Source organism: Calidifontibacter terrae, assembly GCF_054778835.1.
Genome location: NZ_BAAGZF010000006.1, coordinates 55829 through 517201 on the forward strand (window position 1 = coordinate 55829; position 461373 = coordinate 517201).

The window sequence follows — 461373 nt, forward strand, 5'->3', positions numbered from 1 at the left end:
CCCTGGAAAAGCGTGGTCTTCAGCTCGGTGAGCTGCTGCGTCTGGGCGGAGTTCGGGTCGGCTTTGGCGGCGGCCATCTGAGCGGCGCTGACCTGGGCGTAGGTCTGACCCTTCGATGCCTCGTTCATGTGGGCGAGGATGAAGTGGTTGGCGTAGGCCTTGGCCTGCGGGCCCGTCGTCATCAGCTGGCCGGAGTACTTGCCGAGACTGTCCTTCATGTCCGGCGTCGCGAGCGCGGCGCCACCCGGCATCGTGATCTGCTGCGCGGAGAGTTGCTGATGAACCTCGTTGCCGATGAAGTTGTGCGCCCAGGTGAGCAAACCACCCCCGGCCAGCAGGACGACGGCGATTCCGAGCCCCATCCATGAGACAAGCTTGTCGAGTGTGGAACGCATGACCTTCTCCTTGAGTTGAAGCGGTGGGACCTTGTCTGGCCTCGCTTCCATGTTCCGGCCCATCCAGCTACGCCTGTTAGGACGAACGTCCCGCAACCGCAACCGGTTACGCCCTCGCCTCGCGCGAGAGTGGCACCAGGGTGTTGGCAACAGGGTGCCGACGGCCTGACGTTGGGTCATCGCGGAGCCCGCGACGACCACGCCGGCACATCAAACAGCCCCCGACCTTGCGTTTCCGCAGGTCAGGGGCTGTTTCTTGGTGGGCGATACTGGGATCGAACCAGTGACCTCTTCCGTGTCAGGGAAGCGCGCTACCGCTGCGCCAATCGCCCGAGGTGGCGACGGGATTTGAACCCGTGTAGACGGCTTTGCAGGCCGTTGCCTCGCCTCTCGGCCACGCCACCGAAGTCCTGCACAGAAGTGCAGGACCAGAGCGGACAACCGGGCTCGAACCGGCGACCTCAACCTTGGCAAGGTTGCGCTCTACCAACTGAGCTATGTCCGCCTGCACTGACTCCGACCGAAGTCGGGTGCGCTGCATGAGGCTAACGGATCGACGCGGACGAATCCAACCGGGGCGGGCGCGAGTCGCCCGGCGATTCACTGGGGGTCGCTTCGTCGGCCGGAGTCACGGGCGAGTCGGGTTCCACCGGCGGGCGTTGCGGGCTGCGCCGGCGCAACATCGGCACCGTCACCGCCTCGTCGTCGGGGTGGTCCGCCTCGGGCCCGGTTCCGTCGGCATGTTCGACGACAACCCCGTCCGTACGGCTGATCCGCGCCCGGGTGCGTTGCACGCTCTCCTGCAGGCGCTCGCGGGCCCGCTCGTGGGCGGGCGTGTGTTCCGGCACCGGCCACAGACGCATCGTCGCGGCGTTCAACGCCGCACCGATCAACACCGCAATCCCCAAGAAGTAGAGCCAGATCAGAACCACGATCGCGGCCGCGAGCGGACCGTAGATCGTGGTGCCGCCGACCGAGTTGCCCAGCACCCAGCGCAAACCCATCGCCGCGAGCACCCAGATCACCAGGGTCAACACGGCCCCGGGCAGGTCACGCACCCACGGAGTCTTACGCGGGGTGGCCAGGTAGAAGAAGGTCGCGAACCCCAGGATCGTCAAGCCACCGACCAGCGGCCAGTAGAAGACCATCAAGACGGTCAGCCGGTCGGGCAACCAGTCCGACAACAACTGCGGTCCGATGACGATCAGCGGCACCACGATCGCGGCGAAGATCAACGACACGAAATACAGCGACAGGCTCATCACGCGGGTGCGAACGATGCCGCGGTGGCCGCCCTGGCCGTACATGATCGCGACCGTGTCGATCATCACATTCACCGCGCGCGATCCCGACCAGAGTGACAGCACGAAACCGATCGAAATTACGTCAGGTCGGCCACCATGCAGCGCATCGGAGATCGTCGGCATCAGCACTTCGCGCAGGCTGTCCTCGGTGAGGAACCGGGAGGCGTATTCCTCGATGCCGGTCGTGACCCGCACGACGGCGTTCTCCCCCAGCCACCCGCTCAGGTAGCCAACGCCACCAAGCAGCCCGAAGATCAGCGGTGGGAACGACAGCAGCGCGAAAAAACCGGCCTCTGCAGCTAGTCCGGTCACCCGATACTGCATGCAGACCCGGATCGTTTCGCGGATCAGCCGCGCCAGCGAGGGAGCTCCACGGACGCGTCCGAGAGCCCGGCGGAGGGTGTCATCGACACTCATCCGGGGTTCCCCACAAGTCCGGGCCTCACCAACACGTCCTCCACGGTAGTGGTCAGATCAGTCAACTGCGTGCACCACAATGGTGTGCCATGGACATCTGGCCGGGACACCCGTACCCCTTGGGGGCCACCTTTGACGGCACAGGCACCAACTTCGCTGTGTTCTCCGCCTCTGCCGAACACGTCGAGCTCTGCCTGCTCGAGCCGGCCGACGACACGCCGACCGGCTGGACCGAGACCCGCCACCACCTGACGGAGGTGGACGGCCACGTGTGGCATGCCTACCTGCCGCGGGTGCAGCCGGGCCAGCGCTACGGCTACCGCGTGCACGGCCCGTACGACCCCAGCAGCGGCCACCGCAGCAACGCGGCGAAGCTGTTGTTGGACCCGTACGCGAAGGCTTTCGACGGGCAGATCGACGGCGACGAATCGCTGTTCTCCTACCGCTTCGATGACCCCGAGGCTTTCAACGAAGACGACTCGCTGGGCCACACGATGCTCTCCGTCGTGGTCAACCCGTTCTTCGACTGGGCCCACGACCGGCCGCCGAGGCACGAATACCACGACAGCGTGCTCTACGAAATGCACGTCAAGGGTCTGACGATGACCCACCCCGATGTGCCCGAGGAGATCCGCGGAACCTACGCCGCCGTCGGCCACCCGGCGATCATCGACCACCTGAAAAACCTCGGGGTGACAGCGGTCGAACTGCTGCCGGTCCACCAGTTCGTGCAGGACTCCACGCTGGTCGACAAGGGCCTGTCGAACTACTGGGGCTACAACACGATCGGCTTCCTGGCGCCCCACAACGCCTACAGCGCCTCGGGCACCGACGGTCAACAGGTCACCGAATTCAAGGCGATGGTCAAGGCACTCCACGCTGCCGACATCGAAGTGATCCTCGACGTCGTCTACAACCACACCGCCGAGGGCAACGAGCTCGGACCGACCATCGCCTTCCGTGGCTTGGACAACCAGAGCTACTACCGGTTGGTCGACAGCGACCCGGAGCACTACTACGACACGACCGGAACCGGCAACAGCCTGCTGATGCGCAGCCCGCACGTGTTGCAGCTGATCATGGACTCGCTGCGCTACTGGGTCACCGAGATGCACATCGACGGCTTCCGGTTCGACCTCGCAGCGACCCTCGCTCGCCAGTTCCACGAGGTCGATCGGCTCTCAGCGTTCTTCGACATCATTCAGCAGGACCCGATCGTCAGCCAGGTGAAGCTGATTGCCGAGCCGTGGGACCTCGGCGACGGTGGCTATCAGGTCGGCAACTTCCCGCCGCTGTGGACCGAGTGGAACGGCAAATACCGCGACACGGTCCGCGACTTCTGGCGTGGTGAGCCTTCGACGTTGGGCGAGTTCGCTTCGCGGCTGACCGGATCGAGCGACCTCTACGAACACTCGGGCCGGCGGCCGATCGCCTCGATCAACTTCGTCACGGCCCACGACGGGTTCACGCTGCGGGACCTGGTGTCCTACAACGAGAAGCACAACGACGCCAACGGTGAAGGCGGCAACGACGGCGAGTCACACAACCGTTCCTGGAACTGCGGCGTCGAGGGCCCGACCGACGACCCGGAGGTCGCCGAACTGCGATTGCGTCAGCAGCGCAACTTCCTGACCACGCTGCTGCTGAGCCAGGGCGTTCCGATGATCGCCCACGGCGACGAACTCGGCCGCACCCAAGAGGGCAACAACAACGTCTACTGCCAGGACAACGAACTGGCGTGGGTGGACTGGGATCTGGACGACCAGCAGGAGGAGCTGATCGCGTTCGCCTCCTCGGTGATCGCATTGCGCCGCGACCACACCACCTTCCGTCGACGCCGTTTCTTCCTGGGCCAGGCCGATCACGGCGGCAAGAGCCCGCTGGGCGACATCGAGTGGTTCTCCCCCGACGGCAACCAGATGACCGAACTCGACTGGCGCAACGGCCTGGCTCGCGCGGTGGCGGTCTTCCTCAACGGTGAGGCGATCTTCGCCCCCGACGAGCACGGGCAGCCGGTGGTCGACGACCACTTCGTGTTGATCTTCAACGCCAACGGTGACGACCTGCGGTTCACCGTTCCCGACGTCGTCCAGGACGCTGAGTGGCAGGTCGCGTTGCACACCGCTTCGCAGGATCCGTTGACCGCGGATGAGACCATCGCCGGCGGCGACGATCTGGAGATCGAGGGGCGCTCCATCGTGGTGTTGCGCTGCGCGCGCTCGACCGACTGACGAACTGACGGCGTACGAAAGGGGCCGGTCCACGCGGACCGGCCCCATTGCGTACGACTCAGAGCTTGGCCAGTCGCGCCTGTTGCTCGGCCACATCGAACTCGGCCCGCGGCCAGGCCTGGTCAAGGTCACGCAGGTGGGTCAGCAGGATCTGCTGGACGGCCAACCGGGCGTACCACTTCTTGTTCGCCGGAACGACATACCAGGGCGCATCGTCGGTCGACGTCTTCTCCAGCAGCACCTGGTAGGCCTCCTGGTAGTGGTCCCAATAGGCGCGCTCGTCCAGGTCGCCCGGGTTGAACTTCCACCACTTGTCGGGCCGGTCGAGCCGCTCGGTCAATCGAGCCTTCTGCTCGTCGGCATCGATGTGCAGCATGATCTTGATGATCCGTGTTCCGGCCTTGGTGACCGACTCCTCGAAGGTGTTGATCTGCCCATAGCGGCGGCTCCAGGTCGTGGCCGGAACAAGGTTGTGAACCCGTACGATCAACACGTCTTCGTAGTGGGACCGGTCGAACACCGCGATGTAGCCCGGCCGGGGCAAAGCCTTGCGAATGCGCCAGAGGAACGGGTGGCGGCGCTCTTCGGCCGACGGCGACTTGAAGGCCGTCAGCTCAACCCCCTGCGGGTCCACGCTGCCGACGACATGTCGCATGATGCCGCCCTTGCCCGAAGTGTCCATCCCCTGCACCACCAGCAAGACCGACGGACCGTCCCCGTCGCGGCCATTGGCGTAGAGCCGCTCCTGCAGATCGTCGATCTCGGCGGCCGTCGCAGCAAGGGTCTCTTCGGCGTCGACCTTCTTGCCCTTGAAGCCCGGAGTCGACGAGGCGTCCAGCGATGCGAGTTCGAAACCGGCTGACACTCGGAGCTTTTCAGCGATCTTGGCCGCCGGATCGTTGCTCTTCTTCGACTTTTTCTTAGCCATACCCGATCGTCTCACGGTTGGATGGACCTATGCGTGAACTGCTGCCAGTCGCCCGCCCGATCTCCGTGTCAGACCTGCCCGATGTCTATGACTGCGACGCTCTGTCTCAATGGAACGTGCGTCTGAACTTCGTTGCCACTGTTGATGGTTCGGTCGTTGGATCCGATGGACGGTCGGGTTCGATCAACAACGATGTCGACGGTGCGGTCTTTCAAATGCTGCGCGCGTGGGCCGATGTCGTCGTCGCGGGCGCCAACACCGCGCGGGTGGAGGGCTATGACGCTCCGGTGACCGACGAGCGGTGGACCGCGCTGCGGGCTGGGCGCGCCGATCATCCGGCGCTAGCCGTTCTGTCACAGGACGGGGTCCTGCCGGCGAGTGTCGACACCGATGGCCGCCGCGACGTGTTCGCGCTGGACTCCTCCGGCTCCGACGGCGTACGCAGGGCCTTCGACGAACTGCGTAAGCGCGGCTACCAGCGGGTGCTGTGTGAGGGCGGGCCGACGATCGCGGCGCTGGCGCTCGCGGCCGATGTCGTCGACGAGGTCTGCCTCACCACCGCACCGGTCCTGGTCGGGGGCAGCGCCCACCGGATGGTCAACGGCCCGACCTTCGATCGTCCGGCCCACCTGGCCGCGTTGATCGAATCCGACAGCACCCTGCTGGCCCGCTGGGACCTGCGTCAGGGCACCACCTGAGGGGCGCAGAACGAGCGAACGGCGCGCTCCCACCGCTGGCTGTCGACGTTCCATGAGCGGCAGTGGCGGGCAACGCTGAACTGCTCCAGCCGCACGATGTCGGGCCGCGCAGCGGCCAACTCGGCCGACGGTCCGAAGGGCACGAAGTCGTCGTCGGCCGAGTGGATCAGCAGGATCGGGACGTTCAGTTCATCGGCCCGCCGCACCCAGTCGGCGCGAGTCAGGTCGATGGGCTCATGGAGCCCAATCACGCCGCGGTGCAGGGGCCCGCGCATCAGGCTCTGCCCCATCCGACCCACCAACGCAGGAACCCGGTTGAGACCTGCCTGGAACGCCAACACATTGCGCCAGTTGATGACCGGCGAGTCCAACACAACCCGCGAGACGTGGTCCTTCAGCGCCGAGCGATCCATCACCTGCAACACTGCCGCGCCGCCCATCGACCAGCCGAAGAGCTGCAGGTCGGACGCACCCTCGGCGATCGCGTGAGCCATCGCCGCCTCCACGTCGAGCCACTCGGTCAGGCCAAGGTTGTAGCGCCCGTCGCCGCCCTGAGGCGCCTCGGGATCGTTGCGGTAGCTGATCACTAGGGCGTTGATCCCCGCGTCGCGCAGCGTCGGCAACGCGCGCAGGCATTCGGTGCGGTTGGCGCCTCGGCCGTGCACGAGCACCGCCCAGCGCGTGGCGTCGGGGACGCGCATCTGCCAAGCCGGCATCGCACCCATCGGCCCCTCGTACGTGATCTGTTCGAGGTCAATTCCCAGAGCCGTCGCCGGCGGACCGGCGTAGAAGCTGCCGTTCAGCCGCGCGGGACCAGTCGTGAGTTCCCCGAAGTCGACGCCGAGGAGTTCGCGGGTCACCCGACGGCGGTCGGCCAACAGCACATCGCCCAGGCGGACGTGGGTGTCGAACCCGGTCGACCAGAGGCCGTAGCGGCCCGGCGCGGTCGTCTCGTCGTTGGCGCTGAGGGTGACCGTCAGGTCGGAGAACTCAAGGACCGTGATGTCGTCGGCGGGCGGTTCGGGGGTGACGACCTTGCGCGCGAAATAAGCGGCCAGGCCGGTGGCGCCGAATCCCCCGGCAAGGGCTCCTGCGGCGGCGGCTCCGGCGATGTGTCGGGTCTTCACTGGCCCATCGTGTCAGGCCGCCCCCACAATGGAGGCCATGACCTCGTCATCTCAGGTGCCGTTCGCTACCCCGCTGACCCCGATGCTCGCGAAGGCGGCCACGGCCGTGCCGCGCTCGACCGCGGACAAGAGCTACCTCTATGAACCCAAGTGGGATGGCTTCCGGGTCGTGGTGGTGAAGAACGGCGACACGGTCGAGCTCGAGTCGCGCGGCAGCAAACCGCTGACGCGCTATTTCCCGGAGATCATCGAGGCCGCTCGGCGTGACTTGCCCGAGCAGTGCGTCCTCGACGGCGAGATCGTCGTCCGCGCCGGCAGCGGCAAGCGGCTCGATTGGGAGTCGCTCGGCCAGCGCATCCACCCCGCCGCCTCCCGGGTGGCGAAGCTCTCGCAAGAGACGCCCGCCGAGATCGTCTTCTTCGACTGCCTCTGGCTTGGTGCTGACAGTCTGCTGGAGCAGCCGTTCGAGCAGCGGCGAGCCGCCCTGGTCGGCGCGTTGAAGGACCTGCCCGAGGGCAGTTCGTTCCACCTCACCCGCGTCACCGACGATCCCGACGTCGCGCAGGACTGGTTCGAGCGGTTCGAGGGTGCCGGCCTCGACGGGGTCGTGGCCAAGGAGACCAGCTCGACCTACCAGCCGGGCAAACGCACCATGCTCAAGATCAAACACAGCCGTACGGCCGAAGCAGTCCTGCTCGGCTATCGAATTCACAAGAGCGGCAACGGAGTCGGCTCGCTTCTGCTGGGGATGTACGACGCCGAGGGCCACCTGCGCAATGTCGGCGGGATCCTCGCCTTCACCAACAAGCGCCGCCTCGAGCTGGTCGACGAACTGGCCCCGCTCGTCGTCACCGACGACGCCGGCGAGCAGGTGCACGGTGAGACCGACCGGTCGCGATTTAGCGGCAACAAGGACGTCTCGTTCGTACGGCTGCGCCCGGAGCGAGTCGTCGAGGTGAAGTTCGATCAACTCGAGGGGATGCGCTTTCGCCACGGCGTCGGCTTCCTGCGCTGGCGCCCCGACCGCGACCCGCAGTCCTGCCTCATCGACCAGGTCGACCGGGCCCCGTCGTACGACCTCGGCGAGGTGCTGGCCCAGTAGCCCCCAGCTACCTCCGTAGTCGGGGGGGGTGCTGGCTCACCCCGCGTCGATCCGGTTGCCCTCGTCGTCCCAATGCCCGGCGACCTTCTTGCTCGGCTGAACCCTCGGCGGCTCCCCTGGCATCTTCGGGTAGTCCGGCGGAAAGTTCAGCTCGCCCAGTCCGCGCTCGGCAACATCCTTGTCCCACAGCGCAATTGCGGCCGTGATGTCACCCTTCGCACCGCGGTCGGCCCACGCATCACCGTCGCTGGCCAGCAGCCCCGGAACGGTTCGTACGGTGAAGTCGCCGGGCTTTGCGTCGCGCAGACGATCCCACGGCAGCGGCATCGACACCGGTGCGCCTGGCAGCGGTCGGGGCGAGTAGGCGCCGGCGATGGTGCGGTCTCGGCAGGCCTGATTGAAGTCGACGAAGATCCGCTCGCCGCGCTCTTCCTTCCACCACGCCGTGGTGACCAGGTCGGGCTGCCGCCGCTCCAACTCCCGCGCGACGCCAATGACACCGTGGCGGACGTCGAGGAACTCGTGGGTCGGCTCGATCGAGGCGTAAACATGCAACCCGCGGTTGCCGCTGGTCTTCACCCGCGGCTCGAACCCGATCTCCGTCATCACCTCGCGCAGCGCGTAGGCGGCCTCAACCACATCGGCGAACGCTCGCCCCGGCTGCGGGTCCAAGTCGATCCGGAACTCATCGGGTCGGTCGTTGTCATCGGCGGTCACCGGCCACGGGTGAAAGGTCACCGTGTTCATCTGGGCACACCACACTGCGGCGGCCGGCTCGTCGAGCACCAACTGCGGGTGCTTGCGACCGGAGGGATAGGTGCAAGTCACCAAGCGGACATAGTCGGGAACGCCGCGCGGCGGGTTCTTGGAGAAGAACTGCTCCCCGTCGATTCCTTCCGGAAACCGTTGCAGCGCAATGGGTCTGTTGCCGTTCGCGCGAATGAAAGCCTCGCCAACGGTCACCAGATAGCGAGCCAGATCCTCTTTGGTGATCCCGTCGTCGGGAAAGATCACCCGGTCCGGGCTCGACACTCGGACCTGTCGCATGCCGTCTGGACCCTCGACATCGAGCATCACCGGCTTCGTCGCTGCCATGCGGCCCAGCGTACGGCTCCAGCCACTTGACCCAATGATGACCGAACCGTCGACAGGTCTTTACCTTCGCGCCCGCCACTGGCTGCTCACAGCCCCTACCGTCACGCGCGGACCACCAAATCCCCCCGACCGGAAGAGCACAACACCCCATGGCTACATCCCCGATGTTCCGGCTGGCCGTCGCCGCATCCGCAGGCGTCCTTGCCACCGCTGGTGCACTCGTCGCCGCACCCAGCGCCCGCGCCGCTTCCTCCACCGTCACCATCTCTGAGGTCTACGGCGGTGGCGGCAACTCCGGCGCGCCGTACGCCAGCGACTTCGTCGAGCTCTACAACCTCAGCTCGGCGCCGATCGACCTGACCGGCTGGACGGTGCAGTACTACTCCGCCGCCGGCACCACCGCCCAGAAGACGGCGCTATCTGGCACCGTCGCCTCGGGCACTCACTTCTTGGTGAAGGAGGCCGACGGTGCAAACACCGCGGCCACCCCGTTGCCGACACCCGATGTCGTCGGCACCATCCCGATGAGTGGCACCGCCGGGCGGATCGCCCTGGTGAACGCTGCCGGCGAGACGGTTGACCTCGTCGGCTACGGAAATGCCTCGGTCAGTGAGGGTGCTCCCGCCGCGGGAACTACCAACGCCACGTCGGCCACCCGCGTCTCCCCCTGCACCGACACCGACAACAACGCGGCCGATTTCCAGACCGCGGCGCCCTCGCCGAGCAACGCGGCGGCCGGCGCGAGCGCCTGCACCCCCGGCGGCGGCGGCGACCCCACTCCGCCGAGCGGCACCGAAGCGACCATCGACCAGATCCAGGGCGCCGCGCACACCTCGCCCTACAACGGCAAGAAGGTCATCGGCGTCAAGGGGGTCGTGACCGCGACCTCCAGCACCGGTTTCTGGATCCAGTCGACGACCCCCGACAGTGACCCGAACACCAGCGAGGGTCTATTCGTCTTCACCCGCACCGCGCCCACCGCGGTCGTGGGTGACTCGGTCGAGGTCGCCGGCAGCATCTCCGAATATCGCGCGGGCGGTTCTGGTGGCACCACCAACCTGACCACCACCGAGCTCACGAACCCCACCACCACGACGGTCAGCACAGGCAACCCACTGCCCGCCCCGGTAGTCATCGGCGTCGACCGGATCGCGCCGCAACAGAGCGTCTACGCGGGCGACCCCGGCTCCGTCGAGAACGCCGGCACCACGTTCGACCCCTCCAAGAACGCCATCGACTTCGACGAGTCGCTCGAGGGCATGCGGGTGTCGCTGCAGGACGCGAAGGCCGTCGGCCCGACCAACACGTCGTACGGCGAGACCCCCGTCGTTCCGGGACAGAACGTCGACGCCATCAAGGATCCGCGCGGCGGCGTCGTCTACGGGTCGTACGACAACCCGAACTCCGCCCGCCTGATCCTGGCCGACACCCTGGTCAAGGGGCAGATCCCGACGGCAAACGTGGGCGACACCTACACCGGGATGACCACCGGGATCATGGACTACGCGTTCGCCAACTTCGAGCTGCTGGTCACCGACCCGGCGCCGGTGAAGTCGGCCGGCCTTACCCGCGAAGTCACCGCGACGCCGAGCGACAGTGAGCTGTCTGTCGGCACCTTCAACGTCGAGAACCTCGCCCCGAGCGACCCGGTGAGCAAATACCAGCGGCTGGCTACGCAGGTCGTCACCAATCTGCAGGCGCCGGACATCCTGGCGCTGGAGGAGATTCAGGACAACTCCGGCGCGGCCAGCGACGGCACCGTCGACTCGACCGCGACCACCGACAAGCTGATCGCTGCGATCAAGGCCGCTGGCGGCCCGTCGTACGAGGCCCGTTGGGTCAACCCGGAGGACGGCACCGACGGCGGCCAGCCCGGTGGCAACATCCGTCAGGTCTTCTTCTATCGCGTCGACCGCGGTGTCGGATTCGTCGACAGGCCGGGCGCGACCGCGACCAGTTCGACCCAGGTCACCGGCACCGGTCGGAACACCACGCTCACCCAGTCGCCGGGTCGCATCGATGCAACGAACTCGGCCTGGAACAACTCCCGCAAGCCGCTGGTCGGCCAATTCACCTGGAACGACCGCTCGTTCTTCGTCATCGCGAACCACTTCGCTTCCAAGGGTGGCGACGACCCGTTGTTCGGCCGGTTCCAGCAGCCGCTGCGTTCCTCGGAGGCCCAGCGCACCAACCAGGCGACCGTGGTCCGCGGATTCGTCGACACCCTGTTGAAGGCTGACCCGGGCGCCAATGTGGTGGTTCTGGGCGACCTGAACGACTTCGAGTTCAGCAAGACGGCCGACATCCTCGTCGGTTCCGGCTCGAACGCGCTCACCGACCTGCCGCGGACACTGCCTGCGAACGAGCGCTATACCTACGACTACCAGGGCAACAGCCAGGTGCTCGACCACATTCTGGTCAGCCCGAGGCTGGCCACCCGGAGCGCCAACAAGTCGCTGTCGTACGACATCGTCCACACCAACTCCGAGTTCGCCGACCAGGACTCGGACCACGACCCGCAGATCGTTCGACTGCCGGTGCAGGTCACCCGCTGAGCGTGAAGTGAACGACGCAGGCCGGGCGGAACAACCGCCCGGCCTGCGCTGTTGTGCCAACCATGACCAAGGTGACCAAGACTGACCAGGAGTGGCGCGACCAGCTCAGCGCCGCCGAATACGCCGTCTTGCGACAGGGCGGCACCGAACGAGCCTTCACCGGCGAATACACCGACACCGAGACGACCGGCGTTTACTCCTGTCGGGCGTGCGGCGTTGAGCTCTTCCGCAGCACCACCAAGTTCCACAGCCACTGCGGCTGGCCGTCGTTCTACGCTCCGTCCGAAAACGACAACGTGACGCTGATCAAGGACACCTCGATGGGGATGGTCCGCACCGAGGTACGTTGCGCCTCCTGCGACTCCCACCTCGGCCACGTCTTCGAAGGTGAGGGCTACGAGACGCCCACCGACCAGCGCTTCTGCATCAACTCGGTGAGCCTGACGTTGGACCCGCAGGACTGACTCAACGCAGTTTGCTGGCCAGCTGCGTGATCGTGGTCTGCGGGCCGGTGAAGAACGGAATCTCTTCCCGAACGTGGCGCCGGGCGTCGACGGCGCGCAGTTCGCGCATCAGGTCGACGATCCGGTGCAGTTCGTCGGCCTCGAAACACAGCAGCCACTCGTAGTCGCCGAGGGCGAACGCGGCGATGGTGTTGGCGCGTACGTCGGCGAAGTCCTTTGCGGCCAGGCCGTGTTCGCGCAACATCGCGCGACGCTCGTCCTCGGGCAGGACATACCAGTCATAGGACCGGACGAACGGGTAGACGCAGGCGTACTTCAACGCGGACTCACCGGCGAGGAACGCCGGAACGTGGCCCCGGTTGAACTCAGCCGCGCGGTGCAGACCGACGTTGGACCACACCCCGTCGAAGCTGTGGCCGAGCTCGGTCGCCAGGAAGCCGCGGTAGGCCTCCTGCAACTGCTCGACAGTCTCGGCGTGCCACCACACCATCAGGTCGGCGTCGGCGCGCAAGCCGCCCACGTCGTAAAGCCCGCGCACGGTCACGTCCTTCTTGCCCAGCGAGGCGAAGAACTTCTCGGCTTCCTTGACGGCCTTCTTGGAGTCGGGCAGCGGACGAGTGGCCTTGAAGACCGAGTACATCGCGTAGCGAATGCTGCTGTTGATCTCCTCTGCCTGCTCGGTGGGGAGGTCGTTGGCGGCGTGGTCAGCCATGGATTCCTTCTCTGGTCGGTTCATTCAGTGCGGTCAGGACAGTCATTGCGGCTGTACGGCCGGAGCCGATACACGCCGGAATGCCGACACCGTCATAGGCGGCGCCGGCGACGGCTAAGGAGGGAAGCGGCGACAGGGCATCTCGGATGCCGGCGACGAGTTCGACGTGGCCGACGGCGTATTGCGGCAGGGCGCCACCCCAACGCTGCAGGTGCGCATCGACCGGATCGGGCAACGGGCCCAGCGCATCCTGGAGGTCGTTGAAGCCGTCCCTGATCAGGACCTCATCGGATTGCTGCAGGCCGCGGACCTCGCCGGCCCGGCCGATGGAGACCCGCGCGAACACCAGATCCGGGTGGTCCTGGGCAAGCCACGGCCACTTGCGACTGGAGAAGGTCGACGCCTTGATCCGGCGGCCGTCTGGTGGCGGCACCAAGAACCCACTGCGCTGCGGCAGATCCGGCAGGTCGACGGACCGGAAGGCGTAGGTGACGATCGCCATCGAGGCGTAGTCGATCCGCCGGAGAGCGTCGGCTGCCGGTTCGCAGACCGGGCCGAGCAGACGGGCGGCAGGGGCGGCCGGAATCGCGACGGTCACCGCGTCGGCCGGGCGGCTCGAGCCGTCAGCGAGGCGCAGCAGCCAGCCGGCGCCCTGCCGCTCCATCCTCGTGACCGTCTGGCCGAGTTGGACCTCAATGCCCTTGTCCTGCAACGCCTTCCGCAGAGCCTGCGGCAATGTTCCAACGCCTCCGCGCAAACCCGCGAACACCGGACGGGGATCGTCGGGGCGCGCAGTCGCGGCCCGCGCTGCGGCCACCAACGACGACCCACTTCGTACGGCGTCAAACAGCGGTCGCACGCATGCCTTCGCGGACAGCCGGCGGGCGTCCCCGGCATAGACACCGCCCAGCAACGGTTCGACCAGGCGGTCGACGACGGCCGGGCCAAGCGCCCGTTCAACCAGATCGCCGACCGAGATATCGTCGCCGACCTCGACGGGCTCTTCGGTCGCGGCGCGGGCGACCTCGGCATCGGTGAGCAGTCCGGCGAGACTTTGGGGGTCGGCCGGCACTCCCATCAAGGTGCCGCGCGGCATCGGATGCATCTCGCCGCGGGACCAGATCGCCGCGGGCAGGGTGGCCGGGGCGACCGCCTGCAGACCGAGCTCGGCCAGCAGTTGGGTGGCCTCTGGGCGGCGCGCCAACATCGACTCAGCGCCCAGGTCAACGGCCACACCGGCGACCTCACCGGTCTTCAGCTTGCCGCCGACGCGCTCGGTCGACTCCAGCACCACGACGTCGTGGCCACCGCGCTGCGCCAGCTCCCAGGCAGCACTCAACCCCGCGATGCCTGCACCGATGACGACGATCGAACCCACGCGCTCATCGTCCCATTCCACGACGCTGCGTCGTAGCAGGGGTCAGGCGACCCCGGCGGCCAGCGCCGCCTCGCGCAGCAGCGGAAGGGCCTCGGCCATCCGCTCCGGACCGAGGGCGTACGGGGTCCGCAGGTGGCGGTCCAACCCGGCGCCATTCACCGCAAAGGCGGAACCGGCGTGCAGGGCGATCCCCCGTCGACCCGCTTCGCGGACCAACGCCGGCGAGGCCGGGGCGGGCAGCGACCACCAGATCGACAATCCACCGGCGGGTGTCTGCGCCTCCCATCCCAGGCTGCGCCCGAAGTCGAGCAGCAGATCACGCGATGCCCGGAAGCGTTCGCGGACCTCAGGTGGGAGCCCAGCCCCGGCAATGATCAGTTCGGCGAGAACCAGCTGGTCGATCACCGACGGACTCAGGTCGAGAGCACGACGAGCGGTCGCGAGCATCTTCACCCGCCGAGCCGAGGTTCGGATCCACCCCATCCGCAGGCCACCCCAATAGGTCTTGCTGGACGATCCGATGGTCACGACATCACGGCCGTACGACGCGACCGGGCGCACATCCGGTTCGACGTCGAGCCAGGTGTCGCAGAGCGTTTCGTCGACGATGCCGACAACACCGTGATCGCTCCACAGTCGACACAGCCGCGCGCGGTCGGCGCCGGGCAGGAGTCGGCCCGTCGGGTTGTGGAAATCGGCGACGACCATCATCGCGTCGATGCCCCCGCGGCGCGCGAGGCGCTCAACCTCGTCGAGGTCCAACCCGTCACCGACCGGAAGGCCCACCGGCCGATGGCCTGCATTTCCCACTGCCACAGCGGAATTGGGATATCCGGGCGACTCCATCAACACCCTGCTGCGCCGAGTCAGTAGGCCCTGCATCACCAGCGCGGTCGCGGCCTGGGCGCCACCAGTCACCAGGATCTGATCGGCGGTGGTTGGCAGTCCGCGCTCGACAAAACGATGGGCGATCAGTTCGCGCAAGGTCGGTAGGCCCTCCGCGAAGTAGCCGGCGTCGGCCGCAAAACGCGGCAGCTTGTCGATCGCGGCCTCCATCGCCGCCCGCAGGCCGGCCACCGGAGTCGGGGAGGCGCAGGTGAGGTCGAACGGAACGGTGCCCGGATCGCCAGCCGGACCGAGCGGCTCCCCGCCGCCGACCGCCGGACCGCCGGGCACGCGCACGGTGGTGCCCGACCCGTGGCGCGCCTGAGCGAAACCGCTCTCAACCAGGTCGCCATAGGCCCGAGTGATCGTGGTGCGCGACACCTGCAGCGCGCCGACCAGTTCGCGTTCGCTGGGCAAGCGGGTGCCGTCAATCACTCGGCCGTCGGCGACCAGGGCTCGTACGCCGTCGGCAATCGTCAAATAACGAGGCCCGGAAACGTCTGCGGGGCCGAGCAGTTCGGCCAGTCGGCGACCGGAGAGGCGCAAGTCCATGGGACCACTCTCGTCCAAGTGGCCCTTTAGAGCAAGGCCACTTGGACGCATGCTGGATCCATGAGCATCACCCTCCCCCGCTACGCCCTCGTCGATCTCGACCCGGTGTCGCAGATGCGCGCTGGCCGGCTCGGCCGTCGCCTGCCGCAACTGTTCGTCGGGCTGACCCTCTACGGCGTCGCGATGGCGATGATGGTCCGCGCCGGCGTTGGCCTCGACCCCTGGGACGTCTTCCACTTCGGCATCGCCCGCCATACCGGGTGGTCGTTGGGCCTCACGGTGATTGCGGTCAGCATCCCGGTGTTGCTGATCTGGGCGCCGCTGCGTCAGTGGCCGGGCCTCGGCACCATCGCCAACGCAATCTGGATCGGCATCGCCACCGACGCCGGACTGCGGGTCATCCCGACCGTGCACGGACTGTTCCTGCAATGCCTCATCTGCGTCACGGCGATCATCGTCAACGGGATCGGTGGCGCGCTTTACATCGGCAGCCAGCTCGGCCCGGGACCACGCGACGGCTTGATGACCGGACTACACCGTCGGACCGGCGTGAGTCTGCGCGTAGTCCGCACCGGCCTGGAGATCAGCGTGCTCGCCATCGGCTGGCTGCTCGGCGGGGTCGTCGGCATCGGGACCGTGCTTTACGCCGTACTCATCGGCCCGCTGGTGCAGTTCTTCCTGCCGTGGGTGATTGTGCCGCTGGAGCCAAACACTGCGGACTGAGGGTTTGTCAGTGGGCGGACTGCTCGTGGACCAGCTCAACGACCCGGGTGAGCACCTCGGGATCGGTGGCCGGCAACACGCCGTGGCCCAGGTTGAAGATGTGGCCCTTGGCCGCCTTGCCCGCTTCCAAGATCTCGATCACCTTGTCGCGCAACGGTTGCCACGGCGCAAACAACAGTGCCGGGTCGAGGTTGCCCTGAAGGGCGTAGTCCCCGCCAACCCGCTGCGCGGCGACGTCGAGCGGCACCCGGTAATCCACACCGACGACCTCGGCTCCTGCTGCGCCCATGGCCGCAAGCAACTCGCCGGTTCCAACACCGAAGTGAATACGCGGAACACCGAGGTCGGCGACCGCGCCGAGGACCGCCGCGGAGTGGGGCTGGACGAAGCGCAGGTAGTCCGCTTCCGGCAGCGCACCGACCCAGGAATCAAACAGTTGAATCGCGCTGGCGCCAGCCTCGATCTGCACCCGCAGGAAGGTCGCCGCGATTCGAGCGAGCTTGGCGCACAACGCGTTCCAGGTGTCCGGGTCGCCGTACATCAGCGCTTTGGTGTGTTCGTGGTTGCGCGAGGGACCACCCTCGACGAGATAGCTGGCCAACGTGAAGGGAGCGCCGGTAAATCCGATCAACGGCGTTGCGCCGAGCTCGGCCGTACACAGTCGTACGGATTCGGCGATGTCTTCGATCTGACTGGCGTCCAACTCCGGCAACGCGTCGACATCAGCTCGCGAACGGATCGGCGAGGCGATCACCGGGCCGGTGCCGGGAACGAGGTCGAGGTCAATGCCGGCCGCGGCGAGCGGAACGACGATGTCGCTGAAGAAGACGGCGGCATCGACGCCGTGGCGTCGAACGGGCTGCAGGGTGATCTCGGCGACCAGCTCAGGAGTCCGACAGGACTGGAGCATCGGAACGCCCTCGCGCACCTTGCGGTATTCCGGCAGCGAGCGCCCCGCTTGTCGCATGAACCAGACCGGGGTGTGTGGAACCTGGAGTCCACGGGCGGCGCGTACGAGGGCACTGTCGGCGGGGGAAGTCACGGCGGTAATCCTCGCATGGCTTGCCCGACGGCTTAAGAGACGACCACCGCGACACCGACCAAGATCGCCGCCACCCCGATGAGTTGCACCGGTCGCAGCCGCTCACCAAGCAGGACGCGGGCCCAGAGGATGGTCGCCACGGGGTAGAGGGAGCCGAGCACTCCGACGAGGCCAGCCTCACCCTGACGCGCGGCGAATCCGAACAGCGCGTTCGCGGCGAGATCGCCGCAACCGACGATCATCAGCAGCGGGACGTCGATCCGTCGTACGACTCCCCCACCCGGACCGCCGGGCCACATCCGCCAGGCGATCAAGAGGGTCGCGACGCTGACCAGGCGCATTCCGAACAGGGCTTCGCCGACGCCGTGCGACGCGGCCTGGTCGAGGGTGAACAGGGAGACGCCGAAGCAGCAGGCGGCCACTGCGGCCAAGGCCACGGGGCGAGCCCCGGCTCCGCCGCGCAGTTCCGGCCCCGAGGCGAGAACGACGCCGAGCAACACGACAAACAGGCCGAAGAGCACCAGGGCCGAGAGCCGGTCGCCGGAGACGAATCCCAGGACCACCGGCACACCGGCACCCAAGGATGCGATCGGCGAGACGACGCCCATCCGCCCCACGGCCAGCGCGGCGTAGAGGCACAACAGACCGATGGCGCCCGTCGCGCCGGAGGCTGCGGCCCAACCGAACCAGGCTGTGCCGGAAGGGAACCCGGAGCGCGCAGCGATCCACCAGAAGACGATGGTGGTGGCGATCAGGCCGCCGATCTGACCGATCGCCACGACCTTGACCGCCGCGATTCGACGGGCGAACAGTCCCCCGGCGAAGTCGGAGCTTCCCCAGACGGCGCTGGAGAGGAGGGCGAGCAGGACGGCCATGAGGCCATCCTGCTCGATCCGCTCAGGCCCAGCGCAGTGCGTCTTGAACGTCGACGCGCGGCAGACGCGGGAACCACGGGTTCTCACCCGGGTGGCCGATGTTCACGACCAGGTGGGACTTCCACGAGGTGCCGGCGAAGAACTCCTGGTCGATACCCGCGGCGTCGAAGCCACCCATCGGGCCGGCGGCGAGCCCGTGGGCGCGCACCGCGAGGAAGAACTGGCCGCTGGCCAACGCCGCGCTGTACTTCGAAATCGGCTCACGAGCTTCGCCCGGCATCGAGCTGAAGTTGCTCCGGAGGGTCTCGGCGCGGTCGGGGAAGGTCACCGGGAACTGCTCGTGGAAGTCGGCGTCGTAGGCGAGCACGGCAACGACCGGAGCCGTCTCGGCCTTGGCGCGGTTGCCCTCGGCAAGGTGCGGGATCAGTCGCTGCTTGCCCTCGTCGGTGCGGATGAACAGCACGCGCAACGGCTGGCTGTTGGCCATGGTCGGCGCGTAACGGGTCAGCTCCCAGATGCTGCGCAGCTCCTCGTCCTCGACCGGTTCGTTGGTGAAGGTGTTGGCCGTCCGCGCCTCGGTGAACAGCAAGGAACGGGACGTGTCGTCGAGGGTCTCGAAGGTGGTGGTGGTCATGGCGCGGTCTCCTGGAGGAAGTCGAAAGTTGCGAGATTGAGAGTACTCCTGTTTTAGAAGTCGCTGTCAAATCCGTTGTGGCATACGATGTGGGCATGAGCACCCACGGCACCAACGCGATTCCCGGGGTAGAACACGACCCCCGGGCCTGCGATGGCGCCCTGTCCCGGGCATTTCAGTTCCTGGGAAAACGCTGGAACGGCATGCTGCTCAGCGTTCTGGGCTCCGGCCCCGCCGGGTTCGCCGAACTCAAGCGGGCGCTCGGCATCAGCGACTCGATGCTGTCCGACCGGCTCGGCGAACTGACCCGCGCCGGGTTGGTGGAACGTACGGTCGAGGACGGCCCGCCCCTGTCGGTCACCTACACACTCACCGCCAGCGGGACGGCCGTCTTACCGGCCCTGCAGTCGCTGGGCGACTGGGCTCGGGAGAACCTTTCCGACCAGCAGTGCCGTGGCCAGCGCTGACCGCCGACTGATCGAACGCTGATCGCTGGCTGCTCCCGGCGTGCCGCTCCCGGGTTCGTAGGCATGTTCGACCTAGGCTCGTCCCGTGGCCTCGAAGAAGATCGACAGCGACATCGGCTCGCAGTTCAACCGCGCCGTGCGCCCCCTCGGTTCCGCACGCCTGCGCCCGGAGGTCAGTCTCACCGAGGTCCCGGCGCCCGGACGTATCGCGCCCTACTCGCTGGCGATGACCGCCGACGTGGCGACGTCTGCTGATGAAGACGAACTCGCCTCGGGCCGCTTCGTGGTGTTGCACGACCCCAGCGGTCCCGAACCCTGGAATGGCGTGTGGCGCATCGTGACCTTCGCGCGCGCCGAACTCGACGCCGAGGTCGCCGACGACCCATTACTGGGTGAGGTCGGCTGGTCCTGGCTGGTCGACGCCCTGGAAGAAAGCGGCGCCGAGTTCACCGAGGCCGGCGGAACCGTCACCCGGGTGCTGTCCCAAGGTTTCGGCTCGCTGACCGAGAACGGCATTGCGGTGGAGATGGAGGTCCGCGCTTCGTGGACCGCCGTCACCGATGACCTAGTCCCCCACCTGCAGGCCTGGGGCTCGTTGCTGTGCACCATCGCCGGCCTGCCGCCGCTGCCCGACGGAGTGGTGGCGCTGCCGGGGCAGCGTCGATGACTGACGATCTGACCTCAGCTGCCGCAGACCAACCCGACGCACCACCCGCTGAGCCTGCGCCGAATTACCCGCTGCTCGAAACCCCCGCTGAGGGCATCCCGCCGGTCGTCGCCGACGAACGTGCGCTCGCCCAGGTGGCCGCCGCGCTGGCCGCAGGAACCGGACCGGTCGCTCTCGACGCCGAGCGCGCCTCGGGCTTCCGTTATGGCAACCGGGCCTATCTGGTGCAGATCCGCCGCACCGGGTCTGGCACTCACCTCATCGACCCGATCGCCTGCCCTGACCTCTCGCCGATCCAGGACGCCCTGGGTGACGCGGAGTGGATCCTGCACGCCGCCACCCAAGACCTCCCCTGCCTGGCCGAGATCGGCCTACACCCGCACGCTCTGTTCGACACCGAACTCGGTTCACGTCTTGCCGGCCTGCCGCGGGTCGGGCTGGCTGCGGTCATCGAACACTTCCTGGGCGTGACCCTGGCCAAGGAGCACTCCGCGGTCGACTGGTCCGAGCGACCGTTGCCGACCCCATGGCTGCAATACGCCGCGCTCGATGTCGAACTCCTAGTGGAGGTCCGCGAGAAGCTGGCCGCCGATCTGAAACGCCAGGACAAATGGGAGTGGGCCCAGCAGGAGTTCCATGCCCTCACCTCCTTCACCGGCCCGCCGCAGCGACAGGAGCCGTGGCGCCGCACCTCGGGGATGCATCGCATCCGCAACCGCCGGGCCATCGCCCGGGTCCGCGAACTCTGGCTCGAACGTGATGCGATCGCCCAACAGCGCGACACCGCCCCCGGCCGTATCCTGCCCGACGCCCTGATCGTGGAACTGGCCAACGTCTCGCCGAAGAACTCGACCGAACTGCTGCAGGTTCGAGCCGCCCCTCGCAAGGGACGCTCCGGCAACCGCCCACCGGTCGGCTTGGCGCGTTATCAACGCAACTGGCTACAAGCGATGCATCGCGCCGCCGTGCTGCCCGAGAACGACCTGCCGGCAGCGACCGTACGCAACGATGCTCCGCCGCCACAGCGCGCCTGGGCCGATCGCGATCCGGTGGCAGCCGCCCGCCTGGAACAGGTGCGCGCCGGACTCACCGTCTTCAGCGAGGCCCGGTCCATCCCGATCGAGAATCTGCTGACCCCAGACACCTTGCGGCGGGCGCTGTGGGAACCGACCGAAATCCTTGATCCCCAGCATGTTTCGCAACATCTGGCGCAGCTGGGTGCTCGCCCGTGGCAGATCGAGATCGTCACCCCACTGATCGTCGCCGCGGCCGATCGCCACCGCCCTGAGCGCGGTTAGTTACTCACGGGTAGAGTCGGCCTCGACCCATTGTCACAATCCCGGGAGGCCCCGTGCCCCGCACGCTCTCCGAGGTGGTCTTCGTCGACGGTGTTCGCACCCCGTTCGGCAAGGCAGGCGAGAAGGGCATCTATGCCCAGACCCGCGCCGACGACCTCGTCATCAAATGCATCCGTGAACTCATCCGCCGCCAGCCCAACCTCCCGCCGGAGCGCGTGGAGGAAGTGGCGATCGCCGCTACCACTCAGATCGGCGACCAGGGCCTGACCCTCGGTCGCATGGCGAGCCTGCTGGCCGGCCTGCCCAAGACGACCCCCGGCTACTCCGTCGACCGGATGTGTGCCGGAGCGATGACTGCGGTCACCAACGTCGCCTCGAGCATCGCGTTCGGCGCCTACGACATCGCCATTGCCGGCGGTGTGGAACACATGGGCCGCCACCCCATGGGTGAGGGCATCGACCCGAACCCGCGGATCATCGCCGAGAAGCTCGTCGACACCTCCGCGCTGGTCATGGGCGAGACCGCGGAGAACCTGCACGACCGGTTCCCTGCCATCACCAAGCAGCGCTGTGACGAATTCGCGGTCGGCAGCCAGAACAAGCTGGAGAAGGCCTACGCCGAGGGGAAGATCCAGCCCGATCTGGTCACCGTCGCGACCCGTCACGCTGAGCGTGGCTGGGGCTTGGCCACCGAAGACGAGCCGCCGCGCAAGGGCGTCAAGCTGACGGACCTGCAGAGCCTGAAGACACCGTTCCGCGCCCACGGCAACGTGACCGCGGGCAACGCCGCCGGCCTGAACGACGGCGCCACCGCCTGCGTCATGGCCTCCGAACGCGCCGCCCACGAACTCGGCCTGCCGGTCGGAATGCGGATGGTCACCTACTCCTTCGTCGGTGTCGAACCCGAGGTCATGGGCATCGGCCCGGTCCCGGCCACCGAGAAGGCCCTCGACCACGCCGGCCTGTCGATCGACGACATCGGCATCTTCGAGCTCAACGAGGCCTTCGCCGTTCAGGTCCTGGCCTTCCTGGACCACTTCGGCATCGCCGATGACGACGCCCGCGTCAACGCCTGGGGCGGCGCGATCGCCACCGGCCACCCGCTGGCTTCCTCCGGCGTGCGCCTGATGACCCAGTTGTCCCGCCAGTTCGCCGAGCACCCCGAGGTCCGCTACGGCCTCACCGCGATGTGCATCGGCATCGGCATGGGCGGCGCGGTCATCTGGGAGAACCCGCACCACGCCGACTACGTCAGCTCGATCGACGACTCGAACAAAGAAGGTGTCGCCTGATGAGTGACCAGAACACCACCGCCACCGCGGTGGCTGAAGTCGTCACCCACGTACGCGCGCAGGATGTCGCGCTGGCTGGTGGCACCTTCGTGCTGCTCACCCTCGACAACGGCTTCGACCACACCAAGCCGAATACCTTCGGCGAGGCGGGTCTGGCCGAACTGTCGGCCGCCCTCGACACCGCCAAGCAGCGCGCGGAAGCGGGCGAGATCGTCGGGCTGGGCATCACCGGCAAGCCGTTCATCTTCGCCGTCGGCGCCGACCTCAAGGGTGTCGGCAGCATCACCTCGCGCGAGCAGGCGTTGTCGATCGCGCAGCAGGGCCACGCGGCCTTCAGCAAGATCGCCGACCTGTCAGTCCCCACCTTCGCGTTCATCAACGGAGCGTCGATGGGTGGCGGCGTGGAGATCGCGCTCTACGCCGACTACCGCACGATCAGCGCGGATGTTCCGGCCTACGCAACGCCCGAGGTTTTCCTCGGCCTCGTCCCGGGTTGGGGCGGCACCTACCTGCTCCCCCACCTCATCGGCGTCAACAACGCGCTCACGTTGATCGTCGAAAACCCGCTCAACCAGAACCGGATGATCAAGGGCAAGGACGCCTTCGACCTCGGTTGCGCCGATCGTCTGCTGGAGCCGGTCACCTTCCTGGAGGACTCCCTCGCCTTCGCCGCCGGCGTCATTACTGGTGCCGAAAAGGTCGAGCGGAAGACCGTCGACACCGGCGAGTCCGCCTGGACCGCAGCGGTTTCCAAGGCCCGCGCGATGGCCGACCAGCGCACCGGCGGGGCTGCCAAGTCCGCCTATCGGGCGCTGGACCTAGTGGAGAAGGCCCGCACCGCTTCGCGCCAGGAGGCCTTCGCCGCCGAGGACGACGCGCTCGCCGACCTGATCATGAGCGACGAGTTGCGCGCGGGGCTTTACGCCTTCGATCTGGTGCAGCGTCGGGCCAAGCGTCCCGCCGGTGCGCCGGACAAGTCGCTGGCCCGCAAGGTCACCAAGGTGGGCATCGTGGGCGCCGGCCTGATGGCCAGCCAGCTCGCCATGCTGTTTGTGCGTCAGCTCAAGGTGCCGGTCGTCATGACCGACCTCGACCAAGCACGCGTCGACAAGGGCGTGGCCTACGTCCACGCCGAGATTGACAAGCTGGGCGCGAAGGGCCGCATCAGCGCCGACACCGTCAACCGGTTCAAGGCGCTGATCACCGGGTCGACCAGCAAGGACGGCTTCGCGGACGCCGACTTCGTGATCGAGGCTGTCTTCGAGGAGATGTCGATCAAGAAGACCGTCTGGGCCGAGGTCGAAGCGATCGTCACCCCGGAGTGCGTGTTGGCCACCAACACCTCGTCGCTGTCGATCACCGAGATGGCGCAGGACCTGAAGAACCCCGAGCGGGTCGTGGGCTTCCACTTCTTCAACCCCGTTGCGGTGATGCCACTGCTGGAGATCATCCGCGGCGAAAAGACCGACGACGCAACCCTGGCAACGGCATTCGCCACCGGCAAGGGTTTGAAGAAGACCTGCATCCTGGTGAAGAACTCGCCGTCGTTCGTGGTGAACCGGCTGCTCGGTCGCTTCATGGGCGACGCCGGCCGGATCGTCGACGAGGGCACCCCCATCGAGACCGTCGAGAAGGCGTTCGCTGGGCTCACCCCGATGCCGCCGTTCATGCTGATCTCGCTGGTCGGTCCTCCGATCGCACTGCACAACAGCGAGACCCTCGCTGCGGCGTTCCCCGACCGGTTCTCCGCATCACCGAACCTGGCGAAGGTGGTCGAGGCGAAGATTCCGTCGTTCTATGGCACCGACGGCACGATCGACCCCAAGGTGATGGAGCTGTTCGCGGCTCCGGCGAACCCGAAGGTGCTCACCGCCGACCAGGTTCGCACCTCGGCGTTGACCGCGATGGCCGACGAGATCAACCGGATGCTCGACGAGGGTGTCGTCGCGGAGGTTCAGGACATCGACCTCGCGATGATCACTGGTGCCGGTTTCCCGTTCTGGAATGGCGGCGTTTCACCGCTGCTGGACCGCACCGGCACTTCGCAGAACATCATCGGCAAGCGCTTCTTGCCGGCTGGCGCCGCGAGCGTTCAGCAGTAGTTCTCGCTCGACCGGCAGTCGGGCCGGGGTCGAGGGTTAACGCCCTTGGCCCCGGCCCGCTCCGCTGATGTGACGATACGCACGCTTGATGTCGGCGGTTTTATCTCATATGTGAGATACGCTCGTCAGCGTGGCACAGGATTACTTGGAGCGCGTCGGCAGACTGATTCGTGATGCCCGACGCCACAAGAACCTGACCCAGAACGAACTTGCGCAGTCACTGCAGACCAGTCAGAGCACGGTCGCGCGCATCGAACAAGGCAGACAGAACCTGAGCCTGGAAACGCTGGCGAAAATCAGCGAGGCTCTCGACACCGAGGTGGTAACCGTGGCTTCCAACACTCCGCTCAACCTGCGCATCGAGGGCGGACGGCAGCTCTCAGGTGAGATCGACGTCCGTACGAGCAAGAACGCGGCGGTCGCGTGCCTGTGTGCCGCACTGCTGAACAAGGGCAAGACGACCCTGCGCAACCTCGCGCGCATCGAAGAGGTCAACCGGATCACTGAGGTGCTGGACTCCATCGGGGTCAAGACCCGTTGGTTGCCGGGGAGCTCGGACCTGGAGATCGTCCCGCCCGAGACCATCGACCTGCCGTCGATGGACGAGGCGGCCGCCCGTCGCACCCGTACGATCCTGATGTTCCTGGGCCCACTGCTGCATGAGTTCGACACCTTCAAGCTGCCCAACGCCGGTGGCTGCGACCTCGGCGAGCGTACGGTCGAACCGCACCTGCACGCCCTTCGCCACTTCGGCCTCGACGTTGTTGCGACCCACGGCTACTACAACGCCACCGTCGACCGCGCGGTCCACCCGACCCGCGCGATCGTGCTGACCGAGCGCGGCGACACCGTGACTGAGAACGCCCTGTTCGCCGCGGCGCGCTACGACGGCGTCACCACGATCCGCAACGCCAGCCCGAACTACATGGTCCAGGACCTCTGCTTCTTCCTGCGTGAGCTTGGCGTGGAGATCAAGGGCATCGGCACCACCACGCTCACCGTGCATGGCGTCAAGGAGATCAACAAGGACGTCGAGTACTACCCGTCCGAGGACCCGATCGAGGCGATGTCGCTGCTCGCAGCGGCGATCGTGACCAAGTCGGAGATCACCATCCGCCGGGTGCCGATCGAGTTCATGGAGATGGAGCTGGCGCAGCTGGAGGTGATGGGTTTCAAGTACGACATCACCGACGAATACCTCTCCAAGAACGGCGAGACCCGGCTGGTCGACATCACCACCAAGGTCGGCCCGTTGGTTGCTCCCAAGGACAAGATCCACCCGATGCCGTTCCCCGGCCTCAACATCGACAACCTGCCCTTCTTCGCGGTCATCGCCGCGATGGCTGACGGGTCGACGACCATTCACGACTGGGTCTACGACAACCGCGCGATCTACCTGATCGACCTGAACCCGCTGGGTGCGAAGGTCAAGCTGATGGACCCCCACCGGGTGCTCATCGAGGGCCCGACCCGCTGGCGTGCGGCCGAGGTCATGTGTCCCCCGGCGCTGCGCCCGGGTGTCGTGATTCTGCTCGGCATGCTCGCCGCACCGGGCACCTCCGTGTTGCGCAACACCTACGTCATCAACCGCGGCTACGAAGAACTCGCGTCCCGGCTCAACGCCCTCGGCGCGAGCATCGAGCCCTTCCGCGACTGACGGCGTCACCGATGGCCCACACCGCATACCTCGACCATCGCGGGGTTGTCGCGATGGCCCACCGGGGGTTCTCCCGCGACGGGCTGGAGAACACCCTGCAGGCCTTCGCGGCCGCGGTGGACCTCGGATACTCCTACGTCGAGACCGACGTCCACGTCACCGCCGACGGGGTTCTGGTGTCGTTCCACGACGACACCCTGGACCGGGTCAGCGACGGCTCCGGGATGATTCGGGATCTGCCGTGGGCCCAGGTCCGCGAGGCGAAGATCGGCAATGAACCGATCCCGCTGATGGACGACCTGTTCGCAGCCTGGCCGGCGTTGCGGCTCAATATCGACTGCAAGCATGTCTCCGCGGCGCCCGCGTTGGCGGCCGCGATCGAGAAGCACGCCGCCCACGACCGGGTCCTGGTGGCCTCCTTCGACGACGCGACCCGCGAACAGGTGCTCAAGGGGCTGAGTCGGCCGGTCGCGACGTCGGCCGGATCCGCCCGTACGAGGCAGGCCGTGCTGGCCTCGAAAGCACACCTGCGTCCGGTGGTCCGACAGGCGCTCGGTCCGGTGGATGCGCTGCAGGTGCCACACCGGCAGGGACGGATCACCGTGGTCACCCGCTCGCTGGTGGAAGCTGCCCACCGACTCGGAAAACAGGTCCACGTGTGGACCGTCAACGAGCCGTCCGAGATGCACGAATTGCTCGATCTCGGGGTCGACGGGCTCATTTCCGACCGTGCCGACCTGCTGAAGACTGTGTTGCTCGAGCGAGGTCAGTGGACTTGACCTGAGCGGTCATCCAGCGAGCTCCAGGACCTCGGCGATCCACCGCTTCGGGTGAGCCATCCACTCCCGTTTCTCGGTGTCCGTCGCGTGCGCGAGCGCGCGCTGCCAGCCGAGGATCCGGCCAACGCGGGCCAGCAAGAGTGCGTCGGGAACCAGCCCTGACAAGGCGGTGCTCGATCCAAGGTCGGACCAGCAGGTCAGGTAGGCGCGGATCAGTCGTGCATCGCGCTCGGAGTCGGGCGGCAAGTCGAAGAAATAGGTCGGGCCGCGCAGCGGGATCAACAGTGAACACAGCGGGTGGCCGATGTAGGCATCGCCCCAGTCGAAGATCCGACCGTCGTGAGCCCCGGCCGCCGACCCGTCGCCGAAGACATTGCCAAGGTGAAGATCGTCATGCTGGATCGTCATCGGGAAGCCGGCCGCCAGCAGGCGCTCGGCCGCATCGGCGAGGGCCGTGGTGGCCGACGGACCGAAGCCGCGCTCGTCCCATTCCCGCACCAGGTCGTAGGGCTCCAATCGCGGAACACCTTTGTCGGACAAGCGATCTGCCACGGTTGTCGAGGCTCGCTGCAGCCGCGCGTAGCGTCGCAACACCGCCGACGTCAGCGAGGTGACGGTGTCCGCGGTCGCGAAGTCGCGCAGCACCCGCCCCTGATCAGGCGACAGCATCCACCCCTGCTCGACATCGTGAGCCCAGACCGGCTGCAGGAGGTCAGGCGCCACGTCGCCGAGCTCGTCATAGACCGCGGTTTCCGGAGTCAGACCGGGCGCGCTGGCTTTGAACCAGACCCGCCCGTGGTCGGTATCGGCGACTAGCTGCGTCGACCAAGGACGCACCCGCGGCTGCAGCGGCGAGGTCGGCACCCTGGTGACACCCCGGCGCTCCAGTGACTCGTCGATCCAGCGCGTCGCTGACGCCAACCAGCCCCGATCGGTCCAGAGCTGGGTCGTGTAGGTCGTGGCCGGCAGGCTCACCGGTGGCTGTGGGTGCGCAGCCGGTCGGACAGGTCGGTCGCCACCGCGTCGGCGGTCAGCCCAATCTGCTCGAGCACCTGCCCTCGGGAGGCGTGGTCGAGGAACTGCTGCGGGATGCCGTAGGGATGGACCGGCGTGGCGACGTCGACCGCCTGCAGCGCATGGGTCAACGCGACGCCAACGCCGTGATTGACCAAGACGTCCTCGATCACCGCGACGTGGCCGGCAGCAGCGGCCATGACGACCAGAGCCTCGTTCACCGGCAGCACCCAGCGCGGGTCGACGACGCGTACGGACCGCCCTTCGGCCTCAAGCTTTTCGGCGACCTGCAGCGCGGTGGCTGCCATGACACCAACGCCGACCAGCAACACATCCGGGTCGCTGTCGCAGTCGCGCAGAACATCGACCCCATTGACGCTGCGCAGGGCCGGGATCGGCTCCCCCACATCACCCTTGGGGAACCGCACCACGGTGGGGGCGTCGGCGACGTCGACCGCCTCGCGTAGTTGGGTCCGCACCTGCGCCCCGTCGCGCGGCGCCGCCAGACGCAGACCGGGCACGATCGAACAGATAGCGATGTCCCACATGCCGTTGTGCGATGGGCCATCGGACCCGGTCACGCCGGCCCGGTCGAGCACGAACGTCACGCCCTGGCGGTGCAGCGCGCAGTCCATCAGCAACTGGTCGAACGCGCGGTTGAGGAAGGTGGAGTAGATCGCGACGACCGGGTGGAGACCGGCGTAGGACAGGCCGGCGGCCATCGTGGCGGCATGTTGTTCGGCAATCCCGACATCGATCACTCGCTCGGGATACTTCGCCGCGAAGGCATCGAGTCCGACCGGGATGAGCATGGCCGCGGTGATTGCGACGATGTCGTCGCGCTCCGCACCCAGGCGCACCATCTCGTCGGAGAACTCGTCGGTCCAGATCCGACCCGACACCTCGAAGGGCAGGCCGGTCTCCGGATTGAACTTGCCGATGCCGTGCCACTGGTCGGCGACATCCGAGGCCGCCGGCTGGTAGCCCCGCCCCTTCTGGGTGATGACGTGGACCAAGCAGGGCCGCCCGTAAGCCTTCGCCCGCGAGAGTGCCTGCTCGACCGCCGGTTCGTCGTGTCCGTCGACCGGACCGAGGTATTTGATGCCGAGGTCCTCGAACATCCCGCGCTGCGGCGCGAGGACGTCCTTGATCCCTTTCTTCATCCCGTGCAGCGACTGATACATCGCATTGCCGACCACCGGCGTGCGCTGTAGGCGATCCTTGCCCCAGTCGAGCACCTGGTCGTATTGACGGGTGGTGCGCATGGTTGCCAGGTGTTCGGCGAAACCGCCGATCGTCGGGGCGTAGGAACGTTCGTTGTCATTGACGACGATGACCAGAGGCAGGTCCTTGTCGACCGCGATGTTGTTCAACGCCTCCCAAGCCATTCCGCCGGTCAGCGCACCATCACCAATGATCGCCACGGTGTGTCGCTGTTCACCCTTGACACGGCGGCCCTTGGCAATGCCGTGCGCCCAGGAAAGGGAGGTGCTGGCGTGGGAGTTCTCGACCACGTCGTGGTCGGACTCGGCGCGACTCGGATAACCCGATAGTCCGCCCTGCTTCTTCAGTTGGGAGAAGTCGTGGCGACCGGTGAGCAGCTTGTGCACGTAGGCCTGGTGTCCGGTGTCGAAGACGATCGCATCAGCCGGGGAGTCGAAGACCCGATGCAACGCGATCGACAACTCGACGACGCCCAGATTCGGGCCGAGGTGTCCGCCGGTCTTGGAGACCGATTCGACCAGGAAGTCTCTGACCTCCTGGGCCAGTTCATCGATGCGTTCGGCGGGGACGTCCTTGACGTCCGACGGGCTATTGATGCCGGAGAGCAATCCCACAGGTGCGCACTTTCCTTCCACAGGGGTCAGTCGAGTTTAGGCGATCCCGGGGTGGATGACGGTCGCATCGCCGGGCGAACGCACAGGTGGGCCCCCGACCCGAAGGTCGAAGGCCCACCTCACTGCATCTGTCGCTGGTGAACTACTTCACCAGCGACCGAAGCACGTACTGCAGGATGCCGTCGTTGCGGAAGTAGTCAGCCTCACCGGGGGTGTCGATGCGGACTACCGCGTCGAACTCCACGGTCGAGCCGTCTTCCTTGGTGGCGGTCACCTTGACGGTCTTCGGCGTCGAGCCATCGTTCAGCGCGGTGATGCCGGCGATGTCGAACGACTCGGTGCCGGTCAGGCCCAACGAGTCAGCCGACTGGCCCTGGGGGAACTGCAGCGGCAGCACACCCATGCCGATCAGGTTCGAGCGGTGGATCCGCTCGAACGACTCGGTGATGACGGCCTTGACGCCCAGCAAGCGGGTGCCCTTGGCGGCCCAGTCACGCGACGAACCCGAGCCGTATTCCTTGCCGCCGAGCACCACCAGCGGGATGCCCGCCTTGGCGTAGTTCTCGGCCGCGTCGAAGATCGCTGCCTGCGCACCATCAGCGGTGAAGTCTCGGGTGAAACCACCCTCGACGTTGTCCAGCAGCTGGTTGCGCAGTCGGATGTTCGCGAAGGTTCCGCGGACCATGATCTCGTGGTTGCCGCGGCGCGAGCCGTAAGAGTTGAAGTCCTTGCGCTCGACACCGTGGTCGTTGAGGTAGCGACCGGCCGGGCTGTCGCCCTTGATCGCACCAGCCGGGCTGATGTGGTCGGTGGTCACCGAGTCGCCCAGCTTTGCCAGAACGCGAGCGCCCTGGATGTCCTGAACCGGCGTGGTCTCCATCTTCATGCCCTCGAAGTACGGGGGCTTGCGGACGTAGGTGGACTCGCTGTCCCACTCGAAGGTGTCACCCTCGGGGGTCTGCAGCGAGCGCCAGCGATCGTCACCGGCGAACACGTCGGCGTAGTCCTTGACGAACAGTTCCTTGCTGATCGCCTGAGCGACGGTCGACTCGACCTCGGCCGGGTCGGGCCAGATGTCCTTCAGGAACACGTCGTTGCCCTCGGCGTCCTTGCCCAGCGCGTCGGTGTCGAAGTCGAAGTCCATCGTGCCGGCGAGTGCGTAGGCGATGACCAGCGGCGGCGAGGCCAGGTAGTTCATCTTCACGTCGGGGTTGATGCGACCTTCGAAGTTGCGGTTGCCGGACAGCACCGAGACGACGCTGAGGTCGTTCTCGTTGACCGACGCGGAGATCTCGTCGGCCAGCGGACCGGAGTTTCCGATGCAGGTGGTGCAGCCGTAGCCGACCAGGTGGAAGCCGAGCTTCTCCAGGTAGGGCCACATGCCGGCGTTCTCGTAGTAGCCGGTGACGACCTGCGAACCCGGAGCCATCGAGGTCTTGACCCACGGCGGAACCGAGAGCCCCTTCTCGACGGCCTTCTTGGCCAGCAGGGCGGCGCCCATCATGACCGAGGGGTTGGAGGTGTTGGTGCAGGAGGTGATCGACGCGATGACAACCGCGCCGTCCTTCAGCGCGAACGCCTCGCCGTCCTTGGTGACCTGAGCGCTGCGCAGGTCACCGTCGACGCCGTAGTTCTTGACGTCGATGCCGAACTGCTGCTTTGCCTCAGACACGACGATGCGGTCCTGGGGGCGCTTCGGGCCAGCGATCGACGGGACGACCGTCGACAGGTCCAGCTCAAGTCGCTCGGAGTAGCGCGGCTCCTTGGTCGGGTCGTGCCAGAGTCCCTGTTCCTTGGTGTAAGCCTCGACCAGAGCGACCTGTTCGTCGCTGCGGCCGGTCAGGCGCAGGTAGTCCAGGGTGACGTCGTCGATCGGGAAAATCGCACACGTCGAACCGAACTCCGGCGACATGTTGCCGATCGTCGCGCGGTTGGCCAGCGGCACCGCACCGACGCCCTCGCCGTAGAACTCCACGAACTTGCCGACAACACCGTGCTTGCGCAGCATCTGGGTGATGGTCAGCACCACGTCGGTGGCGGTCGCGCCGGCCGGGATCTCGCCGGTCAGCTTGAAGCCGACAACGCGCGGGATCAGCATGGAGACCGGCTGGCCGAGCATCGCGGCCTCGGCCTCGATGCCACCAACACCCCAGCCCAAGACACCGAGGCCGTTGACCATCGTGGTGTGGGAGTCGGTGCCGACGCACGAGTCGGGGTAGGCGACGCCGTCGCGCACCATGACGGTGCGGGCGAGGTGCTCGATGTTGACCTGGTGGACGATGCCGGTGCCCGGCGGAACGACCTTGAAGTCGTCGAAAGCGGTTTGGCCCCACCGCAGGAACTGGTAGCGCTCCTTGTTGCGGCCGTATTCGATCTCAACGTTCTTCTCGAACGCGTCGGGGCGACCGGCGACGTCGATGATGACTGAGTGGTCGATGACCATCTCGGCCGGCGCCAGGGGGTTGATCTTCTTGGCGTCGCCACCGAGCTCAGCGACGGCCTCACGCATGGTGGCGAGGTCGACGACGCAGGGCACACCGGTGAAGTCCTGCATGATCACGCGCGCGGGCGTGAACTGGATCTCGGTGTCGGGCTCGGCGTTCTCGTCCCACTGCGCGAGCGCGTTGATGTGGTCGGAGGTGATGTTGGCACCGTCTTCGGTGCGCAGCAGGTTCTCCAGTAGAACCTTGAGGCTGAAGGGGAGGTTCTCACTGCCCTCAACCGTCTTCAACCGGTAGATCTCGTAGCTCTGGTCCCCGACCTCGAGGGTGCCCTTGGCTGCGAAGCTGTTGGTGCTCACGCCCACTCCTTCGTCTGCGTCGACTATTTATCTTGACGTCAAGATAATTCAATCACACCGCGACGCCACTACCGAGCGAAGGTCTGCCTAACCCGCCACAGCGGCATCCGTACCGGCCGATCCTTGCACTTTCAGTCCGTCGATGCGGGCCCAACGGTGGGTTCAAGCAGCGCGATGCACTCCACGTGATGGGTCATCGGGAAGGCGTCGAAGGCTCGTACGCTGCACACCCGGTAGCCCCGCTCGGTGAAGTACTTCAGGTCCCGGGCCAGCGCGGCGGGGTCGCATGCGACGTAGGCCACGGCGCGCGGACTGCGCGCGACGACAGCTTCGACGACGGCGCGACCGGCCCCCGTACGCGGCGGGTCCAAGACCACTAGATCCGCGTCAGGGAACGCATCGGTGGGCGCGAGCGCCGCCGCAACATCGGAGCAGATCGCGCTCGCCTGTGGCAGGTCGGCCAGGTTCGCGAACGCGTAGTGGGTCGCGACTTCATCGCCCTCGATGCCGACAACGGCGCCGTCCTCCCCCACCTGCTCGGCGAGGAACGCGGTGAACAAGCCGACCCCGCTGAACAGGTCGAGCGCCCGATCGCCGGGCTGCGGGTCGAGCATTTCCAGCACCACCCGTACGAAGGTCGCCGCAGCATCGGGGTGGACCTGCCAGAACCCGCGGGCGTCAACCTCGAAACTGCGGTGCAGAACTTCCTGCACCACCGCCGGCAACGGCTCGTCGTCCTCGGGCAGATCGATGACAAGCACCTCACCGCTGGAATCGACGACCGTGTCGAGCCCGGTGACCTCGGCCGGCACCCGGTCCTCGAGCATTCCGGTCGCGATGATCCCCGGATCGGCGATCCGGCAGTCGGTCAGCGGGATCACGTCGTGTGAGCGGTGGGCGCGCAGCCCGACCGACCCGCTGCCGGTGACCGCGAACTCGACGCGGGTGCGCCAGCCGCGCTCCTCGTGGGTTGGCATGGCCTCGACCTCGCCCTCCCACTCCATCCCGCCGATCCGCTGCAACTGCTCGCGTACGACGTCGGCCTTGAGTGCGCGCTGGGCGGCCGACGTGGTGTGCTGCCAGTCGCAACCGCCACACTTGCCGGGCCCAGCAGCCGGGCACCCGTCGGTGACGCGGTCGTCGGAGGCACGCATCACCCGTACGGCGTCGGCTCGTAAAAACTTGGACTTCTCGCCGCCGTCGGTGACGCGAGCAACGACCCGCTCCCCCGGCAGCGCGTGGCGCACGAACAGCACCCGGCCGTCGTGGCGAGCGATGCAGTGGCCGCCATGGGCGACGCTGCCGACCTCGACTTCGTACTCGCGCCCGACCAAGCTGCGGCCCTGTTCGGTACGTCCGCGGGGGTGGCGCTGGTCGGGTCGGCGGTTGCCGGACTTGGCGGTCATCGCGGCTCCTTCGGGGGTGTGGGGTTGGGCACGAACTCCTCGTGCCGCTCGGACGAACGCAGCTGCCACGGAACACTGGCGACCATCACCCCGGGGGTGAAATGCAGGACGGCCTTCAGCCGCAGCGCGGACTGGTTGTGCAGGAACTGCTCCCACCAACGGCCGACCACGTATTCGGGGATGTAGACCATCACCACGTCACGCGGGCTGTCGCGGCGGATCGACTTCACGTGTTGTACGACGGGGCGGACGATTTCGCGGAAGGGCGAGGCGACGACCTTCAACCGTACGGGGATCTCGCGCCGGTCCCACTCGGCGCGCAAGGCCGCGGTCTCCTGCTCATCGATCGCGACGGTGACGGCCTCGAGGGTCGAGGGTCGGGTGGCGCGGGCATAGGCCAGCGCCCGCATGGTCGGCTTGTGCAGCTTGGAGACCAGCACGATCGCGTGGACCCGGGAGGGCAACATCCGCAGGTCCTCGTCGGTGACATCTACGTCCTCCGGCAGCGCCAGCTCAGCGGCGACGTGGGCGTAGTGCTTGCGGATGGCCAACATGATGGCGAAGAGCACCACCATCGCGGCGACCGCATAGCCCGCGCCGTGGACGAACTTGGTCAGCAGCACGATCACCAACACCAACCCGGCCATCAACGCACCGACTAGGTTGATCACCCGCGAGCGGTGCATCTGCCGACGCTCGGTGCCCTCGACCGGCTCGGTCGTGGAGTGCAATCGGGTATTCCAGTGCCGGATCATGCCGGTCTGACTCAGCGTGAAGGACACGAACACACCGACGATGTAGAGCTGGATGAGTCTGGTCACCTGGGCGTCGTAGAGAACCACCAAAAAGATGGCGGCCGCCGACAACATCACGATGCCGTTGGAGAACGCCAGCCGGTCGCCCCGGTTCTGCAACTGCCTGGGTAGGAAGCCGTCCCGAGCCAGGATCGAGGCCAGAACCGGGAAGCCGTTGAAGGCGGTGTTCGCGGCTAGAACAAGGATCAGCCCGGTGACGATCGAGACGTAGACGACGCCGGCTGGGAAGCCCGCGAACACCGAATGCGCGAGCTGCGACAACACCGGCGCCTCGTGGTAGCCGGTGACCAGTTGGCCGTTCAGCGTCAGGCGGCCCGGCTCCGACGGGTCCTCCATGCGGACCCCGGTCCAGTTCGCCAGGGTGACGATCGACAACATCATGAAGACCGCGATGCTGCCCATCAGCAGCAGCGTGGTGGCCGCGTTTTGGCTCTTCGGTTTCCGGAAGGACGGCACCCCGTTGGAGATCGCCTCCACGCCGGTCAGCGCCGCGCAGCCGCTGGAGAAGGCGCGCAGCAGCAGGAACATCAGCGCGATCTGACCGAGCGCGTCCATGCCCTGAGCGGGCGCCAGGTCGTACTGCGCAGATTCAGCCAGCGGCAGATCGCCGCCCATCTTGCGGGCGAACCCGACGACGGCCAGGGCAATGACCCCAAGCATGAACAGGTAGACCGGGATCGCGAACACCGAGCCCGACTCGCGGATGCCACGCAGGTTCATCGCGGTGATCGCGACGATGATGGCGACCGCGGCGAAGACCTCGTGGCCGGCCAAGAACGGCAACGCGGCCTTGGCGTTCTGCACCCCCGAAGAGACCGACACCGCGACGGTGAGGGTGTAGTCGACCAGCAGCGCCGAGGCGACGGTCAGCCCGGCCTTCGGCCCGATGTTCACGGTCGCGACCTCGTAGTCACCGCCACCGGATGGGTAGGCGCGTACGTTCTGCCGGTACGACGCCACCACCACGGCCATGACAAAAACAACGGCCAGCGCGATCTGCCACGAGTGGGTGCCGGCGAACGCGCCGCCGGCCAGTCCAAGGGTCAGCAGGATCTCATCGGGGGCGTAGGCCACAGACGACAAGGCGTCGCTGGCGAAAATGGGGAGCGCTAATCGCTTGGGTAGCAAGGTCTCGCCCAGTTTGTCGCTGCGCATCGCCCGGCCGACCAAGACACGCTTGACTGCACGTCCTCCGCCTGACACGGAGCACGAGTCTAGGCAGCAATGGCACCGATCACGAACCAGGCGGCGCTCCGGTAGCGTCTGTGCCGTGCACTACGTGATCATGGGCTGCGGCCGCGTCGGTTCATCGTTGGCGATGACGCTTGAGCAACAGGGCCACTCGGTGGCGGTCATCGACCGCGACGAGTCCGCCTTCCGTCGCCTCGGCTCATCCTTCGAGGGCGATCGGATCACCGGCATCGGTTTCGACCGCGACACTCTCGAACGCGCCGGGGTGAGGAATGCCTACGCGTTCGCCGCGGTCAGCAGCGGTGACAACTCCAACATCCTCTCCGCCCGGGTGGCACGCGAGACGTTCGACGTCGAACACGTCGTCGCCCGCATCTACGACCCGGGCCGCGCCGAGATCTATCAGCGCCTGGGCATCCCCACCGTCGCCACCGTCCGTTGGACGGCCGATCAGGTCCTGCGCCGACTCGTACCGGCCGGCGCCGTCCCGATCCACACCGACGCCAGCGGCACGATCACGCTCGCGGAGATTCCAACTCATCCGAGTTGGATCGGCACCCCGCTCAAAAAAGTGGAGGCCGAGTTCGGCGTTCGCGTCGCCTATGTGAACCGCCTGGGCGAAGGAGTTCTGCCTCAGCCGAACACAGTGCTGCAGGAGGGCGACCTGCTCCAACTGCTCGTCCGCACCCCCGACATGCCCACGATCGAGCAGCGGCTCGGCAGTGCGCGCCCGTCGGATTTCTAAGTCGCCCAAGGAGTTTCGATGCGTGTTGTGATCGTCGGAGCAGGATCGGTGGGCCGTTCGATCGGCCGCGAACTGCTCCACAACGGCCACCAAGTTCTGTTTATCGACAAGTACGCCGATGCGGACAAGAGCCAGTCTGTGCCGGCCGCGAGCTGGCTGCTGGCCGACGCCTGCGAGCTGTCGACCTTGCGCGAGGCCCAACTGCAGGACTGCGACGTGGTCGTCTGCGCCACCGGTGACGACAAGGTCAACCTCGTCGTCTCGTTGCTGGCCAAAACCGAGTTCGGCATCGGGCGTACCGTCGCCCGCATCAGCAACCCGAAGAACGAATGGATGTTCGACGAGAGCTGGGGTGTCGACGTCGCGGTCTCGACCCCGCGCCTGATGACCGCTCTGGTCGAGGAAGCCGTCAGCGTCGGCGACCTGGTGCGGCTGTTCCAGTTCCAGCAGGGTCGCGCCACAATGGTCGAGATCACTGTCACAGCCGACGGCCCGGTGGTCGGAATGGCGGTCAACGAACTCGACCTGCCGCCGGACACCGTATTGGTCGGCATCATCCGCGACGATCTGCCGATGGCGCCCAGTGGCGACGACGCGATCGAGGCGTTCGACGAGTTGCTCTTCCTGACGACCGCCGAGTCAGAGGCGCTGCTCAGCCAGCGACTGACCGGCGAGGCCGAGGGGATGCTGCGGACCCTGGGCCCCGACGGGCTCTGATCAGCCCTTGCCGGTCGGCACGATGTCGTAGGCCGGGTTGTAAATCGTCGGCGTTTCGCGGCGCATGCAGACTCGTCCGCGGACGGTCAGCATGACGCCCGGGTCGATGCCGGCGATCTGGCGACGGCCAAGGAAGACGACGGTGAGGGTGCGGGTGCCGTCATCAAGGTCAACGACCAACGCGGGGGTCTTCTCGGTGCGCGGTCGCAGGCTGACCGTCCGGACCGTTCCGGTGCACTGAGCCATCTCCCGGTCATGCACCTCGGCCACGGGGGTGCTGCCCGAGCGGTGGCACTGCTCCTGGATCTCCTGGCGGTCGTGCCGCTCGCTGGATCCGGACAACCGGCTGGTGAGTCGGTCAACTAGCCGCGGCATCAGCGAATCTCCGTGATCTCCGGGCCGCGCTCGAACGGGTCCGGCAGTTGGTGATCGTGGTCGGCCTCGGCCTGGTCGGCGGTGGGCAGTTCCTCTGCAGTCTGCACCGAGTCCGGCACCTTCAACGGCAACATCTCGCGGGGGGCCCGGGCTTCGCCGCCCCGGTTGACCACCATGCCACGCACGAGTTCGAGCATCGTGTCGCGTGCGTCGCTCTCGGTCGCCGCGCGGCCGGACAGGACGGCGCGCAGGAACCAGCGCGGACCGTCGACTCCGACGAAGGTGGCGGGCGAATACGTCGTACGGCCGTCGGCGCCGCGCGCCGCCATGCGAACGTGCAGTTCGACACCCAGCGGGCCGACCTCCTCGCTCGCGGTGGAACCACCGGACAACAGGTTGTCGTGGATCTCACCACGGATGGCGTCCCACACGCCGCGCGACTTCGGCGCCGCGAACGCCTGCACCTGACAGGCGGATTCACCGACGATCGCGGTCAAGCCGGTGATCTCGGCGCCCGACTCGTCAACGTCGAGACGCAGCTCCATGTCGGGCACCGGGGCAATAGCGATCGCGCCGAAGTCGATGCGGCCTTCGAGGTCGTCGACCTCGGACAGGTCAAACGGACCATTGCTGCGGTCGACCGAGCGGGAATCGAGACGAGCGGCCGGCGCGGCCGGCGTTGCGTCGTCATCTGCCGCGGGCTCCTCCGCGGTCGCGTCAGCCTCCACCACCTCATCGGTGGTCTCTGCTGTGTCGTCCACCTCCACCGTTTCGGGTGCGGCGGTCTCCTCGACCGGTTCGTCGGTCTGCTTGCGACGGAAGATTGCCACGCTGGTTCAGTCCTCGTTCTTCGTTGTCATTGCCGGCCCGGGATCACCGAAGCCGCCGCTGGATCCATGTCCACCCGCACCCCGAACGCTATCGCTCAACGAGGTCGCCTGCTCCCACCGCACGGTGGCGCATTCCTGGACGACCAATTGAGCGATCCGATCGCCGCGGCGCAGCGTCACCGATTCGCGCGGATCGAGATTGATCAGGTTGACCTGAACTTCGCCGCGGTAGCCGGCGTCGATGGTGCCCGGCGCGTTGACCGTGGTCACACCGTGCCGGTGGGCCAGGCCAGAGCGAGGGTGAATCAGGCCCACGTGTCCCACCGGGATCGCCAATGCGATCCCGGTAGCCACCAGGGCACGCTCCCCCGGCAGCAGGGTCACCTCGGCTCGGGCATAGAGATCCATGCCGGCGTCGCCCGGATGGGCATATGCCGGCAATGGCAGCTCCGCGTCGAGCTGCTGGATCGCCACCTTGACTTCAGCCACGACTCAGGCGCAGTCCTTGCAGATCGGCAGGCCTCCCCGCTCACCAGCCAACTGGCTGCGGTGGTTCACCAGGAAGCAGCGCGAACAGGTGAATTCATCCGACTGGCGGGGAATCACCCGAATTTCCATCTCTTCTCCGGACAGGTCGGCGCCAGGCAGCTCAAAGCCCTCGGCCTGTTCGGTCTCGTCGACGTCGACGTTCGCACTCTTGTCGTTACGTCGTGACTTCAACTCCTCGAGGCTGTCCTCGTTGAGGTCGTCGTCGGTCTTGCGGGGGGCGTCGTAATCAGTAGCCATCGCGTCCTTCTCTTCGCATTAAAAAGGTCCTGGGGCAGGTATGCCGCATCGTCAGTCGCCGTAACGTCATGACGCTCGGTTTTGTGCCCGACCGCCCCGGGATTGTGCCTCACAACGGCGTGATCCGCGACACGGGGTCTCATACCGGAGGGTATTGCCCACCGTCGTCACTGCGCCGATCAGCGGTCGACGTGCCTCAACCGCGGCGCCAAAGCATCGACCAACGCCGGCGGACCGGCAACCACCAGGGGGGCGCCCGGGCCGTCGTCACCCAGCCCACGGACCACACCGCCGGCCTCAGTGACGAACAGTTGGGCCGCGAGACGATCCCACGGGTTCAACCCGGACTCGTAGTAGACGTCGAGTCGACCGGCCGCCACGAAGCAGAGATCAAGGGCGGCGCTGCCACCGCGGCGCAGGTCTCGTACGTCGCCAAGGACTTCGGCCAGCAGGGTTGCCTGGCGCACCCGTTTCGCCGCGTCGTAACCGAAACCAGACCCGAGCAGTGCCTGCCCCAAGTCGGTGGTCGCGCTGACCTGCAACGGGAAGGTGTCGGCTCCGCGGGTGAGCCGGGCACCGCCGCCGCGGTGGCCGTGGAAGAGCTCACCGGTCAACGGGTTGAAGACAGCCCCCGCCACCGGACGCAGGCCTTCCGGATCGTCGGGGTCGCCCTCGCAGGCCGCCACCGACACCGCGTAGGCGGGGATCTCGTAGAGGTAGTTCACGGTTCCGTCGATCGGGTCGACCACCCAGGTGATACCGGTGCTGCCAGCCCGGTGGGCGCCTTCCTCCCCCAGCAGACCGTCACCCGGACGATGCTGCGCCAGGAACTGCTGCAGGAACTGCTCACTGCGGCGATCCATCTCGGTGACGATGTCGGTGACGCTCGACTTGGTCGCGGCGACACCCAGATTCGCGGGGCGCTCGTCGACGATCAACCGCCCGGCGGTGCGGGCCGCTTCGACCGCGACCGCTTCGAGCTCGCTGAGGTCAGGCAGATCCATGGCCATCAGTCGGTTCCGCAGGCGGCCGGACGCGCGACGCGCAGGTTCGGGCAGCAGCCCGGGCGACAAATCGGTGGCATCGCTTCACCGGGCCAGGCCGGCATCACGACGTTCTCCCCGCGGGCCTGAGCGGCGCGCTCCTCGACGAGGTCGACGAGCCCGCTGACGAACTCCCAGTCGGTTCCGACCGTCGCCACCCGGGTCATCCGCAACCCGAGTTCATCGGCGGTCTGAGCGGCTTCGGTGTCGAGGTCGAAGACGACCTCCATGTGGTCGGAGGTGAACCCGATCGGGGCCACCACCACGTCCGTGACGCCCTGTTTGGCCAGCGCCCGCAGATGATCGTTCACGTCGGGTTCGAGCCACGGATGATCCGGGGACCCGGAACGGGAGCAGAACACCAGCGCGCCATCCAGGTCGCGGTCGAGCGTCGCGCCGATCTCGTCGAGCGCCACGTGGGCCAGCTCGTCGTGTTGGTGCTCGTAGAGGTTGCCCTCCCCGTCGCCGGGGCCGGACGTGTCGTCCATCGACTCCGGGATGGAGTGGGTGACGAACACGACGCGCAGCAGGCTGTCATCGGGTTGCCCGGCCGAGCGTACGGCCTCGGTGATCAACCGAATGTTGGTGCGGGCGAAGCTGGGATGGGTGGCGTATTGGCGCACCTTGTCGACCTCGAGCACCTTGCCCTCCTGCGCGAGCTCGTCCAACGCCCCCGCGATGTCTTCGCGGTATTGGCGGCAGGAGCTGTAGGAGGAGTAGGCGCTGGTGGTGAACACGACCACCTTGCGGTGACCGGCGTCGTACGCGGCCCGCAGGGTGTCGACCAGGAACGGCTCGGAGTTGCGATTGCCCCACAGGACGGGAGTCGAAATCGACCGCCGGCGCAGCTCGCCGACCAGAGCCTGCACCAAGGCGCGGCACTGGTCATTGATTGGGCTGCGACCGCCGAACGCGAGGTAATGCTCGGCCACCTCGGCCAACCGTTCTTGCGGAATACCGCGGCCGCCAGTGACGCGCTCCAGGAAGGGCATCACCTCATCGGGCGCCTCGGGGCCACCGAAGGACAACAGGACGATCGCGTCGTACGGCTCGAGCCGGGCGGTCTCATCGGTCCCGGGCTCCGGTTGCGCGGCGGGTGCGGGCTCCTGCGGGTCGGCCGGCTCGGCGATGGGGGAACTCATGCCCCCATTGTGGCCCGCCGTCCCCACCGGAGCAGACCCGGTTCGCCACGCGCCCGGCACGCCGCGGATCCTCACCGACGTTCCGCCGTTCGCATGGCACAGTTGGCACGGAAATTCGTTGCTGGGAGGCATTTCACATGGGCGATGTGCGTTTCGTCGGACTATCGGATGACGGCGGACACCTGCTGTTGGTCGACGAGGACGAGCAGCAGCACCGTTTGGCGATCGATGACGACCTGCGCGCGGCGCTGCGTTCCGGTCGCCCGGAGCGGGCAACCGGCGGGGCGACCGCGGTGCGGGCCACCTCGCCTGCCGAGCCGGAGCGACCCGCGGCTCGGCCCCGTGACGTCCAGTCCTTCCTGCGATCCGGGATGACCATCGAAGAGGTCGCCGAACGCAGCGGTTGGACCGTGGAGAAGGTCACGCTCTTCGAGCCGCCGATTCGCGCCGAACGTGACCACGTCGCCTTCACCGCCCAGAACCTCACCATCGCCGGACGCGGCTCGGCCCCGACGACGGTCGGCGAACGGGTCAACGAGCGCCTCGAACAGCGCGGCGTCGTCATCGCCGACGTCACCTGGGATGCCTACCGCACCGAACGCGGATGGACGATCGCCTGTCGCTTCCCGGCTGGTGGCCGCCCGCGCGCGGCGACCTGGCGGTTCGACGCCCCGACCCGCAGCGTCCACCCCTGCGACGACGAAGCCCGGTGGCTCAGCGAGGACGACAACTCCGCCGGCGACTCCCCGCTGCCCGCTGGAACGCGCTCGGCCAGCCCGGATGTCTATGACGTCATCGCCGAAGGCGGCCTCGACAGCGCGGCCCGCCCGCGCAAGGAACCCGTCCGGCCGGGTCGCATCCCGCATGCCACGGTTCGCGACGATGAAGAGTCCGCGGAGACCTCGACGGATACCGACGAGTCGAAGGCACCCGAGGCCGATGACAGCCCGGTGGATCTGGTGTCGGTGATGCGCCAACGGTCGCGTCAGCGCCGGAGCTCACGCAAGAAGCCGGCCGCTGCTGAGCCGGCCAAAGCCGACGCGCCCGCCAAAGGCGACGAGCCCACCAAAGACGCCGACGCCGATCACGTTGAGGAGCCGGCCGCGACCCTGGCGAAGCCGACCGTCGACGACCTCGGCCACGACCCGGTGACCGGAACTGCCGACCTGTTCGGGCTGGACGACGTCGAACACCCCGACGAGGTCACGCCCGAGGCCGACGAACCCGAAGCGACGACGCCCGAGGAAACTGAGCCTGAGCAAACCGCGCCGGAAGAACTCTCCGACGAGATTCCTGACCGCCCGAGTCAGGCCCGCAAGGGACGCCCGGCCGTTCCGAGCTGGGACGACATCATGTTCGGCAAACGCCCCCGCTCCTGAGGTTCAGCCGCGCTCGCGGCGTCCTTCACGCATCACGTCCGTACGGCGAATACCGACCGTCGGGCTGTCGTGACGGGGGTCGTACGGTCCCCTCGGGGTCGACCGGACCGTACGCCCGGTGTGCCACCAGAGCACCAGCCCGGCCCAGATCACCAGGACCACCGCGGCGAGGTACATCCCGACCCAGGCGGTCGTCGGAATGGCGACGGCGATGATGCCACCGATCACCCACGACAGCTGCAGCAGCGTTTCGGAGCGGCCGAAGACGCTGGTGCGCAGGTGTTCGGGCACTCGGTCCTGAATCAGCGAGTCAAGGGCCAGCTTGCCCAACTGCTGGCCGATACCGGCGACCAAGCCGACGAGAATCGCGGTCCACAAGGTGAAGTCGATAGCCGCGAAGACGACCACGACAGCGTCGAGCACCAACGTGGCCAGCACGATGATGCGTGGCGAGGCGACCTTCAGCAGCGATCCCATGACGGTGCCGAGGGCGTTGCCCAGCCCGGCTGCGCCGATGACCAACGCGAGCAACTGTGTTTGTTTGTGTTCCCAGCCGGGGAAGGGCTCGGCCCGCATCAGGAACGCCATGAAGAGGGTGAGGAAGCCCGACAGCCAGCGCAGCCCGGCGTTGGCCCGCAGTGCGGAGATCACATCGCCTGGGAGCGGGAACTTCTGCCGGCGACCGGCCTTCGTCTCGTTCTTCTCGCCGACCGTGGAATCGACTCGCGGTGGCAGCAGGATCGCCATCACCGTTCCGATCACGAACAGCACGAACGCCACCCGCAAGGCCCACGCGGATCCGCCGAACTTGGCCGCACCACCAGCGAGCCCGCCAGCGATCGCAGCGCCGACCACGCCTGCCAGCGACAGACGACTGTTGGCCTTGACCAGAGTCATCCCCCGTGGCAGCAGCCTGGGCGCGGCCGCCGAGCGACTGACCAGATAGGCCTTCGAACAGACCAGCACCAGCATGGCAATCGGGAAGAGCAAGGCGGAGTTGCTCGCGACCGCGCCGGCCAACACCCAACACAGGAACGCGCGCAGCGCCAAGGTTCCGCCGATCGCCCAACGACGGCCATGACGCAGCCGGTCGAGCAGCGGGCCGACCAAGGGCGCGACGATCGCGAACGGCAGCATGGTGAGCATCAGGAACAGCAGCGTCTGCGTCCTGGCTTTGTCGCCGGGTGCGGCGAAGAAAACGGTGCCAGCCAAGCCGATCGTCACGGCTGCGTCGCCGGCCGAGCTGAACGCGTGGACCTCGATCAGTCGGGAAAGCCCGGACTCACCGGCGCCCTGAGCGCGAGAAGCGCGACGGGCGGCTCGTACGGTTCCGGATCCGGCACGACCGGCGACCTTAGCGACCGCCCCGGCGCCGCGGACGACCTTGCCGCGGTCGTGTTCGTTCGGCTGTTGGTCGTCGGCGGGGTAGCCACCGCGCGGCAAAGGCGCAGTCGGCCGGTGGTCGTCACGCTCACCGTTCATAGTCGTCCTCCCCGCACGGGTCCATCATGCCTCGGTGACCGGCAACGGACACAGATCCAGGTCGAACGGCAACACATCGACCGACCCGGACTGGCGACGGGCAGCGGCAGAGGTCATCCGGCGCATGTAGTGGCGCCGACACAGAACTTCGTATTCGACGGCGTGCTGCTCGCCACCGGAGACGTCACCGACGACGACCTGCTCGCCCTCGATCACCATGTGGCCATCGACGACGCGGGCGTTATGGGTGGCGCGGCGCCCGCACCAGCACAACGCTTCGACCGGCGGAACCTGGATCCGGTCGGCCAGTTCGATCAGGCGCTGTGAGCCGGGGAAGAGTTGGGTTCGGAAGTCGGCGGTGATGCCGAAGGCGAACACGTCGATCTCGCACTCATCGACCACGCGCGCGAGTTGTTCGACCTGCTCGGCGGAGTAGAACTGGGCCTCGTCGCAGATGACGTAGTGGACGACCCGGCCGTGGGCGGTCTGGTCGATGACCAGTTCCCAGAAATCGAGACCGTCGGTGACTTCGATCGCGTCGCGAGAAAGGCCGAGCCGGGAACTGATGACAGCCGCTCCGGCGCGGTCGTTCTTGGTGAAGATCAGGCCCTGCCGGCCGCGGGCGCGGTGGTTGTGTTCCATCTGGAGGGCGAGCGTCGACTTGCCGCAATCCATGGTGCCGGAGAAGAAGACGAGTTCAGCCACGGTGCAGACCTTAAACGTTGGTGAATCGCAGGACCGGCACGGCCTGTTCGGCCTCGGTCAGCGAACCGTGTTGACCCAGCAAACGCCCGACCGTCTGGGGCATGACGCGACTGTCCAAGTAGGCGTAGGGGCCATCCATCGCCACGATCACGTCACCGAGTCGGGGCAGCACCTGTCGGCGTACGGGCCCGAACCAGCCGGCAGCAACAGCTGCCTCCAGTGAAACAACCCATCCGCGCTCACCGACCCGCTCGGTCCAGGTGGCCAGAACGTCGGCCGCCGCGCCAGGGCGACAGTAGAGCTGCAGGCTGCGCATCTCGCCACCGACGACCTCAACACCGTCGTCGAGTTCGGGGTCATCCGCGACGTCGATCCGTTGCTCGAACGGCACGTCGACCATGCCGTGGTCGGCGGTGATCGTCAGCGAGGTGCCGCGGGGGAGGCCGACGGCCAGCCGGCGCAACTCCGCGTCGATCAGTTCCAGTTCGTCGCACCATTTCCAGGACTCGCAGCCCGACTCGTGGCCGACCCGGTCCAGATTTCCCCAATAGAGATAGACCAGGTTGCGGCCGCGGCGGCGCAGCAGCTCCAGGGTGAGGTCGACCCGTCGACCGAGCGCCGCATCGGTGGCGAAGCCCGCACCGCGTAGCGCCGCGGTGGTCAGGCCGGAGCCTTCGAAGTAGTCGTTGGCGACCATCGTCACGTTCACGCCGTCGGCGGCGCAGCGTTCGAAGACCGTCGCTTGGGGCTGCCAGGAACGCGGATCCGGGCCGTTCTCCCAGGAGAGCTCGTTGAACAGTCGACCGCTGCCCGGATCGCGCACCTGATAGCCGACCAGCCCGTGGCTGCCCGGCGGCAAGCCGGTTCCGAACGAGCCCATGCTGGTGGCCGTGGTCGACGGGAATCCGGCCGTGGCGACCGCGCCGTCGGCCAACAGCGAGCGCAGGAACGGCGCGTAGCCCGATCGGCGGCGCAGCAGGACCTCCCCCAGTCCGTCGATGAGCACCACGACCGCACTGCGGACCGCTGGTTCTGCGGGGGTGAAACCGGAAACGCCGAGGGTGCCGGCAACCTGGGGCAGAACACCGGCCAGCCCGGTCGAGCCATAAGCCGGAGCCGGAGGCAGCGCGCGCGACACCGGTGTCAGTGGCCGATGGCAGCGGACAGGTCGGCGGCAAAGCGCAGCGCATTCTGCAGTACGCGCTCACCGTCGGCGTCGGCGCTGACTCGCAACGAGATGTCGTCCGCGGAGATCGTTCCCTCGAAGCCGTGATCGGCCTCGCAGTCGGGGTCGGCGCAGGCGGCCGGCAGCAGGTCGACCCGGCTGACCGTTCCCCAGCCGATGGTCACCGTGATCTCGCGCCCGAGGGTTCCGGAGCGATAGGTCTCCGGCGACTGCACGACATGGGTCAGCATCACGCCTCGGACCGCCGAAAGCGGGACCGTTTCGGTCGTCGCTGTGGCAACATTCCGGTCGACGATCGGCGCGTCGAGTGAGGGCGAGTGGTCATCGGCGTGCGCGATCACCAGGCGGTTGCCGTTGATCACCAGGACGGTGATGTGACGGCGCACGGTGTCGGTGTCGATCGTCGTCTCGGCGTGAACGAGGTGGGAGGTGATCGGCGCATTGCCGACCGCCGCGCGCAGCACATCGGCGACCAGGGTCGGGTAGTAACCCGCCTGCTCGATGTCGTTCAGTAGGGAGTCCGGCAGAGTCACACCGGTCAGAGACGATTTGGCAGCCATACGGCCCATTGTCGCATTCCGCACAGAGGGCGGGTCAGACCTCGGAGGTCAGCGAGCGCCTGCCGCTGTCGCTGCGGCCCACCGGGGGTGCGACCGCGATGCGCGCACCGAGCACCTCGGCGCCGCCGGCGTGGGTGTTCACCGGGTTGAGTTCGAGCTCGTAAACCTGCGGATGGTTGTTCGCGAGCACCGAGATCCGCGCCACCACATCGCGCAGCGCCTCGCGGTCGATCGGTGCCCTCCCGCTGCGGCCGCGCAGGATGGGAGCCGCGCGCACCGAGTCGATCAGGTCGTCGACGTCGTTCTCGGTGAACGGCGGAATCCGGTAGCCGAAGTCGTTCATGACCTCCGAAGGCACCCCACCCAAGCTGAACCGCACGATCGGACCGAAGAGGGTGTCCTCCTCCGAGGCGACCACACACGGAATCCCGGGGGTCACCATCTGCTGCACCACGAAGGTGTTCGCGCCTATTGGCGCCAACCGTTCGTCGAGCACCGCGTAGGCCGAGCGCACCTGAGCAGCGGTCGCCAGATCGGCTCGTACGGACGACACCGGTTGGATTCGGGCGATCGGCGAGGTGGATTTCAGGACGACGGGGTAGCCGATCAGGTGGGCGTGACGGGCCGCTTCGCGCGCCGAGGACACGGGGTAGGAGGGCATCAGCGCAATGCCGTAGGCCGCCAGCAATGCCTCCGTCTCAGGCTGCGTCAGGGTTCGGCCCTGGGGCGCGTCGTGCAGAACTGTCTCGAGGATTGCGTCGGCGCGCTCGTGGTCGATTCCCTCGGGCAGGACCATGGCGCCGGTCTGACGGCGCCGCCACTGGCCGTAGCGGGTCGCCTCGGCGAGCGCTCGTACGGCGTCCTCGGGCATCGCGTAGGACGGCACGACCTCCCTACGCCCGTCGGCCGAGCGGCCGCTGGACAGGGCATCCGAGACACCACGGATCCCCAGGAAAGTGGTGACACACGGCTTGTCGTATTCGGCGGCGACGCTGCCCAGAGCACGGGCGATCTCCACGCCACCGCCGGCGCGAGGCGGAATCAAGGTGGTGACCACGGAGTCGACCTGCGGGTCTTCGAAGGCTGCGCGCACGGCAGCCTCGAAGGCATCCCGATCGGCATCGGGTGGGAGGTTCACCGGGCCATGGACGACCTGCAGGCCCCACGCGACGCAGGCATCGGCGGCCAGCGCCCCCAAGGCGTCGGAGTTGCCGACGACCGCGACCCGGTCGCCCTGCGGGATCGGCTGGTGGACCACCAACTGGGCGATGTCGAACATCTGGTGGACGTTCTCCACCCTGATCACCCCGGCTTGTCCCAGCATCGCGCCGAAGGCCTCCGGCTTGATCCTGGTCGGGCGGATCTGGTGACCCGGTGGTGTGCCATATTGCGACACACCGGATTTCACTACAATGACCGGCTTCTTTGCGGACAGTCGGCGGGCGATGCGGTTGAACTTGCGCGGGTTGCCCATCGACTCCAAATAAAGCCCGACGGCTTGGGTCGACTCATCGTCGAGCCAGTACTGCATGAGGTCGTTGCCCGAGACATCGATCCGGTTGCCCGCCGAGACGAAAGTCGACACTCCCAGGCCACGGCGGCCGGCCGATTCCAGGCCTGCGATGGCCAACGCCCCACTCTGTGAGAAGAGACCGAAGGCGCCGGCCGTCGGCATAGCGGGGGCCAGCGCAGCGTTGAGGGAGATGTCGGGGGCGGTGTTGATGATCCCGAAGGAGTTGGGGCCGACGACCCGCATCCCGTGGGTGCGCGCAGTGCGCAAAAGTGCGTGCTGCAGTTGGGCGCCCTCGGCTCCCGCCTCGGCGAACCCCGCCGACACCACCAGGACCGCGCGTACGCCGTGGTCGGCGCATTGCAGAACAACGCCCGGAACCTCGGCCGCCGGAACGGCGATGATAGCCAGATCCAGTTCCGCCTCGATCTCGGCAAGCGAACGATGAATCGTGAGCCCGGCGATGTCGGCATGCGCGGTGGCGTTGACGGCGTAGAGATCGCCGGTGAAGCCACCGGCCACGAGGTGGTCGACGATGTCCCGGCCGGTCGAATCGCGGCGCCGCGAGACACCGATGACCGCCACGCTGCGCGGGTGGAGCAACGCTCGTACGCTCACCGATTCGGCGCGCTGTTCGCGCGCCACCCGGACGGCTTCACTCGCCTCGGTTTGCGCGATCGGGAAGGTTAGGGCGATGACACCGTCGTCGAAGTGGTGCTTCACCTCGAACCCCGCATCGACGAAGACGCCCATCATCTTGCGGTTCTGGGGTAGCACGTCGGCGACGAATTCCAACACTCCAGCTTCGCGCCCGATGGACGCGAGATGCTCCAGCAGCACTGATCCGACCCCGCGGCCCTGGAAGTGGTCGGAGACGTTGAACGCGACTTCTGCCGAGGTGTCCGTCGGTCCGGACAGGCGGTCGTAGCGCGCGACACCGATCATCTGGCCGCTGGCCTCCATGACCAGGGCGACCCGCTGGATGTAGTCGACGTTGGCGAACCGGTAGGCGTCTTTGTCGGACAACGCCTTCATCGGGGCGAAGAAGCGCAGGTAGATCGACTCCGGCGACTGCAACCGGTGAAATTCCTGCAGCGCTTCCACATCGGCGGGTCGGATGGGGCGCACCTGCGCGACCGATCCATCGCGCAGGACCACGTCGGCTTCCCACCCCGCGGGGTATCCGGGCGGCCGCTGGGTCATGGGGTCAGCATGTCACGAGGAGGGTGAGATGACCTTCCAGGTTCGGCCGAAGTTCTGGGATGCCCAGAACCCGCCAGTGGTGTGCGAGACGGCGTAAAACCAGCCAGCGCCGGGGCTCGCGGTCCAGTCGAATCCACTAGCCGGAGGGGCGCTCGACAGAGTCGGCACCGTGAAACTGCGACCGCCGTCCGACGACACTTGCAACGCTCGTTCCGCCTGCGACCCGGTCGGGTAGGAACTGCCGCGGGGACCGCCCGCCGATACCGCGATATGGGTTGCGTCGGTGGCCGCGATGGACAACCGGCCAACGTCGGGCAGTGTCACCGAGCCCCCCGCGACCGCCGACCAACTGCGGCCGGCATCGACGCTGGTGATGACGGTGTACGTCGGAACGGCCGGGTCCTTGCGACACAGCCCGATCAGCCGGTTGGCGCTGTCCGAACTGATGGTCATAGCGGCGATCGGGTTCTCGCCGCAGCGCTGGGCTGGACCGGTCATTGTCACCAGCTTGCCGTCGGACAACCGATAGGGCGCCTGGGTGACCCGGTTCTGCCCCTGGGTCTGCACCACGACGATGTCGTTGCCGGCGGCGCGACTGCCGCTGACCGTGAGCGACGCGTCCTCGATCGGTCGGGTCAACCTCGTGGTAACCACCTGGGTGAAACCGCTGGGGCTCGTGGCCGACGCGCTCGAGAGATACAGCGGTCCGGCGCAAGCGCCCTGCACACAGTTGTCGGCGGTCAACAGGTAGACACGCTCGGCCCAAATCTCCAGGTCAAGGACCGTCTCGCCGGGGTGGTTGGCGATCTCGAAGCTGGCTCCGCGGTCGCTGGTGACCCACAGGTCGCCGCCGTAGACGTAGCCCACCTGCTGATCGGCGAAGCGCACCTCGCTGACCGCCCGGTCTGGCTGAACGGCGGGAACGTCGGTGCCGACCAGACTCGACACGTCGGTGCCGTGGAAGGTCTGCACGGCCGTCCAGGTGCCGCCGTCGTCGGCCGAGCGCAACAACGTCGGGCAGGTCGACCCGTCGCAGGTCGCGGATCCCAGCGCGTAAACGGTGCCTCTTCCGGCGTTGGACAAGGACCACGGAACGAACCCGGTCGGCACTGGACCCGGTCGTTGCGCCGTCGCGACGCCGGAGTTGCCTCCACCATCGCCGGAGGCAGGGACCTCGGGTCCCTGCGACAGCATCTGACCGGCGCGTACGGACCCGCTGTCGATCGGCTGTTGCCGCCAGGTCCACACAGCGAACACCGCGATCAGGACCGCCGCGCAAGCTCCCACCGAACCGACCCAGGTACGGCCGGATCGGGGCGCGCGGCCGGCCCGCGCCCCGCGGGCGATCCGCGCCCACGTCAGCTCGTCGGCTTCCTCGGTCTGCAGCTCGGATCGATGGGCCGCGAAGAAATCGGCCACCGGGTCGTGCTCGGCGGCGGGCTCGGGGGTGTCGTCGCCACGCGGACGGAGCCAGTTCATCGGACGCCCTCCAGGTGTTGCCGCAACAGTTTTCGCGCATCGAACAGGTCGCGCTTCACCGCGCCTTCGGATTTGCCGACGCTGTGGGCGACCTGGGCGATCGACAGGTCTGCGTAATAGTGCAGCAGAACTGGCAGCCGAAAGCGCTCCGGCAGCGTCTCGATCGCGTCTCGTACGGTCAGCCGGGTGTCGGTGTCGACCGTCCGGGCCGGTTCGTCGATCCCCAGCGGAGCACCGCCGGTGAACCGGTTGTAGGCGGCCGCTTCGCGCGACCGCTTGCGCCAGTGGTCCCGGATCTGGTTCGCAACGGTCGTGTAGAGCCACGCGCGAGGGTCGTTGACGCTCCCCCAGTGATTGATCAGCTTGATGAACGCATCGGTCGCCACGTCGTGGGCAAGATCTCGATCCGACAGCAATGGCGTCGCCCAACCCACGAGTCGCCCGAACTGGACGTCGTAGATCTCACGTACGGCGACCTCCGCCGAACGTTCTGCCACCCTCGTCGCTCCTTTCGAGCCGAGCCCCCGATAGCGGCCGAGCGGCGCTGCCTGCACTGTCACATTCATCATGACGCCGCTGCACTTGATCGGGTTGGATGTCAGATGGATCACAGCCGGGCTAACGTGACGCTCATGCCGAACACCGAGCCTAGTAACTCCCCCGGCGACGCCTTCGGGGCCCTGCGCGACGATCTGTTGAAGCACCGTACGGACCCCGCGGCAGCGGCCGCGGCATGGCGGGTCCCGGCGTTCGAGACGTTCAACTGGGCGACCGACTGGTTCGACCGGGTCGCCGCCGACCCGTCCAGTGCCGACCGGCCCGCGTTGGTCGTCCGCGGCGCGGACAAGCGCGACGAACTGTCGTACGCGCAGATGGCGCAACGCTCCCGCGAGGTCGCGGGCTGGCTGTCGCAGCAGGGCGTGCGCCCGGGCGATCGGGTGCTGCTGATGCTGGGCAACCAGGTCGAACTGTGGGAGACGGTGCTGGCCTGCATCCGGCTGGGCGCCGTGACGATTCCGGCAACGGTGCTGCTGACCGCCGCCGACCTTCGCGACCGCGTCGAACGTGGCCAGGTCAAACACGTCATCGCTACGACCGCGGTCACAGCAGCGTTCTCGACTGTCGAGGGCGACTTCACTCGGATCAGCGTCGGCGACCGCACCCGGGGCTGGGTCTCATACGAGGAATCTCGTGGCTCGACCGCGCCGGTTCCGCAGGTGGCCACCGCGCCAAATGATCCGATGCTGCTCTACTTCACCTCGGGCACCACATCGCGACCCAAATTGGTCACCCATACCCAGACGTCCTATCCGCTGGGCCACCTGTCGACGATGTACTGGATCGGGTTGCAACCTGGTGATGTTCACCTCAACATCAGTTCCCCGGGCTGGGCCAAGCACGCCTGGAGCAACATCTTCGCGCCGTGGAACGCCGCCTCGACCGTGTTGGTCACTGACCAGCCCAGGTTCGATGCCGCGCAACTGCTCGACTGGATGATCCAGGAGAAGGTCACCACGTTCTGTGCACCGCCGACCGTCTATCGGATGCTGATCCAGGCCGATCTGGCCGGCGCTCGCGACCGGCTCTCGCTGCGCGAAATGGTCGGCGCCGGTGAGCCGCTGAACCCGGAGGTCATCGATCAGGTGCACCGCGCGCTGGGGCTGTTCATCCGCGACGGTTTCGGCCAGACCGAGACGACCGCACAGGTCGGCAACACCCCCGGCCAACCGCTCAAGCCCGGGTCGATGGGACGCCCATTGCCCGGCTACGAGGTAGTGCTTGTCGACCCGGTAACCGGTGAAGAGCGTTCCGAACCGGGCGATGAGGGTGAACTGTCGCTGCGCCTGTCGGGCCCGATGGGGCGCCCGGTGGGCCTGATGGTGGGCTACCTCGGTGACGAGGAACGAACCGCGGAAGCCATGCGCGACGGGGTTTACCACACCGGCGACGTCGCCTCGCGCGACGCCGACGGCTACATCACCTACGTCGGTCGGGCCGACGACGTTTTCAAGGCGTCGGACTACCGAATCTCCCCGTTCGAGCTGGAATCGGTGCTGATCGAACACCCCGCCGTCGCCGAGGCGGCGATCGTTCCCTCGCCTGACCCAACCCGGCTGTCGGTGCCAAAGGCCTACGTCGTGCTCGTCGGCGGCCGTGAGCCGTCGGCCGATCTGGCCAAGGACATTTTCGCGTTCACCCGAGAACACCTGGCGCCCTACAAACGGATCCGGCGGTTGGAGTTCTTCGATCTGCCCAAGACGATCTCGGGCAAGATCCGCCGGGTCGAGCTGCGCGGTCGCGAGGAACAACTGCACGGCGACGGCTCCGACACCAGCCTGCGGGTCAGCGATCTGGAGTTCTGGGAAGCCGACTTCCCCGAGCTGCGCGGCTGAGCGGTGGAACTGCTCGACGCGATCCGGCGACGCCGAATGGTGCGGCGCTACACCGACGCACCGGTATCCGAGGAGGTGCTCGCGCGGGTCGCCAACCTGGCCTTGCGCGCGCCTTCAGCCGGCTTCAGCCAGGGCTGGGATTTCCTGCTGTTGCGCACTCCCGGTGATCGCGATCGGTTCTGGGAGACGACGACCGAAGGTGATCCCGACTCCTGGCTGCGCGGGCTGATGACCGCACCCGTGTTGATTCTGTGTTTGTCAGACAAGAACACTTATCTGCGACGTTATGCACAGGACGACAAGGGCTGGGTCGACGAGAGCGAGGCGCGCTGGCCGGTGCCCTACTGGGACATCGACACCGGCATGGCGGCCCTGATCATGCTGCTCGTGGGTGTCGATGCGGGTCTCGGCGGGCTCTTCTTCGGCGTTCCCGCGGACCGCGTTGACGCCGTACGCGCGCAGTTCGGCATTCCGGCCGATCGCGGCGTCGTCGGGGTGGTCGCCTTGGGCACTCCCGCGCAGACGCGACCCAGCGGATCGACCAGGAAGCGGCGGCGACGGCCGGTGTCGGAGGTCTTCCACGAAGGCGCGTTCGGCACCCCAGCAAATCTGCCCGACGCAATGTCCTGACATTCGCTTCCCTCGCTCCCTGGACGCAGGCAGGATGGGGAGCATGAAGAAGCTCATCAACGACGTCGCCGATGTTGTCAGTGACGCGCTCAACGGCATCGAGGCCGCCCATAGCAATCGCGTTCGCGTCGATCACCAGAACAAGGTGATCTATCGCAAGCAGACGCCGCGCCCCGGCAAAGTCGGGCTCATCTCCGGCGGCGGATCCGGCCACGAACCGATGCACGGCGGGTTCGTCGGACTCGGCATGCTCGACGCGGCTTGCGCTGGCGAAGTGTTCACCTCGCCCGTCCCCGACCAGATGATGGCGGCGACGAAGGCGGTCGACGGTGGCGCAGGAGTCCTGCACATCGTGAAGAACTACACCGGCGACGTGATGAACTTCGAGATGGCCGCCGAGTTGGCGGCGGCCGACGCGGGAGTCCGGGTCGAGTCCGTGGTTGTCGATGACGACGTCGCGGTGAAGGACTCGCTCTACACCGCCGGGCGACGAGGCGTTGGTCTGACGGTCCTTTTGGAGAAGATCGTCGGTGCGGCGGCCGAGGAAGGTCGCGATCTGGACGCGGTCCTCGAACTGGCGAAGAAGGTCAACGCGCAGGGCCGCTCGATGGGAATGGCGCTGACCTCCTGCACGGTGCCCGCCGCGGGTGAGCCCACGTTCAGCCTGGGCGAGAACGAGATGGAGGTCGGTATCGGCATCCACGGCGAGCCGGGCCGAGAGCGCCTGGCGTTGGCGCCGGCGAAGGACGTCGCGCAGCTGCTCCTCGACCCGATCCTGGCAGACCTCGACTTCACCGGTTCGCCAGCGATCGTGATGCTGAACGGTATGGGCGGAACGCCGCTGCTCGAGCTGTACGTGATGTACGCCGAGGTCGCCCGAATCCTCTCGGCGAAGGGCATCACCGTCGCCCGGAACCTGGTCGGCAACTACATCACCTCGCTGGATATGGCTGGCTGTTCGGTCACCCTGCTCAAGGCCGACGACGACCTGTTGACGTTGTGGGATGCGCCGGTGAACACCCCGGGTCTGCGGTGGGGCTGCTGATGACGGCGAACCTGGAGAACACGGCCAGCTGGCTGCAGGCGTTCGCCCACAGCGTCCACGAGAATGCCGCGCTGCTCACCGACCTCGACCGGCAGATCGGCGATGCCGACCACGGCAGCAACATGGATCGCGGGATGACCGCCGTAGCCGCGATCGGGTCGGCCGACTTCGAGGATGCCGCGGCTTACCTCAAGAAGGTCGGCATGACGTTGGTCTCGACCGTTGGTGGCGCCTCCGGACCGCTCTACGGCACCTTCTTCCTCCGCTTCGCGGGCGCGATCGGCGACGGGGAACGAGCGGCCCTCGGCGCGGCGCTGCGAGCCGGCCTCGAGGGCGTCGTTCAACGAGGAAAGGCAGAGGTGGGCGACAAGACTCTGGTCGATGCGCTGAGTCCGGCGGTGGATGCGTACGACGCCGCGGCGCAATCGGATTCGTCGCTCGCGCAGTGCTTGACGGCAGCCGCAGAAGCCTGCGGGCGGGGCCGCGACGCGACCACGCCGCTGATTGCCCGCAAGGGTCGGGCGAGCTATCTCGGTGAGCGCTCCAAGGATCATCAGGATCCCGGGGCGACCAGCATGACCCTGTTGCTCGACGCTGCCGCCGCGACACTGGGCTGAGTCGATGATCGGCCTCGTCGTCGTGTCCCACAGCCACGCCCTGGCCCAGGCCGCCGTCGGGCTCGCGATGGAGATGGTTGACGGCGACCTTTCCCCGCGGGTGGAGATCGCCGCCGGGCTCGACGAGACCACCTTCGGCACCGATGCCGTCGCGGTCTCCGCGGCGATCGAACGCGCCGACTCCCCCGACGGCATCCTCGTTCTGGTCGACCTGGGCAGCGCCGTGTTAAGCACCGAGATGGCGCTGGAGTTCCTCGATCCCGACATCGCGCACCGGGTTCTGGTCTCGCCGGCACCGTTGGTCGAGGGACTCGTCGCGGCGGTGGTGACCGCGAGCAGCGGTGGGTCTTTGGAGGACACCGCCCGGGAGGCCCGAGGTGGGCTCGCCGGGAAGTTGGACCATCTTGGATTCGAGGCGTCTTCTGCTGCACCTTCCGACGCGCCTTCTGCGGCTGGGCCCGAGCTGCGAGAAACGGTCACGATCACCAATCCCCAAGGGCTGCACGCCCGCCCAGCCGCAACCCTCGTCAGTTTGTTGCGGTCGGTCACCGGATCGGTTCAGGTGCGCAACGCGACCACGGGCAAGGGCCCGGTCGATGCTCGAAGCCTCACCCGGGTGGCCACGCTCGGGTTGACCAAGGGTCACCAGATGGAGGTCATCGCCGAGGACCCGCGGGCGTTGGAGATCGTGCGGAAGGCCGCGGCGGACCGGTTCGGGGAGGTTGAGTCGGCTCCCACCGCGACCGCACTCCCTGACAGCGCGGCAACTGGCACCGAGATCGTCATCGCACCCGCCGTGGTTCGCAGGTCCCGGATCGACCTGTCGGCCTACACCGCCGGGTCACCGGCCCAGGAGTCCGACCGATTCGGCGCAGCGCTTGAGGCCGTGGACACCAGGCTGGAGGCGCTGACCGCGGGCCCTCAGGGGGCCGTCTTCGCCGCCCAGCAGGCCCTCGCCCACGACGAGGAGGTGCTGACCGGCGTACGCAGTCGGATCGGGGCGGGCGTCGCCGCGCCGGCTGCAGTCGATGCCGAGTTCGCTTCAGCCGCAGCCGAGTTCGACCAACTCCGCGACCCCTATTTGCGCGACCGCGGAGCCGACGTACGCAGCGTTTCGGTCATGATCCAGCGCTCTCTGGCCGGGATCGAAGAGCCTGCCGCAACCACCACGGAGCATGTTCTGGTCGTCGACGAACTTGACGCGGCGACCGCCGCCGCGCTGGATTCCGCCGCGACGCCCGCCGTGGTGACCCTGCGCGGCGGGGCCACCGGCCACGGGGTGATCGTTGCCGCGGCGCGCGGCATCGCCGTCATCACCGGCCACCCGGAGGCGGGCGACGTTCGCGACGGGCAACTGTTGGCCGTCGACCCGCAGGCCGGCACGCTCACGATCGATCCCGATGCTAACGAGCTATCTGTATTGCGGCAGTCGGCACAAACACGCGTGGCCGAGCTGACTGCCGTGCGCGCTCACGCGACCGAGCCTGCCATCACCACGGGCGGACAACGCATCTTGGTCGAGGCGAACGTTGCATCCTTGGCCGACGCCGCGCGCGGCGCCCGCGAGGGGGCCGAGGGCAGCGGCTTGGTGCGCACCGAGATCCTGTTCGCCGATTCGGTCGATGCGCCGAGCGCGCAGGAGCAAGCCGACCAGTTCGTACGGATCGGCCACGCGTTAGGCGGCACCATCACCATCCGCACTTGGGACGCGGGCGGCGACAAGCCGCTGCCGTTCATCCCGCAATCGCCCGAGGCCAATCCGTTCCTGGGTGAGCGTGGGCTGCGGGCAATGCGCCGGGTGCCCGAGATCTTTGCCGAACAACTGCGGGCCATCGCCATGGCTGCAGCGCAGATCGACGTACGGATTCTGCTGCCGATGGTCACCGAACCTGGCGAGATCTCTTGGGCGAGAGAGCAATTGGCGTTGATTGAGGGCGCGTCAAAGATCCCGGTCGGAATGATGGTCGAGGTGCCAGCCGCCGCCATCCGGGCCGCCGACTTCGCCGGGCTGGTCGACTTCGTGTCGATCGGCACCAACGACCTGACGCAATACGCCACCGCTGCGGATCGCGGGAACGCGCTCGTTTCGGGGTTGGCTCGGCCAGGCCATCCGGCGGTGCTGGACCTCATCGAGCAGACGGCGCGAGCGCTGCCCGCCATCCCGATCGCCGTCTGCGGCGACCTCGCCAGCGAGCCGAAATTGACCGCCGAATTGGTCCGCCGCGGGGTGACGGAATTGTCCGTACGCCCTCCGTTGGTGGGTCTGGTGAAGGCGGCCGTTCGTCGGGTCTGACCTCAGACCACGATCCCGGACGCGGGCAGATCGGCGACCGTGGTCACGCCGGCCAGCCCCATCAGGTGGCCGAGTTCGAGCGCGAACTCGGCGAGCAGTTCCTCCACCCCGGCCGAACCGCCCGCGGCGAGAGCCCACATCGCCGGTCGACCGAGGAACACCGCGCTCGCGCCGAGGGCCAGCGCGATCATCGCGGCGCCGGCGTCACGTACTCCCCCATCGACCACAACGGGCACCCGGTCGCCCACTGCGGCAAGCACGTCGGGCAGCGCGGCTGCCGTTGGCATCGCCCGGTCGAGTTGCCGGCCACCGTGATTGCTCACCCAGATGCCGCTTGCTCCCGCATCGACGAACGTCTCGGCGTCATCGGGACGCAGCACACCCTTGACCAGAACCGGCAGATCGCAGATCGCCCTCAGCCAGTCGAGCGTCTCCGGGCCGATGGACGGGTCCTGGTCGACGAAGGCCCACGGATCGCCGCGTTGGGTGTCAATGAGGTGCTCGCCCATGTTCACCAGCGCGAGGTCATCGTCGATCGACACCGGGCGCGCAGGGCCGGTCACGACACGGTGGCCGACATAGGGGGTGTCCGCGGTCAGCACCAACGCGGACGCGCCGGCGGCCGCCGCTCGGCGTACGAGGCCCTCGGTGACCGCCCGCTCCTGGGTGACGTAGACCTGGAACCACCAGGGGCCCGCGCCTGCTGCGGCGACTTCCTCGATGCGTACGGTCGATCGGCTCGAGAGCACGAACGGCGCACCGGCGGCATCCGCTCCTGCGCGGGTGGCCGCCTCGCCTTGCTCGTGCAACCGGCGGTGGAAGGCAGTGGGCGCAACGCCGATCGGGGTGCGCCACGATCCGAACAGTTCGGTGCCGGTGGCGACCGTGGAGACGTCGTGCAGCACCCGCGGCGCCAATCGATAGCGTTCCCAGGCGGATTCAGCCTCTCCCACGCTGATGTCGGAGCCGGCTCCACGCGTCACGTAGTGCCAGAAATCGGGCTCCACGAGCTGTTCGGCCCGGTCCCTGAATTGGCGCGCCAAGGGGTTCATGGGACCAACTCTAGGGACGGCGCCGTCTTGCGGGGCGGGGTTCTAGAGTGAGCCGCATGACTCGTCCCGTGCGCATCGGTGTCCAGCTCCAACCCCAGCAGGCTTCGTACGAACAGTTGCGTGACGCGGTCGGCCGCGCCGAGGAACTGGGCGTCGATGTGGTGTTCAACTGGGATCACTTCTACCCGTTGCACGGCGAGCCGGACGGGCCGCACTTCGAGTGCTGGACCGTGCTGGCCGCGTGGGCGCAACAGACCACGCGCGTCGAGATCGGCGCTTTGGTGACCTGCAACAGCTACCGCAACCCCAACTTGCTGGCCGACATGGCGCGCACGGTCGATCACATCTCCGGCGGGCGGCTGATCCTCGGCATCGGATCGGGTTGGTTCGAGCGCGACTACGACGAGTACGGATACGAGTTCGGCACCGCCGGCGGGCGCCTCAACAACCTGCGCGATTCGCTACCGGTCATCGAGGCACGGTTCGAGAAGCTGAACCCTAAGCCGACCCGCAAGATCCCCACCTTGATCGGTGGCGGCGGCGAGAAGAAGACGCTGCGGATCGTCGCCGAGCATGCCGACATCTGGCATTCGTTCGTCGACGCGCAGGTGCTTGCCCACAAGCTCGGCGTGTTGCGTGGCCACTGCGACGCAATCGGACGGTCGCTCGACGAGATCGAGATCTCCGTCGGCGTCGGCGGACGCGGTCGCGAGGGCCGCAGCCCCGATGCGCCGGAGGTTGAGGGCCAACCGCTCTACGACCTCGGCGCCCGCCTGTTCACCATCGGCACCGGCGGTCCCGACTACGACCTGTCGTCGCTCGAGCCGTGGCTGCGGTGGCGGGACGAGCTCAACGGTTGATGCGGTCGGCCCGTCTTGGCCGACCCCACTGCGCCGTGAGGTGCCAGACCTGCTTGAGAGTCTGCCGGTCGAAGGCGGTTTCCCGAACCGCATCGCCGATCGCGGCTGCATCGATGAGGCCGTCGCGGGCAATCGCCCGACCGACTCGTACGGCGTCGGGCCCGCGGTAGTCGACCCGCCGCTGCAACTCATCGACGTCGAGAACCCGGCCTTCATGCCAGGACATCGGTATGCCCAGCGCGGCGAGCTCACCTTCAACTGGCGTCCCGCGGAAGCACGGGTCGGCGACGAGGGCTTCGACGTCTTGCGCCAGTGACACTTGGCCGTGCACGTGGGCCTCGACGTATCCGTCGAGCGGGTCATCGCCGTCGTCAGGTTTCGCGGCCACCGGAAACAGGTCGAAGTGGTGGGCGGTGGCGAAATGGGTCGGCGCCGCGCTGGAGTCCGGAAAGCAGAACGTCGCGCGATCGAGCATGTGCTCGCGCAGGATGAGGTGGGCCGATCCGAACCTCGGCGCCCCGCCGAGTGGACGACCCCGGTGGTTGAGGGCGCCGTACTTCGGGCGCTCAGCGGCCGGGGCGCCGTCGTACGCGCCGCCGAACAAGGTGTGCTCCCACGCCCACCGAGCCCCGCCCGGATGGGCGGTCAGCCCGCCGTTGCTGGTGCCGGTTTCGAATTGGGATCGGTAGACGCCGTCCTGGCGCATGAGCTTCAGGATTCGATGGCCGCCACTCTCGCGGTCCGGATGGAAGTTGAACGTGATGGGCTGTGCGCGTTCGAGCGGGTCACCGGCGCATCGCGCGTCGACGTGAGCGACCGCGCGGCGGGCCCAGCGGCTCGGTTCACTCATGTCGCGCAGCGTAGGGCGGTTAATCCGGCCATCTCCAACGCTTTGCCGGCCGGGTTGCCAATGACGCCCTACTCCGTGCCGTCGTTGTCGTCGCTCTCGTCGTTGTCGCCGCTCTCGTCGTTGTCGTCGCTCTCGTCGTTGTCGTCGCTCTCGTCGTTGTCAGTCGCTGTCGTCGTGGTCGGTCGGTGGTGGGTGGCGGGGTGGTTCGAGGTCGACCCATTTCATGATGAGTGGGTCGAAGGTTGGTTTGCAGTAGGGCGGTGCGCCGCGGATTTCTTCGGTTGTGCCGTCCAGGGGTGGGGTGGCTCGGAAGCCGAGTCGGACTCCCCACCGGTCGTAGAACGCGAAGTCCTCTCCCACGTCGCCACCGTCGCCTCCAGCTCCGTTCGGCCCACCAGCACCGCCGCCGCCACCGTCTCCGTTGCCGGTCCCCCTGTTGGCAGAGTCGTCGCGGTGAGCGTCGCCGGCCGGGTCGCTGGTGGGTTTGCTGCGGTGTGGGTCGCGCAGGGCGATGATCGTGAACTCGCCGCGGTGTAACGCGTCGTGGTGGAACGGGCACAAACTGATCAGGTTCCACCAATCCGTCGGTCCACCCTTGGCCCAATGGACCACGTGGTGAACCTCAACGAACCGGGTCGCGCCGCACCCCTGGACCCGGCAACCACGATCACGGTCCTCGATCAGCCGCCGGACCCGCCGGGGCACGACCCGTTGAGTGCGACCCACATCAACCGGCCGCCCCTCACGCTCGGTGACCGGGATGACCTGCCCGTCACACGTCAACCGTTCCCACACCGAGCGGGGCACCGCACCACGGCGGTGTAACCACCCCCGACCCTCAGCATCCAGATGCAGCAAAACCCGGAACGCTTCGGCCCGGGAGCCGGTATCGGCGCACCCGACCCGCAACGCGCGGTGCGCGATCTCCAAGAACGCATCAGCCAACGTGACCCGCGGCTTGCCGACCGCGTCCGTCTCGCCCGGGGCAACCCCGACCGCAGCCCGCACCCCACGATCCTGCTCCTGCCCGGTCACGCACGCCGGACAATCAGCAGCCGGGACCAGCGCGTGGACCCCACCACACCGCACACACACCACCTCGCCGACCGCGGCAACCTCACCAGCGGCAGCGGCATCAGCGGCAACCTCACCAGCGGCAGGGACAGACGCAGCGACATCCGCGGCAGCAGGAGTGGCAGTCGCGTCCGTGTCGGCGAGTCGATCAGATGTCCCGTCCTGGGAGGTGCCCCGGCCCGATGCCGCACTGTCGCCCGCAGGCTCCGCGGCGCCCGGTTCGAGCTGGCGCGGTGGCATGCCCGGGTGGCGCGTCAGATGGAACAGGCCATCCTTCGCCTCACACAACGCCTGCTCGACCACCGCGCCCTCAGCGGCCGGAGCGTCATATTCCAAGTGATACCGGCCACCGACAAACCACGACGACAACCGCGCCGGCGCCAACGCCGCCGCCTCCTCACCGCGGAGCCTCTGCGGCTCCACCACATCCGGCACACCCTCCGACCCGGCAGGCTCGGGCTCGGGCTCGGGCTCGGGCTCGGGCTGGAACACGTACCGCGACAACGCCCGCGACAACTGCCCAACATCGCAATGCTCGGCCAATTGAGCCACGTGCGCGTCATACCGCGCCGGCGCGTAACGAGCGATCACCGCGACCTGATGAAACGTCAACCGGCCCTGCTCAAACAGACCCATCGAGACCGGCAATTCATCGGCCCGGGACGCGACCGCGACCACCTCATTGGCGACACTGCGCGACAGGCCGCCGAAACACATCAACCACTGCTGCGGCGACCGCATCCCGGTGCCATGCCAGCCACCCGAACTCAACGTCGCCGCGACGACCGCGACCAGCCGCCCGTACGCCAGCAGCAACCCGCCCGCGGCATCCTCCAACAACGCCCGCTCACGATCACCATGACCATGCACCAACGGATCCGCAGACAGTATCGACCCGGCCAACACACCATCCGATGCGCGACCCGCAAAACCACCCGCGAAGTCCTCCATCAACACAGTCAAACACCAACCACCGACAACCTCAGAAAACCAGCAACCCGCAGGTCAAAGGCACAGGAGGCGCGGCGGCCCACGGTCAGTGCAAGAAGACTTTCGCCAGTTCCGCCGAATCGCAGGCGGTTGTCGGTGGTCCGACCTACAGTGGCGACATGCCCAGCTCGACCCTCCGGTTTCGACCGGCCATTCGCCTTGCGCTGCCCGCGCTGCTTGCCCTCGGCCTCGCCGGTTGTGGCCCTGTCGCCAGCGACGCCAGTCGTGTGACCACCGCCGTCGAACAGACCGCGGCCGGCCACACTGGCGACCAAGCGGGCGATCAGACGTCAGCCGGTCAAGCCAGCGAGACCGGCCAGGCCGGCCAATCGAGCACCACCCAATCGAGCACCACCCGAGGTGGCCAAGCCTCCGACAGCAAACCCTCGACGACCACCACCGGCGCCGAGCCGCAGCAAACCGATAACACCGCGAACGACGCTGCAGCGCAACCGAGCTCGTGGAGCGTTGCCTCTTCAGCCGCATCCTCCGGCACTCTCTACCGCGTCGCGGGCATCACCGACGGCGACACGATCAAGGTCTGGATCGGGTCGACCAAGGAGACCATCCGACTCCTCGGCGTCGACACCCCGGAGAGCAAGAAGCCGCAGACCGCGGTTGCCTGTTACGCCCAGCAGGCCACGAGCAAGATGCAGAGCTTGGTGCAGTCCAAGAACGTTCGGCTGGTCGCCGACACGACCCAGGCCGACCGGGATAAATACGGCCGCTTGATTCGCTATGTGGTGCTCCCCGACGGCCGCGACGTCTCGCAGGAACTCATCGCTGGGGGCTTCGGTCGCGAGTACACCTACGACGCCGCCTATGCCAAGCAGGGCACGTTCCGCAGCGCCCAGTCCCAGGCTCAATCGGCCAAACGCGGGCTTTGGGGATCTTGCTCATATGCCGCCGCATTTAAGCCCCCATCGACGTCAACCGCGCCGACGACATCGGCACCGAAGCCATCGCCGCCAGTCATCGCCGCACCAACGCCGCCCGCCAAGTCGACCAAACCGGCGCAGGTAGCCGGCCAGTGCCTGATCAAGGGAAACATCAGCAAATCGGGTGAGAAGATCTACCACGTCCCTGGTCAACGGCACTACGCCGATACCGTGATCACGCCGAGCAAGGGCGAGCGGATGTTCTGCTCCGAGCAGGAAGCCCAGAACGCCGGTTGGCGGCGTTCCAAGGTCTGATTTCCGCGCCGTTCCGCGGAAATCGCGTGTCGAATCCCGACCCGCGCAAGGCCATGGACAAGACTGGCAGGCACTGTCGTCGGTGACCGGCGGCGGATCGAACGTGCATGACCAGTGTCAGGAGACCCATGGCTCGCCGCCGCAAGGATGACCAACCGCTCGAACCCGACTTCGTCGAGAACATCATCGACATCGATGTCGAGGACGAAATGCAGGCGGCGTATCTCGAATACGCCTACTCGGTCATCTACTCCCGCGCCATTCCCGACGCCCGCGACGGCCTCAAGCCGGTGCAGCGCCGCATCCTCTACTCGATGGACGAGCTCGGGCTGCGCCCCGAACGCAACCACGTGAAGTGCAGCCGCGTCGTCGGCGAGGTGATGGGCAAGTACCACCCGCACGGCGACACCGCCATCTACGACGCCCTCGTACGACAGGCCCAGCCGTTCACCATGCGGCTCCCCTTGGTCGATGGCCACGGCAACTTCGGTTCGTTGGACCAAGGTCCGGCCGCCTCGCGATACACCGAGGCCCGGTTGGCATCGGCCGCCCTGCTGATGACCGCGTCGCTCAACGAGAACTCCGTCGACTTCGGGCCGAACTATGACGAGAGCGAACAGCAGCCTGAGGTCCTCCCGGCGGCTTTCCCGAACCTGCTGGTCAACGGCGCCAGCGGCATCGCGGTCGGCATGGCCACCAATATGCCGCCACACAACCTGACCGAGGTCGTCGGCGCCGCCCGTCACCTCATTACCCACCCGGACTGCTCGCTCGATGACCTGATGAAGTTTGTTCCGGGTCCCGATCTTCCGTGCGGTGGCCAGATCGTCGGCCTCGAAGGCATCCGCGACGCTTATCTCACCGGCCGCGGCACCTTCCGCACCCGCGCCACCTGCCGGATCGAGAACGTCACGCCCCGCAAGAAGGGCATCGTCGTGACCGAGCTGCCTTATCTGGTCGGTCCAGAAAAGGTGGTCGAGAAGATCAAGGACCTCCACCAGGCCAAGCGGTTGCAGGGCATTTCGGATGTGAAGGACCTGTCCGACCGCACCAACGGTCTGCAGTTGGTCATCGAGATCAAGAACGGCTTCAACCCCGAGGCCGTGCTGGAGCAGCTGTTCAAGCTGACCCCGATGGAGGAGTCCTTCGGCATCAATAACGTCGCCCTGGTCAACGGTCGCCCCCGGACTCTCGGCCTCAAGGAGATGTTGAAGGTCTACGTCGACTTCCGCATCGACGTCGTACGCCGGCGAACCCAGTTCCGCCTCGACAAGCGCAAGGACCGTCTCCACCTGGTCGACGGGCTGTTGATCGCGATCCTCGACATCGATGAGGTCATCCAGGTCATCCGCAGTTCCGACGACACCGCGACCGCGCGCGCTCGGTTGATGTCGGTTTTCGACTTGTCGGAGCCGCAAGCGAACTACATCCTGGATCTGCAGTTGCGCCGGTTGACCAAGTTCTCCCGGATCGAGTTGGAGCAAGAAGCCGAGCAGCTGCGCAAAGAGATCGAGGAGCTCGAGGCGATTCTCGCCGACGAGAAGGTGCTGCAGAAGCTGGTCTCCACCGAGCTCGCCGACGTCGCGAAGACCCATGGCGACGATCGCCGTACGGTGTTGCTCGAGTCTTCAGGAGCCCCCAAGACCGCGGCCGCGCCGCTGGAAGTGGCCGACGACCCCTGCTGGGTGCTGCTGTCATCAACCGGGTTGCTGGCTCGTACGACCACCGCAGATCCGTTGAGCGACAGCGGATCCCGGCGCAAGCACGACACGATCGTGTCAGCTATCCGCACCACCGCGCGCAGTGAGTTCGGCGTCGTGAGCTCCTCCGGCAAGGTCACCCGCCTGACCGCAATCGACCTGCCGACCCTGCCGCCCACTAACGACACTCCGACGTTGTCTGGTGGCGCCCCACTGGCTGCGTTCGTCGACCTCCCGGTCGGTGAGGCTGTTCTCTGCCTGATGAGCCTGGATCCCGAGAGCCCCGGGCTCGCCGTCGGCACCGCGAACGGCATCGTGAAGCGGGTCAACACCGATTACCCGACCAAACCGGCCTTCGAAATCATCACGCTCAAGGACGGCGACCGACTGGTCGGCGCGACCCCCTTGCGCACCGGCAACGAAGAGCTGACCTTCGTCACCAGCGACGCTGCGCTGCTGCATTTCGGCGCCGACAAGGTCCGCCCACAAGGACGCACCGGGGGCGGGATGGCTGGCATCAAGCTCGCCGCGAATGCCCAGGCGCTCTGGTTCGGCGCCATCGATCCCGAGGGTTCAGTGCTGGTCACCGTCGCCGGGGCATCCGGCACACTCCCGGGCACCGGCGGTGGGTCGATCAAGGTCACCGAGTTTGCGGCCTATCCAGGCAAGGGTCGTGCCACCGGCGGCGTACGGTGTCAGCGTTTCCTGCGCGGTGAGGACGAGTTGGTCTTCGCCTGGGCCGGCCCCGCGCCCGCGAAGGCCGCCACCGCGGCGGGAGTCGCGGTCGAACTGCCCGAGGCTGACTCGCGCCGCGACGGCAGCGGCGTCCCAGTGGCCGGCGCGATCGCCGCAGTGACCGGAGGACTGACCGCAGGACTGACCGGAGCAATCGTCGACGACGGGGCGAGCGAATGACGGCCGGGGCGGAGACCTGCTCCGGGCTCTGGGACGCGGCCAATTTGCCGGCCACCGGGTCTGCCTCGGTTGCTCGGTTTTGGGTTGCGCTCGAGCAGAACGGGCCGTGGGGTCATGACGCGATCGCGTCGTCACATCTGCCCGACGGCCTGGGCCCCGAACTGGCGAGCGCGATCTCCGCGGCTGGTGGTCGGCTGCTGTTGATCCGTCGGCCGGGACGCCACGACGACCACGATCCGACCGCGGCGCGCACCTGTTTCGTGGCTGGTGGCCCGGCCGAGGATCCGTGGTTGGTCGAGGGTGAGATCGATGACCCCTTCGAATTGCTGCGCGTCGACTGGCGAACACGGATCGACGAAGGCGCCGATTCCCTGACCGAGGTCCTGCCGCTGCTGGAGGAGACCCGCGATGCGGTGCTGCTCGTTTGCGCGAACAGCAAGCGCGACCAGTGCTGCGCCGTTCGCGGTCGGCCGGTGGCCGCTCATGCAAGCGCCGCCCGGCCCGGCCGGGTGTGGGAGTGCTCCCACACCGGTGGTCACCGCTTCGCCCCCACCGCTGTGTTGCTCCCCTCGGGACAGACGTATGCCCGGCTTTCCGAGGACACCGCGGTCGCTGCGTACGACGCGGAGCGCCGCCGGGAGGTGGCCGCCGCGTTGAACACCCTGCAGCACAACCGCGGCCGCAGTTGCCTGTCGCCGGCGGCGCAGGCCGCCGAGGCCGCCGTACGCGAGACCACCGGTGAGCTCGCGCTCGACGCATTCACGGTCGACGACGGTTCCGACGAGGTCGTGGCCGTACGACATCGCGACGGCCGTTGCTGGTCCGTACGGGTCGAGCGCCACACCGGTCCGGAGCTGAAGGACTCCTGCCTGAAGTCGCCGAAACCGGCGTCCTACTTCTCGGCGACCGTGGCCGACTGATCGTCCTGCAACGGCAGGTACATCACGTGCAGCCCGACCAGTCCATGGCTCGGACTGCGGAACGCCTCCGGCACCGTGCCGACGATCTCGAACCCGAGTGAGGTCCACAGCGCCACCGCCGCGCGGTTGCTCTCGACCACGGCGTTGAACTGGATGCCGCGGAAGCCTGCGTCGCGGTGCCACTGCACGACGTGTTCGCCCAACGCACGACCGACCCCGCGCCCGCGGGCGGCTGCCGACACCATGAAGCTGGCGGTGCCGATGTGTGAGCCGTTGCCAGGTCGGTTCGGCCCCATCTTCGCGCTGCCGAGAACCGCATCGCCATCGACCAGCGCGACCGTGCGCCCGGGCGGACGCTCCATCCACAGATCGTGTGCCTGCTGGGAGGTCAGACCGGGCGGGTAGGCATAGGTCTCCCCCGCCTGCACGATCTCCCGGAAGAACAGCCAGATCTGCTGCCAGTCGGCCTCGGTCGCCTCGCGGATGTCGGTCACTGACCCACCGACCCGTCGATCGATTCACGGATGAGGTCGGCGTGGCCGACGTGGCGGGCGTACTCCTCGATGAGGTGGGTCAGGATCCACCGCAGGCTCACCTGCTGGTGTCCGTTGCCGCGTCGTGCGACGGTGTCGAGGCCGGTGTCTGCGACGACCTCGGCCACGGCGCCGTCACTGGCTGCCTGCTGCTGGCGCAACAGCGTCGCGCGTTCGTCCGACGCCAGTTCTCGCGCCCATTCCCAGTCCCGATCCGGACGCTCCTCCCAGTCGGTTGCGGCGAAGACGGGCAGCGGGTCGTTGCCGAGCAGGACGTGGTTGATCCAGTAGTCCTCGACGTAGATCAGGTGGGTCGTCATCCCGGCGAGCGTCATGGTGCTCGGCGGGTGGTGCGGTGCAGTTCCGCGTCGCTGAGCCCCTCGGCCTTCCAGGCGAACAGGTCACGCTGGCGCTGCAGGAATCCGGCGAGTGTGGCGTAGTCGTCGCCCTGGGCCGGAGGTTCGACGCGGCTCGGTGTCATGGCAGCGACCGTACGGGACAGGCCGCCCAGCGGCCCACCGATTTCCGGCGGGTGAAGCCGAGCAAACTCAGGAGATCAGCCAGTGGGCCACCCCGGCGCACGCGCACGCCCAGAGCACGCTGACGAAGGTGCCGATGATGAATCGTTCGGCCACCGCCGGTCGGTCGCCGTTCTTGAGCTCCGGGTAGCGACCGAGCCCCTTGACCGCGAGGGCGATGGCAATTGCTTCCTTCCACCCCAGCAGGAGCCCGGAATAGACCGCGATCCGTTCCAGCGCGCCGATCCAAGCGCCGCCGCGCAGGGTCGAACCGGCTGCTTCGACCGGCCCACCCTCCGACGCTGGTGGTGGTGGTGAGGGTGGCGTTGGGGATCGGTCACCTCGATCGACGATCCGGAAGCAGAGCACGGTGATGAGTCCACCGCCAACCAGCGCCACGAGCGCGAAGGCGAGGACGATCAGCGCCGAACCCCATTTCATCTGCGTCACGCTATCCGGCAACACCGACAACATCGCCGGCCCGACGCGCGCGGTCGAGCAGGTCGATGGCCAACCGAATCCCGGCGACGCCTTCCGCGTACGAAGCACTGCGCAACCGCTGACTCACCGCAGAAGGGGTGATTCCGAGCTCCTGCGCGATCTGCTGCTGCTGACCGCCGCGCTCGGCGGCTGCGACGACTTCCCACCCCGCTCCGGTGCGGCGCCGCCAGATGACGGCCAGCAACCACAAGGCCGCCTGCGCTGGCTGCGCGGATGATCCGGGACCAATCACCCCTAGATCGCCGGGGGCGCCACGGGCGGCTGTGAGGGCAGCGCGCGCTCGTACGAACGCCGGTCCGGTCGCCGCGCGCACATCGCGCGGCGTAGGGGTTTCGACCTCGCCGATGCCGACCCCGATGCGCCAGTCCCCTGACCGGATCAGAACCTCGATCACCGCGATTGCCGCCTCCGAATCGGTGACCAGCCCCTGGATCTCGTCGCCAGCGGTGCGAGCGAACTCGCGGCCGCCTCGCCCGCGGGGTAGGGCGTTCACCTGGTCGAGCGCCGTCGGCACCTTGTCGCCATGACGGCGACTGCCGATCTGGTCGGCCGTGATCACCACACTGAAAACTTCAGGCATTTATCTAATTTATCAGAACTGAAGGCATTTGACTACATGTAGATCGCTGAAGGCTCAGTCCTGTGCGACCTTCGCCGCAGCCTTCGCCTGCTTCTTGAAATCGCGCACCTTCTGCAGGGACTCGCCGTCGACCACATCGGCCACCGAGCGGAACGAGCCGACCTCGGCGTAGGGCCCGATCGTCTCGCGCCACCCCTCCGGCTGCACGCCAAGTTGCTTGCCCACCAGCGAGGCGAAGATGCGCGCTTTCTGGTCGCCAAACCCGGGCAACGCCTTGAGCCGCTTCAGCAGCTCCTTCGTGTCCGGGGCGGTGGTCCAGATCCGCGAGGCGTCGCCGTCATAGTCGTCGACCACGACCTGCGCCAGCTGCTGCACCCGACCCGCCATCGACCGGCCGTAGCGGTGGATCGCCGGCGGCGTCGAGCAGAGGTCGGCGAACTTCTCGGGATCCTGCGCGACGATCACCTTGGGGTCGATCGTGTCCAACCGGTCGACAATCTTTGCCGGCCCGCGAAAGGCATGTTCCATTGGGAACTGCTGGTCCAGCAGCATCCCGACCAACAGCGCGAACGGGTCGGCCGACAACAACTCGTCGGCCGCGACATCCTGAGCAATCCGGATCTGGGGCATGAGTTCAGCCTACGACCCGCGCGGTCAACGATTCAGCGCCAGCACAATGCTCGCCGCGCCAACTGCTACCCATCCGGCAACAAAGGCACCGAAATCCCCTCCCTCTTCCCGACGAGCGCCCCACGCCGCAGCGCACTCGAGCCGAATTTGTCTCGTACGTCGTCGACCACCCCGTCGAGAGCCCCGGACTGCTCGGGATCAAACGGCAGCATCAACTGCTGCACGCCGGTTGCGTCGAGACCACCGATGGTCAGTCCGAGCAGAGTGATCCCCCGATCGGCGATCAGCGGACGCAGCCCAAGCAACAGATCCCGAGCGATGCGCACGACGGTTTCGGTCGAGGTGGTCGGTCGCGGCAGAGTCCGCGACCGGGTCACGGGAACGTAATCGCCGAACCGCACCCGGATGGTGACCGTCGCCCCCGGCCGTCCACCGTCGCGCAATCGGCCCATCACGCGCTCGACGATGGCGAGCAGGATCTCGTCGAGCTCGGCATCACTACGTGGCCGGCCACCCAGGGCCCGCTGCGACCCGATCGAGTGACGACGGCGCCCGACCACTACCGGCCGCGGATCACGCAGATTCGCCAGCGCCCAGAGATGCTGGCCGGCAGCCCGCCCGAGACTGCCGCGCAACACCGACTCATCGGCATCGGCGAGCTGACCGATCGTGACAATTCCCTTGGCGTGCAACCGTTCTGCCGTCTTTGGACCGACCCCCCACAGCCGCTCGATCGGCAGCGGGTGAAGGAACTGTTCCTCGCCGTCATGGGGCACCGACAACAACCCGTCGGGCTTGGCCACCTGGCTGGCGACCTTCGCCAAATACTTCGTCCGGGCGATTCCGACGGAGATCGGCAGCCCGACCTCCGCCGCCACCCGGCGACGCAGAATCGCCGCAACCTGAGTCGGCGGCCCAACCAACCGGCGCAGCCCGCCGACATCCAAGAACGCCTCATCGATCGAGACCCCTTCGACGTTGGGCGTGATGTCGCGGAAGATCTCAAACACCGCCCGACTGGCCGTGGAGTAGACCTCCGCCCGCATAGGCACCACGATCAAGTCTGGACACAGCTGTCGCGCCAACCGCTCGTTCATCGCCCCCCGTACGCCAAACGCACGGGCTTCGTACGAGGCGCTGAGGATGATCCCGCCTCCCACCGCCATCGGCCGGTTGCGCAGGCGCGGGTCATCGCGCCGCTCGACCGAGGCATAAAAGCTGTCGAGATCGGCGTGCAGCATGGGACCCTCACCGGACACGAACATATGTTCGCATCACGCACCGACAACACGCCAGAGCCGGGCTGACTACGGTGTGAACATGAGCAACGACGACGACTTCGGCAGCCAGGACCTGGATCCCCAGGAACGCCGAGACGCGCAGACCTACCTGGACGACCCGAGCGACTCTGACAACGAGCCCTGGTCGCCGCCGGATCGTCAACCGCGCGGAGCCGAATACGCCGACGTCAATCACGAAACGCTCGAGCAGCGAATCGCCCAGGAGCAGCCGGAACAAGGCTCGGACCAGGACGATCGCGACGACTCGTATCTCGGTGGAGACGATCCGGACGCTGTTCCGGCCGAGGAGGACTTCCTCGGCGACCCGGATGAAGCCGACGACGATCAGCCGAATCCGAACCGGTCGCGCTCAGCGGAGCAGAGCGCGATGCACATCATCGCCGACCGCCAACGCTTCCCGGAAGAGGAAGACGTCAACGGCGACACCGATGAGGACTACGACGAGAACGACGACTGACCCTCAGGCGTCGATCCGCTCCATGTCCAGCGCGGCCGCACTATCGACGATGAAGTCCTTGCGCGGCGCAACGTCTGAACCCATCAACAGGTCGAAGGTGCGCTCGGCAACCTCGGCGTCGCGCAGGGTGACGCGGCGCAGGGTGCGGTGTCGCGGGTCCATCGTGGTCTCGGCGAGCTGGTCGGCATCCATCTCCCCCAGCCCCTTATAACGCTGCGGTTGCTTGATGTTGCGGCCACGCCGGTTGAGGTCGGCCATCACCTTGCGCATCTCCTGCTCGGAGTAGGTGTAGATCACCTCGCCCTTGGCCCGGCCGGCAGCGACAGTCTCGATGCGGTGCAGCGGTGGGACGGCCGCGTAGACCTTCCCAGCCGCCACCAGCGGTCGCATGTAGCGGAAGAACAGGGTCAGCAGGAGGGTGCGGATGTGGGCCCCGTCGACGTCGGCGTCGGTCATCAGAATGACCTTGCCGTAGCGAGCGAGGTCGACATCGAATGAGCGGCCAGAGCCGGCCCCGACGACCTGGATGATCGCGGCGCACTCTGCGTTCTTGAGCATGTCGCCGACCGACGCCTTCTGCACGTTCAGGATCTTTCCCCGGATCGGCAACAGCGCCTGATATTCCGAGTTGCGCGCGGCCATGCCTGTTCCGAGAGCCGAATCGCCCTCGACGATGAACAGCTCGCTGCGCTCGTTGTCGGTGGACCGGCAGTCCTTGAGCTTGCCCGGCAGTGAGGAGGACTCCAGCGCGGTCTTGCGACGCTGAGTCTCCTTGTGGAGCCGGGCCGAGATGCGCGACTTCATCTCCGAGACGACCTTCTCCAGCACCAGCGCGGACTGGTTCTTCAAGTCCCGCTTGGACGAGGTGAGGTTCTCGTTGAGCTCCTGCTCGACAACCTTGGCGACGATCTGTCGGACGGCGGAGGTGCCGAGCACCTCCTTGGTCTGACCCTCGAACTGTGGCTCGGCCAGCCGTACGGTGACGACTGCCGTCATCCCCGCGAGGATGTCGTCCTTATCGACCTTGTCGTTGCCGACCTTGAGTCGGCGAGCATTCACCTCGAGCTGCTTGCGGAACACCTTGAGGATCGCCTGCTCGAAACCGGTCAGATGGGTTCCGCCCTTGGGGGTCGCGATGATGTTGACGAAGCTGCGGATCTTCGTGTCATAGCCAGTTCCCCACCGCAGCGCGACATCGACACTGCAGGTGCGTTCGACGTCGGTCGGGGTCATGTGGCCTTGGGCGTCGAGCACCGGCACGGTCTCGGTGAAGGTGCCCTCCCCCTGTAACCGCCACACATCGGTGACCGCCGGGTCCGCCGCGAGGAATTCGGTGAACTCACTGATCCCACCGTCGTGCAGGAAGATCTCGTCGTGGGGGCCGTTCTCGCCGGGGGTGCCCGGCAGCCCGCGCTCGTCGCGGATCGCGAGCGCCAGACCGGGAATGAGGAACGAGGTCTGTCGCGCCCGCTCGACGAGGCCGTCGTAGTCGAAGCCGGCATCCTTCAGAAAGACCTGGTGGTCGGCCCAATAGCGGATCCGACAACCGGTTGCGCCCCGCTTGGCCTTGCCGACGACCGCGAGTTCGCTGCCAATTTCGAACGGAGTGAAGGTCGCGTCGGGACCGTCGCCGGCGAAGATGCCCGGCTCGCCCCGCCGGAAACTCATGCCGTAGGTCTTGCCGCCGCGATCGACCTCGACGTCGAGTCGGCTCGACAGAGCGTTGACCACCGAGGCGCCCACGCCGTGGAGGCCACCGGAAGCGGTATAGGAGCCGCCACCGAACTTGCCGCCGGCGTGGAGTTTGGTGAACACCACTTCAACTCCGGACAGGCCGGTGCGCGGTTCGATATCGACCGGGATGCCGCGACCCTGGTCGCAGACTTTCACCGAACCATCGGCGAACAGAGTGACCTCGATCCGGTCACCGTGGCCACCGAGCGCCTCGTCGACCGCGTTGTCGATGATCTCCCACAGACAGTGCATGAGACCACGACTGTCGGTGGACCCGATGTACATCCCGGGACGTTTACGGACCGCTTCCAGGCCCTCGAGCACCTGGAGATGGCGCGCGGTGTAGTCGGATGCGGTGGACGTGCTGCGGGGGACCACGAAGCTGAACTCCTTCGGAATGACGGGCTCAACCAGCCTAAGTCGCGGCACCGACAACCAGCGGGAGGCGGGGCCGTGGTGAACGCCACGCAACAAATCAGCCACGCGGGAATCCTTCGGGGTGCTTGGATGTTGTTTCATCAGACGGCGATGGAACAGACCACACGGCCGGCTCCGTCGCACTGATGAGCCTCCGCCTTGGAGGCATCGACGCATCCGCGTCCGACGAAAGGATGGACCCATGGCAACCGCTCTCGCACCGACGTTGACCGCTGCCGACCGCTGTGACCGCTGCGGCGCGCAGGCATTCATTCGGGCCCGTCTTGCTGGTGGATCCGAATTGCTCTTCTGCGCCCACCACGGCCGTAGCCACCTCGACAAGCTTCGGGAGGTAGCTGAGGAGGTCGTCGACGAGTCCGACCGCCTCACCCCTACTCAGGACTGATCTGCCCCGCACCTCCCCCGTACCTCGAATCGCCCACTCGGTCCACCGAGTGGGCGATTCGGCGTACGGGGACTAGTTTGGCGCCGTGGAACCCGTCACCGTTCTGGCCGGCGCGATGATCGTCGTCGGCATCCTCGGCCTCATCCTGCCCATCCTGCCCGGCCTCCTGCTGGCCGAGGCAGGAGTTTTGGTGTGGGCCTCGCACCAAGGATCAACCACCGCGTGGGTGATCTTCGCCATCACCGTCGTCATCGCCCTGGTCGGCTGGTTCCTGCAATACAAGCTGCCCAACCGCACCATGCGCGCCGCGGGAATCCCGGCCTGGTCACGACTGGCCGGAATCGCGCTGGCGATCGTCGGGTTCTTTGTCGTGCCGTTTGTCGGGTTGTTCATTGGTTTCGTCCTCGGCGTCTATCTGGCCGAACACGTGCGGCTGCGCAATCCGGCCGCCGCATGGACATCAACGAAAATCGCCGTACGCGCGGTGCTGTCCAGCATCGGGATCGAGCTGGCTGCCGCGGTGATCGTGTCGCTGGTCTGGGTCGGCGGCCTGCTGCTCACTCGCTGAGATCGGATTGAGAGCGGGTCGAGTCACCACTGGTCGTGGCGCCGGCGCTCCCAGCGTTCCTCGAGTCGCTGCATGAAGCTGCCCGAGGTACGCGAGTCGTTCAGACCCGAGCGGGATCGGCCGGTGCGCTGATGCGGGCGAACGGTTCCATCGCCCTGAACCGCTCCGAGCGTCGCGGTTTCCTTTGGTTGGCTGTTAAACGCCCAGGCCGCGACCGCGACCATCATCACGAAGCCGAGCACTCCCAACCAGATGAGGTTGTTCATCACCCCGACCACTGTGACACCCAACCCGACAAGCATCCCGAGGGCAGCGGCGATCAGCCGGAAGCGTCGCGGATGAAGGCCCGCCCGCATCGATGACGCGAACTTTGGGTCCTCAGCGCGCAGCGCCTCCTCCATCTGATCGAGCATGCGCTGCTCGTGCTCCGACAGCGGCACGGCGGACCTCCCAAGAACAATGCCGGTCGCGCGCCCATGCGCACAGACCTCTTCCTATCGAGGATAGGTCGCCTTGTCGCGGCGTGGTAGGGCGGAGTCAGTAAACGACCCGAGCAATCTGCACTGGATCGGTCACGAGGGCCGGAACTGGGGCGCGACCACCGCGTCCAGCACGGGTCCGATCGGCAATCCGAGCACGCGAAGCACCAGACCGAGGAATGTTTCGGCCTGCCGAATCAGGTCATCGGCGTCTCGCGTGGTCGGGAACGCACTGCCCCGATCATGCAGTTGAACCCGCCGTGCGGTGTCGGCGAAGAACAGCGCCCACTCCCCCAGTTCCGGGCACACCACCGCGAGAACTTCCCACACCGGACGCGGCCGCGAGCGCGCCGATCGGGTCGAACGCGCAGCAAGCACAGCCGCGGCGGCGCGAACGGCGCCCAGCTGGGCGGTGCGGTAGCGCTCGATCAAGTCGCTTTGATGGCAGGCCTCCAGCAGGCAGGCGCGCGAGCGGTCGACCAGGTCGAGAACTCCGCCCGCGACGGCAACCGGCGGCGCGGGGAAGGCGGGAGAACGATGGGCTGCGGCAGACATGACGGCTCCTTCGGTCGACTCACATTCGAACATGTTTTCGAATGTGAGTCCACCGTATGACCACCCACCGACAACCTCAGTCGACCGTCAGCCGACGAGGTTCTGATGCACCTCGAGCGTCGCCGTCGACCGGTTCATCGTGATGAAGTGGATGCCAGGGGCACCCTCGGCGATCAATCGTTGAGCGTGCTCGGTGCAGATCTGCACACCCACCGAACGCACGGCGTCCTTGTCCTCCTTGACTGCCTCGATCCGGCGTACGACCTCCGGCGCCAGCGGCTGCCCGTTGAGCTCGGTCATCCGTTGCAACTGTCCGTAGGCGGTGACTGGCATCAACCCGGGAAGGATCGGTAGTTCCCGACCCGATGCAGCGACCAGGTCGCGCAGCCGCAAATAAGATTCGACGTCGGTCACCATCTGAGTAATGGCGAACGTCGCACCGGCATCGGCCTTGCGCACCAGCACTCGGGCGTCATCAGCAATGCTTTCCGACTCCGGGTGCTTGTCCGGGAATGCGGCCACGCCGACGGTGAAATCACCGAGAGTGCCGATCAAACCCACCAGTTCCTCGGCGTGGTCCAGCCCTTCGGGATGCGGGGTCCAGGTTGCGCCAAGCCCGCCGGCCGGATCCCCGCGCAGGGCGAGAATGTTGCGGATGCCGGCACCGGCGTACGCCCCGACAACTTGGCGCAGTTCGGTCACCGAGGACCCGACACACGTGAGGTGGGCCATCGTGGTCAGGGTCGTTTCGTGTTCGATCCGACCCGTCACCCGCACCGTACGGTCTCGCGTCGAACCGCCGGCGCCATAGGTCACCGAGACGAACGAGGGTCGGATCCGCTCGATCCGGCGGATCGAGTCCCAGAGGACCGCCTCCGCGGTGTCGTCACGCGGGGGGAAGAACTCGAAACTGAACGCTGTGTCGGCGGAAGCAAGGAGTTCTGGAATGCTGGGGTTCTGACGACCTGTTGGACGATCGTTCGGGGCGGACATGCGCCGCACCATAGCGAGGACGATCACCAACCCGGACATCCGTCCACGCACCGACCGGAAGGGGCCCTGTGAGCCTGTCACCCACCCTGGACGACCTGCGCTCGCAGGTCCAGGACGTGTTGGACGACGCACACCGCCGTCACCGCAGCGACCTCGAACCGGTCGGCCCGGAGACCGAGTCGATCCTCACCCCCGTCGAAGACCTCCTCAGCGGCGGCAAACGACTGCGCGCCGCGTTCTGTTATTGGGGCTACCGCGCCAGCGGTGGCGCCCACTCGGGCGCGATCGTGCGGGTCGCGACCGCAATGGAGATGTTCCAGGCGGCCGCGCTGCTGCATGACGACGTGATGGACCGCAGCGACACCCGCCGCGGGATGCCGACTGCACACCGCCGACTGGCGCAACTTCACCGCGACCACGGCTGGGACGGCGACTCCGACCGATTCGGTGAGGCCGCGGCCATCCTGGCTGGCGACCTCTGCCTGAACTGGACAGACGAGCTCTACAGCACCAGTGGCCTGCCGCAGGATGAGCTCACGCGCGGACGCGAGACCTTCGATCTGATGCGCACCCAGCTGATGGGTGGGCAGTATCTCGACGTCCTGGAATCAGTGCGCCCGTGGACGAACGCCACGACCGACGAAAGAATCCAGCGGGCCCGCACCGTCATCCGGTTCAAGAGCGCGAAATATTCGGTCGAACAACCGCTACTGATCGGCGCGACCGCCCACGGAATCGGGGCCAGGCCCCTCGAGGCGCTGTCGGCGTACGGACTTGCGCTGGGTGAGGCGTTCCAGTTGCGCGACGACCTGCTGGGCGTCTTCGGTGACCCGCAGGCCACCGGCAAACCGGCCGGCGACGACCTGCGCGAAGGCAAACGTACGGTGCTGATGGCCCTGGCACTGGACCGCAGCAACGACGCCGACCTGGCCACGTTCGAGGAGCTGTTCGCCCGGCCCGACCTGGATCAGGCGGGTGTCGACACGCTGCGCGCGTGGTGCGAGCGCACCGGCGCCGTCGAGCGTACGGAGGAGATGATCGACTCCCTCAGCCGCGAAGCCGAGGACGCGCTTGATGCGTCCGGCCTCAGCGGCGACGGAGCGGAGATGCTGCGCGGCCTGATCGGGATCACCGTCGCGCGGACAACCTGACTCAGAAGGCCAGTTCGCTGGCCCTCTTGCGGATCTCTGCCTTGCGCCCCAGCTGCAGCATGGTGATCGGGGATCCCTCGACCGGCAGGGTCTCGTCGGGGGTGAACAGCCAGCGCAACGCTTCCTCGGCGGTCATCCGAGCATCGCGCAGCACCGTGACCGTTCCCTGCAGGGAAGGCAGCATCTCGCCGTCCCTGACAAAGGCGGCCGGCACAGCGATGGCTTCGTTGACGCCGATGCGTGCGCTCAGCACCTCACCGTCGGAGATCATCCGCCGTGCGGTGCGATGGGTCAGGCCGAGCGCGTCGGCGAATTCGGGCACAGACAGCCAGGCACCCACGAGCGTTTCCAGATCGTTCACGGCACCAGCTTGGCATGCCGCCCGTCGTAGCGCAGATGGGGCCGTCCCCACGCCGGGCCGACATCCGCTCAGGTCCACGGAAACACAGAGAAGGACTCTTAGACTTTGCGAGTGAGTGCCAGCAGTGAAGCCTCGATCGTCGGGCGGGTGATCGACGGTCGCTACCGTGTCGTGCGCCACCTCGCCGACGGCGGAATGGGGTCGGTCTTCGTCGCTCTCGACGAGCGGCTCGACCGGGAGATCGCGCTCAAGGTGATGCGGGCAGATCTCACCCACGACGAGGCGTTCGTCGCCCGATTCCGGCGCGAGGCACGCTCCGCGGCCCGACTCGACCACCCCAACGTCGTGGCGGTCACCGATCAGGGGTCCGACGCCCACTACGCCTTCCTGGCCATGGAGTTGGTCAATGGACACACCCTGCGCCAGGTGATCCGAGCGCGAGCCCCGATGCCGGCCGAGGACGCGTTGTCCCTCATGGACCCGATCCTGGAAGGGCTCGCAGCTGCTCACCGCGCCGGCCTGGTCCACCGCGACGTGAAACCCGAGAACGTCCTGATCCGCGATGACGGTGTCGTGAAGGTCACCGACTTCGGGCTGGCCAGGGCGGTCACGACCAGCACCCTCACCGGCGACAGCGACATCCTGCTCGGCACCGCGAGCTACCTCTCCCCCGAACAGGTCGAGTTCGGAACAGCCGATGCCCGAACCGATGTCTACGCGGCCGGCCTGTTGCTCTTCGAACTGCTCACCGGCCAGAAGGCTTTCCCCGGTGACTCCCCCATTCACGTCGCCTACCAGCACGTCCACGGACGAGTCCCGGTCCCCTCCGAGGAGGTCGACGGGGTGCCGCCCGAGGTCGACGCACTGGTCGCCGACGCCACCGCCAAGGATCCCGACGATCGTCCGGCAAACGCGGCAGACCTGCTGATCGCTCTGCGCTCGACCAGTCGCGCTCTCGGCCACCCGGTCATTACCAAACCGGTTGCGGCCCTGAACGAGGCCGAAGCGGCGCGGCCGGCCGGTCGCCGCCCAACAAGTCGCCGCCCGAGCAGGGCGACCGATGGCTCCCACACCACCCAGATCGGGTCGACGACCGACCCGTTGGTCGGCCACGCCCCCTCCGCTCCCGATGGTCGACGCCGTTGGTCCCGGCTGCTGGTGCTAGCCGCGGTCCTACTACTGGTGTGCGCCGGTGGCGGTGGGTGGCTGTTCACCGGCGGGCCGCTCGGCTCCACCACCGTTCCGACCGTACGCGGCAGCCAGCAGGGCGCCGCGCTGCGCCGGATCAACTCGGCGGACCTGCATGCCAAGGTCAAGCAAACCTTCAGCGAGACGGTTCCCTCGGGTCAGGTCATCTCAACCGCGCCCACCGGCGGCGCCAGCACCCGCAAGAACTCGACGATCACCCTGACGGTCTCCAAGGGGCCGGAGCGCTACACCGTGCCCGCCGTTCTGCGCAGCCCGCTGGCGGCGGCCAAGACCAAGATCACCAGCAATTCCATGCGGGTAGGAACCGTCACCCAGGCGTACGACGAGTCGATCCCGACCGGATCAGTGGTGTCGACCACCCCGGCCGTCGGCGCATCGGTGAAGAAGAACAGCCCGGTCGCGATCGTGGTCAGCAAGGGCAAGCAGCCGGTGCCACTGCCCGACGTCAGCGGCAAGAGCGAGGCCGACGCGACCAGCACCCTCAACGGGCTGGGGCTCACGGTGAACACTGCTCCCGAGCAGTTCAGCGACACCGTGGCGGCCGGCTCGGTCATCTCCACCACGCCGCCCACGGGCACCGTCCTGCACAAGGGCGACTCGGTCACCGTGATCGTGTCGAAGGGACCCGAGATGGTGATGGTCCCCAACGTGGTCGACCTGAAGTCGGGCGCCGCGAAGAGCAAGCTCGAGGCTCTGGGCTTCACCGTGAAGTTCGACCGCTTCTTCGGCGGCGTCTTCGACACCGTACGAGGCCAGAGCCTGAAGTCCGGGACAAGCGTCCGCAAGGGGTCGACGATCACCTTGTCGATCGTCTGACCCCCCACTGGGTCCGGCGGCGTCAGGCGCCGGCGCGCTTGGCCAGCATCTCGGCCACCACGAACGCCAACTCCAGGCTCTGCTGGTGGTTCAACCGCGGATCGCAAGCTGTCTCGTAACGCTTCTCGAGGTCGGCGTCGAGAATCTTCTCCGACCCACCCAGGCACTCGGTGACGTCGTTGCCGGTCAGTTCGACGTGGACCCCACCGGGAACGGTGCCCAGCGCCTGGTGAACCTCGAAGAAGCCTTGGACCTCATCGACGATCTGGTCGAACTCGCGCGTCTTGTAACCAGACGGGCTCTCGAAGGTGTTGCCGTGCATCGGGTCACAGACCCAGACAACCTTCGCGCCCGATTCGGTCACCCGCTGCACCAGGCTCGGCAGCTTCTCCCGAACGGTCCCGGCACCCATCCGGGTGATGAAAGTCAGTCGGCCGGGCGTGCGCTGCGGGTCGAGGCGATCGATCATCCGCAGCACCTCGTCGGGGTCAACCGTCGGGCCGAGCTTGACGCCGATCGGGTTGTGGATGCGCGATACAAAATCGATGTGCGCGTCGTCCAGGTTCCGGGTGCGCTCTCCGACCCACACGAAGTGGCCGGAGACGGCGTAGGGATTCCCAGTGCGGGAGTCGATGCGGGTCAACGGCTTCTCGTAATCCAGCAACAGCGCTTCGTGGGAGGCGAAGAACTCGACCGTACGCATCGCGTCGAAGTCAGCGCCACAGGCCGCCATGAACTTCATCGCGCGATCGATGTCGCGAGCGGTCGATTCGTAGCGGGCGTAGGCCGCGTTGGCGATGAACCCGCGGTTCCACTCATGCACGTGGCGCAGGTCGGCGAAACCACCGGTGGTGAAGGCCCGAACGAGGTTCAGCGTCGAGGCGCTGACGTGGTAGGCCTGCAGCAGCCGGTCCGGGTTGGGGGTCCGCGCGTCCTGGGTGAACGCGAAATCGTTCACCATGTCGCCGCGGTAGGCCGGCAGCGTGACGTCGCCGCGGGTCTCGGTGTCGTTCGAGCGGGGCTTGGCGTACTGACCGGCGATCCGACCCAACTTCACCACCGGGGTGCTGGCGCCATAGGTCAACACAGCCGCCATCTGCAGGATGGTCTTGATCCGGTCCCGAATGTTGGTCGCAGTCGCGGACGTGAACATCTCGGCGCAGTCGCCGCCCTGCAGGACGAACGCGTCGCCGTTAGCGGCAGCCGCGAGACGATCGCGCAGCACGTCACACTCGCCGGCGAACACCAGCGGCGGCAGCGCCGCCAACTTCCCGCGTACGGATTCCACGGCTTGCGCGTCCGGCCAGGTCGGCTGCTGGCGGGCAACCAGATCCGGCCACTGAACGGCGTCGTCGGGTTCGGTGGTCGCGGAGGTCAAGTCGGTCGTACTCACCCGGTCAGACTACGGCGCGGGTCGTTGCCCCTCGCGACCTGCCCGGGTGGCGGACGTCAGGTCGTCGGCGCGACGTCGTCGGTTGAATCCACCGTCTCGACAGCGGATTCGGCAGCGGTGTCGTCACTCGGGTCGATGGTGGGCTCGACCTCGTCACCGGCCCGGCGCACCTTGGCGCCAATCGCGTGGGCAGCGCCGCTGGCACCAGCCACCGCTGCGCCACCGATCTCTTTGGCCCTCGCCGTGATCCGATCCTTAACGGTCGAGGCGTAGACGTCGACGTATTCCTGACCGGACAGAAGCATCAGTTCGTACATGATCTCGTCGGTGATGCTGCGCAGCACAAACCGGTCGTCCTGCATCCCGTCGTAGCGGGAGAAGTCCAGCGGTTTGCCGATCCGGATGCCGATTCGCATGATCGTCGGGATCGTCTGACCCGTGGGCTGCGCCTTGTCGGTGTCGACCATCACCACCGGAACAACGGGAACCTTCGCCTCCAGGGCGAGGCGGGCGACGCCGGTCTTGCCCTTGTAGAGGCGGCCATCGGGCGAACGCGTGCCCTCGGGGTAGATCCCGAAAAACTCGCCCTTGCGCAACACACTCAGGCCCGATTCCAGCGCACCGCTGGAGGCCGATCCGCCTGACCGGTCGATCGGAATCTGCCCGACACCGCGGAAGAACGCGGCCGTCAGACGGCCCTTGATGCCGGTGCCGGTGAAGTAGTCGGCCTTTGCCACGAAGGTCATCCGCCGCGGAAGGACCAACGGCAGGAAGAACGAGTCGGAGAACGAGAGGTGGTTGCTGGCGAAGATCGCCGCACCTTCCTCCGGGATGTTCTTCTCCCCATCAACCCAGGGGCGGAAAAGGAGCATCAGCACCGGGCCGATGAGAACCTTTTTCAAGAACCAGTAGAGCACTGCGCCTCCAAGTCGTTGCCTGCCCGTGAACAATAACGCCCAGGCCGACACCCGTCGGCACATAAGCGAAGATGGAGCCATGAACATCCGCGACGGTGCCACACCGTACGCCCACGACGGTGGGCCGGTCGGAGTCCTGCTGGTCCATGGATTCACCGGCTCCCCCGCATCGGTGCGTCCCCTGGGCCGGCGTCTTGCCGACGCCGGGCACTCGGTGCGTGCGCCGCGACTGCCCGGCCACGGCACCCAATGGACCGACCTGGAGCGCACCCGCTGGCAGGACTGGTACGCCGAGGTTGAGACCGCGTACGAAGAACTCGCCGAACGCTGCACCCACGTCGTGGTGGTCGGTCTCTCGACGGGCGGCGCCCTGGTCTCCCTGCTGGCGCAACGGCGCCCTGAGGTCGCCGGCCTAGTCGTGATCAACCCGGTCTTGCGGATGCATCGGGCTGCGCTGGCTCTCCTGCCCGTCGCGCGGCGGGTGCGCCGATCGGCGCCGGGGCTGCCGTTCGATGTGAAGAAGACCGGCGTGGAGTCGACCTCCGATGATCGGATGTCGTTGAAGGCGTTGCATTCGCAGGTTCAGATGTGGCACCACGTCACCCGTGACCTGCCGCAGATCACTCAGCCGGTGCTGCTGTTCCGCTCGAAGGTCGACCACGTCGTTCCTGCGTCCGGCGCCGACCTGTTCCGCAGCCGTATTTCCAGCAGTGACTTAACCGAGACGTTGTTGGAGAACAGCTACCACGTGGCCACGCTCGATAACGACGCCCCGTTGATCGAGCAACAGACCTTGGAGTTCGTGGAGCGGGTGACCCGATGACAGGCCAAGAGCCCAACGACGACCAGCCGGAGTTCGACCGCCGGTTCGAGGAGCTCACCAGCGACTGGCATTCCGAGGAGGCCGAACGGCAGAGCCCGCAGCCTGCCGCGCCGCCGGTCATGCCGGTGATCCCCGCCCAGTGGCGAGCGACCGACCGGCCCAGCTTCCTGGAAGACCACGACCCAGGGTTCACTCCCCCGCCGCCCGCGCCGCTGCCGAAAGACGAGATGTTCTGGGTGACGATCGGGGCCCTGGTGGTCGGCCCGCTGTGGCTGCTCTATCTGTTCTTCTTCGACCGCTACACATCAGGCTTCTGGTGGGCCGTTGCTGCGGGCGTGTTCTTCGCTGGTGTGCTGCTGCTGGTGTTCCGACAGCCGGCGAACCGGGACGATCAAGACCCCGACGACGACGGCGCGAGGCTCTGATCAGATCAGTAACGAGCTGACGTCGAGGTCGACGGTCACCGGCAGGTGATCGGTCGCGCGCGCGAGTAGCGCCGCATCCAACGGGACGTCGGGGGTTCTGGCCGGCAGAGTCGGCGACGCGAAGAGTCCGTCGATCCGCTTGACCGGAACCGTCGAGGGGAAGGTGAAGGAGTCGTGGCTGACTTCATGCAGCGTTTGGCCGAAAAGTGTCCACAAATCGTGGCCGGGAGTCTCGTTCAAGTCACCACCGATCACCGCCGGAATGAGGTCCGGCTGTAGCGCGGTCACGAACGCCGCACCACCGGCCTTGCGGTCAACCTGACGCAACGACATGTGCAGGCTCGCCGCGTGGATCGGTCGATGCCCCGGCAGGCTCACCGTGGCCAGGCAGTAACCGCGCGGCTCATCACCCTTGCGCACCGGCAAGTTGCGATGCACACAGTCATGCACGTTCAACCGCAACGACGTCAGCAAGGTGGTGCTCATCCACCCGCGGCGGCCATCGCTCCAAGTCATCCCGACCTTCTCGGCAAACGAGGCAATCCGGTGTCCGGACATCGGGTGCCGCGGCGCCTCTTGCATCAGCAGGACGTCCGGCGCGAGCGTACGGACGATCTGCGCGAGCGAGTCGTTGTCGTCTTTGAAAGCACGAACGTTGTACGTCGTCACTCGGATCAACTGACCACGACCTGTCATGCGCCAACGACCTCCGTACGAGCCAGGTCGGCGGCGCCGACCAGGCCCGCCTCATTCCCCAATTCGGCGCCGACGATGCGCGCCTCCGGGCGATAACCACGCCCGGCGAGGTGGCGGCGGAACGCGCTACGCGCAGGGTCGAGCAGCATCGGCCCAGCCGCGCTCACGCCACCGCCGATGACGAAAGCGCCGGGGTCGAACGCGTTGGCCAGGTTGGCCAGACCGACGCCCAACCAGTTGCCGATCTCCGTAAGAAGTTCGGCCGCGATCTGGTCGCCGCCCTGCGCGGCCTCGGTGATCATCGGGCCGGTGAGGCGCGAGGGATCACCGTCGACGTGGGCCGCGAGGTCGGCCGCGATCGGGGAGTTGGCGGCGATCATCGACCGCGCCTCGCGCACGAGGGCGTTCCCACTGGCGTACTGCTCCCAGCAGCCGCGGTTGCCGCATTCACAGCGATGCCCGTCGGGCACCACCTGCATGTGTCCGAACTCGCCGGCAATTCCGAAGCGGCCGCGGTGCATCTCGCCGTTGGTCAGAACAGCGCCGCCAATGCCGGTGCCGAGATTGACCATGACCAGGTGGGTCTCGCCGCGCGCGGCGCCGAATCGCCACTCGGCCCAACACGATGCGTTCGCGTCGTTGTCGACGAACACCGGAATGTCGATCCGCCGGCGCAACGCTTCTCGCAGCGGTTCGTGCCGCCAGGACAGGTGGGGCGCGAAGACGACGGTCGCCCGGTCCGACGACACGAAACCCGCTGCGCCGATGCCAATCGCGACCGGTTCGGTTTCCGCCACGGCCAACAGTTCGTTGACGGTGTCGACAATGACGTCCTCGACGACGTGTGGCGCGGTCGAGCGGTGCGGGGTGTCGCGTCGCGCCCGGTGGATCACCTGACCGTTGCCGTCAACGACGCCGCCAGCGACTTTGGTGCCGCCGATGTCGATCCCGATCGCCAGTTCACCGCTCACGAAGCGCGCTCCACCGCGAGCGCCGCGGCACCCACCATCCCGGCGTCGTTGCCGAGCCTGGCGATGTCGAAGGTCGCCAACGGGTGATGGCCGCGACCGGGTAACTGACGGCCGAACGCCGAACGGATCGGTTCGAGCAACAGATCCCCCGCATCAGCAACTCCGCCGCCGATGACGAAGCGAGCCGGGTCGAGCACAGCGGCCAACGAGGCCGCGCCTTCGCCGATCCACCGGCCCAGTTCTGCCAGCAGTTCGATCGAGGCGGGATCACCCTCCTGTGCGGCAGCGGTCACATCGCTGCCCTGCAACTTCTTCGGCTTGCCATCACACCGCTGCGAGAGAGCCGCGGCGTGGGGCGAGCCGCTGGCCACGACCGCGCGCGCTTCCCGAATCAGCGCGCTGCCGCTGGCGTAGCTCTCCCAGCAACCCCGGTTCCCGCAACCACAGCGAATGCCGTCAGGCACGACCCGGAGGTGGCCGATCTCGGCGGCAACGCCGTACGTTCCGCGAAACAGGTTGCCGCCCAGGATGATTCCGCCACCAACGCCTGTGCCAATGGTGATCATGACCATGTCGTCGACGTCGTGTCCGGCGCCGTGCAGGAATTCGCCGTACGCCGCGGCATTCGCGTCGTTCTCAATCACCACCGGTGCCTTGATCACGGCCTGGATTCGGTTCTTCAGCGGCTCGTCGCGCCAGGCAAGGTTGGGCGCGAACAGCACCGTGGTGCCCTCGCTGTCGACGTAGCCGGCGCTCGCGACACCGATCGCCGGAGCATCGCCACCGTCGCACAGTTCGTTGACCAGGTCGGCAACACCCTCGACGATCGCCGCAGGGTCCTGAGCGGGAGTCTGGCGACGCGCCCGGCGCAGGATTTTGCCCGTGTCATCGACCAGGCCGCCGGCGATCTTGGTGCCGCCGATGTCGATCCCGATGCTCGCACTCACGACCGTTCTCCTTCGTCGTCGACCCCGAAGGCACTCTCGTCCTTGGGCACGTGTTGGCGCTCCGGTTCCCGATCGTCGCGCGCCGGAGCCGTCTCGTCGTGAGCGGCGCGCCGATCCTCCGCGATCACCTTCAGCGATCCGGCGACCATCGCGACCAAGTCGGCGATCCGGTCGACCAGGTCGGGGCTGAGCGATTCAACCACCGCACCCACCCGGCAGACCGGACACACGCGGCAGACCCGAGGCACCGGATTGCAGGCGCAGGCCGCAGGTTCGTCGGTATGGGCAGCGGAGGCGGCGTCGCCTGCCCCGGCGGCCCACGCACCCAGTGACTCCATCAGTCGGCGGGCTTCGTCCTCCACCGACGGGGTTTCGGTGTTACGGCGGTCCTGCGAGTCGGTCACGGTCTGGCTTTCTGCGTCGGGGTGAATGCGACCTCAAGCATGCCCTGCCGAACCCGGGTGCCGTGGGCCGTGTGCCGCGCGAGCAGCGACGGCAGGTTGAACAAGCGCCGCGAGGCTCCCACGCGCACCATCAGCGAGTCGCCGATTCGGTCGACTTCAACCTCATCGATCTCGTTGAACGGCAACGGAACTCGCCAAATCACCCGCGGATCCTTGGGGCCACCCGAGAGCACAGGTTGCCGGGGCGGATCGGCCAATATCGGCAGTAATGTCGCGTCGAGCTCGGTGACGACTGGGACGGTGTACGCCCGCAGTCGGTCGCGCAACGCCTCACCTGGCACGCCATGGACGGCGCCGAGTCGCCCGGATCCGAGGACCACAGCACGGGCAACCGCCCGGGTGCGGTCGTCCGCGCGGGTATCACCGGAGTGGATCACCACCGACGGTGCATCCCCGATCAGGGCCGCGAGCCGATCGACGCGCGCGGCGACCGCACGGGCGGACTCAGCCATTCGGGGCCCACCGAGACCGGCGAGGCCGAGAGCGCCGAGCGGGCGCGCCGAACGCAGCCAGCCGGGGTTGAGCCCCTGCGCGCGGGACGCGGCGCCAGCCAACGTTCGTACGGTGACGTGCAGCGACCGCAGGGCGCTGCCCACGTCGACCACCACATGGTCGAGGACCCCAGCATCCACCTGGTCGGTCAGCGCCCAGATTGCACCGGCGATCCCGCCGGAGGTCAGTTCATCCAGCGCGGGGATCAGCCCGTCAACGCCATAAGCCCGGGAAAGGTCGTGCAGCTCGCTTGGGGCCGATGGCTCCGGTCGCAGGACAACACAACCGGGGCCGGTGCGGGTGCTGGCGCCGAATTCGGGGTCTCCACCGGCAACCCCCACGCTCGCTCCGGTCGCGGCCAGGGCATCGGCGAGGCGGGCGGCGGCGGTGGAACTTCCTGCTCCGCCGGGACCGCCGACGAGGATGACAGCGGTCATCAGCCTTCGGCGCGCGCCTTCAGCCCCTGCAGGGCGGTGTCGATGATGGTGCGTTCAGCCTTGCGCCGCAGCGCGCCGATCAGCGGGAGCTTGACGTCGACCCTCAGCGTGTAGGTGACCTCGGTGACGTCCTCGCCGGCAGCCTCGAGACGGTAGACACCGTCGAGCGCCTTCAGCAGGTCGGAGCGCACCAGGTTCCAGCGCACTTCACCGGTGCCCTCCTGCGTGATGTCCCAGTCGTAGGCCAACACGTAGGTGTCGCGAATCGGTGAGGCATCGAGCATGAACTCGACCTGTTCGGCCCAACCAAGTTTGTCCTCGGACAGAACGGTGGCCCGCTTCACCTGCTCGGCCCACTCGGGGTAGACCTCGAAGTCGGCGATGATGTCGAGAACGGTCGCGGGGTCAGCGGCGATCGTTACGGAAGCAGTAGTGCTGTCGGCCATGCGGTCAGCCTAGTGGGCGGCCGAAGCCGCGGGGGTTGGCACTGCAGCGACCCTCGTCACCTTCTGCAGCCAGGCGTCGAAGGGCCGAGCGAGCGAGGCATCAGATCCGTACGCCGTTCGCATTCGGGCGGCGGCGCCGCCGTGGGCGGCAATGCTTGCCTCGATCTCGGTGACCAAGCGCGGCAGACCGCCGCGGCTCTGCAGAAACGCACACCACGCCAGCGCGTCCTGGTAGGCCGCCCGGAAACTGCCACCGGTCGCGGCGAACTCGCTGTCTGCCGGTGGGCCGGTCGGGGCTTGGCCGGTGCGCACTCGAGCCAGCAACGACGGGGCGTAGGCGGGCAACGTCAGCCCCGAACCACGCCAGGCGCTGAACTCGGCCGAGCCCTCGAGCAGCCACCGTGGCGAATCTGCCGGGAGGCCTAACCGGGAGTGGGTCAGTTCGTGGGCCAACACCGCCTGGACGCCGGCGGGCGTCAGCGTCTTCAGCGCCGGCAGGCTGATGAGAACGACCCTGTCGGGGCGGGTGGTGGCTGCCACCTGCTCGCTGGAACCGCCGCCCAGACGAACGAATTGATCGTGAGTCGCAACGGCGACAACCTGCGCGCGGCCGCCCGCCGCCCACAGTGAACCCGGACCCCAGAGTGTTCGCACCGTCGAGCAGGCGCGTTCTGCAGCGTCGGCGACCGACGCCATTTCGGCGGCAGCGAGGTCACCGGTGACCCGCACCGAGGAGCGCGCGATGTCAGTCCATCCGGGTGCATTCCCGGCTGCGCCTCGTCGATCGGCGCTGCCACATCCGCCGATCGCGATGAGCGCGCCGGCGAGCAGAGACCGTCGGCCGATCCGCGCCGCGAGTCGGCGAGCTGTCGGATCGGTCACCCCCTCATTGTCACCCGACCGACCGCAGCCTCGGATCGACCTCTAGTTCCACCTCGTCGATGGCCGCGGGGTGAATCAGGCCGTGAGCGGCAAAGATCTCCAGCGCGGACCGTTCGGCCGGTTGCAACCGGCCGAGAGTCTGCTCGGGTGGATCGGTATACCGGATCGGGCCGAGGTGGACGACCATGCAGTCGCCGCAGCGCGTCCCACGCACCGGGCAGGTGTCGCAGTCGATGAGCACGAGTTCCTCCTTCAGGGAATGGATCCTGCTGATGGGCGAGACGCTAGGGGCGACCACCGACAGCCTTCGCGGATGCGGCGCGCCGGGACGCGCTGTCGGTGGTGGCACCTACCGTTCGGGGCATGCGGACGAACGACGGCTCGACGACTCCCCCACTGGCGGTGCAGACGACCTTCGACGACCTGGGAACTCCTCTGGTCGACGTCACCTTCGTGGTGCTCGACCTGGAGACGACCGGCGGTGCGCCGGCTGCCGAGAACATCACCGAGATCGGCGCGGTGAAGGTTCGTGGTGGTGAGGTTCTTGGCGAGTTCCAGACCCTCGTTCGTCCCGGAACCCCGATCCCAGCGTTCGTCTCGGTGCTGACTGGGATCAGCAACGCGATGGTTGCCTCCGCCCCGCCCATCGCGCGCGTGCTGCCCGCATTCCTGGAGTTCATCGGCGATGGCGTGGTCGTGGCCCATAACGCGCCCTATGACGTGAGCTTCCTCAAGGCCGCTTGCTCAGCCCTCGGTCGCAGTTGGCCGCAACCGGTCGTGGTCGACACGGCTCACCTGGCTCGCCAACTCGTCACGAACGATGAAGCGCCCAACCGCAAACTCAGCTCGCTGGCCGCTCTTTTCAGCACCACCACGACGCCCGACCATCGCGCGCTGCACGATGCTCGGGCCACCGTGGATGTCCTCCACGCGCTGCTCGGCCGCGTCGGCAACCTCGGCGTCCACTCGCTCGAGGAGCTGGTGACTTACTCGAAACGGGTGTCGCCGGCGCAACGCCGCAAGCGGGTGCTCGCCGACGACCTCCCGTCGGCTCCGGGGGTCTATGTCTTCAAGGACGCGCGCGGCGACGTTCTCTATGTCGGCACCAGCGTCAACATCCGCAAGCGCGTCCGCTCCTATTTCACCGAGAGTGAGAAACGCACCAGGATGCGCGAGATGGTCCAGCTCGCCCAGGAGGTCACGCCGGTCGTCTGTCAGACCGCGTTGGAGGCCCAGGTCCGCGAGCTGCGCCTCATCGCCGAACACAAGCCACGGTTCAACCGGCGCTCACGTTTCCCCGAACGCGCCGTGTGGATCCGACTGACCCGCGAACCGTTCCCCCGGTTGTCGATCGTCGGCGCAGTGCGCCCCGACGCCCTCGGTCACATCGGTCCGTTCGGATCCCGGGCGCTCGCCGAACGAGCCGTTCAGGCCCTGCATGACGTCGTCCCCCTGCGCCAATGCACCAAGCGACTCTCGGCCAAGGGCACCTCGACGGCCTGCGCGTTGTACGACCTGGGCAAGTGCGGCGCGCCCTGCATCGGCGCCCAGTCGGTGAGTGACTACGCCGGCGTCGCGCAGGAAGCCCTGCGTGTCCTGTCGCTGTCGATCACCCCGGTGGTCGACCAACTGAGCGACCGGATGGTCGTGCTCGGCGAACAAGGTCGCTACGAAGACGCCGCTGCCATCCGAGATCGACTTCTGGCGTTCGTCCGCGGAAGTGCGCGCACCCAACGCCTCGCGCCGGTCGCTGCAGCGGCCGAGATCGTCGCAGCCCGCCCGAGTCCGGTCGGCGGTTGGGAGGTGATCTGTGTGCGCCATGCGCGGCTCGCCGGAACCACCATCACCCCACGCGGTGTCGACCCGATGCCGTTCATCGACGCCATGGTCGAGACGGCCGAGGTCGTGACAGAACCGGTGCCGCCCAGCTGCGCCGCCCTGCCCGAGGAGGCCGACAAGGTGCTCGGTTGGTTAGAGCAACCGGGCGTCCGACTCGTGCGCAGTTGCGCCGACTTCGCGTGGAGCTGCCCGATCGACGGCGCGATGGGAGCGAAGGTCGCGCTCGAGGCGCGCCTCGAAGCCACCGTCGAACCGCGGACTAAGGTGGCGATGTGATCTCCGCCATCGTGATGATTTCTGCCGACGTCCACCGCATCCCCGAGGTCGCGCAAGCGATCGCCGAGATCGACGGCATCTCCGAGGTCTACTCGGTGACCGGCGATGTCGACCTGATCGCTGTTGCCCGCGTCAAGCGACACGAAGACTTCGCCGATGTGATCGCCGACCGGTTGAACAAGGTCGAGGGTGTCATCGACAGCCGCACCCACATCGCCTTCCGCACCTACTCCCGCGATGACCTCGGCGCGGCCTTCGCGCTTGGGCTCGACGAATAGAGTCGCTCAGGCCTGTTGGGTCGCAGCGATCCAGCGTTCGAGCGAGCTCTTCGCGGCGCCGGAATCAATCGACTCCCTAGCCCGTTCGACGCCGGCGCGCAGGGCCGACTCCACGTCGGGGTGATTCCCGAAACGCCCGCCCTGCCCGGCTTCGACGACCGCGAGGGCAACTCCGGAGTTCAACAGCACCGCATCGCGTACCGGCCCGGTCGCTCCGTCGAGCACCTCCGCGACCACGCGCGCATTGAAGGCGGCGTCACCGCCACGCAGCCGCTCCAGCGGCGCTTGCTCCAAGCCGAGCGCTGTCGGGTCGACGACGTGTTCGGAGATTTCACCATCGCGCACCCACCACAGCGACGAAGTCGTCGACAGCGTCAACTCATCGAGGCCGTCGTCACCCCGGAAGACCGCGGCGCTTTGGCCACGCTCTGCGAACACACCGGCGACCAGCGGTGCGACCCGAGCGTCGGCGACGCCGACCGCGCGGAACCGCGGGTTCGCGGGGTTGGTCAACGGGCCGAGGACGTTGAACGCCGTCGGCACGCCGAGGTCTTTCCGGGTCACCGCGGCGTGTCGCATGCTCGGGTGGAAGGTCTGCGCGAAACAGAACGTGATGCCTGCCTGCTCAACGACCGAAGCGACCTGCTCAGGCGTCAGATCCAGGCGTACGCCGAGAGCCTCCATCACATCGGCCGCGCCGGAGGATGAGGACGAAGCGCGGTTGCCGTGTTTGACGATCGTGGCCCCCGCGCCGGCACAGACGATCGCGGACATGGTCGAAATGTTGACCGTGTGGGCGCGGTCGCCGCCGGTGCCGACGATGTCGAGCGTGTCGCCGTCAATCCGAATGGGGCGAGCATGCGCGATCATTCGGTCAGCAAGTCCCCTCAGTTCCGCGACACTCTCCCCCTTGGCGCGCAGCGCGATCAGGAAACCGGCGACCTGAGCAGGGCTCGCATTGCCGGACATGATCTGGTCCATGGCCCAGGAGCTGCGCTCAACATCGAGGTCTTGCCCGGATACCAGCGTCGTGAGCAGATCCGCCCAGGTGAACGTCTCAGACGTCACCGGTTCAGGCCTGACGCGCGAGAGTGGCGATAGTGGTGCTGAGCAGCAGCGGGTCAATCGGGTGGGGAACCGCCGCTTCCGCCTGGGACCAGGAGGCCAACCAGCCGTCGGCTGCGCGCCCGGTGAGCACCAGGACCTTGGGGCAGTCGGCGATCTCGTTCTTCAACTGCCGGGTCAGGCCGAGGCCGCCGGTCTTGGCGGCCTCGCCGTCGAGGATCAGCAGATCGAACTTTTCCTTCTCGACGGCGTCGATAACGGCCGCGGCGGTGGCGCATTCACGCCAGGAGACGATCTCTACGTCTTTGGCAGGGCGCCGGCCAGCACCCACGCGAACGGCGTCACGGGTGGCGCTGTCGTCGCTGTAGAGCAACACCGACAGCTGCCGCGGACCGGCGGTGGACTGCGCCGGCACACCGGCGGGCACGGGAGCGTTCGAACTCATAACAGTGATGCTACCCAAGGCCGGATCCCGCGCTGGACCGGGGAACCTGAGCCGCAACCTGGTTCGTTGCATCACGAGATACAACCAAAACGGGGGTCGCTCGCGCCCGGTCGCTCCAATGGGGCCATAATGTCGGACGTGGCGACAGTAACTACAGCTCAGACGAGTTCTCCCCGGGTCCAAGGCGGAGTTACCCGACCGAACATGACAGCGGTCGGAACCATGGTGTGGCTCTCCAGCGAGCTGATGTTCTTCGCGGGTCTCTTCGCGATGTACTTCACGATTCGCTCGGTCGCACCCGACCTTTGGCACAGCCGCACCGAACACCTCAACGTCCCGTTCGCTGCGGTGAACACGCTGATCCTGGTGATCTCGTCGTTGTGGTGTCAGCTCGGTGTGTTCAAGGCTGAGGCCGGTCAGCCGGCCCGCACCGGCAAGCTGCTCGAGGTGAAGTCCTGGGGCATGCGCGAGTGGTACGTCCTCACCTACATCTTCGGCGCGATCTTCGTGTCCGGTCAGGTGATGGAATATTCGGAGATGTTCGCCCACGGCATCTCGATCAACTCCGACGCCTACGGCTCGATGTTCTACATGACGACCGGTTTCCACGGTCTCCACGTCACCGCTGGCCTCGTGGCCTTCCTGCTCATCATCGGACGTACTTTCACCACCCGGAAGTACACCCACAACCAGGCCACCGGCGCGATCGTCACCTCCTACTACTGGCACTTCGTTGATGTCGTGTGGATCGCTCTGTTCGCGACGATCTACCTGCTGAAGTGAGCCGGTGTCCGATGTCCGTTTCCGTCCCGACGACAGGACAGAGCCTGTGAGTTCTCTTGCCGCCCGCCGCCGCCATCCGGCCGCCCTCGTGGTCGTGTTGCTGCTGGGTCTGATCATGACCGGTGGCCTCTACGCCATTTTCGCGCCGAAGAGTGCCGACGCCGCGTCATCCACCACTTCCGCCAGCACGATCAGCCAGGGCAAGCAGTTGTTCCTCGCGAACTGCGCCAGTTGTCACGGCTTGCAGGCGACCGGTGGCCAAAACGGGCCGTCCCTGATCGGTGTCGGCGCCGCCGCCGTCGACTTCCAGGTCGGCACCGGCCGCATGCCGCTGCAGCAGCCGGGCATTCAGGCCCAGCGCAATGTAAACGGCCCGCAGCTGACCCCCAGTGAGACCGCCGCATTGTCGGCCTTCGTCGCGTCGTTGGGTGATGGCCCGGCGATCCCCAGCTCGGAATACACCTCGGGTGGCGGAAACGTCGCCAAGGGTGGCGAGCTCTTCCGGGTCAACTGCGCGATGTGTCACAACGTCGCCGGCTCCGGTGGCGCCCTGACCCGCGGCAAGTTCGCGCCGAACCTGATGGACGTCTCGGGCAAGCACGTCTACGAAGCAATGCTCACCGGTCCGCAGTCGATGCCGGTGTTCAACGACACGAACATGACCCCGCAGGACAAGAAAGACATCATTTCCTACCTGCAGAACGTGCGGACCGAGGCGTCCCAGGGTGGCCACACTCTTGGCAACCTCGGCCCGGTTCCCGAGGGCCTGTTCGCCTGGACCATCTTCATCGGGCTCATGATCGGCGCGGCCGTCTGGCTCGGCCGCAAGGCGGCGTGATGTCCGATCTCACTTCCCCCGCTGACAAGGAACATTCAGTGACCCACTCCGACGAGGCCACCACCGGCCACGAGGTCGAGGCTCACCACGCGCAGGTGCCCGAAGCCTTCGAGAACCCAGGCCTCCCGCCGCACATCCACCGTCACGGTGACAACGACGAGGCCGCCGCGAAGCGGTCGGAGCGTCAAGTCGCCACGATGTTCGGCCTGTCGATGCTGTTCACGTTGCTGTTCATCGTGTCCTACTTCGCCATTGGCACCGACGACATCGTCACGATCCCGTTGATCGGTCCGACCAAGGCCCTGCACACCGCTTTGGGTGTCACCCTCGGCCTGTCGATCCTGTTCATCGGCCTCGGCGCGGTCCACTGGGCCAAGACGCTGATGTCCGACGAGGAGGTCGTCGAGGAACGGCACGAACTGCGTTCCAGCGACGAGACCCGCGAAGGCTTCACCAAGATCCTCACCGATGCCGGTGAGTCGACCCAGATCTTCCGTCGCCCGCTGATCAAGATGACGATGGGCGGCGCACTCGGTCTGTTCGCCCTGCCGCTCGGTCTGCAGGTGTTGGGTTCGTTCGGTCCGATGCCCCACCAGGACCTCGAGACGTCGCTGTGGGACTACCCGTACAAGGGCCGTAAGCGCCGCCTGGTGCGTGACCCCGACGGAACTGCCATCCGACTGTCCGACGTGACGCTCGGCTCGGTGTTCCACGTGTTGCCGGAGGGCATCGACACCTCCAAGCACCCGATGAACGAAAAGGTCAAGGCCTCGGTCATCCTGGTCAGCCTCGAAGAGGACCTCATCAAGAGCGCGAAGCAGCGCTCCTGGGGCGTGGGCGGCGTTGTCGCCTACTCCAAGATCTGCACCCACGTTGGCTGCCCGGTCGGGCTCTATGAGCAGCAGACTCACCACCTGCTCTGCCCCTGCCACCAGTCGACCTTTGACATGACCGAAGACTGCAAGGTGATCTTCGGCCCGGCCAAGCGGCCACTGCCGCAGTTGAAGATCTCCGTTGACGACGAGGGCTACCTCGTTGCTGACCACGGCTTCCAGCAAGCCGTCGGACCGAGCTTCTGGGAGCGCGCATGAGTGACAACGACCGTCCGGTCAACGACCTGCGGGCCGACGACAAAACGGACTCCCCCAAGAAATCCGGCGGACCGGCCGTCGCCATCGGCAACTGGGTCGACGAGCGCACCGGCGCCGCGGGGGCTGGAAAGTTCCTGCTGAAGAAGGTCTTCCCGGACCACTGGTCCTTCATGCTCGGCGAGATCGCGATGTATTCGATGATCGTCGTGCTGATCACCGGAACGTTCCTGACCTTCTGGTTCGTGCCGAGCATGGGCGAGGTGACCTACAACGGCTCGTACGTGCCGTTGCGTGGCATCCACATGTCCGAGGCGTTCAACTCCACGGTGAACATCTCGATGGATGTCCGCGGTGGTCTGCTGATCCGTCAGATGCACCACTGGGGCGCCCTGGTCTTCCTGGTCGCGATCATGCTGCACATGTTCCGCGTGTTCTTCACCGGCGCGTTCCGCAAGCCGCGTGAGATCAACTGGATCATCGGTCTGCTGCTGTTCATGCTCGCCATGGTCGAGGGATTCGCGGGCTACTCGCTGCCGGACGACCTGCTGTCCGGAACCGGTCTGCGCGCCGCGCAGGGCTTCATCCTCACGATCCCGGTCATCGGTTCGTACATCTCCTTCGGCATGTTCGGTGGCGGCTTCCCGGGCGAGGCGATCATCCCCCGCCTGTTCACCGTCCACGTCCTGCTGATCCCGGCGATCCTGATCGGTCTGTTCACCGCACACCTGTTGCTGGTGATGGTCCACAAGCACACCCAGTTCCCCGGACCCGGCCGCACCAACAAGAACGTCGTGGGCTTCCCGCTCATGCCGGTCTACACCGCCAAGGCCGGTGGCTTCTTCTTCATCGTTTTCGGCATCATCGCGCTGATCTCGGGCTTGGTCTCGATCAACCCGATCTGGCTCTACGGTCCGTACGAACCGACGCAGGTGACGGCAGGCTCCCAGCCTGACTGGTACATGGGCTTCGCCGACGGCGCGCTGCGCCTGTTGCCGGGGTGGCTCGAGTTCACTCTCGGTGGCCACACCTACAGCTTCAACATCATGATCGGCGCCATCCTGCTGATCCCCGCGATGTGGACCCTGATGGGCATCTACCCGTTCCTGGAGCGCTGGGTCACCGGCGACACCGAGGAACACCACCTGCTCGACCGACCGCGCAACAACCCGACGCGCACCGGTCTGGGCATGGCGTTCATCACCTTCTACTTCGTGCTGATGTTCGCCGCCGGAAACGACTTGATGGCGATCAAGCTGCACCTCTCGATCAACGACATCACCCACTTCTTCCGGGCTGCTGTCTTCATCGCGCCGGTGCTCACCTTCATCGTCACCAAGCGACTGTGCCTCAGCCTCCAGCGTCGTGACCGCGACCTTGTGCTGCACGGCCGCGAAAGCGGACGCATCGTCCGTACGGCGGAGGGCCGCTTCTTCGAGGCTCACGAGGCCCTTGATGACTACAAGCGCTGGCCGCTGGTGGCTTACACCCGCCACGACGTTCTGCCGGCGCCCGCCGAGGTCGACAAGAATGGCGTGCGACGCAAGGGTGCCCTCGCCCAGAAGGCCCGCACCAAGTTGTCGCACTTCTACTTCTCCGACGTGATCAACCCCGTGACCCCGGCCGAACTGGCCGCGGAGCATCACGAGTCCGACGATCGCGCCGCCGAGTTGGAACGCGCGGCAATCGAGGGAACGAAGTCGCCCACGTTCGGTCACTTCCACGGCGCCGGTGGCGCTCAGGAGCTCGACTCGAACAACGCCTACCACCCGCGTGAGACCAGCGACACCCACTGAGGGTCCGCTGCTCCCACACTGACACCAGAACCGGTCATCACCGATGAACAGTGACGTCGAGGACGAACTGCTCCAACGGAGGTGGCCGGTTCGGTGCACCTGGGGTGGATCAGGGGCGCGCTACCTCGCCCACCACAGCTCGGCGCCGCTGTTGGCGGTCGTCGTCGACGTGTGCAGCTTCAGCACCACAGTCTCGATGGCGACCGACCGAGGCGCGCGGGTCTACCCCTATCGCTGGCGCGATGCTGGGGCGACGTCCTTGGCCGAACGCTTTGACGCCGTCCTTGCCGTGCAGCGCAGCGACCGCGGTCCGGGCCAGGCGCCTGGTCCCCCGTCGTTGTCACCAGCCTCGATCTGCGCGGCCGAACCGTTCAAGCGGCTCGTGTTGCCCTCTCCCAACGGCTCCACCATCGCGTCGGTCCTTCAGGAACTCGGCTGTGAGGTCGTGGCCGGCTGCCTGCGCAACGCTCGAGCGGTGGGTGACTACTGCGCCGAGCATCTGGCGAACGGCGGTGAGGTGCTCGTCGTGCCCGCCGGTGAACGTTGGCCCGACGGAACCATGCGGGTGGCGAATGAGGACCTGTGGGGCGCAGGAGCCATCCTGGCGGCCATGCCTGCGGCGTCCCGGTCTCCGGAAGCTGAGTCGGCCGTCGAGGCGTTCCGGGCGGTGAAGCGAACCCTGTCGGTGCGGCTCAAGTCGAGCAGCTCGGGGATGGAACTGCTGGCCAAGGGCTACGACGATGACGTCAACCTGATCGGTCAGCTCAACGCAAGCAACTGCGTTCCTCGGCTGATCGATGGAGCCTTCACCGCCGTACGCCGTCCGCGGGCTGACGAACCCACGTGATCGACCTCTCGGACGAGCAGTTCGAAGAGGCTGTCGCAGACGCCCTCGATGAGATCCCGCAGGAACTCTTCGATCGGCTGGACAACGTGGTGATCCTGATCGAGCAGGAGCCCACCGCCGAACAAACGGCCCAGAACGCGCCCGGCTCCGAACTGCTCGGGCTCTATGTCGGCATCCCACTCCCCGACCGGTCAGATAGTTACCTTTACGGCTCCCTACCCGATCGGATCTTCCTGTTCCGCGGGCCGCTGCGCCGGGTCTGTCGCAGCCGCAGCGACCTGGTCGCTCAGATCAGGGTGACCACGCTGCACGAGATCGGCCACTTCTTCGGGATCGACGACGATCGGCTGCACGAACTCGGCTGGGGCTGAACCACCCACCAGACAGCAATCGGCCGGACCCGCGAGGCGGGTCCGGCCGAATCAGCTGACGGCGAGAGGGGTCAGGCCGCGTCGTCGCCCCGGAAGAACTCGAAGGTCCAACCGATGACCGACAGCATCAGCAGCGGCATGGAGACGATGACGATCCACCAACCGACCGCGGCGCCGAAGACCAGCAGCGCACACGAACCGGCAAGAGCCAGCGGCCACCACGAGTGGGGCGCGAAGAAACCGAAGTCACCTTCAACGTCGGAGATCTCACCCTCGAGGTCATCATCGGGTCGCAGGTCGGACTTCGCGCCGGTGATCCGGAAGAAGAAACCACACATGAACAGCAGACCGGCACTCAGCAGCAGGCCGATGACTCCGACCGGCTCAACGCCTCGCTCCGAATTCATCGTCGAGACGGTGTAAATCACCATGACGATGATCACGAACAGGCCGATGCCGTTAAACAGGCGCGCTTCTGTCTTCATCGGGTCGTCTCTTCCTCACCACGGGAGGTGGCGATGCTGGCGAGCACCTGGTTCGACGCCCGTACGGAGGCCGGAGCGGCTTCCGGGTGGTTCAGGTCGAACGCGGGACGCTCGGAGCGGATGCGCGGGATCGAGTTGAAGTTGTGGCGCGGCGGCGGGCAGCTTGTTGCCCACTCCAGCGATGCGCCATAACCCCACGGGTCGTCGGTGTTCACCAACGGCGCGGTGCGCCACGTCTTCCACACGTTGTAGAAGAAGGGGAGCATCGAACAGCCGAGGATGAACGCACCCACGGTGGAGACCTGGTTCATCCACTGGAAGCCGTCTTCGGGCAGGTAGTCGGCATAACGCCGGGGCATGCCGGCCACACCGAGCCAGTGCTGGATGAGGAAGGTTGTGTGGAAGCCGATGAACAACATCCAGAAGTGGATCTTGCCCAGCGTTTCGTCGAGCATCCGACCGGTCAGCTTCGGCCACCAGAAGTAGAAGCCGGCGAACATCGCGAAGACGACGGTTCCGAACACGACGTAGTGGAAGTGCGCCACGACGAAGTAGGAGTCGGTGAGCGAGAAGTCCAGGGCCGGACTGGCCAGGATGACACCGGTCAGACCACCGAAGAGGAAGGTGACCAGGAAGCCCAGGGCCCACAGCATCGGCGTCTCGAAGGTGATTGAGCCACCCCACATCGTTCCGATCCAGTTGAAGAACTTCACCCCGGTCGGGACCGCGATCAGCATTGTCATGATCGCGAAGAACGGCAGCAGCACCTGGCCGGTGGCGTACATGTGGTGGGCCCAGACGGTCACCGACAGGGCCGCGATGGCCACGGTCGCCATGACCAGCGACTTGTAGCCGAAGATCGGCTTGCGGCTGAACACCGGGATGATCTCGGAGATGATCCCGAAGAACGGCAAGGCGATGATGTAGACCTCTGGATGCCCGAAGAACCAGAACATGTGTTGCCAGAGCATTGCGCCGGCAGTCGCCGGGTCGAAGACGTGAGCGCCCAGGACTCGGTCCATACCCAGGCCGAACAGCGCGGCGGCCAGCACCGGGAAGACGACCAGCGCGAGGATCGAGGTGATCAGAACGGTCCAGGTGAAGATCGGCATCCGGAACATGGTCATGCCCGGCGCGCGCATGCAGACGATCGTGGTGATGAAGTTGACCGATCCGAGGATCGTTCCGAAACCACCCAGGCTCAGCCCGAAGACCCACAGGTTGCCACCGAGACCGGGGCTGAAGGTCGCTCCGGAAAGCGGCGCGTAGGCGAACCAGCCGAAGGCTGCCGCACCCTGCGGCGTCAGGAAGCCGAACGCGGCGATGAGGCCACCGAAGACGAACAGCCAGTAGGCGAACATGTTCAGTCGCGGGAACGCCACATCGGGCGAACCGATCTGCAGCGGCACCAGCGCGTTGGCGAAGCCAGCGAACAGCGGCGTTGCGAACAGCAGCAACATGATGGTGCCGTGCATGGTGAACAACTGGTTGAACTGCTCGGGGTTGTCGACGATCTCCAAACCCGGCTGCCACAGCTCGGCGCGGATCATCAGCGCGAGCACCCCGCCGAGAAGGAAGAACGCCATCGAGGTAATGAAGTAGAGGTTGCCGATGACCTTGTGGTCAGTGGTGGTGATCCACTTAACGACGGTGCGACCGGGGTGGCGCTGCGGCTTGCCGCGCTCCTCCCCGAGTTGGGCGTCGACCGGGATGGTGGTTGCCATTACTTGCCCTCCACAACATCGGACTTCGTCAGGCCCGGCGGCAAATACTGCTGCTCACCCGGGACCAGCGCAGAACCCTCGCGGGCCATCGAGTTCGACAAGAACCCGACGTTCCCTTCGGACTTGAGCTGGTTGATGTGCTTGGTGTAGTCAGCCTGGCTGACGACCTTGACCTGGAAGAGCATCTGCGAGTGGTAGGCGCCACACAGTTCGGCGCACTTGCCCTGGAAGGTGCCGATCTGGTTCGGAACAACCTGGAACTTGTTCACCCGACCCGGGATCATGTCCATCTTCTGCAGGAACTGGATGACCCAGAAGGTGTGGTTGACGTCGCGCGTGGTCAGCACGAACTCGACCCGCTTGTTCACCGGCAGGTAGAGCGTCGGCAACGTCTTCTCGACACCGGGCTTGCCGTTCAGCGCGGCCTGGGTTCCCGAGTCGTAGACCTTCGCGTCGACGTAGTTGAAGTCCCAGCTCCACTGCTTGCCGACGACGTTGACCGTGACATCGGGCTTCTTGGAGGTGTCGAGCATCTTGTTGTCGATCTCAACGGTCTTGCCGAACAACACGGCAACCATCAACACCGGAACCACCGTGAAGAGGATCTCGATCGGCACGTGATAGGCCACCTGCGGCGGGAGACCGGTGTCGGTCTTCTTGCGGCGGTAGCGCGCCATGCACCAGAACATCAGACCCCACGTCAGAACACCGACCGCGAGGGCCCAGCTCCACGTTCCGACCCAGAAATTCTGGATCTCCGGCGATAGCTCGGTGACGCCCTTGGGCAGGAATCCGCGCCGCTGGTAGTCGGTGCAACCGCTCAGCAGGAGGGCGGCACCACCCAAACCCGCGGCACCGATCAGACGCTTGGTCGTCCGTGAGTGGGAGCGCTTCGACGTGGGCCGCACGTCAGGCTCGCTTCGATTGGTTCCAGGCACGGGGAAACCTTATCCCAGCCCTGGGCGTTCGCGCGGTCGGGGTCGCCGGATCGGCCTGTCGTACGGGCTCATTCCCAGCGCTCACCCAGCGGCCCTCAGAGGGGGCGCCACGCTGTCAACGGAACAGTGGTGGCAACGGTTCCGCGACCGCCAGACGGGTGCGTCGTCGGTAGTCGTCACGGGAGATCTCCCGAACCCCCTGAGCCGCGAGGTGCGGCGTGGACCATTGCACGTCGAAGACGGCGTGGTCCCCCGCGTCGTCGAAGACCATGTCGGCTGCCGCCCAGAGGGCTACTTTGCTGGCGTCGGTCTGTCGATGGAACATCGACTCCCCCGCGAACAGCGCGCCGATCGCGACGCCGTACAGGCCCCCGGCCAGGACACCGTCGGCGTCCCACACCTCGATCGAGTGGGCCCAGCCCAGACGATGCAATTCGCCGTACGCCTCCGCGAAGGCACCGGTGATCCAAGCGCCGTCGCGCGAGGGGTCCGCGCAACCGGCGACGACCTCGGCGAACGCCGTGTCAATGGTCACTTCGAACCGCCGACTGCTGCGGCGCAACGATCGATGGACCCGATGATTCCCAGGCAGCAGCACGCCTCGATGCACCGGTGACCACCATCCGATGGGCCCGCTGCCACCCTGGTCGAGGCCCATCGGGAAAAAACCGCCACGGTACGCCGCGAGCAGGGTTCCGGGGCTGAGGTCCCCGCCGCTGGCCACCAGGTCGTTGGACCAGTCGGCCAGGACGGCCGGGTCGATGTCGAAGACGAATCTCGACGGTGGCGGTTCGGTGGGGGTCATGGCCGAATTCAGCCCAGGTGGGGTGCGACCGCAGCGCGAGCCTCGGCGCCGTACGCAGCCTCGAACCGGTCGAGGAACCGCTCCGGGCGCAAGTTGTATTCCTGGGTTCCGACAGTTTCGACGACATAGGTGGCCAACATCGAACCGACCTCCGCGCAGGTGCGCAGGTCGAGGTTCCAGGCCAGGCCGCAGAGGAATCCGGCTCGGAAGGCATCGCCGACACCCGTGGGGTCAACGGCGGGCACCTTGCCGGCGATCGGGATTTCGAGCGGCTCCCGCCCGGAGCGGAGGATGACCGCGCCGTCCTTGCCCTTGGTCATCACCTGGCAGCCGACCCGGTCGAGCACCTCCTGCGCCGACCAGCCGGTCTTGGTGGTGACCAGCTGCGCTTCGTATTCATTGGTGAACAGGTAAGTCGCCCCATCGATGAGCTGGCGGATCAGGTCACCGTCACCGAACGCGAGTTGCTGGGAGGGGTCCGCCACGAACTTCATGCCCCGGGTGCGGCATTCGCTGGTGTGGCGGCGCATGGCCTCGGGGTCATTGGGGCCGATCACGACGAGGTCGAGCCCACCCACGCGGTCGGCGATCGGCGCGAGTTCGATGTAGCGCGCCTCGCTCATCGCTCCCGGATAGAAGGTGGCCATCTGCGCCATCTCGGTGTCCGTGGTGCAGACGAAACGCGCGGTGTGTTGGGTGTCGGAGACGCGGATCGAGTCGCAGTCGACGTTGTGGCGTTGGAGCCACGAGCGGTAATCGGCGAAGTCCTCGCCGACGGCGCCCACCAGAATCGGGCGTACGCCCAGGTTGCCCATGCCGAAGGCGATGTTCGCGCCAACCCCGCCGCGGCGGATCTGCAGGTCGTCGGCCAAGAAGCTGACCGAGATCTTGTGCAACTGGTCGACAACCAGCGAGTCGGCGAACCGGCCTCCGAAGGTCATCAGGTGGTCGGTGGCGATGGAACCGGTGACGGCGATCTTCATGATCGAGAACCTACCGGCCGGTCAACAAACGCAACACCGCAGGACTGCGCGACGCAGTCCTGCGGTGTTGTTCGGTCGGTAGACCGGGAAGGCTCAGGAGAAGCTGTCACCACAGGCGCAGCTGCTGCCGGCGTTCGGGTTGTCGATCGTGAAGCCCTGCTTCTCGATGGTGTCGGCGAAGTCGATCGAAGCGCCCTCGAGGTAGGGGGCGGACATCCGGTCGACGACGACCTCCACACCACCGAAGTCGCGTACGAGGTCACCGTCGAGGGTGCGCTCGTCGAAGTACAACTGGTAGATCAAGCCGGAGCAGCCACCGGGCTGCACGCCGACACGCAGTCGCAGGTCGTCGCGACCCTCTTGTTCGAGCAGGCTCTTGACCTTGCCCGCGGCGACCTCAGTGAGATCGACACCGTGGGCCTTGGTGTCGGCCGCGTTCTCGGTCTGGGTGTCGGTCACGTTGCTGTCGATGCTCATATTTCACGTTCCTTCGTGATCGCGGGGAAACCCGGATTTCGGTGCTGCGACTGCTGCAACCAGCGCTCGACGCAGTTTCTTCCCGGGCGCCTGTTCCCCTAGCGTACGTCGCCGCGCGGCGATGGCGTCCACGTGTTCGCTACCCGGCGGGTCAACCGCTCCAATTCGGTGCGGGCCTGCGCCGCGTCAGCGGGTTCGCTGCGTATCCACCCGGACCGCTGCACCGAGTAGGTTCCCTGGAGGCCCAGCGACATCTGCTCCCGGCGGCCCACATGCACCTCGTCGACCAGCGCGACCACCGGTGTTGCGTCGGCATTCGCCAAGCTTGTCGCGGTGTGCAGCACGCTGTGGTCCAGTAGCCGCCAGTCGAAGACCGTGGCGGTCGTGACGACGAGATCCGCGGCGGCGACGCGGTCGGGAAGGCCGGTGAGCGCGGCGCTGTAGGTCGGCGCCGGAACGACTTGGCCGCCTGTGGCCAGCAGCAGATATCCGAGTCCGCCGCCGGCTCCAGCACCCGGTTGACGCTCTGCCCGCAATGCTGCGCCGGTCATCAGGTCCTTCCGATCGGGGTGAGCAGCACGAACCAGGTCGACCCACTGACCCATCTGCCGCTCCAGATCCTGGGCGGCCTGTTTATCCAGACCCTGCTCGTCCACGGCGGCATATGCGGCTCCTTGGAAGCCGAGCAACACCCGGTCGGTCTCGGCGAGACCGACCAGGTGCTCGGTGGAATGCACCGCTGCCGGGTCGTCCGTTCCCTGAAAACCGCGCAGGAACGCTTGCCCACCATCGATTTGGGGGCAGTCTCCGAGCGCCAACACGACCCGGTCGATCCCGTCGTCCAGCAGTCGGCGCGCGGCGGCACCGACACTCTCCCCCGGCGCGTTTGCGTCGACGAAGGCGCGGGCACGGCCCTCGACGTAGGCCGGTAGCGGCTGCTCGCCGGCCACCAAGGTCAACGCGGCTCCGACCGCCTCGCCCAGGGCGGCCGCGCTGCCCGCTCGCCCGGATCCCTGCGCGCTGACGCAGATCTCGACGTGCGCAGCGGTGTCCCGCCACGCCTCGCAGACCACCCGAGCGGCCTCGGCTGCCGGCAGCGACGCGAACGCGTCGGCGGCGACCAGAACTCGCACGTCAGCGGTCGCCGATCCGCTGCAGCAGGAGCGCCTCGGCCACGCAAACCCGCTCAAATTCGCCGAGGTGCAAGCTCTCGTTCGCGCCGTGGGCGCGACTGTCGGGGTCTTCGACGCCAGTCACCAGGATCGCGGCCTGCGGGAACTGTTCGGCGAAGGCGGCAACGAACGGGATCGACCCGCCAACGCCGATGTCGACCGGGCTTTGACCTTCCCAGGCGTCGGTGAAACTACTGCGCGCGATGTCGTAGATCGGGCCTTCGGCATCGGCCGCGAAGCCGGCTCCCTCGTCGTCCAGGGCGATCTCGATCTGGGCGCCCCACGGCGTGTGGTTCACCAGGTGACGGCGCAGCAGTTCGTACGCGTGGCGGGGATCCTCATCGGGGGCGATGCGCATCGACACCTTCGCGCGGGCCTTTGGGACCAGCGTGTTCGAGGCGGTGTCGACCGAGGGTGCGTCGATGCCGATGGTGGTGATCGACGGTTTGGTCCACAGCCGGGTCAGGAACGATCCCGACCCGATCGGTTGCACCCCGTCCAACAGGCCGGACTCTGCGCCCAATCGCGCTTCGTCATAGTCCAAGTCGGCCGCGACGCCTTGCGACAACCCCTCGACAGCGACCTCGCCGGCGTCGTCATGCAGGCTTCCCAGAACTCGTACGAGTGCGGTCAACGCGTCGGGAACAGCCCCGCCGTACATACCGGAGTGGATGGCGTGATCGAGCGTACGAACGGTGACCGCGACGCGGATCATTCCGCGCAACGTGGTGGTCAAGGCGGGAACGCCCACCTCCCAGTTGGTGGAGTCGGCCAGCACGATCGCGTCGGCGCGTAGGTCTTCGCCGTGCCGTTCGAGGATGGTCGCGAGGGAATCGGACCCGATCTCCTCCTCGCCCTCCACGAAGATGTTGACGCCAACCGGCGGCTTGCCCCCGTGGGCCCGCAGCGCGGCGACATGGGCCATGACTCCCGCCTTGTCATCGGCGGCGCCGCGCCCGTAAAGCCGGCCGTTTCGTTCGGTCGGCTCGAATGGCGGCGATGTCCAATCGGCCGCATCGCCCGGCGGCTGGACGTCGTGGTGGGCGTAGAGCGTGACCGTCGGCGCACCGGCCGGCGCCGGCAGTCGCCCGATGACCGCGGGTCGGCCACCCTCGCGCACGATGCGTACGTCCATGCCCTCCGCCCGCAACAAGGCGGCGACAGCTTCGGCGCTGGTGTCGATGGTGGACTGGTCGAAGGAGTCCAACGAGACACTCGGGATCCGGGTCAGAGCTTCGAGGTCGGCGCGGACCTGCGGCATGAGTGCGCGCACTGCGCTGCGCAGTTCTTCGGTACGGGGGTCGGTTTGAGGCTCGGTCACAGGCATCACCGTAGCCACCGCACTGCCGGAGCGGGCGCGGGGATTGGGTGCCACGACGGCGACCCCGTAGAGTTCGGCTCGTGTTTGGGCGTAACAAGAAAACCGATGAGCCGGCGCAGGTCGCCACCGCTCTGCCTGTCGACGACGCCGACGGGCAGAACCTTTCCGGCGGCGCCGGAAAGGGTCGACCGACGCCCAAGCGCAAGGACGCTCAGGCCGCTCGACGGCAGCCGCTCGTTCCCGCCGACCGCGACGCCGCCCGCAAGGAAGCAAAGTCGCAGTCGCGAGTGCAGCGCGCCCAGCAGCGGGAGGCTCTCGCCCGCGGTGACGAGAAGGCCCTGCCGGCCCGCGACCGCGGACCGGTGAAGCGGTTCATCCGCGACACCGTCGACGCCCGCTGGAACATCGGCGAGATCCTGCTCCCGCTCATGCTGTTGATGCTGGTCATGACCGTGCTGCCGAACCGCAGCTTTCAGGTTGCCGCGTTGTTCTTGGTGTGGATCGTGCTGGCCTTCGGCATCATCGACAGCTGGCTGCTCTGGCGCCGCCTGAAGAAGCGCATCCACGAGCGTTTCAACGAGGACCCGCCCCGTGGCGCGGCAATGTACGCGATCATGCGCGCCATGCAGATGCGGATGTCCCGCATGCCGAAGCCGCAGGTCAAGCGCGGCGACAAGCCGCGCTGATCGCTCAGGGTTCGAGCGACTCAGGGTTCGAGCGACATGGGCCCGTAGACCGGTTCTTCATCGACCCGCAGGGTCACCGCACGAACACCGGCGTCGGCCAGTTCCTGCCAGCTCTCCCCCAGCCATGCCTCCGCCTCGGCGCGGGTAGGGAACACCACCGAAGCGCGCTCTTCACCGCCGTCGTAGCTCCACGTCCAGTTGCTCACGCACCCCACCGTACGGCTGAATCGTCCTAGGGTGATCGGTGCAGGTCGTCAACGGTGACGACTCTTGGGAGGAGAACGACAGATGAGTGCTGTGCAAGACATCATGGGTCAGGTTCCAATCGACCAACTGGCTCAGCAGGTCGGGGCCGACGAGCAGTCGACCCGCGCCGCCGTTGAACAACTCGTGCCCACCTTGCTCGGTGGTCTGAACGCCAACGCCCAGGACCCCGCCGGTCAGCAGTCGCTACTCGACGCGCTGAGTGACCACCAGGGTGGAACCCCGTCGGTCGACTCCGTCGACACCGGTGATGGCCAGCAGATCGTCGACAACGTCTTCGGCGGAAACACCGACCAAGTCGTGAACCACCTCGGTGGACTCAGCGGCGGAGCCGGCAGCGACCTCCTCAAGAAAATCTTGCCGATCCTCGCCCCGATCGTGCTCAGCTACCTCTCGGGCAAGGTCCTCGGCGGCGGTGCGGGCGCGCCGAGCGGCGGCCAGGCGACCACCGACCAGACGCAGCAGCAGCCGGGCGCCACCGGCGGCACAGCACCGGCAGGCACCTCGGGCGGCGGACTGGGCGACATTCTCGGCCAGGTCCTCGGTGGCGCAACCGGCGGCCAGGGCGGCGCCTCCGGAGGGCTCGGCGGTGGGCTCGGCGACATCCTCGGCGGCCTTCTGGGCGGCGGCAAGCGCTGATTTTCCCCGCACCGCAACGAAAGCGGGGCTCCACCCGAAATCGGGTGGAGCGCCGCTTCGTACGGGGTCGGACTTAGGCGAGGTCGGCGACTGCCTGCGCCACCGCCGGGGCGACACGCTCGTCGAACACCGACGGCACGATCTCCTCGGCAGTGGGGTTCTCCACCAGCCCGGCGATCGCTTCTGCGGCGGCGATCTTCATCGCCTCAGTGATCTGCGGTGCACCCGAGTCGAGCACCCCACGGAACAAGCCGGGGAACGCCAAGACGTTGTTGATCTGGTTCGGGAAGTCCGACCGACCGGTCGCCACCACTGCTGCGTATTTGTGCGCCAGGTCGGGGTGAACTTCCGGGTCCGGATTGGCCAGCGCGAAGATGATGCAGTTCTCGGCCATCTTGGCGATGTCGGACTCGGCGATGGTGCCGCCGGAAACACCGACATAGACGTCGGCGTCCAGCAGCGCGTCACCGATCTTGCCGCGCAACCCGAGCGGGTTGGTCGTGGCGGCGAGCCGACGCTTGTGGTCCTGCAGGTCGTCGCGGTGTGGCTCGATGATGCCCTTCGAGTCGCAGACGATCAGGTCGGTGATGCCCGCACGCTTGAAGATGTTCGCGATCGCCACTCCGGCAGCTCCCGCGCCGCCGATGACGACCCGCAGCGCGGACAACTCGCGACCAGTCACCTTCGCGGCGTTCAGGAGGGCAGCGAGCGCCACGATCGCGGTGCCGTGCTGGTCGTCATGGAACACCGGTATGTCCAGGCGTTCCTTCAGCTGGCGCTCGATCTCGAAGCAGCGCGGCGCCGAGATGTCCTCCAGGTTGATACCGCCGTACGTCGGGGCCAGGCGCACGACCGCTTCGACGATCTCCTCCACGGTGCCCGTTTCCAGGCAGACCGGGACGGAGTCGACGTTGCCGAAGTGCTTGAACAGCACCGACTTTCCCTCCATCACCGGCAACGCGGCGACCGGGCCGATGTTGCCCAGGCCGAGCACGGCAGTGCCGTCGGTGACCACAGCAACGGTGTTACGGCGGGTCGTGTAGCGGAACGACAGCGAGGGGTCCTGCGCGATGGCGCGGCAGACGTCGGCGACGCCTGGGGTGTAGAGCAGCGCGAGGTCCTTGCGGTCGCGCAGCGGCTTGCTCGGGACTGACTCCAGCTTGCCGCCCTCGTGGGCAGCAAAAACAGGGCCAGTGGTGTCAGGGGTAGGAATGTGATCGGTCATGGCAGACATAAGAGTCTCCACCCTCCGGTGAGGTCGGCTTGTCGAGAAGCCGGCAGCGTGCGCCGGGTTGGCAGACGTATCTGGCATGCCCAGGGTCTTGGGCGAGATGACGTCACGCGATCGCGGGGGTGGAAGCGATCAGATCGCCAAGGATGCCACAGGCCGCGCCATCATGGGTGGTCCTCGACCACCATGCGGGCGTGTCGCCTCCCACCTGGGCGCACTAGGCTGTCCGGCGGATCAGCAGCCGTGAGAGGGAGAAGCATGTCGACCACCTTGGTTCTCGGAGGTACGCGCACCGGGAAAACCCGTTATGCCACCCAGCTGCTGACCGGCCGCGATGCGGTGACCGTCATCCGCGCCAGCGAAGCGCGGCAGACGGACTCCGCCGAACAGATTCACGGCCCGCGCGAGGTCACCGAGCTTCCGCACGGATGGACCGTGGCCAACTCCCTCGAGGTAACCCGCACCATTCTGCGCGGCCGAACCCCGGTTCTGGTCGACTGCCTCGGAACGTGGGTGCTCGGGCTGATCGACTCCGCGAACGCGTGGGGAGATCGAACGCGCGCTCTGAAGATCACCGAGGACGCCGCCCACGAGTTGGCTGCCCTGTGGGCTGATGCCCCGTTCGACTGCGTTGCCGTCTCTCACGAGGTGGGCATGGGCGCTGTTCCGACCGATGACCGCGGCGCGATCTATCGCGACGCTCTCGGCCGGGTGAACGCCATCATCGGTGCGGCGAGCAACCGGGTTCACGTTCTCATTGCCGGACGGGTTCTCGACCTGACCAACGCGCCGTTGATCGGCTGACCGGCCGATCAGGAGCAGCCGTCGCTGCCGGCCTGCGGCACGGAGTCAGGAGCATCGCCAGCCTCTGCCCGCACCATCAGGCCGAACACGTCTTGCCCGAACACTGGCGAATATGAGGTGCGTTCGTCGCACCCGCCCTGGTGAAGGCCACCGACCACACCGACCACGGTCGGCATCGCATGGTCGGAGGTGTTGACCAACCAGGGGCTCCCGCTGCTGCCACCCACATAACCGGAGCAGTTATGTGTCGGGAAACCCTGGGTGTAACTGACGGTGACCCGGCAGCCGATCGGGTCGTCGTCCTTGCCCGCGTTGTAGGCGACGGCCTGAACGGCTTGTCCGTTCGCGGGCGCCCGGCCCAATGTTTCCCCGCCCACGACGTCCTGCACCCCGACCTCCGCGCCATCTCGTTCCTGCCGAGCGACAGCCAGGATGGCGAAGTCAGACTGCGGGTCCTGACGGGACTTCCAGGCGGGATCAACGAACGCCTGAGTCACCGACCAGGTGCCGTAGGGAGCCCGCCCGCCGGTGTAACCCGGCGCGAACGTGATCCCCTTGCCCGTTCCCAGAACGCAGTGCGCAGCGGTGAGAATCAGGTCGCCGCGAGTGCTGGCCAAGACGCTGGCCGTGCAGTCGTGGTCGGCGGCCAACCCATGGGAGAACAGCGCGCCGACGGCTGGAGCCGGCATCGAGGGCTCAGCAATGTGAGCCGCCGGTTCCGCTGTTCGGTCTTGGCCCGCGCCGAGCAGCAGCGCTGCCAGGATCGGCGCCATCGTTACCCACCCCACGGCGCGCAGGGAAGCCATCGGTCGCACGTAAACTCCGCTCGGCGTTCATGGCCCGCTCCGGCGGGCGCTCGAGGGCAGGTTACGCGCGCTGTCCGCGAATTCGCCGAAACAGCTAGTCGGTCTCCACCACCACGAACGGCGGCTTGACCACCGTCGCGGCCAGTTCCCGACCTCGTACGTCGATAACGACCTGATCGCCCTCGGCCACTTCGCGGTCCAACAACGCCAGCGCGATGCCCTGCTTCAGGGTTGGCGACATGGTGCCCGAGGTGACCTCGCCGATGACCGCACCATCAGCATTCTTGACCTCGCAGTGAGCGCGCGGAATGCCGCGACCGGTCGCCAACAGGCCCCAGGTCAGGCGGCAGTCCTTGGCCGCCTTCTGCGCCTCGAGCGCTGCTTTGCCCCAGAACGCGTCCTTCTTCCAACCGACGGCCCAGCCGGCGCGCGCCATGTTCGGTGTGATGTCCATCGACAGATCGTTGCCGTGCAGCGGGTAGCCCATTTCGGTGCGCAGCGTGTCGCGCGCGCCGAGGCCACACGGCAGACCGTCGTAGGCCACCATCGCCTCGATCAGCGCGTCCCAGAGGGCCGGCGCGTCGTTCCACCGCGGGACGAGTTCGAATCCCTTTTCGCCCGTGTAGCCCGAGCGCAGCACGATGACCGGAACACCGTTCCAGTCGGCCGTGGTAAACGACATATAGGCCAGGTCGGTCGGCAGGCCGAGGGCTTCAACGACCTCGAAAGACTTCGGACCTTGTACGGCGATCACTGCGTAGTCGGTGTGCTGATCGGTGATCGTGATGCCGTCGGGCGCCTGCTCGTTCATCCGGCGTACGACCTCGGCGGTGTTTGCCGCGTTCGGCACCAAGAAGACCTCGTCGTCACCGTGCAGGTATTGGATGAGGTCGTCGACGACGCCGCCGGTCTTCTGGTCGCAACACATCGTGTACTGCGCCTTGGGTGGTTCGATTTTGCGCAGGTCGTTGGTGAAACAGGAGTTCACGAAGTCGGCGGCGCCGGGGCCTTTCACCAACGCCTTGCCGAGGTGGCTGACGTCGAAGATGCCGACCCGCTCACGTACGGCTGTGTGTTCGCGCAGCACCCCACCGCCGGGATATTCGATCGGCATATCCCACCCGCCGAAGTCGGCCATCTTCGCGCCGAGGGCAACGTGGCGGTCATGCAGCGGGGATGTCTTGCGGGCAGCGTCGCTCATGCCGTCAAACCTATCGCGAAGCCGAGGCGCGATAGGTTCGGGAGCATCAGATCACCATCCCCGGGAGAGGACACCCCCACGTGACCACCGTGACACTGACCGATCGGCAGGCGGACAAGATCTCCGCGCCGGTCCTCGTCGTGATGACCCACCAGCAAGACAAAAAGGCTGTGGTGACCGATGCGGCGCTTGACGCCGCCGTCACCACCGCGATTAACGAAGCGTTGGCCGCACTCGGCTCCGCTGGGTCCGCCGATGAGATTGTCAGGATCACCGGAATCGCTGGTGCGCCGTCGCTGGTGATTGCCAGTGGCTCCGGCCTTGACCACGCCGCCACCGACGCCGACACCGAAGCCGTGCGCCGCGCCGCTGGCGCCGCTGCGCGTGCCCTGGCCGACAAGCCGCACGCCGCTTATGGCTTTCCCTGCAGTACCGCCGGCCTGACCACTGCGACCGTCGAAGGCGCACTGTTCGGGTCGTACGAATACACCGCCTATCGCGCCACCGGTGCGAAGCCGGTGCCGCTGGCGAAGATCACGGTCTCCTCCCCCGTGTCCAAGGCGTCCGCCACCAAGGCGGGTGTCAAGCGCGCCCAGGTCGTCGCCGACTCCCAGGCGTGGGCCCGCGACCTGGTGAACCAACCGCCGCTGGACCTCTTCCCTGCCTCGTTCGCCGCCGAGGCCAAGCGCCGTTTCACCGGCACCGATGTCAAGGTTGCGATTCAGGACGAGAAGCAGCTGGCGAAGGCCAACTGCGGCGGCCTGGTCGGCGTAGGCCGCGGCTCGTCGCGTCCGCCCCGTTTGGTGACCCTCACCTACAAGCCGGCACGGGCCAAGGCCCACATCGCGCTGGTGGGCAAGGGCATCACCTTCGACAGCGGCGGCCTCTGCATCAAGCCGGGCGCCGGGATGGTCACGATGAAGTGCGACATGGCTGGCGCCGCCTCGGTGGCCGCCGCAATTGACGCGATCGCGACCCTCGGCCTGCCCGTCGCGGTCACCGGCTACCTCTGCCTCGCCGAGAACCTCACCGGATCCGACGCGCAGCGCCCCGGCGATGTCGTCACCATGCCGAACGGCAAGAGTGTCGAGATCATCAACACAGATGCAGAGGGTCGTCTCGTGATGGCCGACGGCTTGTGCTTCGCCTCGGAACAGAACCCCGACCTCGTCATCGATGTGGCGACGCTGACCGGAGCGGCAGTCATGTCACTCGGCCCGCGCACCTCGGCGGTCCTGTCCAACGACGACAACACCCGCGCCGAGGTCCTTGCTGCCGCCGAGGCTGCGGGCGAAGCCATGTGGCCGATCCCGCTGCTGGATGAACTGCGCCCCTCGATGAACTCTCAGGTGGCCGACGTCAAGCACACCGGTGAGCGGATGGGCGGCATGATCACCGCCGCGCTGTTCCTGCGTGAGTTCGTCGGCGACGACGCCTCGGGCAAGCAGTTGCCCTGGGCCCACCTCGACATCGCCGGTCCGGCGTTCAACGAAGCCGGCGCCTACGGCTACACGCCCGCCGGCGGCACCGGCCACTCGATCCGCACCCTGATTGCGCTGGCAGAGGCCCGCGGCTGATTGCGCGTACGCAGCACAGCGCCCCGTCGATCTGATCGACGGGGCGCTGTTGCGTGAACGGGAAGGATCAGCCGCCGGACTTGCGACGGAACATCTGCTGGGCCGCGGAGGTCTCCGCGTTGTGTGCACCGGCAACCTTCGAGTGCCCCGAATGGTCGGAGACGTCCTTGCCACCATGGGCCTTCTTGCGGTCCAACGCCTCGCGGAACTTGGCCTTCACGTCGTCGCTCGGGGTGGGCTTGTCGTCTGACACGGCGCTCTCCTTAGGTGGGCGGATCGGGACTGCCACTCTCCCACGCCGACCTGGGACGATCCAACGAATTGACGTTACCGGCGAGTTCGCCGACCCGCCTTCGCCCGGTGCCGACCGGGTGCCAAGATGGTCGGGAACATCGGTCATCCGGTGTTCGACCGACCAATGAAGCCCGGATCCAGGAGGGACGCCCGCATGGCCCAGACCGACCCGATCTACGACCTGGTGATTCTCGGTGGCGGCAGCGGTGGCTATGCCTGCGCGTTGCGCGCGGCGGAGCTCGGACTGAGTGTGGCCCTCGTCGAAAAGGACAAGCTGGGCGGCACCTGCCTCCACCGCGGCTGCATCCCGACCAAGGCCCTCCTGCATGCCGCGGAGGTCGCTGACTCCGCTCGCGAGGGCGCGAAGTTCGGGGTCAACACCACCTTGGAATCGATCGACATGTCCGGGGTCCATCGCTACAAGGACGGCGTGATCTCGCGGCTTCACAAGGGCCTGCAGGGTCTGGTGAAGGCAGCCACCATCGACTATGTCGAAGGCGAGGGACAGCTCTCCTCGCCGACCACCGTCACCGTTGGTGACCGCACTCTCACCGGCCGCAATGTCGTGCTTGCCACCGGCTCGTTCGCGAAGTCGCTGCCCGGGATCGAACTTGGTCCGCGAGTCATGACCAGCGACCAGGCGCTGTCGCTGGACTTCGTGCCGAACAACGTCGTGGTGCTCGGCGGTGGTGTCATCGGCGTCGAGTTCGCGTCCGTCTTCGCCTCATTCGGGGCGAACGTCACGGTCGTGGAGGCGCTGCCTCGACTGGTCGCCGCCGAAGACGAGGCAATCTCCAAGCAGCTCGAGCGCAGTTTCAAGAAGCGCAAGATCGTCGCCCGCACCAACACCCGTTTCGCCGGCGCCACCGCGTCCGACACCGGCGTCACCGTCACTTTGGACGGCGGCGAGACCCTCGAGGCCGACCTGCTGCTGGTTGCTGTCGGTCGCGGCCCGGTGACCGACAACCTCGGCTATGCCGAGGCGGGAATCGCCCTTGACCGCGGATTCGTCACCACCGACGAGCGCTTGAACACCTCTGTTGCCGGGGTGCGCGCGGTCGGCGACATCGTGCCCGGCTTGCAACTGGCTCACCGCGGCTTCGCCCAGGGGATCTTCGTGGCCGAGGACATTGCCGGCCTCTCCCCCGCACCGATCGTCGAGTCGACGATCCCGCGCGTCACCTACTGCGATCCCGAGATCGCTTCGGTCGGCCTCACCGAAGCGCAGGCGCGCGAGACGTACGGCGAGGTCACGACCTACGACTACAACCTGGGCGGCAACGGCAAGAGCCAGATCCTGGGCACCCAAGGCTTCGTGAAGCTCGTACGGGCCGCCGACGGCGCGGTGGTCGGCGTCCACATGATCGGCGCCCGGATGGGAGAGCAGGTCGGCGAAGCACAACTGATCGTCGGGTGGGAAGCCATGCCCGAGGACGTCGCCGCCCTGATCCACGCACACCCGACACAGAACGAGGCTCTGGGCGAAGCACATCTCGCCCTGGCCGGAAAGCCCCTCCATGCACATGCATGAGACAAAACTGGACCTGAGCGACCCAACCCAAGGAGACTGCACCCATGTCTGAACGCGTGACGATGCCCGCACTCGGTGAATCCGTGACCGAAGGCACGGTCACCCGATGGTTGAAGTCGGTCGGTGACGAGATCGCCGTCGACGAACCGCTGCTGGAGGTCTCCACCGACAAGGTCGACACGGAGATCCCTTCGCCGGTTGCCGGCACGCTGCAGGAAATCCTGGTCGAGGAAGATGAGACCGTTCCGGTCGGTGCCGACCTCGCCGTGATCGGTGACGGTGCGGCCCCGGCTGCCTCGTCGGGCTCGGATGACAGCTCCGCCAGTGATGACACTGCTTCCACCGAGGGCGCCGCTCAGGCCGCAGAGCCCGCACCGGCTGCCGAGCCCGAAGCGGCCGAGCCGCAAGCTGCCGAGCCGGAGGCAAAGCCCGCTGAGCCTGCGCAGTCATCCGGCGAGGTCACCGGTGGCGAGAAGATCACGATGCCCGCGCTCGGCGAATCGGTCACCGAAGGCACCATCACCCGTTGGCTCAAGGCCGAGGGTGACGACGTCGCCGTCGACGAACCGCTGCTCGAGGTATCGACCGACAAGGTCGACACCGAGGTTCCGTCGCCGGTTGCCGGCAAGCTGACCAAGATCCTGGTCCAGGAAGACGAGACTGTGCCGGTCGGCGCCGACCTGGCGATCATCGGCGGAGAAGCTGGCGGTGGTTCGTCGGCGGCCGCTACAGCCCCGAAGCAGGAGGCTGCCGTCGAGGCCGCCGAGTCCAAGAGCGAGACCTCCGAGCCGGCTCCGGCTGCCGCTCCTGCCCCTGCCCCTGCCGCTCCTGCCCCTGCACCCGCTGCCCCTGCACCCGCTGCCCCTGCACCCGCCCCCTCGGCGCCTTCGGCACCCGCCCCCTCGACACCTTCGGCACCCGCCCCCTCGACCGCCTCCACGGCCGACGCCAACAACTACGTCACCCCGCTGGTCCGCAAGCTGGCTGCTGACCACGGTGTCGACCTGGCAACCGTCGAGGGAACCGGAGTCGGCGGTCGAGTGCGCAAGCAGGACGTGCTCGCGGCGGCCGAAGCCGCTAAGGCGCCAGCTGCTCCCGAGCCGGCTGCCGCCTCCGAGCAGGCTCCCGCTACCGCATCGACCGGTTCGAAGCCGGCCGCTGCTCCTGCCGTTTCGCCCAAGCGCGGCACCGTCGAGAAGATGACCCGGATGCGCCGGCTGATCGCGACTCGCATGGTCGAATCTCTCCAGACCTCGGCTCAGTTGACCACCGTGGTGGAGGTCGACGTCACCAAGATCGCCCGCCTGCGCGACCGTGCCAAGGCCGGATTCGCGCAGCGCGAGGGCGTGAAGCTCAGCTTCATGCCGTTCTTCGCGCTGGCGGCGGTCGAGGCGTTGAAGGCCTACCCGGTGCTGAACGCCAGCGTCGAGGGCGAGTCGATCAACTACCACGGCAGCGAAAACTTGGGCATCGCGGTCGACACCGAGAAGGGTCTGTTCGTGCCGGTCATCGCCGGTGCCGGAGACCTCAACATCGCCGGTCTCGCTCGCAAGATCGCCGACTTGGCTGACCGCACCCGCACCAACAAGATCACCCCGGACGAGCTCGGCGGCGGCACCTTCACGCTGACCAACACCGGCAGCCGTGGTGCGCTGTTCGACACCCCGATCATCAACCAACCGCAGGTCGGCATCCTCGGCACAGGCGCAGTCGTCAAGCGCGCCGTGGTCGTTTCCGACGGTGATGGTGGCGAGACGATCGCGATCCGCTCGATGGTTTACCTGGCCCTGTCCTACGACCACCGCATTGTCGATGGCGCTGACGCGGCCCGGTTCCTCACTCACATGAAGGTTCGCCTGGAAGAGGGCGCCTTCGAGGTCTGATTGATCGCGCGGACACCGGCCGGGGCGGCCCCTTTGACGGGGGCGGCCCCGGCCGTTCTCATCCCGCGACCCAACTGCTGATTCGCCAGCGCTCGCCGTCTCGGTCGAGTGTGAAGGTCACCGCCGCGCTCGTTGCCGGCACCTGTCGGGTCGTCGACGACGAGACGATCTGATAGCTGGGGCGATCGACCCGGGCAGTCACCACAATCCGATCGACCGAGCGCTGCGCGGGAGCGCTGCTGCGCACCACAAAGCGCACTCCGCGGTAGTCAATTCCCTGCTGCTGCGCCGTCTGCAGTGCTGTCGAATCCGATTGCGCCGCAGCCGATCCCGGAACCAGGGCGACGTCGAGCGCAGCCACGTCTTCGGCGTCCCACGCCGCTGCGCGGTCGGCCAAGATGGTGCGCAGCAGGGCCGACACCGGCAGATCCGTCGTTGGCGTGGACGGTGGTTTCGGGGCCGGTGTTGTCGTGACGGGTATCGAAGCAGCGGGCGGGGACGTTGCGGCCAACGCCGGCGCCCCGGCGTACGACGGTGTCGGCGAGGTCAACATCCACAGCAGCGCCGCCATGGTGGTGAGCGCTCCCCCGGCGACCAACGCCGGCAGCGATCGGCGGGCCGCGATCTCCCCGTGGCCGATCAGCCGGTCTCGCCACGTCGGCGGGGGTTCCAGCAGTTTCCGTTGCTCTTCGTCGGCCGCCAGTTGTTCGCGGATCACCCGACGGGTCAGCATCGGGCTGTCCATCTGAGTCTCGGAGGTGACCAACCCCGCGACCGGGGCCGGCTCGGCGCTGGCGCAGTCCCACAGCCGCACCGCGAAGTCACCGGCCGTCGGACGTTGGCCGGGGTCGAAGGCCATCGCGTCGTCGATCAGATCGAGCAACCGCGCGGGCGCATGGGCAGCCACTTCGGCGAGGTCGGGCCGTTCGTGGGCTGCCGGCGGAGCGCACCCCGCGAGGGCCGCCCAGGCGATCGCCCCCAGGGCGTGGACATCGGCCGCCGGCCCCGCTGGCTCACCGGCCAGCACCTCGGGAGCGGCCCAGCGCTCAGTAACCCAGAGGTCGCTGTCGTGGCCAGCCACCCGGCTGACTCCCAGATCGGCGATCAGCGGCTTGCCGGCAGCGGTCATCAGGATGTTGGCCGGCGACAGATCGCAGTGCACCAGGCCGAGAGCATGCAGGTCGTGCAGGGTCCGAGCGATCGGGCTCAGCACCGTCACGATCTCCCCCGGTGTCAGCCGGTCACGGGCGGCGAGGCACGCCGCCAGCGAGCCGCCTTCCGCCAGGTCAGTAATCAATGCGGATCGGCCCGAACAGGCGTCCTGCACCACGTCGTGCAGGCGGAGGACGTGGTCGTGGTCGAGCCGCTCCAGCAGTCGTTGTTCGGCCGCCTCGATGCCGGTGTCGACCAGCTTCGCCGCCAGCCGTTGACCGTCACTGCGGCGCACCAGCCAGACCTCGGACGACCCACCCACGCCGATCCTGCGGAGGCTGTCATAGCCGGGAAGTTCCGGCGCTGTCGTCTCGTCCATGGCTTCACGCTGCCACCGATCGCGGGACTGCCTCGAAAGTTATCCACAGCCTCACGGTCGGGGTAGCGTCCAGCCCATGCCGGAGGACCTGATCACGACCGCCCAGGCCGCCGCCCTGCTGGGGGTGCGGCTCGAGACGATCTACGCCTATGTCAGCCGGGGTCTGTTGCGGCGCGCAGGCGACACCTCCCGACACGACGGGTCTGCGTTCCATCGGTCGGATGTGGTGGCGCTGCGCGATGCCCGACGCCGCTCTCGCGACGGTGTCTTCGAGGTGAGTGTCGACACCTCGATCAGCCGCCTTGAACCGGTGGGTCAGTTGTCCTACCGGGGCGTTCCGTTGCAGAACCTGGTCACCACATCGTACGAACGTGTCGCCGAGTTGCTTTGGGAATCAACCGAACTCGACTGGGACAGCGATGAGATCGCCGAGCAATCCGGGCGACTCGCCCGCAGCCTGGATGCGCCGGCCGCGAGCGCGGCGGCCCGGATCCGGATTGCCGTTGCAGCCCTGTCTGCGCTCGATCCGGATGCGTCACCCACCGCGGCCGGCGTGCGCATCATCAATGCCAGTCTGGCTGCCCTCGGCGCCGTCGGCGAGGGATCGGTCGCCGACCGACTGGCCACGATCCTGGGCACCGACCAAGTCGCCTTCATCGACGCCGCCTTGATCTGCCTGGCTGATCACGAACTCGCCACGTCAACCATCGCCGCGCGGGTCAGCGCTGGAACCGGCGCCGGACCGTACGATGTCGTCTTGGCTGGCCTCGGTGCGCTGCCGGGTCCACGACACGGCACCGCCTCGGCCGCCGCGACGCACGACCTGCGGGTCGCCGCCCAGCGCGGCGTGGAGTCGATCGCCCGGGCTGAGACACCGCCTGCGGGCTTCGGTCACCTCGTCTACCGCGACACCGATCCGCGGGCCGTGCTGCTGCTCGATCTGCTGCGCCCAGTCGCTCCGACGGTCGTGGAGTTGGTGGACGAACTCACCGTCGCGGTGGTGCGTCGCCACTCGTTGTGGCCGAACGTCGATCTAGCGCTGGGCGCCCTGGCGATTGCCTTGGACCTTCCCGAGCGCAGCGGCGAAACGCTCTTCACCCTCGCTCGTACGGCCGGGTTCTTGGCTCACTCCCAGGAGGAGCGCCACCATCCGTTGCGCTTCCGACCACGGGCGTCGTACGTCGGGCCGGAGGTCGCGCAGATCAGCACAGATGAGGTCACGCAAGAGGCTGGGGCGCAGCCGGACCCACATACCGAGAACTTGGGCGAATGATCTTGCGCTGCTGCGCCTGCTCCAGGACGTGCGCCGTCCAGCCGATGGTGCGGCTGATCGTGAAGGTTGGCGTGAAGAGCTCCCGTGGCAGACCGCACTCCTGCATGACGACGCCTGCGTAGTACTCGACGTTCGCGCGCAGCGCCCGGCCCGGCTTGTGCTCGTCGAGCACCTTGACGACCTCGTCTTCAACCGCGATCGCCAACTGCGCGGTCGGGCCGCCGAGCTGGGCAGCGGTGCGCTTCAACAATTCCGAGCGTGGGTCCTGGGTTCGGTAGACCGCGTGGCCGAATCCCATCACCCGGTCCCCGGCTGCCAACTGTTCCCGGGTCCAGTCGGCGGCGCGATCAACGGACCCGATCGCGTCCAGGGCATCCAGCGCCCGGCTCGGCGCACCACCATGCAGCGGACCCGACAGCGCGCCGATCGCGGCCACGACGCACGCGCCGAGGTCCGCGCCGGTCGAGGCGACGACGCGAGCGGTGAACGTCGAGGCGTTGAAGCCGTGGTCGACGGTGAGGCAGAGGTATCGACTCAGCGCTTCGATGTGTTGAGGCGCTGGCTCACGGCCGGTGACGGCGGCGAGATAGCTGCCGACGTAGCCAAGTTCGGGCCGCGGTTCGCGGGGGTTCCCTCCACGCGAGACCGCGTGGGCGGCAGCGGCTAGCCATGGCATGAACCCGGCGAGCCGGAGCGCGGCGGTCGACCGTTGCGCCTCGCTGGTGTCCCAGAGCGGGCGCTCCCCCATCAGTGCTGCATATGCCGACACACCCGTACGCAGCGCCGCCATCGGATACCCGCCCGCCACGCGCAATACCTCGGTTACCGCCGCCCGGATCTCCGGGGCGACGGCCAACGCAAGCGCCACCTCGTCGCTCCACCCAGAATCCCGTTCGGGCAACGATCCGCGTTGGATCAGATGCCAGACATCCTCGAAGCTGCGATGTTCGGCCAGCTCCGTGGCGTCGTACTGGCGGTAGTGAAAGAAGCCCTCATCGCCTCGTACGTCGCCGATCGCGGTGTCCGCGACAACGACGCCGGCGAGACCGGCAGGCACTCGAAGCGGGGCGGACGCGGGTTCTGTTGGAGTCGTCATGCAACCAGCGTCCGCCGGCTGCGACCGATCGCCTATGTGGACGGTGTCAACCCCCTACTGGCCGGTCGGTGTTCGCCCGCGAGCGCCAGTGACAGCGGGCGTACGCTCGCAGCCATGCGCATCGAACACGTCGGATTCGACCCTGACTTCGTCGACTACCAGCAGGCCTGGGATCTCCAGCGCCAGGTGCACGCGAAGGTCGTCGCGGGTGAGCAGGAAGACACCGTTCTCTTGCTCGAACACGCTCGCGTCTACACCGCCGGAAAGCGCACCGAGCCCCACGAACGCCCGTTCGACGGCACCCCGGTCATCGATGTCGACCGTGGCGGGAAGATCACCTGGCATGGCCCCGGCCAGATCGTCGGCTATCCGATTGTGCATCTACCCGCGCCGCTGGACGTCGTGGCCTACGTGCGCCGCCTCGAGCAGATGATGATCGACGTGTGCAGCGACCTCGGTCTCGAAAACGCCGGGCGGGTCGAGGGCCGCAGTGGGGTCTGGTTCGCGGCCGCTGACGGCAAACCCGAGCGCAAAATTGGTCAGATCGGCATTCGGGTCAGTCATGACGTGGCGATGCACGGCTTCGCGCTCAACTGCGACTGCGACCTGTCGTGGGCGCAGACGATCGTGCCCTGTGGCATCCCAGATGCGGGCGTGACGACGCTGTCCCAGGAACTGGGGCGCGATGTGCCCGTCATCGAAGTTCTCCCGTACGTCGAAAAGCACCTCAGCGACGTGCTCGCCTGAACGCGCCTCAGTAGAGACCGACGTAGGCCCCGAACACCATCGACGCGACGACCATGAGCACCGCTGCACCGATGCCGATGCCCAGCAGCCAGCTGGTGCTGCGCCGCAGCGCCACCAGACCGATCAGAGATGCCAACCAGATGACTGCCAGAGCAATCAGCAGGCCGGGGAATCCGACCGACCAGCGGCCGTCGTCACACACCGTGCGTAGGTCCGCGCTGCTGCAACTGTCGGTTGCCATCACCGAGAACCCCGCGAAGATGAAGATCACCCCCGCAGCCGCAATGTCGAGCACGATCATCCCCGCCAACAGACAACCGTTGAGGGTGCTGGACGAGGAGTTGTATGCCGGCTGCGGCGGGCCGTACGGCGGGTGTCCCATGACCGGGACGCTACTGCCTGACACAAATTCACCGCGGCGTACGCTGGCACGAATCGTGTCGCGGACCGCCACGGCTCGCGAATACCGACCATCCGAAGGAGCTCGTCGACGATGACCATCGCACCCGAGGGACGTCGCCTGCTGCGCGTCGAGGCGCGCAACGCCGAGACCCCGATCGAGCGCAAGCCGAGTTGGATCCGGACCACCGCCAAAATGGGGCCGGCCTACACCGAGTTGCACTCGATGGTGAAGAACGAGGGCCTGCACACCGTGTGTCAGGAGGCGGGTTGTCCGAACATTTTCGAGTGTTGGGAAGACCGCGAGGCGACCTTCCTGATCGGCGGCGACGTCTGCACCAGGCGTTGCGATTTCTGTGACATCGCGACCGGACGTCCTACCGAGCTCGACATGGATGAACCGCGCCGCGTCGCCGAATCCATTCAGCAGATGAACCTGCGCTACGCCACGGTCACCGGCGTCGCTCGAGACGACCAACCCGACGGCGCTGCGGGTCTCTACGCGGAGACCATCCGGCAGATCCACGCGCTCAACCCGAACACCGGCGTGGAGATCCTGCCTCCTGACTTCGGCGCCAAGCCGGAGCAGGTTGGGCTCGTCTTCGACGCCCGCCCGGAGGTCTTCGCGCACAACCTCGAGACGGTGCCGCGGATCTTCAAGAGCATCCGCCCGGCGTTCACCTACGAGAAGTCGCTCAAGGTCCTGACCATGGCCAAGGAGCAGGAACTGATCACCAAGTCCAACCTGATCCTGGGGATGGGCGAGGAAGACCACGAGATCGACCAGGCGCTGCTCGACCTGCACGAAGCCGGCTGCGACATCCTGACGATCACTCAATACCTGCGCCCCTCCCCGTTGCACCACCCGATCGACCGGTGGGTGAAGCCGGAGGAGTTCGTGCACTGGAGCGACCGCGCTCGCGAGCTGGGATTCCTCGGCGTCATGGCCGGTCCGTTGGTGCGGTCGTCCTACCGCGCGGGGCGGCTTTACACGCAGGCGATGGCTGCGCTCGGCCGCGAATTGCCGGCTCACTTGGGTCACCTGGCCCAGGCCGCCGGCGAACCCGCGCGTCAGGAAGCAGCGTCGCTCGTAGCCAAGGCCGCCAGCCAAGTATCCTGAGCAGCATGTCCTCCAGTTCTGACAACGCCGAGAAGAAATCGCGGTTCTCGCGCAAGCCCAAGGATCCCTCGAAGGGTCCCGGTCGGTTCGGCCAGGTCGGCACCCTCTACAAGGGCGCCGTGGCGCAGAACCCGCGAATCCCGCTGTGGATGGCCCTGGCGTTCGTTGGCGGCTTCGCCCTGGTGATGCTGCTGAACTTCGTGTGGTTCCACCCCTACTACTTCGGCTTCATCGGCATCCTCGTCGGCATTCTGCTAGCGATGATCATCTTCGGCAGAATGGCCGAACGGGCCGCGTACGGCGCCCTGGACGGGCAGCCCGGAGCGGCCGGTGCCGCGCTGAACGCATTGCGTCGCGGCTGGTTCGTCGAGGAGCAGCCGGTGGCTGCGGAGGCGGGCCGCGCCCGCAACGTACGAGACATGGCTCAGGCCGCGATGGTGTTCCGCGCCGTAGGCAAGCCCGGGATCGTGCTGGTCGGGGAGGGCCCGAAGGGCAATAGCTCCAAGCTGCTGGAGGCCGAGCGCAAGCGCGTTGTCCGTGTTGTCGGGCCCGAGGTGCCGGTGACGCTCTACCGCATCGGTCAGGGCGACGGCGCGATCGCGGTCAGCGACCTCACCAAGACGATGAACAAGCTGGACAAGAAGCTGACCGACACCGAGGTCTCGGCTGTCACCAAGCGGTTGCGCGCCCTCGGCGCCAGCCGTCCGCCGATCCCCGCCGGCGTCGACCCGCGCAACGCGCGTCCGGACCGCAAGGGACAGCGCGGCCGGTAGTCCGACCGCGTCAGCGCGTACGCAGGATGATCGTGCGGGCAATCCGGTCGTGGAACCCGCGTTGGTCCTTGTCCCAGATCACTGCCGGCAACACCAGCGCGAGCAGCAGGGTGCGGATCGCGATCAGGCCGAACCCGGCGCGTTCGCCGTCCTCACGCAACACCTGAAGCCCGAGCAACCGGTGACCGACGGTCATCCCGAGCGTGCCCACCAACAGCAGGTTTTCGATCACGAAGATCAGCAACGGCTTGAATGATCCGGCGCCGGACTCGCCCCAGCGGTAACTGAGCAGGCCAGCCGCGATCAGCGAGCAGAGCGCCCAGTCGATGATCAGCGCGATGGCGCGCGGGCCCGTACGCGCGACGGAACCGGGTCCTTGTTCGGGCAGACCGAGGTCTGAGCCGGGGTATTCGCCCTCCTGCCGCTCCCGAACAGACTCCGGTCCCTCGAGCCAACTGCCCACATCGCGACGATTCACCACCCGGCAAGCGTAGGTCAGGCATGCTGGTGACGCGAAAGAGCAGCCGGCCGACGACCTGCCCGAGGCGTAACACGCGCGTAACAATCGGGTCATGGTCGGGAAATCGATGCCCGATAGCCTCAGCGACAAGCTGGGCGGCCGGATGCTGCCAGGTGACATCCAACGATGGAGGTTCCATGTTCAACAACGCCGATGAAGTCCTGAAGTTCATCCAGGACGAAGGCGTCGAGTTCGTCGATGTTCGTTTCTGCGACCTGCCGGGCGTCATGCAGCACTTCAACGTGCCTGCCAAGACGTTCGATGCGGAAGCGTTCGAGAACGGCGCGATGTTCGACGGGTCGTCGATCCGCGGGTTCCAGGCGATCCACGAGTCCGACATGAAGCTGGTGCCGGACCCGCAGTCGGCTTATGTCGACCCGTTCCGCAAGCACAAGACCCTGATCATGAACTTCTCCATCGTTGACCCCTTCACCGGTGAGTCCTACAGCCGCGACCCGCGCAACATCGCGTCGAAGGCCGAGGCTTACCTGAAGTCGACCGGTATTGCCGACACGGCCTACTTCGGCGCCGAAGCCGAGTTCTACGTCTTCGACGACATCCGCTTCCAGACTTCCCCCCAGGCCAGCTTCTATTACATCGACTCGGTCGAGGCGGCGTGGAACTCCGGTCGTGAGGAAGAGGGCGGCAACCTGGGCTACAAGACCCGCTTCAAGGGTGGCTACTTCCCGGTTCCGCCGGTGGACCACTTCGCCGACCTGCGCGATGACATGGTCATGAACATGGAAGCTGTCGGCCTCATGGTCGAGCGCGCCCACCACGAGGTCGGCACCGCCGGCCAGCAGGAGATCAACTACACGTTCGCCACCTTGCTCAACGCAGGTGATGACCTGATGAAGTTCAAATACATCATCAAGAACACCGCGTTCGAGGCCGGCAAGTCCGCCACCTTCATGCCGAAGCCGCTGTTCGGCGACAACGGCTCGGGCATGCACACCCACCAGTCCCTCTGGAAGGACGGCGAGCCGCTGTTCTACGACGAGAAGGGCTACGGCGGTCTGTCCGACATGGCCCGCTGGTACGTCGGTGGTCTGCTCAAGCACGCCCCGTCGCTGCTGGCGTTCACCAACCCGACGGTGAACTCCTACCACCGCTTGGTGCCGGGCTATGAAGCCCCGGTCAACCTGGTCTACTCGGCGCGCAACCGTTCGGCCTGCGTACGCATCCCGATCGCCGGCACCTCCCCCAAGGCCAAGCGCATCGAGTTCCGCATCCCCGACCCGAGCTCGAACCCCTACCTGTGCTTCGCGGCGCAGCTGATGGCCGGTCTCGACGGGATCAAGAACCGGATCGAGCCGCCGGCTCCGATCGACAAGGACCTCTACGAGCTGCCCCCCGAGGAGCACGCCAACATCGAGCAGGTTCCCGGCTCGCTGACCGCCGTGCTCGACGCGCTCGAGGCCGACCACGATTACCTCACCGAGGGCGACGTGTTCACCGAGGACCTCATCCAGACGTGGATCGACTACAAGCGCGTGCACGAAGTCGACCCGATCCGCTTCCGTCCGCACCCGCACGAGTTCGAGATGTACTACGACCTGTAAGGGCGCCCGCCCAGAGCTCGGATAACAGATCTCGCCCCCTCGACGAAGAGTCGACGGGGCGAGATCTGTTATCGGGTCGCGAATTAGCCGTTGCTTGCCTGGCTCTGGTCGGTGGTCTCAGTGATGGGCGCACCGGAGGAGCTTGCCGAGCCCTTTTCAATGGAGGAGAACTTCGATTCCAACGTCGACAGGGACGCGATGTCGCCGCCGGTGATGGCGCTCTTCACCTTGCCCAGGTCCGCGGCCGCGTTCGAGATCGGGGCGTAAAGCGTCCTGCATAAAGTCGGGTTCGCCTGAACGTTCTTCTTGGCGTTACTCAGCAGCTTCAGATCAAGGGCCGCGGCGCCGGTCCCCTTGACGATAGCCTTCAGTCGGCCGTTGGCACCCTTAGTAAAAGTGCCTGCCTGGTACGGCTTCCACAAGTACCGGTGGAACGTGCCGGCCGCGAGTCCGATATCGGTCACGAACCGGGTCTTAGCGAACGATCGCGTGTTGCTCGTCGGGCAGTTGGCGGCAGCGTTCGACGCGGACGATCCGGGCGATGATGCGCCGGAGGAAGACGCAGACGCGCTTGTTGATGTCGACATCGACGACGCCGCCAACGACGACGACGCAGCTGACGAACTCGACGGGCCGCACCCGGTGAGCAAAGTGACACCAAGAACTGTCGGAATCGCAACTGCACGGATAGCTTGCACGAGGACCATCGCCTTTCAGTGGACTACAGAAGAATCTGTCGAGACTCAATCCCCAGGCCATGAGAGAACCCTGAAAGACACGCACCCTTTTCCTGAACAGCACTGCACCGCGCCACCAGCGCCGATCAGCCGGGAGGACCTAAGCCCCGGCTCAGACCTTCGCGAACCTCGCACAAGCCAGCGAGTAGACCCCGTAGCACGCGATGCCGAGGGCCACCATGGTGAGCAGTCCCTTCCCGAACGGTTGCCCCAGCAGGGCGCGCAGCGCACCGTCCAGACCGGTGGTCTCCTTGGTGCTGCCCTTCGCGCCACCGACGACGAACAAGACTCCGACGATGCCGAGCGCGATTCCCTTGGCGATGTAGCCGATTCGGCCAAGCGCCATCACTGCCACACCGGGGTGCTCCTGCAGATCGTCACGGAAGCCCTCGGTCCATCCCTTGTAGGCGTGGTAGGCAGCCACCCCGAGGATCACCAGACCGACGACCACCACGAGCGCGCGCCCGAACGGCTGCACCATGAGCTTGCCGGTGAAGTCGCGGGTGCTTTTGCCCGACGACTGGCCGCCGCCGGACGCGAATCTGTAGGCCGCCCAGGCCAATGCGACGAACATGACCGCCTTCGCGGCATCGGAGACCGCATCGAACGCTCGGTCCTTCGCGTCGGCGCCGGGAGCACCGGTCACGGCTTTGGTCAGGTGCCAGACCGCCAACAGGACGAACCCCACGGCGACCACCCACAGCAGCACGCGTCCACCGGGTTGGTTGGCGAGGTCACCGAGTGCACCGGACTGGTCGGCGCTCCCCCCGCCCTTCGACCAGGCGATCCGGACGGCGATCCATGCGATCAGCAGATGGAGAAGGCCGCTGGCGGCGAAACCCGTCCGCGCTCCGTACTCGACGACTTTGGAGTCGCCGACCCCGCGTACCGCGTTCTCCGCCCGGTCCTGCGCACCGTCCATGTCCATAAGACGAATCCTGCCGCGTGGCCGGCGGCAACAGGTGGCAGGTGTCCAACAGACGACACGAAACCAACGCACGCCTTTCATACTTCATAATCTGTGGTTATGGCATTGATCGGTTTCCCAGACGAGGTCAACGAGAAGGCGGCCCGGGTCGTCGCCGGTGGCGTCGTGGTTCTCACCGCGGCAACCCTGCTGAGCGGGTGGCGTTGGCTGACCCTGCTCCTGGTGGCTGGATTCGCGCTCCGCGTCATGGCCGGTCCGCGGTTCAGCCCGCTCGGCCGGTTGGCGGCAAGCGTCATCGCTCCCCGACTCGGCCAGCCGAAGATCGTGGCCGGTGCGCCGAAGCGTTTCGCGCAGACCGTCGGGCTCGCCTTCTCCGCAGCAGCCGCGATCGCCTGGATCGGTTTCGGCGCGCATGCTGTGGCCGTTGTTCTGTTAGCGGTCCTGTTGGTCTTTGCCGCGTTGGAGAGCGTGGTCGGTTTCTGCGCCGGCTGTTTCGTGTTCGGCTACCTGATGCGCTGGGGCGTGGTGCCCGAGGAAACCTGCGCCGCCTGCAGTGACATCAGCCTGCGCCGCCAGACCGCTTGACCCACCCCATGCAAAAGGCCCCCGAACGAACCGGGGGCCTTTCGCCGTACAGGGGAAAGATCAGGGCTTGCGAGCGTGGTCGACCGAAGAGCCCATGATCTGGAACAGGTCGGTCTGGTCGATCAGCCCCACCAGGTTGCTGGCGCCCGGACCGTAGCCGGCAACGCGCACCTGAGTTCCGGTGTGCTGCTGGCTGCCACCGGCCGGTGAGGTGCCGTAGGCAACGATCATCGGCGCGCCGTCGGCGGTGGTCAAGACCGTGTTCTGACCGGGCGTCGCGCCATCGACGATCTGGCTGGTGTGGGCGTGGTCGGCGGTGACGATGACGATCGTGTTGCCGTCGGCCTTGGCGTAGGCAAGCGCGGACTGCACGGCGTCGTCGAGCTGACCGGTCTCACCGATCTGACCACACGCGTTCGCGGCGTGATCCTGCTTGTCGATCGAGGCGCTCTCGATCTGCAGGAAGAAGCCGCTCTTCTTGGTAGCCGGGTTCTTGGCGAGCAGGCCAAGGGACTTGTCGGTCATGTCCTTCAGGCTCGGGACCGCGGCGAACTCCGGGTTCGCCTTGCAGGTCTCGGCCGGCGGCAGGGTGCCCTGCGCGGTGGTGCTCGGCGCGAACTTCACCGGCATGTTGCCGGTCGAGAACAGCGCCAACAGCGGTGCCTTCTGGTCGGCCGACTTCACACCCGACAACTGCGACTTGTCGGTGAGGTACTGGTAGCCACGGTCCTTGGCCTGCTGGGTGAGAGTCTTCCCGCTCCATTTGCCAGCCTTGGCGGTCTCATCGAAGGTGGCCGAGCCGCCGCCCATCGTGACATCGGGTCGAGTGTCGAGCATCTGCTCGGCGATCGAGCCAAGGCCGCCGTTCTCCTTGGCCTCCGCGGCGCAGGTGGTCGAGGTCTTGACCGGGCCGTAGCAGGACCGGGCGCTGATGTGGCTGACCTGGACGGCCGGGGTGGCGTCCTCGATCTCAGCGGTCGTGATGTTGCCCGTGGCCATCCCGCCGGACTTGGCGATCTCCAGCAGCGTCTTCTGCGGCTTGCCGTGACGGTCGACTGAGATCGCGTTGTCATAGGTCTTGGTGCCGGTTGCCCAGTTGGTGCCAGTCGCGGCCGAGTCGGGGTCGTAGTCGGGCAGACCGTCGCTCTTGCGGACGCTGTAATGCGTCATCTGACCGGTCATCGGCAGCGCGTCGATGCCCTTGAACGCCTTGCCGGCGCCGAGCAGGTAGTTGCGCGCGACAGTGATCTCCGAGTCGCCCATGCCATCACCGATGATCAGGATCACGTTCTTAGCGGGGCCCTTCTGGACGCTGCTGTCGATGATCCGCGTTTGATCGCCGGCCTCGCGCATCGCGCCGCCGTGAACGTCCAGGACGCCGTGGGCGCTGCGGTCCAGCAGCGGCAGGTGGTGACCAGCACCGGCGTACGCAGATGTGCCGACACCCAGCAGGGTGACGGCGGCAGCGCCCGCAAAGGTGACGCGCCGGGTTCGTGCAGTGAACATGGGGATCCTCCGTGTCTTCGAAGGCTGCGGTGACGGCCACAGCCGCCGCCTATCGAATCCACCCTGAGGAGACTCTGGGAAAAACCTGAGTGTCGGGAAGGTGTCCACCTCCCGAACTCGCTCTCTGCCGCTCTGACCGCCATGATCAGAGGATGACCTCCTGCGCGTTCTGCTCGATTGTGGCCGACGGGGCCGGAGCCCACGTTGTCCACGAGACCGCGACGACCCTCGCCTTCCTCGACACCCGACCGGTATTCAAGGGCCATGTTCTGGTCGTGCCCCGATCCCACCACGCGACCTTGGCCGACCTGCCACCGGCGGAACTGCCCGCTTTCTTCGCCGAAGTGCAATTGATCGCGGCCCAGCTGCCGGCGGCGGTGGCGGCAGCGGGGACCTTCGTCGCAATGAACAACGTTGTCTCCCAGTCGGTTCCGCACCTTCATTGCCACGTCGTCCCCCGCTCGAAGGGTGACGGGCTGCGTGGCTTCTTCTGGCCTCGTACGAAATATGCCGACGGCGAGGCCGCCGACTTCGCGCAGCGGATCGCGGCGGCGCTGCGATGACGGTGCTGATTGATCCCCCGTTCTGGCCGGCCTACGACCGGTTGTGGTCTCACCTGGTCAGCGACAGTTCGTACGAGGAGTTGCACCAGTTCGCCGGGCGACTTGGGTTGCCGGAGCACCTCTTCGATGGTGACCACTACGACATCCCGCAGGAGCGCTACGCGACCGTGGTCGCAGCCGGCGCGCTGGAAGTCAGCGGCGGTCAGTTGATCCGGCGGCTGATCGCCAGCGGGCTGCGGATTCGCGCAGCCGACCGCTAGGACGCGGATCGTCCGCAACCGGTCCTAGCCTCGTGTCATCACCCGATGAGAGGACCGTGATGATCGACCGTGCCACCCATATCAACAGCGAAGCCGAGAGGTTCGGCGCCGCGCTGGCCGAGGCCCCAGCCGACGCGAAGGTGCCGACCTGCCCGGAATGGAACTCGGTTGACCTCTTGAAGCACCTCACCCAGGTCCACGACTTCTGGGCGGCGGTGATCGGCGACAAGCTGGAGGGTAGCCAGGTCGAGGCGTATCAAGAAGCCCGCACCCCGCTGCCCGACGATCGCGCTCAATTGCTCACGCTGCGCGCCGATGCCACCAAGCGGTTGCTGACCGCGCTGCAGTCCCGCGAACCGAATGAGACGGCTTGGAGTTGGTTCCCGCCCGATCAGAGCGTCGCCTTCACCTGGCGCATGCAGACTCACGAGGCGACCATGCACCGCGTCGATGCGGAGTTGACCGCGGGGCGACCGATCGGGGCGATCCCGGCCGACATTGCCGCTGACGGGATCGACCACGTTGTCGACGTGATGTGGAACTGGGCGCCTGCCGACGCCCAGCGCACCCCCACCGGAACCCTGGAATTCGTCGCTACCGACACCGGTCAGCGGTGGCTTGTCGACACCTACACCTGGACCGGCTCGGCGTGGGGACAGACCTTCACCGATCAGGCCGCAGCCGGGCGATCAGCAGACGGAACCCCAGCCGCGACCGTGTCCGGAACTGCCGCCAATCTGGACCTGCTGGTCTGGACCCGCGCCGACCGGGACATCACCCGCGAGGGCGACCCAGCCGTCCTGGCCGCTTTCCAGCAGGTGCTCGACGACGGCATCCAGTAGGCCTCAGGAAAGTCGGCGCGCCCCGTCCGCGGCGGTTGCCACGAAGGCGGTCGGTTCGGGGTAGCTGGCGTCGGCCGCCGCCTTCCGACAGGCCGCCAGGACTTCGTTTTCACGCCCTGCGTCGACCAGCGCGATCACGCAACCACCAAATCCACCGCCGGTCATCCGGGCGCCGTGGGCGCCCGCGTCGAGCGCGGTGCGCTGAATCAGATCGACGGTCGGAGCCGTGATTTCAAAGTCGTCGCGCATCGAGATGTGGGAGGCATTGAACAACGGGCCAAGGCCGCTCACCACTGCCCCCGAGCGCAAGATCTCAACCGCCTGATGAACCCGGTTGCTGTCCGCAACGATGTGTCGTGCACGCCGATACAACAGGTCACCGAGCTCGGCTCGCTCCCGTTCGATCCGCGCTGGATCGACCAACGCCAGGTGATCGCAGTTCAGCAGTCGCTCGGCGTCGGCCACCGCCTCGCGGCGCGCGGCGTATTCGCCCGAGACCAACGCATGCGGGGTGTGCGAGTCGATCACCAGCAGCCGTACGGCGTCAGTGACGAAAGCGACCGGCGTCACCTCTTGGGTGCGAGTGTCGATCGCCAATGCACGGTCACGGACCCCGCACATCGAGGCCAACTGATCCATCACACCGGTCGGTGCGCCGGCGATCTCGTTCTCCGAACGACGCGCGAGCGCGGCAACCTCGTGGGTGGTCGCCACCCAACCGAAAAGATCCGAGAGCGCCAGGCCGGTTGAACAACTCAGCGCCGCCGACGAAGAGAGCCCGGCACCGACCGCGAGATCGGAAGCAACGGCGAGTTGTGCCCCACCGACCCTCCGGCCAGCTTCCCGAGCCGCCCACCAGACACCAGCCGGATAGGCGAACCAGTCGAGATCGGCACTCGGCGTGATGGCATCGATCGCGACGGACACCGGCGGGCTTCCACCGAACGCACTCACAGCCTCAATGGTCGGCTCGTTGGTCAGTGCGACCGCAACCGCGGTGCCCTGCGCGAGAGCGATCGGCAAAACCATCCCGCCGGCGTAGTCGGTGTGTTCACCCAGCAGGTTGACCCGTCCGGGCGCAAACCAGACACCGTCGGGCTCGCGCCCATAGGTGCGCTGGAAGAGGTCACGGGCCGCCTCGCCTGGAGTCACGCCAGGACCTCTCGCAGGCGGGCGGCCTGCTGCTCGGGCATGACGTCACCAACGAAAGCACCCTGCGCAGACTCGCTGCCGGCCAAGAACTTCAGCTTGTCGGCCGAGCGGCGAATCGAGAACAGCTCGAGGTGAACCCAGGAGACGTCGCGATCGACCCGGGCCGGCGCCTGCTGCCACGACGCGATGTAAGGCATCGGCATGTCGTAGAGCCGGTCGAACGCGCGCAACACCGACAGGTAGATGTCGGCGAAGGAATCCCGTTGCGCCGCATCGAGTTCGGCGATGTCCGCTCGCTGCTGCAGCGGGAAGAAGTGCACCTCCATGGGCCACCGCGCGGCGTAGGGGACGAACGCGATCCAGTGGTCGTTCTGCGCCACGATGCGCTCCCCCGCGGCCTGTTCCGCGGCGATGATGTCGCCGAACAAGCTGCTGCCGGTGCGCTCGAAGTGGCTGCGGGCCTGCGCCAGTTCGGTGGCCGCGTGAGGCGGCACGAACGGGTAGCCGTAGATCTGACCGTGCGGATGTTGCAGGGTCACTCCGATCTCAACGCCGCGGTTCTCGAACGGAAACACGTGGGCGACCTCGGGCAACGCATTCAGCGCTGCGGTGCGTTCGGCCCACGCGTCGACGACCAGGCGTGCTTGGCTCTGGTCGAGCTGGGCGAAGCTGCCGTCGTGGTCGCTGGAGAAGCAGAGGACCTCGCAACGGCCGACGGCGGCCTGCTCGTCGTACAGGTCGGCGGAGCCGAGTTCTGCTCGACCAGCGCCGCCGAAGGAGGGGAAGCGGTTCTCGAAGGCGACCACCTGGTAATCGGGCGACGGCACCTCCGACAACGACCCCGGGCGAGAAGGACATAACGGACACTCGCTGGCGGCCGGCATGAACGTGCGGGCCTGCCGGTGGGCCGCCAGGGCGACCCACTCCCCGGTCAGGGGGTCGCGGCGCATAACGCCGCCGACCCCCCGCGGGCCCAACTCGGTACGGGTGTCCGCAACAGCCTCGCGGGCTGTTCCGTCCTGGTCGAACCAAACGATTTCGCGACCATCGGCGAGATGGCCCTTGGTTTGTTCCACGCTTCTACTTCACCGAACCGCTCATGAGACCGCCGATGAAGTACCGGCCGAGGACGATGTAGACCAACAGCGTTGGGAGAGAAGCAATCAGCACACCCGCCATGATCTGCGGGTAGTTGGGGTTCTGCCCACCTGCAAGGTCGTTCAGGGCATAGGTGACCGGCCCGTTCGTCGGGCTGGTGAGGAACAACGCGAACAGGAAGTCGTTCCAGGCCGAGGTGAACTGCCAGATCATGGTGACCACGAACGCAGGGGCGGAGATCGGCAACACGATCGAGCGGAAGGTGCGCAGCACCCCCGATCCGTCGACCTGAGCCGCCTCGAGGATCTCGTTGGGAACGGCAGTGTCGTAGTAGTTGCGGAAGATCAGCGTGCAGATCGGAATACCGAAGATCGAGTGCACAACGATCAGTTTCACGATGCCGTCGAACCAACCGAAGGTGCCCTGAACATCGAGCAACATCCCCTGCAACGGGATCATCACGGCCTGGTACGGAATGAACATGCCGAACAGGAACAGGGTGAACACCGTGTTCGAGAACGGGAACTTCAGTGCCGAGAAGACATAGCCGTTGAGCGCGCCGAGACACGAGGAGATGATCGCCGCGGCCAGCGCCATGACCAACGAACGCCCCATCGAGGCGTGCAAGACGTCCCAGGCGGACGACCACCCCTGGGTGGAGAAGTGAAACGGCAGACCCCACGCATCGGAGGCCGTCACGTCGTTGGCGCGCTTGAAGCTGGTGACCAGCAGGACGTACATCGGGGTTAGTACGAAGAGCGCGAAGACGACGAGCAGGACGTAGCGCAGGGTTCGGCCCGCCATCGTGCCTTCGGTGCCCGGCGCCTTGCCGGTGCTCGTACGCGCCGGAATGGCGTCCTTCTCGATTGCCGCATCGACAGTGGTCATCGGCCGCTCCTGTTCTGGTCGCGGTTGGTGTAGATCAAGTAGGGAACGACAGCCAAGGCGACGATCAGCAACAGGATCGTGGCGTTGACGGCGGCGCCGGTCGCATTGTTCTGGCTGAACATCTGCTGCCACATCAGGGTGGCCGGAACCAACGCCTGGTAACTCTGGTTACCGGCGATGGCATAAATGAGGTCGAACATCTTCATCGACATGTGGCCGACGATGATCAACGCCGACAAGGCGATGGGTGACAGCTGCGGGAACAGAACGTGGCGGTAGATCTGCCACTCACCGGCGCCGTCGATGCGGGCCGCTTCGCGCTGGTCATCCGAGATGCCGCGGAAGCCGGCGAGGAAGAGCGCCATGACATAGCCGGACAACTGCCAGATGGCTGGCAGCGCCATCGCGGCCATGCCGAACTTGCCCTGCGACCACCACGAGCTCTGCAGGAAATCGAGGTGCAGCTTCAGGAACAACTGGTTCAAACCGACGGCTTGCCCCTCCCCCTTACCCGGGCTGAGCAACCAGCGCCACACGACGCCTGCCGCGATGAACGACACGGCCATCGGGAACAGGTAGATCGAGCGGAACAGACCTTCCGCTGCCACACCCTTCTCCAACAGCAACGCCCACAACAACCCGAAGAACATCGTGCCAACCACGAAGACGAGGGTCAGCACGACCAGGTTGAACAACGCGTGCTGGTAGTTGGGGTCACTCAGCAGGTTCGTGTAGTTCCCAATACCGCCGGGATTGGTCACCCTCCCGGTCACGATGTTTTCGGTGCGCGAGAGGGATTCCAGCAGGTTTTTGGTGAGCAACCAGTAGACGAACACCGCCACCAGAATGATCGACGGTGACACGAGCAGGAGGCCCGGGACCCATTTCTTCGTACGGGACATGAGGCAGCTTTCCGGTTTCGCAGGAGTGGTCATGGCCGGCGCACAAGGTCGGGCCGCCGCGCGCAGCGACGGCCCGACCTGTGTGCGATCAGGCCGCGTTCTTCTTTGCGGCAGCGACCAGGTCCTTGACCAGAGTCGCCTCGTCACGCGAGTGGTAGAACTTCGACACGGCGGTGCCGATGTCGGTGTTCCATGCGAGGTTCACCGCAGCACCGTGCGTAATCGACGACACGATCTTGTTGCTCTTGAAGTCGGCCATCGCGTCCTGCTGGTACTTCGGGAAGGCCGAGGCGGGAACGTCCGTACGGGCCGGGATGGAACCCTTGGCCAGGTTGAACGCCTTCTGTCCGTCGGCACCACCGAGGGTCATCAGCCAGTCCTTGGCGCCCGCGGGGTTCTTGGCACCCTTGGGGAGCGTGAAGGAGTCGGCCAGGAAGTCGAAGACACCGTCGGTTCCCGGAACCGGGAACCAGTCCCAGTCGGTGCCCTGCTTCTTGCCCTTGTCACCGAACTCGGCCACGGCCCAGTCGCCCATGACGTTGTAGGCGGCCTTGCCGTTGATCACCATGTCGGTGGCGACCGGCCAGTCGTCACCATCGGAAGCGGTGTTCGCGAAGGTCAGCAACTGCTTGAACTCCGACACTGCCTGCTTGACCTCGGCGGAGTCCCAAGCTGTCTTGCCGTCGAAGAGCCCGGCGTACTTGTCGACACCGAGGTCGGCAATCAGGACCGTCTCGAACAACTGCTGTTGGGTCCAGGTTCCCGAGACCGACAACGGGGTCGCGACGCCGGTGGCCTTGACCTTCCCGAGGTCGGTGATCCAGTCCTTGATCGTCTTCGGGACCGCGGTGATGCCGGCCTTCTTGAGCAGCGCGACATTGGTCCACACCACGTTCGCACGGTGGATGTTGGAGGGCACCGAATAGATGTTGCCCTTCACCGTCAACCGGTCGAGCAGGCTCTGCGGGAACGACTTCGATCCACCGAGCGCGTTTATGACGTCGTTGACCGGAAGAATCTGGCCGGCCGCGATGTAGTCGGTCAGTTCCGCGCCGGCGTGGCCCTGGAAAGAGTCCGGCGGCTGGTTGTTCTGCAGGTCCGCGGCAAGCTTGGCCTTCGCGTTGCTACCGGCACCACCGGCAACCGCAAGGTTGACGAAGGTGTCCTTGGGGGCTTTCGCCTTGAAGACCTTCTGCAGGGCGTCGAGACCGAGCTTCTCCGAACCAGAGGCCCACCACGTGAACACGCCCACGTTGCCGCCAGCGCCGCCTTCGGTCATGGTCGCGGTGCCCGAGGCTCCGGTTCCGGTGGCGCCGCCACCGGTGGTCTTGGTGCCGCTGCTGCAGGCAGCAAGTGTCATCGAGGCGGCCACGGTGAAAAGCACCGATCGCCGCGTGGGCTGAGACATTCTGACTCCTTCGTACGAATCCGGGTTCGCCCTCATTGGCACACACCTCGGGCCGCACACAGCGGTCCACCCGTGCGGGTGTGCGGCTCTAGTCTGCTCCGATTCGTTGTGAGGGGAAGCACATTCGTGCGTTTTGGCGCAACGATCCAGTTTTCGTGACCTGTTCGTGTTCAAATAATCCGTCGCTTCGACTCGCCACCAGGAGACTCTCCCAATGCCCAACAACTTGACCGCGTCCGTCGTCATCGATGCGGCCACCGACGAGGTGTGGCGCGTTGTGTCCGACCTCGGCCGGATGGGCAACTGGAGTCCGCAGTGCCGCAAAGTCATCGTGCTCGGCAAGGGTGTGCGACTTGGCACCCGGATGATCAACATCAACCGGATGGGCTGGAAAGCGTGGCCGACCCACAGCAAGGTCGTTCGCTACGAACCGAACTCGCAGATCGCGTTCCGGGTCCGCGACAACGGATCGATCTGGAGCTACCGGCTCGAATCGCTGTCTGAGGGCGGCACCCTGGTCACGGAGACGCGCGATGTATCTGCCGGAATCAAGCCCACGTCGAGCTTCCTGACCAAGCATTTTCTGGGCGGTAACCAACAGTTCGAGGTGGAACTGGTCCGCGGGATGGAACTGACGCTCGCCCGGATGAAGGCCGATGTCGAAGCGGCTGAAGCCCATTGACCGCCCGATACCGCTGAGGTCGAGCTACCCGCGGCGATTCATCGGCTCAGATTGCACCGATCGCATCGAGCAGGAAGGCGACCTCGAAAGCGTCCTGTTTCCAGCCGTCGTAGCGCCCGCTGCTGCCAGCATGGCCGGCCACGATTTCGGTTTTGAGCAGGACGGGTCGATCCGGACCGTTCGTCACCCTCGACCGCAGCCGCTGGGTCCACTTCACCGCTTCGACAAAGCTCACCCGCGTGTCGTTGACGCTGGTGGTGGCCAGGACGGTCGGGTAAGCGACCGCCCGGATGTTGTCGTAGGGGCTGTAGGACTTCATGCAGGCATAGATCGCCGGATCCGCCAGCGGGTTGCCCCACTCCTCCCACTCGCCGACGGTGAGGGGAAGGGTCGGGTCAGTGATCGTGGTCAACACGTCGACGAAGGGAACACCGGCGTGAACGACCCGGAAGAGATCAGGGGCCTCGTTGATCGACGCTCCGATCAGCATCCCGCCAGCCGAGGCACCTTCGGCCGCGAGCCGATCGGCCGCCACCCAGCCGGATGAGATCAGATATCGACCGGAGTCAACGAAGTCGTGGAAGGTGTTGGGCTTGGCCAGCATCTTCCCGTCGTCGTACCACCGGCGCCCCATCTCACCGCCGCCGCGCGGATGCGCCAAGGCATAGACGACTCCACGGTCAAGCATCGACAGGCGCAACACGCTGAAGGCGGGGTCGATGCTGGCTTCGTAGGAGCCGTAGCCGTAAAGGAAACCGGGGTTGGAGTGATCCGGGTGGACATCGCTGCGACGGACGATGTCGAGCGGCAACCGTTCGCCGTCCCGAGCCTCGACCCAGACGCGCTCCTCAACGTAGGCGGACGGGTCGTAGCCCGGAACCTGCTGCTGTTTGAGCGTGGTGGTCGCGCCATCGGGGGTGACGTCGAGAACTGTTCGGGGGGTGAGGAAGGAGGTGACAACGACCTGCACGGCGGGTTGGTCGTACATCGGGTTGCTGGCCGGGGTCACCCGCGCTAACGCCGAGTCGGTCTCAATCAGTTGCGGCGGACCGTAGGGGCGGTCGCCCTCCTGTTTGCGCAGCAACGCGGTGGTCGCCAAGCCGCCGCTGCGCAGCGACAAGGCCACGAAACCGGCGAACGGAATCGGACCGATGATCCGCTCCCCTGGCGTCGGCGCGTGGACCGTCTGCCAATGGTCGCGACCCGGGCTGGCCAAGGGCGCCCACGCGAGTTCGAAATCGACGTGGGAACCGTTGTGGGTCACCAGGATTCGCTCGCCGTCGATCTCAACGGAATAGTCGAGGCCAGCGGTGCGCGGTTCGACGAGGACCGGCTTCGAGGCCGGCTGGTTGAGATCGACGAGGCGGGCCTCGGTGGTCAGCTGCGATCCGGAGTGGATCACCAGCCAGCGGTCGTCGCGCGAGGCTTCGAGGCCGAGGCTGAATTGCTCGTCGGCTTCTTCGAAGACCAACTCGTCGCGATCGGTCGGGGTGGCGAGTTGGTGGCGCCACACCTGGTGGGCGCGCCACGCGTCATCACGGCGTACGTAGAAGAGATGACGACCGTCGGCCGACCAGGCGAGGTCGTAGCTGACCTGCCGCACCGCGTCGTCGAGCACCACGCCGGTGGTCGCGTCGCGCACCTGCAAGTCATACAGTTCGTCGCCGCTGCGGTCGACCAGCACCGCGACCTGACTGCCATCCGGGCTGATCTCCAAAGCGCCGAGCTCGAGGAACTCCGCGCCCTCGGCTTCCGCATTGCCGTCGAAAAGCACTTGCTCTCCTGGAACCGGCACAGTCGGCGACGGAGTCGGCCGGGGGTCGCCGGGAACGTACGGAGCCCGAAGGTGCACTTCGTACTGCTGTCCGGTGCGGGTGCGGTGGAAATACCACCAGTCCCCCAGGCGTACGGGCACGGAGACGTCGTCCTCTTCGATCCGAGCGACCAGTTCCTCAAAGATGGTCCGGCTCGGAGTATCGAGATGGGCCGTCACCGACCGGGTGTGGGCGTTCTCGGCCTCGACCAGCGGGATCAACCGCGGATCGTCGTGATTGCGCATCCAACCGAACTCGTCGTGGACGACGTCGCCGTGCAACTCACGCGTGGAGGGAACTCGATCCGCCAGTGGCGGACGACCAGTGTTCTGATGCAACGGTTCTGCGCCCTTCAGACGGCTAGACAGGTGGGACCGAGCAGTGCCTTCAGATCGCCGAACAAGGCTGCGGTCGCGTTGACTCGCAGGTTGTCGTCGAGCTTGACGGTGACCTGACGGCCCGGCTGAGTCAGTCGGACATGGACCTCGGTGGCGCCCGGGTGTTCGCCGAGGACTTGCTTCAGTTTCACGGCGACGCCGTTGTTGGCTCGCGCGAGCGGCATGGTGAGAATCACCGGGCCCCGCATGTCGCCCTTCAGTTCGGGGATGGTCATCTCCTGGGCGTTGAGGCTGATCGAGTCATCGCGCGCCATGACCTGACCCCGGATCACGCAGACGACGTCGGTGTTCAGCATCGTCGAGACCGTCATGTAGGTCTTGGCGAAGAACAGCACCTCGATCGAGCCCTCGAGGTCCTCAACCTCGGCGATGGCCCAGAGCTCACCCTTCTTGTTTCGCTTGAGCGTGAGGCCGGTGACCAGACCGGCGATGGTGACCATCGACCGGTCCTTCGGCGCGTCTTCGCCGAGCAGCCGGGAGATTGGCGTGTCTGCGTGTTGCGACAGAAGGTGCTCGATGCCGAACAACGGGTGATCGGAGACGTAGAGGCCGAGCATGTCGCGCTCAAAGGCGAGCTTGGTCTGCTTGTCCCACTCGATCTGCGGGATCGTCGGCAACGCGGCGAACTGCACGCCTTGCGAGTCGTCCCCGAAACCGCCGAACAGGCTGTCCTGGCCATGGGCCTCGTTGCGCTTCTCCTCCACCAGCGAGTCGACGTAGGTCTCGTGGATGTGGACCAGACCCTGACGTTGGTGGCCGAGGTCGTCGAAGGCGCCCGCCTTGATCAGCGACTCGATGGTGCGCTTGTTGCAGACCACCGCCGGAACCTTGCGCAGGAAGTCCTCGAACGAGGTGAACCGGCCCTTTTCCTTCCGCGCCTGCTCGATTCCCTCGACGACGTTGCCACCGACATTGCGGATCGCGGCGAGTCCGAAACGGATGTCTTCGCCGACGGCGGTGAAGTCATCGATCGACTCGTTCACGTCAGGCGGCAACACCTTGATCCCGAGCTTGCGGGTGTCGGCGAGGTAGATCGCCATCTTGTCCTTGGAGTCCTCGACCGAAGTCAGCAACGCCGCGGCATACTCCGCCGGGTAGTTCGCTTTGAGGTAGGCGGTCCAACACGACACCAAGGCATAGCCGGCGGCGTGGGACTTGTTGAAGGCATAGCCGGCGAACGGCAACATGACATCCCAGAGGGCCTGGGTCGCCTCGGTGGAATAGCCATTTTTGGCCATGCCTCCGGAGAAGTTGTCCCACTCCTTAGCCAGCACCTCTGGCTTCTTCTTGCCCATCGCGCGCCGCAGCAAGTCCGCGCCGCCGAGGGTGTAGCCCGCGAGCTCGCGGGCGATCGCCATGATCTGCTCCTGATAAATGAGCAGGTGGAACGTTCCACCCAAAATCGGATCAAGAGCGTCATGCAATTCCGGATGGATCGCGGTGATCGGCTTGCGACCGTTTTTGCGGTCGGCGTAGTCGGTGTGGGCGTTGGCTCCCATCGGCCCCGGCCGGTAGAGAGCCAACACGGCGGTGATGTCCTCGAACCCGGTGGGTGCCATCTGCCGCAGCAGGGTGCGCATGCCGCCACCATCGAGCTGGAACACCCCGAGCGTGTCTCCACGGCCCAGCAGCTCATAGGTGGTCGGGTCGTCGAGCGGGATCGTCTCGGTGGTGATCGTCTCGCCGCGGTTGGCCTGGATGTTCTTCAGCGCCTGGTCGATGATGCCGAGGTTGCGCAGGCCCAGGAAGTCCATCTTGACCAGGCCCATCTCCTCACACTGCGGGTAGGAGAAGCCGGTGATGATGGTGCCGTCTTTGTCTCGACGGTGCATCGGGATGAGGTCGAGCAGCGGCTCTGAGGAGAGGATCACCGCGGCGGCGTGGACGCCGGTTCCCCGGATCTTGCCCTCGAGCCCACGCGCGGTTTCGAAAACCTTCTTGACCTCCGGCTGGGCCTCGATCATGTTCCGGAAGTCGACGCCCTCGTTGAACCGCGGGTGTTCCTTGTTGTAGGTCGCGGCCAGCGGCACACCCTTGCCCTGGACGTCCGGGGGCATTGCCTTGGAGATCTGGTCACCGAGCGAGAACGGGAAGCCCAGGATGCGGTTGGCGTCTTTGATCGCGGCCTTGGCCTTGATCGTCGAGAAGGTGTTGACCTGAGCGGTGTATTCAGCGCCGTACTTCTCGGTGACGTAGCGGACCATCTTGTCGCGCTGCCGGTCGTCGAAGTCGAGGTCGACGTCGGGCGGGCTGATGCGCTCTGGGTTCAAGAAGCGCTCGAACAGCAGGCCGTGTTCCAACGGGTCGAGCTCGATGATCCGAGTGAGATAGGCGACCAGCGATCCCGCCGCCGACCCACGACCGGGGCCGAGCGGGATCCCGCTGTCGCGGGCGTGCTTGCAGATGTCGGCAACGACCAAGAAGTAGGAGGAGAAGCCCATCGGTTCGATGACCTTCATCTCGGTCTCGACGCGCTCCCACACTCCCTCGGGCACCTCGTCGCCGTAGCGCTCTTGGACACCGACCGCGATCTGCTCGCGCAGGAAGGCCGCTTGGGTCTGACCCTCGGGAACGTCGGGGAACTGGGGCATCCGGTCAACGTGGGCGAAGACCTCGTCGTAATTTCCGATCTGCTCGAGAACACGCAGGGTGTTGTCACAGGCCTCGGGCAGTTCGCGGAACAGCTCCCGCATCTCATCGGCCGACTTGATGTAGTAGCCCGAGCCATTGAACCGGAACCGCGACGGGTCGTCCTTGTTGCGCCCTACGCCGACGCAGAGCAGGTCGTCGTGGCTGTCGGCTTGATCCTCGGTGACGTAGTGGGAGTCGTTGGTGGCCAGCAGCGGCAGGTCGAGCTTCTTGGCCACCCGCAACAGGTCTTCGCGCACCTGCCGCTCGATGGCCACGTCGTGGTCCATCAGCTCGAGGTAGAAGTTGTCTTTGCCGAAGATCTCGCGCAGTTCGCCAGCCGCCTGAACGGCTTCGTCGAACTGGCCCAACCGCAGCCGGGTCTGCACCGCGCCAGAGGGACATCCGGTGGTGGCGATGATGTCGCCGGCATATTGCTCGAACAACTCGATGTCCATCCGGGGTTTGCCGTAGAAACCCTCGAAGCTGGCGCGCGAACTGAGCGCGAACAGATTGCGCAGCCCCTGTGCGTTCTTGGCCCACATCGTCATGTGCAGGTAGCGGCCGCCACCGGAGATGTCTTTGCCACCTTCGGAGTCGACGTTGTTGTCGCGCTGGCCCGAGTTGGCCCAGAACTCCTGCTTGCGGTTGCGCCGGTCACTCGGCGCGACGTAGGCCTCGATGCCGATGATCGGCTTGACCGTCTCGAACTCACGGGCGGCGTTCTGGAAGTCATACGCCCCGAAGATGTTGCCGTGGTCGCTCATCGCGACCGCCGGCATCCCGAGGCGTTCCACCTCCTTCAGCAACGGCTTCACCTGGGCCGCGCCGTCCAGCATGGAGTATTCCGTGTGGACGTGAAGGTGGACGAAATCGGATCGGGTGTGGCTCTGGCTCGACATCGTGGACGAGTCTAAGACCGACCACCGACATCATCGTCATCCGTCGGCTGAACAGGCCAGCATGACCGTGACAGAGCCTCGGATCAGCCCTGGCGGGCAAGCTCCAAAGCGCGCTGCAGATCGGCCGGGTAGGGGCTGGTGAAGGTAACCCACTCCCCTGATCCGGGGTGTTCGAAACCGAGCTCAACGGCATGCAACCACTGCCGCTCCAGGCGCAGCTTCTTGGCCACGGTCGGGTCGGATCCGTAGAGCGGGTCACCGACACAGGGGTGCTTCATCGCGGCCATGTGGACACGGATCTGATGGGTACGGCCGGTCTCGAGGTGGACCTCGAGCAACGACATCGACCGGAACGCCTCGAGCAGCTCGTAGTGGGTCACGCTCTGACGCCCGGACTGCAGCACCGCGAACTTGTAGTCGTGGCCTGGGTGGCGACCGATCGGGGCCTCGATGGTGCCCTCCACGGGATCCGGCAGGCCTTGGACCAGCGTGTGGTAAATCTTGCGCGGGGTGCGGTCCCGGAACGCCTGCTTCAACACGGTGTACGCCCGTTCGGACTTCGCCACCACCATCAGGCCCGAGGTGCCGACGTCGAGGCGCTGCACGATCCCTTGTCGCTCGGCCGCGCCCGAGGTGGAGATCCGATAGCCCGCTCCCGCGAGGCCGGACACCACATCCGGGCCGTCCCAGCCGACACTCGGGTGAGCGGCAACGCCAGCCGGCTTGTCGACGACCACGATCTCGGTGTCGTCATGGACGATTCGCAGGTCGTCGATCACCTGCGGCTTGACCTGCGGAATGCGATCCAGTTCGTCGGGCATGGTCACTTCGAGCCACTGCCCCGCGCCCACTCGATCGGATTTCCCCACCGGGCGACCGTCGAGGGTCACACCGCCGGTGGCCGCAAGCTCCGCGGCCCTCGTACGAGAGAACCCCAGGAGGCGGGCAAGGGCGGCGTCGACCCGCTCGCCTTCGAGACCCTCAGGGACCGGAAGCGATTTCAGTTCAGGCATCGTCGGTGTCGCTCCGGTCGCTCTCGCCATCGCGGCGGTTGGTTGTTGTGTCGTTGTTGGCGCGGCTGCCGTCGATGCCGATGCCGCGGATCGACAACAGGGCGATCAAGCAGGCGGCACCGACCACGCACATATCGGCGACGTTGAAGATCGGCCAGTGCGGCAACTCAAGGAAGTCGACGACGTGACCTTTGCCGCCACCCGGCGACCGGAAGAACCGGTCGGTCAGATTACCCAGCGCTCCCCCGATCAACAGCCCGAGCCCGAGGGCCCAGCCTGCGCTGTGCAGTCGGCGCGCGAAGTAGATCGTCGCTGCGATGACCACGCAAGCAATCAGGGTGAGCACCCACGTCGCGTTGGTGCCAATCGAGAACGCCGCGCCGGGGTTGAAGGTGAGGTGCAATTGCAGCAGGCTGCCCAGCACTTCACGCGGCTGCATCGGGTCAAGCGAGTTGGCGGCCCACCATTTGGTGACCTGATCGAGCGCGTATCCAACGATGGCGACCGCGATCAAAAGGCCGATCGACCCACCTCGGGAGACGGTGGATCGAGGCGGGGTGTCGGTCAGCGCCGTTCCTTCTGCTTGCATGCCATGCACAGTGTCGCACGCGGGAACGCCTGCAGCCGCATCTTGCCGATCGGCTTGCCGCAGTTCTCGCACACGCCGAACGTGCCGTCCTCGATGCGTTCCAGCGCGTGCTGCGCCTGCGCCAACGAACTGCGGTTGTTCTGGGCCAACGTGTATTCGTGGTCGCGCTCGAACGCCTTGCTGCCGACATCGGCCTGATCGTCGCCGGCGCCGCTGCTGGAGTCCTTGATCAGACCGGCAATGTCAGCCTCGATCGATCGTAGTTCGGCTTCCAAGCGGTCGACGTCGCCAACCAACTCAGCACGAACCTCTTCGAGTTCGGCTGCGGTCCACGGTGATTCGTCCTCGCGTACGACGAGATCAACGGGCGCGGCCTGCAGGGTCTTCTTCACGGTCACCTTCTTGGTCACAGGGCTGGTTCTGGTGGAGGTGCGGCGTTGTGCGACAGGCGTCGCCGCATCGGCCGCCTTGCCAACGGTCAAGGGCGCCTCGGCATTCCCGCTGCGGGAGATGGGCTTCGCCGCCGTTTTCTTCGCCGCCGGTTCTGCGGTCCTTGTTGTCTTCTTCGGCGCTGTCGCTTTGGCTGCGACGGCTGCCGGAGCAGCGCTCTTGCGGGCCCGGCGGGGCGCGGCAGCCGCGGCCGTGGGCTCGGTCGATGACTGCGAGTCCGCCTCTGAGTCCATGCTCTTGCCGCCCGTCACTCGCCCGACGGTGCCGCCGGCCGTGCGCAACAACGAACTAACCCGTGACCGAGCCTTCGGCCCGGAATCCTTCGCCGTCATCCCCGACAGCCTCTCTTCGCTGGATGGAACTCGACAACTGGGCCGAACCATAAGCCCAGACAACGTGTGGCGGCAACGGAATTTCGCAATGAATATGACTTTCCACCCGCCGGGGTGGCCGCGGACATGACGAAGGCGGCGTCACCGCTTGGGTGACGCCGCCTTCGATGTGAGTCAGTTGTCCTTGGGCGACTTCACGTCGTCAAGGCCGACATTCTTCAGCTGCTCGAGTTGACCCTCGATGTAGCCGCGCAGCTTGCTGCGGTAGTCGTTCTCGAAACCGCGCAGCGTGTCGATCTTCCCGTTCAGGCCGTCGCGCTGGTTGGTCAGATCAGTCAGCACCGAGGTGCGCTCGTCGTTGGCGGTGCGGATCAACTCGTCGTGAGTGCCCTGGCCGGTCTTGACGAACTCGTCGTGCTTGCTCTGCCCGGTCTTCACGAACTCGTCATGCTTGGCCTGGCCAGTGTTGACCAACTCGTCGTGCTTGGCCTGGCCGGTCTTGACGAACTCGTCATGCTTAGCCTGACCCGCGTTGACCAATTCGTCGTGCTTGGTCTTGCCCGTCGACAGGAACTCGTCGTACTTGCTCTGGCCGGTGCGCAGCAGTTCGTCGTGCCGCGAGTTCGCTTCACCGACGACCTTGTCGTGGTGGGCCTGCGCGTCGCCGATGAGCTTGTCGCGAGTGACCTCGCCCTCGCGGACGTGTTCGTCATGCAACTTCTGAGCCAGAGCGATGACACCTGCGGCGCCACCGGTCGCGCCACCACCTGCGAGGGCCTGCGCACCCGAGGGGGACTGCTGCGCTTCGGCCGCGGCCTTGTCGCGGGCGGCAGCAACATCCTTCTCGGCAGCTGCAACCTGAGCGCGCAACCCAGCAAGCTTCTCCTGCTCGGCCTTGGTGTCCTGTTGTGCCTTCGCGAGGTCGGCCTTCGCCTGAGTCAGCTTCGCTTCGGTCGCGGCAAGCTCCTGCTGGGCTGCGGAAAGGCTTGCCGTGGCGGTCGAGTGATCGTCGGCCACCTTGCGCTTCTCGCCACCGCTGACCTTCGCGGTCGCGCTGCGGTCCTGCACACTCTTGAGATCGCGCTCGGCATCGGCGATCTGAGCCTTCAACGCGGCGAGCTTCTTCTCATCGGCAGCGGCCGAGGTCGCAGTTGCACCGGCAGCCATTGGAACAGCGGAGGCAGCATCGGCCTTCACGTTCGTGGCCGGCTGCCCGGATGCTCGCCGGCAGTCCGCCAGTTGGGACGACAGCTCGTCGTTCTCGGCGTTCAGTCGGCGCAGCTCCACGACGATCTCGTCGAGGAAGTCGTCCACCTGGATCTCGTCATAGCCGTTCTTCCCGAAACCCTTGGGCTTCGTGAACTCCTTCTTGACTACGTCCTCAGGCGTCAACGCCATGTGGTCACCTCTGGTGCAGGTAGGGCCGCCCGCGTGGCCCGAATTCGGGCATGACAGGGCGACGGGTTGTTTTCTCAGCGATCACCTTAGGACACTGAGCAGCAAAGAGACACACAGCATCAGCACGAGGAACGCCAGGTCGACCCGGACCTGACCCACCCGCAGCGGCGGGATGAGTCGGCGAAGGAGTTTCAATGGCGGGTCAGTGACGGTGTAAACAGCCTCCGCAATCACCAAGACAGCGCCCTTGGGACGCCAGTCACGGGCGAAGACCTGCACCCAGTCAAGAACCAGTCGGACGATCAGGACGATGAAAAAGACATAAACCACCGTCGCGACGACGGCGATCACGGAATCCACGGCTCAAACCTACGTGACGGTAGCGCGGATGTTGCAGGGCGCGCCGGACACGCCACCCTGCAACGCATCAATCAGCTCTGGTTGAACAGGCCGCGCCCGGACTTCGCGTCGCTACCGGACGTCGCAACCTCGACACCCGACGGGGACAGCAAGAAGACCTTCGCGGTCACGCGCTCGATGGTGCCCTGTAGTCCAAAGACCAAGCCCGCGGCGAAGTCAACGAGGCGCTTGGCATCGGTGTCGTCCATGTCGGACAGGTTCATGATCACCGGAACGCCATCGCGGAAGCTCTCGCCAATCTGCTTGGCCTCGTTGTAGGTCCGCGGGTGGATCGCGTTGATACGGCTCATGTCGCCTGCCTTGGGGCGTGCCGCGACCGGGGCCACGGGAGACTTGTGCAACTGGGTGACCGGAGCGGGACGAGCTTCGATCTCGTCCTCGGAACCAAAGCCGGACTCGGTGTAGTCGTCGTAGCCGTGAGCCTGAACCGGGTGGCCCTGGTCGTCGTACGACTCCTCGTAGTGGGCGTAGTCCTCGGTGTAGCGGTGGTCCTCTTCGGCCAAGCCGAGGTAGGCCATGGTCTTGCGCAGTGCGCCTGCCATCTCCAAGCTCCTTGCATTGTCCGGCGGAGGCGCCGAGCGCAACCCGCCGTTCGTCCGGTGGTCGCCGCTGACGCTACCGGCCGGTCGCGCCGATCCCGGGGATTACCAACCCGACACGCGGGCGTGTCGAACGATGATCCGAACCGCTTTCATTGAGCGGGGCGAGAGCCCAGGATCGCGCTGCCAACGCGCAGGTGGGTCGCGCCCGCAGCCACTGCCTGCTCCAAGTCGCCGCTCATCCCCGCGGAGATCCAGCGCGCCGAGCCAATCTGTCGCTGTAGGTCGGCCGCGTGCCGCTGCAGACGTGCGAACGCGACCGCCGGATCTTCGCCACGGGGGGCCACAGCCATCAGACCGCACAGTTCCAGAGTTTGCTCCTGCTCGACGGTCTCGATCAGTGTCTGCAGGTCCGCGCCGGGAAGCACTCCCCCGCGGCCGGGGTCATTGCCGTCGAGATCGACCTGCAGAAGAACCTGCAACTGCCGACCGGCGCGTTCGGCGCCCCGCGCCAGCGCACGGGCGATCTTCGGCCGATCCACCGAATGGACGACATCGGCATAGCTCGCCACGTGGCCGGCCTTGTTCGACTGCAGCTGACCAATGAAGTGGACCCGAAGCTCAGCGCGGTCGGCCTCGCTCAGCTCGGCGATCTTCGCGGCTGCTTCCTGGTCCTTGTTCTCGCCGATGTCGCTGACGCCGAGCTCGACCAGTCGGCGCACGTCGTCTGCCGGGAAGTATTTGGTGACAACCACCAGGCAGATCTCAGCTGCGTCGCGGCCCGCAGCCTCGGCCGCGCGGGCGATGCGGTGTCGTACGGTCTCGAGCCGCTGCTGCAACTCGGTGGTTCGTGGGTCGCTCATCGCGGTCGCCGACCAATCACTCCGGCGAACCGGCCAGCGCCCGGATCCCGGCGATGGGAGAAGAGCTGCTCGTTCTCGCGGGTGCAGCCAGCAACCCAGGTCAGCGGGACCTCGTCGGCGTGCAGTTGCGACACCACACCCGCCGCGACATCGATGGCCGGGGTTCCGCTCCAGGACACGGCAGCGCTAGCCGGTGCCACAGCAGCCGCGGCGTCACGCATCTGAGCAGGCACCTCGTAGCAACGGCCGCAGACCGACGGGCCGACGACGGCCTGCAGGTCGCGGGCGCCGAGTTCGCGCAATCGGCGTACGGCCGCCGGGACGACGCCGGCGGTCATTCCGGGCCGACCTGAGTGAACCGCCGCGATGAGCGGCGACTGCGTGTCGTACAGAAGGACCGGAGTGCAGTCGGCCACCAGGACAACCAACAAGTCATCAGCCGAATCGCTGATCTGAGCGTCACAGGTCGGCGGAACCGCTTGCGGGAGGACGGCCACCTCGTTGCCGTGAACCTGACTCATGAATCGCAGCTGCGATTCATCACGCCGCATCTCGTGAGCGACCCGGCGCCGGTTCTCGGCGACGGCGCTTGGGTCGTCACCGACATGAGCCCCGAGATTCAGCGAGGACCATCCGGCCCCGCTCACCCCACCCTGGGTATGCGTGAACGCGAGGTCGACGACACCGTCGCCAACCTCGCGTTCTACACGCCACCAAAACATCTGTTACTTCAGGAAGTCGGGCACGTCCAGGTCGTCGTCACCGTCGTCGAAGGTGACCTCACGCGGCGGGCGCGAGGTGGCGGCCTGCTGCACCTGGCCCGGGGCCTGCGCCGGACGCTCACCCTGACCGGCAGGCTGGCCTTGCTGAACCGACTGCTGGACGGGCTGCTGCGGCTGGGCCGCCGGAGCCTGCTGGCCGGCCGGTCGGACCTGCTGCGGCTGCTGATTGCCGGCGTCCGCTGCCGAGGCACCGTTTGCACCCTGAGCCGGGGCCTGGCCGCGCGGAGCCGAAGCGTCACGACGCTGCGGGCCACCCTGGACCTGGCCGAGGCCACGGTCGTCAGGACGCTTGGTCGGCGAACCACCATCGAAGCCGGCGGCGATGACGGTGACACGCACCTCGTCGCCGAGGGCGTCGTCGATGACCGCACCGAAGATGATGTTCGCCTCGGGGTGAGCGGCTTCCTGAACCAAGCGGGCCGCCTCGTTGATCTCGAAGAGACCGAGGTCGGAACCACCCTGGATCGAGAGCAGCACGCCCTGGGCGCCGTCGATGCTGGCTTCAAGCAGCGGGCTGGAGATCGCAAACTCGGCGGCCTGGACCGCACGGTCCTCGCCACGGGCCGAACCGATGCCCATCAGAGCGGAACCGGCACCCTGCATGACCGACTTCACGTCGGCGAAGTCGAGGTTGATCAGACCCGGGGTCGTGATCAGGTCGGTGATGCCCTGAACACCAGACAGCAGCACCTGGTCGGCGCTGCGGAAGGCGTCGAGCATCGACACGTTGCGGTCGCTGATCGACAACAGTCGATCGTTCGGGATCACGATGAGGGTGTCGACCTCGTCGCGCAGCGCGTTGATACCGAGGTCGGCCTGACCGGCGCGGCGGCGACCTTCGAAGGTGAACGGACGGGTGACCACACCGATCGTCAGCGCGCCGAGACTCTTGGCGATCTTGGCGACGACAGGTGCACCACCGGTGCCCGTTCCGCCGCCCTCACCTGCGGTGACGAAGACCATGTCGGCCCCCTTGAGGACCTCCTCGATCTCCTCGGAATGATCCTCGGCGGCCTTCTTGCCGACCTCCGGGTCGGCGCCAGCGCCGAGGCCACGGGTCAGCTCACGGCCGACCTCGAGCTTGACGTCGGCGTCACACATGAGGAGCGCTTGGGCGTCGGTGTTGATCGCAATGAACTCGACGCCCTTCAACCCGACCTCGATCATCCGGTTGACGGCGTTCACACCGCCACCGCCGATGCCGACGACCTTGATCACAGCGAGGTAGTTCTGGGGGGATGCCACGAAAGTTGACCTTCCGGATTGTTGGGGGTCGGGGCGACGTGCTCGCCCGCATACTACGCGGTGACAGGGCACCGCGCGACTGTCACGTTGTTGTTGAGGTTGACTGCTTCAGGCGGTCCAGGATCCGTGGTCCGAGCTGTGTCACGTCGCCGGCTCCGATGGTGATGACCAGGTCACCCGGTCGAACGATTGCCGCTACCAGATCGACCGTCTCCTGGGCGCTGTGTGTTCGGGTGCAGGGTCGGGTCATCGCGGCGGCGATGAGATCGCTGGAAACTCCTGGCATCGGCTGCTCACGCGCGCCGTATATATCCATGACGATTGCCACGTCTGCGCCATCGAGGGCACGCGCCATCGCATCCGCCTGGTCTCGGGTGCGCGAGTAGAGGTGCGGCTGAAACACGGCCACCAAGCGCCCCGCTCCTCGCAGGCTCCTACCACTGGCCACCATCGCGGCCAGCTTGCCCCCGTTGTGGGCGTAGTCGTCGACGACTCGAACGCCGCCGACCTCACCCTTGAGTTCAGATCGACGGGAGGTCCCCCGGAACGCGGCGACGGAAGCAACGGCGTCAGCTTCGGGGAGACCGAGGCCGTGGATCAGCGCGGCGACGACGCCGGCCGCGTTCTGCAGGTTATGGAGACCTGGAACCTCAACTTGAAGTTGAATCGGTTCACCCCCGCTATTGCGCAGGGTTGCCCGTCCGGACCAGCCACGCTCGGACAAGTCAGCGATAGACACATCGGCGCCCTCGGCAACGCCGTAGGTGATCACCCGCCGCTGCGCAGCGGCGGCCCACCGGCCGAGATCTGCCGCCCCCGGGTCATCAGCGCAGACCACCAACAACCCGCCGGGCTCAATCGTGTCGACGAAGTCGCGATACGCCTGCTGCAGGTTTTCGGTCGTGCCGTAAAAGTCGAGGTGGTCATCGCGCACGCTGGTGACGATGGCGATGCGTGGCCGGTAAACGACGAACGAGCCGTCGCTCTCGTCGGCTTCTACGACGAACGCCGCGCCCGCGCCCACGCCTGAGTTCGCTCCGATCCCGACAATCTCGGCACCGATCGCGAACGACGGGTCTTCGCCGAGCGCACGCAACGCGGCAACTGCCATTCCGGAGGTTGTGGTCTTGCCGTTCGCACCGGCCACCGCCAGACCGACGCGGCCACCCATGGTCATCGCCAGGGCCTGAGCGCGGTGCAGCACCTGCAGGCCACGCGATCGCGCCGCCGCCAGCTCGGGGTTGTCCTCGGTGATCGCCGACGAGATGACGACGATCGCGGTATCTGGCAGGCCGACCAGGTTGTCGGCGCTGTTGCCGACGGCGACTGCTGCGCCCGCCGCCCGAAGTTTGTCGAGCACCGGCGACTCCGCGTTGTCTGAACCGCTCACCTGCACCCCGCGGGCCATCATCAACCTGGCGACACCGGACATACCCGAGCCACCGATCGCGATGAAATGGGCGTGCTGAGTCAGCTTGATGTCGGGCAGTTCAACCGCGAAGTCGAACCGTTCGTTGACGCCGTCACTCACTTCGTCTCCTGCACAGCGCGCTCGACAAGATCGACCAGGGCATCGGCCGCTCCAGCATGCTGCTGCGCCGCCATCGCCGAACCCATGGTGGCCAGACGATCAGCGTCAGTGATCAACGGGACCAGGTGGTCGGTGACCCAGCCTGAGGTGAAGTCGTCGTTGGCGACCAGAAATGCGCCACCCGCGGCGACCGCGTCCGCGGCGTTCAGGTTCTGTTCTCCGTTACCAATCGGCAGCGGGACGAACACCGACGGCAGGCCCACCGCGCTCGTCTCACACACCATGCCCGCACCTGCACGAGCAACGACCAGGTCGGCGGCGGCGTAGCAGAGGTCCATCCGGTCGGCGTAGTCAAGAACGACGTAGGGCGCGGCGCCAGCGGGACGGTCGCTTACATCAATCGCCTTGCCACGGCCGGTGACATGCAAAACCTGCACCCCCGCCGCGGACAATGCGTCGCGCGCTCCCCAGGTTGCTTCGTTCAGCGAGATCGCACCCAACGAGCCACCTGTCACCAACAGCGTCGGACGATCGGGGTCGAGACCGAACCCGGCGCGAGCCGCCGCGCGGCCTGCTGAGCGGTCGAGACCGCTGATCTCGCGGCGCAAGGGCAACCCGATGACCTGCGCGTGGGGCAAGGGAGTGCTGGAGAAGGTGGTGGCGACGTACGGGGTCATTCGAGCGCCGAGCCGGTTTGCGAGCCCCGGACGGGCGTTCTGTTCGTGGATCACGAACGGCACTCGACCGCGCGCACCGAGATAGGCGGGGGTGCTGACGTGGCCACCGAACCCGACGACGACTGCCGCATCAATCTCATCCATGACGGCGCGGGTGTATTTCACCGCTGCACGGAACTTGCCCGGAAAGCGCAGGGCGGCCGCGTTGGGCCGACGAGGGAAGGCGACCTTCGGAATCAATGAGAGCTGATAGCCCCGGGCCGGAACGAGTTCCTCCTCCAAGCCGCCCTCGCTGCCGAGGACCCGAATGGTGATGTCGGGGTGGCGTTCACGAAGGGCATCAGCAGTAGCGAGAAGCGGCGAGACGTGGCCAGCGGTGCCACCGCCGGCCAACAGGACGCTGCGGATCGAAGAGGTCATGCAGTCATTGTCCGCGGCGGCCGGTTGGCAGCACAGCCCGGGTGCGGGCGACCAACCTCGGGCGCTGCGCCAAGGCGGCCTTGCATTCCGGTTCGTTGCGCGCAAAAGACAGCACCATGCCGAGCCCGAGCAGGTTCATCACCAACGCCGAACCACCGGAGGAAATCAGCGGCAACGGGACACCGATGATCGGCAGCAACCCGATCACCGAGGCGATGTTGACCAGGGCCTGCAACAAGATCCAGGTCATGACGCCCGTGGTGGCGAGCCGGACGAAGTAGTCCTTGCTGGTCGCGATCAGGCGGTAACAGGCGTAGGCGATCGCGGCATAAAGCGCGAGCACGGTGAGGGTTCCGGGGAGGCCGAGCTCCTCGCCGATGACGGCAAAAATGAAGTCATTGTGGGCCTCGGGCAACCACGACCATTTTTCCCGGCTCGCCCCCAGCCCGACACCGAACCAGCCACCGTCGGCCAACGCGTATTGGCCGTGAACACGCTGCCAGCAGCCGGCGGAGGTGCTGGTCGGGCAACTGCCGAGCCAGGCATCGATCCGGCCGGTGCGGTTGCCTGAGGTCATCACGAAGACGGTCACCGCAGCTGCGGCGGCGACAGCTGCGCCGGCGAAGAAGCGCATCCGAATCCCGGAGACGAACATGATCGAGGCGACAATCCCGAGCAGCACCAGGGCCGTTCCGAGGTCGTGGCCCATCATCACCAGAGCGAGGAACAGCAGAACGACCGGCACCAACGGGATGACGACGTGTTTGGCTTCCAGCAGGCGCTTTCGCTTCAGCATCAGAATGCCGGAGGAGATCAACACCAGGGCGAGCTTGCCGAACTCCGAAGGCTGCGCGGTGACTCCACCGAACGCGATCCAGTTCTGGTTGCCGAGGCGGGAGACGCCCAAGCTGGTGAACACCAAGAACTGCGCCAGAACCGCCACCGCATAGGCCGGCAGCGCGAGGCGTTTCCACCAACTCACCCGGATCCGGGACGCGACGAACGCGACGACGACGCCGATCACGGCGAAGGTGAGCTGGTTCAGAAAAACGGTGTAGGAAGATCCGCTCGATTGATACGAGGTGACGCTCGAGGCCGAAAGAACCATGATCAGCCCGAACACCGTCAGCAACGATGTCGCGCCCAGCAGCAGGTAATAGGGCGCAGTCGGCGACTCCATCCGCGCCAAGGTCGCGCGCCAATCGAAACGGGCGAACTGTCCCGGTGAATCAGCGGTCATGACTCAGGCTGTTTCGTCGAGGGCGTGCACCGCTGCGGCGAACGCGTCGCCGCGGGCAGCGTACGAAGGGAACATGTCGAGGGAGGCCGCTGCGGGCGACAACAGCACCACATCACCGTCGTGGGCAAAGCCCGCGGCATGGCGTACGACCTCGTTCATGACCCCAGTGTCGGTGTCGTCAACGACGACCACCGGAACATCCGGCGCGTGTCGCGCGATTGCCTCGCCGATGGCCTGCCGGTCGGCGCCGAGCAGCACCGCTGCCCGCAACCGGTGGGCGTGCTTGCGCACCAGATCATCGACGTCGGCGCCCTTGAGTTGGCCACCGGCGATCCAGACCACCGGGTCGAATGCCCGCAGCGCGGCGTCGGCGGCCGGCGGATTCGTCGCCTTCGAATCATCGATCCAACGCACCCCCGCACGGGTCGCGACCATCGCCAGCCGATGCGGCTGCGGACGGTAGGCGCGCAGGCCGTCACGAACCGCCAGCGGGCGTACGCCGAACGCTCGGGCCAGGGCCGCAGCCGCCAGTGCGTCGCTGACATAGTGGGGCGCCGGTGGTGCCCCGTCTAGCCCGAGGTCGCCAAGTTGGCACAACTCGGCGGCATTGCGTTGACGGTCGTCAACGAATGCTCGGTCGGCAAGGACGTCCTCGACGATGCCGAGCATCGACGGGTGGGGCATGCCCAACGTGAACCCAACGGCACGGCAACCGTCGACCACCTCGGCGTCCATCACCAACTGTTCGGTGACCGACTCGTCGACGTTGTAGATGCACGCCACCTGGGTTCGGTCGTAGACCCTGCCCTTCTGGCGGCGGTATTCCTCGAACGAGCCGTGCCAGTCGAGGTGGTCCGGTTCGACGTTCAGACAGCAGGACGCGAACGGCGAGATGCTGCGCGACCAATGAAGTTGGAAGCTGGACAGTTCGACGGCGATCACGTCATAGGGCTCGGGGTGGAGCACTGCTTCAAGGATCGGCAATCCGACGTTTCCTGCCGCGGTCGCCCGCAGGCCGCCGGCTCGCAGGATCGACTCCAGCATTGTGACGGCCGTGGTCTTGCCGTTGGTGCCGGTGATCGTCAGCCAGGGCGCCGCGCCCTCACGCCGGCGCATTCGCCACGCGAGCTCGACTTCTCCCCAGACGGGCACCCCGCGCTCTTGCGCGTCGACCATCAAGGGATGCGTCGGCCGGACCCCGGGCGAGGTAACGACAAGTTCGGTGCCCTCGGGAACCTGCTGCTGGTGGTCGGCGCCGAAGCGCACCACTCCCCCGAGGATGTCGAGGATGTGGGCTCGCTCGGCGACGGTCGGCGACTCGTCGGTGGACAGCACGGTGACCTGCGCCCCGCGCTCGAGCAACGCATCCGCCGCGGCGAACCCGCTCAGGCCGAGGCCCATCACCACCACCTGCAAGCCCGACCAGTCGGCGTCGCCGTGAGTGAGATCGCGGTCGCCGCCGCGGGGTTCGTACGAAGGGTCTACCGGCCAGTGCTTCGGCTCGGTCATGCTCCGACGACCCACTCGGCATAGAACAAACCGAGGCCGAGAGCGACGCACAATCCGGCAATGATCCAGAACCGGATCGTCACGGTGATCTGTTCCCACCCGAGCATCTCGAAGTGGTGATGAATGGGTGCCATTCGGAACACCCGTTTACCCCGGGATTTGAACGACCCGACCTGGATGATCACCGACAGGGTCTCCATCACGAACAGGCCACCGAGCACCACGACGAGCAGTTCGGTACGGGTGCAGATCGCCAGGCCGGCGAGGGCGCCACCCAGCGCGAGCGAACCGGTGTCGCCCATGAAGATTTTGGCCGGCGACGCGTTCCACCACAGGAAGCCGAAACACGCGCCCATGACGCAGGCTGACACCAACGCGAGGTCGTGTGGGTCGCGTACGTCGTAGCACTTGTTGCTGCCGATCCATTCGCAGTTCTGGTTGAACTGCCAGATGCTGATCAGGGTGTACGCGGCGAAAACCATCACGCTGGCTCCGGTGAGCAGACCGTCGAGACCGTCGGTGAGGTTGGTCCCGTTGGAGGTGCCGGCGATCATCAGGTTTGCCCACAGCACGAACAGCACGGTCGCCAAACCGGTTCCGGCGAAAGCGAAGTTGAACCAGGTGTCGCGCACGAACGAGACGTGGAAACTGGCCGGGGTGCGGCCGCCGACGTCAGGGAAGTGCACCGCCATCACCGCAAAGGTGACGCCGATAAATGTCTGCGCGGTGAGCTTTTGCCAGGCTCGCAGACCCAACGACCGCTGTTTGCTGATCTTGGTCCAGTCATCGGCGAACCCGACCAGTCCGAGACCGACCAGGAGATACATCACCAGCAGACCCGACGCCGACGGCACGGTCCACAGAACCAGGTGGGCGATGAAATAGCCCAGGACACAGCCCATGATGATCACCGCACCACCCATCGTGGGGGTGCCACGTTTGGTGTGGTGGGTGGTCGGACCGTCATCGCGGATGAACTGCCCATATCCGCGGCGTACCAAGAATTTGATGAAGGTCGGGGTGCCCACCAGGCCGGTGACGAGCGCCACGAGCGCCCCGATCAAAATGGCCTTCACTGCTGGGCCTTTCCATCTGCGTCGACAATTCGATCGCCAAGGTATCGCAGACCACTGTCTCGACTGGACTTCAACAGCACGACGTCGCCCCGGCGTGTCTGCCCGGTGATCAGGTCAAAGGCCGCGTCGACATCGTCGACGTGGATAACCTCCACCGACGAACCGGCGCCCGCGCCGATCAGGTCGGCGCCAGCGCCCACCGTCACGAGTAGGTCGATGCCGAGGGCGGCAACAATCTCGCCCACACCGCGGTGTTCCTGCGCTGAGGCGTCGCCGAGTTCCAGCATCTGTCCCAGGACCGCGATCCGCCGACCGGAGGTCGTCATGCCGGCCAAGGCGCGCAGCGCAGCGCCCATCGAGTCCGGGTTCGCGTTGTAGGCGTCGTTGACGATCGTGACACCACTGCTCAGTTCGTGGACTTCCATCCGCCAGCGGCTGACCGGGGTCGCGCTCTGCAGACTGCGGACGATGTCGTCGGCCGGAACGCCGAGGTGGCGGGCGGTGGCGTAGACCGCCAGCGCGTTGCCGACGTGGTGGCTGCCGAACAGACCGAGGGTGATCCGCCGGGGTGCCCCGTCGCCCAGCACCGTGAACGTGGCACGGCTGCGGTCGTCGAGGGCGATCTCCGTGGCGCGCAGGTCGGCGTCGTCACTGGTGCCGACCAGCACCACCTTCGCGGTCGTACGAGGCGCCATCGCGCGCACCATCGGATCGTCGGCGTTGAGCACAGCCAGACCATCGGCCGGGAGGGCTTCGACGAGCTCACCCTTGGTTCGGGCAATGCCCTCGACCGATCCGAACTCCCCCACGTGGGCGCGACCGACATTGAGCACAATCCCGACCTGCGGCGGGGCGATCCCGGTGAGGTAGGCGATGTGGCCGAGACCGTTGGCGCCCATCTCGGCGACGAGATACCGCGTGTGCGTGGTGACCCGGCAGACGGTCAGCGGAACGCCCATCTCTGAGTTCAGCGAGCCTTCCGGCACCACGGTGGGCGCGAGCGGGCTGAGGACCTGACCCAGCAGGTCCTTGGTGGAGGTCTTGCCGGAGCTTCCGGTGATCCCGATGACCGTGAGGTCGGCGGCCGCGTCGATGACCGCGCGTGCCAGCACACCAAACGCATGTTGTACGTCGTCGACGACCACGGTCGGCATGCCGTCGATCGCTCGCGACCCCAGGGTCGCAACGGCGCCGGCCCGCTGCGCGGAACCGGCGAAGTCGTGTCCGTCGGCGAACTCACCGACCCGGGCGACGTAAAGGCCCCCCGGCCCTGCGACCCGCGAGTCCGACACGACCGGCCCATCAACCACCATCTCCCCGCTGCCCGGTGGGACGAGACGCCCCTGCACGGCCGACGCAATCTGCGCCAGGGACATCGCGATCATTTCTTGGCCTTCGAGGGGTCGTAAGTGAGGTCGTACAACACCGGCTTGGTGGTGCTGGGCGGAACCTTGCCGCGCTGGAGGGCAGCCAGCATCAGCTGGGAGAAGACGGGAGCGGCAACCTCGCCACCGTAGATGCTCGTCTTCGGACGCTGCAGCACCACCGAGATGATGTAGCGCGGCTTCTCCGCCGGCGCGAAACCGATGAAGGATGCGGTGTAGCCGTTGTAGCGGCCCAGACTCTCGTCGTAGCGCTCGGCGGTTCCGGTCTTACCGGCGACGTTATAGCCGGGAACGGCGGCCTTCTTGGCGGTGCCTCGATCGTCGATGACACCTTGCATCATCTTGGTGACCGCAGCGGCGACGGTCGGCGAAACCACCCGTTGCGGGCTCCGGGTGTCGACCGGGGCGGAGTAGCTGCCATCGGCGTTCTGGACACCCTTCACCAGCTTGATCGGCTCGCGGACGCCGCCGTTGGCGATGGTCTGGAAGACACCCAACTGCTGGACCGCGGTGCTGGAAAGACCCTGGCCGAACAGCACGGTGTAGCGGGTGCTGCCGCTCCACTTCTGAAACGGCTTGACGATGCCCCGCTGCTCACCGGGGAAGTTCACCCCGGTGGGCTGACCCAGTCCGAACTTGGCCATATAGGAGCTCAGGGTGGCGGGCGACATCTTCTCGCCAACCTCGATGGTGCCGATATTGGACGACTTCGCCAGCACCCCGGCAACGGTCAAGTTTTCGGTGCCGTGTTCCTCAGAGTCTTTGAAGTTCTTGCCGGCTCGCGGCAGCCGGTTCGGCACGACGTACTGCGATGCCGGGGTGGCAATGCCTTCTTCCAGCGCGGCCGACATGGTGACGACCTTGCTGGTCGAACCCGGCTCGAACGCCTCGCTGAACGGTCGCGACAGCAACGTGGTGCCGGTCGCCGTCGACATCGAGTTGTTGTCGAAGCTGGGCGCGCTGGCGACAGCCAACAGGTTGCCCTTGAGGTCCATCACCACGGCGTCGCCACTCAGCGCGCCGGACTTCTGGACAGCCGAGGAGATGAGGTTCTGGGCCTGCCACTGCAGGTCGTTGTCGATGGTGAGCTGCACGCCCTTGCCATCGACTGCCGGGGTGTCGGAGTTGTTCGCGGTCGCGATGACTGTGCCATCGGGTGCGCGCTCATAGAGGTGCACACCGGGGGTGCCGTTCAAGGCCGAGTTGTCCATCTGCTCGATGCCTCCACCGGGGGTGCCATCACCGTTCACCCAGCCGACCAGGGGCGACACGGAGGTGCCCTGGGGGTATTGACGCTTCACGGTGCGCTCGCTGAAGATGCCCGGGATCTGCAGGTCGGCGATCTTGTTCCACTGATCCGGCGAGATGTCCTTGATCAGGTAGAGGAACCGGCGCTTCTTGTCGTTGGCCTGCTGCAGCGCGGTGAGCATCTGCCCGGAATCACCGCCGACGATCGGAGCGATCGCGTCGACGACGCCCTGCAGCCCGACGGTGCGCGGGGTTTTAGTGATCGGGTCCTTCACCTTGTAGGTGCTGGCTGCGACCGGGTCGGCGGTCACGTTCCGTCGTTCAATCGAGCGCGCGAGCACCACGCCGTTGGCGTCGACGATGTCGCCGCGCAGGGAGGGGATGGTCTGCTTCTGAGCCCGCTCGACGAATGCCTTCTGGGCCACGGCGGCAGCATCGATGCCCTGCACCCGGAACAGTTGCGCAACAAAAACGGTGAGCACCATCAACACCGCGACCAGCAGGAACCGCGCGCGCCGACGCGGATGCCCAAGCCCGAGGCGTACGGGTTCGGGGCGCCGGGGACCGCGCGACCCTCCCGAGGTTGATGCGGCGCGGCTGCGTCGCTCACGGGTGAGGTCGACCGATGGGCTCTTACCGGCTGAGTTGCTCTTGCCGGCGGAGGCGTTCCTGACGGGACGCGCATCCGTCGATCGCCGCTGAGCCGTCGGCTTCCCACCTCGTCCACCGGCAGCCGAAGTCGGCCGCTTGCTCGTCGGGGGTCGCTGCCCCGTCGGACGGGAAGGAGTCACTGGTCACCTCGCGGGGGTCGGCTTCGCCGACGTCTTGGACTGCGTGTTCTTCGTAGCGTTGTTCGTGGTGTTCTGCTGGGCCTGCGACGGGACGGCCGGAGCCGATTCCGCCTGCGTCACCGGAGCCAGCGTGGGCTTCGGTGCCGCAATCACCACCGACTGACCGGCCGTCGAAACCGCCAGTCCGGCGAGCTTCGAGGTCGGGGTGGTCGGCAGCGTGTCAACGGTAAACGCGGAGCCCACGGCTGCACCGCTCGCCACGCCGACGACCCGGCGATCAGATGCCCGGACGTAGGTCACCTTGCTGGCGGGGGCCAGGCCCATCTCCTGTGCCTTGAGCGCCAACTGCTGCGGCGCGGACAGCGCGTCGATCTCCGAGCTCAGTTCCTGCTGGGTGCCGGCCAGCCGCGACGTCTGAGATTGCAGGTCGTCGATCGTGTATTGCTGCTGGGCGCGCGCGGTGTTCAGCAACAGCACGCTCAGGAAACCGGCGACGACCAGCGACACGCAGAGAACGACGAAGCCAATGCCGGACTGCTGCGCCACGGCCGGCTGGACCAGCTTCAAGCGGGCGCGAGTTGCGGTCGGGTTCGCTCCGCGCGGAGCGCGGCGCAGCGGCAGACGGGCGGAGGCGATCTGGCTCATCGCGAGGTTCCCTTCGTGGGGCGAAGACGTTCGGCGGCGCGCAACCGGGCGGAGGCAGCGCGGGGGTTCGTGGCGGTCTCGGTCTCCGGCGGCTGTTCGGCACCGCGGGTGAGGAGCTTGAGGTACGGCTGGTGTTCGGGCAGTTCCACGGGAAGGCCGACCGGGGCGGTCGAGCGGGCGCCTTCGGCGAGCGCCCGTTTGGTGATGCGGTCCTCGAGCGAGTGGTAGGACAGCACCGCTACCCGGCCACCGACTGCGAGTGCATCGATCGCGGCAGGCAGCGCTGCCGACCAGCTCGCCAATTCGGCATTGACTTCGATCCGCAACGCCTGGAACGTGCGTTTGCCGGGGTGACCGCCGGTGCGCTGCGATGCAGCCGGGATGGCAGCGCGCAACACCTCCATGAGGTCATCGGAGGTGACGATCGGCGTGGTTTCCCGACGGCGTACGACCGCCCGCGCGACGCGCGCAGCGAACCGCTCCTCGCCGTAGTCCCGCAGGATGCGAGCAATGTCGCGTTCGTCGTAGGTGGCGAGCACGTCGGCGGCGGTGAGCGACTCGGTCTGGTCCATCCGCATGTCCAGCGGGGCGCTGCGGCTGTAGGCGAACCCACGCTCCTGCTCGTCCAGTTGCAACGAGGAGACGCCGAGGTCGAACAGGCAGGCGTCGATGTGGTCGATCCCAAGCTCGGCGAGCGCCGGCACCGCGTCGTCGTAGCGGGCGTGGACCGGAACGAAACGGTCACCGAACGGTGCAAGCCGCTCCCCCGCCAACCGCAGCGCCTCGGTGTCGCGATCGACGCCGTACGCGACGGCCTGCGGGCAGGCGGTCAGGATTGCTTCGGTGTGGCCACCCATGCCGAGGGTCCCATCGACATAGACCGCCTGCGGCGAATCCAGGGCGGGCGCCAACAACTCGACAATGCGGTCGCGCATGACCGGCACATGCCGGTCTGCTGCGGGCCGTTCGTCGCTCATCGTCGTCCTCGGGTTGGTGGGGGCGGCTGGTGGGAAGTGATTCCTGATCGATCGGTGCTCTGCTGCTGGGTTCCGGTCCCCAGCCGCCAGAACTGTCGGCACCGGGGAAGTGATGTCGACCGCTCGGGAGCGGATGGAGGCCGCAGCTCAGCAGCAGGTCAGAACAGACCGCCAGGAATCACCTCCTGGGCCTGGTCGGCGAATTCGTCTTCGGTTGCCGCGAGCAACTCGTTCCACGCGGTCGTGTCCCACAGCTCCACGCGGTTGCCCGCGCCGATGACCGTGCAGTCTTTGGAGAGCCCGGCGTAGTCGCGCAGGATCGCCGGAATGGTGATGCGGCCCTGCTTGTCGGGGACCTCGTCGGAAGCGGCCGACAACATCACGCGCTGGAAGTTACGAACGGCACGATTGGTGACGGGCGTGTTGGCCATCTCGCCCGCGAGCTTCTCGAAGTCAGCCATCGCGAAGATGTAGAGGCAGCGTTCCTGGCCACGGGTGACCACCAACCCCGATGCCAACTTGTCGCGAAACTTCGCCGGCAGGAACATCCGGCCCTTCTCGTCCAGACGCGGCTGGTGGGTGCCCAGAAACAAAGTCATGGCCACACCCCTTTCCACCCGCACACTGCCCGGTTACTCCTGATGCCTCCACTTTACTCCACCAATCCCCACTTGTCGCCCCCTCAGGTCGTTCAGAGGCGACTAATTTCGGTGTTTCCGCAGGTCAGCGTCGGTGGTGTGGAGTGGAGCAAATCTGGCTCGGATCGGGTCGCGGAGCCTGTCTCATCGACCGTCACTCACCTCGGTTCCGCGCAATCTCGGGCACAGATGCCTCAATGCGGGTCCGAACCGGCAGGCGGTGGAGCGAAGTGGAGGGTTGCGTCGGACGACTCCCTGACATCTGCTGGTGGCCCAGCGGGGCGTTGGACTGCCCTCAGTTCCCCAGGTTTTCCCAGCAGGGCACCCGTCCGGTGACCTGATCAGGCAGGATCGAGGGATGGATGCCCCTCGCCACGATGTCGCTGCCCCGACGACCGTTGCGCCGCAGCAGATCGATGACCTCTCGCTGGATCAGGTCCACGAGGTCGCCGATCGCATCCACGGCGCGGTCTCCCAGGTGATCGAGGGCAAACCCGACGCCGTACGCATCGCACTCATCGTGCTGCTGGCCGAGGGCCACCTGTTGATCGAGGATGTCCCCGGCGTTGGCAAAACGATGCTCGCGAAGTCGCTCGCCCGCTCGATCGACTGCACGATGCGACGCGTCCAGTTCACCCCGGACTTGCTGCCCAGCGACATCACCGGAGTGAGCGTCTTCAACCAGGACAGCCGTTCCTTCGAGTTCCGCCCGGGCGCGGTCTTCGCCAACATCGTGGTCGGCGACGAGATCAACCGCGCCTCCCCCAAGACACAGTCGGCCTTGTTGGAATGCATGGAAGAAGCCCAGGTCACGATCGACGGCCACACCTATCCGATGGCCCGACCGTTCATGGTCATGGCGACGCAGAATCCGATCGAGATGGAGGGCACCTACCCGCTGCCCGAGGCGCAGCGGGACCGATTCATGGCCCGCATCTCGATGGGCTACCCCTCCCCAGCTGCCGAACTGGCCATGCTCGACTCCCACGCCGCCGCCGACCCACTGCAGGCGCTGCGCCCGGTGACCGACGCGGCGACCATCGCCGCCGCCGCCCGCCGAGTCGCCCGGATCTACGCCAGCCCGGCCTTGCAGCAATACATCATCGACTTGGTCCATGCGACCCGTACGACCAGTGCGTTGCGCCTGGGCGCCTCCCCGCGCGCCGCGCTCAGTCTTTTACGCGCGGCGCGCGCCGCGGCGGCGCTGGACCGCCGCGACCACGTCATCCCCGAGGACGTGCAGCGACTCGTGGTCCCGATGCTCGCGCACCGGGTGATCCTGTCGGCCGACCAACAACACCTCGCCCACGGCTCCTCCGATGTGCTCGAGCAACTCGCCCACCGCGTACGGGTGCCCAGCGGCAGCAAGCCGTGACCCGCAGATCCCGCTTCACCGGACGTGGCCGGGCCTTTTGTTCGGCCGGCGTCACGCTCTTCGTCTGCGGCCTGGTTCTGGGCTACCCCGACATCACCCGCCTCGGCCTCTTGCTGCTGCTCCTGGCCGTCGTCGGCCTGCTGTTGGCGCGCCGCCGAGCCGCCCGCGTGCACCTCGAGCGGGAAATTGTGCCGCCGGTGGTGTCGGTCGGTGACCGCGTCGCGGTCCGCGTTCGTTTCCAGAACAACGATCGTCGCCGCACCCGCACCGGGTTGGCCCAAGAGGACGTCGCCTACGTTCTCGGCGACCCTCGCCGGTTCGTGCTCGCGGCGATGGGCCCCGGCGATGGTCAGCAGGTCGACTATGGCGTGGCGACCCTGGTGCGCGGTGAACACTTGGTCGGCCCTGTTCACATCACGATCACCGATCCATTCCGAGTGACCACCCGCGAGGTCACCATCGACCGACAGGACGTGGTCACCGTGCTGCCGAAGATCGTGCCGCTGGGCGCCCAGCGGCCACCCGGCGCCGGCTCGGGCCAAGACGGCAGCGCCCCGGCGATGGTCGCGTTGCACGGCGAAGAAGACATGAGCATCCGGGCCTACGCCGACGGTGACGACCTTCGCAAGGTGCACTGGCCGGCGACCGCACACCGCGGCGAACTCATGGTTCGACAGACCGATCGCCCGTCCCTGCGGTCCTGCACGCTGGTGCTCGACAGCCGCGCCAACGTACATGCCGGTCCCCCGGAGTCATCGTCGTTCGAATGGGCGATCAGCGCCTTGGCCTCGGTCGCTGTCCGGATGCACGACCTGGGCTACCTCATTCACCTGGTCACCCAGGAGACCGTGGATGCCGATCGTGCCGCAGCCGCGATGTCAGTTGACCAGGTGCACCTGTGGCTGGCCCGGGCAAAGCCCGGGGACGACGCTGGATTCGAGCGCGTCCTGGCGACCGCCGGTGACGTCGGCTCGACCGGGAGCACCATCGTCGCGGCGCTCGGCGATCACTTGAGCTCGTACGTCGATCGCGTCGCCGGGCTGCGCCGCGCGGGATCACCCGCCCTGGGATTCGTGCTCCGGGCAGACACCTTCGGGCCCATCGAACCGCCGCTGCACCCGCACGGCTTGGAAGCCGCCGGCTGGCGGATCCAGGAGGTCGACGACACCACGACGATCGCCGCGGCGTGGACCGCAATCAGCCGCCGCTCGCTGATCCGGGTGGGCTCCCTGTGAGAGCTCAGATCGGTCGCTCCGTGCTCGCGGCCCTCGCCACGATCGTTGCCGCCTGGCCGCTGACCACCCTGATCCAAGGCAACCGTTGGCTCGGCGACCTCGTGGTCCTCATTCTCGGCACGACGGTGTTCGCCATCTGTTGGCGCCTGCTTCGGTTGCCCGAGGTCCTGCTGCTGCCCGCCCAGGTCATCTCGGTCGGCGCCACCGTCTGGGCGTTCTACGTCCGCACCTCCGGCTCCGGCGCCCTTGATGTCGCTCGAACCTTGGCCAACGAGGCCGACCACACGATCCGGTCGTACGCCGCGCCGGCGCCCGAGACGACCGGGTTGACCGCCGCTGTTGTGCTGTTCGTCGGCCTGCTGGCGGTGCTCACCGAGTACATCGCGGTCAGCCTCGCCAGCCCCGCGGTGGCGGGACTGCCCCTGATGTCGATCTATTTGGTGAGCGCCGCGAACTCCGTCGACGGGCTGGCGCCACTTTACTTCGCGGCTGCAGCCGGGGCGTGGTTGCTGCTCCTGGCGGTCGATGAGTGGGCCAGGATCAGCGCTTGGGCCACGAACCGCACCCGGCCGACGACGCCATCGCCGTTGGCCGACCGGATCGGTCTGGCCGCGTTCTCCTCGACCGGACGGATCGCAGCCGCCCTGGCCATCATCGGGGCGCTGTTGTTGCCGCCGATTCTGCCGAGCAACAGCGCTCAGTTCATCGGCGACGGCCTCGGCCGTAGCGGCAGCGGCGCCCGCGCCGGCGTCGGGCTCAGCAGCACCGCCGACCTCGCCAAGAGCTTGGTCAGTAACTCCAAGCAGCCGGTGCTCACCTACCGCTCCACCGAAATCAGCCCCGCGGTGCTGCGGGTGTTCGTCGCCAGCGACTACAGCAACGGGGTGTGGAATCAACGCACCGAGCCCGAGACTCGGGTCGGCAGCAACGACTCGCCTATTCCACCCGCGGGAATGGACGACATCTCGAGGTTCGGAACCGAACAGGTGACGATCGACAGCAGCACCCTCCAAGCCGGTCAGATCGCCGCGCCCGCGCCGCCGGTGCGCGTGTCTATGCCGGGTAGTTGGACCTACGAGCCGTCGACATCGGTCATCCATCCGCGCAGCGCCGCCCAGAACTACGCGGTCACCTATCCGATCATCGGCTCAGCCGCCCGGCCGTCGTCGAACGCCGCAGTGACCGATTTCCCCGAGCAGCTGCTGGTTCCGCAACGGGCGATCCCGGCGCTCAACACCGCGCTGCGGCAGGTCGCGCCGGCGACGAACAAGTTCGATCGAGCGCGCAATATTCAGGACTGGTTCCGCGGCGAGGGCGGTTTCTCCTACGACTTACAGCTCGCGCCCACCCGCAAGGACGCCACAGGGCGCAATGTCGACCCGTTGACGAACTTCCTGCTGACCAAACAGGGCTACTGCGTGCAGTTCGCCAGCGCGATGATCATGATGGCGCGGCTGGAGGGCATCCCGGCCCGCATGGCGCTCGGCTTCCTATCGGGCACCCCCAACACATCTGGGACCTTCACCGTGGTGCAGGCCGATGCACACGCCTGGCCCGAGTTGTACTTCCCGGGCATGGGGTGGACCCGGTTCGAGCCGACACCGGGGTCGCGGTCTGGTGACGTGCCGATGTACGCCCAGAGCACCGCCTCGGTCTCCCGCAACACCCAGGGCACCGCCACTTCCAAAAGCGTCACCAGCTCTACGGCCAGCTCGGCGGCCACATCGACTACATCCGCGCCCACTGCGGCAGCCGGCGGTTCCCACCCGCAGTGGTGGCAGGGGCTGGGTTGGGTGGTGCTCGTCGCCCTCGTCCTGGGTGCGCTCGGTGCTCTGCTGCCGGCGCTGTCGCGTTGGGGCCGCAGCCGCGAGCGATCCGCCGCTGACAACCCCCAGCGCCAAGCGGAGATCGAGTGGACCCAGTTCCAGGACGACCTGGCCGACCTCGGCGTCCCCCGCCCGCGTCCCAGCTCGCCGCGGGCGCAGTTGGCGCACTACCGCCGTACCGCTGGGATTTCCGGCGCAGCCGATGGCGCCTTGCAACGCGCGACGGCCACGCTGGAACGAGCTCGCTATGCCCGCCCCGAGGACAGCCTTGATGTCCACGAGGACTCCAAGGTCGTCGTGGAATCCGTACGCCGCAATGCCTCCTGGCGACGGCGAGTCTTGGCCGCGGTGGCCCCCCGCTCGGCGCTGCGCTACTTGCCTGGGCGGCGCCGGAACGAGCCCGATGACCTCGACTGAACGAACCGAGCCCCAGCCGTTGACGGCTGGGGCTCGGTCATATCGACTGAAGGATCAGTCGAGGTAGTCACGCAGGACTTGCGAGCGCGACGGGTGGCGCAGCTTGCTCATCGTCTTGCTTTCGATCTGACGGATCCGCTCGCGGGTTACGCCGTAGACCTTGCCGATTTCGTCGAGCGTCTTGGGTTGACCGTCGGTGAGACCGAAGCGCATCGAGACGACGCCCGCTTCACGCTCGGACAGCGTGTCCAGGACCGAGTGCAACTGCTCCTGCAACAGGGTGAAGCTCACCGCGTCGGCCGGAACAACGGCCTCGGAGTCCTCGATCAGGTCACCGAATTCGGAGTCGCCATCCTCGCCCAGCGGGGTGTGCAGCGAAATCGGTTCACGACCGTACTTCTGGACCTCGACGACCTTCTCGGGGGTCATGTCGAGTTCCTTGGCCAACTCCTCCGGAGTGGGCTCACGGCCAAGATCCTGCAACATCTGGCGCTGCACACGGGCGAGCTTGTTGATGACCTCGACCATGTGAACCGGGATACGAATGGTGCGGGCCTGGTCAGCCATCGCGCGGGTGATCGCCTGGCGGATCCACCACGTCGCGTACGTCGAGAACTTGTAGCCCTTGGTGTAGTCGAACTTCTCAACCGCACGGATGAGACCCAGGTTGCCCTCTTGGATCAGGTCGAGGAACAACATGCCGCGACCGGTGTAGCGCTTGGCCAGCGAGACGACCAGTCGCAGGTTGGCCTCGAGCAGGTGGTTCTTGGCCTTCTTGCCGTCCTGGGCAATCCACCACAGTTCGCGCTTGAAGGTCATGTCGATCTTCTCGCCGGAGTTCAGCTTCTCCTCCGCGAACAGACCGGCCTCGATCCGCTTGGCGAGTTCGACTTCCTGCTCGGCGTTCAGCAGGGCGACCTTGCCGATCTGCTTCAAGTAGTCCTTGACCGGGTCAGCGGTGGCGCCGGCGACCATCACCTGCTGGGCGGGCGCGTCTTCTTCGTCGTCTTGACGGATGACGAAGGTGGCTCCGTCGGTCTCTTCGTCCTTGCCGGACTTCTCGTCCTTGGCGTCGGCGTCCTTGCCATCGCTGGCGGTGTCGGCCGACAGGTCGAGGTCCTCGGCGGTGAGGTCTTCTGCTTCGCCGGCCTCTGCGTCATCGGCGACTGCCTTCTTGGCAGCAGTCTTCTTGGTGGCTGCCTTCTTGGCCGGCGCCTTCGCAGCGGTCTTCTTGGCAGCGGTCTTCGCAGTCGCTGCCTTGGTGGCGGTCTTCTTCGCCGCCGGAGTCGCGGCTGCCTCGACCTCGACCTCGTCGGCCTCGGTCGAAGCGGCGGGCGCCGCCTTCTTCGCAACGGTCTTCTTCGCGGCCGTCTTCTTGGCCGCAGGGGTCTTCTTCGCTGCGGTTTTCTTGGCCGTTCCCGAGGTGGCTGCCACCGCCTTGGTGCCGGCGACCTCGACTGTGACGCCCTCACGTTCCAGGGCGCGCAACACCGCCTTCATCCGGGCGGGGGTGAGTTCTACGGACTCCAGGGCCGAGCGCAACGCGTCGCCACTGACGGAACCCTGGGCCTTGCCGGTCGTGAGCAGTTCCTGCATTGCAGGTTCGGAAAACTCCTGCGGGAGAGCCGACGAAGCGGTGTTCGACACGGACGTCACCAACTACCTTCCATCACATTCGGATGCCTGGCATCCCCGGCTGAGGACAGCACGACGTGACGCCTCGCGGCGCGCGCATCGGTGGGGATTTCAAGCAAATTCGCGGTCACACTTCGGGTCAGGCCCGGAGGGCTGCGCGATCGTCTGCAACCATTATAAAACGACACATGCTCCGTCAGCGAAACGCCGTGTGTCGCGAACCTGTTCCCGGCCCGCGATTGCGCAGATCATCCCGCTTTGACGGCGAGAACAGGAACACCGGAATCCAGGAGAATTCGTTGGGCGTTGGATCCGAGGATCAGCTTGCCGACGCTGCTGCGGCGACGCAGTCCGATGACCAACATCGTGGCCGGAACCTGCTCGGCGAACTCCAGAAAGGCATCGGTCAGGTCGTGACCCCCAAGAGCGCCGGCAACGATTGTTTGAACCTCGGGCTCCGGGGGCCGTTCGGCGGCTCGATGGGCCGCTTGCTCATCCAGGGGGACCACGACCAGCGGCACCGCATGGGCCTTGGCCTGTCGGGCACCTTCAACCCAGGCGGCTTCACCCTCGGGTGTCGCCAAAAAACCAACCACGACGGACATCGTCACCTCCGCTAGAGATCGCGGATCCGACGCTACCCGACCCGACGCTGATGCCAGGTGACAACGGGCGAGACAGCATCTCGCACGATCTCGTCGATCTGGTCGCGCTCGACCAGGAATCCATCGTGACCACAGTCCGACACGATGACCCGCAGTGGCGCGCCGCTCGACTGTGCCATTCGCTGCGACAGCACCGGCGGGAACAGTCGATCGCTGTCGACAGCCACGAGGTGCAGGTCACCGTCGTAGGCGGCCAGGGCCGCATCGACACCACCACGCCCCCGACCGATGTCGTGGGTGGCCATCGCTCGGGTGAGACAGACGTAGCTCGAGGCATCGAACCGGCGCACCAGTTTCCCGGCCTGATGATCCAGATAACTCTCCACCGCGAACCGTCCGCCGCCGAGCGGGTCTTCGCCCGGTTGGGGCTCGACCCCGAATCGGGCATCCAGCTCGTGGGCGCTGCGGTAAGTGGTGTGGGCAATCCGTCGAGCGATGCCAAGCCCGACGGCCGGTGGCGCATCGTCGGCGTAGTCGCCACCGAGGTAGTTCGAGTCGGCGGTAATCGCGAGTGTCTGCGCCTGCCCCCAGGCAATCTGGTCGGCAGTCGCCACCGGGGTGGTCGCGATCGCCAACACGGCCGCACACCGCTGCGGCTCCCCCGCGGCCCACTCCAGCGCTCGCATCCCGCCCATCGACCCGCCCAGCACCAGATGCCAGCGAGTGATTCCGAGTTGGTCGGCCAGCAGAGCCTCGACGGCCACCTGGTCGCGAATCGTGATCGCCGGAAAACGATCAGCCCAGCGTCGGCCGTCTGGCGCGATCGACCGGGGGCCAGTGGTGCCGCGACAGCCACCCAGCACATTCGGGGCCACGATGAAGAAGCGGTCGGTGTCGAGCGGGAGTCCGGGACCGATGAGACCGTCCCACCAGCCCGGGGTCGGTTGACCGGGACCGGCGGGACCGACCACGTGGGCATCACCGGTCAGGGCGTGCTCGACCAGGACGGCATTGCTGCCGTCGGCAGCAAGGACACCCCAGGCCTCGTACGCGACCACGACACCGGGCAGGTCAACGCCCGACTCCAAGGCCACAGTGCCGATCTCGACACGACGAAGTGCCGGGTTGGCGAAGGGATCGTCAAGGAGATCGGGCACGCTGTCAGTCCTTCCGGGAAACCGGGGACCGAGCAGCCCCCGCGCCTTGCCGAGACCTTTCGGGGTCGTCGACCTTGTCCTCACCCGGGGCACCCCACGCGCGGTGGAGGGTTGCCGCCCAGCAAGCCGGGGCTTGTCGCTGGGACTCTTGACGACACCGACTTTAGCAGCGGCTTCTGGCGCCTTGCCAGGGCTGTTCATCGGTCGAGAAGCGGCGAGAACCGGTGAGAACCAACCGAGGAATCGGCTAGGAGTCGAGCGATACTCGGGCGCGGTCAACCGGCCGAATCCGTGGGCGTGATGCCGTGTTCCAGGCAGCGCGCGATCAGCTGGGCAAGGGTGTGGTCGGGGTCGGCGGTCAGCGCCCGGCCGATCGCGATGCTGGCCATCGCTCCCCCGCCGGCCGCCCACTCGTGGGCGGCGACAATGCTCCACAGCGGGGCGGACTCGCCCTCCGGAATACTGTTCGCCCACCTGATCAAACGCTCCACCGCGCCCTCCGGCGAGATCGACAACCCACACTCGGACGCGGCCTGAGTCAAGGGTTGCACCCCGAACGGCAGCAGGGTCGGGGGGAACCCGTCGGGAGCCACCCAGGCCAGCACCGTGTCGCGAACCGCGACCGTGCGTATCGATGCGGTCGCGGCGGCCAGCACATCGTCGGGAACCTCGGCGACCGGAGACGCCCCGGTGACGATCTGCACGATGGCCGACCACGACGGCGGCGGCGACGGCGGAGGCGCCCCATGGTCCGCGCCGCCGTACGGAGGATGCTCCAGCAGGGCGCGCAGTTGTCGCGCGCGGAGCCGCTCCGCGCTCGTCGCTGCCGCCTGCGTCTCGACGTCGCGCCGACTGGCAGCCGGTCGCCCGCCGCGCAGCACGGCTTCCAGAGCCACCGGCGCGCTGCGGATGTCCGGCAGCGGCCGCAGGCTCGAAGGACACTCGCCGCAGCCACACTCCAGGGCGCACCACTGCTCCTCCTCGACCAGGACAAGGTGACCGGCGGCGCGCCCGGAGTTCTGCAGAGTCAGCGCGGTCAGTTCGACGCACGCCGCGATCTGCGGCTCTAGCCCATAGCCGACGACGATCGCGTCGGTCATCGTTCGCGCCCTCGACCGACGCACAATGGTCGCCAGTCTGGCAACACCGGCGGGGTCATCGAACGGATCGAATCGGATGACACCCAGCAACCCGGATCCCTCCAGGAGAATCAGGACCACGCTGTTTTCCGGGGTGAACCCCAGTTGGTAGGGCACGTAGGCAATCGCCTCCGCAACTCCCTGCAAGGCGGGAAGTCGAGCAGTTGTGGGTGAGGGTCGAACGCCCGGAGAATCGGCAGCAGCAGTCATAAATTGAGGGCACACCATCTGGTGTGCCCTCAATCTGTGGTCGCTCACCGGCTGTGGAGAACGTGATCGCCATTCAGCAGATGTGGATCAATACAGCGAGACAAGAACCGGTATAGCTAAGAACCGGTGAATCAGACCGGACGGTTCGCGGGGAACTGCACCAACGCATTGTCCGCGATCTTGTGGAGCATCCAGACGTCCATTCCTGCCCCGATGAATCCGCCCGCCAACGGCACCGCCTTGCCGAGCCGGGTCGCGAATTTCTCGCCGACCTGACCGACCAACCGGAAGCCGACCGCCTTGTTGACCACGATCAGCACCGGCGGCGGAAGGCGATTGGTGGCGAGGCTGGCCAACCGCCCGGTCGAGACCACCCCGGCCTTGCTCAGCAAATCATTGGCGTCCGCGCCGACCAAGGTCAGCAGGATCGCCGAGCGCAACGACTCGTTGCGGAGGTCGTAGCCCCGCACCCGGGCGATCGATGCGACCATCCGCGTTGCCAACAGATAGAAACCGGCGACGTTGGCCGGCAGCGCGACGACCATGGTCACGAAACCACCGAGACCGGTGACGAATCCGCTTGCGCCGGCAAGCTTGCGGTGATCGGAGATGATCTCCTTGATCGCGTTGTCGACATTGCCGCCATGCTTGGCCAGCGCTGCTGAGGCCACCTTGTCGGCCGAGTCAAAGGTCGCCTTGCCGTCAATACCGACGGTGATGAGTCGATCGGCGAAGCTGAGCGCGGAAGCGCCCAAGGGTCCGCTGTCGAGCTTGACGGGCGCCTTGCTCTTCTGGGAGTTCTTGTGTCCGAACATGGGTCCATGATGGCAGCCCGACGCGCTGCACCCGACCTTCGAGAGGCGAACCCTTGACCGAAATCGAAGAACTGCTGTCCGAAGCCGTCAGCCTCTCGTCCCGCGATCGAGTGCAGTGGCTGGTGGAGCTCGGTGACGAGTTGCCCTCGGCGGACACGACCGATGAGTGGGTAGTGGTGCGAGAGTGCCAGAGCCCGGTGCAGGTCGCTGTCGGACAGGCAAACGGACGTGCCCGGGTGGCCGTTCAGGTGCCGGCGACGGCTCCCCTGATCCGCGGTGTGGCGGCCCTCATCGTCCTCGGTCTGGACGGTCAACCGATCGAAGACCTCCCCGAAGACCTCGTCGCGCGGCTCGACCTCTCGCACGTGGTGTCTCCGCTGCGGATCGCCGGTCTCAGCGGACTGTGGGGCAGGGTGCGCGCGGGCCTACAGCCAGAACCGGGCGGCCCCGATCACGGGAACCCGAGGTGACCAGCCCCGATGGGATAGTTTGGTGGCCATGTCCAACTCTTCCGGCTCCAAGAAGGCCCTGATCGCGATCCCTGCGGCCGTCGCCGTCCTGGGACTCATCCTGGTTCTGATCAGCGCACTGTCTAGCCCGAGCGTCAAGCTCGCCGGGTTCACCTCAGGTCAGCAGATCGCCTCCAACAGCGACGGGTTCTCCGTGTACAGCACGCAGCAGAGCGACCGCAGCGCCAGCGTGCAGTGCTCGACCCCTGTCGACCAGAAGACGCAGGTCTTCAACCAGCCGAGCGCCGACTACTCGGTCACCGCAGCCGGCAAGAAGTACTGGGAGATCGCGCGCACGCCCGACAGCCTGCCGGCTGGCAAATACTCCGTGACCTGCTCGAACATCAAGGGTGACGTCTACGCCGGAAACCGCGCCGACAAGATCGGCGGCAGCTGGCGCACCCCGGTTCTGATCCTCGGCCTGCTGATGCTGCTCGGTGGCCTCGTCGGCGCCGTGCTCATGTTCCTGCGCGGCCGCAAGACCCAGCAGCCCGCCCAGGCCCAGAACCCGTACGGCTACCAGTACGGCCAGCAGACCGGCGGCTACAGCGACGGCTACGGCACCCCCGGCTCGTTTGGTGTCTCGCCCGGTTCGCACACGCCTTCCCAGGGCACCCCGTACGGCGGTCAGCAGTCCGGTCAGCAGTCCGGTCAGCAGGGTTATGGACAGCAGGCGGGCCAGCAACCGAGCCAGCAGCCGAGCCCGCAGGGTTACGGCCAGCAGGGCTACGGCCAGCCGAGCCAGCCGGGTTCGGGCCAGAGCTACGGGCAGCCGTCGAACCCGCAGGGTTACGGCCGGCAGCCGAGCCAATCCGGTGAGTCTTATGGCCAGCAGCAGCCAAGCCAGCAGGGCTACGGCCAGCCGTCCGGTCAGGGTTACGGCCAGCAGCCGAGCCAATCCGGTCAGTCTTATGGCCAGCAGCAGCCAAGCCAGCAGGGCTACGGCCAGCCGTCCGGTCAGGGCTATGGCCAGCAGCCGGGCCAGGCCGGCTACGGCCAGTCGTCCAGTCAGCAGGGCTACGGCCAGCAGCCGAGCCAGCAGCCGAACCAGCAGGGCTACGGCCAGGGCGACGTATCCGATGCCGCCACTCAGGCGGTCAGCCGTGACGACATCCGCAATGCAACCTCCGGTTCGGATGCCGCGACCCAGGCCAAGAACATCGATGCGAACGGTGAAGGTCAGCAGGGTCAGTCCGGCTGGGAGCCCCAAGACGGCGGCCAGCACTGAGCGACGTTCCACCACCGGCAACCCCGCAGCGACTGCTGCGGGGTTCGCTGTGTGCGGTGGTCTGCGGCCCGGACGGGAGGGTGACGTTCGCGGGTGACGAGCAGGTCAGTGATTACCCCGATGCCGCGGCCGCGGTAGCGGCTATGAGTCCGCAGGTTCGTTACGTGTGGTGGCGTGCCACCGACGTACGCAGCTTGGCTCGGCTCCTGCCCATTGCTCGGTGCTGGGACGTCGCCGCCGTGCACCGGCTCGTCGCCGGTGGTTCGAGCGACGACCCAGCGATCTGTTGGGCAACCGTTTTCGGGCTCGAACCGGTGGCCGAGCCGGAGCAATCGGTCGATGATCTCTTCGCCAGCCAGGCCCCGTCGTTGCCGATCCGCGACGGTGTGGCGCTGCCACCCGATGCCGGCTCCCCCGCCCGGCTGACCGACCCCGATCACCGCGCTGCCTACGCTCGGGCGGCGCTGACCGTCGCGCGCCGCCAGGCACAGGTGTTGTGGGATCGCGTCGGTGAGCGGGCCTGCGCCATCAGCGAATCCGGCGCCGCGCTGCTGTCGGTGGAGTTGGCGAACGAGGGTCTGCCGGTCGACCGGGAGGTGCTGGAAGAGTTGATCGGTGCGGCTGCCGGACCGCGGCCGGCCACCGAGGAGGACGCCGTCGCCAACCGCCGGCTGCGAGACGAGATCGTCTGGCGCCGCGCGCCAGGGCGACGACCGTTCGACCTGCGAAACCCGGCCGCCGTGCGAGAAGCCCTGCGCAGCGCTGGGGTCATCGTCGACGACACCCGAGCCTGGCACCTCGAGCCCTACCGCGCGGGCTCACCGCTGGTGGATGCCCTGCTGACGTGGCGCAAGGCCGAACGGATCGCCACGACGTACGGCTGGCATTGGATTGCGAGCTGTATCGGCGCCGACGATCGCCTGCGCGGAGAGTGGGAGGCCTCCGATGGTGGGGCTGGCCGGATGACCGCGGGGTCAGGACTGCACAGCCTGCCCACCCCGCTGCGACCTGGCATCGTCGCCGCGCCCGGGCACCTTTTCGTACGAGCCGATCTCGGTCAGATCGAACCGCGGGTGTTGGCGGTCGTCGCCCGCGATCCGCAACTCGCGGCCGCGACCCGCGCGGACGACCTCTACGCCAGCGTCGCAACGGAGCTGGGGGTGGATCGACCGTCCGCGAAGATCGCCATGCTCGCGGCGATGTACGGCCAGACCTCCGGCAATGCCGGACAGGTGGTCGCGCAGTTCGAACGCAGCTATCCGGTGTCGATGGCGTTCCTGCGCAAGGCGGCCGCCGAGGGTGAAGCAGGACGGGCAGTGACGACGTACGGCGGCCGTCGGGTGCCCGTCGGAGTCGACCCCACCGGCGACGTGTGGGCCGCGCGTGCCCGCGGCCGGTTCACCCGCAACGCGGTGGTGCAGGGTGCGGCCGCCGAACTGTTCAAGGCCTGGGCCTTGACCGTACGCGCCGCTGTTGAGCCGCTCGGGGCCCGCATCGTCCTCTGCTTGCATGACGAACTGCTGGTGCATGCGCCACAGGAGCAGGCACCAGCAGTGGCCGCGGCCGTCGATCAGGGCCTTGCCGACGCCGCCCGGCGTTGGTCGCAGGGGTCACCGGTGCGGTTCGTCGCCGACACCCGGGTGATGCGCAGCTGGTCTGAGGCGAAGGACTGAGCGAGCCTCAGTCGTCGCTGGTTTCATCGCGCAGGAACTGCTCGAACTCCGCGCCGATCTCCTCGGCGCTGGGCAGTTCGGCCAGTTCGGTGGCCAACAGGTTCTGCCGCTGACGGCCCTCTTGGAAGGCGTCGTATTGCTGTTCCATGCCTTCGACCGCTTCCTTGATCTCGTCGTTCGACTCGATCTGGCGGGTGATCTCGACCCGGTTCAACTCAGCCTGCATCGCCAAGTCGGTGACCGGCAAGGACAGCCCGGTCAGCCCACTGATCGCGTCGATGGTGGCGACCGCCGAGTCAACGAAATCCATCTGGGCGAGGTAGTGGGGAACGTGCACCGCGAAACCAACGGCGTCGATGCCGGCTTCGTCGAGACGAAGGTGGAGCAACGACTCCAGAGTCCCGGGAACCTGCACGGTTCCGAAGACCGGGTTGTTCTCCGGAATCAGCGAGCGGTCGGTCGCATAGCGAGTCATCCCGACCGGACGGGTGTGGGGCACCGCCATCGGAATGCCGAAAGCGCTCACCACCATCTGCACCGCAAGGCGGCGCACCAAGAAGCGGATCGCCTCGATGACGCGCTCCCACTGGTAGTCGGGTTCGGGCCCGGCCAGCAGCAGGAAGGGGGTCCCCTCGTCGTCGACGAGGCGGTAAAGGTTCATCGCCGGGTCGTCATAGGCCGAGTAGTGGTCTCGGTCGAAGGTCATCACCGGACGACGGCCGCGGTAGTCAAGCAACTGGTCGACATCGAACGACGCCACGACGGTGTGTTCGAGGCTGCCGAGCAGATGACGTACGAGCAACTGCTGGGTGTTGCCAGCGTCGATCAAGCCGCCTAGGGCGACGATCATGGTCGGTGCACCCACCTGGCTGGCGTGGGTGTCGGTCTCGAAGCGGATCAGCTCCAACGGGTCCTGCACGGCATCTCTCCTCGCGTTGCTTCCGCTGTGTCCAACGCTTGCGCCGCCCAGACATTCCCACCGGCGCTGCGTGGTTGCTCAACCGGGCAGGTTCGCCTCGTGTCCGTCGGCGTGCAGCCGGTCCCGCAGGCGCTGCGCGTTGGCGGCCAACACCTGCTGGTCCTGACCGTGGGTGACCTTCGAGAGGTCGAAGTCGCCCAGCGAGTTAGTCGGCCAGACGTGAACATGCAGGTGTGGAACCTCGAACCCGGCGATCATCAGGCCGGCCCGCTGCGACTCAAAGGCCACTTTCTGAGCCCCACCGATCACCCGAGCGACATCAACGAGGTGATCAAGCAGGGCCGGTTGCGCGTCGGTCCACTGGTCGACCTCCTCCCGCGGAACCACGATCGTGTGGCCGTCGGTGAGCGGGTCGATCACCAAGAACGCCACACACTGCTCGTCTTGCCAGACGAAGTGGCCCGGGATCTCGCCGTTGATGATCTTGCTGAAGAGGGTCGCCATGGGCGCCAGCGTAGGGCGCCTCAGCTGCGATCTTCCACGGCGTCCATGGCCGCGAAGATCCGTTTGATCGACACCGGACCGGCGGTGCCCAGCTTCTGCGCGAACAACGACACCCGCAGTTCCTGGACCATCCAGCGCAGCTGGACAACGTCAGGATCGGTACGCCGGGTCGCTGGGATCGCGGACAGCAGCGTGGCGAGTTCCTTTTCGACGTGCACGACATCGCCCTCGCGCTCCGCGTCCTTCGCCAGATCGGTCGGCGCCTTGGTGGCACGCTCGAGCATCGCTCGAAGGTAGACCTGCAGACGGCGGAGCCGGCCGGCGCCGGTCTCGGCGACGAAGCCCGGGTGGATCAGGTCGGTCAACTGCGCATCGAGTTGCGCGCGCAGGTCGGCGACCGAGGGTGCCGACATGGCGTCGATCACCAGCCGCACCTCGCGGGCGGTGTTCAGGCAAGGGCCGACGAGGTCGACCACCTCAATCACCTCGGGCACAACCTGCTGCTTGACCACCTCGGCCGCCCGCTCGAACTGCGCAGGCGTACGCACACTGCCACCGGGGAACTCCCGCGCGACGATCGCGTCTACCGCGGCGGCGAGGATGTCGTCGTACAACTCCTCGCGAGTGGCGTGGGGGTGATGGCCGAGCGCGAGCTTTTGGGTGTTGCTCAGCATTGAGATGATCCGGTTCCACGGAACGTCGGTGGCCAGCAGCACCAGCCGGCGTACGCCCAAATGAGTCGCGTGGTCACGCTCGGAAGCCGTCGGCAAAACCCGCAGCGCGACCGAACTGCCCTCGTCGACCAGCGCCGGATAACCGACCACCGACCGCCCCTTGGTCTGCGCCTCGATCTGGTCGGGCAGCGTCAGGTCCTCCCAGCGGGTGATCCCCGCCCGCTCCATCGCCTCGCCGACTCGTGACATCGCCTGTTGCACCGAGCCATGCAGTTCCTGCTGGAGCGCAGTGAGATCCTTGCCCTCGGCGAGGGTGCGGCCCTTGGCACCCTCGATCCGGAAAGTCATCCGCAGGTGGTCCGGAACCTTCGACCAGTCGAACTCGGCGGCAGAGACGCGCTGAGGTCCGCGGGCGGTCAGGGCCACGGCGAGCGCCTCCCCCAGACCGATTCCCCGGTCGATGCCTTCGGCGAGCAGCGGAGCGACCGCGCGGGCAACGTCGGGAGCCGGAACGAATTGCTTGCGGACGGCCTTCGGCAACGACCGGATCAGGGCGGTGACCAGCTCTTCGCGGACCCCGGGCACCAAGGCGTCGAATCCCTGGTCCTCGACCTGGTTGAGCTGTTCGATCGGAAGGTGCACGGTGACACCGTCGGCGTCGGAACCGGGGTCGAACTGATAGGTCAACCGGAACGACAAGCCACCCTGCAGCCAGCTCTTGGGGAAGTCCGACAGATCGAGTTCGTCGGCCTCAGCGGTCATCAGCAGGTCGCGGGTGAAGCTGAGCAGTTTCGGGTGCTCTCGCGAATGGCGGCGCCACCAGTGGTCGAAGTCGGCGCCGCTGACGACGTCGGCGGGCAGGCGTTCGTCGTAGAACTCGAACAGCACGTCGTCATCGACCATCAGGTCGCGGCGGCGGGTCCGGGCTTCGAGCTCACTGACCTGACCGAGCATCGACCGGTTGTCGGCGAAGAACTTGTGGTGGGTCTGCCACTCCCCCTCGATCAGCGCGTGTCGGATGAACAGCTCGCGGGCGTGTTCGCGATCGATGCGGCCGAAGGACACCGGTCGTCCGGCTGCCAGCGGCACTCCGTAGAGGGTGACGCGTTCGGAGCAGATCGCTTGGGCCTGCTTCTTCTCCCAGCGCGGTTCAGAGTAGGAACGCTTGACCAGGTGAGGAGCCGCCGCCTCGATCCAGGCGGGGTCGGTGCGGGCGTTCGTACGGGCCCACAGTCGCGAGGTCTCGACAAGTTCGGCCGACATCACCCAGTCGGGCTGGCTGCGGAACAGCGCCGACCCGGGCTGGATCGCGAATCGGGCGCCGCGGGCGCCCAGGTAGTCGCGCGTGTCGCGGTCGCGCAGTCCGACCTGGGAAAGCAGTCCGGTCAACAACGCCTGGTGAACAGTGTCGTCAGCGGCCGGAGTGTCGTTGAACGACAGATCGAGTCGCTTGCAGATGTCGCGCAACTGGGAGTGCAGGTCTTGCCACTCGCGCACCCGTAGGTAGTGCAGGAACTCGGTGCGACACATCCGCCGGAAGGCGCTGCCGGAGAGCTCCCGCTGCGAGTCACGCAGGTAGTTCCACAAGTTGAGGATGGTCAGGAAGTCGCCGGCGTCGTGCTTGAACCGGGCGTGTTGTTGATCGGCTTGCGGACGCTGCTCCACCGGCCGCTCTCGGGGGTCTTGGATCGACAACGCCGCGACGATCGGCAGCACCTCGCGCAAGGCTCCGACCCGCGCCGCCTCAACGATCATTCGGGCCATTCGCGGATCGACCGGCAGCGCGGCGATAGCCCGTCCGACGTCGGTCATCCGGCGTCGCCCGGCGTCCTCCTCGACGGCGTGCAGTTCGTGCAGCAACCGCAGGCCGTCGGTGATCTGCCGCGAGTCCGGCGGCTGCACGAACGGGAAGCGGCCGATGTCGCCGAGGTTGAGCGAGATCATCGCCAGAATCACCGACGCGAGGTTGGTACGCAGGATCTCGGGGTCGGTGAACTCGGGCCGAGCAGCGAAGTCCGCTTCGTCGTATAGCCGGATGCAAATGCCGTCGGCGACCCGCCCGCAGCGACCGGAGCGTTGGTTGGCCGAAGCTTGCGACACCGGTTCGATCGGCAGTCGTTGCACCTTCGTACGCTGGCTGTAGCGGGAGATCCGCGCGGTCCCGGTGTCAACGACGTAGCGGATCCCCGGAACCGTGAGCGAGGTCTCGGCAACGTTGGTAGACAACACAATTCGCCGACCAGAGTGCTTTGCGAAGATACGGTGCTGTTCGGCGGCTGACAGCCGCGCCATCAGCGGCAGCACCTCGGTGTGGGGCAGGTCCAACCGATTCAGGGCATCGGCCGCATCGCGGATCTCGCGCTCACCCGAACAGAAGACCAGGACGTCCTGCGGGCCGCCATCCTCCGGTTCGGTCCACAGTTCCGCGACCGCGTCGATGATGCCGGTGACCTGATCGACGTCGACCAGTTTCACCGGCGCGTCGACTCCGCCACCGCGCTGCTCGCGCACCAGCGGCCGATAGCGGACCTCGACCGGATAGGTGCGCCCGGAGACCTCGATGATCGGCACCGTGGTCTCCGGTGTCGCGAAGTGTTCGGCGAAGCGCTGTGGATCGATCGTCGCCGAGGTGATGATCACCTTCAGGTCGGGGCGCCTCGGGAGCAGCTGTTTGAGGTAGCCGAGGATGAAGTCAATGTTCAGTGACCGCTCGTGGGCTTCGTCGATGATCAGCGTGTCGTATTGCTGCAGCGATCTGTCTCGCTGCAGCTGGGACAGAAGGATGCCGTCGGTCATCACTTTGACCAGCGAGTTGCTGCCGGAATGGTCGGTGAACCGCACCTGGTAGCCGACCAGTTCGCCGATCTCGGTGTCGAGTTCCTCCGCCAGCCGCTCGGCCACCGACCGCGCGGCGAGCCGGCGAGGTTGGGTGTGGCCGATGACCCCGGTGATGCCTCGGCCGAGCTCCAGGCAGATCTTCGGGATCTGGGTGGTCTTCCCCGAGCCGGTCTCCCCCGCGATGACGACGACCTGGTGGTCGCGGATCGCCGCGGCAATCTCGTCCTTAGCGTCAACGACGGGCAGGTCCGGATAGCGGATCTCCGGAACCAGCGCGCGACGCTGAGCTTGCTGTTCCGGGGTGAGGGCGCGCGGTCCGCTCGGGCGGCGGGACGAACCGCCCGTACGCCGTCCGCCGGAGCGTCGGCCGCCGCGGCGCGGGGAGGAGGGTGCGGGAGAATTCATGAGGAAGGCCAGTTTCTCAGATCCGCGCGACCGCCAGCATCCGAGTTGTTTCGGGCGCTCAGGGCAGCGGCACTTCCAGGAACCGCGGCCGACCCAGCGCGGGCTCGGTCAGCAAGCGATTCTGGTCGGTGGGATTGCGCGAATACGACACCAGCAATTTGCCGTCAGCCAAGGTGAGTTCGGGATGCGCCAGCGGCTGATAGGTGACCACTCCGTTGCCCTCGGCATGGGGCAGCGGCTGCTCGTGCACCAGCGTCCACGGCCCCTGTGCGGTTGGCGCGGTCCATAGCCCGAGGGTGTCGCTCAGGTCGCCACCCTTCTTCGAGACGGCTACGAATGACCCGTCGATCCGGTGCACCGACAAAGCCTGTGAGACACCGGGATCCGCGGAGACGACCGGACTGACTGACTGCGCCGACGATGCCCAGCCCGAGCCGTCCCAGTAGGTCCAGGCGGTTGGTCGGGTGGCATCGCCCACCGGCATCCGGGCGAGGGACAGTGCGCGAGGACCGGCTCCGATCGCGGCCCCATACGTTCCGTAGACGTAGAGGAAACCGCCATCGATCACCATCGCCGCACCCCAGTTCAGCTGGGCTGCATCCCGCCGGTCCGGCGTGATCTGCACGACCCGCGGGTTCGACGGCGCACCGCCGCGCGGGATGTGCAGGGTCGCAATGCTCGCGCCGAGGTAATCGAAGTCGTAAAGCCCCGATCCGGTGCGCTCGATCCGGGAGCAGGCGATCCACAGATCGTCGCCGGTGGCCGTGGACCGCGCGACCAGCGACGAGGGCCAACATGCCGTTCCGGGGCTGTTGGGCACCAGCGGCAGACCGTGATCGACCGCCTGAACGGTGCAGTCGCCGCGGGTGATGAGCATCGAGCTGGACGCGAAGCGGGGGTTCACCGTCGCGTCGCGGGCGGTATCACCGAACACCCAAGCGACCCGCCCGTCCACCAGCCGAACCGACGCGCCAACGTCGGCTGAGCGCCACGTCGTCAGGCCGCTGAGGCCGCTCATCCAGCGGTTGTAGCCGGCCACCGAGGTGGGTGCTGTGTCCGGCGTGCAGGTAGGGGCGTTCGTCGGTTGGGTGATTCCCAACGAGGCGGCGCCGATGCCGGAGGACCAACTCGCCTCGGGATAGCGGGGCGGCTGAGCGGTAGGGGCGCAGGCGCTGAGCAACAACGCCATCGCCAGCAGCCCGCCCGTTCGCCCGTCCACCTGCGTCACCCTAGACGGGCAGCTCAGAACAGGAAGCCGATCAGTTCGGCGAACAAGTCCTCGGCATCGCAGTCATGGCCCTTGCTGGCGAACCAGGTGCAGACGTTGACGCAGTCGCGGTGCAGGTAGTCCATCGCGTTCGGGTTTGCCACCACATCGACGACCTGCGGGACATCAATGATCACGATGCCGTGGGCCGCCGCGAGGATGTTGTACGCCGACAGGTCACCGTGAGCAATCCCCTTGCCGCACAACGTGATCAGAGCAAGCCGCAGCTGCTCGAACCAGTCCGCCAGTTGCCTCGGCGTTGGCCGGGTCGCCGCCAACCGCGGCGCCGGCATACCGTCGGCGTCGACCACCAGTTCCATCAGGATCTCGAGGCCGTCAATCTGCACCGGATAAGGCACCGGGACGCCACTGGTCCACAGGTCGACCAGGTAGCCCCATTCGGCCTGGGCCCAGACGCCGGCGGCGACCTGCTTTCCGAAGGAGGTGCCGGTTGCCACCGCCCGAGCCTCACGGCTGTCCTTCAGCCGTCGCCCTTGCGTATAGCCAGCGTGGCGCCGGAACGCGCGGTGCTCCGGCGGCCGGTAACGCTTCGCCGCCATCCGCGTGCTTTTGGATTGGTCAAAGGTGGTGCGCTCGAGCAGGAAGACGTCGGCTTCCTTGCCCGTTTTGAGCACCCCGAGTTCGGTATCGATCGACTCGTCGGTGGTGACGACCCAGTCGGGTCGGGGTTCGGGGCCACGTTGCAGCCGTTCGAGGCTGCCCCAGGTCGACCAGCGTTGGCCGGGTTCGAGGTCAGTGGCCGGGGCGGTGAAGTGCAGGTCCGACAGGTCGCCGATGCGACCGGCAGGGATGGATGACACGGGAGTTCTCCGTCGTTCGAAGGTGGTGCTGGCAGGCGCGCAGGCGCAGGTTCTCGGCCATGATCACGTCCCTTCGTTCGGGCGACGGATGTCGCGGTTTCTCCCCGATGAGCCCCCAGCCTCCCGCGGACGATCAACCGCCGGCAACCGAATTTCCGTCCGGATGCAGAGACGCCGATTTCCACCGTGGCGCCCCGGTGTCTAACCTGCTGCCAGGTCACGAGTGCCAGCAATGAGCCCCGGCTTGCTGGCCGGCAACCCTCCACCGCGGTGGGGTGCCCCGGGTGAAGACCAGGCCTGCGCCGCAGATCGACGCAGGCAAGCGCGGATCTGTCGACTTCGAGAGTCCGCCGTACGCACGCGGCAGGAACGACCTGTCCGCACAGGATGGAGGACATTCTCATGACCGACACCAACTGGGCCTTCGAGACGCGACAGGTGCACGCCGGCCAGGTCGTCGACGAGACGACCGGAGCGCGCGCGCTGCCGATCTACCAGACGACGTCGTACGTCTTCAAGGACACCGATCACGCCGCGAACCTGTTCGCGCTCAGTGAGTTCGGCAACATCTACACGCGGTTGATGAACCCGACCACTGATGCCGTGGAGCAGCGGATCGCCAGCCTTGAGGGTGGCGTCGGCGCGCTGTTGGTCGCCTCCGGCCAAGCCGCAGAGACGCTCGCCATCCTCAACATCGCCGAGGCGGGTTCCCACGTCGTCGCCTCACCGGCGTTGTACGGCGGCACCTACAACCTGCTCAAGCACACTCTGCCCAAGTTCGGCATCGAGGTGACCTTCGTCGACAACGCTCGCGACCCCGAACAGTGGCGTGCTGCGGTGCGACCGAACACCAAACTGTTCTTCGCCGAGACCATCTCGAACCCGAAGAACGAGGTGCTGGACATCGAGGCCATAGCCGGCGTTGCGCATGACGCCGGGGTTCCGTTGGTGGTCGACAACACCATCGCGACGCCCTATGTCCTGCGCCCGATCGAGCATGGCGCCGACATCGTGATCCACTCCGCGACGAAGTATCTCGGTGGCCACGGGACCTCGATTGCCGGCGTGATCGTCGACAGTGGCAACTTCGACTTCGCCAAGGATCCGGAGCGGTTCCCGAACTACAACACTCCCGAGGAGAGCTATCACGGCCTGGTCTACGCGCGTGACCTCGGCGTGGGCAGCCCGCTGGGCGCGAACCTGGCGTTCATCCTCAAGGCGCGGGTGCAGTTGCTACGCGACCTGGGTTCGGCCGTCTCCCCGTTCAACGCGTTCCTGATCGCTCAGGGTGTCGAGACGCTCAGCCTGCGGGTCGAGCGACACCTGGAGAACGCGCGCAAGGTGGCCGAGTTCCTGCAGGGTCACGCGCAGGTGGAAAAGGTCGGCTGGGCCTCCCTGCCGGACCACGACTACTACGACCTCGCGCAGAAGTACGCCCCCAAGGGCGCCGGCGCGGTGTTGACCTTCGAAATCGAAGGTGGCGTCGAAGCAGGCCGTAAGTTCGTCGAGGGGTTGGTCCTGCACTCCCACGTCGCCAACATCGGCGATGTGCGGTCGTTGGTGATCCACCCCGCCTCCACGACCCACTCCCAGGGCAGCGGCGAGGACCGTCTCGCGGCCGGCGTAACACCAGGACTGGTGCGTCTAGCGGTCGGCATCGAGCACATCGACGACATCATCGCCGACCTTGAGTTGGGCTTCGAGGCCGCGCGTCAGGCGAAACTGGCCGCCTAGAGCAGCTGCGACACCGTGTAGATCAGTAGGCCGACGAGGCCGCCGACGACCGTGCCGTTGATCCGGATGAATTGAAGGTCCCGACCAACGTGCAACTCGATCCGTTCGGCGGCCTCGTTGCCGTCCCACCGATCGATCGTCTGCGAGATGACGGTCGACAACTCACGACCGTAGGTTCGCACCGCGAATCCGACGACCTCCGCCAACCGGCGGTCCAGTGAACCCCGGAACTCGGCGTCGTCGGTGACCCGGCGTCCGAGGTCGCGCAGCGCAACCGCCATCCGTTCGCGCAGTTCGCCACCTGGGTCGGCGAGCGCCTCGACGATCGCCGTACGGACCGATCCCCACAACGAGACCAGCGACCCGGCCACCGAGGGGTGCTCCAGGAAGCGGACCTTGAGGGCTTCGGCCTTGGCGATGGTGTCGGGGTCGTGTTGCAGGTCGCGGGCGAGGCTGGCCAGCAGGTTGTCGAGCGCAACCCGCGCCGAGTGGTCCGGGCTGTCTCGTACGTCGGCAAGCCAAGCGACGATCTCGGTGTGAACGCGGGTGCTCACCGTGTCATCCAGCCACTTGGGCGACCACCAGGGAGCGCGCTGCTGCAGCAAATCGACGATGGTGCCCTGATTGCTACTCACCCAGTCGTGCAGTTCCCGGACACCCAGATCGACCAGCCCGCGGTGGGAACGGTCGGCGAGCACGCCCTCCAACAGGTGACCGGCCAGCGGTCCGACCGGCTCCCGGCCAAGCCGGGGCAGCAGGATCCGATCGAGCAGCCGCCGGACTTCGTCGTCTTGGACCGACGCGACACCCTTGGCCAACGCGGGCGCGAGTTCGGCAACGACCCGCTCCGCGCTGCCAGGCAGCTGCAGCCATCGCCCGACGCGCGCCGGGACCTGCGCGGCTTCCAGCCGGGTCTGCACGTTGTCTTCGGTGAGGAAGTTCTCGGTGACGAAGTCCTCGAGGCTGACCGCGATCGAGTCCTTACGTTTCGGGATGATCGCGGTGTGCGGGATCGGCAGACCTAACGGATGCCGGAACAGGGCGGTCACCGCAAACCAGTCGGCCACGGCACCCACCATCGCGGCCTCGGCCGTCGCGTTGACATAACCCCAACCACCGCCGTGTCCGTGGGTCACGACGAACACGATCGCGGCGAACACCAGGAGCGACAACGCGAGCGCCCGCATCCGGCGCAGCCCGCGGCGGCGCTGCTCGTCGGCCTCGCCGAGGATCGGTCCGTTCAAAGTGGTAGTGATGACGGTGCTCCCCCGTTATGCCGACCGAGCACATTGATCGGCCCCTACCCGCAATGTACGGGAGGGCGCCGGTCAACGCTCGCAGGTGTCTACCAGCAGTACGCGCCGCACATTCCAGGAGGTGAACTCTCAGCCCTGCCAACCGACCTGGGCAGCTTCGCCGTCGTCCTTACCACCGGCCCACAGCAGGGTGTACTTGCTGTAGTCCTTGCCCTTCGGCACCGCGAACGCGATCTTGCCGGAAGCGCTGGTGATCGAACCGGTGAGCGAGGTTAGCTTCAACCGCTGGTTGCTCGGAACGGCGGCGGAGTAGCCGTTGTTGTCGCAGAGGTGGCCGCTGTCGTCGGTCAGGGTGAAATCGAGGTAGAAGGCTGACGCATAGCCGTCGCCACCCTTCTTATCGATCTTCACGTCGAAGACGAGCAGCTGGTAACCCTCGTCGACGGAGTAGTCGGTGGCCGCGACGGGGGTCGGCTTCTGGACGGTGACCTCCATCGGCACCGAGGAGTAGCTGTCGTAGTTAGTGGAGACGACCTGACCGAACTGGTTCATCTTCGTCGCTGCCGACTTGACGCTCCAGGTGGTCGCGGAGTCGTCGTTGCACTGGCCCTCGCCACCGGCAGCCGGTGAGGTGCTCGGAACCGAGCCGTCGGAGCTGCTCGACGAACTGTCCGAACTGCTGCTGGAGGAGCTATCGGAGCTGCTCGACGAGGTGTCCGAACTCGTCGAGGTGGCGTCGGAACTGGAACTGCTCGAGCCGTCTGAGGTGGGCGACGAGCCATTGGTGGCGCTCGTGCTGCTCGGCGCAACGGCCGTGGGGGCGTCGTCAGGGCCGCAGGCGGTCATGCCCAGGCTCAACGTCGCGCAGGCGGCGACGGCAATAGTCGTACGTCGGATGTTCATGGAGCTCTCCCCTAATGGTGTTCTGTCGGTCCGCGCTCGGCGGGTGTCTATGGCCTGCAGTCTGACCACGACGGGCGCGCAATGGTTCCCTTAACTGGGAACGGGTTGATAACAACGCGACAACAGGCCGTGAATACCGTCGGCACCACTACATCTGTCGTGGCCACATTCTAGAGTGTGACGATGATCACCGAGCGCCCGCGCCCCTCCCCTTGGCCGCACGTCGCCTTCCCGCACCCCGCCGGGCGACGGCCGGTGGTGGGAGACTTGCCGACCATGCTGCGCGGGGCCAAGGGCCGCCCTGTGCAGAACGCCCAGCGCGTCGGCGCGGAGCTCGATGCGCCGATCTTCGAGATCAAGCTGTTCTCCCAAAAGATGGTGCTGGTGCGCAGCGCCGCCATTGCCGCGGAACTCTGCGACGAGAATCGGTTCGAGAAGAAGTTGCCGCCGGGAGTCGCCGCGCTGCGCAGTTTCGCTGGTGACGGGCTCTTCACTGCCTACAGCGACGAACCGAACTGGCAGCTGGCCCACGACCTGCTGCGGCCGGCGTTCACCAGAGCGGCGATGCAGACCTACCACCCGACGATGGTCACGGTGGCTCGCGAACTCATCGACAAGTGGGATCGAACGCCTCTGGTCGACGTCTCCCCCGACCTGACCCGGCTCACCCTGGAGACGATCGGGCGCACCAGCTTCAGCACCTCCTTCGACTCCTTCACCAACGATGAGACCGACCCGTTCGTCACGGCGATGGTCAGTTCGTTGCGCCGCGGCCAGCGTCGCGGCGCGTTTGCCGGCATGCCCTTCGCTCGCCAGCTTGCCGCGCGTCGCCAACGCGGCGAACTACCGGCGGACCAGGCCTACATGGAGCAGGTGATCGACAAGATCATCGCGCGCCGAATCGAGTCCGCAGACCGAGGTACCGGCGATCTGCTCGGGCTGATGCTGAACAGTGCCGACGAGAGTGGGGCCAAGCTCGACCTGGTCAACGTCCGGCGGCAGATCCTCACCTTCCTGGTGGCTGGCCACGAAACCACCTCGGGGGCCTTGTCATTCGCGTTGTATTACCTCGCCAGCAACCCGCAAGTGCGAGCGCTGGCCCAGCAGGAAGCCGATCAAATCCTCGGCCAGGAGGACTATCCGTCCTTCGACCAGGTAGCCAAGTTCCGTTACATCCGTCGGGTGCTCGACGAGGCGCTGCGCCTCTGGCCGACGGCGCCCGGATTCGCCCGAGGCCCGCGCGAGCGCACCACACTGGCGCAGACCTACGACATGGGACCCGACGACTACTGCATTGTCTCGGCCATGGCGGTCCACCGGGATCCCTCGGTGTGGGGTTCGCAACCCGAAACCTTCGACCCGGACAACTTCCTTCCGGAGCGGATCCGCGCCCGCCCGGCGCACACGTACTTCCCGTTCGGAACCGGCGAACGCGCGTGTATCGGTCGGCAATTCGCGCTACACGAAGCTGTGCTGCTGCTCGCGGCGATTCTGCACCGCTATGACTTCGCCGCCGAGGCTGATTACGAGCTCACCGTCAACGAGCGGCTCACCCTCATGCCGACCGGGTTGAACCTGCGGTTCTGGCGCCGCGACGGCGACACCGGAACCGACGCTCAGGCGATCGACCGCAATCGGATCGTCTCGGGCAGCTGACGCAGTTGGTCCAACGCAGCCGGCGGGCAGTCTCGTACGTCGGTGACGACGTAGCCGATGGATCCGAGGGTGCCCAGCAGCTGTCCCTCGATGTTCACGCCGTGATCCGCGAGCACGCCATTGACGGTGGCCAACACGCCGGGGGTGTTGGTGTGGAAGTGCAGGATCCGCGTGTCGCCGGGGCGATCCTCGAGCTGCAACGGCGGCAGGTTGACGTTCAACGTGGTGGTGCCGCGCTGCACGAAGTCACGCAACTTCGTCGCGACGAACCGGCCGATGTCCTCCTGCGCCTCTTCGGTGCTGCCACCGACATGCGGAGTGAGGATCACGTTGGGCAAGCCCTGCAGCGGCGAGGTGAAGGCGTCGCCGCGCTTCTTCGGCTCCTGGGGGAAGACGTCGACCGAGGCGCCGGCGATGTGGCCGGACTGAAGGTGTTCCCGCAGTGCGTCGTAGTCAACGACGAAGCCACGCGAGAGGTTCAGGAACAGCGAACGCTGCCGCATCTTGGCGAACTGCTCCGCACCGAAGAAGCCGGCGTTGCCCTCACGACCGTCGACGTGCAGGGTAACGACCTCGGCGACCTCAAGGAGCTCGTCGAGCGAGTCACAACGGCGCGCGTTGCCGAGCGCCAGCTTGTCTTCGCTGTCGTAGAAGTAGACCTGCAGGCCGAGCATCTCGGCAACCACCGACAGCTGTGAGCCGATGTTGCCGTAGCCGACAATGCCGAGCCGGCGACCGCGGATCTCGTGGCTGCCGGTGGCGTTCTTTTCCCAGACGCCGGCATGCAGGGCGGTGTCCTTCTCCGTCAGGCGGCGGGCCATGACGATGATTTCGGCAATGACCAGCTCGACCACGCTGCGCGTATTGGAGAACGGAGCGTTGAACGCGACGATCCCCCGCGCGGCGGCGGTGGCCTTGTCGATCTGGTTGGTGCCGATGCAGAACGCACCGATCGCCTGCAGGTCGGCGGCCGCCTCGATGACCCGGCCGGTGACCTCGGTCTTGGAGCGCACTCCGAGCAGGTGGACACCGTCGAGCGCGGTGATCAACTCGTCCTCGTCCATCGCGCCGGGGAGGGTCACAACCTCGAAGCCGGCCTCCTTGAGGATGTTCTCGGCGAACGGGTGGATGCTTTCCAGCAATAGAGCCTTCACGCGGCTCATTCTGGCAGGCGGCCCGCGACGAATCTGTTCACGTCCGTGATGCGGTCGTCACATCCACACCGTGATACCCACGGATCACGAAGGTGTTCTGGCGTTGCGGCGCCGACGCCAGGCGCAAATGCGGGTATTTCGCCACGAGCCCGCCCAACAGGGTGGCCAGTTCGGCCCGCGCCAGCGGGGCACCGATACAGAAGTGGACACCACCACCGAACCCGATGTGCGTGCTGTCACCTCGGTCGACAACGAAGGAGTCGGCGTCGACGAACCGCTCGGGATCCCGGTTAGCCGCGCCAAAGAGCATCGCCACCCGCTCCCCCGGCTGGAACTGCCGGCCGCCCAACTCCACCGGTTCCAAAACCCACCGCTCGAACATCTGCAACGGCGGATCGAACCGCAACATCTCCTCAACAGCAATATCGGGGCGTACGCCGCCGTCGACGAGGCGCTGCCACTGGCCGGGGTTGTTGAGCAACGCCGCCACTCCGTTGCCCATGGTGTTGACCGTGGCTTCGTGGCCGGCGTTGAGCAGGACGATCACGGTGCAGACGATCTCGTGGACGCTCAACCGCTCGCCCTCGTCGGCGACCTGCACCAGTTCGCTGATCAGGTCATCGCCCGGGGCCTGTCGTCGGGCTTCGATCAACTCGGAGACGAAGTCGACGAACTGCCCGGCGGCGCGCTCCGCCTCGTCGCGTTGGGCATCGGAGGTGCTGACCTCGTACATCTTCACGATGGCGTGGGACCAGTCCAGCAAGTCCTGCGCGCGGTCGTCGGGAGCTCCGAGCAGTTCGCAGATAACCCGGATCGAATACGGCTGAGCGAGGTCGCCGATGACATCGAAACCTTCGGTCGCCGACACCTGCTGCAACGCCGATGCCGCGATGCGGTCGATCTGCGGCTGAAACTCGCGGATCGCCTTCGCGGTGAACACCTTGGTGACCAGCCGGCGAATGCGGGTGTGATCCGGCGGCTCGAGGTTCAGCAGCGACCATCGCTCCGACTCCACGAACCGCGGAAAGGACTGCTCGAGGTCAGCCAGTCCCGGTCGGCCGAATTCCTCTGGGGTGTAACGGTGTTCGAAGCTTCGCCCGAGGCTGCGGTTTCGCAGAGCGGCGTTCACGTCGGCAAAATGGGGCAACAGCCACACGTCGCGATCGGCGAACGGGATCACTCGGCCGGCGGCGCGCAGGTCGGCGAGCACCGGGTAGGGATCGGCGATGAAGTTCGGGTCGTCGACCCGGAATCCGAGGGCGAGCGCGTCGGTCACTTGTCGCCTCGCGAAATTCTCCCCCGCTTGCGACCGGCGGCGGTGATGGCCAGCTCGATCTCCGGCAGGTCTTCCTGCGGGATCTTGCCGCCGGGGTAGGTCGTGGCGACCTGGTCGATGTCGGTCACCGCAATGTCGCGCGCGCAGTCCGGCAACTGCGCGGCAATCGCGGCCATGATGCGCTTGGTGTCGGCCTGCTCGGAACGATATTTCAGATCGACCGGCGGCCCGATGTTGACCACGACGGTCGGCGGATGCCAGAGCGTGGTCACATTGGGGGCCTTGGAAGCGCGCGGCCACACGACCTCGGTTCCGCCCACCGCGAACGGGATCACCGGCGCCTTGCTCATCGCCGCGAGCCGGGCAGTTCCGGGGTAGCCGCGCAGTTCGTCGGAGAAGAACTTCAGCCCACGTGGGATGGTGCCTTGGGGCATCACTCCGACCATGTCGCCACCGGCGAGAGCCACCGCGGCCTCCTGCAGTGGGTCCGGCGCGTTGGGGTCGGTGCCTTCACGGTCGACGCTGAGGCCGCCGAGCATCCGCAGGACCGGACCCAGCAACGGCACATCGAACATCTCCCGCTTGCCCAAGAAGGACACGCCGCGGCCCGAGCGGCCGACGACCACGGCCATCGTCGCCAGATCGAAATAGCTGCGGTGGTTACCGGCAAGGATCACCGCGCCGGTCTTCGGGATGTTCTCCAAACCGTTGATCTCGAACCGCACATAGGGGAAGGTCTCCGGCCGAGCGAGCATCGTCGCGACGCGGCGCGCCTCGATGTCGATCGTCGGCAGGGTGAGGGTTCCGGGCGGGGCGGTGAACGACAGAATCGGCCAGCGCTTCGCGGCCGCGACCACCAACAGTCGCGCGTCGGGATTGACCGCTGCGGGATGCCCCACCGCCGACAGCAACGGCAGGTCGAAGACCGAGTCGGAGTAGGCGTAGGACTCGCTCAAGTCGACATCATGGCCGGCCGCCCACTCCTTGACCGACGCCAACTTGCCGCGAGACCAGACGAACCGGCCGTCGTGTTTGCCGGTGTAGTTGCCGTCGGAGCCGACCGCATAGCGCGTGGCGATCACATCGTCGAAGCCGAGCGCATCGGCGAGCGGCTTGACCAAGTGATAGGGCGTCGTGGTGGCCATGACCACCTTGCGGCCCGCGGCGTGATGTTGGTCAACCAGCACCTTCGCAAACGGCCCCACCCGGGGCAGGAGTTCTTCGGCCGCAACCTTGGCCGCCTTGTCGAAGGCACCCTCGGGCTTCCCGGAAGCAACCAGAACGGCCTGGCGCCCCAGAGCGATCCCGCCCAACGATTCGCCGAACACGTTCATCCACCAGAAAATCAGGGACTCACCCGGCAGCCTTGAGGTGACCACACCCGTCTCTCGCATTGCCCGAGACAACACGGGTCCAGATGCCTTGCGCACCAAGGTTCGGTCGAGGTCGAAGAAGGCTGCACCGGTCATGGCGCGAGGTTATCCCTTCGGGTGCCGCTGGGGCATCGCCTCAACCCCGATGCGCTCGGCGAGCACGTTGTAGACCCGCGGATGGTTCAGCAGATCCATGTGGTTCATCCGGCCCAAGAAGACGGTCTGCCACGTGTCACCAGAGAGGCCGCGCGCCGAGCGTCGCGAAACGATCAGGTCACCCAGTGGCCTGCCCCACCAGGCGTGCGGGTCGGGGCTGACCACGCCCACCACCGCGAGGTGCTTGATCGGTGCTGGATGACGACGGTCCCGGGCCCGGTGATCGGCGGGGTCGTCCGGGTCGAAGCCCTTCCAGTCGGCCTCGATCAGATTGCCGTGTCGTAGATCCTTGATGCCTTGGCTCCGCCACCGCATCAGGCCGCCGGCCCACGCCGTCGTGCGGTGCGCCGCCAACCGGTTCGCCACCGCGTTCGCGCCCTTCTCCAGGATCGCGCCCTGATAGGGAGTGCCGAGGCTGACGGTGTCAGTGACCAGACCAAGCCACGGCGCATCTGCGGGAGACTGCAGCAGGGCGCTGTGAATCACGAGGCCACCCATCGAGTGCCCAACCAGCACCACACGCTCCACAGGTTCAGGCCACCGCGCCACCACTCGGCTCAACAGCCGACCGAAGTCCCGGCCGTTCTCCGAGACTCGGCGGCCAGTGTTGTAACGCACCCATAGCGCGGACCAGTCGCCGGTCGCGGACTCCATCCGGCGGCCGTACGAGATCCGTCGTCCCTCGTCGTCGGTGTTCGCGCGGCGCTTCCACATCTGTTCGGTGCCGACGAATCCATGCACGAAGATGACCAAGGACCGGCCGGCGTCGGGATAGGCGTTCGCCAGGCCGGCCGTGGTCACCGGCACCGCGTAGCCCGAGCGGCGCAGCGTCATCGGGTAGGCGATGGGCAGTTCGGAGTCGGCAAGTCGGTCGCCGGTGAAACCCTGGATCCACGCCGCCGCGGTCGTGGCTTGCTGTCGAACTGGGCGTACAACTGGGTGGGCGCTCAACGAGGTGACCGCTGGGCGGGCGGCGCGGCCGGCCGCCTCGAGCGCAAGCCCGGCCCCCTCGTACAAGCCCCGGACGGCGGCCTCGTGGGCGAACTCCAGCGGGGTGACGGCCGGACCGAGAACCCCGCGCGCCTTGTCGAAGGCCTTGGTCGCGGCGGCACCATGGGCATCGCGGACGCCGGCGAGAACGGCACGGGCTGATCCTCCGGCGCGTCTGGCGCGGGTCACGGGCGTGCTGGGTGTCATCGGAGTCTCCCCTGTGTGGTCGGCTGCGTCATCGTATGGCGCCGCGGCTCGCGTACGGTGCACTGCGGAGGCAGAGATGCGCAGACGGAGCTTGGCCATGATCGCCGCGACCAGCACCCTGGTGGCGGCCTGTAGCGCGGGCGGGAGCACCGCGGCCAGCACCACGACGACGGCCTCCCCCAGTTCCAGCTCGACCTCCACGGCACCATCGAATTCCGCGAGTCAGCCACCGGCGACTGCCGCCGGGGTCGATCCGGCCGCGTGGCGCACCGTCGATGCCCAGACGCGCGCCCTGGGGAGTGACACCGCCTTGTTCACCGGTGTCATCGGCGCCGACGGCCGGTTGCAGGTGGTCCATCAAAGCGGGCCCGCCGATGTGCGCCCGCTCGCCTCGGTGGTCAAGGTCTACGTGTTGCTGGCTGTGCTCGATCAGATCCACCGTGGCGCGCTGCGTTGGGACACGCGGCTCACCACTCGCCGCGCCGACCTCGCCGGCGGCAGCGGATCGCTCGCCGGGCGAGGAGCCGGCGCGTCGATCAGCGTGCAAGAAGCCGCCCGGTTGATGTTCCAGATCAGCGACAACACCGCGACCAGCCTGCTGGTTCGTACGGTCGGCCAAGACACGCTGCGCAGCGTGGTTCGCAGCAGCGGACATTCGCGCCCCAGCGTTCTCGACCCCTTCCTGACCATCAGGCAGGACCTCTGGCTGCAGTGGTCGACCGACGCGAAGGCTGTCATCGCCCGATCCAGCTGGGCCGGCGCCTCACCGGCGCGCCGAGCCGCGCTTGTCGCCCCGGCTGACACCGCGGCTCTGCCCGACCTCAGCCGATCGACGAACATCTGGCGCAAGGGCCTTGGCTACGGCGGCAGCGCCGAGGATGTCGCGCTCGCTTGGACGGCCATCGCGGTCCAGTCCGGCAAGCCGGGAATGGCGCCCCTGTCCACCATCCTCGCCGTGCCCTCCCCCGGCTTCACCGCGCCGGCCGGCTGGCGGACCACCTGGTTCAAGTCCGGTTCGCTCTCCGGCGTGGCCAACGGGTCATGGCTCGGAAACGGCCCGCATGGCCGGGAGGTCGTAGTGGTGCTGAGTGCTTCCGACGGTGGGCCGTCGGTGACCGCCGTACGCCGGCTGGCCAGTTCGGCCGCTGCGACGCTGGACTCGTACGCCGCGGGCCGCTGAGGCCGAATCCGCGCGGGTTAGCCACATCCGCGCGTCCTATAGGCCGGGCGGATGACGATAAGGCGCGCAGATCTTTACCCCGCATCACAAAAGCGGCCCGGGAACCAGTGGTTCCCGGGCCGCCTTTGCGTTGGCTCAGCTGCAGCCGGAGGTGCTTCCGCAACCCTCGCAGACGTAGCAGCTGCCGGCCGGACGCATCTTGGTGCCGCAAGTGAGGCACATCGGAGCGTCGGCGGCCTTGCCTTGGAACTTCTCCATCAGCTCGGCCGAGGAGTGCACCTCGGGGGAGGCAACACGGGCATCAGCAGCCCCGGACCCGGAGACGACGGTCAGGGTCGGCGCAGCGGGTGCGACCGCGGGCGTCACCTTCTCCTTGGTGGCCATCGACTGCGACAGCGACTCGAGTTCACCTTCGACGTTCTCGTCGTCGTCGGACTCGTACGAACCGGTCTCGAGCTGACGCGAACGCTCCTCGGCACTGTGGATGCCCATGAACGAGCGGGTCTCGAAGTCGAGGTGGTCCAGCGCCAAGCGACGGAACACGTAGTCCATGATCGACTGCGCCATCCGCACATCCGGGTCGTCGGTCATCCCGGCCGGCTCGAAGCGCATGTTGGTGAACTTCTCGACGTAGGTCTCCAGCGGCACGCCGTATTGCAGGGCGACAGAGACGGCGATCGAGAACGCGTCCATCACACCGGCCAGGGTCGAACCCTGCTTGCCGAACTTCAGGAACAGCTCACCGAGCTGGTTGTCGTCGTAGGTGCTGGCGGTGAGGTAGCCCTCGGCGCCGCCGACCGCGAACGAGGTCGTCTGGCTGCTGCGACGCTTGGGCATGCGCCGGCGCATCGGGCGGTACTCGATGACCTTCTCCGGCTCGGCTTCCTCGGTCGCCGGGACGACGGCCTTCTTTGCCTTCGCATCGGACAGCGGCTGACCAACCTTGCAGTTGTCGCGGTAGATCGCGATGGCCTTCAGGCCCAACTTCCAGCCCTGCAGGTGGACGTCGGCGATGTCCTCGACGGTGGCCGTCTCCGGCAGGTTGACCGTCTTGGAGATCGCACCGGACAGGAACGGCTGGGTAGCCGCCATCATGCGTACGTGGCCCATCGGGCTGATCGAACGCGCGCCCATGGCGGTGTCGAACACCTCGTAGTGCTGGGACTTCAAGCCCGGGGCGTCGATCACGTGGCCGTGTTCGGCGATGTGCTCGACGATCGCTTCGATCTGCTCACCCTGGTAGCCAAGCTTGGCCAACGCACGCGGAATCGTCTGGTTGACGATCTGCATCGAGCCGCCACCGACCAGCTTCTTGAACTTGACCAACGAGAAGTCCGGCTCGATACCGGTCGTGTCGCAGTCCATCATGAAGCCGATGGTGCCGGTCGGCGCGAGCAGCGAGGCCTGCGCGTTGCGGAATCCGTTCTTCTCACCCAGTTCAACGACAGCGGTCCACGCCTTGGTGGCGTGCTTCATGATGTCGCCGTCCATGGTGTCGAGCGCGCGCACCTGGTCGTTCGCCGCGCGGTGCTTGCGCATCACGCGCTTGTGGGCGTCGGCGTTGCGGGCGTAGCCCTCGTACGGACCAACGACCGCAGCGAGCTCGGCCGACCGCTTGTAAGCGGCGCCGGTCATCAGCGAGGTGATGGCGGCGGCGAGGCTGCGGCCACCCTCGGAGTCGTAGCCGTGGCCGGTCGCCATCAGCAGCGCACCGAGGTTGGCGTAGCCGATGCCGAGCTGGCGGTAGTCACGCGTGGTACGGCCGATCGCCTCGGTCGGGAAGTCGGCGAAGCAGATCGAGATGTCCATGGCCGTGAAGATCAGCTCAACGGACTTGATGAAGGTGACCGAGTCGAAGGTGCCGTCATCCTTGAGGAACTTCAGCAGGTTCAGGCTGGCCAGGTTGCAGGACGAGTTGTCCAGCGACATGTACTCCGAGCACGGGTTGGACGCGGTGATCCGGCCCGTCTCGGGGTTGGTGTGCCAGTCGTTGATCGTGTCGTCGTATTGCAGACCCGGGTCGGCGCAGGCCCATGCGGCCTTGTTGATCTTGTCGAAGAGGGTGCGGGCGTCGACCGACTCGATGACCTCGCCGGTGCCACGCGAACGCAGACCGAAGGACTTGCCCTCTTCCACCGCGCGCATGAACTCGTCGGTGACGCGGACCGAGTTGTTGGCGTTCTGGTACTGGACCGAGGTGATGTCCTTGCCGCCGAGGTCCATGTCGAACCCGGCGTCGCGCAACGCGCGGATCTTGTCTTCTTCGCGAGCCTTGGTCTCGACGAACTCCTCGATGTCGGGATGGTCGACGTCGAGAACGACCATCTTCGCCGCGCGGCGGGTCGCGCCGCCGGACTTGATGGTGCCTGCGGACGCATCGGCGCCACGCATGAAGCTGACCGGGCCGCTGGCGGTGCCACCGCTGGACAGCAACTCCTTGGAGGAACGGATCCGGGAGAGGTTCAGGCCGGCTCCGGAGCCGCCCTTGAAGATGAAGCCCTCTTCCTTGTACCAGTTCAGGATCGAGTCCATCGAGTCCTCGACGGACAGGATGAAGCAGGCGGAAACCTGCTGCGGGCTCTTGGTGCCGACGTTGAACCAGACCGGGGAGTTGAAGGCGAACACCTGGTGCAGGAGGGACCAGGTCAGTTCGTGTTCGAACAGCGTCGCGTCGTCTTCAGACTGGAAGTAGCCATGTTCCTTGCCCGCCTTGACATACGTCAGAACGACCCGGTCGATGAGCTGCTTGAGGCTGTTCTCGCGAACATCGCTGCCGAGCGCGCCACGGAAGTACTTGGTGGTGACGATGGTCGATGCGTTCAACGACCAGAAGTCGGGGAACTCGACCCCGCGCTGCTCGAAGATCGTCTCGCCGCTCTTCCAGTTCGTCTGGACGACGTCGCGACGCTCCCAGGTGACCTCGTCGTAGGGGTGGACACCCGGCGTGGTGAAGATGCGCTCCACCGTGATGCCTTTGGGGCTCCGACGCGCACGGGACCGCGCACTGGTCGTCTCCGTCATGATTCTCCTCCGTATGAGTGGTGGCGATGCTGTTGAACTGTTGTTCGTGAGGTTCTGGTGTTCCGGAAGGAACCGCGAGCGGTTAGGTCCGGTCGGTGGCCGCGCGCTCGGCGCGCAACAGGCTGATGGCTTGCTCGAAGTCGTCGAGGCCACCAAATGCTTGGTAGACCGAGGCGAATCGGAGGTAGGCGACCTCGTCGAGCACCCGCAACGGTCCGAGAATCTCCAGACCGACGTCGTGGGCGTCGATCTCGGCGAGCCCTCGCGCGCGAATGCCCTCCTCGACCTCCTGCGCCAACAACGCCAACTGGTCCTCGCTGACCGGCCGGCCCTGGCAGGCCTTGCGCACGCCAACGAGCACCTTCTGCCGCGAGAACGGCTCGCTGGCACCGGAGCGCTTGACCACGGTCAGGCCTGCCGTTTCGACAGTCGAGAACCGCTTGCCACACTCGGGACATTGCCGACGACGCTTGATCGAGGTGCCGTCTTCGCTGGTGCGGCTGTCGACGACTCGCGAGTCGTCATTGCGGCAGAACGGGCAGTGCACGGGTGGCTCCTCTCGAGGCTGAGCAACCGGACACGGGCACGCAAATGCCCGAGCCGGAAGGGATGGTCAGGATCGCTCTGTAGTAGGTCGATCTGTTGATAACCGGTGGAGAAGTCGTGGACAACGTGGGGACCACATGTGGGCGACTTACATCGGTGTAACTACTAGATATAGGGATACTAGGCCGATCCGACCCCACATGCAACAGCTCGGCGAGTCGCGTTTCGAGGCGATCGACCGCCCTGGCAATAGGCCCCGGAAACACGGCTCACGACCAGGGCAGATGCTGAAAATGACGCGATCGGACGACCGCCCGAGGCGTGTCGTCCGATCGCATAAGACCGCTCCTGCTGCCTATCGCGGCAGCAGCAGGTGTTGCCCGGCGTGGACCTGCAGGGAGTTCAAACCGTTGGCCAACTGCACTTTCACCACGGCCTGACTGATCGGCAACGAGGGGTAGGCGCGGTGGGCCACGTCAGAGAGTGTTTGGCCCGTCTCGACGGTGACCCCCGCGGTCGCGGCCGCGGGTCCGGCCATCGCGCGAGCTACCCCGAAACCTGCCATCAGCACGGCCACGAGGCCGACCAGGACGAGCATCCGACGGCCTCGCACGGTCAACCGGATGCCACCGTCACGACCATCGAAGCGCCCGGCACTCGCGTGGGACTCGGTAAGTGGCGGCACCAGCTTCAGATGACGCCGCGGCCGACGCGTTGAGGGCGCCATTGCCGGCGTCGACATCGGCTGAGCAAGGTGAGTCACAGCACTCATCGGTTCCTCCATCCCCGACACCCAAGGGTGTCTCCAGGTGCAAGTGCCGTTCGCACAGGTGTGCGATCGGACGTCTGTACGATTTATAGCACGAATGTTCGAATTGGGCGAGACACGCGTCGTACACATGTTTGAAAGACTGGGTCCGACGGCATACGCTCGATTCATGCTTCGCAGCTAACTACCGACCACCGACAACATCGGTTCGGCGGCCGGCGAACGACAGCTGTAGACGTGCTCCACGAGTGACCAGACACACCGCGAACCACCAGACGGGACGACCACGACATGGCGAAGATTCACCACCTGCCCGACGGCGACGGCGGGGCCGAACTCACCACCCGTCAACGCAAGGTGTTGGAGGTCATCCGCAACTCGGTCGAGCGCCGTGGCTACCCGCCGAGCATTCGCGAGATCGGTGAGGCTGTCGGTCTGACCAGCCCGAGTTCAGTGGCCCACCAACTGTCGATGCTCGAACGCAAGGGCTACTTGCGACGTGACCCGAACCGGCCGCGCGCGATGGAGGTCATCAGCGCCGAGAGCGATGCCGACCGTCGGGATCGTCGAGGCGACGCGGGCCTTCCGGATGGCGACGAGGACGCGATCGACGAGACCGGTGTCGGCGATCAGCGCCCGGCGGCCACGTACGTTCCGGTCGTGGGTCGGATCGCCGCTGGTGGACCGATTCTGGCCGAAGAGGTAGTCGAAGACGTGTTCCCGCTCCCCCGACAGATCGTCGGCGAAGGTGACCTGTTCCTGCTGAAGGTGGTTGGCGACTCGATGATCGACGCCGCGATCTGTGATGGCGACTGGGTCGTGGTCCGCCAGCAGCCGACCGCCGACAACGGCGACATCGTGGCCGCGATGCTCGACAACGAGGCAACCGTCAAGACCTTCAAGCGCCAGAGCGGCAAGGTTTGGCTCATGCCGCACAACCCCGCCTATGACCCGATCGACGGCGACGACGCCGTCATCCTGGGCAAGGTCACCGCGGTTCTGCGACGCGTCTGATCGGGCTGGCGGGACCCGTCAGCGGGTTCCCTCAGTTGGTCGCCGCAACTGGCCGGGCCGGCAGGTGGGTGGCCAGATCGACCATCACCTGCTGCAGGTCGCGATGCACATGCGCAGTGGCGAGGTCTTCTGCTCGTGACCATCCGGTATTGACCAACACGACTGGGATGTCACGTCTGACGGCATGCCTCGCGAAGCGGTAGCCCGACATGACCCCGAGTGATGACCCGATCACGACCACCGTTGTGGCCGCCTCAACCAGCGCGAAACACTGCTCGACAAGCGCCCTCGGCACCGATTCCCCGAACATCACGACGTGTGGCTTCAGCAGGTCACTGCCGCACATCGGACAGCTGACCAGACGCAACTGCGCGTCCCACCTCCCGTCTAGCTCGACGTCACCGTCCGGTCGCAACGGCGCGTTGCGTGCGTCACCGACGGCCGCCTCGAAACCCGGATTCAGCCGTTCGATCTCCTGTTGCATCCACTCCCGGGCGACGGTCGTACGGCAGCGCAGACAAATCACTTCGTCCAGCCGTCCGTGCAACTCGATCACCGCGCGGCTGCCCGCGACCCGCGCCAACCCGTCAACGTTCTGGGTGATGGTGTGATCGATGAATCCCCGGTGTTCCAAGTCGGCGAGCGCTGCGTGGGCGCTGGTGGGCGATGCGGCGCTGAACCGGGCCCATCCGGCATAAGACCGCGCCCAGTAGCGACGCCGAGCCTCGACCGTGGCGCGAAACTCCGAGACGGTCATCGGTTGCACGCGGCGTACGCCGTCGGCTCCGCGGTAGTCCGGCAGCCCGGATGCGGTCGACAAACCCGCTCCGGTCAGCGCTAATACACCGCCCAGAGCGACTCGTTCGCGCAGCAAGTCCTCCGCTGCGGGTTCAGTTCCTTGCCCGTCTTCAAGGGCGCTGTTGGTCATCGTGGGGTGCTGGCTCATATCGCTTTGTAGGCTAGACCCCATGATCGACGCTGCTGGACTCCGAGTGATACGTGCCATCGCCGATGAGGGCAGCTTCACCGCCGCTGCATCGGCCCTCGGCTACTCCCAGCCGGCGATCTCGCAGATGGTCCGCCGGCTCGAAGAACGGCTCGGCACACCGCTGGTCGAGCGGATGGGTCGCAACGTCCGGCTCACCGAAGCGGGCGAGGTGCTTTCCCGGCACGCCACGAGTGTGCTCAGCGCCATCAGCGCCGCTGAGTCCGAGGTCGCCGCGATTGCCGGACTGCAGTCAGGCAGGGTGCGACTGATGGCCTTCCCGTCATCGTCCTCGACCCTGGTTCCGCGGGCGCTCTCGCTGGTCAAACAGCGTTTTCCCGAGGTGAAGGTCAGCTTCGCCGAGGGCGAGCCGCCGGAGTCTCTGGCCGCGCTGCGCGCTGGGGAGTGCGACGTCGCTGTCGCCTTCACCTATGAGGGGCTCGACCTCAGCCGCGACGACGACAGGTTGGACGACTTCGTCTCCACCAAGCTGCTCGATGACCACGTGCGCCTGGCACTGCCGGTCGATCACCCGCTCGCCTCCCGCAAGACGGTGCGGCTCGCCGACCTGGCCAGCGCGCCATGGATCGCCGGTTGCCCGCGATGTCGGGGCCACCTGCTCGCGCTCGCCGACAAGGCGCACTTCGCGCCCGATGTCGCTTTCGAAACCGAGGACTACGTCGCGGTTCTCGGCCTGGTGGCCGAAGGTCTCGGTGTCGCGTTGGTGCCTGACCTCATCCTGCGCTCCGCTCCGAACGCGCGGGTGAAGGTTCTGCCAATGGACCCGCCGTCTCAGCGATCGGTGTTCGCCGTCACCACCCCCGATCTGCAGCGGGTTCCCGCCGTTGCCGCGACCATCGAGGCTTTGGTCGAAGCGGCAGGGATGGCCGATTGCTGCTCGGTTGGCGCCTGACCCGACCCGCGTACGACGCCGAATCCAGCTCCGCGGCGATAGAGCCGAATCGCTCCCCCGATGTCGGTGCGCAACACCGCACTGCCATCTGCCTCGAGCAGCGCAACTGTTCGGGCGGCCGGATGGCCGTAGTCGTTGTCGGCGCCCACCCCAATCAGGCTGATTGGCGCCGCCACGAGGTGGATGAGCTCGGGAACCTGATTGCTCGAACCGTGGTGAGGAACCTTCAAGACGCTGAACGGCGTCGGGTCATGTAGCGCCCGCAAGGCGCTCAGGACCCGGGCTGCTGCTTCCTTCTCGATGTCGCCGGTGAAGAGCATCCGCACCCCCGCCACCTGAAGGTCAAGCACCACGCTGGCGTTGTTCTGCAAGGAACCCGCGTGGATGGCGCGCACCGGCCACAACACAGTCGCGGCAATTCCGTTCCACCGCAGCGTTTCCCCCGCGTGAACCCGCCGCAGCGAGCGACCGGATCGCTGGACCACCGCGAGCGCCTGTTGCTCATGGCCGGGTTCGTCTTTGCCCGTCGCTGCTTCCTCGTCGACGAAGGTCCCGATGATCTCCCCGACCGGGACCTGCTCGATCACCGCTGCGAGACCGTCGACGTGATCGGCGTGGAAATGGGTCAGCACGATCGCGTCGAGCACCTTGACCCCGGAATCGTCGAGGCAGCGGCGCATCGCCTGCGGGTCGGGCCCGGTGTCGATGAGGACGGCATGGCCCGGGGCCGATCGTACGAGGGTGGCGTCGCCCTGCCCCACGTCGCACATCATCACCAACCACCCCGCGGGCACGTTGCCCACCGGCAGCGGTGCCCAGACCGCGATGCCGACACACAACGCGGCCGGCGCAGCAACCATCGAACGGCGGGCACGCGCCAGCAGCCCGGCGCCGGTGAACAGCACGATCGCCGTAACCGCGGCAAGAAGCAACGCCCCACTTAGCCCTCCGGCCCACGGCAACCGGCCGTACGGGACGTCAGCGCAGCGGCGGGCGACGAGGCAGATCGCCCACGCTGGAAGGCCGGCTGCCCAGGCGACGATCGCCGCCAGGAACGGCACCGGGACGGCCAGAACCGCGACGACGACGCCGGCGATGGTGGCCGGACCCACGAACGGCGCCGCGAGCATGTTCGCCGGCAGCCCAATCAGACTCACCGTTGGTTGCAGCAGGACGGTGACCGGCGCACACATCGTCTGGGCGGCCAGCGGCACCGCGATCGCTTCACCGAGCCAGCCGAACCGGTTCGGTAGTCGCTCGGCAATCGCGGCCGCCCAGGGACGGGCAAACAGGATCAAGCCCAACGTCGCCAGCGCGGACAACGCGAAACCGTACGACGATGCCAGGGGCGGCTGCACCACCAGGAGGACGACGATCGCGGTCGCGAGCGCAGGGGGCGCGGCCCGGGCGCCGCTTGATCGCAGCGCGAGCAGACCCACGGCGCCCATCACCGCCGCCCGGATCACGCTGGGTTCGGGCCGGCACAGGAAGACGAAGCAAGTCAGCGCCAGGAAGGTGAGCGGCACCCGCAACCGCCGCGGCACGCGCAGCCACCCGCAAGCCCACCCGGCCGCGAGCATGACGACGGTGACGTTTGATCCGCTCACGGCGTTCAGGTGGGTCATCCCGGTCGCTTTCATGTCCGCGTTCAGGTCATCGGGTAACCGGCTCGTGTCACCGATCACCAGCGCCGGAACTAAACCGGCCGGGTCGCCGGGCAGCCCATCGGTGGCTGCTCGGACCGCCGAGCGCACCCGCTCTGCCGCCTGCTCGATCGGGCCGGCCGATTTCAGCAGGCGGATGGGTCCGGACACCAGCACGGTCGACTCGGCCGGATCGAGGCTGGAGGGCTGCAGCCGCCCGCCCAGCGCGATCTCCTGATGCCAGCGCAGGCTGCCGAGTTGATGATCGCCGAATGCCATGATTTGGGCGGCGGACCTGCCCAAAGATCCGCGGCCGCTGATCTTGCTCACCTCCAGCCGCACCCGCCAGACCTCGTCACCTCCGAACCGAGAAGGCACCTGCACGGGGTCGGAGATCACCCGAGCCTGCAGGCGTACGGTGGCCCGCTGCTGCACGAGTGTCGGCAGCAGGCCGTCGTGGCGAACGACGTGATCGACGGCGGCAGCGCCGACCGTCAGCGACGTGGCGAGCCCGCAGAGACCGGCCAAGGCGAACACCCGACGATCGGCCAGGAGCAGAGTGAGCCCGCCGAGCAGCGCGCACGCTGTCGCCAGCCCCATGGCGACCATGGCCGATCCACGCGCCGCGATCAAAGCACCAGCCCAGGCGACCAACGCGGGCACCAGCAACCGGACGTCGAGCGCCACCGCCCGTTCCCGCATCAGAGGGTGACCAGCGGACGCAAGCGCTCCAACGCCTTGTCACCGATCCCGCTGACCTCCCCGAGTTCGTCGACGGACGTGAACCGCCCGTTCGTCTGCCGCCACTGGATGATCCGTTCGGCGAGGACCGGTCCGACCCCTGGCAGGGCATCCAGAGCGGTTGCGTCGGCGGTGTTCAGGTTGATCGGGGCGCTGGGGCCGGCGGCTCCGGTGGACCCCGCGGAGGACCCGGCAACTGCCCCCGGCGCGACGGCCACCGGGCTCTCCCCCGGCTTCGGAACTCGCACCTGCTCCCCATCGCCGAGCACCCGCGCGAGGTTGACCGCATCGAGGTCGGCTCCCGGCAGCGCGCCCCCGGCCGCCTTGATGGCATCCACGACCCGCGCGCCGGAGCGCAGCGTGACGACTCCTGGGTGGTGGACCTGGCCAACCACGTGAACTTCGACGGTGCCGGTCGCAACCGGCGCGGTGGCGGCCGCCGCGGCGCCGCCGCTGGTCGCCGTCGCTCTGGGAACAGCAGATCCCCCACTCGCCGATTCCGCGGCGCCAGACGTCGTGGTCACCGGCTTCGCCAACGGCACAGGTTGGTCGGCTCGACCAGATGTCCACACCCGCACCCCGAGCACCATCGCGACAACAAGGACGACCAACAACGCCCCGATCAAGGCGGCGCGCGCGGGATGGGCTTCCAGCGGTGCTTCGTTCAGCGGCGACCGGAACAACGGGGCATGCGGTTTCACATCGCGACCGGGCAGTCCACGCGCCCGCCGGTCAGCGCGCGACACCGGGTCTGCCGCCTCAGCCTCGACGGCGCTCTCGGTCTCGAAGCCGAAGTCTTCGAGAGTGCTGTTCGGCGCGTTCGATGCTCGACGCCGCAGGCCGGCCAACCGCGGCCGCCGGTCAACGAGGTCATCCTCTTGGGGAACCCATGCGCTGCGTCGACCCTCCTCGAGCTCGGCCAGGAGGGCGGCCAATCGGTCGGGTGGTTCGGAAGAGCGCGCCATGCCGGCACGTTAGGCGGGATTCCGCGCGGCTCGTCGGCCGCGACTGCGCTCCTGTGGATGACCGTCGCCAGGGAGGTCAACCTGTGGAGAATCAGTCGCCGAGGTCGAGGTCGCTGCCCTGGGACGGGTGCGGTGAAACGACGACAGCAAGGGTTCCTGGGCCAACATGGGCGCCGACCGCAGCGCCCAACTCCACGACGATCACCCGCCGCAGGTTCGGGACGCTGTCGGCCAATCGCTCGGCCAACGACTCGGCCCGCTCGAGCGCTTCGAGGTGTTGCACCGCCAGGTCGACCTCGCCGTCGATCTTGCCGGCCGCCTGCACAGCCAGGGCCTCCAACCGGGACAGCGCGCGATTCGTGGTGCGGACCCGCTCCAACGGCTCGATGTGGCCCGAATCGAAGGCGAGCAACGGCTTGATCGAGAGCGCCGAACCGAAGAAGGCCGACGCCTTGCCGATCCGTCCCCCACGCCGCAGCGAGTCCAACGAATCGACATAGAAGTAAATGCTGCCCGCGGCCGATTGCGCCCGAGCCGCGGCGGCCACCTCAGCCACCGATCCACCTCGGTCTGCGGTTCGTTTGGCGGCCAAAACGGCATAACCCATTGCCATGCCGACGGCGCCGGAGTCGACCACTTCGATCGGCACCTCACACTCGGCGGCGGCGATCTCGGCGGAACTGAGGGTTGCGGACATCTGGCCCGACAGGTGGACCGACACAATGCCGGTCGCGCCGCGCGCGATGAGGTCCTCGTAGACCTGCAGGAAGGCGCCCGGCGAGGGTCGCGAGGTGGTGACGTTGCGATGGTCTCGCAGCGCCGTCGCGAGTTCCGTTGCGGTGATGTCGACGCCCTCGTCATGGGAGACACCATCGACCGCGACATGCAGCGGAACAACGGCGATGCGTCCCCGCCCGGCCACATCAGGTGGCAGAGCGGCGGACGAATCGGTGACGACTGCGACCGTCACGCGGTCACCCGATGACCAGGTTGACCAGCTTCGGGGCGCGCACGATCACCTTGCGCACCTGCTGGTCGCCGATCGCGGCTTGCACCTTCTCACTCGCCAGCGCGGCCTGTTCGAGGTCGGCGTCGGTGATGTCCGCGGCCACCTCCAACCGGTCGCGCACCTTGCCGAGGACCTGCACCACGCAGGTCACCGTGTCGTCCTTGACCAGGGCCGGGTCAGCCTCAGGGAATGGGGCATAGGCGAGCGAGCCGTCATGGCCCAACCGCTGCCACAGCTCCTCCGCGAGGTGCGGCGCGAGAGGCGCAACCATCTGCACCAACGGCTCCACGATCTCGCGCGGCGCGGCGTCCATCCGAGTCAGCGCATTGTTCAGCTCGATCATCTTTGCGACGGCGGTGTTGAAGCTGAGCGCTTCGTAGTCGCGGCGTACGCCGTCAATCGCTTTGTGCAGCAGGCGCTTGGTGGCGTTGTCGGCGGCGGCGTCGACGACCCGCAGGGCGCCGTTATCTTCGTCGACCACGTTGCGCCACAGGCGCTGCAGGAAACGCTGCGAACCGACAACTGCGCGTGTCTCCCACGGACGCGATTGGTCCAGCGGACCCATCGACATCTCGTAGACCCGGAAGGTGTCAGCGCCATAGTCGGCGCACATCTCATCGGGCGTGACGACGTTCTTGAGCGACTTGCCCATCTTTCCGTATTCACGGGTGACGGGTTCGCCGTTCCAGGTGTACGTCGCCGCCTCGCCCGAGCCGTGTTCCTCCACCTCGGCGGCGGGAACCGGTTGACCGCGGTGGTCGCGGTAGGCGTGAGCCTGCACGTAGCCGTGGATGAACAAGCGGCGGAACGGCTCCTCGCTGGAGACGTGGCCCAAGTCGAACAGCACTTTGTGCCAGAAACGGGAGTACAGCAGATGCAGGACGGCGTGTTCGGCCCCGCCGATGTAGAGGTCGACGCCGCCGGTGTCGTTCGCGCGGCCCTCCCCCTCGCCGCGGCCCGGACCCATCCAGTAACGCTCAATTTCAGGGTCGACGAAGGCCTCGTCGTTGTGTGAGTCGGTGTAACGCAGTTCGTACCAGCAGGACCCGGCCCAGTTGGGCATCGTGTCGGTCTCGCGACGGTAGGTCTTGGGTCCATCACCCAGATCGAGTTCGACCTCGACCCAGTCCGTGGCCCGCGACAGCGGCGCCTGCGGCATCGACTGCGCGTCGTGCGGGTCGTAGGTCTTGGGTGAGTAGTCGGCCACCTCGGGCAGTTCGACCGGCAACTGATCGGCCGGCACGGCGTGCGCAATGCCCAGCTCGTCGTAGACGATCGGGAACGGCTCACCCCAGTAGCGCTGCCGGCTGAACAGCCAGTCACGCAACTTGTAGGTGATCGTTCCCGCACCCAGCCCCTGGCTCTCCAGGAACTCGATCGTTTCGTTCTTGGCCGTCTCGATGTCCTTGCCGTCCAACGAGATTCGCTCATTGGCGGAGTTGATCTTGACGCCCTGGCCGGTGAACGGTTTGTCCTCGTCATGACCTTCACCCGGCTGCACGGTTCGCAGGTAGGGCAGGTCGTAGGCCTTGGCGAAGTCCCAGTCACGCGGGTCCTCGGCGGGCACCGCCATGATCGCGCCGGTGCCGTAGCCCATCAAGACGTAGTCAGCGATGAACACCGGCAGAGCCGCGCCGGAGACAGGGTTCGTCGCGAACGCTCCGGTGAAGACCCCGGTCTTGGACTTGTCGTCGGTCTGACGCTCCAGATCGGACTTGCGCGACGCTGCCAACCGGTAGGCCTCGACCGCTGCTGCGGGCGTGGCTGCCCCACCGGTCCAGGCTGCCTTGGTCGCCTCGGGCCACGCTGGAGGCACGATCGCGTCGACCAGCGGGTGCTCCGGGGCGATCACCATGAAGGTCGCGCCGAAGATCGTGTCGGGGCGGGTGGTGAACACCTCGAGGTGGTCGTCGCCAACGGGGAAACGCACCGCCGCGCCGTGGGAGCGACCGATCCAGTTGCGCTGCATCGCCTTGATGGACTCCGGCCAGTCGACCCGGTCCAGGTCGTCGGTCAACCGATCGGCGTAGGCGGTGATCCGCATCATCCATTGCGCGAGATTGCGGCGGAAGACCGGCATGTCGCCACGTTCGGTCAAGCCGTCGTTGGTGACTTCCTCGTTGGCGACAACTGTTCCCAGGCCGGGTGCCCAGTTGACCGGCACCTCTCGCTTGTAGGCCAACCGGTGCGAGTCCACCGCGTCGGCGCGGGCGACGGCGTCGAGGTCGGCCCACGGACGTCCGTCTGGCGTCGCCACCTCGCCCGCTTCGTACGCCGCGATGAGCGTGTCGATGGGCCGGGCCTTGCCGGCGCGCGGGTCATACCAGGCGTCGAAAATCTGGGTGAAGATCCACTGCGTCCACTTGTAATACTCCGGGTCGATCGTGGAGACCCGACGACGCTGGTCGTAGGACAGACCCAACTGGCGCAGCTGACGCTTGAAGGCACCGATGTTTTCCTCGGTGGTCTTGCGGGGGTGCTGCCCGGTCTTCACGGCGTACTGCTCGGCCGGGAGACCGAAGGCGTCGAAGCCCTGCGTGAACAGAACGTTCATGCCGGTGGTGCGCAGGTAGCGCGCGTAGACATCGGTGGCGATGTACGGCAGCGGGTGTCCGACGTGCAGGCCAGCCCCCGAGGGGTAGGAGAACATGTCTTGGACCATGCGCTTGGGACGCTCGGCAACCCCCGGCTCGGCCCACTCTCCGGTCGGGTTGGGCGCCTCGAAGGTGCCCTGCTCCTCCCAGGCGTCCTGCCAGCGGCGTTCAATCTCGCCGGCTAGTGCTGCGGTGTAACGGTGCTCCGGTGTGTCCGAAGCGGTGATGTCAGTCATCGTGCCCTCACGTCAGGTCGTCTGCTGGTGGTGTGCTCCGGCACTCGGACGTGCCAACAAGAAACCCCTCGCGCCGGGGCAAGGGGTGGCCGCACCGAGGTCCGATCTGGTCGGCGCGGCTATCGAAGCAGGAGCAGACGATGCATAGCCTGAGGATATCGCAGGAACGATCGAGCCCCGCACCGGATATCCGGGCGGGGCTCGATCGAAGTGCGAGGAGTCTTACTTCTCCAGACCGTTCACGGCCTTGGAGAGCGCGGACTTCTTGTTGGCAGCCTGGTTCTTGTGAAGAACGCCCTTGCTCACGGCCTTGTCCAACTTGCGGGACGCGGCGGCCAGGGTGGTCTTCGCCTGCTCGGCGTCGCCGGTGGCGATGGCCTCACGGGTCTTGCGAATCCAGGTGCGCAACTCGGACTTGTAAGCCTTGTTGCGCTCGGTGCGGATCTCGTTGGTCTTGATCCGCTTCATCTGCGACTTGATGTTTGCCACGAAAGTACTTTCTGTTGGTCTGCTGTTGTCGTAGAGGGCGACGGCGCACCGGAACGGATGAGGCGTGGGGACACCCTGGCGATTTTCGATGCGCTGGTAATACTGCGGCGCGCACGACCAGAGCGCGCACGCAAGGCACAACGTTACACCGGGCCGGGGTGCCTTCCCAAATCACGCAGCGCGACCTCAGGCGGCGCCGGAGCCTCTTTCGCGACAGATCGTCAGGATCGCCCGCTCGACCGCGTAGATCGGATCGCGCCCGCCACCCTTGACCTCGAAGTCGGCTGCGGCGACGGCTTGGATCGCGCGGCCGAGGCGGTCGCCGTCCCACCCGCGGGCGGCCATGCGCGCCCGGTCGATCTGCCAAGGCGCCATGCCAAGTTCCTTGGCCAGGTTGCCCGGCGAGCCCCGGCCGGCAGTGGCGACCTTGGCGATCTGGCGCAGCTGGGAGGCGAGCACGGCAACCACCGGCACCGGATCGAGTCCGGTCGCGAGCGCATGGCGCAGCAAGCGCAGTGCCTCCCCCGCATTCCCGGCGACGGCGGCATCGGCCACCCGGAAACCGGTGGCTTCCACCTTGCCGCCGTAGTACTGCTCCACCGCATCGTCATCGACAACCCCGGTGGTGTCGGCGACAAGTTGCGCGCAACCCGAAGCCAACTCCCGCAGGTCACCGCCGATTGCTTCGAGCAGCGACCGCACCGCCTCTGGGGTGATCTTGCGTCGGGCTCGACGGAACTCGTTGGTGACGAAGGCCGATTTGTCCTTGTCGGACTTAATCGCGGGAGCGTCAATGACCCGGGCACCGGCCGCCTTCACCGCGTCGAGCGCTCGTTTGCCTCGGTTGCCGCTCTTGTGGGTGACCACCAACACCGCGCCGTCGAGGGGCGCCGCGACCAGCGCGGTGAGCTCGTCGACCAGCGCGTCGGTGGCTTCGTCAAGATCGCGGACCACGACGATGGGCCGGCCGCCGAACAGGCTCGGACTCGTGTGGAGCGCCAACGAGCCGCTTTCGTAGCTGGCGCCATCAAGTCGTACGGTCTCGGCGTCGGGCTCGAACTCCCGGACCGCCGCGACGACCGACGCCAGCGCGCGGTCGGCGAGCACCTGCTCGGGACCGCTGATCAGGACCAGCGACGGGACCTCACTCATGGCAGAACTCTTTCACCCGGCGCCGACAGCCCAGCTCAGCGGCCCTCGATGGTGATCTGAGGCCCGAACAGGGCCATCAGGTCGAGCGCCTTCTCGTGATTCTGCGGCGTTGACCCGGCGCAGGCATCGGCTCGTACGACGATGCTCGCCCCCGCATCGGCCGCGGGCAACGCGGTGGCGATCACACAGCAGTCGGTGCTGACCCCCGCGAGGACAAGCCGCGGCGTCTCGCCCACCACCCGCACCAAGTCGGAACCCCACTTGCCGAAGGTCGGCCGAGTCACGATCGTGGCGTCGATATCGGCAAGTTCGGGCACGACTGCGTACAACGGGTCGGTGTCGGGCGCCTGGGCGAACGGCCACTGTTCGTAGTACGGACGCCACGACCCCTGCGGGTCGGCGTCGGCGACGAACCGGGTGATCACGACCCGGCCGGCGTACGACGCGCAGAGCTCCCGGATCCGGCCGACCCGGTCTTGCCACATCGGTGAGCCCCAGTCACTGGTTGACGGATCCGCGAAGATCGCTTGGGGGTCGATGACAACCAGCCATTCGTCGGGCGCGTGGCCACTCACTGCTGTTCCTGGCGACGGATGGTGCCCCGCCGGCCGATGAAGGTGACCACGAAGCCGATCGCCAGCGCCACGATCACCCCGACGTTGGCGTAGGCCCAGGTGCCTTCCTTGCCGCCGATCGGACCGAGCAGGTAGCCCTGCCAGTTGTTCCAGGAAGCATCCTGAGCGAAGTTGTTGATCACCAAGCCCCAACCCACGACTGAGGCGACCACCAGGGTGCCCAACGAGACGAGGTCGAAGGAGCCATAGCGACCCGAGGCATCGAACAAAGCCCGTTCGTCGTAGTCGCGGCGACGCAGGGCCAGGTCGGACAGCATGATTCCGGCCCACGCGGCGAGCGGCACGCCGAGGGTGATCAGGAAGCTCTGGAACGGACCGAGGAAGTCCTGGGCGAAGAAGACCACCCAGATGGTGCCCAGGGTCAGGATCACGCCATCGACCAAGGCTGCCGCCGGACGCGGGATGCGCACCCCGAGGGAGAGCAGCGTCAGGCCCGAGGAGTAGATGCCCAAAACGGCACCGGAGACCAGAGCCAGGATGGCGGCGATCAGGAACGGCACCAGGAACCAGGTGGGCAACAAGGTCGCCAGGGCGCCTACCGGGTCAGCGGCGACCGCATCAGAGAGGTCCTTGCTCGAACCGGCGAGAGCGGTTCCGAAGGCAACGAGGAACATCGGGGCCAGTGAGCCGCCGAGGGTGTTCCAGCCGGCGATCGCCGCGCCGGAGGCATCGCGCGACTGATAGCGCGACCAGTCGGCGGCGATGTTGATCCATCCCAGCCCGAATCCGGTCATCACCATGACCAGGGCGCCGATCATCGACTGCACGTTGCCCGAGTGGAGGTCCGACAGAGCAGACCAGTGGATGTGTTTCCAGGTCAGCGCCATGTAGACGATGGTGGCCAGCCCCGTCAGCCAGGTCAGCCACGACTGCAGACGCATGATCGTGTGATAGCCGGCGACCGACGCCAGCACGATCAGCGCCGCGGTGACAAGGGCCGCGATGATCTTGGTCGAGGTGCCATGACTCCAGCCGAGTTCGGCAAAGACAGTCGCGGTCGCCAGGGTCGCCATGATCGCCAGGAACGTTTCCCAACCGATCGAGACGAGCCAGGAGATCACCCCGGGGACCTTCTGTCCCTTCACGCCGAAAGCTGCCCGGGAAAGGATCATCGTCGGCGCCGAACCGCGTTTGCCGCCGATCGCGATCAGGCCACAGAGCAGGAACGACAGCCCGATCCCGAGAACGGCGACGACAACGGCCTGCCAGAAGGACAGGCCGAAGCCGAGAACGTACGAGCCGTAGCTGATCCCGAACACCGACACGTTGGCGGCGAACCAGGGCCAGAACAGGTCGCGCGGTCGGGCCGTGCGTTCGGACTCGGTGATGATGTCAATGCCGTTGGTCTCCACCAACCGGTTGCGCTCGAGCGCGTTGAACCCGGTATCGGGCTTGGTGTCGGTCATGCGCCCAAGAGTGCCATCAGCGCGGCCTTTCAGGCAGCGTTCAGGCGAGTCCGAGTGCGGCGAGTCGCGCGCCAACATCGGCCGGTGAGCGATCGAGGTGATCGGCGAGTTCGTCGACATCGAGCCCCAGCCCGACCCCGTCAGCCAATTCTTCGTCGTCCTCGGGCGTCCAGCCGGCCTGCGCCTGCGGTTCGGGCGCCTGCCCTGGCGCCTGCCCCGGAGCCGCCGCCGGCACCTGGTCGGCGGCGAGCTGCGGCGGAACCGATGAGACGTCTTCGACCACCGGCGGTGCCGGGTGTTCCTCGGCTCCCCCGTCGTCCTCGGCGAATTCCAGGCTGTCGTAGGCCACCTCGCCGGCGGTCTCGACGTGGCCGGCCTCTCGGGCAAATCGCTGCTGTGGCGACGGCTTGCTCACCGGCGCGGTCGCCGCAACCGGCGCGGGCTCAGGTGTTTGGTCGGCGACCTCATCGAGTCTGCGCAGGGCATTCAGCACCAGCTTCGTGTCGGACGTCGGCCAGAACGGCGGCAGCGAACGCTGCAGAAACCCGGCATAACGCGCGCTGACCATCCGACTGTCAAGGAAGGCGACGACGCCACGGTCGTCGGACCGGCGTACGAGGCGACCGGCGCCCTGCGCCAGCCGCAACGCGGCGTGGACCGCCGAAACCGCCATGAACCCGTTGCCGCCGCGTTCGGCAATCGCTTGGGTGCGGGCCGCGGTAATCGGGTCGTCGGGGCGTGGGAACGGGATGCGGTCGATGATCACCAGTTGGCAGGACGCGCCCGGGACGTCGACCCCCTGCCAGAGCGTCATGGTGCCGAACAGGCAGGTGCGCGGCGACGCGGCGAACTCGCGGACCAAAGTTCCGGTCTGGTCGTCGCCCTGGCAAAGCACCGGGAACTCGTCGCCGAAGCGTTGACGCATCTCCTCGGCCGCCGCTTTCGCGGCGCGGGTGGAGGAGAACAGCCCCAACGTTCGGCCGCCGGCGGCCCGGATCAGCGTCTCGATCTCGTCGAAGACCTTGTCTGAGGTGCCGTCGCGGCCGGGTGGTGGCAGGTGTTTGGCGACGTAGGCGATTGCCTGCTTCGGGTAGTCAAAGGGCGAACCGACGTCGAGGCCCTCCCACTGCGGACTGCCTTCCCCGCGCAAGCCGAGGGTGCCGGCGACCGCGTCGAAGGTGCCGCCCAGTTCGAGGGTGGCGGAGGTCATCACGACGCTTCGGTCACCGAATATCTTGTCGCGCACCAGCATCGCCACGCTCATTGGTGCGACTCGCAGGATCGATCCGCGTCGTTCGTCGTGGGAAACCCAGGCCACGTCGAGGTCGCGTTCTTCCAGCAACCGCTCGCAGTTCTCGACAATCTCGTCAACGACCGCACGGGCCATCTGGCGGGGACCGTCGTTGTCGGCCGGGCGTTCGGGCTTCACGTCGCTTTGGACGGTGCGGGCCGCTTCGTGAACCTGCTGCAGGTTTAGCGCGAGGGCATCGCTGAGACCGAGCAACCGCCCTTCAGTGAGGGCATCAAGAGTGGCTCCGAGCGCCTCGCCGGCGTCGCGGAGCCCGGCGGTGTCGGCGTAACGAGACGCGCGCTTGGCCGCGGTTGAGATCATCCCCGCGCTCAGCTCGTCGGTGATGGTTGAGGTGACCCGGTCCACCAGTTCGTGGGCCTCGTCGACGATCAGCGCGTCGTGTTCGGGCAGCATTTGCCGCCCCTCGAAGGAGTCGATCGCCATAAAGCTGTGGTTGGTGACCACAACGTCGACGTCGGCGGCCTCGGCGCGCGCCTTCTCCACGAAGCAGTCCTGCACCATCGGGCAGGTGGAACCCAGACACTCGTGGGCGCTGACCGACACCTGGCTCCAAGCGCGCTCGCTGACACCGGGCACCAACTCGTCGCGGTCGCCCGACTCAGTCTCGGCGCCCCACTCGCGCAGCCGCACGATTTCTTTCTCCAGCCGTCCCAGTTGCTGATCGACCTGGCCGACCTCGAGCAAGCTGTCGTCATCGGAGGGATAGCCACCGACAATCTTGTGTTGGCAGAGGTAGTTGCGGCGGCCCTTGACCATCCCGTAGGTGACCGGCCGGCCCAGCAACGGGCGCAAAGCCTGCGCCAACCGGGGCAGGTCACGACCGACGATCTGGGCCTGCAGGGCAATGGTCGCCGTGGCGACGATGACCGGTTTGCCGGTGGCTTGCGCGTGAGCGACAGCGGGCACCAAGTAGGCCAGCGACTTGCCGGTTCCGGTTCCCGCCTGCACCAGCAGGTGGTGGCCGTCTTCAAACGAGGCGCCGACAGCCTCGGCCATTTGCTGCTGCCCGGGCCGAGGAGTTCCCCCGACTGAATCGACCGCGGCGGCAAGGAGATCGGACAGCGGCGGGGTGGACGGCATTGGCTCAGCCTATGCGTTCACCCCGGCACCCGCTGGGGGTGTCGGGGTGAGCTGTGGGCAATCGCCAGGATCAGGAGTTGTCTGTCGAACTGGAGATTTGGTTCCAGGTGACGTTGATGGTGCGGAACTTCACTGTGGCGCCCGCCGCGGTCTCCGACAGCATCTCCATCCGGAACTTGCCGGGCGACAAAGGCGTCGAGTTGGGATCGTCGGCGCTGATCACCTGCTGCCCGTTGACGATGGCGGTGAAGTGCACCTTGTCGCCCTGCTTCTTGCAAGAGAACTCCAGGTGGGCGGCCGAGGCACTGAACCCCGTCGCCGCGCTGCCAGCGATTTTGGTGCCCTTGTCCTTGTCTTTGTCGAACCGGTAGAGGGCCACCGTTCCGTTCGGCCGGACGGTGATGTCGTAGAACGACTCCACCTTGTTGCTCTGGATGTCGGCAAAGCAGATCAGCCCTACGAACGGGTTGCCGGTCATGCCCGCGGTGTCGAACGTCATCGTGACGTCATCGGAGTTGGCATAACGGAATGTGTCGTGCGAAGCGATCCAGGTGCCATTCGGCTTGATCGTGGCGTTGTAGGTTCCGTCGGCGAAACCGAGGGTGCCCTTCTTGTCATCGGTGCCATTGCTCCACCCCTGCTGGTCGGCAAGAGTCCCGAAGCTGGAGGTGTAGGTCTTGCTGTCGCCCATGGGCTGGGTCGAACTGGTGCTCGTCGACGTGTCGCTGGACGGATCCGTGGTCGAGCTCGATGTGGTCGAGGTTGACGACGACGTGGTTGACATCGTTGACGTCGTTGAGGTTGTCGACGTCGGATTGGTGACCGACGGGGCCCCACCGTTACAGGCGGCCAACGCCAACATCGCTGCAGCGCAGGTCCCCAATGTCATCGCCCTGTTGCGTGTGGTCACGATGTTTCTCCTCCGATTCGACCGGCCCTCAGGTGGTGGAGGGCCCTTCGGACCGACGCACCACGCTCGCGCGACGTTCCCTACGAACTCCTAGGTTAACGTCGCAAACCGTCCGGACTGCAGATCAGGTGGGCGACCATCGCGGTCCATCCCGTCTGATGAGTAGCCCCGACACCAGCCCCGGTATCGCCGTCGAAGTATTCGCTGAAGGTGACGTGGTCGTCCCACAGCGGCCCGCTCGGATACCACGGCGGAGTGCCCGGGCGGCGGCCGTCTGAGCCTGCCCGGAAGAGCGACACCAACCGATCGCTGAGTTCCCGGCCGACGTCGCCCAGAGCCAGTTGGCGTCCGGAACCAGTGGGGAATTCAAAGGTCGCGTCGGGCTCGGCGATCGCGTAGGCGTGCAGCGCGTCGACCAACAGGGCGTTGACCGGGAACCAGACCGGGCCGCGCCAGTTGGAGTTGCCGCCGAAGAGCGCACTTGTGGATTCGGCTGGGGCATAAGCGACTTCGTACGGGTGGCCGTCAATCGTCATGCGCAGCGGTTCGCGGTAGACCGCGGAGAGGGCGCGCAGTCCGTGCGGGGAAAGGAACTCCGCCTCGTCGAACAACCGCTGGAACAGCCGGGCGCGCCGCTCGTCGCCGACCAGCGCGAGCGTGATCCGATCGGTGTCAGCCAACTGATGGCGTACGAAGACCTCCTCCAGCCGCGGATCGCGGCGGGCCAACCAGCGCAACTCGTCAATCAGTTCCGGGATCTCGTCGTGGAGTGCGGGGTGGACCGACTCGACCGCAATCAGCGGCAGTAACCCGACCATCGAACGAACCGGCAGTTGGGTGGCCTCGCCGGCGTCGGTGACGATCGCGTCGTAGAAGAAGCCGTCTTCCTCGTTCCAGAGGCTGACGCCCTGGCTGCCGAAGTCGTCCATCGCTTGGGAGAGCCGCAGGAAGTATTCGAAGAAGGTGCGCGCGGTGGCATCGAAACCGGCGTGAGCCCGCTCGCTGAGTTCGATCGCGATCCGCATCATCGACAGCGCGTAGAACGCCATCCAGCTCGTCGCGTCGGATTGTTCGAGCCGATGCCCGTCAGGCAAAGGGGTCGACCGGTCAAAGAATCCGATGTTGTCCATGCCCAGGAAGCCGCCCTCGAACAGGTAGGACCCGTCGGCGTCCTTCCGGTTGATCCACCAGGAGAAATTGAGCAGCAGCTTGGAGAAGACCCGCACCAAGAAGTCGTGGTCGCGGCCGCCGTCGATGATGAAAACCTGCCAACACGCCCAGGCGTGGACCGGCGGGTTCACGTCGTCGAAATTCCACTCGTACGCCGGCAGTTGTCCGTTGGGGTGTTGCGACCACTCGCGACAGATCAGTTCGAGTTGTTGTTTGGCCAGGTCGGGGTCGACGTGGGCCAACGCGACGGCGTGGAAGGCGAGGTCCCAGGTGGCGAACCAGGGGTATTCCCACTCATCCGGCATCGAGATGATGTCCGCGAGCTCGAGGTGGCCCCAGTGGTGGTTGCGTCCGGTTCGCCGCTGCGCGGGTGGCGCCGGTTCGTCGGCATCGCCGTCGAGCCACTGCCCGATGTCGTAGCGGAACAGCTGTTTTCCCCAGAGCAAACCGGAGAACGCCCGCCGCGCGATGAGCGCATCCTCCGCTGCCGTTCCGGGCGGGATGACAGTTGCGTAATAGTCGTCGCATTCGACCCGCCGTTGGTCGAATAACGCTGTGGCGCTGAGCGGTTCACCGGCCGGTTCGTACGGCGCGACCTCGTCTCCCACAGCCGCGGCAACGGCCGTGAGGCGAACGCTGACCGAGCGGGTCTCCCCCGGCGCCAGCGCATCCCAGGACCAGAGGAAACCGACCTTAGTGCCGTGGTCGTCGCGGACAGCACCGGTGTCTGCGCGGACGATTGCCCGGTCGAGTCCGTCCTTCGGACAGTCCGTGACCGGCGACATGCCCTCGAAGAGTGACTCGTCGGTCTCATTGTCACAGAACAGAATTCGTGATGCCGCGTCAGGAACCAGTCGGTAGTCCCCCAGCCAGTCATGGTGAAAGACCACCGCGTCGCCATCGCGGCGCATCGACGGGGTGCGGTCGTCATCCCCCCAGCGCCAGGTGTTGCGGAACCAGCCCTGCACCACCAGATCCAACGGCGCCGGGTCGGGACCGTAATTGGTTGCGGTCACCCGCATCACCAAATCAGTCGGGGTCTGCTTCGCGTAGTCGACCACCACATCGAAGAACCGGTCGCCAGCCAGAACCCCAGTGTCCGTCAGCTCGTATTCCGGCTGGTTTCGGTCGCGAGCGGCATTCTGCGCCAACAGATCTGCGTAGGGATAAGCACCCTGTGGGTAGCGGTAGAGCCAGGAGGCGTAGGAGTGAGTAGGGGTGCCGTCCAGCGGCCACCACACCTCTTTGACGTCCTCGCCGTGGTTGCCTTGAGCGTTCGTCAGCCCGAAGCAGCGCTCCTTGAGCCGGTCGTCCGCGCGGTTCCACAGCGCGATGCCCAGGTTGAAGAAGCCGAACCGGTCACAGAAGGCGCCCAGGCCATCCTCGCCCCAGCGATAGGCGCGCCGGTGTGCGTGGTCGAACGGGAAGTAGTCCCAGGCGTTTCCGTCGGCGGAGTAGTCCTCTCGGACGGTGCCCCACTGGCGACCGGAGACGTACGGTCCCCACAACCGCCAGGGTGCGTCAGGTCCGGCGGAGGTGCTGAGGCGGGTGATTTCGGCGTCGCTGCTCACGAGGAGCAGCCTGCCACTTAACGATCCGCCGAAACGGCGTAGTCCCGCAGTGCAGCCTGCAACGCCGACTTCACCTTCGCGTGGATGTGGGTTCCGGCGCCGGTGTGTTCGCTGGAGACGATCTCTGCCTCGTCGTGCAGTCGGCTGAGCAGGTCACCACGGTCGTACGGCAGCAACACCTCGACCCGAATGTCCGGCTTCGGCAGTTGGTTCTCGATGAGCGCCAAGAGCTCGTCGAACCCGGCTCCGGTGCGGGCCGAAACAGCCACCGACTTCGGGTTGGTGCGCAGCAGGCGGTCGATGACCTCGGGGTCGGCGACATCGGCCTTGTTGATGATGATGACCTCGGTGACATCCGTGGCACCAACGTCGGACAACACCGCGCGCACCGCGCTGATCTGCGATTCCGGGTCGGGGTGGGATCCGTCAACGACGTGGAGCAGCAGGTCGGACTCGCCGACCTCTTCCAGCGTCGAACGGAACGCCTCGACCAGTTGGTGGGGCAGGTTGCGAACGAATCCGACCGTGTCGACCAAGGTGTAGGGCCGGCCGTCGGCGGTCTCGGCCCGGCGCACGGTCGGATCGAGGGTGGCGAACAACTGGTTCTGGACCAACACGCCCGCGCCGGTGAGCCGGTTCAGGATCGAAGACTTTCCGGCGTTCGTGTAGCCGGCGATCGCGACCGAGGGAACCTCGTTCACCTTGCGGCCATGGCGCTTGGTGTCACGGATCGTCTTCATCGAGGCAATCTCGCGCTTCAGCTTCGCGATGCGGGAGTTGATCCGGCGACGGTCGAGCTCGATCTTCGTCTCACCCGGGCCACGCGAACCCATGCCCTGCCCGCCGGCGGCCTGGCCACCGGCCTGCCGCGACATCGACTCACCCCAACCGCGCAACCGCGGGAGCAGGTATTGCAGCTGGGCCAGTTCGACCTGGGCCTTGCCCTCTTTGGACTTCGCGTGTTGGGCGAAGATGTCCAGGATCAGCGCGGTGCGGTCGATGACCTTCACCTTGACCACGTCTTCCAGCGCGCGGCGCTGGCTAGGAGCCAGTTCGCCGTCGGCGATGACGGTGTCGGCGCCCTCGGAGATGACGATCTGACGAAGGTCCTGCGCCTTGCCGGAGCCGAGCCAGGTTCCGGGGTCGGGCTTGCTGCGGCGCTGGGTGACGCCGGCCAAGACGGTCGAACCAGCGGTTTCGGCGAGCGCCGCGAGTTCACGCAAGGAGTTGTCGGCGTCCTCGACGTTGCCCTCGGTCCAGACGTTCGCCAGCACCACGCGCTCCAGGCGCAACTGGCGGTATTCGACCTCGGTGACGTCCTGAAGTTCGGTGGACAGCCCTTCGACACGACGCAGCGCCGCGCGTTCGGCGCGGTCGAGCTGGTCGCCATCGCTGCTGGCGTCGTCGAGCAGGAAGCCGTCGTCGTCGTAGCGCAACTCGATGTCGTCGTCGGCAGAGAGTGCGGCGGCGCGGCGGTCAGTGAAGTCGGGATGTGAAGTCATGTTCTCCTCAGGATCGCAGTCTTCAACGCCGGGTGCGAACTGTTTATGCCAGGTTCCGCGCCCCCGGGTCGTCGGCCGTACGCTGCTGCCCGTGACCGATCACTACTTCAGCGCCGATCCGGCAGGCGATGCGCAGCGGCGCACCATCAACGTGCCGCTGGCCGGACGTACGCATCCAGTGACGGTCGCCGGCGGCGTCTTCTCCCCCGACCGGATCGACCAGGGCACCACCGTTTTGCTGCAGCACGCCCCGACGCCGCCGGCGCAGGGGACCTTCCTGGACCTCGGCTGTGGCTGGGGGCCGATCGCCCTCACCCTCGGGCTCACCTCACCGGCGGCGACCGTCTACGCGGTCGACGTGAACGAGCGCGCGCTGGACCTCACCCGTACGAACGCGGTTTCGTTGGGGCTCACCGGAATTCACGTCTCGCCTGCCGACGACGTTCCGGCGGACACGCGGTTCGACCTGATCTGGTCAAACCCGCCGATCCGGGTCGGCAAGGCGGTGTTGCACGAGTTGATGACCACCTGGCTGCCGCGGCTGAGCGACGACGGGGCGGCCTACCTGGTGGTGCAGCGCAACCTTGGGTCCGACTCGTTGCAGCGCTGGCTCACCGACAGGTTGCCCGCGTTGGAGACCGAGCGGTTCACCAGCGTGCGCGGGTTCCGCATTCTGCGGGTCACGCGTCGGGCAGCGTGACCGTTCCCCGAGCGACCAGTTCGGCCGGTCCGGACAGCGCCACCTGGTCGGCGGCGATGTGGACGCCGAGACGACCACCGGGCACGTCAACGATCCAGTCCAGCTGATCGGCCGGCTGACCGCCCCACCACCAGGTCGCCAGGGCTGCCGCGGCAGCGCCGGTTCCGCAGCTGCGTGTCTCGCCGACTCCACGTTCATGCACCCGCATCGAGATGTGGCCGTGCTCGATGGCGCGGACGAACTCCACGTTGGTGCCTTTTTCCGGGGTGGGGTCGACGCGCGGAGCGGTCGTCAGGTCGAGTCCGGACAAGTCGAATTGCGTCGGCAACGCCACCACGGTGTGCGGGTTGCCCAGGTCGAGGCTGAGCGCGGGCAGCGGGTCGGGCGCCCCGATGACCTGCACCACCGAGTCCATGCCGCGTTCGTTCGCCTCCACTTCGCGCGAAAGCCGCCACGGGCCGAGGTCGGTAGCGAATCCGTCGGCGACGCGGGTGATCTGCTTCTGCCCCGCGCGGGTGGCGATCGCGAAGGTGTCCGCGGTCTCGAGGCCCTCTTCGATCAGGAAGGCGGCGAAGACCCGGGTTCCGTTGCCACACATCTCGGCCGCGGAACCGTCGCTGTTGCGGTAGTCCATGAACCAGCGGGCCGCTGGGCTGGCGTCGCGCACCTCAGTCGGAGCCGCGCTGATGGGCGCAACGCGGATGACACCGTCGCCGCCGATTCCTGCCCGGCGGTCAGCCAGGAAGGCGACCTGCCGGAGGCTGAGGTCGCGGGAACCGTCCAGGTCGGGCACCAGCACGAAATCGTTCTGCGTGCCGTGGCCCTTGACGAAGTCGAAAGTGGTCACCCGGCCATTGTGCCGGTCAGGGCGAGCGCCCGCTCGACCAGATCAGGCGCGTCATGCGGCAACCAGGTGATCCTCGAGTCGGCGCGGAACCAGGAGAACTGCCGTCGTACGAGCCGCCGGGTCGCCTGCGCGGTCTGCTCGATCGCCTGTTCTTGGGTGAGAGCGCCGTCCAACTGGGCGAGGGCCTGGGCGTAGCCGATCGCGCGACTCGCAGTTCTGCCGTCGCGCAACCCGTCCGGTTCGAGCCCCCGCACCTCCGCGAGCAGGCCGCGTTCCCACATCACCTGCGTACGCGCCTGGATCCGGGTGTCGAGCACCTCACGGTCGGCGTCAAGACCGATGAGGACCGTCGGTTCGAGGAACTCCCGACGCGGCATGGTGGCGCTGAACGGCCGCCCGGTCAGTTCGATGACTTCCAGCGCGCGGACGATTCGGCGCCGGTTGCTCACCAGGATGTTGGCCGCGGCGATCGGGTCGGCGCGCGACAGGCGGTCGTACAACGCCCCGGCGCCGTGCTCGTCGAGTTCCTGCTCCAGTCGGCGGCGCACTTCGGGGTCGGTCGGTGGGATCTCCAGGACGTCGGTCGCGGCGCGCACGTACAGACCGGATCCCCCGACGAGAATCGGCGCACTCCCCCGGCTGCGGATCCCTCGGATATCAGCGCGCGAATGGCGTTGATAGGCAGCAACACTCGCTTCCTGAGTCACGTCGAGGACATCCAGCTGGTGGTGTGGGATCCCCGCGCGCTCGGCCTCGGTGAGCTTGGCCGTTCCAATATCCATACCGCGGTAGAGCTGCGAGGCGTCGGTGTTGACGATCTCGCCGCCGAGGCGCTCGGCGAGGGCAACACCCAGGTCGGATTTCCCGGTGGCGGTGGGGCCGACGACGGCGACGATGGGATGCACGCACCCATTGTGGCTTGACCCTCAACCTGCTTCAGGGTGCAGGGTGAGCGCCATGAACCTCGGGACAGACGACCTCATGACGATCGGAACGCTCGCCGCTCGCTGCGGGCTGACCGTCAGCGCCCTGCGGTTTTACGATCGCAACGAGGTGTTGGTGCCCGCCTCCGTCGATCCGGCCACGGGCTACCGGCGCTACGCGGGAACCCAGGTCGCGGATGCCTTGTTGCTGGCGTCCCTGCGCCGAATCGGGTTGCCGGTCAACGATCTTCGGGTCGCGCTGGAGTTGCGTGACGACACCGAGGCCCTCGATGCCCTGCTCGAGGAACACGTACGCCGGTTGGAAGTAGCGATCGATGCCGCTCGCGGCGAGGTCTCCCGAATTCGGGCCCGCCGAGTGACAGCTCGGTTCACCGTGGAGGTCGAGGGTCACGCGCTGCGCGAGGCACTGGGCCGGGTGCGGTTCGCGGTGTCGACCGACCCGTCGTACGAGGTGCTGGCCGGCGTGCGGCTGACGGTCGGTAACCGGTCTGTGGCGTTGGCGGCAACCGACCGCTATCGACTCGCGCGAGCACCGCTGACGGCGCGTGCCACGACGGGCACAGGGTCAGCGGTGCTGCCTGCCGCCCTGGTTGACAGACTGCTGGCGGGCACCGCCGCCGTCGTGTCGCTCGACCTGCTCGGTGATCGAATCACCGTGCGTAGCACCGACATCGACCTCATCTCTGCCGTGGTCCCGGGTGACTACCCGGATATCGACGTGATCCTTCCGGACGCATCAAAACTCGCCGGAATGACCCGACTGTCGCCACTTCCCGCGACCCGATCCGACCTGGGTGGGGTTCTGGTTCGCGACGAGTTTCTGCTGGACGCGCTCGGTGCCGCAGGCGATCGCGCCGTCCTGCACCTCGACGGACATCTTGCGCCGGTGGTCGTCGTCGGTGAGGACGGCTATCTGAACTTGATCATGCCGATCCGGCCGGAAGTCGTTCCGTCGTGAATCACCCGACGTTCTGCGCTCCTTCGTCGCTCCGATACCTCGCGGAGACCCCGGCATGAGCCAGTTGGAGCACGTCTGCCTGGACTGCGATCACCGCAGCGCGATCCACGACCCCCGGAACCGGTCGTACACCGACTGCGCATGCTGCAACGGCGGATCCGTCCGACGCGAAACACCTCCCCGGCTGGCGCCCACGTTCCGGCTGCCGGGCTTCGTTCTCGAGGAGTTGTGCGCGCCCGGGTCGGTGCGGAACGCGGGTTCGATGCATGCCACCCGGACCTGCGGGTGTTCCGAGTGCCAGACCATGTACGAGCGGCTCACCGCCGCGCGGACCGGCTGAGTCGATCTCACCTACGCTGCGGTCATGGCCGAACTGGAACTGCTGCGGGCGGACCACGAGCAGGCCGTGCTGGACTTCGAGATCGCCAAATCGCGCCACCAGGTCAGTCGGATCCGCGCCGCGGTGTCGACTGCGAACGCGGCCTCCGCGCGGGTGTTACTCAAGGTCGGCTTCCGGCCGGTTGGGCCGGCTGCGCTGCAGGACCTTGGTGGCAAGCACGGCACTTGGTACGAGCTGGCGCTCACGCCTGGCGACTGACCAGCTTCACGGATCGGCTGGCCGAACTCCCGGCTCACCGCTCGACGACAAAGTCATCGGCGTCGATTGGCGGGACTTTCAAGACCTCGACCTGGTCGACGTCGGCCCGGCGCGGACCGTTGCGACACCAGCTGATGATTTCCTCCACGGAGGTCCAGCCACCCTCGAAGTGGGCGAGAACGCTGCCGTCTGGCTCGTTGCGGACCCACCCGCGCACCCCGAGGGTGCGGGCGTACTCGGCGCAACTCGCCCTGAAGAAAACGCCCTGCACTTTCCCGGTGATCTGCACCTCGACCGCCCTACGCATGCGGACAGCGTACGGGCGGGTCCGATGGCGCAGCCGGACACCCGAAATTCACTGGCGCGGCGCAGAGCTCACCGGCATGCTGGACGACATGTCCGCGACCACCATGCGCCCGAACATCGGGTGTGAGAAGCGTTCGAGCCACTCGCTCAAGCGCCCGTTCGGCCTGCCCGAACCCCTCACCAGCGCCGCTGGCGGTCACTGACTTCGACCGACCTGACATGAGCGCCTGGTGGAACCACCGGGCGCTTTCTCATGTCCGGCGTCCATCGACGCGAAAGGAGATCAACGATGGAGAAGATCAACGACACCCTGTTCAATTGGGCAAGCATCCTGGAGGAGAACACCCGAGAGCAGGCTTTGCTCACGGCCTCCATGCCGTTCATCCACCCGCACCTCGCGTTGATGCCCGATGCCCACCTGGGCCGGGGCGCCACCGTCGGGTCGGTCATTCCGACCCTCGGGGCGATCATCCCGGCGGCGGTCGGAGTCGACATCGGCTGCGGGATGATCGCGGTGCGGACCCAGTTCACCCGGTTCGACATGACCGGCGACCTGGCCACCCTCCGGCAGCAGATCGAGCGCTCGATCCCGCTGTCCGCGGGTGCCGCGAACCGGCGGATCTCACGTGACCACACGCAGGTCCGGCTCGAGGAATTGTCCACGATGGCGCAGGAAGCGGGTTTCGATCCCGCTTCGTATGCCGCACGCTGGCAGCTGCAGTTGGGCACCCTCGGCTCGGGCAACCACTTCATCGAGGTGAGCCTGGACGAGCAGGACCGGGTATGGCTGTTCCTGCACTCCGGGTCCCGGGGCGTCGGAAACAAGATCGCGTCGCATCACATCAAGGTCGCGCAGACACTGGCCGAGAAGTGGTGGATCCCGTTGCCGGACAGGGACCTCGCGTACCTGGTCGAGGGCACCGACGAGTTCTGGAGGTACATCCGGCAGTTGCGGTGGGCGCAGCACTACGCGCTGCTCAACCGGGAGGAGATGATGGACCGGGTCGTGACGCAGCTGGAGTACTGGCTCGAAGCCCCGGTGCAGCAGCAGGAGCGGATCAACTGCCACCACAACTACACCGAGCAGGAGACCCACTTCGGCAAGCGGGTGTGGCTGTCCCGGAAGGGCGCGATCAACGCCGAGACCGGTCGGCCCGGGCTGATCCCGGGTTCGATGGGGACCGCGTCGTACGTCGTCGTCGGTAAGGGAAACCCGCTGTCGCTCAACAGCTCTCCGCACGGTGCCGGACGGAACTTCTCCCGGTCGAAGGCTCGGAAGACCTTCAGCCAGGAGCAGTTGCGGGCGGCGATGGTCGGGATCGAGTACCGGGACACCGACGCCTTCATCGACGAGATCCCGCAGGCGTACAAGGACATCGACCAGGTGATGGCGGACGCCGCCGACCTGGTGGAGGTCCGGCACACGCTGCGGCAGATCGTCAACGTCAAGGGAGACTGATCAGTTCGAGCGGGCGGCCGCAGCAGCCGCGGCCGCCCGCTCGAGCCACTTCGGCGTCTTCCCGTACCGCTGGTTCGGGATGAGTCGGCCGTGGGCGCAGTCGTCGGCGAGCTGGCCCAACCGCCTCTGCCGGGTCTGGTCGCGCTTGGCGCCGGCCACCCAGTTCTCGGCGATCTTCCGGTACGACGGGGTGGCGATCTCCCAGAACGCCGCGACCGCCGGGTCGGCCAGCAGACGGGCGCGTTCGTCGTCGGTGAGCTGCAGGCCGGCCTCGTACGAATAGATCCCGCTGCGCTCGGCCCTGCGCCGTTCGTACGCCGCCAGGCCGGCGGGCCGCATCCGTCCGTCGCGGGTGAGCCGTTCGACATGAGCGACGTTCACCGCGCTCCACACACTGCCAGGGCGTCGCGGGGTCCAGCGCTGCCGCACGGTGTCCTCGTCGATCCGCTGCACGACGCTGTCGATCCAGCCGAAGCACAGCGCCTCCGGCACCGCCTCGGCCCAGGTCAACCCGCGATCGGCGACGTGCTTCTTGCGCAGCCCCATCCACAGGTCGGTCGCGCTCTCGTGGTTCTGCTCGAGCCACGCGCGGAACTCGGCGGCATCGCGGAAGAACGTCGCCGGTCGCTCCGGCGAGCCGCCGGGGGTGCCGATCCCTGTCATGAGCGCAGCCTGCCACGCGCAGCTCAGAGCAGCATGCCCATCGCGCTGCGTACGGTCGCCAGCGTTGCGTCCGTGACCTCGTTCGCCCGCGCTTGCTCTCCGCCAGCACCCGTCGCCGGTGGTCCGGAGCCGCGGCGAGCTCGACGCGCCGCCGCGGCGAAGCTGTCGTCGGTCATGGTGGGTCCCTTCGGGGAGGGCCTCGCCACGAACGACCGACGGGTGCACGCACGAACGCCGCCTGCAGCGAGGCGGCGTCGGTTGTTTCGGGGTGTCTCGGATTCGGGTGTCTCGGATCGGTGGCCCGCCTACGAGGTCGGCCACCACCACTGCTGGGCGCGGGAGATCACGGATTCAGCGTAAGAGACACGCGCAGCATTCAATATGCACTGAGTGAAGTCACTCGGTTTACATTGACTTCATGACCGTACCGATGACGATGCTCGCCTTGCTCCAGCGCGAGCCCAACCACGGCTTCGCGCTCAAGCAGCGTTACGATCGCCTGTTCGGCCAGGACCGTGAGCTGCGCCCGGCCCAGATCTATTCGACTCTCGCCCGGCTCGAACGCGACGGGCACCTGGATGACCTCGGCTTCGCCAAGGGGAACGCGGCGGACAAACGTCTGTACGCGATCACCGACTCCGGTGTCAGCACGGTCCAGCAGTGGATTCGCACCCCTGGTCTCCCGGCCGGGAGGCCGAGTGAACTGTTCACGAAGGTGATCCTCGCACTGGTCTCGGGCCTCGACCCCCGCGACGTCCTCGACGCCCACCGCGACCTCTTCCTGCACCGCATGCGCGAGGTCACCGCCGCTCGGCGCACCGGTGACGCGGTGGACCGCCTCGCCGGCGATTACGAACTGGCCCATCTCACCGCAGACCTCGACTGGATCGAGACCGCCGGTCGGCGGATCGGCGACCTCACGAAGGAGATCTCATGACCCTGCTCGCCGCGCGCGGCATCTCGTTACGCCTGGGCACCACTCAGGCTCTGCAGGACCTGTCGGTCGAGGTCGAGCGCGGTGAGATCGTCTCGGTCATGGGCCCCAGCGGGTCCGGGAAGTCCACGCTCCTGCACTGCCTTGCCGGGGTCCTCGTCCCCGACGCCGGCTGCGTCGAGCTGGACGGTCTGGATCTGACGCGGCTGCGGGAGGCAAAACGCAGTCGTATCCGCCTGCGGCAGATGGGTTTCGTCTTCCAGTTCGGCGATCTGATCCCCGAGCTGACCATGCTCGAGAACGTGATGCTGCCGCTGCAACTGACAGGCGTACGCGGTCCCGAAGCGCGACGTCGAGCGACGCGGATGCTGGAGGACCTCGGGGTCGGGGACGTCGCGAGAGGAACCGTCGCGACCGTCTCCGGCGGTCAGGCGCAACGTGTCGCGGTCGCCCGAGCACTGGTCCACGAACCGGTGGTCGTCTTCGCCGACGAGCCGACCGGGGCTCTCGACTCGGCGGCCGGCGAGATGGTGATGGAGGCACTCGTCTCTGCAGCCGAAGGCCGCGACGCCGCGGTCGTCCTGGTCACCCACGACCCTCGGGTGGCGTCGTACGCCCATCGCAACGTCACCCTGCGTGACGGCCAGGTGCGCGCGCTCGACCTGGTGCGGAACCCGTGAACGCCGCCGTCCGGCTGGGCGCCGGCCTCGCGCTACGGGCAGGTCGGGCCCGGATCCTCACCGTCGCGGGGTGTGCAGCGCTGGGCGTGGCCCTGTTGTTGATCAGTCTCGACCTGCCGTACGCGCTGCACCGCCCCGGCGACTTCATCGCCCGGGCGGACAAGCTCGCCTACGTGATCGTGTCCGGAGTGCTGGCCGCGCCGGTGGTCGTGCTGGTGCTGACCGTGAGCCGGTTGAGTTCGCAGACCCGCGACCGTCGGCTGGCCACGCTCCGCCTGCTGGGCATGGGGCGAGCAGGCGCCTCGACCGTGGCCGTGGTCGAGACGACGCTCCTGGTGTCGCTCGGCTCCGTGGCCGGCCTCGCCGCCTGGTGGGTGCTGCGCGACGCTGCCCTGCGCTGGCTGGCGGACCGCGGCTGGACGAAGGCTGTCCCCGTCGCCCACGACTCGTGGGCGCTGCTGTCCACGATCGGCTTGGTCGCGGTCGCCGCCGCCTGCTCGGTCCTGCCGGCCCTGCGTGCCACCCAGTCCGCGCTTGCCGACGCACGCACCGTACGGGCGGGGCGCTTGCTGTGGTGGCCACTACTGGTCGTCGCCGCCGGCCTCGTCGTCGGCCTGGTCGGCACCGCGCACCAGAAGACGCAGCACCAGGACGAACGCAGCGTCCTGCCCCTGGCGATCTGCTTCTTCGCGTGTCTGGTCGGCCTGATGTTGTCCGGATCCGCGCTGAGCGCCCTGATCGGACGGCTGGTCCGCCGGCTGCCCGGGGCCACCGCACTGATCACGGGACGCCGAATGGAGGCAGATCGGGCTGCCACCTCACGGGCGCTCGCCGGGCTGGTGTTGGCCACGTTCGCCGCGTCGTTCGGCCTGTCGGTCTTCACCATCTTCACCACCACACCGCAGTACCGCGAGGCCGAGTGGGCGATGCAGCACGTACGGATCTCGAACCAGCAGGCGGTCTCGGGCAGTTCGGTGTCGGCGATGCTCGAGCAGGCACGGCGTACGCCGGGGGTGACCGCGGCCTCAGCCGGGTGGAGCCCGCAGGACACCTCCGCGACACCGGCCGCCGTCATCTCCTGCGCGCAGCTACGCCTGATCGCAGAAGTCACCGGATGTCGCGACGACGCGCCCTGGGTGGCGCGCTCGGACCGCTCCAGGAGCCGGTCACTGCCCACTACGACGCTCCACGGCCACACGGTCCGAGCGGCATCGAACGGCACGGCTCGCTTCGACGACGTGACCGCCGGCGGCTACGGCCCGACCTGGACGTCCTGGTCGACCGACCCCGTGATCGTCCCGCCGAGCGTGATGGAACGACTGCGCGTCGCTTCGGATGCCGTGATCCTCACGCTCGCGCCCGGAACACGCCTGGACGGTTCCGGCGTCCTGTTCGACGGCGAGGACTGGGGCAACTACGACGACGTCGCGGTCTACCGCACGATGACCTACACGTTGATCGCGTTCGTGATGGCCGTCGGCCTTCTCGCGGTCGTGGTGAATGTGTTGGATCGTGCGGGCGAGCGGCGCCGTGCGGTGACGGTGATCCGGGTGGTCGGCACCCCGTCGGCGATTCTGCGCCGAGCGCAGTTCGTCGGAGTGCTCCTACCCCTGGTCGCCGCCGTGTCGATCGCGACGCTCGCCGGCTCGGTCACCGGACACACGTACCTGTCGTTCGGCGACGCGATCGGGTCGTTCCCGACGGTCGGCCTGATGGTTCTGTGGGTCTGCGCACTGCTCGGGGCGCTGCTGGTGGCTGCACTGACGCTGCCCGGTCTCGGACGCGCCATGACCGCCGAGCACCTTCGACGCGAGTGAGTTCAGGCCTCTGCGGGCCCTGAGAGCCCGCTGGCCGCAGAGCTCGACCGGGCCCGTCGACGCCGCAGCAGCGGCATCACGGCCGCCAGACCGAGGGCGATCAGGTAGAGGACGCCGACGTACAGCACCACGCCGTTCCAGCCGCTTCCTGAGTACGCGAGGCCCGAGACCGCACCGAGCACCGAGCTGCCCGTGTAGTAGGCGAACAGATACAGGCCGCTGGCCTCCGCCCGATGCTCGCGGGCGATGGCGCTCACCCAGCCGCTCGCCACCGAATGGGCGGCGAAGAAGCCCGCGGTGAAGATGAGCACCCCGACCAGTACACATGTCAGGTTCCCCGGCAGAGTCAGCAGCAGGCCGGCCGCGGCGACGAGCTCGCCGCCGACCAGCACGGTCTTGCGGCCGAGACGATCGGCCAGCCGGCCGGCGACCGCACTGGAGACCGTGCCGGCGAGGTAGAGCAGGAACACCAGGCCGACGACCGCCTCGGGCAACGAGAACGGCGCGGCCAACAGCCGGAACCCCAGCATGTTGTAGACCGACACGAAGCCGCCCATCAGCAGGAACGCGGTCAGGTAGATCGCCAGCAGGCGGGCGTTGCGCAGGTGACCGAGCAGATTGCGGGACGTCGTCCGTACGCCGATCGGGGCGGGCTCGAAGTGGACAGACCGCGGGGCGCGGGCCAGGAAGAGCGCGGTGAATCCGAGCGCGGCGAGCGCTGCGGACTCCAGCGCCCATCGCCAGGTCGCATGGTCGAGGACGAACGAGGCGAGGACGCGCCCGCTGAGGCCGCCGATCGTCGTACCGGAGACGTAGCGGCCCATCGCCGCTCCGAGGTCCTGGGCGTGCACCTCCTCGGCGAGGTAGGCCATCGCGGTGGCCGGCACTCCCGCCAGTGCCACGCCCTGCAGCGCGCGGATCACCAGGAGCACTCCGATCGACGGGGCGAGCGGCGCGAGGCAGCCCAGCAGCGCGCTGACCAGTGCGGCACCGGCCATGATCCGAATCCGGCCGTACCGCTCGGACACCGCCGACGCCGGGACGATCGCCAGAGCCAACGTCCCGGTAGTAGCCGAGACTGTCAGGGCAGCCGTCGCCGGGCTGACCGAGAACTCGTGGGTCAGCTCCGGGAGCACCGCCTGCGCGGCGTACATCGCCACGAAGGTCGCCATTCCGGCCGCGAAGAGCGCGAGCGTGATCCGGCGGTAGCCGGTGTCGCCGCGTCGGTATCCGGCCGGGGTCGTGGTCATACCGGCCAGCATGTCCGGATCCCATTGATAACTGAAATGTGCGAGCGGCCGCCTTCTCATGCTCCCAGCGCATTACGATCGAGCCATGCGCGACTCCGTCCACTGGCTGGTGGTGCTGGCCGACGAGGAGAACGTCACCGCCGCAGCAGCTCGGCTCGGCATCGCCCAACCCACCCTGTCGCGGATGCTCGGACGGCTGGAAGCACGCCTGGGCACACCCCTGTTCGACCGGCACGGACGGCGGATCACGCTCAACGACCATGGCCGTCGCTTCGTCGACCACGTGCGCAGGGCCGATCTGGAACTCGCCCTCGCCGAACGCGGGCTGCGGCAGGACGAACCCCGCACCGTACGGCTGGGGTTCCTGCACTCCTTCGGCACCTGGATGGTGCCGGACCTCATCACCCGCACCCGCGCGTACGACCCGACGATCCGGTTCGAACTGCTGCAGGGTGCGGCCGACCCGCTGTCGGCCAAGGTCGCCGACGGGCAACTCGACCTCGGTATCGTCGCGCCGCGCACCGCCGACGAGCGACTCGCCTGGCGCCTGGTGCACCGCCAGCGGCTGCAGATCGGGGTGCCGCGCAGACATCCCCTGGCCGGTGCGACCTCGGTGCGGATGAGCGACCTGCGTGAGGAGACATTCGTCAGTCTCGAACACGGCTACGGAACTCGCCGGTTACTCGACTCCGCCTGCGCCGCAGCCGGATTCGAACCCACCATCGCCTTCGAATGCCAAGAGCTGGGAACCGTCGCCGGCCTGGTGGGTGCGGGGATCGGGATCGCCCTGCTACCCACCGAGGATGCTGCCCGCTATCCCGACGAGGTCGCGATGGTGCCGTTGAGCGGCTCGGACACGGTGCGCGACATCGGGGTCGTGTGGGCCCGCGGTCGCGCGCTCGGGCCCCACGTCGCGACGGTGCGCGACCTGTTGCGTGGGTAGGGTCGCAGCATGTCCGACGTCACGGTGCTGCACAATCCCCGCTGCTCGACCTCCCGCGCCGCACTCGATGCGGCCGAGGGCCAGGACGTCGAGGAGGTGCAGTACCTCAAGCACCCGCTGACCCGCGCCGAACTGCTCGACCTGATCACCAAGCTGGAGGACGAGCCCGCCGACCTTGTGCGGCGCGATCCACTCTTCCATCAGCTCGGGCTGGCCGACGACGACGTACGCACCCCGGAGCAGGTAGCCGACCTGCTGGCCGAGCACCCGAAGCTGATGCAGCGCCCGGTCCTGATCCGCGGCGATCGCGCGATCATCGGCCGCCCGAAGGAGCGGGTGCCGGCATTTCTGCGCGGCGAGTGAGCTAGAGGCCGCAGGAGGGTGCGGCCACCGGCGACGGCTGCCCGATCGACGGCATCCCCAGCGCGACCTTCGGCTTGGCTGTGGCGCCCGCCGCCTTGCCCTCCTGCAGTGCCGCCCAGGCATCGCCGCCACGCGAACGTCGTACGGCGAACGGGCCGCCCTCCAGAACGGCATCCGCGAGCAGGTGGTGAGAGGCGCCGTACGTGACGCCGACGGTGACGAAGTCACCCGGGCGAGGTAGCTCGTCGCGGGTTGCATCCTGCGGCAGCGCAAAGTGGACCAAGCGGTTGTCTTGGGCGCGACCGGACATGCGGCCAGTGGCGCTGTCTCGCTTGCCCTCAGTCGGGGCAACGAGCACCTCGATGGTGCGCCCTTCGATCGCCCGGTTCTCGGCCCAGGAGATCTCCTCCTGCAGCGCGAGCAGCCGGTCGAAACGCTCCTGGACCACTGCCTTCGGCAACTGGTCGCCCATGGTCGCGGCAGGGGTGCCGGCGCGAATCGAGTACTGGAAAGTGAACGCGGAACTGAAGCGGGACGCCTCGACCACGCGCAGCGTCTCCGCGAAATCGGCCTCGGTCTCCCCCGGGAACCCCACGATGATGTCGGTGGTGATCGAGGCATCCGGGATTCGGTCCCGCACCCGGTCGAGGATGCCGAGGAACTTCTCGGAGCGGTAGGACCGCCGCATCTCACGCAGGACCCGGTCGGAGCCCGATTGCAGCGGCATGTGCAAGCTCGGCATCACGTTCGGCGTCTCGGCCATTGCATCAATGACGTCGTCGGTGAAAGCAGCTGGGTGGGGCGAGGTGAAGCGCACTCGCTCGAGCCCGTCGATGTCGCCGCACGACCGCAACAGTTTGCTGAAGGCCTGGCGATCACCGAACTCGACGCCGTAGCTGTTGACGTTTTGGCCGAGCAAGGTCACCTCGACAACGCCCTGGTCGACCAGCGCGCGGATCTCGGCGAGAACGTCACCGGGCCGACGGTCCTTCTCCTTGCCGCGCAACGCCGGAACGATGCAGAAGGTGCAGGTGTTGTTGCAACCCACCGAGATCGACACCCAGCCGTTGTAGGCCGAATCGCGTCGAGTTGGCAGGGTTGAGGGGAAGGTCTCCAGCGACTCGGCGATCTCGATCTGCGCCTCGGCGTTGTGACGGGCCCGCTCCAGCAGCACCGGCAGCGCGCCCACGTTGTGGGTGCCGAAGACGACGTCGACCCAGGGCGCCCGCTCGACGATGGTGTCGCGATCCATTTGGGCCAGGCAACCGCCGACCGCGATCTGCAGGTTCGGGTTCTTGTCTTTCGCGGGGCGCAGGTGACCCAGCGAGCCGTACAGCTTGCCGGCTGCGTTCTCACGCACCGCGCAGGTGTTGAAGACAATCACGTCGGGCACCTCGGGCCGGTCACCCGGCGACAGCGCTCCGACATCGACGAAACCGGCCGACTCCAGCAACCCGCTGATCCGCTCGGAGTCGTGCACATTCATCTGGCACCCGTGGGTGCGCACTTCGTAGGTCTTCGCCATGACCGGTCAAGGGTACGCGCTCCATCGCCTGGGTCAGCAACGGTCAGCCAGGGGTGCTATCGGCCGGCCGAGCGACCCCGCCGATCAGTCCCGCTGGTGTTCGGGCGCGTCGGCGACGGCCTCTCGGATCACCGACCAGGCAATCGAGGATGGGTAGCCCTTGCGGGCCAACATTCCGGCCAGTCGACGGGTCTGCACCGCCGCATCAAGGCCGTGCATCGAGCGCATCTTCTTGACCACCAGCGCGCGGGCCCGCTCGCGCTCCTGATCTGGGTCGACCTCGTCGAGGGTGTCGCGAACGACATCGTCGTCGACTCCCTTGCGACGCAGTTCTTGGGCCAGCGCCCGCTTCGCCAGGCCTCGACCGGCTTGCTGGGATCGCACCAACATCCGGGCGTAAGCCTCGTCGTCAATGAGGCCGACCTCGGTCATCCGATCCAGGACCGCCGTCGCGACGTCATCGTCACACCCCTTCTGGCGCAACTTCTCGGCCAGTTGGTGGCGACTGCGCGGGGCCATGGTGAGCTGGCGCAGCACGATGGCCTTCGCCACGTCGTAGGGGTTCGCGTCGGAATCCTGCTCCGGGGTCGGCGCGGTCTTGCGCTGCTGTCGTCGCCCGCGACCGGTCGACCTCGCTGCCGACCGCTCGGTCGATCGCGCTGCTGAACGAGGCGTTGACTGAACTGCCGATCGAGCGGGCGGGCCCGGGTCGCCGTCGACCTCCCGGTGGTCCGCCTCGACAACGAAGTCGGGCGGACCACCGTGATGGTCATCGAACGGATTGCCCACGATCAGAAGTCGACGGCGACGACCTTCGCGTCCTTCGCCTTGTCGCCCACACCAGAGTCGGCTGCGCCAGCCTCGTCGGCTGCGTCGTCAGCTCGGCGGCCAATGCCGAGCTTCTCCTTGATCTTGCGCTCAAGCTCGTCGGTCAGATCCGGGTTGTCCTTGAGGAAGTTGCGAGCGTTTTCCTTGCCTTGCCCCAACTGGTCGCCGTCGTAGGTGTACCAAGCGCCTGCCTTGCGGACGAAGCCCTGCTCCACGCCCATGTCGATCAGGCCGCCCTCGCGGGAGATGCCCTGGCCATAGAGGATGTCGAACTCGGCCTGCTTGAAGGGCGGGGAGACCTTGTTCTTCACGACCTTCACGCGGGTGCGGTTGCCGACCGCGTCGGTTCCGTCCTTGAGGGTCTCGATGCGACGGACGTCGAGTCGCACGGAGGCGTAGAACTTCAGCGCCTTGCCACCGGTGGTGGTCTCCGGCGAACCGAACATGACGCCGATCTTCTCGCGCAACTGGTTGATGAAGATAGCGGTGGTTCCGGTGTTGTTGAGCGCACCGGTGATCTTGCGCAGCGCCTGACTCATCAGGCGAGCCTGCAGACCGACGTGGCTGTCGCCCATCTCTCCCTCGATCTCAGCACGCGGCACCAGCGCGGCGACGGAGTCGATCACGATGATGTCGATCGAGCCGGAGCGGATCAGCATGTCGGCGATTTCCAGCGCCTGCTCACCGGTGTCGGGCTGGCTGACCAGCAACGAGTCGATGTCGACGCCGAGCTTCTTGGCGTATTCGGGGTCGAGCGCGTGTTCGGCGTCGATGAAGGCGGCGATTCCGCCCGCCTTCTGAGCGCTCGCCACGGCATGAAGCGCGACGGTGGTCTTTCCGGAGGACTCCGGGCCGTAGATCTCCACGACGCGGCCGCGCGGCAGACCGCCGATGCCGAGCGCGAGATCAAGCGCAATCGAGCCGGTCGGAATGACGTCGATCGGGGGACGAATGTCGTCACCGAGGCGCATGACCGAGCCCTTGCCGTGGGCCTTCTCGATCTGGGCCATGACGGCGTCGAGGGACTTGATCTTGTTGTTCTTGTCGGCCGTTGCCGGGCCGGTGGCTGTTGCCATCGCTGCACTCCTGGACTGTCGTGGTGATCGCGCCTACCGGCGACCGTCCGCATCGAGGGTGGGGTGATGCGGGACTGGTCAGACGCTAGGGGCCACCACCGACAACCTCCCGGATCTTCCTCACACCCTGTGGATGAGGAGGTCAGGTGATGGCACCTGTGGAACAGCCTACGACAAAACTCCGAACATTCGTACGAACGCCAAATCAGCGTGTCGGGGCGTGTCTACGCCGAGCGTTCAACCCGTAGGGCCGCCGCGACGGCCACCTCGAGGGGCTGGCCGGTCGACGCCAAGCCAGCGACTTTCGGGCACGTCCATCTCACGACACAACGCCACCCAGATCGATCGCAGCGGCTGGCCGGCGTCGATCGCATCCTGCCCCGTGATGTGGCCGAGGGCGCGCAGTGTGTGTGACCGCACCAACATCCGACCGTGGCCGGAGCCGAACTCGTCATCGACCAATTGCCAGAACTCGCTGATCCGCACTCAAGCAGTCTCGCAGGTCTCTGGGTTCCGCCATACTTCCCGTCATGAGGTTGATCACTGCCACCGACGTGCCCCCCTCCCTAGCCCGGGTGGGGGACGCCGCCACCACCCCCGTACGCGTCGGTCTGGTGCAACACCATTGGCGCGAAGACGCCGCTGAGTTGCGCGCCGCGCTGCGCGACGGCATCGACCAAGCCACGCGGGCAGGCGCCACGATCGTCTTCCTGCCCGAACTGACGCTGTCGCGTTATCCGGCCGACTCGCTCCCGTCGGGTGCGGCCGACGCGACAGCCGAAGAGCTGCTCACCGGACCCACGTTCACCTTCGCGGCGCAGGCCGCGAAGGACTTCGGCGTCCACGTGCACGCCTCGCTGTTCGAGAAGGCACCGGAGGCCGACGGTCGCGGGCTCAACACCGCGATCCTCGTCGGTCCCGACGGCGAACTGGTCGCTCGCACCCGCAAGACCCACATCCCGGTGACCGCCGGTTACTACGAAGACAAATACTTCCGCCCCGGGCCGGCCATCGAGCCGTATCCGGTGGTGACCGTCGCGAACCCTGCTCTCAAGCTCGGCATGCCGACCTGCTGGGACGAATGGTTCCCGGAAGTGGCGCGCTCCTACGCCCTCGCCGGCGCACAAGTGCTGGTCTACCCGACCGCGATCGGCTCCGAGCCCGACCACCCCGACTTCGACACGCGGCCGTTGTGGCAACACACCATCGTCGCCCACGCCATCGCCAACGGCGTGTTCGTGGTGGTGCCGAACCGTACGGGCTCCGAGGGCTTGATCACCTTCTACGGCTCCTCGTTCGTCGCCGATCCGTACGGCCGGGTGTTGGTGCAGGCTCCGCGCGACGAGGAGGCGGTGCTGGTCGCCGATCTGGACCTGGCTCAGGGCAAAGACTGGATCGACCTCTTCCCGTTCCTGTCGACCCGCCGACCTGACACCTACGGCCCGTTGGCCGACCCCATCAAGCCCGAGCACGTCCGGGAGGACCCGAACGCATGAGCGGGCAGTGGCTGATGCCGGCGGAATGGGCGCCCCACGACCGCACCTGGATGGCGTTCCCGAGCCAGGGCTACACCCTCGGCGAGGCCGACGCAGAAGCCGACGCCGCTCGCCGGACCTGGGCCGCTGTCGCCAACGCCGTCGCCCGCTTCGAACCGGTCACCCTGCTGGCCACCGCCGATGATCTCGAGATCGCCCGCGCGCTCGTTGACCCGGGAGTCAGCGTGGTCGAGGCCGAACTCGACGACGCCTGGATGCGCGACATCGGCCCCACCTTCGTGATCGGTGACGACGGATCGCTCGGCGCCGTCGATTGGGTCTTCAACGGTTGGGGCGCCCAGGCCTGGGCCACCTGGGATCGCGACGCGCGCGTCGGGGCGCGGATCGGCGGCCTCGCGAAGGCGACCGTCGTCGACTCCCCCATCGTCAACGAGGGCGGCGGGATCCACGTCGACGGCGAGGGCAGTGTCTTGCTCACCGAAACCGTTCAACTGGATCCGGGCCGCAATCCGGGGGCGACGCGAGCCGACATCGAGGCCGAGATGGCGCGCTGCCTCGGGGCCACTACCTGCATCTGGCTGCCTCGGGGTCTGACCCGTGACTACGACGAGTTCGGCACCCGCGGCCACGTCGACATCGTCGCCACGTTTGTGGCGCCCGGCCGCGTTCTGGTGCACGACCAGGAGAACCCGGGCCACCCCGACCATGCGGTCAGCCAGCAGGTCATCGAGCAGTTGTCCGCGACGACGGACGCCCACGGCCGCCGACTCGAGGTCGTACGCATTCCCGCTCCCGCCACGCTGACCGACGACGGGGGTCCGGTCGACTACAGCTACGTGAACCATTTAGTCGTCAACGGCGGAGTCGTCGCGTGCACCTTCGACGATGCCCACGACGAGCGCGCGCTCGATGTCCTGCGCGCGGCCTATCCGGGCCGAGAGGTCGTCGGCGTCGATGCCCGAGAGATCTTTGCCCGTGGCGGCGGGGTCCACTGCATCACTCAGCAGCAACCGCGCCTCCCGCGCTGACCACGCCCTATCCGCAGAACGTTGTCGGTAGCGCGTGGGAGGCTGATCCGACGATGAGCAATCCGGTCCTGCAACGCTTCTCCCCCGCCACCCGAGCGTGGTTCGAGGGGACCTTCAGCGAGCCCACCGCGGCGCAGGCCGGCGCTTGGGATGCCATCAGCTCGGGCCAACACACCGTTGTGGTCGCCCCTACCGGATCCGGCAAGACACTGTCGGCCTTCCTCTGGGCGCTCGACCGGCTAGCCGCTGCCGGAGTGCCCGAGAACCCGCTCGAACGCTGTCGGGTTCTCTACGTCTCGCCGATGAAAGCGCTGGCCGTCGACGTCGAGCGGAACCTTCGCGCCCCGCTGGTCGGCATTCGCCACGCGGCCACTCGACTCGGCCTGCCTGAGCCCGACATCTCGGTCGCCGTGCGCTCCGGCGACACCGCCGCGGCCGACCGGCGCACCTTCGCCAGACGCCCCGCCGACGTGTTGATCACGACGCCCGAGTCGCTGTTCCTGCTGCTCACCTCCGCCGCCCGCGAGGCGCTCGCCGGGGTCGAAACGGTGATCATCGACGAGGTCCACGCGGTCGCCGGGAGCAAGCGCGGCGCCCACCTCGCCCTCAGCCTCGACCGACTCGACGCGCTGCTGCCGCAGCCTGCCCAACGGGTGGGGCTGTCGGCGACCGTGCGCCCCGTCGAGGAGGTCGGCCGCTACCTCACCGGCGGCCGCCCGGTCACCATCGTGCAACCCGAGGCCAGCAAGCAATGGCAACTCGACGTCGTCGTGCCGGTGCCCGACCTGGCCGACCTTGGCTCCGCGGGCGACTCAGCAGCCGACCGGTTCGACGGTCCCTCTACCGAAGACCCCGCCCGCAGTGCGAGCATCTGGCCACACGTCGAGGAACGGATCGTCGACCTGGTGGCCGATCACCGGTCGACGCTGATCTTCGCCAACTCCCGTCGCCTCGCCGAGCGACTGACCGCTCGCCTGAACGAGATCTGGGCTGATCGAAACGACACAGATCTGACCCAGCCGGTTGGGCGGCCGCCGGCCGAAGTCATGGCCCAGTCCGGGGCCACCCGCGGAGCGCCGGCGGTGCTCGCCCGCGCCCACCACGGCTCGGTCAGCAAAGAACAACGCGGCGAGATCGAAGACGCCCTGAAGGCCGGTCGGCTGCCGGCCGTGGTCGCCACCTCGTCCCTCGAGCTCGGCATCGACATGGGTGCGGTCGACCTGGTGATCCAGGTGGAGTCGCCGCCGAGCGTCGCCAGCGGACTGCAGCGGGTCGGCCGGGCCGGCCACCAGGTGGGTGCGGTATCCCACGGCGTGCTCTTCCCGAAATACCGCGGCGACCTGGTGCAGACCGCGGTTGTCGTCGAAGGCATGCGGGCCGGCAGCATCGAGACCCTGAAGGTGCCGGCCAACCCGCTCGACGTTCTGGCCCAACACATCGTGTCGATGGTCGCCATGGATGACTGGCCGGTGGCGGAGTTGGAGAATCTCGTACGCCGCTCGGCGTCCTTCGCCGGTCTGCCGCGGTCGGCCTTCGAGGCGGTGCTCGACATGCTGGCCGGCCGCTACCCGAGCACCGACTTCAGCGAGCTGCGTCCGCGCATCGTGTGGGACCGCGTCGCCGACATCCTGTCGGCCCGGCGGGGCGCCCAGCACCTCGCGGTCATCAGCGGCGGAACTATCCCCGACCGCGGTCTCTACGGTGTCTTCCTCGCCGGCGGCAAGGGCCCTGGCCGGCGGGTCGGTGAACTCGACGAGGAGATGGTCTACGAGTCCCGGGTGGGCGATGTCTTCACGCTTGGCACCACAAGTTGGCGGATCGAGGACATCACCCACGACCAGGTGCTGGTCACGCCCGCCCCTGGTCAGCCAGGGCGACTGCCGTTCTGGCGCGGCGACACCCTCGGCCGCCCGGCCGAACTCGGCGCCGCCGTCGGCCGGTTTGTCCGAGAGGTCGGTGGCCTCGCCGATCCCGAAGCCAGAGAACGCGTTTCGCGCGCTGGCCTCGACCAATGGGCGACCGACAACCTGCTCGCCTACGTGCGCGAACAGCAAGAAGCCACCGGCAAGCTGCCCAGTGACCGCACCATCTTGCTCGAACGTTTCCGGGATGAACTCGGCGATTGGCGAATCGTCCTGCACTCACCGTTCGGCGCCCCTGTTCACGCCCCCTGGGCGTTGGCGATCGCGGCCCGAATGCAGGAGCGGTTCGGTCTGGAGGTGCAGGCGATGCACGCCGATGACGGGATCGTGCTGCGGCTGCTCGACATCGATGTCGACGACGGAACACTGCCCGCGGATCTCACCGACCTGGTGATGCTCGAGCCCGAGGATGTCGCTCGGGTCGTGACCGATCAGATCGGTGGATCGGCGCTGTTCGCCTCGCGCTTCCGTGAGTGCGCTGCCCGCGCCCTGCTCCTGCCGCGTCGTAGCCCAGGCAAGCGTCAGGCGCTGTGGCAACAGCGCCAACGCGCTGCCCAGTTGCTCGAGGTCGCCAGTTGTTACCCCTCGTTCCCGATCGTGCTCGAAGCCGTCCGCGAATGTGTCCAGGACGTCTTCGACGTTCCTGGACTCACCACCTTGATGCGCGACATCCAGGCGCGCCGGGTGCAGCTGGTATCCGTCGACACCAGCACTCCCTCACCGTTTGCGAAGAGCCTGATGTTCGGCTACATCGCGCAATTCCTCTACGACGGTGACTCGCCGCTGGCCGAACGCCGGGCGGCCGCGCTCTCGCTCGACCCCGGGCTGCTGTCCGACTTGCTCGGACACGGAGAGGGCGCGGCGCTGCGCGACCTGCTCGATGCCGACGCCATCGCGGCCACTTACCAACAACTGCAGCGCCTGATCGAAAGCCGCCAGGCCCGCCACGCCGATGACATCGCCGACCAGTTGCGGGCGCTCGGCCCGCTGGATCACAGCGAGTTACGAGAGCGAACGCGCGCCGGCGTCAGCGACGCTGAACTCAGGGGCTGGCTCAGCGACTTGACCCATGCCCGTCGGGTGATCACCGTGCGATGGGGCGAGATCGAACGCTTCGCGGCCGTCGAGGACGCTGCGATGTTGCGTGACGCGCTCGGAGTCGCCCTGCCCACCGGTCTGCCGGCGGCTTTCCTCGAACCCCCCGGGGATCCGGTAGGAGACCTGATTGCGCGCGATGCCCGCAACCGCACCCCGTTCACCGCTTCAGAGGTCGCCCAACGCTTCGGTCTGGGCCGAGCAGTCGTCCAGGACGTGCTGCGTAGGTTGGTTCAGGCCGGGAGAGTGGTCGAGGGCGAACTGCGCCCGCTCGGCACCAGCGATGGTGGCAGCGATTACTGCGACGCTGAGGTCCTGCGGGTCCTCAAGCGCCGCTCTCTCGCCGCGCTGCGCAGCGAGGTCGAGCCGGTCGCGGCAGAGGAGTTCGCGGCATTCCTGCCCCGTTGGCAGGGTGTCGGTGGCGCTCACCGCGGCCCCGAGGGTGTGTTGCGTGCGGTCGAACAGTTGGCCGGTTCTCGAATCCCGGCGAGTGCGCTCGAATCTCTGGTCATGCCTGCCCGAGTCGATCGCTATACCCCGGCGCTGCTGGATGAGCTGATGGCGTCCGGAGAGATCGTCTGGCAGGGCCACGGTGCCTTGCCCGGGGACGACGGCTGGGTCAGCCTTCACCTCAGCGACCAGCTCGATGCCACGGTCACGGCCCCGGAAGAAACCGACCTCGACGACCTGCATCGCTGCCTGCTCGATGCGTTGGCTGGCGGCGGCGGCTACTTCTTCCGCGCGCTCGCCGGCCGGGTCGAGGGTTCGGACGATCAGGTGACCGCCGCTGTCTGGGATCTCGTGTGGAGCGGCCGAGTCACCGGTGACACGTTCGCGCCGCTGCGCGCCTTGCTCGCAGGTGGACGTGGCGCCCACAAGACTCGCGCAACCGGTCCGCGCCGCTCTCGCTACGGCCGCTCGGCCGCGTTGCGCACGGGTCTGTCGCGCCCGAGTTCTGCCGTCGGCGGACTGCGCAGTGCACCCCCGACGATGGTCGGTCGCTGGTCGCTGCTGCCGGACGAACCGCTGGAGGCCACCGCGCGTCGAGTGGCGACCGCCGAGGTCTTGCTCGATCGCTACGGCGTCGTCACCCGGGGCAGCGTGATGGCCGAAGGTCACCCCGGCGGTTTCGCCGACACCTATCGGGTGTTGGCCGCAGCCGAGGAGCGCGGACGAGTGCGCCGCGGCTATTTCATCGAAGGCCTCGGCGCCGCACAGTTCGCCACGAGCGGCGCGATCGACCGGCTGCGCGGCGCATCGAAACCCGTTGCGCCGGAACGAAACCCGTGGGATCCACCCACGGCGTCCACACCAGCCGACGAGATTGTGCTGCTGGCCGCCACCGACCCGGCGAACGCCTATGGCGCCGCGCTCCCGTGGCCGGTCCGGCCCGATGACGGCGGCCACAAGCCCGGTCGCAAGGCGGGCGCCCTTGTTTTGCTGCGCCGCGGCGCACTCATCGCGTTCGTCGAGCGCGGCGGTCGGTCGGTGTTGACCTGGACCACAGATGCGGCTGATGCCACCGCGATCGCCGGCGCCTTGGCGGCCACGGTTCACGACGGTCGCCTGCGCGATCTGTCGATCGCGACGATCAATGGTTCTGCCGCCTTGTCAGCCGACCACCCGCTGACCCGCAGCCTGACGGAGGCCGGATTCCACACGACCCCCAAGGGTCTGCGGCTGCGGCGGTGAGCCATGCCCGAGGGTGACGCGGTCTGGCGAACGGCGCGCCGCCTGGATCAGGCGCTGCGCGGCGAACCGTTGGTGGGTGTCGACCTGCGCTGGAGTCGAGTGACTCCGGCGCCGTTGCGCGCAGCGGTCACCCAGGAGGTGGTGCCTCGTGGGAAACACTTGCTGCATCGCGTTGAGGGTGGCTGGACGATCCACTCACACCTGCGAATGGACGGCTCGTGGACCACTCGAGCCACCAGTTCGATCACCCCACGGATTGCGGCCCACCCCGACATCCGCGCCATCGTCGCGACGGCCAGAACTGCCTGCATCGGTTGGAAACTGGGGATGCTCGACGTGATCCGCACCATCGACGAACACCGGCTGGTCAGTCACCTCGGGCCAGACCTGCTCGGCAGCGACTGGGATCCAGAGCGCGCCGTCACCAACCTGCGCCACCGCCCGACGCGCGACCTCGGTGGCGCGCTGCTGGATCAGACCAATCTCGCCGGACTCGGCACCATCTGGACCGCCGAGTCGCTGCACGCGGTACGCCTCAACCCGAGGGCTACCGTCGATGTCGTCGACGATCAACGGATGACCGCACTGGTCAGCGCTGCGCATGACTTGTTGCAGGACGCCATCGGTCGACGGGTTCATCGCGAACAGGTCTACGGCCGGGTGGGGATGCCGTGTCTGAGCTGTGGATCGACCATTGCCTCGATCGTGGTCGGCGACGCACCGCTGGATCGACGGGTGGCGTTCTGCCCGGGTTGCCAACCGGGTTGAGCTCGGGAAACGGGAAGGTCAGGCAGCCGAAACAACCGCGTGGCCAGTTGGAACCGGCAAACGCAGCGGGGCGTGGAGTTGTTCGCTGACGGCCACGCGATCGGTCACCAGACCGAGCATCTCCGACAGTGGCAGGCCCAGGGCGTCGCAGATGCCGGCAAGCAGTTCGGAGGAGGCTTCCTTCTCACCGCGTTCGATCTCGGAGAGATAGCCCAACGACACCTGGGCGACGGTCGACACATCACGCAGGGTGCGGCCTTGTTCCCGGCGCAATTCACGCAGGACGTCGCCGAGCTCGTGGCGGAGCAGGATCATGATTCCTCCGTTGGGATCGGGCGAGGTCGCCGGTCGGATGGCACAACGGGTGCCCGGACGTGTTCCACGATAACCTCATCCACCGACAAGCTGCCTGCGGATTCACATCGGTCCTGATCGGCGGACATCTGGTCAACCGGCGGGTGCGGTCGGGATATTCCGAGTGGCGAGCGCCAACACACGTTCGAGCGTGGTCGCGCGGATCGTGGCCCGGTCTCCGCTGCAGGACAACTGCTCGACCTGGTCACCGGTCGCCGTCGAGACCGCGATGAAGACTCGCCCCACCGGCGCGTCGCCCTGCGCGTCCGGTCCAGCGACCCCGGTGGTGGCCATTCCCACGTCGGCGCCGAACACTCGACGGGCGCCGCGGGCCATCGTCCGCGCTACCTCTGCCTGAACTGGGCCACCCTTGGCGAGCAACTGCGCGTCGACGCCGAGCAACGACGCTTTGGTGTCGGTCGCATAGGTCACTGCGCCGCCACGTACGACGGCGCTGGCCCCCGGAACCTCGGTGAGGGCTGCACACACGAGTCCGCCGGTCAGGGATTCGGCAGTTGCCACGGTCAGTTCGGCGGCCCGCAGGGCCGCCACCAGCTGTTCGGCGCCGGTCACCGTTGCTTCTTGCGGCGCAACGACAGCGCCCGGAAGACGTAGTCGACACCGGTCGCGACCGTGATCACCAACGCGGCAGCCATCACGATCCATGCACACCACACGAAGATGCCGCCGTAGGGGAGGACAAACAGCCCGATCGCGATCGCCTGCAGGAACGTCTTGATCTTGCCGCCGCGCGATGCCGGCAGAACGCCGTAGCGGATCACCCACAACCGCAGCAGCGTCACCCCGATTTCGCGGACCAGGATGACGATCGTGACCCACCACGGGAGCCGGTCGATGATCGACAGGCCGATCATCGCCATCCCCATCAGCGCCTTGTCGGCGATCGGGTCCATCATCTTGCCGAAATCGGTGACCAGGTTGCGCGAGCGCGCGAGGTCGCCGTCGATGCGGTCGGTGACCGACGCGATCACGAACACCGCAAACGCGGCCCAGCGCAGACCTGTCTGGTGGCCACCCTGCGCCAGCAACAGCCATCCGAACACCGGGACCAGCGCGATCCGCAGCATGGTGAGCGCGTTGGCAATATTCCAGTTGCTGACGTCTTGGCTCGGAATGTCTGCTGGATCGGGCCGCAGCTCGGGCGCGTGCAGCCGAATGGGGGTGCCGTCGGCATTGCGCCGGACCCGTGGTTCGCGCGGCTCGCGCTCACTGCGGGGGGAACGCTCGTTCACCGCACCGGCCCCGTCGCCGAGCCAGTCCCGATTCGCGGTTCCGCGACCCAATCGATCCCGAAGGTGTCGACGATCCGCGCGTTCACCAAATCGCCGATGGCAGGCAGCGGCGCGCCCTCGGCATAAGTGAGCACCGTTTCGCCGTCGACGTCGGGACCTTGCTGGCCAGCTCGGCCGCGCACCTCGATGTCGCCAGTGTCCTCATCGCGAAGTTGCTCGACAAGCACCTCGACGGTCTCGCCAACGCGCTCGGCGGCGCGCTGCTGGTTGAGCTCCTCGACCAGCGTACGAATGTGGTCGAGGCGGTCGTCGATCTCGGCCTGCGGCAGCTTCGCGGCGTAGGTCTCCGCCTCGGTGCCGTCTTCATCGGAGTAACCGAAGACGCCGACAACGTCGAGTCGCGCTTGCGTCAGGAAGTCGGCCAGCACGCGTACGTCGTCCTCGCTCTCCCCCGGGAACCCGACGATCACGTTGGAGCGAACCCCGGCGTGGGGCGAGCGGGCGCGCACCTGCTCCAACAGCGTCAGGAACGACTCGGCGTCACCGAACCGGCGCATGGTGCGCAGCAGCGGGCCGCTGGCGTGCTGGAAGGAGATGTCGAAGTAGGGCACGACGCCGGGCGTCTGCGTCATGACCTCGATCAGGTCGGGGCGGATCTCGGCCGGCTGCAGGTAGGACACGCGCACCCGCTCGATGCCCTCGACGGCCACCAGCTCCGGCAGCATCGTGTCGAGCAACCGCAGGTCGCCGAGGTCCTTGCCGTAGGAAGTGGAGTTCTCCGACACCAGAAAAATCTCGCGTACGTCGTGTTGGCCAAGCCAGCGCGCCTCGGCCAGCACATCGGCCGGGCGCCGCGAAACGAACGCCCCGCGGAACATCGGGATTGCGCAGAACGCACACCGCCGATCACATCCGGAGGCGATCTTCAACGGCGCCCACGGGCGCCCATCGAGTCGGGCGCGGATGACCCGCGGTGTCGACACCGGCGATTCGATGCTGACATCCGAAGGCTTGGACACGTCGCCGTGGCCGGGGGTGGCGACACCCGAGCCCTGCCGATCGACCGGCGACAGCGGCAGCAGCTTGCGGCGGTCGCCAGGAGTGTGGGAGGCGGGCGCATGGCCGGCCAGGATCGCGTTGAGGTGGCTCGACATGTCCTGGTAGGAGTCGAAGCCCAACACCGCGTCGGCCTCCGGCAACTGCTCGGCCAACTGGTTGCCGTAGCGCTCGGCCAGGCAGCCGACAGCGACCACGGCTTGGGTGCGGCCGGTCTGCTTGAGGTCGTTGGCCTCCAACAGCGCGTCGATCGAGTCCTTTTTGGCCTGCTCCACGAAGCCACAGGTGTTGATCACCGCGACGTCGGCGTCGGCCGCGTCGTCGACGAGCGTCCAGCCCTGCTCAGACAGTCGGCCGGCCAGTTCTTCGGAGTCGACCTCATTGCGAGCACAGCCCAGAGTCACGACGGCCACGCTGCGAGAGGTCAGAGAGGTCATGGCCGCCACTGTAGTTTGTCGCGGTCGCCTGCCCTTACGACGCCACGAGGCCGCCGCGTGATTCGATGGCAAGCATGGCGACCTCACCCGAACGCATCCGAGAACTGCTGGCCCACCACCCAGTGATCGACGGTCATAACGATCTGCCGTGGCAGGCGCGGGCCGAGGCGGCCTACGACTTCGACCGCTACGACCTTGCGACCGACCTGAGCGCGCGCGGCCACACCGATATCGCCCGGTTGCGCCGCGGTGGGGTCGGAGCGCAGTTCTGGTCGGTGTTCGTTCCCTCGAACCTGCCGGAGGGCAAGGCGGTCACCGCGACGTTGGAACAGATCGACGCGGTCCACCAGATGGTGGCGCGCTACAGCGACGACTTCGGGATCGCTCGTACGGCCGATGAGGTCGAGCAGGTCATCGCCTCTGGCCGGATCGCCTCCCTGCTCGGCGCGGAGGGCGGCCAGTCAATCGACAGTTCGCTGGCCGCGCTGCGGATGCTTTACGTGCTTGGGGTCCGCTATATGACCCTCACCCACAACGACAACAACCCCTGGGCCGACTCCGCCACCGATGAGCCGGTCCACCACGGCCTGAGCCCGTTCGGCCATGACGTCGTTCGCGAGATGAACCGCATCGGCATGCTGGTCGACCTTTCCCACGTCTCGGCCGACACGATGCGCGCGGCGCTGGCCACGTCGAAGGCGCCGGTGATCTTCTCCCACTCCAGCTCGTACGCAGTCTGTTCCAGCCCGCGCAATGCGCCCGATGACGTGCTCGCCACGCTGCGCGCTAACCACGGGGTGATCATGGCGACCTTCGTTCCCGATTTCGTCTCGCAAGCCTGCGCGGACTACCGCGCCGAAGCGCGCGAGGAGGCCATGGCTCAGGGCGTCGACCCCAAGGACCACATCGCGTTCACTGCCTTCACCACCGCCCGCCAGGACGACCACCCCAAGCCGGTGGCGACCCTCAGCGACGTGGTCGCCCACTTCGAGCACCTGCGCGAGGTCGTCGGCATCGACCACCTCGGCGTCGGCGGCGACTACGACGGTGTCGACCGTTTGCCCGAGGGCTTGGCGGACGTTTCCTGTTACCCGGCGCTGTTCGCCCAGTTGGCCGACCTCGGGTGGTCCGACGACGACCTCGCCAAGGTCTCCGGAGGGAACATTCTGCGGGTGCTACGCGAGGCCGAAGCGGTTGCGCACGATCTGCAGCAGTCCACCCCGCCGTCGTTGGTGCGAATCGACGACGCCGGCTGAGCCCGCGCGCTTATCCTGCTCGCATGCCTTCCGGTCCCTGGGTTGTTCCGGCCCTCCTGCTAGTCCTTGTGCTGGCGATCAGTGCCGCATTCAAGGTCCGGGATCACGTCTCGACGGCCAGCGCGTTCCGCAATCTGCGACTGCCCGGCTTCCTGGACCGGATCGGCGCGCCGCGCCTGTTGCCCTACGGCGAGTTCCTGCTGGCGCTCGCGCTGCTGGTCGTCCCGCATCCTGCGTACGTCGTGGTCGCGGCGCTCGCCGTGGTGCTGTTCTCGCTCTACCTGGTGGTCGTGTGGCGGGCCCTCGGCTCCGCCGAGGAGATCCACTGCAACTGCTTCGGAACCCTCGGTCTTGGCGAGATCGATCGCCGGACCGTCGTCCGCAATGCGGTGTTGCTGGCGTTAGCTGTCCTGGCCCTCGTCGACGGACTGCGCGGCGGCTCGGTGATCGGGCGATTCACCGACTTCGACGGCGCCTCCTGGGGTTGGCTGGCCGGAGTCATCGGCGGCGTGCTGTTGACCGGTTTGGTGATGTATCGCAGCGAGGCGGTCGCGCCACCGGCCGCTGCGCCGATCGCTACTGAGACCGGTGAGTTGGACTACGTCCGCACCCCGGTGCCCTATGGACAGTTGCTCACCGCCGACGGGGAACTGCAACCCCTGCACCTACTGGCCGCCCAGCGACCGACGCTGCTGGTCTCGCTCAGCCTCACCTGCGGATCCTGCCAACGCACGATGGATGAACTCCCCGACTGGGCCGCGGCGCATCCGATGGTGCGGGTCGTCGCAATACCGGCGAGCAGTGGGCTGGCGGAGGTGCCAGACCTCGGCCCGAGCGTCGAGTGGCTCGAGGACCCCGAGCAACGTGCCACCCGGACGCTGGGGATGCAGTATCCGTCGGCAGTCCTGCTGGCGCCGGACGGACTCCTGGCCGGTGGCCCGGAACAGGGCGCCGAATCCATTGCGCGTTTCCTGGAAGACATCCACGCCGAGTTGGTCGAGGCCGGCGCGCTCGAACCGGCGACTCAGACCGACTGACGGCGCCGGCCAACCCGCAGAACAACCGCGAACAGCGCTGGGATCCAACCGAAGACGACGCCCCAGAGACCGCCATAGGTCGCACCCGCCAGCAGCTCGGAGGCGTGGTAGCGGATGCTGCCGGCAGAGACCCAGGAGCCCGCGAGTGCCGCAGCGGTGGCCGAGATAGCCACGATCCCCCACACCGCAAAGAACAGCAGCCCGCGGGCCGCGACCCGGCGTACTGAAACGGCCGCCAACACCGTCAAGACGAAGCAGCCCACACCAATGACGAGTGCCGCGACGAGTTCGGCGGAGGTGCTCGCTTTCAACGTCGTGGCATAGCCGCGGACGTCATAAAAAACAGCCAGTTCGCGGAGGGCCGAGCCCCACTCTCCGCCACGGGTGTTCATCGAAGAGGCTGTCTGCCCCAGCACCAGGGTCAGCCCAGCCCCCACGAGTCCCGCCGCGAGCGCGGGCAGCAGGGCGCCGTAGTTCTTCTCGCCGGCCAGCGGCGGCGCGTAGGGCCCAAGTGCGCCAACGGGGCCGTCCATGGGGGTGGCCTGCTGCGCCGGGCGCGCGGTCATCGGCGGCGGAAACTCGTTGCGCTCGTGGGAGTGAGTCCGGGCGCCCAGCTCAGGCTCACGCGAAGCCGGCAGTTCCTCGGTGCGGTCGCCCTCGAACGACTGGCTGCTGCGGTACGGGTCGTCGGTGCTCATGCAGGTCCCCTTCCGGAGGATCGTCGCCGCCGGCTCGCGCCGACGGGGTTCATTGTCGTCCGTTTTGGGTGAGCTCCCAGGCGTCCTCGCTGGAACCCTCTTCGATCGGCAGATCATCGTCGCCGGGCACTGCGTTCCCCTGCAGTCGGGCGAGCGTGTCGGGCAGATCGTCCGGCTTCACCAAGACGTCACGCGCCTTCGATCCCTCGGACGGGCCGACGATGCCGCGGGACTCCATCAGGTCCATCAAGCGTCCGGCCTTGGCGAAACCGACGCGCAGCTTGCGCTGCAGCATCGAGGTCGACCCGAACTGCGAGGAAATGACCAGTTCCGCAGCCTGCACCAACAGGTCGAGGTCGTCGCCGATGTCGTCGTCTATGTCCTTCTTCGGGGCAGTGACGGCGACGTCGTCGCGGTAGGACGGCTTGAGCTCGGCGCGGACATGTTCGACGACCGCCTTGACCTCTGTCTCGGTGACCCAGGCACCCTGCACACGCATCGGCTTGCTGACACCCATCGGCAGGAAGAGCGCGTCGCCCTGCCCGATGAGCTTCTCGGCGCCTGGCTGGTCGAGGACCACGCGGCTGTCGGCCAGCGACGAGGTCGCGAACGCCATCCGGGACGGCACGTTGGCCTTGATCAGGCCGGTAACGACGTCGACGGAAGGACGCTGGGTGGCCAGCACCAGGTGGATACCGGCGGCTCGCGCGAGCTGGGTGATCCGGACGATCGACTCTTCGACGTCGCGCGGGGCGACCATCATCAGGTCGGCGAGCTCGTCGACGATCACCAGCAAGTAGGGATAGGGCTGCACGACCCGCTCGGATCCTGCCGGCGGCTGCACCTTCCCGGAGCGAACAGCCTTGTTGAAGTCGTCGATGTGCTTGAAGCCGAAGGCCGCGAGGTCGTCGTAGCGGGTGTCCATCTCGCGTACGACCCACTGCAGCGCTTCCGCTGCCTTCTTCGGGTTGGTGATGATCGGCGTGATGAGGTGCGGGATCCCTTCGTACGCCGTCAGTTCGACGCGCTTGGGGTCGACCAGCACCATCCGGACCTCGTCAGGCGTGGACCGCATCATGATCGAGGTGATCATCGAGTTCACGAAGCTGGACTTACCAGCGCCGGTCGCACCGGCGACCAGGAGGTGCGGCATCTTCGCCAGGTTCGCGATGACATAGCCGCCCTCGACGTCCTTGCCGACACCCATGACCATCGGGTGGTCGTTGCCGCGCGCCGCCTGGCTGCGCAACACGTCGCCGAGGCTGACCTTCTCGCGGTCGGTGTTCGGGATCTCGATGCCGATCGCCGACTTGCCCGGGATCGGGCTGAGGATGCGCACGTCTGCCGACGCCACCGCATAAGCGATGTTCTTGGACAGCGCGGTGACCTTCTCGACCTTGGTGCCCGAGCCGAGTTCGACCTCGTAGCGGGTGACGGTCGGGCCCCGGCTGAATCCGGTGACCTGGGCGTCGATGTCGAACTGGTCGAAGACGCCACCGAGGGCCTCAACGACCCGGTCGTTGGCGGCCGAACGCGTTTTGTGCGGCGGTCCCGGCTCCAGCAGATCGCTGGAGGGAAGGGTGTAGGTGACGTCTCCGGCCAGCAGCAACTGCTCCGTACGCTGCGGCAATGGCTGCGTCGGCGGTGCCTCGATCTTGTGGGCCGGAGCGCCCGGCAGCTGTACCGCACCGCGCGGTTTGTCGGTCGCCCTCTGCGCAGCGGGACGGGCGGGCGCCTCAGCCGGCGCCGCGTCGGAACGCTCCGCAGGCTTGTTGGCGCGGCCACCACGAGTCTTGCCCGGGACGACCTCGGCTGCCTGCTCGAAGGCCTCGTCGCCGACCAACTCCGGGGTGTCATCGTCCTTGCGCCTGCGCGACCGGCGCGGCGGACGCCCCGGTCCGTCGATGGCGTCGCCGTGCAGATCCAGCGCGACCGCATCGACCGGGCCGTCGTGGCTGCCCTCCACCAGGCGCCCATAGAACAGGCGGTCGGTGACGGCGCGGATTCGTTCGCCGATGGCGTGGACGGGGGTGGCCGTGATGACCAGCAAGCTGAAAATACCGAGCAACACCAGCAACGGCACCGCGCCCCAGGTGTGGACCGCGGCGACCAACGGACTCGAGGCCAGGAAACCGATCATGCCGCCGGCCTGCTCGATCGCGGCGCGCGGCTGCGGTTCCGGCAGTCCCTTGGCAAGGCTGGTCAGGCCACAGATGCTGAAGGCCAGCAGCGCCAGCCCGATGCTGATGCGATTGGTGGCGTGATGGCCTTGCGGGGTGCGCAGGACGTGGAGGCCCATCCCGAGCAACACGACCGGCAACGCGAGCGCGACCACGCCGAAGGTGCCGGCGGTGATCGTGTGGACGACCCGTCCGAACATGCCCGACAGCCCCCACCATTCGGTGGTGGCGACGATGATCGCGGCGGCGATGAGGGTGAAGCCGATGCCGTCACGGCGCAGCTCCGGCTCGATGTCGTGGGCCGAGGTTCCGACACGCCGCGCGGTGCCACCGGCAACATGCGCCACGCCCATCCAGGTGCCGCGCAGCGCCCGCAGCGGCAACGGCGCGCCGCCACCGCCCCGGGTCGGTTGCTTCCCTCGGGTCGCCGCCGCCTTCGCGGCGCGGGCCGGGGGTCGCGACTTCGCGGCAGCAGGACGGGTCCGCGCGCTACTGGAGCGGGCGGACGTTTTCGAAGCGGTCTGACGGGTGGCCACGGGCGTGAGCCTAACCGTCAGTCACACCTGTCCCACGGATCACACGCCGCAGGGCTCTCACTTCGCGAGACAGGTCGCGCGCCCGGATGACGCCGACCGCCCGAGTCGCTATCGTCGTCGGCAGGTCAAGAGTCTCAGCGAAAAGCCCTGGCTAGCTGAGCGGCAACCCTCCTTCCGCGGTGGGGTGCTCCAGGTGACGACCTGGCCGTTGGACGACCGTCCGAACGGCAAGCGCGGATCGTCGTCTTGACCCCTATGAGGGGCTTGCTCGGCTGATCCATGGATCTGAGCAGGAGTGCTTCGCCATGTCGATCGCGACCACCAACCCCGCTTCCCAACCCGCTTCGAGTGCGCCGTCTCCACGCCGCCTGAAGCTGGTGCCGGAAGGTTTGACCCCGCTCCCGCGCGCCGTGGCCGACGGGCTGCCGCGCACCGTCCACCACGAACTGGGCGTTCCGACCGTCGATGGCAAGGTCCTTGACTTCGCAAACTTTGATCACGGCGCAACCGCCCCCGCTCTCGTCGCCGTCCAGGAGGCGGTCGCGAAGGTCCAGCGGACGTACGGCTCGGTTCATCGCGGCGCTGGCTACACCAGTCGCACCACCACGGCCTGGTTCGAACAGGCTCGCGAAGAGATCGCCCGCTTCGTCGGTGCCCGAGTCGACGACGAGGTCGTCTTCACCCGCAACACCACGGACGCCCTGAAGCTGCTCGCCCACTGCCTCCCCCGGCGTACGCAGGTGTTCGCTTGGGAGTCGGCGCATCACGCCGCGCTGTTGCCCTGGCCGGCCCGCTCCACCACCCGGCTGCCGATCCCGAACTCCGCCGACGACGCCCTCGACCTGCTGCGCGGTGGCCTGGAGCGCAGCACAGCCGACCACCAACTCGTCGTGATCACCGGCGCCTGCAATGTGTCGGGCGAGGTGTGGCCGATCGCCGAATTAACGGCCGTGGCAAAGGAATTCGGGGCCCGAGTCGTGGTCGATGCCGCCCAGCTCGCACCTCACCGTGAAGTCGACATCGAGGGTTGGGGCGTCGACTGGGTCGCATTCTCCGGCCACAAGGCCTACGCGCCTTATGGGACTGGCGCGCTCGTCGGGCGCAGCGACTGGCTCGACGCCGCCTCGCCTTACCTGCCCGGAGGCGGCGCAACCCGCGCGGTCGGTCCGCGGGCGGTCGAGTGGCAGTCCGGCTCGGCACGCCATGAGGGCGGCACCCCGAACGCCGTCGGCGCGATTGCCCTGGCCGCGGCCTGCGCGACGCTGGCCGCCCATCGCGACCGGATCGAACATCACGAGGCGCTGTTGACCCGCCGATTGCGCGCGGGACTGGCCGCGATTCCCGGCGTCGAACTGATCTCGGTTCTCGCCGATGACCGGCCGAACGTCGGGGTCGTGACCTTCACCATCGACGGGATCGACTGCTCACTGGTCTCGCAGGTACTGGCCGACGAACACGCGATCGCGGTTCGCGACGGCCGGTTCTGCGCGCACCTTCTCTGCGATGCCGTGGTGGGCGGGCGAGGATGCGCGGTCCGCGCCTCCATCGGCCTGGCCACCCAGGACCACCACGTCGAGCGACTCATCACCGGCGTACGCCGCCTGGTTGAGCAGGGCCCTCGGTCAAGGTACGTCCACACCGACCTTGGCTGGGAGGCGCAGGACGACCCGCGCACCCTGGAGGAACCGCGCCCCTGGTGACACGCTGAACGACCAATGGCGAACGGCTGGGGTCTCCCCAGCCGTTCGCCATTGAGATTCGGTCGAGCTGCTCAGGCCTCGATCACGATCGGAATGATCATCGGGCGACGGCGCAGCTTGCCACCGACGAAACCACCGACCGTACGGCGAATGACCTGCTGCAACTGGTGGGCGTCGCCGACGCCCTTGGCGCGCGCCTGTTCGAGGGCTTCCTCGATCTTTGGGACGACCTTGTCGAAGACATCGTCATCCTCGGCGAACCCCCGGGTGCGGATGTCGGGGCCCGAAACGATCTTTCCGGTGGCGGCATCGACGATCACGATGATCGTCACGAAGCCCTCGTCGCGCAGGATGCGGCGGTCCTTGAGCATCGTCTCGTCGGTGGTGCCGACCAGCGAGCCGTCGACGTAGACGTAGCCACACGGAACAACCCCGGTGATCGACGCCTGGCCGTCAACCAGGTCGACCACGACGCCATCCTCGGCGAGCAACACGTTGCGCTCGGGAACACCGGTGGCCTCGGCCAGCTTGCCGTTGGCCACGAGGTGTCGCCACTCACCGTGGATCGGCATGACGTTCTTCGGTTTGACGATGTTGTAGCAATAGAGCAGCTCGCCGGCGCTGGCGTGGCCGGAGACGTGAACCATCGCGTTGCCCTTGTGGACCACGTTCGCACCGAGCCGCATCAGGCCGTTGATCACCCGGTAGATGGCGTTCTCGTTGCCCGGAATCAGCGAACTGGCCATCAGGACCGTGTCGCCGGGACCGATATCGATCTGGTGATCCCGATTCGCCATCCGGGACAAAGCGGCCATCGGCTCGCCCTGCGAACCGGTGCAGATCAGCACCACCTCGTTGTCGGGGAAGTTCGGCAGCTTTTTGGCATCGATCAGGATGCCGTCCGGGACGTGCAGGTAGCCCAGCTCGGCCGCGATACCCATGTTGCGGACCATCGAGCGCCCCACCATGGCGACCTTGCGACCGTGTTGTTGGGCCACGTCGAGCACCTGCTGGACGCGGTGGATGTGGGAAGAAAAACAGGCCACGACAATGCGCCGCTCGGCCTTTTCGAAGACCCGCTCAATCGCCGGGGTGATGTTGCGCTCGGAGGTGGTGAATCCCGGCACCTCGGCGTTGGTCGAGTCGGTCAGGAAGAGGTCGACACCCTCCTCGCCGAGGCGGGCGAAGGCCCGCAGGTCGGTGATCCGACCGTCCAGCGGCAGCTGGTCCATCTTGAAGTCGCCGGTGATCAGCAGGGTGCCGCCCGGGGTTCGTACGCCGACTGCCAGCGCATCCGGAATCGAGTGGTTGACCGCCACGAACTCACAATCGAACGGGCCGATCTGTTCGCGACCGCCCTCCTTCACGGCCAGGGTGTACGGGGTGATGCGGTGCTCCTTGAGCTTCGCCTCGATCAGCGCGAGAGTCAGCGTCGACCCGATCAGCGGGATGTCCCGCTTCAAGCGCAGCAGGTAGGGAACCGCACCGATGTGATCCTCGTGACCGTGGGTCAGCACGATCGCCTCGATGTCGTTCAACCGGTTCTTCAGGTAATCGAAGTCCGGAAGAATCAGGTCGACGCCCGGGTGGTCCTCCGGGAACAACACGCCGCAGTCGACGACCAGCAAGCGGCCGCCGTATTCCAAGACGGTCATGTTTCGCCCGACCTCGCCGAGCCCACCGAGAGCGACGATTCGTACGCCGTTCTTCGGTAGCGCCGGCGGAGCGCCGAGTTCGGGATGCGGATGGCTCATGCAAGACCTGCCTTCGTCAGTGCGTTGCGGACGATGCTGCGTTGCTCGTCCGTAGCCGGCAGCAAGGGCAGCCGGCAGAAGTCTGAGGGGATGACGCCCTGGATCGCCAGGGCGGCCTTGGCCATGATCGCGCCCTGGGTGACCCCCATGATCGCGTCCATGACCGGGATAAGACGGGTGTGAATAGCGCGGGCTTCGGCCAGGTCGCCCCGGTCGAACGCGGCAATCATCGCGGCGAACTCGTTGCCCGCGACGTGGCCGGTGACCGCGACATGGCCAACGGCGCCGAGGGCGAGCCACGAGAAGGCCAGGACGTCGTCGCCGGAGAACCAGAGCAGGTCCAGTTCGGCCATCAGCTTGCTGGAGGCGTAGAGATCGGCCTTCGCGTCCTTGACGGCGCGCACCTGCTCGATCTGCGCAAGTAGTTCGATGGTGCTGCTCTCCAACGGGATCGCGCTGCGCCCGGGAATGTCATAGAGCATCACCGGAACATCGGCCGCCTGGGCGATCGCACGTACGTGTTCCACGACGCCCGCCTGCGGCGGTTTGTTGTAGTACGGGGTCACGACCAACGCGTTGTTCGCACCGGCGGCGACCATCGCCTTCGCCGCGCGCACCGAGTGAGCGGTGTCGTTGGTGCCAACCCCAGCGGTGATCGGAACCCGATCGCCGACGGCTGAGACCACGGCCCTCACGGTCTCGACGTTCTCCTCGTCGGTGGTCGTGGCCGACTCACCGGTGGTGCCGTTGATCACCAATCCGTCATGTCCGTTGTCCACGAGGTGACTGGCGAGCGCCTGAACGGCGTCGTAGTCGATCGACCCGTCGGGACGCATCGGCGTCACCATGGCGGTCAGCATCCGGCCGAAAGGGTTGGAGGTCATACACCTCAGGCTATCGGGTGGCCGCGGCCCGCTCCGCGGTTGTCCGCGCGGCCTCCCACCCTGTCGGTAGCCGCTGCTAGCGTCCAGATCCATGCAGCAATATCTCGACCTGCTCGATCGGGTCCTGTCCGAGGGTGCCCGCAAGGACGACCGCACCGGAACCGGCACCCTTTCGGTGTTTGGCCACCAGATGCGCTTTGACCTGCGGGCCGGTTTCCCGGTGCTCACCACCAAGAAGCTTCACCTCCGCTCGATCTTCGGTGAACTCCTGTGGTTCCTGCGCGGCGACACCAACGTGCAGTGGCTGCACGACCGGCGGATCTCGATCTGGGACGAATGGGCCGACGAGAATGGCGACCTCGGCCCGATCTATGGCCATCAGTGGCGTTCCTGGCCGACCCCCGACGGGCGCCACATCGACCAGTTGGCGAAGGTGATCGGCGCCCTCCAGACCAACCCTGACTCGCGACGCCACATCGTCTCGGCATGGAATGTCGCCGATGTCGACGACATGGCTCTGCCGCCGTGTCACACGATGTTCCAGTTCTACGTAGCTCCGGCCGACGAGACCGGGGTGCGCCGCCTGTCCTGCCAGCTCTACCAACGATCGGCCGACGTATTCCTCGGTGTGCCGTTCAACATCGCGTCCTATGCCTTGCTGACCCACATGGTCGCTCAAGTCAGCGGGCTCGCAGTGGGCGATTTCGTCCACACCCTGGGCGACGCTCACCTTTACCGCAATCATCTCGACCAGGCGCGCGAGCAGCTCACCCGCTCGCCCAAGGCGCTGCCGACGCTGCGGCTCAATCCGGCGATCAGCGAGATCGACGGCTTCGACCTGGCCGACATCACGCTCGACGGCTACGTCGCCGACCCTTCGATCAAGGCGCCGATCGCGATATGACGATCAGCCTGATCGCGGCGCGATCTCGCAACGGCGTCATCGGGCGGGAAGGCGGGATGCCGTGGCACCTTCCGGCCGACCTCAAATTCTTCAAGCGCACCACCATGGGCCACCCGATGATCATGGGTCGCAAGACCTACGACTCGGTCGGCGCTCTGCCCGGGCGCCGGTCGATCGTGATCACCCGCCAGCCGCAGTGGTCAGCCGAGGGGGTCGAGGTCGCTTCCAGCCTCGATCACGCGCTGGCTCTGGTCGGTGACGACGACGTGTTCGTGGTGGGCGGGGCCGAGATCTATCAGCAAGCGCTGCGCTTCGCCGATCAGATCCTGCTCACCGAGATCGATCGCGAGGTCGAGGGCGACACCTTCTTCCCCGAACTAGCTCCGCAGGAGTGGCGCGAGTCCAGCCGGGATCCGCGGGACGGCTTCGCCTGGATCACCTATATCCGCGCGGTTCCACGGGCCACGCTGGTGCTCGGCGACCGGGTCGGTCGCGAGGCCCGCCAGAAGATCGGCGCCTCCGTCGCCGTACTGCGCGACGGATTGCTCTTGGTCACCCGGCGCGAGGACAACTCGTTGTGGTGCATGCCCGGCGGCGGCATCGACCCCGGTGAAACCTTTGCCGAGGCAGCGGTCAGGGAGGCCCGCGAAGAGGTCGGGCTTGAGGTCGAGGTCCGCTCGGTGCTGGCGGTCTACACCGACCCCGACGTTGCGGTCCGTGGCCGCGATGGCGTCACCCTCACCCAGACCTATGGCGTCTGCTTTCGGGCAACCGCCGCGACCGGCGAGGCCGGCTTGTCCGACGAGGTGACCGAGGTGCGGTGGGTGTCAGCGCTCGAGGCCGCCACCTTGCCGTTCATCCCGCTGCACCGCAATCTGGTGCGCGCCGCCTTCGAGGAGGACTCCCCCACGCGCTTCGTGTGAGCGTGTCAAAATGGCGCCATGACCGATCAGGGCTGGCAGGACGACCCGAACGACCCGACGAAACTTCGCTACCGCGATGGCTCGGGCTGGACCGACTTCACCAAACCGAAGCCGAGGGATGAGCCGGCCCCGCCCATCGTCCACGGCGGTGGCCCGGTGCGCCTGCCTGGTTCGGCGCCGACGAGTTCGGCTGCGCCACAACCGGACCCGTACGCACAGCAGGCTCGACCGACCCCCGCCGCGGACCCGTACGCACAGCAGGCTCCACCGGCATCGCCGGCCCACGACCCGTACGCACAGCAGGCTCCGCCGGCTCCGCCGGCACCGCCGGCCCACGACCCGTACGCCCAGCAGGCACCGCCACAGGGCCCGCCGCCCGGCCAACCGAACTACCTGCAGAACCCGCAGGAGCGCCCGGGGTTCACCGGCGACGTCCACCGATTCAACGACGGAATCGCTCAAGGCTACGGAGATCAAAGCTTCGGCGGCCAGATGACAGGACCGGCGGGTGGCCGGGCCGCGGCGCCCGGTCGCAGCATGCTGAACGAGAAGACGCTGATCGTCTCCCAGAAGCGCAAGATCATCGAGGTCACCAACGAGTACGCGATTTACGGTGCGGACGGTGCGCAACTCGGAGTCGTCGCCGAGGTCGGTCAGAGTTCGATGCGCAAGGTGTTGCGCGTGATGACGAACTACGACCAGTTCTTGACCCACCGCCTCGAGGTCCGTGACATCACCGGCCAGATCGTGCTTCAGCTGACCCGTCCGGCGAAGGTGATGAAGTCCTCCGTCATCGTTCAGAACGCCCAGGGCCAGGAGATCGGGCGGCTGGTGCAGCGCAATGTGTTCGGCAAGATCCGGTTCGGCATCGAGGCCGATGGCCAGGAGATCGGCTCGCTCAACGCGGAGAACTGGCGCGCTTGGAACTTCTCGATGCGCGACAGCCAGGGCACCGAAGTCGCTCGCGTGACCAAGACCTGGGAAGGCCTGCTGACCGCGATGTTCACCACCGCCGACAACTACGCGGTCAACATCCATTACGACCTGCCCGAGCCGCTGCGCTCCCTCTGCCTCGCGGCCGCACTCACCATAGACACCGCCCTCAAGCAGGACGACCGCTAACAAAAGGAATCTGGTCGCTATAGCGACCAGATTCCTTTACTACGGACGTAGTGGTCAGGCGTCGTAGTCGAGCTCGACCTCATCGGTGACCGGGTGCGACTGGCAGGCCAGCACGATCCCGGCGGCCACCTCATCGGGTTCGAGGGCGTAGTTGCGGTCCATCGTGACTTCGCCGCGTACGACACGGGCGCGGCAGGTGCCGCACACGCCACCGGTGCAGGAGAACGGGGCGTCGGGGCGGGCGCGGAGCGTGGCGTCCAGGATGGTTTCGGCCTTCGAGGGCATCTCGACCCGCGTCGTACGTCCGTCTAGATTGACCGTGACCACCGCCTCCGCAGGGGCGCTGGTGTCGATCTCCACGCGCTTCGCCGGCGTGGTTCCGTCGTCGACGTGGAAGATCTCGTGGTGCACGTGATCGTCACTGACTCCGTTGTCCGCCAACACCTTTCGCGCGGATTCGACCATCTGGAAGGGCCCGCAGAGGTACCACTCGTCGACCGTTGACACCGGCAACACCGAACCGAGCAGCAGCTTGATTTTCTCCGCATCGATGCGCCCGTTGAGCCACTCGACGTCCTGCGGCTCGCGGGACAGAACGTGGAACAGCTGGAACCGGCTGGGATGCGCGTTCTTGAGGTCGGCGAGTTCCTCCAGGAACATGACCGAGTCCGTACGCCGATTGCCGTAGACCAGCGACGCGGTCGCCGCCGGGTCCTCATCCAGCAGCGAGCCGAGGATCGACAGCACCGGGGTGATGCCTGATCCAGCAGCAAACGCGACGTGATGACGATGCGCGACCTGCGACGGCGGTGTCGTGAACGAACCGAGCGGCGTCATCACCTGCACGACATCGCCAGGCTGCACCTGTTCGTTCAACCAGGTCGACATCAGTCCGCCGTCCACCTTGGACGAACCAACCCGGATGGCACCGCGGCGAAGTGCCTCACTCCGGGTGATACAGATGGAATAGGACCGGCGGGCGTCCTGGCCGTCGATCGTCGCGCGCAGCGTGAGGTGTTGGCCGGGGGTGAACGCGAAGTCGGCTGCCAGTTCTGGCGGCACGGCGAAGGTGACTGCCACCGAGGTCGGGGTCAGGCGCTGCACGTCGACGACACGCAGGTCGTGGAACTGCGAGCGGCGACGCGCGGGGGTGGTGAGCTGGACGGTCATAGCGCTTTGAATTCCTCGAACGGTTCTCGGCATTGGGTGCAGCGGCGCAGCGCCTTGCAGGCGGTCGAGCCGAACTGGGACAGGACCTCGGTCTCCGGGCTTCCGCAGACCGGGCAAGAAACCTGACGCATCCTGAGCGTGATCGCGCGCGGGCCGGCGCCACCAGTGGTGCCGGGTGGCGCAATTCCGAACTCCCGCAGGCGTTCTCGTCCAGCCGCTGACATCCAGTCAGTGGTCCAGGCCGGCTCGAGACGGATCGAGACTTCTGGTCGGAACCCCTGGGCGGCGATCGCGACGCGAACGGAGCGTTCCATGGCTTCCATCGCCGGACAGCCGCTGTACGTGGGCGTCATGACCACGCGTACGACGTCGCCGTCGACCTCCAACGACCTGATCACGCCGAGGTCGTCGAGCGTGATCACCGGGATCTCTGGATCGAGGACAGCGCGGATGGCCCGCTCGACATCGACCGACCGGTCGGCGAGCATCACCATCGCGTCGCCGTCGGATGCGACCGGTGAATGTGTTGCATCTCCGCCAGCAGGTAGCCCATGGTTTGCGAGTGGATCCCGTCGCGACCACCGCGTGCGGCGAACGTGGCACTGTCGACGTAGTCCAGACCCGCTTGGTCGGTGACCGAGCGAACATAGGAGCGCACCTCGTCGGCAAGCGTTGAGGGCAGCGTTCCGACCCCGGCCCGCGCAGCCGCCTGAGCGGCGTCGGTGTCCTCGAACAGTTCGGCGATGTAGGGCGACACATCCGCGAGCGCCTGTTGCATGCGCGCGCGGGACTCAGTGGTTCCGTCGCCCAGCCGCAGCACCCACTGGGTCGCGTGGTCCCGGTGGTAGTCGACCTCCTTGACCGCCTTGCGGGCCACCCCGCGAACCGTCTCATCGCTGCTGTCGGCCAGCCGGGCGTAGAGCGCGCACTGATAGCTCGCAAACCACAGCAACCGCGCCATCTCGAAGCCGAAGTCGCCACGCGGCCGCTCGACCAGGTGGACGTTGCGGAACTCGCGCTCGTCGCGCAGGTAGGCCAGAGCGTCCTCGCCACGGCCACTGCCGTCGAGTTCACCGACGCGGGTCAACAATGCGCGCGCCTGACCGAGTAGGTCGAGTGCAACGTTGCCCAGCGCGAGGTCCTCCTCGATCTGGGGCGCGCGCGATACCCACTCGCCGAGGCGCTGGGTATAGATCAGCGCGTCGTCGGCAAGGCCGAGAACGTAGCTCGAGATCAGGTCGGATGCGTCCCTCATAGATATTCGACATCCTTCGGGACGTCGTAGAACGTCGGGTGCCGGTAGACCTTGTCGGCTGCCGGATCGAAGAAGCTGTCGCGCTCGTCCGGGCTGTTCGCCAGGATGTCGGCCGCGGCGACGACCCACACCGAGACACCTTCCTGGCGTCGGGTGTAAAGATCGCGGGCATTGCGCAACGCCATCTGCGCGTCGGGCGCGTGCAGCGATCCGGCGTGTACGTGGGAAAGGCCACGCTTTCCGCGTACGAACACCTCGAACAGCGGCCATTCGCGCTCAGTCGTTGCTGGCTTGATCATTTCGGGCGCATTCATGCGGCGTCTCCTCGCTGACGTTGCTTGTCGGCGTAGGCCAGCGCGGCCTCACGCACCCAGGCGCCCTCTTCGTGGGCGGTCACCCGGTGGTTGATCCGTTCGGTATTGCAGGGGCCGTCACCCTTGAGAACCCGGTAGAACTCCGACCAGTCGATGGGGCCGAAGTCCCAGTGGCCGCGCTCTTCGTTCCAGGCGAGCTCTGGGTCGGGCAGCGTGATGCCAAGCTTTTGCGCCTGCGGAACGGTCATGTCGATGAACCGCTGACGCAGTTCGTCGTTCGCGAACCGCTTGATCCCCCAGGCCATGGATTGCGCGGTGCGGCCGTCGGCGGCGTTCTCCCCCGTGTCCGGCGGACCGAACATCATCAGGGCCGGCCACCACCAGCGGTTGGCGGCGTCCTGCACCAGCGCCTTCTGCTCCGGGGTGCCGGTCGCCATCGTGTACAGAGACTCAAAGCCCTGGCGCTGATGGAACGACTCCTCCTTGCAGACACGAATCATGGCGCGGGCGTAGGGGCCGTACGAACAACGGCAGAGCGGAACCTGGTTCATGATCGCGGCACCGTCGACCAGCCAGCCGATCGCGCCGACGTCGGCCCAGGTCAGCGTCGGGTAGTTGAAGATCGAGGAGTACTTCTGCTTGCCGGAGTGCAGCTTTTCCAGCAGCTCACCGCGATCGACGCCAAGGGTCTCGGCGGCGGAGTAGAGGTAGAGCCCATGGCCGGCCTCGTCTTGCACCTTCGCGATCAGAATCGCCTTGCGCCGCAACGAGGGCGCACGAGTGATCCAGTTGCCCTCGGGCTGCATACCGATGATCTCGGAGTGGGCGTGTTGGGCGATCTGGCGGATCAGCGTCTGCCGGTATCCGTCGGGCATCGCATCGCGCGGCTCAATCCGCCGATCGGCCTCGATCAGGGCGTCGAAATCACCGCCGTCGCCCCGTTCGGTGGCGGTGTGGAGCACGTCGCGCAGTCCGTCGCCCTCTGCCGCATTGAGCGGTTCGTCGGACGCGTCAAAGTCGTTGCCGTACATGTCACCAGTGTGACCGGCATTACACCAATATGCAATTCTGCATTCTTGTGTCACACGCAGAGCCGGGTGGTTCGGCCCACGGGTGTCGCGACTGGTTCAATCAACCGGTGAGTGATGCGAGCGTGCGTACGGCCCGAAGCAGCGACATCGACCCGGTCGGTCGGGTGCAGGCCGCGGTCTGGCGGGATGCGTACGACGGGATCGTCGACCGCAGCGCCCTCGACCAGTTCGAAGCGGCCAATTTCGCCGCCGCTTGGCGGGCCTCGCTGGCGGCTCCCCCGTCACCGATCCACCGGTTGCTGGTGGCCACCGAACTCGAAGACGTCGTCGGCTTCGTCGCGATCGGCCCAGCCGCCGACGGCGAGGGCGAGATTCTGGCGGGTGGTGTCGATCCCGACCATCGCCACCGCGGTCACGGCTCACGACTGCTCAACGCGGCCATCGACACCCTCGCCGTGAACGACATCAACGCCGTACGCACCCTCGTTCTGGAACGCGACACCTTGCTGGTGCGCTTCTTGGCCGAAGCCGGTTTCGGACTCACCGGGGAGTTCGCCGACCGCGTCGTCTCCGCCGATGGAAGCACCGTTCGCGAGATCGAGTTGCTCACTGGCCTCGGCGAAGAGCCCGCACCGCACGAGCATGAGCACTGAGACGCCCACCCACAGATCTGTCGCCCGACAGGGACTCACGGTGGGCTTCGCCACCGGTCTTTACGGCATCAGCTTCGGCGCGCTCGCCGTCGCCGCTGGCTTGAGCCTGGCTCAGGCGGCGATGTTGTCGGCGTTGCTGTTCAGCGGCGGCTCCCAGTTCGCGGCAGTGGGCGTGATCGCCTCGGGCGGCACCGGATTGGCGGCGGTGACCACCAGCTCACTGCTCGGGCTACGCAACGCGTTCTACGGCCTGCAGGTCTCGCGCCTCCTGCAAGAACGCGGACTACGCAGGGTTCTGGCCGCCCATCTGACCATCGACGAGTCGACCGCAGTGACTGTCGCGCAACCCACCCAGTCGCTGTCGCGCACCGGATTCTGGTGGACCGGCATCGCGGTGTTCGCCTTCTGGAACCTGATGACGATCGTCGGAGCCATCGCCGGCAGCGCTCTTGGCGATCCAAAGCAATGGGGCCTCGACGCGGCAGCCAGCGGTGCCTTCATCGCGCTGTTGTGGCCGCGGCTGTCGACCGGCCGTGCCCGGCTCACCGCTGTCGCCGCAGCGGCCGTCGCACTGCTGGTCTCCCCGCACAGTCCGGCCGGAGTGCCGATCCTGATCGCCGCGCTGACCGCTGTTGTCACGGGTTTGATCCCCGAGCGCGAGGCCGCGAGATGAGCCTGTGGACCACGGTCCTCCTGGCCGGCGCGCTCTCGTTCGCGATCAAACTCTGCGGGTATCTGGTGCCGCAACGGCTGCTCGACGGACCGCTGGTGGGCCGGGTGATGACCTACCTGCCGGTCGCGTTACTGGCCGCCCTTGTCGCGGTGCAGACCGGCACCGGCAACCACGGCGCCGTCGAAATTGACGCCCGCGCGGCCGGCCTTGGCGCGGCGATCGTGGCGCTCCTGCTCCGGGCGCCCTTCCTGGTCGTGATCATCGTTGCCGCTGCCACCGCGGCCGCGCTGCGCGCCCTGGGCTGGGCGGCCTAAACGCAAGGTGTTCGTTCGGTCGCGCAGCATCGCGTCGTACGACGACCAGATGTGTTGCTCGACCAGGTCCGCCGCTTGCCCGGCGTCGCCTGCCTCGATGGCCGCCATGATCGCGTGGTGCTCGGCCCGCAGCACCGCTCGCAGCGTGGGCCACTCGGACAGATCGGCGAACGCCCAACCGAGCGGATTGCGCAGGGATTCCCGGATCGCCACCGTCAGGTCGGTCGCGAGGCGATTCCCGGCACCCCGGGCCATCGCCACGTGGAAGTCGGTGTCGTGGGCGTTGAACCGCGCGCGCGAGAGACTGTCGTCGTCCATTGCCTCCAAGGAGGAACGCATCTGCTGCCGCAGTTCATCATCGGCGTCGGTAGCAGCCAGGGCCGCCGACAATCGCTCGAGGACTGCGCGCACCTGGGTGACGTCGTAGGCGGGGAAGTTCGCCAGCGCGACGTGCATTCGCAGCATCCGAGTGAGCGCAACGTGCGGTTCGCCGTCGACGATGGTGCCGCCGGTTTTCCCGGCCCCGACGCTGGAGCGCAATACCCCGTTGGCCTGCAGCGATCGAACCGCCTCGCGTACGGCCGCTCGGCTCACGCGCAATTGGGCGGCGAGGTCACGCTCAGCCGGCAGCGTCGAGCCGCGCACGAGACGCCCATCGAGGATCCGCTCCTCAACCCACGCGACAACGACTTCCCATGCCTTGGCGGGCGGGCCCTGTTCGGTCACGTCGTCCGGTGATGTCACCCGCCGAGCCTAGACCTGGCATCGAACGGATATGGAACGGATATCGAACGGATCACGAGCGCCCGACATGGCCACGAACTCCCAGCAGATCGCCGGATGTGGCTATGGTGTGCATCACAACTTTGGTCAGACCATTGAGAGGTCCGGATGCTCGCCACGTACACCCCACCGCTGTCGCCGGTTGCCGACAGCCTGTGGATCTCCGCGCTCATCGCCAGCCTTCCGCTGCTCACCGTCTTCGTCACCCTCGGCGCTCTGCGCTGGAAGGCCCACTGGGCCGGCCTCTCGGGTGTCGCTGTCGCGATCATCATCGCGGTCGCCGTCTTCAAGATGCCCGCGAAGCTCGCCGTCCTGTCGGCTAGCGAGGGCGCGGTCTTCGGCCTCTTCCCGATCATGTGGATCGTCTTCACCGCGATCGTGCTCTACCAGATCACCGTGGTCAGCGGCCGCTTCGACGACCTGCGCGCCAGCTTCCACCTGGTCTCTGATGACCCGCGTGTGCAAGCGATCATCATCGCGTTCTGCTTCGGCGGCATGCTCGAGGCACTTGCCGGATTCGGCGCCCCGGTGGCTATCACCGGGGTCATGTTGATGGCCGTTGGTTTCTCCCCGCTGCGCGCGGCGGCGGTGGCCCTGCTGGCCAACACCGCGCCGGTCGCCTTCGGCGCCATCGGCACCCCGATCATCACTGCGGGCGCCCTGACCGGCATTCCGTACGGCGAGATCGGCGCCTATGTCGGTCACCAGACTCCGTTCCTTGCCGCGATCGTGCCGCTGCTGCTCGTCGGCCTGGTCGATGGCAAGCGCGGGGTCAAGCAGACCTGGCCGATCGCGATCGTGGTGGGTGTTTCGTTCGGCCTCGCCCAGTGGGTCTCGGCCACCTGGATCTCGGTCGAGCTGACCGACGTCATCTCCTCGCTCGTTGCGCTGGCCGCCGCGGTCATCATGCTGCGCTTCTGGCAACCCGTCGGCCGCGAAGAAGCGCTCGCCGATCTCGCCATCCTGCGCGAGCGCGAACTGGCCTCGGTCGCCGCCGAGAGCGGGACCAAAGGCAGCGGCAAGGGCACGACCGGCTCCGGCGCGAGCAAGGACGGCCACAGTGAACCGTTGGCGGACTCGGCCAGCTCTGACATGGACATCGAGGAACGCGCTCGTTCGTTGACCCCCGCCCGCATCGGGATGGCGCTCCTGCCCTACCTGTTGGTGATCGTGGTGTTCGCCGTCACGAAACTGATCGACCCGATCAAGAACTGGATGGTCGGCACCGATCAGCCGATCAAGTGGCCCGGACTCAACGGCGAGATCGTCAACGCCAAGGGTGTGGCGACCAAGACCACTGTCTATTCGTTCCAGTGGCTCTCCTCCCCCGGAACCATGCTTTTGCTCTGCTCCCTGATCGTCGCGGTGGCCTACAAGGTCTCCTTGCCGAAGTGGGCGGGTGAGGTCAAGGACACCGCGGTCAAACTGCGCTTCGCGTTTCTGACCGTCGCCTCGGTGCTGGCTCTGGCCTACGTGATGAACCTGAGCGGTCAGACGATCACTATCGGCACCTGGATCGCCGGCAGCGGAACCGCGTTTGCTTTCCTGTCGCCGATTCTCGGCTGGCTGGGCACAGCGGTCACCGGATCCGACACCAGCGCCAACGCGTTGTTTGCAACCCTGCAACAGACGGCCGCGCAGAAGTCCGGGATCGATCCCACCCTGCTCGTCGCGGCGAACTCCGCCGGCGGCGTGGTCGGCAAGATGGTCAGCCCGCAGAACCTCACGATTGCGGCAACCTCGGTCGGCTTGCTCGGCAAGGAATCGGAGATCTTCCGCAAGGTCGTTCTGTGGTCGATAGCTCTGCTCGCTGTCATGTGCCTCCTGGTCGGACTTCAGGCCACCGTCCTGAGTTGGATGCTCCCGTGAGCCCGCGCGTGGCCCTCTTCGCCACCTGCTTCAACGACACGATGTGGCCCGATACGCCGAAGGCGACCGTACGACTGCTGCGGCGGCTCGGCGTCGACGTCGAGTTCCCGCAGCAACAGACCTGTTGCGGTCAGATGTTCACCAACACCGGCTACGCCGACGAGGCCATTCCCCTGGTGCGTTCCTTCGTTGATGTTTTCGGTGCCTACGACGCCGTGGTGTCCGTCTCGGGGTCCTGCACCGGTTCGATCCGGGAGCAATACCCCGACCTGGCCAAGCGGTCCGGCGATGCCGGACTGGGCCGCGAGGTCGAACGGGTCGCGCCCAAGGTTTACGAACTCTCGGAGTTCCTGGTCGACGTGCTGAAGGTGACCGACGTGGGGGCCTACTTCCCCCACCGCGTCACCTACCACCCGACTTGTCACTCGCTGCGGATGCTGCATGTCGGCGACCGGCCGCTGCAACTGCTGCGCGCCGTCCGAGGGATCAACCTGGTCGAGTTGCCCGCGGCAACCGAGTGCTGCGGTTTCGGTGGCACCTTCGCGATGAAGAACGCGGACGTGTCGGTGGCCATGGGCAGCGACAAGGTGCGGCACATCCGCGAGACCGACGCCGAGGTTGTCGTCGCTGGTGACAACTCGTGTCTGGCCCACATCGGCGGCCTGCTCGGCCGCCAGCGAGCCGGCGTAAGAACCATGCACCTCGCCGAGATCCTCGCCTCGACCCAGGAGCAGACGGCATGACGACCACCAATCCGCTGGCCCGCACCACACCCACTTTCGTCGGGATGCCGAAGTTCCCGGTGACGGCTCACGACGCGTTGGCGAACACCCAGCAGCGGCGCAACCTGCATCACGCCACCCACACGATTCGCGACAAGCGAGCGGCAGTCGTGGCCGAGGTCACCGAGTGGGAAGCGTTGCGGCGCAACGGCGCCGACATCAAGGACAAGGTGCTCGCGCACCTCGACGATTACCTCGTGCAGTTGGAGAAGTCGCTCACCGACCGCGGCGTCACCGTCCACTGGGCCCGCGACGCGCAGGAGGCCAACGAGATCGTGGTGGGCTTGGTGAAGGCCAAGCAAGTCGATGAGGTCGTGAAGGTCAAGTCGATGGCCACCCAGGAGATCGAGCTCAACGAGGCGTTGGAAGCGGAGGGCATCCACGCTTGGGAAACCGACCTCGCCGAGCTCATCGTGCAGTTGGGCAACGATCGCCCCTCCCACATCCTGGTGCCGGCGATCCACCGCGGCCGGGCAGAGATCCGGGAGATCTTCGCCCGCCAGATGGGCAAGGTCGGTCGACCAGCTCCGCCGGACATGACCGACGAACCCAAGCAGCTCGCCGAGGCGGCGCGCCTGCACCTGCGCGAGAAGTTCCTGCGCGCGAAGGTCGCGATCTCCGGTGCAAACTTCGCCATCGCCGAGACCGGCACTTTGGTGGTGCTGGAATCCGAGGGCAACGGGCGGATGTGCCTCACCCTGCCCGAGACGCTGATCAGTGTTGTCGGCATCGAGAAGGTGCTGCCTACCTGGGACGACCTCGGAACGTTCATGCAGCTGCTCCCCCGGTCCAGCACCGGCGAGCGGATGAACCCGTACACCACGATGTGGAGCGGTCCGAGCGAAGGCGACGGCCCGCAGGATGTCCACGTCGTGTTGGTCGACAACGGCCGCACCCACGTTCTGGCCGACGAGGTCGGCCGTGAGGCGCTGCGCTGCATCCGCTGCTCGGCCTGTCTGAACGTCTGCCCGGTCTACGAGCGGGCCGGTGGCCACGCCTATGGCTCGGTCTACCCCGGCCCGATCGGCGCGATCCTCACCCCGCAATTGCGCGGCACCAGCAGCGACATCGACAAGTCGTTGCCCTATGCCTCCAGCCTGTGCGGCGCCTGCTTCGAGGTCTGCCCCGTTCGGATCGATATCCCGCGCATCCTGGTGCATCTGCGCACCCAGGTCGTTGACGAGCATCGCGGCAAAGGCCCCAGCGCCGAGAGCGCTTCGATGGCGGCGATGGGCTGGCTGTTCGCCGACCACCGCCGGTTGGAACGGGCGCAGAAGCTGAGCGCGTTCAGCGGCAAGCTGCTCGGATCCCGCACCTCACTGGGTGCGTTGCCGGGTCCGGCCGCGTCGTGGAGCGGGGCGCGCGACATCCCGACGCCCCCCAAGGAAACCTTCCGCCAGTGGTGGAACCGCACCGACGGAGGAACCGATGAACGCTCGTGACGAGATCCTGTCGCGCATCCGCTCGGCGCAGGCCGGCGGCGCCGTCGAGGTGAGTCCGGCGCCGGCCAGCGACGTGCTCGACCACCACGCAATGATCGAACTGTTCGTGCAGAACCTGATCGATTACCGCGCCGTGGTCAGCCGGTGCGGTTCGGGCGAGGTCGCCGAGACGGTTGTCCGGGTCTTGGCCGGGCATGGCGCGCGGCGAGTCGTCCCCGCTCCCGGTCTACCCGACGACTGGCGCCCAGCCGGGTTCGAGTTGGTCACCGACGACGCCCTCTCCGCGCGAGACCTGGATGCTGTCGATGCGGTCGTCACCGCCTCAGCCGTCAGCATCGCCCAGACCGGCACCATCGTGCTCGACCACCAACCCGATCAGGGCCGCCGCGCACTGTCGTTGGTCCCCGACGTCCACGTCTGTGTGGTGCGCGCCGAACAGGTCGTGACCTCGGTCCCCGAGGGAATCACCATGCTGCAGGCCTCGGTCCGCGCCGGTCGACCGCTCACCTGGATCAGTGGTCCGAGCGCCACCTCCGACATCGAGCTCGACCGCGTCGAGGGTGTCCACGGGCCGCGCAACCTGGAGGTTGTGCTCGTCGAGTGACCCCAGCTTGCGGTCAACCACCTTCCAGCGGGCACGCGACCGGCACGCCTACGCTGCACCCGTGACGATCCTCAGCCCCGTGACCAAGGCGGCGCGCTGGGTTGTCCCGACATCCGTGGTCGTGGTGGCCATCGTGTTCACCTGTCAGCTACTGGCGGGGTCGAGCGCAATCTCCGTGACCTCGTACGCCCTCTGGTCGGGCGCGTGGTGGTTGCTCGGCTTCGCGATCCTGCGGCGCCGGTCGGCGCAGAATCAGTTCACCCGGCTGACGCTGGGCGCCGCCGTTGGCGTCGTGGGTCAATTGCTGTGGTGGGCGGTCTGCCAAGCGATCGGGCTACCGCCGCTGACCCCACTTGGCGGTCTCGCCGCCGCGCTGGTCGCGGCCTTCCTGCTGCGCCGACCAGCGCAGCCGGCGGCCGCCGGACCACCGCCTTTCGCAGTTCTTTCCTGGGCCGCTGCCACCGCGTGGGCGGCCGCTCGGGCGGTCGCGTTCTTCGCGCGCCAGGCGCCGCCGCCCGGCCCCTCGACGATGTATCAGGACCTCTACTGGCACCTCGGGCTTGCCGGCGAACTGAAGCATTCGCTGCTCCCGCAGACGCCGCAGGCCCAGGTCGGCCAGCTCAACTACCACTGGCTCAGCGACGCCTACATCGCCGTGGGCTCGCTGGGATCCGGCCGGCCCACCGCGGATATCGCGCTGCGACTGTGGGTCGTTCCCATCGTCGCGGTGATCACCGCACTCTGCCTGGTGGTGGGTCACCGGCTGTCCGGGAACTGGCTGACCGGGAGCATCGGGGCCGCACTCCTGGTGTGGCCGGCCGGCCTGACCGTCGTGCCCTGGTTCGGATCGGCACCGGTCGACGGGTTGGGGTGGCTGAGCCCCTCGCAGATCTTCGGGCTGATGTTCACGTTGCTCGCGCTCTTCCTGATCATTCCGTTGCTGCGCGGCGAACGATTGAGCGGTCGGAAGGTCGTGCTGGTGGCCGCCGTCGCCTTCCTTTGCGCCGGCGCAAAGTCGAGCATCTTGCCGGTCCTGGCCGCCGGTGCGCTCTTTGCTGCCGCGGTTTTCGTTCGCCGGAAGGCAGCACGTCGCGGCGCACTTGTCGTCAGCGCTATCAGTGCCCTCGGAATCGTCGTTGCGCTGCCTCTTTTCGCTGGCGGATCCGCGGGATCGAAACTACGTCTGTTCTCCAGCGCACGACACAGTTGGCCGTACGCCTCGTACGTCCATCAAGGGCGCGGTCCCGGCCACGGGCCGCTGCTTCCACCAGGGCTGCTGTCGACGGGCGCGGTCGTGGTGCTGCTCGGGGTGCTCGTTGCGATGCTGTCGACCTACGCGATTGCGGCCCTCTCGTTGCTGCTGGGTCGACGCTGGCTGCGGGACCCGATGCCGGCGTTCCTGGTGGGCTGCATCCTCGCGTCACTCGCGGCATATCAACTCATCGACCACACCGGCGGGTCGCAGGCTTACTTCCCGTTGGGTGCGCAGCCGATGGTCGGGTTGCTTGCCGGATGGGGCATCAGCGTTGCGGCTGGGCGGTCGCCTCACCCGCGGCGTTGGATTGCCGCCGTCGCCGCCGGAGCCGCGACGACCCTGATCTTGCGGTTGGTCCTGGCAAGGCTGCGCCCTCCGGCCGAGTCCCTGCCCTGGTTGACGGCGTCCGCCGTCATCCTGCTGGTCGTCGGCGGCGCCGCGCTGATCCGACCGGCCAAGAAGCATGTGGCGCTGATCGCTGCGCTCCTGGTGGGCGCCTGCCTGGTGAACCCGGCGGCCGAGCAGAATTTCGGTCGTACGCTCGCGACCCCGTTCGCCGCACCCCTGCGCCAGTTCCCCTGGACCGTCCAACCCGCCGAGTCGGCGGCGGCTCACTGGCTCGGCGATCATTCCGGATCTGCGGATCTGGTGGCGACGAATGTGCACTGTCGCAACCTCCGGACGACGCCCGGCTGCCTCGCGAGCGCCTTCTGGGTCAGCGGTTTCAGCGGCCGCCGGATGCTAGTCGAATCGTGGTCCTACACCGATGGTGCGCAGCGGGCGGCCGGCGACCACGGGCTCCCGGCGGTCCGACAGCCGTTCCCCGACGGCGAACTGTTCACCCTGAACGAGCGCGCGTTCTACGCACCGAATCCTCAGGTTCTGGGCGCTCTGCGCGCGCGGGGGGTGCGGTGGATGTTCGCTGACAACAGGGCCGGCGAGGTCTCCGGGACGCTTGCCTCACTGGCCGACGCGGTCCATCGCAGCGGGCCGGTCACCATCTACCGGTTGCGCTGAGACACGCGCCGCCCGACGGCGCTGCCACCACCAGCGCACCAACTCCATCAGCGCCGAGGCCGCAATGGCCATCGCGAGTCCGAGCAGCAAGCCTTTCTCGGGCTGGTTCTGGAAGGCCGCTCCGCCGATGTAACCCATCAGGGTTCCGTGCAGTGCCCAGACGCTGCAGCCGATCAGATCGAACAGGGTGAAGCGACGCCGTGGGAAACGCATCGCCCCGAAGACGATCGTGGTGGCGACCCGACCCCACGGGATGAACCGGCCGATAACCAGCGCCATCCCACCGCGTGATTGCAGCATCCGTTTCGCGGCGCCGAGGGCGCGGCCGCGGCGGGTGTTTGCGGGTATTCGCTCCAACGGCCCGGCAGCTGCGCGGCCGATGAAATAGGCGATGTGGTCGCCGGTCGAGGCGCCCAGGGCTGCGACCAAAACGACCACCGCCAGCATCGGTTTGGCGGTCGAACCGGCGTAGACCCCCGCCATGATCAACGGGGCCTCACTCGGAAAGAGCGGCACGACCGCGTCGATCAACGAGATGAGCGCGATGATCAGATAGACCCACGGCGACGACATGAGGTCGCCGAGCGCGGTCATGATGCCGTCAAACATGGGCCGCCATGGGTGGACGGTAAGACAACCGAACGACCGGCGGTTGAACTTGGGGTGACGACTGGTGTCAGCTCAGGCCGCTACAGGCCGAGGTAGTGCTCCAGACCCACCGTCAGGCCCGGGTGGGCGGCAACCTCACGCACGCCGGTCAACACACCAGGCATGAAGCTGACCCGGTCGAAAGAGTCGTGGCGGATGGTGAGGGCTTCACCGACGGCGCCGAAAGACACTTCCTGATGCGCGACCCGGCCCCGCAGGCGCAGCGCATGAACCCGTACGCCGTCGGTCTCGGCGCCGCGGGCGCCGTCAGGGTCTTCCTGGGTGGCATCGGGCACCGGCCCCATGCCGGCATCCTTGCGGGCCTGCGCGATGACCGCGGCGGTGCGGGCGGCGGTGCCGGAGGGGGCGTCGACCTTGTCGGGGTGATGAGTCTCGACGATCTCGACCGACTCGTAGAAGCGCGCTGCCTGCTGGGCGAACGACATCATCAGCAAGGCCCCAATCGCAAAGTTGGGAGCGATCAACACACCGACCGCGGGGTGGGAATCAAGCTGTGCCCGAAGGTCTTTCAGCTTCTCGTCGGTCCAACCGGTGGTTCCGACCACCGCATGGACTCCGCGGTCGACGCAGTGGGCGACGTTGCCGGCGGTGGCAGCGGGGATGGTGAGATCGATGGCGACCTGGGCCCCGCCCAGATCACCGAGGTCGTCTTCGTGGTCGTAGGAACCAACCAACTCCAGGTCGTCGGCGGCCTCGACCGCCGCCACCGCCGCGGACCCCATCCGTCCGGAGGAACCGATCACTGCCACCTTGATGCGCTCAGTCACGCGACCATCCTAGGAGCGCCGTCCACGCACCCGGGCGAGGGTGAACGCGGTCGGGGTGACGCCGTTGTAGCGCAGCCCGGTCTCCTTGACGACCTTCAACTGGCGGTCCCGGCGTACGCATTCAGCAAACCGGCGCTTGTCGTCGGTGATCAGAACGGCACGCCCGTCGTCGGCCAGGATCCGGCCGAGCTCGGCGACCAACGCCGGATAGAGGCTGTCGTTGGCCTCGTTCGACCCGATGCGCTTGCCGAACGGCACATCGGAGACGACACGATCGACGCTGCCGGTGGCGAGGTCGATGTCGGTGGCATCGCCAACTTCCGCCGATACCCGCGACTGCTGGCCGAACGATTCGATGTTGCGCTGCGCGAGCTGGATCGATTCCGGGTTGAGGTCGACGACGAGGCCCCGCCCGTCGCGGGTCAGCGCGTCGACGATCGGGATGGTGCCCACACCACCGCACACGTCGACCAGGTTCATTCCGTCGCGCAGCTTCGCCAGGCGCAGCGCTCCCGCCGCGACAGCCGGTGGGGTGGTGGCGGGCAGGCGCTGCATGGTTCCGAACCGCGCAGCCCACGACAGAGGTCCGAGTTCGATGCGCTCCGCGCCGGGAACGAGGTTCAGCTGCCAGTTGCCCGGTTCGTTGCGCCAGCCGGTGTTGTCGACGACCCGCTCGATGAGACGGGCGCGCTCGGCCGCATCGCTGGCATGCACCCGGAAGGTGAGCGCAGCGGAGCCGAGGATCTGCGTCAGTAGATCGACTGCCGGCCGCTGCGCCGGATCCCACGGCACCGCGATCCGGTCGACCATCGGATTCGCGCGTACGGCAACGAGATCCGCGCTGTGAGCGGCGAGAAGTCCCTCGCCGGTCACCCGGGTCGCTGCGGCGTACGGCTGCAGGTCGCCGCGCAGCAGCTCCTCGAGGCCGACGGCGCAGGTGAGCAGCAGGTCAGGAAGCGTGGAATCCATAGTGGCGTCAACCGACCAGCACAGTGGCGACCCGCTCCAACTGCGGGTCGTCGTAGCGATCGTCCTTGACCAGTCCACGCGCCCAGGTGAACAACAGCCGATCGCCCAGCGACTCGACGCGGGCCAGGTTGTTGTCGAACCACGGGCCGTGGGTGGTGCGCCAACCGAAGTCGGGGACCTGCACCCCGGGCAGCCGTGTCACCAAGGCCCGCATCGGACGGGCCATCCATCCGGACAGCTGTCCCTGCAGGGCGCGGACGTAGACCGGCAAGGGGTTGCGGATCGGGGAACAGACCGCCTGGACGATGGTCGATCGGATCGGCTGGGGCGCCGAAGTGACCTCGTTGACGTAGGAGTTATGCACATCGCCGCTGAGGAAACTGATGGTCTCGGGCGCCGCGCCGCGCCGACCGGCGGCGACTTCGAGGACCATCCGCGACACGTCGGCGAACGAACGCTCGAACGCCGCCCAGTGCTCCAGGTCGAGCGCCTGCCGGATTTTCTCCCCGACCCCGGCTAGCCGGGGCCACCGGCCCTGGGCCATCGTCTCGTTCAGCGACTCGAGGTCATGAATGCCGGTCGGCAGCAGGAACGGCAACGAGGTGCCGATGAATAGGTGGCGTACGTCGCCGCGCAACTGGCGGTTCACCCACGCCAGTTCGTCGTCGTCCAGCATCGCGCGGTGGCGGGGGCGCAGGTCGCGCGCGGCGCGCGAGTCGATGACCACGAGCTTGCTGTCGCCCAGGTCTCGCACGAACGAGAAGCGGTAGCTGGTCGGGTCGCGGTCAACCCTCTCTGCGAAGTCGTCCAGCACCTCGGTGAGGTCCAGCTCGGCCGGACCCTCGTGGGCCTCGATCAAGGTCCAGGTCGGGTCGGCGCGCAGGGTTTCGTGATCGAGGTTGCCTGCGTGCTGATAAAGCCAGTACGAACCGAGGGCTCCGACGATCCGGTCGTGCCACCACGGGGTGGCGTTCATTATGTGATGCCAGGACTGCGAGGTGTTCCAGTCGTCGCGCACGTCGTGGTCATCGAAGATCATCGCGCTGGACAGCGTCGACAGCAGCCAGCGGTTGGCCGGATCGGACCAGGCGAGCCGGTAGAGCTCGGCGTACTCGACGAAGTCCTTGATCTCCTCCCCGGGCGCGTCGTCGAGGCCGCGCCGGCGCTCGATGAACTCGCGCATCTCCGGTGACGTCTCGTCGGCGTAGAGCTGATCGCCCAGGAAGAGCACGAAGTCGGGCCAGTGCCGCGGGTTGCGGGCCATGTCGTACGCGTAGGCCCGCAACGCGTCGACGCCGTGCTGCTTGGTGCCCGCCGTGTCGTGAGAGGTCGAGGTTCGGCAGGAACCGAACAGAAAGTCAGGACCCTTACCAGGCTCGCGGGTCGCGATGCGGCTGGGCGGGAACTGCGAGTCCGCCTCCGGCCAGACCTGCTCGCCGTCGACCAGCACCTGGTAGTCGTTCACCGTTCCCGGCTGCAGGTGGTCCAGCAGCACGATCGCGTAATGACCGCCGTGGACGGCGAAGGTCGACACCGTTACGTCCTGGCCAGCGCAGCGCACCGTGACATCGGAAGTGTCAGCCGTACGGACGAAGATCGTCGCGGTGGTCTGGTCGACGTGCCGCAAGACGGGACCGAGCACGAGGGGGTGCATCAGTCCATCCTTGCCGGTGCCGCGCCGTTCCGGGCGTTCGGGGTCACGCGAGCGGCTGACCCTGGACAGGGCCGTCGGTGTTCGGCTTCCAGCCCAAGGCTGGCGCGATATGCGTCGCGAATGCCTCGAGCAGGTGCAGGTTGTAGTCGACACCGAGCTGGGAGGGAATGGTCAGCATGAGGGTGTCGGCGGCCTGCACCGCGGCGTCGTCGCGCAACTGCTCGACCAACTCGTCCGGCTCACCGGTGTAGGTCTTGCCGAAGGTTGAACGGAATCCGTCGATCACCCCGATTTGATCGGACCCAGCGCCGCCGAGCCCATAGCGCAGCAGCTGCCGGTCTTCCTCGGTCACGATCGGAAAAACGCTGCGACTGACCGAGACTCGCGGGGTGCGGGTGTGGCCCGCTTCCTTCCAAGCCTGCCGATATCGGTCGATCTGCTCGGCCTGCAGGTCGCCGAGGCTTTGCCCGGTCGCCTCGGTGAGCAGCGTCGAACTCATCAGATTGACCCCAGCAGAGCCAGCCCACTGCGCCGTGTCTCGCGATCCGGCTCCCCACCAGATGCGATCGGCGAGGCCGGGCGAGTGCGGCTCGACGCGCAGTCGCTGCCCCGGCCCGAACTGATTCGGATCGGCGTCGACCATCGGAACACCGCGTACGGCGTCGAGGAACTGCTCGAATTTAGGTCGCGCAATGTCCGCACCGCGTGGGTCTGCGGAGCCGGTGTAGCCGAAGGCTTCCCAGCCACGCAACGCGGGCTCGGGTGAGCCACGGCTGATGCCGATGGCGATCCGTTGGTCGCTGAGCAGGTCGAGGGCCGCCGTCTCCTCGGCGAGCTGCAGCGGGTTCTCGTAGCGTATGTCGATCACGCCGGTGCCCACCTCGATCCGGCTGGTGCGGGCCGCGATCGCGGCCAAAAGAGGCATCGGCGACGCGGCCTGCCGAGCAAAGTGGTGTACCCGGAAATACGCACCGTTGACGCCGATCTCGTCGGCGCCGACAGCGATGTCGACCGCTTGGTGGAGCATCTCGCGCGCGTCGTAGCCCTCCATTCCGTAGTGACCGAAACTGAGGAATCCAAAGGCATTCATGGACACATCAACTACCTTTGACCACGGATTGTTCCCGCGCCCAATATTTGGACTTCCTTCCCATTATTCGGACCTGCGTCAAAAGTGGACCCATGAGCAACCGCTATACACACGGCCACGAGACCTCCGTCCTGCGATCGCACGCCTGGCGGACCGCGCAGAATTCAGCCGCCTACCTGCTCCCCCACCTCTCCCCCGACGCCGCGTTGCTCGACATCGGGGCCGGGCCTGGGACAATCACCGTCGACCTGGCAAGCCGGGTTCGCGCGGTGACCGCCACCGAGATCGACGAAGGCGCGCTCGACCTCTCCCGGCGTACGGCGCGGCAGTCGGGCGCCGACAACCTGACCTTCGCCGTCGCGGATGTGCACGCTTTGCAGTTCGCTGACGACAGCTTCGATGTCGTGCATGCGCACCAGGTTCTCCAGCACGTCGCCGACCCAGTCGCGGCGTTGCGCGAGATGGCCAGGGTCACCCGACCGGGCGGCATTGTCGCCGTTCGGGATGCTGACTACGCCGCGTTCACCTGGTGGCCGGCCGCGCCGGCCCTGGACCGCTGGCTCGAGCTCTACTCCCAGGCAGCCCGGGCCAACGGCGGCGAACCCGACGCCGGCCGCCGACTGGTCGCCTGGGCCCACGCCGCTGGACTGCACGACCTCGACGCCTCGAGCAGCACCTGGTGTTACTCGACCCCGGTTGAACGGCAGTGGTGGGGCGGACTGTGGGCCGACCGCACGACGGGCACTGCCCTCGGTCGCCAACTGGCCGACTCCGGCTTTGCGACCCCCGACGAACTGGCGAATGTCGCGGCGGCGTGGCGAGCCTGGGCCGACCACGACGATGGCTGGTTCAGCGTGTTGCACGGCGAGATCCTCTGGCACAAACCAGCATGACTCAGCGCGGCAGCAGATAGTCGACATCGGCGCCGATCACCGACGGTTTGCCGCTGTCCGGCACGACCACCACCAGTTGCAGCACCACCGGTCGGTTCATCGAGTGGACCTTCGCCGCCGGCAGCTTCATCAGCTTTGCGATGCCCGGATGAAGCCACATCACCTGCCCGTCGGGCGCAGCTGCCGACCAGTCGCAGTCGAGGGTCACCGCCGCGACGGTCGCTGCCTTGCCCTGCATCAGTCGTACGGCCGGGGTGCCGATGATCGGCGCGGTCTTCGCGTCGGCCCGAGATGTGTCGCCCCAACCGGCACAATCGTAGGTCGACGTGACGTTCTCGGCGGTGTTGAACCCGTAGCTGCGGGCCTCGGTCAGCGGACCGGCAAACGCGAAGTCGGCGGTGTTGCCATTGCCGAGGGCATAAAGCGCGTTGTCGATGGAGTTCGCGACCGCCTGCTTGCGCGGCTGATCGACAGCGCCGGACTCAGCCCCCGACGCCGCGCCCGACAGCCCGGCTGGGAGCCCGGCTGGGAGCCGGGATGCGCCGTAGGCCCCGCTGGAAAGGAACACCTTCCAGCCCGCTGAGCCGCTCCCCGGGACCAGCGCGTGGTAGTCGGTGACGGTGACGATCTTCCCCTTCTCGTCCTTGCTGCTGCGCGTGTGGCTGGTCAACAACCAGCGGCCCTGCCCATCCGCTCCCTCGCGAAACGCATCGGCAACCGACGTCTGCGGTTTGCCTTCAACCTTTTGCGCCATCGCGGCGGCTGCCGCCGTCTGATACCGGTCGGCCGCCAGCACTCCCCCGGAGTCCGCCGCTGCCCATCCCGAGTCGTCCCCCGTCGCCGACCGAGCGATCGCCGGATTGTTGCGTCGGTCATAGTCGGCCAAGATCGCCTTCACCCCACTCGCATTCAGCGCGGCGACCCTAGGCCGAGTCGCTGCCGACCTGGCGATCGCCGTCGACTTCGCCGGTTTCGGCGAGGTCGCACCACCGCACGCGCTCAGACTCACCACACCGACCATCAGGACAGTTCGCTTCAACACCCTCGGTTCCCTTCATCGCCGAAGGCCACACGATGGTGCACGCGCGGCGGCTGTGGGCGAACTCCACAGGCAGCAATCTGCGCGTACGACGAAGGCCGCCGGCCCCTTTCGGGACCAGCGGCCTTCGCTTGACAGCTATCTACTCACTCGGAGTCGGAGAACTCTCGACTCACTCGGAGTCTGAGAACTCTCGACTCACTCGGAGTCGGTGTCAGCACCGTTGTCGGCGCCCTCACCCTCGGCGTCCTTGCGGCCACGACCGCGACCACCGCGACGGCGACGACGGCGCTCGCCGCCCTCACCCTCGGCGTCGGCGTCGTCCGAAGACGGCGTGCTCTGGTCGTCAGCGGACTCGTCGGCAGCAGCCGGAGCCTGCGACGACAAGTCGGTGTCAGCAGGAGCGTCCGTGGAGTCGACGGCAGTCTCCGTCACCTCAGCGTCAGCCTTGCCGGCTTCCTCGACCACGGCCAGCGAGAGCTTGCCGCGCGGGTCGACCTCCTTCAGTTCGACCTGAACCTTCTGGCCGATCTTCAAGACGTCTTCCACAGCGTCGATCCGCTTACCACCGACGAGCTTGCGCACCTCGGAGATGTGCAGCAGACCGTCCTTGCCCGGGAGCAACGAGACGAACGCACCGAAGGTGGTCGTCTTCACAACGGTGCCGAGGAAGCGTTCGCCAACCTCGGGCATCTGCGGGTTGGCGATCGCATTGATCGCCGCGCGCGCAGCCTCCGCCGACGGACCGTCGGTGGCGCCGATGTAAACCGTGCCGTCATCTTCGATCGAGATGTCGGCGCCGGTGTCCTCCTGGATCTGGTTGATCATCTTGCCCTTCGGGCCAATGACCTCACCGATCTTGTCAACCGGGACCTTGACCGCAATGACGCGCGGGGCGTAGGGCGACATCTCGTCAGGAGCGTCGATCGCCTCGTTCATCACATCAAGGATGTGCAGACGAGCGTCGCGGGCCTGGGTCAGCGCGCCGGCCAGCACGTCGGCGGGGATGCCGTCGAGCTTGGTGTCGAGCTGGATGGCCGTGACGAACTCACGGGTTCCGGCAACCTTGAAGTCCATGTCGCCGAACGCGTCCTCGGCGCCGAGGATGTCGGTCATCGCGGCATATTCGGTCTTGCCGTCGACCTGAGCCGAGACCAGACCCATCGCGATGCCGGCGACCGGGGCGCGCAGCGGCACACCGGCGTTCAGCAGGGCGAGGGTGGAGGCGCAGACCGAACCCATCGAGGTCGAACCGTTGGAGCTGAGCGCCTCGGAGACCTGACGGATGGCGTAGGGGAACTCCTCACGCGTCGGCAGCACCGGCATCAACGCACGCTCCGCGAGCGCACCGTGACCGATTTCGCGGCGCTTGGGCGAACCCACGCGGCCGGTCTCACCAGTCGAGTACGGCGGGAAGTTGTAGTTGTGCATGTAGCGCTTGCGGCTCACCGGCGACAGGGTGTCCAGCTGCTGTTCCATGCGCAGCATGTTCAGCGTGGTGACGCCCATGATCTGGGTCTCGCCGCGCTCGAAGATCGCCGAACCGTGAACGCGCGGCAGCACCTCGACCTCGGCCGAGAGCGCACGGATGTCGCGCAGGCCACGGCCGTCGATGCGTACCTGGTCGCGCAGAATGCGCTCGCGAACGAGCTTCTTCTGCAGCGAGCGGTAGGCCGCGGAGATTTCCTTGTCGCGACCCTCGAACTCCTTGCCCGCTCCGGCCAATTGCTCCTTGAGGGCGGCCTTCAGCGCGTCGAGCTTGTCTTCGCGGTCCTGCTTGCCGGCGATGGTCAGCGCGGCAGCAACCTGGTCGTTGGCCTCGGTCTCGACCTTGGCGTAGACGTCGTCCTGGTAGTCCAGGAACAGCGGGAACTCCTGAACTTCCTTGGCAGCCTTGCTCGCCAAGTCAGCCTGCGCCTCACACAGCGCGCGGATGAAGGTCTTCGAGGCCTCCAGGCCCTGCGCGACGACCTCTTCGGTCGGGGCGCCCTGACCCTGGCTGTTGACCAGGTCCCAGGTGGACTCGGTGGACTCGGCCTCGACCATCATGATCGCTACGTCGTCACCGACAACGCGACCGGCGACGACCATGTCGAACACCGAACGCTCGCTGTCGGAGAAGTTCGGGAACGCAACCCACTGACCGTCGATCAGCGAGACGCGGGTGGCGCCGATCGGGCCGGAGAACGGCAGCCCGGAGATCTGGGTGGAAGCCGAAGCACCGTTGATCGCCAGCACGTCGTACTGGTGGTCGGGGTTCAGCGACAGGACGGTGATGACGACCTGGACCTCGTTGCGCAGACCCTTGATGAAGGCCGGACGCAGCGGACGGTCGATCAGTCGGCAGGTGAGGATCGCGTCGGTCGACGGGCGACCTTCGCGGCGGAAAAAGCTACCCGGGATCTTGCCCGCGGCGTACATCCGCTCTTCGACATCCACCGTCAGCGGGAAGAAGTCGAACTGGTCCTTGGGCTGCTTGCCAGCAGCGGTGGTGGACAGCAGGGTGGTCTCGTCGTCGAGGTAGCAGAGCACTGCTCCACCGGCCTGCTTGGCGAGGCGTCCGGTCTCGAACCGAACCGTACGGGTGCCGAACCGACCGTTGTCGATCGTTGCTTCGGCGAACGTGATTTCTGGACCCTCCATTTGGGCCCTCCTGTTCTTTTCAAATCTCGTCGCACATCGTCGTTGTGTGCGAACGGGTTTTTCTTCTTGGGAACCCCGACGAGCGGGGTCCTCCTACGCCGAAAGGCGACCCACCAGGTGGTGGACCGCCTTCGGTCGTAAGTCTTTGATTATCGGCGCAGACCCAGACGCTTGATCAGCGAGCGGTAGCGCTCGATGTCAACGTCCTCGAGGTAACGCAGCAGGCGCTTGCGCTGGCCAACCAGCAACAGCAGGCCACGACGGCTGTGGTGGTCGTGGGGGTGCTGACGCGAGTGCTCGGTCAGGTCCTTGATGCGAGCGGTGAGCATCGCAATCTGCACCTCGGGCGAACCGGTGTCGCCCTTGCTCTGGCCGTATTCGGCCATGATCTCTGCCTTGCGGGCGGTTTCCAACGGCATCTGCTGGCGACTCCTTGATTCGTCTCGTTGCGCGGTGCTCCCGGGCTTGTCCACCGGGGCGCTGTTGATCCGCGGCCGATTCACGGCATCTCCAAGGTTAACAGTGCCCGCCGTTGCGGCCTAATCGCGGGTTCAGCCGTCGTCCAGCAGGCTGGTCAAGACTGAGGGGATGCGCTCTTGGACCATCGACTCAGCGCTCACCGCGTGGCATCTCGACCTAGTCGGTCTCATCCTCGCAGCCGTGCTGTTGCCTGGGCTGAAGTGGTGCAGCACCCGGTGGCGGCAGGCGATCTATCTGCTGGTCGGGATCGGCTCATTGCTCTATGTCACCTGCGGGCCGATTGGAACCTACGACCGGGTGTTGCTGTGGTGTCTCGGCGCGAAGGTGGCGACGTTGACCGCGGTGACTCCGTTCGGGCTCGCGGTGGGTCTTGGTGGGCGGCCGTTGCCTTTCGGCGGTCGGGCCCTTCGGGTGATCTGTTACCCCGGGCTGACGTCCTTGCTGGCCGCCCTCAGCGTCGGCGCGGTGTTCTTCACCGGTTACGGCCAAGCCGCCTCGACGCACCCGCTTGTCGGCGCCCTGCTCGTCGCGCATCTGTTCATCATCGGGCTCATGGTGACCGCCCCGCTGGTGGTCGGAGACCTGCTGCCCGACTGGGCGACTCCGGCCGTACGCACCGTGATTGCGTGTGTGGACGGCCTGTTCGATGCGTTGCCCGGCATCCTGGTGATGACTTCCAACAGCCTGTTGTTGCCGCACTTCCCCGGCTTCGGTGATCCCGCCCGTGGGGCGACGTCCCCTTCCTTGGACCAGAAATGGGCCGGTGGAGCATTGATCGCGGTCGCCGAGGTGGTCGGATTGCCGTTGCTGCTGGCGGTCTTCCTTGACTGGATCCGCCACGACGAGGCGGAAGCGCAGCGAGTCGACGCAGAGTTGGATGCCATCGAGGGCGATGGATTGTGGTGGGTCACCGGCACATCGGACCGCAGTACGCGGTCCGGCTAACCCGGTTCCGCGGAATTGCAGGGTTGTTGAATGAAGGCGACGGCGAACTGCAGTCCGGAGTGCGTCTACAGCTGCGGAAGTTCGCTGCGCTCCGCCGACCCGAAGGCGGCCTTGCGGGAAGCGCGCCGCAGGGTCAGCAGCAGCGGCCGGCCGACGAACAGGATCATCACCGCCGTGGTCAACGCCCGGCCGAGATCCCAGCCCAGCGAGGTGGCCACGTTGAAGGCAAAGAAGTGCTGCAGGTTCACCGCGACGCCTCCCCCGGGAACCACGCTGAGCGCTGCCTCCCCGCTGGTGCCCAGCGGCCAGAACCACAGATTGAGGATCCAGCCGTAGAGGAGACCGGCGAGGGCTCCGTACGCCGCCAGCATCGCCAACTCCAACCGGCCACGCAGCGGTGGCAGCAGCCCCGCGAACAGCGCAACCCAGCCGGCGCCGAGCATCTGAAACGGCAACCACGGGCCGACCCCGGCGGTCAGCACCGCCGACGCGAACATGCTGGTCGAACCGAGCACGAAACCGAAACCCGCCCCGAATACCCGGCCAGCCAGGACCAGCAGGAAGAACATCAGCTCGATGCCCGCGGTGCCGGCACTCAACGGCCGCAAGACGGCATCAACCGCCGAAAGAACCCCGAGCATGGCCACCGCTTTGGAGTCGATGCCACCCTCGCTGATCTCCGATAACACAACCGCGAGCAGCAACGGCAGGAGCAGTCCGAACAAGAGCGGCGCATCGGTGCGGTGCCCCGCCAGAGCGGAATCGGGTGTTACGAAGAACGGCCACAGGAAACCCACCACCCCGACCAGACTGACGAGTCCGATCGCGAGCATGCTGCGCGGTCGCAGCGGAACAGCGCGCTCAGCCATCGGTTGCCCGCCGGACGTCCTCGACAGTGAGCAGCGGCAGCGGAGCCAGGATCTTGGCCACCTGCGGCGCGAAGGCCGGCGACCCGAGCAGCACCTGCGCGGTGGTCCCGCACGCGACGACCTCACCGTCGGCCATGAACAACACCGCGTCGGCCGTCCGCGCGATGAATTCCACGTCGTGACTGGAGACCAGCACCGCGCGTCCCGCGTCGGCAAGCCGCCGGAGCGTACGGTGCAACGCCTCCTTGGCGGTGTAGTCCAGACCGCGGGTCGGCTCGTCGAGCAGCAGCACCTGCGGGCCGGCGGTCAGCTGGATCGCCAACACCAGAGCCAGCCGCTGGCCCTCGGAGAGGTCGCGCGGGTGTCGATCAAGGGCGATGTTCGGAACCAGCTCGCGCAGCAGGCCCTCGCAGGTGCCCGCCGCGGCGTCGGACTCGCGGTCCGCGGTGGCGCACTCCGCGGCGACGGTGTCGAGGTAGAGCAGGTCCGAGGCGTTCTGTGGAACGAGCCCGACGACCGCCCGACGGGCGGCCGGCTTCAACTCCGAGGGGTTCACCCCGGCGGCCGAGACCGTTCCGGCGTCGGGGCGACGAGCGCCCTGCAGGGCCCACAGCAGCGTCGACTTTCCGCAGCCGTTGCGCCCCATCAACGCCGTGACCGCGCCCTCGGCCAGGGTCAGGTCGACGCCGGAGACTGCCTCGAACGCGCCGTACGAAACCCGGACGCCGCGGGCGGTCAGCGCTGCGGGGCCCTGTGGGCGGGGTTGGGGCGCGGCGACCTCGCCGAGCTCGCCGATCAACGCTCGAGCCTTTCGTCGGGCATCACGCACCGACAACGGCAGCGGCGCCCACTCCTGCGCGCGGCCGAGCTCGACGACGGGCGGGGCGACCGTCGCCCTACGCATGATGTCGGCGGGGTCCCCCACCTCGACAGTGCCGGCGGGGGTGACATGGATGAGGGTGTCGGCATAGTGCAGGACCCGTTCGATGCGGTGTTCGGCCATCACAACGGTCACCGACAGGTCGTGGACCAGTCGGGTGATCGTGGCGAGCACGTCCTCCGCGCCGGTCGGGTCGAGCGCCGAGGTCGGCTCGTCGAGTACCAGAATCTGTGGCTGCAGGGTCAACACAGAACCGATGGCAACTCGTTGCTGCTGCCCGCCGGAAAGATCGCGCAGCGGCAGGTTGCGCAGGTCGGCGATCCCCAACAGGTCGAGAGTCTCCTCCACCCGTTTGCGCATGACCGCAGGCGCAATGCCGAACTGCTCCATGCCGTAGGCGAGCTCCTCTTCGACCGTGTCGGTCACGAACCCGGCCAGCGGATCCTGGCCGACATAACCGACCAGATCAGCCAGTTCGCGCGGCAGGTGGTCTCGGGTGTTGCGGCCGTGAACGGTCACCGAGCCGGTCAACCGACCACCGGTGAAATGCGGGACGAGGCCGTTGATGGCGCCAATCAGAGTCGACTTGCCCGACCCCGTACGGCCGATCAGAACGGCCAGTTCGCCTTGCTCGAGTTCGAAACTCACGTCCCGCAGCGCGGGCTCCGACTGGTCGGCGTAGGTGACGCCGACCCGGTCGAACACGATGGCGGCGGTGTTCATGCGGGCTCCGAGGCTGTGCGAATGGTGCGCCGATCGACCGGCGCCGGAAGTTCTGGGGTGACGAAACCGGGCAGCGCTGCAATCAGCAGCGCGCCAGCAACAACGAGGGGAACCTTCGGGATGCCGATGGGATCGACGGGCATCGACGCGGCGGACGGGTCCTGTCGCAGCGCGAAGATCATCGCGGCCAGGCCGATCAGGCCGCAGCAGACCACGACCCACTCGGCGACGGCCCACAGGTCGGGACGGTAGGTCGAGCGCGGCACCTTTCGCCCACCGAGCAACAGCCCGGCAATCCCGAGCACAACTCCGAGAGCGACCATCGGCAACCCGATGACCGCCGGGGTCTGCCCCGAGTCGAGCAGTCCGTAAACGCCCAAACAGACCGCGAACAGACCGACCAAGTCGAACGCGGCGACCATCCGCCGGTCGCGCGCGCTGATCGCATGGCGGGTGCCGAATCCGCGCGAGTCCATCGCCGCGGCCAGCGCAAGTGAGCGGTCGAGGGTGTCCTGCAGCACCGGCAGCCCGATGACCCGCAACGCGTGCAGCCCTCCGGTGGTGGTGCCGCGCAGCTCGCGGGCCCGGCGTACGCGTTGAATGCTTTGTACGAGCTGAGGCACCACAGTCAGCGCCACGACGACCGCTGTTCCGACGTCGCGCAGCGCCGACGGGAGAGCCCGCAGCAGCCGCCGTGGGTTGGCCAAAACGTTGGCCGCGCCGAAGCAGGTCAGCATGGTCGCCAGCCGCAGGCCCTCGCAGGCGGCTGCGGCCAAACCCGCCAACGGAACCGGGCCGAGCAGTTGGATCCCCGCCGCCCAGGAGGGCAGGTTGATGGTCGGCAGCCGGAACAGAACCGTGTCGCCGACCTTCGCCCCTACCAGCACGAACAGGACCACCCGGGTCGCTATCACGAACAGCCCGAGATATGCGTAGAGCCGAAATGACCGAGCCCAGGGCGCGTCCGGGCGCCGAGCCGCGACCACGAGCACCACGACGGCGAGCACAACGGCCAGCAGCACAGGGTTGGTGGTCTGGCTCGCCGCGCCACCCAAACAACAAGCCCAAACCCACCATGCACCGGGGTGTACGAACCGGCGAGCCGCCGGTTTTTGGTCGCTATTGCGACCAAAACCCTTTACTACGGGTGTAGTCACGAAGTGCGGCGGCGCAGCCCGAGGTACGCAGCGCCGGCGAGCAGCAGCGCAACGATTCCGCCCCCGGCGATCAGGCCGGTGGTCGAGCCGCTGCCCGTGTCACCCGACTTGTTGCCGGCGTTCGGAGCGGCAGCAACGTCAGTACCGCCCGAACTGCCGCCCGAGCGGCCGGTCGAGCTGGTCGACGGGTCGCCCGACGTTGCGGACGCGGTCGACGAGGTGGCGGAGGTCGACGAGGAGCCCGAGGCCGTGGTCGCGGTAGCCGCCGAGGATCCTGCGGACGAGCCCGCGGTGGAACCGGCGGCGGTGCTGGCTGCCGATCGCACCGAAGAGCTCGAAGCCGCGGCGGAACTCGCGGCCGACTTCGACGATGCGGCCGCACTGCTCGACTTGGGCGCGGTCGAAGGCTGGGGCGCGATGGTCGGTTTCGCCCTGGTCGTCGGCTTAGGCGCCGTCGTCGGCTCGGGAGCAGTGGTCGGCTTCGGCTTCGGCGGGGTCGTCGGTCTCGACGTCCTGCTGATCGGACCCACTGTCGGCGCGCTGCCGCCGCCCCACCGCAACCCAATGCTGCTGCCCTGGGGCGCGGGCTGCGATGCGATGCCGAGATTCGCGTAGGACCAACCGGTGCCCGAACGACCCGTCCACAACGACCAGTAGGCCGAGCTCGGGGATGCCTGCTGGCAGGGGTCCGAGGCGGGCTGATCGTTGATTCGGCAGAGGAAGTAGCCGGGCGCTCGCGCGGCTCGGGTCGGCTTGAACCCGGCCGCGGTCAGCGCGTCCAGCGCCGTGGCATAGGACCCGCCCGCACACGCGGTCGTCACCGATCCACTCGGGAACTGCACGACGACCGAGACACCCGAACTGGTGGTGCAACCGGCCGCCTCACTCGAGGCGATCGGGCCGAACCCGATGGTGGCAAGGGCTAGACCGAGAACGGCTAGCAGGCGCACCATCGGGCGACGGTGATCAGCGACGACGGCGGCCATACAACACCGTTCCCGCACCCGCCGCGGCCAGTAGACCGGTCGCACCGGCGACCACAGCAAGGCCGCCCGAACCATCATCGGCGGCCGGACCGTCGGTCACGACCGGGGGTCCCGTCACGACCGAGGTGCTCGACGTGCTTGAGGTGGAGGAAGCGCTGGAACTGGACGGCGCGGTGGTCGAGGTAGTCGGCGCCGGGGACGTCGTGGTGGCAGTCGCGGTCGGCGACGAGGTCGAGCAGTTGACCGACGGGATCGCCGACGAACCGCCCGCGGTCACCGTGACATACGAAGCGCCGGTCAGCGCCAGCACAGCCTGCGTGGTGGTGCGGCTTTCCTGCCCGGTGGCGGTGCCCGAGGCGAGGCCGGTGCGGAACGCCGCGGCGTCGTAGGCGACCGCCCCGCGCAGCGCCTTACCGGCGGTGCAGGGGTACTGCAGGGTCTGAACGTACGAAGCAGCCTTGGCCGCGTTCGACGAGCGACCCGCGAGGGTGAAGGCAGCGGCGGCCAGGCCCGAGCTGTTGGCGTTCTCACCCGGCGTGGAAACGCCACCACCGACACCGCCATCGGCGCCCTGCTTCGAAGCGAGGTAGTTCACCGCGGAGGTGACATCGGCGCCCGACGCGGACAATCCCTGGACGGCGAAGGAGGTGACGTCGGTGTCGGCGACGCACGGGCTCTTGCCCAGGTCGAGCCGGAAGCCGCCATTGCTGCACTGCTGAGCCTTCAGGAACGACACCGCCGCGGCCGACGGGGTGACGCCCGCGCGCTTGAGCGCGATGAGCGCCCACGACTGGCTGATCGTGTTGGAGTAATCGCCGTAGGCAGACGCGTCCTTGAAATGACCGTCCGCGCCCTGCAGACCCTGCAGCTTCGCAATGAGGTCGACGCCGCCCTGCGAGCGCGGGTTCTTGCCGGTTGCCTCGAGCATCACGATGTATTTCGCGAGCGATCCGGCATAGGTCTCCCCCGCGGTGCCGACGTAGCTGGCCGCGTTGGCGGTGACATACGACGCGCTCGCGGCGAGCTCGCTCTGGGCCGACTTCGTCGCGGCGAGCGCCAGCACACCGTCGATCGTCAGGCCGAGGTCGTCATAGCTCTGACCGGCATAGGTGGTGACGAAGCGGTGGCCGCTGGCAGCCAGCGAGCTGCCGAGATAGCCAGCCGCTGCGGAAGCCGAGCTGGAGGTCGAGGAGGCGGCCTGGGCCGGCGTCGCGATGAGCAGCGCCAGAACGGACGCGGTTCCCGCGAGACCCGCGCGGGTGAGGGTGGTGGTGGCCATGATTCTTCTTCCAGATCCGGACCACGATGTCGATGCCTCGCCCTGAGACACTCGCCCGCAGTCCTCGACGGGGTTCGAGCCACCGCCTGATGGTGCTCCGGCTCGCCGATTGCTCGGCCTACGGTTGCGGGTCAGCGCCGGAATTTGACCGGCTTCCCCTTCGGGCGGTGTGGCGATCCGATGACCGCCGCGGTGAGTCTACCGCCCTGCCGCTGGGGTCGCTGCCGGTGAGAGGGTCCGCAACACGTCCCAGATCGCTCGCGCTGTGGGGGCGGCGGCGCTCGCTCCCGTTCCGCCCTGCTCAACCATGACTGCGACGACGTACTGCTTGCCGTTCTTGAGTTTCGGGCCATAGGAAACGAACCAGGCGGTGGCGTCCTTGCCGTAGACCTCGCCCGTGCCGGTCTTTCCGGACAGCGGGTAGGTGTCCAGCGGGAACCCGCGGAAGGCGGCGTACGCGGTGCCTTGGCTGCCGGTGACGACTTGCGAAAGTCCCTTGGCCAGAACGGGTTGCGCAGCCGCGGGGATCGCTACCTCGCCGATCCGCTTCGGCGTCACGGGCTGCGTCGTGGAGCCGTCCGGCGCCCGGGTGGCGGCGACCACGCGCGGCTGCCAGAGCGTCCCGCCGTTCGCGATCGCGCCGTACGCGGTCGCCATCTGTAACGGGGTGACCAACACATCGCCCTGGCCGATGGCGAAGTTGACCGCGTCACCGGCCTGCCACTGGTAGCCGACCGCGCAGTTCTCCTTGGCAAGCTGGGTGAAATACGCCGCCTGGGTCTTGTCCTTGACCTCGGGGTAGCCGCTGGTCGCCCGCCGGCAACTGGTCGCCTTCGTGTCGTTCCAGCGCTGCACCTTCCAGGCCCGACTCGGGATCACCCCGGCTGACTCCCCCGGCAGGTCGACCCCGGTCTTCTGCCCGAGGTGGAAGGAGCGCGCGCTATCGACGAACGGACTGTCGGTGGTCGCAGCCGCGTTGATGCCGCCCTCGGCCTGCCATCGCTGAAAGGCCCAGCGGTAAAAGACCGTGTCACACGACACCTCCAGCGCGGTCGTCATATTGATCGGTCCGAAGGCGACGGATTCGAAGTTCTTGAAGGTCCGGGCGCCGACGCGCACCGACGAGGAACAGTCGTAGGTGCCGTTCGGGTCGACGCCCGAACTGATCGCGGCCGGCAGGGTGATCCCCTTGAAAGTCGAAGCCGGCGGTTGCAGTTGGCCGACCACCCGATTCAGCAGCGGGTTGTGCGCGGTCGGCGCGCTCAGCGCCGCGTAGTCCGCCGAGCTGATGCCGCCGGTCCAGACGTTGGGGTCGTACGAAGGATTGCTGGCCATCGCGACGATGCCGCCCGAGGATGCGTCCAGGACCACCGCGGCTGCTCCAGTCACCGGGCTCTTGGCGGCTTTGAGTCGCGCGACCGTGGTGCTCAGGGCGTCTTCCGCGGCCCGTTGGACCGGCACCTCCAGGTTGGTGACGACATCTCGGCCGGCCGTCGGGTCGGTGGTGGAGACCGTACGAACCGGCAGTCCGCGCGCATCCACCGCGAGCACGCTGCTGCCCGGGGTGCCGCGCAGCACGGTGTCGTAGCTGCGTTCGAGTCCGGCCCGTCCGATGAGGTCACTCGCGGTCAGCTGCTTGTTCGCGGCCAGGTCGGCGCCATTGGTCGACCCGAGGTAGCCCAGCAGTTGGGCCGCATTCACGTTGTCCGGCGCCGGATATTGGCGCACCGGCACCTGCACCACCGACACCCCGCGGAACTCTTCGGGTCGCTCGAGCAGCGTCATTGCGCGGCCCGAGTCGACGTTGCGCAGGATCGGGATCGGCTCCACCGGGCTGCCGGCGAAACACACCGGCGGCGTGGGCGCACCCTTGCTGCCACACGGCATCGTGCGCTTCATCATCTCGATCGGATCGCCACCGAGCAGGCCCTGGATGCGGGTGAACAGCGCGCGGCCATGGTCCTTGCTGTCGGCCAGCACCGTGGGGTCGACGGTCAGCATCGTGATGGAGGTGTTGGTGACCAGCGGAGTGCCGTTCACCGCAAGGATGCGTCCGCGTGTGGCGGCTGTGGTGACGGTACGGGTGTTGATCTGTTGCGCGGCGGCGCGCATCTGCGGGCCGTCCACGACCTGAAGTTGGAACAACCGGCCGATCAGAACCCCGAAGACCAACAGCGCCACCATGAACAGCGCACCGATCCGGGCGACGTACGGAGAGCGCCGGGTACCGCGATGGGTGCTGGGATAGGTGATGTCGTCGCGGCGGAGCCTCATGGGTGACTCATGCCATCCCTCGATGGACGAACCACCGCTCCATCCGCAGCAGCGGCGGAACCAGCAGGGCTCCGGCGAGCGCAGTCAGCAAGACGAAGCTCAGCGCGCGCAGCGGTTCGACCGGCATTCCACTGGCCACCAGCGCCGCCGCCCGGCTGGCCTGCAACAGCGTCTCGGCAACGAGGACGACCAGCGCGGGCAGCAGGATGCTGACCCGCAGCGAGCGATGCAGTCCGCCGGCCACGGCGCCGACGGTGGCGTACGACAGCGCGCCGATGCCCAGTGGAGTCGAGCCGGGCGGTGTCAGGTCGACCAAGAGTCCGGTGGCCAGGCCCATCAGCGCGCCCGCTTCGGTCCCGCCGCGGAGCGCGACGGCCACGACCAGCACCGCCGCGATGTCGATCGGCATCCCGAACCGCGGCAGGACGGTGACGGTGAGCAGGGCGGCAAACACCACCAGGATGGCCCGCACCACGGTGAGGCGTTGTGGGATCACTGCGGGCCTCGTACGAGCGGCCGGGAGCCGACCTGCGCGGCCGGAAGCACGATCCCGACGGTGCCAAGACTTCCCATGTCGACCGCCGGACGAACGACCGCGGTGCGGGCGCCCTGTCCCCGGTCCGGGTCGACCGACACGACAGTTCCGACCGGCACACCCGCGACGTACGGGGTGTCGTCGACACTGCCCAGGGTTCGTACGGTGTCGCCCTTGGCCACCGCGTCCAGGCCCGCCACTCGGATCGTCAACGTTCCGGCGGAACGCGCCGGCAGTCCGGCGGGCGCCTTCGAACTCAGTTGCGCCAGAACGCCATTCGCTCCCACCTTTACTCCGACAACGCTGCTCGGGTCGGTGATCAGCTGGACCGTGCAGGACGTCCTGGCCACAGCGGTGACCCGGCCGACGAGCCCGCCCGCGGAGATCACTGTCAGGTCGGTGGTGATCCCGTCCCGGGATCCCGCGTCGAGGGTGACCTGCGCCGGCAGCGACGCGTCGGTGCCGGTCGACCACCCGATCACCTCCGCCGCCACGAAGACGCGCCCGTCGGCCGCCGCCGAGCCACGCAACGCGCGCAGCGCGGTGAGGGTGCGCGCGTTCTGCCCCGCATCGCCCGCCTGACTGCGCGCCGCGTCGCGCTCTCGGGTGAGCCGAGTGATCGTCGCGTCACGATGAGTGATCAAATTCGCGACCGGTGAGACCACGTCGGCCGCCGTGCTGCGCAGTGGCTCGGTGGCTCCCGGCGCGGCGCGATCGACGACGACCAGCAGCAGGCATCCGGCCACCCCGCCGGCGAGCACCCGCCGCCGGACGGAGGGACGGTAGGCCACGCGGCGGTCAGCCCGCCACGGCGGCGTCGCCGACGGTGAGGGCGTTGTCGAGGATCTGCAAGCCCTCGCGCAGCTGGTCGTCCGGGATGTTCAGCGCAGGAACGACGTGGATGCGGTTGTAATTCACGAACGGAAGCAGCCCGTTCTTCGTGCACTCGGCGACCACCGCGCTCATCTGCGAGCTCCCGCCGCCATAGGGCGCGAGCGCCTCGCGGGTCTGCGCATCCTTGACGAGTTCCAGCGCCCAGAAGGCGCCCACGCCACGCACCTCACCAACGCAGGCGTGCTTGGCGGCAATGTCGGCCAGGGCCGGTCCGATGATGTCCTTGCCGATCCGGGCGGCGTTCTCGACCATCCCTTCCTCGCGCATGACGGTCATCGTGGCGATTGCCGTTGCGCAGGCGAGCGGATGACCGGAGTAGGTGAGGCCACCGGGGTAGGGCTTGTCGGCGAAGGTCTCGAAGACCGGGTCGGAGATCATCACCCCGCCCAGCGGCAGGTAGCCGGAGGTGATCCCCTTCGCAAAGGTGATGAGGTCGGGCACCACGTCGTGTTGGTCGAGGGCCAACCACGACCCCGTACGGCCGAATCCGGCCATCACCTCGTCGGCGATGTAGACGATGCCGAACTCGTCGCACAACGCGCGAACGCCCTGCAGGTAGCCCGGCGGCGGCAGCATGATTCCCGCGGTGCCCGGGATGGTCTCCAACAGGATCGCGGCGATCGTCGAGGGCCCCTCGAGCTCGATGGTGCTGCGCAGGTGGGCGAGCGCGCGCTCGCATTCCTCCTGCTCGGTCGTCGCGTGGAACTCACTGCGGTAGAGGAACGGACCGCGGAAATGTACGACACCGGCGTTGCCATAGTCGCTCGCCCACCGGCGCGGGTCGCCGGTCGCGTTCAGCGCCGTCTGGGTTCCCCCGTGGTAGCTGCGGTAGCGGGTCAGCACCTTGATCTTGCCGGTGTGCAGGCGGGCCATCCGGATCGCGTGTTCGATGGCTTCGGCGCCGGCGTTGGTGAAGAAGGTGTAGTCAAAACCCTCCGGCGAAATCTCGGAGATCATCCGAGCCGCCTCGGAGCGTTCGGCGTTGGCGTGGGCCGGGGCGATGGTGCAGAGCTTCGCCGCCTGGTCCTGAATCGCCTTGACCACCTTGGGGTGCTGGTGGCCGATGTTGGTGAAGACCAGTTGACTGGTGAAGTCCAGGAAGCGGTTGCCCTTCTCGTCCCAGACGTAGGAACCCTCGGCGCGATCGACCACCATCGGCGAGATCTTGCGTTGCGCCGACCAGGAGTGGAAGACGTGGGCTCGGTCCAGCTGGTAGGCGCGTGACTCACTCATCTGTGTTTCTCCCTCAGTAGCGTTTGCTGTCGACCAAAACCCGGTGCAGCGTTGCGAACTCCTCCACGCATCGTCCCGAACCGTGCGCCACCGCGCGCAAGGGGGCGTCCGCCACGCGGACCGGAACCCCCAACTCGTGGCGCATCCGGGCGTCGAGGCCGCGCAGCAGGGCTCCCCCACCGGTCAGGACGATCCCGGTGTCGAGAACGTCACCAGCCAGTTCGGGTGGGCAGACATCCAGGGTGCTGCGCACGAGTTCACAAATCTGCAGCAGCGGTCCGTCTGTCGCCCGGCGCACCTCCTGGGAGGTGACGGTGACGGTCTTCGGCAGACCGCTGACCAGGTCACGGCCGCGGACACGCATCGTGCGCTCCTCGCGCAGCGGGAACGCGGATCCGACCTCGACTTTGATCTCCTCACTGCTGCGCTCGCCGAGCAGCAGTGCGTATTCGTTTTTCACGTACGACACGATCGCCTCGTCGATCTCGTCGCCGCCGACCCGGATCGACCGGGCCTGGACGATGCCGCCGAGGCTGATGACCGCGACATCGGTGGTGCCGCCGCCGATATCGACCACCATGCTGGCTGTGGGTTCGTCAACGGGCAGGCCGGCACCGAGCGCGGCCGCCATCGCCTCCTCGATCACGTAGACCCGGCGGGCACCGGCGCGGGTCGCGGCGTCCTCGAGCGCGCGCCGTTCCACCCCGGTGACCTCGCTGGGCACGCAGACGACCATCCGGGGGCGCAGCAACCGCGAGGGCCGCACCTGCGCGATGAAGTAACGCAACATCCGTTCGGCGACGTCGGCGTCGTTGATGACGCCGTCGCGCAACGGACGTACGACGTCGACGTGGCCGGGGGTCCGGCCGAGCATCTCCCGGGCCTGGTGTCCGGCGGCCAGCAGCTTGCCGGTGCCGACCTCGAGGGCCACCATCGACGGCTCGTCCAGCACCACGCCGCGACCCTGCTCGTAGACGATCGTGTTCGCCGTGCCCAGGTCGACCGCGAGGTCGCGCCCGGTGGGCAGCAGTCGACGAGTCACGGCGCGATCCTAGCCGCCTGCCCGACGCTCAGCCCCGACGACCGGCGGGGTCAGGGCGTCTCGTCACGACGGCGGAACAACTCGATCTCCTCCTGCAGTTTCCGGCACTGCTCGTGCGGGAAATCCTCGTCCGGACTCAGGGTCCGCCACTCCTTCTCGCCGATCCTGCCCATCGCAGTCAGGAAGGCCGTCGCGAAGTCCACGACGTCGCAGTCGGCCCGCAGCACGAGACCGGTGTCGGACTCCTGCACTCCGATCGTCCCGCCGCTGCCGACATCGTGTCTGCTGACCACGAGCAGGCAGGCAGCGGGCTCACGGGCCATCCGCGCGGAGCCGATGTTGCACAGCCCGGAGACCACCTCCCGCAGCATGGTCGCGACGTCCGCCGGGAAGGGAAGGATGCAGGAGAAGCTTCCCCGGTACGACCAGGCGCCCGCGTCGAGGCTGAACCGGCCCGTGCCGTAGCCGACCGCGTCGATCTCGACTCTCACCGGCGCAGCGTACCGACTCACCGTGACGCGTGGACCCACTCGCGCAGCAGCCGGGTGAACCGGTCGGGATGTTCCAGCGACGGCAGGTGCGCGGCGTCGGCCCACCGCTCCCGGCGTACGTCGGGCAGCGCCTGCGCCAGCCGCTGCGCCGCATCGTCGGTGGTGTCCAGGTCGTGGTCCCCGGTGAGCAGCAGCACCGGCACGGCGATCTCCCCGGCCCGCTCCTGCGGACCCGGGTCGAGCTCGCCGGGCTCGCGGTCGCCGATCAGCTCTGCGGCTTCGAAGGCGCGCCGCTGCATGGTCCGTACGCGGTCGGCGACGCCCGCTGAGACGACGGACTCCGTACGTCCGGAACCGACCACCCAGGTGGCGACGTTCGCCTCGACCGCGCCGTCGAGATCGCCCGCCTCCAGCGCCGCCCGCTCGGCCGCGAAGAAGGCCTCGAGGTCGTCGGTCAGCGTGACTAGCAGGCTGCCGCCGGGCGGTGCCAGCAGCAGGGAGGCGACCCGGTCCGGCGCGGTCAGGGCCACCTCGACGGCGACGCCCGCGCCGAAGGACGACCCGACGAGGTGCGCCCGCGCGATCCCCGCCTCGTCGAGCACGGCGAGGATGTCGTCGGCGTGACTCCACGCGCCCTCCGCGGGAGTGACGCTGTCGCCGTACCCGCGCAGGTCGAGGCGCAGCAGCGTCGGCTCGCCGCGCAGCGCGGCGACTTGGTCGTCCCACATCCGCCGATCGGCCACGCCGGCGTGGACCAGCACGACCGCGGGCGCGTCGGCGGTGTCGGCGGGCAACAGGTCGTACGCGATCCCGGTGGTGGTCAGCGGCACTGCGGGCTCCTCGGATTCGGCATCCGGCCAGCGTCGCGGAGTGATCGGGTGGGGGCAAGCGAATAAGCGCCGGTTATGAGCGGCCGCGGGGCGCTGGCACACTGGAACCGATATGAGTCCTTCCCGGAAGAAGCTCACCGCGAGTGAGCAGTACGAAGCCGAGGTCGCGGCGTACGTCGCCGCCGGTGGCAACGAGCAGGTGCAGCGGGTCGTGACCGCGCTGCAGAGCCTGACCCGCAAGATGTCGCAGTGGTACGGCTCCAACCTGCAGGACGTCGGGCTCTCCGGCGGCGAGTGGGCCGTCATCTCCCACCTGGCCCGCGCGGCCAAGGACTCCAGCACCACCCCCTCCCATCTGGCCGATGCGGTCTCGGTGGCGCCGTCGTCGATGACCCATCGGTTGGACAAGATGGCCGAGCGCGGGCTGGTGGAGCGCACCCCCGACCCGGACAACCGCACCCGGGTCATCGTGACCCTCACCAAGGACGGCTGGGAGATGTTCCGCCGCGTGGTGCGTGATTCCGACCTGATGGAGTCCGACGTGCTCTCCCGGCTGACCACGGGTCAGCGCGAGCAGTTGGCCAACCTGCTGGAGAAGGCGATCGCCGGACTGGACGACCTGGCTGCGACCCGCGACCAGAGCGTGGCCGGCTGACCGGCACACCACGAACAACGAGCAGCGGGCCCGGACGGAGACGTCCGGGCCCGCTGCTGTTGCGTACGGGGTGTGTCAGCCCTGGGGGAACCAGATGCCGATCTCGCGCTCGGCCGATTCCGGCGAGTCGGAGCCGTGGACGATGTTCTCCTGCACCTTCTTGCCCCAGTCACGGCCCAGATCGCCGCGGATGGTGCCGGGCGCGGCGGCGGTCGGGTCGGTGGCGCCGGCCAGCGACCGGAAGCCCTCGATGCAGCGGTGGCCCTCGACGATCGCGAAGGTGGCGGGGCCGCTGCTCATGAAGTCGACCAGCGGCTGGTAGAACGGCTTGCCCTCGTGTTCGGCGTAGTGCTGGGCGAGGCGCTCGCGGTCCGGGGTCGCGACCTGCAGGGCGACGAGGGTGTAGCCCTTCGCCTCGATCCGGCGCAGCACCTCCCCGCTGAGTCCACGGGCGAAGCCGTCGGGCTTGACGATGACCAGGGTGCGTTCGATCTGCGCGCTCACGTCGTACACCCTAGGCGGTGGGCTGATTCGCGCCGTCGCCGGCCGCGAACTCCCGGGTGAGCCGGTCCATCTTGGCGCCCTGCACCAGCGCAGTCACCCACAACGCCCCGAACACCAGGCCGACCACCAGCATCATGCCGACGATCGCGGTGGCGGCGAGGGTGAGCACCTCGATGATCCAGCCGAGCGTGATGCCCCACGACCGGCGCATCGAGCCGGCCGCGACCACGCACAGCACGGCGAGCACCGACCCCGCCCAGAGGTAGGCGGTGTGGCTGCCGTCGCCGGACGACTTCGCCAGGCTGTACGCGACCAGCGCGCCGAAGAAGAGCACCAGCGACTGCGAGCCGATGACGATGCCGGCGAACCGGCGGGTCATCTTCTCCTGGACGCCGGCAAAGGGAAGGTGCCTCACGTCGGGGCCCCCGCGAAGTATCGGAGCGACGAAGGAGCGGAGAACTTCGTGGGGTGACTCATGTGTCGGTCACCCCGAGTGCGGCGCGGACCTCGGCGGCGGTGACCACCGAACCGGTGGCCAGCACACCGCCGGCGACACCGCCCTGCTCGTCGGCCAACTGACCCGCACGGTCGATCGCGTCGACCAGGTTCGGCTCGACGTGGACCCGGTCCTCGCCGAAGATCTCCACGGCGAGCGCCCCGAGCACGGCCGGGTCGGTGGCGCGGTGGGAGGACGTACGGGTGATGACCACCTCGTCGAGCACCGGCTCCAGCAGTTCGAGCATCTGCTCGGCGTCCTTCTCGGCGAGGATCGCGATGAGTCCGATCAGCCGGGTGAAGGTGAACGAGTCGTTCATCGCCTCACGCAGCGCGCGGACGCCGCCGGGGTTGTGGGCCGCGTCGACCAGGATCGTCGGCGAGCGCCGGACGATCTCCAGCCGTCCGGGCGAGGTGACCTCGGCGAGACCGGCCTGCAGCACGTCACGGTCCAGCGGCTGCTCACCGCCGCCGAGGAAGGCCTCCACCGCAGCGATCGCGATGGCGGTGTTGTGGGCCTGGTGTTCGCCGAACAGCGGCAGGAACAGGTCGGCGTACTCCCCGGCCAGACCGCGCACGGTGATCTGCTGACCACCGACCGCCTCCTGCCGCTCGGTCAGACCGAAGGCCTGGTCCTCGCGCCGCAGATCGGCCTCGACCTGCTGCGCACGCTCGGCGATGATCTCGTCGACCTCAGGCTCCTGGCGGCCGATGATCGCGATCGAACCGGGCTTGATGATGCCCCGCTTCTCCTGCGCGATGTCCTCGATGCTGTTGCCGAGCAACCGCTGGTGGTCGAGTGAGATCGGGGTGATCACGGCCACCGCGCCGTCGGCAACATTGGTCGCGTCCCAGACGCCACCGAGGCCGACCTCGACGATCGCGACATCGACCGGGGCGTCCGAGAACGCCGCGTATGCGAGGACGACCAGCACCTCGAAGTAGGTCATTCGCGGTTCACCGGCGGCCTGCGACTCAGCGTCAACCATTTCGAGATAAGGGAGAACGTCGTCGTAGACCTCGATGAACCGCTCAGCCTCAATCGGCTTGCCATTCAAAGCGATTCGTTCACGCATGTCATGCAGGTGGGGCGAGGTGAACCGCCCCGTAGACAGCCCGGTCTCGCGCAACACGCGCTCGACGATCCGGGTGGTGCTGGTCTTCCCGTTGGTGCCGGTGAGGTGGATCATCCCGAAGTTGCGCTGGGGGTCGCCGAGCAGCTCCATGCACCGCGCGACGCGGTCCAAAGACGGTTCGGGGTTGTTCTCCGGGGTGCGCGCGAGGATGTCAGCCTCGATGTTTGCCATGCGCTTGCGCACGTCGAGTTTGCGTTCCGCCTCGACGGCCCGGGCATCCGGGCGACCGCTCATGAATTTCCTTCCAACGTCTTCTTGATCCAGATGGAGTCCGGAACCCCGGACCCGCCGTGTTCGCGTTCGAACTCGGTGAAGCCGTGGCGCTCGTAGAACCGGCCGGCGTCGACGTTGCCGTCCAGATAGGACAGTTGCGCCTCGGTGAAACCCTCGGCTCGTGCGCGGGCGAGGGCGCCTTCCAGCAGTTGGTGGCCGAGGCCATGACTCTGGAAGTCCGGCAGGACGTAGAGCTTCCAGATGTAGAAGTGGTGGTCGAGCGCGGAGAACGAAGTCATGCCGACGATGTCGCCGTTGACCTCGACCACCAGCACCTGCCGCTTACGGATCGCCGGAATGGTCGCCTCCGGCGTCCACCACTTCGCGAGACCCATCGCGACATAGTCCTTGCCGGCAATGGGGCCGTACGTCGCCGGCCAGGTCTGCTCCCCCACGGCGATGACGGCGTGCAGATCATCGCCGGTCGCTTCCCGCAGCACGACCGTGTGGCTTGCACTCATCGAACTACCCCTCGCCTCGTGGCTGGACCTTCTTCAGAATCACCGAACCGGTGAGTCCGTCGGACAACGTCATCGGCGTTCCCTGGGGCAACGGTTGACCCGCGCCGGCCGCTCCCAGTTGCACAGCCAGCGTCTCACCCATGATCAAACCCTGGTGCTCCAGCACCGCTTGCCAGACCGGTTCGTCACCGACGATGGCCAGGCTGATCCGGTCACTGATGTCGAGACCGGCATCACGGCGGGCCTGTTGCACCGCGCGTACGACATCTCGGGCGATGCCCTCCGAGCGGAGCGCGTCGGTGACTTCGGTGTCGAGAACCACGAAGCCGCCACCGGGCAACATCGCGGGCGCGCTCGATTCCGAGCCATCGGCGGAAACCACTGTCTCCAGGGTGAATTCGCCTTCCTGCAGCGCCAGCCCGCCGCTGGTGACGGTGCCGTCGGCCGCCACCGACCAGTCGCCGGACTTGCTGCCCTTGATCGCCGTCTGCACGTTCTTGCCCAAGCGCGGGCCGGCCGCGCGGGCGTTGACGGTCAGGCGGTGAGTGAGGCCGAAGTCCTCTTCAGACACGGTCGCAAGATCGAGCACCTCGACCGACTTCACGTTGATCTCGTCGGCGATGAGGTCGGCGAACGGCCGGACAACGTCGGGGTCGGAGACAACCACGGTGAGCTTGCTCAGCGGCAGCCGGACCCGCAACTGCTGCGCCTTGCGAACGCTGGAAGTCGTCGAACACACGGCGCGTACGCGGTCGGTCGCCGCGACCAGCGCGGCGTCGACCGGTAGGTCGTCGGGCACGGGCCAGTCGGTCAGGTGCACCGAACGGCCACCGGTCAAGCCTCGCCACACCTGCTCGGACGCGAACGGCAACAGCGGGGCGGCGAGCCGGGTGAACGTCTCGAGCACCGTGTAGAGCGTGTCGAACGCGGCCGTGTCGGTGTCGTCGCCGATCGACCAGAAGCGGTCCCGGCTGCGCCGGATGTACCAGTTGGTCAACACGTCGGCGAACCCGCCGAGCGCATCGCAGGCGCCGGCGATGTCGTAGCCGTCCAGCTGACCGGTAAGGGTCTCGGCCAGGTCATGCAGCTTGGCCAGCAGGTAACGGTCCAGGGTGTCGGTCGATTCGGTCGACCACTTCGCCTGGTAACCGGCGGCATTCGCGTAGAGGCTGAAGAAATACCAGCTGCTCCACAGCGGCAGCATCACCTGCCGTACGCCACCGCGAATGCCCTCTTCGGTGACGACCAGGTTGCCACCGCGCAGGATCGGGCTCGACATCAGGAACCAGCGCATCGCGTCGGCGCCGTCGCGGTCGAAGACCTCGTTGACGTCGGGGTAGTTGCGCAACGACTTGCTCATCTTCTGCCCGTCCGAGCCGAGCACGATGCCGTGGCAGATGACGTTCTCGAACGCCGGCTTGTCGAACAGTGCGGTGGCCAGGACGTGCAGCATGTAGAACCAGCCGCGGGTCTGCCCGATGTATTCGACGATGAAGTCGGCCGGGTAGTGGTGCTCGAACCAGTCAGCGTTCTCAAACGGGTAATGCACCTGGCCATAAGGCATGGAGCCCGAGTCGAACCAGACGTCGAGGACGTCCTCGACGCGGCGCATGGTCGACTGCCCCGTCGGGTCGTCGGGGTTGGGCCGCGTCAACTCATCGACGAACGGGCGGTGCAGGTCGGGGTTGCCATCAGCATCCAGCGGCAGCTTGCCGAAGTCCTTCTCCAACTCGGCGAACGAGCCATAGACGTCGACCCGCGGGTAGGCTGGGTTGTCCGACTTCCACACCGGAATCGGACTGCCCCAGAAGCGATTTCGGGAGATCGACCAGTCGCGGGCATTCTCCAGCCACTTGCCGAACTGGCCGTCCTTGACGTTGCCCGGGATCCAGTTGATCTCCTGGTTGTTGGCCAGCATCCGGTCCTTGAACGTCGTCACTGAGACGAACCAGGAGGAAACGGCCATGTAGATCAGCGGGTTGCGGCAACGCCAGCAGTGCGGGTAGCTGTGGTCGTACGTCTCGCGGCGCAGCAGGACCGTTCCGGGGCTCACACTCCCCGTGTCGCCCTCGCCCTTGGTGGCGGCCTTGAGGTGCTCGATGATGTGCGGGTTCGCGTCGAAGACCTGCATACCCTCGTATTCGGCCACCGGGAAGGTGAAGCGTCCGTCGGGGCCGACCGGGATCACGACCTGGATCCCCTCACGGTCGGTCACCGCCATGTCGTCCTCACCGAAGGCGCCAGCGGTGTGAACCAGCCCGGTGCCGTCGGTGGTCGTCACGAAGTCGGCCGGCACCACGCGGAACGCCTTGTCGTGGCCGGCGTAGTAGGTGAACGGCGGCGTGTACGTCGCGCCGATCAGGTCAGCACCCTTCACCCGGCGCACGACCTTCTGGCTCCAGTCAGCCTTGGCGTCCCCGAACAACTCCTTCGCGCACGCCGACACCCGCGCCTCCGCGAGGACGTACCGCTCGGGCTTGCCGGTGAACTCCGACTCGACGATCACATAGTCGATGTCCGCACCGACCATGACCGCCAGGTTCGCCGGCAGGGTCCACGGCGTTGTGGTCCACACGAGGAAGTGCACGCCTTCGAATTCGCCTGTGTCGCAGCGGTATCCGACGGTCACCGCGGGGTCTTGGCGGTTCTGGTAGACGTCGTCGTCCATCCGCAGTTCATGGTTGCTCAGCGGTGTTTCGTCGTTCCAGCAATAGGGCAGAACCCGGAAACCCTCGTACGCGAGGCCCTTGTCGTAGAGCTGCTTGAAGACCCACAGCACCGACTCCATGAAGGTGGGGTTTAGCGTCTTGTAGTCGTTCTCGAAGTCGACCCAGCGGCCCATCCGGTTGACGTAGGACTCCCACTCGGAGGTGTACTTCAACACCGAGGATCGCGCGGCCGCGTTGAACTGCTCGACCCCCATCTCGAGGATCTCGTCCTTGGTCTTGAGCCCGAGCTGCTTCATCGCCTCGAGCTCGGCCGGCAGCCCGTGGGTGTCCCAACCGAACCTGCGCTCGACCCGCTTTCCGCGCATCGTCTGGTAGCGCGGAACGACGTCCTTGGCGTAGCCGGTGAGCAGGTGGCCGTAGTGCGGCAGCCCGTTGGCGAACGGCGGACCGTCGTAGAAGACGAACTCGTTGGCCCCGTTCTCGCCCGGGTCGCGCTGGTCGATCGAGGCCTGGAAGGTGCCGTCCTCATCCCAATAGCGCAGCACCGCCTGCTCGATCGCCGGGAAGTTCGGGGTCGGCGAGACGCCCTGCTCGGCGGCATTCGGTTCGGCGGTGGGATCACCCTGGGGGTAGGTCATCTCGGTGGCTTCCTTCGCGGTTCGTACGGCTGCATCCTGCTGCCGAGGACGACGACACCGGGACTCGAATCCCGGTGGCACCGCGGTACCACCCCGCTTGTCGCGCCGTGACTGCTCACGGTGCGACCGCTTGTTCCTGAGCTATGACGGGCTCGTCCCGTCCGGGTCTACTGAGGCTCTCGCCCGTTCTTCCGGAAGCTTGCCGCTGATGACGGCTCAAACGCTGTGGTCACCAGTCTACGCACCACGCCGCCGCAAATCTGCGCGGGTTAACCGCATTTGCGCGGCCTATAGGCGCGGCAGATGTCGATAACCCGCGCGGATCTTGCTCGCGCGGCGGGTCAGCCCTGTCGCTGAGCAGCGGTGTCGCGGTGAATCGCCAGCAGCTGCTCGACACCGTTGCCCTTGTCGAGGGTGTCGGGAGCGACCCGGCCACCGAGTGAGAGCGGCGGGGTGAAGTAGTAGATCTCGCCCTCGCTCAGGTCGCCGAGCTTGGTGCGGGCGCCGCCGCGCGGACCCTCCAAGTCGGCCAGGTGGGAGGAGTTGCTGGGCAGGTGGTCGTTGAAGAAGCCGACCACGTCGGGCGCCACGAAGGTGTTGCCCAGGAAGTGCGGGTCGAGGCACTGCACCTGACCGTCGCCCTCGACGTGATAAATGTGACCAAAACTGCTGACTGCGAACGGCACGCTGCGCGAGTCACCCAGCCAGGCCTGCAGCACCGGCGCCCACACGCTCGGGTCAACCAGCGCGATGCGCTGCTCGCCATAGAACCCCAAACCATGCTCGGTCCAGAGCTCCACCAGTTCGTGCGGCGCGTTCTGCCGGGCGTACGACAAGAACGCCTCGCCGGGCTTGGTCACATCGGCGTCGGGGGCGTAAGTGTCGACGAAGCGCTGAACGGTGATCGCAGTCATGCCGACATGCTAACCGGGCACCCCCACAAACCCGGGTGATTGCACCCCGTCCGGGATGGGAACATATGACCCATGACTTTCGCCGCTGCCTCTCCCCGCGCCCTGGGTTCCATTCCGGACAAGCCCACCGTCGACGGCCTCGAGGACAAGTGGGGCCAGGTATGGCGCGAGCAGGACACCTACGCCTTCGACCGCGCCCGCGCGATGGACCTCCCCCGTGAACAGATCTTCGCGGTCGACACTCCCCCGCCGACCGCCAGCGGTTCGCTGCACGTCGGCCACGTCTTCGGCTACACCCAGGCCGATTGCCTGGCGCGCTACCACCGGATGCTCGGCAAAGAGGTCTTCTACCCGATCGGCTGGGACGACAACGGTCTGCCGACCGAGCGGCGCGTGCAGAACTACTACGGCGTACGCGGGGACGCGACCCTCCCGTACGACCCCTCGTTCGTGCCGCCCTTCGAGGGCGCCGATGGCAAGTCGGTCAAGGCGGCCGACCAGAAGCCGGTCGGTCGGGCGAACTTCATCGAACTCTGCGAGAAGCTCACCGCGATCGACGAGGTGTCGTTCGAGGAGACCTTCCGCCGCCTGGGTCTGTCGATCGACTGGAACGTGCAATACCGCACCATCGACGACCGTTCCCGCGCCGTGGCGCAGCAGGCCTTCCTGCACAACCTGCAGCGCGACGAGGCCTACCAGGCCGAGGCGCCCGGCCTGTGGGATGTCACGTTCCAGACCGCTGTGGCCCAGGCCGAACTGGAGGCGCGCGACTACCCCGGCGCCTTCCACAAGATCAGCTTCCACAAGCCCGACGGCTCCACCGTCGAGATCGAGACCACCCGGCCCGAGCTGCTCCCGGCGGTCGTGGCGCTGATCGCCCACCCCGACGACGAGCGCTTCCAGTCGCTGTTCGGTTCGACCGTCACCTCGCCGTTGTTCGGCGTCGAGATCCCGGTCGTGGCCCACGCCGCGGCTGAGCCCGACAAGGGTGCGGGCATCGCGATGTGCTGCACCTTCGGTGACCTGACCGACGTGCAGTGGTGGCGTGAGTTGCAGTTGCCGATCCGTTCGATCATCACCCGCAACGGCCGGTTGACCGGGGAGCTCCCCGAGTGGATCGCCGGCGGTCCGGGCGAGGCGCTCTATGTCGAACAGCTCGCCACCAAGACCGTCCACACCGCGCGCGAAGCCGTCGTGGCCGCGCTGCGCGAGTCCGGCGACCTGGTCGGCGAGCCGGTCAAGACCCAGCGCAAGGCGAACTTCTTCGAGAAGGGCGACAAGCCGCTGGAGATCGTCACCAGCCGGCAGTGGTACATCCGCAACGGTGGCCGCGACCAGGCGCTGCGCGACGCGCTCGTCGCCCGGGGCAGCGAGATCGACTTCCACCCCGACTTCATGAAACACCGCTATGAAAACTGGGTCGGCGGGCTGAACGGCGACTGGCTGGTCAGCCGGCAGCGCTTCTTCGGCGTGCAGTTCCCGGTTTGGTATCGCATCGATGCGGCCGGCGAGGTGCAGCATGACCAGCACCTCCTGCCCGACGAGTCGCGTCTGCCGATCGACCCGGCCAGCGATGTCCCCGACGGCTACGACGAGTCCCAGCGCGATCAGCCGGGCGGCTTCACCGGCGACACCGACATCATGGACACCTGGGCGACCTCATCGCTGTCGCCGCAGATCGCCACCGGGTGGCCGGTCGGCAGCGACCCGCTGGGCAAAAACGACGCCGAGCTGTTCGCCAAGATCTTCCCGATGGACATGCGGCCGCAGGGCCATGACATCATCCGTACGTGGCTGTTCGCCACCGTGGTGCGCTCTCACCACGAGCACGGCAGCATCCCCTGGACCGACGCCTCCATCAACGGCTGGATCCTCGACCCGGACCGCAAGAAGATGAGCAAGTCCAAGGGGAACGCAACCACCCCGATCGGCATGCTCGAAGCGAATGGCACTGACGCAGTGCGTTATTGGGCCGCGATCGCCCGGCCGGGAACCGACACCGTCGATGACCCGCAGCAGGTCAAGATCGGCCGCCGACTTGCCATGAAGCTGCTCAACGCCAGCAAATTCGCGCTCACGATGGGCGCGGAGGATGAGACCGTCGGCGGCGTCGACGCGATCACCGACCCGCTGGACCGGTCGATGATCGCCGGTCTGGCTAAGGTCGTGGAGCAGGCCACCGCGGCGTACGAAGCTTGGGACTACGCCCGCGCCCTCGACGTCACCGAGACCTTCTTCTGGACCTTCTGCGACGACTACATCGAACTGGTGAAGGACCGGGCGTACGGCGGTCGCGACCGCTCGGTCGACGGTTCGGTCAACCCCGCCGCCCCGTCTGCCCGGGCCGCGCTGCGCCTGGCCCTCGACGTACAGCTGCGGTTGTTCGCGCCGGTGCTCTGCTACTCCGCCGAGGAAGTCTGGTCCTGGTTCCAGGAGGGTTCGGTCCACCGCGCCGCCTGGCCGACCGTTGCCGAGCTGACCGATGCTGCGGGCGACGCGAGCGTTCTGCCCGCGGTCGGTGCGGCGCTGGCCGGGGTGCGCAAGGCGAAGTCCGACGCGAAGATGGGCATGCGCGCCGAGGTCGAAACGATCACCTTCGCCGGTCCGACCGAGACCCTCGACGGCGTTCGCGCGGGCGAGAACGACCTGCGCGCGGCCGGCAAGATCCTCGACCTCGCCTACGCCAACGAGGAGACCTTCGTGGTGCGGGATGCGCAACTGATCCCGCCGCCGCCGAAGAACTGACGCAAACAGTGGATCGACCCGGTCGAGGCGCAAACCGAGACCGGGTCGAAACCAGGTAGGAACCTCGCCCCGCGGCTCGAACCCCTCTCCCGGGGTTAAAGTCAGCCGGTGCGCAGGGGGAACGTCATCGCGGTGGCCGCAGCAGCCGGGTTCATCTGTGTCCTCGCTGTTGCGCTAGACCGTCCCGCGCTGGTCACCTATACCGACGTGACGCCGCCGAGCTACCGCTCGCCGACACCGAAGGCTCAGTTCACGCCGCCCTCGGGTGCCAGCAAGACCAATCCGCTGCCTGACATGAGCAGCTACGGGCCCGGCCTGAGCAAGCTGTTCGCCGCCGTGGCCGGCACCATCGTGATCGTCGCCATCTGCTGGCTCGCGATTGCGATCGTCCGGGCCCTGCGCAACCGGCGACGCCGCCTGCACACACCGGCCATCCCACTCGCCGCGCCGCTGGCGGAGATCGTCGCCGACTCGGTCGACCACGCATTGGCCGACCTGTCCCTCGGCAGCCCGGACAACGCGATCATCCGCTGCTGGGTCGGATTGCAGCAGGCCGCGCGTGAGGCCGGGGTCGAACCGCGCGAGAGCGAGACGTCGGCGGAGCTGACCCTGCGTCTGCTGGACGACCTCACGGTCGACCAAGCCGCCGTACGCCGACTGGCCGCGCTCTACCGCGAGGCCAGGTTCTCCTCCCACGCACTCACCGAGGACGACCGCGATGCGGCGCGCGAAGCGCTGACCGTCATCCGCCGTACGCTCGCAGACTCGGCGGTGGTCCATGGCTGATCTCCTTCGCGTCTGGTGGAAGAGAGCCGTCGCAGCGATCGTCATTGCGGTCGCGACGTGGTGGATCGCCGGGTTGGTCGGCTATCACTCCCGGCTGGCGGTCGACATCGCTCTCGCGCTGCTCATCGCTGCAGGCATCGGACTGACCCACCTCACGGGGCCGGCGTGGGCGGTCTCGATGCCCACCGCGCCGACGACCCGCACCCGCGCCGCGCTGACTCAGGACGCCCGGCTGTCCTACCTGCGCCGAACCCTGCAGGACACCGCGGCCAAGGAGACCCGAGCTGACACCCACCGAACATCGCCGATGGGCTTGCAACGCAGCCTGCGCGCCGTGGCTGCCCACCGCGCAAGCCAGCGGCTCGCTCGGCCGTTAGACCCGGAAGACCGCGAGACACTGGCCCACCATCTCGACCCTGTTTTGGCCGAATACCTCTGCCCGACAACGCCACCCCCCGTCGACGAACACCGACTCGACGACTTGATCCGACGAATCGAGAACCTGTGACCGACATCAGAAGCACTACCGAGCTCGCCACCAGTGTGTTGGATCAGGTGGAACAGATTGTGGTGGGCAAGCGGGCATCCTTGGAGATCGTCCTGGCCGCAATCCTCGCCGGCGGCCATGTCTTGCTCGAGGACAATCCGGGGCTGGGCAAGACCCTCGCCGCCCGGTCGTTGGCGCAGTCGTTGGGGCTTGAATTCAAGCGCGCCCAGTTCACCCCGGACCTGTTGCCCGCCGACCTCACCGGCGCCTACATCTACGACCAAGCGGCCAGCGAGTTCTCCTTCCGGCCCGGTCCGGTGTTCACCGGCTTGTTGCTCGCCGACGAAATCAACCGCACCCCGCCCAAGACCCAGGCCGCCCTGTTGGAAGCCATGCAAGAGCAACAGGTGACGATCGAAGGTCACACCTTCGCCCTCCCCCAGCCCTTCCACGTCATCGCCACCGCCAACCCGGTCGAATACGAAGGCACCTACCCGCTGCCCGAGGCCCAACTCGACCGATTCTTGGCGCGCGTGTCGTTCGGCTACCCGACGCCGGCCGAGGAAGTCGACGTGTTGCAGCGCCGCGTGGCCCGCCGCCAGGAATCGACCGAACTCGCCCCGCTGACCGATGCCGCCGGGCTGCGGCAGATGCAGCAAGTCGTGGAAGACGTCGAGGTCGAACCAACCGTCCAGAAATACTGCGTCGATCTGACCGCTGCCACCCGCAACCACCCACAGCTCATGCTCGGTGCGTCACCGCGTGGGTCGCTGGCGCTAATGCTCGTCGCCCGCGCGGTGGCGGTAGTCCGCGGCCGGGACTATGTCACCCCCGAGGACGTCAAGCGGATCGCCGTGGCGGTTCTCGGCCACCGCGTCACCGTCAAGCCGGAGTTGTGGATGGCGAACATCGCCGGGGCGAGCGTCGTACGAACCCTGCTCGACTCCGTGCCGGCGCCGCAGGCCGTCCATGAGCACTGAGGTCCGCGGATCCTGGGTTCCCGGCCCCACGTTTCTGGCCGGCACCCTCGCCGCGATCGGTTTCGCCGCTTTGGCGGTCTTGACCGGGCGGGCCGATCTATTGGTGCTCGCCATGCCGCTGATCGTCGTCGCCACCTGGTCCTACGCGCAGCGGCCCAGCGGCAAGCCGTCGGCGATGACCCAGATCGCCAACCGCACGCCGGCCGAGCAGGAGTCCGTCCGCTGGTCCGCCGACCTGAGCGACGCCGCTGGAGCCGAACAGTGGCACGTCGTCGTCGAGGACACACCCGGCGTGGTGTGGGACTCCGACCGACGCACCGCAACCTCCCTGCCCTCCAGCGGCGACGACACCATCGATCTGACCTTCGCGCTGCGCCGATGGGGTCCGGCCGAAGTCGGCTCCGCCGAGGCCGTCGCAACCTCGCCCTGGGCGGCGTACGTGTGGGGCCCGGCGCATCTGCCGGGGTCCGACCTGCGCGGACTGCCGCGCAAGGAGCCCTTCACCGGGCGGGCGCCCATCCCGCACCCGCTGGGCCTGGTCGGGCCGAACCGCAGCGCGCGCTTCGGCGACGGCGCCGAGTTCGCCGACATCCGACCCTTTCGCCCGGGTGACAAACTGCGCACCATCCACTGGCCGGTGACCACCCGCACCGGCGAACTGCACGTCCGAACCAGTTATGCCGAGCAGGACGCCGAGGTGGTGTTGGTGCTCGACGGCTCGATCGACATCGGCGGCCTCGGCGACACCGACAGCTCACTCGATCTGGGACTGCGCGCCTGCGCCTCCCTGTCGGCCTACTTCCTCGGGCGCGGCGATCGGGTTGGGCTCGACGTGATCGGAACAGGCGCCGTTCGGCACGTTCCCGTTTCGCTGGGCAGCCGGCAACAGCATCGGGTGCTCGACACCCTCAGCCGGGTGCGGGTCGGCCGGTTCACCGACTCCCGACCGGAGCTCGTACGCCTGCGGGTCTCCCCCGGCGCGACCGTCTTCCTGGTCTCCTCACTGCTCACTGCGCTGGGTGCGGCGATCGCGGCCGACCTCGCGCGCCGCGGCCTGCAGGTGATCGTGATCGACTGTCTCCCAACGGATCTCACCAGACCTGACGATGACATTTGGGATCAGCTGGCGCTGCGAGTCCGAACCCTCGAGCGACAGGCCGAGATCGACGGCCTGGCCCTGCACGGCGTGCCGATCACCCCATGGCGTGGCCCGGGCAGTCTCGATGCCGCCCTGCAGGTGCTCAGCCGACGGCCCCCGGCGAGAGTGCGGGCGCGATGATCCCCCGCCTCGACCGACTCGTACGGATGGATCCGGCAAGGGTGCGTGCGCTGGCCGCGATGCTCGTGGCCGCCGTCGCCTTCCACCTCTGCGCCATGGCCGCCGGTCACCCGTCGACATTCCTGTTGATTCTGCTGCTGCTCTGCGCGCTGGCCGTGGGCATCCGCACCGACGGCGCCACGGAGTCGCTGCTTTTCACGGTGCTCGGAGTGGACTGGTGGCTCTCGACCGATGGCCTCAGTTGGTGGAGCCTGCCGGCGGCGACCTGCCTGCTGGTCGTCCACAGCGCGGTCACGCTGGTCGCCTCTGGCCCCGACACCGCGCCCGTAGCGCGCGAGTTGGTGCTGCGCTGGGTGCGTCGTACGGCGACGGTCGCCGTGGGCTGCGCGGTCGGCGGGGCGATGTTGTTAGCCGCTCGCTCGGTCGGCGTTATCGGCAGTTGGTGGATCGTGCCGCTGGCCCTAGGGGTGCTGGCCGTGGTGACGGTCGCGTTCGCCGAGTCCGTTCGCGGTTCCGAGTAAAGGAAAAAGTGGTCGCTATTGCGACCACTTTCCTTTACTACGGATGTAGGGGGTCAGGCAGATTCCTTGCGGGAGGGGCGCTTGCGGCCCTCCCGGCGTACGACGGTCGGCAGCACGTTGTCGAGCACGACCTCGCGAGTGACCACGACACGAGCGATGTCGTCGTCGCTCGGAACATCGAACATCACCGGCAGCAGCACCTCTTCCATGATCGCGCGCAGGCCGCGGGCACCGGTTCCGCGCAGGGTTGCCTGCTCGGCCATCGCCTCGATCGCGTCCGGGGTGAACTCCAGTTCGACACCGTCGATCTCGAACATCTTCTGGTATTGCTTCACCAGCGCGTTGCGCGGCTCGGTGAGGATCGAGACCAGGGCGTCACGGTCGATCGGTTCGACGGTGGTGATCACCGGCAGTCGACCGATGAACTCCGGAATCAGACCGAACTTCATCAGGTCTTCCGGCAACACGTCGGCAAAGCTGGCCATCGGACCGCTGGACTTGCGCAGTTCAGAGCCGAAGCCCAGACCCTGGCGGCCGGCGCGGGACTCGATGATCTTCTCCAGTCCAGCAAAGGCGCCACCAACGATGAACAGAATGTTCGTGGTGTCGATCTGGATGAATTCCTGGTGGGGATGCTTGCGACCACCCTGCGGCGGCACCGACGCGCTGGTGCCTTCCAGAATCTTCAGCAGAGCTTGCTGGACGCCTTCGCCCGACACATCACGCGTGATCGAGGGGTTCTCGCTCTTGCGGGCGACCTTGTCGATCTCGTCGATGTAGATGATGCCGGTCTCGGCCTTCTTCACATCGAAGTCGGCGGCCTGGATCAGCTTGAGCAGGATGTTCTCGACGTCTTCACCGACATAGCCGGCCTCGGTCAGCGCGGTGGCATCCGCGATCGCGAACGGCACGTTGAGCATCCGCGCGAGGGTCTGCGCGAGATAGGTCTTCCCGCAACCGGTCGGGCCGATCATCAGGATGTTGGACTTGGCGATCTCCACCGACTCGGCATCACGCTTCGGCGCCTGCTCGGCGGCCTGGATGCGCTTGTAGTGGTTGTAGACCGCAACGGCGAGCGAGCGCTTGGCGTCGCCCTGACCGATGACGTATTGGTCGAGGAACTCGAAGATCTCGCGCGGCTTGGGCAGCTTTTCCAGCCCCAGCTCACTGGTCTCAGCGAGCTCCTCCTCGATGATCTCGTTGCACAGATCGATGCACTCGTCGCAGATGTAAACGCCAGGACCGGCGATCAGCTTCTTGACCTGCTTCTGGCTCTTGCCACAGAACGAGCACTTCAGCAGATCGCTGCTCTCTGTCATGCGTGCCACGAACGAACCTCTCTGGCTGCTACTTCGATGCGGTGATCCGATGGCACTTCGCCGTCGAACCTTCGGGCGAGGCTACCCCGCGGCACCGTCATCCCCTCTTATTGAATCCCGGTGTCGGCCGATTCGTCACGCTTGTCCGCTCAGGGCGCAATGCCGTGTCGTACGCAGGGCGTCGCCGCAGGCAACGAGCCCCCGGAACCGGGAGGTTCCAGGGGCTCGTTCAGCCATCACCGCAGCGTCAGACTCACGGCTGCAAGCTGGCCTTGCGCGAGGCAAGCACCTCGTCGATGAGGCCATATTCCTTGGCCTCGGCGGTGGTCAGAATCTTGTCGCGCTCGATGTCCTTCTCCACCTGTTCCTTGGTCCGGCCGGTGTGGTGGGCCAAGGTGTCTTCCAGCCAGTCACGCATCCGGAAGATCTCGTTTGCGGTGATCTCGAGGTCGGAGGCGGTTCCGCCCGAGCCCTCCATCGACGGCTGGTGGATCAAGATGCGCGCGTTCGGCAGAGCAAAACGCTTGCCCGGCGCACCAGCGCCCAACAGCACCGCCGCGGCCGATGCAGCCTGACCGACGACGAAGGTCTGCACGTCGGGCTGGATGTATTGCATCGTGTCGTAAATCGCGGTCAGCGCGGTGAAGGAGCCACCGGGACTGTTGATGTACATCAGGATGTCGCGGTCGGGGTCTTGCGACTCCAACACGATCAGCTGGGCGATGATGTCGTCGGCCGAGGCATCGTCGACCTGGACACCCAGGAAGATGATGCGGTCCTCGAACAACTTGTTGTAGGGGTCGGACCGCTTCATGCCGTATGAGGTGCGTTCCTCAAACTGCGGCAGGATGTAGCGGTTGCTCGGCGGCACATAGAGGCCGCCCTGCTGACTGGTGTTCATCTGGGCTCCCAGCGGGTTGAACGCGGTGGTCATGCCTGCACCTCTCCCGGTGCGTCAACCGAGCGCTCGAAGACGTGGTCCACGAAGCCGTATTCCTTGGCCTGAACGGCGGAGAACCACCGGTCGCGGTCGGAGTCCAGTTCGATCTGCTCGGGGGTCTGACCGGTGTGCTCGGCGATCAGACCGGCGAGCTCCTTCTTCATCCCCAGCAGCAGCTCTGCCTGCGTCTTGATGTCGGACGCCGTTCCGCCGATGCCGCCGGAGGGCTGGTGCATCATGATCCGCGCGTGGGGGGTGGCGTAGCGCTTGCCCTTCGCACCTGCGGAGAGCAGGAACTGGCCCATCGAGGCCGCGAGCCCCATCGCCACAGTGGCGACGTCGGGGGCAACCCAGTTCATCGTGTCGTAGATCGCCATGCCGGCGGTCACCGATCCACCCGGGCTGTTGATGTAGAGCCAGATGTCCTTGTCGGGATCTTCCGCGGCCAGCAGCAGCAGCTGCGCACAGATGGCGTTCGCGTTGTCGTCGCGGACGTCAGAGCCGAGGAAGATGATGCGTTCCTTGAGCAGTCGGTTATAGATCTGGTCGTCGAGGCCGCCCACCGGTTGGGTGGCCATCGCGACCGGCGCGTTCGTGCGCTCCGTCATCTCACTCCATCTTTCTTGTCGACGACTGGCCGACCGTCCATCAGGATCGATCGCCTGTCCGTGCTTCCACTGGACCCTAACGTCCGCCACCTCGGGTTTCGTCCCGGATCAGGGCGTTGTTCGCCCACAGCGCAATCGGGCTCGGCCCCCACCACTACGCCGGCGTCGCGCACCACAAACACGGCAGGGCGCGGGCCCCCTGTCGGGTGCCCGCGCCCTGTGCGCGTCGGGTGAACTATTCGGTCAGGCGTCGGTCTTGTCGGCGTCGTCGACCTCGACGTTTTCGACAGCGTCGGCGTCGGCGTCATCGTCGTCCTCGACCGCGTCCTCATCGGTGTTCAGCGCGTTCAGGTCGACCGCGTTGCCGTCAGTGTCGACGACCTGGGCCTTCTCCAGGATGGAGGCCAGCGCCTTGCGACGGGCAACCTCACCCAGCACCTGAGGAACCTGGCCCTGCTGGTCCAGCGCCTGCGCGAACTGGTTGGGGTCCATGCCGTACTGCTGGGCGGACATGATCAGGTATTCGATCAGTTCCTCCTGCGAGACCTGAACCTCGTCGTCCTCGACGATGCGGTCCAGCAGCAGCTGGGTCTTCAGGCCCTTGCGGGTCGACTCGTCGACCTCGGCGCGGTGCTCGTCGTCCTCGAGGCGGTCTTCGCCCTCAAGGTGGCTGGTGATCTCGGCCTCGATGATGTTCTCCGGCAGCGGGATCTCGACGGTCTCGAGCAACTGCTCGAGGACCTTGTCGCGAGCCTGCACACCCTGCTCGAAGCGCTTGGCGTTCTCGGCCTGCTTGGTCAGGTCTGCGCGCAGCTCCTCGACCGTGTCGTGCTCGGAGGCCAGCTGGGCGAAGTCGTCGTCGACCTCGGGCAGCTCGCGCTCCTTGACACCCTGCAGGGTGACGACGCAGTCGGCGTCTTCGCCCTCGTGGTCGCCACCGGCCAGCGGCGCGGAGAAGGTCTTGGACTCACCGACGGGCAGACCCTCAAGGGCCTCGTCCATGCCGGGGAGCATGTTGCCCGAACCAATTTCGTACGAGATGCCCTCGACGGCGTCGATCTCCTCGTCGCCGATTCCGGCCTTGAGGTCGATCGTGACGAAGTCGCCGGACTTGGCGGCGCGCTCGACCGGCTTGAGGGTGCCGAAGCGCTCACGCAGCTTCTCCACCTCAGCGTCGACGTCGGCGTCGGAGACGGCCAGCGGGTCGACCTCGACCTTGAGGGTCGAGAAGTCGGGCAGATCGAAGGCCGGGCGAACGTCGACCTCGGCGGTGAACACCAGGGGCTCGTCGTCGGTGGCCGGGATGCTGGTCACGTCGACCTCGGGCTGGCTCAGCGGACGCAGATCGTTCTCGTCGACGGCCTTGCCGTAGAACTCCGGCAGCGCCTCGTTGATGGCCTCCTGCAGCACCGCGCCGCGGCCGAACCGCTGCTCGATGATGCGCGCGGGGACCTTGCCCTTGCGGAAGCCGGGGATCTGCACCGAGTTGCCGATGGAGGCGTAGGCCGCATCCATGCTCGGCTTGAGCTCCTCGTACGGCACCTCGACGGTCAGCTTCACGCGGGTGGGGTTGAGGGTCTCGACAGCGCTCTTCACGTTCAGGCACTCCAAAGGTTGTGGATCAGGGACTTCGTGCAGAGCGGGCGACGAGAATCGAACTCGCGTAATCAGTTTGGAAGACTGAGGCTCTACCATTGAGCTACGCCCGCATTGTTGAACTCCGGCTCAGTTCCGCCCCGCGCATCCGCGGACCCGGGCTGTGGCGTTGCTCACCGAGGGGTTAGCCTACCTACTCGACGGACCGCTTCCCAAACCGGTCACATCACGGGGTATGGCGCAGCTTGGTAGCGCGTCCGCTTTGGGAGCGGAAGGCCGCCGGTTCGAATCCGGCTACCCCGACCACCGTCCTGGGCTGATTTGCCTTGCCCTTCGACCCGTCGGCAGGCGACCTCGCCGGCGGGCTCCGCATTGATCGCCGCATCACTCCCGCAGATCCCCCAACCGCCCTGAGCCGTGCGCTCCGTTGTGGTCGGCCCACAACACCATCCGCTGAACTCTGTGACCCAACCCGGGGCCCTGTCGAGCCCACCCCGCGCAGACTCGTGTGACCACGATCACATCGGATCAATTCACGTTTGCGAGGCAGCACATGACAACAGACGACCCGGCAACCGCGCCCGAGACTCAGCCGTACGACTATGTGGTCGTCGGCGCCGGCTCAGCAGGCTGCGTGCTCGCGGCCCGCCTCACCGAGGACCCGAACGTACGAGTCGCCCTCATCGAAGCCGGCGCCGCCGATACCGCCGACGAAATTCACATCCCGGCGGCCTTCGGTTCGTTGTTCAAGAGCGAGTGGGATTTGGGACCTGGACACCGAGCCTGAACCGGAGTTGAACGGGCGCCGCGCCTACCTTCCGCGCGGCAAGATGCTCGGCGGCTGCAGCTCGATGAACGCGATGATCTACATCCGGGGCAACCGAGCCGACTACGACCAGTGGGCAACCGACGGCGCCACCGGGTGGTCCTACGACGAGGTGCTCCCCTACTTCAAGCGCGCCGAAGCCAATGAGCTGCACCACGACGACTTCCACGGGACCGACGGTCCGCTCACCGTTTCCGAGAGCCGGTCGATGAACCCGTTGTGCGACGCCTGGGTCGAAGCCGCGATCGACGCTGGTTTCACCCACAACCAGGACTTCAACGGCGCCGACCAACTGGGCGTCGGCCGCTTCCAGGTCACCCAGCGCGGCGGCATGCGCTGCAGCACCGCAGTCGCCTACCTGCACCCGGTGATGGACCGACCAAACCTCACCGTGTTGACCAACGCCCACACCAACAGGGTGTTGCTGGAAGGGACCCGCGCGGTCGGCGTGGAGATCAGCCAGGGCGGCGAACTGAAGCAGATCAAGGCCGAGCGCGAGGTCATCCTTTCTGCCGGCGCGTACGGCTCGCCCCACCTGCTGCTGCTATCCGGGATCGGACCGGCGGAGCAACTCACTGCCTTCGGCATCCCGGTGGTGGCCGATCTGCCAGTCGGCGAACGGCTCCAGGACCACTACATGGTGATCCTCAACTACCTGACCGACCGCGAGACCTTGATGACGGCCGCGAGCGCCGAGAATGTCGAGTTGCTGCAGACCTCGGGCAAGGGTCCGTTGACCTCCAACGTCGGCGAGGCCGGTGGCTTCTTCGAGACCCGCGAGGGCTTGTCCGGACCCGATGTCCAGTTCCACTCCACGCCTTGCCTGTTCATGCAGGAAGGCTTGGGCGCGCAGGTGGTCCAAGGCTTCGGCGCCGGGCCATGTGTGTTGAAGCCGACCAGCTCCGGAACGCTCACCTTGCGGTCGGCCAACCCGCTGGTCGCCCCGCGGATCCAGCACAACTACCTCGGCAGTCAGGAGGACCGCGACAGCATCGTGGCTGGCCTGCGCATCGCCCTCGACATCGCCGCCCGACCGGCGATGAAGGAGGTCATCACCGGCGACTACGTGGTGCCCGCCGGCTCCACCGACGAGGAACTGCTCGAGTTTGCCCGCCGCGCCGGCCAGACGCTCTACCACCCGACATCCACCTGCAGCATCGGCCACGTCGTCGACGAGCAGTTGCGGGTTCTGGGCATCGACGCCCTCCGCGTCGCCGACGCCTCGGTGATGCCCACCGTGGTCCGCGGAAACACCAATGCTCCGACCATCATGATCGGCGAGAAGGCCGCCGATCTCCTGCAGAACAGGTGAACCAGATGAGTGACTACCAGATGTACATCGGCGGCGAATGGGTCGACACCCAGGACAGTTACGCCGTACGTGCCCCGGCCACGGGCGAGGTGACTGCGACGGTCGCCTTCGGTGACGTCAGCCATGCCGACGCGGCCGTGGCCGCTGCCAAGGCCGCCCACCAGGACGGCACCTGGCGCCGGATGACCGGCGAGCAGCGCGCCGATGTCCTCGACCGAATCGCCGACAGCATGGCGGCGAAGGCCGACCACCTGGCGACCCTGGCGACCGGCGAGAACGGGGTGACCGTCCGGACCGCTGGTGCCTTCCATATCGGTTTGGGCATCGCCAACCTGCGGGTCTTCGCCAACCTCGCTCGCGGGTTTGAGGTGGAGACCGTCAACCCGATGGCACCGGAGAGTGACGATGCGAAGTCGATGATTCGCCGCGAGCCCATGGGGGTTTGTGCCGGGATCGTGCCGTTCAACTTCCCCTTGGTGTTGGCCGGTTGGAAGATCGGTCCGGCGCTAGCTGCAGGCAACCCGTTCGTCCTCAAGTGTGACGAGAACACCCCGCTCACCTTGCTGGAGCTGGCGAAGTCGGCGCAGGAAGCCGGCCTCCCGCCAGGGGTCCTGAATGTCATCACCGGGCCGGGCGAGACGGTCGGGTCGCATTTGGCCCGCCATCCGGACGTCCGCAAGATCGGCTTCACCGGATCGACCGAGGTGGGCAAGCTGGTGCAGACCGCAGCGGCCGACAACCTCAAGCGAGTCACCCTCGAGCTGGGCGGAAAGGGCCCCAACATCATCCTGGACGATGCTGATCTCGACCTGGCGATCGACGCCGCGATCTACGCCTTCCTGATGTATTCGGGCCAGGTCTGCGAGTCCGGCACCCGACTGCTGGTGCCGGCTGGCCGACACGACGACATCGTCGACCGGTTGATCCGCCGTGTGAAGGACGTACGGATCGGCGATCCGAGTGACCCGGCGACAGATATGGGCCCCGTGGCATCGCTGGACCAGAAGAAGCGGGTTGAGTCCTACCTCAAGATCGGCGTCGAGGAAGGAGCCACCATCGCCTACCAGGGCGCACTGCCCGATACGCCGATGTTCCGCGACGGAGCTTGGGCGGCGCCGACGATCTTCACCGGTGTCACCAACAGCATGCGGATCGCCCGCGAGGAGGTATTCGGACCGGTGCTGGTGGTCATTCCGTACGCCACCGACGAGGAAGCCATCGCCATCGCGAACGACAGCGAATACGGATTAGCCGCAGGCGTTTTCGGTTCACCTGAGCGCGCGCAGGAGGTGGCTCGGCAGCTCGAGGCCGGCACCGTTTGGGTCAACGACTGGCATGCCGGATTCCCGTTCAGTCCGTTCGGCGGCTACAAGCAGAGCGGCATCGGTCGCGAGCTAGGACCGGATGCATTGAACGAATACACCCAGGTCAAGACCATGCATGTCAGCAAGGACCCCGCCTGGTCCAAGCACGGTTTCGCGCTGGTCCTGCCGCCGCCCGCCTGAGTTGTTACCCCGACCGATACAAACCGGCGGTCCGTCCACGATTCGTGGTTGGGCTGCCGGTTTGTCTGGCCCGGTCTAGCCGGCTGGGTCAGGCCCCCGGTTGCTGCACCTCGCGACGCAAAATCTTGCCGGTCGGGCCCTTGGGCAGGGAGTCCAGGATCCACACCTCGCGCGGGTATTTGTACGCGGCGACGCGCTCCTTGACGAAGGCGCGAATCTCCTCGGGGCTGGCCGATGCACCTGCCTTGAGCGACACCGCAGCGGCCACCTCTTCACCCAACGTGGGGTGTGGAATGCCGACCACCGCCACCTCGATGACCGCCGGGTGTTCGTAGATCACCTCTTCGATCTCCCGCGGGTAGACGTTGTAGCCACCCCGGATGATCAGGCTCTTCTTGCGATCGACGATCGTGTAATAGCCGTCATCGTCCCGGGTGGCGAGGTCACCGGTGCGCAGCCAGCCGTCGACGATGGTCTCTGCGGTCGCCTCGGGCAGCCCCCAATAGCCCTTCATCACGTTCGGCCCCTTGATGAGAATCTCGCCGACCTCGCCGGGCGCTGAGTCGACCACCTTGCCGTCGACGTCGTCCGCGACCAGGCGCAATGACACGTCCTCGACCGGCACCCCGATCGTGCCGGCTTTGCGCTCCAGCTGCGGATGGTTGAAGCAGGCAACCGGCGAACTCTCGGACAGTCCGTAGCCCTCCAGGATCTTCGCCTGGAACGTCTCCTCGAACGATCGCAACACCTCCACCGGTAGGGGCGCTCCCCCAGAGATGCAGGTGCGCAGCGTTTTCAAGGGCTGCCCGTCGTTGGCTTGCAGCAGGGCCGAATACATCGTCGGCACCCCGATGAACACCGTCACCTCATCGCGACGGATCACTTCCAACGCGCGAGCGCCGTCGAACCGGGAAATCAGCGTGAGGCAGGCACCCACCGCGACCCCCGCATTCAAGCCACAGGTGAGGCCGAAGACGTGGAAGAGCGGCAGACACCCCATCACCACATCAGCGGGGCCGATCTCGGTCAACGTACGGGCGGTCACCGAGGCGTTGCGGGCGATGTTGTCGTGGGTCAGTTCCGCGCCCTTGGGCTTACCGGTGGTTCCCGAGGTGTAGAGGATCACCGCGGTGTCCTGGTCGTCGCGGGGCACGACGTCCTGCGCTCCGGGCGGCAGGTCGGTGCCTTCGGCCACCACCACGACGTCGCGGGTTCCGGTGACCGCGCAGGCGGCGGCCGCGTCAGCAGCCGTCGCGGCAACGGTGAACAGGAAGGTGGCGCCGGAGTCTCGCAAGTAGAACTCGATCTCGGCAGCCTTGAGCAGCGGGTTCATCGGCACCACGGTGCCGCCAGCAAGTTCGACGCCGTAGAAATGCACCGCGTACGCCGGGACGTTGGGCAACAAGAGCCCCACCCGGTCGCCGGGACGCAGCCCAGCCTCGACCAACCAATGGCCCACTGCTTGAGCTTGCGCGAGCAGTTCGGCATACGTCAGCACGGTGTCGTCGAGTCGTACGGCCGGGCGGTCGCCATAACGCTCGGCAGCGTTGACGAGGTTGGTTGCGAGGTTCATCGCCCTAGCCTGCCGTTGTTCAGCCGACCGGGCACGATGGGTCAGACACAGAACCACCTGGAGTCGACTGTGGTCGAACCACAAGCGGCGTACGCTGCCAGCCATGACCGCGAGGACCGCCCGGACCGCCCGCCCAGCGGCAGAAGCGACCCCGCTGCAACGGATCGTCGATCACGTTGAGGAGCGGTTGCCCGAGATTGTGGCGACCTCGGTAGAGCGCTACTTCGAGCAGGTTCCGGCCTACGCCGCCAGTCCCGACCCACAGTTGCGAGCCAACGCAACGGTTCACACCCAGGCGGTGTTCGAGGCCGTCTTGCGCACCCTGCGCGAAGAGCGAGCCGCCGAACCAGCCGACTTCCCGGTGACCGGGCAGCAGGCGCTGCGCCGGCTACGCGCCGGACTGACGGTTGCGGATTTCCTGGCTGGTTTCCGCATCGGTCAGGTCACGTTGTGGGAAGGGATCGTCGCCGCTGCTGGCGAGTCCCCGACGGCCCGGGCGCTGGCCATCGACGCGGCCGCTCATGTGATGCGGGTGATCGAGGTTGGCAGTTCGGTGGCTGCCACCGCGTTCGTGGCCGCGCAGCAGTCCGAACTGGCCGAGGACGACCGGATCCGCCGGGACCTGATCGAGGACCTCCTGGTCGGCCACACACCCAGCCCCGGCCCGCGGGCGGCCTTGGCCAAGGCAACCGGTCTCACCCCAGATGTTCCGGTGATGGTGGTGGTGGCCGAGTCGGCTGCCCCACTACGGGTCGGCCACAGCTTGCGCTCCGTGCTGACCACCGTGCGCGCGACGCTCGGCTCAGGCGCTCAGGGTGTTGCTGCTATCCGCCAAGACCAGATCGTCGGCATCCTGCCGGTGACCCGGGAAGCCACCGCACTACTTGAGGGCCTCAACCGGGCCCACCGGCTGGTCGCTCGGCAAGGCATCCAGTTGATGGTTGGGGCCAGCACCATCCACCCCCAGCTGAGCGGGGCGCCCGCCGGATTCCGGGAGGCGCTCCTGGCTAGCCAGTCGCTGCGCGGAGAACCAGGGGTGCGAGCCCTCTGGGCGCTTTCCACGCTGGACTATTTGGTAATCCAGGCGGACGACACCGCGCACCGGTTGATTCGGCCCGAGTTGCGGCGATTCATCGAAGAGGACGCGGAGCGCGATGCTGGCCTCGTTGACACCCTGTTGGCCTATATCGCCCACGATCTCAACGCCAAGACGGCCGCCGAGCAGTTACACGTCCACGTCAACACGGCCTACTACCGCCTCGACCGAATCGCCGAACGAACCGGCTGCGATCTGCGCAGCTTTGCTGATCTGCAAGAAATGCTGATCGCCATCCGGCTGCTGCGGGCGGACGGCGCCGACCCACTGGCCGGCCGCTAGCCCCGATAGATGATCAGGACCGTACGGTCGTCGGCTTCGCCCGAGCGCGCCTCGTCACAGATCCGAGTTGCAAGACCCTGCACGGCTCCACCGGTGAACTCCCGCTCAGCAATCCCGAGCAGACGGTCCAAGCCCTGACTGACGTCGGTATTCGGATCTTCAACGAGTCCGTCGCTGTAGAGCAGGATCGCGTCGCCGCGCTCCAAGACGCCGTGATAGCGCGGGTAGTCATCGTCGTGCTGGTCTTCCAGGATGCCCAGCACCACGCCGGGATGAACGTCCATCGCACACCAGCGGCCCGCGCCGCTGTGATACCGAACAGCCGCCGGGTGGCCCGCCGAGCCGAGACTGAACTCACCGGAATCCAGGTCGACGGACAGGTGGGTGGCGGTCGCGAAACCGTCGTTCCAGCCCTGTCGGACCAGGTAGTCGTTCACCGCGGGAAGGACAGCTGAGGCTTCCAGGGCGCCGACGAGACCAGATACCGCTCCACCCAGGAGCACCGCTCGGCTGCCTGCGGTCGACCCCTTCCCCGACACATCGAGAACCGCGGCGTTGAACCGATCACCTTGTCGGCAGCCGACAACAACGTCGCCACAGAAGGAGTCGCCGTAGGCCGGTTCGACCTTCGCATCGACCGTCCAGCCCGGGGGCATCGGTGGCATGTGGCTCTGCACCTCATGGCGACGACGCAGATCTGTCAGCAGGGTGCTTGCGGTCTGTTGTGGCAGACCGGCGCGGTCCCACACCCGGTCGAGCAACACCACGACGCCCATGGTGACGATCAATGCAACGGCGCCTGTGAGCGGTCGGCCGGACACCTTGCCTGGCTCGACAAACGCGACGTAACAGTAGACAGCCGTGGTGATTCCGAAGGATGTGAGCAACCAGCGCCCACTGAGCAACAACCCGCCCAGCAGAACGGCCGGGGCGAACACCAGGTAACTGGTCGGCATGCTCCGGAAGAGGAACACCAGACCAATAGTGGCCGCTCCAATCGCGCCGGTGACGGTGCGGTCGGTCACTCGCACTCGTTCTGCCCGAGTCGCGACGCGATGGTCCCCCACCCATGACAACGGCCTCGCAAACCAGGCCGGTGCTATCGGCTGTTGGGTCCCCATAAGCACAAACGGTACGGCGTGGTGCTGCTCACACCTAATGACTTGACCAAGGCTTTACCAAGTGGCCGGGATTGAAATCTCAATCACTTCGATTCTGGCGGTATCGTGCCAGTTTTTTCGTATTCGGTGACCATGTCGAGCCGCCGCTGATGGCGCTCGGCCCCGGTGAAGGTGGTCTCCAGGAACACCTTCACCATCGCTTGGGCCTGCTCTTGGGTGTGGAACCTACCGCCCAGCGAAATGATCTGAGCGTCGTTGTGTTCACGGGCCAATTGCGCCAACTCGGTGGTGTAACACAACGCCGCGCGGATGCCCCTCACCTTGTTGGCGGCCATCTGCTCACCATTACCGGATCCGCCCAGCACCACACCGAGGGAGCCCGGGTCGGCTGCGACGCCCTCGGCCGCTCGCAGGACGAACACCGGGTAGTCGTCTTGGTCGTCATATTCGGCCGCGCCGTGATCCACGACCTCGTAGCCCTGCTCAGTCAGCCACTTCACGAGGCCGCGCTGCATGTCGTAAGCGGCGTGGTCGCCACCGATGTGAACTCGCATGTGTTCCAGTGCCTTTCAGCTGAAGTCGGGCTCAGCGGTGCGGCTGCGCTTGAGCTCGAAGAAGCCCGGGGTCGATGCGACCAGCACGCAGCCGTCAAAGAGTTTGCCGGCAGCCTCGCCCTTGGGCGCAGGGGTGACGACGGGACCGAAGAATGCGACGCCCTCAACGCTGATCACCGGAGTGCCGACGTCGTCGCCGACAAGGCTGATCCCGCGTTCGTGCGAAGCGCGCAGCAACGTGTCGATCTCATCGCCGGGCGCGTTCTCACCGAGCTCGATCAGCTCTGGCGGAAGGCCGACCTCCGCCAGCGACTCGACGACGACCGCACGCATGTCGGCGACGTCTTTCCCGCGCTGGCCGAGGTGCAAGCGGGTGCCGATCGCGTCGTACAGCTTCTTCTTGACGTCGTCGCCGTGATCACGCGCCGCGGCAATGACGGTGCGGACCGGGAGCCAGCCGCGGTCCAACATCGCGCGGTAACCGTCGGGCAGATCCCGTCCTTCGTTCAGGACGCTGAGGCTCATCACCGACCAGGTGATCTCGACGTCTCGCACTTGCTCAACCTGCATCAGCCAGCGGGAGGTCATCCACGCCCACGGGCACAGCGGGTCGAACCACATCTCCACCGGAGCTTTCGAGGCTTGTGTGTTCTCAGTCACGACCGCCATCCTGCCAGTCGCACCTGGATGACACGATGAGGGCTGTGTCACCCCTCGAAACAAGGAGCCCACAGGTGTCAACGACGAACCTCACGCGCGCCGAGGCCACCGCCCGCGCCGCTGCCGTTTCCGTGCAGTCCTACGAGGTCGAGCTCGACCTCACCACCAGCGCCGAGACCTTCGGTTCGCGCACCACCATCCGCTTCACGGCCGAGCCCGGCGCCCAGACCTTCCTTGACTTCGTGGGTGGCAACGTCACCTCGCTGGTCGTCAACGGCACGACGGTCGACGCGGCTGCGAGCTACGACGGCGCCCGCATTTCGCTGCCGGCGCTCGCCGCCGAGAACGAGGTCGTCGTTAACGGCAGTGGCCGCTACATGAACACCGGCGAGGGCCTGCACCGCTTCGTCGACCCGGTCGACCAAGAGGTCTACCTCTACTCGCAGTTCGAGGTGGCTGACTGCCGCCGGATGTTCGCGGTCTACGACCAGCCAGACCTGAAGGCGACGTTCCAGTTCACCGTGACCGCTCCGGCCCACTGGCAGATCGTGTCGAACCAGCCCACCCCGGAACCGACCCCGTCGGCCGCGCTCTGGACAGACCCAACCGGCGCCCAACGCGCTACGGCCGTCTGGGCGTTCTCCCCCACCCCGGTCATGTCGTCCTACATCACCGCTCTGATCGCCGGTCCGTACGACGTTGTGCGCGACAGTGTCGCCACCCGCGGCGGCGAGATTCCGCTGGCGATCTACTGCCGGCGCTCGCTGCGCGAATTCCTCGACGCCGACAACCTGTTCGACTGCACCAAACGCGGATTCGACTTCTTTGAAAAGGAATTCGACTGCGCTTACCCGTTCGAGAAGTACGACCAGATCTTCACCCCGGAATACAACATGGGCGCGATGGAGAACGCCGGCTGCGTGACCATCACCGAGACCTACGTCTTCCGCTCGAAGGTTCCCGACGCTTTGGTCGAGCGCCGCGCGCTGACCGTCCTGCACGAGCTGGCCCACATGTGGTTCGGCGACCTGGTCACCATGAAGTGGTGGAACGACCTGTGGCTCAACGAGTCGTTCGCCGAGTGGGCCTCGACGGTCTGCCAAGCCGAGGCGACACAGTGGACCGACGCCTGGACGACGTTCTCGATCTTGGAGAAGACCTGGGCCTACGACCAGGACCAGCTCTCCTCGACCCACCCGATCGTCGCCGAGATCAGCGACCTGGAAGATGTCGAATCCAACTTCGACGGCATCACCTACGCCAAGGGCGCCTCGGTGCTCAAGCAGTTGGTCGCGTTCGTCGGTCGCGATGAATTCGTTCAGGGGCTGCGGTCCTACTTTGCGAAATACGCGTGGGGCAACACGACCCTCGCCGACCTGCTCGCCGAACTGGCCGCCGCGTCCGGCCGTGACCTCGATCAGTGGTCGCAGCAGTGGCTCTCTACCGCTGGCGTCAACACCCTGAGCCCGAAGGTCGAGGTCGACGAATCCGGAACCATCACCTCGTTCACGATCGAGCAGACCGCGATCGACGCGCAGCCGACGCTGCGCGCGCACCGCCTGGCGATTGGTTCGTACGAACGCCAAGGCAACGCGTGGGTCCGCACCAACCGCGTCGAGGTCGACGTCGACGGTCCGTCGACGCAGGTGCCGGCGCTCGTCGGCAGCCGCCACCCAGGCGTCTTGCTGGTCAACGATGATGACCTCGCCTACGCCAAGATCCGTCTCGACGAGACCTCGCAGGCCAACATCATCGAGGCCCCGACCGGCTTCGACTCGCTGCCGCGGGCGCTCGTCGTCGGCGCTCTGTGGGACATGACTCGCGACGCCCAGTTGCGGGCCCGCGACATGGTCGGTGTTCTGCAGTCGTTGGCCGGAACCGAGGACAACTCGGGTCTGCTGCGGATGTACCTCGGGTCCCTGCGCCAGCTGACCGAGCTCTACGTCGCCCCGGATGCTCAGGACGACGTCCGCGCTCATGTCACCGCGACCTTGCGCACCCTTTCGGAGCAGTCGGCCGGTGGCAGCGATGCCCAGCTGCAACTGCTGCAGGCCTTCGCGGCCTACGCGAAGTCGCCCGACGACGTCGCGTTCGTGCAGTCCTTGTTCGACGGCTCCGCGACCCTTGACGGTCTCGCGGTCGATCAGGACCTTCGGTGGAGCCTGCTCACGTCGCTGGCCACTGCCGGCGCGGCGGGTGAGGAAGAGATCGCCGCGGAAGAACAGCGCGACGCCACCGCCACCGGCAAGGAACGGGCGGCCACCGCGCGCGCTGCGATCCCAACGACCGAGGCCAAGGAAGCTGCCTGGCAGCGACTGGTCGAGGACCCCACCGTTCCGAACCAGACCATCGCGGCCTTGGCTCGCGGTCTACAGCGCACCCACGACCGGTCCGCCTTGCAGCCGTTCGTCGAGAAGTACTTCGCGATGCTGACCGACCTGTGGACCTCGCGCACCTTCCACATCGCCTCGACGATCGCCGAGCTGGCCTACCCGGTGGCCTTGGCCTCGCCGGAGCTGTTGGCCCGCACCCAGCAGTGGATCGACGACAACCCGAAGGCCCAGTCGGGCCTGGCACGCGTTGTGGCCGAACACCGCGACGGCGTTCAGCGGGCGGTGAACGTGCAGGCGTACGACGCGCAGGGCTGATCCCCCCGCGGCGCGCCAACTAACGACAAACCCTGCAGGGAAACCTGCAGGGTTTGTCGTCGTTAGTGCAGCGTTTGCGAGGAGGGGTCGCGAGTCAGTCGCGGGTCTCGCGCTGGTTCACGCAGCGGATCAGGCGCTTGGCGCGGCGGCTGATCATCAGTTCGTCCAGGGTGACCAGGCGATGGTTGCCATCGGCCAGCGGCAGTCGCCAGTTCGGATACTCCTCGTCGGTGCCCGGCTGGTTGATGGTGCGCACGTCGCCGACAAGGTCGTTGACCGAGACACCGAGCATCTTGCTGGGCGCCCAGGCGAGGTATTTGTGCAGCGCGTCGACCTGGTCCTCGATCGACCCGCCCTTCTTCAACAGCCCCCGCTCGCGCAACTCGGCCAAGACGGCCTCGCGCTGGGCGTCGTCTTCGGCGATCTCTTCATCCAGCGGACGGGTGAGCAGGTCGAGCTCATGGCGTACGGCGATGTGTTCGCCCTGCAGATATCCCGCGGTCGGCGGCAGATCATGGGTGGTCACGCTGGCCAGGCAGAGCGACCGGTAGGTCTCGGGGTCCTTCGGCGCGATGCCGTCCTTGCGTTCGAACCACAGGATCGAGGTACCGAGCAGGCCGCGTTCGAGCAGGTAGTCACGAACCCAGTCCTCGACGGTGCCGAGGTCTTCACCGATCACCACGGCGCCGGCGCGCTGCGCCTCCAAGGCCAGGATGCCGACCAGCGCCTCGTGGTCGTAGCGGACGTATGTTCCCTGCGTCGGCAGTTCGCCGCGCGGAACCCACCACAGGCGGAAGAGGCCGAGGATGTGGTCGACCCGCAGGCCGCCGGACATCGAGAACGAGGTGCGCAGCATGTCGCGGAACGGGACATAGCCCAGTTCGGCGAGCCGATCGGGGCGCCACGGCGGCTGGCTCCAGTCCTGACCGAGCTGGTTGTAGTCGTCCGGCGGTGCGCCGACGCTGACTTCGTGAGCGAGCACGTCGCCGAGCGCCCACGAGTCGGCGCCGCCCGGGTGGACCCCGACGGCAAGGTCGTGAACCACACCGACGCCCATCCCGGCCGCGACGACCTCACGCTGCGCGTCGGCAAGCTGCGACTGAACGATCCACTGCAACCAGCACTGGAACTCGACCTCTTCGGCGAGGCGCTCACGTTCCTTGGCGACGGCCTCGCTGCGCGGGTCGCGCAGCTCCAGCGGCCATGTCTCCCAAGGCAGCCCACGGTCGACGACGATGGCCGACCAGGTGGCGAAGTCGAGCAGGCCTTGCCCCTCGCGCTCGGTGAACTCCTCGAAGTCGCGGGTGCGCCGGTGGGTGCGCTCGCTGCGGAACAGCATCCGCAGGGCAGCGCGTTTGGCCTCCCACGAACCGTCACGGTCCAGCTGGGAGAGTTTGTTCAATCGGCGGGCGTCGTCGCTGTGCCACTCGATGAGCTGGTGTTCGGCGGCCGAAAGGTAGCCGATCTCCGGCACCTCTTCGACGCGGATATACATCGGGTTCACGAATCGGCGCGAGGTGGGCAGGTAGGGCGAGGGCTCCATCGTGGCCACCGGCTCCGCGGCGTGCACCGGGTTGATCAGAACGAAGTCGGCCCCCTGTCGAGCACCCCAGGTTCCCAGCTCGGCGAGGTCGGCCGAATCACCGATGCCCCAGGACCGCTCGGAACGCACCGCGTAAAGCTGCGTCATCAGACCCCACACCCGGTCGTTCGCCAGTGCCGCCGGCAGGCTGACGGTTTCCGGCGTCACGATGACCGAGGTCGCATGGGTTTTGCCGCCGAGGTCGACCTCGAGGGCGTGGTAGCCCAGCGGCAGATCCCCGGGAATCTCAAGCGTCGCCTCGGCGAGGGTGACCCCGTCGATCTCGCGCGGCTCGACCCACTTCTCAACGGTCGCGAGGTCGCGGACCCGGCCGTCCTCCGTACGCAGTCGGGCCTCGAAGTCGGCGCCCTGCGGGGCGTGGACCGGAACCCACGGCGTCCAACCCTGACGCAGCACCACGACGCGCGGGAGAACTCGGCGCCATCCATCAAGCGCCTTGTCCTGCAACGCCTCCCGGGCACTTTCCTCGGTCGACGCGTCGACACCGAAGGCGGCCAGCACGGTCACGATCGTCTCGCTGGAGACCTGGATGTGGTTGCCCTTCCAGTCCCAGTAGTCGGTGGCAATCGCGTAGGCGCGGGCGAGGTCGACCAGGGTCGTGGAGGGGGCTTCCGGCATGCGCGCAAGTCTCGCACGCCGACGCTCGTCGTGCGGCGGCTGGCACCGGCCCTGCGAAGATGGCGGCATGCACGCCTTCCGAGCCGCCGACACAAGCAACACGACCTTCTGGGATCACGTCGTTGGCACCCCCCTGATGATCGCCGGAATCGTCATCGTCGCCGTCTTGGTGCGCTGGATCGTGCACCGTGCGATCGGCAAGGTCACCCGAATGATGGAGGACCGCAGCCGCGACCACGTCACCGCGACCGGCCGCGCGACCCGGGTCATCCGGCAGGCCACCGGCCTCGACAGCGAGCGCCGCCGACAGCGCGCCGCGACAGTGGGTTCCCTGCTGCGCTCGATCTCAACCGTGGTGATCTTCGGGATCGGCGCGCTGACGATCATGGCCCAACTCGGAGTCCCGCTCGCGCCGTTGCTGGCGTCGGCCGGCGTGGGCGGTGTCGCCCTCGGTTTCGGCGCGCAGAGCCTGGTGAAGGACTTCCTGTCCGGGATCTTCATGATCATGGAGGACCAGTACGGCGTCGGCGACGTCATCGACACCGGCGAGGCGATCGGGACGGTCGAGGAGGTCACGCTGCGCGTCACCCGGCTGCGCGATGCCAGCGGAGTGGTTTGGTACGTCCGCAACGGCGAGATCGTCCGGATCGGCAACCGCTCGCAGGGCTGGTCGGTGGCCACCATCGACATCCCGATCGGCTACAACCAACCGGTCGAAAAGGCGCTGGTGGTGCTGCGTGAGGTGTGTCGCACGATCGATGACCAGGAGCCTTGGAAGAGCGCACTGCTCGAGGAACCAACGGTCGCGGGGGTCGAGTCGGTCACCGGCGGAACCATCACGTTGCGGATCCTGGCCAAGACCGTTCCGGGCGAGCAGTACGCCCTCTCCCGCGAGGTCCGCGAACGATGCAAGGTGGCGCTCGATGCGGCCGGGGTGCACGGCCCCCAAATGCCGTTTGGGAGGATGACCCCGTGACCGAGCAGAGCACGTACTACGAGTTGTTCGGCGGAGAACCCACCTTCACCCGGTTGGTGCACCAGTTCTACCGCGGCGTTGCCGACGACCCCGAACTGCGCGCGATGTATCCCGAGGAAGACCTCGGGCCGGCGGAGGTGCGGCTGCGGATGTTCCTGGAGCAGTACTGGGGCGGCCCGACCACCTATTCGCAGGAACGTGGCCACCCGCGGCTGCGGATGCGACACGTGCCGTTCGTGATCACCCCCACCCAGCGCGACCGCTGGCTGCTGCACATGATGAATGCCGTCGACACCCTCCACCTGGAGAAACCGCTCGACGACCTGTTGCGCGACTACCTGACCCGGGCGGCCTATTCGATGGTGAACGCCCCTGAGCCGGACAGTCGCGAACTCCCCCGCGCCTGAACGCAGTCGGCTGTTTTGCCACACCCGGGTCGGACAGTCAGAATCGTCGACGTGTCAACCAACCTCGACCTCACCCTGACCGGCCGCGAGATCCACTCCGCGGCACCCGATAACGCCTGGTGGCGCACCGCGGTGATCTATCAGATCTACCCGCGGTCCTGGGCCGATGCGAATGGTGACGGCGTCGGCGACCTGCCCGGCATCACGGCTCGGCTGCCCTACCTACGCGACCTGGGCGTCGACGCGATCTGGCTTTCGCCGTTCTACACCTCACCGCAGGCCGACGCCGGCTACGACGTCGCCGACTACCGCAACGTCGATCCGCTCTTCGGCAACCTCGAGGACGCCGAGAAGCTGGTGAAGCGCGCCCACACCCTCGACCTGCGCGTCATCGTCGACCTGGTGCCGAATCACACCTCCGATGAGCACGTCTGGTTCCAGGCGGCGCTGCAGGCCGGCCCGGGCTCCGCCGAGCGGGAGCGTTACGTGTTCCGCGAGGGCAAGGGCGTCGACGGCAACGAGCCGCCGAACAACTGGGAGAGCGTCTTCGGCGGTCGGGCGTGGACCCGGGTGACCGAGCCCGATGGCAGCAAGGGCCAGTGGTATCTGCACCTCTTCGACCCCAAGCAGCCCGACCTCAACTGGGACAACCCGGTCGTCCGCGAGGAGTTCGAGTCGATCCTGCGATTCTGGCTCGACCGCGGCGTCGACGGCTTCCGGGTCGACGTGGCCCACGGCCTGATCAAGGCCGAGGGGCTGCCTGACTGGGCGGGTCCGATGAACATGCTCGACCTGAACGACGCCACCAAACAGCACCCGCCCATGTGGGATCAGGATGGCGTCCACCCGATCTACCAGGACTGGCGCTCGATCCTCAACGGTTACAACACGACCGCCGACCACAGCCTCGACCGCATCCTCTGCGCTGAGGCCTGGGTTGACCCGCCGTCGCGCGCCGCGTTGTTCGTGCGCCCCGACGAGTTCCACCAGGCGTTCAACTTCGACTTCCTGCAAGCCCCTTGGCGCGCAACGGATCTCGCGACGATCGTGGCGCAGTCGTACGAAGCGAACGACTCCGTCGGCGCGCCGACCACGTGGGTCTTGAGCAACCACGACGTCGTACGCCACGCCAGCCGGCTCGGTCTGCCCATCGGCACCCCCCGCCCCAACGGCATTGGCGCCGACGACCCGCAGCCCGACGGCGTGGTTGGTCTGCGACGCGCCCGCGCGGCCACGACGTTGATGCTCGCCTTGCCCGGTGGTTCCTACCTTTACCAAGGCGAAGAACTCGGTCTGCCCGACCACCTCGCCATGCCGAACGACCAGCGCCAGGACCCCGCGTTCTTCCGCACGAAGGGCAAGGAGAAGGGCCGCGACGGCTGCCGGGTGCCGATGGCGTGGGAGGCCGACGCCCCGGCCCTTGGGTTCAACACGACCGGTGAGTCCTGGCTTCCGCAGCCGAGCAGCTACCGCGACCTCGCCGTCGATCAGCAGGTGGGTGTCAAGGGCTCGACACTGGAGCTCTACCGGACCCTGCTGGGGCTGCGTCGCGAGCTCGGTTTGGGCGACGGCAGCATCGAGCAGCTCGAGTCGCCGGCCGACGTGCTGGCCTACCGGGTGACCAGCGGCGAGCGCGTCGTCAGTGTGGTCCTGAACCTGGGCGCCGAGCCGCTGGCGCTGCCGGCCGACGCGACGGTGCTGGTGGCAAGTGAGCCGAACGTGGTCGACTCGCTGCCGACCGACACCGCGGTGTGGCTCGGCTGATCGAGCCGGTTACACCTTCGCCAGCACGTGACCCGTGGGGGTGCTCAGGCGCCCCCACGGTCCGGCGCGGTGCCAGGTGATGGTGCCCTCCCCCAGGAAACCGAGGGCCTCGGCGCCGAACGCGACGCCTGCGGGCATCCCTGCTTCGTTCGTACGACCCCAGACCCGCGCGCGCAGCGTCGCCACCGCGGCGGCTCCGGCGCCGTCGGGTGTTCCCGCGGCCACCTCATCGATACCGGCGCGAGCTGTCGCCGCCACGCTCTCCCGATCGAGGACACCGATCGTCTCCCAGCCCGTACGAGGTGGGGTGATGGCCACCCACGGGGGCCGAACCTCGTTGGGCGGCAACGAGATCCGCACGCCAGCATCGCGCGCGAAGCGATCTCGCAGCGCGACAAGGGGCACCGTCACATCAACCGAGGCGGCCTCAGCGAGTTGCCCAACACGCAGCCCCAGAACGGTCCCGCTGCGGGTCAACCCCTGGCCGGGCAACACCTGAACCCACGTGGCCAAAACCTGGCCACCGGCCTGCAATCGGGCGGCGCCATCGGCGTCGAGCCGCAAACCGCGGCGTACGAAGGTCGCCAGGTCTGCCGCAGCGCGGTCGTCTTCGAGCAGCAGCTCGGTCATCGCGAACGCCGCTTCATCGCAACCTGCGGGCCGGCGTAGCGCGCGAGATCGTTGCGCATCTCGGGAGTGAGCCGCGCGGGGCGACCGGAGGCGAGATCAACCGCGACCAGCGTGGTTTCCGAGCGCGCGTAGAGCTCACTGCCGTCCGCGGCGCGCATCTCATAACCCAGATCGAACGAGGCGCCGGCGACTCGGGTCACCCACATCGCGACGCTGATCGTCGGGCGATAAGGCATCTGCCGCAGGTAGTCGATCTCGGTGCGGGCCACCATCAGCGGCTGTTTGTCATGGCCCAGATCGCCGAACCATTCCCGCATGCCGATAACGCGGGCCTCCTCCAGCAACCGGACAAACTGCACATTGTTGACGTGTCGGTTGGCGTCCATATCGGACCACCGCAGCGGCACATCGACGGAGTAGGGGCGGGTTGAGTCGTCGGACATGTGGCCATCATCGCAAGACCGCGATCGGCGCCTCGCTAGAGTCTGGCGCGTGAGCAGCGCACAGACCCCCGAACTCGACCCGGTCGCCGATCTGTTGGACGTCCTGGACCTCAAGCCCGTCGGTTCGACCCGGTTCGGCCCGGTCGATACCGCCGACGACCCCGATGCCGACCTGCACGTCCGAGAGTTGGAGATCTTCGTCGGCCGCAGCCAGACGACCCCGCAGGGCCGGGCGTTCGGTGGGCAGGTTTTGGCCCAGTCGCTGATCGCCGCCGGTCGCTCCGTGCAGGCCGTCGAGGGACTCGGCGACCGCGCGGTGCACTCGCTGCATGCCTATTTCATCCGGCCGGGTGACTCCCACGAGCCGATCCGGTTCGCGGTCGAGAACCTGCGCGACGGCAACTCCTTCTCGGTGCGCCGGGTCTATGCGATGCAGAACGGCGAAACGCTGCTGTCGGCCACTTTGTCGTTCCAGGCCCCCGCCGGAGGTTTGGACCACCAGGCGCCGATGCCGTCGGTGCCCGACCCGGACCGGGTTCGTACGACCGCCGAGGAACTCGAAGGGATCGACCACCCGGTCGCCGACCACTGGCGTAGCCGCGCGGTCGACGTACGCACGGTCGAAGGTGCCTTGTTCTTCAAGCCGGGGCGCCAGCAGAACGCGGCGCAGAACGTGTGGATGAAGACCACCGGCGCGCTGCCGGACGACGCGCTGATCCACGCCGCGGTCATGGCCTACTCCTCGGACTACACGCTGCTGGAGTCGGTCCTGCGCCGTCACGGGCTGGTCTGGAGCGACCGGCGGCTGCGCCCTGCGAGCCTGGACCACTCGATGTGGTTCCACCGCCCCGGCCGGGTCGACGAATGGCTGCTCTACCAGCAGGAGTCGCCGTCGGCCTCGGGCGGTCGCGGGCTCGGCATGGGCAAGATGTTCAGTCTCGACGGAACGCTGCTGTGCACCGTCGCTCAAGAGGGCATGGTCCGGGTCAAGGAAAACGGCTGACCCACAGGGAATCCACTGCCTGCGAGACTTCCGGTATGCGCCTGGAACCCATCACCCTTTCCGGTCGACTGGTGCGGCTCGAGCCGCTCTCGATCGACCATCACGACGGCCTGGTCGAGGCCACCTCCGACGGTCGGATGTGGGATCGCTGGTACACCTCCGCGCCGACCGTCGAGGGCGTACGAACACAGATTGAGCAGCGCTTGGAGCTGCAACAGCGCGGCGAGATGCTGGCATTCGTGGCCGTACGACAAGCTGATGACGCGGTCTTGGGCATGACCAGCTTCTACGACATCCAGCCCGCAGTTCCTCGCCTGTCGATCGGCTACACCTGGAACCGCGAGTCGACCCACGCCACCGGGACCAACCCTGAGTCCAAGTTGCTGCTGATGACGCACGCCTTCGAAACGCTCGGCTACACCGCGGTTCGTTACGAGACGAGTTGGTCCAATCAGCAGTCGCGCGCCGCGATCGAGCGGTTGGGAGCGCGACTGGACGGTGTCCTGCGCGCCGATCGGCTGGAGTCGAACGGAGCCCTGCGCGACACGGTCGTCTATTCGGTTCTTGCCCATGAATGGCCGGCAGTGAAGTCCGGTTTGCTGCATCGTTTGCGTCGTCGCTGACCCGATCGCGAGCATGACGAAGGGTCCCGGGTGGGTCCCGTTGCCGGACAGCCTGGATCCGGTCATTGGTCGCATGGCCGCGAACTCCCTGTCTGCCTAACGTCGTTGACAGCCCCGCAACTGCGGGCGCCGGACAGAAATGCCATGTATGCCAAGGGAGTTCGTCATGCGTTCTATTACTCGTGTTGCCACCATCGGTCTGATCGGTCTGGGGTCGGTCGGCGCTGCCGCCCCTTCGTACGCCTCCGGTTCCACCGGCACCGGAACGGCCACGGTGGCGATGACCGCCGCCGCGACCACCGGCTGTGACGGCTTCTCCAGCAACACCACCGCGCCCAGCACCATTCGGGTTCTGCGCACCTCGACCGGCACGGTTCAGACGGTGAGCTTCCGCAGCTACGTCGCCGACGTGCTCGCCAAGGAGTGGTATCCCTCCTGGAACAGCGCGTCGTTGCGAGCCGGGGCAATGGCCATCAAGACCTACGCCTGGTATTTCGCCAATCACTCCGGCGCCAACCGCCACAACGGAGTTTGTTACGACGTTGACGACTCCCCTGCGCACTACCAGATCTACGTTCCCGGCTCCGCGACCGCATCGACGACCGCTGCGGTCAGCGCGACCTGGTCGACCCGGATGACCAAGAGCAACACCATTTTTGCGGCCTACTACTGCTCAACCGCCAACCCGTGTCCGACACCGGGCTACCTCGGCGGCAGCATGTCGCAGTGGGGCTCGAAGTCGTTGGGCGACAAGGGATACACCTGGCAGAACATCGTGAAGTACTACTACGGCTCGACGGTGCAGCTCACCGGCTCGTCGACGACCACCATCAGCAACCTCGCCGATGCCGCCTGCCCGTCGTGGATCCAGCAGGGGCAAACCAGCGCTTGCGTCGTCCGGTTGCAGAAGTTGCTGAACTCCAAGCAGGGCTCCGGTCTTGTTGCCGACGGAATCTTCGGCGCCCAGACGGCGACCGCGGTCAAGAGGTGGCAATCAGCCCATCACCTGGTGGCTGACGCCATCGTCGGCGCCGCAACGAAGGCCAGCATCGACCCGCGGTGAACCCTGCGCGAGCAGTGGTGCTGTCAAGGGGCGGCACCACTGCTCGGAATACCTCCCCGCACGTCCGGTTGAACCGAGGGCATCATCCGACGACCGAAGGACTGTCATGGCACGCATTGCATTGATTGGTGGCCACGGAAAGATCGCCCTGCTGGCCGAGCCACTGCTGGCCGCCGGCGGGCACGCGGTGAGCGCGATTATCCGCAACCCCGACCATGCCGACGACGTACGATCCGCTGGCGCTGAGCCCGTCGTGGCCGACGTCGAGTCGATGGACACGGCCGCCCTGACCGAGTTGCTGCGCGGCCACGACGTTGTGGTCTGGTCTGCCGGGGCCGGCGGCGGAAGCCAGGACCGCACCTACGCGGTCGATCGTGACGCCGCGATCCGTTCGATGGACGCCGCGAAGGCGGCTGGCGCCACGCGCTACGTCATGGTCTCCTACCTCGGCGCTAAGGCTGACCACGGTGTGCCCCAAGACAATTCATTCTTTGCGTACGCCGAAGCGAAGGCCGCTGCCGACGTCCACCTGCGCGCGAGCGACCTGGACTGGACAGTGCTCATGCCGAGCGCGCTGACCGGCGAACCGGCGACCGGTGTCGACCTCAACCCGGCGACCGGCGGCCACGTTTCCCGCGAGACCGTCGCTCAGGTGATTGCGAGCGTCGTCGACAACCCAGCAACCGCGGGGAAGGACCTTCCGTTCAACGACGGGGACGTGCCAGTAGCTGAGGCGCTGCGCGCCTGACCCGGTCGTCCGTCAATTCGCTGGCGTGGCGCGGCGCGGTTGACGGACAAAGTGGTTCTCCCGGACGTTGCCCCGATACGGCGCTACCTTCCCCGAGGATCCGCGGATCGGTCGCGGAGAAATCGGGGGGTTTCACAGATGTCCATGCAGCGACCTGACCGGCGAGTTCGGGCGACTCACGCCGAAGTCGGTCGCCTCCAACGCGTACGGTCTGGGTCGCCTGCTATTCGGGTAGCCTGCTGGTTTTCGCCGACTCCGAATAGCGCCGGAACCAGTTAACGCTCCGGGTTTGGCGCGCCGAACCGCAGCCCGTCGTAGACGAGATCGACCAATGCCAGCGTCGTCTCTTGCCCTTCGGGTGTCGTGGACGCCAGGCAAATTCCACCGAGTGCGCGCAGGAGTTCCTGGCCGGTGGCATCGGGGCGTACGGCGCCCGCTTCGACGGCCGCGGTGAGCACCCTCGCGGCCGAGTCCAGCAGACTCTCGCGGGTTCCCCGGAAGGTGTCCTGGTTGCCGTCCATCATCGAGCGCAACAGATTGATCATGCCCATCTTGAGGGCGTAGTAATCGGCGAACGAACGCATCCACTCACGAAGCGCCGCGCCCGGCGGCAGTTCTAGGGGCAACGCCCGCGCCTGCTGCGCCAATTCCTGCACTTGATGGCCGTAGACGGCCAAGACCAGGTCACATCGGGTGGGGAAATGTCGGTAGAGGGTGCCGATTCCCACCCCGGCGGACTTGGCAATGTCCTCCAGCGGAACATCGACGCCGCGGTCGGCGTAGACCGTCGTGGCCACCTCGATCAGCTTTGCCCGATTGCGAGCAGCGTCCGCTCGCAACGGTTTTGCCGCTGGCGGCTGCGCCGCAACAGCCGTCGCGGCCGGCTGGGTCGCCTTCGACATCTCACACCTTCTTGCACAAACGGAGGGCTCCTCCGTATAGTTCTCTAAGTGGAGGATCTCTCCACTTCACCCAATGGTACGCCGCATCTCGCGAAGGACCTATATCCATGACTTCAACCATTATCTCCCGCCCCGACGTGGCCGGGCCTACCCGGCAAGCCGGCCGGCGGACCTCCAACCCGGCGCCCACCTCGTCGCTACGCGTCGGCTTCATCCTGACCGCGGTCCTGGTCACCCAACTGATGATCGTGCTCGACGCAGCGATCGTAAACATCGCGCTGCCCGACATCGCCAAGGACATGTCGATGACCTCGACCGGGCTGTCCTGGGTGGTCAACTCCTACACCCTTGCGTTCGGCGGCCTGCTGCTGCTCGGCGCTCGCGCCGGCGACATCATCGGTCGGCGACTGACCTTCTTGATCGGCATGACGATCTTCGTCGGGTCCTCCCTGCTGGGCGGGTTCGCCAGCGATGCCAGCCTGCTGCTGGCCTCCCGCGCTGCGCAGGGCGTCGGTGCTGCACTGGTCGCGCCCTCCGCGCTCACCTTGCTGATGTCGCTCTATCGGCCCGGCCCGGAACAGACCCGAGCCATCGGTTGGTACACCGTCGTGTCCGCATCGGGCGCCGCCATCGGCCTTATTGCCGGCGGCGTCTTGACCTCGATTGCCAGTTGGCGCTGGGTGTTCTTCGTGAACGTCCCGATCGGCGCGGCCGTGATCGCGCTAGCCGCAGCAGTCCTCCCCCGCACTATGTTGCAGCGTGGTCCGGTCGACGTAGTGGGCGCACTGCTGGCCACCATCGGTATGACGTCCCTGGTGTACGGCTTCATCCGGGCCGCTTCGGACGGCTGGACGGACGCGGGAACCGCCATCGCATTCGTCCTGGGCACGTTGCTGATGATCGGCTTCGTCAAGCAAGAGCGCCGAGTCGCTGTGCCGCTGGTGCCGCTGCGCCTGTTCGCGGACCGGGACCGCGTGTCCGCCTACGTCGCGCGGTTGCTGCTGGTCGCCGGCTCCATGGGCACCTTCTTCTTCATGAGCCAATACATGCAGTTGGTTCTGCACTGGACGCCCTGGCAGTCCGGTTTGGCCTTCCTGCCGATTCCGGTATCGGTCTTCACCGCCTCCAACCTGGTCTCCAGGGTCCTGGCGCGCCGTTATTCGACCCGGACCATCGCCGTCGGCGGACTGCTGTTGTCCGGTCTCGGGCTGTTCTTGATGTCCCGGTTCGATGCGCACACCAGCTATCCGGCGATGATTCCGGCACTGGTTGCCTTCGGTCTCGGAAACGGCAGCGCGTTCGTGCCGCTCACCGCGGGCGGACTGGCGAAGGTGAAGCCGCAGGACACCGGCGTGGCGTCGGGGCTGGTGAACGTCACCCAACAGTTGGGTGGTGCGGTCGGCCTCGCCGTGTTGGTCACCGTCTTCGCCAGCGCCGGTCAGGTGACCCCGGGTGCCGCGGGTCTGCAAACCTTCGTCACCGGAGCCGAACGAGGCACCGAGGTTGCGTCGGCGATGTTGTTCGGCGCCGCGCTCCTGGTCGGCTTGTTGATGCGCCGGCCGTACGACGATGACGCCCTTCCGCAGATCGACAGCCCGCGGGTGAAGGTCGCCGAAGCGGTCGCGGTCGAGGCCTGAGCACCTCGACAAAACGCCCCGGGGTTCACCGATTCGTCGGTGAACCCCGGGGCGTTTTGTACGCGGACCGACGTCAGTCGCGGGTCAGCTTGCGGTAGGTCACGCGGTGCGGGCGTGCCGCATCCGGACCGAGGCGCTCGATCTTGTTCTCTTCGTACGAGTCGAAGTTGCCCTCGAACCAGTACCAAGCGGACGGGTTCTCCTCGGTGCCCTCGTAGGCCAGGATGTGGGTCGCGACCCGGTCGAGGAACCATCGGTCGTGACTGATGACCACAGCGCAACCCGGGAAGTCCAGCAGCGCGTTCTCCAGCGAACCCAGCGTTTCCACGTCAAGGTCGTTGGTCGGTTCGTCGAGCAGCAACAAGTTGCCGCCCTGCTTGAGGGTCAACGCCAGGTTGAGGCGGTTGCGCTCACCACCGGAGAGCACCCCGGCCTTCTTCTGCTGGTCGGGACCCTTGAAGCCGAACTGCGAGACGTAGGCGCGCGAAGGGATCTCGACGTTGCCGACCTGGATGTAGTCGAGGCCATCGGAGACGACCTCCCACAGCGTCTTCTCCGAGTCGATGCCGCCGCGGTTCTGGTCAACGTACGAGACCTTGACAGTGTCGCCGACCTTGACCGAGCCGTCGTCGGGTTCCTCGAAGCCGACGATGGTCTTGAACAGCGTCGTCTTGCCGACACCGTTCGGGCCGATGACGCCGACAATTCCGTTGCGCGGGAGGGTGAACGACAGGTCCTCGATCAGGACGCGGTCTCCGAAGCCCTTCTTCAGGCCGGCGACCTCGATCACCTGAGCGCCCAGACGCGGGCCCGCCGGGATCGCGATCTCGTCGAAGTCCAGCTTGCGGGTGCGCTCGGCCTCAGTGGCCATCTCTTCGTAGCGCGCCAGGCGGGCCTTGCTCTTGGTCTGGCGGGCCTTGGCGTTGGAGCGCACCCACTCGAGTTCGGTGGCCAAGCGCTTGGCGAGCTTGGCGTCCTTCTTGCCCTGGACTATGAGGCGCTCGCGCTTCTTCTCCAGGTAGGTCGAGTAGTTGCCCTCGTAGGGATAAAGGCGGCCGCGGTCGACCTCACAGATCCACTGTGCGACGTTGTCGAGGAAGTAGCGATCGTGGGTCACGGCAAGGACTGCGCCCGGGTAGGCAGCGAGGTGCTGCTCCAACCAGGTCACCGACTCGGCGTCGAGGTGGTTGGTCGGCTCATCGAGCAACAGCAGGTCGGGCTTGCTGAGCAGCAGTTTGCAGAGCGCGACGCGGCGGCGCTCACCACCGGAGAGGACGGTCACGTCAGCGTCAGCCGGCGGACAGCGCAGCGCATCCATCGCCTGCTCGATCTGGGAGTCGAGATCCCACGCATCGGCGTTGTCGATCTTCTCCTGGAGCTTGCCCATCTCCTCCATCAGAGCGTCGAAGTCGGCGCCCTCCTGGGACATCTCCTCGGAGATCTCGTTGAAGCGGTCGAGATCCTTCTTGATCTGGCCCATGCCTTCTTCGACGTTGCCGCGAACATCCTTCTCCTCGTTCAGCGGCGGCTCCTGCAACAAGATTCCGACGGAGTAGCCGGGCGAGAGGCGGGCCTCTCCGTTGCTCGGCTGGTCGAGCCCAGCCATGATCTTCAGGATCGTCGACTTACCGGCACCGTTCGGACCGACAACGCCGATCTTGGCGCCGGGGAAGAACGACATGCTCACGTCGTCGAGGATGACCTTGTCGCCGACAGCCTTGCGCGTCTTGGTCATGGTGTAGATGAACTCAGCCATGCGCGCCAGGCTATCGGTGATGAGGCCTGCCTCCCAATCGCAATCAGGCGACCGCGGGCACCTCCTCGGGCTGCGCTACCTGGACCCGATCCGGCTTGAAGTACTGCGAGCGCCCGAAGTTCAGGTCGTGTCCGATGGCGTCGGCAGCAAGCGCCACCGAGTAGCGCGTCTCCCCCTCGGTGGAGGTGTACGAGTCGATCGTCAGCCGGCCGGTGACGATGACCGGCTGACCCTTGGCCAGGCTGCCGGCTGCGTTCTCGGCCAACCGGCGCCACGCGGTGACTCGATAGAACGTGGTGGTGCCGTCGCGGTATTCGCCGCTCAGCGCATCTTTGACCCGCGGGGTGCTGGCCACGGAGAACCGGATGTAACTGCCGCCGTCGGTGTTGAACACCTGCGGGTCGGCCGTCAGGTTCCCGGCGATGGTGACGTAGGTCTGGTGCATGGGTGGACTCCCTCCTGATGTTGGCCACGGGTTTCCGTGACTGGAAGGAGTCCACTGCAGGTCGACTGTCACCGACAGACGCATCAGGTCGCCTGTGGACAACCGTCAATCACGAGCCGCCTTGTGCAAAGGCGTCAGGAGATCGCCTGGTCCAAGGCCTCCCGAGTCTGGCGGTGCTCGCTCAACACAGCGCGGACGGGGGTGATGACCCGCTCGACGCCGACTTCACCGACCGCAGCGCGCAGCCGCTTCTCCACCGCACGACCTCGCGCCTTCGCGGCCTTGCCGGCGATCGCATGGGTGAGGCCGGCCACCAGCAGGCCGCCGACGATGCCAATTACGAGCAACGACAAGGGTGCCGGCAGGAAACCCCAGGTCGGCGCCTCCGCGTGGATCTGGGCGAAACCGAGACCGGCCAACACAAGAAGCCAGACAAGTCCGGCGACGACGGCCGCCGCGAAGAGCCACTGCAGACCGGACACCACGGCCCACCACCACGGGTTGCGTTCTCGCAACGGGGTGCCGAGCACTGCCTGGTCAAGGGCATCCCGCAGGTCGGGGCCGGCCGGCTGCGCGGCATCGTGAACGGCATCGGCCCACGGCGCCGGAAGCCCGGTCGAGGCCTCCTCGCCGACCTTGCGGGTGGCGAGGTCGACCGCGGCCAGCGCCGCCGGGCTCGGGTGCGGCAGGGACGACTTGCCGAGGGCGACGCGCGCCTCGGAGCGGTTCAACGAGGACGCCACCTTGTCCAGGCCGAGTCGGGACAGGGGCGCGGGCCGCAGCTTGCTCGCCCATCGGGTGAACGGCCATCCGCCACGGGCGGTCGCGCCACGGACGTAGTCGCGCTCGACGGCCTGTCGTACGACCGGAACGGCGGCTGCGCGGGCGAGGGCGTCGGTCAGCTCGGCGCCAACCGCTCGCGCGGGGTCGGCCTCGGAGTCGGCGACGTGCTGGCGCAACTGGCCGGCGACCGTTCGAAGATCGGCGGCGAGCCGCTGCTCGGCGGCGTTTCGGCCGCGCACGACATTGCCGACGGCCTCGACCAGTTCGGGCAGACCCTGCCCGCGGACCGCGGACGTCGTCAGCACTCGTACGTCGGACAGCCCGTCCTGGGCGATCAGGCGCTTGAGGTCGGCGAGGCACTCCTGCACCGCAGCGGCGCTGAGCCGGTCGACCTGATTGAGCACCACCAGCGTCACCGCGGTGTGACTGGCCATCCGGCGGATGTAGTCGTCGTGCATGATCGCGTCGGCGTATTTCTGCGGGTCCGTGACCCACACGAAGACATCCGCCAACCCGATGACCCGGTCGGCCTCCGCACGGTGCGCGGCCACGCGCGAGTCGAAGTCGGGCAGGTCAAGCAGAACCAGTCCGTCAAGTTCGGTCGCGGACCGACTGGTGGCCGGAACCTGGTGTCGCGCACCCACTTTCAGCCAGTCCAACAGAGGGCCTGCCGGGTCTTCGCCCCAGACAGCGGCAGCCGCCTGGGAGGTGGTCGGCCGGCGCGCGCCAATCCGGGAGACCGGTTCGCCGACCAGTGCATTGAACAGGCTCGACTTCCCGCTGCCGGTCGCTCCGGCGAAGGCGACGACGGTTCGACCGCCGACGATCGCGGTGCGTTCGGTGACCTTCGCGTCGACTTCACGGGCGGTCGCGACCAGAGCGTCCGGGAGCTTCCCCGATCCGATCTGCAACGCGGTGTCGAGGGCTCGGCCGCGTTCGGCAAGCGCTTCACGCGACACGGTCGAGTTGACCTTCTTGCGCTTGAACAGATCGGGGCTCATCGGGCTGCCTTTACGTCCGCAAGAGCTCGGGTGATGGTGTCTTTCCCCTCAGGTTCGCCGACCGTCTGATCCAGCACCTGGTGGAAGCGTGCTTCTTCGCCGGTGAGCAGTTCGGTGGTGTGGACGAGCAGCTGCTTGCGCGCCTTCACCGCGAGCGTACGCACCGCCTGGTCGCCGAAGATCGCCTCCAGTAGTCGCTGGGCGAGAACAGCGGAACCACCGGCAATGCCAACCTCGGCACCGACCAGACCGCCGGTCGCGGAGAAGGTGATCAACATCAGCATCACTGCGATGCCGTTGACCCCGAACGCCAAGAAGCGCGCGGTGGTGCGCCGGCCGCCGGCTTCGTCGCGGACCATCTGCAGGACCTCGCCCTGCCAGTCACGCACCAGGCGCTCGACATCGTCGTGGAACTGCGGTGAGACAGTCGCGAGTTCCGGGTGAGCCTGCACCAGCGGGGCTCCCCCGGCCAACGAGCGCCACGAGCGCACCGAGGCCAAGGCCGCGGTCTCAGCGTGTGCCGTCACCAACTGGGCGATGCCGGTGTGGAGGGCCTCCCCCAGGTTGTCGGCGGTGTCAGCCCGACCGCGACCGCGAACGACGGCGGTGAGGCGGTCACGCATCCGACCGACGCCCGCCTCAAGCTGACGCAGCAACTCGCCGGTTCCGACGAACTCCTGCCATCGGGCCAGGACCTCACCGCGCAGCAGGGATCCGTCCTGGACGCCGTCCTCGACTCCGCTGAGCGCGGTCGCATAAGCCTGCGCCGGAGCCTTGTGCAGATCGACCGCGGCCTGCCGCTGTTCGCCAACGAAGACGCTGAGAGCTTCGGTGCGCTCGTCAAGCGAATCGAGGGCACCGTCGAGGGTGCGGCGGATCACGATCGAGCGAGCGTGGGCGTCGTCGGCCAGCGAGCCGAGCCAGCCACGGATCCGACTGACTTCACTCACCGGCAACAGGCCGTCGTTGGACAGTTTGGCTTCGGCCACGGCGAAGACGGGCGACTGGCCAAGGCCCTGCTCGCGCAGCATCGTGGCGAGGTCGGCGCGGACCTCCTCCATGGCATCCATCGGCACCCGGTCGAGCACAACGGCGACCGAGGTTCCGCGTTTGACCGCTTGGTGCAGCAGGTCCCACGGCACCGCGTCGGCATAACGAGTCGCGGTCGTGACGAAGATCCACAAGTCGGCGGCTGACAGCAGTTGCCGAGCCAGGCCGCGGTTCGCAGCCACCACGGAGTCGATGTCGGGCGCATCGAGCAGCGCCAGACCACGCGGCACTGAACTGCTGGCGGTCAGCCGCAACGTGTTCGGGTCTTGATCGGCGCTCGCGGCGCCGGTGAGGCGGGCCAGTTCGGGCAAGATCCGGTCGCCGGTGAACCAGCGGGCGTCGTCGGGGTGGTGGATGAGCGTCGAGGCACGGGTCGTCGGGCGCAGGACGCCCGGCGTCGTGACGATCTCGCCGACGATCGAGTTGACCAGGGTCGATTTCCCGGCGCCGGTCGATCCCCCGACCACCGCCAGCAGCGGCGCATCTAGGGAGTTCGCGCGCGGAATGATGTAGTCGCGCAGCTGCGCGAGCAGTTCCGCGCGCTGCGAGCGAGCCTGGTCAGCGGCCGGAAAGTCGAGCGAGAACGAGGTCGTTCCGACGGCGCGCCGTAGGCCCTCGAGGGCGGTGGGCAGGCGGGTGGAGTCGGAGCCGGAAGTCACAGCCCGGAGTTTAGTGGTCAGCGGCTACGCGAAGAGCGATGCTCCGACGTACGCATTCTTGGCGGCCCCCGGTGGCACCGCGAACAAGGCGGACCCGGTGTGCTGGATGTACTCCATCATCCGGTCGTTCTTGCTCAGCTGCTGCTGCATCGGGATGTAGTGGGTGTCGGGGTTGCGAACGTAGGCGATGAAGAACAACCCGGCATCGATTCGGCCAAGAGCGTTCGATCCGTCGGTGTAGTTGTAGCCACGACGGAGCATCTGAACGCCCTTATTGGTCGACGAATGAGCAAGTCGCACATGGGAATCCATCCCGATCAGCGGTTTGCCGTCGTTGCCTTTGACGTTGAACTTCGGATCGCTGAACTCGGTTCCGCCCGATAGCGGAGCGCCTTCCTTGCGGTCGCGGCCGATGACGTTTTCCTGCTCGCGCAGCGAGGTTCGGTCCCAGGGCTCGATGTGCATGCTGATCCGGCGAGCCACCAGATAACTGCCGCCGGTGAGCCAATCAGCCTGCGCGTCGTCGCCCGCACCCACCCACACGTGCTTGTCGAGCAGGGCAGCGTTCTCGGCCTTGAGGTTGGCGGTGCCGTCTTTGAACCCGAACAGGTTGCGGGGCGTCGCCTGCGTCGTCGAGGTGGACGAGGTGCGGCCGAATCCGAGTTGGGACCAGCGCAAGGCGACGGTGCCAAACCCGATCCTGGCCAGGTTGCGGATGGCGTGGACCGCCACCTGCGGGTCGTCGGCGCACGCTTGAACACACAAATCCCCGCCCGAGCGGTCGGCTTCGAGGTTGTCCCCCGGGAAGTGTGGCAACTCGCGCAGCGCCTTCGGAGTCTTGGCGGCGATCCCGAACCGGTCCTTGCCTGAGGCGTCCCGGAACAACGTCGGACCGAACCCAAAGGTCAGCGTGAGCCCCGACGCGGAGAGCCCGTCGGCCTCGCCGGTGTCGGCCGGCGGCGCGTCGTACGACGTGTCTTCAGTGTCGGCGGGCAGCCCTTGAGTCATCCGCGCCGCTGCGTCGGACCACGCCCGGAGCAGGGTGATGAGCTCCTGCCGATCGGTGGTCGTGACGTCGAAGGCTGCGAAGTGCAAGCGGTCCTGGGCCGGGGTGGCGATCCCGGCCTGGTGGCGCCCGTAGAACTCGTAAACCTTCGCCGGCGCTGGTTTGTCTTGCGCTTGTGCTTCACGGGTGACGAAACCTCCGGCGAATCCGGCAGCGCCGAGGGTTGCCCCGGCGCCGGCCAGACCGAACATCCGGCGGCGACTGAGTCCGTCCTTCGCCTCCGAGGAGCGCTCCTGCTGATCGGTCACTTGACCACCGCTGCGGTCATCTTCGACAACGGCTCGGACAGCGCGTTGACCGCGTCGGAGAGTTCCTTGACCTCGGCCGGGCTCAGCTCGTTGTAGAGCTTGAAGCCGCTGCCTACCTTGTGCTTGTTCAGCAGTGCCTGCAGGGCCGTGAACTTGGTGGCGATCGAGGTCTCCAACTTCGGATCCTTCTTGGCCAGCAGTGGCCGCAGGTCGGCGAAGGCCACCTTGGCGCCGTCGACGTTGCCCTGGAAGTCCCACAGGTCGGTGTGCGACCAGGTTTCCTCCTCGCCGGTGACCTTGCCGGTCGCGACCTCGTCCATCAACGACTTCGAACCGTTGGACATCCCGTCAGCAGTGAACTTCATCGTGCGCGTACGAGTGAAGAGGGTCTGCGTATCGGTCACCAACTTGTCGGCCAACGCGGTGCGCTCCGCCGAGGTCTTGGCGGTGTAGCCGGTCTTCGGCGGCCACAGATCCTTCTCCATCGCGTGCCAGCCGGTCCACTTCTGGCCCGGCGCGAGGTCGGCCTCGCGCAGGTCCATGCTCGGGTCGAGGTCACCGAACGAGGTCGCGACCGGCTCGATGCGCTCCCAGTGGATGCGGGCGTCGGCGTACATTGCCTTCGCTTCGGAGTCCTTGCCGGCTTTGTAGAGCGCGGCGAACTTCTTCGTCTTGATCAGCAGTTGATCGGTCTGGTCGCGCACGTAGGAGCCGTATTGGCTGGTCGCGGTGTCGATCAGCACCTTGTCGTCACCGGTCGCTTCCAACTTCGCGCCCGACTCAGTCACGGTGAACTTGGTGCGGATGCCCTTGCCGACCATGCCCGGCTTGCAGGCGGCGAAGTAGGTTCCGGCGGGGGCCCGCACCACCAAGTCACGTGAGATGCCAGGGGCAATGTTCTCGACTTCACCGATGATCTGCAGGCCGTCCTTGGCCAGCAGGTAGAACTCGGTGACCTCGGATCCGGTGTTGCTGACGTGGAACACGACGTTGCCGCTCGGCGCCTTGGTGGAACTGAGCTGGCACTCCTTGGCGGTCGAGGTCACGGTGATGTTGCCGCCACTGGCCGAGTCGGACGGCGAGTTCTTGGTGCAACCGGTGAGGGCGAGTCCTGCGACGGACGAGAGAGCGAGGACGCGGGTCGTAGCGCGGATCATGCGTGGGCCTTCTGGCTGGAGGCCGGGGCCGCTGCGGCCTTCGGCGAACGGGGGCGACGGACCTTGCTGATGAACAAGGCCATGACCGGGACGACGTAAGCGACCCAGACAACCGCTTCCAGAACGGTCGTCCTGGGCGAGAAATTGAAGGTGCCCTTGAGCAGCTCACCGATCACCGACGTGGGACGGATGGTGCCGCTCACGTCGAAGAAAACGGTGTTGAGCCCGGGCAAAATGCCTGCTTCTTGCAGGTCGTGGACGCCGTAGGCGAGAACGCCCGCCGCGACGATGATCAGGAAGCCACCGGTCCACTTGAAGAATTTGGCGAGGTCGAGGGTGAGGCTGCCACGGTAGATCAGGTAGCCCAACACCACGGCCGTTCCCAGGCCCAGCACCGCACCGAGCAGGGGCTGGGTGGTCGAGGCGCCTTCACTGCTGGCGGCTTTGCTCGCCGCCCACAAGAACAGGGCGGTCTCCAGACCTTCACGACCGACCGCGAGCATCGCCACGATCACCATGCTCGCCCGTGAAGCTTCGGCGGCGCGGTCGACCGCGCCGCGCAGTTCGCCGGACAGGCCACGTGCGGAGCGGGCCATCCAGAAGATCATCCAGGTGACGAACGCGACGGCGACGATTGAGAGGGTGCCGCCAATGGCTTCTTGGGCCTCGAAGGTGAGTCCGTTCGGACCCCAGGTCAGCAGCGCACCGAACGCCAGCGACACGGCAATTGCGGCGCCAACGCCGGCCCAGATACGGGGTAACAGGTGGCGGCGATCCGACTTGACCAAATAGGCGACCAGGATGACGACAACGAGGGTCGCTTCCAGGCCTTCTCGCAGGCCGATGAGGTAGTTGCCGAGCACTGGTCTTCCTTCGTCGAGTGAGGCTAGGTTCCCCTAACAAAGGTGAACCTAGCCTTTGCCCCGACGACAATGCAAAGTGGGTCCGTCACTCGGGCAGGACCCGGGCAGCCGAACAAACAGGCGCGAGCGCCCCGTGCAGGACTCGAACCTGCGACCTAGGGATTAGAAGGCCCTTGCTCTATCCAACTGAGCTAACGGGGCATAGCGCCGACAAGTCTACGGGCGTCAGCGCCAGAGTCGACCGGGTGTTCGGGCGGGTGGCCGCTGCCCGCGGTAGAGCGGGGTGCCCAAGAACGGTTGGCGCAGAAACCACAGCTCTTCGAGCATCTGCTGCTCGCGATCACGGGAGTCCTCGACGATGTCGCCCTTGGTCATCCGCGAGCGCAGCATCGCCAGTTCGCTGCCGATGTCTTGAAGTTGCACCATCTGCCGCAGCAGCGCGCGTCCACCGTGGGACTTCGCCCAGGCGCGCGCGTACCGACGCTCGGGCATGGTGGACATCATGTGAACCTCCGCGGCCGAGAGCCAGCCGCTGTCGACGTACGCAGACAACTGGGTGCCGACTTTCGCCGCCTCGCGGCTTCGGGCGAACCACAGCAGGGCGAGGAAGGAACAGAACAGCGGCAACTGCACCAGGACATACGTCACAAGCCAGCCGTTCTGGGAAAGGACCGCCAGCGCGTTCCACCCCATGTGCAGCAGCACAGCGCAGACCCAGCCGATCAACGGCGGCAACGTGCGCAGCAACCATCCGCGGGAAGTGGCCGCGATGCCGACACCGATCCCGGTGCAGATGGTGAACATCGGGTGGGCGAACGGACTCATGACCACCCGTACCAAGAAGGTGCCGACCAGCCCCCGCTCCCCCGAGTTCGCGTAGCCACTGGCGAGATAGATGACGTCTTCGACGAACGCGAAACCGGCTGCGCACAATCCGGCGTAGACCATGCCGTCGACGATTCCGTCGATCTCCTTGCGCCGGAAGACCAACAGGATCAGCGGGGCGAGAGCCTTCAGCGACTCCTCCACCGGGGGCGCGACGAACATCGCCGTGATCGGGTTCTGGTCACCGCTGGCGCCGATGAGATCGCTGCCGACTTGATTCAGGACGGCCGCGGCGAAGGTGGCCACGCAGGCTCCCCAGAGGAAAGCGAACAGCTGCATCCCCACCGGCTCGGGTTCGAACCGGTCGAGCCAGAGAAAGACCGGAACAACAATGCCCAGGACGACCAACGACATCAGGACACCGAGCACCGTCGCGGTGATCCCGGACCGAGCACCGACCGCACCGAGCACCGCCAGCAGGCAGATCCCGAAGGCGATTCCGCCGAGCGTCCAGCCCACGACACGACGCGTCGTGAAGCGGGGGTGCCGCCCGGCGGAAGGGACCGGTTGCGGCGGCGCTGCGGGTGCCGGGATCGCCATGGGCCCAGACCCTACCGATTCCGGCGAGGACGGCGATCTACTGTTGTGGGCGTGAGTGACGACAAGGCGAAGAACGACCGAATCATCTGGATCGACTGCGAGATGACCGGCCTCGACCTCGGGGCCGATGCCCTCATCGAGGTCGCAGTGCTGGTGACCGACTTCGAGTTGACCCAACTCGGCGACGGTGTCGACGTGTTGATCAAGCCCGAGGCGGCTGCCCTGGAGCAGATGAACGACTTCGTACGAGACATGCACACCCGCAGCGGGCTGCTCGACGAACTCGATCACGGCGTGACGATGGAAGCTGCCGAGCAGCAGGTGATGGACTACATCACCCAGCATGCCCCCGACGCGGGCAAATGGCCGCTCGGTGGCAACTCGGTCGCGACGGACCGCGCGTTCCTCGACCGCGACATGCCGATTCTCAGCAACCACCTGCACTACCGGCTCATCGATGTCTCCTCGATCAAGGAGTTGTCCCGCCGCTGGTATCCGCGCGCCTACTTCAACGCCCCCAAGAAGCAGGGCGGTCACCGGGCGCTGGCCGACATCACCGAATCGATCGCTGAATTGCGTTACTACCGCGAAGCGGTCTTCGTTGCTGAGCCCGGCCCGTCGTCGGCAGATGCGAAGCGGATTGCCCAGAAGCACGGCACGGCGTGATGACCCAGGGGTGGTCATGACCACCCCTGCTCAGCCTGTACGATGGACCGCGCTGCTTCGGCCGGGTCACCCGGTGGAATGCGCATGGTGGGTGTAGCTCAGCAGGTAGAGCGTCGCGTTGTGGTCGCGGATGTCGCGGGTTCAAACCCCGTCACTCACCCCACGAAGAAACCCCGGCCTTTCGGCCGGGGTTTCTTGCGTTTCAATCTGTTTCGATCACAGCCCGTGATCGGAGTACCACTGATCGCGGCGCTGGTCGCGCTCGCTTTCCACCAGCCTGCGCAGCGGGCGGGAGTCCATCCGTGCAGCCCGCGTGGAGCCGTCGCCCTCGGTCGGGTCGGCCTTCTTCTTGGCCGGCTTGGGTGCGTGTTTCGGGGCCGGGCGAGCGGCCTTCTCCTGCTGCGCCTGATGGAAGGCTTCTCGTCGCTGCGAACGCTCGGCGAGCAGCGCTTCGCGGGCGTCGGTGGACGCCGGACGGTACTGCGCTCGTACGGCGTCTGCGGCCTCCCAGCGCTGCTGAACGGTGATTGCCTGCTCGCGGGCCTTCTCCTGGGCGGCTCGCTCCTTCTCCTTGGCCGCCTGGCGCTTGGCGATCTTCGCCTGTTGCGCCGCTCGGCGGGCTGCCGCCTTGCGCTGGGCTTCGGCAGCGATCAACGCCTGGTCGCGGCGCTGCGCTCGAGCCTGCGCGACATCGACCTGCACATCACCGGTCGAACCCGCCGAGCCCGTCGTACTGGCTGGCGTCGTGCTGCCGAGCTGCGACGGCTCCCGGGTGACCGGCGCCGAACCGTTGCCAGTGCGGCCGTGGGCGGAGGGCCCAACGGCCAGACCGAACTCGCGGGCGGTGTCGTGTGAGCCGCTGCTGGAACGGGTCAGCGCGTCTGTCGCGGGGGTGGATCCGACCCGCAGCTCGATGGCGCGCTCGACCTGCGTCTCGTCCTTGTCGGCCTTCTTTTCGATACCGGTGTCGTCACGCGCCGGCAGCAGGATCAGCCGCTCGGCCGGCAGCCCGGATTTCAACTGCCGGGTCCGCAACAGTTCCGCGTCGAGCTCAGCGCCGAAGAGCATCGCGATATTGGTGATCCACAGCCACAACAGGAAGATGATCACACCAGCAAGCGCGCCATAGGTCTTCTGGTAGCTCGCGCCCTTGGTGAAGCCGACGTAGACGACCAGCGCGATCGAGGCGACAACCCAGATCACGAAGCCGACCATCGCGCCCGAGGAAAACAGCTTGTTCTTGGCGCGGCGCACGTTCGGGGTGAGCTGGTAGAGCATCGAGATGATCCCGATGATCACCAGGGCGACGAAGGGCCACTTCGCCAGGTCCCAGACCTGCACCGCGGTGCCGCCAAGGCCGATCTTGGAGCCGATCTCCTTTGCCACCGAACCACTCAGCACCAACGAGAGCATGACAAGCACGATCAACACGATTTCGATCGCGGTGATCAGCAGCAGGCTCCCCTTGAGCTTGACGAAACCGCGCCCCTCTTCGACCGCATAAATCTTGTTCACGGCGCGACCGAAGGCGCCGACATAGCCAGAGGCCGACCACAGCGCACCGGCGAGACCGAGGAACAGGGCGACTCCCCCACCAGGTGTGGCCTGCACGTTGTTGATGAAGGACGTGATCGCCGACAAGTCCTCCGGCTTCTTGCCGACGATGTTGCCGACCGACTTCACCAGGCTGGTGGTGGTGCTCTTTCCGTTGCCGAAGATGTTCAGCAGCGAGATCACGGCAATCAAGCCTGGGAACAGCGACTGCACCGAGAAGTAGGTCAGTGCGGCGGCCATGTCGGTGCCGCCGTCCTGGGAGAACTTGGCCCGCGCCCGGCCGAAGGCAACCTTCCAATCAGGCTTGGCCGGTGAGTCCGGGGCGTCGTCGAAGGGTCTGTCGATGACCTCGTCGTGCAGCACAGTCATGCGGATTCGTGTCCTCCGTGGCAGGGATCTGGTCGGTCCTAAAACCTATCCAACCCCACCGCGCCACGGGGCGGAGGGCACAGCACGAAGGGCCGGGAAACATTTCCCGGCCCTTCGTTTGATGGGTGCGCCATCAGGGACTCGAACCCCAAACCCGCTGATTAAGAGTCAGCTGCTCTGCCAATTGAGCTAATGGCGCAACGAGGAAGAACGTTATCACCAGGCTCGCCGGAAGACGAAATCGCCAGAACGAGGTGCCCCGGGCCACAACCGCGCGTCGGACGAGGCAGGATGGATGCTCGTGCGAGCACTTGCGAAGACCCGACGCGGGCCGGGCCTAGAACTGATTGATGCCCCCGAACCGACCCCTGGTCCCGACGAGGTGAAGATCCGCGTTTTGCGGGCCGGCCTTTGCGGAACCGACCTGCATCTGGAGCAGTGGGACGACTGGGCAGCCGGCACCGTTAATCCGCCGCTGATCATCGGCCACGAGTTCTACGGCGAGGTCGTTGAGATCGGCTCGTCGGTGACGAGCGTCAAGGTCGGCCAGCGCGCCTCGGGTGAAGGGCACGTGGTCTGCGGTGAATGCCGCAACTGCCGCGCTGGTCGACGCCAGGTGTGCATCCGAACCAGCAGCGTCGGCGTGAACCGCGACGGCGCGTTCGCCGACTATGTGGTGATCCCGGCCTCGAACGTGTGGGTGCAGCCCGACGACATCAGCCCCGACCTGGGCGCGGTGTTCGATCCGCTGGGCAACGCGACCCACACCGCCCTGTCATTCCCGATGGTCGGCGAGGACGTTCTGATCACCGGCGCCGGACCGATTGGGGTGATGGCGGCCGCGATCGCTCACCACGTTGGCGCCCGGCACATCGTGGTCACCGACGTTTCCGACGAACGCCTGGAGCTGGCCCGAGCGGCCGGTGCCGACCGAGTGATCAACGTCGCGAACGAGCGCATCGCCGACGTTCAACGCGACCTGGGTATGCGCGAGGGCTTCGACGTGGCGTTGGAGATGTCAGGAAATCCCTCCGCCGTCGCCGAACTGATCGACAACATGAACCACGGCGGGCGGATCGCGATGCTCGGCCTACCGAAGGACCCGTTCCCGATCGACTGGGGCCGGGTGATCACCCACATGCTCACCATCAAAGGGATCTACGGCCGGGAGATGTACGACACCTGGTACGCCATGAGCGCCATGCTGTCGACATCACCGACCCTCAAGAGCGCCATCGAGTCGGTCATCACCGACCGTTTCCCTGCCGAACAGTGGGTCGACGCATTCGCCGCCGCCCGATCGGGTCAGGGCGGCAAAGTCATCATGGATTGGAGCTAGCGGATGTACGCCTTCAAGGACCAGTTGCGAACGGCACTGGACGACATCGACGACGCCGGACTCACCAAGCGTGAGCGCGAACTCACCACGCCCCAAGCGGCCCACGTGGCGACCGTTGCGGGCGACGCGCTGAACTTCTGCGCGAACAACTACCTGGGCCTCGCCGACCACCCAGAGGTCGTTGCGGCGGCGCGGGATGCGTTGCAGGAGTGGGGTTTTGGCATGGCGAGTGTGCGCTTCATCTGTGGCACGCAGACCCAGCATCGGGAGCTCGAGAAGGAGTTGGCTGACTTCACCGGCACCGAGGACGCGATCTTGTTCTCGTCATGCTTCGACGCCAACGGTGGGCTGTTCGAGGTGCTCTTCGAGGCCTCAGATGCGATCATCTCAGACGAGCTCAACCACGCCTCACTCATCGACGGCATCCGCCTGTCGAAGGCGCAGCGGTTCCGCTATCGCAACGCGGACATGGACGACCTGCGCGCACAGTTGGAGGCCGCCAAGGGCGCTCGCCGGAAGGTGATCGTCACCGACGGCGTCTTCTCGATGGATGGCTATTACGCCCCGCTGGAGCAGATCTGCGACCTCGCCGAGGAATACGGCGCGATGGTGATGGTCGACGACTCCCACGCCGTTGGCTTCGTCGGCGAAAACGGTCGCGGAACGCACGAGCACTGCGGGGTGCTGGATCGGGTCGACATCGTCACCGGGACGCTCGGCAAGGCGCTGGGTGGCGCCTCCGGCGGCTATGTCGCCGCCCATCAGGAGATCGTCGACCTGTTGCGCCAGCGCGCGAGGCCCTACCTCTTCTCCAACGCTGTCGCCCCGTCGGTCGTCGCCGGGTCGCGCAAGGCGCTGGAGTTGGCGCGCACCTCGGGTGAGGGTCGGGCGAACCTACGCGCGAACTCCGAACTCTTCCGGTCGTTGATGTCGGGGGCCGGCTTCGAATTGTTGCCCGGCTCCCATGCGATCACGCCGGTGATGTTCCCGGGCGACGACGGAGCGCGGAAGGCGGCTCAGGTTGCCGACGCCATGCTGACCCGCGGCGTTTACGTGATCGCGTTCTCGTTCCCGGTCGTGCCGAAGGGCAAGGCACGAATCAGAGTCCAACTGTCGGCGGCGCATTCCGCAGACGACGTACGGGCCTGCGTACAAGCGTTCATCGACGCCCGCGACGAGGTCGACGCTTAGAGATAGAGGCCGGTGGCGCCGTCGTCGACCCGTTCGGCGGCGACGGCGTGCAGGTCGCGCTCACGCAGCAACGTGTAGGTGCTGCCTTGGAGCTCAACTTCGGCTTTGTCCTCGGGGTCGAACAGGACGCGATCGCTCAGCTGCACTTGTCGTACGTGCTGACCGATCGCGACCACCTGCGCCCAACACAATCGCTTGCCCATCGCGGCGGTCGCCGGGATGACAATGCCGCCACCCGAGCGCCGCTCGCCGAGCTCACCGTCCGTCTTGACCAACAGACGGTCATGCAGCATCCGGATCGGGAGGTGTGGCTCCTCAGCCACGCGCCCGCTTCACCAGGCCCAGCAACAGAGCCGCAGCGCCCGCGCCGCCGACGATCTTGCCGAGCTTGTCGCCATTGACCGCGCCGTCGGGGGTGCGAGTGATCTGGTCGGCTTTGAGCTTCACCGACTCGACCTGGCGCTTGGCCACCTCACGGGGCTGGGTGCGGAAAGCGAGTTCGTCGATGGTGCCTGCGAGGCGCTGACGCGAGGCCTGCAGCTCCGCCTCGATCTCCTTGGCGGACTTGGGTGCCGGCTTGTCGGCCATGGGGTCACTCCTTGAGGTTTGTGGACTGCCTGAGACGATAACGCAGACAGCCAGTCCCACCCGCCCCCACCATGCAGGAGAATCATGAGCCGCCTTTCCGCCGGAGAGATTGCACCGGAGTTCAGCCTCACCTCGCAGGACGGAAAGACGGTGTCGTTGACCGATTTCCGCGGGCGCCACTTGGTGATGTTCTTCTACCCCGCAGCGATGACGCCCGGCTGCACCACCGAGGCATGCGACTTCCGCGACAGCCTCGCTGGCCTGGCCGAAGCCGGCTACGACGTCGTCGGCATCTCCCCCGACACCCCCGAGAAGCTCAAGAAGTTCGAGGCCAAAGAGTCCCTCACCTACCCGCTGCTGTCGGACGAGGACAAGTCGACGCTGGCGGCCTACGGCGCCTACGGCGAGAAGAACCTCTACGGCAAGAAGGTCGTCGGCGTCATCCGCTCGACGATCGTCGTCGACCCGGAGGGGAAGGTCGAGCTGGCGAAGTACAACATCAAGGCCACCGGCCACGTCGCGGCTTTGAAGAAGGCGCTCGGCCTGGCCTGAGCGGCAACATCCACCTGCCCCCACCACTGCGCCGCCCCCGCGCAGCCCAGCGCACGGTCGTCCTATGCTGGTGCGCACGCGCGGGTGGCGGAATTGGCAGACGCACCAGGTTTAGGTCCTGGCGCCTTCGGGTGTAGGGGTTCGAGTCCCCTCTCGCGCACTCCTTTGGTAGTTCAGCCGAGCAGCTGCAGGTCCGGCAGCAGCGCCTCGAAGGCCAGCGCTCGATGCGAGATCTGGTTCTTCTCGTCCGCGCCAAGTTCGGCGAGCGTACGGCCGTCGGGCAGTTCGAAGATCGGGTCGTAACCGAAGCCGTTCTCACCGCGACGCTCCCGGACGATTCGCCCGGGAAGCTCGCCCCTGCGTACGACCACCGTTCCGTCGGGTTGCGCAAGCGCCACGCAGCAGACGAAGCGGGCGGTCAGCTTTTCCGCCGGAACATCGCCGGTCTGCGCGAGCAACAGGTCAATGTTCGCGTCGTCGGCGCCGTGACTGCCCGACCACCGGGCGCTGAAAGCGCCCGGGCATCCACCGAGCACATCAACAGACAGACCCGAATCGTCAGCAACCGCAGGCAAGTTCGTCGCCGCCGCGACCTCCCGCGCCTTGAGCGTGGCATTCTCCTCGAAAGTCACCCCCGACTCGACGACATCCTCGACGTCGGCGAATTCAGCTACCGAGACGACGTCGAGCTGCAGCTGCGCGACCAGAGCCTGGAGTTCGCGCAGCTTGCCGGCGTTGCGAGTGGCCAGGACGAGTCGGCTCATCGGTCACGTTCCCGCGCCGGGGCGTCCAGCGCCTCCTGCTGCAGCCGCGTGAGGTCGCCGATTCCCTTGGCCGCAAGGTCGAGCAGCGCGTTCAATTCGTCGCGATCGAAGGGCGCACCCTCCGCGGTGCCCTGCACCTCGACGAAGCCACCAGCACCGGTCATCACCACATTCATATCGGTCTCGGCGGTGGAGTCCTCCGGGTAGTCGAGGTCGAGGACCGGGCTGCCCTTCACGACCCCGACGCTCACCGCGGCAATCGACCCGGTCAGCGGCTGCGCGTTCTTGGCGATCAGACCGCGTGCACGCGCGTCTTCGATCGCGTCGACCAGCGCGACGTAGGCGCCGGTGATGGACGCCGTGCGGGTTCCCCCGTCTGCCTGCAACACGTCGCAGTCGAGAACCAGGGTGTTCTCCCCCAGCGCCTTGGTGTCGATGATCGCGCGCAGACTGCGACCGATCAGGCGGGAGATCTCGTGAGTGCGGCCGCCGACCTTGCCCTTGCGGGACTCGCGGTCGGAGCGGGTGTTGGTGGCGCGCGGCAGCATCTCGTATTCGGCGGTGACCCAGCCGGTGCCCTTGCCCTTCAGCCAGCGCGGCACACCCTCGGTGAAGGAGGCGGCGCAGAGCACCCGGGTCTTACCGAATTCGACCAACACGCTGCCCTCGGCGTGGTCGAGCCAGTTGCGGGTGATCCGAATGTCGCGGAGTTGGTCAGCGGCGCGGCCGTCGTGGCGAGGGGTCTCAGTCATGAGTCCACCCTAGGGACGCCACGGCGGCCGAGTCGCCCCGCCTAGCTGCGAGCGGGGTCTCCGGCTGCGCTGACGAAGCCAGCCAGGAACCGGGCGAAGGTGTCGGTGTGGCAGGTCATGCTTCGATTCTGCCCACCGGTCGGCTCGCCCACTTGATCGTGCTTGCCCACTGTTCTCAGGCCAGCGTCTGGCTAATTTCGCCGCGGCCGTCTGCGACCTGCACCGAGGCGAGCGCCCCGTTGACAAAGGACAGGCTGGGCGGCGCGTGCCCGAAGTCGACTCCCGCGACAATCGGCAGATCCAGCCGGGCGAGCGCGTCGATCACCGCGCCGTCCTGGGTGAGATATTCCGAGTCCGGCGCTCGGGTGCGGCCGATCAACACTCCGTTCGCGCGCTCGAACCAGCCCGCCAGGCGCAGCGCATGCAGGTGGCGACAGACGTCATAGGCGTCGGTTCCAGCTACCTCGAGGTAGACGATCGTGCCCTCTGTCTGATGGCCCGCCCAGCTGCGGACATCTGCGTACGGCGTTCCGGCGAGCGGACCGAGCACCTCGACACACCCGCCGATCAGCCGGCCGCCGAACGAAACTGACGACTCACCATGCAGAACCCGCCACTGCGTCGGTTCAGTCAGCGGCATCGTGATCGGGGTGGGATCTTCCTCCCATTTGTCCCAGCCCGGGGTCCGGTGGTGGGTGGTGGCGCGCTGGGCGAACGTCGCGCCGACGTCCAGGGCCGCCACCTCTAGCCAGTGCGCCAAACCCGTGGGCAGTTCGTACGGGGTGTCCATCAGATTGCTGCCGTGCAGCGTCGCGAGCCCTGTGCGCAGGGTCAGCGGCAACATCAGGGTCGTGAGGTCGCTGAACCCGACCAACCAGGTCGGCGCGGCGCGGCGGATCGCATCTTCGTCGAGCAGATCGACTAGGTCGATCCCCGTCTCCCCGCCCCACGGCGGAATGACCGCGCGAATCTGGCTGTCTGTCAGGAAGGCATTCAGTTCGGCCGCCCGATCGGCGACCGGCGCACTCACCTGGGTTCCGCCGCGCAGGCAGTTGCCCTCGACAACGTCAAAGCCCCTCTCCCGCAGCCACCCCACCGCGAAGTCAAGGCGTCCTTCGTGGCGTGGTTCGACTCCTGCGGAGGGCGCGGTCACCGCGATGGTGTCGCCGGCGCGTAGCGGCCGGGGGTAGCGAAGGGTCATGCCTCATTGCATCAGACAGACCCGCCCACGTCATTCGAGATGTTGAATCGCCTTGCGCAGCAAGACGTTCAGCGCCACCATCTCCTTGGCTGACAGCCCGCCGAGCAGTTCCTGCTCGCGCCGCATCCCTTCGTGAACCTTCGACTCCCAGACGCGGCGACCCTGCCGAGTCGGTCGCACGATGACCCTGCGCCGGTTCGCGCCGTCGGTTTCGCGGGTCACCAACCCAGCCTTCTCGAGGCGGTCGAGCCGACCGGTCATCGCGGCCTTCGTGATCCCCGATGCCTCGGCCAGCTGGGTTGGGGTGGCCTCGCCGGGATAGGGCTGAATCATCAGGTTGTGCAGCGTATTGACGTCTTCAGCCGTGAGGTCGGAGTCGGCGTAGGCGGCTGCATCCACTCGCCGCAGCCGGCGCATCAGCGTCTGCATCCGAGTGATCGCGCCCTCCACCTCGGGGTCGAAGTCCGGGTTGTCCTCCCAGAGCGCGGCCCATCGAGCGACGTGATGATCGACGGAGTCCTGAGGCGCGGTCATGTCTCAGAGATTAGTACGTTCATTAATTGTTCGTTGACGAACAGTTAACTGCCAAACTATATTCGGGTCGTGTCCATCCTTCCTCGCACCCCTCTTGGCCGCGACTTCAACCTGGTTGCCGGCGGCCTCGGTCTGTCGATGGTCGGCGACTTCTTCCAACCCATCGCGCTGACGGTGGCGTTGGTGCACGACGGCCGATCGACTACCGAACTCGGCACCCTGATGGCGACGCTGATGGTCGCCCGGGTCACCTTCACTCTGATCGGCGGCGTCTGGGCTGACCGCCTCTCGCCCCGCTTGGTGATGGTCGCCTCGGACGGCGTTCGGCTGATGACCGCCGCGACGATCGGTGTCCTGTTCGCCACCGATCACGCCTCGCTCGGCGCGTTGTTGCTGCTGATGATCATCACCGGCGCCGCGAGCGCCTTTTTCGGCCCGGCCGCGATGTCCTTGCGGCCAAACCTGGTGGAGCCCGACCAGCGCAAGGACGCGAACGCCGCGCTCAGCATCGTCCAGGGGACGGCTGCCGTCGTCGGGCCCGCGCTCGGCGGCCTCGTCGTAGCGGCAACTGGGGGCGCGGTCGGTTTCTACGTCAACGCCACGAGCTACCTTTGCTCGATGAGCGCCGTGCTGCTGGTTCGCCGGCGCATCACCCGCACCCCCTCGACCGCGACCTTCTTCACCGACTTGCGCGAAGGGTGGACCACCCTCCGCGAACGGGACTGGCTTTTCTGGGGAGTCATCGCCGCCGGTGTCTACCACCTCGCGAACGGCGTGATCCTGGTCGTCGTGCCGGTGTTCATCCTGCGTCACCTCGGCGGGGCTCACGCGCTCGGCTGGATCTCGGCTGCAGAGGGGGCCGGCGGCCTGGTCGGCAGCGCCATCGCGATGCGTACCAACCCACGATTCCCGCTGCGCGCCGGCTTCCTGGCTCTCGGCCTGATGCCGCTGTGGGTGGCCGGCTACGTCTGGCCAGGGCTGCTGCTGACCGTGATCCTCACCGGGTTCATCGGCTACGCCGGGCTGATGTTCTTCGACGTCCACTGGGGCACAGCGGTGCAGGACAACGTCCCGAATCACCTTCTGGCGCGGGTCAGTTCGTGGGACATGCTGATGTCCTTCGTCGCGATGCCGGTCGGCATGGCGCTCGCCGGACCGCTGGTTGATGCCACGGGCGAGAAGCCGCTGCTGTTGCTCTGCGCGGCAATCCTGCTGGTGGCCGGGCTAGCCCCACTCGCGCTGCGCAGCACCCGCCGACTCACGACCCTGCCGGAACTGCAACCGGCTGCTCCTACGATGGCCCGATGATTGCCGACGAAATCCGCGCCGAGTTGCGAGCCGCCCTAGCCGAGGCGATGCGCGAGCAGGACCGCGACGCCGTCACAGCGTTGCGCGCGGGGATCGCCCGCCTCGACAACGCCGAGGCGACGGGCGAGGACGAGCCGGCCGGTTCGACCGAGGACTCCCCCACCGGTCGTGGCGCGGATGACGTTCCGCGCCACGAGTTGTCCGAACACGAGGTGCAGTTCCTGCTGGCCGCCGAGGTCGACGAGCGCGAGATCGCGGCTGCGCACTACGACCGTTTGGGAGAGCCCGAGCGCGCCGAACACCTTCGCGCGCAGGCGGACGCCCTGGCGCCCTGGACGACCTGAGCTCTTAGATTTCGTACGTCGCCCGCGGGTCCGCGAGTTCGACTTCTCCCGGCCAGACGGCGGCCGCCTGAGCCCGACACGATTCCCGATCGTTCCAGGACGGGATGTGCGTGAGCATCAACCGGCGTACGCCGCCGGCATCGAGCGCCGCCTGCGCGGCGCGCGATCCGGTCAGGTGAATGTCGCGCACCTCGTCGCGGATGTCGCAGAACGCCGAGTCGGCAAGCAGCAGATCCGCACCAGTCATCAGCGGACTCAGGGCCGGCGTGGAATCGGTGTCGCCGGTGTAGACCAGCAACTTCCCGTCGGCCTCCACTCGGAAGCCGTAGGCCTCAACGGGGTGGTTCACGCGGTGGGGAGTCACGGTGAACGGACCGACCTGGAACGAGCGCTGCGAAACGATCGTGCGGAAGTTGAACTCGGTGTCCATCCCGTGCGGGTCGGAGGCTTCCGAGAGCGTCACACCGTTCGCTCGCGACATCCGCGCGCCGGTGTCCTGCGGGCCGTAGACCGGAATTGCCGGCAGCGGTCCGCGGGTCGGGTGGTATTTGGTGACGACGAAGAGCCCGGTGAGGTCGAGACAGTGGTCGGGGTGCAGGTGGCTGATCACGATCGCGTCGATGTCAGCCAGGTCGACGTGTCGCTGCAGTTCGCCAAGCGACCCCGGACCCATGTCGAGCACCAGGTTCCAGGTGCGGCCCTGATGGTCGGCCTGCAGCAGATAACTCGAGGCGGGTGAATCGGGTCCGGCGAACGAACCGGAGCACCCCAGGATGGTTAGGCGCACGGCAGGCTCACCCCATGGAAGTTGCTGGCGAACACGTGGTCGAACTCCGGTCCGAGGCCCAGGAATCGCTTCGCTAGGCGGCGGAAAGTCTCCGGGTCACCGGTCGTGGTGAACGACAAACCGGCCTCCTGATCTGTTGGTGCCAACGCGTCGGCGTCGGCCAACACGCGGTAGATGTCCTTGGCCGTCTCCTCCGCGGAGGAGACGAGGGTGACGTCGTCGCCCATGACGTACGAAATGACGCCGGTCAGCAGCGGGTAGTGGGTGCACCCGAGCACGACCGTGTCGACTCCCTTGTCCCGCAACGGGTTCAGATATCCGCGGGCGACCTCGAGTAGTTCGGGGCCACCGGTCACTCCGGACTCGACGAACTCGACGAACCGCGGACAGGGTTGCGAGGTCACGCTGAGGTCGGGCGCGGCGGCGAACGCATCGATGTAGGCCCCGGACTGGTGGGTTCCGGCCGTCGAGATGACGCCGACCCGTCCGTTGCGAGTGGCCCGAACGGCACGACGTACGGCGGGGCGAATGACCTCCACCAACGGCACGTCATAGCGTTCACGGGCGTCATGCAACACGGCCGCGCTGGCGGTGTTGCAGGCGATGATGAGCGCCTTGACCCCGTGATCGACGAGGCGATCGAGGCACTCCAGCGCGTATTGCCGGGTCTGCGCGATCGGGCGCGGACCGTATGGCGCCCGGGCTGTGTCGCCGAGATAAGCGACGGATTCGTGCGGCAACTGATCGAGCACAGCGCGCGCGACGGTCAAACCGCCGTAGCCGCTGTCGAAGATCCCGATTGGTGCATCAGACACCCAAACAGGTTAGAGCCCGCAACCCACTGCACCGGATCGTTTCGACGTGCAACTGCTCACATTGGTAGATCAGCGGCGCAAAAAGGGGTTCCCGAGCGTTCCGATGCCCTCGATCTCGACCTCGACGCGCTGCCCCGGTTGTACTGGTCCGACTCCCTCAGGGGTTCCGGTGAGGATCACGTCGCCGGGCAGCAGGGTGAAGGCCTGGGAAGCGTAGGAAATCAGCGCCGGGATGTCGTGGATCATGTCGGCGGTGCGGCCGTCCTGCACGATCTCGCCGTTCAGCCGGGTTTGCACGCGCAGATCGGAGACGTCCAAGTCGGTTTCGATCCACGGGCCGAGCGGGCAGAAGGTGTCGAACCCCTTGGCCCGCGCCCACTGGCCGTCGGCCTTCTGCAGGTCGCGCGCAGTGACATCGTTGCTGACGGTGTAGCCGAAGATCGACTCCGCGGCTTCCTTCGGCGACACGTCGCGACACATCCGGCCGATGATGACAGCCAGTTCACCTTCGTAGTCGACTCGCTGCGACTGCGGCGGCATGACCACCGGGTCGTCGGGTCCGATCACCGCGGTGTTGGGGATGAGGAACATCAACGGCTCAGCCGGAACCTCGTGGCCCAACTCCGCGGCGTGAGCGGCGTAGTTGCGCCCGATGCCGATCACCTTCGAGCGCGGGATCACCGGCGCGAGCAGGCGAACGTCGTCGACGGTGGTCGTGACTCCGGTCAGCTCGATCTTGGTGAACAACGGGTCGCCGGTGATCTGGGCGATCTTCTCGCCCGCGCCGTCTACCAGTCCGTAAGAGGGATCTTCGCCATCGGTGTATCGACAAATTCGCACCCGCACACCTTACTTGTGTGCACGAGTCGGCCCTGCCACCAGCGGGGATACCGTGTTCGCCATCAACGTGTAGCCGGCGTCGTTGGCGTGGATGTCGGTCTTGCTGCACATCCAGGTGTAGCCGCAGATCATCGCGACGTTGGTGGGCACGTTGCCCAGCGCAGTCGGCGTGAGGGTCCAGTCCGTGCTCTTGAAGGTGGTCGCGATGTCGGCCACCTGCGCGTCGCCGGAGGCCGCAGCCGCCGCGATCGAGTCGTTTAGCGTCTTCTGCAAGCCCTGCGAATACTGCGCGAGAGCGGGGTTGCCGGCGACCCAGAAAACCAAGAACGGGTTGTAGTAGTTCAACACCACAATCTGGGCATCGGGCCCGGCGGCGGCGCGGACCTTCTTGACGATCGTCGGCAGGTTGGTCGCCACGTTGATCAGGCCCTGCTGCAGGCAGGGCAGGTCGATGCTGCCGGTGCGCGCGACGCAGGTCTGCACGTCGTTCGCGCCCACGTCGAGGGTTACCAGCTTCGTCTTGCCGCTGCTGCGCATCAGGTTGATGGCGGTATCCAGCTGGCTGCGGGAGCCACCGGCATAGGTGCACTTGCTGTTCGCGATCAAGCTCGAAGTGGTTTCCCCGCTGCAGGCGAGGTTCGTCATTTTGAGTCCGTGGAACTGACTGCGCGCGGACGAATACACCTGTCCGACATAGCCTCCCGCTTTGTCATCACCCTGACCGGGCTGATAGCCAGCCGCCAGGGAATCACCCATCGCGACGTACAGCCCTGATTCAGCCTTCGGGTTGGTTCCCGCGGGAGTGGCGTAGGCCGGCGCGCTGGTGGCGACGAGGGCCGCAGCGGCCGTGATGAGTCCGAATGTTCGCTTCATGCCAATTGCACCCTTCGCGGTGATGTGATCCACCTCACTCTCGCATGATCGCGGCGGATGTGCGGTCGCTTCGGCGAGCATTTATCGTCTGCGGGTGACGTCCGTCCTGACCGGCCCCTCGTGGCGCGCGCTCGAAGCCACCCATCAGCAGCGGGTCGACCGCGCGGTCAGCGACCACATCTACCGGCGCGATCGCGGGATGAGACACCCGATCGACGACTTCCTGTTCAGCTACTACCACTACAAACCAGCACAGCTGCGGGTGTGGCATCCGGGCGTCGGGGTCGTTCTACAGGACGCCGACGAGCGCGCGAACAGGACCGGATACCACCGCGTTTCAGGCGGCGTCGCCTTTGATGACGGCTCCTTCCGGGCCTCGAAATCTGTTCTTGTTCGCTCGACACAAATGGTCTTGCGCGCAACGCTCAACCGACCGCTTCACCTCGCCTGCTTCGGGATGCACGAATGGGCGATGGCTTATCGGACCACCCCGTCGCAGATCCGCCACACCCGACTACCGCTGCGACTCGGCCACGACGGCACCGATTCGGTGGTGGAGTCCCACGATCTGCGCTGCACCCATTTCGATGCCTATCGGTTCTTCACCGCGCCAGCCACCCCGCGCAACGCCCACGAGCTGAGCCGGGCGAGCCAGCCCGAGTTCGAGCAACCCGGCTGCCTGCACGCGGGGATGGACCTCTACAAATGGGCTCACAAGCTCGAAGGCTTGATTTCCAGCGACCTGATCATGGATTGCTTCGACCTCGCCCGCGAGATTCGGATCGTCGACATGCGGGCCTCCCCGTACGACGTCAGCTCGTTTGGTCATCCGGCCATCCCGGTCGAGACGACCGAAGGGAAGGCGGACTACGTACGCCGCCAGCGGGAGTTCGCGGGGCGGGCGGATGTCCTGCGGCGGAGGCTGTTGGCGGCGTTGGAAGCCGACACCTGCTCACTGTCGAGCTGACGGTCCTGTTCGTCGTCGGTTGTCGTCAAGCGCGAGTCGATGCGTGAGTCGATACCTGAGTCGATGCGTGATCTACCAAGTCCACGGGCGCAGGGTGAGGGCTAGGACCACGACAGAGATGATCGCGATCAACACCATCATCATTCGGGCCGCCCGGCGACCGCGGTCGCGCCCGCCTAGCCGGCTGAGGAGCCGATCTGTCTCGTAGGTGCTGGCGACCGCTATCGAGTCGCCCACCGAGGTGAGCCGAGGGGCGCCGTCACTGTTCCGGGCGACGCTGCCGACGCCCGTGATCTCGGCGCCGATCGGGATGATCCACTCGGTGTGGAGTTCCTGGTCGCTGAAGCCGGTCCAGCCGACGAGCCAGCCGAAGACGCGCCAAGACAGCGCGCGACGGCGTTGACGGCTGTCGACGTCCACCACTTTGTTGATGCTCATGAATTCGGTCATCACGTCGGTGGAGGTGGGGTCGATGCTGATGGTGTGCGGCCAGGAGCCGATGGTGAAGGGCGTGGTCGAGGTCCGGTCGGTGCCGAGACTCGGCTGGAACGGTCTGCGCTTCACCATCATTTGCCAGGCGCCGTCGGAGGAGGCGAGCCCAGCGAACGGTGTCGGGGCCAGACCGGAGCGGGTCAGGCTCGGTAGCACACCGCGGAGCACGAAGCTGCGGTACCAGACGCACTCCTTGCCGGACAGGGGCGCACGCAGAGGTCCGGCCGGACCGGGCTGGGCCTTGCCGATGACCTTCACAACCCTGCCGTCGCTTGCTCCACCGGCCTCGGCCGGTCGGTAGGAATGCGCCTGTTCCAGCATCGCCGCGAAGGCGTCGCGGCGAATGTTCAATGGTCGCGACGCAGCGTCGACGTTTCCGGAGTCGGTCACGGGCCTCAGGTTACTGCGTTCGGCAAGCCGGGCGGCTCGGTCAACTACCGCGGAAACCTGCTGACTGTCGGCCCGCTAACGGGCCACGACCCCCGCCTTCAGCAACCCGTACGTGACCGCATCGGTCAGCGCGATCCAACTCGCGTGCACCATGTTCGGCGCCACTCCGAGCGTGGTCCACGTGCGCTCGCCGTCGGTCGTCACGATCAACACCCGGGTCGTCGCGTCCGTGCCCTTATGGGCGTCGAGAATCCGCACCTTGAAGTCGATGAGCTCGAAACGGTCCAGTTGCGGGTAGGTCTCGCGCAGCGCCTGCCGCAGCGCGGTGTCAAGGGCGTCCACCGGGCCGTTCCCCTCCCCCGTTGCCACCCGGCGCAGACCGGCCGCTTCCAGCTTGACCGTCGCCTCGGCAAGTGAGGGACGCTCGGTCGACCAGGAGTCGGTGATGCACCGCCACGACTCCTGCCGGAAGAAGGTCGGGCGCTCCCCCGACACCTCTTCGCGCAGAAGCAGCTCGAACGAGGCATCGGCGGCGTCGAAGGTCCACCCCTCTTGTTCCAGACCCTTGACCCGGGCGACCACCGCCGACAACACCTCCGGTCGCTGCGCGAGGTCGTAACCCAGCTCGGCACCCTTCAACTCGATGCTCGCCCGCCCGGCCATGTCGGAAACGAGCGTGCGCATCGAGTTGCCGACCGCGGCCGGATCGATGTGTTGGTAGAGGTCCGGGTCGATCCGCAGGGCGCTGGCATGCAAACCGGCCTTGTGGGCGAAGGCCGACCCACCGACGTACGGGGTCCGGGAATGCGGCGCGATGTTGGTGATCTCGCTGATCGCGTGGCTGAGGTGAAGCGCGTTGCGCAACCGTTCAGGATCGATGACGTCCATCCCGAGCTTCAACTGCAGATTGCTGATGACCGAGACCAGGTCAGCATTGCCAGTGCGCTCGCCGTAGCCGTTGACCGTTCCCTGCACGTGCATCGCTCCGGCCAATACAGCGGCAACCGAGTTAGCAACCGCGCAGCCGGTGTCGTTGTGGCAGTGGATCCCGAGGTTCGCCTCTGTCGTCGCACCGATCTTGGTGACAATGTCGGCGATTTGATGGGGCAGCATCCCGCCGTTGGTGTCGCAGAGGGCTACGACCGAGGCGCCCGCACCGGTGGCCGCCTCGACCACCGACTGTGCGTACGCCGGGTCGAGGAGGAACCCGTCGAAGAAGTGCTCGGCGTCGACAAAGACCGTACGGCCTTGCGCCACAAGCGTTTCCACCGTGTCGGCGATCATGGCGAGGTTCTCGTCAGCAGTCGTACGCAGCGCGTCGGTGACGTGACGGATGTGCGACTTAGCGACCAGGGTCACTACCGGGGCGCCCGAATCCAAGAGAGCGACGACCTGTGGGTCGTCGGCCGCCCCCGTATGAGCCCGACGAGTCGACCCGAACGCTGCGAGGGTGGCATTTTGCAGGTCGAGTTCGCTCCGGGCGCGCTGAAAGAACTCGGTGTCCTTCGGGTTGGCGCCTGGCCACCCACCCTCGATGAAGCCAACGCCCAAGTCGTCCAGGTAGCCGGCAATCGTCAGCTTGTCACTGACGCTGAGATTGAGCCCCTCCTGCTGAGCGCCATCGCGCAGGGTCGTGTCGTAGACGTGGAACGTGCTCATCGGAGGACCTCGCAATGCAGGGGCACGGGTGTTTGTCCGTCGCGCCCGACCTGGTGCGTGTCGCCGGGTGAGGGTGGCCCGGCCAACAAAAAACCTCCCGGGGTAACGGGAGGTTGCGCGTCAGGCCGGGCCCGACGCGCTAGCAAATAATGAGTCCGGTGGTGACCGGTGCCATCCTCTTCGCCATGCGGCCATCGTGGCCCAGCGCGGGCAGACCTGTCCACCCCATGAGCTCGGGATCTCACATCCCGGGCCGTTTTCACCGGCAGACCCCGGCCCTCCGCGTGGGCCGCGCTGCAAATGCGAAGACGCGCAGAACCAGGTCGCGGTGGTGCGGGTGACCCGCACCACCGCGACCTCGTACGCGTGTCCTGCCTAGGCCAGCTGCTTCATCCAGCCGCGGGTGTCCGTTGCCCGGCCGTACTGAATGTCCAGCAGGGTCTTGCGGATCTTGAGCGCGATCTCGTCGGTGTGACCTTCACGGCGGTGATCGCAGGACCCGCCGTTCCACTTCAGTTCGCCGACGGGCGTGATCACCGCAGCGGTGCCACAGGCGAAGACCTCGGCGATCTCACCTGACTCGGCGCCGTCCTTCCATTCCTGGATCGGGATGCGGCGCTCCTCCGGGGTGAGGTCGAGGTCCTTGGCCAGTTCCAGGATCGAGGAGCGCGTGACACCTTCGAGGATGGAGCCGGTGAGCGCCGGGGTGACGATCCGACCGTCCTTGTAGACGATGAACAGGTTCATCCCGCCGAGCTCTTCGATGTAGGTGTGCGTCGAGGAGTCCAGGAACACCGCCTGGTCACAGCCGGCCGCGGCGCCCTCCAGCTGTCCGGCGAGCGACGAGGCATAGTTGCCACCGCATTTCGCTGCACCGGTTCCTCCGTCGCCGGCGCGGGCGAAGTCGGTGGAGATCCACAGCGAGACCGGCTTCACGCCACCCGAGAAGTAGGCACCCGCCGGAGAAGCGATGACGCAGAAGGTGACCTCCGCTGCGGGCCGCACCCCCAGGAATGCTTCCGAGGCGAACATGAACGGGCGCAGGTAAAGCGAGGTTTCGGCGCCATCGGCTGCCTCGGGAACCCACATCTTGTCGACGCCGACCAGCGTCCGCAGGGACTCCAGGAAGTCGCTCTCGCTGATCTCCGGCAACGCCATCCGACGGGCGCTGCGAGCGAATCGGGCAGCATTCGCCTCTGGGCGGAAGGTCCAGACACTGCCATCGGCATGCCGGTAGACCTTCATGCCCTCGAAGATCTCCTGCGCGTAATGCAGCACCGCTGCCGCCGGGCTCAACGAGAGATTTCCGTAGGGCACGACACGGCCGTCATGCCAACCGCCGTCCTTGGTCCACGTGGCGAGCGCCATGTGGTCGCTGAAGTGATTGCCGAAACCGGGGTTCGCCAGAATCGTGGCGCGGTCGGCGTCACTGACGCGATCGGCTCGTTCGGTGATCTCGAACTGCAGGGACATCGATGCCTCCAAGAAGCGCAAGGGACCGGCGCGCAGGATGGGGCGCACGCGGTGTCGGACAGCGGTGTGAGCCAGGTTACGCCCGGCGTACGGGCGCCACGACCCACGGGTGGGGCGTGCGGGTCGAAGCGAAGCCGACCTCAGTCCAGGGCTGCGACGATCGCGTCGCCTACCTCGGAGGTGCTGCGAGTGACGGACCCGCGGGTGGCGAGGTCATTCGCCACGGCCTGCTCAATGCGGCGCGCCTCGTCGGCGCGACCCAAGTGGTCCAGCAGCAAGGCAACGGACAGCACGGTGGCCGTGGGGTCGGCCTTGCCCTGCCCGGCAATGTCAGGGGCTGAGCCATGGACGGGCTCGAACATGCTCGGCGTCGTGCGGTCCGGGTTGATGTTGCCGGACGCGGCCAGGCCGATGCCGCCGCAGATGGCGGCCGCGAGGTCGGTGACGATGTCGCCGAACAGGTTGTCGGTGACGATCACATCGAACCGGCTCGGGTCCTGCACCAGGTAGATGGTGGCAGCGTCGATGTGGGCGTAGTCGTGGGTGACGTCGGGGAATTCGACACCGACCTCCTCGACCGTACGGCGCCACAGGTGTCCTGCGTAGGACAGCACGTTGTGCTTGTGCAAAAGAGTCAGTTTCTTGCGGTCGCGCGCCTGCGCGCGGGTGAAGGCGTCGCGAACTGCGCGCTCGACCCCGAAGCGAGTGTTGACGCTGACCTCGGTGGCCAGCTCCTGCGGGGTTCCGGAGCGTAGCGCCCCGCCGTTGCCTGTGTAGGGTCCCTCGGTGCCCTCGCGCACCACGACAAAGTCGATGCCGTTCGGCGCGACCTTTGCAACATCAAGCGGGCTGGCGACGCCGGGGAAAAGCTTGGCCGGACGCAGGTTGATGTAGTGGTCGAGTTCGAAGCGGATGCGCAGCAGCAACTGACGCTCGAGCAGCCCGCTCGGCACGCTCGGGTCGCCGATGGCGCCCAGCAGGATCGCGTCGTGGTCGCGCAACTCGGAAAGGACCGAGTCGGGCAGCACTTCACCGGTGGCATGCCAGCGCTTCGCGCCGAGGTCGTATTCGGTCGGAACGACCTTCGCGCTGCTGACCGCATCGAGCACCTTGAGACCCTCGGCAACGACCTCCGGGCCGATGCCGTCGCCGGGGAGGACGGCCAGGTTGATGGTGTCGTTCGCAGCTGCATCACTCATACATCGAGGCTAGCCAAACGCGTCCGCATGATGGTCTTCGATCTCAAAATGCGGCCAGCCGAGGGAAACGACGAGGGGCACCGGAATCCGGTGCCCCTCGATCTTGGTCGTGGCTGCGTCAGTCGCGCAGGTCCATCGACTCCTGTATCGCTCGGTGCAGAGCCCGGCGCGCTTCCTGCTGTTCCTCGCTCATCGCGATTCACCTTCCCTCGCATTTTCGGTGACGCCCCAGGTGATTCGCGCCGAGGTGGGGCCGGCGAACACTGACCGTGGGCTAGACCGCGTCGCGGGTGGGCGATCTGCGGAACCACACGAGGCTAACCCTCGAGGCCTACCCGCCGGTAGGGGTGGATCACCATGTGGTCCACCACGAACGTAAAAGGGGCCGGCCCGTTTCCGGACCGGCCCCTCCCCCTGTATCCCCGAAGCTTCAGGAACGTGCCGCCGAACCCTCGACATAGTCGGCGTCGGTGGCCCCGTCCTTGATCCAGCTCATCAGACCGCGCAATTCCTTGCCGGTCTTCTCGATCGGGTGCTGAGCACCCTTCTCGCGCAACGCCTTGAACTCCGGACCGCCGGCGTCCTGGTCGTCGATGAAGTGCTGGGCGAACACGCCGTTCTGGATGTCCTTCAGGACAGCCTGCATGTTCTCCTTCACGTGCGGGTCGATCACTCGCGGGCCCGAGACATAGTCGCCGAACTCGGCGGTGTCGGAGATCGACCAGCGCTGCTTGGCGATGCCGCCCTCGATCATCAGGTCGACGATCAACTTCAGCTCGTGCAGGCACTCGAAGTAGGCGACCTCGGGCTGGTAGCCCGCCTCGGTCAGCACCTCGAAGCCGTACATCACCAGCTGGGAGGCGCCACCACAGAGCACCGCCTGCTCGCCGAAGAGGTCGGTCTCGGTCTCCTCGGTGAAGGTGGTCTTGATGCCGCCGGCACGCAAGCCACCGATCGCCGAGGCGTAGGCCTTCGCGAGGTCCCAAGCCTTGCCCGACGGGTCCTTTTCGACCGCGAGGAGCACCGGCACACCACGACCGTCGACGTATTCACGACGGACGAGGTGACCCGGACCCTTCGGCGCCACCATCGCGACGTCGACGTTCGCCGGCGCCTCGATGTAGCCGAACCGGATGTTAAAGCCGTGGCTGAAGAACAGCGCGTCGCCATCCTTCAAGTTCGGCTGAATCTCCTGCGCGTAAACGGTGCGCTGCACCTGGTCGGGCGCAAGCACCATGATCAGGTCGGAAGCCTTCACGGCCTCGGCAACCGACAACACGGTGAGGCCCTCGGCCTCGGCCTTGGCTCGGCTGCTCGAACCTTCGCGCAGACCGACGGTGACCTGCACCCCGGAGTCACGCAGGTTGAGCGCGTGGGCGTGGCCCTGGCTGCCGTAGCCGATGATTGCGACCTTGCGGCCCTGAATCACCGACAGGTCGGCATCTTCGTCATAGAACATCTCAGCCACTTCGTACTACTCCTTGAATGGATTTCGTTGCGGTTCTTGAAGGTTGAAAGTTCAGCCGGCTTTGCGAGCGCGGTCGGTGATCGACCGTGAACCACGCCCAACGGCAACCATGCCGGACTGCACCAATTCGCGGACGCCGTAGGGTTCCAGCACCTCGAGCAACGCCTCCAGCTTGCTGCGGGTGCCTGTCGCCTCGATGATCACCGCGTCAGCGGTCACATCAACGACATTGCAGCGGAACATCTGGGTGACGTCGATGATCTGACCGCGGGTGGTGGCATCGGCTCGGACCTTGATCAGGACCAGTTGCCGGTGCACCGAGGCCTCGGGGTCGAGTTCAACGACCTTGAGGACCTCCACCAGTTTGTTCAACTGCTTGGTGACCTGCTCCAACGGGGTGCCCTCCACGCTGACCGCGATGGTCATCCGGGAGATCTCCTCGTGCTCGGTCTCCCCCACCGCGAGCGAGTCAATGTTGAACCCACGTCGGGAGATCAGGCCGGCGATGCGCGCGAGCACGCCCGGCTTGTTCTCGACCAGGACGGACAGAATGTGACGGGTCATCGGTGGCCTCCAGAAGGCTGATTCATGGGCAGGTTCACTCGCCCTCGAGGTCTCGGTCGAAGACCGGCGCCATGCTGCGCGCGACGGTCACCCTGTCGTTGCTGACCCCGGCCGGCACCATCGGCCACACCATCGCGTCGCGCTCGACGACGAAGTCGATCACCACCGGAACGTCGTTGATCTCCATCGCCTGACGGATCGTGTCGTCGACATCTTCCGGACGCTCGCAGCGCAAGCCCACGCAGCCGTACGCGTCGGCGAGCTTCACGAAGTCCGGAACCCGGGCGCCGACCGCGGTGTGCAGGTCGGTGTTGGAGTAGCGCTCGCCGTAGAAGAGCGTCTGCCACTGGCGGACCATGCCGAGCGAGCTGTTGTTGATGATCGCGACCTTGATCGGGATCTTGTTGATCACGCAGGTGGCCAGTTCCTGGTTGGTCATTTGGAAGCAACCGTCACCATCGATGGCCCAGACGACGCGGTCCGGCTCGGCGGCCTTGGCGCCCATCGCGGCCGGCACCGAGAAGCCCATTGTTCCCAAGCCACCGGAGTTGATCCAGGAGTTGGGCCGCTCATATCGGACGAACTGCGCGGCCCACATCTGGTGTTGGCCGACACCCGAGACATACGTCGCTTCCGGACCCGCAATCGCCCCGAGGCGCTCCAGCACGTATTGCGGCTGGATCGCCTGGGCGTCGGCGTTCTCGGCATAACCCAGCGGGAACTCGGCCTTCCAGGTGGCGGTGGTCTCGCGCCACGCGGCGTAGTCGCCCACCTCGCCGCCGGTCTCGTGGATCAGCGCGATCAGGTCGGTTATGACCTCCTGGCAGTCACCCACGATCGGAACGTCGGCGATTCGATTCTTGGAGATCTCGGCCGGGTCGATGTCGGCGTGAATCACCTTGGCGTCGGGGGCGAATGACGACAACTGACCGGTGACCCGGTCGTCGAACCGCGCACCCAGGGTGATCAACAGGTCGGACTTCTGCAGCGCGGTCACGGCCGACACCGAGCCGTGCATGCCCGGCATTCCGAGGTGCAGCTCGTGGCTGTCCGGCAGCGCGCCGCGTGCCATCAGGGTGGTGACCACCGGAATCTGAGTCAGCTCGACCAACTCGCGCAGCTCGGCTGCGGCCTTTGCCCGGATCACCCCGCCACCGACGTACAGGACGGGTCGTTTCGCTTCGCGGATCAGTTCAACGGCCGCGCGAATCTGCTTGTGGTGCGGCTTGGTAACCGGGCGATATCCCGGCAGCTCGAAGGTCGGCGGCCAGCGGAAAGTGGTCGAGCCGGTCAGCGCGTTCTTGGCGATGTCGACCAACACCGGACCAGGGCGGCCGGTGGAAGCGACGTGGAACGCCTCAGCGACGGCTCGCGCAATGTCATCAGGGCTGGTGACGAGGTAGCTGTGCTTGCTGATCGGCATCGTGATGCCGCGGATGTCGGCCTCCTGGAACGCGTCGGTCCCGATCACACGGGAGTCGACCTGGCCGGTGATCGCGACGATCGGCACCGAGTCCATGTGAGCGTCGGCGATCGGGGTGACCAGGTTGGTTGCGCCCGGCCCGCTGGTCGCCATGCAGACGCCCACCTTGCCGGTGGCGGCCGCATAGCCCTGCGCGGCGTGGCCGGCGCCCTGCTCGTGGCGGACCAAGATGTGGCGCACCTTGACCGAGTCCAACAGGGGGTCGTACGCCGGCAGGATCGCGCCGCCGGGGATGCCGAAGACCGTGTCGACGCCGAGGGCCTCAAGAGTGAGCACCAGCGCCTGCGCACCGGTAACACCCGGGATCTCCTGCGCGCTCTGGGGCACGCGGGCCGCTACCTGCGCCGGGGTCGGCACCGGGGCGGTCGGGCGGATCGTGGTGTCTGTCACTGCCATCACCTTCATCGTCATCTGCGGGACCTGCACAGTCTCGAACTTCGTCTCGAACATGAAAAAACCCTCCGGCTCCATCGGAGCAGTGAGGGTCAGCGCGCCTGGTGTGGAACAGGCGCGCTAGGGAAGTACGAGGATCCGTGACATGCGTCGATCATGTCCGTATCGTCGCGGAGCGTCAATATACTGAGACGGTCGTTCCACTATGTGGTCACCCGCGTCCGACAAACAACTCCCGTACGGAGGCGGCGCCGGGCGCGAGGTCCGGCCACCCTGCCGGGATCTCCAACACGGCAACACCGCTGGTGCGGAAGTGTTCGTGGAAGTCGATCTGGGAGCCACTGCCCTCGGTCAGAGCCGCGGCAATTGCCGGCACACCGGGGGCGTGACCAACCAGCGCGACAATCCTTGCCCGCTCCGGGCTCTCGCGCAGCACGTCGAGCAGCGCCCCGGGGGCGGCGTCGTAGATGCGTTGGTCGTGATCGACCAGCGACCCGTTACCGGATCGCTCAACGATCGCGGCCCAGGTCTCGCGGGTGCGCGCGGCGGTCGAACACCACACGGCGTCGGGTTGCAGACCCTTCTCCTTGAGCCAGTTGCCGACCGCGGCGGCATCGGACAGGCCCCGATCGGTGAGCACCCGGTCGTGATCGGGTTTGTTGCCCGGGGTCTCGGCTTTGGCGTGACGGATCAGGACCAAGAGTCGCTGCTCGCTCATGGGATCAAGTATCCCGGTCGTCTTCGGGCGGCGTCGACGCGCCCCGGTTCACCCGCGTCAGGCCGACGATCGCAGCCGCGGCCAGCGACCACCACCCGAGCACCACCGCATGTCCTAAGGACGGTCTCACTTCTAGTTCGACCAGTTCCCGCACCGCCGAGACCGCGGCTCCGACGGGAGTCAGTGGCCCGAGTGGCTGCCAGAGAGCACCCGCGCGACCAAAGCCAAACGCCCCGGCAGCCCCGGCGTCCGCGCCGATGAGTAGGAGCGAGATGACCACGAACGTGGCTCCGCCGCGACCGGCGATCGATGCCCCGGCGCGTACCAACAACGTCGCGGTGGCCATCGCCGCCGCGCCGATCCACCAGAGGCCCAGCGCATGATCGGTCCACGACGGGACGATCCAGCAGGTGACCCCCACCCCGACCGCGGCGGTCGCTGCAGACGCACCGATCGCGCTCAGCAGCCAGCGCAGAATGCCGCCACGGCCGGAGAACGCGCTGGTACGCAGCGCACCGGTCGCGAACGCGATCCCGGCCACGATCAGCGACAGGACAAACCAGTAGCCGACGCGCCCTGCTCCGTCTCCGACGGCGTACGGGGTCAGGTCGGTGGTGTCGACCTCTCGCCCGGCCGCGCTCGAGGCTCGGGCGACCACCTGCTGGATGACGGTGGGGTCGCCTTGGGCGCTGGAAATCGTGAGCGCGTCTGCGCGGACCGTCGGGTCGACCACGACGTAGCCCTGCACGGTGTCTGCGCGCAGGTCGTCGGCCGCGGACGCCTCCGAACCGCCGACGTACGCCCGAACCGGGTGGCCGTCGACAGCGTTGATCCGGTTGGCGACAAGGCCCGCCCAGTCCGTCCGCGAGGAAACCACCAGGATCGCGGGGGTCCTGGGGGCGCCCGCGCCGATGAGCGCGAGGCCGCCGAGTAGCAGCGCTTGGAGCACCATGACAACGGCGACCAGGCGCGCCACGCGCAACGCAGCGACGCCGGGCGCGGCCGTCACCTCAGCCCTCGGCAACCTGGTGAGACAGCTTTCCGGTCGCGGCAAACTGCGGCAACTGCTCCCGCAACAACCGCAGCAACCGCGGGTCGAAGGCGGTTGAAGCGCCGCCGATGTGGGGCGTGATCAAGACCCCGGGAGTGGTCCACAGCGGGTGGTCTTGCGGCAACGGTTCCGGGTCGGTGACGTCAAGCGCGGCTCGGATGCGTCCGCTCGCGCAGGCGCGAACCAGCGCGTCGGTGTCCACGACGCCTCCGCGCGCGACGTTGACGATCAGTGCGTCATCGGGCAGGGCAGCCAGGAAGGTGTCGTCCACGAGATGCCGGCTCGCGTCGGTCAACGGGAGGATCAGCACGACCACTTCGGCCGCCGGCAGCAGGTCAGGCAATTCGTCGATGCCATGGACCGTGTCGACGAGGTCGTCACCGGCGCGGGCTCTCGAAGCCACGACCGTGCAGTGCGCCTCAAGCACGTCCATCCGGCGGACGATCTCCCGGCCGATCGAGCCGTAGCCGACAACCAGAACCTCTCGGTCGGCCAACGACGGACGCCCCGCCATCCGCAGCCACTCACCCTTTTCGGCGGCACGCACAGACTCCGCAATCCCCCGCTGTGCGGCGATCGCCAACCCAATCGCCAGCTCGGCGGTGGAGGTGTCATGGACCCCGCGCCCGTTGGCGAGGGCCACCCCGGACGGGAGGTAGGGCAGCGCGTGTTCGTAGCCAGCCGTAGCCAGTTGGACCGCACGCAGCGACCCCACCTCGGCCAACCGGGCCAGGCGCCGCGGGTCGCTCAAGTAGGGCGGCACCACCAGCTCGATGTCGTCTCGCGGGGCCGGACCGGTCATGTCCCACTCGACCAGTTCGATACCGGGCAGATCACCCAATGCCTCGATGAAATTCGCTTGCGGGAGGCTCACCACGGTCACCGCGGAGGTCATGACACCAACTTGGCCAAGATCAATTCGCGCGCCTTGGCGGCGTCGGCCTGACCCTTCATCTCCTTCATGACCTGGCCGATGAGGGCGCCGGCCGCCGACAGCTTGCCGTCGCGCACCTTCTGGGCCACACCCTCGTTTGCCGCGATCACCTGGTCGACGGCCGCTTCGAGAGCACCGTCGTCCTGCACGAGTTCGAGGCCGCGAGCATCGGCGACCTGGGTGGGGCCACCCTCGCCAGCGATGACGCCGTCCATGACCTGGCGGGCCATCGCATCGTTCAACCGGCCCGACTGCACCAACCCGTCGAGCTCGGCGACGTGGGCGGGGGTGACGCCGAACTCATCGACGCCCTTGCCCGCCTTGTTCGCGCGACGGGCAAGGTCACCGGTCCACCACTTGCGGGCGGCGGCCGGGCTCGCACCCGCCGAAACCGTCTCCTGGATCAATTCGATGGCGCCCGCGTTGAGGACGTCACGCATCTCCAGATCGCTGTAGCCCCAGTCGGACTGCAACCGCTTGCGGCGCAGGTCGGGGTGCTCGGGGAGGGTGGCGCGCAACTGTTCGACCACTTCCCGGGTCGGCGCGACCGGAACAAGGTCGGGCTCGGGGAAGTAGCGGTAGTCGTCGGCGTCGGACTTCGGGCGACCGGAGGTGGTGACCCCGGTGTCCTCGTGCCAGTGACGGGTCTCCTGGGTGATCGAACCACCATCATCGAGAACAGCGGCCTGACGGCAGATCTCGTAACGGATGGCTCGCTCGACGGAGCGCAGCGAGTTGACGTTCTTGGTCTCAGTTCGGGTGCCGAACTTCTCGGCGCCCTTCTTCATCAGCGACAGGTTGGCGTCGCAGCGCATCGAGCCCTGCTCCATCCGTACGTCGCTGACGCCCAGCGCCTTGATCAGTTCGCGCAGCGTTGCGACGTAGGCCCGTGCAATCTCGGGCGCGCGCGCACCTGCGCCGGTGAGCGGCTTGGTGACGATCTCGATCAGCGGGATCCCGGCACGGTTGTAGTCGATCAGCGAGTATTCGGCGCCCTGGATGCGACCGGTGGACCCACCGACGTGAGTCGCCTTGCCGGTGTCCTCCTCCATGTGGGCGCGCTCGATCTCGACCCGGAAGGTTTCGGTTCCGTCACCGGCAGCGTTCGGGACCTCGACGTCTAGGTAGCCCTCGAACGCGATCGGCTCGTCGTACTGCGACGTCTGGAAGTTCTTCGGCATGTCCGGGTAGAAGTAGTTCTTCCGGGCGAACCGGCACCATTGCGCGATCTCGCAGTTCAACGCGAGACCGATCCGCATGGCCGACTCGACGGCCTTGGCGTTCACCACGGGCAGGGCGCCGGGCAGACCGAGGCAAACCGGACAGACCTGGGTGTTCGGCTCAGCGCCGAACTCCGTGGCACAACCGCAGAACATCTTGGTCTTGGTGTTCAGCTCGACGTGGACCTCCAGGCCCATCACCGGGTCGTAGCCGGCGAGCGCCTCGTCGTAGTCGACGACGGCGTCGGTGGTGCTCACTTGGCGGCCTCCTTCGTGGTCAGGGTGGGAGCGTTGCTCAGGATCGGCGCGCCCCACTTCTCGTGCAGCAATCGCTCAAGGGCCGCACCGACTTCGTACAACCGCTCGTCCTTCGTGGCGGGGGCCAAGACCTGGAAGCCGGACGGCAGGCCGTCCTCGGCCAGGCCGTTGGGCAGCGACAGGCCGGGGACGCCAGCGAGGTTGGCCGGGATGGTGGCGACATCGTTGAGGTACATCGACATCGGGTCGTCGAGCTTCTCGCCGAGCTTGAAGGCCACGGTCGGCGCGGTCGGGGTGACGAGAACGTCGGCCTTTTCGTAGGCGGCTGCAAAGTCGCGCGCGATCAGGGTGCGGACCTTCTGCGCCTGGCCGTAGTAGGCGTCGTAGTAGCCCGAGGACAACGCGTAAGTTCCCAGGATGATGCGGCGCTTGACCTCGTCACCGAATCCAGCGTCGCGGCTGGCCGCCATGACCTGCTCGGCGGACGGGCTGTCGACTCCTTGCGGGCCAACGCGCATGCCGTAACGCATGGCGTCGAACTTGGCGAGGTTGGAGCTCGCCTCGCTCGGCAGGATGAGGTAGTAGGCAGCCAGACCCTTCTCGAACGACGGGCAGCTGACCTGGACGATCTCTGCGCCAGCCTGTTCCAGCAGCGCGAGGGACTCCTCGAAGCGGGCCTTCACCTGCGGTGCGAAGCCCTCCCCCGAGATCTCCTTGACGATGCCGATCCGCATGCCCTTGACGTCGCCGCGACGAGCCGCTTCGACGATCGGCGGAACGGGCGCATCGATGGAGGTGGAGTCCATCGGATCGTGGCCGCCGATGACGTCGTGCAGCAGCGCCGCGTCGAGCACGCTGCGGGTGCACGGGCCGGCCTGATCGAGGGAGCTCGCCAAGGCGATGAGGCCATAACGGGAGACACCGCCGTACGTCGGTTTGGTGCCGACGGTTCCAGTCACCGAGGCGGGCTGCCGGATGGAGCCACCGGTGTCTGTGCCGATCGCAAGCGGCGCCTCGAAGGCGGCCACGGCGGCGGCGGACCCACCGCCGGATCCGCCCGGGATCCGGTCGAGGTCCCACGGATTGCGGGTCGGGCCATAGGCGGAGTGCTCGGTGGAGGAACCCATCGCGAACTCGTCCATGTTGGTCTTGCCCAGGATCGGCAGTCCAGCCGCGCGCAACCGGGTGACGATCGTGGCGTCGTACGGCGGGATCCAGCCCTCGAGGATCTTCGATCCCGCGGTGGTCGGCTGACCCTTGGTGGCGACGATGTCCTTGACCGCGATCGGCACGCCCGCGAGGGGGTGCATCGACTCGCCGGCCGCGCGCCGGGTGTCGACGTCGTGGGCTGCGGCGAGCGCGCCCTCGGTGTCGACGTGCAGGAACGCGTGGATGTCACCGTCGACGGCAGCGATGCGGTCGAGATGCGCCTGGGTGACCTCGACGGCGCTCAGGTCGCCGGCCGCGAGGGACTGCGCCAGTTGCGCAGCAGTGGAGGTGATGATGTCAGTCACAGCAGGGTCCTTCAGTCTTCGTCGAGGATGCGCGGAACTTCGAACCGGCCGATGTCGCTGGAGGGGGCTGCGGCCAGCGCCTCCTGCTGGGTCAGGCTCGGGCGCACCTCGTCGGCGCGGGTCACGTTGGTCAGCGGTAGCGGGTGAGACATCGGCGGGACGTCATCGGCCGCGATCTCGTTCACCTGCCCCACAAATCCGACGATCTGGTCGAGCTGACCGGCGAGCTTGTCGAGCTCGGTATCGGACAACTGGATTCGGGCGAGCATGGCGACGTGGGCGACCTCGTCGCGGGACAGCGAAGACATGCTGGCCAGTCTAGGGCGCGATTCAGACAGCCTCAGCCGGTGGGCTCGCCCATGGCGGCGAGCACCTGCGGGTTCTCTTCATCAACTCACGATCACCAGTCGTACGGCCGGAAGTCCTTCAGGAACACGCCGAACAGGTCCGTGCCGCGCTCGCCTTGGACGATCGGGTCGTAGACCCGCGCAGCACCATCGACCAGGTCGAGCGGGGCATGCCACCCCTCGCCGGCGATGCGCAGCTTCTCCTGATGCGGACGTTCGTCGGTGATCCAGCCGGTGTCGACCGAGGTCATCAGGATGCGGTCGGTGTCGAACATCTCCTGCGCACTGGTGCGGGTGAGCATGTTCAGCGCGGCCTTGGCCATGTTGGTGTGGGGATGGCCGGCGCCCTTGTAGCGACGACCGAACTGGCCCTCCATCGCGGAGACGTTGACGACGTACGCCCGACCGGCTTGCGCCGTTTGTGCCGCTTGCGCCAATACAGGGCGCAAGCGGGAGACGAGGATGAACGGCGCGACCGAGTTGCAGAGTTGGACTTCGAGGAGCTCTAGCGGGTCGACTTCGTCGACGGTGTGGGTCCAGGAGTTGGTCGCGGCGACGTCTGGCAACAGGCCCCCGGCGTCGACTGCGGTGCCGGCCAGATGCGCTTCGAGGCTGGCGCTGCCGGCCTGCAGCACTCGTACGGAGTTCTCCGCGGCCAGCGCCGCTGCGTGCCGCTGGTCGTGGTCGCCGTGGTGGGCGATCTGGTCGGCGTCGAGGCTGCCCACGAGTCGGGCCGGATGCGCCTCGCTGATGCGGTCGAAGGTGATGACGGCCGGCAGCGCGGAATCGGTTGGCAGCGGCGCGGATTCGGCATCGACGAGGTGCGCATAGGCACCCTTGCTGCGGCGTACGGTCTGGGCGGCGTTGTTGATCAGAATGTCCAGCGGACCACCCGCCGCGACCTCCTCGGCGAGCGCCGTGACCTGGTTGGGGTCGCGCAGGTCTATGCCAACCACGGTGAGGTGGTGGATCCAATCGTCGGCGTCAGGCATCGCCCGGAAGCGACGTACGGCGTCCTTCGGGAAACGGGTGGTGATCGTCAGATCGGCGCCGTCGCGCAGCAGCATCAGCGCGATGTACATGCCGATCTTCGCCCGGCCACCAGTCAGCAGCGCCCGCCGCCCGGAGAGGTCGACGTGTTGGTCGCGGCGGGCGTGATTGAACGCCGCGCACTCCGGACACAGCCAGTGGTAGAAGGCGTCAACCGTGGTGTAGTTGGCATGACAGATGTAGCAGCCCCGGGGGTAGTTCAACTCCCCCGCCGTCGGCCGCTCGCTCGGTGCGTGCAGCAGGATCCCTTGCGTTTCGTCGTCGATCCGCAACGGCGATCCGGTGGCCGTCGCCGCCAACACCGCATCGTCCGCCTCGCGCAGGGGCCCCTCCCGTTCCTGGCGGGCAGCGGCACGGCGAGCTTTTCGGACCCGGTTGAACATCCGCTGCGAGGCACGCTTCACCGTCTCGATGTCGGGATGGCCGGGTTCGAGGTGTGGGAGTTGTTCGAGCACCCGCAGAGTCGCGGCGAGATCGGCGGGGTCGATCGCGCCGTGGTCTTCGGTGATGGCGTCTGACCCGTCGGTCGAGTCCTCCGACCCGTCGGTCGAGCCGTGCGACGAAGGGGCGCGTGTCGAAACCATTGCAGCTGAGTCTACGAAGTCGGGGCGTCGCGCAACGCCGCGGTTACCGCGTCGACCAGCCCCGTGCGTTCGAGGCCGGCCACGTCGGCCAGCGGGATCCAGCGCGCCTCGTCGGTGCTGCCATCAACCTCGGTCGTCCCGAGGGTCCCGCCGACGATCGTCGCCCGGTGAACCACCCGTACGGCTTTGAAGGGCCTTGTCCCACTCTCGGATTCGCGGAACCAGGAGTCGACCAACAACAGCGGACCGAGCTCAATGTGGAAGCCGGTCTCCTCGTAGACCTCGCGGACCAGGCCCTCCGCAATCGTCTCCTCGAACTCCACTCCGCCGCCGGGCATCGTCCACGCCGGCGTGAACCGGCCCTCGCCGTTCCAATAGCTGAGGAGGATCCGATCGGAGTCGTCGATGATGGCGGCGTACGCGGCCAGTCGGGTGTCGTAGTCGGTGAAGTTCAGCATCGGTCGATCATGGACCGTACGGCTCCACCGCTGCCGGTCAGCCCGCGCGGCGCGCTTGAGCCGCCGAGGCGCGCTGCGTTGGTTGAGCCGCCGCGAGGAACGAGCGGCGTGTCGAAACCTCCGCGGCACCGGCACCCACCCGATCGACCGCCTCGGCCCGTGTTTCCACAGGCCGACCTTCGACCCACCGATGTTGTCGGTGGTCGCAACTAGGCTCATTTCATGGGGACAGAAACATCCTTCGCAGCAGCCACTACGGCCGCTGACCCCGGCCTGCCCCACCCCGATCTGACAGATGTTGCCGACCCCGAGTCATCGATGATGGACACCCTCTCGATCCTGCTCGGCCAAGCCAACGATCCAGCCGACCTCCTCACGTTGGCGAAGTGTTTGCTGCAAGAAGCAGCCGCAACGATCGCCGCCGATGCCTGCCCAACCGACCGGCCCACCGGTATTCCGCGAACCACCCGACAGGTATGGGCCTTAGAAAGCCTGATCCGAGAGACCGAACAAATCACCTGGATCGCGCAGGCCACCCAAGCCCACGCCTTGGCCCGTTACGCCGCGACCGGACAAGAAACCGTCAACAACGACCTGGGATGGCGCGCCAGGGTCGAATACCCGATCGGACACCACAACGACGACGCCGACCTGGACATCGCCCCCGTCTGCGGTTGGTCAACCCGCTCCGCCGCCGGCCGCCTCGCCGACGGGCTCGACCTCGTCATCAAAACTCCCATCCTGCACCGCCTGGCCACCGGCGCCCGCGTCGCGACGTGGCGGGCCAGGGCCGTGGCCACCGAACTGTGCAACACCACCCCCGAAGTGGCCGCCCGGATCGAGGCCCAAATCCTCGCCAGCCGCGGCTGGGACACCTGGTCACTGGGGAAACTCCAACGCACCACCCGCGCCCTTGTCCAGCAATGGGAACCCGCCGCTGCCAAGAAAACGCGGCAAGACAGCGAACGGCAGGCCACGAACGTGGCCGTCCAGGACTCGGTGATGTTCCCCGGGCTCGCCGAGATGATCATCACCGGCCCCAAAGAAGAACTCGCCACCCTGTTTCGTGCGATCAACGAACTGGCGCATCACCGGCACGCCGCCGGAGACCGGATCGACACCGGCACCTTCCGGTTCGACCCCGACAACCCCGACCAAGAGCAACTCCTCATGGGCCAGCAACGCTTCCGAGCCTTCCGTGACCTGATCACCGCCAACACGACCGTCTCTTACGAGTTGATCCTGCAAATCCCCGTCGTGCCAACCCCACGCGGGGCACCCGCAACGGCAGGAGCCGCCACTTTCGTGGGACACGGGACTGCCTCACCCGCCGGGCAAGCCGGACCCACCGCCTCACCTGGAGCAGCCCGCGGACCGGATAACCCCACCGACATTGGCACCGACGGTGACACCGAGATCACGAACGCGACTACGACCGACGTTGGCACCGAGATCACGAACGCGACTACGACTGAGACTGGATTCGAGCCCGAGACTGAGACTGGTTCGAACCCGGAGCGTGGCTCCGCGCCTGAGAGTGCGCCTGAGTCCGATCCCGCGACTGGCTCCGAACCTGCCTCGGAGACTGGCTCCGCGCCCGAGCCTGCCTACCGGGTTGGCTGGGGACGCCTACCCGGCGTCGGACTCATTGACCCCGACGTCACCCTCGCGATGCTCAACGCTTTCGGGTGGAACATCACCCGCGCCGCCCTCGACGCGAAAACCGGCGTGACCATCGAGACAGCCAAAGCCGGCTACACGCCCTCGACGCGGATGCGGGACTACCTGCAACAACGCGACGGCACCTGCCGGGCCGCCGGCTGCGAGCGACCGATCGACAAATGCGACCTCGACCATGTCACCCCCTGGCCGACCGGAACCACCGCCACCGACAATCTCGCTGGCCTGTGTCGACGCAACCACGGCAGCAAAACCCGCAATCGCTGGACCTACACCCTGAGCAACGACGGAACCTGCCATTGGACCTCACCCACCGGGCGCACCTTCACCACCTATCCCGCCAGCGCCACCGACGACCAAGCCAGCTAGCAGGCAGGCCCAGCCAGCCGGCCAGCCAGATAACTGCAGCCGGCCAGCCAGCCAGATAACTGCAGCCGGCCAGCCAGCCAGATAACTGCAGCCGGCCAGCCAGCCAGATAACTGCAGCCGGCCACCACGAAACGACAGCCGGCCAGCCAGGTGACGGGGCAGCCGGCAGCGCCCTCCGTCCGAGATCGGCTCTAGGTGAACAGTTCGTACGACCACCTAGATGGCTCCATCCCGGTCATGCCAAGTCAGGATTGGTCCGGCTTGCCCGTTCGTTGCGCCGCAGTGAGTTCGTATGTCACCTCACCGAGCTCCCATCCTTCGATCGGGTCGGCCCACTGTCGAACGTCAGTGGCGACGTGCCGCATCCCAATCGACCGCATCACCCCGCGCGAGGCCGCGTTCACCGCCATCGTCTCCGCAGTCACCCGTAGCAACCCGACGGTGTCGAAGCCGTGTCGCAAGACCTCGCGAGCGCCTTCGGACGCGAACCCCTGCTTCCAATGGCGCGGTTCGAGCCGCCAGCCAGCGGATGCTTCACGGACCGGTCCGGTGGCCGTGAATGGGACCCGGGCCCCGAGGTCCCACCATCCGAGGAACTCGTCGGTGTCCCGCCGAAATCCCACCCACCAGCCCAGCCCGAGCGCGTCGAGTGACCGGTCGGCACAGCGGGGCTCCCAGAACTCGTCAATCTCCACGGCGGTGCGCGGACGAGGGAGCAGATGGGCGGTCACCGCCGGATTCGTATCGAGGTGGTGCAGCAGCGGCAAGTGCTCGGGTCGCATCGGTCGCAGCTCGATGCGCGGTGTCACCAACACGGGCCGCGTCATCCCAAAATGCTCGCACAGACAACGACCCGCCGCTGCTGCTCATCGCGTCAGGCGCCATCGTCACCAGCAGGCGCCATCGTCACGATGAGGCGCCGTCTCCGCCATCAGGCACCGTCGTCGCCATCAGGCGCCGTCTTCGCCGTCGGCCTCCGCAACCGCATCGGTCTCCTCGGCCGCCTCAGCCTCCGCAACCGCATCGCTCTCCTCGGCCGCCTCAGCCTCCGCAACCGGTACGTCCGCCGGCACGTCCGCCGGCACGTCCGCCGGCCCATTCGCCAGCAGCTCCTTGAACCCCGCTTCATCGAGCGTGGGCACCCCGAGCGACTCCGCCTTGTCGGCCTTCGACCCGGCATTGGCCCCGAGCACGACGTAGTCAGTTTTCTTCGACACCGACCCAGCGGCCTTCCCGCCCCGAGCGATGATCGCTTCCTTCGCGCCATCGCGAGTGAAGTCCTCCAGCGACCCAGTCACCACGACTGTGAGGCCCTCCAGCGTGCGTTCGACCGAGTCGTCGCGCTCATCGGCCATCCGCACACCGGCCGCGGCCCAGCGCTCGACGATCTCGAGGTGCCACTGTGATTGCTCACCGTCGAACCAATCACGGACCGCTTCGGCGATGACTGGTCCGACCCCCTCGGTGGCCGAGAGGGCTTCGACATCGGCCTGCCGGATCGCTTCGACCGAACCGAACTCCGTGGCGAGCGCCCGAGCAGCGGTCGGTCCGACGTGGCGGATGGATAGCGCAACCAGGACCCGCCACAGCGCCTGACTCTTCGCCTTCTCAAGTTCGACGAACAGCTTGTCGGTGGTCGCCCGCGGCACCGCCGGCTTGGTCTTGGTCGCCTTGGTGAAGAAGAAAGGCTCCTTCGCCGCCGGCTGCTCGACCCCATTGCGCTTGCGTCGACGCCACACCATGACGTCGGCAAGGTCCTCGGCGCGCAAGTCGAACAAGCCCGCCTCCGAACTCAGCACCGGCGCCTGCAGCTCGCCGGTCGCATCGTCCGGGCGGCCATATTCAGGATCGGTGAGGGCGATTGCCGCTTCCCACCCCATCGCCTCGATGTCGAAACCGCCTCGGGATCCCAGCGAGAACATTCGTTCCCGCAACTGCGAGGGGCAGGTTCGTGAGTTCGGGCAACGGATGTCCTTGTCGCCCTCCTTCTCGTAGGCGAGCCGCGTTCCACACGAGGGACATTCGGTCGGCATCACGAATTCGCGCTCGGACCCGTCGCGCAGGTCGACCACCGGTCCGACGATCTCCGGAATGACGTCGCCGGCCTTGCGCAACACGATCGTGTCGCCGATCAACACGCCCTTGCGCTTCACCTCGAACGCGTTGTGAAGCGTGGCCATCTCGACCGTCGAGCCAGCCACCTTCACCGGTTCCATTACCCCGTACGGCGTCACTCGACCGGTGCGCCCGACGTTGACCCGGATGTCGAGCAGCGTGGTGTTGACCTCCTCCGGCGGGTACTTATAGGCGATCGCCCATCGGGGTGCGCGCGAGGTGTTGCCGAGCGCCCGCTGCGCCGCGATCTCGTCGATCTTGACCACGATCCCGTCGAGCTCGTGCTCGACGTCGTGGCGGTGGTCGCCGTAATAAACGACGTAGTCGAGCACTTCCTTCGGGTCGGACACGACCTTCGAGCGCTGCGTGACCGGCAGGCCCCAGGTGCGGAGCAGTTCGTAGGCCTCGCTCTGGCGCAGCATCGTGAAACCTTCGCGGAAGCCGATGCCGTGGACCAGCATTCGCAGCGGACGCGCGGCAGTGATCCGCGGATCCTTCTGCCGCAACGAACCCGCCGCGGTGTTGCGCGGGTTGGCGTAGGGCGGCTTGCCCTGCTCGACCAGCGCCGCGTTCAACTCTTCGAACGCCTCGACCGGGAGGAACACCTCGCCGCGGATCTCGACGACCTGCGGGATCGGTACGCCGTCGGTTGCGGTCAGCCGGTGTGGGATATCGGCGATGGTGCGGGCGTTGAGCGTGACGTCCTCGCCGGTACGACCATCGCCGCGCGTCGCCGCCCGGACCAGCAGACCGTCTTCGTAGAGGAGGTTGATCGCAAGCCCATCGATCTTCAGCTCACACAGGAAGTGGATGTTGCCGCCGGCCTCCCGCTGCGCGCGCGCCAACCACTCCGACAGTTCCTCGGCACTGAACACGTTGTCGAGACTGAGCATCCGCTCCCGGTGTTCGGCGGGCGCGAAGTCGGTGCTGTAGCTTCCGCCGACCTGCTGGGAAGGACTGTCCGGCGACCGCAGTGCCGGAACCTGCTCCTCCAGCTCGACCAGCCGCCGCATCATCGCGTCATAATCGCCGTCACTGATCGTCGGCGAGTCCTTGACGTGATAGGCGAACTGCGCGTCGGAGATCTGCTCGGCGAGCTCTTTCCACTCGTGTCGCGCGTCCTGCGGGATGTCGTCGGTGTCCACCCGACACATCCTGCCTCAGGGGACCGACAACCCCTGGGCGGCTTCACCGAGGATCTCGGCAGCCTCGACCGTCGTACGCAGGGCGTTGCGGGCCACGACCGGCGCGGCTGCCGCGAGTCCACACGCCGGGGTCACGACGACCTGCTCAAGCAACTTCGCCTCGAGACCCACCTCCCGCCAGGGCTTCAAGACAGCCTCAGCAACAACTCGCGGATGGTTCAGCGGGCCGGTCGTCGGCAACGCCCCGGCCCACAACCGGCGACCCGATTCGACGAGTTCGGCCACGCCGTCCCACTGCCGCGCGCTCACCAAAGACAGGTCGACGGCCAGGCCAATATCGGGCACCTGCCGGATCAACGGCACCGGCACCGACGGCGCGCAACAGTGGATCAGCTGCTCGGTGACCAACGGTCGCAACGCGTCGGCCAGATAGGCCAAACCGTCTCGTACGACCGCAGGATCGACCGGTCGCACCCGGCCATAACCCGACGCCGTCGGCAAACTGCCGGCCAGCACCGCCGGCAAGCTCGGTTCGTCCCATTGCAGGATCAGCAGCGCGCCGGGCACCAGGCCCTGCACGGTTCGTACGTGGTCGCGCGCCGCTTCGGCGACCGACTGCAGCAGGTCTCGCGCCGCGCCGGTATCGGAGAGAACCCGCTCACCGCGGGGCAACCACACACTGGCGCCGAGGGTCCACGGCCCGCACCACTGCAGTTTGAGCGGCCCGGTCCATCCGTCGTAGGCCTCGGCGAGTTCGTCGAGGTCCTGCCGCAGGAATGCCTGCCCGCGCCGCGCATCGCGGCCGGCGGCATCGGTCAGTCGCCACCCGGACGGCTGCAGATCCACTGCCATGCCCACCAACACCGCCGCGGAGCGACCGATCAGGTCAGCCCCCGGACCTCGCCCAGGAAGTTCCGACAGGAACGGAATTCCCTTGTCGCCCAACAGATCTCGGGTAACACGCAAGGCCTCGCGCGGGTCTTCGCCCGGCATGCTGCCCATACCGCTCGCGGTCATCTGAACCTCACGCCCATAGAAAAATCACTTGAACTGCGCCAAGGGTTTGCTTCCGGCGTTCCGCAGAGACTTCGTGACCTTGGTTCCGTCGGTCTGCACGAAGCAGCCGGTGATGTGCGTGCCGCGCGCCCACGACGCCGATCCGGCACTGTTCTGCGACACCACGATGTCGCTGCGGTTCACATTCCCCAGGTAGGCCTTGCCGAGCGGGCGGCAACGCTCCAGCGCCGCCTTCTTCAGGGCGTCGTCTCCGGGATAGGCCTTCTCGAACGGACCATCGTTGAATCCGGTGACCGCTTCGGCCAGGTGCGGCTGGTCACACGAGATCAGATCCATCTTGGCCGAGCTGGGCAGCGTGGAGGTGCACAGCTTCCACTTGTCCCACCCTTGCGTCTTCACGATGTTGTGCATCGAGAAGTCGACCTTCTCGCCACTGGTGTTGTAGAAGCTCTGCACCAAGCAGACGAACCGGCTATCCGCAAGCGGGTCGACCGAGGAACTCACCTCGGCATCGATCGTACGGGCGCCGACCGGCGGTCCCCCAATGTATTTGCCTGACTCGGTCAGGCAGGTGAACGCACGCAACGCGGCCCGTTTGACCGGATCGTCGCGGTACTGGGTGTTGGGCAGAACGGCCGTCACCTCGTACAAGTGCAGGGTGCTGCAACTGACTTTGGCGAAGTTGTCACCGTCCAGGCATTCCCCGACCGCGTACGAGGGTGCCGACGACGCCGACGATGCAGACGAAGACGAAGACGAAGACGACGAGGTCGATGCCCCGGACGATGAACCACCAACGGCCGTCGGCGAACTCGTGCCACCGGTGGTGCTCGACTGCGTCACCCCGGAAACCGACGGTCCACCGCCACCGCAGCCGGCCAGCGCCAACGCCAACGCCAACGCCAACGGCATGCTGGCCAGGACAAGCTCCCGTCGCATCACTGGACCGACGACAGCGGCTTGCTGCCGATGCCCTTCAACGACTTGGTGATCTTGGTGCCGTTGGTCTGCACGAAGCAGGCGGTCAGCTGGTTTCCGCGAACCCAGTTCGATTCCGGCGCACTGTTCTGCGAAGGCACCACATCGGAGCGGGTGGCGCCGAGGTACTTGGTCGCGTACGGCGTGCAGGCCTTCATCGCTCGCGCTGCCTGCTGCGCGGTGCCCGGGAACTTGGCCCCGAACGGTCCCCAGGTGTAACCCCACACGGTCTCGGCGACGTGTGGCCCCGAGCAGGTGGTCAGCTTCACGTTAGGCCCGCTGGGCAACTCGCTGGTGCAGAACTTGTATTTGTCGAACCCGTTGGTCTTGATTGCGTTCTTCAGCGTGGTGGTCTGCATCTGCACCCCGCTGTCGTCGTCCTTGTATTCGCGAACGGTGCAGACGATCCGCGAGTCGGCCTTCTTATCGACCGAGGAGGTGACGTAGTTGCCGACCAGCAGGGTGCCGTAGCCCGGGCCGCCGATGTATTTTCCGGCCTGCTCCAAGCAGGTGAAGTTGCGGAACGAGGCGCGCTTGACCGGGTCGTCGGCGAAGGCGGTGCTGGCCAGCACGGCGGTCACCTCGGAGTCATGGCTCTGACTGCAGTCGATCTTGGTGGAGGAAGCGCCGGTCACGCAGTCACCGACCTGGAAGTCACCAGCCGGACTCGAGGTCGACGAGGAGGTTGTCGAGCTGGAGGACGTCGTCGATTCAGTCGACGTCGAGGACGTTGATGCCGATGATGACGAGTTGGTGGTCGACGACGACGCACCAGTGGTCGACGCCGGTCCGGAGACCGTCGGACCGCTGCTGCCGCATCCCGCAAGGCTCGTTGCTGCCACGAGCGCCGTTGCCAAACCGATAGCCGTTTGTTTTCCCATGAGCGTCCTCCCAGATGTGCCCGTGACTGCGGGCCAAGGATACCGACGCGTCACGGGCGGGATCGGCTCCCACCGCGCAGCTGAAGTTTGGGCCTCTTAACGGCCGGTGCGCGACGTACGGCTGATCGTCGCCGATCCGACGACACGAGTTCCGTCGTAGAGCACGACGGACTGGCCCGGTGAGACACCGCGGGTGCGCTCGTCGAGGGTCACGATGACCCGATCCCCCTCGGCGCGAACGGTCGCGGGGAACTCCTCGCCATGGGCCCGCAGCTGCGCACCCAGTCGCACCTCGCCGGTGGGTGCAGGGCCAGGCCAACGGGCGTGGTCGCCCTCGATCAGGTCGACGCCGAGCAGGTCGGCCACACCGACCACGACGGTGTTGGAGGTCGGCCGTACCTCGGTCACGTAGCGCTTGGCGCCATCCTCGCGGGGCACCTTCAGGCCGAGGCCGCGGCGCTGACCGACGGTGAAGGCGTACGCCCCGTCGTGTTCGCCGACGACCGCACCGTTTTCGTCGACGATCGGTCCGGCCTCGGCGCCGAGGCGGGAGGTGAGCCAGCCGTGGGTGTCACCGTCGGCGATGAAACAAATGTCGTGACTGTCCGGCTTGTTCGCGACGTAGAACCCGCGCTCGGCGGCCTCTTTGCGAATATCGGGCTTGATCGTGTCGCCCAATGGGAAGAACGAGTGGGCCAACTGGTCCGCGTCGAGCACCCCGAGAACGTAGGACTGGTCCTTCGCGTGGTCGACCGCCCGATGCAACTCACGCCCGGCGGGACCGTCGACAATCTGCGCGTAGTGCCCGGTGGCGACGGCATCGAAACCGAGCGCGAGCGCCTTGTCGAGCAACGCGGCGAACTTGATCCGCTCGTTGCAGCGCAGGCAGGGATTGGGGGTGCGGCCGGCGGCGTACTCGGCGATGAAATCCTCGACGACGTCTTCCTTGAACCGCTGCGCCATGTCCCACACATAGAACGGGATGCCGAGCTTGTCGGCGACGCGTCGCGCGTCACCTGCGTCTTCGATCGTGCAGCAGCCACGGGCAGATTCGCGCAGGGTCGCCGCCGATTGCGACAGCGCAAGGTGAACCCCAACCACTTCGTGGCCAGCTTCCATCATCCGTGAAGCGGCCACCGCGGAGTCGACTCCGCCACTCATTGCGGCAACAACCCTCATCGGCGCCGCCCTCCTGCGTCGTGGGCCCGTCGAGCCCGATCGACGGCTCCCGGGATGGCTGCCAACGCCGCGTCGACGTCGGCTTCGCTGCTGGTGTAGCCGAGGGTGAGCCGGATGGCGCCGCGCGCCTGCTGCTCGGAAAGACCCATCGCCAACAGCACGTGACTCGGCTGTGGAACACCGGCCTGACAAGCCGACCCGGTGGAGCATTCGACTCCGGCCGCGTCGAGCAGGTAGAGCAGCGAGTCGCCGTCGCAGCCAGGAATGCGCAGATGGGCGTTGCCGGGCAGCCGGTGGTCCAGATCGCCGGGCGCGTGAGGGCCGGTGACCGCAATACCGAGATCCAAACCCAACGCCCCCTCGATCAGCCGGTCGCGCAACTCGCCGATCCGCTTTCGCTCGGTGTCGAGGTCGGCGACGGCGAGAGTTAAGGCCACAGCGAGCCCGCGGATCCCGGCAACGTCGAGCGTGCCCGATCGAAGCTGTCGCTCCTGGCCACCACCGTGGGTCAACGGAACCAGCTTCACATCGCGTCGGACGAGCAATGCGCCGACGCCGGTCGGTCCGCCGAACTTGTGGGCGCTGAGGCTGAGCAGGTGGGCACCGCACGCGCCGAAATCGATCGGGAGGTGGCCCACGGCCTGCACGGCGTCGGTGTGGAATAACACGCCGGCGTCGCGAGCGACAGCGGCCAATTGCCCGATCGGCGAGATTGCGCCCACCTCGTTGTTGGCCCACATCACCGACGCGATCACCGTGTCGTCTCCGTGTTCGGCCACCAGCGCCGCGAGCGTCTCCGGGTGGACGATGCCCTCGGCGTCAGGCTCGATCCAATCGACCGTGGCGCCTTCCTGAGCAACGAGGTAGTCGACCGGATCGATCGATGCGTGGTGTTCGGTCGCGCCCACCAGAAGGCGGCGTCGACCCGCGCCATCCTCGACGGCCTTGCGGTAGGCGCCCTTGAGCGCGAGGTTGTTGCTCTCGGTTCCCCCGGAGGTAAAAATCACCTCGGACGGGGTCGCGCCGAGCGCTTCGGCGATCTGCTCGCGGGACTCTTCGACGACTCGGCGGGCCGCACGGCCGGAGGTGTGCAGCGAGGAGGCGTTGCCGACCGTACGCATCGACTCGGACATCGCCTCGATGACCTCCGGGCGGACGGGGGTCGTCGCGGCGTGGTCGAGATATACGGGCACAGTCACCGGAAAAGCTTACGCGCCTCATCGCGATGCGCCGCACCGCACGCGGTTGTGCCCGAAGCGGCGAGAGTTTGCCACACTTGGGCGGTGCACTTCACCGTCTCGAGCCGCAGTAACCGACAGTTTGTCGCATTGACCCTGGCCGGCCTCTGCGCCCTCACCGCAGGCTGCACGGCGGGGGCAACATCGCCGACACGCTCGACCTCGACGGTGGCCAAGGTGTCAGAGGCCCACTGCGACTCCGGCAAGCAACCGGCCTTCTCGGGCAAGACCACCGCCTTCGACGCGCCGGCGTCGGTGGAGCACACCGACGCTCTGTCCACCCAGGCCTCCGCGCCGCAGCTGACCAACGAGGCCGCTCCCGCGGCAGGTTTCAAAATCGCGCGAGTCCGGGTCAACGCGCGAGTGTTGACCAACGGGGTTTTCGCGGTTCATCCCGAGTCGTTCGTCCTGGTCGACGCCGACGGTGACCGCTGCGGGCAGCCCGCGACCAACGGCCTGACCGACGCGCTGCGGGTCAGCCAGGTCGACGAGGCGACACCGGCAGCCGGCTCGGTGGCCTTCGTCGTTCCTGCCGAAGCCAACCTGTCGGACTACACCGTCTATTACCTGGGACAACCTGGCACCAACGATGCCGTCGCTGCCTGGTCGGGGGCAGGAGTGGCGCCGGTCGTGGATCAGCTGACCACCTGCACCGACAGCAAGAGTGGCTACTCCCTCAAGGGCGTCCCCGACCACCCCTTCGGCGCCGCGGTCACCACCGGCGACTCGCAGGTCTCCCTCGACATCACCGCGGCCACACCGGCGATGCGCGAGCTGCCACCCGGCCCCGACCAGCCGAACGACGTCAGCGGTCTCGCGATCACCATCCAAGCCAAGGCGACCGGCTCCGAGGGATTCATCGAGCGCAACCAGTTCCAGTTGCTCGACAGCACCGGCCACCTCTGCCAATACAACGAGCTCGGCAGCGTCGGCGAAACCCTGACCAGTGCGTTGGTGCCGGTCGGGTCGCCGAAGTTTTACACGGTGATCTTCTGGGTCCCCCGCGGCGCGCAGATCCCGGGCTGGAAGATGCTCTACGTGCCCGACCCCACGGCGAACAAGGTCACCGCGACCTGGACGTCAGCGGCAAGCAAAGTGTCAACTGCAGCGACCAGCCCGAGCAGTACGACCAGCCTCAGCACGAAGAAGTAAGACTCCCCGTACGAAGCGGCGCCCCTCCCGATCGGGAGGGGCGCCGCTTTCGCTACGTGGAGCAGCCGATCAGGCCTTGGCCTGCTTGACCGCCTCGGTGGCCTGCGGCAACACCTCGAACAGGTCGCCGACGACACCGAAGTCGACGAGTTCGAAGATCGGCGCCTCCTCGTCCTTGTTCACGGCGACGATGGTCTTCGAGGTCTGCATGCCGGCGCGGTGCTGAATCGCACCCGAGATGCCCGCCGCGACGTAAAGCTGCGGCGAGACCTGCTTGCCGGTCTGACCGACCTGGTTGGAGTGCGGGTACCAACCGGCGTCGACAGCGGCGCGCGAGGCACCGACGGCAGCGCCGAGGGTGTCAGCGAACGCCTCGACCGGCGAGAAGTCTCCGGCGGTTCCGCGGCCACCGGAGACCACGATGGCGGCCTCGGTGAGCTCCGGGCGACCGGACTTCTGCTTCGGCTGACGGTCAGTGATCTTCGCGCCCTTGGCGGCGTCGGAGATCTGTACGTCGACCGGCACCACCGTGGCGCTCGCCTGCGACGCGCTCGGCGGTACCACATTGGGCTTCACGGTGATGATCGGGAAGCCCTTGGTGACCTGCGAGTTGGTCGTGTACGAACCGGCGAAAACCGACTGCGTCGTGGTGACAGTGTCGCCTTCGACCTGGACCGCGGTCGCGTCGGTGATCAGACCGGCCTCGGCCTTGATCGCCAGCCGCGCTGCCGCTTCCTTGGTGTGCGCGTTCGACGGCAACAGCACAGCTGCCGGCGACGCCTGCTGAACGACGGCGAACAGCGCCTCGGCCAGCGGAGCGACGAGATAGTCCTGAACATCGGCGTTGTCGATGACGTAGACCTTCTCGGCGCCGAACTGGGCCAGGCGCGGACGCGCGGCCTCGACGTTGCTGCCGACGAAGACCGCCGACGGGGTGCCGATCTGACGGGCGATGGTCAACAGTTCCGCGGTCGTCTTCTTGACGGTTCCGTCGGTGTGGTCGACCAGAACGAGTACTTCAGCCATGGTGTCTTCTCCCTCTCGCTCGATCAGACGAACTTCTGCGCGGCCAGGAACTCGGCGAGCTTCTTGCCGCCGTCGCCCTCGTCGGTGACGACCTGACCCTTTTCCCGCGGCGGGCGCTGGGTGAACGCGGTGACCTTGGTCCACGAGTTCTCCAGGCCGACCTGGCCGGCGTCGACGCCGAGGTCCGCCAGGGACCAGGTCTCAACCGGCTTCTTCTTGGCGGCCATGATCCCCTTGAACGAGGGGTACCGAGCCTCGTCGGTCTGGTCGGTGACCGAGACGACGGCCGGCAGCGTGGCCTCCAGCGACTCCGAGGCGACGTCGCCGTCGCGGCGGCCGGTGACCACGCCGTTGGCGACCTCGATCTGGGACAGCTGGGTGATCTGCGGCAGACCCAGCCGCTCGGCGAGCATCGCCGGGACAACACCCATCACACCGTCGGTGGAGGAGGTTCCCATCATGACGATGTCGACCTTGCCCAACTTCTCGACGGCCTTCGCCAGCACCAGCGAGGTGGCGACGGCGTCGGAGCCGTGGATGGCGTCGTCCTGCACGTGCACGGCCTTGTCGACGCCCATCTGCAGCGCCTTCTTGATCGCGTCGGCGGCCTCGGCGGGGCCGACGGTCAATGCGGTGACCTCGCCCTCGCCGGCCTCGACGATGCGCAGCGCTTGTTCGATGGCGTACTCGTCCATTTCGGAGAGCAGCCCGTCAACGCCTTCGCGGTCGGTGGTGTTGTCGTCCTTGAACGTCCGGTCGCCCTGTGCGTCCGGGACGTACTTGACGCATACGACGATGTTCATGCGCGTCCTTCTGTCGTGTCGGACGGGCCCGGCAGCGCCGAACCCGTAGTGGACTGGACCCAGCCTAACGCGCGGGTTACCCGGGGGTAACGAAGAGCCGACTGCGGTCCGCTGAGGAGGTCAGCGATCAGCGGTAGCGCAACCAGATGATCAGCATGCCGATCAGGGTCAATGCCACGATGATCCAGGGCGCGAGCCGGTTGACCAGCAGCGCCCGGCCGGACTGTTGGGTGCCCGGGGTCGAGGTGGAGAAGTCGGCTCGGTTTCCGAGCGCGAGGTCGGCGATCGCGGCCCCGACGCAGAGCACTAGGCCGATGACGACGACGATCCACGGGTTCATGCCGAGCACCGAGTCGGACGAACGGACGTGACCCGTCCAGCCCCACAGCGCCACGAACATGCCGATCAGCCCGAGCACCGCCAGCCCGATCGCGCGCAGCTGGGACTCCTTGGCCGCTTCGGTGTTCGGCAGAATCACGTTCTGCGCATACTCAGTCGGTTCGCCGAACAGTTCCAGCGCCGCCTTGCCTGTCGCGGTGCAGCGATCGTCGATCGCACTCAGCGCCGCGTCGACGACGTGCGGGGTCGCACCTCGGTCGGTCAGCTTTGCGACGAACGGCTCTTGCCACTCGTGCTCGATGTTCCACGCCTTGATGGTCACGGGGTGCCCTTTCCTGCCGGTCAGTCACCGAAACAGTAGTGCCGAACCCCGCTGCGCAGGGTCCGGCACCACAAGAATCGGCGTGTGTCTGCTCAAAGTGGCTGAGCAGGAGGCCGCGCGCGGGGTGATCACTCGCCGCTGAACTGCGCCTTGCCCGGGCCGTTCTCGACGAACGAGTCCATCCCGATCTGGCGATCCTTGGTGGCGAACAGCCCTGCGAACTGGGCTGATTCGATCTTGAGCGCGGTGTTCAGGTCGACCTCCAGGCCCTGATCGATGGCGGCCTTCGCCGCTCGCAGCGCCAGCCGCGGACCGGACACGAACGGGGCGACCTTCGCTGTGGCCGCTTCCAGAACGGCGCCCGGCTCACAGAGCTCGTCGACCAGACCGATCGCCAGCGCCTCCTGCGCGTCGATCATCCGACCGGTGAAGACGAGGTCCTTCGCCTTCGCGGGGCCGACCAATCGGGTCAGCCGCTGGGTGCCACCGGCGCCGGGGATGAGCCCGAGCAGGATCTCCGGCTGACCGAGCTTGGCGTCATGAGCGACCAACCGGAAGTCACACGCCATTGACAACTCGCAGCCGCCGCCGAGCGCGTAGCCGGCAATGGCTGCCACGGTCGGCACAGGGATCGCAGCGACGGCCGCGAAGCAGTCCTGCAACCGGCCCGCGCGGGCGACCATGTCGGCGTACGAAGCGGTCCGCATTTCCTTGATGTCGGCACCGGCGGCGAAGACCCTCTCACCGCCGTAGACGATCACCGCGCGCACCGAGCTGTCGGCAGACAGCGCCAGCGACGCCGCGGCGAGGCCCTCCTGGATCTCGGCGTTCAGCGCATTCATCTTCGGACGATCGATGCGCAACACCGCAACGCCGCCGTCGATGCTCGTCGAGACGAACTCTCCGTACGCGGTCATGCGTCAGGCCTGGACGGGAGCGGCCGAGGCGTGCGGGCCGTCGGAGGTTGCCGCTTGGTGCCACAGCTGGACGGCCTGCAGGATCATCGCCGAGGTCGACTGCAAGACCATCACAAGGTCGGTGTCGGCGGTGACGATGTGCTCACCGCTGACGACCAGGTTGCCGCCCGCGATGCCGACCTTGATGATGTTCAGGCTCAGCGTGATGTCGTTGGCGGCGTTGAGGCGCTTGAGCAGGTCGGCCTCGAGATCGGCAACCTGCCACTGCCCGAAGACGCGCAGCAACGAGGGCTCGCCGTCCATGCAGCGGATGAACAGCTGCTGGCCCTCGACCTTGAAGGAGACGTCGCCGTCGGTGTCAACCTCGGGACGGAAGCCTTCGCCCTCAAGGACCTGCACGACGTTGTCGCGCAACGGTGACTCGTCGTCGGGGCCAGCGAACGTGGCGATGGCCTGTTCGGGCTCCGGCTGGGGCTGCGACGGCTGGCCGCCCGGGGTGAGGTTCGGCAGTGCGGTGGGATCAGTCATGGGCGCCACGGTAGTCGACCGTAGGCTGACCGGCATGCCCACCCAGCCGCCGATCCGCAGGGTCCGTTCGCTCGACGCGCCTCCCTCCCCCGGGGTGCTGCTGCGCGCCGACGGGGCCGAGTTCACCGTCGTCGCGCGCGAGGCCGACGCGGTCCACCTGTGTCTTTTCGATGACTCCGGCCATGAAGCGCAGCTGCCGTTGGTGCAACACACCGGCGGCGTGTGGAGCGGGTTCGTGCCCGGCATCGCGGTGGGTCAGCGCTACGCCTACCGGGTCCACGGACGCTGGGCGCCGACCACGGGGCTGCGTCACAACCCCGCCAAGCTGCTGCTGGATCCCTACGGTCGAGCGGTCGAGGGCGAAGTCGACTGGAATCCCAGCGTGTTCGGCCATGTGGTGGACGACCAGTTCGCCGGCGACGGATCGCTGCGCGACCCGCGCGACAGTGCGGCCGCCATGCCGCGCAATGTCATCATCCGCGACGGCTTCGACTGGGAGGGCGACGTCCGACCACAGATCCCGTGGGACGAAACGGTGATCTACGAGACCCACACGCGCGGTTTGTCGATGCGCAACCCGGCGGTGCCGGAGGCGCTGCGGGGAACGTACGCGGGGGTGGCCCACCCGGCCACCATCGCCCACCTGCAACAGGTGGGAGTGACCACCGTCGAACTGCTGCCGGTTCAGTCGTTCACCTCCGAACCGCATCTGGTGCAACTCGGACTGTCGAACTACTGGGGCTACAACACCCTCGGTTTCTTTGCGCCGCAGGCCGATTACGCCGCGGCCACCGATCCCCAGGGCGCGATCGACGAGTTCAAGGGCATGGTGAAGTTGCTCCATCGGGCGGGCCTGGAGGTGGTGCTCGACGTCGTTTACAACCACACCAGTGAGCAGGGCGCGGGGTCAGGGGCGACGCTGTCGTGGCGCGGCATCGATCAACGCGGTTACTACCGGATGGACGATCAGGGACGCGATGTCGATGTCACCGGCTGTGGCAACACCCTCGACCTCAGCGACCCGGTCACGCTGCGAATGACCCTGGACTCCCTGCGCTATTGGGTCACCGAAATGCACGTCGACGGATTCCGCTTCGACCTGGCCGTCGCGCTGGCTCGCGGCACCGACGACTCCTTCCATCCCGACCACCCGTTCTTGATGGCGCTGCGCACCGACCCGGTTTTGTCCCGGGTGAAGCTGATCAACGAGCCGTGGGACATCGGCCCTCACGGCTGGCGCACCGGCCAGTTCCCCGCGCCCACCGCCGACTGGAACGACAAGTTCCGCGACGCGGTGCGCACCTTCTGGCTGAGCGATCTGGGCAGCGAGGGCGGCCGTGGTCACGGCGTCGCCGAACTCGCCACCCGCATCGCCGGCTCGCGCGACGTCTTCGGTTCGCGCTCGCCCCTGGCATCGATCAACTTCGTCACCGCCCACGACGGTTTCCCGCTGGCCGATCTGACGGCGTACGCAGCCAAACACAATGAGGCCAACGGCGAGGACAACCGCGACGGGTCGACCAACAACCTGTCGTGGAACTTCGGCGTCGAGGGTCACGATCACGCGAGCGACGACGTCGAGACGCTGCGGCGACGGGTCGTACGAAGCATGCTCGGCACCCTCCTGATCTCCTCCGGGGTTCCGATGCTGCTGGGCGGTGACGAGTTCGGCCGAACTCAAGGCGGAAACAACAACGCCTACTGCCAGGACAACGAGATCAGCTGGTACGACTGGGAATTCAAGCCGTGGCAACGCGACCTCACCGACACCACCGCATTCCTGACGCGGTTCCGAGCGGCCCACCCGGTCTTGCGCCAGCGAGACTTCTTCCCCGGCGACCCGATCAGTGGAGATGCCCTCGCCGCGCTGCATTGGCACGGCCGCAGTGGCGCGATCATGACCGCTCATGAGTGGTCTGACGGCGGCACCCGCACGGTTCAGGCCGTCTTCGACGGCACCGACGTCGGCGACGACCAGGTCTTGGTGGTCCTCCACGGCGGCACCGACCCGGTCGAGGTGAAATTGCCCGACTCGCTGACCGGCGCCGCGTGGGCTCTGGTGTGGGACAGCGCGATGGATAACCCGTCGCTGGTTCCGTCGCGCACCATCGCCGGCGGCGCGACCTATGAGATGCACGGCGCGTCGATGGCGCTTTTCTGTTCTCCGCGTGCCGCTTCGCCTCGGGCCGACGAACCGCTGGTGCCCGGAGGTTCCTGATGACAACACCAGGACCACCCCACGATGCGGGAGTGCCCGCCTACCTGGAGCGATTAGGGGTTCCCGGGCTGGCAGACATTCACGTGCACTTCATGCCGGACACCGTCCTGGCCAAAGTGTGGGACTACTTCGACCACGCCGGTGACAACTACGGACTGGCTTGGCCGATCACCTATCGCACCGACGAGGCCGCTCGCATCGCGACACTGCGAGACCTCGGCGTTCGCGCCATCCCGAGCCTGAACTACGCCCACAAACCCGGCATGGCCGCTTGGCTGAACCAGTGGAACGCCGACTTCGCGGCGCGGGTCGACGGCGCCGTTCACAGCGCCACGTTCTATCCCGAGCCCGGGGTGACCGACGTCGTCGCCGATGCCCTGGCCGCTGGCGCCCGCTTGTGGAAGCTGCACGTGCAGGTGGGTGAATTCGCCCCCGACAACCCGCTCCTGGATGACGCCTGGCGGCTCATCGATGAGGCGGGCACCCCGGTCGTCGTCCACGCCGGATCCGGTCCGCGCCCGGGCAACCACACCGGACCCGACCCGGTGGCTGCGCTACTGGCTCGATTCCCCAGACTGCCGTTGGTGATCGCCCACCTCGGCATGCCGGAGTACGACCTCTTCGCCGATCTCGCCGAGCGCTACGAGCGGGTCCACCTCGACACCACGATGGCCGCGACCGACTTCACCGACCGGCTCGCTCCGATGCCGCCGGCTTACGTCGATCGACTGGCGACGCTGGGCGACAAGGTTGTCTTGGGGTCGGACTTCCCCAACATTCCGTACGCCTACGCTCATCAACTTCAGGCGCTCGCCCGACTCGATCTTGGCGATGAGTGGATGCGGAAAGTGTTGTGGGAGAACGGCGCCCGGCTAATGAGCCTGTCGAACCCGACGTAGCCACCACAGCCCGATGACCGGCAGGACCAACGGCACAAAGCCGTAGCCCTGCCCGAAGTGGGACCAGACCGTTTTGTCGTGGAATCGCGCGCTGTCCAGCAAGCTCCACGTCCCCACCGCCAGCACTCCGACCAACTCGATGGTGATGGTCACCAAAGCCACGCGGGCTGAGCTGCGGTCGCCGCGGCCCAGCGCGACGGTGGCGATCAGATAGATGACTGCGGCGAGCGCCGACAACAGGTAGGGCAGCGGGGGGTGCGGCCAGCTCTGAACGATCTGCAGGATCGACCGGCCCGTCGCGGCGAGCGCGAACAGTCCGTAGACCGCGACCAGGATCCGGCCCGGGCCCTTGTTGCTGCGTTCGTCGATCACCGAATCGGTCTCAGACATGCCCACTCCACAGTTGCACCAGACGCACCGTCATCACCAGTAGGCCGAGGCCGGCGACCGCGAGAACGCCTGTTCCCCAACGGGTTTCGCGATCGGCGAAGGCCCAGACCGTGGCAACCGGCAGCGCGATCACCATGCCGATCAGATAGGCGATGAAGATGCCCTTGCTCATCCCCGACGTCGCATCCGTCCAGGTCATCACCCCGGCCACCAGGGCGACCAGCATTGCCAACTCAACGGCGGCGGTGAGGTAGAACAACGCGTTGTCGATGGCGCGCCCGCGGGCGGTGGCGATCACGGCGTAGACACTGAAAAAGGCCAGGAGCGCGACGAGCAGCCAGCAGACGGTCAGGAACACCGCGCAATCATACGGTCCCTGCCGTGACCGCCCGTACGGGTGATTTCAGCCAACTCACAGCCGGCGTGGACGCTGCGCCGCAGCCGGACGGCGCAGACTGCGAGGAGCAACGGTTCGCAACGAAAGGTCCATCCAGTGGGCAGCAGGCAGATCTTCGGCGCCGTGGGCGCTGCGACGGCGGCGCTGGTTGCGCGCGACCTCCTCCAAAAGAAGCACTCGGTGCTGCGCAACTATCCGGTGGTGGGTCATCTGCGGTACTTGCTGGAGGACATCCGTCCGGAGCTGCAGCAGTACTTCATCGAACGCAACTGGGACGGCCGCCCGTTCGACCGTGACACCCGCACGATCGTCTACGAGCGCGCCAAGGGCATCCACGGCGAGCAGGCATTCGGCACCGAGCGGGACGTGAACCTACCCGGCTACGAGTACCTCGTGCACTCCACCGCCCCGCACGAGCCGGCGAAGGACGAGCACCGCGTGATGGTCGGTGGCCCGGACTGCACGAAGCCCTACAGCATGTCGTTGCTCAACGTGTCCGCGATGAGCTTCGGGGCGTTGAGCGCGAACGCGATCCGGGCACTCAACAAGGGTGCCGCGATGGGCGGTTTCGCTCACGACACCGGTGAGGGCGGGCTGTCGGATTACCACCGGGAGAACGGCGGGGACCTGATCTGGGAGGTCGGTTCGGGCTACTTCGGGACCCGCACCAAGGACGGACGGTTCGACCCGCACGAGTTCGCCGAGAAGTCCCAGCTCGACCAGGTGAAGTGCGTCTCGCTCAAACTCAGTCAGGGCGCCAAGCCCGGCGTCGGCGGGGTGCTCCCGGCCGCGAAGGTGACCGCGGAGATCGCCAAGATCCGCGAGGTGCCCCAGGGCGAGAAGTGCGTCAGCCCAGCGGCGCACAGCGTCTTCCACACCCCCGCTGAGCTGATCGAGTTCATCGCCAAGATGCGCGATCTCTCGGGCGGCAAACCGGCCGGGTTCAAGCTGTGCATCGGCTCCCGCACCGACGTTCTGGCTATCTGCAAGGCGATCATCGAGGTCGGCACCGCCCCGGACTTCATCGTCGTCGACGGGTCCGAGGGAGGCACCGCCGCCGCCCCGCAGGAGTACGAGGACCACGTCGGCATGCCGCTGACGTACGGGCTGATGGAACTGCACAACGCACTGGTCGGCGCCGGACTGCGCGACCGGATCAAGATCGGCGCCAGCGGCAAGGTCGCGACCGGCAGCGACATCGTCAAGCGCCTGATCCAAGGCGCCGACTACACCAACTCCGCCCGCGCGATGATGATGGCGGTCGGCTGCATCCAGGCGCAGATGTGTCACACCGACAAGTGCCCGGTGGGTGTCGCCACCCAGAACCATCGCCGCGCCCGCGCGCTGGACGTCGGCGACAAGAGCATCCGCGTGAAGCAGTTCCACGAGGCGACCGTGCAGCAGGCTGCTCAGATGATCGCCTCGATGGGTTGCACCGATCCTTCGCAGCTGAGTCCGCACCAATTGCGGATCAACACCTCGCATACCGAGAGTCGTTCGTACGCCGAGAAGTTCGAGTGGCTCTCCCCTGGGGAACTGCTCGCCGACCCACCCCGTACGTGGGCCGCTGACTGGGCGGCCGCGAGTGCGCACGCGTTCCGACCGGCTGTGGCGCACCACTGACGTACGTTTCGAAGACACCCGATCGACCGCACCGCAGGAGAGATCCACATGGCCAACACCGTTGCCCAACTCGTCGTCGATTCCCTTGGTTCGCACGGCGTTCGGACCGTCTGGGGAGTGGTCGGCGACGCCCTCAACCCGGTGACGGACGCGATCCGGCGCGACGACAGGATCGAGTGGATCGGCGTCCGACACGAGGAAGCCGGCGCCTTCGCGGCCGGCGCCCAGGCGCAACTGACCGGCGATCTCGCGGTCTGCATGGGCACCGTCGGCCCGGGATCGCTACACCTACTCAACGGGTTGTACGACGCCAAGAAGTCGCACGCGCCGGTGCTGGCGATCTGCGGCCAGGTGCCGCTGGAGGAGATGGGCAGCAGTTTCTTCCAGGAGGTCGACAACGACGCCGTCTTCCGCGACGTCGCCGTCTACTGCCACACCGTCACCTCCGCCTCGCAGATGCCGGCCGTGCTGGAGCAGGCTGTGAACGCGGCGATCACCCGGCGCGGGGTCGCGGTGCTGACGCTGCCCGGTGACGTGGCCGGGGCGGAGCTGCCCGACGACGTACGGCTGCCGGTGTTCGCCACCGCTCCGTCCGCCCACGCCGCTGCGGCAGACCAGATCGACGCCGCGGCAGCCGCGATCGCCGAGGCCGGCAAGGTCACCTTGCTGGTCGGCCACGGCGCGCTGCCAGCCCGCAGAGAGGTGCTGGCCCTGGCCGAGCGGCTGCAGGCGCCGATGGTGCTGACGCTGAAGGCGAAGGAGGCACTGGAGCAGGACAACCCGTACGAGGTGGGCCAGAGCGGCCTCATCGGCAACCGCGCCGCGGCGCAGGCGCTGCACGACGCCGACCTGCTGGTCATGGCCGGCACCGACTTCCCCTACCGGGAGTTCCTGCCGCAGGGAACGCCGGTGGTGCAGATTGACACCCGCGCCGAACACATCGGCCGCCGGATCGCGGTGTCCCACCCGGTGGTGGGCGACGCTCGCGCCAGCATCACGGCCCTGCTCGACCGGCTGCCCCAGAAGCAGAAGAAGGGCTCCCACCTGACGTCTTGCCGGTCCACCTACGACAGCTGGCGCGAGAGCCAGCAGGAGCTCACCGTCCCCAAGAAGAAGTCAGGCCTGCTGGGCAAGCTGCGCCAGAGCGTCGAGAACCCCGACGACCTGATCCGCCCGGAAGCGCTCGCCGCCGTCGTGGACCGGTTGGCCGCGGACGACGCGATCTTCACCAGCGACACCGGCATGTCGACGGTATGGCTGTCCCGCTTCGTCCGGATGCGCGGGACCCGCCGGTTGCTCGGGTCGTACAACCTGGGTTCGATGGCGAACGCCATGCCCCAGGCGCTCGGCGCCAGCGCGCTGGACCGGCGGCGGCAGGTCGTCGCGTTCTGCGGTGACGGCGGTCTCATGATGCTGTTGGGCGACCTGCGAACCGCCGTGTCGTACGACCTTCCGGTCACCTTCGTAGTGTTCGACAACGGCCGGCTCGGCATGGTGAAGCTGGAGCAGGAACAGGGCGGCCTGCCCGAATTTGGCACCCAACTCGACAACCCGGACATCGCTGCGGTGGCGACCGCTATGGGCCTGCAGGCGGTTCGCGTCACCGATCACGACCAGCTCGAGGAGGCCGTCCGTACGGCCCTGGCCAGCGGCCGACCCGCCTTGTTGGACGTGCTGACCAACCCCGACGAGGTGTCGGTCCCGGCCCAGGTGGAACTCTCCCAGGCGTGGGGCTTCGCGATCGCGAAGTCCAAGGAGGCGCTGGAGAGCCGCTGAGATCGTTCTCGGTCCGAGACCGAACTCACTGCGCCTGGACTTTCTTCCGGAGGCCGAACACGGCAGGCTGGTTCCCGCGTTGCGGCCGGACTGCTCCGGCGACGGCGCGCCACACCCATCGGGGTGGGCGACACCGCCCACCCGAGCCCACCAGCTGAGCACGGAGCCTGAGCCACCCATGACCGACGAGCACCAGACGGACCTCACCAGCGACGAACTGCAGTCGACCGACATCCACCGGATCGGCCCCACGCTGCCGGTCAGCAGTTCCCGCGCGGCTGGTCCCGTGGAGGCACCCGCGGCCGACGTCAACGGCTTTGTCGAGGCGTTCCTGAAGGAATTGAACTTCGGCCAAGGCGTCCTGCTCTCCCGCTCGACGATCAATGACCAGTACCTCGCGCTGGCCCGCACCGTCCGGCAATACCTGATGGCCGGTTGGCTCGAGACCGGCGCGAAGCGTCGGGAGGGCAACCGCAAGACGATCGGCTATCTGTCGGCGGAATATCTGCTCGGCCGCCAGCTGGGCAACGCGCTGCTCGCCACCAACCTGCAGAACGTCGCCGAGCAGGCGATGCAGGAGTGCGGGATCGACATCGCGCAGTTGCGCGCGCAAGAGGTCGAGCCGGGTCTCGGCAACGGCGGCCTGGGCCGGTTGGCTGCCTGTTTCGTCGACTCGCTGGCCACCATGGATGTGCCGTGCATCGGCTATGGCATCCGTTACGAATACGGCATCTTCCGCCAGACCTTCGAAAACGACCGTCAGGTCGAGGTGCCCGACAGCTGGCTGTCGCTGGGCAGCCCGTGGGAGTTCCCGCACCCCGAGCGCCAGGTGCGGGTCGACTTCGGCGGCCACACCGAGACGTACGTCGATGATCAAGGTCGCGAACGCAGCCGCTGGATCGCCGGCTGGAACGTGTTGGGGATCCCCTATCACCACATGGTTCCGGGCTTCCGCAACGGCACCGTCAACACCCTCCGGTTGTGGAGCGCCAAGGCAACCCAGGCGTTCGACCTGCAGATCTTCAACTCCGGTGACTACGAGGATGCAGTTCGCGCGCAGACCTTCGCCGAGAACATTTCCAAGGTGCTCTACCCCGAGGACTCGACCCCGCAGGGCAAGGAACTGCGCCTGCAGCAGCAGTACTTCTTCGTGGCCTGTTCGCTGCACGACTTCATCTCGAACACGCTGCCCAAGGACTTCGACCTGCGCCGGTTGCCCGAGCGGATCATCTTCCAGCTCAACGACACCCACCCGGTGATCGCGATCCCGGAGCTGATGCGAATCCTGGTGGACCTCAAGGGATTCGACTGGGAAGAGGCCTGGGCGATCACCCGCCAGTGCTTCGCCTACACCTGCCACACCTTGCTGCCTGAGGCCCTCGAGGTCTGGTCGGTCGAACTGCTCGGCAAGCTGCTGCCGCGCCACCTGGAGATCATCTATCGGATCAACACGGACTTCTTGGCGCAGGTTCGCCAAGCGTTCCCCGGTGACGAAATGCGCGTACGCCGGATGTCGATCATCGCCGAACACCCGCAGCGAGCGGTCCAGATGGCCTACCTGGCCACCGTCGGCAGCTCGAAGGTGAACGGCGTCGCCGAACTGCACTCGCAGTTGCTGCGCGACAAGGTGTTGCCCGACTTCTCCGATTACGAGCCGGACAAGTTCACCAACGTCACCAACGGCATCACCCCGCGCCGCTTCGTGCACCTCGCCAACCGTCGCCTTTCAACCCTGATCACCGACGCGATCGGCGCCGGCTGGGTGACCGATCTGGACCGCTTGCGCGAGCTGGAACCGCTCGCCGACGACGCTGGCTTCCGCGCGCAGTTCGCCGCGGTCAAGCAGGCCAACAAGGAGCGCCTCTACAACCAGCTGCAGGTGCGCGATGGGCTCGACCTCCCCCAGAACGCGATGCTCGATGTGATGGTCAAGCGGCTGCACGAATACAAGCGGCAGAGCCTGAAGCTGCTGCACATCGTGTCGCTCTACGACGACATCGTCTCCGGCGTCGTGGCTCCCGACCAGGTCGTCCCCCGCACCTTCGTCTTCGGCGCGAAGGCGGCTCCGGGCTACCACCTCGCCAAGGAGACGATCTTCCTGATCAACTCGGTCGCCCGAACCCTGGCGACCGACGAGCGGGTCAACGGTCTGCTGTCGATCGCGTTCCCCGCGAACTACAACGTCACCCTGGCCGAGAAGATCATCCCGGCCGCCGACTTGTCCGAGCAGATCTCGTTGGCCGGCAAGGAAGCCTCCGGCACCGGAAACATGAAGTTCGCCCTGAACGGTGCGCTGACCATCGGCACCGACGATGGCGCGAACGTCGAGATCCGCAAGTTGGTCGGCGACGACAACTTCTTCCTGTTCGGGCTGTCCGAACCGGAGGTCGAGGACCTGCGCGAGAGCGGCTACCACCCGGGGTCGTACTACGAGTCGAACGACAAGCTGCGTCGCACCATCGACCTGTTGGCCAGCGGTCACTTCACCGGAGGCGATCGTCAGCTGTCGGCGCCGGTCGTCGACAACCTGGTCTGGCAGGACCCGTTCATGGTGTTGGCCGACTTCCAGGCCTACCTCGACGCTCAAGCACGCGTGGATGCGGCCTACCGGGACACCGAGGGGTGGACCCGTTCGGCGATTCTCAACGTCGCTCGTTCCGGCTTCTTCTCCAGCGACCGCTCGATGCGCGACTACCTCGAACGCATCTGGCACGCCTGAACCGACACAGCCCGCCACGGGAGCAGGATCAACTCGTGGCGGGCTGCCCATGCGGCACCCCCCGCGCGTGTAGCGTCGTCTCCGTGACTTCGGCACCGACAACAACACAGCCCCAGTCCCCCATCGGCCGGATTCCGGTCCAGGACGTCAGGCCCACCGTCGACGGTGGCAGACGTCCCACCGCCAGCGTGGTGGACGAGCAATTCGACGTGGAGGCAACGGTCTTCCGGGAGGGTCACGACGCGGTCAACGCGACGGTCGTCCTGACCGACCCCGATGGCCGCGAGACCCACCTGCCCATGACCTGCACCAATCCCGGCCTGGATCACTGGGTGCGTACGATCTCGGCCGACCGCCCGGGGCGGTGGAGCTACCGGGTGGAGGGGTGGAGCGACCCCTACGGCACCTGGACCCACGACGCGACGATCAAGGTCCGCGCGAACGTCGACGTCGAGGTGATGCTCGAAGAGGGTGCCCGGTTGCTGGACCGCGCGGCGCAGACCGCCGATTACGACGCTGATGCCCGCGCCGCTCTCGCCGACGGCGCCAAGACCCTGCGCGATCAGTCTCTTGACCCGGCGACTCGCTTGGCCGGTGGCACCGGCGAGAGCGTTGCCACCGCTCTGCTCGGGAACCCGTTGCGCGATGCGGTTTCCCCCGGCCCTGAGATCCCCTGGCTGGTCGAGCGCGAACGCGCCTTGGCGGGTGCTTGGTACGAAATCTTCCCGCGCTCCGAGGGCGCGACCTACGACGAGGCGACCGGTCTGTGGACCTCGGGCACCTTCGCCACCGCCGCGCAGCGGCTGCCGGCGATTGCCGCGATGGGCTTCGACGTCGTCTACCTCACCCCCATCCACCCGATCGGCGAGGTGAACCGCAAGGGCCCGAACAACACCCTCACCGCCGGCCCCCACGACCCCGGCTCGCCGTACGCGATCGGCAGCAAGGACGGCGGCCACGACGCGCTGAACCCCCAGTTGGGTGATTGGAACGACTTCGACGCTTTTGTGGAGCGCGCCCAGAGCCTCGATTTGGAGGTCGCCCTCGACCTCGCGTTGCAGTGCGCGCCCGACCACCCTTGGGTCGAGCAGCACCCGGAGTGGTTCACCACCCGGGCCGACGGCACCATCGCCTACGCCGAGAACCCGCCGAAGAAATACCAGGACATCTACCCGGTCAACTTCGACAACGACCCCGCCGGTATCTACGCGGAAGTCCGGCGCGTGGTCCAGGTCTGGATCGACCACGGCGTGAAGATCTTCCGCGTCGACAACCCGCACACCAAGCCGGTCGAGTTCTGGCAGTGGCTGATCGACGATGTTGCCGCCACTCACCCCGAGGTCATCTGGCTCGCTGAGGCGTTCACCCGCCCGGCGATGATGCACACCCTCGGGAAGGTCGGCTTCCAGCAGAGCTACACCTACTACGCATGGCGCAACGAGGCCGCAGAGCTGCAGGAGTACGTCGAGGAACTCGCCGGCGAGTCCGCGTCGTACATGCGCCCGTCGTTCTGGCCCACCACCCACGACATCCTCACCCCGTTCATGCAGTACGGCGGTCCGACCGCTTGGAAGCTGCGCGCGGCGCTGGCCGCGACTCTGGTTCCGACGTACGGCATCTATGCCGGTTATGAACTGGTCGAACACGTCGCGCGCCCGGGCGCCGAGGAACAGATCGACAACGAGAAGTACGAGTTCAAGGATCGGCGCTGGGCCGACTACGAGCCGGGTGGTCCCAAGGAGGGCCAGTCCCTGGCTCCCTATCTGACCCGGCTCAACGCCATCCGGCGGGCCCACCCGAGCCTGCTGTGGTTGCGCAACATCACCTTCCACAAGGTCGACGACCCGACCATGTTGGTGTTCTCCAAGAAGCGCGGCGACGACGTGATCATCGTGGTCGCGGCGCTTGACCCGCATTCGACCCGACAGTCCTGGATGCACCTCGACCTTGAGGCTCTCGGGCTGCGTTCGGGCGACATGTTCACCGCGCACGACCTGATCACCGACGCGCAGTGGCATTGGGGCGAGCACAACTGGCTTCGACTCGGCGTCGATGCAGAACCAGTGCACATCGTCGAAGTCCGACGCCACTAACAGCCCGACGCCACCGAAAGGAGGACACTGATGAACAGCTTCAACTTGAACCAGCCCGGTCTCAAACATGACACCCAGTGGTTCCGCAAGGCGGTCTTCTACGAAGTTCTGGTGCGCGCCTTCGGCGACTCCACCGGGAATGGTTCGGGTGACTTCAGCGGCCTGATCAACCGGCTCGATTATCTGCAGTGGCTCGGTGTCGACTGTCTCTGGTTGCCGCCGTTCTATGCATCGCCGCTGCGCGACGGTGGCTACGACATTGCCGACTACAAAGCCGTGTTGCCCGAGTTCGGCACCCTTCCGGAGTTCACCGAACTGGTCTCGCAGGCGCACGCCCGCGGCATCCGGGTCATCACCGACTTCGTGATGAACCACACCAGCGACGCCCACCCGTGGTTCCAGGCTTCGCGCAGCGACCCGGAGGGGCCTTACGCGGACTACTACGTCTGGTCTGACTCCGACGACAAGTACACCGAAGCGCGCATCATCTTCGTCGACACCGAGGTGTCGAACTGGACGTTCGACCCCGTACGCCGTCAGTTCTTCTGGCATCGCTTCTTCTCCCACCAACCGGATCTCAACTTCGAGAACCCGAAGGTGCAGGAGGAGATGTTCGACATCGTCCGCTTCTGGATGGACCTCGGCATCGACGGATTCCGGCTCGACGCCGTCCCGTATCTCTTCGTGGAAGAGGGACACAACGGCGAGAACCACCCCAAGACCCACGATTTCCTGGTCGAACTGCGCGCGATGGTCGACCGCGAATATCCCGGGCGGGTGCTGCTGGCCGAGGCGAACCAGATGCCGCATGAGGTGGTCGACTATTTCGGCAGCGAAGAGGCGCCGGAATGCCACATGTGCTTCCACTTCCCGGTCATGCCACGGCTCTACTACGCGCTGCGTGAGGAGACGGCCACCTCGATCGTCGACGTCCTGAACGAGACGCCGGCCATCCCGAAGGGCACCCAGTGGGGCACCTTCCTACGCAACCACGACGAGCTCACGCTCGAGATGGTCACGCCGGAGGAACGCGCCGCGATGTACGGCTGGTACGCCCCGGACTCTCGGATGCGGGCCAACGTCGGGATCCGCCGCAGGCTCGCGCCGCTGCTGGACAACTCGCGCGCTGAGATCGAACTGATCCACGCGTTGCTGCTGTCGCTGCCGGGTTCGCCCTGCCTCTACTACGGCGACGAGATCGGCATGGGCGACAACATCTGGCTCAACGACCGCGACGCGGTTCGCACCCCGATGCAGTGGACCCCCGACCGCAACGCCGGGTTCTCCACCGCCGATCCGGGCAAGCTCTACCTGCCGGTGATCTCCAGCCTCGTCTACCACCACAACAACGTGAATGTGGAGGCCCAGATGGCCTCCTCCGCCTCGTTGCTGCACTGGGTTCGCGAGATGCTGCTGGTCCGCGCGTCCTACCCGGCCTTCGGCTTGGGCGACTTCCAATTGCACCAGAGTGACAACGACGCTGTTCTGGCCTTCACCCGCACCGTCGACCCGCAAGAGGCGCAGGATCACGAGGTAGAGGTGCCTCAGGTGTTCTGCCTGAACAACCTGTCCTCCCGGCCGCAGGCGGTCACCGTTCAGCTCCCGGCGGAGTTGGCCGGGGCGCGGTTGCGCGATGTCTTCGGTGGCAGCCACTTCCCCGCTGTCGGCGACGACGGCGCGGTGACCCTCACCCTCGGCTCGCGCGACTTCTTCTGGCTGGCTGTGCGTCCGGCAGGAGTTGAGTAGTGGCCATCCTTAACGCGGCGACTTTGACGCCCACCAAGCTCGAGCTGCTCACCGCCTGGATCGGTGAACAGCGTTGGTACACCGGCAAATCCGGCATCCCATCGTTGACGTCGGTAGGCGGCTACCGCTTCGACGACCCCGAGGGTGAGGTCGGTGTCGAGGTCCTGCTGGTGCGCGATGAATCCGTCAGCCCACCCACCGTCTACCAGGTGCCGCTCACCTATCGCGGCGCGCCGCTGGAAGGCGGCGAGCGGGCGTACGTCGGCACCACCGAGCACTCCGCACTCGGCACCCGCTATGTCTACGACGGCTGCCACGACCCGGTGTTCGTGCAGACCGTTCTGTGGGCAATTCTGACTGGCGGCCGACAGGCCGAGGTCGAGTACGCGCCGGGCACAACCGGCCGACCGGCCGGACCACTGCCGGCGAGCGTGCGGGTGCAGGGCAGTGGGTCTCGCGAGCAGCAGCTGCCGCAGATCGAGAGCGCGCGCGTGTTGTCCGGCGAGCAGTCGAACACCTCGATCATCATCGACACCCGCAGCGCTGACGGTGTGGCAAAGCCGTTGATCCTCAAGGTGTTCCGAGTTCTGCAGGACGGGCTCAACCCCGACGTGCAATTGCAGTCGGCGATCTCGGCCACCGGCTCCATCCGGGTGCCGGCGACAGTTGGCTACCTCACCGGCATGTGGCCCGATGCTGAGGTTCCAACCGGCAACGCGGCCGGCCACCTTGCCTTCTTGCAGGAGTTCCTGCCCGGCGTTCAGGATGCATGGCGCGAAGCCCTCGTCGCAGCCGAGGCCGGGATCGACTGGAGCGACCACGCCCGAGCGTTGGGTGTGGCCACGGCGGAGGTCCACGAGATCCTCGCGTCGGCGATGCCGAACGCGACGGTCACCCCGGCCCGGGCCGAGTCGGTGGTCGCCGAGATGCGCCGCCGGTTCGACACCGCGGCGCGTATTCATCCGCCGCTGGAGCGGCACCGTCCGGCGTACGAAGCCCTGCTGCAGCAGGCGCTCACCGCGAATTGGCCTGACCTACAACGCATTCACGGTGACTACCACCTCGGCCAGGTGCTCGACGCGCCCGACCGGGGCTGGGTGCTGTTGGACTTCGAGGGCGAGCCGCTGCGACCGTTGTCTCAACGGAACATGCTCGACTGTCCGCTGCGCGATATCGCCGGCATGCTGCGGTCGTTCGACTACGCCGCGGCCTCCGTCGATGCCGATCGTGCCGACTGGGCCACCGCCGCGCGGAACGCGTTCGTGGCCGGTTACGAGCAGGCCGGCGGACTCTCGCCGGCCGACCACCCACCGCTGCTGCAGGTCTTCGAGGCCGACAAGGCCGCGTACGAAGTCCTGTACGAAGCACAAAACCGACCCACCTGGCTGCCGATCCCCCTCGGCGCGCTCGAGCGTTTGCTCGGCGACAAATCCAGTGGGCCGAACCAGGAGGACGACATGACCGGCTCCCCCACCACTACCCCGGCCCCGCGGTTGAGCGCGGAAGCCGCCAGCGCAGTTCTGCGCGGCACCCACTCCGATCCGCACAGCGTGTTGGGTGGGCAGGTCGACGACCAGGGCCCGTACGTTCGGGTCTTGCGGCCGCTGGCGAAGACGGTCTCGGTGCGGCTGGCCGACGGCTCCATGGTTCCGCTCGACCACGACACCAGTGGAATCTGGGCAGCGCGGGTGCCCGGCGAGAGCGTGCCCGACTACCGCGTCGTGGCGACCTATGAGGACGGTGTCGACCACGTCGCTGACGACCCGTTCCGGTTCCTGCCGACGCTGGGCGAGATGGACCTGCACCTGCACGGCGAGGGCCGCCACGAACAGTTGTGGGAGATCCTCGGCGCGCGGGTCCACACCTACTCCGGCCCCACCGGCGATGTGCGCGGCACCTCCTTCGCGGTCTGGGCGCCGAATGCGCTCGGCGTGCGGGTGATCGGTGACTTCAACCAGTGGGATGGTTACGCCCACCCGATGCGGCGCCTGGGCACCACGGGGGTCTGGGAGATCTTCGTGCCGGATGTCGGCGCGGGCACCCGTTACAAGTTCTCGGTGCTCTGCGCCGACCGGGTCTGGCGCAGCAAGGCCGACCCGATGGCGCGGCAGTCCGAGGTCGCTCCGGCGACGGCCTCGATCGTGGAGGAATCCACCTACGAATGGGGTGACGACCAGTGGATCGCTGATCGGCTGGCGCGCGACCCGCACTCCGGCCCGATGAGCGTTTACGAGGTCCACCCGGGCTCGTGGCGCCAGGGGTCGACCTACCGCGACATGGCCGAGCACCTGGTCAACTACGTGAAGGACCTGGGCTTCACCCACGTCGAGTTCATGCCGGTGATGGAACACCCGTATCCGCCGTCCTGGGGCTACCACGTGACCGGCTACTACGCCGTGAACTCCCGATTCGGTTCGCCCGATGACTTCCGATTCCTGGTCGACATGTTGCACCGCAACGGAATTGGCGTTCTTCTCGACTGGGTTCCGGGTCACTTCGCCACCGACGAATGGGCTCTAGCTAAGTTCGACGGCACTGCCCTCTACGAGCACCCCGACCCGCGCAAGGGATGGCACAACGAGTGGGGCAGCTACATCTTCGACTTCGGTCGGCCGCAGGTCCGCAACTTCCTGGTCGCCAACGCGGTCTATTGGCTGCAGGAGTTCCACGCCGACGGGCTGCGCGTCGACGGTGTCGCCTCGATGCTCTATCTCGACTACTCGCGCAACGAGGGTGAGTGGATCCCGAACGAGTTCGGCGGCCGCGAGAACCTCGACGCAATGCAGTTGCTGCAGGAGACGAACGCCACGACCTACCGGCGCGTGCCCGGCACCGTGATGATCGCTGAGGAGTCGACCTCCTGGCCGGGCGTCACCAAGCCGACCAGCGCTGGCGGTCTCGGCTTCGGTTTCAAATGGAACATGGGCTGGATGCACGACACGCTCGACTACTTCCACGAGCGCCCCGAGCACCGGATGTATCACCACCACAAGCTGACCTTCGGCCTGACCTACGCGTTCAGCGAACAGTTCATGCTGCCGATCAGCCACGACGAGGTCGTCCACGGCAAGGGCTCGCTGCTGCGCAAGATGCCCGGCGACCGTTGGCAGCAGCTCGCGAATCTGCGCGCGCTGCTCGGCCACATGTGGTCCCACCCAGGCAAGCAATTGCTTTTCATGGGAACCGAATTCGCCCAGGAGTCGGAGTGGGCCGACGGCCGCAGCCTCGACTGGTGGCTGCTGGACCAGCCATCGCACTGGGGCGTTCACGCGTTGGTCAAGGACCTCAACCGGGTCTACACAGCACACCCGGCGCTATGGGAGCTGGACAACTCCGAAGCGGGGTTCCGGTGGATCGACGCCGACGATGCTTCGGGCAACACCTACTCCTACCTGCGCCTCGGGGCCAATGGTGATGTGATCGCCGCTGTGTCGAACCTGAGCGGCGTCGAACACTCCGACGTACGCATTGGGTTGCCGCGCGCGGGTGTCTGGCAGGAGGTGCTCAACACCGACGCGGAGAACTACGGCGGTAGCGGTCGCGGGAACCTCGGCGCGATCGAGGCGACCGACGAGCCGTGCGACGGTCAGCCGTTCTCGGCGCGGGTCACCCTCCCGCCGCTGTCGACGCTGTGGTTCGCGGGCCCGGCTGAGACCCCGACCACGTTGGTTGAGCCGTCGCGAGGAACGAGCGACGTGTCGAAACCTCCCGCCACGCCCACCGCCACCCCCGGGACCGAGGAACTCTGATGAGCAGTGACCGCGCCGGCCAGCTCGCCCGACCCAGCGACCTGGTGGACATTCCACACCTGCTCACCTCCTATTACGCGATCGAGCCCGACCCGGAGAACCTCGACCAACAGGTCGTGTTCGGCACCTCCGGTCACCGTGGCTCCTCGCTGAAGGGTGCGTTCAACGAGGCCCACATCCTGGCCACGACCCAGGCGATCGTCGACTACCGGCGCGAGCAGGGTTACGACGGGCCGCTGTTCATCGGTCGCGACACCCACGGGCTCTCCGAACCGGCGTGGGTCTCGGCGCTGGAGGTGCTGGTCGCCAACGACGTTGAGGTGCTGGTCGATTCGCGGGACGGCTACACCCCCACGCCCGCGGTGTCCCACGCGATCCTGCGCGCCAACCGGGGTCGTACGACGGGCTCCGGCCTCGCCGACGGCATCGTCGTCACCCCATCGCACAACCCGCCGTACGACGGCGGTTTCAAGTACAACCCGCCCCACGGCGGTCCGGCGGACAGTGACGCGACGAAGGTCATCGCGGCCGCCGCGAACGACTACTTGAGGGCTGGGCTCGAGGGGGTGAAGCGCGCTCCGTTCGCTCGGGCGCGCGCGGCTGCGAAGCCGTACGACTTCCTCGGGACCTACGTCGACGACCTGCCGAACGTGGTTGATCTGGCGAAGATCAAGGCGGCTGGCATTCGCATTGGTGCCGACCCGTTGGGCGGCGCCGCCGTGGCCTACTGGGGCGAGATCGCCGACCGGCACGGCCTCGACCTGACCGTGGTCAACCCGCTGGTCGACCCGACGTGGCGGTTCATGACGCTGGACTGGGACGGCAAGATCCGGATGGACTGCTCGTCGCCGTCGGCGATGGCCTCGCTGATCGCGCAACGTGAAAAGTTCGACATCGCGACCGGCAACGACGCCGACTCCGACCGCCACGGCATCGTCACACCCGACGCCGGGCTGATGAACCCGAATCACTACCTCGCGGTCGCGATCCAGTATTTGTACGGCGGTGCGCGGCCGAACTGGAAGAGCGACCGGGTCGGCAAGACCCTGGTGTCCAGCTCGATGATCGACCGGGTGGTCGCCTCCATCGGCGCGACCCTCTGGGAGGTCCCGGTTGGGTTCAAGTGGTTCGTGCCCGGGCTGCTCGACGGTTCGGTCGGGTTCGGCGGCGAGGAGTCCGCGGGCGCCTCGTTCCTGCGGATGGATGGTTCGGTCTGGTCGACCGACAAGGACGGCATCCTGCTCGCGCTGCTCGCCTCGGAGATCCAGGCGGCCACCGGGAAGTCGCCGAGTAAGCACTACGCCGACCTGGTCGAACAGTTCGGTGCACCCGCGTACGAACGCATTGACGCCCCCGCCGACCGAACGCAGAAGGCGAAGCTTGCCGCCCTCTCCCCCGACGACGTCCCGGCCGATTCCCTTGCCGGAGAACCGATCACGGCGAAGCTGACCAAGGCGCCGGGCAACGATGCGGCAGTTGGCGGCCTGAAAGTGACCACCGAGAGCGCCTGGTTCGCCGCGCGCCCCTCGGGCACCGAGGACGTCTACAAGATCTACGCCGAGTCGTTCAAGGGTGCGGCCCATCTGAAGCAGGTGCAGGCCGAGGCCAAGCAGATCGTCGACGCGGCGCTGAGCTGACAGCGGATCGGCGGGTCAGCCGAGGATTTTCTCCTCGTCCTTCGCCCACAACCCGGTCAGCCCCCGGAAGTGCGCCAGGAAGCGTTCGTGTTCGTGTTCGGGATAGGTGGATTTCACCGTCTCGACCAGCAGCCGGTCGAACTCGTCGGAGAGCACCCAGTCGAGCACCATCTCATCGACGTCGCCGAGCGAGCTCTCGACGAAGTCGCGGTACTTCTCGGTCTCGAAGTGGTCGTCGGACAGCTTTTGATAGGCGACCAACTTGTCTTCGTACGGCGTATCGGCGTCAGCAATCTTGAACCACGGGTCGACGTCGACCAGGGTCTTCGCCTTGCGTCCGGAAACCATGCAGAACACCGACCACTTCAGCAGCGACTTGATTGCCCACGGGAAGTAGTAGTGCAGTGAGGTGATCGCGACGTCGGGGCAGGCATTGGCGTAGTCGATCGGGTAGACGACGCCATCCTTGACCAACATCTCGCAGCTGTTGAACTCCCAGCGGAAGAATGCGTTGACCGTTTGCGCGATGGTGCGGGTCTCCGCGCCGATTTCCGGGGTCAGGAAGTCGTAGGCCACCTCGTAGCGGTCGTGCATCGGCTCGTCGGGGCGGAACTTCATCACCATCGTCTCCGGGCCGATGGTCAGGGCCCGGGCGAAGACCTCGAAGCCGTCGACCGCCTTCTGCAGGTGCATCAGCATCTCGCCGGACTCGTCGTAGGCGGCGTGCAGGTCACGCTCGTTGCGGATCTGGGAGACCCCACGCCAGGCACCGCCGTCGAAGGGTTTCATGAACATCGGGTAGCCAAGCTCTGCGGCGACCGAGTCCAGATCGAACGACCGGTTGTATTTGCTCGAGGTATAGGCCCAGCGCGAGTTGTCGACCGGGTTTTTGTAGGGAACCAGAACGGTCTCGGGGACGTGCATCCCCATCCGCATCAGCGCGCAATAGGCGGCGTGCTTCTCCATCGCCTGGAAGGTGAACGGGCTGTTGAGCAGATAGACGTCGTCCATGAGCGCGACCTTCTTCAGCCACTCACGCGGGTGGTAATACCAATGGGCGAGTCGGTCGATCACCAGGTCGGTGCGTGGTTTGTCGCGCAGGTTGAACGGCTCGATGGTCATCCGCTCAGAGCGGATTTCGTGGCTGGATCCGTCGAGGCCCTTCACCGGCCCCATGCGCCGCAGCAACTCTTCGAACGCCTGCGGCCAGTCCTCTTCGGCACCCAGCAGTAGCCCGATCAGGTGTTCGCTCATCTGTTCCTCCTCAGGAATAACAGTTGTTCAGCAGAAACGCGGAAGGTGGTAGGCGAGTTGCTTTTGCCACCACGGCCAGTCGTGTGCGCTGTCGGTGCCCCACTCGTCGAGTTCGTGGGGAATTCCCTTTTGCTGCAGCACGTTTGCGAAGCCACGGGTCGATGGCAGGGAACGCGTCGGCTCCCACTCGAACGGCCCTTGCCCGACCACGAGCAATACAGATGCCGTCTGCCGCACCCAGTCGAGGTGGGCGCCCTCCATGCCCGCGACGTAGGACATCGGGTTCGCGAAGTAGGTCGCGTCACCGATGTCACCCCAGCCATGCCAGGTGGTCGGATCGTAGTTGCCGGAGAGCCCAATTCCCAGTGGCGAAAGATGCGGATTGGTAAGCGTGAAATGGACCGCGTGGTAGGCGCCCATCGAGACCCCCACCGAGATAGCGGACAACACTCCGCCGGTCTGTTCGGCGATGTAGGGCGCGACGGCGTCGGTGAGCCACCGCGTGTAGAACTGGTGGCCGCGAGCCCGGGATTCGGTCGGTTGGCTGTTGTCCGACCAGGTCCACTGATCGGCCGAGTCGACGCAGAAGAAGGACACTCGCCCTTCGTCGACGAGGTTCTGCACCGCGTCGACCATGCCGTTGTTTGCGAAGTCCTCGGCTCTGCCGGCTTCACTAGGGAACACGATCACCGGGCGCCCCCAGTGGCCATGTCGAATGACCCCGAGCCCCTGGTCGGTGCCGGGGACGGTCAGTTCTACTCGCTCGCCTTGCACCCGTTCATCCAACCGCACTCCACGCCCGTTGCAACAGGTTCGGCAGGATCGGATCCAGACAGTCGCGCCAGCCGACCCAGTTGTGCAGGTCCGGATTTGCTTCGTACGACGCATCCCAGCCGCCCGCGCGCAGGTGACGCCACAGCGCGGCGTTGATGTTCTCGTTCTCTTCCTTCGCCCCGCAAGTCATCCCGATGAGCAACTCGGCCCTCGTGGGCGTGGCGCGGATCCCGTCGACCGCGACTGCGATCCGGTCGAACCACCGAAACACGTTGTCGCTGGTGTCGATTCGCGGATCGAAGAAGGACCCGGACTGGCTGAAGACCGCACCCACCCGGGGATCGCTCATTCCAATCAGCAGCGAGGTCAGGCCGCCGAGGCTGGCCCCGATGACCGCGACGGGAGCGTTGATCGCGTATCGCTGGTGCAGATCGTCCAGCGCTCGCCGTACGCTGCGCAGATAGCGCGGAGAGCCGGAATACCACTGCATCCGGCGCGGCGCATCGGACAGCGCGATGCGCATGGGCGGCAACTCCCCCGCGGCGATCTTCGACCCGGCCCACTGGTCGATGCGCGCGCGTTTCAGGTAGCCCGAGCCGTCGTGACACCACATCAGCGGCGCCGGGCTGTCACCCAAGCCCTCCGGTTGCCAAACCTGCACCGACAGAGGCTTCGCCAACGCGCTGGGCAGTTCCAAGGTGGTCAGGGTGCCCGGCGTCGCCGGGGCGGAGAGCCAAGCGGGTTCCACGTACGACGCGGCCCGCCACTCGCTGCGCGGACCGAAATCGGTCTGCACCACCAGGGGGTTCGCCGGATCGAGGTAGGCCCGGCGGCCCGCGACGAACTGGTATTCCAGTCGATCGAAACCGTTCGCCCGCACCGCGCGCTCCCAACCGCCTGCGCGATATTCGCACGGCCCGCCGGTCGGTGCGTCGAGCCGCACCGACCGAAAGCGGCGATCAGGATCGGGAAACCGCAGGCGGGGCACGGGTCAGTAGAGAGCCGACATCAGGGCCGTACGCGCCTTCTTGACCCGCGGGTCAGAGACACCGACGACGTCGAACAAGCCGATCAGGTGTTCGCGCGCCTGGTTGCGCTCGTCGCCGCTCGTCGCCTTGACCAGCTCGATCAGTCGCAGGAACGCATCCTCGATGTGTCCGCCGAGGGTGTCGAGATCGGCCACCATCGTCTGCTTGGCGACGTCGGTCGGATTGGCTGCGGCCTCCGCGCGGGCGGTCTGCAGGTCGATGCCGTCGGTGCGCTTGAGCAGGGTGACCTGGCCGAGACCGAGGCGAGCGTCTTCGTCCTCGGGATCCGACTGCAGCGCAGCGTTGTACGCACCGATCGCGGCGTCGTAGTCGCCCGCTTCGATCGCGGCGAACGCGGCCTCGTGATGCGGCGAAAGGGGCAGCTCTTCCTCCCCCGCGGCGGACTGGTCGTCGACGGCAGGAGCGCCCTCGACCCGGCCAGTGACTCCAGCCTCGGCCGCCGCTTGGAGCACCTGGTCAAGCACCGGCCGCACCTGATCCATGGGCTGATCGCCGACATAGAGCGGCATCGGGCGGCCACCGATGATCGCGAGCACCATCGGGATCTGTTGCACCTGCAGCGCCTGCCTGATCTGCAGCGCCTTGGTGATGTCGGCGACGGCCAGCAGGAAGCGTCCGCCGTAGCTGTTCACCAGATCGGCGAGATCGTCGATATGTGGACGGCTGTCCGGCTGGCTGGATGACCACAGCGCGAACAACACCGGAACCTGCATCGACTGAGCGGCGGCGTCGTTGAACGAGTGGTCGTCGACCTCAACGACGTAGGACCCACCGGAAGCACCACCGGTGGCCGGGGCGCCTGCAGCGGCGGGGCTTGCGGGACGGGAGAGGGCTGACAAGTCGACGGCACCGCGCAGGGCGGCAGCGTTGATCGGGTTGTTGGACATGCCTCCATTGTGGCTGATCGCGTCGGCGGCGTCGGGGTCACCCGGTTCCCCGGTTCGGACCGTACGATGCGCGCAATGACTACGAAGACAGACGTCGGCCACCGTTGGGAGCTGCGCTCGTGCGGCCGCCACGGTCATCTCACGTATGCCCCGACCGACACACCTGACCTCGCCGATCGGCTGCGTGTGACCACTGCGCAAGGCGAGGCGTGGCGCTGCTTGCGTTGCGGGTCGTACGTCGTCGGCGCCCCAGTGGGGCAAGGACCAGAGGACGATGCACCGATCCCGTTGCGCGGCAAAGCTCTTCGCGATGCATTCATCATGCGGTTCCTGGCGATTGAGCGCTTCGGGCGAGGCCTGCTGCTCTTCCTGCTCGCGTACGGCGTCTGGAAGTTCAACGGAGCGCGCGACTCGCTGCACCGCGTTTTCAACGACTATCTGCCTGCGGTGAAGCAGGTCACGGACAAACTCGGGATCGACCTCTACGACTCCTTCCCGGTCCGAATGGCCAACAAGGCATTCTCGACCGGGCATCACACCCTGCAGCTGGTGGTCTTCGGTGTCATTGCGTATGGCCTGATCGAATGCCTGGAGGGCGTCGGGCTGTGGGTCATGAAGCGCTGGGGCGAATATGTGGCGGTCATCGGCACCTCGATCTTCCTGCCGTACGAGATCTACGACCTGATCGAGAAGTTCACCGTGTTGCGGGTCGGGACCTTCCTGCTGAACCTCGCCGCGGTCGTCTGGCTGGTCTGGAGCAAGCGCCTGTTCGGAGTGCGCGGCGGCAAGGAGGCCTACGAGGCGCAGCGCCACTCGGCGTCGATCCTGGAGATCGAACGGGCTGCGTTGCAGCAGGGCTGAGCGGCTACTTCACCTTCTCCGCGTCATTCGCAACTCGTCGACCTCGAGTTCTTCGTCGCGTTTGGTGCCGCCGTCGAGCGCAAACCCATTGCGCCGGTAGAAGCTCTGGGCCCGCTCGTTCCCCTCAACCACCCAGAGGTAGGCGTCATCATCCCCGAGGGCTTGGTCGACCAACGCCTGCGCGAGGCCGGTGCCGTGGTGGGCGGCCAGCAGATTGATCGCCCAGAGTTCGAGCGGGGTTGCGGGATCCTCGTCGCGCGCGACATCGACGGTGATGAATCCGACCGCCTCGCCCGACTCCCGCTCGATCGCAATCAACGTTCGGCGGCCAGCTGGCATCGTCGCGATGATGGTGTCCCAGCGCGCCTCACGCTGCTTCGGGTCGAGGTCGGCGAGGTAGTCGGCATCCATCAACCCGGCGTACGCCTCCTGCCAGATCCGAACGTGGGCGCGGCCGAGGCTAGGAGCATCTTCGGGCCGCGGTCGGCGGATTTCGTAGCGCTCCAAAGACATTCAGGCCTGCTTGAGGTGCTCGTTAACCCGCGCGACTTTCGCCGTGATCTGTCCGTCGTAGCCCGGACGGATATCGGCCTTGACCACGAGACTGACCCGCGGGCTGTGCTGACCGACGGTCTCGGTCGCCGCCTTGATGACCGCCATGCACTCGTCCCACTCACCCTCGATCGTGGTGAACATCGAGCCGAGTTCGTAGGGCAGACCCGAATCCTGCACGACCTTCAGCGCGGCCGCGACGGCCTTGCTGACCGAGCCGGTCGGGTCGTCGGTGGTGGAGGGTGCAACAGAGAAGGCGAAGAGCATGTCGCCACTCTAAGTGTTGTCAGCGCGGCAACCACGCGTCATCGGCTTCCCCGAGCCGACGCACCGAGGGTGGGAACTTCCCTGCTGCCAACTGCTGCAGGGTCACCACGTCGAGCACCGCCCGCATGCTGGAGCGCAGTGCAACCCACAGGAGCGGCAGATTCTCGGCAACGCCGTCGTAGCGAAGCTCATGCGGCCGTACGCCGTGAATCTCCGCCAACGGTCCATCGACGCTGCGGATGATGTCACCAACGGTGATCTCGTTCGGCGAGCGGGCGAGCGCATAGCCGCCGGCGCTCCCCCGTTGCGTCTGCACCAAGCCGCTGCGGCGCAACTGGCTCAGAATGGCCTCGACGAACTTGCGGGGCATGTCCTGCTCGGCCACGATCCGATCGACGGTCAGTCGATCGGGGTAGACGACAGCCATCTCGAGCGCCGCTCGGACGGCGTAGTCGCTACGCGCCGTGATCTGCACAGGTGACCTCCTGCGGTCGTACGGTGACTCCTGAACGATAGCCGCCCACTGGTGCCCTAAATCCCACCAATTAGATAGACCATGCTCAGGCGGTGGCCGAGGCGTCCACGGATGCGTCGGCGGAGGCATCCGCAATCGCGGCCAGGTACTCGTGCACCAATGGCACCGCGGCAGCTCCCTCGCCGCTGGCCGACGCCACACGCTTCATCGAGCCGGCGCGGATGTCGCCGACCGCGTAGACACCGGCCACGGTGGTCTCCAGAGCAGCCGGCGGACAGCCCGCTCGCCAGGTGTCCATCGGCACATCCCGACCGGTCACCACGTAGCCGGCGCCATCGCGTGCGACTTGAGCCGGCAGGAACTCGGTGCAAGGGTGGGCGCCGATCAACAGGAACAACCCGCTGGCTTCCTTGGTGAACTCTTCGCCGGTCGCATTGTTGCGGATTCGGACCCATTCGAGGTGGCCAGAGCCACCCGCGTCAATGACCTCCGCGTTGCCGACAACCTTGATCCGCGGGTTGCCTTCGATCTCCCGGATGAGGTAGTCCGACATCGTTTCGCTCAGATCCGGACGGCGTACGACCACAGAGACGATGCGGGCGAACTTCGCTAGGTGCACCGCGGCTTGGCCGGCCGAGTTCCCGCCACCCACCACGATCGCGTGGCCGCCGATGCACTCCCGAGCGGCCGACGTCGCGGCGCCGTAGTAGACCCCGAGACCCACCAGCGCATCGATCGATTCGACACCGATCCGGCGGTATTTCACCCCGGTCGCGACCAGCAACGCACGGGTTCGGACATCGCCCTGCGGCGTGTGCAGCAGGTGCGGTTCGCCGTCGCTGCCGAACTCGACGCCGGACACTCGGCAGCCCGAGCGGAGGTCGGCGCCGAAGCGCGCCGCCTGGGTGCGGGCCCGTTGGGCCAGCCGCATCCCGGAGATGCCCCGCGGGAAGCCGAGGTAGTTGCGAATCATCGAACTCGAGCCCGCCTGCCCGCCGATCGCGTCGGCGTCCAAGACGACGGTACGAAGACCCTCGGACGCGCCGTAGACCGATGCCGCCAGGCCGGCTGGACCGCCGCCGACAATCACGAGATCGAAGACCTCGGCGGTCAGATCGGCAGACGTGTCGGAGAGGTAGGACGACACCTGCTCAATGCTCGGATTCTGCAGCAGACCACCGAACGCGGAGCTGACCAGGGGGAACTCGATCTCACCGTCGTGGCCTCCCGCCCGCAGTTGCTCGATCAACTCGCGACCGACCTCGCTCTCGGGCGCGGAGGTGCGGGTCGGCACCCCCTGGCGATCGAAGTAGTCGCGTAACCGGCCGAGCGCCGCGACTCCCGCAGGCGCCACCAACTCGACGGCTGCAATGACCGGCCCGGTCGAGGTCCAAGCCCAGTCGGACAACATCTCGGTGATCGCGGTGTGGAACTCTTCGTCGCGCGCCCCCCGCGGAATGGTGAGCGGCGCATCGAGGCGACCCAGCTGCATCGCTTCGCGCACGACAACACGGGTGGAACGGAACTCGCCCCAGCCGAGCAGCAACAGTCGCTTCACCGTTGGGCTCAGCGCGTGGATGCAGTCCAGCGCCACCAGCCCGGGGGTGTCGGCGAGCGAGAACTCCGCGGCCACCAGCGCGAGCTGGCCGCCAAAGGCAATCACCCGCTGCGCGGCCCGCAACCCATCGGCCAGTGTCGGAACGCAGACCACCTCGTAGTCGCGCTCGTAGCGCCGGAACTCACCGCAGAGGACCTCTTCGTGGGCTGCGCTGATCAACAGGATCATCGGCTTGATCACCATGCGGGTCTCCCAGGTGGATCGGACTGGTCGGACAAAACGAAACGTGAACCTGGCTGTGGGTCAAAGGCTTTCGAGCAGTTGTGCGGCAGCGGAGTAGGGGTCGCTGCGCCCGGAAACCACCGCAGCGGCGAGGTCATCCACCTCACGACCCGAACCCAGATCACCCATTCTGCCGCGCAGGGTGCGCAACGCGATCTGTTCAATCTCACCGCGGGCCCGCGCCCGGCGACGACGATCGACCTCACCGTTGCTGGCGGCCCACTCACGATGCTTGTCGAGGGCAGCGACGACCTCGTCCAGACCGGTTCCGCGCGAGGCGATCAACTTCTCCACCGGCGGCCGCCAGGATCCCGGCTCCGACGCCTGCCCCAGGCTGATCATGTGGCGCAGGTCGCGCACCGTGGCGTCGACCCCATCGCGGTCGGCCTTATTCACCACGAACACGTCACCGACCTCGAGGATTCCGGCCTTTGCCGCCTGAATGCCGTCGCCCATCCCGGGCGCCAACAACACGACGGTGGTGTCAGCAAGGCCGGCGATCTCGACCTCGCTCTGCCCGACACCGACGGTCTCGACCAAGATCACTTCGCAGCCAGCCGCATCGAGGACTCGCAGCGCCTGTGGAGCGGCCCAGGACAACCCACCCAGGTGGCCGCGCGACGCCATCGAGCGGACGTAGACCTCCGGGTCGGCGCCGTGATCGAGCAATCGGATCCGGTCCCCCAACAACGCCCCGCCAGAGAACGGGGAACTCGGGTCGACGGCCAACACACCGATGCGGAGCCCCCGCGAGCGGAACGCTCCGACCAGCGCACTGGTGGTCGTGGACTTGCCGACGCCCGGCGATCCAGTCAGGCCAATGATCCAGGCGCCGCCGGTGTGCGGCGCGAGCGCCGTCATCACCTCTTGCAATCGCGGATCGCCGTTCTCGACCAGACTGATGAGACGAGCGACGGCCCGGGGATTCCCCTCCCGGGCCGCCACCACAAGCGTCGGCACATCGGCCGTACGCATGCTCATGAGCTGCTCGTCATGCCTTCGGCACGCGGACGATCAGCGCATCGCCCTGCCCGCCGCCACCACACAACGCCGCCGCGCCGACGCCGCCGCCCCGACGCGCCAGTTCGAGCGCGAGGTGAAGGGTGATGCGGGCGCCGGACATCCCGATCGGGTGGCCCAAGGCGATCGCGCCACCGTTGACGTTGACCTTGTCGGCGTCTACGCCGAGCTGCTTGGTCGAGGCCAGGCCGACTGCCGCGAACGCTTCGTTGATTTCGATCAGGTCGAGGTCGGCCGGAGTGATGCCTTCCTTCTCGCAGGCACGGGCGATCGCATTCGCCGGCTGCGACTGCAGCGAGGAGTCCGGGCCGGCGACAACTCCGTGGGCACCGATTTCGGCGATCCAGGTCAGACCCTTCTCCTGGGCCTTCTCCTTGCTCATCACCACCACCGCGCAAGCGCCGTCGGAGATCTGCGAGGCGGAACCGGCGGTAATCGTTCCGTCCTTACTGAACGCCGGACGCAGTTTGCCGAGCGAATCGCTCGTGGTGTCAGCGCGAATGCCCTCGTCCTTCTTGAACTCGATCGGGTCGCCCTTGCGCTGCGGGATCGAGACGGTGACGACCTCGTCGTCGAACAGACCGTCCTTCCAAGCCTTCGCCGCAAGCTGGTGGCTGCGGGCCGAGAATTCATCCTGCTGCGCGCGGCTGAACTCCTGGTCACCCTTGTTGGCGTCCTCGGTGAGGTTGCCCATCGCCTGATCGGTCAGTGCATCCCACAGACCGTCGTAGGCCATGTGGTCCTTCATCGTCACGTCGCCATACTTGAAGCCCTCGCGGCTCTTGGCCAACAAGTGCGGCGCTTGGCTCATCGACTCCTGGCCACCGGCCACCACGGTGTCGAACTCGCCGGCGCGGATCAGCTGCGCGGCCAAAGCGATCGCATCGACGCCAGAGAGGCAGACCTTGTTGACGGTCAGAGCGGGGACGGTCATCGGGATGCCGCCCTTCACGGCAGCCTGGCGGGCCGGGATCTGGCCGGCGCCGGCGGTGAGCACCTGACCCATGATCACGTAGTCCACGTCGTCGCCGGAGATGCCCGACTTCTCCAGGGCACCCTTGATCGCAAGACCGCCCAGGTCGGTGCCCGAGAAATCCTTCAGCGAGCCGAGCAAACGGCCCATCGGGGTGCGGGCGCCAGCCACCAGCACAGGGGTGCGCGCGTCGTTGTCAGCCATCGAAGTGTCCTCCAGCTTGGGAATGTGATCTGCCTCCCAGCCTAGTCTTGGGCAATGACTGCTGCCGTTCCCACCCATCTGTTCGAAGCCCTCGACCACGTGGGCATCGCCGTTGTCGACCTCGACGCAGCGATTGCGTTCTACCGCGACACCTACGGTATGACTCTGGCTCACGAGGAAACCAACACCGAACAGGGCGTCCGTGAGGCGATGATGACCGTCGGCGATCCGGCCGCCCCGCATGCCCACATCCAGTTGCTCGCCCCGCTGACCCCCGAGTCGTCCATCGGCAAGTTCCTGGACCGCTCCGGGCCGGGCATCCAGCAGATGGCCTATCGCGTCACCGACGTCGCAGCGGTCTCGGCGACTCTGCGCGAGCGAGGTCTACGGCTGCTCTACGACGAGCCGCGCCGCGGCACCGCCGGCAGCCGGATCAACTTCATCCACCCCAAGGACGCGGGCGGAGTGCTGGTCGAGTTGGTGGAGCCGAGCGCCCACTAACGCCACGACCCGCGCGGCGGACGACGGTCGCGCGCGGTCCAGCACGGGGTGTGCCAATGCCGGCGATCAGACAAGTCGCCCAACCCCTCGGCCGGCCAGGCGACCACGTGTGGCTCGCCGGAGGTGACGACCTGCTGACAGCCCGGGCAGGTGTAGGACCGCCCGGCGCTGTTCGCTCGTACGGACCGTGCATTCCAGCGCTGGCCCGCGTAGGACTCCACTCGCACCCCCACCTCGAGCATCCGCGAGAGGTCCCGCGGCGGCTGCGACGAGCCGGGCGTACGGCGGTTGCGCCGGGGCACGATCAGCCTTCGAGGAACGATCGGTCGGCCGCGAGGTGGTCGACGAACAGCGGCGACGGGGCCAGAGCCGGCTCCGGGTTCTCGTCGTAGAGCGCCGCGATCCCCATCAGCGTCTCCTCGACACCGATCTGATCGATGTACGCGAACGGCCCCTGCGGGTAGCCACAACCGGCAGTCATCGCGGTGTCGATGTCGCTCGTCGTTGCGTAGCCGGAGTCGAGCATCTTCACCGCGTCGTTCAGATGCGGCAGCAACAGGGCGTCGACGATTCGGCCAGCCCGGTCGCGGGAGTGCAGGGTTCGCAGGCCGGCAGCGCGCAAGGTCGCGTGGACGGTGTCGACCGCCGCGTCGTCACTGTGCAGGGCTCGTACGACCTCCGCCACCTGGCCGGCCTTCGTCGCAGCGTGGATGTCGATCTCGACGATCTCAACGTCATCGTCGAGGTCGACGGTGGCGGCGTAACGGGAGAAGGGGTCGGTGGCGGCGACAACCGTCGAGCCGTCGAGCTGGCGAATGGCCGGTGTGATCCAGGACTCGGCCTCGACGTCGCCGTCGGGCTCGCCCAGCGCGACCACGACCAGGTCGGCACCCTTGAGGGTCACCGCCGCGGCCTGGTCGGCACCGAACCGGGTGACCGGACCGAGCGCCTGCGCGGCGGCATCGGCCACCGGACCGTCGCCCAACAGAACGACATTGGCGGCAGCCGAACCGAAGTCCCGCTCGGCGGCCGGGTCGGCGACAGCGCCCGAACCGGGCTTTTCGTACGCGTAGAAACCATGGCCGGTCTTGCGACCGAGGCGACCGGCGGCCACCATCTGCTCGAGCAGCGCCGGCGGCGCGGCCGAGGGGTCCTTGGTTGCGGCGTAGAGAACGTCGCAGACCTCCTTGACCACGTCGAGGCCGATGAGGTCACTCAGGGTGAGCGGGCCCATGGGGAAACCGATGCCGATGCGGCCAGCGTCGTCGAGGTCTTCTCGGCTCACGTGGCCCGTCTCGTACGTTCGGATCGCCCGGGCGAGATAGGTGATCAAAAGCGCGTTGGCCACGAATCCGGCGCGGTCGCGCACGACTACGGGCTTCTTGCCGAGCTTCAGCGACAGGTCGCGGACGGCCGTCACGAGCGACTCGTCGACCAGCAGGGTGGTGATGACCTCGACCAAGGCCAAGATCGGCGCCGGGTTGAAGAAGTGCATCCCGATGACGCGCTGCGGGTGCTTGGTCGCCGCTGCGATCGCGGTGATCGACAAGCTCGAAGTATTGGTAGCCAACACGCAGTCCTCGCGGACGATCCCGTCGAGCTGGGTGAAGATCGAGGTTTTGATCTCCATCCGCTCCGGGACGGCCTCGATGACCAGGTCAACGTCCTTCAGATCCGTCAGCGAAGCGCTGAAGGTGGCGCGGCCGACGATCTCGTCGCGCTGCGTTTGTTCCAACCGACCCTTGCTGACCTGGCGGTCCAGCGACCCGGTCAGAAAGCCGCGACCGCGCTCGGCGAGCTCCACGGTTCCGTCAACGGCAACCACCGCGACTCCGGCTCGAGCGAACACTTCGACGATCCCGGCTCCCATGGTTCCGAGCCCGATCACACCCACCGACTTGATCTCACGCGTCATGGCGCCAGTCTCCCAGACCGTCCCGCGCCACTAGGCTGCCACCCGTGCGAGTAGTGATTGCCCGGTGCAGTGTCGACTACGGCGGCCGCCTGACGGCGCATCTGCCGGAGGCCAAACGACTATTGATGGTGAAGGCCGACGGCTCTGTGTTGGTCCACAGCGACGGCGGGTCCTACAAACCGTTGAACTGGATGACTCCGCCCTGCAGTTTCACCGAGCTCGAGCCCAGCGAGGCCGAGCGCGAAGAGGGCGTCGAGACAGTCTGGTTCGTGCAGCACAGCAAGTCCGAGGACAACCTGCGGGTGCGGATCTATTCGGTCGACCACGACAGCGCTCACGACCTCGGTGTAGACCCCGGTCTGATCAAGGACGGCGTGGAGGCCCAGCTTCAGGCGCTGCTGGCAGAACACATCACCACGCTCGGTGAGGGCTATTCGCTGATTCGGCGCGAATACATGACCGCCATCGGACCGGTCGACATCATGTGTCGTGACGCGGATGGGCAGACCGTCGCGGTGGAGATCAAGCGCCGCGGCGACATCGACGGCGTCGAGCAGCTGACCCGTTATCTCGAGTTGCTCAACCGCGATCCGGTGTTGGCTCCGGTGCAGGGCGTCTTCGCCGCGCAGCTGATCAAACCGCAGGCTCGCACCCTCGCAACAGATCGCGGAATCCGTTGCGTCACACTCGATTACGACGCCCTGAAGGGCATCGACGACACGGAGTCGAGGCTCTTCTGATGGCTGAGGACCAGCTCGGAAAACACCGCGGTGGCGCGGTCGCGGCGCCCAACGCGCTCGCCGCTCAAGCCGGGCTCGGCCTCCTGCACCTCGGCGGCACCGCCGTCGACGCCGCGATCGCGGCGATGCTGGTGACGTACGTCAGTGAGCCGGGCATCGTCTCCGCGCTCAGCAGCGCTTATGTGAACGTGTGGCCCGCCGGTGGCGACCCGATCGTGGTCGACGGCAACTGCGAGATGCCAGGTCGTGGCCTGCCCTCCGAGCGGTTCGGCCAGGGACTGCGCCGGGTCGACCTCGCGTACGGCGGTGGCATCACGATCTTTGCCGGCGCCGGCTCCGCGGCGACGCCCGGGTCGTTCAAGGCCTTCGAGCAGGCGCACCGACTGCACGGACGCGCCGGGTGGGCCGATGTGATGGCGCCGGCGATCGACGCCGCCCGCAACGGCTACCGGCTCGGGGCGGCCGCGGGCAGCTACTTCGCGATCACCGGCGAGGCTCTCTTCTCGTTCGACCCGCAGACCAGGGCGGCCCATTTCGTCAACGACAAGCCGATCACCGTCGGCCAGCAGCTGACCAACGAGCCCATGGCAAAGGTTCTGGAATCCCTTGCTGCCGAAGGGTTCTCACTGCTGTACGGCGGTGACTTGGGTAGGCACATCGCCGATCACGTACAGTCCGAGGGTGGCCTGATCACCCTCGCCGACCTGACGGCGTACGAAGCCACGACCCGTCCGGCCACCCTCGATCGGGTCGGCGACTGGCTGCTCGCCACCAACCCACCCCCCTCGATCGGCGGGCCGGTGTTGGCCACGATGCTGCGACTGCTGCAACGTCGCGGCCGCACGGCTGCCGACATCCTTGCCATCCAGCGAGAGGTGCTGACCTACCGAGCCGAACACCTCGACGCAGCGCCCGACTTGGAGGTGGCCGGCCAAGACCTGCTCCGGACGCTGGAGGCGAACGACCTGCGCAGCCTGCCCACGTCGAAGGACACCGCCCACGTCAGCGTGGTCGACAGCCAGGGCAGCGCCTGCGCACTGACCTCGTCGGCTGGATACAGTTCGGGCGTGACGGTGCCTGACACCGGGTTGGTCCTCAACAACTGCCTCGGGGAGCCGGAACTCAATCGCCATGGGCTCCATGCCGTCGCCCCCGGCACCCGGCTGGCCTCGAACATGGCGCCGACGACCGGTCGCCGCGACGACGGCGGGGTGCTCGCCATCGGCTCCCCCGGCGCCGACCGGATCACCACCGCGCTCATGCAGGTATTGGCTGCCCATTGCCTCGGTGACATCGCGCTGCAGGACGCCATCAACGCTCCGCGCGGCCACATCGCGGTCGATTTCGCGACCCGTGCAATCACCATCGAGGCCGAGCCCGATGACGAACTCGAAGCAGCCGCAGCCGGATTGGATGCGCCGTACGTTCGCCATGAACCCGTGGCGATGTATTTCGGCGGGGTTGCCGCCGCGTCTCGCAACGCCGTCGGCGAGCTGCGCGCGGCAGCCGATCCGCGACGGGCCTCGGCCACCGCGGTGGGCTGATGGTGCAGCTGACAGCGGTTCTCTCGGAGAGCGGTGCCCTCACGCCGGAATCCGCCCGCGAACTGAACGCAGCCCCGGACGACGCGCACATCGTCGTACGGATGTGTATCGAGGAGATGAACCGCGGTCGGAGCGCACGGTCGCTGGAACAGGCGGTACCCCAGCTCCGGCGGTTCCGCTCGTTCGACTGCACCAGCCTCTTCGTTGACAGCTGGGCCGGACTCGAAGGGCTCATGCCCATCGCGCGCCTATTGCTCCTGAGCGAAGGTGACCGCGCGGCTCGCAGCATGTGGCCCGACATCATCGCCGAGGCGAAGGTTCTCGAGACGTTGTTGCTGATGCCGGGCTGGAGACCGCTCAGCGCCGAACTGGAGCGATTGCCGATCACACGCTTCGGGCTGAGGCGCGGCGAGCTGGACGACGACGCGTTCCTCGGCGATGCCGTGTTCGTCGAGTTGTGGCGGGTGCGCCTGCCGTTCGACGTTCTTCACCTTCCTGCCGCAGAGCGGGCCGAGATCTACCTCTCATCGGCTGCGTGGCCGCCGGTCCTGCGTGCTCCGCGGCTGGGTGTCCTCGACTTCGTCGGCCACCGGAAACTGGACAACATCCCGCAACTGCGGTGTCCCGCGCTCTCCGAGCTCTGGATCCAAGACGTTGCCAAGGTCCGCGCACTCGACCTGACCACCTGTCCCGAACTTCGTCATCTCTTCATCCATGGCGCGACCGGACTCGACCCGGCGGACATCGCCGGGATTTCCCAAGTGACCCACATGAGCGTCGTGATGGGCACAGAGAAGCAGTCGGAGGAGTTCGTACGGAGTCTCGGCGTCCCGCATCGCATCGACTGGACGAATCCGTCGAGCCGCGTCGACTTCAGTGGCTTCCATCCGAACTGACACCCAGCCCAGAAGGACGCGCACCCTGTGAAACTGTGCGCACCTTCTACGGTGCGCACAGTTTCACAGGCTGCGCGTCGCTCACCGCCGCGCGTGCTGGTCCCGGATGAACTGCTGGTACCAGAAGTAGCTGTCCTTCGGAGTGCGCACCTGTGTGTCGTAGTCGACGTGCAGCAGCCCGAAGCGCTTGGCGTAGCCGTAGGACCACTCGAAGTTGTCCATCAACGTCCAGCAGTAATACCCGCGTACGTCGGTGCCCTCGGCAATCGCCTGCGAGACCGCCGCCAGGTGATCGTGCAGATAGCGGATGCGTTCGGTGTCAACCACTCGGCCGTCGGCGTCGACATGGTCGTCTACCGCGCGACCATTTTCGGTGATGAGCACCGGCGGCAGCGTCGGGTAGGTCTCCCGCAGCCAGCCCAACAGTCGGCGCAGACCGTCGGCGTCGACTGCCCACCCCATCTGGGTCAGCTCGGTTCCCTCGGCGATCACGTCCTTGGCGCCGATGTCGTCGGCCGTCCGGCGAGCCGGGTCCGCCTCGTCGTAGTCGACCGCAACGACGTTGCTCGGGAAGTAGTAGTTGACTCCCAGGAAGTCCAGCGGCGCCCCGATCAGCTCCAGGTCACCGTCCTGAATCCAGGAGAAGCCGGTCAGACCGGCCCACGTCGAACGAGCCAACTCCGGATAGGTGCCGGCGAGTACCGGGTCGGTGAACAGCCTGTTCGACAAGAGCAGGCTGCGGTCGGCAGCCGCAACGTCCTCGGGCGATTCGGTGACCGCAGCCACCGCCTGCAGGTTCAAGGTGATGCCGAGCTCGTCACCCGGGTGGGCGGCCTCGCGCATCGCCTGCATGGCCAGCCCGTGACCGAGAAGGAGGTGGTGGGCCGCTTTCAGCGCGCCCTCACCTTCCTGCGCCCCAGGCGCGTGACGCCCCTCGGAGTAGCCCAGGATCGCCGAGCAGAACGGCTCGTTGAGGGTGATCCAACGATGCACCCGGTCGCCGAGGTGCTCGTGGACGATCTGCGCATAGTCCGCGAACCGCTGCGCGGTATCCCGCGAACGCCAGCCGCCGATGTCCTCCAGCGCCTGCGGGAGATCCCAGTGATAGAGCGTCACTGCCGGCTCGATGCCTGAGCGCAGCAGCTCATCCACAATCCGGTCGTAGAAGTCGAGCCCCTTGGCGTTCGCCGGCCCTGCGCCCTCCGCCTGGATTCGCGGCCAGGCCAGGGAGAGCCGGTAGGAGTCGACTCCGAGTTGCTTCATCAGCGAGACATCTTCGGGATAACGATGGAAATGGTCGCAGGCAACGTCGCCGGTGTCACCGCCATCCACCTTGCCCGGGGTGTGGCTGAACGTGTCCCAGATCGAGGGGCCGCGGTCGTCCTCGTGGACACCACCCTCGATTTGGTAGGACGCCGCAGCCACGCCGAATTCGAAGTGGGCGGGCAAGCTGAGCTTTTCGGTCATCGGTTGCTGCTTTCTTCCAGAACGTGGATGGCGTAGGGCCCGAGGTCCAGGCTCCGGCCGTCGTACGGAACGGTCACTGTGTCGTTCGATGCATTGCAGATCCAGGTGAAGACGGTTCCGTCGTCGCGAACGAGCCCGTCGACGAGAACCCGGGGGTCGTCGACGTGGTGGGTTCGCTGGATGGCCGCTTCGGTCACGAGCGCGTCGTAGATCTGCCAGGTGGGTTCGGGGTTGGCGCGGGTGCGGCGCGCGGCGATGTATTCCAGGGGCAGGGCCGACAACACCGCTTGCCCGGAACCGATCCGATGCCGGGTCAGCATGACGTTGCCATGTTGGTCCTCGGCGATCACCTCGGCCCCGATCGATTCGACCGGCAACCGGCAACAGCCGTCTGGCCCGCCAGCGGTCGGGATGCGCAGGACGTCCGAGGCCGACAGCGGCCCGAAGGCACTCCGGAAATGCAGTTCGACGACGTCGTCGACCGGTTCCATCAGCCCGTAGCGCAGCTGATGCCGCACCCCGAACGTCTCCTCTAGGCCGGTCCACCACGGTCCCCGTTGAACCGCGCTGTCGCCGGCGCTGTAGGACGCGTAGACCGTCGCACCAGCCTCGGCGATCTCCCGTAACCGCCGCCAGGTGGGCGCGGTGAGCGCCTTGACCGAAGCTGCGATCACCAGGTTCGTTCCGCCGAGTTCGTCGGTCAACTCTCGGGCAAACCGAACCGGCAGGTCGGCTTCGCGCGCCGCAACGTGGGCCTGCTCCAGGGCCAGAACGATGTCGCGCCGTTCCTGCACCTCGAAGGTGAACTTCTCCGGCCCGTCCAGATAGGCGGGAACGACGAGTGTTGCCAACGCCGGTCGACGCTCGCAGCGGGCGATATCGACCCGGTCCAGCACCTCACGAAAGGCCGCCATCTCCTGCAGCTGCGGCTTCGGCGTGCCATCTGTCCGGGTGAGTCCGAAGTGCAACTCGAACGGGTGGTGCCGATAGGGATCCTGGTCTTCGAGGTTGTCGAAATCTGTGTTGTTCCACGCAATCCAACCGGTGGCGCCGCCGAGCAACGAGAGGTGCAACGTCTGCCGGTAGTACTGCGCGGCGTGGTCATCGGAGGCGAAGTCGGAGGTGACGCCGAATTCTTCCAACACCACGGGCTGCCCTGTCACCGCCGCAAGTTCGCAAACAAACCCAGCTTTGAGGTGGGAGCGAACGACATCGGTCTCCATCCGATACACGTGTGGCCCGACGAAGTCAGTCATCGCCGCGAGGTCGCGGATCGAGTAGCCGTTGTCGTCGCCCGTGGTCTCGATCCCCCACGCTCCATCGCCGATCGAGACCGGACCGCGGCCGCCGCCGGCACGTACGGCTTGGACCATGAGTTCGGCCCAGCTCGAGACTTGCTCGCGGGTGCCCGCCCCCGCATAGATCGGCATTTCGTTCGAGATCAGCCAGCCGGCGATCGCCGGATGATCGGCGAACCGAGCCGTCACGCTCCGGACGTACCACGCCTGCCGAGCAACGAGCCAGGTGTCGGTGTAGAGGTTGCGGTCTCGGCGCCAGGACGGGCTCCAGTTCTCCCCCGACATGTGACCGACCAGGAAGGTCACGATGGTCCGCATCCCGGCCGCGGTGTGTCGATCGAGGAAGTCCGCGAACCGGTCGAGCACCTCCTCATCCAGCCGGTCCGGCTCGGGCATCGCATGCGGCCAGAAGAAGAACGACCGGGTGATGTCGAGACCGTGATCAGCCAGAACAGCCAGTTCTTGCGCCACCACGTCGCCGTCATAGGACTGCCACATGAACGGGCCGCCGATCCGGGACCAGAAGTTCGCACCCAGCCAGATCTGCGGAGCCTCGGGCCCGCTGACCTTCGCGAATGGCCGCGGCGGACCACTCATTTCACGGCCCCCGCGGTGAGCCCGGCGACGAGGTAACGCTGCAGCAGCAGGAAGGCGACGACAACCGGCAGGCTGACCACCAAGGAGGCCGCCATGACTTGGTTCCAGTAGACGTTGATCGCGGTGGAGTAGTTCTGCAGCCCGATCGAGAGCGTCTTGGAGGTGTCATTCGTCATCTGCGAAGCGAACAGCACCTCACCCCACGACGTCATGAACGAATAGACGGCAACCGCGATCACGCCCGGCCGAGCCGCCGGCAACACGATCCGCAGCAGGGCACCGACCGCGGAACAGCCATCGACCCGCGCAGCTTCGTCGAGATCGCGCGGGATCCCGTCGAAGTAGCCAGCCAGCATCCAGATCGAGAACGGCAGTGAGAACGTCAGGTAGGTGACGATCAGACCGGTCCTGGTTTGGTAGAACACCGTCGTCCCGAGCACCTTGTCGATGTTGACGAAGATGAGGAACAGCGGCAGCAGGAACAGGATCCCGGGGAACATCTGCGTGGAGAGCACCGCACCGGTGAACAACCGGCGGCCGCGGAAGCGGTAACGGGAGACGGCGTAGCCGGCGAAGATCGCCACAATCACACTCAGCACCGTTGAGATCGAGCAGACCACCAGGCTGTTGGCGAAGTAGCGCCCCAGCGGAACGGTGTGCCAGATGTCGACGAACGGCCGCCAGGTGGGGTGGCTGGGCCACCACTCGAACGCGCCCTGCACGTCTCCCAACGGCTTCACCGCACCGGTGAACAGGACATAGAGCGGCACCATCGTGAAGACCGTCAGGAACGTCAGCACGACCACTCGGAAGACCTTGAAGGACAACGGTTCACGCACGGCGGCTCCTTCGGTTGACCACGAGTAGATAAAAACCGGTGACGATCAAGAGGAACAGCAACAGCAACACCGACATGGCGGACCCGAAGCCGAAATTCCAGTTGATGAACGAGGTGCCATAGATGTGGATCGACACCAGGTCAGCGGACTTCGGTGGTTGAGCGCCGAAGAGGACGAACGGGGTGTTGAAGTCGTTGAAGGTCCACAAGAACAACATCAGGATCAACACAACGTTGATCGGTCGCAGGCTCGGCAACGTGATGTGTCGGACCTGCTTCCAGTGGCCAGCACCGTCGACCGACGCGGCGTCGTAGACCTCATCGGGGATGTTCTGCAGCCCGGCCAACAGCATCAGGAAGGCGAACGGCCACGAGCGCCAGATGGCGACGATGGTCATCGAGAAGAACGCGTTGTTCCCGATCAGCCAGAACGACTGTCCGTCGGTGAGGTGCAGTTGCTGCAGAACGTGGTTCACCAAGCCGTTGTCGCGCTGGAACATGAAGCTCCACGTCATGATTCCGGCGTAGACCGGCATGGCGTAGGGCACCAGGAACAGGGTGCGGAAGAAGCCGCGGCCGCGGAACTTGCGGTGCAACACCAGCGCCGCCGACATCCCGAAGGTCCACGCGAAGCCCACCACGATCACGGTGTAGAGCAGCGTGATCTCAAAAGAGTGCAGCAGGCTCTGACCCAGCGGGCCATCGAAGTTCAGGGCCAGTCGATAACTCGACAGACCGGCGTACGGCGCTGCCGACCAGTTCGCGATGTAGAACTGCGTCAACTCGACGAAGGACATCCAGACACCGACGAGCATCGGGATGATGTGGATGAGAAGCTCCAGGACGACGGCCGGCAGGATCATCAGCCACGGAGTGACCGACCTGCCGGCGCGCCGCCCTGGGCGTCGGGAGAGAACCGACATCAGCCGGCGGAGCCCATCTTGTCCTGGGCCGCCTGCAATGCCGCCTTGACGTCGGCGTCAGTCGGGGCCTTGCCACTGGCCGCTTGCGCGAGCAGCTGGGTGACCGCGTTACCGACGTTCGTTTCGTACGACGACTCCGCCGCCACGAGAGGCAACGGCTCCGACTGGTTGGCCAAAACCGAGGCGAACACATCGGCCTCAGCCTTGTTGTCGGTGAAGTTCACCGTTCCGCCCTTGACCACCGGAAGTGCGGTGAACGGCTTGTCCAGGATGGCCTGTTCTTCCTTGCTGGTCAGGAACTTCACCAGCTGGAGGGAGGCGTCCTTGTTCTTGGTGTTCTTGAAGATCGACAGGTTGATGCCGGCCACGAAGCTCGCCGTGTTCTTCTTGGCACCCATCGGCGCCGGAATCGCGACGACGCCGTAGTCGCTGGACTTCATGCCGTCGGCCTGCAGGGTGTTGTCGGCGTTGTTCTGACTCATCAACATCGCTGCCTTGCCCTTGGCAAAGTCACCAGGAGCCTCGGGGCCGTTCTTGTATTGAACGCTGCTCTTGTTGACGACGCCGCTGCTCATCAGGTCGACGTACTGCTTCACGCCGGCGACCATGCCCGGGCTGGTGAACGTCGGCTTGCCATTCGAGTCGAACGGATCCGCGCCCTGCTGCTTACCGAAAATGAACGCGAAGTGCACGCCCTCGGTGTAACTGCCGCCCTCCATCGCCATCCCGTAGGTGCCCTTGCCGGAGTCGGTGAGCTTCTTGGCCGCCGCCTGCAGGTCTTCCCACGTCTTCGGCGGCTGAAGGCCGGCGTCGGCGAACATCTTCTTGTTGTAGTAGAGCCCGTAGACCAGACCGTAGAGCGGAACCGACGTCGGGTCCTTGCCCACTGCGCCAGAGGTCGCGAACGAGGCGTCAACGAACTTGTCCTTGCCGCCGATCGCGGTCAGGGCGTTGCTGTCGAACGGCAGGAAGGCACCGGTCGCCTGCAACGACGCGGCCCAGGTGTTGCCGATGTTCAGAACATCGGGGCCCTGACCGCTGGTGGTTGCGGCGAGAATCTTGTTCAGCAGGTCGGGCCAGCCGATCACCTGCAGTTTGACCTTGACACCAGTCTGCTTGGTGAACTTGGCCAGTTCGGGGGTGAGCACCTTCTGGTCGGCCGCAAGATCAGGCCCCTGGTTGCTGGCCCAGTAGGTGATCGTCTTCGAGCCACCACCACTGCCACCGCTACCACCGGAAGACCCGCTGCTGCTGCTTCCACCTCCACAACCCGCGACTGCGACCATCACTGAGACGGCAAGCACTGCGGGAACCGCGCGACGCTTCACGAGGACCTCCAGAATGTGTTTCGGCGCTCGGTCCGATCGGCCGGGCGTGATCCACATCACACCACTTACCCGGTTCAGTTACCAGGGGCGTTACCATTTCGTTAACCGGTTCAGTTCGGCTCGGATCAGCGACGCGGTGGGGTGGTGCTTCCCCGCGCCGCCAACTGGGACGCGGTCACCTGCACCCGTCCGCGATCATGACCGCCGATCAAGTCGAGCAGCACGTCAGCCGCCAGCGACCCGAAAGCCGGTGTGTCACGGGCCAATGCGGTCAATGAGGGGTGCACGAGGCGGGCCACCTCCGAGTCGTCCCAGCTCACGACGGACAGGTCGTCGGGAACCTGCAAGCCCAGCTCGCGGGCGGCGGCAACCCCTTCGAGTGTCATGTGTTCGCTGCCGAAGACCAAGGCTGTCGGACGCTCGTCGGCATCGAGCAGCCGTCGGGTGACCTGAGCGGTCTCGGGACCGGTGTAAGTCGCCGGGACGCTCACCGCGTCCATGCCGAGCCGACGGGCAGCGTTGAGCACTCCACGCGAACGCCCTCGCTCGTGGACAAACTCCCGCGGCCCGCCGATGTGAGCGATCCGCCGGTGACCCAGGTCGTGAAGGTGCTGCACCACGAGCGCAGCATCGCCGGCATGGTCGGTCCACAACATCGGCTGCGTCGCACCCTTCACCGGACCGCCGAGCAGCACCGCTGGCAGGCCGATCCGGGCAAGGGCCTCCATTCGAGGGTCGCGGAAGCGCTCATCGATCAAAATCGCGCCGTCGATCCGCCGCTCACCCCACCACGCCTCGTAAATCGCGGTCTCGGCGACGACATCGGCTCCGGTGACTCGCAACAGCAGGCTGTAGCCGCGCTTGGCGAGCGAGCGCTCCACGCCAGCGAGGAAGCGCATGAAGAACGTCTCAACCGTCAACAACTCGGGCGGGCGGGACAGGATGAGTCCGACGACGCCCGTACGCGATCCGGAGAGTGCGCGAGCGCTCGCGCTCGGATGCCAACCCAACTGCTCGGCCAACGCCAATACTCGCTGCCGGGTGTCCGCCGCCACCCCGGGCTGACCGTTCAGGGCGTAGGACACCGCGGCCTTCGAGATGCCCAACTGCTGGGCGATATCGCCCATCGTGGCGCGGCGTGCGGCCATCGCTGCCTCCTAGAGTTCGATCGATTGCGCATCACTCTACTTACTCCGTTAAGTGACCGGCACGTTCCACCCGAGCGGGCCGCAACGCGCCGTGCGACGATCGACCCATGGTGATCCTCAGCCGCATTTACACCCGCACCGGCGATCAGGGCTCGACGGCTCTGGGCGACTTCAGTCGTACGAGCAAGACCGACCCGCGCCTAGCCGCCTTCGCCGACACCGACGAGGCGAACTCGACGATCGGAGTCGCGATCGCGGCCGGCGGACTCGACGATGACGTCGTCACGACGCTCACCCGCATCCAGAACGACTTGTTCGACGTAGGCGCAGACCTCTGCACCCCACTGGTTGCCGAGCCGGAATACCCGCCGCTGCGTGTTCTGCAGGAATGGGTCGACCAACTCGAGGCCGATATCAATCGCTACAACGAGCCACTGGAGACGCTGCGCTCGTTCATCCTGCCGGGCGGCTCGCTTGGAGCGGCCCACCTCCACGTTGCTCGTACGGTCGCTCGCCGGGCCGAGCGATCGACGTGGGCAGCGATCGAGACCTATGGAACGCAGGAAGCCCCGGCTGGCTCAGCCAAGGGCGAAGGCGGGATCAACCCGCTGACTGCGACCTACTTGAACCGCCTCAGCGATCTGCTGTTCGTCCTGGCTCGCCACGCCAATGGTGAGCGGGGCGACGTGCAGTGGGTTCCGGGCGGGGAGCGCTGAGAAGCCCTCAGATCACCGTCGTGGTGGAACCGGGAGGCGAGGACTCGGACCAGCTGCGCAGCTGGGTGTAGTCACCCCGGGAGAGCGCGAAGGCCCAGGTGGTGTCGTCGGCCTGCACCTCGACCTGCACCGGGTCGCTGATGACACCCGGAACGCCGTGAACCGGCAGCGGCGGACCGACCTCGACCTCCCGACGCCGCAACACCCGACGCGGCTTTAGCCCAATGCCGAGAACGGGGAACCACTCAACCGTCTGTGCGGTGGAGCGGGCCATCCCCATAACCCAAAGATCCCCACGGCGCTGGGCCATGAGGATCATGAGGTGGTCGCGAGTGATCAGCATTCGTCGTAGGACGATCCAGCCGATCAGCAGGACACAACACACTACGAGCGCAGCGAGGAGGACCTCCGCAGAGACCAGGAATTCTCCCATGCGCGTCCGGTGTTTCAGGCAGTCGTGGAGGCGGTCTCGATGGAGTCGGAGACGATCGTCACCTTGCTCTGGTCGTCGACCGAGACGAACCCGCCCTGGACCTTTGCGGTCTGCCGGCCACCCTCAACGGTGTCGATCCGAACCTCACCGGAGTCGGCGAGCACCGACAGCACCGGGGTGTGACCAGGCAGGATTCCCATCTCACCGTCGACGGTACGGATGTAGACCGCCGTGGCGTCGCCTTCCCAGACCATGCGGTCGGCGGCGACAAGCTGGACGTTCAGGCTGCTCACGGGACTCTCCTGGGCAAGGGTACGGGCGTGCGTGTGCAGTCTACCTGCGCGACGAGGGTGCTCCGAACCGGTCGTCAGTGCACGAAGACAACGGCCATCGGGGTCTGCTCCGAACCCTGTCCGAGCGGGTTGTCGGCGAACATCTCCTCGAACCGGGTCCAGGGCGGCGAGACATCGGCGCCGAGCACATTGCGGCCGATGTCGTTGGCGTCCATCACGATGGTGCCAGCGAAATTGCTCCGGTACGGCTCGGGCAGCCGGTCGCGCAGCATCGCCGAGATCCGGGCGGCCACATCGTTGGGGTCCTTCGGCGCCAGCTTCGCCGACACGTTCGAGGGGTAGGCCGAATATTCGGTCGGGCCGTCGATCGCCCGAATGTCGTTGCCGACGAGTTCGTAGAACAGACCCTTGCGGCCGATCACCTTGCCGACGGCCCCCCCGGCACTGGCGAAGAGAACCCGCGACAACCCGGCTTCCTGGATGGCCAGCTGCATGGTGAACGGCGAACCGAGACCGATGCCTGCGGGTGTGCGGGTGACGTATTTGGACAGCACTCGCGCCGGACGGCCGACTTCGATGTCCCAGATGAAGTAGGACCGCCCCTGCGTGATGGCGATGATCTTCTCGGAGATGAAGTAGTACCACTGCTTATCGGCAAGCGCCGACGCCATTTCGGCATCGGCGGCGAGCGTGGCGAAGAAGCGGTCAAGGGTCTGGGCAACGTAGGCGTCGATGTCGGTGGTCTTGTCGACCAGGTCGGTGCGCAGCGGGAACCGCGACACCTGCTCCCCCAGGCTGGTGGTCAGGCCCAGCGACTTGCCCTCGTTGGGTTCGAGGTCGGTCTTGATCCGGACCGGCGCGGGCTCATCATCGGGCTTCTCGTCGAAGAACTCGCGCAGCCACAGCTCCATCCCGACGAATCGCCAGAAGGTCGCGGAGTCAACGGGGTTGGTGCCCTTGATCCAGCCTTCGAAGGCGTGCAGCACCTCGCTCTGGTCGACATAGGGGCGGTTTGCGAACTCCTCACTCAAGAAGATGCCGTAGAAGAAGCTCTTCAACCGGGTGAACCACTCACGCTGGATCGGTCCGATTTCCACCGCCGACGGACCGTCGACAACGGCGCCGGGAGCCTTCCCGCGTGCGGCCTCGCGAAGGGCCTGCTCATCGCGGCCGGCGACAACCAGTTCGCTGTCGGACAACGCCAAGGCGGCCGCGACGACATTGTCATCGAGGTAGGGGTGGCGGTCGGTCACGCCAAAGAACGCGCTGTTGCGAGCCGCGGCGCGTAGCCGCGGGGCGAGCGCGCCGCCGTCGAGCGCGGCGCGGGCGCCTGCGGCCAACGTGGTTCCGGTCGTAGTCGGCGCTTCCCCTGCGTCAACGGCGCGCAGCGAGCGGCTGAGCAACTGCTCCACCGGCACACCCGCACCCTTACGGCGGGCGGCGAGCGCCTGCTTGCCCAGTCGAGCCGCGGTGGCCGGCGATGCGGTCAGCGAGCGCGCCGCACCGACGACACCCTGCCCGCGCAGATGCGCTCGTACGCTGTCGTCGCCACCGGCGAGCAGGTCGTGGGCGCCGGTGTCGCGCAACAGAACTCCACCACCACCGACGGCCCGCTTGAGGAAGAAGTCGATATAAGCGCCGGCGTCAACGACCGGTTCCTGCTGCACCCGTACGAACTGTTCGAGGTCCTTCTTCAGGGTGTCGGCCGACGGCTCGAGACTCTGGTCACCGCTGCCGCTGACCGGGGCGCCGGACAGCTTGAGAGCGTAGGTCGGAGCCTGTGGCGCGAAGGCGGCCAGGGTCGCTGTTTCGAGTGCGCCGTCAACGACGACACCCACACCCTCGCCGGCTCGGGTGGTGACCGCTTCTTCGAGCGCCTTCGCGAACGCGGTGGGCTTCGTTGGCGGCTGAACCAAGGGCTGGCGGGTGATCCCGGCGGCGCTAATAACAACGCACTCGCCCGCGCGCACCTGTTCGATTCCGGCATAGAAGGTGCGCTCGGTGTCGTCGGTCATGCCGAAGCGCAGGAATCGAGCGAGGGTGCGCTCATCGACAGCCCTGTCAACGGCGCCGGCTGCGAGAATCCCGGCGATGCTGCCAGCGACATAGGTGGTCTCGCCCGCGCGCGCGAGATAGAGCGGGAGGGTGCCGAACCGGTCGCGGGCAAGGGTGAGTGTCGCGGCGGCGTCGTCCCAGATCGCGGCCGCCCAGGATCCCTGCAATGCGCCGAGCGCCGCAACCCCATCGGCAGCGAGCGCATCCGCGCTGCCGGACAACAGATCCCCAACGAGCACAGCCGTTCGGTCGCCGGCGGTCACCGGCGCAGTGACCGAGGCAAGCGCGTAGCGCCCCGCCGACCCGACGCGGTGACCGCCATCAGCGCCCAATTCCTGAAGGGCCCCCTCGTTACCGGCCGGTCCGACATATCCAACGATTGCGCACATGGCCACGATCTTAGGTGGGCGGGACGCCTGTCAGGATGATCGCCATGGTCCTCGGCTTGGTCTGCGCCCTGGTGGCGGCTGTCGCATACGGCTCCGCGACGATCCTTCAGGCGCTCGGCGTACGCGCGATGGCGGCTGTGCCCGAGGCGATCTCCGCGCCGCGCCGGTTGTGGTCCGGGCGGCTCTACGCAGCGGGCCTTGGGCTCGATGCGGCCGGATTCGTCCTGACGTTCATCGCGTTGCGCGACCTGCCCATCTTCCTGGTCGAGTCGGCGACCGCCTCATCGGTGGCGATCACCGCCGTTCTGGCAACCTTCGTCCTCGGCGTCGTCCTCAGCCGCCGCGAGCTCGTTGCCCTCGCGGTGGTGGGAATTGGGTTGGTGCTGTTGGCCATCAGCGCCCAGGAGGGAGCGGCCCGAGTCATCGGGACGAACGGGCTGCGCTGGATCGGGCTGGCGTCGATCCCCGTCCTCCTGCTCGCCCTGGGTGCTTCTGCCGACCGCAACCGTGGCCGTTCGGCGAACCTGCTCGCGGTCAGTTGCGGGCTCGGGTTCGGCCTGCTGGCAATCGGCGCCCGGGTGGTGCGTGTCGACCACGGCTGGTGGCACCTGTTGGCGCAACCCGAGGTCTGGGCGATCATCGTCGGTGGCGCGGTCGGGATCCTCGCCTATGGATTCGCCCTCGCCCGCGGCCGCGCGGTCACCGTCACCGCCATCACCTTCGCCACCGAAACCGTGGTGCCGGCGGTTATCGGTCTGAGCTTTCTGGGTGACGGGGTGCGCTCGGGTTTCTGGCCGCTGATGATCGGCGGGTTCGTGCTGACCCTCGGCGGCTGCATCGCGCTTGCCGGCCAGGCCGAGCAGGAAAGCTGACCCCCCTACTCGCGCATCAGGCGCAGTAGGTCGCGGGCATCCTGGTCGATGTCGCGCCCGACCAGGGAGCGCACATCGCGATCCCCCGGTTCGCCAGCCCCTTCTTGATGTAGGCCAGGGTCGAGGGAGTCTTGCCCATGTGGTTCAGGTGAACGACCACGGTGCTGCCCGGCCTTGCGTTGCGCACGATGTAGTTCGCGGCGCTGTAGGCCGACTTCCCGTCCCAGTCGCGCGGGTCCAGGTTCCACAAGCAGCTGTACTTTCCATTCTGGGACAGAATGCTGTTCACCCGGGCATTGGTTGCGCCGTACGGCGGCCGCAGGTAGTTGCTGTTGACCTGCGGGCGGGTGATCTCCCACGTAATGCCCGCGTTCGACAACGTCGTCAGGTCGCGGTGGTCGTAGGTGTGGTCTACTACCAGCATCCCGTTCGCCCGGGCATAACCCGGGTCGGCGCGACCGGCAGCCACCGCGTTCCCGTTGGGCGCGACGCCAATGCCGATCCCGTTCACCTTCGCGGTATAGACGAGCGACCGGAAGCTGCTCATGCTGGGCGACGTGTCGTCGAAGACCAACAGCACCTTGTTGCCATTGTTGCCGCAGCGGCTGGCCCGATAGGTCGACGACGGCGGCGGCGTGCTCCCCGTCACGAGGTGTGACCAGGTGATCGGACCCACAACACCGTCGACCGCCAACCCCTTGGACCGCTGGAAACTCCTGACTGCGCTCAGCGTCGCCGGGCCGAAGCTGCCATCGGCACTGATGGATGCGCCGTACGCCCGCAGTCGCGTCTGTGCCTGCGTCACGCAGCTGCCGTGATCGGCGTAGCGGAGCACCGGCCGGCTCGAGGCCGGGGTGGTCGCGGTGCAGCTTCGAGTAGCCGCGCTCGCCGCGGAGGCGACTGTGAGGCCCATCCCGGTCATCGCTGTTGCGGCCACCAAGCCGAGCACGGCTGAGCGCTTGCGAATGTTCGTGCGCTTGCGAATGTTCATGACTCCCCCTGTGGCGAGTCGGCGAGGTGATGCCCCTCATCACCTTCTTGCTACCGACTTGCCTCTGTGACATCACGATCCGCCGACCGATGCCGTGAGAGCCATGGGCACACCTGCCCGCGGGCAGAGCTACCCGTTCCTGCGCTCGTCGAGCTCAGGCCTCGACCGCAGCCTCCGGGTCGGCCACCGCACCAGTCAGCCGGTTCAAGCCGCGCATCACGTGGTAGCTGACAAGCACCGCGATGGTCCCGAGCGCGATGCCGGTGAAGGTCAGGTTGCCGACCTTCCAGGTGTAATCGGCGATGCCGATGATCAGCCCAATCGCGGCCGAGGTCAGGTTGATCGGGTTCGCCAGGTCGACCTTCGACTCGATCCAGATGCGGGCACCGAGCAGCCCGATCATCCCGTAGAGCATCGTTCCGGCCCCACCGAGAACCCCCGCCGGAACCGTCGCGATCGCGGCCCCGAACTTCGGGCAGAAGCTGAGCAGCAGGGCGCCGATCGCGGCCACCCAATAGGCCGCCGTCGAGTAGACCTTCGTCGCCGCCATCACGCCGATGTTCTCCGCGTAGGTCGTCGTTCCTGACCCGCCCCCGAGGCCGGCGAGGGTTGTCGCGAGACCATCAGCGATGAGCGCGCGGCCCGAGACGTCGTCCAGGTCGCGACCCGTCATCTGGGCAACGGACTTCACGTGGCCGATGTTCTCCGCGACCAGGACCAGCACCACCGGAACGAAGAGCACGATCACGGAGGCGTGGAAGGTCGGGTGGTGGAAGGTCGGCGGGCCGATCCAGTCGGCGCTTTGCACGGCGGCGAACTTCACTTCGCCACGGGCGACGGCCACCAGGTAGCCGGCGACGACCCCGATCAGGATCGCGAGCCGGCCGAGCAGGCCCTTGACCAGAACCGTCACGAGGCCGATGACGACGAGCGTCACTGTTGCCGTCACCGGCGAGACGACGAAGTTGTTCTTTGCCGCCGGGGCCAAGTTCAACCCGATGAGCGCGACGATCGCCCCGGTGACCAGGGGCGGCATCAGCCAGCGCAACCAAGCGGCGCCGGCGACCTGCACCAGCACCCCCACGAGGGCCAGCACCACGCCGCTGAGCAGCACGCCACCGAGCGCCCCACCCATCCCGTGATCGGCGGTTGCCGCGCTGATCGGGGCGATGAACGCGAACGACGAGCCGAGGTAGGACGGCACCCGCCCCGCGGTCAGCAGCAGGAAGATGATCGTTCCGAGGCCCGAGAAGAACAGGGTCGTTGCCGGCGGGAAATGAGTCAGCAACGGAACCAGGAAAGTCGCGCCGAACATCGCCACGATGTGTTGCGCGCCAATCCCGATGGTCAGTGGCCAGATCAGCCGTTCCTCAGGAGCGACGACCTCGCCTTCACCGATCGTTCGTCCGTCACCGTGCAGCGTCCATCCCAGTCCGTTCACGAGGGAGAACACTAACCGGAAACCGCGAAACCCCCTGCACGATGCTGCTCGTGCAGGGGGTTTCAACCGCGAGGCGGTCAGGGAAATCAGCCCTCGAGTTCCTTCGCGCGGCGCTCGACGTCGTCGAGGCCACCGCACATGAAGAACGCCTGCTCGGGCAGGTGGTCGAAGTCACCGTCAGCGATCTTGGTGAACGCCTCGATGGTGTCGGCCAGCGGAACCGTCGAACCCTCGATGCCGGTGAACTGCTTGGCAACGTAGGTGTTCTGCGACAGGAAGCGCTGAATACGACGGGCGCGGTTGACCAAGATCTTGTCTTCCTCGGACAACTCGTCGATACCGAGGATCGCGATGATGTCCTGCAACTCCTTGTTGCGCTGCAGGATTCCCTTGATCCGGACGGCCGTCTCGTAGTGGTCCTTGGCGATGTAACGCGGGTCAAGAATGCGCGACGTCGAGGTCAGCGGGTCCACTGCGGGGTAGATACCCATCGAGGCGATGTCACGCGAAAGCTCGGTGGTCGCATCGAGGTGGGCGAAGGTCGTCGCCGGAGCCGGGTCGGTGTAGTCGTCGGCCGGAACGTAGATCGCCTGCATGGAGGTGATCGAGTGACCGCGGGTCGAGGTGATGCGCTCCTGCAGGAGACCCATCTCGTCGGCCAGCGTCGGCTGATAACCCACCGCGGACGGCATGCGGCCCAGCAGGGTCGACACCTCCGAACCGGCCTGGGTGAAGCGGAAGATGTTGTCGATGAACAACAACACGTCCTGACCGCGAACGTCACGGAAGTACTCCGCCATCGTCAGGGCCGACAGGGCGACGCGCAGACGCGTGCCCGGCGGCTCGTCCATCTGGCCGAAGACAAGAGCGGTCTGACCGAGAACCCCGGCCTCTTCCATTTCGACCATCAGGTCGTTGCCCTCACGGGTGCGCTCACCGACACCGGCGAACACCGAAACACCACCGTGATCGCGAGCGACTCGGGCGATCATTTCCTGGATCAGAACGGTCTTGCCGACACCGGCACCACCGAACAGACCAATCTTTCCACCCTCGACGTACGGCGTCAGGAGGTCGATGACCTTGATGCCCGTCTGGAACATGGTGGTCTTCGACTCGAGCTGGTCGAACGCCGGAGCCTTGCGGTGGATGCCCCAGCGCTCGGTGACCTCGAGGGTCTCGCCCTCGGCCAGGTTCAGGCACTCACCGGTGGTGTTGAACACCTTTCCGAGGGTGACATCGCCCACCGGAACGGTGATCGGGCCGCCGGAGTCCTTGACCGCAGCGCCGCGCACCAGCCCATCGGTCGGCTGCAGGGAGACCGCGCGGATCATGCTGTCGCCGATGTACTGGGCGACCTCAAGGTTGACGTTCTTCTTGCCTTCACCGAAGTCGACCTCGGTGGTCAGCAAGTTGTACATCTCCGGCATCGTGTCGACGCTGAACTCCACGTCGACGACCGGGCCGATCACACGCGAGATGCGACCGACACCGCCGGGCTGCTGGGCCGGGGCGGCCTCGTGCTCGGTAGCAACAGTGCTCATTGAATTTCCTTCGTCCTGGGGCGCTCAGCCGGCGTCTGCGAGTGCGCTGGCGCCGCCAACGATCTCGCTGATCTCTTGAGTGATTTCGGCCTGACGGGCCTGGTTGGCCAGTCGGGTGTAGGTGTTGATGAGTTCCGTGGCGTTGTCGGTCGCCGACTTCATCGAACGTTGGCGGGCGGCAAGCTCGGAGGCAGCCGACTGCAGCAACGCGTTGAAGATCCGCGACTCGATGTACTTCGGCAACAACGCCTCCAGCACGGCCTCCGGGTTCGGTTCGAACTCGAACAGCGGCTGGGGACCATCAGCGTTGCCATCGCCGTCGGCATCGACGTCACCGTCGACGACCTCCAGCGGCAACAGCCGCAGCACGGTCGGCACCTGGGTCACCATGTTCACGAAGCGGGTGTAGACGATGTGTACCTCGTCGACGCCGCCCTCCTCCGAGCCCTTGGTGAAGTCCTCGGCGAGCCGGCGACCGATCTCCCGCGCCGCTTCCGCGGTCGGGCTGTCGGTGAAGCCGGTCCACTCAGCGGCGAAGTCGCGACGGCGGAACTTGTAGTAACCAACCGCCTTGCGTCCCACCAGGAACGGCACCGATTCGATGCCGCTCTGCTGGAGGTGCTCAATCAACTCACCACTGCGCTTGATCGCGTTGACCGAGTAAGACCCGGCCAGACCGCGGTCGGCAGTGATGATCACAACCGCCGCGCGCTGGGGCTTGTCACGCTCGGTAGTCAACACGTGGTTCACGTCCGTACGGCCGGCGACGGCCGACAGCGCACGGGTCAACGCGACCGCGTACGGCGTGGACCGCTCCACCGCCTGCCGAGCCTTGACCACCCGGGAGGCGGCGATGAGCTCCATCGCCCGGGTGATCTTCTTCGTGGCCTGGACCGACCGGATGCGCTGGCGATAAATCCGCTGCTGCGCTCCCATGGGCCTTCCTTCCTTGTCGAACCGTCAGGTGATCGTCTGCGAAGCTCAGTGCTTCTGCTTGACGATCTGCTGCTGGTTGATCTGGTCCTGGGTCAGTTCGTCGAAGCGCTCCGAACCCTCACCACCGTGTTCGGGGGTGGAACGGAACTCCTTCTTGAACTGCGCCATCGCGTTCTCCAGCGTCTTCTTGCCGTCGTCGTCGAGCTTGGCGCTCTCCCGAACGGCCGACAGGAAGTCGCTGTTGTTGCGGCGCAGGTAGTCGGTCCACTCACCCTCGAAGCGCGAGATGTCCTCGGTGGCGATGTCGTCGAAGTGACCCGCGGTGCCGGCCCAGATGGAAGCGACCTGCTCCTCCATCGGGTAGGGCGAGTTCTGCGGCTGCTTGAACATGGCCATCAGACGCTCACCACGAGCCAGCTGGCGGCGGGACGCGGAGTCGAGGTCCGAGGCGAACATGGCGAACGCCTGCATCTCGCGGAACTGCGCCAGGTCGACCTTGATCGAACCGGTCACTGCCTTCATGGCCTTGGTCATCGCCGCACCACCGACACGCGAGACGGAGATACCGACATCGACGGCGGGGCGCTGGTTGGCGTTGAACAGGTCGGACTGCAGGAAGATCTGACCGTCGGTGATCGAGATGACGTTGGTCGGGATGTACGCCGAAACGTCACCGGCCTTGGTCTCGATGATCGGCAGACCGGTCATCGAACCGGCACCGAGCTCGTCGGACAGCTTCGCGCAACGCTCGAGCAGACGCGAGTGCAGGTAGAAGACGTCACCGGGGTAAGCCTCGCGGCCCGGCGGGCGACGCAGTAGCAGCGACATGGAGCGGTAGGCCTCGGCCTGCTTGCTCAGGTCGTCGAACACGATCAGGACGTGCTTGCCGGCGTACATCCAGTGCTGGCCGATGGCCGAACCGGTGAACGGAGCGAGGTACTTGAAGCCGGCTGCTTCACCCGCGGGAGCGTTGACGATGGTGGTGTATTCCATCGCGCCCGCCTCTTCGAGGGTGCCGCGGACCTCGGCGACGGTCGAGTTCTTCTGACCGATCGCGACGTAGATACAGCGAACCTGCTTGCTCGGGTCGCCGGTCTCCCAGTACTTCTTCTGGTTGATGATCGTGTCGGTGGCGATCGTGGTCTTGCCGGTCTTGCGGTCACCGATGATCAGCTGGCGCTGGCCACGGCCGATCGGGGTCATCGAGTCGATGGCCTTGATGCCGGTCATCATCGGCTCGTGGACCGACTTGCGGTTGACCACGTTAGGAGCCTGAAGCTCCAGCTCGCGGCGACCTTCGGCCTTGATCTCGCCCAGGCCGTCGATCGGGTGACCCAGCGGGTCAACCACGCGGCCGAGGAACTCGTCACCGACCGGGACCGAGAGGACCTCGCCGGTGCGCTTGACTTCCTGACCTTCCTCGATGCCGTCGTAGTCACCCAGGATGACCACGCCGATTTCGTGAACGTCGAGGTTCAGCGCGAGGCCGAGCGTTCCGTCCTCGAACTGCAGCAGTTCGTTGGTCATCGCGCTGGGCAGGCCCTCGACGTGGGCAATGCCGTCAGCGGCGGTGGTGACCCGACCGACCTCGTCACGGGAGGCCGCACCGGGCTCGTACGTCTGCACATAGCCGTCGAGCGCTGCCCGAATCTCTTCCGGACGGATGGAGAGCTCCGTCATCATCTTCTCCTTCATGTGGGCCGCGGCCCGTTGCTCAAGTCGTCAGTGAATGGCGAGGTAATGCCCGCTCAAGGAGTGAAACTCAGTTCGCCAAGTTGCGGCGAACCTCCTCGAGCCGACTGAGGGTGGTTCCGTCGATGACCTCGTCACCGACCTGGACACGGATGCCGCCGACGACCGAAGGGTCGACCACGACGTTCGTCATGACATCGCGCCCGTAAAGGGCGTGCAAGGCACGACTCAGGCGCTCCCGGTGCTCGTCCGACAGCGGGATGGCGGCCGTCACGACGGCCGTCAACTGCTGGCGTACGGAGGCGGCTACCGCGAGGTAGTCCTCCAGCACCCGCCCATAACGGCGGTCGCGGGGGTGTTCAGCGGCCCGCTCGGCGAGGAAAGCCGTCTCCGGCTCAGCCTTGCCATCGAGCAACTTGGCAACCAGCTCCGCCTTGTCCTTGCCCGCACGCTGGCGGTCCAAGAACGCGTCACGCAAGCCGGCGTCACCGGCGACCGTGCGTTCGAAGCGGAACAACTGCTCCTCGACGGTGTCGATAACACCCCGACGATCGGCAGCAGCAAACGCCGCAGCGACTGCAAGATGCTCGACAGCATCGGAGGCATCGCGATCCTTGCCCCACCGCTGCTCGGCGACCTGACGCAACAGCTTCACGACGCCGTCACTGACCTTGCCCCCGAAGAGGTTGTCGACCAGTTGGGCCCGCGCGGCGGGTTCCTGGGTCGGGTCGGTCAGTGCGCGACGCAGCGACGTGTTGGCGTCGAGGACATCGGTTGCAGCGAAGAGCTCGCGCGAGGTTGCCCCCGCATCGGCCCCACCAGTGAGGAGGGTGCCGAGCGATGCGCGGGTTGCAGCGAGTGCGGTCCGGGAAGCGCCCTGCATCAGTTGCCTGCCTCAGAACCGATCTTCGTCGGCTTGACCGAACCAGACTCCAGTTCAGCCAGGAACCGCTCGACGATGCCCTTTTGACGGGTTTCATCGTGCAGGGACTCGCCGACAATCTTGCTGGCGAGGTCAGTCGACATCCGACCCACGTCGCTCTTCAGCGACGCAGCGGCCTGCTGGCGCTCCGCATCGGTCTGCCGGTGACCGGCTTCCACGATGCGACCCGCTTCGGCCTGAGCCTGAGCCCGGGATTCCTCGACGATCTGCGCGCCTTGGGCGCGCGCGTCCTCGCGGATCTGCGCGGCCTCGTCACGAGCCGAAGCAAGCTGCGCTTCGTATTCGTGCTTGGCGGACTCGGCTTCCTTCTGGGCGGCCTGCGCCTGCTCCATGCCGCCTTCGATGGCGGCGCGGCGCTCGGCGTATGCCTTCTCCAGATTCGGCACGACAAACTTCTTGATCAACACAAACAAGATCGCGAACGCGATCAAGCTGAAGATCAGCTCGCCATAGGCCGGCAGGATCGGGGTCTTGGTGCCCGGCCCGTCCTCAGCCACGACGCTCAGCGTCGTCACGGCCAGGTTGTGCATAGGTTTCTCCTAATTCGGCAGCGGGTTCGCAGCGAGCTCACCGCGCTGCAAGGGAAATACCGAGAGCGATCGAATTAGCTCTTGAAGACGAACGCGAGCACCAGACCGAAGATGGCCAGCGCCTCAGCGAGCGCGAAGCCCAGGATGGCGATCGACTGCAGCATGCTGCGGGATTCCGGCTGGCGAGCCACGCCGTTGATGTACGCGGCGAAGATGAGGCCGATGCCGATACCGGGGCCGATGGCCGAGAGGCCGTAGCCGAGGATCGCGATGTTGCCAGTCACGATGAACTCTCTTTCCTGTTTGTTTCTGTGGTCCCGCCTGGCACTTCACCAGGCGACGTTTTGAACTGATTCAGTTGGTCGTGCGCACCGCTCGCGAGGAACGGGAGTCTCAGTGGTCGTGCGAGATCGCGTCGGCAATGTAAGTCGCCGCGAGCATGGTGAAGATGTAGGCCTGCAGGAACTCGATCAGCGCTTCGAACACGGTCATCACGAAGGCCAGGATGAACGAGCCACCACCGGCGATCTTGATCCCGAAGCTACCGTGAACAACCATGTATTCGCCGCCGGTGATGAACAACAGCAGCAGCATGTGGCCGGCAAACATGTTGCCGAACAGTCGCAGCGCCAACGTCACCGGACGGGTGATGAAGTAGGTGATCAGTTCCAGCGGGATGACCAGGACGTAGATCGCCTTCGGCAGACCGGGCGGGAAGAGGCCCTTGAAATAGCCCGCGACGCCCTTCTCCTTGATACCCATGGCGTGGTAGACGACGTAGACAGCCAGGGTCAACGCCATCGGGAATCCGACACGGCCCATCGTGGCGAAGTTGAAGAACGGGATGATGCCGAACAGGTTGTTCACCAGGATCACGGTGAACAGGCTGAACAGCAGCGGGACGTACTTCATGAAGTTCTTGGTGCCGATGATGTCAGCGGCGATGCCATTACGAACGAAGCCGTAGGCCTGCTCGGTGATCCACTGCCCCTTGCCCGGAACCACCGCAGCCTTGCGGGTCGTGAAGATGAGGAAGCCGGCAATCAGGACGACCGAGATCGCCATCAGCACCATCGGGCGGGTGAAGGCGAAGTGCCCGGAGCCGATCAGCGGCTGCCAGAACTCATTCGGGGACGGGGCCTCATAGCTGCCGTCGGACGCCACCGCCAGTGCGGCCAGCGAGTTCGTGCTCACAGGATCTCCTCAGTCAACTTCCAACTTGAGCGGGCAGTGTGTTCGTTGTTCATCGCTTGCCGGGGAGCTTTTGTAGCGACTCGGTCTTTTGTCGATCCCACCAGCTCACCCCGTACCGTACCGGACCCAGATCACATACATCGACAGGGCCATTCCGGCCAGGATTCCCACCGGAAGCAGGAAGCCGGTGTCGAGCCAGTGATCGAGCAACCAACCGACGCCACCGAGCATGAGCGGCCCGGAAATCAGGTAGCTGGTGACCCCCCAGGCACTTGCCTCAGGGGCAGGTTCGCCATTTTCCATGGCACCGCCCGGCGCACCGAACAGCTTCTTCGGATCAAGGTCGGCCATCAGACCGCCTCATTCTCGGGAAGGTCGTAGACCGGCTTAGGCGTACGGACGAACGCGACGACTTGGGCGACCTGCCACAGCAGAGCGACGGCCAGAACAGCCAGACCGAACGCCGTGGTGTCGAGCCAGGACTGCCGCGAGAAGATCACGATGACCAGTCCGAGGAAGATGACTTGGCCGAGATAGACCGCGATCGCTCCCGTCAGAACGGAGATCGGGTGTTCGTTGATAACTCGCGTCATGACCATCAGCCCGGCCGCGAAGAACACCAGTGCAAGCAGCGCACCGAGCGCGGCGCCAGCGGCGCCTCGCGCATCACGAGCCAGCCAGAAAACGATCACGACGATCGGGAACGCGACGGCAGACACGAGGACGCCCGCGCGCAGCATCGCTGCGAACAGCGGCTTCGCGGGCGAAGTCTTTCCTCGGGTGTCGGCGCTGGCCACGGGGCTCCTCGTTCGGGGGCAGGGTCGGGCGTCTGAAGGCGTCAGATCGACTGATCGGACTTTGTGAAAACTATCACAAGGTCCGTTTTCGACTCAACTTGGGGAGCCCGACGGTCAGGGCGAAGCTGAGTGCCAGGCCGCCGACCAAGACCATTGTCGCGTATTCCACCCGCAGGAAGGCAAAGGACAGCACTCCCCCGGAGACCGACGCAGACCAGAGATAGAACAGCATGACGGCCTGGCTGTGCGGGTGGCCGATGCCGAGCATCCGGTGGTGCAGGTGCTTGGCGTCCGGCTTCCAGAAGCGCAGGCCACGGCGACGGATCGCCAGGATCACGTCGAGGATCGGAACGGCAAGGATCGACAACGGCAGGGCGATCGGCAGCCAGAACGCGACCAGGGCGGTGGCGCGCTGCGGTCCAGCACTCGGATCGAAGTTTCCGGTGAAGGTAATGGTGGCCGAGGCGAGCAAGAGACCCAGCAACAGCGCGCCGGCGTCGCCCATGAATAGCTTGGCCGGATGGAAGTTGTGGGGCAAGAAGCCCGCGCAACATCCGACGATGACCGCGGTCAGGAACGCCGAGGTGGAGAACACCGACGGCGGATCGAAGTTCGGCGGACTGGCCGTATAAACCCACACGAAGAAGGCCGCCGCGGCAATCGCCACCATCCCGGCGGCGAGACCGTCGAGGCCATCGACGAAGTTCACCGCGTTGGTGCTGGCCACCACGATGACGATGGTCAGCGGGACCAAGATCTCCTGCGGAAGCACCGTCTGAACGTTGCCGAAGGGCACGGTGATCATCTGGACGCCGGCGAAGGCCATCACGCCGGCGGCGATCATCTGGCCGGCGAACTTGGTCACCGCGTCGATCTCAATGAAGTCGTCGACCGCACCGAGAACGGTGATGATCAGCGCGCCGATCACCACGCCGTAGAGCGTCGGATTGTCGAACAGCTGCGACAGATAGGGCAACCGTGTCGCGACCAACGTCGCGGCGAGGAAGCCGAACAGCATGCCGACACCGCCCAGCCTGGGCACGGGGACGGAATGGACATCCCGTCCCCGC

Annotated in this window: 419 protein-coding genes, 9 tRNA genes, 2 pseudogenes and 4 riboswitches (2 of these 434 only partly in view); of the genes and pseudogenes, 147 read left to right on the forward strand and 283 right to left on the reverse strand. The window is 66.9% G+C overall.

All coding sequences use genetic code 11. The features are described from left to right. The 5 genes from ACYU98_RS08470 to ACYU98_RS08490 form a co-directional block, all read right to left on the reverse strand. On the reverse strand, positions 1–395 hold the 5' portion of the coding sequence (locus ACYU98_RS08470) for a hypothetical protein (protein WP_460467770.1). 208 nt of this gene lie to the left of the window's left edge; 395 of the gene's 603 nt are visible here — the first part of the coding sequence; it begins with the start codon at positions 393–395; its stop codon lies off the left edge, out of view. Between the two features lie 257 nt (positions 396–652). Then, positions 653–727 (reverse strand) — tRNA-Val (locus ACYU98_RS08475). A 1-nt stretch (position 728) separates the two neighbouring features. Beyond that, a tRNA-Cys gene (locus tag ACYU98_RS08480) sits at positions 729–799 on the reverse strand. A 28-nt stretch (positions 800–827) separates the two neighbouring features. Continuing rightward, positions 828–900: transfer RNA gene (locus ACYU98_RS08485), tRNA-Gly, on the reverse strand. 40 nt (positions 901–940) lie between these two features. Next, a complete protein-coding gene (locus ACYU98_RS08490) occupies positions 941–2116 on the reverse strand; it encodes a YihY/virulence factor BrkB family protein (RefSeq protein WP_460467771.1) in 1176 nt (391 codons plus the stop codon). A gap of 89 nt (positions 2117–2205) precedes the next feature. Here ACYU98_RS08490 and glgX (ACYU98_RS08495) point away from each other — a divergent pair, with 89 nt between their 5' ends. Next, positions 2206–4347 carry a glycogen debranching protein GlgX gene (glgX, locus tag ACYU98_RS08495; protein ID WP_460467772.1) on the forward strand — a complete coding sequence of 714 codons (2142 nt, stop codon included), beginning with the start codon at positions 2206–2208 and terminating at the stop codon, positions 4345–4347. Positions 4348–4405: 58 nt separating this feature from the next. Here the strand turns inward: glgX (ACYU98_RS08495) and ACYU98_RS08500 are convergent, their stop codons facing one another. Then, on the reverse strand, positions 4406–5275 hold the full coding sequence (locus ACYU98_RS08500) for a PPK2 family polyphosphate kinase (protein ID WP_460467773.1): 870 nt from the start codon (positions 5273–5275) through the stop codon (positions 4406–4408). A gap of 29 nt (positions 5276–5304) precedes the next feature. Here ACYU98_RS08500 and ACYU98_RS08505 point away from each other — a divergent pair, with 29 nt between their 5' ends. Continuing rightward, on the forward strand, positions 5305–5973 hold the full coding sequence (locus tag ACYU98_RS08505; RefSeq protein ID WP_460467774.1) for a dihydrofolate reductase family protein: 669 nt from the start codon (positions 5305–5307) through the stop codon (positions 5971–5973). Here ACYU98_RS08505 and ACYU98_RS08510 read toward each other — a convergent pair. Next, positions 5958–7100 (reverse strand): alpha/beta hydrolase family protein, encoded by a 1143-nt coding sequence (locus ACYU98_RS08510; protein ID WP_460467775.1) that lies wholly within the window; start codon positions 7098–7100, stop codon positions 5958–5960. The two genes, ACYU98_RS08505 and ACYU98_RS08510, sit on opposite strands and share 16 nt — an antisense overlap. A 37-nt stretch (positions 7101–7137) precedes the next feature. Between ACYU98_RS08510 and ACYU98_RS08515 the strand changes: the two genes are divergently transcribed. Then, on the forward strand, positions 7138–8202 hold the full coding sequence (locus ACYU98_RS08515) for an ATP-dependent DNA ligase (RefSeq protein ID WP_460467776.1): 1065 nt from the start codon (positions 7138–7140) through the stop codon (positions 8200–8202). Between the two features lie 36 nt (positions 8203–8238). Here ACYU98_RS08515 and ligD read toward each other — a convergent pair whose 3' ends face one another. Further along, complete coding sequence (gene ligD, locus ACYU98_RS08520) at positions 8239–9297, reverse strand: non-homologous end-joining DNA ligase (RefSeq protein ID WP_460467777.1); 1059 nt, start codon at positions 9295–9297, stop codon at positions 8239–8241. 149 nt (positions 9298–9446) lie between these two features. Here ligD and ACYU98_RS08525 point away from each other — a divergent pair, with 149 nt between their 5' ends. Together ACYU98_RS08525 and msrB are read left to right on the forward strand one after the other, a co-directional pair. Then, positions 9447–11852, forward strand: a complete 2406-nt coding sequence (locus ACYU98_RS08525; RefSeq protein WP_460467778.1) for a lamin tail domain-containing protein — start codon at positions 9447–9449, stop codon at positions 11850–11852. Between the two features lie 62 nt (positions 11853–11914). Continuing rightward, a complete protein-coding gene (msrB, locus tag ACYU98_RS08530) occupies positions 11915–12316 on the forward strand; it encodes a peptide-methionine (R)-S-oxide reductase MsrB (RefSeq protein ID WP_460467779.1) in 402 nt (133 codons plus the stop codon). Position 12317: 1 nt separating this feature from the next. Here msrB and hemQ read toward each other — a convergent pair whose 3' ends face one another. From hemQ to ACYU98_RS08545, 3 genes are read right to left on the reverse strand one after another with little or no spacing between them, the layout of a single operon-like run. Continuing rightward, positions 12318–13028, reverse strand: coding sequence for a hydrogen peroxide-dependent heme synthase (gene hemQ, locus ACYU98_RS08535; protein WP_460467780.1), 711 nt, complete (start codon positions 13026–13028; stop codon positions 12318–12320). After that, a complete protein-coding gene (hemG, locus tag ACYU98_RS08540; RefSeq protein ID WP_460468351.1) occupies positions 13021–14445 on the reverse strand; it encodes a protoporphyrinogen oxidase in 1425 nt (474 codons plus the stop codon). The genes hemQ and hemG overlap by 8 nt, the downstream gene beginning before the upstream one ends. 3 nt (positions 14446–14448) lie before the next feature. After that, positions 14449–15843 (reverse strand): aminotransferase-like domain-containing protein, encoded by a 1395-nt coding sequence (locus ACYU98_RS08545; protein ID WP_460467781.1) that lies wholly within the window; start codon positions 15841–15843, stop codon positions 14449–14451. Between the two features lie 60 nt (positions 15844–15903). Here ACYU98_RS08545 and yczE point away from each other — a divergent pair, with 60 nt between their 5' ends. After that, positions 15904–16566, forward strand: coding sequence for a membrane protein YczE (yczE, locus tag ACYU98_RS08550; protein WP_460467782.1), 663 nt, complete (start codon positions 15904–15906; stop codon positions 16564–16566). A 7-nt stretch (positions 16567–16573) separates the two neighbouring features. On the opposite strand, the gene hemE is transcribed toward yczE, so the two are convergent. The 3 genes from hemE to ACYU98_RS08565 are packed head-to-tail and all read right to left on the reverse strand — an operon-like array spanning position 16574 to position 19117. After that, entirely contained in the window at positions 16574–17608 is a 1035-nt protein-coding gene (gene hemE, locus ACYU98_RS08555; RefSeq protein WP_460467783.1) for a uroporphyrinogen decarboxylase, read from the reverse strand. Positions 17609–17640: 32 nt separating this feature from the next. After that, a complete protein-coding gene (locus ACYU98_RS08560) occupies positions 17641–18483 on the reverse strand; it encodes an EamA family transporter (RefSeq protein WP_460467784.1) in 843 nt (280 codons plus the stop codon). Between the two features lie 22 nt (positions 18484–18505). Then, positions 18506–19117, reverse strand: a complete 612-nt coding sequence (locus ACYU98_RS08565) for a malonic semialdehyde reductase (protein ID WP_460467785.1) — start codon at positions 19115–19117, stop codon at positions 18506–18508. A 95-nt stretch (positions 19118–19212) separates the two neighbouring features. On the opposite strand from ACYU98_RS08565, the gene ACYU98_RS08570 reads away from it, so the two are divergent. The 7 genes from ACYU98_RS08570 to ACYU98_RS08600 all read left to right on the forward strand — a co-directional run bounded on the left by ACYU98_RS08570 (position 19213) and on the right by ACYU98_RS08600 (position 27379). Beyond that, positions 19213–19584, forward strand: a complete 372-nt coding sequence (locus ACYU98_RS08570) for a winged helix-turn-helix transcriptional regulator (RefSeq protein ID WP_460467786.1) — start codon at positions 19213–19215, stop codon at positions 19582–19584. An 85-nt stretch (positions 19585–19669) separates the two neighbouring features. Further along, positions 19670–20251 (forward strand): DUF3000 domain-containing protein, encoded by a 582-nt coding sequence (locus ACYU98_RS08575; RefSeq protein ID WP_460467787.1) that lies wholly within the window; start codon positions 19670–19672, stop codon positions 20249–20251. Next, positions 20248–21549 (forward strand): HRDC domain-containing protein, encoded by a 1302-nt coding sequence (locus ACYU98_RS08580; RefSeq protein WP_460467788.1) that lies wholly within the window; start codon positions 20248–20250, stop codon positions 21547–21549. Before ACYU98_RS08575 ends, ACYU98_RS08580 begins: the two co-directional genes overlap by 4 nt. A gap of 53 nt (positions 21550–21602) precedes the next feature. Continuing rightward, the gene (locus tag ACYU98_RS08585) at positions 21603–22841 is read left to right on the forward strand and encodes a thiolase family protein (protein WP_460467789.1); all 1239 of its coding nucleotides are present in this window, start codon (positions 21603–21605) and stop codon (positions 22839–22841) included. Continuing rightward, the gene (locus tag ACYU98_RS08590) at positions 22841–24943 is read left to right on the forward strand and encodes a 3-hydroxyacyl-CoA dehydrogenase NAD-binding domain-containing protein (protein WP_460467790.1); all 2103 of its coding nucleotides are present in this window, start codon (positions 22841–22843) and stop codon (positions 24941–24943) included. The genes ACYU98_RS08585 and ACYU98_RS08590 overlap by 1 nt, the downstream gene beginning before the upstream one ends. Positions 24944–25073: 130 nt before the next feature. Beyond that, positions 25074–26600, forward strand: a complete 1527-nt coding sequence (locus ACYU98_RS08595) for a helix-turn-helix domain-containing protein (protein WP_460467791.1) — start codon at positions 25074–25076, stop codon at positions 26598–26600. A gap of 11 nt (positions 26601–26611) precedes the next feature. Continuing rightward, the gene (locus tag ACYU98_RS08600; RefSeq protein ID WP_460467792.1) at positions 26612–27379 is read left to right on the forward strand and encodes a glycerophosphodiester phosphodiesterase; all 768 of its coding nucleotides are present in this window, start codon (positions 26612–26614) and stop codon (positions 27377–27379) included. A 9-nt stretch (positions 27380–27388) separates the two neighbouring features. On the opposite strand, the gene ACYU98_RS08605 is transcribed toward ACYU98_RS08600, so the two are convergent. The 5 genes from ACYU98_RS08605 to ACYU98_RS08625 form a co-directional block, all read right to left on the reverse strand. Next, entirely contained in the window at positions 27389–28354 is a 966-nt protein-coding gene (locus ACYU98_RS08605) for a phosphotransferase (protein WP_460467793.1), read from the reverse strand. Further along, entirely contained in the window at positions 28351–30231 is a 1881-nt protein-coding gene (gene dxs, locus ACYU98_RS08610) for a 1-deoxy-D-xylulose-5-phosphate synthase (protein ID WP_460467794.1), read from the reverse strand. The genes ACYU98_RS08605 and dxs overlap by 4 nt, the downstream gene beginning before the upstream one ends. 142 nt (positions 30232–30373) lie before the next feature. Further along, a complete protein-coding gene (acnA, locus tag ACYU98_RS08615) occupies positions 30374–33037 on the reverse strand; it encodes an aconitate hydratase AcnA (RefSeq protein WP_460467795.1) in 2664 nt (887 codons plus the stop codon). 125 nt (positions 33038–33162) lie between these two features. Then, on the reverse strand, positions 33163–34437 hold the full coding sequence (locus ACYU98_RS08620; protein WP_460467796.1) for a class I SAM-dependent RNA methyltransferase: 1275 nt from the start codon (positions 34435–34437) through the stop codon (positions 33163–33165). Continuing rightward, positions 34434–36455 (reverse strand): APC family permease, encoded by a 2022-nt coding sequence (locus ACYU98_RS08625; RefSeq protein ID WP_460467797.1) that lies wholly within the window; start codon positions 36453–36455, stop codon positions 34434–34436. Before ACYU98_RS08625 ends, ACYU98_RS08620 begins: the two co-directional genes overlap by 4 nt. 67 nt (positions 36456–36522) lie before the next feature. Here ACYU98_RS08625 and ACYU98_RS08630 point away from each other — a divergent pair, with 67 nt between their 5' ends. Next, complete coding sequence (locus ACYU98_RS08630) at positions 36523–37188, forward strand: potassium channel family protein (protein WP_460467798.1); 666 nt, start codon at positions 36523–36525, stop codon at positions 37186–37188. 18 nt (positions 37189–37206) lie between these two features. Next, positions 37207–37905 carry a potassium channel family protein gene (locus ACYU98_RS08635; RefSeq protein WP_460467799.1) on the forward strand — a complete coding sequence of 233 codons (699 nt, stop codon included), beginning with the start codon at positions 37207–37209 and terminating at the stop codon, positions 37903–37905. On the opposite strand, the gene ACYU98_RS08640 is transcribed toward ACYU98_RS08635, so the two are convergent. The 6 genes from ACYU98_RS08640 to ACYU98_RS08665 form a co-directional block, all read right to left on the reverse strand. Then, positions 37906–38280: an OB-fold nucleic acid binding domain-containing protein gene (locus ACYU98_RS08640; RefSeq protein WP_460467800.1), complete on the reverse strand. Its 375-nt coding sequence runs from the start codon at positions 38278–38280 to the stop codon at positions 37906–37908. Further along, positions 38280–39110 (reverse strand): DUF3710 domain-containing protein, encoded by an 831-nt coding sequence (locus ACYU98_RS08645; protein WP_460467801.1) that lies wholly within the window; start codon positions 39108–39110, stop codon positions 38280–38282. Before ACYU98_RS08645 ends, ACYU98_RS08640 begins: the two co-directional genes overlap by 1 nt. Before the next feature lie 6 nt (positions 39111–39116). Continuing rightward, positions 39117–39599: a dUTP diphosphatase gene (gene dut / locus ACYU98_RS08650; RefSeq protein WP_460467802.1), complete on the reverse strand. Its 483-nt coding sequence runs from the start codon at positions 39597–39599 to the stop codon at positions 39117–39119. 3 nt (positions 39600–39602) lie between these two features. Then, the gene (locus ACYU98_RS08655) at positions 39603–39896 is read right to left on the reverse strand and encodes a DUF4193 domain-containing protein (RefSeq protein ID WP_460467803.1); all 294 of its coding nucleotides are present in this window, start codon (positions 39894–39896) and stop codon (positions 39603–39605) included. Positions 39897–40075: 179 nt separating this feature from the next. Further along, positions 40076–40906, reverse strand: coding sequence for an inositol monophosphatase family protein (locus ACYU98_RS08660; protein ID WP_460467804.1), 831 nt, complete (start codon positions 40904–40906; stop codon positions 40076–40078). Then, positions 40906–42081, reverse strand: coding sequence for a ferrochelatase (locus ACYU98_RS08665; protein WP_460467805.1), 1176 nt, complete (start codon positions 42079–42081; stop codon positions 40906–40908). Before ACYU98_RS08665 ends, ACYU98_RS08660 begins: the two co-directional genes overlap by 1 nt. A 137-nt stretch (positions 42082–42218) precedes the next feature. Here ACYU98_RS08665 and sepH point away from each other — a divergent pair, with 137 nt between their 5' ends. Then, positions 42219–43460, forward strand: a complete 1242-nt coding sequence (gene sepH, locus ACYU98_RS08670) for a septation protein SepH (protein ID WP_460467806.1) — start codon at positions 42219–42221, stop codon at positions 43458–43460. A 3-nt stretch (positions 43461–43463) separates the two neighbouring features. On the opposite strand, the gene ACYU98_RS08675 is transcribed toward sepH, so the two are convergent. The 7 genes from ACYU98_RS08675 to ACYU98_RS08705 are packed head-to-tail and all read right to left on the reverse strand — an operon-like array spanning position 43464 to position 52082. After that, on the reverse strand, positions 43464–44942 hold the full coding sequence (locus ACYU98_RS08675) for an MFS transporter (RefSeq protein WP_460467807.1): 1479 nt from the start codon (positions 44940–44942) through the stop codon (positions 43464–43466). A 24-nt stretch (positions 44943–44966) separates the two neighbouring features. Continuing rightward, positions 44967–45647, reverse strand: a complete 681-nt coding sequence (locus tag ACYU98_RS08680; RefSeq protein ID WP_460467808.1) for a thymidine kinase — start codon at positions 45645–45647, stop codon at positions 44967–44969. A gap of 10 nt (positions 45648–45657) precedes the next feature. Then, entirely contained in the window at positions 45658–46785 is a 1128-nt protein-coding gene (locus ACYU98_RS08685; protein WP_460467809.1) for an alkaline phosphatase family protein, read from the reverse strand. Positions 46786–46790: 5 nt separating this feature from the next. After that, positions 46791–47402 carry a DUF5998 family protein gene (locus ACYU98_RS08690; protein WP_460467810.1) on the reverse strand — a complete coding sequence of 204 codons (612 nt, stop codon included), beginning with the start codon at positions 47400–47402 and terminating at the stop codon, positions 46791–46793. Between the two features lie 25 nt (positions 47403–47427). Beyond that, positions 47428–50106, reverse strand: a complete 2679-nt coding sequence (locus ACYU98_RS08695; protein ID WP_460467811.1) for a bifunctional acetate--CoA ligase family protein/GNAT family N-acetyltransferase — start codon at positions 50104–50106, stop codon at positions 47428–47430. A gap of 12 nt (positions 50107–50118) precedes the next feature. Next, a complete protein-coding gene (locus ACYU98_RS08700) occupies positions 50119–51585 on the reverse strand; it encodes a beta propeller repeat protein (RefSeq protein WP_460467812.1) in 1467 nt (488 codons plus the stop codon). After that, positions 51582–52082, reverse strand: coding sequence for an RNA polymerase sigma factor (locus ACYU98_RS08705; protein WP_460467813.1), 501 nt, complete (start codon positions 52080–52082; stop codon positions 51582–51584). Before ACYU98_RS08705 ends, ACYU98_RS08700 begins: the two co-directional genes overlap by 4 nt. A 135-nt stretch (positions 52083–52217) precedes the next feature. Between ACYU98_RS08705 and ACYU98_RS08710 the strand changes: the two genes are divergently transcribed. From ACYU98_RS08710 to dhaM, 5 genes are read left to right on the forward strand one after another with little or no spacing between them, the layout of a single operon-like run. Continuing rightward, the gene (locus ACYU98_RS08710; RefSeq protein ID WP_460467814.1) at positions 52218–53978 is read left to right on the forward strand and encodes an AMP-binding protein; all 1761 of its coding nucleotides are present in this window, start codon (positions 52218–52220) and stop codon (positions 53976–53978) included. A gap of 3 nt (positions 53979–53981) precedes the next feature. Continuing rightward, positions 53982–54608 carry a nitroreductase family protein gene (locus ACYU98_RS08715; RefSeq protein ID WP_460467815.1) on the forward strand — a complete coding sequence of 209 codons (627 nt, stop codon included), beginning with the start codon at positions 53982–53984 and terminating at the stop codon, positions 54606–54608. Between the two features lie 43 nt (positions 54609–54651). Beyond that, entirely contained in the window at positions 54652–55653 is a 1002-nt protein-coding gene (gene dhaK, locus ACYU98_RS08720) for a dihydroxyacetone kinase subunit DhaK (protein ID WP_460467816.1), read from the forward strand. After that, a complete protein-coding gene (dhaL, locus tag ACYU98_RS08725; protein WP_460467817.1) occupies positions 55653–56270 on the forward strand; it encodes a dihydroxyacetone kinase subunit DhaL in 618 nt (205 codons plus the stop codon). The genes dhaK and dhaL overlap by 1 nt, the downstream gene beginning before the upstream one ends. Before the next feature lie 4 nt (positions 56271–56274). After that, a complete protein-coding gene (gene dhaM, locus ACYU98_RS08730) occupies positions 56275–58563 on the forward strand; it encodes a dihydroxyacetone kinase phosphoryl donor subunit DhaM (RefSeq protein ID WP_460467818.1) in 2289 nt (762 codons plus the stop codon). A gap of 2 nt (positions 58564–58565) precedes the next feature. Here the strand turns inward: dhaM and ACYU98_RS08735 are convergent, their stop codons facing one another. Then, positions 58566–59615, reverse strand: a complete 1050-nt coding sequence (locus tag ACYU98_RS08735) for an alpha-hydroxy acid oxidase (RefSeq protein WP_460467819.1) — start codon at positions 59613–59615, stop codon at positions 58566–58568. A gap of 56 nt (positions 59616–59671) precedes the next feature. On the opposite strand from ACYU98_RS08735, the gene ACYU98_RS08740 reads away from it, so the two are divergent. Beyond that, positions 59672–60475, forward strand: a complete 804-nt coding sequence (locus ACYU98_RS08740) for an LLM class F420-dependent oxidoreductase (RefSeq protein ID WP_460467820.1) — start codon at positions 59672–59674, stop codon at positions 60473–60475. On the opposite strand, the gene ACYU98_RS08745 is transcribed toward ACYU98_RS08740, so the two are convergent. Further along, the gene (locus tag ACYU98_RS08745) at positions 60465–61325 is read right to left on the reverse strand and encodes a DUF3626 domain-containing protein (protein ID WP_460467821.1); all 861 of its coding nucleotides are present in this window, start codon (positions 61323–61325) and stop codon (positions 60465–60467) included. The two genes, ACYU98_RS08740 and ACYU98_RS08745, sit on opposite strands and share 11 nt — an antisense overlap. A 159-nt stretch (positions 61326–61484) precedes the next feature. Next, positions 61485–63350, reverse strand: coding sequence for an HNH endonuclease signature motif containing protein (locus tag ACYU98_RS08750; protein WP_460467822.1), 1866 nt, complete (start codon positions 63348–63350; stop codon positions 61485–61487). Positions 63351–63508: 158 nt separating this feature from the next. On the opposite strand from ACYU98_RS08750, the gene ACYU98_RS08755 reads away from it, so the two are divergent. The 3 genes from ACYU98_RS08755 (at position 63509) to ACYU98_RS08765 (ending at position 68117) form a co-directional block, all read left to right on the forward strand. After that, positions 63509–64582 (forward strand): thermonuclease family protein, encoded by a 1074-nt coding sequence (locus ACYU98_RS08755; protein WP_460467823.1) that lies wholly within the window; start codon positions 63509–63511, stop codon positions 64580–64582. A 128-nt stretch (positions 64583–64710) separates the two neighbouring features. Further along, positions 64711–67197, forward strand: coding sequence for a DNA gyrase/topoisomerase IV subunit A (locus ACYU98_RS08760; protein ID WP_460467824.1), 2487 nt, complete (start codon positions 64711–64713; stop codon positions 67195–67197). Continuing rightward, on the forward strand, positions 67194–68117 hold the full coding sequence (locus tag ACYU98_RS08765) for a sucrase ferredoxin (protein WP_460467825.1): 924 nt from the start codon (positions 67194–67196) through the stop codon (positions 68115–68117). Before ACYU98_RS08760 ends, ACYU98_RS08765 begins: the two co-directional genes overlap by 4 nt. On the opposite strand, the gene ACYU98_RS08770 is transcribed toward ACYU98_RS08765, so the two are convergent. From ACYU98_RS08770 to dinB, 7 genes are all read right to left on the reverse strand, one after another. Next, on the reverse strand, positions 68090–68611 hold the full coding sequence (locus ACYU98_RS08770; RefSeq protein ID WP_460467826.1) for a GNAT family N-acetyltransferase: 522 nt from the start codon (positions 68609–68611) through the stop codon (positions 68090–68092). The two genes, ACYU98_RS08765 and ACYU98_RS08770, sit on opposite strands and share 28 nt — an antisense overlap. Next, the gene (locus ACYU98_RS08775) at positions 68608–68970 is read right to left on the reverse strand and encodes a mycothiol transferase (RefSeq protein ID WP_460467827.1); all 363 of its coding nucleotides are present in this window, start codon (positions 68968–68970) and stop codon (positions 68608–68610) included. Before ACYU98_RS08775 ends, ACYU98_RS08770 begins: the two co-directional genes overlap by 4 nt. 11 nt (positions 68971–68981) lie before the next feature. Next, positions 68982–69131 carry a hypothetical protein gene (locus tag ACYU98_RS08780; RefSeq protein ID WP_460467828.1) on the reverse strand — a complete coding sequence of 50 codons (150 nt, stop codon included), beginning with the start codon at positions 69129–69131 and terminating at the stop codon, positions 68982–68984. Positions 69132–69198: 67 nt separating this feature from the next. Then, positions 69199–69609, reverse strand: coding sequence for a hypothetical protein (locus ACYU98_RS08785; protein ID WP_460467829.1), 411 nt, complete (start codon positions 69607–69609; stop codon positions 69199–69201). 10 nt (positions 69610–69619) lie between these two features. After that, the gene (locus ACYU98_RS08790; RefSeq protein ID WP_460467830.1) at positions 69620–70249 is read right to left on the reverse strand and encodes a hypothetical protein; all 630 of its coding nucleotides are present in this window, start codon (positions 70247–70249) and stop codon (positions 69620–69622) included. 54 nt (positions 70250–70303) lie between these two features. Further along, positions 70304–70879, reverse strand: a complete 576-nt coding sequence (locus ACYU98_RS08795) for an HhH-GPD-type base excision DNA repair protein (RefSeq protein ID WP_460467831.1) — start codon at positions 70877–70879, stop codon at positions 70304–70306. A 65-nt stretch (positions 70880–70944) separates the two neighbouring features. Continuing rightward, entirely contained in the window at positions 70945–72144 is a 1200-nt protein-coding gene (gene dinB / locus ACYU98_RS08800) for a DNA polymerase IV (RefSeq protein WP_460467832.1), read from the reverse strand. A 55-nt stretch (positions 72145–72199) separates the two neighbouring features. On the opposite strand from dinB, the gene ACYU98_RS08805 reads away from it, so the two are divergent. Continuing rightward, a complete protein-coding gene (locus ACYU98_RS08805) occupies positions 72200–72637 on the forward strand; it encodes a hypothetical protein (protein ID WP_460467833.1) in 438 nt (145 codons plus the stop codon). 3 nt (positions 72638–72640) lie between these two features. On the opposite strand, the gene ACYU98_RS08810 is transcribed toward ACYU98_RS08805, so the two are convergent. After that, on the reverse strand, positions 72641–74749 hold the full coding sequence (locus ACYU98_RS08810; protein WP_460468352.1) for a DNA gyrase/topoisomerase IV subunit B: 2109 nt from the start codon (positions 74747–74749) through the stop codon (positions 72641–72643). A 241-nt stretch (positions 74750–74990) separates the two neighbouring features. Between ACYU98_RS08810 and ACYU98_RS08815 the strand changes: the two genes are divergently transcribed. Further along, complete coding sequence (locus ACYU98_RS08815; RefSeq protein ID WP_460467834.1) at positions 74991–75194, forward strand: DUF7455 domain-containing protein; 204 nt, start codon at positions 74991–74993, stop codon at positions 75192–75194. 85 nt (positions 75195–75279) lie between these two features. Continuing rightward, positions 75280–75762: a DUF456 domain-containing protein gene (locus ACYU98_RS08820; RefSeq protein ID WP_460467835.1), complete on the forward strand. Its 483-nt coding sequence runs from the start codon at positions 75280–75282 to the stop codon at positions 75760–75762. Positions 75763–75785: 23 nt separating this feature from the next. Here ACYU98_RS08820 and ACYU98_RS08825 read toward each other — a convergent pair whose 3' ends face one another. From ACYU98_RS08825 to metF, 3 genes are all read right to left on the reverse strand, one after another. Continuing rightward, positions 75786–76202, reverse strand: coding sequence for a DUF3040 domain-containing protein (locus ACYU98_RS08825; RefSeq protein WP_460467836.1), 417 nt, complete (start codon positions 76200–76202; stop codon positions 75786–75788). Positions 76203–76334: 132 nt separating this feature from the next. Beyond that, the gene (locus ACYU98_RS08830; RefSeq protein ID WP_460467837.1) at positions 76335–76796 is read right to left on the reverse strand and encodes an SAV_6107 family HEPN domain-containing protein; all 462 of its coding nucleotides are present in this window, start codon (positions 76794–76796) and stop codon (positions 76335–76337) included. 87 nt (positions 76797–76883) lie between these two features. Then, on the reverse strand, positions 76884–77789 hold the full coding sequence (metF, locus tag ACYU98_RS08835; protein WP_460467838.1) for a methylenetetrahydrofolate reductase [NAD(P)H]: 906 nt from the start codon (positions 77787–77789) through the stop codon (positions 76884–76886). A 68-nt stretch (positions 77790–77857) separates the two neighbouring features. Here metF and ACYU98_RS08840 point away from each other — a divergent pair, with 68 nt between their 5' ends. Then, positions 77858–78940, forward strand: a complete 1083-nt coding sequence (locus ACYU98_RS08840; RefSeq protein ID WP_460467839.1) for a polyprenyl synthetase family protein — start codon at positions 77858–77860, stop codon at positions 78938–78940. A gap of 1 nt (position 78941) precedes the next feature. Here ACYU98_RS08840 and ACYU98_RS08845 read toward each other — a convergent pair whose 3' ends face one another. After that, complete coding sequence (locus ACYU98_RS08845) at positions 78942–79301, reverse strand: Rv2175c family DNA-binding protein (protein WP_460467840.1); 360 nt, start codon at positions 79299–79301, stop codon at positions 78942–78944. Between the two features lie 111 nt (positions 79302–79412). Here ACYU98_RS08845 and pknB point away from each other — a divergent pair, with 111 nt between their 5' ends. Next, positions 79413–81326, forward strand: a complete 1914-nt coding sequence (gene pknB / locus ACYU98_RS08850) for a Stk1 family PASTA domain-containing Ser/Thr kinase (RefSeq protein WP_460467841.1) — start codon at positions 79413–79415, stop codon at positions 81324–81326. A gap of 22 nt (positions 81327–81348) precedes the next feature. Here pknB and ACYU98_RS08855 read toward each other — a convergent pair whose 3' ends face one another. Next, positions 81349–82719, reverse strand: coding sequence for a class II 3-deoxy-7-phosphoheptulonate synthase (locus tag ACYU98_RS08855; RefSeq protein ID WP_460467842.1), 1371 nt, complete (start codon positions 82717–82719; stop codon positions 81349–81351). Positions 82720–82775: 56 nt separating this feature from the next. Continuing rightward, positions 82776–83636 (reverse strand): lysophospholipid acyltransferase family protein, encoded by an 861-nt coding sequence (locus tag ACYU98_RS08860; RefSeq protein WP_460467843.1) that lies wholly within the window; start codon positions 83634–83636, stop codon positions 82776–82778. Between the two features lie 79 nt (positions 83637–83715). Between ACYU98_RS08860 and ACYU98_RS08865 the strand changes: the two genes are divergently transcribed. Both ACYU98_RS08865 and ACYU98_RS08870 read left to right on the forward strand, forming a co-directional pair. Further along, positions 83716–84459, forward strand: a complete 744-nt coding sequence (locus ACYU98_RS08865) for an alpha/beta hydrolase (protein WP_460467844.1) — start codon at positions 83716–83718, stop codon at positions 84457–84459. Next, positions 84456–84884 carry a hypothetical protein gene (locus ACYU98_RS08870; protein WP_460467845.1) on the forward strand — a complete coding sequence of 143 codons (429 nt, stop codon included), beginning with the start codon at positions 84456–84458 and terminating at the stop codon, positions 84882–84884. The genes ACYU98_RS08865 and ACYU98_RS08870 overlap by 4 nt, the downstream gene beginning before the upstream one ends. On the opposite strand, the gene ACYU98_RS08875 is transcribed toward ACYU98_RS08870, so the two are convergent. Genes ACYU98_RS08875 through ACYU98_RS08910 form a run of 8 tightly spaced genes read right to left on the reverse strand, consistent with a single transcriptional unit; the run spans position 84885 to position 90460 of the window. After that, complete coding sequence (locus ACYU98_RS08875; RefSeq protein ID WP_460467846.1) at positions 84885–85580, reverse strand: endonuclease/exonuclease/phosphatase family protein; 696 nt, start codon at positions 85578–85580, stop codon at positions 84885–84887. Beyond that, complete coding sequence (locus ACYU98_RS08880) at positions 85577–86551, reverse strand: ROK family glucokinase (RefSeq protein WP_460467847.1); 975 nt, start codon at positions 86549–86551, stop codon at positions 85577–85579. The genes ACYU98_RS08875 and ACYU98_RS08880 overlap by 4 nt, the downstream gene beginning before the upstream one ends. Continuing rightward, on the reverse strand, positions 86548–87498 hold the full coding sequence (locus ACYU98_RS08885; RefSeq protein ID WP_460467848.1) for an ROK family glucokinase: 951 nt from the start codon (positions 87496–87498) through the stop codon (positions 86548–86550). The genes ACYU98_RS08880 and ACYU98_RS08885 overlap by 4 nt, the downstream gene beginning before the upstream one ends. After that, on the reverse strand, positions 87495–87902 hold the full coding sequence (locus tag ACYU98_RS08890) for a hypothetical protein (protein ID WP_460467849.1): 408 nt from the start codon (positions 87900–87902) through the stop codon (positions 87495–87497). Before ACYU98_RS08890 ends, ACYU98_RS08885 begins: the two co-directional genes overlap by 4 nt. Then, entirely contained in the window at positions 87899–88891 is a 993-nt protein-coding gene (locus ACYU98_RS08895) for an ArsA family ATPase (RefSeq protein ID WP_460467850.1), read from the reverse strand. Before ACYU98_RS08895 ends, ACYU98_RS08890 begins: the two co-directional genes overlap by 4 nt. Beyond that, the gene (locus ACYU98_RS08900; RefSeq protein WP_460467851.1) at positions 88891–89337 is read right to left on the reverse strand and encodes an SRPBCC family protein; all 447 of its coding nucleotides are present in this window, start codon (positions 89335–89337) and stop codon (positions 88891–88893) included. Before ACYU98_RS08900 ends, ACYU98_RS08895 begins: the two co-directional genes overlap by 1 nt. Before the next feature lie 9 nt (positions 89338–89346). Beyond that, a complete protein-coding gene (locus tag ACYU98_RS08905; protein WP_460467852.1) occupies positions 89347–90219 on the reverse strand; it encodes a M48 family metalloprotease in 873 nt (290 codons plus the stop codon). A 10-nt stretch (positions 90220–90229) separates the two neighbouring features. Beyond that, positions 90230–90460, reverse strand: a complete 231-nt coding sequence (locus ACYU98_RS08910; protein WP_460467853.1) for a hypothetical protein — start codon at positions 90458–90460, stop codon at positions 90230–90232. A gap of 122 nt (positions 90461–90582) precedes the next feature. Between ACYU98_RS08910 and ACYU98_RS08915 the strand changes: the two genes are divergently transcribed. Further along, complete coding sequence (locus ACYU98_RS08915) at positions 90583–92334, forward strand: DEDD exonuclease domain-containing protein (protein ID WP_460467854.1); 1752 nt, start codon at positions 90583–90585, stop codon at positions 92332–92334. After that, a complete protein-coding gene (locus ACYU98_RS08920) occupies positions 92331–92612 on the forward strand; it encodes an Lrp/AsnC family transcriptional regulator (RefSeq protein WP_460467855.1) in 282 nt (93 codons plus the stop codon). The genes ACYU98_RS08915 and ACYU98_RS08920 overlap by 4 nt, the downstream gene beginning before the upstream one ends. A gap of 6 nt (positions 92613–92618) precedes the next feature. On the opposite strand, the gene trpD is transcribed toward ACYU98_RS08920, so the two are convergent. Next, positions 92619–93680 (reverse strand): anthranilate phosphoribosyltransferase, encoded by a 1062-nt coding sequence (gene trpD / locus ACYU98_RS08925; RefSeq protein ID WP_460467856.1) that lies wholly within the window; start codon positions 93678–93680, stop codon positions 92619–92621. A gap of 4 nt (positions 93681–93684) precedes the next feature. Next, positions 93685–94122 carry a response regulator gene (locus ACYU98_RS08930; RefSeq protein ID WP_460467857.1) on the reverse strand — a complete coding sequence of 146 codons (438 nt, stop codon included), beginning with the start codon at positions 94120–94122 and terminating at the stop codon, positions 93685–93687. A gap of 129 nt (positions 94123–94251) precedes the next feature. On the opposite strand from ACYU98_RS08930, the gene ctaE reads away from it, so the two are divergent. Genes ctaE through ACYU98_RS08960 form a run of 6 tightly spaced genes read left to right on the forward strand, consistent with a single transcriptional unit; the run spans position 94252 to position 99845 of the window. Continuing rightward, entirely contained in the window at positions 94252–94905 is a 654-nt protein-coding gene (gene ctaE, locus ACYU98_RS08935) for an aa3-type cytochrome oxidase subunit III (protein ID WP_460467858.1), read from the forward strand. Positions 94906–94951: 46 nt separating this feature from the next. Further along, the gene (gene qcrC / locus ACYU98_RS08940; protein WP_460467859.1) at positions 94952–95743 is read left to right on the forward strand and encodes a cytochrome bc1 complex diheme cytochrome c subunit; all 792 of its coding nucleotides are present in this window, start codon (positions 94952–94954) and stop codon (positions 95741–95743) included. Further along, on the forward strand, positions 95743–96834 hold the full coding sequence (gene qcrA / locus ACYU98_RS08945) for a cytochrome bc1 complex Rieske iron-sulfur subunit (RefSeq protein ID WP_460467860.1): 1092 nt from the start codon (positions 95743–95745) through the stop codon (positions 96832–96834). The genes qcrC and qcrA overlap by 1 nt, the downstream gene beginning before the upstream one ends. Further along, positions 96831–98627 carry a cytochrome bc1 complex cytochrome b subunit gene (gene qcrB, locus ACYU98_RS08950; protein WP_460467861.1) on the forward strand — a complete coding sequence of 599 codons (1797 nt, stop codon included), beginning with the start codon at positions 96831–96833 and terminating at the stop codon, positions 98625–98627. Before qcrA ends, qcrB begins: the two co-directional genes overlap by 4 nt. Positions 98628–98670: 43 nt before the next feature. Beyond that, positions 98671–99474: a 2-phosphosulfolactate phosphatase gene (locus ACYU98_RS08955; protein ID WP_460467862.1), complete on the forward strand. Its 804-nt coding sequence runs from the start codon at positions 98671–98673 to the stop codon at positions 99472–99474. Further along, entirely contained in the window at positions 99471–99845 is a 375-nt protein-coding gene (locus ACYU98_RS08960) for a metallopeptidase family protein (protein ID WP_460467863.1), read from the forward strand. Before ACYU98_RS08955 ends, ACYU98_RS08960 begins: the two co-directional genes overlap by 4 nt. 71 nt (positions 99846–99916) lie before the next feature. Here the strand turns inward: ACYU98_RS08960 and ACYU98_RS08965 are convergent, their stop codons facing one another. From ACYU98_RS08965 to ACYU98_RS09000, 8 genes are all read right to left on the reverse strand, one after another. Beyond that, complete coding sequence (locus tag ACYU98_RS08965) at positions 99917–100330, reverse strand: cytochrome c oxidase subunit 4 (protein ID WP_460467864.1); 414 nt, start codon at positions 100328–100330, stop codon at positions 99917–99919. Continuing rightward, on the reverse strand, positions 100327–102054 hold the full coding sequence (ctaD, locus tag ACYU98_RS08970; RefSeq protein WP_460467865.1) for an aa3-type cytochrome oxidase subunit I: 1728 nt from the start codon (positions 102052–102054) through the stop codon (positions 100327–100329). Before ctaD ends, ACYU98_RS08965 begins: the two co-directional genes overlap by 4 nt. Continuing rightward, positions 102054–102962, reverse strand: coding sequence for an aa3-type cytochrome oxidase subunit II (ctaC, locus tag ACYU98_RS08975; protein ID WP_460467866.1), 909 nt, complete (start codon positions 102960–102962; stop codon positions 102054–102056). The genes ctaD and ctaC overlap by 1 nt, the downstream gene beginning before the upstream one ends. Before the next feature lie 145 nt (positions 102963–103107). Further along, positions 103108–103797, reverse strand: a complete 690-nt coding sequence (aat, locus tag ACYU98_RS08980) for a leucyl/phenylalanyl-tRNA--protein transferase (protein WP_460467867.1) — start codon at positions 103795–103797, stop codon at positions 103108–103110. A gap of 8 nt (positions 103798–103805) precedes the next feature. Continuing rightward, positions 103806–104780 carry a carbohydrate kinase family protein gene (locus ACYU98_RS08985; protein ID WP_460467868.1) on the reverse strand — a complete coding sequence of 325 codons (975 nt, stop codon included), beginning with the start codon at positions 104778–104780 and terminating at the stop codon, positions 103806–103808. Between the two features lie 93 nt (positions 104781–104873). Further along, a complete protein-coding gene (locus ACYU98_RS08990; RefSeq protein ID WP_460467869.1) occupies positions 104874–105257 on the reverse strand; it encodes a HesB/IscA family protein in 384 nt (127 codons plus the stop codon). Between the two features lie 98 nt (positions 105258–105355). Next, positions 105356–106390, reverse strand: a complete 1035-nt coding sequence (locus tag ACYU98_RS08995; RefSeq protein ID WP_460467870.1) for a glycerate kinase — start codon at positions 106388–106390, stop codon at positions 105356–105358. 1 nt (position 106391) lies between these two features. Next, on the reverse strand, positions 106392–107756 hold the full coding sequence (locus ACYU98_RS09000) for a M20/M25/M40 family metallo-hydrolase (protein WP_460468353.1): 1365 nt from the start codon (positions 107754–107756) through the stop codon (positions 106392–106394). Positions 107757–107830: 74 nt separating this feature from the next. On the opposite strand from ACYU98_RS09000, the gene ACYU98_RS09005 reads away from it, so the two are divergent. Then, positions 107831–108436, forward strand: a complete 606-nt coding sequence (locus ACYU98_RS09005) for a DUF3043 domain-containing protein (RefSeq protein ID WP_460467871.1) — start codon at positions 107831–107833, stop codon at positions 108434–108436. A 20-nt stretch (positions 108437–108456) separates the two neighbouring features. On the opposite strand, the gene ACYU98_RS09010 is transcribed toward ACYU98_RS09005, so the two are convergent. Then, a complete protein-coding gene (locus ACYU98_RS09010; protein WP_460467872.1) occupies positions 108457–108642 on the reverse strand; it encodes a hypothetical protein in 186 nt (61 codons plus the stop codon). Between the two features lie 82 nt (positions 108643–108724). On the opposite strand from ACYU98_RS09010, the gene ACYU98_RS09015 reads away from it, so the two are divergent. Continuing rightward, a complete protein-coding gene (locus tag ACYU98_RS09015; RefSeq protein ID WP_460467873.1) occupies positions 108725–109339 on the forward strand; it encodes a DUF937 domain-containing protein in 615 nt (204 codons plus the stop codon). Positions 109340–109412: 73 nt separating this feature from the next. Here the strand turns inward: ACYU98_RS09015 and ACYU98_RS09020 are convergent, their stop codons facing one another. Then, positions 109413–110573 carry an NAD(P)-dependent malic enzyme gene (locus ACYU98_RS09020; protein WP_460467874.1) on the reverse strand — a complete coding sequence of 387 codons (1161 nt, stop codon included), beginning with the start codon at positions 110571–110573 and terminating at the stop codon, positions 109413–109415. A gap of 255 nt (positions 110574–110828) precedes the next feature. Between ACYU98_RS09020 and ACYU98_RS09025 the strand changes: the two genes are divergently transcribed. Next, a complete protein-coding gene (locus ACYU98_RS09025; protein WP_460467875.1) occupies positions 110829–111374 on the forward strand; it encodes a bifunctional adenosylcobinamide kinase/adenosylcobinamide-phosphate guanylyltransferase in 546 nt (181 codons plus the stop codon). A gap of 8 nt (positions 111375–111382) precedes the next feature. Here ACYU98_RS09025 and ACYU98_RS09030 read toward each other — a convergent pair whose 3' ends face one another. Both ACYU98_RS09030 and gcvT read right to left on the reverse strand, forming a co-directional pair. After that, positions 111383–112180 carry a trypsin-like serine peptidase gene (locus ACYU98_RS09030; RefSeq protein WP_460467876.1) on the reverse strand — a complete coding sequence of 266 codons (798 nt, stop codon included), beginning with the start codon at positions 112178–112180 and terminating at the stop codon, positions 111383–111385. Positions 112181–112274: 94 nt separating this feature from the next. Continuing rightward, entirely contained in the window at positions 112275–113381 is a 1107-nt protein-coding gene (gene gcvT, locus ACYU98_RS09035; protein ID WP_460467877.1) for a glycine cleavage system aminomethyltransferase GcvT, read from the reverse strand. Positions 113382–113461: 80 nt separating this feature from the next. Here gcvT and ACYU98_RS09040 point away from each other — a divergent pair, with 80 nt between their 5' ends. Further along, complete coding sequence (locus ACYU98_RS09040) at positions 113462–114958, forward strand: leucyl aminopeptidase (protein ID WP_460467878.1); 1497 nt, start codon at positions 113462–113464, stop codon at positions 114956–114958. 67 nt (positions 114959–115025) lie between these two features. On the opposite strand, the gene ACYU98_RS09045 is transcribed toward ACYU98_RS09040, so the two are convergent. Next, positions 115026–115211, reverse strand: a complete 186-nt coding sequence (locus ACYU98_RS09045) for a DUF5302 domain-containing protein (protein ID WP_460467879.1) — start codon at positions 115209–115211, stop codon at positions 115026–115028. A gap of 195 nt (positions 115212–115406) precedes the next feature. Here ACYU98_RS09045 and lpdA point away from each other — a divergent pair, with 195 nt between their 5' ends. Further along, positions 115407–116783, forward strand: coding sequence for a dihydrolipoyl dehydrogenase (lpdA, locus tag ACYU98_RS09050; RefSeq protein WP_460467880.1), 1377 nt, complete (start codon positions 115407–115409; stop codon positions 116781–116783). A 44-nt stretch (positions 116784–116827) separates the two neighbouring features. Further along, complete coding sequence (sucB, locus tag ACYU98_RS09055) at positions 116828–118666, forward strand: 2-oxoglutarate dehydrogenase, E2 component, dihydrolipoamide succinyltransferase (protein WP_460467881.1); 1839 nt, start codon at positions 116828–116830, stop codon at positions 118664–118666. Positions 118667–118724: 58 nt separating this feature from the next. Here the strand turns inward: sucB and ACYU98_RS09060 are convergent, their stop codons facing one another. Then, complete coding sequence (locus ACYU98_RS09060) at positions 118725–120197, reverse strand: serine/threonine-protein kinase (RefSeq protein ID WP_460467882.1); 1473 nt, start codon at positions 120195–120197, stop codon at positions 118725–118727. 76 nt (positions 120198–120273) lie between these two features. On the opposite strand from ACYU98_RS09060, the gene ACYU98_RS09065 reads away from it, so the two are divergent. After that, positions 120274–121470 (forward strand): citrate synthase, encoded by a 1197-nt coding sequence (locus tag ACYU98_RS09065; RefSeq protein ID WP_460467883.1) that lies wholly within the window; start codon positions 120274–120276, stop codon positions 121468–121470. On the opposite strand, the gene ACYU98_RS09070 is transcribed toward ACYU98_RS09065, so the two are convergent. Continuing rightward, entirely contained in the window at positions 121415–122566 is a 1152-nt protein-coding gene (locus tag ACYU98_RS09070) for a citrate/2-methylcitrate synthase (RefSeq protein WP_460467884.1), read from the reverse strand. The two genes, ACYU98_RS09065 and ACYU98_RS09070, sit on opposite strands and share 56 nt — an antisense overlap. Before the next feature lie 114 nt (positions 122567–122680). Here ACYU98_RS09070 and lipB point away from each other — a divergent pair, with 114 nt between their 5' ends. Next, the gene (lipB, locus tag ACYU98_RS09075; protein ID WP_460467885.1) at positions 122681–123313 is read left to right on the forward strand and encodes a lipoyl(octanoyl) transferase LipB; all 633 of its coding nucleotides are present in this window, start codon (positions 122681–122683) and stop codon (positions 123311–123313) included. A 7-nt stretch (positions 123314–123320) separates the two neighbouring features. Here the strand turns inward: lipB and ACYU98_RS09080 are convergent, their stop codons facing one another. Continuing rightward, positions 123321–123695 carry a hypothetical protein gene (locus ACYU98_RS09080; RefSeq protein WP_460467886.1) on the reverse strand — a complete coding sequence of 125 codons (375 nt, stop codon included), beginning with the start codon at positions 123693–123695 and terminating at the stop codon, positions 123321–123323. A gap of 111 nt (positions 123696–123806) precedes the next feature. On the opposite strand from ACYU98_RS09080, the gene lipA reads away from it, so the two are divergent. Continuing rightward, positions 123807–124832 carry a lipoyl synthase gene (gene lipA / locus ACYU98_RS09085; RefSeq protein WP_460467887.1) on the forward strand — a complete coding sequence of 342 codons (1026 nt, stop codon included), beginning with the start codon at positions 123807–123809 and terminating at the stop codon, positions 124830–124832. A 5-nt stretch (positions 124833–124837) separates the two neighbouring features. After that, complete coding sequence (locus ACYU98_RS09090) at positions 124838–125605, forward strand: DUF4191 domain-containing protein (RefSeq protein ID WP_460467888.1); 768 nt, start codon at positions 124838–124840, stop codon at positions 125603–125605. A 10-nt stretch (positions 125606–125615) separates the two neighbouring features. Here the strand turns inward: ACYU98_RS09090 and ACYU98_RS09095 are convergent, their stop codons facing one another. Beyond that, positions 125616–126086 carry an RDD family protein gene (locus tag ACYU98_RS09095; RefSeq protein WP_460467889.1) on the reverse strand — a complete coding sequence of 157 codons (471 nt, stop codon included), beginning with the start codon at positions 126084–126086 and terminating at the stop codon, positions 125616–125618. 176 nt (positions 126087–126262) lie between these two features. Between ACYU98_RS09095 and glnA the strand changes: the two genes are divergently transcribed. Beyond that, complete coding sequence (gene glnA / locus ACYU98_RS09100; protein ID WP_460467890.1) at positions 126263–127687, forward strand: type I glutamate--ammonia ligase; 1425 nt, start codon at positions 126263–126265, stop codon at positions 127685–127687. 83 nt (positions 127688–127770) lie between these two features. On the opposite strand, the gene ACYU98_RS09105 is transcribed toward glnA, so the two are convergent. The 3 genes from ACYU98_RS09105 to ACYU98_RS09115 all read right to left on the reverse strand — a co-directional run bounded on the left by ACYU98_RS09105 (position 127771) and on the right by ACYU98_RS09115 (position 129352). After that, positions 127771–128151 carry a hypothetical protein gene (locus ACYU98_RS09105; protein WP_460467891.1) on the reverse strand — a complete coding sequence of 127 codons (381 nt, stop codon included), beginning with the start codon at positions 128149–128151 and terminating at the stop codon, positions 127771–127773. 10 nt (positions 128152–128161) lie between these two features. After that, positions 128162–128326 carry a hypothetical protein gene (locus ACYU98_RS09110; protein WP_460467892.1) on the reverse strand — a complete coding sequence of 55 codons (165 nt, stop codon included), beginning with the start codon at positions 128324–128326 and terminating at the stop codon, positions 128162–128164. Positions 128327–128536: 210 nt separating this feature from the next. Beyond that, on the reverse strand, positions 128537–129352 hold the full coding sequence (locus ACYU98_RS09115) for a DUF1206 domain-containing protein (protein ID WP_460467893.1): 816 nt from the start codon (positions 129350–129352) through the stop codon (positions 128537–128539). Positions 129353–129451: 99 nt separating this feature from the next. On the opposite strand from ACYU98_RS09115, the gene ACYU98_RS09120 reads away from it, so the two are divergent. Then, positions 129452–129937 carry a DUF4395 domain-containing protein gene (locus tag ACYU98_RS09120; RefSeq protein ID WP_460467894.1) on the forward strand — a complete coding sequence of 162 codons (486 nt, stop codon included), beginning with the start codon at positions 129452–129454 and terminating at the stop codon, positions 129935–129937. Positions 129938–129997: 60 nt separating this feature from the next. Here ACYU98_RS09120 and phoA read toward each other — a convergent pair whose 3' ends face one another. Then, positions 129998–131443, reverse strand: a complete 1446-nt coding sequence (gene phoA, locus ACYU98_RS09125; RefSeq protein WP_460467895.1) for an alkaline phosphatase — start codon at positions 131441–131443, stop codon at positions 129998–130000. Between the two features lie 89 nt (positions 131444–131532). Between phoA and ACYU98_RS09130 the strand changes: the two genes are divergently transcribed. From ACYU98_RS09130 to ACYU98_RS09140, 3 genes are read left to right on the forward strand one after another with little or no spacing between them, the layout of a single operon-like run. Then, positions 131533–132006 (forward strand): HIT family protein, encoded by a 474-nt coding sequence (locus tag ACYU98_RS09130; protein ID WP_460467896.1) that lies wholly within the window; start codon positions 131533–131535, stop codon positions 132004–132006. Next, positions 132003–132266, forward strand: a complete 264-nt coding sequence (locus ACYU98_RS09135) for a DUF4031 domain-containing protein (RefSeq protein WP_460467897.1) — start codon at positions 132003–132005, stop codon at positions 132264–132266. Before ACYU98_RS09130 ends, ACYU98_RS09135 begins: the two co-directional genes overlap by 4 nt. Positions 132267–132325: 59 nt before the next feature. Continuing rightward, on the forward strand, positions 132326–133108 hold the full coding sequence (locus ACYU98_RS09140; RefSeq protein WP_460467898.1) for a maleylpyruvate isomerase family mycothiol-dependent enzyme: 783 nt from the start codon (positions 132326–132328) through the stop codon (positions 133106–133108). 3 nt (positions 133109–133111) lie between these two features. Here ACYU98_RS09140 and galK read toward each other — a convergent pair whose 3' ends face one another. From galK to ACYU98_RS09165, 5 genes are all read right to left on the reverse strand, one after another. Then, on the reverse strand, positions 133112–134260 hold the full coding sequence (galK, locus tag ACYU98_RS09145) for a galactokinase (RefSeq protein WP_460467899.1): 1149 nt from the start codon (positions 134258–134260) through the stop codon (positions 133112–133114). Further along, a complete protein-coding gene (gene galT, locus ACYU98_RS09150; protein ID WP_460467900.1) occupies positions 134257–135336 on the reverse strand; it encodes a galactose-1-phosphate uridylyltransferase in 1080 nt (359 codons plus the stop codon). Before galT ends, galK begins: the two co-directional genes overlap by 4 nt. Before the next feature lie 4 nt (positions 135337–135340). Continuing rightward, the gene (locus ACYU98_RS09155; RefSeq protein ID WP_460467901.1) at positions 135341–136246 is read right to left on the reverse strand and encodes a carbohydrate ABC transporter permease; all 906 of its coding nucleotides are present in this window, start codon (positions 136244–136246) and stop codon (positions 135341–135343) included. Then, a complete protein-coding gene (locus ACYU98_RS09160) occupies positions 136243–137148 on the reverse strand; it encodes a carbohydrate ABC transporter permease (protein WP_460467902.1) in 906 nt (301 codons plus the stop codon). Before ACYU98_RS09160 ends, ACYU98_RS09155 begins: the two co-directional genes overlap by 4 nt. A gap of 88 nt (positions 137149–137236) precedes the next feature. Beyond that, the gene (locus ACYU98_RS09165) at positions 137237–138556 is read right to left on the reverse strand and encodes an ABC transporter substrate-binding protein (RefSeq protein WP_460467903.1); all 1320 of its coding nucleotides are present in this window, start codon (positions 138554–138556) and stop codon (positions 137237–137239) included. 214 nt (positions 138557–138770) lie between these two features. Here ACYU98_RS09165 and ACYU98_RS09170 point away from each other — a divergent pair, with 214 nt between their 5' ends. Beyond that, on the forward strand, positions 138771–139238 hold the full coding sequence (locus ACYU98_RS09170; protein WP_460467904.1) for an SRPBCC family protein: 468 nt from the start codon (positions 138771–138773) through the stop codon (positions 139236–139238). Between the two features lie 46 nt (positions 139239–139284). Here ACYU98_RS09170 and ACYU98_RS09175 read toward each other — a convergent pair whose 3' ends face one another. From ACYU98_RS09175 to mraZ, 21 genes are all read right to left on the reverse strand, one after another. Beyond that, the gene (locus tag ACYU98_RS09175; protein WP_460467905.1) at positions 139285–141390 is read right to left on the reverse strand and encodes a S9 family peptidase; all 2106 of its coding nucleotides are present in this window, start codon (positions 141388–141390) and stop codon (positions 139285–139287) included. A gap of 14 nt (positions 141391–141404) precedes the next feature. Further along, positions 141405–144980 (reverse strand): DNA polymerase III subunit alpha, encoded by a 3576-nt coding sequence (dnaE, locus tag ACYU98_RS09180; protein ID WP_460467906.1) that lies wholly within the window; start codon positions 144978–144980, stop codon positions 141405–141407. Positions 144981–145063: 83 nt separating this feature from the next. After that, positions 145064–145993 (reverse strand): RluA family pseudouridine synthase, encoded by a 930-nt coding sequence (locus ACYU98_RS09185; RefSeq protein WP_460467907.1) that lies wholly within the window; start codon positions 145991–145993, stop codon positions 145064–145066. Beyond that, positions 145986–146582 (reverse strand): signal peptidase II, encoded by a 597-nt coding sequence (gene lspA, locus ACYU98_RS09190; RefSeq protein ID WP_460467908.1) that lies wholly within the window; start codon positions 146580–146582, stop codon positions 145986–145988. Before lspA ends, ACYU98_RS09185 begins: the two co-directional genes overlap by 8 nt. Continuing rightward, positions 146558–147364, reverse strand: a complete 807-nt coding sequence (locus ACYU98_RS09195; protein WP_460467909.1) for a TraR/DksA family transcriptional regulator — start codon at positions 147362–147364, stop codon at positions 146558–146560. Before ACYU98_RS09195 ends, lspA begins: the two co-directional genes overlap by 25 nt. A gap of 174 nt (positions 147365–147538) precedes the next feature. After that, entirely contained in the window at positions 147539–148762 is a 1224-nt protein-coding gene (locus ACYU98_RS09200) for a DivIVA domain-containing protein (protein WP_460467910.1), read from the reverse strand. Positions 148763–148843: 81 nt separating this feature from the next. Next, positions 148844–149122, reverse strand: a complete 279-nt coding sequence (locus ACYU98_RS09205; protein ID WP_460467911.1) for a YggT family protein — start codon at positions 149120–149122, stop codon at positions 148844–148846. Positions 149123–149193: 71 nt separating this feature from the next. Then, complete coding sequence (locus ACYU98_RS09210) at positions 149194–149724, reverse strand: cell division protein SepF (protein ID WP_460467912.1); 531 nt, start codon at positions 149722–149724, stop codon at positions 149194–149196. Between the two features lie 149 nt (positions 149725–149873). Beyond that, positions 149874–150584, reverse strand: coding sequence for a YggS family pyridoxal phosphate-dependent enzyme (locus ACYU98_RS09215; protein ID WP_460467913.1), 711 nt, complete (start codon positions 150582–150584; stop codon positions 149874–149876). Then, positions 150581–151231: a polyphenol oxidase family protein gene (locus tag ACYU98_RS09220; protein ID WP_460467914.1), complete on the reverse strand. Its 651-nt coding sequence runs from the start codon at positions 151229–151231 to the stop codon at positions 150581–150583. The genes ACYU98_RS09215 and ACYU98_RS09220 overlap by 4 nt, the downstream gene beginning before the upstream one ends. Positions 151232–151309: 78 nt before the next feature. Continuing rightward, positions 151310–152611 (reverse strand): cell division protein FtsZ, encoded by a 1302-nt coding sequence (ftsZ, locus tag ACYU98_RS09225; protein ID WP_460467915.1) that lies wholly within the window; start codon positions 152609–152611, stop codon positions 151310–151312. An 82-nt stretch (positions 152612–152693) separates the two neighbouring features. Next, positions 152694–154142 carry a UDP-N-acetylmuramate--L-alanine ligase gene (gene murC / locus ACYU98_RS09230; RefSeq protein WP_460467916.1) on the reverse strand — a complete coding sequence of 483 codons (1449 nt, stop codon included), beginning with the start codon at positions 154140–154142 and terminating at the stop codon, positions 152694–152696. After that, positions 154139–155239, reverse strand: coding sequence for a UDP-N-acetylglucosamine--N-acetylmuramyl-(pentapeptide) pyrophosphoryl-undecaprenol N-acetylglucosamine transferase (locus ACYU98_RS09235; protein ID WP_460467917.1), 1101 nt, complete (start codon positions 155237–155239; stop codon positions 154139–154141). Before ACYU98_RS09235 ends, murC begins: the two co-directional genes overlap by 4 nt. 4 nt (positions 155240–155243) lie before the next feature. Continuing rightward, positions 155244–156479, reverse strand: coding sequence for a putative lipid II flippase FtsW (ftsW, locus tag ACYU98_RS09240; RefSeq protein ID WP_460467918.1), 1236 nt, complete (start codon positions 156477–156479; stop codon positions 155244–155246). A gap of 3 nt (positions 156480–156482) precedes the next feature. Continuing rightward, on the reverse strand, positions 156483–157988 hold the full coding sequence (gene murD / locus ACYU98_RS09245) for a UDP-N-acetylmuramoyl-L-alanine--D-glutamate ligase (RefSeq protein WP_460467919.1): 1506 nt from the start codon (positions 157986–157988) through the stop codon (positions 156483–156485). After that, the gene (gene mraY / locus ACYU98_RS09250; RefSeq protein WP_460467920.1) at positions 157985–159064 is read right to left on the reverse strand and encodes a phospho-N-acetylmuramoyl-pentapeptide-transferase; all 1080 of its coding nucleotides are present in this window, start codon (positions 159062–159064) and stop codon (positions 157985–157987) included. Before mraY ends, murD begins: the two co-directional genes overlap by 4 nt. Beyond that, on the reverse strand, positions 159061–160449 hold the full coding sequence (locus ACYU98_RS09255) for a UDP-N-acetylmuramoyl-tripeptide--D-alanyl-D-alanine ligase (protein ID WP_460467921.1): 1389 nt from the start codon (positions 160447–160449) through the stop codon (positions 159061–159063). The genes mraY and ACYU98_RS09255 overlap by 4 nt, the downstream gene beginning before the upstream one ends. Continuing rightward, complete coding sequence (locus tag ACYU98_RS09260) at positions 160446–162488, reverse strand: peptidoglycan D,D-transpeptidase FtsI family protein (protein WP_460467922.1); 2043 nt, start codon at positions 162486–162488, stop codon at positions 160446–160448. The genes ACYU98_RS09255 and ACYU98_RS09260 overlap by 4 nt, the downstream gene beginning before the upstream one ends. Positions 162489–162491: 3 nt before the next feature. Further along, positions 162492–163133, reverse strand: coding sequence for a hypothetical protein (locus tag ACYU98_RS09265; RefSeq protein ID WP_460467923.1), 642 nt, complete (start codon positions 163131–163133; stop codon positions 162492–162494). Next, positions 163130–164110, reverse strand: a complete 981-nt coding sequence (gene rsmH, locus ACYU98_RS09270; protein WP_460467924.1) for a 16S rRNA (cytosine(1402)-N(4))-methyltransferase RsmH — start codon at positions 164108–164110, stop codon at positions 163130–163132. Before rsmH ends, ACYU98_RS09265 begins: the two co-directional genes overlap by 4 nt. A gap of 158 nt (positions 164111–164268) precedes the next feature. Then, positions 164269–164703 carry a division/cell wall cluster transcriptional repressor MraZ gene (gene mraZ / locus ACYU98_RS09275; protein ID WP_460468354.1) on the reverse strand — a complete coding sequence of 145 codons (435 nt, stop codon included), beginning with the start codon at positions 164701–164703 and terminating at the stop codon, positions 164269–164271. A gap of 403 nt (positions 164704–165106) precedes the next feature. On the opposite strand from mraZ, the gene ACYU98_RS09280 reads away from it, so the two are divergent. From ACYU98_RS09280 to ACYU98_RS09290, 3 genes are read left to right on the forward strand one after another with little or no spacing between them, the layout of a single operon-like run. Beyond that, positions 165107–166123 (forward strand): AAA family ATPase, encoded by a 1017-nt coding sequence (locus tag ACYU98_RS09280; RefSeq protein WP_460467925.1) that lies wholly within the window; start codon positions 165107–165109, stop codon positions 166121–166123. Next, positions 166120–167358 carry a DUF58 domain-containing protein gene (locus tag ACYU98_RS09285; RefSeq protein ID WP_460467926.1) on the forward strand — a complete coding sequence of 413 codons (1239 nt, stop codon included), beginning with the start codon at positions 166120–166122 and terminating at the stop codon, positions 167356–167358. Before ACYU98_RS09280 ends, ACYU98_RS09285 begins: the two co-directional genes overlap by 4 nt. Beyond that, a complete protein-coding gene (locus ACYU98_RS09290; RefSeq protein WP_460467927.1) occupies positions 167355–169601 on the forward strand; it encodes a transglutaminase family protein in 2247 nt (748 codons plus the stop codon). Before ACYU98_RS09285 ends, ACYU98_RS09290 begins: the two co-directional genes overlap by 4 nt. 54 nt (positions 169602–169655) lie before the next feature. On the opposite strand, the gene ACYU98_RS09295 is transcribed toward ACYU98_RS09290, so the two are convergent. The 5 genes from ACYU98_RS09295 to ACYU98_RS09315 form a co-directional block, all read right to left on the reverse strand. Next, entirely contained in the window at positions 169656–171197 is a 1542-nt protein-coding gene (locus ACYU98_RS09295) for an RNA polymerase sigma factor (RefSeq protein ID WP_460468355.1), read from the reverse strand. Positions 171198–171484: 287 nt separating this feature from the next. Then, on the reverse strand, positions 171485–171841 hold the full coding sequence (locus ACYU98_RS09300; protein WP_460467928.1) for a universal stress protein: 357 nt from the start codon (positions 171839–171841) through the stop codon (positions 171485–171487). Positions 171842–171873: 32 nt separating this feature from the next. Beyond that, on the reverse strand, positions 171874–172998 hold the full coding sequence (gene metX, locus ACYU98_RS09305; protein ID WP_460467929.1) for a homoserine O-acetyltransferase MetX: 1125 nt from the start codon (positions 172996–172998) through the stop codon (positions 171874–171876). Between the two features lie 36 nt (positions 172999–173034). After that, positions 173035–173152, reverse strand: a riboswitch (SAM riboswitch). A gap of 121 nt (positions 173153–173273) precedes the next feature. Next, entirely contained in the window at positions 173274–174347 is a 1074-nt protein-coding gene (locus ACYU98_RS09310; protein ID WP_460467930.1) for a DUF4192 domain-containing protein, read from the reverse strand. Between the two features lie 131 nt (positions 174348–174478). Then, on the reverse strand, positions 174479–175162 hold the full coding sequence (locus ACYU98_RS09315) for an EcsC family protein (RefSeq protein ID WP_460467931.1): 684 nt from the start codon (positions 175160–175162) through the stop codon (positions 174479–174481). Positions 175163–175215: 53 nt separating this feature from the next. On the opposite strand from ACYU98_RS09315, the gene ACYU98_RS09320 reads away from it, so the two are divergent. The 3 genes from ACYU98_RS09320 to ACYU98_RS09330 all read left to right on the forward strand — a co-directional run bounded on the left by ACYU98_RS09320 (position 175216) and on the right by ACYU98_RS09330 (position 178572). Next, the gene (locus ACYU98_RS09320) at positions 175216–175632 is read left to right on the forward strand and encodes a SufE family protein (RefSeq protein WP_460467932.1); all 417 of its coding nucleotides are present in this window, start codon (positions 175216–175218) and stop codon (positions 175630–175632) included. Between the two features lie 28 nt (positions 175633–175660). Next, entirely contained in the window at positions 175661–176899 is a 1239-nt protein-coding gene (locus ACYU98_RS09325) for a hypothetical protein (RefSeq protein ID WP_460467933.1), read from the forward strand. A gap of 80 nt (positions 176900–176979) precedes the next feature. Beyond that, positions 176980–178572: a DNA polymerase gene (locus tag ACYU98_RS09330; RefSeq protein WP_460467934.1), complete on the forward strand. Its 1593-nt coding sequence runs from the start codon at positions 176980–176982 to the stop codon at positions 178570–178572. A gap of 7 nt (positions 178573–178579) precedes the next feature. Here the strand turns inward: ACYU98_RS09330 and ACYU98_RS09335 are convergent, their stop codons facing one another. The 5 genes from ACYU98_RS09335 to ACYU98_RS09355 all read right to left on the reverse strand — a co-directional run bounded on the left by ACYU98_RS09335 (position 178580) and on the right by ACYU98_RS09355 (position 186000). Next, the gene (locus ACYU98_RS09335; RefSeq protein ID WP_460467935.1) at positions 178580–179491 is read right to left on the reverse strand and encodes a PAC2 family protein; all 912 of its coding nucleotides are present in this window, start codon (positions 179489–179491) and stop codon (positions 178580–178582) included. Positions 179492–179569: 78 nt separating this feature from the next. After that, on the reverse strand, positions 179570–179995 hold the full coding sequence (locus tag ACYU98_RS09340) for an HIT family protein (RefSeq protein ID WP_460467936.1): 426 nt from the start codon (positions 179993–179995) through the stop codon (positions 179570–179572). 20 nt (positions 179996–180015) lie between these two features. Beyond that, positions 180016–183912 (reverse strand): ATP-dependent RNA helicase HrpA, encoded by a 3897-nt coding sequence (hrpA, locus tag ACYU98_RS09345; protein WP_460467937.1) that lies wholly within the window; start codon positions 183910–183912, stop codon positions 180016–180018. Between the two features lie 58 nt (positions 183913–183970). After that, the gene (locus tag ACYU98_RS09350; protein WP_460467938.1) at positions 183971–185131 is read right to left on the reverse strand and encodes a DUF4185 domain-containing protein; all 1161 of its coding nucleotides are present in this window, start codon (positions 185129–185131) and stop codon (positions 183971–183973) included. Positions 185132–185154: 23 nt separating this feature from the next. After that, positions 185155–186000, reverse strand: a complete 846-nt coding sequence (locus ACYU98_RS09355) for a serine protein kinase RIO (protein ID WP_460467939.1) — start codon at positions 185998–186000, stop codon at positions 185155–185157. 215 nt (positions 186001–186215) lie between these two features. Then, positions 186216–186331: riboswitch (SAM riboswitch) on the forward strand. Between the two features lie 71 nt (positions 186332–186402). On the opposite strand from ACYU98_RS09355, the gene ACYU98_RS09360 reads away from it, so the two are divergent. Beyond that, the gene (locus ACYU98_RS09360) at positions 186403–187734 is read left to right on the forward strand and encodes a bifunctional o-acetylhomoserine/o-acetylserine sulfhydrylase (RefSeq protein ID WP_460467940.1); all 1332 of its coding nucleotides are present in this window, start codon (positions 186403–186405) and stop codon (positions 187732–187734) included. Here the strand turns inward: ACYU98_RS09360 and ACYU98_RS09365 are convergent. Both ACYU98_RS09365 and ACYU98_RS09370 read right to left on the reverse strand, forming a co-directional pair. Then, on the reverse strand, positions 187731–188978 hold the full coding sequence (locus ACYU98_RS09365; RefSeq protein WP_460467941.1) for a DUF445 domain-containing protein: 1248 nt from the start codon (positions 188976–188978) through the stop codon (positions 187731–187733). The genes ACYU98_RS09360 and ACYU98_RS09365 overlap by 4 nt on opposite strands. 141 nt (positions 188979–189119) lie before the next feature. Next, positions 189120–189542: a hypothetical protein gene (locus ACYU98_RS09370; RefSeq protein ID WP_460467942.1), complete on the reverse strand. Its 423-nt coding sequence runs from the start codon at positions 189540–189542 to the stop codon at positions 189120–189122. Between the two features lie 16 nt (positions 189543–189558). On the opposite strand from ACYU98_RS09370, the gene ACYU98_RS09375 reads away from it, so the two are divergent. Both ACYU98_RS09375 and ACYU98_RS09380 read left to right on the forward strand, forming a co-directional pair. Beyond that, positions 189559–189987 carry a hypothetical protein gene (locus ACYU98_RS09375; RefSeq protein WP_460467943.1) on the forward strand — a complete coding sequence of 143 codons (429 nt, stop codon included), beginning with the start codon at positions 189559–189561 and terminating at the stop codon, positions 189985–189987. A gap of 89 nt (positions 189988–190076) precedes the next feature. After that, positions 190077–191549, forward strand: a complete 1473-nt coding sequence (locus ACYU98_RS09380) for a cytochrome P450 (protein WP_460467944.1) — start codon at positions 190077–190079, stop codon at positions 191547–191549. Here ACYU98_RS09380 and serA read toward each other — a convergent pair. From serA to ACYU98_RS09400, 4 genes are read right to left on the reverse strand one after another with little or no spacing between them, the layout of a single operon-like run. After that, on the reverse strand, positions 191510–192712 hold the full coding sequence (gene serA, locus ACYU98_RS09385; protein WP_460467945.1) for a phosphoglycerate dehydrogenase: 1203 nt from the start codon (positions 192710–192712) through the stop codon (positions 191510–191512). The two genes, ACYU98_RS09380 and serA, sit on opposite strands and share 40 nt — an antisense overlap. 28 nt (positions 192713–192740) lie before the next feature. Then, positions 192741–193979 (reverse strand): cytochrome P450, encoded by a 1239-nt coding sequence (locus tag ACYU98_RS09390; RefSeq protein WP_460467946.1) that lies wholly within the window; start codon positions 193977–193979, stop codon positions 192741–192743. Next, positions 193976–195448: an HAD-IB family hydrolase gene (locus ACYU98_RS09395; RefSeq protein WP_460467947.1), complete on the reverse strand. Its 1473-nt coding sequence runs from the start codon at positions 195446–195448 to the stop codon at positions 193976–193978. Before ACYU98_RS09395 ends, ACYU98_RS09390 begins: the two co-directional genes overlap by 4 nt. Positions 195449–195457: 9 nt before the next feature. Next, a complete protein-coding gene (locus tag ACYU98_RS09400) occupies positions 195458–196705 on the reverse strand; it encodes a lipase family alpha/beta hydrolase (protein WP_460467948.1) in 1248 nt (415 codons plus the stop codon). A 97-nt stretch (positions 196706–196802) separates the two neighbouring features. On the opposite strand from ACYU98_RS09400, the gene ACYU98_RS09405 reads away from it, so the two are divergent. Then, complete coding sequence (locus ACYU98_RS09405) at positions 196803–197885, forward strand: serine hydrolase (protein ID WP_460467949.1); 1083 nt, start codon at positions 196803–196805, stop codon at positions 197883–197885. Positions 197886–198020: 135 nt separating this feature from the next. Here the strand turns inward: ACYU98_RS09405 and ACYU98_RS09410 are convergent, their stop codons facing one another. The 3 genes from ACYU98_RS09410 to ACYU98_RS09420 all read right to left on the reverse strand — a co-directional run bounded on the left by ACYU98_RS09410 (position 198021) and on the right by ACYU98_RS09420 (position 202224). Continuing rightward, complete coding sequence (locus ACYU98_RS09410; protein ID WP_460467950.1) at positions 198021–200906, reverse strand: vitamin B12-dependent ribonucleotide reductase; 2886 nt, start codon at positions 200904–200906, stop codon at positions 198021–198023. An 82-nt stretch (positions 200907–200988) separates the two neighbouring features. Continuing rightward, entirely contained in the window at positions 200989–201453 is a 465-nt protein-coding gene (gene nrdR, locus ACYU98_RS09415) for a transcriptional regulator NrdR (RefSeq protein WP_460467951.1), read from the reverse strand. A 354-nt stretch (positions 201454–201807) separates the two neighbouring features. After that, positions 201808–202224: a LysM peptidoglycan-binding domain-containing protein gene (locus ACYU98_RS09420; protein ID WP_460467952.1), complete on the reverse strand. Its 417-nt coding sequence runs from the start codon at positions 202222–202224 to the stop codon at positions 201808–201810. A 288-nt stretch (positions 202225–202512) separates the two neighbouring features. Between ACYU98_RS09420 and lexA the strand changes: the two genes are divergently transcribed. Continuing rightward, positions 202513–203235, forward strand: coding sequence for a transcriptional repressor LexA (gene lexA / locus ACYU98_RS09425; protein WP_460467953.1), 723 nt, complete (start codon positions 202513–202515; stop codon positions 203233–203235). A 31-nt stretch (positions 203236–203266) separates the two neighbouring features. Here the strand turns inward: lexA and ACYU98_RS09430 are convergent, their stop codons facing one another. After that, positions 203267–204181 carry a Sir2 family NAD-dependent protein deacetylase gene (locus ACYU98_RS09430; RefSeq protein WP_460467954.1) on the reverse strand — a complete coding sequence of 305 codons (915 nt, stop codon included), beginning with the start codon at positions 204179–204181 and terminating at the stop codon, positions 203267–203269. A gap of 22 nt (positions 204182–204203) precedes the next feature. On the opposite strand from ACYU98_RS09430, the gene ACYU98_RS09435 reads away from it, so the two are divergent. Beyond that, positions 204204–205133 carry a LysR family transcriptional regulator gene (locus tag ACYU98_RS09435; protein WP_460467955.1) on the forward strand — a complete coding sequence of 310 codons (930 nt, stop codon included), beginning with the start codon at positions 204204–204206 and terminating at the stop codon, positions 205131–205133. A 65-nt stretch (positions 205134–205198) separates the two neighbouring features. Here the strand turns inward: ACYU98_RS09435 and ACYU98_RS09440 are convergent. The 10 genes and pseudogenes from ACYU98_RS09440 to ACYU98_RS09485 all read right to left on the reverse strand — a co-directional run. Further along, positions 205199–207478, reverse strand: a pseudogene (locus ACYU98_RS09440) (DNA internalization-related competence protein ComEC/Rec2); the annotation flags it as partial. After that, positions 207478–208482, reverse strand: a complete 1005-nt coding sequence (locus tag ACYU98_RS09445) for a helix-hairpin-helix domain-containing protein (protein ID WP_460467956.1) — start codon at positions 208480–208482, stop codon at positions 207478–207480. The pseudogene ACYU98_RS09440 and the gene ACYU98_RS09445, both read right to left, overlap by 1 nt. 91 nt (positions 208483–208573) lie before the next feature. Beyond that, the gene (locus ACYU98_RS09450; RefSeq protein ID WP_460467957.1) at positions 208574–209452 is read right to left on the reverse strand and encodes a DegV family protein; all 879 of its coding nucleotides are present in this window, start codon (positions 209450–209452) and stop codon (positions 208574–208576) included. Positions 209453–209456: 4 nt separating this feature from the next. Next, a complete protein-coding gene (gene leuS / locus ACYU98_RS09455) occupies positions 209457–212321 on the reverse strand; it encodes a leucine--tRNA ligase (protein WP_460467958.1) in 2865 nt (954 codons plus the stop codon). A gap of 222 nt (positions 212322–212543) precedes the next feature. After that, positions 212544–212810 carry a 30S ribosomal protein S20 gene (rpsT, locus tag ACYU98_RS09460; protein WP_460467959.1) on the reverse strand — a complete coding sequence of 89 codons (267 nt, stop codon included), beginning with the start codon at positions 212808–212810 and terminating at the stop codon, positions 212544–212546. Between the two features lie 186 nt (positions 212811–212996). Continuing rightward, positions 212997–213962, reverse strand: coding sequence for a DNA polymerase III subunit delta (gene holA, locus ACYU98_RS09465; RefSeq protein WP_460467960.1), 966 nt, complete (start codon positions 213960–213962; stop codon positions 212997–212999). A 35-nt stretch (positions 213963–213997) separates the two neighbouring features. Next, positions 213998–214537: a cysteine hydrolase family protein gene (locus tag ACYU98_RS09470; protein ID WP_460467961.1), complete on the reverse strand. Its 540-nt coding sequence runs from the start codon at positions 214535–214537 to the stop codon at positions 213998–214000. Further along, positions 214534–216003, reverse strand: coding sequence for a purine-cytosine permease family protein (locus tag ACYU98_RS09475; protein ID WP_460467962.1), 1470 nt, complete (start codon positions 216001–216003; stop codon positions 214534–214536). Before ACYU98_RS09475 ends, ACYU98_RS09470 begins: the two co-directional genes overlap by 4 nt. A 40-nt stretch (positions 216004–216043) precedes the next feature. After that, a complete protein-coding gene (locus ACYU98_RS09480; protein ID WP_460467963.1) occupies positions 216044–218395 on the reverse strand; it encodes an ATP-dependent DNA helicase in 2352 nt (783 codons plus the stop codon). Between the two features lie 70 nt (positions 218396–218465). Continuing rightward, complete coding sequence (locus ACYU98_RS09485; protein WP_460467964.1) at positions 218466–219086, reverse strand: hypothetical protein; 621 nt, start codon at positions 219084–219086, stop codon at positions 218466–218468. Between ACYU98_RS09485 and ACYU98_RS09490 the strand changes: the two genes are divergently transcribed. Then, entirely contained in the window at positions 219085–219399 is a 315-nt protein-coding gene (locus tag ACYU98_RS09490; protein WP_460467965.1) for a hypothetical protein, read from the forward strand. The two genes, ACYU98_RS09485 and ACYU98_RS09490, sit on opposite strands and share 2 nt — an antisense overlap. A 1-nt stretch (position 219400) precedes the next feature. Here ACYU98_RS09490 and ACYU98_RS09495 read toward each other — a convergent pair whose 3' ends face one another. Next, positions 219401–222046, reverse strand: coding sequence for an MGH1-like glycoside hydrolase domain-containing protein (locus tag ACYU98_RS09495; protein ID WP_460467966.1), 2646 nt, complete (start codon positions 222044–222046; stop codon positions 219401–219403). 17 nt (positions 222047–222063) lie between these two features. Further along, positions 222064–223548 (reverse strand): GTPase HflX, encoded by a 1485-nt coding sequence (gene hflX / locus ACYU98_RS09500; RefSeq protein ID WP_460467967.1) that lies wholly within the window; start codon positions 223546–223548, stop codon positions 222064–222066. 91 nt (positions 223549–223639) lie between these two features. On the opposite strand from hflX, the gene ACYU98_RS09505 reads away from it, so the two are divergent. Next, a complete protein-coding gene (locus tag ACYU98_RS09505) occupies positions 223640–224248 on the forward strand; it encodes a class I SAM-dependent methyltransferase (RefSeq protein ID WP_460467968.1) in 609 nt (202 codons plus the stop codon). Here the strand turns inward: ACYU98_RS09505 and dapF are convergent. Beyond that, positions 224229–225095: a diaminopimelate epimerase gene (dapF, locus tag ACYU98_RS09510; protein ID WP_460467969.1), complete on the reverse strand. Its 867-nt coding sequence runs from the start codon at positions 225093–225095 to the stop codon at positions 224229–224231. The genes ACYU98_RS09505 and dapF overlap by 20 nt on opposite strands. Then, a complete protein-coding gene (gene miaA / locus ACYU98_RS09515) occupies positions 225092–225991 on the reverse strand; it encodes a tRNA (adenosine(37)-N6)-dimethylallyltransferase MiaA (RefSeq protein WP_460468356.1) in 900 nt (299 codons plus the stop codon). The genes dapF and miaA overlap by 4 nt, the downstream gene beginning before the upstream one ends. Positions 225992–226052: 61 nt before the next feature. Between miaA and ACYU98_RS09520 the strand changes: the two genes are divergently transcribed. Then, positions 226053–226997 carry a DNA polymerase III subunit beta family protein gene (locus ACYU98_RS09520; protein WP_460467970.1) on the forward strand — a complete coding sequence of 315 codons (945 nt, stop codon included), beginning with the start codon at positions 226053–226055 and terminating at the stop codon, positions 226995–226997. A 364-nt stretch (positions 226998–227361) separates the two neighbouring features. Beyond that, a complete protein-coding gene (locus ACYU98_RS09525; protein ID WP_460467971.1) occupies positions 227362–227595 on the forward strand; it encodes a hypothetical protein in 234 nt (77 codons plus the stop codon). A gap of 34 nt (positions 227596–227629) precedes the next feature. Here ACYU98_RS09525 and ACYU98_RS09530 read toward each other — a convergent pair whose 3' ends face one another. Then, entirely contained in the window at positions 227630–227902 is a 273-nt protein-coding gene (locus ACYU98_RS09530) for an acylphosphatase (protein ID WP_460467972.1), read from the reverse strand. A gap of 288 nt (positions 227903–228190) precedes the next feature. Between ACYU98_RS09530 and ACYU98_RS09535 the strand changes: the two genes are divergently transcribed. Continuing rightward, positions 228191–229360 carry an RtcB family protein gene (locus ACYU98_RS09535; RefSeq protein ID WP_460467973.1) on the forward strand — a complete coding sequence of 390 codons (1170 nt, stop codon included), beginning with the start codon at positions 228191–228193 and terminating at the stop codon, positions 229358–229360. Here the strand turns inward: ACYU98_RS09535 and ACYU98_RS09540 are convergent, their stop codons facing one another. Together ACYU98_RS09540 and ACYU98_RS09545 are read right to left on the reverse strand one after the other, a co-directional pair. Then, entirely contained in the window at positions 229361–230023 is a 663-nt protein-coding gene (locus ACYU98_RS09540) for a YdeI/OmpD-associated family protein (protein WP_460467974.1), read from the reverse strand. 23 nt (positions 230024–230046) lie between these two features. Beyond that, positions 230047–230199, reverse strand: coding sequence for a hypothetical protein (locus tag ACYU98_RS09545; protein WP_460467975.1), 153 nt, complete (start codon positions 230197–230199; stop codon positions 230047–230049). A gap of 242 nt (positions 230200–230441) precedes the next feature. On the opposite strand from ACYU98_RS09545, the gene ACYU98_RS09550 reads away from it, so the two are divergent. From ACYU98_RS09550 to ACYU98_RS09560, 3 genes are read left to right on the forward strand one after another with little or no spacing between them, the layout of a single operon-like run. Next, on the forward strand, positions 230442–230960 hold the full coding sequence (locus ACYU98_RS09550) for a PadR family transcriptional regulator (protein ID WP_460467976.1): 519 nt from the start codon (positions 230442–230444) through the stop codon (positions 230958–230960). Further along, entirely contained in the window at positions 230957–231637 is a 681-nt protein-coding gene (locus ACYU98_RS09555; protein WP_460467977.1) for an ABC transporter ATP-binding protein, read from the forward strand. The genes ACYU98_RS09550 and ACYU98_RS09555 overlap by 4 nt, the downstream gene beginning before the upstream one ends. Next, complete coding sequence (locus tag ACYU98_RS09560; protein ID WP_460467978.1) at positions 231634–233454, forward strand: FtsX-like permease family protein; 1821 nt, start codon at positions 231634–231636, stop codon at positions 233452–233454. The genes ACYU98_RS09555 and ACYU98_RS09560 overlap by 4 nt, the downstream gene beginning before the upstream one ends. Positions 233455–233456: 2 nt before the next feature. Here the strand turns inward: ACYU98_RS09560 and ACYU98_RS09565 are convergent, their stop codons facing one another. Then, positions 233457–234704: an MFS transporter gene (locus tag ACYU98_RS09565; RefSeq protein WP_460467979.1), complete on the reverse strand. Its 1248-nt coding sequence runs from the start codon at positions 234702–234704 to the stop codon at positions 233457–233459. 85 nt (positions 234705–234789) lie between these two features. Here ACYU98_RS09565 and ACYU98_RS09570 point away from each other — a divergent pair, with 85 nt between their 5' ends. Both ACYU98_RS09570 and ACYU98_RS09575 read left to right on the forward strand, forming a co-directional pair. Next, entirely contained in the window at positions 234790–235647 is an 858-nt protein-coding gene (locus ACYU98_RS09570; RefSeq protein ID WP_460467980.1) for a LysR family transcriptional regulator, read from the forward strand. A 9-nt stretch (positions 235648–235656) separates the two neighbouring features. Then, positions 235657–236010 carry an ArsC/Spx/MgsR family protein gene (locus ACYU98_RS09575; RefSeq protein ID WP_460467981.1) on the forward strand — a complete coding sequence of 118 codons (354 nt, stop codon included), beginning with the start codon at positions 235657–235659 and terminating at the stop codon, positions 236008–236010. A 1-nt stretch (position 236011) separates the two neighbouring features. Here ACYU98_RS09575 and miaB read toward each other — a convergent pair whose 3' ends face one another. The 4 genes from miaB to ACYU98_RS09595 form a co-directional block, all read right to left on the reverse strand. After that, entirely contained in the window at positions 236012–237535 is a 1524-nt protein-coding gene (gene miaB, locus ACYU98_RS09580) for a tRNA (N6-isopentenyl adenosine(37)-C2)-methylthiotransferase MiaB (protein ID WP_460467982.1), read from the reverse strand. A gap of 84 nt (positions 237536–237619) precedes the next feature. Then, positions 237620–238324 (reverse strand): regulatory protein RecX, encoded by a 705-nt coding sequence (locus ACYU98_RS09585; RefSeq protein ID WP_460467983.1) that lies wholly within the window; start codon positions 238322–238324, stop codon positions 237620–237622. A 2-nt stretch (positions 238325–238326) separates the two neighbouring features. Beyond that, entirely contained in the window at positions 238327–239373 is a 1047-nt protein-coding gene (gene recA / locus ACYU98_RS09590) for a recombinase RecA (RefSeq protein ID WP_460468357.1), read from the reverse strand. Between the two features lie 303 nt (positions 239374–239676). Beyond that, positions 239677–239925, reverse strand: coding sequence for a DUF3046 domain-containing protein (locus ACYU98_RS09595; RefSeq protein ID WP_460467984.1), 249 nt, complete (start codon positions 239923–239925; stop codon positions 239677–239679). 44 nt (positions 239926–239969) lie between these two features. Between ACYU98_RS09595 and ACYU98_RS09600 the strand changes: the two genes are divergently transcribed. The 4 genes from ACYU98_RS09600 to ACYU98_RS09615 are packed head-to-tail and all read left to right on the forward strand — an operon-like array spanning position 239970 to position 247440. Beyond that, the gene (locus ACYU98_RS09600) at positions 239970–240935 is read left to right on the forward strand and encodes a nitrilase-related carbon-nitrogen hydrolase (protein ID WP_460467985.1); all 966 of its coding nucleotides are present in this window, start codon (positions 239970–239972) and stop codon (positions 240933–240935) included. Continuing rightward, positions 240932–241963, forward strand: coding sequence for an agmatine deiminase family protein (locus ACYU98_RS09605; RefSeq protein WP_460467986.1), 1032 nt, complete (start codon positions 240932–240934; stop codon positions 241961–241963). Before ACYU98_RS09600 ends, ACYU98_RS09605 begins: the two co-directional genes overlap by 4 nt. Positions 241964–242016: 53 nt before the next feature. Beyond that, the gene (locus ACYU98_RS09610; RefSeq protein ID WP_460467987.1) at positions 242017–246672 is read left to right on the forward strand and encodes an ATP-dependent helicase; all 4656 of its coding nucleotides are present in this window, start codon (positions 242017–242019) and stop codon (positions 246670–246672) included. 3 nt (positions 246673–246675) lie between these two features. Beyond that, positions 246676–247440, forward strand: a complete 765-nt coding sequence (locus ACYU98_RS09615; RefSeq protein ID WP_460467988.1) for a DNA-formamidopyrimidine glycosylase family protein — start codon at positions 246676–246678, stop codon at positions 247438–247440. Positions 247441–247458: 18 nt separating this feature from the next. Here the strand turns inward: ACYU98_RS09615 and ACYU98_RS09620 are convergent, their stop codons facing one another. From ACYU98_RS09620 to rimO, 4 genes are all read right to left on the reverse strand, one after another. Continuing rightward, complete coding sequence (locus ACYU98_RS09620; protein WP_460467989.1) at positions 247459–247755, reverse strand: helix-turn-helix domain-containing protein; 297 nt, start codon at positions 247753–247755, stop codon at positions 247459–247461. A 132-nt stretch (positions 247756–247887) separates the two neighbouring features. Then, positions 247888–248367 carry a CinA family protein gene (locus tag ACYU98_RS09625; RefSeq protein WP_460467990.1) on the reverse strand — a complete coding sequence of 160 codons (480 nt, stop codon included), beginning with the start codon at positions 248365–248367 and terminating at the stop codon, positions 247888–247890. After that, a complete protein-coding gene (gene pgsA / locus ACYU98_RS09630) occupies positions 248364–249047 on the reverse strand; it encodes a CDP-diacylglycerol--glycerol-3-phosphate 3-phosphatidyltransferase (RefSeq protein WP_460467991.1) in 684 nt (227 codons plus the stop codon). The genes ACYU98_RS09625 and pgsA overlap by 4 nt, the downstream gene beginning before the upstream one ends. Next, complete coding sequence (gene rimO / locus ACYU98_RS09635) at positions 249044–250540, reverse strand: 30S ribosomal protein S12 methylthiotransferase RimO (protein ID WP_460467992.1); 1497 nt, start codon at positions 250538–250540, stop codon at positions 249044–249046. Before rimO ends, pgsA begins: the two co-directional genes overlap by 4 nt. A gap of 74 nt (positions 250541–250614) precedes the next feature. On the opposite strand from rimO, the gene ACYU98_RS09640 reads away from it, so the two are divergent. Together ACYU98_RS09640 and ACYU98_RS09645 are read left to right on the forward strand one after the other, a co-directional pair. After that, the gene (locus ACYU98_RS09640; RefSeq protein ID WP_460467993.1) at positions 250615–251796 is read left to right on the forward strand and encodes a dipeptidase; all 1182 of its coding nucleotides are present in this window, start codon (positions 250615–250617) and stop codon (positions 251794–251796) included. Positions 251797–251819: 23 nt separating this feature from the next. Then, complete coding sequence (locus ACYU98_RS09645) at positions 251820–252833, forward strand: TlpA family protein disulfide reductase (protein WP_460467994.1); 1014 nt, start codon at positions 251820–251822, stop codon at positions 252831–252833. On the opposite strand, the gene ACYU98_RS09650 is transcribed toward ACYU98_RS09645, so the two are convergent. Next, positions 252821–253531: a hypothetical protein gene (locus tag ACYU98_RS09650; protein WP_460467995.1), complete on the reverse strand. Its 711-nt coding sequence runs from the start codon at positions 253529–253531 to the stop codon at positions 252821–252823. The two genes, ACYU98_RS09645 and ACYU98_RS09650, sit on opposite strands and share 13 nt — an antisense overlap. Before the next feature lie 49 nt (positions 253532–253580). Further along, positions 253581–256247, reverse strand: a complete 2667-nt coding sequence (locus ACYU98_RS09655) for an FtsK/SpoIIIE family DNA translocase (RefSeq protein ID WP_460467996.1) — start codon at positions 256245–256247, stop codon at positions 253581–253583. 123 nt (positions 256248–256370) lie between these two features. After that, a riboswitch (SAM riboswitch) is annotated at positions 256371–256487 on the forward strand. A gap of 65 nt (positions 256488–256552) precedes the next feature. On the opposite strand from ACYU98_RS09655, the gene ACYU98_RS09660 reads away from it, so the two are divergent. Further along, positions 256553–257947, forward strand: a complete 1395-nt coding sequence (locus ACYU98_RS09660) for an aminotransferase class V-fold PLP-dependent enzyme (RefSeq protein ID WP_460467997.1) — start codon at positions 256553–256555, stop codon at positions 257945–257947. A gap of 71 nt (positions 257948–258018) precedes the next feature. On the opposite strand, the gene ACYU98_RS09665 is transcribed toward ACYU98_RS09660, so the two are convergent. Together ACYU98_RS09665 and dapA are read right to left on the reverse strand one after the other, a co-directional pair. Next, positions 258019–259701 carry a ribonuclease J gene (locus tag ACYU98_RS09665; protein ID WP_460467998.1) on the reverse strand — a complete coding sequence of 561 codons (1683 nt, stop codon included), beginning with the start codon at positions 259699–259701 and terminating at the stop codon, positions 258019–258021. Further along, a complete protein-coding gene (dapA, locus tag ACYU98_RS09670) occupies positions 259698–260585 on the reverse strand; it encodes a 4-hydroxy-tetrahydrodipicolinate synthase (protein ID WP_460467999.1) in 888 nt (295 codons plus the stop codon). The genes ACYU98_RS09665 and dapA overlap by 4 nt, the downstream gene beginning before the upstream one ends. Positions 260586–260676: 91 nt before the next feature. Between dapA and ACYU98_RS09675 the strand changes: the two genes are divergently transcribed. Genes ACYU98_RS09675 through ACYU98_RS09685 form a run of 3 tightly spaced genes read left to right on the forward strand, consistent with a single transcriptional unit; the run spans position 260677 to position 263534 of the window. Continuing rightward, on the forward strand, positions 260677–261489 hold the full coding sequence (locus ACYU98_RS09675) for a thymidylate synthase (RefSeq protein WP_460468000.1): 813 nt from the start codon (positions 260677–260679) through the stop codon (positions 261487–261489). After that, positions 261486–262412 carry a dihydrofolate reductase gene (locus ACYU98_RS09680; RefSeq protein WP_460468001.1) on the forward strand — a complete coding sequence of 309 codons (927 nt, stop codon included), beginning with the start codon at positions 261486–261488 and terminating at the stop codon, positions 262410–262412. The genes ACYU98_RS09675 and ACYU98_RS09680 overlap by 4 nt, the downstream gene beginning before the upstream one ends. 18 nt (positions 262413–262430) lie before the next feature. Beyond that, a complete protein-coding gene (locus tag ACYU98_RS09685; protein WP_460468002.1) occupies positions 262431–263534 on the forward strand; it encodes a phospholipid scramblase-related protein in 1104 nt (367 codons plus the stop codon). Between the two features lie 54 nt (positions 263535–263588). Here ACYU98_RS09685 and paaE read toward each other — a convergent pair whose 3' ends face one another. The 5 genes from paaE to paaA are packed head-to-tail and all read right to left on the reverse strand — an operon-like array spanning position 263589 to position 267304. Next, a complete protein-coding gene (gene paaE, locus ACYU98_RS09690; protein ID WP_460468003.1) occupies positions 263589–264704 on the reverse strand; it encodes a 1,2-phenylacetyl-CoA epoxidase subunit PaaE in 1116 nt (371 codons plus the stop codon). Then, positions 264701–265198 carry a 1,2-phenylacetyl-CoA epoxidase subunit PaaD gene (gene paaD, locus ACYU98_RS09695; protein WP_460468004.1) on the reverse strand — a complete coding sequence of 166 codons (498 nt, stop codon included), beginning with the start codon at positions 265196–265198 and terminating at the stop codon, positions 264701–264703. Before paaD ends, paaE begins: the two co-directional genes overlap by 4 nt. Next, positions 265192–265959, reverse strand: a complete 768-nt coding sequence (gene paaC, locus ACYU98_RS09700; protein WP_460468005.1) for a 1,2-phenylacetyl-CoA epoxidase subunit PaaC — start codon at positions 265957–265959, stop codon at positions 265192–265194. Before paaC ends, paaD begins: the two co-directional genes overlap by 7 nt. Beyond that, entirely contained in the window at positions 265956–266273 is a 318-nt protein-coding gene (gene paaB, locus ACYU98_RS09705; protein WP_460468006.1) for a 1,2-phenylacetyl-CoA epoxidase subunit PaaB, read from the reverse strand. The genes paaC and paaB overlap by 4 nt, the downstream gene beginning before the upstream one ends. Further along, positions 266270–267304, reverse strand: a complete 1035-nt coding sequence (gene paaA, locus ACYU98_RS09710; RefSeq protein WP_460468007.1) for a 1,2-phenylacetyl-CoA epoxidase subunit PaaA — start codon at positions 267302–267304, stop codon at positions 266270–266272. The genes paaB and paaA overlap by 4 nt, the downstream gene beginning before the upstream one ends. Positions 267305–267411: 107 nt before the next feature. Here paaA and ACYU98_RS09715 point away from each other — a divergent pair, with 107 nt between their 5' ends. Genes ACYU98_RS09715 through ACYU98_RS09725 form a run of 3 tightly spaced genes read left to right on the forward strand, consistent with a single transcriptional unit; the run spans position 267412 to position 268944 of the window. Next, positions 267412–267957: a GNAT family N-acetyltransferase gene (locus tag ACYU98_RS09715; protein ID WP_460468008.1), complete on the forward strand. Its 546-nt coding sequence runs from the start codon at positions 267412–267414 to the stop codon at positions 267955–267957. After that, a complete protein-coding gene (locus ACYU98_RS09720) occupies positions 267947–268630 on the forward strand; it encodes an AzlC family ABC transporter permease (protein ID WP_460468009.1) in 684 nt (227 codons plus the stop codon). Before ACYU98_RS09715 ends, ACYU98_RS09720 begins: the two co-directional genes overlap by 11 nt. Beyond that, a complete protein-coding gene (locus ACYU98_RS09725; protein WP_460468010.1) occupies positions 268627–268944 on the forward strand; it encodes an AzlD domain-containing protein in 318 nt (105 codons plus the stop codon). Before ACYU98_RS09720 ends, ACYU98_RS09725 begins: the two co-directional genes overlap by 4 nt. Positions 268945–269004: 60 nt before the next feature. On the opposite strand, the pseudogene ACYU98_RS09730 reads toward ACYU98_RS09725, so the two are convergent. Further along, positions 269005–269688 (reverse strand): annotated as a pseudogene (locus ACYU98_RS09730) (FadR/GntR family transcriptional regulator); the annotation flags it as partial. Positions 269689–269835: 147 nt separating this feature from the next. Here ACYU98_RS09730 and ACYU98_RS09735 point away from each other — a divergent pair. The 5 genes from ACYU98_RS09735 (at position 269836) to ACYU98_RS09755 (ending at position 276696) form a co-directional block, all read left to right on the forward strand. Then, a complete protein-coding gene (locus ACYU98_RS09735; protein ID WP_460468011.1) occupies positions 269836–271596 on the forward strand; it encodes an L-lactate permease in 1761 nt (586 codons plus the stop codon). Further along, positions 271593–272339: a (Fe-S)-binding protein gene (locus tag ACYU98_RS09740; protein ID WP_460468012.1), complete on the forward strand. Its 747-nt coding sequence runs from the start codon at positions 271593–271595 to the stop codon at positions 272337–272339. The genes ACYU98_RS09735 and ACYU98_RS09740 overlap by 4 nt, the downstream gene beginning before the upstream one ends. Next, entirely contained in the window at positions 272336–273820 is a 1485-nt protein-coding gene (locus ACYU98_RS09745; RefSeq protein WP_460468013.1) for a LutB/LldF family L-lactate oxidation iron-sulfur protein, read from the forward strand. Before ACYU98_RS09740 ends, ACYU98_RS09745 begins: the two co-directional genes overlap by 4 nt. Then, entirely contained in the window at positions 273807–274424 is a 618-nt protein-coding gene (locus tag ACYU98_RS09750; protein WP_460468014.1) for a LutC/YkgG family protein, read from the forward strand. The genes ACYU98_RS09745 and ACYU98_RS09750 overlap by 14 nt, the downstream gene beginning before the upstream one ends. A gap of 61 nt (positions 274425–274485) precedes the next feature. Continuing rightward, positions 274486–276696: a hypothetical protein gene (locus ACYU98_RS09755; RefSeq protein ID WP_460468015.1), complete on the forward strand. Its 2211-nt coding sequence runs from the start codon at positions 274486–274488 to the stop codon at positions 276694–276696. Here the strand turns inward: ACYU98_RS09755 and ACYU98_RS09760 are convergent. The 5 genes from ACYU98_RS09760 to ACYU98_RS09780 form a co-directional block, all read right to left on the reverse strand. Next, entirely contained in the window at positions 276640–277305 is a 666-nt protein-coding gene (locus ACYU98_RS09760; protein WP_460468016.1) for a DedA family protein, read from the reverse strand. The genes ACYU98_RS09755 and ACYU98_RS09760 overlap by 57 nt on opposite strands. Positions 277306–277385: 80 nt before the next feature. Continuing rightward, on the reverse strand, positions 277386–278132 hold the full coding sequence (dapB, locus tag ACYU98_RS09765; protein WP_460468017.1) for a 4-hydroxy-tetrahydrodipicolinate reductase: 747 nt from the start codon (positions 278130–278132) through the stop codon (positions 277386–277388). A 9-nt stretch (positions 278133–278141) separates the two neighbouring features. Beyond that, a complete protein-coding gene (locus ACYU98_RS09770; protein WP_460468018.1) occupies positions 278142–279101 on the reverse strand; it encodes a methyltransferase domain-containing protein in 960 nt (319 codons plus the stop codon). A gap of 7 nt (positions 279102–279108) precedes the next feature. Continuing rightward, positions 279109–280755: an alkaline phosphatase D family protein gene (locus ACYU98_RS09775; RefSeq protein ID WP_460468019.1), complete on the reverse strand. Its 1647-nt coding sequence runs from the start codon at positions 280753–280755 to the stop codon at positions 279109–279111. Positions 280756–280798: 43 nt separating this feature from the next. Next, positions 280799–281845 carry an LLM class flavin-dependent oxidoreductase gene (locus tag ACYU98_RS09780; RefSeq protein WP_460468020.1) on the reverse strand — a complete coding sequence of 349 codons (1047 nt, stop codon included), beginning with the start codon at positions 281843–281845 and terminating at the stop codon, positions 280799–280801. Between the two features lie 92 nt (positions 281846–281937). Between ACYU98_RS09780 and ACYU98_RS09785 the strand changes: the two genes are divergently transcribed. Continuing rightward, positions 281938–282738: a class I SAM-dependent methyltransferase gene (locus ACYU98_RS09785; RefSeq protein ID WP_460468021.1), complete on the forward strand. Its 801-nt coding sequence runs from the start codon at positions 281938–281940 to the stop codon at positions 282736–282738. Between the two features lies 1 nt (position 282739). Here the strand turns inward: ACYU98_RS09785 and ACYU98_RS09790 are convergent, their stop codons facing one another. The 3 genes from ACYU98_RS09790 to rpsO form a co-directional block, all read right to left on the reverse strand. Further along, a complete protein-coding gene (locus ACYU98_RS09790; RefSeq protein ID WP_460468022.1) occupies positions 282740–283780 on the reverse strand; it encodes a hypothetical protein in 1041 nt (346 codons plus the stop codon). Between the two features lie 195 nt (positions 283781–283975). Next, positions 283976–286420, reverse strand: a complete 2445-nt coding sequence (locus ACYU98_RS09795; RefSeq protein WP_460468023.1) for a polyribonucleotide nucleotidyltransferase — start codon at positions 286418–286420, stop codon at positions 283976–283978. Positions 286421–286569: 149 nt separating this feature from the next. Beyond that, the gene (gene rpsO / locus ACYU98_RS09800) at positions 286570–286839 is read right to left on the reverse strand and encodes a 30S ribosomal protein S15 (protein WP_460468024.1); all 270 of its coding nucleotides are present in this window, start codon (positions 286837–286839) and stop codon (positions 286570–286572) included. Between the two features lie 169 nt (positions 286840–287008). On the opposite strand from rpsO, the gene ACYU98_RS09805 reads away from it, so the two are divergent. Beyond that, the gene (locus tag ACYU98_RS09805) at positions 287009–287845 is read left to right on the forward strand and encodes a cytochrome c oxidase assembly protein (protein WP_460468025.1); all 837 of its coding nucleotides are present in this window, start codon (positions 287009–287011) and stop codon (positions 287843–287845) included. A 65-nt stretch (positions 287846–287910) separates the two neighbouring features. On the opposite strand, the gene ACYU98_RS09810 is transcribed toward ACYU98_RS09805, so the two are convergent. Genes ACYU98_RS09810 through ACYU98_RS09820 form a run of 3 tightly spaced genes read right to left on the reverse strand, consistent with a single transcriptional unit; the run spans position 287911 to position 291474 of the window. Next, a complete protein-coding gene (locus tag ACYU98_RS09810; protein ID WP_460468026.1) occupies positions 287911–288714 on the reverse strand; it encodes an ECF transporter S component in 804 nt (267 codons plus the stop codon). Continuing rightward, positions 288707–290317, reverse strand: a complete 1611-nt coding sequence (locus ACYU98_RS09815) for an ABC transporter ATP-binding protein (RefSeq protein WP_460468027.1) — start codon at positions 290315–290317, stop codon at positions 288707–288709. Before ACYU98_RS09815 ends, ACYU98_RS09810 begins: the two co-directional genes overlap by 8 nt. After that, the gene (locus ACYU98_RS09820; protein ID WP_460468028.1) at positions 290314–291474 is read right to left on the reverse strand and encodes an energy-coupling factor transporter transmembrane component T; all 1161 of its coding nucleotides are present in this window, start codon (positions 291472–291474) and stop codon (positions 290314–290316) included. Before ACYU98_RS09820 ends, ACYU98_RS09815 begins: the two co-directional genes overlap by 4 nt. Positions 291475–291570: 96 nt before the next feature. On the opposite strand from ACYU98_RS09820, the gene ACYU98_RS09825 reads away from it, so the two are divergent. Then, positions 291571–292089 carry a hypothetical protein gene (locus tag ACYU98_RS09825; RefSeq protein ID WP_460468029.1) on the forward strand — a complete coding sequence of 173 codons (519 nt, stop codon included), beginning with the start codon at positions 291571–291573 and terminating at the stop codon, positions 292087–292089. A 351-nt stretch (positions 292090–292440) separates the two neighbouring features. Here ACYU98_RS09825 and ACYU98_RS09830 read toward each other — a convergent pair whose 3' ends face one another. From ACYU98_RS09830 to ACYU98_RS09865, 8 genes are all read right to left on the reverse strand, one after another. Next, positions 292441–293739, reverse strand: a complete 1299-nt coding sequence (locus ACYU98_RS09830; RefSeq protein ID WP_460468030.1) for a prenyltransferase/squalene oxidase repeat-containing protein — start codon at positions 293737–293739, stop codon at positions 292441–292443. A gap of 73 nt (positions 293740–293812) precedes the next feature. Next, positions 293813–293942: riboswitch (cobalamin riboswitch) on the reverse strand. Continuing rightward, complete coding sequence (mrdA, locus tag ACYU98_RS09835; protein ID WP_460468031.1) at positions 293938–296013, reverse strand: penicillin-binding protein 2; 2076 nt, start codon at positions 296011–296013, stop codon at positions 293938–293940. (Overlaps the previous riboswitch by 5 nt.) A 7-nt stretch (positions 296014–296020) precedes the next feature. Then, positions 296021–296509: a rod shape-determining protein MreD gene (gene mreD, locus ACYU98_RS09840; protein WP_460468032.1), complete on the reverse strand. Its 489-nt coding sequence runs from the start codon at positions 296507–296509 to the stop codon at positions 296021–296023. After that, positions 296506–297339, reverse strand: coding sequence for a rod shape-determining protein MreC (mreC, locus tag ACYU98_RS09845; RefSeq protein ID WP_460468033.1), 834 nt, complete (start codon positions 297337–297339; stop codon positions 296506–296508). Before mreC ends, mreD begins: the two co-directional genes overlap by 4 nt. Before the next feature lie 7 nt (positions 297340–297346). Further along, positions 297347–298675, reverse strand: a complete 1329-nt coding sequence (locus ACYU98_RS09850) for an aminotransferase class III-fold pyridoxal phosphate-dependent enzyme (protein WP_460468034.1) — start codon at positions 298673–298675, stop codon at positions 297347–297349. Between the two features lie 13 nt (positions 298676–298688). Continuing rightward, complete coding sequence (mreB, locus tag ACYU98_RS09855) at positions 298689–299717, reverse strand: rod shape-determining protein MreB (RefSeq protein ID WP_460468035.1); 1029 nt, start codon at positions 299715–299717, stop codon at positions 298689–298691. Between the two features lie 50 nt (positions 299718–299767). After that, the gene (locus tag ACYU98_RS09860; RefSeq protein WP_460468036.1) at positions 299768–300208 is read right to left on the reverse strand and encodes a hypothetical protein; all 441 of its coding nucleotides are present in this window, start codon (positions 300206–300208) and stop codon (positions 299768–299770) included. 17 nt (positions 300209–300225) lie between these two features. After that, positions 300226–301038, reverse strand: a complete 813-nt coding sequence (locus ACYU98_RS09865; protein WP_460468037.1) for an alpha/beta fold hydrolase — start codon at positions 301036–301038, stop codon at positions 300226–300228. 112 nt (positions 301039–301150) lie between these two features. Here ACYU98_RS09865 and ACYU98_RS09870 point away from each other — a divergent pair, with 112 nt between their 5' ends. Next, on the forward strand, positions 301151–301693 hold the full coding sequence (locus tag ACYU98_RS09870) for a MarR family winged helix-turn-helix transcriptional regulator (RefSeq protein ID WP_460468038.1): 543 nt from the start codon (positions 301151–301153) through the stop codon (positions 301691–301693). 75 nt (positions 301694–301768) lie between these two features. On the opposite strand, the gene ndk is transcribed toward ACYU98_RS09870, so the two are convergent. The 6 genes from ndk to ACYU98_RS09900 form a co-directional block, all read right to left on the reverse strand. Next, complete coding sequence (gene ndk, locus ACYU98_RS09875; RefSeq protein ID WP_460468039.1) at positions 301769–302197, reverse strand: nucleoside-diphosphate kinase; 429 nt, start codon at positions 302195–302197, stop codon at positions 301769–301771. A gap of 10 nt (positions 302198–302207) precedes the next feature. Then, a complete protein-coding gene (locus ACYU98_RS09880; protein WP_460468040.1) occupies positions 302208–302612 on the reverse strand; it encodes a DUF4233 domain-containing protein in 405 nt (134 codons plus the stop codon). Between the two features lie 58 nt (positions 302613–302670). Continuing rightward, positions 302671–304062: a bifunctional folylpolyglutamate synthase/dihydrofolate synthase gene (locus tag ACYU98_RS09885; RefSeq protein WP_460468041.1), complete on the reverse strand. Its 1392-nt coding sequence runs from the start codon at positions 304060–304062 to the stop codon at positions 302671–302673. After that, a complete protein-coding gene (locus tag ACYU98_RS09890; RefSeq protein ID WP_460468042.1) occupies positions 304059–304562 on the reverse strand; it encodes a GNAT family N-acetyltransferase in 504 nt (167 codons plus the stop codon). The genes ACYU98_RS09885 and ACYU98_RS09890 overlap by 4 nt, the downstream gene beginning before the upstream one ends. 4 nt (positions 304563–304566) lie before the next feature. Beyond that, a complete protein-coding gene (gene ileS / locus ACYU98_RS09895) occupies positions 304567–307869 on the reverse strand; it encodes an isoleucine--tRNA ligase (RefSeq protein WP_460468043.1) in 3303 nt (1100 codons plus the stop codon). A 341-nt stretch (positions 307870–308210) separates the two neighbouring features. After that, on the reverse strand, positions 308211–308783 hold the full coding sequence (locus ACYU98_RS09900; RefSeq protein WP_460468044.1) for a GAD-like domain-containing protein: 573 nt from the start codon (positions 308781–308783) through the stop codon (positions 308211–308213). Between the two features lie 72 nt (positions 308784–308855). Between ACYU98_RS09900 and valS the strand changes: the two genes are divergently transcribed. The 6 genes from valS (at position 308856) to ACYU98_RS09930 (ending at position 315581) form a co-directional block, all read left to right on the forward strand. Further along, positions 308856–311528: a valine--tRNA ligase gene (valS, locus tag ACYU98_RS09905; RefSeq protein ID WP_460468045.1), complete on the forward strand. Its 2673-nt coding sequence runs from the start codon at positions 308856–308858 to the stop codon at positions 311526–311528. Between the two features lie 108 nt (positions 311529–311636). Next, complete coding sequence (locus ACYU98_RS09910; RefSeq protein ID WP_460468046.1) at positions 311637–312314, forward strand: DUF4129 domain-containing protein; 678 nt, start codon at positions 311637–311639, stop codon at positions 312312–312314. Then, positions 312307–312822, forward strand: coding sequence for a hypothetical protein (locus ACYU98_RS09915; RefSeq protein WP_460468047.1), 516 nt, complete (start codon positions 312307–312309; stop codon positions 312820–312822). Before ACYU98_RS09910 ends, ACYU98_RS09915 begins: the two co-directional genes overlap by 8 nt. Further along, positions 312819–313781 (forward strand): AAA family ATPase, encoded by a 963-nt coding sequence (locus ACYU98_RS09920; RefSeq protein ID WP_460468048.1) that lies wholly within the window; start codon positions 312819–312821, stop codon positions 313779–313781. The genes ACYU98_RS09915 and ACYU98_RS09920 overlap by 4 nt, the downstream gene beginning before the upstream one ends. Next, positions 313771–315060: a DUF58 domain-containing protein gene (locus tag ACYU98_RS09925; protein ID WP_460468049.1), complete on the forward strand. Its 1290-nt coding sequence runs from the start codon at positions 313771–313773 to the stop codon at positions 315058–315060. The genes ACYU98_RS09920 and ACYU98_RS09925 overlap by 11 nt, the downstream gene beginning before the upstream one ends. Continuing rightward, complete coding sequence (locus tag ACYU98_RS09930; protein WP_460468050.1) at positions 315057–315581, forward strand: hypothetical protein; 525 nt, start codon at positions 315057–315059, stop codon at positions 315579–315581. The genes ACYU98_RS09925 and ACYU98_RS09930 overlap by 4 nt, the downstream gene beginning before the upstream one ends. A 53-nt stretch (positions 315582–315634) precedes the next feature. Here ACYU98_RS09930 and clpX read toward each other — a convergent pair whose 3' ends face one another. The 5 genes from clpX to ACYU98_RS09955 all read right to left on the reverse strand — a co-directional run bounded on the left by clpX (position 315635) and on the right by ACYU98_RS09955 (position 320157). After that, positions 315635–316909, reverse strand: coding sequence for an ATP-dependent Clp protease ATP-binding subunit ClpX (gene clpX / locus ACYU98_RS09935; protein WP_460468051.1), 1275 nt, complete (start codon positions 316907–316909; stop codon positions 315635–315637). Positions 316910–317153: 244 nt separating this feature from the next. Then, complete coding sequence (locus ACYU98_RS09940) at positions 317154–317801, reverse strand: ATP-dependent Clp protease proteolytic subunit (RefSeq protein ID WP_460468358.1); 648 nt, start codon at positions 317799–317801, stop codon at positions 317154–317156. Positions 317802–317830: 29 nt separating this feature from the next. Further along, entirely contained in the window at positions 317831–318448 is a 618-nt protein-coding gene (locus ACYU98_RS09945) for an ATP-dependent Clp protease proteolytic subunit (RefSeq protein ID WP_460468052.1), read from the reverse strand. A 243-nt stretch (positions 318449–318691) separates the two neighbouring features. Continuing rightward, positions 318692–320044: a trigger factor gene (gene tig / locus ACYU98_RS09950; RefSeq protein WP_460468053.1), complete on the reverse strand. Its 1353-nt coding sequence runs from the start codon at positions 320042–320044 to the stop codon at positions 318692–318694. Between the two features lie 42 nt (positions 320045–320086). Continuing rightward, a tRNA-Gly gene (locus tag ACYU98_RS09955) sits at positions 320087–320157 on the reverse strand. A 116-nt stretch (positions 320158–320273) separates the two neighbouring features. On the opposite strand from ACYU98_RS09955, the gene ACYU98_RS09960 reads away from it, so the two are divergent. The 4 genes from ACYU98_RS09960 to ACYU98_RS09975 all read left to right on the forward strand — a co-directional run bounded on the left by ACYU98_RS09960 (position 320274) and on the right by ACYU98_RS09975 (position 323687). Next, positions 320274–320350, forward strand: a tRNA-Pro gene (locus ACYU98_RS09960). Between the two features lie 247 nt (positions 320351–320597). After that, positions 320598–320831 (forward strand): lycopene cyclase family protein, encoded by a 234-nt coding sequence (locus tag ACYU98_RS09965; RefSeq protein ID WP_460468054.1) that lies wholly within the window; start codon positions 320598–320600, stop codon positions 320829–320831. A 7-nt stretch (positions 320832–320838) separates the two neighbouring features. Continuing rightward, positions 320839–322182 (forward strand): GMC family oxidoreductase, encoded by a 1344-nt coding sequence (locus ACYU98_RS09970; protein ID WP_460468055.1) that lies wholly within the window; start codon positions 320839–320841, stop codon positions 322180–322182. Positions 322183–322187: 5 nt separating this feature from the next. Next, positions 322188–323687, forward strand: coding sequence for an aldehyde dehydrogenase family protein (locus ACYU98_RS09975; RefSeq protein WP_460468056.1), 1500 nt, complete (start codon positions 322188–322190; stop codon positions 323685–323687). Between the two features lie 88 nt (positions 323688–323775). Here the strand turns inward: ACYU98_RS09975 and ACYU98_RS09980 are convergent, their stop codons facing one another. Continuing rightward, a complete protein-coding gene (locus ACYU98_RS09980) occupies positions 323776–325260 on the reverse strand; it encodes a long-chain-fatty-acid--CoA ligase (protein WP_460468057.1) in 1485 nt (494 codons plus the stop codon). Positions 325261–325363: 103 nt separating this feature from the next. Here ACYU98_RS09980 and ACYU98_RS09985 point away from each other — a divergent pair, with 103 nt between their 5' ends. Continuing rightward, a complete protein-coding gene (locus tag ACYU98_RS09985) occupies positions 325364–326638 on the forward strand; it encodes a PucR family transcriptional regulator (RefSeq protein WP_460468058.1) in 1275 nt (424 codons plus the stop codon). Here the strand turns inward: ACYU98_RS09985 and ACYU98_RS09990 are convergent. The 3 genes from ACYU98_RS09990 to ACYU98_RS10000 form a co-directional block, all read right to left on the reverse strand. After that, positions 326635–327663 carry a PP2C family protein-serine/threonine phosphatase gene (locus ACYU98_RS09990; protein WP_460468059.1) on the reverse strand — a complete coding sequence of 343 codons (1029 nt, stop codon included), beginning with the start codon at positions 327661–327663 and terminating at the stop codon, positions 326635–326637. The two genes, ACYU98_RS09985 and ACYU98_RS09990, sit on opposite strands and share 4 nt — an antisense overlap. 179 nt (positions 327664–327842) lie before the next feature. Beyond that, positions 327843–328313: a ribose-5-phosphate isomerase gene (locus tag ACYU98_RS09995; protein ID WP_460468060.1), complete on the reverse strand. Its 471-nt coding sequence runs from the start codon at positions 328311–328313 to the stop codon at positions 327843–327845. A 15-nt stretch (positions 328314–328328) separates the two neighbouring features. Next, a complete protein-coding gene (locus ACYU98_RS10000) occupies positions 328329–328982 on the reverse strand; it encodes a mycothiol-dependent nitroreductase Rv2466c family protein (RefSeq protein WP_460468061.1) in 654 nt (217 codons plus the stop codon). 65 nt (positions 328983–329047) lie between these two features. Between ACYU98_RS10000 and pepN the strand changes: the two genes are divergently transcribed. After that, positions 329048–331621, forward strand: coding sequence for an aminopeptidase N (gene pepN, locus ACYU98_RS10005; RefSeq protein ID WP_460468062.1), 2574 nt, complete (start codon positions 329048–329050; stop codon positions 331619–331621). Positions 331622–331715: 94 nt separating this feature from the next. Here pepN and malQ read toward each other — a convergent pair whose 3' ends face one another. Next, complete coding sequence (gene malQ / locus ACYU98_RS10010) at positions 331716–333842, reverse strand: 4-alpha-glucanotransferase (RefSeq protein ID WP_460468063.1); 2127 nt, start codon at positions 333840–333842, stop codon at positions 331716–331718. Between the two features lie 67 nt (positions 333843–333909). Between malQ and ACYU98_RS10015 the strand changes: the two genes are divergently transcribed. Genes ACYU98_RS10015 through ACYU98_RS10025 form a run of 3 tightly spaced genes read left to right on the forward strand, consistent with a single transcriptional unit; the run spans position 333910 to position 336989 of the window. Further along, the gene (locus ACYU98_RS10015) at positions 333910–334818 is read left to right on the forward strand and encodes a mechanosensitive ion channel family protein (RefSeq protein WP_460468064.1); all 909 of its coding nucleotides are present in this window, start codon (positions 333910–333912) and stop codon (positions 334816–334818) included. Beyond that, complete coding sequence (locus ACYU98_RS10020) at positions 334815–335225, forward strand: globin (RefSeq protein ID WP_460468065.1); 411 nt, start codon at positions 334815–334817, stop codon at positions 335223–335225. The genes ACYU98_RS10015 and ACYU98_RS10020 overlap by 4 nt, the downstream gene beginning before the upstream one ends. Positions 335226–335276: 51 nt before the next feature. Then, on the forward strand, positions 335277–336989 hold the full coding sequence (locus ACYU98_RS10025) for a glycoside hydrolase family 13 protein (protein ID WP_460468066.1): 1713 nt from the start codon (positions 335277–335279) through the stop codon (positions 336987–336989). 9 nt (positions 336990–336998) lie between these two features. On the opposite strand, the gene ACYU98_RS10030 is transcribed toward ACYU98_RS10025, so the two are convergent. Further along, positions 336999–337619: a hypothetical protein gene (locus ACYU98_RS10030; protein WP_460468067.1), complete on the reverse strand. Its 621-nt coding sequence runs from the start codon at positions 337617–337619 to the stop codon at positions 336999–337001. Continuing rightward, positions 337616–338062 carry an acyl-CoA thioesterase gene (locus ACYU98_RS10035; RefSeq protein WP_460468068.1) on the reverse strand — a complete coding sequence of 149 codons (447 nt, stop codon included), beginning with the start codon at positions 338060–338062 and terminating at the stop codon, positions 337616–337618. The genes ACYU98_RS10030 and ACYU98_RS10035 overlap by 4 nt, the downstream gene beginning before the upstream one ends. Positions 338063–338111: 49 nt before the next feature. On the opposite strand from ACYU98_RS10035, the gene ACYU98_RS10040 reads away from it, so the two are divergent. The 4 genes from ACYU98_RS10040 (at position 338112) to ACYU98_RS10055 (ending at position 341499) form a co-directional block, all read left to right on the forward strand. Further along, positions 338112–339065 carry an acyl-CoA thioesterase gene (locus ACYU98_RS10040; protein ID WP_460468069.1) on the forward strand — a complete coding sequence of 318 codons (954 nt, stop codon included), beginning with the start codon at positions 338112–338114 and terminating at the stop codon, positions 339063–339065. A 35-nt stretch (positions 339066–339100) separates the two neighbouring features. Beyond that, a complete protein-coding gene (locus ACYU98_RS10045) occupies positions 339101–339688 on the forward strand; it encodes a GNAT family N-acetyltransferase (RefSeq protein ID WP_460468070.1) in 588 nt (195 codons plus the stop codon). Positions 339689–339854: 166 nt separating this feature from the next. After that, positions 339855–340751, forward strand: coding sequence for a SpoIID/LytB domain-containing protein (locus ACYU98_RS10050; protein ID WP_460468071.1), 897 nt, complete (start codon positions 339855–339857; stop codon positions 340749–340751). A 106-nt stretch (positions 340752–340857) separates the two neighbouring features. Next, positions 340858–341499 (forward strand): NAD(P)H-binding protein, encoded by a 642-nt coding sequence (locus ACYU98_RS10055; RefSeq protein ID WP_460468072.1) that lies wholly within the window; start codon positions 340858–340860, stop codon positions 341497–341499. A gap of 275 nt (positions 341500–341774) precedes the next feature. Here the strand turns inward: ACYU98_RS10055 and ACYU98_RS10060 are convergent, their stop codons facing one another. Then, the gene (locus ACYU98_RS10060) at positions 341775–342401 is read right to left on the reverse strand and encodes a TetR/AcrR family transcriptional regulator (protein WP_460468073.1); all 627 of its coding nucleotides are present in this window, start codon (positions 342399–342401) and stop codon (positions 341775–341777) included. A gap of 107 nt (positions 342402–342508) precedes the next feature. Between ACYU98_RS10060 and ACYU98_RS10065 the strand changes: the two genes are divergently transcribed. Further along, positions 342509–344038 carry an MFS transporter gene (locus tag ACYU98_RS10065; protein WP_460468074.1) on the forward strand — a complete coding sequence of 510 codons (1530 nt, stop codon included), beginning with the start codon at positions 342509–342511 and terminating at the stop codon, positions 344036–344038. Between the two features lie 73 nt (positions 344039–344111). Here the strand turns inward: ACYU98_RS10065 and ettA are convergent, their stop codons facing one another. From ettA to ACYU98_RS10110, 9 genes are all read right to left on the reverse strand, one after another. After that, complete coding sequence (ettA, locus tag ACYU98_RS10070; RefSeq protein ID WP_460468075.1) at positions 344112–345794, reverse strand: energy-dependent translational throttle protein EttA; 1683 nt, start codon at positions 345792–345794, stop codon at positions 344112–344114. Between the two features lie 43 nt (positions 345795–345837). After that, positions 345838–346239 carry a single-stranded DNA-binding protein gene (locus ACYU98_RS10075; RefSeq protein WP_460468076.1) on the reverse strand — a complete coding sequence of 134 codons (402 nt, stop codon included), beginning with the start codon at positions 346237–346239 and terminating at the stop codon, positions 345838–345840. A 134-nt stretch (positions 346240–346373) separates the two neighbouring features. Further along, positions 346374–348023, reverse strand: coding sequence for a GTPase (locus ACYU98_RS10080; RefSeq protein WP_460468077.1), 1650 nt, complete (start codon positions 348021–348023; stop codon positions 346374–346376). Next, positions 348020–349732, reverse strand: coding sequence for a dynamin family protein (locus ACYU98_RS10085; RefSeq protein WP_460468078.1), 1713 nt, complete (start codon positions 349730–349732; stop codon positions 348020–348022). The genes ACYU98_RS10080 and ACYU98_RS10085 overlap by 4 nt, the downstream gene beginning before the upstream one ends. A 24-nt stretch (positions 349733–349756) precedes the next feature. Further along, positions 349757–351046, reverse strand: a complete 1290-nt coding sequence (gene efeB, locus ACYU98_RS10090; RefSeq protein ID WP_460468079.1) for an iron uptake transporter deferrochelatase/peroxidase subunit — start codon at positions 351044–351046, stop codon at positions 349757–349759. Continuing rightward, positions 351043–352203 (reverse strand): iron uptake system protein EfeO, encoded by a 1161-nt coding sequence (gene efeO / locus ACYU98_RS10095; RefSeq protein ID WP_460468080.1) that lies wholly within the window; start codon positions 352201–352203, stop codon positions 351043–351045. Before efeO ends, efeB begins: the two co-directional genes overlap by 4 nt. Further along, a complete protein-coding gene (efeU, locus tag ACYU98_RS10100; protein ID WP_460468081.1) occupies positions 352200–353066 on the reverse strand; it encodes an iron uptake transporter permease EfeU in 867 nt (288 codons plus the stop codon). The genes efeO and efeU overlap by 4 nt, the downstream gene beginning before the upstream one ends. Positions 353067–353193: 127 nt before the next feature. Beyond that, a tRNA-Arg gene (locus tag ACYU98_RS10105) sits at positions 353194–353267 on the reverse strand. Positions 353268–353291: 24 nt separating this feature from the next. After that, positions 353292–354491, reverse strand: a complete 1200-nt coding sequence (locus tag ACYU98_RS10110; RefSeq protein ID WP_460468082.1) for a PrsW family intramembrane metalloprotease — start codon at positions 354489–354491, stop codon at positions 353292–353294. Between the two features lie 51 nt (positions 354492–354542). On the opposite strand from ACYU98_RS10110, the gene orn reads away from it, so the two are divergent. Together orn and ACYU98_RS10120 are read left to right on the forward strand one after the other, a co-directional pair. Further along, positions 354543–355157: an oligoribonuclease gene (orn, locus tag ACYU98_RS10115; protein WP_460468083.1), complete on the forward strand. Its 615-nt coding sequence runs from the start codon at positions 354543–354545 to the stop codon at positions 355155–355157. An 87-nt stretch (positions 355158–355244) separates the two neighbouring features. Further along, positions 355245–355320: transfer RNA gene (locus tag ACYU98_RS10120), tRNA-His, on the forward strand. A gap of 53 nt (positions 355321–355373) precedes the next feature. Here the strand turns inward: ACYU98_RS10120 and ACYU98_RS10125 are convergent. Together ACYU98_RS10125 and ACYU98_RS10130 are read right to left on the reverse strand one after the other, a co-directional pair. Further along, positions 355374–357080 carry a YhjD/YihY/BrkB family envelope integrity protein gene (locus ACYU98_RS10125; RefSeq protein ID WP_460468084.1) on the reverse strand — a complete coding sequence of 569 codons (1707 nt, stop codon included), beginning with the start codon at positions 357078–357080 and terminating at the stop codon, positions 355374–355376. A 126-nt stretch (positions 357081–357206) separates the two neighbouring features. Then, positions 357207–357279 (reverse strand) — tRNA-Lys (locus ACYU98_RS10130). A gap of 102 nt (positions 357280–357381) precedes the next feature. On the opposite strand from ACYU98_RS10130, the gene tdh reads away from it, so the two are divergent. Both tdh and ACYU98_RS10140 read left to right on the forward strand, forming a co-directional pair. Then, positions 357382–358419 (forward strand): L-threonine 3-dehydrogenase, encoded by a 1038-nt coding sequence (gene tdh, locus ACYU98_RS10135; protein ID WP_460468085.1) that lies wholly within the window; start codon positions 357382–357384, stop codon positions 358417–358419. Between the two features lie 3 nt (positions 358420–358422). After that, the gene (locus ACYU98_RS10140) at positions 358423–359610 is read left to right on the forward strand and encodes a glycine C-acetyltransferase (protein ID WP_460468086.1); all 1188 of its coding nucleotides are present in this window, start codon (positions 358423–358425) and stop codon (positions 359608–359610) included. On the opposite strand, the gene ACYU98_RS10145 is transcribed toward ACYU98_RS10140, so the two are convergent. Together ACYU98_RS10145 and ACYU98_RS10150 are read right to left on the reverse strand one after the other, a co-directional pair. Beyond that, positions 359607–359903: a GroES family chaperonin gene (locus tag ACYU98_RS10145; protein ID WP_460468359.1), complete on the reverse strand. Its 297-nt coding sequence runs from the start codon at positions 359901–359903 to the stop codon at positions 359607–359609. The genes ACYU98_RS10140 and ACYU98_RS10145 overlap by 4 nt on opposite strands. A gap of 22 nt (positions 359904–359925) precedes the next feature. Beyond that, positions 359926–360198, reverse strand: a complete 273-nt coding sequence (locus tag ACYU98_RS10150) for a DUF3618 domain-containing protein (RefSeq protein WP_460468087.1) — start codon at positions 360196–360198, stop codon at positions 359926–359928. 84 nt (positions 360199–360282) lie between these two features. On the opposite strand from ACYU98_RS10150, the gene bcp reads away from it, so the two are divergent. Continuing rightward, complete coding sequence (bcp, locus tag ACYU98_RS10155; protein WP_460468088.1) at positions 360283–360750, forward strand: thioredoxin-dependent thiol peroxidase; 468 nt, start codon at positions 360283–360285, stop codon at positions 360748–360750. A 78-nt stretch (positions 360751–360828) separates the two neighbouring features. Continuing rightward, positions 360829–360910, forward strand: a tRNA-Leu gene (locus tag ACYU98_RS10160). 13 nt (positions 360911–360923) lie between these two features. Here ACYU98_RS10160 and rdgB read toward each other — a convergent pair. The 4 genes from rdgB to ACYU98_RS10180 form a co-directional block, all read right to left on the reverse strand. Further along, positions 360924–361514, reverse strand: coding sequence for an RdgB/HAM1 family non-canonical purine NTP pyrophosphatase (gene rdgB / locus ACYU98_RS10165; protein ID WP_460468089.1), 591 nt, complete (start codon positions 361512–361514; stop codon positions 360924–360926). Continuing rightward, positions 361511–362266: a ribonuclease PH gene (gene rph, locus ACYU98_RS10170; protein ID WP_460468090.1), complete on the reverse strand. Its 756-nt coding sequence runs from the start codon at positions 362264–362266 to the stop codon at positions 361511–361513. Before rph ends, rdgB begins: the two co-directional genes overlap by 4 nt. 175 nt (positions 362267–362441) lie before the next feature. Then, positions 362442–363467 (reverse strand): S66 family peptidase, encoded by a 1026-nt coding sequence (locus ACYU98_RS10175; RefSeq protein WP_460468091.1) that lies wholly within the window; start codon positions 363465–363467, stop codon positions 362442–362444. 30 nt (positions 363468–363497) lie between these two features. Next, positions 363498–364001, reverse strand: coding sequence for a MarR family winged helix-turn-helix transcriptional regulator (locus ACYU98_RS10180; RefSeq protein ID WP_460468092.1), 504 nt, complete (start codon positions 363999–364001; stop codon positions 363498–363500). A gap of 69 nt (positions 364002–364070) precedes the next feature. Between ACYU98_RS10180 and ACYU98_RS10185 the strand changes: the two genes are divergently transcribed. Together ACYU98_RS10185 and ACYU98_RS10190 are read left to right on the forward strand one after the other, a co-directional pair. Then, entirely contained in the window at positions 364071–365309 is a 1239-nt protein-coding gene (locus ACYU98_RS10185) for an MFS transporter (protein ID WP_460468093.1), read from the forward strand. After that, entirely contained in the window at positions 365306–365653 is a 348-nt protein-coding gene (locus ACYU98_RS10190; RefSeq protein ID WP_460468094.1) for a hypothetical protein, read from the forward strand. Before ACYU98_RS10185 ends, ACYU98_RS10190 begins: the two co-directional genes overlap by 4 nt. A gap of 4 nt (positions 365654–365657) precedes the next feature. On the opposite strand, the gene ACYU98_RS10195 is transcribed toward ACYU98_RS10190, so the two are convergent. The 4 genes from ACYU98_RS10195 to ACYU98_RS10210 all read right to left on the reverse strand — a co-directional run bounded on the left by ACYU98_RS10195 (position 365658) and on the right by ACYU98_RS10210 (position 368968). Then, positions 365658–366440 carry an MBL fold metallo-hydrolase gene (locus tag ACYU98_RS10195; RefSeq protein WP_460468095.1) on the reverse strand — a complete coding sequence of 261 codons (783 nt, stop codon included), beginning with the start codon at positions 366438–366440 and terminating at the stop codon, positions 365658–365660. Then, positions 366431–367255 carry a glutamate racemase gene (murI, locus tag ACYU98_RS10200; protein WP_460468096.1) on the reverse strand — a complete coding sequence of 275 codons (825 nt, stop codon included), beginning with the start codon at positions 367253–367255 and terminating at the stop codon, positions 366431–366433. The genes ACYU98_RS10195 and murI overlap by 10 nt, the downstream gene beginning before the upstream one ends. Positions 367256–367324: 69 nt before the next feature. Beyond that, positions 367325–368095: a fumarylacetoacetate hydrolase family protein gene (locus ACYU98_RS10205; RefSeq protein ID WP_460468097.1), complete on the reverse strand. Its 771-nt coding sequence runs from the start codon at positions 368093–368095 to the stop codon at positions 367325–367327. Positions 368096–368104: 9 nt separating this feature from the next. Further along, positions 368105–368968, reverse strand: coding sequence for an SGNH/GDSL hydrolase family protein (locus ACYU98_RS10210; RefSeq protein WP_460468098.1), 864 nt, complete (start codon positions 368966–368968; stop codon positions 368105–368107). Positions 368969–369062: 94 nt separating this feature from the next. On the opposite strand from ACYU98_RS10210, the gene ACYU98_RS10215 reads away from it, so the two are divergent. Beyond that, entirely contained in the window at positions 369063–369935 is an 873-nt protein-coding gene (locus tag ACYU98_RS10215) for a 3-methyladenine DNA glycosylase (protein ID WP_460468099.1), read from the forward strand. Positions 369936–370007: 72 nt separating this feature from the next. On the opposite strand, the gene ACYU98_RS10220 is transcribed toward ACYU98_RS10215, so the two are convergent. The 15 genes from ACYU98_RS10220 to ACYU98_RS10290 all read right to left on the reverse strand — a co-directional run bounded on the left by ACYU98_RS10220 (position 370008) and on the right by ACYU98_RS10290 (position 387190). Then, positions 370008–370817 carry a GIDE domain-containing protein gene (locus ACYU98_RS10220; protein WP_460468100.1) on the reverse strand — a complete coding sequence of 270 codons (810 nt, stop codon included), beginning with the start codon at positions 370815–370817 and terminating at the stop codon, positions 370008–370010. Between the two features lie 75 nt (positions 370818–370892). Then, positions 370893–372476, reverse strand: coding sequence for a citramalate synthase (cimA, locus tag ACYU98_RS10225; RefSeq protein ID WP_460468101.1), 1584 nt, complete (start codon positions 372474–372476; stop codon positions 370893–370895). A gap of 375 nt (positions 372477–372851) precedes the next feature. Next, entirely contained in the window at positions 372852–373949 is a 1098-nt protein-coding gene (locus ACYU98_RS10230) for a branched-chain amino acid aminotransferase (RefSeq protein WP_460468102.1), read from the reverse strand. 140 nt (positions 373950–374089) lie between these two features. Continuing rightward, the gene (locus tag ACYU98_RS10235; RefSeq protein ID WP_460468103.1) at positions 374090–375148 is read right to left on the reverse strand and encodes a 3-isopropylmalate dehydrogenase; all 1059 of its coding nucleotides are present in this window, start codon (positions 375146–375148) and stop codon (positions 374090–374092) included. Between the two features lie 430 nt (positions 375149–375578). Continuing rightward, positions 375579–376616 carry a ketol-acid reductoisomerase gene (ilvC, locus tag ACYU98_RS10240; RefSeq protein WP_460468104.1) on the reverse strand — a complete coding sequence of 346 codons (1038 nt, stop codon included), beginning with the start codon at positions 376614–376616 and terminating at the stop codon, positions 375579–375581. 51 nt (positions 376617–376667) lie between these two features. Next, positions 376668–377180: an acetolactate synthase small subunit gene (gene ilvN / locus ACYU98_RS10245; protein WP_460468105.1), complete on the reverse strand. Its 513-nt coding sequence runs from the start codon at positions 377178–377180 to the stop codon at positions 376668–376670. Between the two features lie 34 nt (positions 377181–377214). Continuing rightward, positions 377215–379059 (reverse strand): acetolactate synthase large subunit, encoded by a 1845-nt coding sequence (locus tag ACYU98_RS10250; RefSeq protein ID WP_460468360.1) that lies wholly within the window; start codon positions 379057–379059, stop codon positions 377215–377217. Between the two features lie 208 nt (positions 379060–379267). Then, positions 379268–379774: a SixA phosphatase family protein gene (locus tag ACYU98_RS10255; RefSeq protein WP_460468106.1), complete on the reverse strand. Its 507-nt coding sequence runs from the start codon at positions 379772–379774 to the stop codon at positions 379268–379270. A 4-nt stretch (positions 379775–379778) separates the two neighbouring features. Further along, positions 379779–380783: a hypothetical protein gene (locus ACYU98_RS10260; protein WP_460468107.1), complete on the reverse strand. Its 1005-nt coding sequence runs from the start codon at positions 380781–380783 to the stop codon at positions 379779–379781. A 1-nt stretch (position 380784) separates the two neighbouring features. Further along, positions 380785–381720 (reverse strand): 2-hydroxyacid dehydrogenase, encoded by a 936-nt coding sequence (locus ACYU98_RS10265; RefSeq protein WP_460468108.1) that lies wholly within the window; start codon positions 381718–381720, stop codon positions 380785–380787. Continuing rightward, complete coding sequence (gatB, locus tag ACYU98_RS10270; protein WP_460468361.1) at positions 381717–383177, reverse strand: Asp-tRNA(Asn)/Glu-tRNA(Gln) amidotransferase subunit GatB; 1461 nt, start codon at positions 383175–383177, stop codon at positions 381717–381719. Before gatB ends, ACYU98_RS10265 begins: the two co-directional genes overlap by 4 nt. Positions 383178–383233: 56 nt before the next feature. After that, positions 383234–384751, reverse strand: a complete 1518-nt coding sequence (gene gatA, locus ACYU98_RS10275) for an Asp-tRNA(Asn)/Glu-tRNA(Gln) amidotransferase subunit GatA (protein ID WP_460468109.1) — start codon at positions 384749–384751, stop codon at positions 383234–383236. Positions 384752–384762: 11 nt separating this feature from the next. Beyond that, the gene (gene gatC / locus ACYU98_RS10280) at positions 384763–385059 is read right to left on the reverse strand and encodes an Asp-tRNA(Asn)/Glu-tRNA(Gln) amidotransferase subunit GatC (RefSeq protein WP_460468110.1); all 297 of its coding nucleotides are present in this window, start codon (positions 385057–385059) and stop codon (positions 384763–384765) included. Between the two features lie 92 nt (positions 385060–385151). Beyond that, a complete protein-coding gene (locus tag ACYU98_RS10285) occupies positions 385152–386732 on the reverse strand; it encodes an SDR family NAD(P)-dependent oxidoreductase (protein WP_460468111.1) in 1581 nt (526 codons plus the stop codon). 11 nt (positions 386733–386743) lie between these two features. Then, positions 386744–387190, reverse strand: coding sequence for an NUDIX domain-containing protein (locus tag ACYU98_RS10290; RefSeq protein WP_460468112.1), 447 nt, complete (start codon positions 387188–387190; stop codon positions 386744–386746). Positions 387191–387412: 222 nt separating this feature from the next. Here ACYU98_RS10290 and ACYU98_RS10295 point away from each other — a divergent pair, with 222 nt between their 5' ends. Further along, complete coding sequence (locus ACYU98_RS10295) at positions 387413–389239, forward strand: hypothetical protein (protein WP_460468113.1); 1827 nt, start codon at positions 387413–387415, stop codon at positions 389237–389239. Between the two features lie 245 nt (positions 389240–389484). Here the strand turns inward: ACYU98_RS10295 and ACYU98_RS10300 are convergent, their stop codons facing one another. The 7 genes from ACYU98_RS10300 to ACYU98_RS10330 form a co-directional block, all read right to left on the reverse strand. Further along, positions 389485–390066 carry a GNAT family N-acetyltransferase gene (locus tag ACYU98_RS10300; protein WP_460468114.1) on the reverse strand — a complete coding sequence of 194 codons (582 nt, stop codon included), beginning with the start codon at positions 390064–390066 and terminating at the stop codon, positions 389485–389487. A 123-nt stretch (positions 390067–390189) separates the two neighbouring features. Next, positions 390190–392508: an NAD-dependent DNA ligase LigA gene (gene ligA / locus ACYU98_RS10305; protein ID WP_460468115.1), complete on the reverse strand. Its 2319-nt coding sequence runs from the start codon at positions 392506–392508 to the stop codon at positions 390190–390192. Positions 392509–392514: 6 nt separating this feature from the next. Beyond that, positions 392515–393516, reverse strand: a complete 1002-nt coding sequence (locus tag ACYU98_RS10310) for a uroporphyrinogen decarboxylase/cobalamine-independent methonine synthase family protein (protein ID WP_460468116.1) — start codon at positions 393514–393516, stop codon at positions 392515–392517. A gap of 24 nt (positions 393517–393540) precedes the next feature. Then, complete coding sequence (locus tag ACYU98_RS10315; protein WP_460468117.1) at positions 393541–394455, reverse strand: septum formation family protein; 915 nt, start codon at positions 394453–394455, stop codon at positions 393541–393543. Beyond that, the gene (locus tag ACYU98_RS10320) at positions 394455–395129 is read right to left on the reverse strand and encodes a septum formation family protein (RefSeq protein WP_460468118.1); all 675 of its coding nucleotides are present in this window, start codon (positions 395127–395129) and stop codon (positions 394455–394457) included. Before ACYU98_RS10320 ends, ACYU98_RS10315 begins: the two co-directional genes overlap by 1 nt. Positions 395130–395471: 342 nt before the next feature. Continuing rightward, positions 395472–396554, reverse strand: coding sequence for a tRNA 2-thiouridine(34) synthase MnmA (mnmA, locus tag ACYU98_RS10325; RefSeq protein ID WP_460468119.1), 1083 nt, complete (start codon positions 396552–396554; stop codon positions 395472–395474). Beyond that, positions 396551–397747, reverse strand: a complete 1197-nt coding sequence (locus tag ACYU98_RS10330; protein WP_460468362.1) for a cysteine desulfurase family protein — start codon at positions 397745–397747, stop codon at positions 396551–396553. Before ACYU98_RS10330 ends, mnmA begins: the two co-directional genes overlap by 4 nt. A 90-nt stretch (positions 397748–397837) precedes the next feature. On the opposite strand from ACYU98_RS10330, the gene ACYU98_RS10335 reads away from it, so the two are divergent. Further along, on the forward strand, positions 397838–398944 hold the full coding sequence (locus tag ACYU98_RS10335) for a hypothetical protein (protein ID WP_460468120.1): 1107 nt from the start codon (positions 397838–397840) through the stop codon (positions 398942–398944). Between the two features lie 69 nt (positions 398945–399013). Here the strand turns inward: ACYU98_RS10335 and ACYU98_RS10340 are convergent, their stop codons facing one another. The 5 genes from ACYU98_RS10340 to ACYU98_RS10360 all read right to left on the reverse strand — a co-directional run bounded on the left by ACYU98_RS10340 (position 399014) and on the right by ACYU98_RS10360 (position 402879). Beyond that, positions 399014–399970, reverse strand: coding sequence for an electron transfer flavoprotein subunit alpha/FixB family protein (locus ACYU98_RS10340; protein WP_460468121.1), 957 nt, complete (start codon positions 399968–399970; stop codon positions 399014–399016). A gap of 23 nt (positions 399971–399993) precedes the next feature. Further along, positions 399994–400773 (reverse strand): electron transfer flavoprotein subunit beta/FixA family protein, encoded by a 780-nt coding sequence (locus ACYU98_RS10345; protein WP_460468122.1) that lies wholly within the window; start codon positions 400771–400773, stop codon positions 399994–399996. 127 nt (positions 400774–400900) lie between these two features. After that, positions 400901–401434 carry a DUF1129 domain-containing protein gene (locus ACYU98_RS10350; RefSeq protein WP_460468123.1) on the reverse strand — a complete coding sequence of 178 codons (534 nt, stop codon included), beginning with the start codon at positions 401432–401434 and terminating at the stop codon, positions 400901–400903. Between the two features lie 128 nt (positions 401435–401562). Continuing rightward, positions 401563–402351 carry an enoyl-CoA hydratase/isomerase family protein gene (locus ACYU98_RS10355; RefSeq protein WP_460468124.1) on the reverse strand — a complete coding sequence of 263 codons (789 nt, stop codon included), beginning with the start codon at positions 402349–402351 and terminating at the stop codon, positions 401563–401565. Positions 402352–402354: 3 nt separating this feature from the next. Then, positions 402355–402879 carry a hypothetical protein gene (locus tag ACYU98_RS10360; protein ID WP_460468125.1) on the reverse strand — a complete coding sequence of 175 codons (525 nt, stop codon included), beginning with the start codon at positions 402877–402879 and terminating at the stop codon, positions 402355–402357. Positions 402880–402913: 34 nt separating this feature from the next. On the opposite strand from ACYU98_RS10360, the gene glgX (ACYU98_RS10365) reads away from it, so the two are divergent. Both glgX (ACYU98_RS10365) and ACYU98_RS10370 read left to right on the forward strand, forming a co-directional pair. Then, positions 402914–405097 carry a glycogen debranching protein GlgX gene (gene glgX / locus ACYU98_RS10365; RefSeq protein WP_460468126.1) on the forward strand — a complete coding sequence of 728 codons (2184 nt, stop codon included), beginning with the start codon at positions 402914–402916 and terminating at the stop codon, positions 405095–405097. 32 nt (positions 405098–405129) lie between these two features. Further along, positions 405130–405996, forward strand: coding sequence for an amidohydrolase family protein (locus ACYU98_RS10370; RefSeq protein ID WP_460468127.1), 867 nt, complete (start codon positions 405130–405132; stop codon positions 405994–405996). Here ACYU98_RS10370 and ACYU98_RS10375 read toward each other — a convergent pair. Further along, positions 405970–406386 (reverse strand): hypothetical protein, encoded by a 417-nt coding sequence (locus ACYU98_RS10375; protein ID WP_460468128.1) that lies wholly within the window; start codon positions 406384–406386, stop codon positions 405970–405972. The genes ACYU98_RS10370 and ACYU98_RS10375 overlap by 27 nt on opposite strands. Then, positions 406379–406744 (reverse strand): hypothetical protein, encoded by a 366-nt coding sequence (locus tag ACYU98_RS10380; RefSeq protein WP_460468129.1) that lies wholly within the window; start codon positions 406742–406744, stop codon positions 406379–406381. Before ACYU98_RS10380 ends, ACYU98_RS10375 begins: the two co-directional genes overlap by 8 nt. Positions 406745–406879: 135 nt before the next feature. On the opposite strand from ACYU98_RS10380, the gene ACYU98_RS10385 reads away from it, so the two are divergent. The 7 genes from ACYU98_RS10385 to pgm all read left to right on the forward strand — a co-directional run bounded on the left by ACYU98_RS10385 (position 406880) and on the right by pgm (position 422126). After that, the gene (locus ACYU98_RS10385) at positions 406880–408406 is read left to right on the forward strand and encodes an FMN-binding glutamate synthase family protein (protein ID WP_460468130.1); all 1527 of its coding nucleotides are present in this window, start codon (positions 406880–406882) and stop codon (positions 408404–408406) included. Between the two features lie 48 nt (positions 408407–408454). Further along, positions 408455–410182, forward strand: coding sequence for a thiamine pyrophosphate-dependent enzyme (locus ACYU98_RS10390; RefSeq protein WP_460468131.1), 1728 nt, complete (start codon positions 408455–408457; stop codon positions 410180–410182). Positions 410183–410360: 178 nt separating this feature from the next. Then, positions 410361–412901, forward strand: a complete 2541-nt coding sequence (locus tag ACYU98_RS10395) for a glycogen/starch/alpha-glucan phosphorylase (RefSeq protein ID WP_460468132.1) — start codon at positions 410361–410363, stop codon at positions 412899–412901. An 83-nt stretch (positions 412902–412984) separates the two neighbouring features. Continuing rightward, on the forward strand, positions 412985–414994 hold the full coding sequence (locus ACYU98_RS10400) for an alpha-1,4-glucan--maltose-1-phosphate maltosyltransferase (RefSeq protein WP_460468133.1): 2010 nt from the start codon (positions 412985–412987) through the stop codon (positions 414992–414994). Positions 414995–415024: 30 nt separating this feature from the next. Then, positions 415025–416740 (forward strand): maltose alpha-D-glucosyltransferase, encoded by a 1716-nt coding sequence (gene treS / locus ACYU98_RS10405; RefSeq protein WP_460468134.1) that lies wholly within the window; start codon positions 415025–415027, stop codon positions 416738–416740. Further along, positions 416740–420489: a 1,4-alpha-glucan branching protein GlgB gene (glgB, locus tag ACYU98_RS10410; RefSeq protein WP_460468135.1), complete on the forward strand. Its 3750-nt coding sequence runs from the start codon at positions 416740–416742 to the stop codon at positions 420487–420489. The genes treS and glgB overlap by 1 nt, the downstream gene beginning before the upstream one ends. Next, positions 420489–422126 (forward strand): phosphoglucomutase (alpha-D-glucose-1,6-bisphosphate-dependent), encoded by a 1638-nt coding sequence (gene pgm / locus ACYU98_RS10415; protein WP_460468136.1) that lies wholly within the window; start codon positions 420489–420491, stop codon positions 422124–422126. Before glgB ends, pgm begins: the two co-directional genes overlap by 1 nt. Before the next feature lie 15 nt (positions 422127–422141). On the opposite strand, the gene ACYU98_RS10420 is transcribed toward pgm, so the two are convergent. The 4 genes from ACYU98_RS10420 to ACYU98_RS10435 form a co-directional block, all read right to left on the reverse strand. After that, positions 422142–423380: an ATP-grasp domain-containing protein gene (locus ACYU98_RS10420; RefSeq protein WP_460468137.1), complete on the reverse strand. Its 1239-nt coding sequence runs from the start codon at positions 423378–423380 to the stop codon at positions 422142–422144. Positions 423381–423407: 27 nt separating this feature from the next. Next, positions 423408–424172, reverse strand: coding sequence for an esterase family protein (locus ACYU98_RS10425; RefSeq protein WP_460468138.1), 765 nt, complete (start codon positions 424170–424172; stop codon positions 423408–423410). After that, positions 424159–425034 carry an alpha/beta hydrolase gene (locus tag ACYU98_RS10430; RefSeq protein ID WP_460468139.1) on the reverse strand — a complete coding sequence of 292 codons (876 nt, stop codon included), beginning with the start codon at positions 425032–425034 and terminating at the stop codon, positions 424159–424161. Before ACYU98_RS10430 ends, ACYU98_RS10425 begins: the two co-directional genes overlap by 14 nt. Positions 425035–425145: 111 nt before the next feature. Further along, on the reverse strand, positions 425146–426090 hold the full coding sequence (locus ACYU98_RS10435; RefSeq protein WP_460468140.1) for a tetratricopeptide repeat protein: 945 nt from the start codon (positions 426088–426090) through the stop codon (positions 425146–425148). 75 nt (positions 426091–426165) lie between these two features. On the opposite strand from ACYU98_RS10435, the gene ACYU98_RS10440 reads away from it, so the two are divergent. Next, entirely contained in the window at positions 426166–426951 is a 786-nt protein-coding gene (locus ACYU98_RS10440; protein WP_460468141.1) for a DUF2127 domain-containing protein, read from the forward strand. A 9-nt stretch (positions 426952–426960) separates the two neighbouring features. Here ACYU98_RS10440 and ACYU98_RS10445 read toward each other — a convergent pair whose 3' ends face one another. From ACYU98_RS10445 to ACYU98_RS10470, 6 genes are all read right to left on the reverse strand, one after another. Further along, complete coding sequence (locus ACYU98_RS10445) at positions 426961–427464, reverse strand: GNAT family N-acetyltransferase (RefSeq protein ID WP_460468142.1); 504 nt, start codon at positions 427462–427464, stop codon at positions 426961–426963. Next, positions 427465–427770 carry an MTH1187 family thiamine-binding protein gene (locus tag ACYU98_RS10450; RefSeq protein WP_460468143.1) on the reverse strand — a complete coding sequence of 102 codons (306 nt, stop codon included), beginning with the start codon at positions 427768–427770 and terminating at the stop codon, positions 427465–427467. A gap of 19 nt (positions 427771–427789) precedes the next feature. Further along, the gene (locus tag ACYU98_RS10455; protein ID WP_460468144.1) at positions 427790–428245 is read right to left on the reverse strand and encodes an RrF2 family transcriptional regulator; all 456 of its coding nucleotides are present in this window, start codon (positions 428243–428245) and stop codon (positions 427790–427792) included. 85 nt (positions 428246–428330) lie between these two features. Then, a complete protein-coding gene (locus tag ACYU98_RS10460) occupies positions 428331–430046 on the reverse strand; it encodes an NAD(P)/FAD-dependent oxidoreductase (RefSeq protein ID WP_460468145.1) in 1716 nt (571 codons plus the stop codon). 60 nt (positions 430047–430106) lie between these two features. After that, the gene (gene meaB / locus ACYU98_RS10465) at positions 430107–431066 is read right to left on the reverse strand and encodes a methylmalonyl Co-A mutase-associated GTPase MeaB (protein WP_460468146.1); all 960 of its coding nucleotides are present in this window, start codon (positions 431064–431066) and stop codon (positions 430107–430109) included. A 10-nt stretch (positions 431067–431076) separates the two neighbouring features. After that, a complete protein-coding gene (locus ACYU98_RS10470) occupies positions 431077–432282 on the reverse strand; it encodes an acetyl-CoA C-acetyltransferase (protein WP_460468147.1) in 1206 nt (401 codons plus the stop codon). Between the two features lie 54 nt (positions 432283–432336). Between ACYU98_RS10470 and mce the strand changes: the two genes are divergently transcribed. Next, positions 432337–432783 carry a methylmalonyl-CoA epimerase gene (gene mce / locus ACYU98_RS10475; RefSeq protein ID WP_460468148.1) on the forward strand — a complete coding sequence of 149 codons (447 nt, stop codon included), beginning with the start codon at positions 432337–432339 and terminating at the stop codon, positions 432781–432783. Here the strand turns inward: mce and ACYU98_RS10480 are convergent. Further along, positions 432780–433085, reverse strand: a complete 306-nt coding sequence (locus ACYU98_RS10480) for a hypothetical protein (RefSeq protein ID WP_460468149.1) — start codon at positions 433083–433085, stop codon at positions 432780–432782. The two genes, mce and ACYU98_RS10480, sit on opposite strands and share 4 nt — an antisense overlap. A gap of 2 nt (positions 433086–433087) precedes the next feature. After that, entirely contained in the window at positions 433088–434698 is a 1611-nt protein-coding gene (locus ACYU98_RS10485; protein ID WP_460468150.1) for a 3-hydroxybutyryl-CoA dehydrogenase, read from the reverse strand. 44 nt (positions 434699–434742) lie between these two features. Between ACYU98_RS10485 and nucS the strand changes: the two genes are divergently transcribed. The 3 genes from nucS to ACYU98_RS10500 are packed head-to-tail and all read left to right on the forward strand — an operon-like array spanning position 434743 to position 437878. Then, positions 434743–435438, forward strand: coding sequence for an endonuclease NucS (nucS, locus tag ACYU98_RS10490; RefSeq protein ID WP_460468151.1), 696 nt, complete (start codon positions 434743–434745; stop codon positions 435436–435438). Then, positions 435438–436982 carry a gamma-glutamyltransferase gene (locus tag ACYU98_RS10495; RefSeq protein ID WP_460468152.1) on the forward strand — a complete coding sequence of 515 codons (1545 nt, stop codon included), beginning with the start codon at positions 435438–435440 and terminating at the stop codon, positions 436980–436982. Before nucS ends, ACYU98_RS10495 begins: the two co-directional genes overlap by 1 nt. After that, a complete protein-coding gene (locus tag ACYU98_RS10500; protein WP_460468153.1) occupies positions 436982–437878 on the forward strand; it encodes a hypothetical protein in 897 nt (298 codons plus the stop codon). Before ACYU98_RS10495 ends, ACYU98_RS10500 begins: the two co-directional genes overlap by 1 nt. 81 nt (positions 437879–437959) lie before the next feature. Here ACYU98_RS10500 and ACYU98_RS10505 read toward each other — a convergent pair whose 3' ends face one another. The 6 genes from ACYU98_RS10505 to ACYU98_RS10530 all read right to left on the reverse strand — a co-directional run bounded on the left by ACYU98_RS10505 (position 437960) and on the right by ACYU98_RS10530 (position 445477). Continuing rightward, positions 437960–439345 (reverse strand): GH1 family beta-glucosidase, encoded by a 1386-nt coding sequence (locus ACYU98_RS10505; RefSeq protein WP_460468154.1) that lies wholly within the window; start codon positions 439343–439345, stop codon positions 437960–437962. Further along, complete coding sequence (locus ACYU98_RS10510; RefSeq protein WP_460468155.1) at positions 439342–441240, reverse strand: cellulase family glycosylhydrolase; 1899 nt, start codon at positions 441238–441240, stop codon at positions 439342–439344. Before ACYU98_RS10510 ends, ACYU98_RS10505 begins: the two co-directional genes overlap by 4 nt. Then, on the reverse strand, positions 441237–442079 hold the full coding sequence (locus ACYU98_RS10515) for a carbohydrate ABC transporter permease (protein WP_460468156.1): 843 nt from the start codon (positions 442077–442079) through the stop codon (positions 441237–441239). The genes ACYU98_RS10510 and ACYU98_RS10515 overlap by 4 nt, the downstream gene beginning before the upstream one ends. Beyond that, positions 442072–443001, reverse strand: a complete 930-nt coding sequence (locus ACYU98_RS10520) for a carbohydrate ABC transporter permease (protein WP_460468157.1) — start codon at positions 442999–443001, stop codon at positions 442072–442074. The genes ACYU98_RS10515 and ACYU98_RS10520 overlap by 8 nt, the downstream gene beginning before the upstream one ends. Then, positions 443001–444329, reverse strand: coding sequence for an ABC transporter substrate-binding protein (locus ACYU98_RS10525; protein ID WP_460468158.1), 1329 nt, complete (start codon positions 444327–444329; stop codon positions 443001–443003). Before ACYU98_RS10525 ends, ACYU98_RS10520 begins: the two co-directional genes overlap by 1 nt. 125 nt (positions 444330–444454) lie before the next feature. Next, a complete protein-coding gene (locus ACYU98_RS10530; protein WP_460468159.1) occupies positions 444455–445477 on the reverse strand; it encodes a LacI family DNA-binding transcriptional regulator in 1023 nt (340 codons plus the stop codon). Positions 445478–445584: 107 nt separating this feature from the next. On the opposite strand from ACYU98_RS10530, the gene ACYU98_RS10535 reads away from it, so the two are divergent. After that, positions 445585–446193, forward strand: coding sequence for a cob(I)yrinic acid a,c-diamide adenosyltransferase (locus tag ACYU98_RS10535; protein ID WP_460468160.1), 609 nt, complete (start codon positions 445585–445587; stop codon positions 446191–446193). Between the two features lie 7 nt (positions 446194–446200). On the opposite strand, the gene ACYU98_RS10540 is transcribed toward ACYU98_RS10535, so the two are convergent. From ACYU98_RS10540 to ACYU98_RS10550, 3 genes are all read right to left on the reverse strand, one after another. After that, the gene (locus tag ACYU98_RS10540) at positions 446201–446626 is read right to left on the reverse strand and encodes a DUF2550 family protein (protein WP_460468161.1); all 426 of its coding nucleotides are present in this window, start codon (positions 446624–446626) and stop codon (positions 446201–446203) included. A 14-nt stretch (positions 446627–446640) separates the two neighbouring features. Beyond that, on the reverse strand, positions 446641–446919 hold the full coding sequence (locus ACYU98_RS10545) for a F0F1 ATP synthase subunit epsilon (RefSeq protein WP_460468162.1): 279 nt from the start codon (positions 446917–446919) through the stop codon (positions 446641–446643). Positions 446920–446993: 74 nt separating this feature from the next. Beyond that, a complete protein-coding gene (locus ACYU98_RS10550; RefSeq protein WP_460468163.1) occupies positions 446994–449363 on the reverse strand; it encodes an asparagine synthase-related protein in 2370 nt (789 codons plus the stop codon). A 44-nt stretch (positions 449364–449407) separates the two neighbouring features. On the opposite strand from ACYU98_RS10550, the gene ACYU98_RS10555 reads away from it, so the two are divergent. Next, a complete protein-coding gene (locus ACYU98_RS10555) occupies positions 449408–450235 on the forward strand; it encodes a hypothetical protein (RefSeq protein ID WP_460468164.1) in 828 nt (275 codons plus the stop codon). A gap of 16 nt (positions 450236–450251) precedes the next feature. Here the strand turns inward: ACYU98_RS10555 and ACYU98_RS10560 are convergent, their stop codons facing one another. The 12 genes from ACYU98_RS10560 to ACYU98_RS10615 form a co-directional block, all read right to left on the reverse strand. Then, positions 450252–451226: a peptidoglycan-binding protein gene (locus tag ACYU98_RS10560; protein WP_460468165.1), complete on the reverse strand. Its 975-nt coding sequence runs from the start codon at positions 451224–451226 to the stop codon at positions 450252–450254. Positions 451227–451380: 154 nt separating this feature from the next. Continuing rightward, a complete protein-coding gene (locus ACYU98_RS10565; protein ID WP_460468166.1) occupies positions 451381–452667 on the reverse strand; it encodes a uracil-xanthine permease family protein in 1287 nt (428 codons plus the stop codon). 86 nt (positions 452668–452753) lie between these two features. Continuing rightward, complete coding sequence (atpD, locus tag ACYU98_RS10570) at positions 452754–454211, reverse strand: F0F1 ATP synthase subunit beta (protein ID WP_460468167.1); 1458 nt, start codon at positions 454209–454211, stop codon at positions 452754–452756. Between the two features lie 24 nt (positions 454212–454235). Then, a complete protein-coding gene (locus tag ACYU98_RS10575; RefSeq protein WP_460468168.1) occupies positions 454236–455147 on the reverse strand; it encodes a F0F1 ATP synthase subunit gamma in 912 nt (303 codons plus the stop codon). Between the two features lie 45 nt (positions 455148–455192). Beyond that, positions 455193–456827: a F0F1 ATP synthase subunit alpha gene (gene atpA, locus ACYU98_RS10580; RefSeq protein ID WP_460468169.1), complete on the reverse strand. Its 1635-nt coding sequence runs from the start codon at positions 456825–456827 to the stop codon at positions 455193–455195. Between the two features lie 82 nt (positions 456828–456909). Beyond that, on the reverse strand, positions 456910–457722 hold the full coding sequence (locus tag ACYU98_RS10585) for a F0F1 ATP synthase subunit delta (RefSeq protein WP_460468170.1): 813 nt from the start codon (positions 457720–457722) through the stop codon (positions 456910–456912). Then, the gene (locus tag ACYU98_RS10590; RefSeq protein ID WP_460468171.1) at positions 457722–458312 is read right to left on the reverse strand and encodes a F0F1 ATP synthase subunit B; all 591 of its coding nucleotides are present in this window, start codon (positions 458310–458312) and stop codon (positions 457722–457724) included. Before ACYU98_RS10590 ends, ACYU98_RS10585 begins: the two co-directional genes overlap by 1 nt. 74 nt (positions 458313–458386) lie before the next feature. After that, positions 458387–458596: an ATP synthase F0 subunit C gene (gene atpE, locus ACYU98_RS10595; protein ID WP_460468172.1), complete on the reverse strand. Its 210-nt coding sequence runs from the start codon at positions 458594–458596 to the stop codon at positions 458387–458389. A 109-nt stretch (positions 458597–458705) separates the two neighbouring features. After that, positions 458706–459506 (reverse strand): F0F1 ATP synthase subunit A, encoded by an 801-nt coding sequence (gene atpB / locus ACYU98_RS10600; RefSeq protein WP_460468173.1) that lies wholly within the window; start codon positions 459504–459506, stop codon positions 458706–458708. A 105-nt stretch (positions 459507–459611) separates the two neighbouring features. Continuing rightward, the gene (locus ACYU98_RS10605; RefSeq protein WP_460468174.1) at positions 459612–459857 is read right to left on the reverse strand and encodes a hypothetical protein; all 246 of its coding nucleotides are present in this window, start codon (positions 459855–459857) and stop codon (positions 459612–459614) included. Then, complete coding sequence (locus ACYU98_RS10610; protein WP_460468175.1) at positions 459857–460303, reverse strand: hypothetical protein; 447 nt, start codon at positions 460301–460303, stop codon at positions 459857–459859. Before ACYU98_RS10610 ends, ACYU98_RS10605 begins: the two co-directional genes overlap by 1 nt. 73 nt (positions 460304–460376) lie before the next feature. Beyond that, positions 460377–461373, reverse strand: the 3' portion of a protein-coding gene (locus tag ACYU98_RS10615; protein WP_460468176.1) for a glycosyltransferase family 4 protein. The gene runs 104 nt beyond the window's last position; only the last 997 of its 1101 coding nucleotides appear in the window; its start codon lies off the right edge, out of view; its stop codon occupies positions 460377–460379.

Bases quoted from the DNA above. Each gene is read 5' to 3' on its own strand.
- ACYU98_RS08490 (WP_460467771.1), bottom strand. From the start codon at position 2,116: ATGAGTGTCGATGACACCCTCCGCCGGGCTCTCGGACGCGTCCGTGGA.
- glgX (WP_460467772.1), top strand. From the start codon at position 2,206: ATGGACATCTGGCCGGGACACCCGTACCCCTTGGGGGCCACCTTTGAC.
- ACYU98_RS08500 (WP_460467773.1), bottom strand. From the start codon at position 5,275: ATGGCTAAGAAAAAGTCGAAGAAGAGCAACGATCCGGCGGCCAAGATC.
- ACYU98_RS08505 (WP_460467774.1), top strand. From the start codon at position 5,305: ATGCGTGAACTGCTGCCAGTCGCCCGCCCGATCTCCGTGTCAGACCTG.
- ACYU98_RS08515 (WP_460467776.1), top strand. From the start codon at position 7,138: ATGACCTCGTCATCTCAGGTGCCGTTCGCTACCCCGCTGACCCCGATG.
- ligD (WP_460467777.1), bottom strand. From the start codon at position 9,297: ATGGCAGCGACGAAGCCGGTGATGCTCGATGTCGAGGGTCCAGACGGC.
- ACYU98_RS08525 (WP_460467778.1), top strand. From the start codon at position 9,447: ATGGCTACATCCCCGATGTTCCGGCTGGCCGTCGCCGCATCCGCAGGC.
- msrB (WP_460467779.1), top strand. From the start codon at position 11,915: ATGACCAAGGTGACCAAGACTGACCAGGAGTGGCGCGACCAGCTCAGC.
- hemQ (WP_460467780.1), bottom strand. From the start codon at position 13,028: ATGGCTGACCACGCCGCCAACGACCTCCCCACCGAGCAGGCAGAGGAG.
- ACYU98_RS08545 (WP_460467781.1), bottom strand. From the start codon at position 15,843: ATGGACTTGCGCCTCTCCGGTCGCCGACTGGCCGAACTGCTCGGCCCC.
- yczE (WP_460467782.1), top strand. From the start codon at position 15,904: ATGAGCATCACCCTCCCCCGCTACGCCCTCGTCGATCTCGACCCGGTG.
- ACYU98_RS08560 (WP_460467784.1), bottom strand. From the start codon at position 18,483: ATGGCCGTCCTGCTCGCCCTCCTCTCCAGCGCCGTCTGGGGAAGCTCC.
- ACYU98_RS08565 (WP_460467785.1), bottom strand. From the start codon at position 19,117: ATGACCACCACCACCTTCGAGACCCTCGACGACACGTCCCGTTCCTTG.
- ACYU98_RS08570 (WP_460467786.1), top strand. From the start codon at position 19,213: ATGAGCACCCACGGCACCAACGCGATTCCCGGGGTAGAACACGACCCC.
- ACYU98_RS08580 (WP_460467788.1), top strand. From the start codon at position 20,248: ATGACTGACGATCTGACCTCAGCTGCCGCAGACCAACCCGACGCACCA.
- ACYU98_RS08590 (WP_460467790.1), top strand. From the start codon at position 22,841: ATGAGTGACCAGAACACCACCGCCACCGCGGTGGCTGAAGTCGTCACC.
- ACYU98_RS08600 (WP_460467792.1), top strand. From the start codon at position 26,612: ATGGCCCACACCGCATACCTCGACCATCGCGGGGTTGTCGCGATGGCC.
- ACYU98_RS08620 (WP_460467796.1), bottom strand. From the start codon at position 34,437: ATGACCGCCAAGTCCGGCAACCGCCGACCCGACCAGCGCCACCCCCGC.
- ACYU98_RS08635 (WP_460467799.1), top strand. From the start codon at position 37,207: ATGCGTGTTGTGATCGTCGGAGCAGGATCGGTGGGCCGTTCGATCGGC.
- ACYU98_RS08640 (WP_460467800.1), bottom strand. From the start codon at position 38,280: ATGCCGCGGCTAGTTGACCGACTCACCAGCCGGTTGTCCGGATCCAGC.
- ACYU98_RS08655 (WP_460467803.1), bottom strand. From the start codon at position 39,896: ATGGCTACTGATTACGACGCCCCCCGCAAGACCGACGACGACCTCAAC.
- ACYU98_RS08660 (WP_460467804.1), bottom strand. From the start codon at position 40,906: ATGGCCATGGATCTGCCTGACCTCAGCGAGCTCGAAGCGGTCGCGGTC.
- ACYU98_RS08665 (WP_460467805.1), bottom strand. From the start codon at position 42,081: ATGAGTTCCCCCATCGCCGAGCCGGCCGACCCGCAGGAGCCCGCACCC.
- sepH (WP_460467806.1), top strand. From the start codon at position 42,219: ATGGGCGATGTGCGTTTCGTCGGACTATCGGATGACGGCGGACACCTG.
- ACYU98_RS08675 (WP_460467807.1), bottom strand. From the start codon at position 44,942: ATGAACGGTGAGCGTGACGACCACCGGCCGACTGCGCCTTTGCCGCGC.
- ACYU98_RS08690 (WP_460467810.1), bottom strand. From the start codon at position 47,402: ATGGGCCGTATGGCTGCCAAATCGTCTCTGACCGGTGTGACTCTGCCG.
- ACYU98_RS08695 (WP_460467811.1), bottom strand. From the start codon at position 50,106: ATGACCCAGCGGCCGCCCGGATACCCCGCGGGGTGGGAAGCCGACGTG.
- ACYU98_RS08700 (WP_460467812.1), bottom strand. From the start codon at position 51,585: ATGAACTGGCTCCGTCCGCGTGGCGACGACACCCCCGAGCCCGCCGCC.
- ACYU98_RS08710 (WP_460467814.1), top strand. From the start codon at position 52,218: ATGCCGAACACCGAGCCTAGTAACTCCCCCGGCGACGCCTTCGGGGCC.
- dhaK (WP_460467816.1), top strand. From the start codon at position 54,652: ATGAAGAAGCTCATCAACGACGTCGCCGATGTTGTCAGTGACGCGCTC.
- dhaL (WP_460467817.1), top strand. From the start codon at position 55,653: ATGACGGCGAACCTGGAGAACACGGCCAGCTGGCTGCAGGCGTTCGCC.
- dhaM (WP_460467818.1), top strand. From the start codon at position 56,275: ATGATCGGCCTCGTCGTCGTGTCCCACAGCCACGCCCTGGCCCAGGCC.
- ACYU98_RS08735 (WP_460467819.1), bottom strand. From the start codon at position 59,615: ATGAACCCCTTGGCGCGCCAATTCAGGGACCGGGCCGAACAGCTCGTG.
- ACYU98_RS08740 (WP_460467820.1), top strand. From the start codon at position 59,672: ATGACTCGTCCCGTGCGCATCGGTGTCCAGCTCCAACCCCAGCAGGCT.
- ACYU98_RS08745 (WP_460467821.1), bottom strand. From the start codon at position 61,325: ATGAGTGAACCGAGCCGCTGGGCCCGCCGCGCGGTCGCTCACGTCGAC.
- ACYU98_RS08750 (WP_460467822.1), bottom strand. From the start codon at position 63,350: ATGGAGGACTTCGCGGGTGGTTTTGCGGGTCGCGCATCGGATGGTGTG.
- ACYU98_RS08755 (WP_460467823.1), top strand. From the start codon at position 63,509: ATGCCCAGCTCGACCCTCCGGTTTCGACCGGCCATTCGCCTTGCGCTG.
- ACYU98_RS08760 (WP_460467824.1), top strand. From the start codon at position 64,711: ATGGCTCGCCGCCGCAAGGATGACCAACCGCTCGAACCCGACTTCGTC.
- ACYU98_RS08765 (WP_460467825.1), top strand. From the start codon at position 67,194: ATGACGGCCGGGGCGGAGACCTGCTCCGGGCTCTGGGACGCGGCCAAT.
- ACYU98_RS08775 (WP_460467827.1), bottom strand. From the start codon at position 68,970: ATGACGACCCACCTGATCTACGTCGAGGACTACTGGATCAACCACGTC.
- ACYU98_RS08780 (WP_460467828.1), bottom strand. From the start codon at position 69,131: ATGACACCGAGCCGCGTCGAACCTCCGGCCCAGGGCGACGACTACGCC.
- ACYU98_RS08785 (WP_460467829.1), bottom strand. From the start codon at position 69,609: ATGAAATGGGGTTCGGCGCTGATCGTCCTCGCCTTCGCGCTCGTGGCG.
- ACYU98_RS08790 (WP_460467830.1), bottom strand. From the start codon at position 70,249: ATGCCTGAAGTTTTCAGTGTGGTGATCACGGCCGACCAGATCGGCAGT.
- ACYU98_RS08795 (WP_460467831.1), bottom strand. From the start codon at position 70,879: ATGCCCCAGATCCGGATTGCTCAGGATGTCGCGGCCGACGAGTTGTTG.
- dinB (WP_460467832.1), bottom strand. From the start codon at position 72,144: ATGTTCGTGTCCGGTGAGGGTCCCATGCTGCACGCCGATCTCGACAGC.
- ACYU98_RS08805 (WP_460467833.1), top strand. From the start codon at position 72,200: ATGAGCAACGACGACGACTTCGGCAGCCAGGACCTGGATCCCCAGGAA.
- ACYU98_RS08815 (WP_460467834.1), top strand. From the start codon at position 74,991: ATGGCAACCGCTCTCGCACCGACGTTGACCGCTGCCGACCGCTGTGAC.
- ACYU98_RS08830 (WP_460467837.1), bottom strand. From the start codon at position 76,796: ATGTCTGCCGCAGCCCATCGTTCTCCCGCCTTCCCCGCGCCGCCGGTT.
- metF (WP_460467838.1), bottom strand. From the start codon at position 77,789: ATGTCCGCCCCGAACGATCGTCCAACAGGTCGTCAGAACCCCAGCATT.
- ACYU98_RS08865 (WP_460467844.1), top strand. From the start codon at position 83,716: ATGAACATCCGCGACGGTGCCACACCGTACGCCCACGACGGTGGGCCG.
- ACYU98_RS08870 (WP_460467845.1), top strand. From the start codon at position 84,456: ATGACAGGCCAAGAGCCCAACGACGACCAGCCGGAGTTCGACCGCCGG.
- ACYU98_RS08875 (WP_460467846.1), bottom strand. From the start codon at position 85,580: ATGACAGGTCGTGGTCAGTTGATCCGAGTGACGACGTACAACGTTCGT.
- ACYU98_RS08895 (WP_460467850.1), bottom strand. From the start codon at position 88,891: ATGACCGCTGTCATCCTCGTCGGCGGTCCCGGCGGAGCAGGAAGTTCC.
- ACYU98_RS08900 (WP_460467851.1), bottom strand. From the start codon at position 89,337: ATGGCCGACAGCACTACTGCTTCCGTAACGATCGCCGCTGACCCCGCG.
- ACYU98_RS08915 (WP_460467854.1), top strand. From the start codon at position 90,583: ATGCGGACGAACGACGGCTCGACGACTCCCCCACTGGCGGTGCAGACG.
- ACYU98_RS08930 (WP_460467857.1), bottom strand. From the start codon at position 94,122: ATGAGTTCGAACGCTCCCGTGCCCGCCGGTGTGCCGGCGCAGTCCACC.
- ctaE (WP_460467858.1), top strand. From the start codon at position 94,252: ATGTCGGACGTGGCGACAGTAACTACAGCTCAGACGAGTTCTCCCCGG.
- qcrA (WP_460467860.1), top strand. From the start codon at position 95,743: ATGTCCGATCTCACTTCCCCCGCTGACAAGGAACATTCAGTGACCCAC.
- qcrB (WP_460467861.1), top strand. From the start codon at position 96,831: ATGAGTGACAACGACCGTCCGGTCAACGACCTGCGGGCCGACGACAAA.
- ACYU98_RS08955 (WP_460467862.1), top strand. From the start codon at position 98,671: ATGAACAGTGACGTCGAGGACGAACTGCTCCAACGGAGGTGGCCGGTT.
- ACYU98_RS08965 (WP_460467864.1), bottom strand. From the start codon at position 100,330: ATGAAGACAGAAGCGCGCCTGTTTAACGGCATCGGCCTGTTCGTGATC.
- ctaD (WP_460467865.1), bottom strand. From the start codon at position 102,054: ATGGCAACCACCATCCCGGTCGACGCCCAACTCGGGGAGGAGCGCGGC.
- aat (WP_460467867.1), bottom strand. From the start codon at position 103,797: ATGACCCCCACCGAACCGCCACCGTCGAGATTCGTCTTCGACATCGAC.
- ACYU98_RS08985 (WP_460467868.1), bottom strand. From the start codon at position 104,780: ATGAAGATCGCCGTCACCGGTTCCATCGCCACCGACCACCTGATGACC.
- ACYU98_RS08990 (WP_460467869.1), bottom strand. From the start codon at position 105,257: ATGAGCATCGACAGCAACGTGACCGACACCCAGACCGAGAACGCGGCC.
- ACYU98_RS09000 (WP_460468353.1), bottom strand. From the start codon at position 107,756: ATGCCTGTGACCGAGCCTCAAACCGACCCCCGTACCGAAGAACTGCGC.
- ACYU98_RS09015 (WP_460467873.1), top strand. From the start codon at position 108,725: ATGAGTGCTGTGCAAGACATCATGGGTCAGGTTCCAATCGACCAACTG.
- ACYU98_RS09020 (WP_460467874.1), bottom strand. From the start codon at position 110,573: ATGTCTGCCATGACCGATCACATTCCTACCCCTGACACCACTGGCCCT.
- ACYU98_RS09025 (WP_460467875.1), top strand. From the start codon at position 110,829: ATGTCGACCACCTTGGTTCTCGGAGGTACGCGCACCGGGAAAACCCGT.
- ACYU98_RS09030 (WP_460467876.1), bottom strand. From the start codon at position 112,180: ATGGCTTCCCTGCGCGCCGTGGGGTGGGTAACGATGGCGCCGATCCTG.
- gcvT (WP_460467877.1), bottom strand. From the start codon at position 113,381: ATGAGCGACGCTGCCCGCAAGACATCCCCGCTGCATGACCGCCACGTT.
- lpdA (WP_460467880.1), top strand. From the start codon at position 115,407: ATGGCCCAGACCGACCCGATCTACGACCTGGTGATTCTCGGTGGCGGC.
- sucB (WP_460467881.1), top strand. From the start codon at position 116,828: ATGTCTGAACGCGTGACGATGCCCGCACTCGGTGAATCCGTGACCGAA.
- ACYU98_RS09060 (WP_460467882.1), bottom strand. From the start codon at position 120,197: ATGGACGAGACGACAGCGCCGGAACTTCCCGGCTATGACAGCCTCCGC.
- ACYU98_RS09065 (WP_460467883.1), top strand. From the start codon at position 120,274: ATGCCGGAGGACCTGATCACGACCGCCCAGGCCGCCGCCCTGCTGGGG.
- ACYU98_RS09070 (WP_460467884.1), bottom strand. From the start codon at position 122,566: ATGACGACTCCAACAGAACCCGCGTCCGCCCCGCTTCGAGTGCCTGCC.
- lipB (WP_460467885.1), top strand. From the start codon at position 122,681: ATGCGCATCGAACACGTCGGATTCGACCCTGACTTCGTCGACTACCAG.
- ACYU98_RS09080 (WP_460467886.1), bottom strand. From the start codon at position 123,695: ATGGGACACCCGCCGTACGGCCCGCCGCAGCCGGCATACAACTCCTCG.
- lipA (WP_460467887.1), top strand. From the start codon at position 123,807: ATGACCATCGCACCCGAGGGACGTCGCCTGCTGCGCGTCGAGGCGCGC.
- ACYU98_RS09090 (WP_460467888.1), top strand. From the start codon at position 124,838: ATGTCCTCCAGTTCTGACAACGCCGAGAAGAAATCGCGGTTCTCGCGC.
- glnA (WP_460467890.1), top strand. From the start codon at position 126,263: ATGTTCAACAACGCCGATGAAGTCCTGAAGTTCATCCAGGACGAAGGC.
- ACYU98_RS09115 (WP_460467893.1), bottom strand. From the start codon at position 129,352: ATGGACATGGACGGTGCGCAGGACCGGGCGGAGAACGCGGTACGCGGG.
- ACYU98_RS09120 (WP_460467894.1), top strand. From the start codon at position 129,452: ATGGCATTGATCGGTTTCCCAGACGAGGTCAACGAGAAGGCGGCCCGG.
- phoA (WP_460467895.1), bottom strand. From the start codon at position 131,443: ATGTTCACTGCACGAACCCGGCGCGTCACCTTTGCGGGCGCTGCCGCC.
- ACYU98_RS09135 (WP_460467897.1), top strand. From the start codon at position 132,003: ATGACGGTGCTGATTGATCCCCCGTTCTGGCCGGCCTACGACCGGTTG.
- ACYU98_RS09140 (WP_460467898.1), top strand. From the start codon at position 132,326: ATGATCGACCGTGCCACCCATATCAACAGCGAAGCCGAGAGGTTCGGC.
- ACYU98_RS09155 (WP_460467901.1), bottom strand. From the start codon at position 136,246: ATGACCACTGTCGATGCGGCAATCGAGAAGGACGCCATTCCGGCGCGT.
- ACYU98_RS09160 (WP_460467902.1), bottom strand. From the start codon at position 137,148: ATGTCCCGTACGAAGAAATGGGTCCCGGGCCTCCTGCTCGTGTCACCG.
- ACYU98_RS09165 (WP_460467903.1), bottom strand. From the start codon at position 138,556: ATGTCTCAGCCCACGCGGCGATCGGTGCTTTTCACCGTGGCCGCCTCG.
- ACYU98_RS09170 (WP_460467904.1), top strand. From the start codon at position 138,771: ATGCCCAACAACTTGACCGCGTCCGTCGTCATCGATGCGGCCACCGAC.
- dnaE (WP_460467906.1), bottom strand. From the start codon at position 144,980: ATGTCGAGCCAGAGCCACACCCGATCCGATTTCGTCCACCTTCACGTC.
- ACYU98_RS09185 (WP_460467907.1), bottom strand. From the start codon at position 145,993: ATGCCTGAACTGAAATCGCTTCCGGTCCCTGAGGGTCTCGAAGGCGAG.
- lspA (WP_460467908.1), bottom strand. From the start codon at position 146,582: ATGCAAGCAGAAGGAACGGCGCTGACCGACACCCCGCCTCGATCCACC.
- ACYU98_RS09195 (WP_460467909.1), bottom strand. From the start codon at position 147,364: ATGACGGCGAAGGATTCCGGGCCGAAGGCTCGGTCACGGGTTAGTTCG.
- ACYU98_RS09200 (WP_460467910.1), bottom strand. From the start codon at position 148,762: ATGGCGTTGACGCCTGAGGACGTAGTCAAGAAGGAGTTCACGAAGCCC.
- ACYU98_RS09210 (WP_460467912.1), bottom strand. From the start codon at position 149,724: ATGGCAGGCGCACTGCGCAAGACCATGGCCTACCTCGGCTTGGCCGAA.
- ACYU98_RS09215 (WP_460467913.1), bottom strand. From the start codon at position 150,584: ATGAGCGACCCACGAACCACCGAGTTGCAGCAGCGGCTCGAGACCGTA.
- ACYU98_RS09235 (WP_460467917.1), bottom strand. From the start codon at position 155,239: ATGACCTCTTCGATCCGCAGCGTCCTGTTGGCCGGCGGTGGCACCGCT.
- ftsW (WP_460467918.1), bottom strand. From the start codon at position 156,479: ATGACCGCTGATTCACCGGGACAGTTCGCCCGTTTCGATTGGCGCGCG.
- murD (WP_460467919.1), bottom strand. From the start codon at position 157,988: ATGACCGAGCCGAAGCACTGGCCGGTAGACCCTTCGTACGAACCCCGC.
- ACYU98_RS09255 (WP_460467921.1), bottom strand. From the start codon at position 160,449: ATGATCGCGATGTCCCTGGCGCAGATTGCGTCGGCCGTGCAGGGGCGT.
- ACYU98_RS09265 (WP_460467923.1), bottom strand. From the start codon at position 163,133: ATGAGCCAGATCGCCTCCGCCCGTCTGCCGCTGCGCCGCGCTCCGCGC.
- rsmH (WP_460467924.1), bottom strand. From the start codon at position 164,110: ATGAGCGACGAACGGCCCGCAGCAGACCGGCATGTGCCGGTCATGCGC.
- ACYU98_RS09280 (WP_460467925.1), top strand. From the start codon at position 165,107: ATGGATGCCCCTCGCCACGATGTCGCTGCCCCGACGACCGTTGCGCCG.
- ACYU98_RS09295 (WP_460468355.1), bottom strand. From the start codon at position 171,197: ATGCAGGAACTGCTCACGACCGGCAAGGCCCAGGGTTCCGTCAGTGGC.
- ACYU98_RS09300 (WP_460467928.1), bottom strand. From the start codon at position 171,841: ATGTCCGTCGTGGTTGGTTTTTTGGCGACACCCGAGGGTGAAGCCGCC.
- ACYU98_RS09310 (WP_460467930.1), bottom strand. From the start codon at position 174,347: ATGACTGCTGCTGCCGATTCTCCGGGCGTTCGACCCTCACCCACAACT.
- ACYU98_RS09315 (WP_460467931.1), bottom strand. From the start codon at position 175,162: ATGTTCGGACACAAGAACTCCCAGAAGAGCAAGGCGCCCGTCAAGCTC.
- ACYU98_RS09325 (WP_460467933.1), top strand. From the start codon at position 175,661: ATGTCCAACTCTTCCGGCTCCAAGAAGGCCCTGATCGCGATCCCTGCG.
- ACYU98_RS09340 (WP_460467936.1), bottom strand. From the start codon at position 179,995: ATGGCGACCCTCTTCAGCAAGATCATCAACGGCGAGATCCCGGGCCAC.
- hrpA (WP_460467937.1), bottom strand. From the start codon at position 183,912: ATGAATTCTCCCGCACCCTCCTCCCCGCGCCGCGGCGGCCGACGCTCC.
- ACYU98_RS09360 (WP_460467940.1), top strand. From the start codon at position 186,403: ATGACCGACACCAACTGGGCCTTCGAGACGCGACAGGTGCACGCCGGC.
- ACYU98_RS09370 (WP_460467942.1), bottom strand. From the start codon at position 189,542: ATGAACCAGTTCGGTCAGGTCGTCTCCACTAACTACGACAGCTACTCC.
- ACYU98_RS09380 (WP_460467944.1), top strand. From the start codon at position 190,077: ATGATCACCGAGCGCCCGCGCCCCTCCCCTTGGCCGCACGTCGCCTTC.
- serA (WP_460467945.1), bottom strand. From the start codon at position 192,712: ATGAGCCGCGTGAAGGCTCTATTGCTGGAAAGCATCCACCCGTTCGCC.
- ACYU98_RS09395 (WP_460467947.1), bottom strand. From the start codon at position 195,448: ATGACCGGTGCAGCCTTCTTCGACCTCGACCGAACCTTGGTGCGCAAG.
- ACYU98_RS09400 (WP_460467948.1), bottom strand. From the start codon at position 196,705: ATGACACCCAGCACGCCCGTGACCCGCGCCAGACGCGCCGGAGGATCA.
- ACYU98_RS09405 (WP_460467949.1), top strand. From the start codon at position 196,803: ATGATCGCCGCGACCAGCACCCTGGTGGCGGCCTGTAGCGCGGGCGGG.
- ACYU98_RS09410 (WP_460467950.1), bottom strand. From the start codon at position 200,906: ATGACGGAGACGACCAGTGCGCGGTCCCGTGCGCGTCGGAGCCCCAAA.
- ACYU98_RS09420 (WP_460467952.1), bottom strand. From the start codon at position 202,224: ATGAGTGCTGTGACTCACCTTGCTCAGCCGATGTCGACGCCGGCAATG.
- lexA (WP_460467953.1), top strand. From the start codon at position 202,513: ATGGCGAAGATTCACCACCTGCCCGACGGCGACGGCGGGGCCGAACTC.
- ACYU98_RS09430 (WP_460467954.1), bottom strand. From the start codon at position 204,181: ATGAGCCAGCACCCCACGATGACCAACAGCGCCCTTGAAGACGGGCAA.
- ACYU98_RS09435 (WP_460467955.1), top strand. From the start codon at position 204,204: ATGATCGACGCTGCTGGACTCCGAGTGATACGTGCCATCGCCGATGAG.
- ACYU98_RS09445 (WP_460467956.1), bottom strand. From the start codon at position 208,482: ATGGCGCGCTCTTCCGAACCACCCGACCGATTGGCCGCCCTCCTGGCC.
- leuS (WP_460467958.1), bottom strand. From the start codon at position 212,321: ATGACTGACATCACCGCTTCGGACACACCGGAGCACCGTTACACCGCA.
- holA (WP_460467960.1), bottom strand. From the start codon at position 213,962: ATGAGTGAGGTCCCGTCGCTGGTCCTGATCAGCGGTCCCGAGCAGGTG.
- ACYU98_RS09475 (WP_460467962.1), bottom strand. From the start codon at position 216,003: ATGACCGACACCAAGCCCGATACCGGGTTCAACGCGCTCGAGCGCAAC.
- ACYU98_RS09480 (WP_460467963.1), bottom strand. From the start codon at position 218,395: ATGCCGTCCACCCCGCCGCTGTCCGATCTCCTTGCCGCCGCGGTCGAT.
- ACYU98_RS09490 (WP_460467965.1), top strand. From the start codon at position 219,085: ATGGGCTGGGTCGAACTGGTGCTCGTCGACGTGTCGCTGGACGGATCC.
- ACYU98_RS09485 (WP_460467964.1), bottom strand. From the start codon at position 219,086: ATGGGCGACAGCAAGACCTACACCTCCAGCTTCGGGACTCTTGCCGAC.
- hflX (WP_460467967.1), bottom strand. From the start codon at position 223,548: ATGACTTCACATCCCGACTTCACTGACCGCCGCGCCGCCGCACTCTCT.
- ACYU98_RS09520 (WP_460467970.1), top strand. From the start codon at position 226,053: ATGAACCTCGGGACAGACGACCTCATGACGATCGGAACGCTCGCCGCT.
- ACYU98_RS09525 (WP_460467971.1), top strand. From the start codon at position 227,362: ATGGCCGAACTGGAACTGCTGCGGGCGGACCACGAGCAGGCCGTGCTG.
- ACYU98_RS09530 (WP_460467972.1), bottom strand. From the start codon at position 227,902: ATGCGTAGGGCGGTCGAGGTGCAGATCACCGGGAAAGTGCAGGGCGTT.
- ACYU98_RS09535 (WP_460467973.1), top strand. From the start codon at position 228,191: ATGGAGAAGATCAACGACACCCTGTTCAATTGGGCAAGCATCCTGGAG.
- ACYU98_RS09540 (WP_460467974.1), bottom strand. From the start codon at position 230,023: ATGACAGGGATCGGCACCCCCGGCGGCTCGCCGGAGCGACCGGCGACG.
- ACYU98_RS09545 (WP_460467975.1), bottom strand. From the start codon at position 230,199: ATGACCGACGACAGCTTCGCCGCGGCGGCGCGTCGAGCTCGCCGCGGC.
- ACYU98_RS09550 (WP_460467976.1), top strand. From the start codon at position 230,442: ATGACCGTACCGATGACGATGCTCGCCTTGCTCCAGCGCGAGCCCAAC.
- ACYU98_RS09555 (WP_460467977.1), top strand. From the start codon at position 230,957: ATGACCCTGCTCGCCGCGCGCGGCATCTCGTTACGCCTGGGCACCACT.
- ACYU98_RS09565 (WP_460467979.1), bottom strand. From the start codon at position 234,704: ATGACCACGACCCCGGCCGGATACCGACGCGGCGACACCGGCTACCGC.
- ACYU98_RS09570 (WP_460467980.1), top strand. From the start codon at position 234,790: ATGCGCGACTCCGTCCACTGGCTGGTGGTGCTGGCCGACGAGGAGAAC.
- ACYU98_RS09575 (WP_460467981.1), top strand. From the start codon at position 235,657: ATGTCCGACGTCACGGTGCTGCACAATCCCCGCTGCTCGACCTCCCGC.
- miaB (WP_460467982.1), bottom strand. From the start codon at position 237,535: ATGGCGAAGACCTACGAAGTGCGCACCCACGGGTGCCAGATGAATGTG.
- recA (WP_460468357.1), bottom strand. From the start codon at position 239,373: ATGGCCCAGATCGAGAAGGCCCACGGCAAGGGCTCGGTCATGCGCCTC.
- ACYU98_RS09600 (WP_460467985.1), top strand. From the start codon at position 239,970: ATGAGGTTGATCACTGCCACCGACGTGCCCCCCTCCCTAGCCCGGGTG.
- ACYU98_RS09605 (WP_460467986.1), top strand. From the start codon at position 240,932: ATGAGCGGGCAGTGGCTGATGCCGGCGGAATGGGCGCCCCACGACCGC.
- ACYU98_RS09610 (WP_460467987.1), top strand. From the start codon at position 242,017: ATGAGCAATCCGGTCCTGCAACGCTTCTCCCCCGCCACCCGAGCGTGG.
- ACYU98_RS09615 (WP_460467988.1), top strand. From the start codon at position 246,676: ATGCCCGAGGGTGACGCGGTCTGGCGAACGGCGCGCCGCCTGGATCAG.
- ACYU98_RS09620 (WP_460467989.1), bottom strand. From the start codon at position 247,755: ATGATCCTGCTCCGCCACGAGCTCGGCGACGTCCTGCGTGAATTGCGC.
- rimO (WP_460467992.1), bottom strand. From the start codon at position 250,540: ATGACCTCTCTGACCTCTCGCAGCGTGGCCGTCGTGACTCTGGGCTGT.
- ACYU98_RS09640 (WP_460467993.1), top strand. From the start codon at position 250,615: ATGGCGACCTCACCCGAACGCATCCGAGAACTGCTGGCCCACCACCCA.
- ACYU98_RS09645 (WP_460467994.1), top strand. From the start codon at position 251,820: ATGCCTTCCGGTCCCTGGGTTGTTCCGGCCCTCCTGCTAGTCCTTGTG.
- ACYU98_RS09650 (WP_460467995.1), bottom strand. From the start codon at position 253,531: ATGAGCACCGACGACCCGTACCGCAGCAGCCAGTCGTTCGAGGGCGAC.
- ACYU98_RS09660 (WP_460467997.1), top strand. From the start codon at position 256,553: ATGTCGATCGCGACCACCAACCCCGCTTCCCAACCCGCTTCGAGTGCG.
- ACYU98_RS09665 (WP_460467998.1), bottom strand. From the start codon at position 259,701: ATGAGCCATCCGCATCCCGAACTCGGCGCTCCGCCGGCGCTACCGAAG.
- dapA (WP_460467999.1), bottom strand. From the start codon at position 260,585: ATGACCTCCAACCCTTTCGGCCGGATGCTGACCGCCATGGTGACGCCG.
- ACYU98_RS09675 (WP_460468000.1), top strand. From the start codon at position 260,677: ATGCAGCAATATCTCGACCTGCTCGATCGGGTCCTGTCCGAGGGTGCC.
- ACYU98_RS09680 (WP_460468001.1), top strand. From the start codon at position 261,486: ATGACGATCAGCCTGATCGCGGCGCGATCTCGCAACGGCGTCATCGGG.
- ACYU98_RS09685 (WP_460468002.1), top strand. From the start codon at position 262,431: ATGACCGATCAGGGCTGGCAGGACGACCCGAACGACCCGACGAAACTT.
- paaE (WP_460468003.1), bottom strand. From the start codon at position 264,704: ATGACCGTCCAGCTCACCACCCCCGCGCGTCGCCGCTCGCAGTTCCAC.
- paaD (WP_460468004.1), bottom strand. From the start codon at position 265,198: ATGGTGATGCTCGCCGACCGGTCGGTCGATGTCGAGCGGGCCATCCGC.
- paaC (WP_460468005.1), bottom strand. From the start codon at position 265,959: ATGAGGGACGCATCCGACCTGATCTCGAGCTACGTTCTCGGCCTTGCC.
- paaB (WP_460468006.1), bottom strand. From the start codon at position 266,273: ATGAATGCGCCCGAAATGATCAAGCCAGCAACGACTGAGCGCGAATGG.
- paaA (WP_460468007.1), bottom strand. From the start codon at position 267,304: ATGTACGGCAACGACTTTGACGCGTCCGACGAACCGCTCAATGCGGCA.
- ACYU98_RS09720 (WP_460468009.1), top strand. From the start codon at position 267,947: ATGAGCACTGAGACGCCCACCCACAGATCTGTCGCCCGACAGGGACTC.
- ACYU98_RS09725 (WP_460468010.1), top strand. From the start codon at position 268,627: ATGAGCCTGTGGACCACGGTCCTCCTGGCCGGCGCGCTCTCGTTCGCG.
- ACYU98_RS09735 (WP_460468011.1), top strand. From the start codon at position 269,836: ATGCTCGCCACGTACACCCCACCGCTGTCGCCGGTTGCCGACAGCCTG.
- ACYU98_RS09745 (WP_460468013.1), top strand. From the start codon at position 272,336: ATGACGACCACCAATCCGCTGGCCCGCACCACACCCACTTTCGTCGGG.
- ACYU98_RS09750 (WP_460468014.1), top strand. From the start codon at position 273,807: ATGAACGCTCGTGACGAGATCCTGTCGCGCATCCGCTCGGCGCAGGCC.
- ACYU98_RS09760 (WP_460468016.1), bottom strand. From the start codon at position 277,305: ATGTTTGACGGCATCATGACCGCGCTCGGCGACCTCATGTCGTCGCCG.
- ACYU98_RS09770 (WP_460468018.1), bottom strand. From the start codon at position 279,101: ATGGATTCCACGCTTCCTGACCTGCTGCTCACCTGCGCCGTCGGCCTC.
- ACYU98_RS09775 (WP_460468019.1), bottom strand. From the start codon at position 280,755: ATGCACCCCCTCGTGCTCGGTCCCGTCTTGCGGCACGTCGACCAGACC.
- ACYU98_RS09780 (WP_460468020.1), bottom strand. From the start codon at position 281,845: ATGAATGCCTTTGGATTCCTCAGTTTCGGTCACTACGGAATGGAGGGC.
- ACYU98_RS09785 (WP_460468021.1), top strand. From the start codon at position 281,938: ATGAGCAACCGCTATACACACGGCCACGAGACCTCCGTCCTGCGATCG.
- ACYU98_RS09795 (WP_460468023.1), bottom strand. From the start codon at position 286,420: ATGGAGGGTCCAGAAATCACGTTCGCCGAAGCAACGATCGACAACGGT.
- rpsO (WP_460468024.1), bottom strand. From the start codon at position 286,839: ATGCCGTTGGAAACCGCCCGCAAGGCAGAGATCATGGCCGAATACGGC.
- ACYU98_RS09805 (WP_460468025.1), top strand. From the start codon at position 287,009: ATGCGCTCTTGGACCATCGACTCAGCGCTCACCGCGTGGCATCTCGAC.
- ACYU98_RS09810 (WP_460468026.1), bottom strand. From the start codon at position 288,714: ATGGCTGAGCGCGCTGTTCCGCTGCGACCGCGCAGCATGCTCGCGATC.
- ACYU98_RS09815 (WP_460468027.1), bottom strand. From the start codon at position 290,317: ATGAACACCGCCGCCATCGTGTTCGACCGGGTCGGCGTCACCTACGCC.
- ACYU98_RS09830 (WP_460468030.1), bottom strand. From the start codon at position 293,739: ATGGCCACCACCACCCTCACCCGCGCGGGTCTCGCGGGAACCGCGTCC.
- mrdA (WP_460468031.1), bottom strand. From the start codon at position 296,013: ATGAGGCTCCGCCGCGACGACATCACCTATCCCAGCACCCATCGCGGT.
- ACYU98_RS09850 (WP_460468034.1), bottom strand. From the start codon at position 298,675: ATGAGTGAGTCACGCGCCTACCAGCTGGACCGAGCCCACGTCTTCCAC.
- ACYU98_RS09870 (WP_460468038.1), top strand. From the start codon at position 301,151: ATGAGTCCTTCCCGGAAGAAGCTCACCGCGAGTGAGCAGTACGAAGCC.
- ACYU98_RS09885 (WP_460468041.1), bottom strand. From the start codon at position 304,062: ATGAGCGGTCGCCCGGATGCCCGGGCCGTCGAGGCGGAACGCAAACTC.
- ACYU98_RS09890 (WP_460468042.1), bottom strand. From the start codon at position 304,562: ATGAGTGCAAGCCACACGGTCGTGCTGCGGGAAGCGACCGGCGATGAT.
- ileS (WP_460468043.1), bottom strand. From the start codon at position 307,869: ATGACCTACCCCCAGGGTGATCCCACCGCCGAACCGAATGCCGCCGAG.
- ACYU98_RS09900 (WP_460468044.1), bottom strand. From the start codon at position 308,783: ATGACTGCGATCACCGTTCAGCGCTTCGTCGACACTTACGCCCCCGAC.
- valS (WP_460468045.1), top strand. From the start codon at position 308,856: ATGACTTTCGCCGCTGCCTCTCCCCGCGCCCTGGGTTCCATTCCGGAC.
- ACYU98_RS09915 (WP_460468047.1), top strand. From the start codon at position 312,307: ATGGCTGATCTCCTTCGCGTCTGGTGGAAGAGAGCCGTCGCAGCGATC.
- ACYU98_RS09925 (WP_460468049.1), top strand. From the start codon at position 313,771: ATGAGCACTGAGGTCCGCGGATCCTGGGTTCCCGGCCCCACGTTTCTG.
- ACYU98_RS09930 (WP_460468050.1), top strand. From the start codon at position 315,057: ATGATCCCCCGCCTCGACCGACTCGTACGGATGGATCCGGCAAGGGTG.
- ACYU98_RS09940 (WP_460468358.1), bottom strand. From the start codon at position 317,801: ATGAACACCAGTCAGCAGGGCGGCCTCTATGTGCCGCCGAGCAACCGC.
- ACYU98_RS09945 (WP_460468052.1), bottom strand. From the start codon at position 318,448: ATGACGGAGCGCACGAACGCGCCGGTCGCGATGGCCACCCAACCGGTG.
- ACYU98_RS09965 (WP_460468054.1), top strand. From the start codon at position 320,598: ATGACAACAGACGACCCGGCAACCGCGCCCGAGACTCAGCCGTACGAC.
- ACYU98_RS09975 (WP_460468056.1), top strand. From the start codon at position 322,188: ATGAGTGACTACCAGATGTACATCGGCGGCGAATGGGTCGACACCCAG.
- ACYU98_RS09980 (WP_460468057.1), bottom strand. From the start codon at position 325,260: ATGAACCTCGCAACCAACCTCGTCAACGCTGCCGAGCGTTATGGCGAC.
- ACYU98_RS09985 (WP_460468058.1), top strand. From the start codon at position 325,364: ATGACCGCGAGGACCGCCCGGACCGCCCGCCCAGCGGCAGAAGCGACC.
- ACYU98_RS09995 (WP_460468060.1), bottom strand. From the start codon at position 328,313: ATGCGAGTTCACATCGGTGGCGACCACGCCGCTTACGACATGCAGCGC.
- ACYU98_RS10000 (WP_460468061.1), bottom strand. From the start codon at position 328,982: ATGGCGGTCGTGACTGAGAACACACAAGCCTCGAAAGCTCCGGTGGAG.
- malQ (WP_460468063.1), bottom strand. From the start codon at position 333,842: ATGCCGGAAGCCCCCTCCACGACCCTGGTCGACCTCGCCCGCGCCTAC.
- ACYU98_RS10015 (WP_460468064.1), top strand. From the start codon at position 333,910: ATGCACGCCTTCCGAGCCGCCGACACAAGCAACACGACCTTCTGGGAT.
- ACYU98_RS10030 (WP_460468067.1), bottom strand. From the start codon at position 337,619: ATGACCGAGCTGCTGCTCGAAGACGACCGCGCTGCGGCAGACCTGGCG.
- ACYU98_RS10035 (WP_460468068.1), bottom strand. From the start codon at position 338,062: ATGTCCGACGACTCAACCCGCCCCTACTCCGTCGATGTGCCGCTGCGG.
- ACYU98_RS10045 (WP_460468070.1), top strand. From the start codon at position 339,101: ATGCGCCTGGAACCCATCACCCTTTCCGGTCGACTGGTGCGGCTCGAG.
- ACYU98_RS10050 (WP_460468071.1), top strand. From the start codon at position 339,855: ATGCGTTCTATTACTCGTGTTGCCACCATCGGTCTGATCGGTCTGGGG.
- ACYU98_RS10055 (WP_460468072.1), top strand. From the start codon at position 340,858: ATGGCACGCATTGCATTGATTGGTGGCCACGGAAAGATCGCCCTGCTG.
- ACYU98_RS10060 (WP_460468073.1), bottom strand. From the start codon at position 342,401: ATGTCGAAGGCGACCCAGCCGGCCGCGACGGCTGTTGCGGCGCAGCCG.
- ACYU98_RS10065 (WP_460468074.1), top strand. From the start codon at position 342,509: ATGACTTCAACCATTATCTCCCGCCCCGACGTGGCCGGGCCTACCCGG.
- ettA (WP_460468075.1), bottom strand. From the start codon at position 345,794: ATGGCTGAGTTCATCTACACCATGACCAAGACGCGCAAGGCTGTCGGC.
- ACYU98_RS10075 (WP_460468076.1), bottom strand. From the start codon at position 346,239: ATGCACCAGACCTACGTCACCATCGCCGGGAACCTGACGGCCGACCCG.
- ACYU98_RS10080 (WP_460468077.1), bottom strand. From the start codon at position 348,023: ATGAGCCCCGATCTGTTCAAGCGCAAGAAGGTCAACTCGACCGTGTCG.
- efeO (WP_460468080.1), bottom strand. From the start codon at position 352,203: ATGATCCGCGCTACGACCCGCGTCCTCGCTCTCTCGTCCGTCGCAGGA.
- ACYU98_RS10110 (WP_460468082.1), bottom strand. From the start codon at position 354,491: ATGGCGATCCCGGCACCCGCAGCGCCGCCGCAACCGGTCCCTTCCGCC.
- ACYU98_RS10125 (WP_460468084.1), bottom strand. From the start codon at position 357,080: ATGACTGTGCTGCACGACGAGGTCATCGACAGACCCTTCGACGACGCC.
- ACYU98_RS10140 (WP_460468086.1), top strand. From the start codon at position 358,423: ATGTACGCCTTCAAGGACCAGTTGCGAACGGCACTGGACGACATCGAC.
- ACYU98_RS10145 (WP_460468359.1), bottom strand. From the start codon at position 359,903: ATGCTGCATGACCGTCTGTTGGTCAAGACGGACGGTGAGCTCGGCGAG.
- ACYU98_RS10150 (WP_460468087.1), bottom strand. From the start codon at position 360,198: ATGGCCGACAAGCCGGCACCCAAGTCCGCCAAGGAGATCGAGGCGGAG.
- bcp (WP_460468088.1), top strand. From the start codon at position 360,283: ATGAGCCGCCTTTCCGCCGGAGAGATTGCACCGGAGTTCAGCCTCACC.
- rdgB (WP_460468089.1), bottom strand. From the start codon at position 361,514: ATGAGCCGACTCGTCCTGGCCACTCGCAACGCCGGCAAGCTGCGCGAA.
- rph (WP_460468090.1), bottom strand. From the start codon at position 362,266: ATGACTGAGACCCCTCGCCACGACGGCCGCGCCGCTGACCAACTCCGC.
- ACYU98_RS10175 (WP_460468091.1), bottom strand. From the start codon at position 363,467: ATGACCCTTCGCTACCCCCGGCCGCTACGCGCCGGCGACACCATCGCG.
- ACYU98_RS10180 (WP_460468092.1), bottom strand. From the start codon at position 364,001: ATGACCGCGCCTCAGGACTCCGTCGATCATCACGTCGCTCGATGGGCC.
- ACYU98_RS10190 (WP_460468094.1), top strand. From the start codon at position 365,306: ATGATTGCCGACGAAATCCGCGCCGAGTTGCGAGCCGCCCTAGCCGAG.
- ACYU98_RS10210 (WP_460468098.1), bottom strand. From the start codon at position 368,968: ATGAAGCGAACATTCGGACTCATCACGGCCGCTGCGGCCCTCGTCGCC.
- cimA (WP_460468101.1), bottom strand. From the start codon at position 372,476: ATGAGCACGTTCCACGTCTACGACACGACCCTGCGCGATGGCGCTCAG.
- ACYU98_RS10230 (WP_460468102.1), bottom strand. From the start codon at position 373,949: ATGTCCCTGCAGTTCGAGATCACCGAACGAGCCGATCGCGTCAGTGAC.
- ACYU98_RS10235 (WP_460468103.1), bottom strand. From the start codon at position 375,148: ATGAGTGATGCAGCTGCGAACGACACCATCAACCTGGCCGTCCTCCCC.
- ilvN (WP_460468105.1), bottom strand. From the start codon at position 377,180: ATGACCCGTCACATTCTGTCCGTCCTGGTCGAGAACAAGCCGGGCGTG.
- ACYU98_RS10250 (WP_460468360.1), bottom strand. From the start codon at position 379,059: ATGGCAGTGACAGACACCACGATCCGCCCGACCGCCCCGGTGCCGACC.
- ACYU98_RS10255 (WP_460468106.1), bottom strand. From the start codon at position 379,774: ATGAGCGAGCAGCGACTCTTGGTCCTGATCCGTCACGCCAAAGCCGAG.
- ACYU98_RS10265 (WP_460468108.1), bottom strand. From the start codon at position 381,720: ATGACCTCCGCGGTGACCGTGGTGAGCCTCCCGCAAGCGAATTTCATC.
- gatB (WP_460468361.1), bottom strand. From the start codon at position 383,177: ATGGGCCTGGAGGTCCACGTCGAGCTGAACACCAAGACCAAGATGTTC.
- gatC (WP_460468110.1), bottom strand. From the start codon at position 385,059: ATGTCTTCGCTGTCCCGCGACGAGGTCGCCCACGTCGCCATGCTCGCC.
- ACYU98_RS10285 (WP_460468111.1), bottom strand. From the start codon at position 386,732: ATGGTTTCGACACGCGCCCCTTCGTCGCACGGCTCGACCGACGGGTCG.
- ACYU98_RS10290 (WP_460468112.1), bottom strand. From the start codon at position 387,190: ATGCTGAACTTCACCGACTACGACACCCGACTGGCCGCGTACGCCGCC.
- ACYU98_RS10295 (WP_460468113.1), top strand. From the start codon at position 387,413: ATGGGGACAGAAACATCCTTCGCAGCAGCCACTACGGCCGCTGACCCC.
- ACYU98_RS10300 (WP_460468114.1), bottom strand. From the start codon at position 390,066: ATGACGCGGCCCGTGTTGGTGACACCGCGCATCGAGCTGCGACCGATG.
- ligA (WP_460468115.1), bottom strand. From the start codon at position 392,508: ATGTGTCGGGTGGACACCGACGACATCCCGCAGGACGCGCGACACGAG.
- ACYU98_RS10310 (WP_460468116.1), bottom strand. From the start codon at position 393,516: ATGACCGCGAGCGGTATGGGCAGCATGCCGGGCGAAGACCCGCGCGAG.
- ACYU98_RS10315 (WP_460468117.1), bottom strand. From the start codon at position 394,455: ATGCGACGGGAGCTTGTCCTGGCCAGCATGCCGTTGGCGTTGGCGTTG.
- mnmA (WP_460468119.1), bottom strand. From the start codon at position 396,554: ATGAGGGTTGTTGCCGCAATGAGTGGCGGAGTCGACTCCGCGGTGGCC.
- ACYU98_RS10340 (WP_460468121.1), bottom strand. From the start codon at position 399,970: ATGGCTGAAGTACTCGTTCTGGTCGACCACACCGACGGAACCGTCAAG.
- ACYU98_RS10345 (WP_460468122.1), bottom strand. From the start codon at position 400,773: ATGAACATCGTCGTATGCGTCAAGTACGTCCCGGACGCACAGGGCGAC.
- ACYU98_RS10355 (WP_460468124.1), bottom strand. From the start codon at position 402,351: ATGACCGCGTACGGAGAGTTCGTCTCGACGAGCATCGACGGCGGCGTT.
- ACYU98_RS10360 (WP_460468125.1), bottom strand. From the start codon at position 402,879: ATGACTGATCCCACCGCACTGCCGAACCTCACCCCGGGCGGCCAGCCG.
- glgX (WP_460468126.1), top strand. From the start codon at position 402,914: ATGCCCACCCAGCCGCCGATCCGCAGGGTCCGTTCGCTCGACGCGCCT.
- ACYU98_RS10375 (WP_460468128.1), bottom strand. From the start codon at position 406,386: ATGTCTGAGACCGATTCGGTGATCGACGAACGCAGCAACAAGGGCCCG.
- ACYU98_RS10390 (WP_460468131.1), top strand. From the start codon at position 408,455: ATGGCCAACACCGTTGCCCAACTCGTCGTCGATTCCCTTGGTTCGCAC.
- ACYU98_RS10395 (WP_460468132.1), top strand. From the start codon at position 410,361: ATGACCGACGAGCACCAGACGGACCTCACCAGCGACGAACTGCAGTCG.
- treS (WP_460468134.1), top strand. From the start codon at position 415,025: ATGAACAGCTTCAACTTGAACCAGCCCGGTCTCAAACATGACACCCAG.
- pgm (WP_460468136.1), top strand. From the start codon at position 420,489: ATGAGCAGTGACCGCGCCGGCCAGCTCGCCCGACCCAGCGACCTGGTG.
- ACYU98_RS10420 (WP_460468137.1), bottom strand. From the start codon at position 423,380: ATGAGCGAACACCTGATCGGGCTACTGCTGGGTGCCGAAGAGGACTGG.
- ACYU98_RS10435 (WP_460468140.1), bottom strand. From the start codon at position 426,090: ATGTCCAACAACCCGATCAACGCTGCCGCCCTGCGCGGTGCCGTCGAC.
- ACYU98_RS10440 (WP_460468141.1), top strand. From the start codon at position 426,166: ATGACTACGAAGACAGACGTCGGCCACCGTTGGGAGCTGCGCTCGTGC.
- ACYU98_RS10445 (WP_460468142.1), bottom strand. From the start codon at position 427,464: ATGTCTTTGGAGCGCTACGAAATCCGCCGACCGCGGCCCGAAGATGCT.
- ACYU98_RS10450 (WP_460468143.1), bottom strand. From the start codon at position 427,770: ATGCTCTTCGCCTTCTCTGTTGCACCCTCCACCACCGACGACCCGACC.
- ACYU98_RS10460 (WP_460468145.1), bottom strand. From the start codon at position 430,046: ATGGTGATCAAGCCGATGATCCTGTTGATCAGCGCAGCCCACGAAGAG.
- meaB (WP_460468146.1), bottom strand. From the start codon at position 431,066: ATGAGCATGCGTACGGCCGATGTGCCGACGCTTGTGGTGGCGGCCCGG.
- ACYU98_RS10470 (WP_460468147.1), bottom strand. From the start codon at position 432,282: ATGGCTGACAACGACGCGCGCACCCCTGTGCTGGTGGCTGGCGCCCGC.
- mce (WP_460468148.1), top strand. From the start codon at position 432,337: ATGACTGCTGCCGTTCCCACCCATCTGTTCGAAGCCCTCGACCACGTG.
- ACYU98_RS10485 (WP_460468150.1), bottom strand. From the start codon at position 434,698: ATGACGCGTGAGATCAAGTCGGTGGGTGTGATCGGGCTCGGAACCATG.
- ACYU98_RS10495 (WP_460468152.1), top strand. From the start codon at position 435,438: ATGGCTGAGGACCAGCTCGGAAAACACCGCGGTGGCGCGGTCGCGGCG.
- ACYU98_RS10500 (WP_460468153.1), top strand. From the start codon at position 436,982: ATGGTGCAGCTGACAGCGGTTCTCTCGGAGAGCGGTGCCCTCACGCCG.
- ACYU98_RS10505 (WP_460468154.1), bottom strand. From the start codon at position 439,345: ATGACCGAAAAGCTCAGCTTGCCCGCCCACTTCGAATTCGGCGTGGCT.
- ACYU98_RS10510 (WP_460468155.1), bottom strand. From the start codon at position 441,240: ATGAGTGGTCCGCCGCGGCCATTCGCGAAGGTCAGCGGGCCCGAGGCT.
- ACYU98_RS10520 (WP_460468157.1), bottom strand. From the start codon at position 443,001: ATGTCGGTTCTCTCCCGACGCCCAGGGCGGCGCGCCGGCAGGTCGGTC.
- ACYU98_RS10530 (WP_460468159.1), bottom strand. From the start codon at position 445,477: ATGGCCGCACGCCGCGCCACGATGGGCGATATCGCCCAGCAGTTGGGC.
- ACYU98_RS10535 (WP_460468160.1), top strand. From the start codon at position 445,585: ATGGTGATCCTCAGCCGCATTTACACCCGCACCGGCGATCAGGGCTCG.
- ACYU98_RS10540 (WP_460468161.1), bottom strand. From the start codon at position 446,626: ATGGGAGAATTCCTGGTCTCTGCGGAGGTCCTCCTCGCTGCGCTCGTA.
- ACYU98_RS10550 (WP_460468163.1), bottom strand. From the start codon at position 449,363: ATGTGCGCAATCGTTGGATATGTCGGACCGGCCGGTAACGAGGGGGCC.
- ACYU98_RS10555 (WP_460468164.1), top strand. From the start codon at position 449,408: ATGGTCCTCGGCTTGGTCTGCGCCCTGGTGGCGGCTGTCGCATACGGC.
- ACYU98_RS10560 (WP_460468165.1), bottom strand. From the start codon at position 451,226: ATGAACATTCGCAAGCGCACGAACATTCGCAAGCGCTCAGCCGTGCTC.
- atpD (WP_460468167.1), bottom strand. From the start codon at position 454,211: ATGAGCACTGTTGCTACCGAGCACGAGGCCGCCCCGGCCCAGCAGCCC.
- ACYU98_RS10575 (WP_460468168.1), bottom strand. From the start codon at position 455,147: ATGGGAGCGCAGCAGCGGATTTATCGCCAGCGCATCCGGTCGGTCCAG.
- atpA (WP_460468169.1), bottom strand. From the start codon at position 456,827: ATGACGGAGCTCTCCATCCGTCCGGAAGAGATTCGGGCAGCGCTCGAC.
- ACYU98_RS10585 (WP_460468170.1), bottom strand. From the start codon at position 457,722: ATGCAGGGCGCTTCCCGGACCGCACTCGCTGCAACCCGCGCATCGCTC.
- ACYU98_RS10590 (WP_460468171.1), bottom strand. From the start codon at position 458,312: ATGCACAACCTGGCCGTGACGACGCTGAGCGTCGTGGCTGAGGACGGG.
- ACYU98_RS10605 (WP_460468174.1), bottom strand. From the start codon at position 459,857: ATGGCCGACCTTGATCCGAAGAAGCTGTTCGGTGCGCCGGGCGGTGCC.